Origin of the sequence: Arthrobacter crystallopoietes (assembly GCF_017603825.1) — a bacterium.
Taxonomy (GTDB): domain Bacteria; phylum Actinomycetota; class Actinomycetes; order Actinomycetales; family Micrococcaceae; genus Crystallibacter; species Crystallibacter crystallopoietes_B.
Genome location: NZ_CP072014.1, coordinates 3,084,631 through 3,546,003, shown reverse-complemented (window position 1 = coordinate 3,546,003; position 461,373 = coordinate 3,084,631). Strand labels below are relative to the sequence as shown.

Sequence of the window (461,373 nt, the reverse complement as noted above, 5' to 3'; positions counted from 1 at the left end):
GAGCAGCTGACTCCGTTGCTTGAAGAGGGCGACATCGTCATCGACGCCGGCAACTCGCATTACGAGGACACCCGCCGGCGCGAAGCCGCATTGGCCGAGAAGGGCCTGCACTTCGTCGGAATCGGAGTCTCCGGCGGCGAGGAAGGCGCCCTGCTCGGTCCGTCCATCATGCCGGGCGGTTCGCGCGAATCCTACGATTCCCTCGGCCCCATGCTGGAAAAGATTTCAGCAAAGTACGACGGCGATCCCTGCTGCCGCTGGATCGGCACCGACGGCGCGGGTCACTTTGTGAAGATGGTCCACAACGGCATCGAATACGCAGACATGCAGGTCATCGGCGAAGCCTTCGACCTGCTGCGGTCCGGCGCAGGCATCGAGCCTGCCGAGCAGGCAGAGATCTTCACCGAGTGGAACAAGGGCGAGCTGTCCTCGTTCCTGATCGAGATCACCGCCGAGGTACTGGCACATACGGACGCCAGGACCTCGAAACCGTTTATCGACGTTGTTGTTGATTCCGCGGGCCAGAAAGGCACCGGGCGCTGGACGGTGGTCTCGGCGCTGGAACTGGGCTCGCCGGTTTCGGGTATAGCCGAGTCGGTCTTCGCCCGCGGCCTGTCTTCCCAGCGGGACCAGCGTGCATTGGCGCAGGACGTGCTGGCCGGCCACGAAGAGCAGGTGCAGGTACCCGAGGGCTTCGTCGAGGACGTCCGCCAGGCGCTGTTCGCGTCGAAGCTGGTCAGCTACGCCCAGGGCATCGACATGCTCACTTCGGCCGCGAAGGAATACGGCTGGGAACTGAAGCTGGACGAAATCGCTTCGCTATGGCGTGCCGGCTGCATCATCCGCGCGGAGCTGCTCGACGACATCATGAAGGCCTACGCCGACGAGGACCGCCCCGCGAACCTGCTGTTCGCCCCGGCCTTTGCCGAAGCCATTGCGGGAGCGGTACCGGCCTGGCGCCGCGTGGTGGCCACCGCCGTGCAGCTGGGCATCCCGGTCCCGGTCTTCTCCAGCTCGCTGGCCTACTATGACGGACTGCGCCGCAAGCGCCTGCCGGCGGCCCTGACTCAGGGCCTGCGCGACCTGTTCGGCGCCCACACCTACCGGCGCGTTGACGCCGAGGGCACCTTCCACACGCAGTGGAGCGGCGATAAGGCCGAGGTCGAGGCTGTCGACACGCACTAACATTCCGAACGGTCCTGCCGGGGCGGCTTGATGGGCCGCTCCGGCAGGACCGCCGGCTTCGGCATGACTACAGCAATTCGGCGCGCGTGTCGGCTGCGGACTTGTCCGAGAGCAGCCCCGGCGGCACGTCCAGGACGGTCACGGCGCCTGCGGATGCGGGGCCGGAAACGCCGAAGGCCCCGGGCTGCCGCAGGAGCAGTCAGGGGCCTTCGGAAGTGAGCAGGTCAGATCCACATAGCCGGATCGATATATTCGGCCGGATCCACGGCCGGCGTCGTTTCCCGCTGCGGATCACGGTGCCGGAACGTCGCTGGAATGCCGGTGATGATGGATTCCGGGGGCGCGTCCTTAACGACGACGGCGTTGGCTCCCACTGCGCTGTCCGCCCCGATGACAACCGGTCCCAGCACTTTCGCGCCGGCCCCGATAACCACGCGGTCTCCGATGGTGGGGTGGCGCTTGACCTTGGCCAGCGAACGGCCGCCGAGCGTGACGCCGTGGTAGATCATGACGTCTTCGCCGATCTCCGCCGTCTCGCCGATCACCACGCCCATGCCGTGGTCTATGAAGAACCGGCGGCCGATCGTGGCACCGGGGTGGATCTCGATGCCGGTCACAAACCGCCCCAGCTGCGAGAGCAGCCGTGCAGGGAAGCGCAGCGACGGATTGGCCCACATCTTGTGCGTCGCCCGGTGGATCCAGATGGCGTGCAGGCCCGAATAGGCTAAGAAGTTCTCTACGGACCCGCGGGCCGCCGGGTCGTGTGACCGGGCGGTCTCGAGATCTTCACGCAGTCGCGCTATGAAACCCATGGAAGCTTTCTGATCGGCGGTAACCGCTGGGCGGTCCGGACAACTTATCCGCGGATGTCGTCGTACAGGATGGTGGAGATGTAACGCTCTCCGAAGTCCGGGACCACGGCCACAATCAGCTTACCCGCGTTCTCCGGGCGCTTGGCGACCTCGAGGGCGGCCCAGACGGCGGCGCCGGCGGAGATGCCGCCGAGGATGCCTTCCTTGATGCCGAGCTGGCGTGCCACGGCCACCGAAGCTTCCGTGGGGGCGTCGAGCACCTCGTCGTAGACATCGGTGTCCAGGATTTCGGGGACGAAGTTCGCGCCGAGGCCCTGGATCTTGTGCGGGCCGGGATTGCCGCCGGTGAGGATGGCGGAATCCTGCGGCTCGACGGCGATGACCTGGACGCCGGGCTTGCGTTCCTTCAGCAGGCGGCCGGCGCCGGTGATTGTGCCGCCCGTGCCGATGCCCGCCACGAAGATGTCCACTTCGCCGTCGGTGTCGGCCCAGACCTCTTCGCCCGTGGTGGAACGGTGGATCGCAACGTTGGCCTGGTTGGCGAACTGCTGCGCCCAGATGGAGTTTTCCGTGGTGGCCACGATTTCCTTGGCCTTTTCAACGGCGCCGCGCATTCCTTCCGAACCCGGGGTCAGCACGATCTCGGCGCCGAAGGCGCGCAGCATGACGCGGCGCTCGGTGGACATGGTCTCCGGCATGGTGAGAATGACCTTATAGCCGCGGGCAGCGCCCACCATGGCCAGCGCAATACCGGTGTTGCCGGAGGTGCCCTCCACAATGGTTCCGCCGGGCTTGAGCGCGCCGGCCCGCTCGGCGGCATCCACAATGGCGACGCCGATCCGGTCCTTGACGCTGTTGGCCGGGTTGTAGAACTCCAGCTTCACCGCGACCTTTGCTGGCAGTCCCTCGGCCAGACGGTTGAGCCGAACCAGGGGAGTGCGTCCAACAAGCTGGGTTACGTCGTCGTAAATACGTGCCATTATTGCTGATTCCTGCCTTTTCCGGCCCATGGCCGATATGGATGTACGCGCAGCGGGCAGTGCTGACACGCCCGGAGCAAAGATAAGTTCAGCCTAGCCAGCGCCTACAGCGCCGGGCTAAGCAGCCAGCCACTGGGCGTAATATTTTCTGGCTTTGGCCAGCTTCGGGTCGATTATGACGCGGCAATACCCCTGTTCGGGGTACTTGGCGTAAAAATCCTGGTGGTATTCCTCGGCTGTGTGGAACGTCGGCAGCGCGGACACCTCGGTGACAATCGGGTTGTCCCACAGCGGCTGGGCACGCTCGATCGCGGCTTCGAACGTCTGCTTCTGCTCCTGGTCCGCGTAATACATGACCGAGCGGTACTGGGTGCCGACGTCGTACCCCTGGCGATTCAGGGTGGTCGGATCATGGGAGACAAAGAACATGTCCAGAATGACGTCTTCGGGCACCACCGCCTCGTCGAAGGTCACCGCCACGACTTCCGCGTGCCCCGTGGTTCCGGAGCATACCGCTTCATAGAAGGGGTTCTGTGTGTGGCCGCCGGCGTAGCCGGAAACCACTTCGGTCACTCCGCGCGTCTTCTGGTACACCGCGTCCAGGCACCAGAAGCAGCCGCCGCCCAAAACAAAAGTCTTCATGGTCGTTAACAATGTCAGACGGGGCGCCAAGATTCCCAATGTGTTCCACGTCACGACAAAAACGCGCACTCGAACCGGCCGATGGGGTAGAAAAGGACGTATGAACGACGACGAGCAGCCCGAGACCAAGCAGGACGCCGAAGACACGTCCAGCGAGCCTGCGCCGGAGGCCGGTGGGACCCCTATTCTGGGCGACGTGCTGCTGGCCATCGAAGAGCTGTGGCCCGAATCCCTGTCCGAGCCGTGGGATGCTGTTGGCCCCGTGGTGGGCAGGCCATCGGCGGAGGTAAAACGGATCCTCTTCGCGGTGGATCCCACGGCGGACGTGATTGCCGAAGCACTGGCCTGGGACGCGGACCTGCTGGTCACGCACCACCCGCTGCTGCTCAAGCCGGTGAACTCGGTGGCGACCTCACACTTCAAAGGTGACGCCATCCACCGCCTGATCGAGGGCGGGTGCGCGCTGGTGACCGTGCATACCAACGGCGACAGCGCCGTGGGCGGGGTTTCCGATGTCCTGGCCGACGCCATGGGCCTCCGCGATGTCCGGCCGCTGGCCGCCGCCGAGAACGGCCTGCCCGAGGAAGGCATCGGGCGGGTCGGGGAACTGGCCGACGGGACGACGCTGGGCGAATTCGCCGCGACCGTGTTCAGTATGCTGCCCGCGGTAGCCGGGGGAGTGAAAGTGGCAGGAGACAAGGACGGTATAGTCCGCACGGTAGCGGTGTGCGGGGGCGCCGGCGACTCGCTTTTCGACGCCGTCCGGGCGGCACAGGCGGATGTCTACGTCACCGCTGACCTGCGCCACCACCCGGCGTCGGAAGCCCGTGAGGGTGCGATCGACGGGCGGCCCTACCTGATCGATGTCTCGCATTTCGGCAGCGAGTGGCTGTGGCTCACACCGGCGGCCGATGCGCTGGACAACGTGCTTACGGACCAGGGATACAACGTTGAGGTCAGTGTCAGCGGCATCAACACCGATCCGTGGGATTTCATCCTGACGCCCGGGTCCTGATCCCGCCCCGGGATATTGGACGCAAAGGATAGGCTAGAAGGCACGCCGGGCCGCAGGGGCCGGGCAGGATCCGGAGGATTTTCATGGCGAAAGCACCAGCATCGGAGCAGCTGCGGCTGCTCGACCTCCAGGCACTGGACAGCAAGGTAACCCAGTTGGACCGCCGCAGCGCCACCGTTGCCAAGAACGCGGACATCGATGCCCTGTTGGAGAAGCTGGCCACTGCCGATTCGGAACTTGTCACGATCAACACCGAGGTTGGCGACACGCAGCGCGAACTCCAACGGGCCGAGACGGACGTGGAAATGGTCCAGACGCGGATCGACCGGGACCAGAAGCGGCTGGACAGCGGATCCGGATCACCCAAGGACCTTTCCGCCCTGCAGAGCGAACTCGTGTCGCTGAACAAGCGGCGTTCGGATCTAGAAGACGTTGAACTCGAGGTGATGGAGCGGCTCGAGGCCGTCCGCGAGCGGCAGGCCGACCACCAGAAATCCCATGATTCCCTGCGGGAGGAACTGGCCGCTCTGGAGAAGACCCGGGACGCTGAGTTGGCCGCCATCGCATCCGAGCGTGCAGCCGTAGCGGGGGAGCGCGCCGAACTGGCAGGTACCTTCGAGCCGGCCTTGCTGGCGCTCTATGAGAAGACCCGCGCCCAGCGGGGCGTGGGCGCGGCCAGGCTCTTCCACGGCAAGTCGGAAGGTTCCGGGATGCAGCTCAGCCCGGGCGATCTGGCCGAGATCAAGAAGGCCGCCGAGGACGACATTGTCTTCTGCCCCGATTCCGGCTGCATCCTGGTCCGCTCCGCTGAATGGGCCAGCTGAACCGCCGGGGAGCAAAATCTAGCTGAATCTTCCGCGCCTGGCCACCATCCGTCGTCGGGCCCTGCGCCGCAAAGACCGGACGATCCTCCGTCCCGCCGAAACCGCGGGGACGGGCAGGCGTTTCGAAGAGTCGCGGCGCTCCACCGTAACGGTCCGGCCGCCCTCAGACGTGGCCCGGATGCGTAGCGTGGCCAGAGCGTGGCTGCTGACGATGGCTCCGGCGGCACTGAGGGAAATGGTCAACCGGTAGTCTCCAGCGGGGAGCTGCGAGGTATCTACACCGGCAAATTTGTTGGTGGCGAAATAAGCATGGGTATAGTCGCTCAATCCGTCGCCGAAGGGATCAGCGGGAACTTTGACGCGTCCTGTGCCGAGCCTGAACGAATAGGTCCTGGTGCTGTCCGAGAGCAGCAGGTAATAGAGGCCTGAGCCCCAATCAGGCATCTCCACGCCTCGAACCGCAAACGGGCCTTCGACGTGTAGGAGGTTTCCACGCACCCACGTCCGGTTCAAGGCGATCTCATACTGGGCCGCCGTCGTGCCCGTAATCGGCCTCTTGTCCACCCTGCTGCCGGTGCTATCGGAACGCAGACGGATTAGGTGCGGGCCACAGTTCACTTCGGCCTCCAGCCGGTCGGCTGCGGTGCAGGGGACCCTGACCGGACCGTCTTCGGAGTCCATTTCCAGCTCAAGGTCGTAGAGCCCTTCCGGTAGCCCGCTGACATCGATTCCTGCATCCCGAGGGGTGCGGAACTGGGCATACCGGTAGTCAGCGAACGCATCTTCGAAGTATTTGAAGTAGAGACTGCGGTTGCTGGTCCGTTCCAGAGCGTAGGCAAACGAGCCGGCAGCACTGGTGAGCAGGAGTTGGGCGGGCACGGCGGAAGGGTGGCCGACGCCGTGCCCTTTGGGGAAGGCGACGCCGGCCGGAAACAGCCGTTCGGGTCCGGTCCGGCAGGACACGAGATTGGCCACCACTTCTCCTGCGGCTTGTTGATCAGCCAGCATGTCGGCAGCGAGCTGGGGAGCCAAACGCTGACCGTTGCGCATCACGCCGAAATGCGGCGGAACGTTCTCAGTCAGGGCATACAACGTGGACAGGATCAGCGGCAGATTGTACCGCGTGACGTCGGAATGCTCGTTGACCAGGTCCGAATGGGTTTCGATGTAGTTGAAATTCGCGTACTCCGAGAGCAACGGAAGCCCCGGAACGATCTGTTCAGCATGGAACTGGTCTTCCAACGCACTGAACAAATAGATGTTTCTGTTCTTGTCGGTATCAGCCACGATCGCCTCCGGGAGGAGTTCGTCGAGAACCTGCTGCTCCCCGGACGAACCCTCCAGCGTCATATGATCAAAAATCACGGGCCGATGCCGTCGTGTATGGGAGCCGATGAAAAGCTGCGGAGCGCTGGCGAGAATGTTCTTGAAGCCATACTTGATACCCAGATAGAGAGCCGCGAAGCCGCCTTTCGAAAAGCCCGCCAGCGTGCACTGGTCCTTCGTCAGTCCCAGCCGATCCAGCTCCGCCTCGATGAGTTTTACAACGGCTACTTCGATAGAGAAGTCCATGCCGTGGCAGAGGTAGTAGGCGAACTGGCCGTGGAATTTGTCTTTGATCCATAGCCAGTGCGACTGGCTGTTCCGTGAAGCCCGGCCATCAAACTCGTACGAGTCAATGGGGCGAATTCCCGCAAACATCACGATCAAATGCCGACGGTCCAGCTTCGCCTTGCGCCGCTTGTAAAGAACGGTAGTGCCGCCGTGCCTGAATTCCAGTTCTTGAAGCGTCAACCTGCTACCCCGCCAACTCCGGCAGGATGATGTTCAGCGCGTGCGGCTTGCGGGCCTTGCCTGCAGCCAGCTCCGCCTGCCATTTCTCCTGCGCGGCCTTGAGCAGGCTGCCCGGAGTCTCCGGCGCCTTGCCCCGGCGGGTGAGCAAATGGCGGGCGAGCTCCCCGCGGGTGTGCTTGGCAAAGTGCGAGACCACGGTCCGCTTGCCGTTCCGCTCCTGGAAAACGTTGACCACTACCGTCCTGTCCGCGGCCGGGGACCACGCCGCGGCATAGCTGCTGGAGCGGCAGTCCACCAGCAGGTGCCCGTCGGCATGCGCGTCCAGCGCCGCGGGCAGATGCTTTTTCCAGTAGCTGGCGAGTTTCCCGGTTTCGGGCAGGCCCACCGACATGGACAGCCGGTACGCGGGAATGAAGTCGGGGAAAGCGATGGCACCCCACAAGGCAGAGACAATAACGACGGCGGCATCGGCCTTGCGCTTTTGCGCCGGGGTCATGGTGCGGTAGCCCAGGGCGTCGTAAAGGACGCCCGAATAGACGGTATGGGCGGCGGCCGACGGCTCGTTGTGCAGGCGCGTGTTGCGTTCCACTTCGGCGGCCAGCGACGCCCCGACGCCGAGACTGACCAGCGCATCGGGCTGCGAACTGACGTGGGCCAGGGCATTCAGGACTTCCTCGCGGGCTGGATTCAGCTCCGGGAAATGCAGTTCCGAGAGCTCAAACGGATGGCCCTTGGCAGCGGCGGTTTTACCTTCGGAGGGAGGAAGCAGAATCAGCACCCTACGAGCTTACAGATTCCGACGGAGGTCGCCCGCGCGTGGTCCCGCGGCCTGTATCCTTGGAACTGGATGGGTTGGCTGGGCGATCGCGTTGGCAGGTGCAGACCTGCTGCCGAGGAAAGTCCGGGCTCCGCAGAGCAGGGTGGTGGGTAACGCCCACTCGGGGTAACCCGCAGGCCAGTGCCACAGAAAACAAACCGCCAGGACCGCCTATGGGCGGGATCTGGTAAGGGTGAAAAGGTGGTGTAAGAGACCACCAGTGTCCCGGGTGACCGGGAGAGCTAGGTAAACCCCACTCGGAGCAAGGCCATACAGGGTACGTGCGAGGGCTGCTCGCCCGAGTGCCCGGGTAGGCCGCTTGAGGGCATCGGCAACGGTGCCCCTAGATGGATGATTGCCACCCGGCGGCGGGTAACTGCCGCCGGCGACAGAACCCGGCTTAAAAGCCAACCCATCCATCAAAGCGCATTCTTTCCAGGCAAAATCCGATTGATGGTCAGCAATATTTGGCAGTAGCTCTCGACAAGTTGGGCCAAGATCAGCAAGACGGCACACGTTGCTCCCAACCAGCGGCTAGACTTTACGGGCTCGGCACAACCGTGCCTGGAACAGTCGTTGGCAAGGGGGAATAGTGGCAGGTCTCAAGCGTTTGAAACGTTTCATGACGGGTGCTGCGGCAGAGAAGCTCGATGTAATGCGACAACAGGCCAAGCTGTTGGAACGGCAGAACAAGTTGCTTGTCGAGCAGAATAAGTTGATCACATCTGCCATAGACGATGAGCGATTGACGAAAATCGCTTTCGAGCTCAAGCGCACCCGCGATGCGGTCGAGAATATTCGTGGAGTTGCTATGGCTCCTATTCGCCAGGAGATCGCCCAAGTCATGCAAGCTCGGCAGCTCGGTTTCATGGAAACGATTGAAGCCCTCCGCGACGAGCGACGGAGTTTCGCACGCTATGGCGATGGAGAGTTCCGACTAATGTATCGGCTCGAGCATAAGCTGAAGTTTCATAGGAACTCGCCTGAACTCATGGTCGCGCTCAAGCGTGTACTTACCGATCCCTCTGAGAATACGCTGATTGGCATGCCGCAGGTATTTCTGGGTCTCCATTGGTCGATCGTTTTCGCGGAAACATGGCACTTCGTCGGCCCTCTGGTCGCATCGCAAGAGCGGTTCGGGAACTCTCACGTAACCAGGCCGATGTTCTTCGACCATCATGGACAGGATGCCGTGGATGCTTGGCGATCGGTGTGGGAAGGTCGGGACGTTGTGGTGGTGACTGGACAGGGGTCTCGGTTCCAGATGGTTCCTGCGCTATTCGACAATGTCAGCAGCGTTACCGAGGTTTTCTCCACGCCAACGGACGCATTCTTCGACCTTGATCGTCTCATCGGCGAAATTGAAGACACGGGGCGCGACTTGGTTCTACTTTCGCTTGGTCCCGCTGCCACGGTTGCGGCGGACATGCTGGCGGCCAAGGGCATCCAGGCCTTGGATATCGGTCATCTGTCCTCCAGCTACGAGAATGTCCTATTGGGCGCTGAACTCCCCGAACATGTTCCGCCTATACGCAAGTAGCCTTCAAGCCAACGCTTCAATACCCGTGACGACCACGTGCAGCGCGGCTGTGAGTGACTTCACACGTATCTGGAGTCAGCGCCCCTCCGGAGTCTCTAGAATAGATATGGGCATAGTCCTCAACACAGCTGCTGGTTACGGAAGTTGTGTGCTCTGCACGAAGTAGACGGATCTTCGTTGCAGGCGTCGCCGTGGATTGCGCGGCGAGTTCCAACCGGTCTCGAGGGAGAGTCCGGCTGATGTAGGAAGGTAATTCTGTGAACCAGAAGTCAGAAGCGGCCCTGGATACGTGGATCAATCGCGAGGCACTTGCCGAAACGATGATTCCATTGATCGGGCGCCTGTACCGCGAGAACAACGTGGTCACATCCATCCACGGACGAAGCCTGATCAACCAGTCCGTAGTCGGCATCCTCAAGGCCCACCGGTTTGCCCGGCAGATCGATGAAGTCGAACTGCCGCTGGAAGAAACTTTCCCGGTGCTGCAGGCACTGACCGAGCTGGACCTCGGTGCCGGCTCTGTCGATCTGGCCCGCTTGCTGGCTAAGTTCAAGACCGAAGCCGCGGGCAGCGAACTGAAGGACTTCCTGCGGGAAGAGTTGGCCGAGATTGTCGGTAAGCGTGGAGCGGACGCCCGCGTCAGCACCGACGTCGTTCTTTACGGTTTCGGCCGCATCGGCCGCCTCCTGGCCCGGATCATGATCGGCCACTCGGGCGGCGGGCACGGCCTGCGGCTGCGCGCCATCGTGGTCCGCAAGGGATCCGAGAATGACCTCGTCAAGCGCGCGAGCCTGCTGCGCCGCGACTCCGTCCACGGCCCGTTCGAGGGGACAATCTCGGTGGACGAGGAACAGAACACCATCCTCGCCAACGGCACGCTGATCAACGTGATCTACTCCAACGATCCGTCCACGGTTGATTACACCGCGTACGGCATCAACGACGCCATTGTTGTGGACAACACCGGCCGCTGGCGCGATGAAGAGGGCCTGTCGCAGCACCTGAAGAGCAAGGGTGTTTCCCGCGTTGTACTGACGGCCCCGGGCAAGGGCGGCCTGAAGAACATTGTGCACGGTGTGAACCACAAGGACATCACCTCCGACGACAAGATCGTCACGGCCGCGTCCTGCACCACCAATGCCATCACGCCGGTGCTGAAGGCCATCAACGACAAGTACGGCGTGGTCCACGGCCATGTGGAGACGGTGCACTCGTTCACGAACGACCAGAACCTGATCGACAACTTCCACAAGGGTGAGCGCCGCGGCCGTGCTGCTTCGCTGAACATGGTGATCACCGAGACCGGTGCCGCCAAGGCAGTCGCCAAGGCTCTGCCCGAGCTCGAAGGCAAGTTGACGGGCAACGCCATCCGCGTTCCTACCCCGAACGTCTCGATGGCCATCCTGAACCTGAATCTGGAAAAGGATGCCACCAAGGAAGAACTGAACACGTACCTGCGCGGTATGTCGCTGGATTCCGAACTGCACAAGCAGATTGACTACATCGACTCGCCCGAAGTTGTCTCGAGCGACTTCGTGGGTTCGCGCCGCGCCGGCATTGTCGATGGCCTCGCAACGATTGCCAACGGCAAGAACGCCGTCCTCTATGTCTGGTACGACAACGAATTTGGCTACAGCTGCCAGGTCATCCGAGTCCTCGAGGAAATGGCCGGGGTGCACCCGATGCTGTTCCCGGTTGTCGCCAAGGAACCCGTGGTCGAGGCGATCAGCTGACCTGACGGAACCTTGTATATCGAGAGGCCGACGGCGTTTTATACGTCGCCGGCCTCTCGGCATTTGCGGCACGCGGGCAGCGGCTATGGCTTTTGCTACGAGGCCGTTCCTAGAATGGGCCCATGACTGAAAAGACGGAGTTGTCGAGATGGGAACGGGCGCAGGCCAACTACAAGGAGGCGCAGCGCTTGCTCAAGGAAGCGCAGTCTGCCTTCGCACGGGGAGACGTCCAGCAGAAGCGCGTTGACGAGTTGACCCGGCTGAAGGACATCGCCGAGGAAGACTATCTGCGGTGCGAGAAGGAGCATCGGTCGGGATTGACGGACTCCTGACTGGAATTAGTGTCCGAATGGATCCGGGTCCACACCCGGCATCCAGGTTAGTCCTTCTTTGGCCCAGCCCTCATTCTTTATGTGCTTGCGTGCGCGCCGGCCCCACCGATCATTGAGCCGATCGATGTACAGCTTGCCGTCAAGATGGTCGTATTCATGCTGCATGACGCGGGCGAACCAGCCGGTGGCTTCGAAGTCCATCGGCTGTCCGTCGACGTCGAAACCCTGGACTCTGGCCCATTCAGCACGCTTGAGCGGGTAGCTCAGTCCCGGCACAGACAGGCAGCCTTCGATTTCCTCCTCGGGGTCCGGGTCGGCGCCGGATATCTTCGAGAGAGTCAGCGAAGGATTGATCACCACGCCGCGCGCCGGTACACCGTCGTCGTTAGCGAATTCGTAGGTGAACAGGCGCAGGCCGACACCGATCTGCGGCGCGGCCAGTCCCACCCCGTGGGCCGCATCCATCGTCTCGTACATATCCTCGACGAGGTCGCGGAGGTCGTCGTCGAACTCGGTGACGGCGGCGGCGCGGCGGTGCAGGACGGGTTCACCGGTGATGGTGACTGGACGGACGGGCATGCTTCTCCTCAGTGCGAAAGCTCGAAATGCTAGTTGGCGATCCGGGCCAACGGCATCGCGCATGGCCTCACTGCTGCCGCCGAAGATCGGGAGCAGGCGTGCGGCCAGGTAGGCCTGGGCGACAGAATATTCCGGGATGTAGCCGTAACCGCCGTGCAATTGCCGGCAACGGTCGGTAGCAGGTGGCCCCACTGCTGGTGGTGCGGCGCGACGTCGCGCGAATTGAGCTCAACGGCTACTTCGCGAAACATCTCATGATCTACTTCGTAGAGATCGCGCTCCATAACCGTCTTCTCCTCAAGCTGTTACTCGGCTCAGCATCGTGTCCGCTGAGTGCCGGGCTTGACCGGCTGAACATGAAGAAAGCCGCCTGGATCATCTCCAAGGCGGCTTTCTTGTGAAGCTACCGGTGTAAGCCACCAGCCTCATTCGGGGTGAGTAACGGGGATTGAACCCGCGACCTCCTGGACCACAACCAGGCGCTCTGCCAGCTGAGCTATACCCACCATATGCCTCTTTGTTCCTCCCGGCAGATCCCACTCTAGCGGTTCCTGCCGGTCTTCAACCACAAAAGGCAACGCAGATAAGTCTACATGCTTTTCGGGGTGCTTTTGACCGCCTCCCGCCATTTTGGCCCGAATCGAGCAAAATGTGGTGCAGCTAACATCGCAGGGGCGGTGTCAGAGCACAGCAGATTGGGTGATCTCGGCAGCGATCTTCTTGGCAGTGGCCGAGTCGGGGCCGGGGGAGGGGACGAAGACTGCCTGGCGGTAGTAGCGCAGCTCATTGATCGAGTCCTTGATGTCTCCGAGGGCCCGGTGCCCGCCGCTCTTGGCCGGGGACTGGAAGTATGCGCGCGTGAACCACCGGCGCGACAGTTCCTTGATCGTCGAGACGTCGATAATCCGGTAGTGGAGGAAGTCGATGACCTTCGGCATGTCCCTGGCCAGGAAGTTGCGGTCGGTGCCCACCGAGTTCCCGGCGAGCTGTGCCTTGCGGGGCTCGGGAACCCAAGCGGTGATGTACTCCATGACCTTGTCTTCCGCCTCAGTCATGGTCATGCCGTGCGGCAGTTCATCGAGCAGCTTGGAAGTGGTGTGCATTTCCCGGACAAAGTCATTCATCTGGGTAACGGACTCATCGGAGGGCTTGATGACCACGTCCACACCTTCCCCGAGCACGTTCAGCTCCGAGTCGGTGACCAGCACTGCCACCTCGATGAGCGCATCTGCCTCGAGGTCCAGTCCGGTCATTTCGCAATCGATCCAGACAATATGTTCATTAGAGATAGGCACCGCTCAAATGTACCGCGTCGGCAACGGCCCATGCCCGGTGAACCAAGCGGCCACCGCGGATCCTCCGACAAAACGTCCGGTCCACGGTGCTAAAATCCACAACAAGTGCCCCGGCGAGCCAGCCGGGCTGCACCCATTCGCCTGACCGTTCTGAGGCGTGCATTCTCCACGGCACCCGCGGCCAAGCCACAGGCTGCGAACGACGTACACCCCCAGATTGATTGGACCGCATTTAGATGACCGCCAACATGCCCGCGACTGATCCCTCCACGCCTGCCGGAGGCGAAGAGGGCCCGGGGCGTTCGGCGAAGAGCATTATCGAGGGGACCGTTGGTTCCTTCATGATGTTTTTTGGCTCGCTGGGAGTGGGATGGCTGGCATCAGTATCGGACCTGCGGCGATGGCCGCTGTTGATCTGGCTGCGGATTGAACCGGAAGGCGTCGTCGTCTCGGTTGTCCTCCTCGCCCTGGGCGGCATGTTGATGATCCGCTCCTGGCTGCGGCTGGGGCAGCAGTTCACCGTCTGGGGGGCCGAAGCGCGCAAAGCCACTTATACGGCGATAGCTGCCTGGGGCGCCCCGCTTGCCCTGAGCATCCCGCTCTTCAGCCGCGATGTCTACGCCTACATTGCCCAGGGCAAAGTCATGGTCAATAACCTCAATCCGTACGTTGACGGGTATGACCAGCTTTCGAACTATCTGCAGACAGGTGCCGACGATCTCTGGGCCAGAAGTCCGACGCCGTACGGACCCATCTTCTTGTGGATGGAAGAATTCGTCGTCTGGCTGACAGGCGGCCACCCGGAATACTCCATCATTTTCTTCCGCATCATCGCACTGGCGGGGGCCGCAATGTGCATCTACTACGGTCCGAAACTGGCCGAGCTGCACGGCATCAACCCCAACCGTGCATTGTGGCTCGCCTGCGCGAATCCGCTGTTCCTGACGACGTTCATCGCCAGCATCCACAATGACGCGTTGATGCTGGGCCTGGCCTTGGGCGGGCTGTACCTGGCAGCGACCAAGAAGCCGCTGCTGGGCGTTCTGCTGGTCACGCTCTCCATCGGCATCAAACCGATTACCATCATCTTCTTGCCCTTCATCGGACTTCTCTGGGCCGGGCGCGGGGCGAGCTGGGGCCGGAAATTCGGATTCTGGGCGCTTACCGCCGGATTATCGTTTGGTTTATTGGGCATCCTCGGTCTGATGAACGGCTTTGGATTCGGCTGGGTAGGAGCCTTGAGTACTCCTGGCAGCGTCTGGATCTGGTACGCGCCGATCGGGCTGCTGGGCGCCGTCCTCGGCGGTATAGGAGGAGCGTTCTCGTTCGACGGCGAATTGATCACCTGGCTGGTACATAAGGCTGGCACGGTGGCGTCGATCGGCGTCGTGCTCTATCTGATGTTCCGTGGCAAACATGACCGGATAGTCCGCAGGCTGGCTCTAGCCCTGGCCGCCGTCGTGTTTCTCGCCCCGATGATCCAGGCTTGGTATGTCGTCTGGCTGCTCCCGCTCTTTGCCGCGACCGGAATCCGGAATGACTGGCAGGTTAAAACCGTGTACTCCGTCACGTCCTTCCTGATGGTCTATGCCATAGCCGACCAGCTGGATATCTTCCCGTACATCGAGTTCGACCTCGGCGCTGCCCGGCTGCTGGCTGCTTTTGTCGCCGTTGCGTTCGCCGTCTATCTGGTGTTTTTCGACCCCAAAACGCGCACGCTTTTCCGGAAGAAATACGAAGACCCTGCCGATAACCGGCTGTTCTGATTTGACCTCCTGTGGACCTTCCGATGGCGGGATTTAGGGCCGCGCGCGAACGCATCAAGATGCAACCGCCGGCAATACCGGAGATACTGGTGCAATGACCAGTGAGGCCGAAGAAGTAATTGCAGCAGATTTTGACGTCACCGAATGGGATCCGGAACCCTACGAAATTGAAGGTTCGAACTCTGACCTGAGCCGGGTCCGGGTCACCAAGCTTTTTGACGGACTGATCACTGGCACCAGCCGGGCCGAGCTGCTGATGGCCGGAAACACGCGAGGCGCCGGCTACGTCGCTTCCGAGGTATTCACCGGTACGGTGGACGGCAAAGAGGGGAGCATGATCATCCAGCACTGGGGCCTCGCCGAAGGCGAAGCAGCTGCCAGCGCCGGACACATCATTCCCGGATCCGGCACCGGCGACCTGGAAGGAATCGTTGGCAAGGCCACGTACTCCCAGGACGCCAGCGGTCAGCACAGCTTGGAACTGCGTGTGTACTTTCGCACAGAGCCGGTAAACGGCCTGCCCAGCTAAATCCTCTAAACTCGGTATGTGCGCCTCCGGCCCGAGTCCGGGCCAGGCGCCGCACCAAACCATTCGCGCGTAAGGGAACTACCTGGCATGAGCCTTGCCGAATATGCGGACCGGAACCGACTCCACCGAGTCGGGGCCCGGCCGTCACTGCCCAGATATCTAGCTGATGCCTGGGGGCGCCGTGACTTCGCCATCGCCATGGCCAAGTACAAAATCGAGGCATCCAACCAGCGCAACCGGTTGGGCATGCTGTGGATTTTCATCAAGCCGACGCTGAACGCGCTGCTGTACGGGGCCATTTTCGGCATCCTGCAGGGCGCGAGCAGGCCGGAAAACTTTCCGATGTACGTGGTTATCGGCGTTTTCCTGTTCGAGTTTTTTTCCACCTCGATGAATAACGGCGCCAAGTCCATCACCGGCAACGGCGCGCTGGTCCAGTCGCTGGCATTCCCTCGCATCACGCTGCCCGTCTCCACAGTGATCCAGCAACTGATGACCTTGGTCCCGATGCTGGGCGTCATGGTTGTCTACATTCTGCTGCTGGGCGCGCCCATCACCCTGGAATGGCTGTTGATGATCCCGCTGGTAGCGATTTTCACCATGTTCAACCTGGGCGTCGCGCTGATCGGCGCGCGTCTGACCGTGCATGTTCGGGACCTGACTCAACTGCTGCCGTTGTTCACGCGGATCCTGTTTTACACCTCCGGTGTCCTCTTCTCGATTGAGACGATACTGGCATCCCACCCGTGGGCGATTGCGCTGTTTGACTACCATCCGCTGCACGAGGTCCTATCCATTGCCCGTGGAGCGCTGATGCCCGGGCTTGATTACGACCCGATGTACTGGCTGTACTTTTCGGTCTGGTCCGTAGCGGTATTCGTTGCGGGCGTACTGTTCTTCTGGTCCGCTGAGGAGCGTTATGGCCGAGTCGACTAAAACGGGAGTGGATTTGGCCAATCAGGACGCGTCAGCCAACGGGCGGAAGCCGGTAGTGGTGGTTGATGATCTGCACGTCAAGTACCGGGTCTATGCGGGGGGCAAGCCCGTCAAAGGCACGGGCCGGTCGCTGCTCAAGCGCAGCGGCGGTGGAATCCGCGAGGTGCACGCCCTCAAGGGTGTCTCATTCACTGCCTACGAAAACGAGTCCATCGGCGTAATCGGCTCCAACGGTTCCGGCAAGTCCACGCTGATGCGGACTTTGGTAGGTCTGACGCCGCCCAGCGATGGCGCGGTCTATGCCTCTTCCCGTCCGAACCTGCTGGGCGTCGGCGCAGCGTTGATCCCGGACCTTTCGGGTGAAAAGAACATCCAGCTCGGCGGTCTTGCGCTCGGCTTTTCGAAGCAGGAAATCAACGGCTTGCGGGATGACATCGTCCAGTTCGCCGAGCTGGAAGAGTTTATCGACCTGCCCATGCGCACCTATTCCTCCGGCATGCAGGCCAGGCTAAAGTTCGCCATCGCCGCCTCCAAGCAGCACGAGATCCTGATCGTGGACGAAGCGCTGGCTGTAGGGGACCAGCGATTCCGGAAGCGTAGCGAGGCGCGCATCCGCGAGATCCGTGAGAACGCCGGTACTGTTTTCCTGGTGTCCCACTCCATGAAGTCCATCCTGGATACCTGCAGCCGCGTCATCTGGATCAACAAAGGTGTCCTGCAGATGGACGGAGATCCAAAGGAAGTTGTCGACGCTTACCAGGAAACCAAGAAGTAGTGCCGTTGACGCCTGAACTCGCATCGCTTGCTCCGCATCCCGGTGTCTCCTATGTGATGCCTGTCCTCAATGAGGCTGAGCACATTGAGGGAGCCATCCGCAGCATCCTGCATCAGGAGTACGCAGGCCCCAAGGAGGTCGTGCTGGCCCTGGGACCATCCACGGATGCGACCAATGAGGTCATCGAGCAGCTGCAACGCGAGGAACCGCGGCTGCGCACGGTGACGAGTCCCACTGGTCGGACTCCGGCCGGGCTGAACCTCGCGATCGAGGGTTCGCAGTACCCGGTCATCATCCGAGTGGACGCACATACGGAACTGGAGCCGCACTACACTGCCAGGGGAGTTGCCACCCTCCTGCGCACTGGTGCCGCCGATGTTGGCGGACTGATGGATGCGCAGGGGAAGACTGCCTTTCAACGGGCGGTAGCAACGGCCTACCATTCCCCGCTCGGCCTTGGCGGCGCGGCATATCATAGCGGAGCTCCGGAAGGTCCGGCAGAGTCTGCTTACCTAGGGATTTTTCGCCGCGAAGCCTTGGACGCCGTCGGGCTTTTCGAAGAGTCCCTTTGGCGCGGACAGGACTGGGATATGTGCCTGCGCCTCCGCCAGGCCGGATACACCGTCTGGTTCGATCCGGAACTGACAGTCACTTATTGGCCGCGTTCAAACTGGAACAAGCTGATCCGGCAGTTCTATGCCGCCGGCATCTGGCGTGCCGAACTCGCCCGCCGCCACAAAGAAGGTAAGTCTATACGGCATTTCCTGCCGCCGCTGCTTGTGCTGGGGCTCGCCCTGGGCCTCGTGGCCGAGGTACTCCTGCTGGCGAAAGTCCCGGACACGTGGCCGGTTTGGCTCGCCGTGCTGGTGCTGCTGGCCGGATTCGTCCCGGTCCTGTACGCGCTAGGCATTATTTATGCTGCGCTCACCATCAAAGCGCGGTTGACCATGACCGAGCGCCTCAGAATGCTTATCGTGCTGCCCAGCATTCATATCAGCTGGGGGCTGGGCTACGTCCGCGGCCGGATCATGGGCGCCCGCGGAGCCGTGGACACCAGCAGGAGGAAGTCATGACCCGCACCGAGCGTCCCGCCCGACCCACCCTGGAGCAGTTGCGCGCAGTCGCCCAGCCTCCGGAGGTGCGCAGCCGCAAGAACGCCGAGCACTGGACTGCGGAACTGTACCTGCGCCACATCTCGATCTATCTGACCAGCGCGCTGGTGCGCACGCCGATCTCGGCTAACGGCGTCACCGGCCTCATGATTCTGTCCGGCTGGGCCATCTCAGCTTCCCTCCTGATCCCAGGAATCTGGGGACCTTTGCTTGCGGTCTTCTTTTCCCAGCTCCAGCTCTATTTCGACTGCAGCGACGGCGAAGTCGCCCGCTGGCGCGGAACCCAGAGCCCCAAGGGAATTTTCCTGGACAAGATCGGCCACTACACCACGGAGGGCCTGATCCCGTTGGCCCTGGGCCTGCGGTGCCTCGGTGACCTCGACCTGCTGCAAACCGATCCGGGCATCGCGTACCTGCACCTTTTCCTCGGCGCCGTCCTGGCACTGGGGATCGTCCTGAACAAGGCACAGAACGAGATGGTCCATGCCTCCCGTGCCCTGGCCGGAATGGACAAGCTGCCGGACACCGTGGATGCGAAGGCCGTGCCTTCCGCCAGCTTCGTCGGGCGCCTGCGCCGGCTGGCACGGTTCCTGCCCTTCCACCGTGTGCTGCACTCGGTGGAGATGAGCCTGCTCATCCTGGCGGCCTCGATCGTGTCCCTCGTCGCCGCGCAGCCGGTGCTGGGGGAGCGCTGGCTGCTCTACATCCTCGTACCCGGAGTGATTTTTGTGAATCTAGGCCATTTCGTCGCCATCATGGCCTCGCCAAGGCTGCGGAAGTGAGCGCAATGGAAGGCACCCAAGAGAGAACGACGGCGGGAGATGAGTCCACAGCGTCGCCGACCTTCGGCGTCGTAATCCTGACGCAGGGAACTCGCCCGGATGACCTGCAGCGTGGGTTCGCCTCGCTGCAGGCACAGCAAGGCGTTTCGCTGGACGTTGTGGTGGTTGGCAACGGCTGGCGGCCGGAGGGATTACCTACGGGATTCAAGTCACTCCATTTGCAAGAGAACCTGGGCATTCCTGCCGGGCGCAATGCGGGGGTGCCGCACGTATCGGGCGAGTATCTGTTCTTCCTTGACGACGATGCCTGGCTGCCGGACGAGTACTTCCTGTGGAATGCAGCCCAGCTCTTTCGGAGCCAGCCGGACATTGGCATGATCCAGCCGCGCATCGAAGATCCTGCCAATCCCGATGCGCCCCAGCGGTGGATTCCGCGTCTGAATAAACGTGAAGATACCAAGTCCAGCAACGTATTCTCCGTTGTCGAGATGGCCATCGTCATGCGCCGGGAGGTTTTTGACCGAACCAACGGTTGGCCTGCGACATTCTGGTACGCCCATGAAGGCATCGAGTTCGCGTGGCGTGTCTGGGACACAGGTTTCCGGACGTGGTATGCCGGTGATCTCCGCGCCGGGCATCCGGTGATCGATCCCCGGCGCCATGAGGAGTTCTTCCGGCTTAACGCACGGAACCGAGTCTGGCTGGCACGCAGGAACCTCCACTGGCCCTTTAGCTGGATTTACGTCGCCTCATGGACCTTGGTGCAGGTCGCGCGCTCTCGCAGGCAACCGGAGCAGCTCAAACCTTGGTTCGCTGGTTGGCGATCCGGGTGGCAGCAAAATCCGTGGGGCCCGAACGAAGAGCGTCGGAAACTAAGATGGGCCACAATTTTCCGGATGGGTGTCGCGGGCCGCTGGCCCATAGTCTAGACGTCCCACTCGCAGGGCCCGACTTTCCGTGATCGTATTACGATTCCGTTTCAATTTGTGCCAAAGTCCTGCTTAGACTCATTCTGGCTTGGGGGAGGAGGAACTGCTGGGCACGTCGTGTAAGGCCACCCAGTATTGAGTAACCGAGTTAGGTGGATCATGGCGTTGGAAGGCTTGGGCGAGCAACGGAGTGCAGCAGACGGGCCTGCTGCACTCGACGAATCACCGATCCCTGTGTCGTCCGCGGGAAGGAAGCATCCATCCGATAATAAAAGCGCGGATGACATGAACCTTTCATCCCTGCCCAAGCCCCGATTCCGGCTTTTGGACGGCCTGCGGATCTTTGCAGCCCTCGCCGTTGTCCTGTATCACTTCACCGCCAGAGAGAATCCGTATTGGGGTCGCCCGGTCTTGGACGTATTCCCCGATTTTGCTCCGGTTGCTGCTTTTGGTGCTTTGGGAGTGCAGCTATTTTTCATCATTAGTGGGTTTGTCATCTTGATGTCTGCGTCCGGAAGGTCCATTGGAGACTACATCGCGTCGCGAGCTGGCCGGCTGCTGCCGGGATATTGGGCAGGAGTCCTGCTCACTGGCGGTTTGCTGCTTGTTGTCTGGCCCGAGGCCGCGGACCTCAGCATTACTCAAGTGCTAGCCAATCTCACGATGCTCCAGACTCCTCTGGGGGTTGATCATGTGGACGGAGTCTATTGGACGTTATGGGTGGAGTTGAAGTTTTATGCGCTCATCGGCCTATTCATGATGCTCGGGATCACCAAGCTGCGCGTCCTGGCCGTATCGATAATGTGGCCGATTGTGGCCGCAATAGCGGAGATGGCAGACAATAACCTCCTCTCCGAGATCCTCATGCCGGATTATGCGCCCCTGTTCGCTGGTGGGATGCTCCTGTTCGTGCTGCTTGAGGACCGTAGAAATTTCGTTTGTTGGTTTGGAATTCTGATTAACGTGGCACTGGCCGCGCAACAAACCCAAACGGGTCAATTCAAGCGCATGGAAGACATCACGGGCTTGTCCTTTCCCTCCGTGGCATGTTGGCTTGTCGTCGCCGGCTGCTTTGCCGTTGTCGCTGCGGCTACCTTAAGCCAGCTGAGTCGCCTCTCATGGACAGGACTTAGCTTCGCCGGTGCGCTGACCTATCCGCTGTACCTAATACATGAGTACGTTGGCTGGTGGGTCATTCACCTCATCCACGATGCACTGCCCTCTGAAATAACCTTATTGCTGGCCCTCGGTGTGTGCTGTGGTGTGGCATGGGCCATCTGGAGGTACATTGAGACGCCGTTCGGCCCCTTGATCCGTAGGCACGTCAGTAGCGGAATTTTGTCCCTCGCACCTGAACCGGCGATTCGTACATTGCCTGTGCGGTGAGAATAATCGTAACGAATAGTCCCATATACTCATCAGCGGAATTACCCAGTCATAGACAACATGAGGTGCAAGCGTGACCAAGACAGTACTGACCTACGGAACTTTTGATCTATTTCATATAGGTCACTTGAACGTCCTCAAGCGGTTGCGCGCCTTGGGTGACCGCTTGATCGTGGGGGTTTCGACTGACGAATTCAATGCGGTCAAAGGCAAGAGGCCTATTGTGCCGTTCGAGCAACGCATCGAAATTGTCCGCTCCATCAAATATGTGGACATGGCGATTCCTGAGGAGCGTTGGAGCCAAAAACGGGAGGACATCGAAAAATTCGGTGTCCAGATATTTGGTATCGGGGAAGATTGGAAAGGGAAGTTTGACGAGCTTGAAGACAAAGTCGAAGTTGTCTACTTGCCCCGAACGAGCGGTATTTCGACCACAGAAATGAAGCGAGTTCTCAGCGCCTTCGACGAACGGCATGTAGAGGAATTGAAGCGAACTCTGGACAGTCTTAGCCAGATCGTAAAAGAGCTGAGCTGAGTCCGATTTGTCAGGTCTGAGGATCCCTCGCATAACTGTGGCGGTTCACTTGATGAGCCAATACGACTGTTAACCTGAAGCTTAAGTTAGCAACGGGGCCTGGCTCCGGTGATCCGAGAGCATGCCTCAAGTAGGATGTTGATCGGCGGTCGCTCCGAGGGCGGTACCGGGTAGCAGTAGATAGTCCCTGCCAGCTCTGTGATGATTGTCCCGGCGATGGGCGAAGAGCCGGTGGCGGCCAGCATTTCTTGTCCCAGGCCTGGCATGGCGCCGTTCGGGAGGGCTGCGAGCTGAAGCAGGAGCTGAGGTTCGAGGCCGGGACCGCAATGTTGGCCTTTGCTTGGTCCGCGTCGAAATCGAACAACGGCAGCTTGCACAGCCCCATGTTTTTTCGTCGTCATGATCCGGATCTCACACCTACCTCTGACGTAACGCCGCGCCTCCAGATACATCCGTGCCAGCGCGGTGAGTTGGGCGCAGTACGTTGTCACTCGAACACCGGCAGGTTATCTCTGCAGTAGAATCCTTCTCGGTTCAACCAAAGGAGTAGCCAGCGTCGTGACGAGTCTGGACACTGCGAGGATGCAGAAGACGAAGGCTCCTGCGACATAGAGGGCTGTTTGAGCACTCGGTGCGAATATGTCGGTCGCGGCGGTTGAGCCTATGACCGTGATAACCGGCAAATGTAGCAGATACGCGTACATCGTCCTTTGACCGGCATTTGCAACCCAAGCGCCGATAGGCGAAGGAGCACCCGGCTTTCCTGGCAGTACGAGCATGAACGCCGCAGCCATCGCGGTTCCGACCGTAAGTACAAGCAGACGCCAAAGCATCCCCTCTACCGGATCGACGTTCAAGGCTTCATAACCCGCATTTCCGAAGAATGGCGTGCGCCAGAAGTCGCGGCGCATCAGCAGTGTGGCGCTTGCTCCGACAAGCAGCACGGCAGCGGCCGCGAGTTTGTACCGGAGGTCGTGACGCCATACGGCGATCTTGTCGATAAGCCACGGGCCGGCGAGAAACATCGGCAGGAAGACAAGAATGCGTGAAAGCGATAGGAATCCGCCGATGTTAGGGCTTAACCCGGCCAGCAATGCGACAAGGACGGCTAGCGGGACGGCGTATTTCAGCCCGTGGAACCAGGGCGCCAGCAAACGCCACCCAGCTAGGGCAACCAGGAACCAAAGGCCGAACGTCTGCGAAGTGAAGGACCAGCTGGGGGAGTCGTCTTCGAAGAGGAAGTTAAACAGGAATGCAATGAGCTGGAAAATGACGTAAGGCAGGAGCAATTGCCAGAAGATCTTCGCTAACGTGTTGCCGTCCGCGTTGGTCCGGCGTGCACCCCAGCCAGCAAGGAGCACGAGTACTGGGATATGGAACATGTAGACGAAATTGGAAATGACAACTGCCAGATCGCTCGTACCTCGAAGCAGACCTACAGCGTGTCCAACTACTACCAGCACGATGGCGCACCACCGGGCCTGGTCTATCCACGTCTGGCGGACGGAAAGTGCTGTTTGGGGTTTCGATAGATCCTGACTCAAGGGAGTTGCCGGTCCTTCGGAAATTGTGGGCAGAACTGTGCCAACGTTACTAGTTCAATCAGATCGACACGACGGAAACTACTGGCGTAGCGGGAGTACCATCTCTAATGCCGTCGATCCATGGCAGAATTCATGAAGTCAATCTAATGATTACTAGTTCGACTACGGAGTTTATGAATGGCTATTCGTGAGCGGTGGGCTGCTATACGGCGCGACGTCCGGGGGGCTGCGAAGGCGCAAGTGGCCAATGTCACCAGCGACAGCGGTGCGAGCGGCAGCGCCGATACCGCGAAAGTAAGCGTCATCGTTCCGGTCTACAACGCCATGCCTTATCTTACTGAACTCTTAAACTCGCTTGAGGTTCAGGACTTAGATGCTTCCCTGTTCGAACTTATCGCTGTCGATGATGGTTCAACAGACTTCAGCGGAGAAATTCTTGATGTCTACGCTGCGCGCAACTCGAACTTCAGGGTAATTCATCAGGAGAACAGCGGCTGGCCCGGGAAACCCCGCAACGTCGGGATAGCCGCGAGCAAGGCGCAGTACGTCTTTTTTTGCGATGCCGACGATCGTCTCGGGCCCCAAGCCCTGCGGCGGATGGTTGACTATGCGTGCGAAAACGACGTGGACGTCCTTGTCCCCAAGATGGTCGGTATCGGTGGTCGCCGTGTACAGGCTTCTCTGTTCGAGCGGACAGTCAAAGACGTAGACCTTCGGGAGATCCTGCGCTCCCTCTCCCCACAGAAAATGGTGCGACGGGAACTCCTAGTCAAGAACGGCATCACGTTCCATGAAGACAAGGTTCGGCTTGAAGATGGGATGGTTATGTCCCAGTGCTACCTGCTCTCGCAGCGGACGTCCATCCTCGCCGATTACGATTACTACTACATCCGGACCCGCGAGGACGGCGCCAATATCAGCAGCACGCCGACCATCCCCGAGGGCTACACGTGGTCTGTCGGGGAAATCGCCCGTATCCTAACGGAAGGCGACAAAGACGCGGGCCGGGCAAAACTGCTCGTCCTTGACCTGTATCGGCGGAAATGCCTGCGTGTCTACGAACCGCAACGTTTCCTGAAGTTCACGTCTGAGATCCAGCAGCGCTGGATGGCAGCACATGCGGACTTTGTTGATCGGTACATTCCTCAAGATCTTGAGGCCGAACTGGTGACGCCATTCAAGCAGAAAACGCAGTTTATCCGTAACAGGGATGTGGCCGGAATGCTGGAATACTGCAAGCTGGAGAGCTCGCTTCAGCCGACAGCTCGGGCAACGGGGATGGAATTCCGCGCCTCTGGTCTCGCTATGGAGGTTTCCCTCGAGCATGGCGACGTGGACACTGTTGATCTGCTGGTTCGCAGTCGAGACGCAGGGGCCGAACGTTCCTTCACGATGCGACGCGCGGGCAACGAAGCTTCCCTTTTCCATGCGGAGTTGCCCTATTCGCAGCTGGACGATCTTCCGAGTGCGATTGTGGACTTTTTCACGGAGGCGAGCAGCAGAGGAATGACGGGCAAGCTCCAGCGCGTCACCGTGGGCGAGCAACTGGATCTGCCCACGCAGAGAGACCACCGACGCCCGTACGCCACGATTCATGGCAGCTTGAGCCTGGACCTCCGCCGCTAGAGGCACCACGGGGCCGGCTAGTTTCGCAGCACCTTCTGCAGGGACTGGCCCAGATACGGTGCAAGCGTTTTGGCGTACGTTGCGGTGATGTGGGAGCCGTCGAAAAAGGTGACGACGGATCCGATTGCTGCGTGGCAAATGTTGTGCTCGCAGAAATACTCGTCCATGTTGACGATTTCTATGTTGGGCAGGGACAGCTCTTTCGCCGCGTCGGTCAGTGGGTCCATCCAGTACCAGTCTTCGGGCGTACCGGCGCAAGCCTCCGGATTCCCGGGATTCTCCGCTAGACAATCGGGGATCGAACCGCCTGGAAACAATGGATCCTTTATGACAACCACATTGGTGCCTGCTTCTGCCCAACTGGACAAATAGGACTTGTAACCGGCGGCTGCAGGGGCTTTCGTCGTTTCCCAAGACTCGCCCTCGACAGGTACGGATTGTCTCTCCGATGTAACAACGAGATCAAACTTGTCGCCCTTGGTTTGCTCCATGACCCAGTCGCCGTAGGCGAGGCAGTTATTGGTTTGTTCTCGCGTCTCCAACTGCAGAGGCGCGTCGGTGGGATTGCAGCGCGAAACCAAGAACGTTGAGATCGTCCAGTCATTGCGTTCTGCCAGTTTCTGCAGGGCGGGGAGCCAATGGCCCGCATGTGAATTCCCCACGAGAGCAACCTGCTTCTCACCACTGCCATAGGTACAGATAGGCCGTTCTGTGAACGGCGCGTTTGACCAGCAGCCGTCGGCATAGGCATCTGACCGGTCATCCTTCGCCAATTCGGGTTCTGGAACTAGCTCGGAGCTGGGATTCGGCTCGCATACCTCGAACCCTTTGGCGATAGCGGCGGCGCCGAGACAGGGGTCGTCGCTCGTCTCTACGGCCAACAACCGTTGCTGTGCCTGTTGCGTGCGATAGTTGACCTCCGCAAGCTGCGCCCCGCCCAAGACAGTTATCAAGACCATTCCTGCGGCCGCGAACCTGAATGTCGGTATGAGACCTTGTGCTGACTTAGTGAAACGGAATTTGTCTTCGACGAACGTCTTGCTTAGCGCTGCCAGCACCAACGTCCCTATCAGGATGACGGCCTTATCCAGCCACCCGAGTTCGCCCCCGCTCACGTAGGGCAACAAAACAATAAGAGGCCAATGCCAAAGGTAGACGGAGTACGAAATCCCGCCCAGCCATTGCACCGGTGCCAAACGGAAGATACCGCTGGGGGAGAAGCCGTGATCAGTGCCCGCCAAGATGACCAAAGCAGTTCCTAGGACGGGAAGAAGCGCTGCAGATCCGGGGAAGGGCGTGGCATCGGTGTAGGTAATGCCGGCCACCACAATTGCGAGTATCCCTACCCAGGCCAGTAGCGCGTTGGCCGACGGATTTAGACGAGTGGCGGCCAACGGGGCGACCGTACCAATCAGGCCGCCGACGGCGAGCTCCCACATCCTTGTAGGGGTAATGAAGTATGCAGCACCTGGGTCCGCCGTCGTTGCCAGTACCGAGATCACGAGTGAAACAACAACGACGCCGGCAATAGCGCATCGTGCCACAACAGCTGCCTTGAGCCGTCCTCTGGCTGCAGTCCAGAAAACGGCCATGATCATGAGCGGCCAGACCAAATAGAACTGTTCTTCTACTGCCAGTGACCAGAAGTGCTGGGTTGGCGTCGGATCGTTTCCTTCCGCCAGATAGTCCACTGAACTGCCAGCGAGAACCCAGTTCTGGACGTACAGGGCGGAGGCAATGATTTCCTTCGCGATGCCTTCCCATTGCGTGGGAGCGGCTACTAGCCGGGTTGCAACTGCGGTCGCAGCGAGGACTGTAAAAGAAGCAGGCAGTAGCCTTCTGATCCGGCGCCCATAGAATTGAGCCATTTCCACGCCACTTCGCGGCGGCTTGCGAATCAGGTGGGAAGTAATGAGGAAGCCGGAAATGACGAAGAAAACGTCCACGCCTACGTAGCCTCCTGTAAGCCGTTCCGGCCACAAGTGATACACGATAACCAACGAGACGGCGAGAGCTCTCAGCCCTTGAATATCCGGACGAAATCCGCTGTTCTTTGATGTTGCAGGTGGGTTTTCTTTGATAATTCTTCCTCCTGAAGGCCACGAAGTTCGGCGAACGGTACGGCGGTGGTGGACTATTTTACAAGCTTGGCTCCTGCATGGCTCTATCAACCGCCCACAGAAAACGTCGGGTGCTTGCACCAGCGTCCGTCTCTCCGAAGTGGTATCGGATCAAGTCGAGCTGCTTTTCGCTGATTGGACGGGACCGCAGGTCGTCTAGCACAGAGGGCGTCCGCTCCGCCTCAACTGCAGCCAACAGAGGTACGACGCTGGTGATCCCTTTGGGATCGACAACGGCAGCCGGTTCGGTTGGTTTGGTTATCAGCAGGGGTTTGCGATGAGGAAGCCAGTCCATTGCCATTGCCGAAACATCACAGATACAAATGTCAGCTTCTGCCATGGCACTGTTGAAATCCAGAGAGTGATCACGGTAATGCCCGGCATCCGGGGAGTTTTCCACGGCGGAGGCGATCAGCGAATCGATCTGTTTTACAGCGTCCCCATGCGCTCGAAGACGTACGCCTGTGCGCGGATGAGGTCGGAAAATCAGGCGGTAGCGGGAATCAGCAAGGAGTGATCGAACAAGGGGCAGGCCATGGGAAACTACGGAGCCGTAGGCCATGGCATCACGGTCACCCTCCCAAGTAGGCGCGTAAAGTACAGTCACACGGCCGCCGTGGTTATTTTGTGCTCCTTGTGCGGCAGCACCGTCGAGTTGAGGACGTCCAATTTCAACCAATTTTTGGGGATCCAGTCGGGGGACATTGGCGAGGATGCGTTGTCTGGATGCTTCGCCAGCAATGAACGCGAAGTCGTATGCCTTGAGTTGGTTGGAGGCCATCGAGACCTTGTCGCTTTCCCCGTGGCTTAGATGAATGTGCACAGGATTCGTCAGCCGCAGGACCGTAAAGTTGGCCTGGTTGTTGTTGACGTAGAACACGACACGTGTTCCGTTGGCGCTAACGAACCGTTCAACTTCATCAATGCCGCTCGTCAGGTAGACCGGCAATGGACAATCCCCCAAAATGGCGGCGGCAGTCGTCGCCTTGTGAACCAGGACAGCCACGGGATGCCGTTCGGACAGTTTAAGCATCGGACCGAACCACTGCCGAATCTGGTATGCGCTCGAGGGATCGTCTGCAAAGTACAGAGCGGCTTCATACCGTGCAGGTGCCGTAGAGTTTCGAGCATCCAGCTCTTTACGTACCCTCTTATCCAACAAGAAGTTGCCGACGTGATCGGCAATGAGGTTCAAGCCCCTGCGGGCCTTCGCGTTGAATGACACAGAGTCTCCTGTTAGAGGATCGGGAAGCACCCAGCGTACCGAAGCAGCCAGGGGGAGTATCTGTAGAGTTCAGAATCCGTTCAGCTTTCTGTTGGTAAACTGTAACGAATCTTGGACTGCCCATGGGGAACACTGTGCTTCTGGAAGGAATTAATGATCGCCGGACTGCGTGGCGCCTTCGCGCGTAAGTTACCGCAGCCCCTCGTCCAGACTGTTTTCGACGTATTCCACGGCAGGACACAGCTGCAGACGTCAGTACACTCACATACCGCACGTTTCCTTGCCCGAACGCAGTTCGCCGGCATGACGGGCCGTGTGACTCCCGTAATATCCGATGGACAAGTTTTCGCGACCCGGCCGGTGGAGCGGTTTTCGGCTGTTGAAGCCATCAGGACAAACCGTGAACTAGTCCAGTTCGCTGCGGACGTGGCCGACATGGAGTATCGGGTCGAACAACCGAACCCAAACAAGCCTGCATTCCTGGTGCTCGGTACGGGTAAGTTGCCAGAACTCCTTCATGCTCTTAAAGGCGTCTCCGTCGGGCGTCCGCTGTATGCCAAGTTGGGCCGGTCTGCGCCTGTACTGCTCAGCGAGCTCGACCAAGTCGACGTGCCGCAGCTCACCGTCTTTGAGCCGCAGTCAGCCGACGGTCTGATGCTGGCAGGTCATGAACTTGGTTGCGAGGTCATAGAGGAGCCGGAACGGACTCCCTATTCGTCTGTCACTGAACTGTTGGAGCCGATCGACGTTGTGTATACATGGGTCGACGGCGGGGATCCGAAGTGGCGCGCGCAAAAGGCAGAGGCACTGTCCCGAATACACATGGGCGAACTGAATCAATATTCTGCCAATGACGAGCGCTACCGTTCACACGACGAACTACGCTATTCGCTTCGTTCATTGGACTATTTTGCACCGTGGATCAGCCACATTTATCTAGTGTCTGCGGGACAGACCCCGGATTGGCTGGACACATCGAATCCACGCATAACCATGGTCGATCACGAGGCAATTTTCCCAGACGACGCCTTGCCAACGTTCAATTCGCATGCAATTGAAGCTCGCCTACATCACATCTCGGGACTGAGCGAACACTTTCTCTATCTGAACGATGACGTGTTCCTGGGCCGCAGGGTGATGCCAGATCTGTTTTTTGAGGGCAGCGGCCTAAGCCGGTTTTTCCTCTCGGATCAAGAGATCGATGGAGGACCTCCCAATTCCGCTGACCTACCGGTTGATAGCGCTGCCAAACAAAACAGGGCGTTGATTGAGCAACGATTCGGCCGCACAGTTCGATTCAAGTTCAAGCACACTGCTCATCCGGAAAGAGTGAGCACCTTGCGTCAATTGGAGGAGGACTTTACTGCGAAGCACGCAGAAACGTCCCGGTCACAGTTCCGGAGTCCGTCGGACATATCCATCCCGTCCTCTCTGGCACACTATTACGGCTACATGATTGGCGCGGCGGTACCAAGCAATCTCAAGTACCGCTATTGCGATATTGGAGAGGCTTCTGCTCAAGCGAAGCTGCTTCGGCTATTAAGAGACCGCGATGCCGATGTTTTCTGTCTCAATGAAATCGGGGGCTCGGCCATCAACCTGCCCTCACAGGATCAGCTCATGCAGCGGTTCCTACAATCCTATTTTCCCGTCCCAAGTTCCTTCGAACTAGGAGAGTAATGTCCGATCCGAAATCTGCGTTTTCCAAAGCTAGGTCGAAGGTGGAGCGTCTTCTTGATCCTGGTTCCAGATCGGCACGGCAAGAACTGCGTGAACTCGCCATTTCGCAAGACGGTTCGGTACTCACTTCAGAATTTGAGTTGAGCCATGGGCTCACTCCAATCGCTCTGTGGACACTTCATGAGGGCGACTCCTGGATCAGGTTAGTTGATGCGGAAGCCACCGGAAAGCTTGCACGGACGGGATACCCTTCCTTCGCCGTGTCTGTGGATCTTCAACGGTTGGCCACAGACCTGGTTCATCAGTTAGACACGGCGCAGATTTCTCGTGAAGGGAACGCAGACGCGGAAGGTTTATTTCCCCTGTTCCTGGAGATTTCATGCTCTGCGATCGATGTTCCGCGATACAGCCGGCACATTAGTGTGGTAGGCGGGGCTCAAGTAGGCATGTCCTTCGCGGAATTTCGCGAAGCATTAGAGTCAGGCGCGGTGGAACCTGATGCAACGTGTACAGCGCGCCTGGCCTTCGGCCGATTCTTGCGAACCAACGTCGGTTTGCTACGAGCGGTCGCTGCGGCAAACAACACAATCGTCGGTTATGTGAATCGCAAGGGCTTCCTAACTCTTGCCCTCAACCGGGTTCTAAAACCGTACAACGCAGTTTACGTTAAGCGTCTGTCCGTTGCCGGTGGCTCCATCCGGCTTTCCGCCAGGCTTTTGGTACGTCATGGCAGTCCGACTAAAGCCGAACTGGTACTAGTCGGCCGGCAAAGCGGCATCCGTTATGTTGGTGCCACTAATATCAAGCTGGATGAAAAGCGTACTGCCAGTCGTTTTGGCTTGCGCGAGTATCTGCTCCGGGCCCGACTGGACCTCAAGACTTTTTCAAATGAACAACTATCCGCCGACGATACGCTTGATGCATGGCTGGAAGTCCACGAGGGCGGTGCCCAAGATCCCCATCGCGTGCGGGTCGGCAGGACTAAATACATAGTTCGGAAACTGTCCCGGGCCGGCTGGCAAAATCGCGGCGATAAGACCTTGAGCATCACCCCGTACTACACCTTCAAGGCGAAGAAGACCTCTTTCCATTTAGAACTGTTGGATACTGAGGCCTTTGAATACCTGCAGAAGAAGACACGGATGCCTCTGTCCAAGAGGACACAAGACAAACCCGTGTGGTTAGTGGGGGAGCGCCCCTATAAGGCGCAGGATACGGGACTGCACTTTTTTCGGTACCTGCGGGAGCACAAACCAGAAATAGACGCCTATTATGTGATCGATTTTGCCTCGCCCGAGGTTCGAAACCTCGAGGGATTGGGCAATATCGTTGCATACCGGTCCAAACGCCACTTTGAACTAGCTCTACAAGCGGAACGGTTCATCGGTTCGCATCATCCAGACTTCCTCTACCCGACGCGGCTTCCGCAGTTCCGCAGGGCCGTGGGTGGCGTCAAGGTCTTCCTGCAGCACGGCGTCATGGGTACTAAATGGATGGTTCCCAATTATGGAAAGAAGGCACCTGGCTTCGACACTGATGTCTTCGTCGTCAGTTCTGAGCGCGAGAAGGAATACATCGTTGGCGACTTCGGATACGCTAACAAGGACGTGGTCGTCACTGGCTTGTCCCGCTTTGACGCGCTGTTCGCCGGAGATGTCGAAGTCAAACCCAAACAGCTCCTTATCATTCCGACGTGGCGGGACTGGCTGCAAGATCCATCAGTTTTTACCGAGTCTGAGTACTTCCAGGCATGGAACGAACTGCTGCATGACCGGCGACTGCGGGAACTAGTGGACCGGTTCGGCACCGAAATCATTTTCTGCTTGCATCCAAACATGCAGCAATTCCGCCACCACTTCGAAGGTGTTCCGGCGCGAGTTATTTCTCAAGGCGAAGTGGACGTCCAATACCTGCTTAAGCAAAGCGCAGTTATGGTCACCGACTACTCGAGCGTGGGCTTTGATTTCAGTTTTCTGCAAAAGCCGGTCCACTACTACCAGTTCGACAGGGAACGCTTCCTTGGCCCGAGGGGGTCGCACCTCGACCTCGACGCCGAGCTGCCGGGCCGCATTTCATTTGATCTTGACTCACTGATAACTGGGCTTGTGGAAACCTACACTTCCGAATGCCGAATGCCGGAGGAGTACATGGGGCGTGCTCGCCGTTTTCTAAAGTATCGCGATCAGAACAATTGCAGTCGGATCTTCGAGGCAGTCAGCGAAGCCCGGCCGACAGAATCCCGACTGCGTAAATTCATTGATCCGGAGTTAAGCGAACGGGTATTTGGCCGTTTTCGACGAAGCCGGTTTTATTTCCCAGCCATGCGTCAGTTCTATAAAATGGTGCGGCGAATGCCGATGGACGAGAATCTGATCGTTTTTGAAAGCGGTCTGGGAAAACAGTACGCAGATAGCCCCCGATACATATATGAAGAGCTCTTGAGGCGAGAAGATCCACGTACCAAGATCTGGATCTACCGGGGTAAGCTGCCGCACGAGGACGCAAACACGCGCGTGGTGAAGCGACTGTCACCGGAATACTACTGGTATCTCGGCAAGGCCAAGTACTGGGTCAACAATCAGAACTTTCCTCACTACATACGGCGTCGAAAAGACGCCATCATGGTCCAGACTTGGCACGGAACACCCTTGAAACGCATGCTTCACGACTTGGTTGAGGTCCACGGCCGCGATGAGGATTACCTTCGCAGAGTCAGTAATGCTGTACGGCAATGGAGTGTGTTGCTTTCCCCAAGCCCGTACGCGACCGCAGTCTTTCGCAGTGCCTTTGCATACGATGGGAAAGTACTCGAGGAAGGATATCCGCGGAACGACGTTTTAGCCGCCGGACAGAACAGTGGTTTAAGCAAGGACGTGCGTCGCAAACTAGGCATACCAGAGAATAAACGGGTAGTGCTGTACGCGCCCACGTTCCGTGACTCCCAAAGCAGTGGGGCAGGCAAGTTTTCTTTTGAGTTGCCGTTCGACCTCGAGCGCTTCCATGAGAAGTTTGGAACCGATACAGTTCTGCTGCTCCGTATGCATGTGTTGGTTAGTAACAGAATTCAAATCCCGGAAAGCGTTCGGGATGCAGTTCTGGATGTCTCAGGCTACGCTGAAATTCAGGAACTGTATCTGGCCAGTGACATTCTGGTAACAGACTACTCATCGGTGTTTTTCGACTTTTCGCTACTGCGCCGTCCGATCATTTTTTACGCCTATGACTTGGAACTGTACCGGGATACGCTTCGTGGCTTTTACCTTGACTACAACACTGAACTTCCTGGGCCTATCGTGGAAACAGAGGAGTCTCTATACAAAGCCATCGAGGGAGCGTCACTTCCGGATCCCGAACGCGAGGCGAAGCATGAATCCTTCGTGGCTAAATTTGCTCCCAAGGACGATGGTCATGCTGCAGAGCGCGTAGTCGACCAGCTCTTCTGAACCGATACAGTTACTAAAACTCCTTCCAGCAAAGGGATACGAATGATCGTCCGGGACCGGGTTGCGGCCCTTCAACGGCGCCTGAAGAGGTTTTCCGCCAAACGCAAGGCCCCGCAGGTTTTGCCGGGGGACAGCGGACCCAGCTCAAGCGCGGAAACTGCCAAAGTGTCCGTGGTTATACCGGTCTTTAACGCTATGCCATATCTGACAGAAATGCTCGATTCCCTACAGGCACAAGAGCTGGATCAGGCGCTGTTCGAGGTCATTGCCGTTGATGACGGATCGACTGACGCCAGCGGTAAGGTGTTGGACGATTATGCCAGGACAAATCCTCACTTTCGCGTTATCCATCAGCCAAACAGTGGTTGGCCCGGCAAGCCTCGGAACGTTGGCATTGCCGCGAGCGCGGCGCCCTATGTCTTCTTTTGCGATGCGGATGACAGGCTTGGGCCCGATTCATTGCGACGCATGGTGGACTACGCCTTTAAGCATGACGTGGATGTTCTGGTTCCCAAGCTTGTTGGCATCAACGGCCGTCGAGTCCAAGCGTCACTATTCAAGGTGACGGAACTGGACATCGACAGGCGCAAGATTCTTGGGACGCTGTCACCACAAAAGATGATCCGCCGTGAATTACTGGAACACCACAACATCAGATTCCACGAGGACAAGGTTCGGTTGGAAGACGGCATGGTGATGGCGCGGTGTTATTTGCTCGCCAACAGGGTATCCGTCTTGGCGGATTACGACTATTACTTCATTAGGACCCGCGACGATGGGCTCAACATCAGCTCCGAGCGGACTGTGGCCGAGGGCTACACCTGGTCGGTGGGGGAGATCGCCCGCATCATCAAGGAGAACGAGAAGGACCAGGACCGGGCTGACCTGATGGTCCTGGACCTGTACCGGCGCAAGTGCTTGCGGACCTACGACCCTGAGCGCTTCGGCCGGCTTGGCCGCTCTATCCGGAGCCGATGGGTAGAAGCGCACGCGGAGTTCGTGGAGCGCTACATCCCTGAGTCACTGGAGAGCGAATTATCACCGATCTTCCGGCAGCGGTCACAACTTGTCCGTGCCCGGGATGTTGACGGCCTGGAACGGCTCGCCGGATCTGAGGCGTTGCTTCGGGCGATACCCCACTCGTCATCCGTGCAGATTAACAGCGACGGCTCGGCCGTCCTCGCCTTCCGCATGGAGCCAGCCGGCGGTTTCGATGAGCTGTTCCTTGCCCTCAGAAGACGCGGTGGTGGCAAGGACGAGAAGTTGCTGCTGCAGTCCGGCTCCGCCGGTTCAGACATCTACTCGGTCACAGTGCCTGGTGGGCTGCTGCGCGGCTATCAGGGGAACATTGTGGACTGCTTTGTGGAAGCCAGTGTCGGCGGCTTCTCCGGGCCGCCACAGCGAGTGCTCATAGGCGATGACGTGCCGCTGCCCTCCCGCGAAAACGGTGTCCGGGCCTATTCGACCATTCATGGGAACCTCAGTCTGGATTTGCGTTAGGTAAATGCCGGGTGATCTGCGCCGGAAGAATGCTGGGGAGGTCTTCGCCTGAAATTCTCGCGAGCAGCGCCGCACTCGTGCCGGCGATTTGGCTAGAGTGAGCCGACCATCTGTCTGGGCAGAACAGCTCCGGTTCTGAACTGCGTGCCCGCGTAGAACCACATCGCTCCATCAGGTTCGATTCCGAGGAGATCGACCCGGCGGTCGCTGTTGAAGTCGCCAGGGCCAATGATGCTGCGGAACATGTTCCAGCCGCCGTTGCCGATTTTCCGTTCGGCCGCAAACCAGCCCGATGAGTAGGTTGACTTTCCTGGGAGGAACCAGAGCGTGCCATCGGGCTTCCTAGCGACAACGTCGCCCGTTCCGTCGCCATTGTAGTCGCCGGCTGCCGTCAGGTGGTTGTAGGCGTCCCACCCGGAAGCGATCTGGCTGCGGGGACCGTGCCCGCCGTCGCCGGGGGCGGCGTAGAGCCAAACGGAACCATCGGGGCGGACAGCCAGCAAATCATTGTCGCCGTCGCGATTGACGTCCCCTGCCCCAAGCAGTTGCGAGAACTGCTGCCAGCCGCCGGTGCCAATCTTCACGCGCCGTTCGTAGCCTTCGTTCGACGAGTCGACCCTTCCCGTCCCCGAGTACAACCACAGCGTTCCGTCGGCTTGCCGTGCCAGCAGGTCGCTCGTGCCGTCACTGTCGTAATCACCGACGCCAAGGATCTCGGAGTAAATTTGCCACCCGTGGCCGATCCGCATCCGGCTCCCATAGCCGCCCTCGCCATTGCCTGGCACGAACCACAGGGTGCCATCCGACATACGGCCGATGAGGTCGGCGGTGCCGTCGCCGTCGAAGTCGCCTGGCGTGACCATCTGGTTGTAGGCTTCCCAGCCCGAGTTACGCGTCGCGACGCGTGATTTGTATCCTTCGCTCTCTGTGAAGCGGGTGCCGGCATAAAATCCGAGTTGTCCGTCGGCATAGATTCCTAGCAGGTCCTGTTTGCCGTCGCGGTTGTTGTCCCACACGCCCAGGATTTGTGTAAACGCCTGCCAGCCGCTGGCGCCGATACGTTCCTCGCTGGAAAAGGAAGCGTCGAGGGCAGGAGCCCTGCCTGTGCCGCGGAGTAGCCAGAGCGAACCATCGGGTTTCGTGGCAATCAGGTCCGCGCGGTCATCACCAGAGAAGTCCCGGGGCGCCACCAGTTGGTCGTAGCCTTGCCAGCCGTCCGCAATCCGGATCCTGGAAGCGGTCTGGCCGGTTCCGCGGCCAGGATACAGGTAGACGATGCCGTCGGGTCGCTTGGCAATGAGGTCTGTGTGGCCGTCGGAGTTCAGATCCCCGGCTCCGACGACATCGGTGAACTGGTTCCAGCCGCTGGTGCCCACCATAACGCGCGGTTCAAACGAAGCGCCGCCCTTGCCCTTGTAGAACCACAGAGAGCCATCGCTGTGGCCGGCCAGGAGATCGGGCTGCGCATCGCCGTCGTAATTTCCTACACCGATCAGCGCGTTGTAGATTTGCCAGCCGCCGCCAACGCGGGTCGGCGTGCCGTAGCCGCCGGCGCCGTTACCCGGGTAGTACCAAAGGGCGCCGTCGGTGCGGCGGGAAAGCAGGTCGCCGTGGCCGTCCCCATTCAAGTCTCCTGGGGCTGCGCTGAGGACCGAGGTAGTGACGGTATCCCTGTTCTGGGCAAAGTCGCGCAGTTCGGTCATGGTGCCGTGCCAGACATTCGAGTCGCCGGCGAACGGACCGCTCGAGCTGTACTGCCAGATATCGAAGCTCGTCCAGCCCGCGGGCAGGCGCGGTTCGGCCAGAGTATACCCATCCAGGGGATAGTGGGCCACGTGGAGCGGGTGGTCCTTGAAAGCCGTGCTGCTGCCCGTACAGTAGTTCCACCAGTCGGCCGTTGTATAGATTGCAGGCAGCCTGCCCGTGCGCGCCTTGATCGTGTTGGAGAAATCGTCGATCCAAGCGACCATCTCGCTCGGGGACATGTTGTAGCACGTGTTGCCGAGCTCGGGGTAGGGGTTGTATTCGATGTCGAGCAGTGGCGGCAGCGTCCGGCCGTCCGCGGACCAGCCGCCGCCGTTGTCAACCATGTAGTCGGCTTGGTCCTTGCCCGACGAGACGTTGGGGATAGCGAAGTGGTACGAGCCCCGGATCATGCCGACGTTGTAGGAGCCGGTGTACTGCTCTGCCCATTCCGGGTTCTGGTAGGACAGGGCCTCCGTGGTTTTGACATAGGCGAACCGGGATCCGTAGTTCCACTCGGTGGTCCAGTCCACGTTGGGCTGGTGGCTGCTGACGTCGATGCCCTGGATCCCATCCGGGCTCCACTTGTCGCGGTTGACCATGGGGACCGACAATGCCTGCAAGGAGCTGGTCCGATCGATTTCCAGGACGTCCAGCTGCTCTTGGAGCTCTTCCTGCTTCTCTGGTTGCTTTAGTTCGGCCTCTCGTTGCTGTCGTTGTGCAAGTCCATGGCCCATCTGGGCACCATGGTCGCCTTGAAGCACTTCAAGCAATTCCCTCAGCTGCTCCTGAGTGAGTTCCTCTACCGGAACTTCGACGTCAGCGTTATTAGAAGGAGTTCCACCCTCCGTCGATGTAGGCCGGGGTTCGTGGGTAGATTCTACTGACGGTAACGGAGCTGGTTGTTCAATGACGCTGGGTTCGTGAAGTGCAGGCGTGTCCGCCGGGTTCGATTCTTCCGGTGCATCTGCGGCCGGCGAGGGCTGGGGGAGTTCATCCACCGTGGGCACAGCGGTGGCCGTGCTGCCAGGAACTGACGGATCGGTCGCTGCCGGATCCGAAGTGACCACCGGTGGTGCTGTTTCGTTGGCCCCGTTAGCGGCTGGAGGGAGGATGAAACCCGAGACGGCGAGAGAAAGGGCGGTCAGGCCGGCGATCCCGGTTCCCCGTATCCGCGTGGCGGCCGAAGGGGAGTGGAACAGTGGGCGAGTGTTCATAGATTTACTCCGGAGTTTCCCCAAGCGACGGGGTTTGGCTGCCCGAGAGAGCGGCAGTTGTGGTCGTCGACCGTTAAACCGTAGCACCGATGTGAAAATTGTGACTAGAGTTAATGATGTTACATCTTCGGCTCAACTAGGGGAGTTCCTAGGTAAAGCAAAGGGCCTCCGTGTGTCACGGAGGCCCTTTGGCGTACATTCTCATCAGTGTTACGGCGTGACGAGACCCATGACTGTGGGCAGCCACATGGATAGCGCAGGGACGAACGCGACGATAAATAGGGCGACCGTTAGCGCCCAGAAGAAGGGCATGATTCGCTTGATCATAGGTTCGATGCGTACCTTGGCCACTCGTGCCGCCACGAAGAGGTTGTTACCTACGGGCGGGGAGATGTTCCCCAAGCACATGTTAAACACCATCATTGTTCCAAAATGGATGGGGTCGACGCCCAGTTGGGTGACGATTGGCAGGAAAATTGGCGTGAAGATCAGGATTGCTGGTGTCGGGTCCATAACGGTGCCGACCAGAAGCAGAATGATCATGATCAAAACCAGGATGATTATTGGGTTGTCGGTCAAGCCCAGGAGAGCGTCAGCGACGAGTACAGGCACACGGGCGAAGGACATTACCCACGCGAGAATGCCTGAGACACCGATGAGCAGCATGACGATCGCGGTAGTTTTCGCGGCCTCAAGAGTGATTGAGGGCAGCGCGCGCACTGGCAAGGTCTTTTGAATCAAGCCGAGAACAAGAGCGTAGAACACTGCGACGACGGACGACTCCGTGGCGGTGAAATACCCGGTAAGGATGCCGCCAATGACAATAACGATCATCAGCAGGGCGGGTAGGGCGCGCAACAAGACGATTCCGGCCTGGCGAACTGTAGGACGCTGCCCGCCGCGCAGCTCGGGATGCTTGCGAGCGTAGAGCGCAACCATGACAATGCAGACGAGCGCCCAAACCAACCCAGGCCCGACGCCGGCCATGAAAAGCGCTGCGACAGAAGTACTTGAGACGAGAGAGTAGACAATGAACGTGTTGCTGGGCGGAATCAGCATTCCTGCAGGCGAGGCGGCCGCGTTTACCGCAGCGGAAAAAGCCGGGTCGTAGCCAGCCTTGCGCATTGGTGGGGACAGCACAGACCCTACGGCGGCGGCAGAAGCGACGGAGGCGCCGGATACCGCACCGAACATAGCGTTGGAGACAACGGTTGTTTGGGCTAGAGAGGCGGGAAGGCGCCCTGCGACAACTTGTGCCAGGTCGATAAGTCGTTGCGCGATTCCGCCGGTATTCATCAAGCCGCCAGCGAGGATGAAGAACGGTATTGCAAGCAGTGCGAAGGAGTTACTAGCGGTGAACAGGCGTTGCGCCGACGTCAGCGCCCCAGCATCCCAGCCAAGGAGGACCACGATGGCCAAGGCCGAGGGAACGCCCATGGCAACCGCCACTGGGGCACCCAACATGAGCCCGAGGATGAAGCCGCCGACTAGGACTATCGCGGCGAGTGTGGTGGGTTCCATGATGACCTCAGATGCCTTGGTTGTTTTCGTCGATCTCAGGCACCAGCTTTTCGGTGCCAGCGAACATGCCCACAATGTGGCAGAGCGCGAAAAATGTGATTAGCGCGCCCGCAACCGGCAGGATGAGGTACACCTGGCCTACACTTACCGGCATGGTCGAGATGTTCTGAGTCCAGGCGTTCGCTGCCACCGCAAAACCTCCGTAGATCATCACGTACCCGGCAAAGAAGATAATCGAACCTTCTACGGCGAGGGCTACGATCCTCTGAGCCGGTACGGGAAACTTATTCACTAGAAGTTCGACGGCGATGTGTCCGCGTTCTGAGAACACCAGTGCCGACCCGAGCAGGGCCAGAATCACGAAGACGTATCGTGCCGATTCCTCCGTCCACGATGCTGGTGATTGAAGTACCTGGCGGGAAATCACCTGCCAGGCGACCACAATGACCAGCGCGGCAAAGATTGCCACACACGTCACCGCCAAGACGCGATCAATAAACCGTCGAGTTGTGTTCAGGGCCGCTACAAGGGGCCCGCCGGTGGGGCGTGCCTCGCCCGGCCCCGCTGGCGTCCGCCCCGATCCGGCCAGGCCGTCATCGCCCGCACCTGCTCGCTTCTTGCTGCTCATACTTTCCTCCGTTGAGGGCGGGCAGCGCAGGCGCTGGCCGCTGTGGTGATTATCGGCACGAGATCCTAGATAACGTCCGGATTGCCGTTCTGCGGTAGCTTCGTCTTCGCCTCGCAGAACGGCAATCGTGTGAAAAATGCCCTAGAAAATGATGCTCACACCGGTAACCGGTATCGCCATAAGGGATTACTCGGCCGCGGCTCGGGTGGCTTCGTACAGTGCCTTGGCAGAGTCTGTGGTCACGTATTCATCGATGAGCGGTTGCAGTGCTGTGCGGAAGGCCTCGGTATCGACCTCGTTGAACTTGGTCCCGGCGGCTTCAAGCTCCTTGATGGCCTTCTCGGTCTCGGAAAGCCACAGCTCAGTGTGCTCGGTTACAGCTGCATCCCACTCGGAGTCGAAGGCAGCGCGGTCCTCTTCGGACATTTCAGCGAGCACGTCGGTGTTGATCACCAAGTAGTCGAGGCCAACAAGGTGGTTCGTTTTCGAGAAGTACTCGGCAACCTCATTGTGCTTCTGCGTCAGGTAGGAGATTTCATTGTTCTCCGCACCGTCAAGCACGCCTGACTGCAGTGCGGTGTAAACCTCGCCGAATGCCATTGGAGTTGCGGAGCCGCCCATGAGCTCGATCATCTTCATGTGGACGTCCGACTCCTGGACGCGGACCTTCATCCCTGCGAGGTCCTCGGGGGTGTTGACTGGCTTCTCGGTGTTGTAAACGCTTCGTGTTCCCTGAGTGAAGCCGCCGAGGACAGTGATCTTCTGATCCTCGAGGGACGAGTAGAGTTCCCCGGTGATTTCCTGGTCGCCGACAACCTGCATCTGGTGCTCCACATCGTCGAACACCTGAGGCAGGTTGAAGACGCGGAAGTCTTCATTGAGGTTCTCCAGCTGGGTCCCGGAGACGATGGCCATCTCCACAGTTCCGTTGCTGACCAGCTGGATGGCTTCCTGCTGCGCGCCAAGAGTTTCGTTCGCGTAGACGTCGATGTCCCAGCGGCCTTCGGTCGATTCCGACAGCCGTTCGCCAAAGCTGTTCAGGGCGATGTAAGAGGGGTGGGTTTCGGTCTGGTTGAGCGCCAGTCGCATGGTCTTGCCGTCCGCGCCGCCATCAGCACCGCCGGAACCGCCACCACAGGCTGTCAGTGCCAACGCCATCGCTGCCACGGACCCCATCACTGCAAAAGCTTTGTTGCCCTTCATGGTTTACCTTTTCCTGCCCACTGAGCGGGCATTGTGTGTCGCCGCAGAGAATCCGCGGCATTTCCCTTGCCTGTTCCAACTGCTAAACGCAGCGGAACCGTTGTCTTCAGGCATGCTGCGAATCCGCCCCAATCTGTGCACACGCCCCGTTGTGCGTGCACCGGAATGGCATGTAGCGCCATGCATGCGTTCTAATGATTCAGCCAAAAATGGAGGGTGCGCGGCAAGCAGTTGCCATATATTGCCTTGGCCGACCCGTAAGATGTTCTGCAGGAGGACAAGTATGAGTGAAATTCAGGGGACGCCGACTATCTACGACGTCGCCCGGGTTGCTGGCGTGTCCTCATCCACGGTTTCGAGGGCCTTTGCCCGGCCGGGTCGGGTAAGCCATGAAACGGCGCAGAAGATTTTTGCCGCCGCGATCGAGCTCGGTTATCGGTCCAAGCCGATGAATGGAGCAGGGCAGCCTGGCGGAACGCGCACATCCATGATCGCGTTGGTCATCGCCGACATCCGCAACCCAGTGTATGCGGAGATGGTCCGTGGCGCTGAAGCTGCGGCAGCCGAAGCTGGCTACACGATGCTCCTTGCACACACCCAGGAATCCGACCGCCGCGAACGCCAGGCGTTGGAGCGGGCCATGTCCACGGTTGACGGAATCGTGCTTTCCAGTTCCCGTATGTCGGATTCTGCCATTCGAATGATGGCCAAGCAGAAACCAACCATCGTGATGAACAGGGCAGTTGCCGATGTTGCCAGCGTGGTGACCGATAACGCCAGGGGGATCCGTCGTGCCGCAGAGCATCTGGGCGAACACGGCCACGACACCATCACCTATCTTGCAGGCCCCGAAGCATCCTGGGCTGACGGCATGCGTTGGCGGTCCCTACGGGAAGCGGCTCTGGAGCTTGAACTGAATGTCCGACGCACGGCGCCGGCTCAGCCCACGGTTCGCGGTGGCGAGGACGTGGCAGCCGAGTGGCTCCAGCATCGCACGTCGGCAGTCGTCGCATACAACGACCAGATGGCCATCGGATTCATCCGAGCGCTCCAGCAACAGGGGTTTAGCGTTCCCGAAGACGTCAGCGTCGTGGGCTTTGACAACAGCTACGGCGCCGATCTGATAACGCCCGCGCTGACGACCGTTGCGGCACCGTTATATGCCTTGGGCACAACGGCGGTGAATAATCTGCTCGCATTCGCCGCTGGGGCTAAGTCCCAATCGGGTCAGCCGGTTGTCCTGCCGACCCGATTGATTGTGCGTAATTCAACAGCCAAGCGGACCAAGCGTTAGCTGGTCTTTTCCAGCCACAGCTTGGCCGACTGCGCCAACTCCGGCGGCGAAGCGGCGATGTCAAGGACGACGCCGGACTCCGTTGCATCGAGCGGTTCCAAGGTGTCCAGCTGGGACTCTAGCAGCGCGGCGGGCATGAAGTGCCCGTTGCGAGCGGACAAGCGGCTCGACAACAGGTCCTTGCCGCCGTCGAGATGGATGAAGACGACGGTGGGATCCGTGGCGCGGATGAGGTCACGGTATGACCTCCGCAGCGCGCTGCAGGCGATGACCAGCGGGCCGGGGCTACGGGCAAAGGCCGCCCCGATTTCCTCGAGCCATGGCTTGCGGTCGTCGTCATTCAGGGGCGTACCCGCCGCCATCTTGTCCACGTTGGCCTGCGGATGCAGGGCATCGCCGTCGGTGAACTGTGCGCCGAGGTGTTCGGCCAGCAGTTCACCGACGGTGGATTTCCCAGAACCGGAAACCCCCATAACGACGACGTGGAACGGTTTGAACTTGATCACCAGTCGTGTACCGTGCCGTCGGCGAGACGGTTGTACGGCAGGTAGGCCTGTTGGTAGGGGAAAGATGCCGCGGCTTCTTCGTTCAACTCAATGCCGAGTCCGGGCTTGTCGCCTGGGTGCAGGTAGCCGTCGGCAAAGACCATGGACTGTTCAAACACTGTGTTGGTCTTCTCGCTGTGCTCCATGTATTCCTGAATACCGAAGTTATGGATAGCCAGCCCGACGTGGGTCTGCGCAGCAAGGCCGACCGGAGAGACATCCGTAGGGCCGTGGAAACCTGACTTGACCTGGTACTGGGCGGCGAAGTCCATGACCTTCTTCAGCGGGGAGATGCCGCCGAAGTGGGTGGAAGCCGCACGGACATAATCGATCAGCTGTTCTTTGATCAGCGTCTGGAAATCGAAGACCGTGTTGAAGATTTCACCGATCGCCAGCGGGGTTGTGGTGTGCTGGCGGACCAGACGGAGGGCTTCCTGGTTCTCAGCGGGGGTGCAGTCCTCGAGCCAGAACAGATCGTACGGTTCAAGTGACTTGCCCAGCTTGGCTGCCTGGATCGGGGTCATCCGGTGGTGGCCGTCATGCAGCAGCGGCAACTCCGGGCCGAATTCGTTGCGGACCGCTTCGAAGACAGTGGGGAGATGGCGCAGGTAGGCCCGAGTGTCCCAGTCTTCCTCGGTGGGCTGCGCACCGCGGCCGGCGGGCTCGAAGTCATAGCGCTCACCCGTCGCCTGTGCCTGGGCAGCAACACCGTAGAGTGCTTTGATTCCCGGCACGGAGGTCTGCACACGGATGGACTTGTAGCCTTCTTCCAGATGCTGCCGAATGGAGTCGAACAACTCCGGGATGTCGCGGCCGGAGGCATGCCCGTAAGTGCGCAGACCGGTCCTTGAGGCGCCACCCAGCAGCTGGTAGACCGGCAGCCCGGCAACCTTGCCCTTGATGTCCCACAGAGCCATGTCGACGGCAGCGATGGCGGCCATGGTGACAGGGCCACGGCGCCAGTAGGAACTGCGGTAGAGGAACTGCCACGTGTCTTCAATCCGGTGCGGATCTTTGCCGATCAGCAGCTGGGCAACATGTTCCTTCAAATAAGCCGCCACGGCCAGCTCGCGGCCGTTCAGAGTGGCATCTCCCAGCCCGGTCACACCGTCCTCCGTGGTGATTTTCAGGGTCACAAAGTTCCGGCTGGGGCTGGTCACAATGACATCAGCAGCAATGATCTTCAAGATAGGCCTTTCAATGATTTCAAATCTTCACGTAACCGTAGCTATGCCGGAAACCCGGTGGCAAGGAGTTGCCACAAGTTGCCGGATTCCCGGCACAGCGCCCATTTTCCTTACTGGTCCTGGAACGATCCGCGCAGGGCATGGACCATATCAATGATGCCGTCCTCTGCGGCGAAGTCCGGGTCCAGCAGTTCCACTAGCGCAGCGGTCTGTTCCCGCCCATTCAACGACAGCAAGGGCTCAATGCGTTCGGCCTCGGCATCGCGCACGCCGGCGCCGTCGTCAGCGGCTTTTGCCAGGTAGTCGATCCACGCGGCGATCAGGCGGGCGGCTGCCTGTCCGGGGCGTCCGGCCGTGCGTTCCGCCTGGATCACAGGAACGGCGCGCATGCGCAGTTTGCTGCTCCCGTCAATGGCGATCTGGGCCAGCATGTGGGCTATACGCGAATTGCCAAACCTTTCCAGCAGTGCTGCCCGGTACTCGTCGACCTTGAGTTCCGGCTCCGTCAGGTGTTCGACGGCCTCATTCCAGAATTCTTCGATCCAGGTCGCACAAGCGGGATCACGCAAAGCCTGCGCTACGGTGTCGCTGCCACGCAGTTGGCCGGCATAGGCCAACAGGGAGTGGGCTCCGTTCAGCAACCACAGCTTGCGCCGTTCAAAGTGCTCAATTTTCTCGACGAATACTGCGCCGGCCTTTTCCCAAGCCGGACGGCCGGCAGGGAAAGCGCCGCAGAGGACCCAGCTATGGAACGGTTCGGTCACCACCGGTGCCTGGTCAGCAAAACCGGTTGCAGCGGCCACGCCGGCTGTGTCCTCATCCGTAGTCCGTGGCGTAATCCGGTCAATGGACGTATCCACGAAGGACACGTTGGCGTCGATCCATCCTGCCAGTTCCGGCGCGATCGCCGATGCCAATCCCCTGATGGCATTGCGTGCAGCCGTGCCGTTGGCGCTGAGGTTGTCGCAGGAGACCACCGCTATAGGCCCGGCTTCTGCCCGGCGGCGCGCGTCCAAGCCGGTAAGCAAGCGTGCAGCTGCGGTCGAGGGGACGCCGCGACGGCCGGATCCGCTGGAACCAACGAGCGCTGCCGATGCCTTCCACCACTGGCTTAGCAAGGCTGCGTCGGCCGCTACCGCCTCTGCCGTCAAATCGAGCTGTCCGTTGGATGCGAGGTTGTACGCAGCTTCCGTTACCGTCAGGGTGACGATCGCGGTCGTCGATAGCGACAGTAGCTCTGCGAGCCGCCCGATATTGCCGCCGTCGTACGCCGCACTGATGCTTTCGATAACCTCGAAGCTGTCTGCCTCTTCCGCCCGCTCGACGAGGGTGTAGAGCCCGTCCTGCGCCTCAAGAGTTTCGGCAGCTTGCGGGCTGCGTCCGGTGAAGGAAGCGATACCCCATTCGTGGCTGGCGTCTACTTTGTGCGTATACCACGCCTGGTGGGCACGGTGGAAGGCGCCCAGCCCGATGTGGACAATCCGGATCGGCGCTGGTTTGCCTGCCCTATACGTCTGCCGGTTCAGCGGCTGGGTTGCGGTTTGTGCAGTCATAGTTTGAAAGCCCTCCGCGGTGCGGCATCGACGATGTCCACGATGAGCTCTGCGGCACGGGACTCGGAAACGCGATGTTCGGCAACCAGCCGCGCGAGGAACGAAGCTTCGATCCGGCGGGACGCGTCGTGGCGGGCCGGGATGGAGCAGAAGGCGCGGGTGTCGTCGATGAAGCCGGAGGAACGATAGAAGCCTGCCGTCTCCGTGATGGCCGACCGGAAGCGCAGCATCGCATCCGGTGCGTCCAGGAACCACCACGGCGCGCCCACGTACACCGAGGGGTAGAAGCCGGCCATCGGGGCGAGCTCGCGGGAGAACACGGTCTCGTCCAGGGTGAAGAGAATGAGGTTAAAGTCCTTGGAAGTGCCAAAGTCCTGCAGGACCGGGCGGATGGCCTCGGTGTAGTTGATGGCGAAGGGGATGTCGTGGCCGGTGTCCGCGCCGAACCGCTCGAAGGTCGGTAGATGGTGGTTGCGGAAAGAACCGGGATGGACGGTCATGACGAGCCCGTCCTGAACCGACATGCGTGCCATCTCGTACATCATGTGTCCTTCGAACACATCACGCTCGGCATCCGTTGCTTCTCCGCGGCGCGCCTTGTTAAAGAGGCTTTCCGCTTCGGCCCGGTCCAGCTTGAGCGTCAGCGGCGTGCGGACCCCGTGGTCGGCCGAAACGGCTCCGTGGTCAATAAAGTGCCGGCGGCGGTTCTCGAGAGCACGGATGTACCCGGCGTACCCGGTGGTGCCATCGCCCGCGGCGGTGATCAGCCGGTCGACGTTTTCCAGCCATGTCGGGTGGGCGATGTTTAGGTAGGCGTCGGGGCGGAAGGTGGGCAGGACCCGTTCGTGGAACGTGCTGTCCGCAGCCAAAGCTGCGTGGGACTCCAAGCTATCCAGGGGATCGTCTGTGGTGGCGAGGACCTCGATGTTGAAGTCCTTGAACAGTTGCCGCGGCCGGAACCCCGGCTCGTCCAACCTGGCCTGAATGGCGTCGAAGGTGGCGTCTGCGCTTTCCTCCGAGATGTCCTGCTTGAGCTTGAAGACATGCTCGAACTCAGAACGCAGCCAGTAGCCAGAGGCAGTGCCGTCGAACAGCGGCCAGGCCTTCGCGAATTCGTGCCAGACCTCGCGGGGAGAAACGTTGGTGGTGCCGCCGGCGCGCAGTCGCTCCAGTGGAACCCCGCTGGCGTGGATGAGGCGTGTGACGTAGTGGTCGGGGCTGATCAGCAGCGTTGCAGGATCAGGGAAGGGCACGTCTTTTTCGAGGACGGCAGCGTCCACGTGGCCGTGCGGAGAGATGATGGGAAGGTCCTGAACCAGCTCCAGCAGGCCCCGCGCGATGGCACGGACTCCTGGTTCAGCAGGAAGGAGCCGATCAGGTTCGGCGGCTATTGAAGTTGACATTGCACCATCGTTTCCAAGCGGCCGAAGTGCAGTCAACGAGTTGCCATTTGTTGGCTGGCCTGCCCTTATTGACGCTTCCTGCCGAGCTGGCGCCTGAGCCACTTCCGGCCCCGCACAACGAACCGGTTGTCCCGGTGGCGTACCGACAGCGAGCCGTGCTTGGTCGGATAGACCTCCAAGGGTGCCCGCTGGAAAGCCTGAAGGCCGGCGTAGGCCAGACGCTTTTCCGCCGGCTGTTCCGGAGCGCGGACATACGCGTCGAAAATGTCGCCGGGGCGGCTTTCGGGCAGCTCGATCGTCCATTGCCCCTCGGCCAGGGCTGCGACTGCAACGCTGCTGCCGTGCCTGCGCCGGAAGATCAGCTTCGTCCCCGGGGCGACGTCGGAGCCGGCACGCAGAAGCATCCTGCTCCCGTTCCATGACACCTGATCGACGACGGCGCCGCCAGGCGTCCGGTTTACGCGGTCAGATCGGGGCGGGGCAGACACGACCCGGACCCAGTTGGCGACGAAGGTCTTTGTGTCGAAGCGGGACAGGGTGCTGAAGCACGCTTCTCCAAAGCGGGAGCGGAGCTCACGGTCCTGCATTAGTTGAAGGATCTTCTTGGCCAAGGCGTCGCTGTCCTCGAAATCCGCGAGGTAGCCGTTTTCGCCGTCGACAATGACGTCCCGCGGCCCGTAATTCGAGTCGTAGGCAACCACGGGGACGCCATAGGACATGCTTTCCAGCAGGATGAGCGGGAACCCCTCCGACGCCGACGTTAGCAACGTTGCGCAGGCCGTGGCGTAGATGCGCTCGGGGTTGTTGGTGAAGGGCATGAACCGGACATGGTCCTCGACCTTTAGCTCCGCGATCAGCCGGTGGATGCGCTGCTCTTCGTCGTCGTTGTACCCGAAGCCAAAAATCTCCAGGACCGCGTTGGGGTTGCCGTCAAGCACCTTGCGGAACACCCTGATTGCCTCGTCCACGCGTTTCTTGGGATGAGTCCGGGCCACCAGGATGAGCCGATTGCTATCGGTGTCAGCCTTGTGGTTCTTCCGGGGCGGGGCCACCTGGGGAATGACTTCGAGCCGTTCGGCATGCCCGAAGTCGGCTGCCATGTCCTTACGTTGCGCCTCGGTCAGGACAACCAAGGCGTCGTATTCGTCGAGACGGTCCATCAGTGCGCGCCAGTTGCGGCTCACCCGGGACCCGGCGATGTACGGAGGTTCAAGATGGTTGCTGTGCGCGGTGACGATCTTGCGTAAGTTCGGGTGTCGGATGCTGCGCACCACTTCGTCGAGGCTGTGGTGGGGGAGGATATCCAGATTCTCCCGGAATTCCGTGGTGATGGCAGCGCTCTCGTGCTTGGCGAGAAGCCGCTCGAAAGCGTGCGTGTACAGCTGGCCAGTGTCCGAAAAATGGAGGGGGGTTGGACCGAACAGGAAGCTTTGATCCCAGTGGCTGCTGCCGGGCGCCTGCCAGATCGTTAAGAAACAGTGCCCGTCGCGGCCGATATAACGCTGTACGACGACGTTGTTAGGGGCGGTCGGGTAGTGGACAACCCGGACGGTACGTCCTGACTGATCCATCTCTTCGCGCCTGACTCGGTGCCGTTCGCTGTTGAAGTAGTCGATATAACGGGGCGTACCGTTGGGGTCGGCCCGCACAAACAGTTCAAGTAGTCCGTCCCGGAAGTAACGGTTCGAGCGTGCGTCGGCGCCGTCCTGGATCTTAACCAATTGCTTGTCTAGATGCGGCACGGATGCCCGCCGTCGTTCGACGGACGGGCTCGGATCAAGGGAAAACAGGACGCTGGAAACCTGGACGTCCGGATGCAGATGCCCCTCCGCTTTCAACCTGGCCACGTCGGCCTCGAGACGGGGCTGGAACCCCAAGACATCGATATGGATGTGGTCCAAGCCCGAGTGCTCTGCCAGCGTGTTTGCACGGTTGCGGACCGCCTTGACCAGCCCGCCTCGTTGCAGGGCAAGCGTACTCACGGGGAAATGGACTGTCGGCTGCATAACTCGAGATTACTGCAGGCCGGGGGACGCTACAGGGCGTATCCCGGGCGGGGCGCTTGCCCGCCGTCAAGTGTCACCGGATCGTTACGCTAACAGCCTGTAGATTCCCGCCAGTGGATGCACTAGGGGGAGCCTTCGTTGAACTGACGGATGTTGATTCACATTGTGTGCCCCGGACAGGAATCGAACCTGCGACCAAGAGATTAGAAGGCTCCTGCTCTATCCGCTGAGCTACCGAGGCTGACGGTGGATGGGCTCCACCAGTCAGCAAGTTTATCCTCTTGACCGTCGATCTTCGAAGTCGGGCACCATGCCTACACAAGGAGCCGCTGATGCAACGTTGCCCACATGAGATGTTTTTGTCCTTGAGAGCGGTATCTGTGGTGACCAGACTGATGTTGCCGGCGACATTGCCGGCCCGACCGAAAGAAGGCAGGACCATGTCAGACATCATTACTGTTCGCGGCATCGTCGGCACGGATATCAACAGTGGATCTACCAAGAATGGATGGCCGGCGGCAGAGTTCCGCCTTGTTTCGAAGGAACGCCGCCAGGATCAGGAGACTGGCCAATGGGTCGACGCGGCCTCGAACTGGTACACGGTCAAGACGTACCGCTATCTGGCGCAGAACGTCGGTTCGAGCCTGCACAAAGGCGACCCCGTAGTGGTTACGGGCAAGCTGAAGCTTCGGCAATGGAGCAGCGACGACGGCCGCCACGGAACCGCACCTGAGATCGAAGCAGATGGTATCGGGCACGACCTTAAATGGGGCACCTCAAACTTCGTCAAGAGCAACAAGGGCCGGTACGGCAGTAGCCAGGAACCGGCCCAGGTCTCTAACGGTGGGAATTTCGAAGGAATGGCCGCGGACGAAGAGGTGCCCGAGAACGTGTCGGCTGCTACAGGGGAGGTCTACCCATGGACGGCGGAGCCGTCGTTGTCGGGTCAGGCATTACATCAGGACGAGGCTAGGGGCGAACCCGAAATTGATGCCGACCCCGATGAGCTGCGGATGGCGGGATAAGTCGAAGCGCACGCGTGCATGTCAGAATGGCACAGTGAAACCTTCGACCCCGTCCAAAGCTGTCGAGCGACTTGCCTGCTCTGTGTTGCTCCTGTCGATCGGGGCTGGTCTGAGCGCCTGCTCGCTGGTAGCTCAGGAGACTGGGACAAAATCCGTGCCCTCGGTTCCAACAAGTGGCTCCACAACTGAGCCAGCTGAGGAAGCCGAGGTTTCGGAGGAGCCGGCTGAACCGACGCCCGCGGAAGCGAGCAAGGATAGGGTGCGCGAGGAGCTGGAGAAGCTCGCAGCTTCCTCTCCCCGCCCGAACTCTTCGCAAATGCTTGCGGCCATGGCCGAAGCGGGCTTTGCCGAATCCGAAGTCGAAGTGTCCGCGGACATAACTCCAACGGGGCTAGCCGTGGATGCAATTGAGGCGGCGGTACCCCTGGAAGACCAATGCGTTATCGGCCAGGTCCGTGAGGGGAAGGTCGCCATGTCCGTGCTCCCCGTGCTGGCTGACGGCGACTGCTTCGTAGGCGGCGAATCCTGACCACGGGCCCTGGTGTGGTCCGCCGTGCTTGCTAGGAGGCATTTCCGGGCCGAAACCGCTTCCTAGGAATATGAGTTATGCCCCGGCAACCACTAGCCTTGTGGTCATGGCGGAATTTATTTACACAATGACCAAGGCCCGCAAGGCCGTTGGCGACAAGGTCATCCTCGATGACGTGAGCATGTCCTTCTACCCCGGTGCCAAGATCGGCGTCGTCGGCCCAAACGGCGCCGGTAAGTCCACCATTCTGAAGATCATGGCCGGACTGGACACACCTTCCAATGGTGAGGCCCGGCTTAGCCCCGGCTATTCGGTGGGAATCCTGTTGCAGGAACCGCCCTTGAACGAAGAGAAAACCGTCCTGGGTAACGTTCAGGAAGGCGTCGGCGAAATCTACGGCAAGATCCAGCGCTTCAACGAGATTTCCGAAGAGATGGCCAGCCCTGACGCGGATTACGACACCCTGCTCGAAGAGATGGGCAAGCTGCAGGAAGCCATTGATGCAGCGGACGCCTGGGACCTCGATTCCCAGCTGGAGCAGGCCATGGACGCATTGCGCTGCCCGCCGGCCGATGCGGACGTGACCGTGCTCTCCGGTGGTGAGCGCCGCCGCGTTGCACTGTGCAAGCTCCTACTGCAGAAGCCCGACCTGCTGCTGCTCGATGAACCGACCAACCACCTCGACGCCGAAAGCGTCCTCTGGTTGGAACAGCACCTGAAGGCCTATGCAGGCGCAGTCCTGGCCGTCACCCACGACCGGTACTTCCTGGACCATGTGGCCGAATGGATCGCCGAAGTCGACCGCGGGCACCTGTACCCGTACGAAGGGAACTACTCCACATACCTGGAGAAGAAGCGCGCCCGTCTGGAGGTCCAGGGCAAGAAAGACGCCAAGATGGCCAAGCGCCTCTCCGAGGAACTGGAATGGGTGCGCTCCAATGCCAAGGGCCGCCAGACCAAGTCGAAGGCCCGGCTGGCCCGGTACGAGGAAATGGCCGCCGAGGCCGACCGCACCCGGAAGCTGGACTTCGAAGAGATCCAGATCCCGCCGGGACCGCGTCTGGGTTCGCTGGTTGTTGAAGGGAAGAACCTGCAGAAGGGCTTTGACGATCGCCAGCTGATCGACGGGCTCTCATTCTCCCTGCCGCGTAACGGCATCGTCGGTGTCATCGGTCCCAACGGTGTGGGTAAGACCACGCTGTTCAAGACGATCGTCGGCCTTGAGGAACTCGACGGCGGCGACCTGAAGATCGGTGATTCGGTCAAGATCTCGTACGTGGACCAGAGCCGCGGGGGCATCGACCCGAACAAATCCCTGTGGGAGGTCGTCTCCGACGGACTTGACCACATCCAGGTGGGGCAGGTGGAGATGCCGTCCCGCGCCTATGTCTCGGCCTTCGGCTTCAAGGGGCCGGACCAGCAGAAGAAGGCCGGCGTCCTCTCCGGTGGTGAGCGCAACCGCCTGAACCTGGCGCTGACACTCAAGCAGGGCGGCAACCTGCTGCTGCTCGATGAGCCTACCAACGACCTCGACGTCGAAACCCTCTCCAGCCTGGAAAACGCTCTGCTGGAATTCGCCGGCTGCGCCGTGGTGATTTCCCACGACCGCTGGTTCCTGGACCGCGTGGCTACGCACATCCTCGCCTACGAAGGCACCGAAGAGGACCCGGCCAACTGGTACTGGTTCGAGGGCAACTTTGAGGCCTACGAGCAGAACAAGGTCGATCGGCTTGGTCCGGATGCGGCCAAGCCGCACCGTGTCACGCACCGCAAGCTGACGCGCGACTAAGGCAAACCGTCCCCCGCTAGCCTATAGCGGGGGACGTTTCGTCAGCGGAGAGGATCCGGCAGGCTGTTACTGCAGCCGCCCGGATCCTCTCCGCTTTCCTACGCGTCGGCTGCTTCCACCGGGACCCGCATCATGCCTTCCTGGGCCACCGTTGCTACGAGTTCGCCGCTGCGGCTGAAGACCCGGCCGACCCCGAGCCCGCGGGCGCCGGACGCGCTGGGGGAATTCTGGACGTAGAGCAGCCATTCGTCTGCGCGGAAGGGACGATGCCACCACATGGCGTGATCCAGACTGGCGAATTTCATGCCGGGACTGATCCACGCGATGCCGTGGCGGCGCAGGATCGGCTCCAGCAGCGTGTAGTCGCTGGCATAGGCCAGGGCGGCCCGATGCAGGTCAAGATCATCAGGCAGCGGTCCCTTGGACTTCATCCACACGGCGTTGGTCGGTTCCCGCTCGCCTTCCGCGCTGATGTACAGCGGCTGCTGCACATGGCGGATATCGAAGGGCCGCTGATAAGCCCACTGCTGCGCGATGGGATGGTCGAATTCACCGAGGAGGTCCGCCGTGCTGGGCAGGGACTCGGGATCCGGGATGTTCTCGGGGAACGGTTCGCAGTGGTCCAGCCCCTCGGCCGGCACCTGGAAGGAAGCGATCATCGACAGGATCGGCACGCCGTTCTGGTATGCATGGGTCCGGCGGGCCGAAAACGACCGGCCGTCCCGTAGCTTCTGAACACCGAACGTGATCGGTTCGTTCGCATCGCCCGGGCGCAGGAAGTAACCGTGCATGGAATGGATCTGCCGGTCGCCGGGCACTGTGCGGATGGCGGCAAGGATGGACTGCGCTAGTACCTGGCCACCGAAGACCCGCCCGTGCGGCTGTGGCTCGGAGATCCCGACAAAGATGTCCTCGTCCGTGTTTGCGCCATCGGCATCCGAGAGATCCAGCAGCTTCAGCAGCGCCGCAGTCGGGTCGATCCGTTCGTCAGAAGCAGTCATGTTTCTCCTTGTTGGTGTTACCCGGGAGTAGTGGAACCTTCTTCAGAGCGTAGTTTGCGCGTTCGCACTGCTCAACTACCGACGCATGGTTCGCGCCGTGCCCCCCGGTTTTGAGAGTATGGGCCCATGCCCAATGCCTTCCGGTTCCCACTCCAGCTCAGATTCAGCGACATAGACTCCTACGCCCATGTGAACAACGTGGCCTTCCTGAGCTACCTGGAGACCGCGCGCGTGCGGCTGCACGAGTCGCCGTCGGGAATTTCTACGAACGACGGCGGACAACCATCCGTCCGCGAACTTGCCGGGGCGGAGAACTTCGCCCTGGTGGGCCGGCAGGAAATCGAATACCTGGCGCCGTTGCTGTTCAGGCCGGAACCGGTCTACGTCAGCGTATGGGTGGCGGGAATCGGGCGATCCAGCTTTGAGTTGGGCTACGTCGTGTCCGAGGAAGACGAGTCGAAGACGTTTGCCGTTGGCGCCACGACCATGGTGCTGGTGAATCGGGACTCCGGCCGCTCCGTCGCCCTGCCCGGGCAGTACAGGGCCGCATTGGAACGCCGCCGGGGCCCGGAAGTGCCCTTCCGCCGTCGTGCTTCGCAGTGCGTGGGGAAGGAAACCACGTGAACGCGCCGGAGATGCTGACCCTGGCCGATCCGCAGGTTACGGCTGACCTGCGCACCTACGTCACCCGTGCCCGCGCTGCCGACGACGGCGCCGTGCACCTGCAGGCCATGGGCTCGGTGCTGGCGGCCTATGTATGCCTCATGCGGCCGCGACTGCTGGGCGAGGCGACGCCGACCATCCTTGGACTGCGGACCATGCCGCTGGGCAGGCCCGCGCAGACGGAGCTGACGGTTTCGCTGTCGTCCATGGCGGACCGCCTGGCCAGGATGGAGGAGAACGACGTTGTCCTGCCGCTGCCCCCGATGCAGGTGAAGGAATCATGGACCGGGGTATTGCCGCCGCGGTCAGGCTGGGAACCGGTCGAGCAGCTGGCCGCCGGAGACCTGCGGAGCGCGGCCGAGGCTGGAATCCGGGAAGTTGCGGCGGCCGTGCCCCAGAACCCGGGCCAACTTATGGTCAACAATGCCCGCAGCAAGGTGTGGGGCCGGACTCTACCCGGGGCAACCGTGGCGCTTCCGGCGGGCGCGGCGTTCGCCGCCTTGACGCTGGGCTTCCTCGACGACGAACCGGCGTCGCTGTTCCGCAGCGGGCGGTGGCTGCGGCTGTCGACGGCCAGAGGACATGTGCTGATCCGGAGCGGTGCGGCCCTCTGAGCCGGGCGGTCCCGGGCAGCAGCCCGCGTTAATTTAGGACACCAATGGGCCGTCGCACACGGCGGCCCAGGCTCAGGCGCTGTTGACCATGGAGTGGGCCGCCCGCTCGAAGTAGTCCCATAGCGTCTGTTCGTAGAGTGGCGGCAGTTCAAGCGAGTCCACGGCCTTGCGCATGTGGTTCAACCAGCGGTCGCGTGCATCGAAGTCCACTTTGAACGGCTGGTGGCGCATGCGCAGCCGGGGATGGCCGCGCTGCTCGCTGTAGGTGCCGGGACCGCCCCAGTACTGTTCGAGGAACATCCGCATGCGCACCGTGGCAGGCCCCAGATCCTCCTCCGGGTACATCTTCCGGAGCACCTCGTCCCCGGCGATGCCCTCGTAGAAAACATCCACAAGTTTCACGAAGGTCTCGTGCCCGCCGACGGCGTCGTAGAAGTTGTCCGTGTACTCGGGCTGCTGGAATGCGTTGGCAGCCCTTGCCGCCGGCTGCAGCGTCGCGATGGGCTGGCCGAACCGGGACTGCAGGGGGACGCCAGCGGCACCGCCGGCCGTGGCCGCGGCGGGGGTAGCTTCCGGCCGGGAGGCAGAGGGGAGGTCTTTGTCAGTCATAACTATTGGCAGCCTGTTCATTGGTGTCTGGGTCCCATTGTCTCCAACGATGACCTGTTGCCGCTAATTCCCGGTGGCTCTGAAGCCGGACCGGGGGAGAGGACTTAGGCTGGTGGCAGCGGGAGATGTTGCGATGAGCAGGAGGGCGCAGGCATGCATGAGGACATCAGCATCGAACATGATCTGGTCATCGATGCGCAGCCCGAGCGTGTCTGGAGCCTGCTGACCGATCCCGACTCCATCCGGCGCTGGTACGCGTTCGACGGTGCGGTCTGCGAAACGGTTAACGGCGGCCGGATCGAACACACCTGGCGTGAACATGGCCGTTTCCTGGGCAAGGTGCTGCAGGTCCAGCCGTACGGACTTTTCCAGTACCGATACGCCGCACAGCCCGAGACGGAACCGCAACTGGGCGCCAGTACCGTGGTGACCTTCCGCTTGGAGCCGGAGGGGACCGGCACCAGGCTCTTTGTGATCGAGCATGGATTCGAGCAGATCGCCGGGTCGATGGTGGAAGCCCGCGAACTGGCAGCGGTGAACCTCACGGCGTGGCGCGCCGGGTTCACCGCGTTGAGCGATCTGGCCCGCCGCCGCTGAACACCCTGCACGGGCGCGTTGTGCGTCCAAGCCTCATCCGGGGCGGGGGCGGGGTGGAGCGGGGCGGGCTCTGGCGCGCAATGCGCGTCAGTTCGCGGTTACAGGTTCATGCATTACAGGGAAATTGACGCTGCGGGCAATGAAGCACACTTGGTTCGCGTCGTGGTGCATTTTCTGGGCCAGTTCTTTGTGTGCCGGGTCCGCAACAGTGACGCGCGGATGAAGCGTTGCGGAAGTAAATTCCCCGCTGCCGTCCCGGTTCAGGCGTAGAGTACCCTCGGCGTCGTCCGTGTACTCGGTGACCACAATGCCGTGTTTCACCGCGAGGTGCAGGTAGGAGAGCATGTGGCACTGGGACAGTGCGGTGAGCAGGAGCTGCTCCGGATTCCACCGGTCTTTGTCCCCATGGAAGGTGGGGTCGGCGGTGCCGGCCAGGTCCGGAAGTCCCGGTGCGGTGATGACGTGTTCACGTCCGTAGCTCCGGTATGACGAAGTGCCTTCGCCACGGTTGCCGGTCCAGGCCAGTGATACACGGTAGCGGTGGTTGCTGAGGTCCATGACCGGATTAAAGCACGCCCAGGACATATGCGTGGAGAGAAACGGTATTGCCTCGTGCTCATTCAGCCGCACGCGGTGATTTTATACAGGGCAGCGTGTTCAGCGGACGCCAACAACTCGAATCCTTGGGAAACGTCCACGTCGTAAAAACCGGGCCACTGAAGATAAGGGTTGAACTGCCGCGCCCGTTCGGCTCCACCTAGGTACACGTACTCTGCACCAGTGCGCTCTAAGGCTGCACAGACCTCCGGATCACGATGAATGTCGCGGAACCGTGAACGCAGGAACTTCGCGTCCGCAGTGCGGTCAGCAAAACCGTACTGGGCATAGACGACGTGTCGTCCCGTGAGCGCATAAATGAACGTCGATCCATTGAACGGGTCCCCTATGACGGTTGCGTCCGCGGGCAGGACGTCGGCCAGCGACTCGATGAAGTCTTGCTCGCCTGACAATATGCTGCGCCCGAACTCGTCCGTCTCAACGTCATAGTGAGGCGCCGCCGCTAGCAGTCGCGTGTCGTAACGGAAGGCGCCCGAAGCGACCATGGTGCAGACGGTTGCGGCGACGATGGCAGCCGCGGTCACGGTTCTTCCCCTGATCGGCACATACCTCAACAGCACCGCGAATATTTGATCGAGTGCGTAGGCGGCAAATACGCAGGCGAACACGGCGCTGACGGCCGCGATGCGTACTGCATCGTGGTACCAAAGACCTGTTATCCACGAGAGCGGTCTGGCGTGGTGAAGAGCGGCCAGGTAGAGAACAACGGTTATGCCAAGGCCCACGGCAGCAGGCCAGCTTCGCGTCCGCCGCAGTGCACAGAAGGTGCCGAGGATAACCAGCGGGCCGATCCAGAAGTTGTAGTCGCTGAGCTGGATCCGCTCATCATCGGGGGACCGAGGGAGATCGAAGAACAGGCGTTCGACGGCGTCCCGGAACGGTGCGTTGACACCAGTGTTATCTGCCATGCCAGCGACAATGGGGGAGACGCTGACCAGCCAGACTGCCCCACCCGTAGAAAGAGCCCAGAAGGCAAACCAGAGATAACCTTGCCGCTGATCCTGCGACCATTTGGCGCGGCCCAGCAGGACGATGTGCCGCAGAACGTAGACACAGCCCAGGGCGAGCAGGGCGAAGATGGCACTGGGATGGATCCAGGCTGCACCCGCCGCCGCTAGCAGGAGCGCGAGTGTTTTTACGCTGTGGTTCCGCCCGTCCGGATGCATGGGCAGCCCATCTGCGGTTGAACTCACGCGCTGCTGGTGCCGACCGGCAGCGAGTTCGACTCCCAGGGCGAGGACTACGGGCACCAGCGCTACCGCGAACGCATTTGGCCATTGCGCACTGCGGCTCTGCTGAATGATAGGAAAAGCAATGACTCCGGCGGCCACGATGGGCGTCAGCAGCCAAGTCATGCTCCGACGAGGGAACAGGGCTACGGCCAGGTACGTCAGCGAAGCGGGCCACACGATGCACGCCACGATGAGCGTGGCCAGGTTTGCTGAGGTAACAACGTCACCCGGCGCCAGTGCCACCAGCGCGTGCCAGCCGGACGGATAGAAAAAACCTGTTCCCTGGCTGTAGACGGGATTGATATCCCAAGGCGATGCCTGGCCGTTCTCTTTGATCCAGCGGAGAGCGTTCAAGTGAAAGCTGGGGTCCCAGGCTTGATTGACTCTATCGACGTTGTCCATAGCGTCGAGCATCGTCCACGCGTTGAATGCCGCCGCAGCAAGCAGCGAGCTCGCTAGGAGGAATTTCATTGGCCACGAAGGACCTGGCTCAGCCGTCGGTAGCTGCCGTGGCTGGATCAGCAGGTGAAGGCCAGCGGTGAGAAGGGCAGCCAACAAGCTAACAGCAAGGAGCACCGTCGGGCCCCAGCGGATGCCGGTGATCCGGCACAGCACGGTTCCGACAGCTACGAGGGATCCGGATACCGCGGGGGCCATGACCACGGCTCTCAGGCGGCTGAGCCGTAGCCCGCGCAGAACCATATACCCAGGGATATAGAAGACCGCCAGAAGCGCTGTTAGCTGGCCGATCGCAACCCAGGACATAGATCCACCTCACAGCCCGGTGTGCTGCCTCCTGCCAGAATATAGACAGGACATGCCTGCGGGGAACCAGTTCCGCAGGCATGTCCTGAGTTGTGCGACCTCTCGGGGGAGAGTCTTTCGGCGTCGCTACTTGTCGGCGGCCTGGGCCTTCAGCGCCCGCACAATTCCGTCGCGGCTTTCCAGCACCAGGCGCCGCAGTGCCGGCGAGTCTGTGCCGAGCGCCGCGAGGAACTCATCGGTGAGGTCCACGGTGGACTGCGTGGCCAGCTGCGAGGGGTAGAGCCCCACCACAATCTGCTGCGCGATCTCATGCGTGCGGGTGTTCCAGATGTCCTCGACCGCGGCAAAGTACGCGCCGGCGTAGGGCTCCAGCAGGGCAGTATCGTGGACCCGGTTGAAGCCGGCGATGACGGATTGCTGCGTGGCGTTGGGCAGATCACCGCGAACGACGACGGCTTCCCAGGCTTCCGCTTTCGCGTCGGCAGTGGGGATGGCGGCTTTGGCCAGGGCTGCGGCGCGCTGGCCGGTGGCCGTGGCGTCGCGCTCGAGTTCGGCGTCGATCTCCGGCTGCCCGAATTCGCCGCCGGCCACCAGCGACGTCAGCAGCTCCCAGCGCAGGTCCGCGTCGACTGTGAGGCCGTCCAAGACGCGCTCGCCGGAAAGCAGCGAGGCTACCGCGTCGAGCTGGGCATCGGTCTGGGCATGCAGGGCGAAGGCCTTGACGAACTGCAGCTGGGCGTCTGAGCCGGCCTCGGCGCTTTGGCCGAGTTCCCACAGCCGGTCGGCCGCAGCGAGGGTCAGGCGCTTGCGGTCCGCCGGGTTGACGTAGAAGGCCAGCGTGGTGGCGAGCTGGCGCAGCAGTACCAGCACCACTGAGGAATCGGACTCGTAGGCGATGTTGTTCAGGATCAGCTCCGCGTACTCGCGTGCCGGGGTTTCGCCGTCGCGGGTAGCGTCCCAAGCGGAGGCGAGCACCAGGGTCCGCGGCAGGGACTCGGTGAAGTCCTTCACGTGGGCCTTCGACGTCGCGAGAGAGACCTCGTCCAGCCGGATCTTGGCGTAGGCCAGATCGTCGTCGTTCAGGAGCACCAGGGCGGGCCGCTCGAAGCCGGCGAGTTCGGGCACCTCCGTGCGCTCGCCGTCAACGTCGAGCTCCTCGCGGTGGGTGCGTACCAGCTTGCCCTCGGCGTCGAGGTTGTAGAAGCCGACGGCGAGCCGGTGCGGCCGGATGGTCGGGAAGTCGGGGACCGCGGACTGGAGAATGGCGAACGAGGTGATCTTGCCGCCGTCGTCCGTTGTGATTTCCGGTCGCAACGTATTGACGCCGGCGGTCTCCAGCCACAGCGCGGACCATTCCTTCAGGTCGCGGCCGCTGGAAACCTCCAGCTCCGAGAGCAGGTCCTCCAGCTCAGTGTTCTGCCAGGCGTGCTTGCCGAAGTATTCACGCACGCCCGCCATGAACTGCTCCTGGCCAACCCAGGCCACGAGCTGGCGCAGGACGGAGGCCCCCTTGGCGTAGGTGATGCCGTCAAAGTTCACCTGCACCGCCTGCAGGTCCGGAATGTCCGCGACGATGGGGTGTGTGGAGGGCAGCTGGTCCTGGCGGTAGGCCCAGGACTTCTCCATGGAGGCGAAGGTGGTCCAGGCCTGCTTCCACTCGGTGGCTTCCGCAGCAGCCAGCGTGGACATGAACTCGGCAAAGGACTCGTTCAGCCACAGGTCGTTCCACCAGCGCATGGTCACCAGGTCCCCGAACCACATGTGTGCGAGTTCGTGCAGGATGGTGATGGCCCGGCGCTCCACCATGGCCTCCGCCACCTTGGACCGGAAGACATAGTTCTCCAGGAAGGTCACGGCGCCCGCGTTCTCCATCGCGCCGGCGTTGAACTCGGGGACGAAGAGCTGGTCGTACTTGGCGAACGGGTAGGGCGTGCCGAACTGCTTTTCGTAGAATGCGAAGCCCTGGCGCGTGAGTTCGAAGATGTTCTCCGCGTCCATGTACTGCATCAGCGACTTGCGGGCGAAGACGCCCAGCGGGACGGTGCGGCCGTCGGAGCTGGTGAGCTCGCTGCGCACCGACTGGTACGGGCCCGCGATGAGCGCGGTGATGTAGGAGGAGATACGGGGAGTCGGCTCGAAGTCCCAGGTGGAGGCGCCGCCGTCTTCCCCGATGGGTCCTGCGGCCACTGGCTCGGGAGTGGGGGAGTTGGAGATGACGTCCCAATGCGACGGCGCAGTCACTGTGAACCGGAAGGCTGCCTTCAGATCCGGCTGCTCAAAGACGGCGAACATGCGGCGGGAGTCGGGCACCTCGAACTGGCTGTAGAGGTAGACCTCGTTGTCCACCGGGTCCACGAAGCGGTGCAGCCCCTCGCCGGTGTTCATGTACAGCGCGTCCGCGTCGATGGTCAGGACATTGGATGCCGCCAGGTTGGGCAACTGGATGCGGACGCCGTCGGAAACCTTCGCTGGGTCCAGCTCCACACCGTTCAGCGTTACGGAGCGCACCGTCTCCGTGATGGCGTCGATAAAAGTTGACGCACCCGCCGTTGCGGAGAACTTCACAACGGTCGTGGAGCCGAAGACCTTCTCGCCCCGGGTCAGGTCGAGGGTGACGTCGTAGGACTCAACGTTGAGCAATGCGGCGCGCTCGCGGGCTTCGGCGCGGGTCAAATTCAAACCTGGCAAAGTGATGCCTCCAGTGTCGTAGCGGGTCCCGGCGGGACGGTGCGGAGTGCAGGGGCTGTCTGAAGGAACCCTTGCACAGTGCGGCCATTCTTTCACCGCCCCAGCGGATGTACAGCACCGGCGTGATGCGATGAAGGAAAAGTTGCGCTTCCGTTGCGTCCCCGGTCCGCCCGTGGCCGCTAGCAAGCACGTTGGTTCAGAGTAGGCTTGAAGCCGTCATTCTTCCGCCCCTCCCGCCTGAAGGACCGTACATGCGCGTTCACATTGCCACCGACCACGCCGGACTCGAGCTAAGCCACCATCTGATCGACCACCTGACCGGCAAAGGGTACGAGGTCATCGACCACGGCCCCAAGGAATACGACGCCGAGGATGACTACCCGTCGTTCTGCATCAACGCGGCGCTCGCAGTAGTGGCAGACCAGGCAGCGGGCCAGGACGCCCTCGGCATCGTGCTGGGCGGATCCGGCAATGGCGAGCAGATCGCGGCCAACAAGGTCAAGGGCGCACGTGCGGCGCTGGCCTGGAACCTGGATACGGCCAAACTGGCGCGCGAGCACAATGATGCGAACGTCGTCGCGGTCGGCGGCCGCCAGCACAGCGTCGAAGAGGCTACCGCGATCATCGAAGCTTTCCTGGCCGAGCCGTTTTCCAACGCCGAACGCCATGTGCGGCGGATCGGCAAGATCGCCGCGTACGAAACCACCCGCGAAGTTCCCGCCTAAAGCACATGCCTGAAGGCCACTCGGTCCACCGCCTCGCCGCGCAGTTCAATTCCGTCTTTGGCGGTCAGCGCCTCGCCGTCAGCAGTCCGCAGGGCCGTTTCGCTGCCGGCGCGGAGCGGGTCAACGGACACATCCTGGACGCCGCCCGCGCACACGGCAAGCAACTGTTCCTGCACTTCGACAACGAGTTGATTCTGCGCGTCCACCTGGGTCTCTACGGCGCCTGGGACTTCGGCGGCGACGAGACGTTCCGTGGCGCCTCCAGCATTGGTGCCCCGCGCCGGGTGGGGGAGCGTGAAGCGTACGACGACGATCCCCACCTTGCGTACGACGGCCCGCCGGAGCCGGTGGGCCAGGTGCGCGCAAGGCTCGTATCAGCGCATGGCTGGGCGGATTTGCGCGGGCCGACGGCCTGCGAAGTGATCACCGAAGGCGAGCGGTCCGCCGTCGTCGCCAAATTGGGGCCGGACCCGCTGCAGCCGGAGGCCCGCACGGACGAGTTTGTCCAGCGGCTGACATCCAAAGGCTCCGCGGTGGGCACGTTGTTGATGAGCCAGGATGTCATCGCCGGTGTCGGCAACATCTACCGGGCGGAGACGTTGTTCCGCCGCGGGCTGAATCCCTGGCGCCCGGGCAAAAGCCTGTCATCGGAGGAAGCGGCGCTGCTGTGGGAGGACATTGCCCTGGTAATGCACGACGGTGTCCGGGACGGGCGGATCATCACGACGCGTGCCGAACACCGTGATGGCAGCGGGCGGCCGGTGTGGCCGGACAACGCGCACTATGTCTATCAGCGCCAGGGGCTCGGCTGCCGCGTCTGCGGCGCTGACGTCGTGCTGGCAGAGATGGGAAACCGCAAGCTCTACTGGTGTCCCAGCTGCCAGCAGGCCTGAACGGAGCGCCGTGCCCGCCGATTTGCGAAACAGGTCTGTGGTCATGCTAGAGTTTCAACGTCCTGGGGATGTAGCTCAATGGTAGAGCCTCAGTCTTCCAAACTGATTACGCGGGTTCGATTCCCGTCATCCCCTCTGCGATGAGACGGGCCGGCAGCGGTCCGTCTTTTTCGTTAAGGCGGCAGTCCTTTGCCGCCGCCGATTGTGCACGGAGTCTGCTTAGGCCGTAGACTTGCCGTGCACTACGGGGCGTAGCGTAGTGGCTAGCGCGCCTGCTTTGGGAGCAGGAGATCGCAGGTTCGAGTCCTGTCGCCCCGACTCTGTATTCTTGGTGCAGACCCAACCCCTATAGCTATCAGGAGTTCTAACGCTGTGAAGAGCGCTGTCGAAAACCTCACCCCCACCCGGGTCAAGCTCAATGTTGAGGTTCCTTTTGAGGAACTCAAGCCCAGCATTGACGAGGCCTACAAGACAATCGGCTCCCAGATCCAGGTGCCTGGCTTCCGCAAGGGCAAGGTTCCCTCCAAGCTCATCGACCAGCGGGTTGGACGCGGTTACGTCATCGAGACGGCCATCAACGAGGGCCTGAACGGTTTCTACCAGAATGCTGTGCAGGAGAGCGGTATCCGCCCCCTGAGCCGCCCCGAGGTTGAGATCACCGAGGTCCCGGACCCGGCTGCCACCGAAGGCCAGCTGTCCTTCCACGTCGAGGTGGACATCCGCCCCGAAATCGAACTGCCGGAGTACTCCGGACTCGAGGTCACCGTGGAAGCTGCCGAAGCCAGCGACGCCGACGTCGAAAAGGCCCTGGACGACCTGCGCGGCCGCTTCGGCACGCTGAAGTCTGTTGACCGTCCCGCTGCTCAGGATGACTTCATCACCATGGACCTCACCGCGAAGGTGAACGGCGAAGAGGTTGACTCCGCAGCGGACCTGTCCTACCAGGTTGGCGCCGGAACCATGCTCGAGGGCCTGGACGAAGCCGTCACCGGCCTGAGCGCCGACGAGGACGCTACCTTCATGACCACGCTGGCCGGTGGCGAGCATGCCGGTGAAGAAGCCGAAGTCAAGGTTGTCATCAAGGCCGTCAAGGAGCGCGAGCTGCCGGAGGCAAACGATGACTTTGCCCAGTTGGCCAGCGAATTCGACACCATTGCCGAGCTGAAGGAAGACCTGGCGAAGCAGGCCGCCGACAGCAAGGTCATGGAGCAGGGCGTTGAAGCGCGCGACAAGGTGCTGGACAAGCTGGTGGAACTCGTTGAGGTTCCCGTGCCCGATTCCGTGATTGAAGAGCAGCTCGAGCAGCACTTCCGCCCGGAGAACAGCGACGGCAGCGAAGAGCACGACACCGACGAGCACCGCGCCGAGGTCCGCCAGAACACTGAGCGTGCCTTCCAGAACGAAATCATCCTCGACGCCGTGGCGGACAAGGAAGAGGTCGGCGTCAGCCAGGCAGAGCTGATCGACTACATCGTTTCCTCCGCCGGCCAGTACGGCATGGATCCGAACCAGTTCGCACAGCTCATCGACCAGAGCGGCCAGGTGCCGATGATGGTTTCCGAGGTCCGCCGCCGCAAGGCGCTGGCCAAGGTGCTGGAGTTGGCCAAGGTAACGGACACCAACGGTGCCGAGGTGGACCTCAGCGACTTCGTCCGCCCCGCCGGTGAAGAAGAGCCGAACGTTGAGGACATGATCCAGGCTGCGCAAGCAGAAGCCGCTCAGGCGGAGGAAGCTCCGGCAGAGGGCACCTCGGAGGAGAGCGCGGACGACAGCGCTGCCGAGTCCAAGGCCTAAACAGCAGAGTTTCACGGCGGCCGCCTGCCCTTCACGGGGTGGGCGGCTGCCGCGTTTAACCACCTGCCTGCAACGTCCCGGCGCTCTGATGCGCCGTCAGCGAACAGCCCGTAAATAAGGCAGAAACGGGCACTGATCCGCGTTAGTGTCCAAGAAGGAAAAAGAACCTGGGGACTGCACCGGCCACCGGTGCAGCCTGTGGGGACAAGCGAGAGGTATTTCAGAATGTCCAGTGAATCAACCACTCCGAAGATGGCCACCGTCGACCCGGCCACCCGGGAAGACTACATCTACAATCGCCTGCTGAAGGAACGCATTATCTGGCTTGGCTCGGAAGTGCGGGACGAGAACGCCAATGCCATCTGTTCCCAGCTGCTGCTGCTTTCGGCCGAGGATCCTGACAAGGACATCTACCTCTACATCAACTCGCCCGGCGGTTCGGTGACGGCAGGCATGGCCATCTATGACACCATCCAGTTCATTCCGAATGATGTCGTCACGGTCGCCACCGGCTTGGCAGCTTCCATGGGCCAGTTCCTGCTGTCCTCGGGAACCAAGGGCAAGCGCTACGCCACTCCGCACGCGCGCATCCTGATGCACCAGCCCTCCGGCGGTATCGGCGGTACTGCGTCCGACATCAAGATCCAGGCCGAGCTGATTCTGCACATGAAGCGCGTTATGGCTGAGCTGACCGCAGAGCAGACCGGCCAGACTGTGGAGCAGATCCTCAAGGATAATGACCGCGACAAGTGGTTTACCGCTGAGGAAGGCCTCGAGTACGGCTTCTTCGACAAGATTTCGGCCCACGCCGGCGGCGTTACCGGCGGCGGCGGAACTTCACAGGATTCATGATCGCAGGTTCTGCGATACGTCCCTACGATCATTAGAAGCAGGAGAATCACGATGAACCACAATTTTGCTGCCGCTGCCGGCGGCCACGCAGCCAACCTTCCGACCAGCCGCTATGTGCTGCCGCAGTTCGAGGAGCGCACGCCTTACGGCTTCAAGCGCCAGGACCCCTACACCAAGCTCTTTGAGGACCGGATCATTTTCCTCGGCGTGCAGGTGGACGACGCCTCGGCGGACGACATCATGGCACAGTTGCTGGTCCTGGAATCCACGGATCCGGACCGCGACATCACGCTGTACATCAACTCGCCGGGTGGTTCCTTCACCGCAATGACGGCTATCTACGACACGATGCAGTACATTCGTCCCGAGATCCAGACTGTCTGCCTCGGACAAGCGGCCAGCGCTGCCGCCGTATTGCTGGCGGCGGGTACCCCGGGCAAGCGACTGGCGTTGCCGAACGCACGCGTGCTGATCCACCAGCCGGCACTCGGGGGCGGTGAGCGTGGGCAAGCTTCTGACCTGGAGATCCAGGCAGCCGAGGTCATGCGTATGCGCACTTGGCTCGAAGACACTCTGGCGCTGCATAGCGGCAGGACTTCGGAGCAGGTCAACGTCGACATCGAGCGAGACAAGATCCTGACGGCGGAAGATGCGTTGTCTTACGGACTGATCGACCAGGTCCTCGATTCTCGTAAGATCCACAAGCCGGCCATCAACAAGGCCTAATGATTGTGTACTGGCAGCGTCATTGCTGATCCACTCAGCCCGTGGTGCTTAACATGGCACCACGGGCTCTGTGGTTACTGAAACTGTCAGCCAAGTGATTTAGAGTGGAAGCTAGTCAGCCGCCTTCATTCGTCTGAGCATGGGAGCTCCAGGTGCCGCTCCCGGGCGTTGACCGATTCCAGTAGGACCAAGTAAGGGGACTGAATATGGCTCGCATTGGTGAGAGCGCTGACCTGCTCAAGTGCTCCTTCTGCGGCAAAAGCCAGAAGCAAGTCCGGAAGCTGATCGCTGGCCCCGGCGTCTATATCTGTGACGAATGCATTGAGCTCTGCAACGAGATCATCGAAGAAGAGCTGTCCGAGGTTTCGGACCTCGGTTCCTTTGAGCTGCCCAAGCCGCGTGAAATATTCGACTTCCTGCAGGAATATGTCATCGGACAGGAACCGGCCAAGCGGGCACTGGCTGTTGCCGTCTACAACCACTACAAGCGCATCCAATCGGGGCACGCACCCAAGAGCTCAGCGAACCTCGCTGACACCAGTCCGCTGGACGATGTTGAGGTCGGCAAGTCCAACATTCTGCTGATCGGCCCCACCGGTTGCGGCAAGACCTATCTGGCCCAAACCCTGGCACGCCGGCTCAACGTTCCCTTTGCCGTCGCGGATGCAACGGCCTTGACCGAGGCCGGCTACGTCGGCGAAGACGTCGAGAACATTCTGCTCAAGCTCATCCAGGCCGCCGACTATGACGTCAAGAAGGCCGAGCAGGGCATCATCTACATTGATGAGATCGACAAGATCTCGCGCAAGAGCGAGAACCCATCCATCACCCGCGACGTTTCCGGTGAAGGGGTCCAGCAGGCACTGCTGAAAATTCTCGAGGGGACCGTAGCCTCCGTTCCGCCGCAGGGCGGCCGGAAGCACCCGCATCAGGAATTCATCCAGATCGACACCACAAATGTGCTCTTCATCGTGGCCGGCGCCTTCGCCGGGCTGGAGGAAATCATCGGTTCACGCGCCGGACGCAAGGGCATCGGGTTCGGTGCCCCACTGAGCGACGCCAGCAAGGACGCCGACAGTTACGGCGAAGTCATGCCGGAAGACTTGCTGAAATTCGGCTTGATCCCTGAATTTATCGGCCGCCTGCCGGTGATCACTACGGTGTCGAACCTTGACCGCACCGCGCTGATCCAGATCCTCACCGAACCCAAGAACGCACTCATCAAGCAGTACCAGAAAATGTTCCAACTGGACGGTGTCGAGCTCTCCTTCGAATCGGAGGCTCTGGATGCCGTGGCCCAGCTCGCGCTCGAACGGGGGACAGGTGCCCGCGGACTGCGGGCCATTGTCGAGGAAGCTCTGCAACCTGTGATGTTCGACCTGCCCAGCCGCGAAGACATCGCTTCCGTGGTGATTACCGCCGATGTGGTGAACGGCAAGGGGGAGCCTTCGCTGATTTCCCATGACGTGGTTGCCAAGCGACGTAACAAGTCCGCCTGACCGGAACGGGCGCCGCACAATCCAGAAAGACGACCAGGTAGAGGACGGAATATGGCCCGCATTGGTGGAAACGGCGACCTGCTCAAATGCTCTTTCTGCGCCAAAAGCCAGAAACAGGTCCGAAAGCTGGTCGCGGGCCACGGGGTCTACATCTGTGACGAATGTATCGGGCTGTGCAACGAGATGCTCGTGGAAGAATTTTCGGTAGCGTCCGAGCCTGACGGCTTCGAACTGCCCAAACCGCGGGAGATCTTCGAGTCCCTGCAGGAATACGTCATTGGGCAAGAGCCTGCGAAGCGCGCCCTGGCTGTTGCGGTCTACAACCACTACAAACGTACCCAGCCGGCTCCGGTATCCGAAGCTTCTCCTGATTCCGCCGACGCCGGTCCGCTGGCCGACGTCGAGGTCGGCAAATCCAATATCCTGCTGGTCGGTCCGACGGGCTGCGGCAAGACTTTTCTCGCGCAGACCCTGGCACGCCGGCTCAACGTTCCGTTCGCCATAGCGGATGCGACGGCCCTGACCGAGGCCGGCTACGTGGGCGAAGACGTCGAGAACATTCTGCTCAAGCTTCTGCAGGCCGCTGACTATGATGTCAAGAAGGCCGAGCAGGGGATCATCTACATAGACGAGATCGACAAGATCTCGCGCAAGAGCGAGAACCCATCCATCACCCGCGACGTTTCCGGTGAAGGTGTCCAGCAGGCACTGCTGAAAATCCTCGAGGGAACCGTAGCCTCCGTTCCACCGCAGGGCGGCAAGAAGCAGTCGCAGCAGGAAGCCATCCAGCTTGATACGACCAACGTGCTCTTCATCGTGGCCGGCGCCTTCGCCGGACTAGAGGAAATCGTTGACAGCAGGTCCGGAGGCAAGGGAGTCGGCTTTGGCGCGGTGCTGCGCGAGGTTTCGAAGGACGTGGACAGCCGCGGGCAGGTCATGCCGGAGGACTTGCTGAAGTTCGGACTGATACCGGAATTCATCGGACGCCTGCCGGTGATTACCACGGTATCGAAACTGGACCGCCCGGCGCTTATCCAGATCCTGACAGAGCCGAAGAACGCACTGATCAAGCAGTACCAGAAGATGTTCCAACTCGACGGTGTGGAGCTTTCGTTCGAGCCGGAGGCCCTCGAAACGGTTGCGGATCTCGCCCTCGAGCGGGGGACCGGCGCCCGCGGACTGCGTGCCATTGTGGAAGAAGCGCTGCAGCCGGTGATGTTCGAGATACCGAGCCGGCAGGATATCGCTTCCGTGGTCATAACCGGCGACGTCATCAAGGGTAAAGGCAATCCCATCCTGATCCCGCAGGACGTTGCTGCCCTGCGCCGGAACAAATCCGCCTGATTCCCGGTTGCGCATTTCAGTACCACAAGTGTTTCCACAATAAGGAGTTCTGAGTATGTCCGATAACAACTCACCATCGACCGTTGATTTCTGGTTCGATCCCGCATGCCCGTTCGCATGGATCACCTCACGCTGGATGCTGGAGGTTGAAAAGGTCCGTGAGGTTAAAGTGGACTGGCACGTCATGAGCCTGGCAGTACTGAACGATGGCCGGGATGAGTTGCCGGACAATTACAAGGAATTCCTGAAGACCGCCTGGGGCCCGGTCCGCGTCATCATTGCCGCCCGGGAACTGCACGGTGCCGACTTCGTCAAGCGGCTGTACGACGCCATGGGAACCCGTATCCACAACGAAGGCAACAAGGACATCGAGGCCGTCATCACGGCGTCGCTGGCGGAAGCAGGCCTTCCGGCAGACCTGGCTGGATTCGCCACCTCTGATGAATATGACGAGCAGTTGCGCGCCAGCCATGAGGAAGGCATCAGTCTGGTGGGCGATGAGGTCGGAACCCCGGTAGTTGCTTTCAACGGAACCGCCTTCTTTGGACCGGTACTGACACGGATTCCCCGTGGAGATACGGCCGGACGGATCTTCGATGGCGCCGTCGCGCTGGCGGAATTCCCGTACTTCTATGAGATCAAGCGCTCCCGCACGACCAGTCCCGAGTTCGACTAAAGCAGCGGCACGCTGGAGATTTAGCAGAAAAAAATTTCTCAACCTCTGGCGTGTCGGCTTGCGGGGGAGTATAAATGTTTATACGCATCCCCCAAAAGATGCGGGAACGAACACCAAAGATTCAGAGACAAGTTGAATGGACTCAGTTCCACCAACTGCCAGCCAGTGACAAGGCTTGGAAGACCTGAAGTTCTGCGGAGTTCGGGAGATTCTGAATGTCACTACATGAATCATCGAGTCGAAGCCCCACCAACGGCTAAACGCTGATGGGGCTTCCCCTCGTTAACGGCTGGTTACGCCGGCTCTTCAGCTGCTGCGAGTTCGACGCCGGAGACTGTTAATTCACCGTCCGCTTCCGTGAGCTTCAGCTCATTGGCGTTGCCTGCCGCCTTCAGATCGCCCAGACCGGCTTCCAGCTGCGCCACCTGCTGCGCGGATCCGCTGATCAAAGCAGTCACGACCTCGGTACGCTGCTTGACCTTGGCCTCGGACTTTGCCTTCCGGATGCCGCCGAGGGCCAGTGCGACCGTGCCGAGCAAATCCTTGTCGGCGTCCGCGGCGATACCTGACAGCGCCGCCGTCGTCGGCCACTCCGTTCGGTGGACGGAACCGGCGCGCCACCACCCCCAGACTTCCTCAGTGGCGAACGGCAGGAAGGGTGCGAAGAGTCGCAGCAGGGCGTCCAGGGTTGTGGCCAGCGTCGCCAGCACACTCGCTTGCTCCGCATCACCGGCGCCGCCGTAGGCGCGGTCCTTGATCAGCTCGACATAGTCGTCCGTGAAGGACCAGAAGAAGCTCTCGCTGATCTGGAGCGCCCGGGCGTAATCGTACTTCTCGAATGCCGCAGTAGCCTGCTCGACCACATCGGCCAGCTGTCCCAGCAGCGACTTGTCCAGCGGGTTGGTGATCACCGATGCGTCGGAGGAGATGACCGACGTTTCGGTGGCCCCCAGGTTGAGCACAAACTTGGAGGCGTTGAGCAGCTTGATGGCCAGCCTGCGGCCGATCTTCATCTGTGCGATTTCATAAGCCGTGTCTGCGCCCAGCTTGGCCGATGCGGCCCAATAGCGCACCGCATCGGCACCAAACTGCTCGAGGACATCCGTCGGAACCACGACGTTGCCCTTGGACTTGGACATCTTTTTGCGGTCCGGGTCAAGGATCCAGCCGGAGATCGCGGCATGCTTCCACGGTGCGCAGCTGTTGAGCGCATCCGCGCGCACCGCGGTGGAGAAGAGCCAGGTACGGATGATGTCGTGGCCTTGCGGACGCAGGTCGAACGGAAAGACCTTGCCGAAGAACTCTTCGTCGCGGCTCCACTTACCCACGATCTGAGGTGTTAGTGAGGACGTCGCCCAGGTGTCCAGTACGTCGGCGTCTCCGGTAAAGCCGCCGGGAACGTCGCGCTGGGATTCGGCGTAACCCGGGGCTGGTTCCGCTGCGGGATCCACTGGCAGCATCTCGTCCGCCGGCAGCACCGGGTTGTCGTAATCCGGGTTCCCTGCGGAATCCAAGGGGTACCAGACCGGGATCGGAACCCCGAAGAACCGCTGGCGGGAGACCAGCCAGTCACCGTTGAGTCCTTCGATCCAGTTTTCGTAGCGGGAACGCATGAAGGCCGGATGGAACTCGATGTCCCGGCCACGGCCGATCAGCCGCTCCCGGCGGTCGGCGTCGCGGCCGCCGTTGCGGATGTACCACTGGCGAGACGTGACGACCTCGAGCGGCTTGTCGCCCTTTTCGTAGAAGTTGACCGGGTGGGACATCTTCTTCGGCTCGCCGTCCAGTTCTCCGGCAGCGTCCAACAGTTCGACGACCTTCTCCTTGGCGGAGAAGACAGTCTTGCCGGCGATCTCGGCGTAATTGGCCTTGCCCTCGTCGGAAGTGATCCATTCCGGTGTTTCGGCGGCGATGCGGCCGTCCCGTCCCACAATGGCCCGGGTAGGCAACTGCAGTTCACGCCACCAGGTGACGTCGGTAAGGTCGCCGAAGGTACAGACCATGGCAATGCCGGCGCCCTTGTCCGGCTTAGCCAGCGGGTGGGCCTTGACTTCTACCTCGACGCCGAACAACGGGGATTTGACCTTCGTGCCGAACAGCGGCTGGTAGCGCTCGTCGTCGGGGTGGGCAACGAGTGCCACACAAGCGGCCAGCAGTTCGGGCCGGGTGGTTTCGATGTGGATCTTCTCGCCGTCCGGCGTTTCGAAGGCATAACGGTAGTACGCCCCGGGCATTTCCCGGTCTTCGAGTTCAGCCTGGGCAACCGCAGTGCGGAACGTGACGTCCCAAAGCGTCGGGGCTTCGGCCATATATGCGTCGCCGGCGGTCAGATTCGCCAGGAAGGCACGCTGGGAGACTGCTCGGGAAACGTCGTCGATGGTCCGGTAGGTCAGTTCCCAGTCGACGGACAGGCCGAGCGTGCTGAAAAGGTTTTCGAAGACCTTTTCGTCTTCGACGGCAAGCTCCTCGCAGAGCTCGATGAAGTTCCGCCGGGACACGACGTCGAAATCACGCTGGTTCTTTGCGGGTTTTGCCGGTGGCTGGTAATCGGGGTTGTACGGCACGGACGGGTCGCAGCGGACACCGTAGAAATTCTGCACCCGGCGTTCGGTGGGCAGGCCGTTGTCATCCCAGCCCATCGGATAGAAAACGTTCTTGCCCTGCATGCGCTGGAAACGGGCCAGAACGTCGGTCTGCGTGTAGGAGAACATGTGGCCCACATGCAGCGATCCCGATGCGGTCGGCGGCGGAGTGTCGATCGAGTAAACCTGTTCCCGGGTAGTGTCCGGGTTGAACTTGTAGGTTCCTTTTTCGCGCCACTGCTGGGTGAGGACAGCCTCAAGGCCTTCGAGGGCCGGCTTGTCGGGGACGTTTACGGTTGCGGGCGTGTCTGTGCCCGGTTCATGTTCAGCCATGGGGTCATTCTCCCATGACAGCGGGAACGGATTCATATCCGCGGTAGCGGCCCGCTCGCAGGGCTCTGCCGGAAGCGCCCTTCCCATAGGCGTAGCATGCGCCTATGGGAAGTATCCGGGTCAAACGCATCTACGAAGAAGCCGATCCAGCGGACGGATACCGTGTGCTGGTGGACCGGCTGTGGCCCCGGGGCATCAAGAAGGACGACGCGCAGATCGACCTATGGCTCAAAGACGTCGGTCCCTCCGACGGGCTCCGTAAAGAGTTCGGCCACGATCCGGAGAAATTCGATGATTTTGCCCAGGCCTACCGCAAGGAGCTGCGGCAGTCCGATGCTGTCCAGGTCCTGATCGACGCCGCAGGGAGCCACGACCGGATGACATTGCTCTTCAGCGCGAAGGACGAAGAGCACAACCAAGCCGTGGTGTTATACGAGTACTTAAACGGGAGATTGCGCACCTGACCTGTTTACGCTGGTCCTGTGAGCAAACGTGCAGTGGTGACCGGGGCAAGTTCAGGCATCGGCGAGGCATCGGTGAGGGCGCTGCGTGCCAGTGGCTGGGACGTGATAGCGGTCGCGCGCAGGGCGGAGCGGCTTGAAGACCTGGCGGCCGAAACCGGGGCCGCCGCTTATGCCGCCGATATTACCGATAATGCCTCAGTGGACAGTCTGGTCGCGGATGTGCTGGCAACCGGCGGAATCGATGCGCTGGTCAATATCGCCGGCGGCGCCTTCGGCACCGAATCGATGCTTGAGGGCAAGCTGGCCGACTGGGAGCAGATGTACAACGTCAACGTCCTCGGCACACTGCGCATGATCCAGGGGTTCCTCCCGGCCTTGCGCGAAAACGGCGAAGGTTCTGTGCTGCTGCTGACGTCGACGGCGGGGCTGGCGGCTTACGAAAACGGCGGCGGATACGTGGCAGCCAAGTTTGCAGAGCACTCGATGGCGAACACTCTGCGGCTCGAAGAAGCAGAACACAACGTCCGCGTGATCGAGATTGCCCCCGGGCTGGTCCGCACCGAGGAGTTCTCGCTCAACCGGCTTGGCGGTGACCGGGCCGCGGCGGACAAGGTCTACGACGGCGTGGAAAAGCCGCTCGTCGCCGCTGATGTCGCCGACGTCGTCGCCTATTCGCTGAATCTGCCGCATCACATCAACCTGGACCAGATAGTCATCCGGCCAGTCGCGCAGGCAGCGGCACACAAGGTGATCCGGCGCTGAAGCCGGCGCTAGTCCGCCGATGTTTCGACATTGGAGGGCGCAGCCATCTAAACTGGAAGGCAACAGCTTGGACCCGGCCATCACCGGTGAGCTTCCGGAAGAACAGTTCCGTGCCAACCGGCGCGGCGCCCAGTAGAACCGGACGGGTAAGCCCGTCACAGCAGTGAATGAGGGGCTGCCCCTTCAGGTTCCCGTGAGGAGCCCGGAGAGGTCAGCAAGTGAGGTGGTACCGCGGGTTCCGCTCCCGGCCGCCGGGCGAGTTGAGATAACTGGCACGGCTGCTTGGTTCAGAGCACGTCCTCGCAGGAAGTGTCCACGCTTGCTAGCTGTCTTTCCAGGATGACGAATATGCCCCAGATTTATCCCAAGGCCACCACCGCCGGCACAGCCGCTGCCCAGAGCTCCCCGAAATTCCCGGAGATCGAGGAACTGGTGCTCAAGTACTGGAAAGAAGACGGCACCTTCCAGGCCTCGATCGACCAGCGCGACGCTGGCGAAAACGGCGCCAACGAGTTTGTGTTCTACGACGGCCCGCCCTTTGCCAACGGCCTGCCGCACTACGGCCACCTGCTGACCGGATACGTCAAGGACATTGTCGGCCGGTACCAGACCCAGCGCGGCAAGCGGGTTGAACGCCGGTTCGGCTGGGACACCCATGGCCTGCCCGCCGAACTGGAGGCCATGAAGCAGCTCGGCATGACCGACAAGCAGCAGATCGAAACCATGGGCATCGACAAGTTCAACGATGCTTGCCGCACGTCGGTGATGAAGTATGCCAGCGAATGGCAGGCCTACGTCACCCGTCAGGCCCGCTGGGTGGACTTCGAGAACGACTACAAGACGCTCAATGTCGAATACATGGAGTCCGTCATCTGGGCGTTCAAGCAGCTGCACGAGAAGGGCCTGACCTACAGCGGCTACCGCGTGCTGCCGTACTGCTGGAAGGACGAGACACCGCTGTCCAACCATGAGCTGCGCATGGACGACGACGTCTACAAGAACCGCCAGGACCAGACGGTCACCGTGACTTTCCCGATCGTCGGGGGCGAAAGCGCGCTCGGCCGCGAACTGGCGGGCGTCAACGCCCTGGCCTGGACCACCACGCCCTGGACCCTCCCCACCAACCAGGCCCTCGCCGTCGGGCCTGAAATCAGCTACGCCGTGGTACCCGTTGGCCCCAACGGCAGCACCGCCCAGGGTGATAAGTTCCTCATCGCGCAGGATCTGCTCGGCAGCTACGCCAAGGACCTGGGGTACGACGACGGCGCTGCCGCGGCCGACGCTGTCGCCGCAACCTACACCGGCGCCCAGCTGGATGGCCTGCAGTACGAACCGCTGTGGGATTACTACACGGACGCCGAAAAGTGGGGCACCGGGACATCATGGCGCTTCGTCGTGGCGGACTATGTGACCACCACGGACGGTACCGGTCTGGTGCACCAGGCTCCGGCCTACGGTGAAGATGACCAGAGGGTCTGCGAAGCCCACGGGATCCCCGTCATCGTTTCCGTGGACGAAGGCGCCAAGTTCCTGCCCTACTTCAGCGAAGGGCCGCTCTCGGAGATCGCCGGGCTGCAGGTTTTCGAGGCCAACAAGCCGATCACCCGTGTCCTCAAGGCCCAGGGGCGGCTGGTCCGCCAGGCCAGCTTCGAGCACAGCTACCCGCACTGCTGGCGCTGCCGCAACCCGCTGATCTACCGCGCCATCTCGTCCTGGTACGTCGAGGTCACCAAGATCAAGGACCGGATGGTCGAGCTGAATCAGCAGATCAATTGGATCCCGGACAACGTCAAGGACGGACAGTTCGGCAAGTGGCTGGAAAACGCCCGTGACTGGTCCATCAGCCGCAACCGGTACTGGGGCAGCCCCATTCCGGTCTGGGAGTCGGACAACCCGGACTACCCGCGCCAGGACGTGTACGGCTCACTGGCCGAGATTGAAGCCGACTTCGGCCGGTTGCCGCTGAACGAAGCCGGCGAGCCGGACCTGCACCGGCCGTTCATCGACGAACTCACCCGGCCCAATCCGGACGACCCCACCGGCAAGTCCACCATGCGACGCGTGGAGGATGTGCTGGACGTCTGGTTCGACTCGGGTTCGATGCCGTACGCCCAGGTCCATTACCCGCACGAAAACCAGGACTGGTTCGAGCACCACAACCCGGGTGACTTCATCGTCGAGTACATCGGCCAGACCCGCGGGTGGTTCTACACGCTGCACATTCTGGCTACAGCACTCTTCGACCGGCCGGCGTTCCGCAACGTGATCAGCCACGGCATTGTGCTCGGTTCGGACGGGCAGAAAATGTCCAAGAGCTTGCACAACTACCCGGATGTCTCCGAGGTGCTGGACCGCGACGGCTCCGACGCCATGCGCTGGTTCCTGATGTCCTCGCCGATCCTGCGCGGCGGCAACCTCATCGTCACCGAACAGGGCATCCGCGACGGCGTCCGCCAGGTCATCCTGCCGCTGTGGAACGTGTGGCACTTCTTCAAGCTCTACACCAACACCGCGGACAACGGCGCCGGCTACGAGGCGAAGTCCGTTGCCGGCGACAACGCAAGGATCGAGTCCCTGGACTCCCTGGACCAGTACATCCTGGCCCACACCGGCGACCTGGTCCGCTCCATCACGGAGAGCCTGGACAGCTACGACGTCTCCGGAGCCTGCGACGCGCTGCGCGAGTACCTGGACACGCTCACCAACTGGTACGTGCGCCGCAGCCGCCAGCGGTTCTTCGACGAGGACCAGGACGCGTTCGACGTGCTCTTCACCTGCCTCGAAGCGGTGTGCCGTTCCGCGGCGTCGCTGCTTCCCCTGGTAACCGAGGAAATCTGGCGCGGCCTCACCGGAGGCCGTTCGGTGCACCTCGCCGAATGGCCAGATGCCGCCATGTTCCCCGCCAAGGAGGATCTGGTCACCCGGATGGAGAGCACCCGGATCATCTGCTCCGCGGGCTCCAGCCTGCGCAAGGCCGCGAATCTGCGGGTGCGGCTGCCGCTGTCCGAACTGACCGTCGTCGCCGCCGGTGCCGAAGAACTGGCCGGCGGATACGAGGACATCATCAAGGACGAGCTGAACATCAAGTCTGTCCGCCTGATCGACGCAGGAACCGCTTCCCCGGAGGAGTTCGGCATCGAACAGAAGCTTGTGGTCAATGCCCGGGCAGCCGGTCCGCGGCTGGGCAAGGATGTGCAGACCGCCATCAAGGCGTCCAAATCCGGAGATTGGTCCGTGGACGACGCCGGTACGGTCACCGCCGGCGGACTGGAACTCCAACCGCAGGAATACACGCTGGAAACGGTCGTGACGGACAGCGCCGGTGGAGGTTCTGCCTCTGTCGCGGTCTTGCCCGGCGGCGGCTTCGTGGTGCTCAATACTGAAGTGACCCCTGACCTGGAAGCCGAGGGCGTGGCGCGCGACTTTGTCCGTACCATCCAGCAAGCCCGCAAGGACGCCGATCTGGTGGTCAGCGACCGGATCCGCACCACGGTTAGCGCGGAGCAATCGGTGCTGGACGCCCTGGGGACCCACGAGTCGCTGGTTTCCGAAGAAACACTGACCGTCGAGCTGGTGCTGGTGCCTTCGGACGACGGCCAGAATGTCACTGTCGAGAAGGTCGAGGGAAAATCATGAGCGACGAATTCGGCGTAGAGAGTGTCTACGCAGAACTGCTCAGCCGTGCTCCGGAAAACAAGATGGAGCCACGGATGGAGCCCCTTTACCGGGCAATGGAGATCCTGGGGGAGCCGAACAAGGCGTTCGCCAGCATCCACCTGACCGGCACCAACGGCAAGACGTCCACAGCCCGGATTATCGAAGCGGGACTGCGCGCCCATGGTCTGCGGACCGGCCGTTACACCAGTCCGCATCTGACCAAGGTGACCGAGCGGATCAGCATCGACGGCGAGCCGGTCAGGGACGAGACTTTCGTGCGTATTTGGGATGAAATCCGTCCCTATCTCGAAATCGTCGATACCGAACTGGCTGCTGCGAGTGAGCCGCGGCTGACCTATTTCGAGTGCGTCACCATTCTGGCTATCGCCGTTTTTGCGGACGAACCGGTCGAGGTGGCGGTCATTGAAGTGGGGCTTGGCGGCATCACGGACGCGACCAACGTCATCGACGGCCAGGTTTCAGTCGTCACGCCGATCTCGCTGGACCACACTGACCTGCTGGGGGAGACCACCGAAGAGATCGCGTTGGAGAAAGCCGGGATCATCAAGCCCGGCAGTTTCCTGGTCAGCGCGGCCCAGCCTGCCGATGCGGCACAGGTGTTGCTGGAGAAGGCCCGGGACGTGGGTGTGCCGTTCCGCTTCGAAGGAGTCGAATTCGGGGTCGAGTCCCGGCTCATGGCCGTCGGTGGCCAGCAGCTGACCATCGCCGGTCTGGCCGGACGCTACGAAGACCTGCTGCTGCCGCTGCACGGGGCACACCAGGCGCAGAATGCCGCTGTGGCCGTAGCCGCCCTTGAAGCGTTCCTGGGCGGCGGTGTGAAGGAACTGAACGTCGAACTGCTGCGCGAAGGATTCAGCCAGGTCACCTCGCCGGGACGCCTCGAAGTGGTCCGGACCGCGCCCACCGTCATCGTCGATGCGGCCCACAACCCTGAGGGCATGCGCGCCACGGCCGCCGCGGTGAAAGAGGCCTTCAACCTCTCGCGGCTGGTGCCGATCGTTGGCGTGCTGCAGGAAAAGGACGCCGTGGGTCTGCTGGAGCAGCTGAAGGAACACCTGGGCGAACTGGTGGACGAGATCTGCGTGACGGCGTCCAATTCGCTGCGTGCCATCCCGGCGGAGCAGCTGGCGGAGGATGCGATGGCCGCCGGTTTTGCCGAAGATTCCATCCATGTGGCCCAGAAGCTGGACGACGCGATCGAATGGGCGGTGGAACGGGCCGAATCGCAGAACGATCTCGCGGGCGGAGTCCTGATCACGGGGTCCATTACCCTGGTCGCCGATGCCCGCATACTGCTGGGAAAATAACACATGGCAAAACTGACAAAAGCACAACGTGAATGGCGTCCGGATATGCCGAAGAAGCGGCGTTCCATCAAGGTCATGTTCGCCTCGACGGTGCTCCTGCTGGAGGCCTTCGTCGTATTCTTCGGGACCCTCGTGGCTTTCGGATTGCACAAAGACCGCTTCCCGCAGCCGGTGATTCTCAGTGTCGGTATTGCGCTGGCCCTGGTGCTGGTTCTCTGCTGTGCGCTGGTCCGCAAGCCGGCCGGAATAGCCCTGGGCTGGATCCTGCAGCTGCTGATCATCGCCACGGGAATCGTCGAGCCGATGATGTTTGTCGTCGGTGTGCTGTTCGCGCTGACGTGGTGGTACGGCGTCAGGACGGGGATGCGGCTGGACCGGGAGAATGCCCAGCGCGACGCCGAACAAGCCGAATGGGAACAGGCACACCCGGAGGAAGGGCCAACACCTGGCCCGGAGGCAACAGAAAGCTAGCCCCGGCGGCGTCGCATAGGATTGAACGGGCTTTCGAGCCAAGATTGAAGCTATTTGAGGAGAAGAAACGTGAGCGTTGAACGCACTCTTGTACTGGTCAAGCCGGACGGTGTGACCCGCGGGCTGACCGGAACCGTCCTGGCCCGGGTGGAAGCCAAGGGATACAAGCTCGTCGAGCTGAGACTGGTCAACGCAACCCGTGAACTGCTGGAGCAGCACTACGCCGAGCATGTCGGCAAGCCGTTCTACGAGCCGCTGGTGGAGTTCATGCTCAGCGGGCCGGTTGCGGCAGCAGTCTTCGAAGGGCAGCGCGTGATCGAGGGCTTCCGTTCGTTGGCCGGATCCACGGAACCGACGGCGGCGGCACCGGGGACAATCCGCGGTGATCTCGGCCGTGACTGGGGCCTGAAGGTCCAGCAGAACCTTGTCCACGGTTCGGATTCTGCGGAGTCTGCCGAGCGCGAGATCGGTATCTGGTTCAGCTGAAACTCCCGCAGTCCGGTCTCCGGCTGCAACGGCAAAGGCCGCGCCCATCCTTACGGATGTGCGCGGCCTTTGCCGTACGGAGTGAGCGGCACGTCACTGCCGCTTGGCTCAGCCGCCGAGGAACACGTTCATAAAGCGGATGAAGACACTGGCCGCAGTGGCGACCCAGAGGATGATCGTCAGGGTCCACGCCCATTCACTGGCGAATTTGAGCACCCCCGCCGGCGCCTTGAAAACACCGTGGACCAGGTTGCGAACCGTGACCATGACGAACATCGGGATCATCATGGCCCAGACCACTATGCAGTAAAGGCAGAGGATGAAGATGTCGAACAAGGCCTGGCTCCACAGCCAGACCACGAAAATGAATCCCAGGGTCACGCCGACCTGCAGACCGATCCAGTACCAGCGCCGGAGCCGGGCGCCGGCGAGCATCGCCATCGCCGTCGTAATCGGAACGGCGAAGGCCACGATCCCGATAAACGGATTCGGAAACCCGAAGAGCGCTGCCTGCCAGGTCTTGAAGACTTCACCGCAGGACACCCACGGATTGACGTCGCAGCTGGTGATGTGGCTCGGGTCCACGTAGACGGCCAGCCGCTCCAGGACAAGGATGGCCGAGGCGATCCAACCGACGACGCCGGTGGCGAGCAGGAGCCAGGCGAAGGGTTTGTGCCGCGAATGTACCGCCACGGCGTTGTCCGGACGATGTCCGGCCGGGACGGTTTCTGCGCCGGATTCGGCGTGGGCCGCATGGTGGTTCACCGGGCTCCTCTTCCATCAGGGAATGTCTGGGACGATTCTAACCGCTGCAGAAGCGCCAAATGATAACGAAAACCGGGCCCATATGAGAGAATGGCTCTTGGCTGGTAATGGAACCACATGCCACTACCGGTCCAGCGACAGGCTTCCAGGTTTGTCGGCGATGCTTCCGGTGTCGGAGCCCATCATCCGGATGGGCCCTGCGGAATCCGCCAGATGACCCTACCGATGAAGAGAATATATGCGGTAGTTAGGAAAAGCGCCGCTGGTCCCTGAGTGTACTGCGCCCCACAGATGGCGCGAGCTCGGGAGATACGACAAGGACTTCCGGTGACGGGTGGCCACGTGGCCCGAAGGATAACCGGCTACTTTCCTTGGCGGTGCCGGGATGTGGCCGGTGCCTCCAGGGGCTGGAGTGCAGTAATAAATGGATAATGAACAGGTAAACCCGGCAACATCCGATCAGTCGGATACTCCCGGAGCGGCGGGCGCAGACAGCGCCGCCGCAATCGCAGCACCAAAAGCAACTGAACCTACGGCCAAGGCGCCGGTCAAGCGGGCCACGCGCGCCCGGCGCAAACCCCCGGCGGAAACAACCGAGGCCGCGCCGACAGTCGGGACGGAGAGCACCGCCGCCACCGCGGCTACGGATGCCACAGCGGAGCCGTCGGAGGCAACCGCAGGACAGGCCGCCGGGGAAGACGCAGCGGCACCGGTGAAGACCCGTGTGCGACGGACCCGCAAGACGGCAGCGGCACCGGTCGACGAGGGTTCAGCAGCGGGCGTCGCAGTGCCGCCTATGCCGACCGAGCCCCCCGCAATGGCCGTTGCCGATACGGTTCCGGCAGTAGAACCGGCCGACTCAGCCGAGGCCAAGACGCCGCGCAAGCGCAGGAAGGCACAGCCCCGCACCGAAACACCGGAGGTTGCCGCGGACAGCGCAGCAGGCACACCCCCGCAGGAAGCCGTCGTTGAAGCGGCATCGGATGCCGCTGGTACGGAGGCCGACGTCGCTGCGGGCACCACCGCCGCTGGCACCGACACCGGTGTGGAGCCCGTCGAAACCGCCGAGCCCGCCACGCGTACCCGCACTCGTGCCCGCCGGACGGCCGCTTCGAAGGCAACGCAGGAGAGCCCCGCCGCAACCGAACCGGATGCGTCCCCCGCGGATTCGCCCGCCACAGCGCCGTCTGCCGCAGGGCCGGTATCCGGCCAGGGGCCCGAGACTGCTCCGGCGGTAGAGGAACAGGCGGAAGAGGTCAACGAGCCAGCAGTGCTGAGCCCCTTCGCCGTCCCCGAATCACCCGTACAGGTGCTCTTCCACGCACCGGACCTGACCGCTGTCCGCCCTGCCCGTCCGGCCGCTGCCGAGGAAGAGGCTGACGAAGATGAAGAAGGCGGCCGCCGACGCAGCCGCCGGAACCGCCGGAGCAAGGGCCGGAACCGTGCAGACGCAGTGGAAACCGGCACCGAGACCGAGCCAGAGACCCAGGGTGAAGGTGCCGAAGAAGCCCCGACGGAGTCCGGCGACGGCGTAACTGCCCGCCGCCGTCGTCGTCGGCGCCGCGGCGACCAGGACCTCGAACTTACCGGCGGGCAGGACGACGATCCGCCCAACACCGTGACCCGCGTACGCGCTCCGCGTCCGGTCAGCGAGACCCCGCCGAGCGACCGTGTCTCCTCGGTGAAGGGCTCGACCCGCCTCGAGGCCAAGAAACAGCGCCGGCGTGAATCGCGCGAAACCGGCCGGCGGCGCCAGGTGATTACCGAGGCAGAGTTCCTGGCCCGTCGTGAATCCGTGGACCGCCAGATGATTGTCCGCCAGCGCGATGACAGGATCCAGATCGGCGTCCTCGAAGACGGCGTGCTGGCCGAGCATTTCGTGTCCAAGACGCAGCAGGACTCCCTGATCGGCAACGTCTATGTCGGCAAGGTCCAGAACGTGCTGCCCAGCATGGAAGCCGCATTCGTCGACATCGGGCGCGGCCGCAATGCCGTGCTGTACGCCGGTGAGGTTAACTGGGAAGCCGCGCATCTGGAGGGCCAGCCCCGCCGAATCGAGAACGCGCTGAAGTCCGGCGACTCGGTGCTCGTGCAGGTCACCAAGGACCCGGTAGGTCACAAGGGCGCACGCCTGACCAGCCAGATCTCGCTGCCCGGACGCTTCCTCGTCTACGTGCCCGGCGGTTCCATGACCGGCATCTCCCGGAAGCTGCCTGACGTGGAGCGCAACCGGCTCAAGAAGATCCTGAAGGAACATGTTCCCGAGGGCGCCGGCGTCATTGTCCGCACCGCGGCCGAAGGCGCCAGCGAAGAAGAGCTGATGAACGACATCAACCGGCTTCGCGCGCAGTGGGAAGGGATCGAACGTAAGTCGACCTCCAACAAGACGCTGCCGCCGGAACTGCTCTACGCCGAGCCTGACCTGACCATCAAGGTGGTCCGCGACGTCTTCAACGAGGACTTCTCGAAGCTCATCGTGTCCGGTGAAGAGGCTTGGGACACTATCGAGGCCTACGTGACGTACGTGGCACCGGACCTCGTGGACCGGCTGGAGAAGTGGACCGGCGCCGATGACATCTTCACGGCCAACAGGATCGATGAGCAGATCCACAAGGCCCTCGAACGCAAGGTCTTCCTGCCATCGGGCGGGTCGCTGGTCATTGACCGCACCGAAGCGATGACCGTGGTCGACGTCAACACCGGCAAATTCACCGGCTCCGGCGGCAACCTCGAAGAGACCGTCACCAAGAACAACCTGGAAGCGGCCGAGGAGGTAGTCCGGCAGCTGCGGCTGCGCGACATCGGGGGCATCATCGTCATCGACTTCATCGACATGGTGCTCGAGGCCAACCGCGATCTGGTGCTGCGCCGCCTGGTCGAATGCCTGGGCCGGGACCGGACCAAGCACCAGGTAGCCGAAGTCACGTCCCTGGGCCTGGTCCAGATGACGCGCAAGCGGATGGGTACCGGGCTGCTGGAGGTCTTCGGCGAGAACTGCGAACATTGCGGCGGCCGCGGCGTAGTCACCCATGATGAACCGCTGGAGCATCGTCGTGCCGCGGTGGCTGCCGAGCACCATCAGCACCATGTGCGCGCCGAAAAGCCGGGGCGGCCGGAGAAGCCGTCCCGCAGCGAAAAGCGCCGGAGCAAGAGCCAGAACAACCAGGGGGGCGCGCCCTCCGCTCCTGACGCGGTTGTGGAACCGGAGCATGAGGACGACGCCGAGCGGCAAGCCAAGGCCCAGGCGGCGCGTGCCGCACTGGCGTCCATTGCCGCGGCAACCCACGCCGCCCATGAGGCGGAGGAACACGAGGCGGCCCGCAAGGCAGAACCGGCTGCCACCTCCGAGGCTCCGGTCCTGACCATTAACGGCGAAAAGGTTGTGCTGCCCCGCGCTGAACATAGCCCGGTGGCTGCCCGCGAAGAGCCGGTCCTGACTCTTGCAAGCCTGACGGATGCCTTCAACAAGGTCAGCCCGGGGATCGTCACGGAACCGGAGCCGGAAGCGGAACCGCAACCGCAACCGGAACCGGAGGCAAAACCTGAAGTGACGGCGGTACCGGAACGCCGCGGCCGCCGTCGTCGTGCCGCAAGCAGCCCCCAGGGAGCAGCGAATCAAGCGCCCATTGAGCAGCGGGACGGCATGGAGCAGTCCGCGAAGGCTGCCCCGGCAGTTCAGCCGGTCTCCGGCGCGGGCGGCGCCGATGCGTCGGCGGGCCGTGATGAAGCGGCGGCTAAGCCTGGTGCCGAGAAGAAGACTCCGGTGCCGCCGGTCATTCTCGGAGTGGGAGTTCCTGCGTCGGAACTCTGATCCAGCACTAAGTAATTGCTGCTGGAAACAGGGGCGGTCCTTTCATGTCGAAAGGACCGCCCCTGATGCATTAGGCTGGCAGCAGTGACACGGGGTGCCGGCGACTGGCCGGCTGAGATTTGAGACCCGTTGAACCTGAACCAGTTAGGACTGGCGGAGGGATGTCGCTGCAGTCTTCGGGCCGCTGGCTGGCCAGCGTGGAGTTCTGCCGTGCGTGTTCCGCCCTGAGCAGCAACGGAGCAGCCATGACCATTCGAACCACCCCCAGAGTGCTGAGCATTGCAGGGACCGATCCGTCCGGCGGCGCCGGGATCCAGGCGGACTTGAAGAGCATCGCGGCGAACGGCGGCTACGGTATGGCCGCGGTGACCGCGCTCGTGGCCCAGAACACGCAGGGCGTCCGCTCCGTCCATACACCGCCGCCATCGTTCCTCGCCGAGCAGCTAACTGCGGTCAGCGACGATGTCTGCATCGATGCGGTGAAGATCGGCATGCTTGGCGACAGCGAGGTGATTGGAACGGTAGGCCGCTGGCTCGCCGAGGTGGGCCCCGCCGTCGTTGTTCTGGACCCGGTGATGGTGGCCACCAGCGGCGACCGGCTGCTGGCAGCGGAAGCAGAGGAAGCGCTGCGCCGGCTGCTCAACCAGGCACACCTCGTGACGCCGAACCTGCCCGAGCTGGCGGTGCTGCTCGGTGCCGAGCCCGCCGCCGACTGGCAGGAGGCGCTGGCGCAGGGGAGGGAGCTCTCCCGCAGGCATGACGTCATGGTTCTGGTCAAGGGCGGACACCTGCCTGCGGAGGACTGTCCCGATGCGCTGGTGGATGTGAACGGCCGGCTGGCCGGCGAGGTCGTTGAATTCCGCTCCGGGCGGGTGCCGACGAAAAACACCCACGGGACCGGCTGCTCGCTCTCGGCGGCGATGGCGACCGTGCAGGCCAGGACGGGGGACTGGACGGAGTCGCTCAAAGAGGTCAAGGAGTGGCTGTTCGGCGCGCTGGTGCGCGCTGACGAGCTGGAGGTCGGGAAGGGCAGCGGGCCCATCCACCATTTCCATCAGCACACGCCGCGTCCGGCGGGCCGGTTCAGCACGGAAGTCTGGGAACGCACTGCCGACATCCGGGCGGAGATCATGGAACTGGATTTTGTGCGGTCGCTCGCGGCGGGGACCCTGGGCGAATCGCAGTTCGACTACTACCTGGCCCAGGACGCGCGCTACCTTAATGGCTACTCGCGGGCACTGGCGCGTGCCAGCGCCCTGGCGCCCACCGAGCAGGAAAAGCTGTTCTGGGCCAAGGGCGCGCATAACTGCATCGAAGTCGAGGCACAGCTGCACCGGGAATGGCTCGCCGGCCGCGACGTCCGGCCGGAACAGGGGCCGGTCACCAAGGCGTACGTGGACCACTTGCTGGCCGTCAGCGCCGCGGGGAGCTACGCGGAGCTGGTAGCCGCCGTGGTCCCCTGCTACTGGCTGTACGCCCATGTAGGCGGTGAACTGTATGGCCGGTACAAGTCCGTCGGCGCCGCGGGCCATCCTTACGGTGCCTGGATCGAGACCTATGCGGACGAGGAATTTGCGGATGCCACCCGGCAGGCCGTGGCAATCATGGACGCGGCTGCCCAGCAGCTGCCGGAGCAGGAACGCGAACGGATGATGGCCGCCTTCGAGCATTCGGCGCGCTATGAGCTCCACTTTTTCGATGCGCCGAGGCTCTATGCATAAGTGACGGCCGGTGTGGCAGAGGCAACAGTGCAGTTCCGCGGCGCGCCGCCGGGGTCGCCATTTGCAGGACGTAGCGCAAATAGCGTAATCTTGATCTTCGGTGCGAACGCCTTCGAAGGGTAAATCCCGTAGGCGTCACTGCACAGTGCTGGCAGGCATCCTTTTACCGCCTGTATTCAAAGCGCATAACTGTATTAAACGTCGAGAGAAGTGAGTTCCCAAGTGGTGTACGCGATTGTCCGCGCAGGCGGCCGCCAAGAAAAGGTTTCCGTTGGAGACCTCGTAACCCTTGACCGCGTCCCCGGTGGAGCCGGTAGCACCTTCGAGCTGCCCGCGCTGCTCCTGGTCGATGGCGACAAGGTCACCTCCGCAGCTGATGAGCTGGCCAAGGTCAAGGTCACTGCAGAGATCATTGAGAATCTTCGCGGGCCGAAGATTGTCATCCAGAAGTTCAAGAACAAGACCGGCTACAAGAAGCGCCAGGGCTACCGTTCCGAACTGACCAAGGTCAAGGTCACCTCCATCGCGTAATTGCGGTCGGCAGGCTTCCAACAGTTTCCATAGACACAAAAGGTAGGCATAGCAAATGGCACATAAGAAAGGTGCGAGCTCCACTCGCAACGGTCGCGATTCCAACGCTCAGCGTTTGGGCGTAAAGCGCTTCGGCGGCCAGGTTGTTTCCGCTGGTGAAATCATCGTCCGCCAGCGCGGCACCCACTTCCACCCGGGCGCCAACGTCGGCCGTGGCGGCGACGACACCCTGTTCGCCCTCGAGGCCGGCGCGGTTGAGTTTGGTACTCGCCGCGGACGCCGCGTTGTGAACATCGTTGCTGCAGCAGCTGCCGAGTAATTTTCGGCAGTAATTCAGCTTTCCAGTGAGGCGGGCCGCGGGTCCGCCTCACTGGTGTTTAACCAGACTAGAATCACTGATGGGCACATCCGGTGTGAACCGGGATCACCTGAAGTAAAAGGAGATAAACGTGGCAACTTTCGTTGACCGGGTTGTATTGCATGTATCCGGTGGAACCGGGGGCCACGGCTGTGTTTCCGTCAAGCGTGAAAAGTTCAAGCCGTTGGGCGGCCCGGACGGCGGCAACGGTGGCAACGGCGGAGACGTCATCCTGCGGGTCGACTCGCAGACCACCACCCTGCTGTCCTACCACCACGCACCGCACCGGCACGCCAGCAACGGTGACTTCGGCAAGGGCGATATGCGCCACGGCAGCAACGGCGAAACGCTGATCCTGCCTGTCCCGGACGGCACCGTGGTCAAGACCAAGGACGGCGAAGTGCTGGCCGACCTCATCGGCGAAGGCGCCGAGTACGTGGCGGCGGCCGGTGGCCAGGGCGGGCTGGGCAATGCCTCGCTGTCCTCGCAGAAGCGCAAGGCCCCCGGCTTTGCCCTGCTGGGTGTACCGGGCGACGAGCGCGACATCGTGCTGGAGCTGAAGACCGTGGCGGATATCGCGCTGGTGGGCTTCCCCTCGGCCGGTAAGTCGAGCCTGATTGCGGCCCTGAGCGCCGCGCGGCCGAAGATCGCCGACTATCCGTTCACCACATTGGTGCCGAACCTGGGCGTAGTCCAGGCCGGCGACGTGCGTTTCACCGTCGCCGATGTGCCCGGACTGATCCCCGGTGCCAGCGAAGGCAAGGGCCTAGGCCACGAATTCCTGCGTCACGTGGAGCGGTGCGCTGCCCTGGTACATGTTCTCGACTGCGCCAGCTTGGAAGCCGACCGCGACCCGATCTCTGATCTGGAGACCATCGAGGCGGAACTGGCGGCCTACGCCGTCGACCTCAGCTACGCCGGTGCCGACGGCGCCGTCGTGCCCTTGAACGAGCGGCCCCGGCTGGTGGCGCTGAACAAGGTGGATGTGCCCGACGGCAAGGATATGGCGGAGTTCGTCCGGCCCGAACTGGAGAAGCGCGGCTACAAAGTCTTCGAAATCTCCGCGGTCAGCCACGAGGGACTGCGCCAACTGAGCTTTGCCATGGCGGACATCGTCGCAGCGGCACGTCAGGAGGCGGCAGCCAAGCCGGCACCGGTCAAGGTTGTCCTGCGGCCGAGGGCCGTCAACGAGGCCGGGTTCATCATCCGCAAGGAAGAAAAGAACCTCGAGCCGCTGTACCGCGTGCTCGGCGAAAAGCCAGAGCGCTGGGTCAAGCAGACCGACTTCAATAATGACGAGGCCGTGGGATACCTCTCGGACCGCCTTGCCAAACTGGGTGTCGAGGACAAACTCTTCAAGGCCGGAGCCGTGCCGGGATCCACTGTGGTCATCGGCGAAGACGACGCCGTTGTCTTCGACTGGGAGCCAACCATGATGGGCGGCGCCGAGCTGCTGGCCGGGGCACCACGCGGGACCGATATCCGGCTCGACGACTTCAGCAGCCGTCCCACGCGCAGCCAGAAGCGCCAGGACCAGCAGGAGCGCAAGGACGCCCGGGCTGCTGCACGCGCGGAGCTGGAAGCCGAGCGAAAGGCCGGCATCTGGACCGAATCCGTCAATTACAAGCACCACGCCGGAAGCGGGGCATCGGAAGAAGACGATGAAAGCTAGCGCTCAACCGGCGGACCGTACACTGCTGCGGACCGCCGGCAGGGTAGTAGTTAAGGTCGGCTCATCGTCGCTGACCTCCGTGGCCGGGGGGATCTCCGAGGATGCCTTACTGTCCCTGGTGGACGTGCTCGCCGCGCGCCGCAACACCGGCACGGAGCTGATCCTGGTTTCCTCAGGTGCCATCGCAGCCGGACTGGCTCCGCTGGGTCTGGGGCGCCGTCCCCGTGACCTGGCCACCCAGCAGGCGGCTGCCAGCGTGGGCCAAGGGCTGTTGATGGCCCGCTATACCCAGGCCTTCGGCGCCCACGGCGTGGCAGTCAGCCAAGTGCTGCTGACCGCCGAAGACCTGATGCGCCGCCAGCACTATGCGAATGCCTACCGGGCGTTGAACCGGTTGCTGCACCTCGGCGTCGTTCCTGTGGTTAACGAGAACGACACCGTGGCCACGCATGAGATCCGGTTCGGCGACAATGACCGCTTGGCGGCGCTGGTGGCCCATCTGGTCAAGGCCGATGCGCTGGTCCTGCTTTCCGACGTCGATGCACTCTACGACGGGCCGCCGAAGGCCGGGGCCAAACGCATCGCGCACGTTGCCGGGCCCGCCGATCTGGACGGGGTCAGCATCGGCCGTACGGGCAAGGCCGGCGTCGGTACCGGGGGAATGGTGACCAAGGTCGAGGCCGCCGCCATGGCTGCCGAATCCGGCATTCCCGCTCTTGTCACGGCCACAGCCAATGCCGCCGCCGCACTGTCGGGCGAGGACGTTGGAACGTGGTTCAGCACCAACGGCACGCGCCGCCCCGTGCGGCTGCTCTGGCTGGCGCACCTGGCCACCATCCAGGGCCGCCTGACAATCGACGACGGCGCCGTGCAGGCCGTGCGCGAACGCCACCGCTCGCTGTTGCCAGCGGGGATAACCTCGGTCAAAGGGACCTTCGAGCCGGGAGACCCGGTGGAAATAGCCGATTCCGCTGGCCGCATCGTGGCCCGCGGACTCGTCAACTTCTCTTCCTACGAGCTGCCCCGGATGCTTGGACGCTCCACCAAAGAGCTGAGCGCCAGCCTGGGGCGCCAGTACGAGCGTGAGGTCATCCACGTGGACGACCTGGTGATGCTGTAGCGCAGACTACGTAATGCGAAAACGGTCAGTGACTATAACGGCTAAAATCGGACTATGACCCAGACAGCTGACTCCCAGACCCCGGCCGTTACCGAGCAGTCCGTTGCAGAGCAGCCGAATGTCACTGCTGCCGTCCACAGTATTGCCGAGCGCTCCCGCGCGGCTTCGCGGCGGATGGCCCGCGCCAACCGGGCTTGGAAGGATCGGGCGCTGGTAGAGATCGCCGAGCAGCTGGTCGCCAAGCGCGACATTGTGCTGCATGCGAACCGGCTGGATGTCGAGGAAGGCCGGAACAACGGCACGAGCAAGGCGATGCTTGACCGCCTGAAGCTGGATCCTGCCCGTATCGACTCGCTCGCGGCGGCACTGCACAGCCTGGCCGGCCTGCCGGATCCCGTCGGTACCGTGATGCGCGGGCAGACACTGCCCAATGGCCTGCGACTGCGGCAGGTGCATGTGCCCATGGGTGTGGTGGCAGCTATCTACGAAGCCCGTCCCAACGTCACCGTGGACATCGCCGGTCTGGCGCTCAAGAGTGGCAACGCCGTCATCCTGCGGGGCGGGAGTGCGGCAGCCGAGACGAACGTAGCTTTGCTGGGGATCATCCGGGATGCGCTGGACAGGGTGGGCCTGCCCGCGGACGCGGTACTGAGTGTTGATGAGTATGGCCGCGAGGGTGCGAAAGTCCTGATGGAGGCCCGCGGCAAGGTGGATGTACTGATTCCCCGCGGCGGCCGGGACCTGATCCAGACCGTGCTTAATACTGCCAAGGTGCCTGTGATCGAAACGGGTGAAGGTAACGTGCACATCTACGTGGATGAATCCGCAGATACCGAAATGGCAGTGGAGATCCTGCTTAATGCCAAGACGCAGCGGCCGTCGGTGTGCAATACCGTAGAGACCTTGCTCCTGCATTCTGGTGCCGGCGCCGGGGTGGACGTGCTCCGCTCGCTCGCGGGGGCCGGCGTCCGGCTCCACGTCGATGACCGCGTAGCCGCGATCGTGCCGGACGGAATCCAGGTCGAGCGGGCAACGGATGAAGACTGGGGCCGTGAATACATGGATCTGGACCTCGCCGTGGCCATGGTGGACTCGATGGACGACGCGCTCGATCACATCCGCAGGTGGACCACCGGACACACCGAGGCCATCATCACCAATGATCTTGGTAACGCCGACCGTTTCGTTGCGGAGATTGATTCCGCTGCGGTGATCGTCAACGCCTCCACCCGGTTTACCGACGGCGGCGAGCTGGGCCTGGGCGCCGAGGTCGGCATCTCCACGCAGAAGATGCATGCCCGTGGCCCCATGGGCCTGCGGGAACTGACCACCACGAAGTGGATCGTGCAGGGCGAAGGCCAGATCCGGGACTAAGCACCCTCCGCATCCACCGGCCCAAACCTGCTGCTCTGACGCGCGCCGATGGGTGTTCCGCCGCGCGAACGCGTACCATTAGACAGAACTGAACTTCCGCCTGCCCAGGCGGTCCATCCATTCCCAAGGGAGAAACTATGCTGACTCAGGTATTCGGCGCCGCGCTGGTGGCAAGCGAGGCCCACGTTGAACTTCCGGTGTCGCCGCTCGTCATCGGCGGCGGAATCTTCACGGTCTTCCTGATCTTGATGTTCTCCACCGTCGCCTTTACCAGTGTCGGCCACCGCCATTCCGCCGTCGAGGAGCATGCGGATCCGCACCGCCAGCACCCGAACAAGCACGATCACGGCCAAGCCCAGCGCTAAAGTGCCTATGGCTTCCCTCTCAACCGGAACTGCGGCTACGTTGCCTGGCAGCACAGCCTCCGGTCGCAAATTCCGGCTCGGGGTCATGGGCGGCACGTTCGATCCGATCCACCACGGACACTTGGTCGCGGCCAGCGAGGTGGCGGCGGTTTTCGATCTGGACGAAGTAGTCTTTGTCCCCACGGGTAATCCCTGGCAAAAATCGTCCCGGTCTGTTTCACCCGCCGAGCATCGGTACCTGATGACAGTGATTGCCACCGCTTCGAACCCGCGATTTACGGTGAGCAGGGTGGACATCGACCGTCCCGGGTTAACGTACACGATCGATACCCTGCGTGATTTGCGGGCCGCCCGTCCGGAAGCTGAGCTGTACTTCATCACCGGTGCGGACGCGCTGGCCCAGATCATGTCGTGGAAAGACATCGACGAACTGTGGTCGCTGGCGCACTTCGTCGGAGTCACACGTCCGGGCCACGAACTGCATGATCTGGGACGCAAGGACGTCAGCCTGCTCGAAGTCCCGGCCATGGCCATCTCCTCGACCGACTGCCGGGACCGGGTGGCAGAAGACCACCCCGTCTGGTACCTCGTTCCGGACGGCGTAGTACAGTACATTGCCAAATATGGTCTCTACCGGGCACTGGAACCGGCTGATCGGTTCCCCGCAACAAACTAAGCCGTATATACCTCCACATTCTGGGTGAAAAGTTATCAATGAGTAAGGAATCGCAGACGCCGCGCAGCCGGAGAGAAGCCCGGCTGCAGCGTGGGCCCGGCGGGACTCTGGACGGCGGTGATACGCCGGCAGGAACTGCGGGCGGTACGACCCCGCCGTCGGGCCCGTCCGAAGGTACCGAGCGGTCTTCCCAAGCCCGCGCCCGGGATCGTGAAGCGCACCGTGCCTACCGTGCCTTGACGGAGGCGATTCCCGTTGTTCCGGCCGAGCAGGTGCAACCGACCCGTCGCCAACTGAGGCGGCAGCATCTGGAACGGGAACAGGGCCCGCAGACCGAGACATCGCGCCCATCGGCATCCGCCCCCACGAACCGGTCAGCCAAGCCTGCCTCCGCAGCAGCGGGGGAGGCACCGGCAAAGGACGGTCCCCTTCAAACACCGCAGACCGATGCGCAGTACCGGCCCAACCGGCCCCCCATCGAGGGAGGCCGCAGGGAGCGCCGCCGCCGGAGCACGGGCGCAGCCACCGGGGCAGCGGAGCCCCAGACAACGGGTGAAGCGGCGCTGCCGGACGCTGCCGCTGAAGCGGTCGACGCCGGAAAGATGACCGTGGAGCAGGCACTGGTGGCCAGGGAACTGCTGATGGGCCAGGCCAAGAACCTCGCCACCATGATGGAGGCGCGCAAGGACCAGGATCCAAGGACCGTGGATCTGGAAATCCTTGCCCAGCAGAAAGCCTTGGCCGAGCGTGCTGCGGTGTTGAATCGCCGGGCCGCGGACAAACAGCGGTTGAGCCAGGAGAACCAGCAGCGGCGGCAGACCGCAGGGCCGGGTGATATCGCCTCGGCTCCGATGGAATTCGTGCGCCTGCCGGGCAGCGATAAGCATGTTCTACGTCCGTCCCCGACGTCCAATGTCCCGCTGGTAAGCAACGCGCCGGAGCCTGCCGCGGACTCTCTGACAGGCGTCCCGGTGCGGCCTGTTGCACCCGCTCAGCCACTGGCCACGAAGCGGTCGGAGGCACCCCAGCGGAAGCCGGCGCCTGCAGAACGGCCCGCGCCGGGGGACAGGCCATCCGCGGCAGGAAAGCCAGTGGGCAACAGCGGCCCTGTCCCGAGCAGTTTGGCCAAGTCGAAGTCCTTGCCGGCAGCACCGGGACAAATACCGTCAACGCCCGGCTCTCGACCAGCGGCACCGGGCGCGAGGCCGGCAGCGCCGGCCAGGTCCAGGCTCCTGGCTCAGGCCGAAGCCGTCGCCGATGGGCGCGGCAGGAAAGTGGAACCGCTTAGTGCCAGGAGCGCTCATGGACTGGATCCGCTGGACGCACGGACCGCTAGCCAGGCCAACAGCGCCAGGATTGCTGTCATCGCGGCTCTGGTGCTCGGCGGAGCAGCCTTTATTACGGGACTGATTATGATGATCGTCGGTCTCAGCAATTAGTTCCACCAGTACCTAACCAAAAGGAGCCCTATGGCAGCCTCAGAAGATTCGATTTCCATTGCGCGGATGGCTGCTAAAGCTGCCTCCGACAAAATCGGCCAGGACATTATCGCCCTCGACGTCAGCGAGCGTCTGGCCATCACGGACGTTTTTGTGATTGCTTCGGCCTCCAACGAGCGCCAGGTCAACGCGATCGTTGACGGCATCGAAGAAGAACTGCACAAGCGTGATCTAAAACCGGTCCGACGCGAAGGCCGGTCCGAAGGACGCTGGGTGCTGCTCGACTACGCCACAGTTGTCATCCACGTCCAGCACGAGGAAGACCGGGTCTTCTACGCCTTGGAGCGCCTGTGGAAGGACTGCCCGCCCATCGACCTGCAGCTCGACGAAGCCCCGGCAACAGCGTCCGACGGCGACTGATTGACTAACGCTCGAAGCTTCAGGCTTTGAATGATCCCCGGATACCGTTATCGGTAGTCCGGGGATTTTTGCAATGTCAGACGGTCCGCGGGGAATAACAGCGATGTGATTTAGATCAAGCTCAGACGTTGTCGGGGTCGAGAACCTCGCGGATTTGAGTCGAAAGCCGCGGAATCGCGCGGTTTTTGCGGGAATTGGAGCCGGGGCGGACTCGATTTGGAATCTGGTGGATCCTCTGCATAGAATATTCAAGTTGCTGCGGCACGGGAGGAAACGAACCGGGCGGGGCAACACGGTAGAAACCGGAAACGGGGCTGTGGCGCAGCTGGTAGCGCACCTGCATGGCATGCAGGGGGTCAGGGGTTCGAGTCCCCTCAGCTCCACCGATGAAAAGAGCCGCTCAAATTGAGCGGCTCTTTTCTTTTTCCCGCCAACCGCCTTGGAGGCCATCGGCCCTGTCGACGCGCGTCACATTCCGTCGGGATGACGCTCTGCCGTCACATATTGCCCCGGGCGCCGTCAAGAACGGAAACGTGCCGTCAACATTGACCGTTTGCTTGTCCGGTTTGCTGCCCGTGCGTAGAGTTCTGGAGAAGTTACTTCCGTAACAGGTCAGCGACCCTCTCGAGGAGGGTGTGGGTGCCCCGGGTGTGGGTCTGACATTTGGCACAGGAGTCCCCGTTGCGTGCGGGCGCATGCAACGCAGGACGGCTCCTGAGCTCCTTTCCGAACCATCACATGTGCTGCGGTTCTTCCGCCGGGATGCCGTGCAGCCGTGTGTGACCTCCCCGTAAGGATACAAATGTCACCGCCAACCCCCACGGTTCCGCAAATCGATGCGGCAATCACCAACCATCCCGCCCTGTCCTACGAGCTCTTTCCGCCCAGGAATGCGCAGGCAAACGATGCGCTCTGGCGGACCATCCGCGAACTCGAAGGCACTGCACCCGATTATGTTTCGGTCACCTATGGTGCCGGAGGCTCCAACCAGGGGACCGCCCTGGAGCTGCTCGAACGCCTGCAGAACGAGACCCGGCTGCGGCCGCTGGCCCATCTGACCTGCGTCGGGAGCAGCGGACTGGAGCTTGCCCGGACCATCGAGGCAATCCTCGGCAGGGGAGTCAGGGGTATCCTGGCGCTGCGCGGCGATGCCCCTGCCGGCAGCTCGGGCCGGCCCTCGGGGGAACTGCGGTACGCGCAGCAGCTCGTCGAACTGATCCGGCGGATTGAACGCCAGCGGACCGCCCATCTGGCGGCCGGGAAAGTGGCCATCGGTGTTGCCGCCTACTCCAGCCGCCATCCCGAATCGCCCAGCTTCGAGCACGACGTCGAAGTGCTGCTGGCCAAGCAGTCCTCGGGCGCGGACTTCGCAATTACGCAGATCTTCTTTGACGCCAACGAATATTCCTCGCTCCTGCGCCGTGCCCGGCAGGCGGGAGTGCGCATCCCGATCATTCCCGGCATCATGCCGTTGACCAGTGTGCGCAGGCTGGACCGGCTTGCGCAGCTGGCCGGCATCGACGTGGATCTTGCTGTCCGCGACCGGCTGGCCAGCGCCGGTGACGACTCGACGCGTCAGCGCATCGGGATCCAGGCCACCGTCGATCTCGCCAACGCCGCTTTGGACGCCGGGGCTCCCGGACTCCATGTTTATACCTTCAACGAGCATGTGTCCGCCCTCCAACTGCTGGAGAAACTGCAGCTGCCCCGACCAACTGCCCCGGTCCGCCACAAGGTGCTGGCCCGGGCGTAAAACCTCACCCACGACGGCGCCCTAAGGGCTACCGCCGCAACTCATCTTCTGCGCTACACCAGAATTAAGGACTTATCCCATGACTGACAATACTTTCCCCGCCGCCACCATCCTTGGCTACCCCAGAATCGGACCCCGGCGGGAGCTGAAGAAGGCCCTGGAGAACTTTTGGTCCGGCGCCAGCACCGCCGCCGAGCTGGAGCAAACCTGCCAGGACCTGCGCCACCGCAGCTACGCGCACCTGACCGAGCTCGGTCTGGACGCCCACGCGTCGGCGGTCCCGGCGTCGTTCTCCTACTATGACCAGGTCCTGGACACCGCCGTGACGCTGGGCGCGGTGCCGTCCCGCTTCGCCGACCTGTTCGACGGCGAGGGCAAGCTGGGGCTCGACGCCTACTTCACGCTTGCCCGCGGCGACGCCGACCGCGCTCCGCTGGAGATGACCAAATGGTTCGACACCAACTACCACTACCTGGTCCCCGAACTCGGACCGGAAACGGGATTCCGCCTCGCCAATGAATGGATCTTGGAGAACTTCACGGCGGCACGTCAGGCAGGTTTCACCACCCGGCCGGTGCTCGTGGGGCCGGTGAGCTTCCTGCTTCTGAGTAAAGCGGCGGACGGCGCCGGCGCGGGTTTCGAGCCGCTGTCGCGCCTGGCGGACGTGCTGCCGGTCTACGCCGAGGTCCTTCGCGCCTTGGCGGGGGCCGGGGTCGAGTGGGTCCAGCTCGAGGAGCCGGCCCTGGTGGCCGACCAGGACTTGTCCGAAGGGGAACTGGGGGAGGCGATTCGCCTGGCCTACACCGTGCTGGCCACGGAACTTCAGGCCCCGCAGCGGCCGCGCCTGCTGGTGACCTCGTCCTACGGCTCGCTGGGCGGGCTGCTGCCTGTGCTGGCGGCGTCCGGCGTCGATGCCCTCCACCTGGACCTCGTCAACGGCGCCGTCCCGGCAGCGGCGGAGTTGGAGGCCCTAGGCAGTACCGTGCTGGTCGCAGGCCTGGTGGACGGCCAGAACATCTGGAAGGCCGATCTGGCCGCCGCGGCAGCCAAGCTGGGACGTTTGGAGGAGTCCGTCGACCAGCTCGCCGTCGCCACGTCAACCTCGCTCTTTCACGTTCCGCACGATGTGGAGCAGGAGCAGCAGCTGGACCCGGTCCTGCGCAGCTGGCTCGCCTTCGCGGACCAGAAGGTGGACGAGGTCCGCACCCTGGCTCGCGCGATTGGCAAGCCGGAAGCAATTGCCGCAGAGGTGTCCGCCGCTGCCGCCGTATTGGAAACCCGCCGGCAGTCTCCGGGCGTACGGCAAAGCGCAGTGCGTGCCCGGACAGGGGGACTGGTCCCGGCGAACTTCACCCGCGATGACTTCGAGAGCCGGCGGATCGCGCAGCAGGATGTACTCCGGCTGCCCGCGCTGCCTACGACCACCATCGGATCCTTCCCGCAGACCCGCGACATCCGGCTGGCCCGCGCCCGCGCGCTCAAAGGCGAACTGGGGGCCGGCGCCTACGAGCAGCTTATGAAGGACGAGATCAAGCGCGTCATCGAACTGCAGGAGGAACTGGGGCTCGATGTGCTGGTGCACGGAGAACCCGAGCGCAACGACATGGTCCAGTATTTTGCCGAGAACCTGGAAGGCTTCGACGTCACGGTGCACGGCTGGGTCCAGTCCTACGGCAGCCGCTGCACCCGCCCTTCGATTCTCTGGGGCGACGTCAGCCGGCCGGCGCCCATCACGGTTCCGTGGACGCGCTACGCGCAGTCGCTGACGGATAAGCCGGTGAAGGGAATGCTGACCGGACCGGTGACCATTCTGGCCTGGTCCTTTGTCCGGGACGACCAGGCGCTGGAGGAGACCGCAAACCAGGTGGCGCTGGCATTGCGGGACGAAATTTCGGACCTGCAGGAAGCCGGCACCAAGATCATCCAGGTCGATGAGCCTGCGTTGCGGGAACTCCTGCCGTTGCGCCGGCGCGACCACGGGGACTACCTGCGCTGGTCTGTCGGCTCCTTCAAACTCGCCACCGCCGGCGTTGCCGCCGCTACGCAGATCCATACGCATCTGTGCTATTCCGAATTCGGCGAGATCATCGACGCCATCGATGCCTTGGACGCGGATGTGACAAGCATCGAGGCGGCCCGCTCCCGAATGGAAGTGGTCAAGGACCTTGAGCAGCACGGCTTTGCCCGCGGCGTGGGACCAGGGATCTACGACATTCACTCGCCCCGCATCCCGTCGGCAGGCGAGCTTCAGGAACTGCTGAGTGCCGCCGTCGCACATGTGCCGGTACGGCAGCTGTGGGTCAACCCGGACTGCGGTCTGAAGACCCGTGCCTACCCGGAAACCAAGGCGTCTCTGGAGAACCTTGTGGAGGCCGCCAGGACGGTGCGCGCGTCACTGGTGGATAGCCTGGCCGGATAGCACTTTCAACATATTCAGTAACGCGATGTCCCGGCCGGCTGCTACCTGCCGGGACATCGCGTTTTACACTGCGGCCCGGGGTGGGATCAGCGGCGCCGCGGACTGATGCTCAGGCCGCGGAGAATGTCGGAGAGCTGTTCCATGAACAGTCCGACCTGTGCATTCTGCTTTTCGTTGATGAGCAGGGCAAAAATGTTCCGGGCCAGGCGGATTTCCGGCACATCCAGTACCACCACACCGCTGTCCATGTGCTGCATGGCCAGCTCGGGTACCAGGGCCGCCCCGAAACCGGCGGCTGCCATTTCGAGGCTGGCGTTGAAATCGTCGCAATAGGCGACCACCCGCGGGTGGAGGTTGCAGCTGGCGAAGAGCCGTTCGATCACCGTGGCATCGGCGGTGCCGGGGTGATGCATGATCCAGGGCATTTCCGCCAGCTGCGACGCGGAGACTTGGGACCCGGCCTGCAGGCCCCACGATTCGGGCAGGACCACGCGGAAATTATCGTCGCCAAGCCATTGCCTGTTGACCGAATGCGGCCAGGCCAGTCCGCCCTGGCCCACCTGGTACACCAGCGCCAGATCGAGTTCGCCGCCGGTCCGCAGGCCCTGGATGGTCTGGGCCGGTTCCGCCACGAAGACTTTCAGGTTGATGCCCAGATTGGGCCACTGCGGCAAGCGGAGCAGTCTCGGCAATGCATACGTAGCCAGACTTGGAAAGATCCCCAGCCGGACCTCCTGGGCGGTGGTGTCATGGGTGCGCGAGGTTGCCGCCAGCAGCGCATCGATGTCGGTCAGGACCTTCGCGGCATGGCGGGCCATGACGAATGCCGTCTCGGTCGGACGGACGCTGCGGGCGGAACGCTCAAAAAGCGTCACCCCGGACTCCCGCTCCAAAGCGGACATCTGTTGCGAGACGGCGGAGGCGGTATAGCCGAGTTGCACGGCAGCGGCAGCGAAAGAACCACGCCGGGTCACCTCCAACAGCGTGCGCAAATGGACGGGGTTGACCATCGGAATTCCTCACGCTCGGCGAATGTTGTATTAATGGCATCTTATGCACCGGCGGGCGCAGGACAGCTGAACCTGCAGAGCCGGTGTCGGCGGGAGCAGCATCCATCCAACACATCTGTGCAACCGGACACTGGCCAGGGTGACGGTCGACGCTATTCGACACGCCCGGAGTGTCGGCGACACGAACTATTTGTGCCTGTGGGGATCGTTGTCCACAGCTTGTGGACGGGGGAGTGAAAACTGCGCCAAATCAAGGGCCGGAAGCAGGAATTATCCCCAATGCCTGTGGACGGACGGACGCACAAATGACATACTTGTAATACATCATCTAGGGGTTCGCCCGAGAAGCGTGCACTAGATGTAGTGGATGTAGTAGATTGAAACCGCTGGCAGGGACAGACTCAGGAACACCTGAACTACCAACTTGAATCCCGACAGACAGCGACTAATAGTCACCAAGTTTTAGGGGAGAGGGACCATGACTGTAACGGTTTACACGAAGCCAGCATGCGTGCAGTGCAACGCAACTTACCGAGCTCTGGACAAGAAGGGCATCGCCTACCAGAGCGTTGATCTCTCCCAGGATCCGGCTGCGCTGGAGCGCGTCCGTTCGCTCGGCTACATGCAGGCTCCTGTAGTTGTCACCGAGCAGGACCACTGGTCCGGGTTCCGCCCGGACAAGATCGCCGAGCTCGCCCAGTCTGCTGCTACCTCGGTGGCCTGACCTCCAACAAAGTCGGGAGGCGATCTCCATGGCAGCTGCGCTGATGGCCGAAGGAGCCACCATGCAAGGCTCCGGAGCAGGCCCCGGTTCATCGACCAGTGCGTCACTGGTCTACTTCTCTTCGGCATCGGAAAATACGCACCGATTTGTCACGAAGCTGGGTGTGGAAGCGGCAAGAATCCCGCTGCGTACCCAGGAAGAAACGATTTACGCCCGGAAACCCTATGTTCTGATCGTTCCCACCTACGGTGGGGAATCAGGCCGCAATTCGATTCCCAAGCAAGTGCTCAAGTTCCTCAGCAACGAGGGAAACAGGTCGCTGCTCAGGGGTGTGATCGGCGCCGGAAACACGAACTTCGGTACTACCTACTGCCTGGCCGCGGACAAGATCGCGGCCAAATGCGAAGTACCGCACCTTTACAGATTTGAGCTCATGGGCACGTCGGATGACGTCGAGCGTGTGAAACAAGGATTGGAAGACTTTTGGAAACGACAGTTGAAGACCCAGCAGTAGCGGATTCGAAGCCGGAGCTGCCCGAGGCGTACAAGGGCTTGGGTTACCACGAGCTCAACGCCATGTTGAATCTGTACGGTCCCGACGGCAAGATCCAGTTCGAGGCGGACCGGGAGGCGGCACACCAGTACTTCCTCCAGCATGTCAACAACAACACCGTCTTCTTCCACGACCTTGAGGAGAAGCTGGACTATCTGGTCAAGAACGATTACTACGAGCGTGAAACGCTTGACCAGTACACCATGAACTTCATGCGCGGCCTGTGGGACCGCGCGTACAAGAAGAAGTTCCGCTTCGAAACCTTCCTGGGCGCGTTCAAGTTCTACACGTCCTACACGCTGAAGACGTTTGACGGCAAGCGTTTCCTGGAGCGCTATGAAGACCGCGTCTGCATGGTGGCGCTCCACCTCGCCCGCGGCGACGAGCAGCTGGCCACCCAGATGATGGACGAAATCATCGAGGGCCGTTTCCAGCCGGCCACGCCGACCTTCCTCAACGCAGGCAAGAAGCAGCGCGGTGAACTGGTCTCCTGCTTCCTGCTGCGCATCGAAGACAACATGGAGTCCATCGGCCGCTCCATCAACTCCGCCCTGCAGCTGTCCAAGCGCGGCGGCGGCGTCGCCTTTGCCCTGACCAACATCCGCGAGGTCGGCGCACCGATCAAGCAGATCGAGAACCAGTCCTCCGGCGTCATTCCCGTGATGAAGCTGCTCGAAGACAGCTTCTCCTACGCCAACCAGCTCGGCGCGCGCCAGGGCGCCGGTGCCGTCTACCTGCACGCGCACCACCCGGACATCTACCGGTTCCTGGATACCAAGCGCGAAAACGCAGACGAGAAGATCCGGATCAAGACCCTCTCGCTCGGCGTCGTCATTCCGGACATCACCTTCGAACTCGCCAAGAAGGGCGAGGACATGTACCTCTTCTCCCCGTACGACGTGGAGAAGGTTTACGGCATGCCCTTCTCGGACATCTCGGTGACCGAGAAGTACTACGAGATGGTGGACGACAGCCGGATCAAGAAGACCAAGATCAAGGCACGTGACTTCTTCCAGACCCTGGCGGAGATCCAGTTCGAGTCCGGTTACCCGTACATCATGTTCGAGGACACGGTGAACCGGGCCAACCCGATCGACGGCAAGATCATCATGTCCAACCTGTGCTCGGAGATCCTGCAGGTTTCGCAGCCGACCACGTACCATGACGACCTGTCCTACGACGAGACCGGCAAGGACATCTCCTGCAACCTGGGCTCGCTGAACATCGCCAAGACGATGGATTCGCCGGACTTCGGCCGGACGATCGAGACAGCCATCCGGACCCTGACCGCGGTGTCGGACATGTCCAACATCCGATCCGTGCCGTCGATCGCCAAGGGCAATGACCAGTCGCACGCCATCGGACTGGGCCAGATGAACCTGCACGGTTACCTGGCCCGGGAGCGGGTCTACTACGGTTCCGAAGAAGGCCTGGACTTCACCAACATCTACTTCTACTCCGTGGTCTACCACGCCATCCGTGCGTCCAACCGGATCGCTATCGAGACCGGCCAGACCTTCGGCGGATTCGAGAAGTCCAAGTACGCCAGCGGCGAGTTCTTCGACAAGTACACGGACCAGGTCTGGGAGCCCCAGACCGAGAAGGTCAAGGCGCTTTTCGACGGCATCCACATCCCCACCCAGGAGGACTGGCGGGAGCTGAAGGCCTCGGTCATGGAGCACGGGATCTACAACCAGAACCTGCAGGCCGTTCCGCCGACCGGCTCGATCTCCTACATCAACAACTCCACGTCCTCGATCCACCCGGTGGCGTCGAAGATCGAGATCCGCAAGGAAGGCAAGATCGGCCGCGTCTACTACCCGGCTCCTTACCTGACCAACGACAACCTGGACTACTACCAGGACGCGTACGAAATCGGCTACGAGAAGATCATCGACACCTACGCGGTTGCCACGCAGCACGTGGACCAGGGCCTGTCCCTGACGCTGTTCTTCAAGGACACCGCCACCACCCGGGACATCAACAAGTCCCAGATCTATGCCTGGCGCAAGGGCATCAAGACCATCTACTACATCCGCCTGCGCCAGCTCGCGCTGGAAGGCACGGAGGTGGAGGGCTGCGTCAGCTGCATGCTGTAGTAGCCCAAAGCGACTGAAACGTACGACGGCGGGTGCGCGCCCGCCGTCGTACGCCCACCGAGCGGCGCCCTTTCCCAAAAGGGCGCGGCTTCGGCGCTTAACCGCCACACCGCGCGAACTAGACTTGAAGTAAACACCAAAGGAATCCGAGGGTTAGAAATGACGGAGAAGGTCAAGCTGCTCCACCACGTTGAGGCGATCAACTGGAACCGCATCCAGGACGAGAAGGACGTGGAGGTCTGGAACCGTCTGGTCAACAACTTCTGGCTGCCGGAGAAGGTGCCGCTGTCCAACGATGTGCAGTCCTGGGCCACGCTGACGCCGGCCGAGCAGGAGATGACCATGCGGGTCTTCACCGGCCTGACCCTGCTGGACACTGTGCAGGGCACCGTCGGCGCCGTCAGTCTGATTCCGGATGCCATCACCCAGCATGAAGAGGCGGTGTACACCAACATCGCGTTCATGGAGTCGGTGCACGCCAAGAGCTACTCCTCGATCTTTTCCACGTTGTGCTCCACCAAGGAGATCGACGAGGCCTTCCGCTGGTCCAACGAGAACGAGAATCTGCAGAAGAAGGCGCAGATCATCGTGGACTACTACACCGGCGATGACCCGCTCAAGCGCAAGGTCGCCAGCACCTTGCTCGAGTCCTTCCTGTTCTACTCCGGCTTCTACCTGCCGATGTACTGGTCGTCCCGGGCCAAGCTGACCAACACCGCCGACCTGATCCGCCTGATTATCCGCGACGAGGCGGTGCACGGCTACTACATCGGCTACAAGTTCCAAAAGGGATTGGAGAAGGTGGACGAGGCCAAGCGGCAGGAACTGAAGGACTACACCTTCGACCTGCTCTACGAGCTGTACGAAAACGAAGTGCAGTACACCCACGATCTGTACGACGGCGTGGGCCTGGCCGAGGACGTGAAGAAGTTCCTCCACTACAACGCCAACAAGGCACTGATGAACCTGGGCTACGAGGCCATGTTCCCCTCGTCCCTGACGGACGTGAACCCGGCCATCCTGTCGGCACTGTCCCCGAACGCGGACGAGAACCACGACTTCTTCTCCGGCTCCGGCTCTTCCTACGTGATCGGCAAGGCCGTCAACACCGAAGACGAGGACTGGGACTTCTAAGGCTGCTGCTGTGAAGCCGAACAGCAGGTGTGCGCCGCGGGAACTGTCATGCCTTCCTCGCCGGCAGCAGGTCGGTTCCGGGGCGCGTGTCTAAGGGGTCACGGCGCAGGGCACCTTTAGGGTCAAGTTATGGATAGGCGCCAGACCTGCGAGCTTGACGGGCAGACGTCGATCAACGAGCTGCTCGGCGAGCCGGTCGGCGTTACTCCTATCCAGATGGCGTTGCAGATTTATGTGCAGCTAGGTCCGGGGGAATTCAGGCGTCTTTCCTGACGCTGCGTATGGCCTGTCAGAACTGTGGCTTCTGCGCCGTTAGCGGCATTGAAGGATTGCAGGCTCGCTGTGCTCTTTGGGCGGCCCCCTGGGGCGGCTACGTCTCCACGTCATTGAGCAGCACCCTGACCATGTGCAGGATGACTTCCCGCTGACGGACGGTGAGCCGGTTGGCCCGTTCCGGCAACACGAAGGGTTCAAGCTCCCCGCCTGGAAGGCCGGCCGCCTGCCGGAGCCGGACCATGGGGATCCCTAACACAACTGAAAAGGCTTCCAACACGGACTCGGAGGGGGCAGCGGGACATTGCGCAGGTACTTCGCGATAGAGGTGTACGAGACCGCGATCCCACGCTTATGAGCTTCCTGGGCTTCCTGGGCGATCCGGCGGGCTGACGACCAGTTCTCGGTGTTGGAATCCTGCAGCAACCCCGACAAAGTCCGCCCGGACGACAGGTTACTCATCGGTGCAGTCCCCGGCTCCGGTCGACAACGGCAGCCAGGGGCTTACCGCCGCCGCATTCCCGCGGGCCTGTTTCACGAATCTTGCGAACATACCGGCGATCCTACCGACCGCCGATCCTTATTCAGTAAAGCGCAAGGGGATCGTCGCCCGTGCCCAGGTTGCTCGCTGATGGTGCCCTCCCAGCAGAGAACGACACTCCCGGAGGACGGACCCCGCCGGGCGCCTTCTGTGGACGGGTTCTCCACCGTCCGGCGTGCCTTTGCATCTATACGAGGGCAGCCGGTGTGGACACCCTGTGGAAGGGGGTGAAGTGCGGGAGAGTGCAGGGCACACCCTGCCGTGGCACGTCTAGGATTGTTCCTCCACACCGCAGGTCGCTGGTGTTTGGATCAGCGGTGCGGGACTTGTCGTCGCACTGTTCCGCGCCGTCATCGACCTTTGGAGCGTCGTTGGTCGTTGACTGAGATGCCGTTCCGGGAAACCTCAGACGTAAGCGCCGTTCGGCGTTCGAGCTCTTAGACATGGCGGAACCTTGAGTGTCCGTGTTCCGGACGGGCAGGTGCTCGTGTGGCGGCGGTAGAGGTAGCGCGTTCTAACATGATTTTCTTTGGTCCACGGCCGGCAACGTTGTGGCCTGCAGGATCGTTTGTGGCGCCTACGGGACGTTGATTTCCATGAGGTCTTCGCCGATGATCAGTTTTCCTGTGTAGCCGTTTTGTGCTTTCATCCATCGATCGCGCGGATTATTTCCGGGGGCCAGATGGGACAGGACGAGGGTTTTGGCTCCCGCCGCTTCGGCTACCGGACCGACTTGTTCGATGGTGGTGTGGGAGTGGAGGAGGTGCTGGATGAAGCCTTCCTCTTCCGGGGTGTAGGGAGGCTCTCCATACAGGGCGTTCACCCAGTCGGCGTCGATGACTTCATGGATGAGGACGTCGGTGTCTTGGGCCATCTTGATCAGGTTTTGGGAAGGGGCGGTGTCTCCGGAGAAGACGACGGAGCCGTCGTCGGTGTCGAACCGGAAGGCGAAGGCAGGGAACACGGCTCCATGGTCGACCAGGGTGGCGCTGACCCTGACGCGGTCGTCTTCCATGACGATGAAGGGGTCCATTTCGGGTGCCGTGTCGTGGTTGGCATCAGCCAGGACGTCTTTGGGCAAGGCAATGTCATTGGCATGGAGCAGGTTTCGGATATGGGGCTTCCGGGAATCCCTCATGCGGTCGTTGAGGTCGGTGGCATAGGCCTGGATGAGGTATTCGGTCATGTCCGTGGTTCCCGGGGTGGGGTTGGACGGGTTGATCACGTCGACCTCACCGCTTCCGTGGATCGGAGGAAGGGAGCCGCGCCGTCCGGGCCCGTACACCTGGACCGGCTCCGGGCCCGGCAAGCCGTGGTACCAGCCGGCCAACAGGACGTTGAAGTAGTCCATTGTGTGGTCGGAGTGAAGGTGGGTCAGGAAGATGGAGTTGAGTCCTTCAAATCCCGCGAAGTCGCCGTCGCGGCCCAGCTCGGCCAGCCGCAGTTGGTGTGCCACTCCCATTCCGCAATCAACGAGGTAGTACCTGTCGCCGACAACCAGGGCGGTGGCGATGCCGTGTCGGGCGCGGTCGGGGCCGTTGTGCGGGGCGAGCCAGGTCATCGGGCCGCCGGCGGTTCCGAGCAGGACGACCCGGGTACGGCCCTTACCGGTCACGGCGTTGTTTTGAGCCGCCAATGCGGCGGCGGCTGCGGCGGGGGCTGTTAAGGCACTGGTCAGGGCTGCGGCGCCGAGGGCTGCGGCTCCATTGAGGATGCCGCGGCGGGACAGGGAGTGCTGGTGAGCTTCATTGATCAGGTTGCACACAGAGGAATCTCCAGATGAGTGGTGGCCGGGAGCCAGCCAAGAGGGCGTGACGGAACCGGAAAACTGGGTGTCAGCCGCCGGGTTGGACGAGGGGAGGTGCCGGACAGCGACGGGTTCAGGCCCATGCCCCGGGTTTTGCGAGGCCGGGGCATGGGCGCAGTGGACCCGGGTTTAGAGGGAGGTGAGGGCTAGATCGGCTGTTTCCGGTGTGGCGGGGGCCGGCTGGGCCGGTTCACGGTGGAACTGGCCGTTTTTCATCACTGCGGTGATCTTGGTCAGATCCTGCAGGACGGTGATGTCTTCCAAGGGATTTCCGTCCACCAGGATCATGTCGGCGTAGAAGCCGGGGAGGACTTTGCCGAGTTCGTCCGGCTTTTGGAAGAGTTCGCCGCCTAGCGCGGTGGCGGCGATGATGGCCTCCATTTCGGTGTAGCCGAAGAGGTTGACGAAGTGCGCGAGGTCGCGGGCGTAAGTGCCGCGCGGGGTCCAGGCGAAGCCGTAGTCTCCGCCGGGCAGTACGCGGATGCCGCGGCGGCGCATTTCCTGCACGGCTTTGACGGCGATGTCGAGTTCGCGGGCGTAGCCGGCCTGTTCGGCGGCTTCGTGGGAGTAGCCGAAGGCTTCTGCGTCGTGGAGGGTGGCGACGAGCCAGTTGATGGCCGGGGCGACGAAGACGCGGTCTTTGGCGGCCTCGAGCATATCCATGCCTTCGTCGTCGATGTAGGAGGCGTGGTAGATCATGTCGACGCCGGTTTTCAGGGAGATGAGCACGGAGTCGCGGCTGCGGGCGTGGGTGCATACGCGCACATGCCGGCGGTGGGCCTCGTCGACGGCGACCTGGAGCTCTTCTTCGGTGATGTAGGTGTCGGTGGCGGCTTTGGAACCGGTGATCTCTTCACCGGAGATGCTCAGTTTGATCTGGTCGACGCCGAGGCCGATGGTTTCGCGGACGATTTTGCGCATTTCCTCGACGCCGTCTGCGATCTGGGTGATGCCGGGGACGAGGTCCCCGGCGGTGGTCGCGATTTCCTGGCCGTTGGCCAGGTACCGCGGGCCCGGGATCTGGCCTGAATTGATGGCGTTGCGGACGACGACGTCGAGGCGCTTCTTGGCGCTGGCGGCGCCGAAGCACATGGTGTAGCCGTAGTCGATGTATGCCTTGGCGGAGTCGACGGTGTGCAGCAGGTGTTCTTCGACGTTCATTGTTTCCAGGCCGTTGAGGTCGCCGTCGTTCCAGGTGAAGTGGGTGTGTGCATCGCACAGGCCGGACATGAGGGTCTGGCCGTGTCCGTCGATGACCTGTGCGTCTTGGCGGGGCAGGGTGCCGGTGCCGGGGCTGACGTCGCAGATGCGTTCATCGACGACGAGGACTTCGCCCAGGAAGGGCTGGGCGCCGGTGCTGTCGAGGATGTTGACGTTGGTGAAGAGGATCTTTGACATGACTTCGTTGTCCTTATCGGTGGTGGGTGTTGGGAAGTGGTTAGGCGGTTTTGCGGATGGAGACGGTGATGGTGTTCCTGCGGTTTGAGCTGCACCCGTTATGGCTGCAGGCACAGGTCTTTGGTTTCGCAGCCGGTGCGGAAGTGGTTTCGGCGAGGAATTCCAGCACGGCGCCGTTGACGAATTCGGGTGCTTCGGGCACGGTCCAGTGCCCGGTCCCGGGGGCCACGTGTGCGGAGGCGTTGGGCAGTTCGGCGGCGAGGGCGGTGTTGGCCGCGGGAGTGCTGACCTTGTCCTCGCTGCCGGTCAGCAGCAGGGTTTTGGCTGTGATGGCTGACAGGTCCGGGTTCCGGGCTCCGGCCAGCGCTTCGCAGGCCTGGGCGTAGGCTTCGGCGTCCTGGCCCAGGAGCATTTCGCGGACGAACGGGCGCAGCAGCGGGTTGCCTGCCGCGTGGTCGGCGGTCGCGCCGGTGGCGATGGTACCGGCCACGGCTGCCATGCCCTGTTCACGCACGAGCGTGGCGCGGACGCGGGTGGCTTCTTTCGCTGCGGGAGGTTGTTCCCGCACGGCTCCGAGCAGTACGAGGCTGTCGACCAGATCCGGGCGGGTGGCCGCGAGCTGCTGCACCACCAGGGTGCCCATGGAGTGGCCGACGACGTGGGCGCGGCGCCCGGCGGTCTGCAGTTCGATGACGGCGGCGAGTTCCTCGGCTAGGGCCTCGAGGCTGACCTCGCCGGCCAGCGGGGAGCGCCCGTGCCCGTTGAAGTCATAACGGGTCACCCGGTAGTCAGCGTTCAGGGCGGCGGCCAGGGGTTCGTAGAAGCTGGTGTTGCCGCCGAGGCCGTGGACCAGGACGACGTCGGGACCGCTGCCTGTGGTTTCGATGAACAGGGATTTTTCTCCGAGCGGGGTCAGCCAGGGGGCGATGGTCCGGGTGCTCACTGCTGGCCCCCGATGGTGTTGGTCAGGGTGCCGAGTTTGCTGATGGAGATTTCCACGACATCGCCGGTCTGCAGGAACTTCGGCGGGTTGAAACCGATGCCCACGCCGACGGGGGTGCCGGTGGCGATGATGTCGCCGGGCTGGAGCGTGATGCCGGCACTGATGGTTTCGATGATGGCGGGGATGTCGAAGATCAGATCCGCCGTGGTGGCTTTTTGCCGGGTCTCGCCGTTGACGGTGCAAAGCAGGTCCAGCGGCGCGGTGCCGACCTCGTCGGCGGTGACCGCCCAGGGACCCATCGGGCAGTGGGTGTCCAGGCTCTTGCCCAGGAACCACTGCTTGTGGTTCTTCTGCAGGTCCCGGGCCGTGACATCGTTGATGATCGTGTACCCCCAGACATGGTCCAGAGCATTCTCCTTGGTGATGCCGCGGCCGCCGGTGCCGATGATGACCCCGAGTTCGGCCTCATAGTCCAGCTCGGAGGTGACCGCAGTGTGCGGATCGACCGCGGCGCCCGGGCCAGTCACGGTGGAGGGCGCCTTGGTGAAGACCACCGGAAACTCGGGCAGGTGCGAGGCGCTGGCCGTCGCGTCGTAACCGGAGTTGGCGAATTCCTTGGCGTGCTCGGTGTAGTTGCGGCCCACGCAGAAGATGTTGCGGCGGGGGACCGGGATAGGGGCCAGCAGTTCGACCTCGGCCGTCGGGATCGGTGCCGCCGGGGAGGCTGCCAGCCGCGGACCGGACTCCTGCCACGTCCCGATCAGGGTCACCAGGTCCTCACCGGCGGCAGCCGGAGAGATGTTTCCGGCCTCCTGGTTGAGCACGCCGGTCAGTTCGGTGCCTTGGTGACGGAAAGTAACAAGCTTCAAAACAAGCTCCTAGAATCGATTATCGATAATTGATATTTCGATGATAACTGGCTGTGAATGCCGTCACAAGAGGTTGGGAGGAAAACTTTTTCGGGGGTCTTTCGGTTCGGCGCCTGCAAAGGGTCGCGGGCTTCGGCAAGCCGGGCCGATCCGAAGGGGTGCAGGTAAACCTAGATCGGAGTGTGGGAACCGGTGTCGTCCGTGCTCGTTCGGATCCGCGAGCCTAATCTGCCTGCCGTCTTCAGGTCTGCGGCTGGCCGGGTGGCCCTTAGTCCTGGGGGAGGATCGAGTATTCGTGCTGGTGCTCTGTCACCAGCCGGGTACATTCCTCCGGCGTTCCGTGTTCGAAGGCCGCCAGAATCGGGGCATGGGCCTCCGCAGCGGCGTGCAGGTCCACGTGGCCGCGGATAACGGTCGCCAACGTCCGGGCCTCCACGAACAGCGAATTCCAGATTTCCAGCATCAGCCGGTTGCCGGTCGCTACAATGACCGCCCGGTGGAAGTCTGTACTGAACCGGGCAATCCCGTGGGCATCGCCGGCGGCGGCGGCCGCGCGCATGCCCTCGAGGGCATCACGAAGCGGAGAGGGATCAGCATGCAGCACGGGATAGGCACAGGCAGCGGCAGTACCTTCCAGCGCCAGCCGGACCAGGTATACCTCCGCCAGATCATCCTGCGAGGCCGCGCGCACAAAGGTGCCCCGCCGCGGAATGTTCTCCACCAACCGCGTGGAAGACAATTCCCGCAGTGCTTCCCGGACCGGGGCCTGGCTGACCCCGAACTCTTTGGCCAGCTGCAGCTCTATCAAGCGGGTTCCGGGCTGGTATGTGCCATCGATCACCCGGTCAAGAATAGTCTGCTTCACTCTTTCCGAGAGGCTCTCATTCCCGAACAATGCCGTTGACATGCTTCCAGTCTTTCACAGCAGACACGGCAAAGGCTCCGCTGAAGTACGAAAGCCCGCTGCGAACGGCACTAATCCAGAGATAATTCGGGTCCGGTGATTCTCTCCGTGACTGCCCATGCACTTCGACACAATGCCGCGGAATTCGCCGCTGCCTGGGCAACCGTGGACTACAGATTCACACGCTAAAAGCAGGGACTCGTCATATGCACCGTTATCGCCGGTGTTTAGGTGGCTTCCGCTGACGGCGGCGATAAGCCAACGCCATCATGATGAGTTCCGGAATGATGCCTCAGCCGGCGCCCTGCCCTGTTGCCGAGCCCTTGGTGAGGCCGGCCTCGATGCCGCCGAGCGAGACCGTCGCGCTCATGAGAGTTTCGGTCATTTGCTCCAGCACGGCCATGTCGACGTTCTCGACGGTGTCGCAGGCGAGGTGGAAGCACTCGTCGTACTGCAGTCCGGCCTGTCCGCCGAAAGAGCGTGCCTCGGCCTCGCTCTTGGTCCCCGCGTCGCCGGTGAACAGGCCCCCGGCCGGAATTCCACCTTGCACGAACGCGTCGTAGTCCGAATCCCCGATGAACCCGAACGGCAGCGCCTTGACTCCCTCGGCGCGCAGGATGTCCAGGAAAACCTGCTCGACAGCCGCCGACCCCTCGGGCCCGGCCTCCTCGCTGTCCGAGCCGTCGCCGTCGTACACGAACGTTACCGCGTTCGGCGAGCCCACCACGTCGAGGTTCAGGTACGCGGTGTGCGCGGCGGACTCCGCGCGGGAGAGCTCCTCAACGTAGTGTGCCGAGCCGTTCAACCCGTCCTCCTCGCCGCCCCAGAAGGCGAACCGGATCCGCTCCCGCGGCACGGCGCCCTCCTCAGCGAGCCGCAGCGCGACCTCGAGCACCGCGGCGACCCCGCTGCCGTTGTCGTTGAGCCCGGGCCCCTCCTGGACCGAGTCCAGGTGCGCGCCGAGCACCAGCACGCTCCCGGATCCGCTGCCGGTGTCGGTGTCGGCCAGGATGTTGAACGTGTCGACGGGGTTGTCGTGGCCGTCGTAGCTGAACTCCTGCCGACGCGGTTCGTACCCCGCAGCACGCAACTGCTCCTCGATGTACGCCGCGGACGCCTCGTAGCCCCCGGTGGCAGCGGCCCGGTTCCCGCCGTTCGCGTCGGCCGCCGCTTGCAGCGCCTCCAAATGCCGCGTCAGCCCGCTGGGCTCCACCACTTCCTCAACGACAGACCGGTCGGGCGGAGGGTCCACGGTCACAGGTGTCCGCGGCTCGGGTGAACATGCGGCAACGCCGCCAGCCAGGGCCGTGCACAGCGCAACGGTCCACAGCCTGGTGCGGCGATGTGGATGGTTCTGGAAATGCTGCGGTACGGATGCTGTACGTCGCATGTCGACTCCCCCAAGTCTGCGTCCTGGACGCCGGTCGGTTGTTTGGCGGACCCGGCTGCGGGAGATTCCGGAGCGGAACCGGCGGCCGGAGCTGCTGCTACACGATGATGCGGACAGTGGGACCTATGAAGATTTGTCTTACCTCCACGGTCAGGCCCGGCCATAAGGCTTCACTGTGGCCAAACTGTGAGGCTGCTGTGGAACAAAACAGCAACGATCTTGGAGCGGGGCTGGTGCAAACTGCGCAATGGCACCAGGAAGAGATCGGCGGAGGGAAGACGTACCCCTGGGTCGGGTTTGCCCAACCCATCGGAGCTGTTCACCCGGCCGAGCCGCCACAGTGCTTCTGCCATCTCATCCCTCCAGTCCGGCACTTATCGCCGGAAACCACCGGCTGAACCTCTTGCAGTCCCAAGGTTTCACCAAAGTATTGGAAAAACACTGGATGAAGGACGAAAGGCCTTCATGACAACCTGAGCCATATCCGGTTTCGGCTTGCACTGATCCGGTTGGGGTTAGTAGCCCAAAGACGCATCCTCCAAAAAAAGTCCGATGCCGTCCTAGGCGCCGTTATCGGCGCTTGTTCCGCCCCGTGGCCGGCTCCCTTTTTGCGACGGTGGGCTCGGATTATGTGTTTTCGGTGTTGGGTCTACTCAGCCTCCGTTTTTTCGGAAGGCGCTAATGAGGCCACCTAGCTGATCACAGTGGGAGAGGCCTGTTCTCGACGACGCTCTTCATCACAAGGGTGGAACTCAATTTCTGCACGCCAGGAAGCGTGGAAATGCGTTCATCGTAAAGCTTTTGGAAGGCCCTGAGGTCCTTCGCGACAACCTGCAGTAGATAGTCCGGGTCACCGAAAAGCCGCTGTGCCGTCAGAACGTTAGGGATGTCAGCTACGGCGGGTTCAAAAGCGTCTAGGGTGGCCCGGCTGGCGTCGCGCATGGTGACGAAAATCAGTGCGTCAAAACCCAGTCCGAGAGATTCTGCGTCTAGATAGGCACGGTAGCCGCCTATCGCGCCGGATTGCTCAAGGGCGCGGAGGCGGCGGTGGCAGGGCGACATGCTTAGTCCTACCCGCCCAGCTAGTTCTGTGAGGGAAAGCCGGCCATCTTCCTGGAGCTCCGCAAGGATCTTCCTGTCAATTCCGTCCATAGGGAAGATTCTTCCTCAAAGACGGCCTCAGGGAGAAAATATTGGAAGCACATTCCACAATTATTCTTCTACTCTTTTCCTAGGCCTTCATTCCTGGGGCAGGTAGTGCTCCATTACTACGTATCTCATCTCCTGAGAAAGTTTCTACGCATGAATCAGCCGCGCCCCTTCGCTCAGGTCGAGGTGTCCTCCTCGACCCCCTCTCTTAGCAGCCCGGTCGCCGTCATGCTGGACGGAACAGGACTGGATTCCGAGGCGATGCAACGCGTTGCCCGCTGGACCAACCTGTCCGAAACGACATTCCTGTTGCCGCCCACCCCACGCTCGGTTCCGCGCATGCCTGGCTCGAGGCCGGGGGAACCGCAGCGTGCTGGACGTATCGTGCAGGAGCGCGCGGGCGGATTGATTGAGGTGCAGCGTGACGAGGGCATTCTCTCCTTCGCCGCTCCCGCTACTCAGCGCACCGGGGACCTGGAGAGCCTGTGGGAGCATGAACGCCTCCGTCGGGCAGTGGTTGACCGGTACGGGTGCAGCACCGAGCACTTATCGGGTCTCCCAAGGCGCCCGGCTCGGCCGGGCGGGAAACATCACGATCACCGCCGATTCCGACGGAATAGTCTGGGTTGGCGGGACGACGACCACCTGTCTCCGCGGCACCGCCCCCATCTAATCAACATCCCAGCGCCGACCGGAAGCCCCTCATGATGATGCCCAGTCCACCCGCACTTGCAGACACGGCCCGGACCCGGAAACGGGCCGGCTTACACCGCGCCTGGCTGGTCGCGGCGGTAACCCTGCTGGCTCTGGTCGCCGCCGCCGCGTTCCGTTCCACGACAGGTGCACTATTTGCCCCGATCGAGGGTGAATTCGGATGGACGCGCACGCAGCTCTCCGGCGCAGTAACCGCCAACCTGATCGTCTACGGTTTGGTGGCCCCCTTCGCCGCCGTGCTCATGGAACGATTCTCCCTGCGGGCGGTTGCCGCCGGCGCCCTAGGCTTGGTCGCCGCGGGAAGCGGCCTGACCCTCGTGATGACCGAGATCTGGCAACTGTGGGTCCTCTGGGGCGGTTTCGTCGGTGTGGGAACGGGGGCGATGGCCCTGGTCTTCGGCGCTGTGGTCGCCAACCGGTGGTTCGTAAAACACCGCGGGCTCGTCATGGGCATGTTCTCGGCAGCCAATGCCTGCGGGCAACTGGTGTTCCTGCCCGCCATCGTCCACCTGTCCAGCAACCACGGCTGGCGCGTGGCGTCCCTGCTGGTGACTGCCTTTGCCCTGGCCATCATTCCCTTGCTGTTCTGGCCCTTCGCCGATACCCCTGCGAAGGCCGGCACCACATCCTACGGCGCGGAAAGCGATACTACGACAGCATTAGCCCCCGCATCACCCACTGCCCGCCGTCGCGGCGCGGCCGCCGAAACGCTGCATGTCCTTGGCCACGCCACCCGCTTCCGAGCTTTCTGGATCCTGGTGTTCACGTTCTGGGTTTGTGGCTGGTCCACCAATGGCCTGATTCAAACGCACTTCATCCCGGCTGCGCACGACCACGGGATGCCCGCCACCACCGCATCTGGGCTGTTGGCGCTGATCGGGGTGTTCGACGTTATCGGCACCTTCGCCTCGGGCTGGCTCACAGACCGCGTCCGCCCTTGGATTCTGCTGGTCATTTACTACGGACTGCGTGGCTTCTCACTGCTCACCGTCCATGCGCTGCTCGGACCATCCGTGGAAGCGGTGCTATGGATCTTCATCGTTTTTTACGGACTTGACTGGGTGGCAACCGTTCCACCCACCGTCGCCCTATGCCGGGAGCATTTCGGAATTGAACGCTCCTCCGTGTTGTTCGGCTGGGTCTTCGCCTCCCACATGGTCGGCGCCGGAATCGGAGCACTCACCGCCGGCATCGGACGGGACATCGCCGGCAGCTACCTGCCCGCTTGGATCACCGCCGCAGCCCTGTGCTTCCTCGCCGCGGCGTCCTTGTTCCTGCTGCCCCGCAAAACCGCGACTACTGCAACTCCGGAACCGCGCGAGGCGGAGACTTCCTGAGCACGGCTGTGATGCCGGCAGGGGGAGAAGCAGCCGTCACCAGCGTGGGCTCCGGCAGGGGAGACAGGAACCATTTCATGGAGTCGGTGGCAAGCGAGCACCTAGCGAGGAGCAATCCGGAAGGTGTGCCCGTTTCCGGGAACCGCACGGCTTCCATGTCCACCCGTGCCAAACGCTGTAGGTTGTGTGCATGGGGAAGCAAGTTGAGCCTCTTGGGAACCTCCAGGCGGAGATTACGAGCTTCATCGGCCGCCGGCACGAGCTCAGCGAAGCTAAGAACAGTTTTCTAGGGCACCGCCTGGTCTCTTTGGTCGGCCCCGGCGGTGTCGGGAAAACCCGACTGTCTCTCCAGCTCGCTGCCCAGCGGAACCGTAACTTTGAGGACGGCGCCTGGTTCGTTGAGTTGGCCGCAGCTTTGGACTTACGCGAGCAGGGGGCCGCTGATGCTGCCACGACTCTGTACGGGCATTTGAAGGTCCGGCGTCTGCTGCTTGTACTGGACAACTGTGAGCACATAATCCAGCCCGTGGCGAAGCTGGTGAGCAAGCTGCTGAAAGAAAGTCCTGGGCTCCGGATCCTTACAACCAGCAGGGAACCTTTGGGGCTCGTCGAAGAGCGAGTAGTGCCGATGCCTCCATTCGCGCTGCCGGGCATCGACGATACGGACCTGGGGCGACTGCGACTGAACGAGGCGGTGCAGCTTTTCGTTGAACGCGCCGGAGCCGCATCGGGCCGGTTTGGGCTCACCGACGACAACCGGAACGCCGTGGTGGAGATCTGCCGGCGCCTCGACGGGATTCCGCTGACCATTGAGCTGGCAGCCGTGCGGACCCGGGTCATGACCCCGGAGCAGATCCGCAACCGGCTCGGGCAACGGTTCTCACTCCTGACGGCAGGATCTCCCGCGGTCCTCCCGCGGCACCGGACGCTTGAGGCAGCCATCGCGTGGAGCTATGACCTGCTGGACGGGCACGAACGCCGCATCCCTTCGGCAACTGGGTGTTTTTGCCGGCCGGTTTCAGATTGAAGACGTGGAGGCACTACGTCGCGATCCAGACTCCGAGGCAGGTACCGCTGATGTGCTTTTCTCGCTCCTGGACAAGTCTTTGGTGGTCCGTGACCTGACGGCGGCGTTCCCTTGCTACCGTCTTCACGAATCCATGCGTGAATTCGCCCGGCTCCGCCTGCTGGAGTCCGGCGAAGCGGAGACGGTCTTCGGGCGGATGACCGAGCACTACGCCACAAAGTGCGGCCAGTTCGCGGCCGAAGGCCGTTACCGGCTGGCCGACTGGCTGGCTTGGACCGAGATAGAGGCCGACGACGTCCGTGCCGTCCTGGCGGAATTTCGCTAAGACTCCTGGAGATCCCTGGCGCTAGCCAAACCTGCCCGAGACCAAGAATCCGATATTCCTGCGGGAACACCGTCTTAGAGAACTGCGGTCCACAAACAGCCGCCGCAACCTTGGGGGATTTTGGAATTAGTCGGTGCTCGAAATCTTTCGTATCCAGGAATGCGGGCATGGCCCTTCGTGCCCTCCGAACGAGGTCAGGATCTGGCCGCCGTCGTGCTTACACCCGGTGAGCGGCCACTGCAGGTCTGTTCCGGAGCATCCAGAGAGCGAGCCAGATCACTGAGGCGCCCAGCAGCCCCAAGGCCACGTCGAGTGCTAGCTCGGGGACGAGGTTGCGCAGCGCGATGGGAATGCTTGCGATGGCGTAGGCGATTGTCGGGATCTGCGGTGCCTTGCCGTCCCGCAGCAGCGCCATGCAATACAGGATCGATCCGAGCAGGAAGATTATCGAGGCGGCCACAAAGGCTGTTCCGAGCGGCCCGGTCCGCAGCGCGGTGATCTGGGAGGGGTCGAGTCCGACAAACACCAGATTAATCACCCATTCCACGCCCGTCGCGGCGGCAAGCCCGAGGACGTTCAGTGCGAGGGAAATTGAGGAAAACTTTGATGATTGACGCATCGCACCGGCGGCAAGGCCGACGACCAGGATGATTGCGAGAGTCTGGGCCAGTGGCGCCGCGAGCTGCGTCGCCGAGCTGACGGGAATCAGTCCTGCACGCTTTGCGGCATTGACGAACAAGACCACGGCCGCGGCCAGGCCCGCAACGGCGGCGAGGCGGATCGGGAACAGGGTAAGGGTTTGTTTTCCAGAGGTGGGCTGGCGATAGGTAGCATGGTTTTTGCCTTCGTGAGCGTGTAGCGGGTTAGCGTGGTCGGGCTGGTGCAACGGCTCCCGGTACATTTCTTGACCAGGACACGTCCTGCCCTTATTGGATGCGGAAGTACCCTTTTGGTTCCGGTAAATGTCGGGATGCGGGTGTTTCGATGATTAGGCGGGAACGTCATGATGGGTGGTCGGTGTGGCGGCAGCCGCCATTCCTGTCGTGATGGGACTGGGCCTAAATCCTTTGGCGACCAGCCAAATGCCCAGCGAAAATTCCCAGAGCGCGAGCAGGAGTGCGCCGATTCCGGACAGTACGGACACCGGTCCCCAGAGGCCGAACAGCGTGCCGGCAACGGAAGCGACGAGCAGGGGCGCTCCGATAAATCCCAGTACGGGAAGAATCCGCGGCACGAGTCGTGACTTGTACATCAGGGAGCCCAGCAGCAGGGCGTTCGCGGCCGGGAGGAAGCCCTGCCCGAGGAGCGTAGTCCAGGTGTGCAGGGAGAGCAATGCCTGCCCGGTGATCAGCGCATCTTGTCCGGCTCCGGCCTGCCGCAGGGTCACAATGGCGAGGAGGGCCACGACACCGGCGAAGATCGTGGCGGCCTCCAGTACCCGCACGCTGACGAAGCCCAGCGCGACCCCTTCGTTCTGCCTCTTGACCACCGGGTACAGCGCGACGCCAGTGCCAATGCAGGCAAGGGCCACGATGATCTCAAGGACGCCGCCGACGATGACGGCGGTGTCCGGGCCTGGGCCGGCGATGTAGTTGGGGTCGGTGCGCACCGGACCGTAGAGAGCGAGTGTCGGGATGGAGATAAAGGTGATCAGATAGAGCACGCCCGAAACCAGCGCGGTCTTTCGCAGCGGGTTCATCGGGACTCGTTTCGTTGCTGCTCCGGGTTGGGTGCTGGTCATGGTGTCGTTCTCCTTCGGCAATACTTTGTGAATGATGAGTTATCGGGGCTCTGCGGTGGGCTCGGGCTTGTCGTGCGCAACCTGAGTGACGGAAACCAGCGGTAGGCCGATATCGCGCACTTTCTGGAGCAGACCATGCAGGGCGGCCTGATCGGCTACATGAGCACGGATGACTGTGGTGCCGTCGCTCTCGTTCGTGAGGCTCGGTACGTCGAACCAGGCTGCCCACCGGGAATCCAGGCGGCCTTCGAGGCGGATCTCGTACCATCCGGGGTTGTGGTGATGGCCGGTGGGTATTTCGTTCACGGCGCTCCTTTCGCTTGCCCGTCTGGATGAACCTCAGCCGGCGTTTCGACTGTTCGTTGTCCTGATCGAACGGTAGAAGGAGACCTGATGACCGCGCGTCATCACACATGATGATTAGCGTGGTGATTTATTCACCGGGCCTTGTCGCGGTGTTCCCCGGCCGTGCGGGGCGGCGGCACGGGCTAGCGGCCGCTGGGTCGGGACAACAGGTCGAGTTCCTCGGCCTGGCGCACCGCTGCCCGGCGGTTGTTCACGCCGAGCTTGGCGTAGATGTGCCGGGTGTGGGTCCGAACCGTGTTCAGGGACACCATGAGCTCGCGAGCGATGTTCGGGCCGTCGAGGTCCGTTGCGAGCAGCTGGAGTACATTGAGCTCGCGTTCACTCAGTGGCTCGATCAGGCCGTGGTTGGCGGGTGCGGTGTTTTCGGTGTTGTTCATGGCCGCCAGGAGTCGGCGGAGGTAGCCCGGGGCTGTACGTTGTTTCACAGCCGCTCTCAGCAGTGATGCCATCGGTGCGCCCTCGTCGGCGAAGATTCGAACGTAGCCCTCCGGCTCGGCCAGTGCTACGGCTTGATGGAGCGATGCAAGCGCCGCGGGGATGTCGCCTCGCATCTGGCCGGCGATCGCCTGAAGCACGAGGATCTCGATGACGCTTCCCGTTCTGCCTCCATCTTCTGCCGTTCGCTGAAGGCGCCCCAGCAGTCGGATTGCCTCGTGAAGGGAGGGCATTGAGCGCTCTGTCGTGTACCGGGCGAGGATCACCCTGGCAAGAGTGATGTGCTCGAACTCGCGAAGGTAACTGAGGTCATCGTCCGCCGACAGGGCCTGCTCTCGCACCCAGCCGTGCGCTTCACCCAGCCGTCCTTGCGCGATCCAGATCCGTGCCCTCAAAGCCGGCACCGGCCGTACGTTGGGGAAGTAATCGCTCACGTAGAGTCGCTCCGCTTCATCCAAGAGGTCAAGCGCCCCGGCCAGGTCTCCTTCCATCTCGCGGATCCGGGCCATGGCGGCCCGCCAGCGATACAAGTTTTGCGGCAGCTCGCCGAGGGGACCCAGCTCCTGGCTGCGCAGTAAGTGTCGGGTTGCGCTCTGCAGGTCGCCGCGCTCCCGCCAGATCCCGCTCATGCCCACATGCATGTCGGCTGCCCCGCGCAGAACATCCGGTCCGCGCTGCCCAGGCGCATTTTCCAGGGCCTGTTCGTAGGTGCGCATGGCGTCGTGGGGACGCCCCTGTACAAGCCGTATGTCCGCCAAGGCGATCGCGCATCCGAAGGTGTCGGCGAGGTGCCCGGCACGGTGCAGGCCGGCCATGCATTCGGCGTACGCCCGATGGGCCGCCTCGAGCTCCCCAGCCCCCCAGTAGGCGAGTCCGAGCAAACCGGATGCCGCGGCACGGCCAAGGTGGTCCTCCTCAGGCGCAAGATCAAGCGCCCGCCGGACGTGGCTCACGGTCCCGGGCCCGTCGCCCCGGCCCAGCGCCAGCGCGGCCCGGTACACTTCGACCGTCTCGGGAAGGCGGCGAAATTCCTCGTCGTCGGCTACGACCATTTCCGTTGATCGGGCATGGATTTCCTTGCTCGTATCTGTCGGTGAATTCAGCCACTGTTCGACTTCCTGCAACCGGCCTTCGACTCCCTCGACATCTCCGCTCACGAGCAACGCGCCGACCAGTCCCACGCCGAGCACAGGCCTGACGCGGACCACCTCGTCGGGGAGCACCTTCAACCAGCCGCGCAGCACGGCCTCCTGCCGGTTCCTGCGAATGGCGGGAACCGCTAGCTCGACGAGGTCCGCCGCCCGCTCGAAATCCTTCGCGGCCAAGGCATGGCGGATCGCATCGTACGCCTCATCGTTCTGTTCGTACCAGGCGCTTGCCCGCCGGTGCAGACCCGGGAGCTCTTCGCCGCGCTCGTCCAGCAGGCGCGCCTGGAGAACGTCCGCAAAAAGCTGGTGATAGCGATACCACTGACGGCGGTCGTCAAGCGGGACCAGAAACAGGTTCCCTCGCTCCAGTGCCGCCAGCCTGACCTTGCCACTGTCCTGCCCAGTGACGACATCGCACAGTGGCCCGGTGAGCCGGTCCAGGATGGAGGTTTGGAGCAGGAAGCGTTGGACATCCTCTGGCTGGCGCTGCAGGACCTCCTCGGCCAAGTAGTCGACGATGTACCGGTCGTCCCCGGCAAAGCCTGCGATGAACCCGGCGATGTCTTCCCGACCCTGCATCGAAAGCGCCGCGAGCTGGAGCGCCGCGATCCACCCTTCGGTGCGGCCTTCCAGCACTGCTACATCCCGGGCCGTCAATGCCAGTCCCATGGCTCCGTTGAGGTAAGCCGCCGCCTCGTCCGCAGCGAATCGCAGGTCCGCGGCGCGGATCTCCACGAGCTCGCCCCGTGCCCGCAAGCGCGCCAGCGGCAACGCCGGGTCGGCCCGGCTGGCGATCACCAGATGCACATGCGGAGGCAGATGCTCCAGCAGGAAGGCGACCCCGTCCTGTATGTCGCGTGCCTCGATGACATGGTAGTCATCGAGGACCAGGACGACATCCTTCGCTATGGCGTGGAGGTCATTGAGCAAAGTGGCAAGCACCGCTTCGATGGGCGGCTGAGCCGACTGCAGGAGCGAGAGCGCAGCGGCGCCGGCCCCGTTGGACGCCGTCTTCAGCGCCGTGACGAAGTACGTCCAGAACAGGGCGGGATCGTTGTCACGCTTGTCGAGGGAGAGCCACGCCGCCGACCTTCCATCAGCGGAAACGGATGCCAGCCACTCGGTCAGCATCGTCGTCTTGCCGAACCCGGCCGGAGCCGACACGAGTGTCAACGCAGACTCCGCTCCACGGCTCAGTCGCCGGCTCAGTCTCGGACGCGCTGTCAGACCGCGTCGCCGCCTGGGGACGCGGAGCTTGGCATCGAGAAGTGTGCCAGCCATGATCGCCTCCCCTCACGGCCAGTGTACGGCTACCGCGACGGAGATCCGCAGCACTCGGGGTTTCCTCCTCGCGCAAGTCTTCTTCGGCCTCTGGCTGCTGCCGATGGGCTACCTCGCGTTCACGTCGGGCACAATCACCCTCATCTGGGAGCCTCCCGAACGAAACCCGACCTTGGAAATCTTTGCTCGCGTTACTTACCTGCGCATGGCCGTGTTCAAGTGTGTGGAGCTGCTGGGCTTCCGCGAACCCTCCGGCCGAAGGGATCACATGTTCGCCTGTTTTGAAGAAACCTGTCCGACCCGCTGCATCGAGCAGTTCTACGATCAGCAGGGCAACATCTCTTTCGGCACCATCCCGCTGCTGATGCTCGACATGTGGGAGCACGCGTTCTACCTGGACTACGTCAACGTCAAGGCCGACTATGTCAAGGCCTTCTGGAACATCGTCAACTGGGCCGACGTTCAGGCCCGCTTCGATGCCGCCCGCAACGGAGCCTCCATCATGCTGATCCGCCCCGACAAAGTAAGCCAGCCAAGCAGCAGGCTCCGAAGACAGAGGACATCGCTTTCGAGCATGACAACCCTTCGAACAGCCCGCGGTGTTGAGCGGGTCGGGATCATATCTTTGCGCTTGCCCCTCGGTCCATGACCGAGGCGCCCACGACGGCAGTGATGATGGCCACTGCCAGGAACAACGGCAGCTGGGTGGCGTGCGCAACCGCGGCACCGGCTAACGCTGTTCCTGCCGAGCCGGCGGTAATCTTCAGGGCTCCGACCCACACGAACACTTGGCCTCGTGCCTCTGGCGGTGCGTATTCGCTGCGGGCGGCCAGGGTTGCGGCGAAGAAGCACGAGTTCATGATCCCGGCCAGCGCGTAGGTCATGAGTGCGGCAGGGAAGCTTCCTGCAAATGCCGCTCCGGCTAGGGTTATACCTACCGCGGCCGCCAGCCACGTCATCAGTCGGTCGGCGTCGGCTCGCATTGGCCGGAGCATCACGCCTGCTGAACCGGCTAAACCGCCTAGTCCATAGACAGCGGCAAGGATGCCTGCTGCAGCGGGTTCGACGGCAAGATCGTCCGTGGAGGCTACGGCCGTGATCGGCAGCACCGCAACAGATAAGGCGACAACAACCGTCATATAGAGTGTTCGGCGCAAGGGACCCGTCGTGAACATCATGACCAGTGTCCGTCCCGGTTGGGGGACATCCGAGGCTGCAGCAGCAGGCGGGGAATATGGCAGGAGCCTGATTGCTGCTGCCGCGACAAACGTGGCCGCGGCCAGGATCAGCGCTGCCATCGCCGGACTCGACCATGCCGAAACTGCGGCAACAAGGGAGGGGCCGATCGTGCCACCAATACCGTACGTGGCCACGTCCCAGCCCTGGGCGCGGCGCTGGCTGGATCTTTCCGGTTTCGCTATGGCTGGCAGCCGGCTGCTGATACCCCCGGTTAGCAACGGACCAACTAGTCCAGAAGCAACCAGCAGCACTCCCGTGATGGCAGACCAGGTCACCGGATATAGCAGTACAGCTGCCGCGAGAGTCGCTCCGTGGGCCATGCAGGCCAGCGCAATCACGGTACGGCCGTCGCGGGCTGTATCAAGGCATCTGGCAACGAGGGGGCCGAGCAGATGTGGCGCGGTAATGCAGGCACCAAGAAGGCCAGCCAACCATCCTGGTGCCCCACTCGTCGCAACGAGAAGAACGATGGCAACCACCGCGCCTCCGTCCGCGGTGCGGGCCAGGGTGGCTGCGACGACATAACGGGCGAGCCCGCCGCGCACGTCGTCGCCTTGACTGGACGGGCGGGGAGGGACCCTGCGACCTAGAAGACTCATCCGGCCTTCTCCCAAACGATCACATTCATCAATAAATCCTTCTCAGCCTTCATCCAGGCCATGCCAGGCCAGGCCGCAGCGGTGGGGAATCGGGCCCGTGGCTGTCGCACCGTGAGAGCTCTTCGGGCCGGTACAGCCGTCGGACCAAAAGTCTGCTGCGGTCCGGCAGGAAGCGTTTGGTTCATGCCTCCAGCCGGCACCGGCGGATTGCGTCCGCGACTTTCGAGCGGCCTTCGGTGTCCAGACCGCGAAGCGGCAACGGCAGGCTGGGCGACGAAATCAGCCCAAGATCCTCTGCAATTGCAGCGGTCACGCGGAGGCTGCCGTACATGCGGAAAAGCGACCAGACTGGCTCGAGATTCATGGACGCTTCCGAGGCCAGATCCCCACGGCCGGCTAAGGCATGGTCTGTAATCACCTTAGCTGTGCCGGGAAGCACGCCTGCGATTACCGAGTACCAAATGTCACAACCGGCGAGCAGCGATTCAGCAGCAGCCCAGTCACCGCTGATACCTATCGAAGTACGTTCCGGCAGCAGCGAACGTAACTCCCCGAGGCGCGCAGAGGCCTGCTCAGGGGGAGGCGGGATTTTGATGGAGGCAATCGCCGGAATGTCGGCAAGGCGCGCATACAGCTCATCCGAAAAAGTGAAACCGGTGGTGCCCGGGTTGTCGTAAACGACGAGTGGTACCGAAGACGCCGACGAGACGTCTTTGTACAGGCTGAACACTTCTGCCTCATTCAGCCGTTGGTACGACACCGGCGCCAGCAGCAAGCCTGAAGCCCCTGCGGCCTGAGCATCCTCAACGTGCGCAAGGACATCACGGGTGCGCACGGCCCCCACCCCGGCAATGATCGGGACCCCGTCAGCGGCGTCGACAGCGGACTCAAGGACGGCATGGCGTTCATCCCGGGACAAGTATGCGTAGTTCCCGGTGGAGCCGAGCACGCCAAGGGAGTCCACGCCAGCTCCCGTAGCCCGCGACACTAACAAAGCAACGGCCTTCACATCGATACGGTCATCAACAATCGGCGTGAGGGGAAAAGCACAAAGACCGTCAAACATAAGCCCTACCTTCATCCGGCCGCGGGCTGGTCAAAAAGGTGGAGCAGCCGCACGAACATCTAATACTGGTTGTCCATGCTGGCAAACTGATTGGTCCTACACTAGGTCCAAGAAAGATCAATTTGGGAGGTCCATTGGGAGAGGCTGAGCTTCCGCTCACACTCGACAGGAACGGTCCTGGTCCACTTGCTGCCCAGCTGGCCGACCAACTCCGCAAGGCCATCCTCGCCGGGGTAATCCGGCCGGACCACACGCTTCCGGCAACACGCAGAATGGCATCTGAGCTCGGCATTTCCCGCGGCGTTGTGGTCCGGGCGTTTGAGCAGTTGGCCGGCGAGGGATTCCTCGAAAGCCACGGTGCCGGTGGAACCCGGGTCGTGATCCGCCCGGACGTTCAACGCCCGGTCCTTAAGAAACCCCCGATCCCGCACATGCAGGACAGCAGGCCGATAATCGATCTCACGCCCGGACGTCCTTCGGGCATACCGTTCAAGAACCGCGAGTGGCACACCGCCTGGCGCAAGGCGGTATCCGAGCAAGGACCCACGCATCTGCCTCCACCTCTTGGCACCGACACCCTGCGAAAGGCAATCGTCGGGCACCTGGCCGTATCCAGAGGACTGGCCGTCCAACCAGATGACGTCATCATTACGGCAGGAACGAGCGACGCCCTGCAGCTGGCCGTAGCCGCCCTCCGAAGCCGCAGAGAACATCCACGCATACTCGTCGAGGATCCGGGGTACCCAACGGCAAGACGGGTCATGGCCGCTGCCGGTGCCGTCCTGGAAACAGTGACCGTCGATGAAGATGGACTGAAAGTCTCCCAGCTGGCCACCCTTGAACGGCTGCCGGACGCCGTGCTGATCACCCCGAGCCACCAGTACCCGCTCGGCGGCCGGATGCCTGTCCAGGAACGGCTGGGCCTTCTGAACTGGGCAGCCAAACATTCTGTGCTCGTCCTCGAAGACGACTATGACAGCGAATTCCGCCACAGCAGGATGCCGCTGCCCGCCGTCGCTTCACTCCCATCCACAGCTGATGTTGCGCTCCTGGGCACATTTTCCAAGTCCCTCAGCCCTTGGCTGCGGTGCGGCTACCTCGTAGTCCGCGGGGAATCGGGCCACGCGCTTAAGGCCATGCGCGAAGACCTGGACACACCGGTCCCCGGCATCATGCAATCGGCACTGGCCCACTACATCCAAGCCGGTGGCCTCGCACGGCACATCACCAGGGCTCGACGCGAGTACGCGCACCGCAGGGCCCTGCTCCTGGAACGCCTCGGTGCCCGGGCAGACCTTCGCCTTGCCGCCCTTGACGGCGGACTTCACGTGGTCCTGCGCTTTCAAGGAAAGGACGCCCTTCAACTTGCCAATGAGGCCCTCCGCCGAGGAGTCCGCATGGCCACACTGGACGCCTACTACGCGGACCGCGAGCCCGAGAACGGCCTGGTCATCGGCTACGGCGCCCCCAGCGACCTTCAGCTCATCAAAGCCCTAGACATCATCGCCGAACTACTTGAGGGACCGTGACCGCTGCGCCTGCCGGCCTAGACCGTAAGGCCGCCCGAGAGGTTCCCAATTAGGGATCAGCGTTTGGGCGGAGTCATGGTCAAAAAGACTGATATGAGCGCCAGACCGAATTGATTCCATCGCGCCCCTGTTTTCGCCAAAATCCAGGCCTCCTCGAAGTGGGGCGGTCAAGGGCTCGGGCTTCGTTCGGCTCTTGACTCCGGAACTACGCCACTGATTCTGTGCTTCTAGTGGTCATTCCGAAAGACTCTCGCGCTGCGTGCCCTTCACCTCATTCACTACTCCGAACGGAACGTGTACGCTCGGGATCTCATCGGCCGCACCTTCAAGATGGCCCAGTTGATCGTCGAAGAATACGTGGGGCTTGAGCACGCGTAGCGCGTTCATGGTGCAGTTGCATCTGGACCGCATCGATCAGATCGAGGTGACCCTCGCGGCACTCGACGCCCGCATTGATAGGGTGATGGAACCCTTTTCCTTAGACCGGGAGCTGCTGATGACTGTCCCTGGGATTTCGAAGAATGTCGCTAATGTCATCATCGCCGAAGCCGGCGTGGACATGAACATCTTTGACACTGCGGGCCACCTGGCATCGTGGGCGGGAGTGTGTCCGAGCCAGAACGAGTCCGCTGGCCGGATCAAGTCCACTCAAACCCGCCCCGGCGATCACTACCTCAAAGCCGCATTGGGAATAGCGGCGCTGGCCGTGTCCCGATCAAAAACGACCTATCTCGCCGTGAAATACCGTCGCATTCGGTCTCACGCCGGCGCCCTGCGTGCCGTAGTCGCTCTCCAAAGCACGCTGCTCGTAATAGTTTGGAACATGCTCCACGACGGAGTCGCCTATGACGAACTCGGCGTCGATCACTTCGATAAAACCAACCCCGAACGCGCCAGGAAACGCCTCCAACGCCGAATGGTCGCGCTTGGATTCGAACCCAACCTCACTCCACTTTCCGCAAGGACCTCACCTTTGTTTTCCTAGTAGACACATCAATTCGGATAGGAGAAGGGTTAGGCTGCCCCGCAAGGGATCCGCCTGCGGACGGCCGGCTCCTGCTCCTCATCCGACTCGTGTCTCGAAACCTCTGTGTCTCGAAACGCATGAGATGCAAGTCGATGCATCGCTATCTGACACGTCAGATAGCGATGCGAAAACGCGGCCATTTGGCGGTGCGATCCACATGTATGGGAATTTTCGCGGCGGGGGAGTGGCAATCGGGTGCGCGGTGAAGGACCGGCTTGCGGGACGGTCAGGCCGAGGTGCGCAGGGTCGGGCCCTGAGCAGGGAAGGAATGCGACCTAGAACTGGGATAGCCATGCTCCTCCATAACGGAGACTTGTATGGCAGGTGGTTGGCAGCTTGCGAACTACGGACGACACGCGTCCAAGGTTTCCCCCTGTTTGGGCATCTGAAGGTATTACAGAGCCAAGCCGTCAGGGACGGAGCTGATCGGCAGGGATAATCTCCTCTTTGTTCTCCGGCCAGTGCCCGCATGCAACGGAGACTGCCTGTGTCGCGTGAACTACGGCCAAAAGTGGAGTTGATACTGTTGAGGCCAACTCCACCCCAGTCGGGAACCGGGTACTACAGTGGATGCATGGCTGCCAGCCGCAATCCGCTCGACGACCTGCGCGAAACCATCGGCCATCTGGCCGATCAGCTCAAGCTGCACGGTTCGGAGCGCGTCGACGACCTGGTCGGCGATCTCATCGGTGCGAGGTCCGGGCCGGCCCGGCCGCTGTCCGAGGTGCAGGCCGAGCTCGACGCGCTGGTCGGGCTGGAGACCGTGAAGGAACAGGTGCGGGCCCTGGTCGCACTGCTCCAGGTCCAGGCCCGACGTAAGGCGCACGGCCTGCCGGAGGTGGCCACATCACAGCATCTGGTGTTCCTCGGAAACCCGGGCACGGGCAAGACCACCGTGGCGCGGCTCCTGGCCGAGATGTACCGCGCGGTCGGTCTACTGCAGAAAGGCCACCTGGTCGAGGTCGACCGTTCGGGCCTGGTGGGGCAGTACGTCGGGGCGACCGCCATCAAGACGGACCGGGTGATCCGGCGTGCGCTGGACGGCGTTCTGTTCATCGACGAGGCCTACGCGCTGGCCCCGGAGGACGGCCGGATGGACTTCGGCCCCGAGGCGATCGAGGTCCTGCTCAAGCGGATGGAGGACCACCGCCACCGCCTGGTCGTGATCGTGGCCGGGTACCCGCAGCTGATGGAGTCCTTCCTGCTCTCGAACCCCGGACTGCGCTCCCGATTCGCCCGCGAGATCACGTTCCCCGACTACTCCATCGACGAACTCCAGACGATCTTCCATCAGATGCTGGCCCAACACGAGTACACGCTGGAGCCGGGTGCGGACCAGATGCTGCGCCGCATTTTCGCCGGGCTCCACGCGGGCGAGGACTCCGGCAACGCACGGTTCGCCCGCACGCTGTTCGAGCAGGCGCTCAACCGCCAGGCGCTGCGGCTGTCGCTGGACGAGGAACATAGTCTCGACGCGCTCGATCGTGAGTCCGTCATGACGCTCACTGCGGACGACATCGTCGAGGCTGCGCTGGCCTTGGGCGAGGAGCCGGAGCCGGAACCGAGGCCGGAACCGGAGCAGTCACGCTGGTGGCGCTGGCTGGCCTGACCGGATCTGCGGCGGCTGTCAGGCGAATGCTGCGTTCGCTGCGGCTGGTCTGCAAGGTCCGGCGGAAGAAACGCTGCAACTCTTATCAGGGCGAGCAGGGCATCGTTGCCCCGAACCTGCTGAACCGGCAGTTTGATGCCGGCGCCCCGACGAAAAGTGGGTGACTGACGTTACCGAATTCAGCGTCGCCGACAGGCCCTAAGCCAGACAGGTGGAGGCAGCACTGAAGCGGGTTTGGGCTGCTGCGGCGGCCCTGGAGATGCGCCGGGGCGACATGGACCGGGCCCAGACGGCTCTGGACGACAACATCGGCGAGGCCCTGTATACCGGAACGAACCCGGATGCGATCGCCGGTGCGGTGAACCTGGCTCCTGCACGGCGCAGCCGCCCCGCCCGGCAGTTGGCCCGGCAAACCCCCTGACCGGATGGTCCGCGCACCAGCCCCAGGAACGTCCTTTGCCCGGCCGCAGATAACCGTGAATATGTCCAGATCCTCGGCATATTCTCTTACCGCTAGCCTTCGGTAGCGGCAAGAGAAGACCTCCACAGGGGTGGTTCGGGAGGCGTCGGTGAAGGATGCCTTTGACACTGATGGCGGGCATGGACGGGAACCGCCTGATGGCGGACCATCAAGAGACATTTCGAGGCGCACAGCAGTCATTCAGCAAACAGGACTGTATCCAGAACGGGTAGTCCTACAGAGCACCTGAGCGGGATTATCACGGTATGCCGCCCTGCTCTTGCTGCCGGCTGGGTCACCCTTCCGTGTAGGTGGAGCAAGAGCAACGACCTACCCGTTTATTGCTCAGATGGGTGGGTGCTGGACCCCGCCCGGACTTGAACAATGTTGACACGGGACGGCAGAGCTGAGTGCTGTGCGGCCGCCCTTCATTGACTTGCAGTGGGCTTCTGAATGCTAGCCGGACTCCTTTCCGGAAATGCTCAGTTAGGTTGGTCCGCGAGGCCCGTCGATGTGGGACTGGGCGGCCGGAAATTCAATGTTTTCGTTTATGAGCAATTGCTCAGATAGGTCGGTTCAAGAACCCGTCGCACCGGGGGCCCGTAAGGGCAGGCGCTGCTGCGCGGCGTTCTGGCACTGGGAACGAGATCGGGTGCCAGGGTCAGCTCGCCGCCGCACGGGAGCGGAGCCTCTCCGCCCCCTGCCAGAACTCATCCACCCGTGAGTTCCAGGCGTCCGGGACCTCCTGGAACGGCTGGTGCGCTTCCTCCTCCATCACCTCGAACCGGGCGCCGGGGATCTCGTCGGCAGCCGCCTTGCCGAGCTCAGGGCGGCTCATCCGGTCCACGCCGCCGGCTAGCACCAGCACTGGAACCTTGATGCCGTCCAGCCGGCCAGCCGTCACGTGCCGCGCGCAGGCGTCGGCGTCGGCGAGGAAGTCCTCCGTGCTCTGCTTGTGCGGGAAGGCCATGGCATCCTCGATGAATCGGGCGACTGTCCCATCATTGTGGGCCCTGGCCGTGTAAACCCAGATAAAGAATCCCTCCAAGAAGTCACGCTCGCTGGGCGCCAGTTCGGCCTGCCAGTGGAAGGCCCGGATCATCGTCTTCATGAAGTCGTCCATCGCAGACCAGGTGCTTTGCAGCACTAGGCTGCGGACAACATCGGGGTGGCGCAGTGTGAGCTCCTGAGCGATGATGCTGCCGCCGGAGAACCCAGCCACATGGGCCGAGGAAACTCCCAACGAGTGCAGCACCCCAGCAGCGTCGTCAGCCATCGCCTCCACGGTCGGCTGCCCCTCCGGCATGGCGGTCCGCCCCGCCCCGCGGTTGTCGAACGCCGTCATCCGGTAACGGTCCGCCAGCCCGTCCAGCTGGAACTGCCAGGACTCCACTGTGTCCCCGAGCCCGCCGATCAGCAGCACGTCGGGCCCGTCACCGACCTGCTCCGTCCAGATCTCCAGCTCCCCGGCCTTCACATACTGTTCCATACGACCCTCCGAGCTAGTGCGGTTGCAGGGTTGACGGTCCTTGGGCGTGCCGGCGCCAGCCCTCGCCCGGTATCTCCCGGGTAATCCAATTTCGGTATGCTACGCCGCTCTGACCGGGCTGCCTAGAGGCGGTTGTTCCTGCATGTCAGGGCTTCAGGGAAGATCGGCCAGTTCGCTCTTCGATTGCAAGCCGGCACTCCCGTCGATGCGTTGTTAGGGGACTCGGGCGAATCTATAATTGAGGCCCACGAGCTGTTCCCCGTGGATTGTCGGCTGGACCGTACTCCCGGACCGGGGCACCTCAAGGCGCGTCCTGGGGCAGGTACCGCCCGGCATCGCCGACACCGGCGAAATCAATCCACTGCTGGATTAGGAGGATGTTAACCTCCGCGTCAGGGAAACAACAGACCGATGAACACTAAACGGGGAGAAGCAGGCCCGGTCGTCGTTCTCGACTTGTGAGCAGGCGGATACCCGGTCATTGTCAGTGAACCGCTCCCGAATCTCCGGCAAAACCCGGGCGTATCCGATCTCGTCGAAAATGAAATCGGGTCGACCACAACCTTGTCCGCTTCCAGCCGGATGACGCGCTCAGCGCCTCGTCTCGTACCTGGTCAGAACCACCCCGCCGGGAAACGTCCGCGTCTCCACCAGATTCAGGTTCACCCAGCTATCCAGCGCGGTGAAGAATGGCGTGCCGCCGCCCACCAGTACCGGATGGGTCACGATCGTGTACTCGTCGATCAGCCCGGCCCGCATGGCCGCCCCGGCGAGCGTTGCGCCGCCGACCCTCATCGGCTCGCCGTCGTCAGCCTTGAGCCGGGTGATCTCCGCGACCGCGTCGCTGGTGACCAGACGGGTGTTCCAGTCGACCTTCTCTATCGTCGAGGAGAACACCACCTTTGGCGTGTCCCGCCAGTTCCGCGCGAACTCAATATTCGCCGGGGTGGCATTGGGCTGCTGGTCGCCGGTCGGCCAGTAGGAACTCATGGCCTCCCACAGCTTGCGTCCATACAGCAACAGGCCGATCTCCCGCTCCTGGTCGAGCCACCAATGGAACAGTTCGTCGCTCGGCCCGCTCCAGCCGATGTCATCACCGGCCGCAGCGATGTAGCCATCCAGGGTCAGGTTCATGCCGTAGATTAGCCTCCGCATGGCGCCTGCTTTCGTCAGTCAGTCTCCAGTGTATAGACCGGGCGCTGCTCGGGTAACTCCTCGGTGCGCGATCTGGGCTCTCAGGTAGTCCTCGCGATCTCATTTATTCCGTAGACTCTGATCTACCTCACCACCGCCGTGGCCGATAGAGGAGCCGATTGTAGACTTAGGCTTGTTCGTGTCACGTCTTCGCAGGTTCCGCGACCGCCAGGAGGACTCATGTCTTGTGTCACCGGCGACGTGCAAGCATTTGAAGCCCACGCAACTGACGCTGATCTTGATGATCTGCGCAGACGATTGGCTGCGGCGCGGCTGCCGGAGGCCGAGACGGTCTATCGCGCCGCGCCAGACCCTCGCCGATGGGAGCAGGGCGTTCCTCTCGCCGATCTGGTCGATGTCGTGAACTACTGGCGCACCGGGTACAACTGGCGGTCATTCGAAGAGCGACTTAACCGCATCGGCCAGTTCCGCACGACCATTGATGATCTGGGAATCCACTTCCTGCACCGCCGATCCGCGCGCGCAGATGCTACTCCTCTGATCCTGACGCATGGCTGGCCAGGCAGCATCGCTGAGTTCATCGATGTCGTCGACGAGCTGGCAGATCCGAAAGAAACAGATGTGCCGGCGTTCCACGTCGTCGTTCCGTCGTTGCCGGGCTTTGGGTACAGCGACAAGCCGGCCACCACCGGGTGGGGGATCGGAAAGATCGCCGCTGCATGGGTGGAACTGATGGGACGGCTCGGCTACAGCAAGTTCGCCGCGCACGGTGGCGATTGGGGAGGTGTGATCACCACGGTACTCGGCGGCAGGTTCCAAGAGCATGTCCTCGGCATCCATACAACGTTGGCTCAGGCACCGCCGGGGTTGGCCACGGATGGGCTGACGGCGGCCGAGCTCGAGTGGACTGAGGAAACCCGCGATTTCTGGAACCACCGCGCGGCGTACGCGAAGCAGCAGGCGACCCGACCTCAGACCATCGGCTACTCGCTCGTTGATTCGCCGGTCGGGCTCCTTGCCTGGATTCTTGACAAGTTCGCTGAGTGGACGGATACCAAAGACAGCCCGTTCGAGTCGATCTCCATCGACAGGATTCTTGACGACGTCACACTGTATTGGCTGACGCGGACCGGCGCATCGGCGGCCCGTATCTATTACGAAAGTCACGGTGGTATCAACGCGCTGGACCCCGAGCTTCGGGTCGACGTCCCCTCAGCAATCAGCATGTATCCCAGCGACATCGAGAAGTGTCCGCTCGCCTGGGCACAGGAGCGGTACCGACAGATCGTCCGATGGAAGTCGCCCGAAATCGGGGGACACTTCCCGTCGCTGGAAGTTCCCGAGTATTTCGTTAAGGATCTGCAAGAGGGTCTCGCGGCGGTGCTGGCCGCTAATCGGTGAACGCGGCTCAGCGGCCCCGTCGCTCAAGGACTGAGGTCGAGACCCGGGCCCTGGTAAAGGATGGGCGGGACGAGTCACTCAGTAAGCCGGCGGCGGAACGGTGCGGTGCGCCGAGGCGACTGAATCAAACCCTGTCTGAAGGCAGCTGCTGTAGCCGCCACGCGATTATCTCGCGGAGCAGCTCGATCGGGAGCGGGGCATCATGGCGCAGCTGGATAGCGTGTTCGGTGGTTCCATGTGCGGCCAACTCTGTCGAGAAATGCGCGATCGCGTCGGGAGTCGGATAGAACCCGATGTGGCGCTTTGTTCCGGTGAAGAAGAACAACGGCTCGGTGCCGAGTTTGAAGGTCGGCATACGCCAACTGATCGATTCGACCGCTTCATCGGGCACGGCCGACCGGATCAGTTCGTACACGGTCAGCAGCCGCTGCCGGACATCACCGTCGTACCCGTCGATGTACTCGATGATCGAACTCGCTGTCATGGTGCTCTCCCGCTTCGTCGAGGTTATGTGGGGCGTCGGTCGTATCTTGGGCGTTGGTGCACGCCGATCACATCTACAGCTGTCGGGCCAGGAAGCGGGTTGTCCCGACGCTCCCACCCGGATCATTGGCGTACTCGGATCTGCAAATGCACTTGACCATAGGACCGAGAGAATTCCGAAGGGATGATTCTTCACAGGACAGTCTCTCGTCTCTGGGGCTGGCAATACACGCAATTGGGCCGGTTCGGATGTCAGTCTTTCTTTAGTTCCTCGGCGAGCATCACGAGGATTCCACTGGGGCCGCGGAGGTACGTGAGTTTGTAGACGTCCTTATAGGTCGCCACACCGCGTAGCGGATGGCATCCGTGCTTTGCAGCTATCTCGAGGGCCCCATCCATATCGTCTACCGAGAAGGCCACCCGGTGCATTCCAATGTCGTTGGGACGAGCCGGCTGCGATTCGATCGCTTCGGGATGGATGTATTCGAAGAGCTCGAGCCGGCCATGACCGTCCGGGGTCTGTAGCATCGCGATCTTGGCGTGGTTTCCATCAAGTCCAACGGCAGTATCGGTCCACTCGCCGCTGACCGTATCCCGACCTATCAGGGCAAGACCAAGATCGGTGAAAAAGGCGATTGCTGCTTCGATGTCGCGAACAGCGATACCCACATTCTCAAATTTGATGGCCATGCGTTGAAAGCTATCAAGACGGAGCGATTAGCTCCAGTGGCGGATTCAGAGCGTGAAACGGCTCGACCGGCGGGCGTTGACGGTACTACCGTTGAGGTGGAGGCCCGGATGGACGAGTTCGAGGAGTTACTGTCCACGGCGCGGACGGCGTACGCCCGCGGGGACTGGTACGCCGCTCACCGGAATTTCACGCAGGCGCGGATATTCTCGGAGCTGCCGACCGAGGATCTGAGCCTGCTGGGCAGTTCTGCTTGGTGGGTAGGACAGGTCAGGGAGTCGTTGGAGATTTCCGAAGAGGTCTACCACCGGTTCAATGACGACGGCGATGTCCTGAGTGCCGCCAAGAAAGCCTTGAACCTCGCGCTGCTGTGGTTCATCAGGGGTGACCTGGTCATAGCCTCCGGCTGGGTCAACCGGGCCAGAAGAATCCTGACGCAACTGCCCGAAGACGTGGATCACGGCTACCTTGTCTACTTGGATGCAACGGTGGCGCTGGACTTCGGGAACCTCCAGCCGGCGCGGGATGCTGCGGTGACGCTCCAGGAGATGGGGCACCGGCTGCGGGCTCCAGCCCTGACATCGTTCGGCCTGGTACTCGCAGGGCTTGCGGACGTGCACAGTGGCAGTACGGCCACGGGCTTTGCCCAGCTGGACGAAGCAATGTTGCCGGTGCTGGCCGGTCAGGTGCCGCCGGAATGGGCCGGAGATATTTACTGCACAGTTATCCATGCCTGCCATGCGCTGGCTGACTTGTCCCGGATGCGGGCCTGGACCCAAGCGACTGAGCAGTGGTGCGAGCAATTCCACGGCGAGGCGATCTACTCCGGCATCTGCCGGATCCACCGGCTTCAGCTGCAGAGCGCGGAAGGCGGGTGGGATGCCGCTGAAGAGGCTATCGAACGGACCGGGTCGGAGCTTGTTGGCCGGAACAACTGGGTTGCGGGGGAGGCCTACTACCAGTTGGGCGAGATCCGTCGTCTGCGCGGTGACCTAAGCGGCGCCCGTGGAGCCTACGCGCGGGCACAAGAGCTGGGCTGTGAGCCGCAGCCCGGTGAGTCCCTTCTCCAGCAGGCTGTAGGGAAGCAGGACGCCGCGTGGGCCGGCCTTTGTGCTGCGTTGGCGGGGCGGGACCGGCTGGCCTGCGCCAGGCTGCTGGAATCCGCCGTCGAAATCGCCCTCGCTCTCGGCCTCCAGGAGGAAGCAGAGCGGTTATGCGGGCAACTGGAAGAAACTGCAGCCGTGTTCGCTACAGCGGGTTTCCGCGCGTGGGCCGGCCAGGCCAGGGCTGCCGTGCTGATCGCGCAGTCGCGGCACGAAGAGGCTCTGCCAGTGCTGCAGAGCGTCGCGCGAGAGTACCGCGGACTGCACGCGCGGTACGAAACGGCCAGAGTCTACGAGCTGCTGGGGCGGGCCCACCGCGGGCTGGGAGAAACCGGCACTGCTGCCGCGGAGACCGCTACCGCGCTGGCCATTTACCGGGAACTTGGCGCGCTGCCGGATGTCCAGCGGCTTGATGGCCGGCGCTTGCCCGGCGGATTAACGGAACGGGAGACCGATGTGCTTTTTTTCATCGCCGCCGGGGCCAGCAACAAGGATGCGGCGGATGCCTTGTTCATCAGCCAGAAAACGGTCGGCCGCCATCTGGCCAATATCTTCGCCAAGATTGGTGTGTCAACGCGGACTGCTGCCGCGGCATGGGCACACGAGCATGGGTTGCCTTTGCGCCGGTAGGCAATGGAGCGAGCCAGCGACGCTGTCTGCATGACCTGCACCAGTCACCCCGGGAACAAGATGGGTAATTCGCCCGACGCGCAGGCCTCGTCCGCTTCGTAGCGTTGATAGTGAACTATTCGAACGGACGCCTAAGGAGAATCGGTCATGGAAATCGACCTGATGGTTCTGGCCGGCGGCGTTTCCACCATCATCTTTGCCGGCAGCGTCATGCCCATGATTGTGAAAGCTGTGCAGACGAGGGATCTGGCCTCATACAGTTTGGGGAACCTTTTGCTGAGCAACATGGGCAATCTGGTCCATTCCGTTTATATCTACAGCCTGCCGGCGGGCCCCATCTGGGCATTGCACGCCTTCTACTTGGTCACGACTGGATTCATGCTGGCGATGTACATACGACACGAATCGCTGGGCAGGAAGCGCTCGCCTAGTTCGACCCCCGCAACGGCGGGCACGATGCAGGATTCGCCCGAGGACGGGCGCTCATGCGAATTCCAACAGTCACCTCAATTGGGCAGCACCAGCTCCCAGTAACCGGAGAAAGAACAATGACCATTGAGCAAGGAACACCACTGCAGGCTTCCGCTAATCAGGAACCTGACACTGAGGCAATCGAGGCGTTTGTCGGACGTTTCGTGGGTATCCTCAACGATGCTGCGATCGCGATGCTGACCAGCGTTGGTCACCAGACGGGGCTCTTCGAGACCATGGCAGGAATGCCGTCCGCCACGAGTGAGCAGATTGCTGATGCGGCAGGTCTCAACGAACGCTACGTTCGCGAATGGCTGGGAGGCATGACCACGGCGCGCGTTGTCACCTACGACCCGGCGGCCAAAACGTACCGGCTGCCACGCGAACATGCGGCCGTGCTGACCAGCGCAGCGGGTCCGGACAACATGGCCATCCTGATGCAGCACATCTCGATGATGGGCGAGGTGGAACAGAAGATTATCGAGCGGTTCCGGACCGGTGGTGGCCTGTCGTACGAGGACTACCCGCAGTTTCACCAAAACATGGCAGAGACCAGTGCAGCGGTGAACGATGCGGCTTTGCTGGATGTGATCCTGCCGTTGGTTCCTGGACTGCCGGAAAGGTTGCGGGCAGGTCTAGCCCTCGCCGACGTTGGCTGCGGTGCCGGGCATGCGGTCAACCTCATGGCACAGGCATTCCCCGCCAGCCGCTTCATTGGCTACGACTTCTCGGAGGAAGCTGTCCAGAGCGCGCGAAGCGAGGCGGAACAGCTTGGGCTGGCCAATGCAGCCTTTGAGGTTCTCGATGTAACCAGGCTCGACGTAGAGGCGGGCTTCGACGTCGTGACAGCATTCGATGCCATCCACGACCAGGCGCATCCTGGCACGGTGCTGCACAACATCCGCCGTGCCCTGCGGCCGGACGGCGTCTTCCTCATGGTGGATATCAAGGCATCCAGCAAGGTGGAGGAGAACATGGACATGCCGTGGGCCAGCTACCTCTATGCCATCTCGACGTTCCATTGCATGAGCGTGTCGCTGGGGCTCGACGGCGACGGACTGGGTACCGCCTGGGGCCAGCAGCTTGCGCTGTCCATGCTCGATGACGCGGGTTTCGGCACTGTTGAAGCCAAGGACGTCGAATCGGATCCGTTCAACACCTACTTCATAGCCCGGACTTAGAGCGCGGCCAGCAGCCGTTTCACCTGCCGCTTGGGGATGGGGCGGAAGCCGGCGTCAAGATAGCGTTGCCGGACGCGCCGTTCGGCCCGGAAGAGCGCCCAGCCGCGCTTGAGCAGGAAAGGTACGGGTTTGCGGTGCTCCCGCAGGTCGCGCACGAGGCGGCGCACCGCCGTCGTAAGAGGGGAAACCTGGATGAAGATGGGCTCCACAGGGACGCCGAGACCCAGCAGCGGGGCCAGCACGGCGTCGGCGAAGATCCCTTCGGCAATCACGGGGCCCTCGGCCAACCGGACGGAGCGGTGGCCGGTGTAGCTGGAGGTGGCAATCGAGTACTGGGGCACCTGCGTGCTGCCGGTCTGCAGCAGTCTCAGCATCGCGCGGGCGGCTGCATCGCTGTTCCAGGTGTCCGGATGGTCCCAGTCGATTTCTTCGTACGCCGTCTGGGGCAGCGGCGACTGCGGGGTGTGTTCGCTGATCTCCCGGTAGAAGCTGTCCAGCTCCACATGCGGGCGGCCGAAGCGCGCGGCCAGGTAGGACTTGCCGGAGCCGGAGGCGCCGCCGAGCAGGACGAGCGGGATGTGGGGAGAAGGCACAGGCCCATTATTGCGTGCGTGGGCCGTACACGTCCGATACTTGCGAAATCCGCGGCACCAGGGGAGTTCTTGGAGCGGTGGAATGATCCGGGGCACCGCTACTGTTGGATAGTGTGTCTGGGCGTCGGCGGCGGAGAGTGGCCCGCGCAGCCCGAAGGAAAGCAGGAGTGGACATGGTCAAGGCGACCTGGAACGGAGCCGTCATCGCGGAATCCGGCGAGACGGTCATGGTAGAGGGCAACCATTACTTTCCCCGCGGAAGCGTGAATGAGGAGTTCCTGCTTCCCAGCGACCGGACTACCGAATGCGCCTGGAAAGGCACGGCGCACTACTACAGCCTTGAGGTCGCGGGGGAGCGCAATGCTGACGCCGCCTGGTACTACCCGGATCCGAGTCACGACGCCGGAAACATCCGTGGCCACATGGCCTTCTGGAACGGAGTCACCGTTGGCGACTGAACTGGCCGGAGAACCTCAACTGGAAGCGGCGGCTGCGACGGCGCCTGATGCCGCCCGGAGCCTGGACTGGACGCGGCAGGAATCTTCCTTCGGTGCGAGGGAGGACCTGCTGTACGGGCTGACCATGCTGGATGCAGCCAAGAAGGGCCGGTTGGGGCCGGCCCTGCGGCTGTACCGTCCGGTGCCGACCGTTGCCTTCGGCCAGCGGGACGCGCACCTGCCCGGGTTCGACGAAGCCGCCGCACGCTGCCGTGCCTTGGGTTTTGAGCCGCTGGTGCGTAAAGCCGGCGGACGCGCTGCCGCCTATCATCAGGGGTGCCTGGTACTGGACCATGTGGAGCCTGAACGCGATGCAATCGTCGGGGCGAAAAGCAGGTTTTCCCAGTTCGGTGAACTTCTGGCCAAGGGACTGCGGGATGCGGGCCTGATCGCGCGTGTCGGAGAGATCCCGGGAGAGTACTGCCCCGGGGAGTTCAGCATCCACGGCGACCATCCGGAGGACGCCACGATCCAGATCAAGGTTGTGGGAACTGCGCAGCGGGTTGTATCCGGAGCCTGGCTGTTTTCCTCCGTCGTCGTTGTTGAAAATTCAGCTCCGCTGCGCGAAGTCCTCATCCAAAGCTACGATGCGCTCGGCCTGGACTGGGATCCGCGCACTGCCGGTGCGGCGGAGGACCTGCTGCCGGGACTGGACGTGGACAAGGTCACGCAGGCGCTGCTAGACGCGTTCGGTACCTACGCGGAGACGCGGGAAATACCGTTCGCGGACCTTGCATCCGTCGCCGAGGTCCCCGGGTCTGCCTCGTAATCCACAAACGGACGACGACGGCTGCCTGCCTTGGGAGCAGGAAGTTCCGGACACGCCCACCCAGCAGTTGTACGGCACACAGCCCGGGCTATGACCGGCAGGGAACAGCAAACCCGGAGCACCTGCGAGTTTCCTCGCAGGCACCCCGGGCAGCTTTCCCCGCAGTTGTCAGTGGCCGCGGGCGATCCACTCGTCCAGCTGCGGTGCCTCGGCGCCGATGCTGGTTGAATCGCCGTGTCCGGTGTTCACCTTCGTTTCCGCCGGCAGCGTCAGCAGCCGCGACTTGATGGAATCGATGATGGTCTCGAAGCTGGAGTAGCTTCGTCCGGTTGCGCCGGGGCCGCCGTTGAACATGGTGTCGCCGCTGAACAGCACGTTCTCCGACTCCAGGTGGAAGCAGACGGATCCGGGGGAGTGGCCAGGAGTATGCAGCGCTCGCAGTTCCGCCCCGGCTACCTGGAAGGTATCGCCATCATTGATCTCATGGTCCGGTGCGGAGTCGGGGAAGATGGCGTCCCACAGCATGCGGTCGGCTGCATGCAGGTATACCGGTGCCTTCACCAGGTCCCGCACTTCGCCGACGGCACGGATGTGGTCGTCATGCCCGTGGGTCAGCAGGATGGCCTTGACCGTCCGGCCTTCCACAGCCTGGGCCACAGCTTCCGGATTGTGCGCCGGATCAATGATGATGGCTTCTTCGGCATTGCCGACGATCCACACGTTGTTGTCGACGTCCCAGGTGCCGCCGTCCAGCGAAAAGGTCCCGGAAGTGACGAGGTTTTCGATCTTCACGCTCATGCGACCTCGACCACCGAACGCAGCACCTTGCCCTCGTGCATCTTCTCGAAGGCTTCCTCCACCTGGTCCAGGCCGATGCGCTCGGTGACGAAGGCATCGAGATCCAGGTTGCCCTGCTTGTAATGGCTGACCAGCATCGGGAAGTCGCGGCTGGGCAGGCAGTCGCCGTACCAGGAGGACTTCAGCGAGCCGCCGCGGCCGAAGACGTCGAGCAGCGGCAACTCGATCTTCATGTCCGGCGTAGGAACGCCGACCAGCACCACGCGGCCGGCCAGATCGCGGGCGTAGAACGCCTGCTTGTAGGTCTCAGGGCGGCCAACAGCTTCAATAACGACGTCGGCGCCATTGCCTCCGGTGAGGGCCTGGATCGCCTCGACCGGATCCTGCTCCTTCGAGTTGACGCCATGCGTAGCGCCCAGGGACTTGGCCAGTTCCACCTTGTTGTCGTCGATGTCGACGGCGATGATGGTCGTCGCGCCCGCCAGCTTGGCGCCCGCGATGGCTGCGATGCCCACGCCGCCGCAACCGATTACGGCCACGGACTCGCCGCGCTTGACCTCGCCGGTGTTGATCGCCGCGCCGATGCCGGCCATGACGCCGCAGCCGAGCAGGCCCACGGCGGCGGGGTCAACGTCGTCGTCCACCTTGGTGCACTGGCCCGCGGCGACCAGTGTCTTCTCGGCGAAGGCACCGATACCCAGGGCAGGGGACAGCTCGGTGCCGTCTTCCAGAGTCATCTTCTGGGTAGCGTTGTGGGTGTTGAAGCAGTACTGCGCTTCGCCGCGCTTGCACGCCCGGCACTCGCCGCACACGGCCCGCCAGTTGAGGATGACACGGTCACCCGGTACAAGATCGGTGACATCGGGGCCGATGGCGCTGACCACGCCGGTGGCTTCGTGTCCGAGCAGGAACGGGAAGTCATCGTTGATGCCGCCCTGCTTGTAGTGCAGGTCCGTATGGCAGACGCCGCAGGTGAGGATGTCCACCAGCGCTTCCCCCGGACCCGGATCCGGTACCAGAATGGTTTCGATGGATACCGGGGCATTCTTTTCTTTGGCAATTACTGCCCGAACTTTATGAACCATGCCTGGGTCGTTCCTTTCCGCGGAGTCATCAGGTCGGCCGGTCGGCCGTATCACCATCATCTTAGGCAGCCATGTAGGGCCGATCACAATTACCAAAACGATTGTTATGGAAACTGCGGCCGCTGTCTACCTTTCACGCCCAGGGCCGATCGGAACGAGGTCTTCGTAGCAGGCAGTTTTAAGTAACAAACCGCGCCGGAGCGTCATCTGCGCTCCAGCGCGGTTTGCGGAAAGTGTGCGGGTCAGGCCGCGAGACGTTCCTGCACCTCGGCGAGCGAGGGATTGGTTGCGCTGCTGCCATCCGGAAAGAGCACGGTCGGCACCGTCTGGTTGCCTTCGTTGATTTGTTCCACCAGCTCCGCGGTGCCGGGTACGTTTTCGATGTTGATCTCCGTGTAGCCGATGCCCTTCGCATCCAGCTGTGTCTTCAGTCGGCGGCAGTAGCCGCACCAGGACGTGGAGAACATGGTGATGGTGCCGGCTTCCGGGGTGTATTCCAAGGTGACTCCTTCGCAGAACTGGATTTAAAGGTGCAAACGGCGGCGGTGCCGCAAACATTCCCGCCGCCCGTGCGCACAATGGCAGACTGGAGATATGTGCGGACGATACGTCATGGCAAGGGCCGTCGGTGACCTGGTGTCGGAATGCGGCGCCGAAGCTCCGAGGGACTTCGCCCTGAAGGAGTCCTACAACGTTGCGCCCACGGATGACGTGCCGATCGTTCTGGAGCGGCTGATCGACGGCGCCGTCCGCCGCCAGCTGCACATCGCCCGCTGGGGCCTGGTACCGCGCTGGGCCAAGGAGATCTCCGTCGGGACGCGTTCCTTCAATGCCCGGATTGAATCCGCCGCGGAGAAGCCGACCTTCCAGGACTCTGTCCATACCCGCCGCTGCGCGGTCCCGGTGGACGGCTACTACGAGTGGAAGAAGTTCGGCGCCAAGACCAAGCAGCCCTACTTCGTGCACCGCGGGGACCATGCGCCGATTTTCTTCGCCGGACTGTACGGCTGGTGGAAGGACCCGTCCAAGGCACCAGGTGCAGGGGACGCTTGGCTGCTCTCCACGACCGTGCTGACCGCGCCGTCGCCGCCGGCGGATAGCGGCTCACCGGTCCTGCAGGAACTGGCAGGGCTGCATGACAGGTACCCGGTGCCGATGGACACGGACACCATGAACGCGTGGCTGGACCCCACCGTCAGGGACGGGACGCAGCTGCTGGATATGCTCCGGAACAGGGCGTACGACGCCGCCGCTGACTGGACATTGGAACCGGTAGGTTCCGCTGTGGGCAACGTCCGCAACAACTCGCCGGAACTGATCCTCCCGCAACCCTCGCTGCTGGATGGTTAACCGGCGGCACCCAAGTGGACGGCGCCGTCGTCGTCGATCCTGAATCCGGGGTTGTAGACGATGTCCCAGCGGTAGCCGTCAGGATCGGCGAAGCAGCCGCTGTAACCGCCCCACGGCTGGCTGCGTGCCGCGGAAACAAGGGTGGCGCCGGCGGCGAGCGCCTCTGCGATCAGATCATCCACGTCGCCGGGACTGGCGACGTTCTGGCCCAGCGAGACCGGGATGGCCGGTGCGCCGTCGTTATGGCCGACGTCTCCGTATTCGCTGCGCATGCTCACCACGTTCCAGAGCCCCAGCATCTGGCCGTGGGCAATCTGGACGAAGAAGATTTCGCCTTCTTGCTCGAACAGCGGTTCCCAGCCCAGGCCGTCGATGTAGAAGCGGCGGGCAGCGGCAACGTCCCGCACTCCGAGGGTCAGGGCCGTGACGTGAGGTCTCATGCCTCAATGGTCTCCGGGTGGGAGGCGGACGGCAAGAAGCCCGGCCGGATCCGGCAACCGCTGCTGCGGTGCTCGGAACCCGGCCGGGCTCTTGTCCTTGGGTTACTCCTGTCTCTGGTTACTCGGCGATCATGGTGAAGATGTTGAAGCCAGTTCCGATCTGTACACGGGGGCTCAAACCACTGCCGTTGCCCGGGTAGAGCCAGAGCCTGCCGTCGGTATGGCGGGCAATCACATCATTGTTGGTGTTCCCGGCATCGAACGCGCCTGGCCCGACCAACGAGGTCATGGAGTTCCAGCCGCTTGAGCCGATCATCGAGCGTGCGCTGAAGCCACCGGTTCCGTTGCCTGGGTACAGGTAGAGCCTGCCGTTGCTGTCCCGTGCGATCATGTCGTTCGTGGAGCCTGCATCGAAGGTTCCAACGCCGACGAGATCGGTCATGGCGTTCCAGCCGCTGGCCCCGGCCACAGACTTGGTATCGAAGCCACCGTTGCCGTTGTTCGGGTAGAGCCACAGCTTGCCGGCACTGTCACGGGCGAGCAGATCAGGAGTGGTGTCACCATTGAAGTCGCCCGGAACGACGAGCTGCGACATCGAGTTCCAGCCACTTGCACCGATCAGCGTGCGGCCCGAAAGCCGGCCGTTACCTGCACCGGCATACAGCCAGAGCCTGCCGGAGGTATCGGTTGTAATCAGATCCGCCCTGGTATCGCCATTGAAGTCACCGGGCATCAGCAGCGAAGTCATGACGTTCCAGCCGCTGCTTCCAATGTTGATCCGCGGAGCCAGGGTCCCGTTACTTGTGCCGTTATAGAGCCAGAGCTGACCATCGCTGGTGCGGCCGATGTAATCCGCGTTCCGGTCACCGTTCATGTCCTTCTGAACGCCTGTTCCCAGCGGTCCCGCCGTGGTGTTGATTCCCCAGCCGTGAACTGCGGGCGTGCCGACGTTGCCGGCACGGTCAACGGCGCGGACCTTGAAGGTGTATACCCCGTTGACTTGGTCATCGTACGTCTTGCCTGAAGCGCAGTTAGGCTCCCAGGCCGAGTTGGACGGCATCAGCTGGCAGTCATAGCTGCTGTTGGCCTCATTGCTGCCGAAATTGAACGTAGGTGTCCTATCCGCTGTGGGATTGGACGGCGTCGGGGCGGCGATGGTGGCCGTTGGCGCAACGGTGTCTACCGTGATGGCGACTGGGGTCGACGTAAGGAACTCCGGGGCTGTCGGATCTGTGGCGAATGCCGGGTTGGCAATACGTGCCTGGACCCGGTGGACGCCGTCGCTCAACGGGGTGGCCAGCGCGAGGCTGTAGCTGCTGCCGGTGCTGGCAGCGGAAGCAGCCGGTGTGGCAGCGCCGTCGACAATCAGATCCACGGTGCTACTGGTTCCGGCGGCGAGGCTGCCCGAAAACGTCGGTGTGGCGACATTGGTGGTGTTGTCCGTGGCGGACCGGCCGCTATCACTGGCGGCTGCCAGGTCAGGGGTGCTAGGTGCTCCGTCGACTTCATCGGAAAGCACGCCTTGGATGGCGAAGGTGTCAACGGTGAGTGTGTTGACGCCCGGGCCTCCGGCATTGGGCCCTGTCACGGTCACGGAGTTGTTGCCGGATGGTGCGCCTGTAACTGCCGTAAAAACGGCGGGATCTCCAAGCCGTCCCGCAGGTGCATTGACTTGGCGGAGGAAGGTCGCGGTAGTACCTAGCTGATACTGGCCCAGGAAGGCGTCACCGACCGCATCCCAGTTACACGGGTTTCCGGCGGAGGGCTCACAGACACCGCTGTCGATGGTTTCGTTGATGCCGCCGGTGCCGTCCCTCTCAGCAACCGCTTCAAAGGTGTGGACGCCGTAGGGGTGGGTGATGGTGTATTGCTGGCCTGCAACGAGGTTATTGAGGCGGAACCGTAGCCGGGCAAAGCCGATTTGTTCCCCAGGGACGACGGCGTCATTGGCATGCGCACCCTCGAGAGCGGCTTCGTACAGGCCGAGGTTTCCGTTGGCGGCCTCCGCATGGAACCAGAAGGCTTCATCCGGGAAGTTGTCAGGGTAGGAAGCGGGGCCTGCGTTCGGCTGGGGGGAGACGCAACCGTCTTCCGCCGTGTAGCAGTACTTGAGTTTGACGGTTCCGTCGGAGTACCAGGTGGGGTATCCGTGCTGCGGGTCCACGTCGCCCCTTCCCGCGAGTTCGGCATGCGCCGGTATCGCGGCAAGCGGGGTGAAGGCGGCCGCAAGCATGGCGGCAGCCGTCAGGGAAGTGACAATGCGTTTCCGGGTCGGGCTAGGTTGTAATTCTGCCCTTGGTGCGAGTGACATGCTGGGCTCCTTGTGAGGTGTCCCCCTCGGACACCTTTACTTCTAGGTGTTACTGGTAGCGCGGGATGCGCTGAGATAACTGTGAGCCTCGGTTATTGGATAAATCTTGGAGTGCCCGGACATTTTGTCGGTGGTGGTTTATAAGCTCATCTTTGAATCGAACACGTATTCGAATAGAATGATGAGGTCAACCATTTCGATCGGCGTGTCGGCAGGAGCATGCCTTGAAATGTTGGCCCGTATTTCCAGAAGAAAGGGGACTGGAACATGGGTGTTTTCAGTGAATCAGTAGAAGTTGTTTGTTCTCCTGCCGGCCAGCCGATCAGATTGCGGTGGCAGAACCGGACCTGGCATATCGCCGCGGAACCGGTGCGTTGGTACGAGCGCCGAAAATGGTGGGCCGAAGAGCTCCGGGCCGAACGTGGCAGGGGAGCAGGGCTTGTGGACCATGAAATCTGGCGGGTCCAGGCACGGCTGAACAGCCGCTCGGAACTGCGCACGCTTGATCTTTCCCATCAGGCAGATACCGGACGCTGGCGGCTGATCAGGGTCCACGAGGCACTGCAGCGCCTGAGCGCTTAATACGTTCCTGTCCCGTTGTCCGCGAAAGCTTCTTGCCCCGTCTCTCTTACCTGTTCATTGGATGATCATGAGCTTTACCCACTTGCATGTTTCATCGGCCTTCAGCGCCCACTACGGTGTGTCCTGGCCGGATGAACTGGTGGCAGCGGCGGTCGCCGACGGTGCTGATGCCTTGGCCTGCACAGACAGGGATGGACTGTATGGAACGGTCAAACATGTCAAAGCCTGTCTGGCTGCCGGGATCGATCCGATTGTGGGAGTGGACCTCGCCATCCGTGGTTCGCAAGGGCAAAGCACCGGCCGGGTGATTGTCCTGGCCCACGGCCATAACAACGGGAGGGGCTATCACGCCTTATGCCGGTTGATCTCGGATGCACATGAAGGTACAGCCTCCGGCCGCGGCGCCAAAGGCTGGGAGCCAGGTGCGGGCGTAGCACAGATGGCGCACCGCGCCGCAGGTTCCCCGGAGTCATCGGATGCAGGTTTCCCAGCGGTGCTCACGGTGCTGCTGGGCCCGTATTCTGATGTTGGACAGGCATTGCGGCACCGCCGTTATGCGGAGGCCCGCCGGCTGGCGGGTCGTTGGCGCAGCATCATGCCAGCCGGTTCCCTGGTGCTGGAAGTGGTCAACCACCTCAGTCCGCCCGGAGACAATCTCAGTACGGCCCATGCCGTAAGAATGTTGAAACTGGCCGCTGATTTGGAATTGCCAGCTGTGCTCACAAACGCGGCAAGATATCGCCAAGTGGATGACGCAGCTACCGCAGACGTATTGGACTCCGTCCGTGCTTTAACCGCGCTCGCAAAGCTGCCGGATCTGCAACCCAATGGTCAAGGCTGGCTCAAAAGCTCTGCCCAGATGCAGGTCTTGGCGCAGGAAATCGCGCAGGAGGCAGGTGCCGGTCGGGCCGGCGCCGGAGAACTGCTGGCGATGACGGAAACCGTTGCCGATCGCTGTCGGATGGACCCATACCAGGACATGGGCTACAAGAACCCGGTGGTACCGGAGGCATCGGTGATAGGGATCGGCCAGGACCCGGTAACAGAACTTATCCAACGGTGCGAAGCTGGGATTACTGCCAGGTTCCCCGGCATCAGCGGCAAAGCCGAACATGAGCTGCGGGACCGTCTGGCCCATGAACTGGGGATTATCACCAGATTAGGTTTCGCCTCGTATTTCCTGACCGTGGCCGAGGTGTCAAAGATAATCACCGATATGGGGGTCAGGGCATCGGCCAGGGGATCCGGTGCATCGAGCCTGGTTAACTATTTGCTCTACATCAGCCATGTAAACCCGCTGGCCCATGGGTTGATCTTTGAACGGTTCCTCTCCCGCGACCGTTCAACCCTGCCGGATATCGACATAGATGTGGAAAGCGCCGAACGCCATAACGTCTACCGGCAGATCTTCGCACGGTTCGGGGACCGACGGGTGACTTTAATGAGCATGCAGAACGGCTACCGCGCTCGCGGAGCCGTCCGTGATGCCGGTCTGGCTCTGGGGATGGAAGAGGAAGACATTTCCGGCATTGCCAAACAGCTTTGGCGTTTCTCCGCCCGGAAATTCCGGGAAGCGATGGAAGAGAAGCCCGAGCTTCGTGATTTTTCCGCGCAGGTGGAGCAGAACAAACAATTGGATTTGCTGGTGGATGTGACAGAGCGGTTGGACAGGCTGCCACGGCATATTTCCATGCATCCCTGTGGCGTGATTTTGGGGGATGAATCCCTGCTGGACCGGACGCCGGTCCAGCCCAGTGGCCTCGGCCTGCCCATGAGCCAGTTCGACAAACACGACATGGACCCGATGGGCATGCTCAAACTCGATGTGCTCGGGGTCCGGATGCAAAGTTCCATGGCCTATGCCGTGAACGAAGTTGTCCGTATCCATTCAGGAAAGGCCGCAGTTACCGCGGCCGGAAACCATTCGGTTGACGCTGGCGGAAATGGTCCCGGTTATATCGCCGATGACGGTCGGATCGATTTGGAAGCTGTTCCGCTCGATGATGAAAAAACCTTTGAACTGATCCGTAGCACCCATACCTTGGGGTGTTTCCAGATCGAGTCCCCGGGGCAACGGGAACTGATAGGCAAAATGGCCCCCCGCAATTTCAACGACCTGATCATAGATATCTCCCTCTTCCGGCCCGGTCCGATGAAATCGGACATGGTCCGCCCTTTCCTGGAGCAACGCCATGGATGGGCCCCGGAAAACTATCCTCATGCGGATCTGGAAACCGTGCTGAAGGAAACCCACGGCGTCACGGTTTTTCATGAGCAGGTATTGCGGACCTTCGATGTTTTCACCGGCTGCGGTCTGGCCCGGGCAGACGAGTTCCGCCGCTTGCTCGGCGACGAGGCGGCGGAGCCGACGGTGGAGGAATATTTCCGCCGTCAAGCCATGGACCGCGGATACTCGGTGGACACCATTGACAAGATCTGGAGCACGCTGAAAGCCTTTGGCAGTTTTGGGTTCTGCAAAGCCCACGGGGCGGCCTTTGCCGTCCCCACATACCAGTCGGCATGGCTGAAGGCGCACCATCCCGAAGCTTTCCTGGCCGGTCTTTGGGAACACGATCCGGGAATGTATCCCCGCAGGTTGCTGGTGGCAGAAGCCCGCAGGATGGGGATTCCCATCCTGCCGCTGGATATCAACCGCAGCGCTGACACGTACCGGGTTGAGCGCGTACCTGCTGCCAACGGTGAACCGGAAAAACTTGGAATCCGTTTGAGTCTTGCCGGTATTTACGGGTTATCCGCCGCAGAGCTGAAGCGCATTGTGGCCGGGCAGCCTTATGATTCCCTGGCTGATTTGCGTGCCCGGGCAAAAGTCAGCAGACCTACCTTGAAACGGCTGGCCAAACTGGGAGCCTTCGACGAACTCAACCACCTGGCCGGCCGCAAGGGGACCTCCACCCGCGCGGATCTCGTCCATCACCTGGATAAGCCTCCGGTCCGCCCGGTTCCGCGCCGCTACGAACCCATCAACGGCCAGCTTTCCTTTCCGCTGGGCGATCTGGAATTGAGCAACCTCAAAACCTGCCTGCCGGAACCGACGATGCTGGAAAAGGTCCGCACCGAACTGGATCTGCTGGCCGTGGACGTCAGCGCCCATCTGATGGACAGCTACACGCCGCTGCTGAAAGAACTGAAAGTAACCGCAGCCAAGGACCTGCTTTCCCTGCGGAACGGAACCGAGGTCCTGGTGGCAGGAATCCGGGTCGCCACCCAAACTCCACCGATGCGCGGAGGCCGCCGTGTGGTGTTCATCAGCGTGGATGACGGAACGGGCTGTGTGGACTGCACATTTTTCCATGAAGCGCAGGAAAAGGCCGGGCCCTTGCTGTTCGGCACCAGGCTGCTGTTAATCCAAGGACTGACGAGGAGGACCGGACCGCGCGGGATGAGTCTGCAAGCCACCAATGCATGGGATCTTTCCCGCCGGGAGACGCTGCCCCTCGTCCGTCCGGCGGAAACACCGGCGCCGGCCAACGAGCAACCACACCTGCAACTCCCGGACCGTGCCATGTTGGTCGGGCTCAATATCAGCGGATAACATCAAAGAGGCTCGCGGCACCCAAAGTATGGTGGCGCGGTACATGCCTAAATCGAAACATAAGGAGACCTTCGTGTCAGCGCCCCAAAACATGACTCTCATCGTCGACGGCGAAGAGAAACAAGTGAACACGGGCACTACCGGGGCGGAGTTATTCTTCGAGCGCCGCGACGTCGTCGTCATGCGCGTCGACGGCGTGCTCACGGACCTGGACCAGCCGCTGTCCGAAGACGCCAAGATCGAGTCTGTCACCATTGATTCGCCCGACGGACTGAACGTCCTGCGCCACTCCACCGCCCACGTGATGGCACAGGCCGTGCAGCAGCTCCGCCCCGACGCCAAGCTCGGCATCGGTCCGTACATCACCGACGGCTTTTACTTTGATTTCGACGTCGAGGAACCTTTCACTCCTGACGATCTGAAGACCCTTGAGAAGATGATGCTCAAGATCGTCAACCAGAACCAGAAGTTTGCCCGCCGGGTGGTCACTGAGGACGAAGCCCGGGCTGCCATGGCTGATGAGCCCTACAAGCTGATCCTGCTGGACAAGTCTGCCGAAGCAGATGAAGCCGGCGAGGGCGTGAACGTCGAGGTCGGTGCCGGCGAGATCACCATTTACGACAATGTGGACCGCAAGACTGGAGACACCATCTGGTGCGATCTCTGCCGTGGCCCGCACCTTCCCAACACCAAGCTCATCTCCAACGCCTTTGCGCTGACCCGCTCGGCAGCCGCCTACTGGCTTGGCAACGAGAAGAACAAGCAGTTGCAGCGCATCTACGGCACCGCCTGGCCCACCAAGGAAGCGCTGAAGGCCTACCAGGAGCGCCTCGCAGAGGCCGAGCGCCGGGACCACCGCAAGCTCGGCTCGGAGCTCGACCTGTTCTCCTTCCCCGATGAACTCGGTTCGGGGCTGCCTGTGTTCCATCCCAAGGGCGGCATTGTCCGCAAGGCAATGGAGGACTATTCGCGCCAGCGGCATACCGAAGCAGGCTATGACTTCGTCTACACCCCGCACATCACCAAGGGACACCTATACGAAGTGTCCGGCCACCTGGACTGGTACCGGGACGGCATGTTCCCGCCCATCCACGTGGACGAGACCCGCGACCCCGAAACCAATGAAGTGGTCAAGCCCGGCCAGGACTATTACCTGAAGCCGATGAACTGCCCGATGCACAACCTGATCTTCCGCTCCCGCGGACGTTCCTACCGCGAGCTGCCGCTGCGGATGTTCGAATTCGGTTCCGTCTACCGCTACGAGAAATCGGGCGTGGTGCATGGGCTGACCCGGGTCCGCGGCATGACCCAGGATGATGCCCACATCTACTGCACCCGCGAGCAGATGAAGGACGAACTGACCAGCACCCTGAACTTTGTGCTGGCGCTGCTCAAAGACTACGGGCTGGACGATTTCTATCTGGAACTCTCCACCAAGGACCCCGAGAAGTACGTCGGGGCAGACGAAGCCTGGGACGAAGCTACCCGTACGCTGGCCGAGGTCGCCGAAGCCTCCGGTCTGGAGCTGGTTCCGGATCCGGGCGGGGCCGCGTTCTACGGCCCGAAGATCTCTGTGCAGGCCCGCGACGCCATTGGCCGCACCTGGCAAATGTCTACCATCCAGCTGGACTTCAACCTGCCCGAGCGCTTCGAACTTGAGTACCAGGCCGCGGACGGTTCCCGCCAGCGCCCCGTCATGATCCACCGTGCCCTGTTCGGCTCCGTCGAACGCTTCATGGGCGTGCTTATCGAGCATTATGCCGGTGCCTTCCCGGCCTGGCTCGCACCGGTGCAGGTTGTCGGTATCCCCGTGGCGGAGGCATTCAACGACTACATGGGCGAGGTCATCGCCAAGCTCAAGGCAGCCGGCATTCGGGCCGAAGCAGATTTCGGTTCGGACCGGTTTCCGAAGAAGATCCGGACCGCCAGCAAGGACAAGATCCCGTTTGTCCTCATTGCCGGCGGTGAAGACGCCGAAGCCGGCGCGGTGTCGTTCCGCTTCCGCGACGGCAGCCAGGACAACGGCGTACCGGTCGACGACGCCGTGGCCAGGATCGTTGAAGCCGTCCGTAACCGGGACCACCAGCTATGACGGATTCGGCGGGTGCACCTCACCAGCAGTCAGAAGACCAGATGACCGACGAGTTCGAGCTGACCGGAGTCCCGGACGCCTTCCAGCGCCTCTGGACTCCGCACCGCATGGCCTACGTCAAAGGCGGGCAGGAGCAGTTCAAGGGCAAGGACGAGTGCCCCTTCTGCGTGGCGCCTGGGCGTTCCGATGAAGAGTCCTTGATCGTGTACCGGGGCAAGTTCAACTACGTTGTACTGAACCTTTTCCCGTACAACCCCGGCCACCTGCTGATCTGCCCGTACCGACACGTTCCGGACTACACCGACATCACCGTGGAAGAAACAGCTGAGTTTGCCGAGCTGACCCAGACCGCCATGCGCGTGCTGCGCAAAGTGGCTAACCCAACCGGTTTCAACCTTGGCATGAACCAAGGCGTTACCGGGGGAGCAGGCGTGGCCGCCCACCTGCATCAGCACGTCGTGCCGCGCTGGGGCGGGGACGGGAACTTCCTGCCGATCATCGCCCAGACGAAGGCCATCACGCAGACCCTGGACGAGGTCCGTCAACAGGTGGCGCAAGCCTGGCCGGCCGGGTAGCGGCACGGATGCTCAATAAGTATGCCCGTGGTTTCTTCGGGAAGCTGTTTTCACCTTTGGCGCGGCTGCTGATCAAACTCGGTGTTTCCCCTGATGTGGTGACCATCATCGGCACTCTAGGCGTTTCCATCGGTGCCTTGGTCTTCTACCCCATGGGCGAATTGTTCTGGGGCACGGTCTTCATCACCGCGTTCGTTTTCTCGGACATGGTGGACGGGCTGATGGCCCGGATGCTCAATCGCAGCAGCAACTGGGGGAGCTTCCTGGATTCGACCTTGGATCGTCTGGCTGACGCCGCGGTGTTCGCCGGGGTCACTATATGGTTCTTCACGGGCGGAGCCAGCGTTCCCATCGCCGTCGCGGCACTGATCTGCCTGGTTCTGGGCATGCTGGTTTCCTACGCGCGGGCGAAAGCCGAGTCCCTCGGCTGCAGGGCCGACGTCGGGATAGCAGAGCGTTCCGAGCGGCTCGTCGCGGTGCTGGTCTTCACCGGCTTCACCGGGCTCGGGCTGCCGCCGGTAGTGCTGCTTGTGGTGTTGGTCCTGCTGGCGGCCGCCAGCCTCGTCACCGTTATCCAGCGCATCCTGGCCGTCTACCGGCAAACGCAGGTCGAAGCATGAAGCGGCCCTGACTTGGGTCCTGCCGCATGCCGTCATAGGTGAGCTGAAACACGACGGCACGGCGTATCATGAAATGTACTCCTTCCCACCAACTCCTAGGGGCTTTTAGTGTCCAGCAGTAACGAAACTTCAACTCACGCACCGGTAACGGGCAGCAGCCGGGTTAAGCGCGGTATGGCTGAAATGTTGAAGGGCGGCGTCATCATGGACGTCGTAACCCCCGAGCAGGCCCGCATCGCCGAAGACGCCGGCGCGGTCGCCGTGATGGCTCTTGAGCGGGTTCCCGCCGATATCCGTGCCCAGGGCGGCGTGTCCCGCATGAGCGATCCGGACATGATCGACGGCATTATCGAGGCCGTTTCCATTCCGGTGATGGCCAAGGCGCGCATCGGCCACTTCGTCGAGGCCCAGGTTCTGCAGTCCCTCGGCGTGGACTACATTGACGAGTCCGAGGTCCTGACTCCGGCGGACTACACCAACCACATCGACAAGTGGAACTTCACGGTTCCGTTCGTCTGCGGAGCCACCAACCTTGGCGAGGCTCTCCGCCGCATCAACGAAGGTGCAGCCATGATCCGCTCCAAGGGTGAAGCGGGTACCGGCGATGTCTCCAACGCCACCACGCATATGCGCCAGATCCGCGCGCAGATCGCCAAGCTCGCCGCCCTGCCGGAAGACGAGCTGTACGTCGCGGCCAAGGAACTGCAGGCGCCGTACGAACTGGTCAAGGAAATCGCTTCGACCGGCAAGCTTCCGGTGGTGCTCTTCACCGCAGGTGGTATCGCCACTCCGTCGGATGCGGCCATGATGATGCAGCTCGGGGCCGACGGTGTGTTCGTCGGTTCCGGTATCTTCAAGTCCGGCAACCCGGCCGAGCGTGCCGCTGCCATCGTCAAGGCCACCACGTTCTATGACGACCCGGACATGATCGCCAAGGTCTCCCGCGGACTGGGCGAAGCCATGGTCGGCATCAACGTAGACGAAATTCCTGAGCCGCACCGCCTCGCCGAGCGCGGCTGGTAGGAAACCAGAAGAACTAACGACGCCGGAAGTCCGGAAACGCTGCATGCGGCGGTTCCGGACTTCTTGCGTTAACACCCCCGGTGCGCGAAGTCAGCCGGCGTTCCCGCTGCCCTGTAGGTGGCTGGGGAGCCGGTTGCCGGGGATCCGGCTCCGGATACGGATGATCTCTCGGACGTGCTGTTCCAGTTCGCGGTCCTCATCAGAAACCGGATTCCACGGCGGGATTGGTATGGCGGTGCCAGTCTCGTCGCGGGCCACCATGACCGTCAGGCAATGCGTGGTCAACTCAAGATCGCCGGTTTTCGGGTCGCCAGACCGGACGTGTACCGAGACATGCATGCCCTTGTTTCCGGTGTAGACCAAACGGGCCTCGACTTCGACCACATTGCCGATCAGCAACGGACGGTAGAACCGGACGCCGCCGGAGAAGACGGCGACAACGTCCTTGCCGCAGTATCGCGAAGCGCATACATATGCAGCCTCGTCGATCCACTTCATCACGGTGCCGCCGTGGACCTTCCCGCCCCAATTCACATCCGTTGGTGCGGCCAGGAAGCGCAGGACAGTGCGGGGTGTCGTCCCCGCCTCCGTGTAGACCTGCCTGGACATGGCCTTGACGATGTCGGCCCGGATGTCCACACGTTTAATGGCCAGTTGCTCCTGCTCTTTCTCAGCGTCAGTTACTGGAGTCCAGGCATCCACCGGGATGGGCTTGCCGTCCTTGCCCACGGCCACGAAGATCACCAGGCATTGGCTGCGCATGGTTGCACCTCCGCCCTTGGGATCGCCGGAGCTGACGATGGTCTGGATGTGCATGCTGCTGCGCCCGGTGTGGATGATCGTGGATTCAACCTCGACCATGTCCCCGACGCGGACAGGATCTGCAAAGTGGATGTTGCCCACATAGGCTGTCACGCAGTAGGACTTGCTCCAGCCCACGGCACAGGCATAAGCAGCCTTGTCGATCCACTCAAGGACGGTTCCGGCATCGACCGTCCCGCTGTAGCCGACATCCGTGGGAGCGGCGAGGAACCGAAGGGTGATGGAATTCTTCGCGGTGGCCGGCTCAGGCATTTGTCGTATCTCCTTGTTGGTCGTGAAATCAGCATCGCACTGTTCGTCGAAGGTTCCGCTAGTTGACGATGGCCCGCTCGTTGCCGTCGAGTCCCCGTCGAGTGAGCAGCGGACCGATTTCGGCGTCGCGGCCACGGAAATCACGGAAGGCCTGCAACGGATCCATGCCGTTGCCCCGGGAGAGCAATCCGGTGCGGAAACGATCTCCGTTCTCCCGGTTCAGTCCGCCGTTTTCGCGGAACCACATCACCGTGTCCGCATCCAGCACTTCGCTCCAGAGGTATGAGTAGTAGCCGGCCGCATAGCCACCCGCGAAGATGTGCTTGAAGTAGCCGCTGCGGTAGCGCGGGGGAATGAGGTCCAGATCGAGTCCGACGTCCTTAAGCGCGTCCTTCTCGAAGGAGAGCGGATCATCGATGCGCGTTCCTGCAGGCAGGCTGTGCCAGGCCAGATCCAGCAGGGTGGCCGCCAAATATTCGGTGGTGGCGAAGCCTTCGCCCCAGAGCCGCGCCGCTTCGATCTTGTCGACGGTCCGCAGCGGAAGGGCGGCACCTGTGACGTGATGCCGGGCATAGCTACCCACAACCTGCGTCCACAGCATCCACATTTCGTTCACCTGGGAAGGATATTCGACAAAGTCCCGGGGCACGTTGGTGCCCGAGAACCGCGGATACCTGACCTGGGAGAACAATCCGTGCAGCGCATGGCCGAATTCGTGGAAGAGCGTCACAACCTGGTCAAAAGTGAGCAAGGTTGGCTCGCCGGGGGCGGGTTTGGAGATGTTCAGGTTGTTAACAACTACTGCCTGCTGGCCGAGCAAACCGGACTGTTCGACAAAGGAGTCCATCCACGCACCCCCGTTTTTGGTCGGCCGCGCATAGTAATCACCCAGGAACAGACCAAGTCCCGTGCCGTCGTCGTTCTTGACTTCCCATACCTGGATATCCGGGTGATAGCCCTGCAGATCCGGACGTGGTTCGAAGCTCAGTCCGTACAGCTGTTCCGCCGCGTGGAAAACACCGCCATGGAGCGCACTCTCGAGTTCGAAGTAAGGACGGAGCTGCGCCAGATCGACGTCATAGTCACGGCGCCGCACCTGCTCGGAGTAGAAGGCCCAGTCCCAGGGTTCGACGTCGTGCCCAGCCGCTGCGGCTAGGACGCCGGCCTCGGCGCGCGCGTTGGCCACCGCCGCCGGCACCAGTTGCGCGAGCAGCTCACGCACTGCTTCAAGCGAAGGCGCCGTTTGGGAATCGAGGGCGTATTCGGCGTGGTTCGGGTAGCCAAGGAGCGCCGCGCGCTCGGCACGCAGTTCGGCCAATCGCGCCGCGAGGGGCACCGTCCGGTTTCCGTGGCCGCCGCGGCCCACAGAAGTCTGGAAGAGGCGACGCCGGATCTCCCGGTTCGTGAGCACTTCGAGGGCGGGCTGGGCGGTCGGCAGGACCAGCGTGAGCAGCCAGCCGGTGCTATATCCGGCTTCCCGGGCGGCCTGGGCTGCGGCGGTGACGTCCTCCTCAGCCAGCCCGTCCAAAAGAGAACGGTCCGCCACATGCAGGGCGGCAGCGTTTCCCGCAGCCAGGAGCTCCTGCGAATATTCCGTGGCCAGTTCCGACAAGCGCACGTTCATCTCGCGCAGCCGTTGCTGCCCGGCGGGCTCGAGACCGGCTCCGGCCCGGCGGAACTGCTTGCGCAGCTCGGACACCAGGCGCAGATCCTCGCCATTGAGGTCCTCGGCGCTCTCATCGACGGCCATGATGCGCCGGTACAGCCCTGGATGCAGGTAAACGTTGTCCTGGTGCGCGGCCAGCCGCGGGGACACGGCCTGTTCCAGCTGCCGGATCTGCTCCGTCGCGTCTGCGGAGGAGATGTTGCGCAGGACCGCCGCCACACGCTGGAGCGTCCCGCCGGATCGCTCCAAGGCAACCATGGTGTTGGCAAAGGACGCCGGTTCGGGGTTCGCGGCGATGTCCTCGATTTCGGCTAGCTGCTCGGTGAATCCGGCCTCGAACGCGGGCAGGTAATCCTCTGCGCGGATGTCGGCGAAGGCCGGCAGCTCGTAGGGGAGCGTACTGGGGGCGAGGAACGGGTTTGCCATGGCACTACTTTGTCATGCGCACCGGTTCTCCTGAGGTCATTTAGGAGCGCCGGAGACACGTCGTTGAAGGCCATGCCTCGCCGCGCCTTACACTGGCGGCATGCCAGAAAGCAGCGCAAGAGGTCACCGAACACGTCCGCAACGGGTGGACGTAGGCGGGGCCAGCAGGGTGCGGCCCCGGCTGGTGCTGCCCTTGGCCGCGGCAGTCCTGCTCGCCAGCTGCAGTGCCACAGGTACGGGGCCAATCAATGGAACGGCAGCTGGCACCGCACCTTCCACGGCCGCTGCTCCGTCTTCCTCCGCCGGCCCGGCACAGGAGGAGGGCAACGGCGGCAGCGACCTTTCGCCGTCGTCGTCCGCTGCCCCGTCCGCAACAGCCGGAGCCGGCCCGGAATGCTCTGCCATTCGCTGTACCTCGGTCGTCATGACCGGGGACTTGCTGCTGCACGAAGCCCTCTGGGAGCAGGCGGCGCAGGACGCGGAAGAGACAGGACAGGGACCACTGGATTTTGGTCCGATCCTGTCAGCGCAGGAACCTTACGTGGCCGCCAGCGATCTTACGCTCTGCCATGTGGAAACTCCGGTGGCCGAAGCGGGCGGCCCGTACGCAGCGTATCCGTCCTTCAACGCGCCCCCGCAAATTCTGGATGCCATCGCGAAGCTGGGCTACGACGCCTGCACCACGGCCAGCAACCACACTATCGACCGCGGCACTACGGGGCTGGAACGCACACTGGACGCACTGGATGAAGCGGGGCTCGCACATACCGGGTCCTACCGCACCCGCGGCGATGCCGAGGAGGTGCTGATCGTGGATACGCCTGCCGCCCGCGTCGCAGTCATCGAGGCAACGTACGCGCTCAACGGGCTCGTGCCGGACGAGCCGTGGCAGGTGGACATGCTGGATGCGGACGCCATGATTGCCAAGGCCAGGCAGGCCAGGGAGGAAGGCGCGGACATCGTCCTCGGCGCCGTCCACGCTGGGGATGAGTACACCAACTATGCGAACGCGCTGCAGCAGGACGTGACGCACGAGTTGGCGGACAGCGGCGAGTTCTCGCTGATCTACGGGCACCACAGCCACTCGGTGCAGCCCATCGAGAAGTACAAGGACACCTGGATCGTCTACGGGCTGGGCAATGCCATCGCGGCCCATGCCACGCCGAACATCCTCAACACCGAGGGGCTCATGGTGCGCGCCCAGTTCAGCCAGAACGACGACGGCGGCCCCTGGGACGTTTCCCGGCTCGACTGGCTGCCGGTTACCTTCGATGGCCCGGAGCACCGCTGGTGTCCGGTCGCAGCGGATGCACTGGAAGAGGGCCCGGCGTGCATTTCGCCGGCTGCCGATGCCGCAAGCCGGGAACGGACCAAAGACACTGTGGAGTCGATGGGCGCAGCGGAAGGCGGCGCGCAGGAGTGGCTGCTCAGCGGCAAGTAGCGCCGGGCAGCTGCCCTAACGGATAGCGGTGCGGCACGCTCAGCGCGGGCGCGCGGCGGCGTCTTCGCGGGCCTGTTCCTCGAAGGGGATCTCCAGCGGGGCATCATCGAAGCTGCCATGGCGGCGCAATGCGGCGTGGCGGACCAGGAAATCCGCCACCGCAGGATTCTTGGGCAGCAGCGAACCGTGCAGGTAGCTGGCTACCACGTTGCGGTAGCGTGCGCCCTCGGTGGAGTCCTGGCCGTTGTTGCCTTCCCCCTTGGTGACCGTGCCCAGCGACTGGGTCCCGCCCTTGAGGAACGTCTGGCCGCTGTGGTTTTCATAACCGATGACGGTGCCGAACTCTTCGCTCTCCAAGACGGTATTGCCGATCAACCGCTTGGGCCCGCCAATGGTGTCCACATCCAGCAGGCCGATGCCTTCGATGACCTCGCCGGTGTGGGTCTTGAAGAAGTTTCCAAACAGCTGGTACAGCCCGCAAATGGCGAGCATGGGCACGCCGTCGTCCGCGAGTTCCCGCAACCGTCCGCCGAGCTGGTGCAGATCCGCCTGGATCTTGTTCTGGCCGGAGTCCTGGCCGCCGCCGCCGACAATCAGGTCCACCTGGTCCGGAAAGGTGTCGCCCGGGTTGTATTCGTGAAGCCGGACGTCGTAGCCGCGCAGCTGCAGGCGCTTGCGCAGGACCAGGACATTTCCCCAGTCTCCGTAGATGTTCATGTCGCGCGGATACAGCTGGAGCAGGTCAATCACGGGGGCATCCATTTAGGAAACCACCTCCACTTCGGTCAGCTTCCCCAGCTCCCGGCGCAGCGCGAGCATGGCGGTGTAAGTGCAGTAAATACGTTTGGGCGCGTCCGGTTCCAGCGCGATGAACCGTTGCAGCGACGCCGAAAGGTCCGTGTCCACGTGCCGTACCGGGACGTCCTCGTAGAAGAGCCGCAGCGCCATGTCGTTGGCACGCACTCCGCTGACTTCCGCGACGCCGGCATCGGCGAGCGAGTCGAAATCCACGTCCCACAGCCAAGACATGTCCCGCCCGTCGGCGTAATTGTCATTGATCGCGATCATGGTGCTGAAGCCTGCAGGCGGAAACGAGCGCAGCGCCAGACGGAATCCCGCAGGATTCTTCACCAGCACCAGGTCCAGAGGTTTGCCATTGACGGTCAGGCTTTCGCCGCGGCCGAAAGCAGGAGTGACAGCTTCCAGCGATTCCAGCAGGGCATCTTCGTCCACGTCCGCGCCGACTACGGTCCGGGCCAGCGCCAAGGCGGCTGCGGCGTTATAGATGTTGTACACGCCGGTGAGTTTCAACTCGGCGTCGATATCGCGGTCGCCGACCGTGAAAGTCGCCGAGGCGCCTTCGCAGGCGGAAAGGACGACGTCGGCCGCGGGCCGCGCGGAGGCATCGCTGGTGCTGCCCGAGCGCATGTCATCATCACTGGGGAACATGGAACGCAGCTGCGGGGCCAACCCGAAATAGAGGACCCGGTCAGCCGTGACTGAATCGGCCAAGGCAGCAATGCGGGGGTCTTCCCGGTTGAGCACCACGGCCTCCGTGGTGGCCGCAGCGATCTGCCGCAGGAACCCGGCGGTCGTCTCGATCTCGCCGAATCTATCCAGCTGGTCGCGCATGACATTGAGCAACAGGCAGTAACGCGGAGCGACGAGTTTGACGAAGTGCACCGCATGGGCTTCATCGAGCTCCAACACCGCAACGTCCGCCTCAAGCTTGCCGCCGATGGTCGTTTCGCCCAGTACGGCTGCCACCACACCGCGGGTGAAATTGCTGCCGGTCCGGTTGGTGAAAACCTTGAGTCCCTGGCCCTGCAGCAGTTCCACCACCATCTTGGTGGTGGTGGTCTTGCCGTTGGTACCGCTGATGACGATGACGCCCTGGGGCAGATTGCCCAGAGTTCGCGGCAGGAAGTTCGGATCGATCTTCTCCGCGACCAGGCCGGGGAGGGCGGAACCACCTCCGCGCAGTTTCGCCACCGTCTTAACGGCCTTTCCGGCAAGGGTCGCAAGGAGGTGTCGCATGAGTAGAAACTATACAAGAGGCCCATGACCGTTCGGGGACGATTGTGCGCCGGCCCATTTAACGCTGGACCAAGAGTTGGCGTTACTGTTTTTGCAGCGGCCGCTCAAGTTCCGGCCCCTGATCGAGAAACCCGAGGAATCAGCCGTTGGTCAACATTGGTGTACTTGCCCTGCAGGGAGATGTCCGCGAACACATCGCGGCTCTGGAACATAGCGGCGCGTCCGCGGTCCCGGTCCGCCGCCCCGCCGAACTCGATGCGGTGGACGGTCTGGTGATCCCCGGCGGTGAATCCACGACCATTGACAAACTCACACGCATCTTCGAACTCGCCGTCCCGTTGCAGAAGCGGATTGCCGACGGCATGCCGGTATACGGATCGTGCGCCGGAATGATCATGCTTGCCGATGAGATTGCCGATCCCTCCACAGATCTGAAGGGCAATCCCCAGCAAACCCTCGGCGGGCTGGATATTACGGTGCGGCGGAACGCCTTCGGCCGCCAGCGCGAGTCCTTCGAAACGGATTTGCGCTTCAGCGGACTCGAATTCAGTGCCACCGGGCCCGGCACCGAGCCCGCGCCGGTCCATGCCGTGTTCATCCGCGCGCCCTGGGTGGAACGGGTGGGCGAAGGCGTGGAGATTCTGGCTCAGGTTGAGCCGCAGGAAGCCTCCCATACGGACACATTGCACGGGACGGCTAGAATTGTCGCAGTGCGTTCGCGGCATTTGCTGGCGACATCCTTTCACCCGGAGGTTACGGGGGAGCGCCGCATCCACGAACTTTTTATCCGAATCGTTAGAGGAGAAGCGTAAGCATGTCGGGACACTCTAAATGGGCGACCACCAAGCATAAGAAAGCGGTCATCGACGCCCGCCGTGCGAAATCCTTCGCGAAGCTGATCAAGAACATTGAGGTTGCCGCCCGCGCTGGCGGAGCCGATATGGCAGGCAACCCTGGCTTGGAACTGGCCGTGCAGAAGGCCAAGAAGACGTCCGTGCCGAACGACAATATTGACCGGGCAATCAAGCGTGGTGCCGGCCTGACCGGTGAAGTAATCGACTACACCGAAATCATCTATGAAGCGCGGGGTCCGCAGGGATCTGCAGTGCTCATCGAGTGCCTGACCGACAACAAGAACCGCGCCGCCTCGGAGGTGCGCCTGGCCATCACGCGCAACGGCGGAACCATTGCCGATCCGGGATCGGTGGCGTATATGTTCGCACGCAAGGGTGTTGTCGCTCTGCCCAAGAACGATCTGACCGAGGACGACGTCCTGATGGCGGTGCTGGACGCAGGCGCCGAAGAAGTCAAGGAATCCGGCGACAACTTCGAAATCCACTCCGATCCGACCGACTTGCGTGCCGTCGTCGCCGGTCTGGAGGAGGCCGGCATCGAATACGAGACCGACGAGGTCGAGTTTGTGCCGTCAATGGAGGTCGAGCTGGAAGCGGATGCGGCGCGCAAATTCATGAAACTTGTCGATGCTCTCGAAGACCTCGACGACGTACAGAACGTCTATTCAAACGCTGACATCTCCGAAGAGGTCATGGCAACGCTGGAATCCGAAGACGCGTAGTGCTGCAGTGACGTTGCGGGTGCTGGGAGTAGACCCGGGTCTGACCAGGTGCGGTTTCGGCGTGGTTGACATTGAGCCCAACCGACGGGCGACCCTGATCGGCGTCACAGTGGTAGGCACCCGGGCCGATGTAGCCCTGGAGCAGAGGCTCCTCGCCATTTCCGACTCGATCGATGAGTGGCTCGATAGATATACGCCGGACGTACTGGCAGTGGAGCGGGTATTCAGCCAGCTCAATGTCAGTACCGTCATGGGCACAGCCCAAGCGTCCGGCGTCGTTATTGCCGCCGCCGCGCGTCGCGGAATCACCGTCGCCCTGCACACTCCTACGGAGGTAAAGGCCGCGGTAACCGGGAACGGCCAGGCCGACAAGATCGCGGTGACCAAAATGGTCACGAGGATTTTACGGCTGGACAGGCCGCCGACGCCGGCCGATGCGGCCGATGCCCTGGCCCTGGCCATCACCCATGCGTGGCGTGGAAGCGCGGCGCCGGTGGCGGGGTCGAGGGGCCAGTCCGGCTCCGGGCAGACTGCCGCGCAGCGATTGTGGGCAGAAGCCGAGGCGAAGGCGCGGCGCAAGATCCGCTGATCACCACCAGGCGTGGCGGCGCTGTATTCAGCGGTCCGGCGTCGTAGGCTGTTCGTACGTATGTTCGGAAGAACGGATGCCGGCAAGTGGCTCCGATTTCCGCCGGAAGCTGTTTTGGAGCGGGTACATGATTAGTTCGTTGCGCGGGATCGTCAGCCATGTTGGCCTGAATTCCGCCGTCGTTGATGTCAATGGTTTCGGGATGCTGGTTCAGGCTACCCCGCAGACCCTGGCAACCCTGCACCTTGGCCGCGAGGCGGAGCTTTCCACCACCATGATCGTGCGCGAAGACTCCATGACGCTGTATGCCTTCGAGGATGCCTCCCAGCGGGAAGTTTTCGAGACGCTCATTTCCGTCAGCGGTGTAGGTCCCCGGCTGGGACTGGCCGCTCTGTCGGTCCACACTCCTGAAATCCTGCGGATTGCCGCAGCCGAAGGTGACACCAAGACGTTCAGCAAGGTTCCCGGCATCGGTCCCAAGCTTGCCAGCCGGATGGTGCTTGAACTTGCCGGCAAACTCGTGCCCCTTGGCGAGGCTTCCGCTCCTGTCGCGAATGCCTGGGAGGACCAGGTCCTTGAAGCGCTCAAAGGTCTCGGCTGGACCGAAAAGGACGCCGGTACGGCCCTGGACAACACCGCCGCAGAGCATCCGGAAGCTGCGGCAGCGGGCGATGTGGCCAACATGCTCCGGCTGACACTGCGCAGCCTGGGCCAGGACGGCGTACGCAGCGGCAGTTCGCGGCGGACAGCCGCGGGGGCCAGGTAATGGCATCCGACGCGGACCGCGACTCCCTGGTGTCGGCGGCGGGGGAAGCGGAGGAGCGGGCCATCGAATCCGCGCTGCGCCCGAAGAACCTCTCGGATTTTGTGGGCCAGGCCCGGGTCCGCCAACAGCTCTCCCTGGTGCTCGAAGCCTCCCGGATTCGCGAACGGACGGCGGACCATGTTCTGCTCTCCGGCCCGCCAGGCCTGGGAAAAACCACGTTGGCCATGATTATTGCTGCCGAAATGAATGCGCCGCTGCGCATCAGCTCGGGACCGGCGATCCAGCATGCCGGCGACCTGGCTGCCATTCTGTCCTCGCTGACAGAGGGTGAGATCTTGTTTCTGGATGAAATCCACCGCATGTCCCGTCCCGCCGAAGAAATGCTCTATATGGCGATGGAGGACTTCCGCGTCGACATAATCGTCGGCAAGGGGGCGGGGGCTACGGCGATCCCCCTGGACCTGCCGCCGTTCACCTTGGTCGGCGCTACCACGAGGGCGGGGCTGCTGCCCGGGCCGCTGCGTGACCGCTTTGGATTTACCGGGCACCTGGAGTTCTATTCAACCCAGGAGCTCGAACTGGTGCTTCGCCGCTCTGCAATGCTGCTCGATCTGAAGATCAATTCGGCCGGTTTCGCGGAAATTGCCGGTCGCTCCCGCGGGACGCCGCGCATTGCCAACAGGTTGTTGCGCCGTGTCCGGGACTGGGCGCTGGTCCACGGGGTGGAGGAAATCGATGCCCGGACGGCGGCCGCCGCACTGGACATGTATGAAGTGGATGCCCGCGGGCTGGATCGTCTGGACCGCTCGGTACTCAGTGCGTTGGTCACCAAGTTCGGTGGCGGCCCTGTTGGGCTGTCCACGCTGGCGATCGCCGTGGGGGAGGAGTCCGAGACCGTTGAAACGGTGGCGGAACCGTACCTGGTCCGTGAAGGTCTGCTGGGCCGGACTCCGAGGGGACGCGTGGCGACTGCTGCCGCCTGGGCTCATCTGGGGATCGAGATGCCGGAATCGGCGGTCCGGACTGGTGCTGACCTGTTTACGGTACTGGCCGAAGACGAACAGGGTTTCTGCGACAACTGAAGATGCGCGCCGGTTTGCCACGACGCGTAGAATAGTGGAGATGCCGGGCACATCCTGGGGCCATTCAGGCTGCAGCGATGCCGGCGCAGACCGCTGGGCCCGGCCACCTCGGGCTCAACCCAGAACAAGGAACGGAACAACTCTGTGTTCGAAAACGTCTTGACCGCCAGCAACGCGCAGCCGCAGGGCGGTGGCATCGACTTCATGACCATCGCGTTGTTCGTGATTTTCGGCCTGCTCATCTTCATGATGTTCCGCAAGCAGAAGAAGGCCCAGGCCCAGATGCGGGAAAAGGCTGAAGCGCTGCAGGAAAAAATGCATCCGGGCGCCCAGGTCATGACCGCGTTCGGGCTGTACGGCACCGTTGTCTCCGTGGACCGCGACGAGAACAAGGTTGTCATCGAGCTGTCGCCCGGCAATACGGCCACCGTACACACGCAGGCTGTCAACGAAGTAGTGGACACCGAAAGTCCTGCTGTACCGGATGATGCCTCGGCGTTGACGGGCGAGAGCAGCGGGAACACTGCCCCTTCGGAGCCGGCAGAGGACCCGTTGAACCGTCTCAACGAAGAAAACAACAAAGATAACAAGTAGGCCGATAACGGCTTTGTCGACGCGGCACTGGGTGGGGCAGCGCCCCGCCTGGTTGTCACGCAGGTGCACTAGCACCGCCGGTCAAAGCTGATGAGAGAAAGATCATCAATGGCACGATCCGGTCACACCACCGCAGCTAAACGGACCTTGGTCTGGCTGGGTGTCCTATTTGCCGTCCTCACCGCGGCTCTCGCCGGCGGAGTCATGTCCAGCCAGGCCACCTGGGCGCCCAAGCTGGCGCTGGACCTTGAGGGCGGAACGCAGATGATTCTGGCTCCGCAGGTCCAAGGCGGCGGCGATCAAATTTCCGCCGAGCAACTGACACAAGCCGTGGAAATCATCCGTCAGCGTGTCGACGGCTCCGGTGTCGCGGAGGCTGAAATCAGCACCCAGTCCGGCCGCAACGTTGTAGTCAGCCTGCCCGGTGTCCCCGATGCAAAGACCAGAGAACTCATTCAGGCCTCCGCCGCAATGGAGTTCCGGCCCGTCCTGGCCGGAAGCCAGGGAGCAGCAGTTCCGGAAGAAAGCCGCACACCGGAAGAAGAGCTGCCGGAGCCAACGGCTGAACCGACAAACGCCAGCGACCTGAACTGGATTACGCCGGAGCTCTATCAGAAGTTCGAAGCCCTGGACTGCACAGATCCGGCGGCCGTTGCCGCTGCTACCGAAGAGCGTGCGCCGGCGGACCAGCCCATGATTGCATGCGAGCCCGACACCGGGATGAAATACATTCTGGGCCCGGTGGAGGTTCCCGGTACGAATATTGCGACCGCCAGCTTCGGCCAGGTCCGCGGTACTCAGGGTCAGTCGCTGAACCAGTGGGCCGTCAACATCGAATTCAACGAAGAGGGCACCCAGACCTTCAAGGCGGTCACCGAACGCCTCTTCGGAATGTCCGGTGTGCAGAACCAGTTCGCCATTGTTCTCGACGGCACCGTCATTTCGGCCCCGACAACCAACGCTGTGATTCCCGATGGCAAGCCGCAGATTACAGGTAACTTCACCGAGGAGTCAGCGCGCGCGCTGTCTGAACAACTCAAGTACGGTGCCCTGCCGATCAGTTTCGAGATTCAGAGCGAAATGCAGATTTCCGCCACCCTGGGTGACGAACAGCTCCGCATGGGCATCATCGCGGGCCTGATCGGTCTGGCACTGGTAGCCGTCTACTCGCTGTTCCAGTACCGCATGCTCGGGTTTGTCACCATCGCCTCACTGGTGGTGGCCGGGTTCCTGACTTACCTGGCAATTGCGCTGCTGGGCTGGACAGAGAACTACCGGCTCTCCCTCGCCGGCGTTGCGGGTCTGATTGTCGCCATCGGGCAGACAGCTGACTCGTTCATCGTCTACTTCGAACGCATCCGTGACGAGCTTCGCGACGGCCGCGGCCTGGTGTCCGCCGTCGACAATGGCTGGAAGCGGGCCAAGCGGACCGTGCTGGCTTCGAAGGCGGTCAACCTGCTTGCCGCCGTCGTGCTCTACTTCGTCGCCGTCGGCAATGTGCGCGGTTTCGCATTCACCTTGGGCCTGACAGCGGTAGCCGACCTCGCCGTCGTCTTCCTCTTCACACACCCGGTCATGCAGCTGCTGGCGCGTACGAAATTCTTCGGTGAAGGCCACAGGTTCTCCGGGCTGGATCCGAAGCTGCTGGGAGCAGTTCCGCTGTACCGAGGTGCAGGCAGGATCCGTCAGCCGGGCGAGGCCCAGCCCAAGGTCCGGACGAAGAACGCCAAAGCCGCAGCAGAAGCGAGCAGACGCCAGACGATTGCCGAACGGAGGGCCGCAGCTGAGAAGGAACGCTCGGCCTCTGTCCCGGGACGTGGTTCGGATAAGGAGAGCAACTAATGCCCAGCTTGGCATCATTCGGTAATGACCTCTACACCGGCAAGCGCTCCTACCCCTTTGTGCAGAAGTACAAGCTGTGGTTCCTGATTGCCGCGGTAGCCATCCTGATTTCAATCATCGTGCCGGTCGTCAAGGGCGGCTTCAACCTGGGCATCGATTTCCGCGGCGGTTCCGAGTTCACGGTTTCGCAAACGGAGAACACCGACATCTCACGGGGTGAAGAGGCAGTCACCTCGGTGGAGCCGGGTCTGGTCCCGCAGGTGACCAATATTGCGGCCAACACGATGCGGATCCAGACGGAACAGCTCTCCGATGACCAGACACTGGCCGTCCGTGACGCCTTGATCGACGCGTACGAGGTCGAACCGGACCAGGTGACGTCGACCTTCGTGGGACCCACCTGGGGTCAGGACGTCACCCGGCAGGCAATCTGGGGACTGGTGGTATTTGTCGCCTTGGCAGCGGTGATGATGGCCATCTACTTCCGTACCTGGAAGATGTCCGTGGCCGCCCTGTCCGGTATGACTGTGGTCCTGATCGTGACCGCAGGCCTCTATTCGTTGAGCGACTTCGAAGTGACGCCGTCGGCCATCATCGGCTTCCTGACAGTCCTGAGTTACTCGCTGTATGACACGGTGGTGGTCTTCGACAAGGTTCGGGAGAATACCGAGAACATTGACAATTCCACCAAGCGGACGTTCTCGGAGGAGGTCAACCTTGCCGTCAACCAGACTCTGGTCAGGTCGATCAATACGTCCGTAGTGGGCGTCCTGCCAGTCGCGTCCATCCTCTTTATCGGGGCAATGCTGCTCGGTGCCGGCACGCTCCGGGACCTGTCTCTGTCCCTCTTCATCGGCATCATCATCGGCACCGTGACCACGGTCTTCATTGCGGCTCCGATGTATGCGTGGCTGCGCGCAAAGGAACCTGCCTTGGTACGGCAAGCCAAACGCGTTGAAGCCCGGCGGCGTCATGAGTCGTCCGAAAGCGACGAAGTTACCGTATAGCAGGCCCTTGATAAGGCCGGTTGCCACTCATAAGCGGCAACCGGCCTTTCTGCTCTCCACGGGTGTGAATGATATGTCTTGTGGGGCATAGACTAGGACGATCGGATGATGTATCTGTTGCCAGGTACAACGCGGGCTGGAGCATTCCTCCCTCGTTGTCGGCAAGGAAAGCGGGGCAGGATTTGGCTGAGAACGGCAGGCCTACGGACCAGGGTCCCAAATCGACGGTCAAGCCGGGGCCCGGTCCTGTTGTCGTGCCCTCACCGCAACAGGCCGTTCCTGACCAGGCGCCGGTCCGGAATTCGTTCCCGGGACGGCGCGAACGCACTATGTCCCGCTTGGCACGGCTGACCGGACGCGGCTCCGCCGGCTACTCGCCGATCCTCGAACCATTGCTGCGCACAGTGCGGGCGAACAACCCGCGCGAGGACTTCGACCTGATCCACCGCGCGTTCGTAGTTGCCGAGCGCAGCCATCGGGGCCAAAAGCGCAAGAGCGGCGACCCCTACATCACGCACCCGGTAGCGGTGGCCACCATTCTGGCCGAGCTGGGCATGACCGGGACGACCTTGGCCGCCGCACTGCTGCATGACACGGTCGAGGATACCGAATACACCCTTGACCAGCTACGTGCCGAATTCGGATCCGAGGTCGCCATGCTGGTCGACGGCGTGACCAAGCTGGACAAAGTCCAGTTCGGCGACGCCGCGCAGTCGGAGACCGTGCGGAAAATGGTGGTGGCGATGGCCAAGGACATCCGCGTCCTGGTCATCAAGCTTGCGGACCGTCTGCACAACGCCCGGACCTGGCGTTTCGTCTCGCCGGAATCCTCTGCCAAGAAGGCCCGGGAGACGCTGGAAATTTTCGCTCCGCTCGCGCACCGGCTGGGCATGAATACCATCAAATGGGAGCTCGAAGACCTGTCCTTCGCGGCGCTGCACCCCAAAGTGTACGAAGAGATCGTGCGCATGGTGGGGGAGCGCACGCCGGAGCGCGAGAAGTACCTGACTATGCTCCGTACAAAGATCGGCGACGATCTGCGCGCGGTGAAGATCAAGGCGACGATCACCGGGCGCCCGAAGCACTACTACTCCATCTACCAGAAGATGATCGTTCGAGGTAAGGACTTCGACGATATCCATGACTTGATGGGAATCCGTGTCCTGGTGGACAGCGTGCGCGATTGCTACGCCACGCTCGGCGCGCTGCATGCGCGGTGGAACCCCCTGCCCGGGCGGTTCAAAGACTACATCGCCATGCCGAAGTTCAATATGTACCAGTCGCTGCACACCACGGTAATCGGTCCGGGCGGCAAGCCGGTGGAGATCCAGATCCGGACGTACGAGATGCACCGCCGCGCCGAATACGGCGTTGCGGCGCACTGGAAGTACAAGGACGCGGCGAGAAACTCCGGCACGGCGGCCGATGGCGGCGACATGGGCTGGCTTCGCAGCCTGGTCGACTGGCAACAGGAAACCTCCGACCCGGCCGAGTTCCTCGATTCGCTGCGCTTCGAAATCAACGCCCGTGAGGTGTTTGTCTTCACACCCAAGGGCGAGGTCATGGCATTACCGGCGGGATCGACGCCGGTCGACTTCGCTTACGCCGTCCATACCGAGGTAGGCCACCGCACCATCGGCGCACGCGTCAACGGGAAACTTGTCCCGCTCAACAGCGAGCTCAACCATGGCGACTGGGTTGAAATCTTCACCTCGAAGGCCGAGGGGGCGGGGCCGAGCCAGGACTGGCAGGGCTTCGTCAAAAGTCCTCGGGCACGCAACAAGATCAGGCAATGGTTCACCAAGGAACGCCGCGAAGAGGCGATCGAAAAGGGCAAGGACCAGCTCACCAAGGCCATGCGGAAGCAGAACCTGCCGCTGCAGAAGATGATGACGCATGACGCCCTGATGGCTGTGGCGCAGGAATTGCACCATCAGGACATCGCCGCGCTCTATGCTGCCGTCGGGGACGGTCATTCTTCCGCCCAGAACGTCATCGAACACCTGGTGGCGTTGCTCGGCGGCACGGAGGCCGCCGAGGAGATGGAAGCCCCGATCTCCACCGCCCCCAAACGCCCGAAGACCTCGGACTCCGGCGTGACCGTGGTCGGCGTGGGCGATGTCTGGGTGAAGCTGGCGCGCTGCTGTACACCGGTGCCGCCGGATCCGATTATCGGTTTTGTAACGCGGGGATCAGGCGTGTCCGTGCACCGCTCCGACTGCCGGAATGTGTCCGACCTGCGGGACCAGCCAGGGCGGATCGTGGAAGTTGAGTGGGCGCCGACCAAGTCAAGCGTGTTCCTGGTCGAGATCCAGGTCGAGGCGCTGGACCGCAAGAGCCTTCTCTCCGATGTGACGCGCGTACTGGCCGAGAACCACGTCAACATCCTCTCCGCCACCGTGCACACCTCGAGCGACCGCCTGGCGATCTCGCGGTTCTCCTTCGAGATGGGGGATCCGAAGTATCTGAGCCATGTCCTCAGCGCGGTCCGCCGCATCGACGGGGTGTTCGACGTGTACCGCACAACGGACGCCCGCCGCCGGATCTAAGTGGTTCCCCCTGCTTGCTGTTTCCGCAGGTCAAGTGCGGCAGCCAAGCGCCGGAGGGCCACGTTCTTGCCCGGCATCCTCTCCCGGATCTGCAGGGCCTGCCGGATGTAGCCCAATGGGCACTTCAGCCTGGGGTCCGAGGATAAGGCGAGCAGGATCCGCACCGCGTCTTCGTCATGGGCGTAGACAGCGATGTCCAGCGCCGTCCTCAGGGGAGAAGTAATCTGGACGCCCGAGACGTTCAGCGTGTCCAGCGGCCCCAGCGCGACTTCGTGCAGGTGGATACTTCGGTGCCTTCCCTGCGAGGTGGCCCGGTAGCGGTGGTCGAGCAGGACAGTGATCTTGTTGCCCGGCGGCGAGCAGCCGTAGACCCAAGCTGCCGTGAGCCTCCCGAGCACCACTTTGTGCCGGATGGGCTGCGGCAGGGCCGCATGGGCAGCCAACGCTCGGTGTACGGAGGTGACGGGTTCGCCAGCGGCGACGTAGGCAGGACCGTAAATATTGACCACCAGGCCATCGATTGCCATGGCCTGCAGCTCGGCCAGGCTGAACGGTCGCCCGGCATAGAGCAGGCCGCCTCCCTGGGAGCTGGGGGCGGGAACGGTCGTCGAAGGCTGCTGCCGGTGCTCTCCCGTGGTCATGATGCCAGCTTGTCAAAGCCCGCCGACCAACGAGAGAGGGCGGAACCTCTTTGTGGAAAAGCGGCTCCGCCCTCAGACGGTGTGTAGAGCGGGTGGCTCAGGCTGCCCGGTCAGTTATCGGCCGGGACCCTTCAGGAGAAGTCCTGTGCCGATTTCTGCAAGGTATCCAGCCACTGCCGACGGGCTTCGAGTGCCTCGCGGGCGTCGGCAATCTTCCGCGCATCGCCCTGCCGTTCAGCCTTGGACAGATCCTCTTCGAGACCGGCAATGGCTGTCTCCAACTGGTTCAACGCACTGTTGGTACGGGCCTTAGTCTCCGGGTTGCTGCGTCGCCACTGGTCGTCTTCAGCTGCCTTGACAGCGTCTTCGACCTTGCGCAGGCCTCCGTCGATCCGCTGCATGTCCCCACGCGGCACCTTGCCGGCTTCTTCCCAGCGGTCCCTGATGGACTGGAGGGCCTTCTTAGCGGCACCAAGATCGGTAATCGGGAGCAGCGCCTGCGCCTCGGCCACGAGAGCTTCCTTGACCACCAGGTTGGCGGCATACTCCTGGTCGATGGCGTGGTTAGCGGCCTGGCGTGCGGCAAAGAACTTGTCCTGGGCGGCACGGAAACGAGCCCAGAGCGCGTCGTCGTCCTTCCGGCTGGCGCGCTTGGAAGCCTTCCATTCGTCCATCAGATGGCGGTACTCGCCGGCGGTCGGGCCCCAGTCGGTGGAGGTCGAGAGCTCCTCGGCACGCGCGATCAACGCTTCTTTAGCCGCCTTCGCGGTAGCATTGTCGCTGTCCAGCTGGCTGAAGTAGGCACGGCGGTGGCGGTCAAAGACGGTGCGTGCGGACCTGAAGCGTTTCCATAACGCATCTTCGGTGCCGCGGCCCAGCCTGATGCCGTTCTTCTGCGCGCTCTTCCAGCTCTCGAACAGCTCATTCATCCGCGCACTGCTGGTCTTCCACTGCACCGTGGCAGGGTCTTTGCCCGCGATTGATTCCGCTTCGGCGACAATGGCCTCACGTGCAGCCAGTTCGGCGGAGCGCTGCGCTTCCTGGGCGTCCTTTTCGCTGCGCTGCAGCTCTGCGATCGCGGTGTCGAGGCTATCGAGCCGCGCCTCCAGAGCCGGAATGTCCCCGACCATGTGGCGCTCCGCGACCTGTGCCCTCAGGTGCTCAAGGGTTTTGTGCATGTCGGTGGACGGCGCCTTCGCCTCCACCCGCTGCTCCAGGAGCGCTGCCTGCGCGGCGGCGTCGTCATACTTGCGCACAAAGTAGGCCAGCGCTTCGTCGGCCGGGGCGTCCGGATACTGGCCGACGGGGTGTTCTTCGCCGTCGAGAATCAGGAAAACGTGCCCGTCCTCGGCAACCCTGCCCCATTTTGCGGCTTCGGAAAGCGGCGTGCTGTGCACCGGTGGAGCGGCGACAACGGTCTGTACGGTAGAGGCCGCTGCATGCTTCGGTGCCATTGCTGCCGGCGTAGGACGCGGCCGTGCGGACGGTTTCATGCTGGCCGGCGTCGGCGGCTTTGGCGTCTCGGAGGCCGTGCCGTCAACTGTTTCGTCGGATTTCTGACTGTCTGTCACCGCTAAAACTCTTTCACTCGTTGTTCGGTGCACCCACCGCAGGTGCGCGCACCAGGTACTTCACTAGATCAATCTAGAGTAAACGCATCAATCGTTACTGGTATTTTAGGCTGTCCGTCCTGGCTGCCGGCTTCTTCGAGGCCGCCGTCGGCAATCTCCTGGATCACGTCGAGGCCTGTGGTTACCTTACCCATAATCGTGTAGCCACCGGTATCTTGCGGAATCGTGCTGTCTTTGTAGGCAATGAAGAACTGGCTGCCGTTGCTGAAAGTGCTTTGGCCGCGGGCGACGGCGATCGTGCCGGCCGGATATAGGCCCGATTCGGGCGAATTTTCGACCGGACCCCACTGGAACTCCGGGTCGCCGCCGCCTCGGCCGTCCACGGAGCCGCACTGGAGCACGCCCATGGAAGCGGCAGTAGTGAGGCGGTGGCACGTCTTGCCCGCGAAAAAGCCCTCGTCGGCCAAGGACTTGAACACCGAAACGGCCTGCGGCGCAGCCTCGCCGTCGAGCTCCACGCCGATGTCGCCGGCACTGGTGGATAGTGTGCCGGTGAGCACCTGGCCACGCGCCAGATCCGCGGAAGGGATATGGGCCGCGTTCGTTTGTGCGCCAGCGGGATCAGGGGAGGCAGAGTCGCCGGGTATCGGCTCTTCGATACCCTCGCGTACCTGGTCAACCTCGCGGGACGTGGGATTGGTGCCGAATACCGTCAGCTGGAGCAGGAAACCCAGGATGACCAAGGCGGCGATCGTCACGCCACCGATAACGTTGTCGCGCCTGCGCCGCTTGATTTGCTCTGCACGCAGGGCACGTTTGGCCTCCATCTGCGCAATGCGGCGCTTTGTTTCGCGGTCCTGGCTCCTGGCGGCCACCGGCCCTTCCTTTCCCCTCTGGTCCCACCCCGGCGGATGGGATGGTCAATTCTTTGGGCCGGGACTGCTGCCTGCCCTTAAAATGGTCCGGCAGCCAGTTTAGGCATTCGCGGGCCAAAGGGCCCGTTATCCTGAGTAGTCAGCCCCCATGAGTCTTTCGACCCACAATTTAGGAGATATCCCCGCATGGCACGTAAGGCCTCCCTGTCAGGTTTCCCGGAATGGCTTCCGCAGGAGAGGCTCGTGGAGCAGCATGTGCTGGACAGCCTGCGGCGGACCTTTGAACTGCACGGGTTCTCCTCCATTGAAACCCGCGCCGTGGAGACAGTGGAGCAGCTGCTGCGCAAGGGAGAGATCGACAAAGAGGTCTACGGCCTGCACCGGCTCCAGGCGGAGGAAGCAGAGGGCGGCAAATCGGAGGACAAGCTGGCGCTCCACTTCGACCTGACCGTGCCGTTTGCCCGGTACGTCGTGGAAAACGCCGGACACCTCGCCTTCCCGTTCCGCCGCTACCAGATCCAGAAAGTCTGGCGCGGGGAACGGCCGCAGGAGGGCCGCGCACGCGAATTTACCCAGGCCGACATCGACGTCGTGGGTGACGGTGAGCTGCCGTTCCGTTACGACGTGGAGCTGGCCCTGGTCATCGTGGAAGCCTTGGGTGCGCTGCCCATCCCCGAATTCAAGCTGCGGGTAAACAACCGCAAGCTGGCCGAGGGCTTCTACCGTGGGATCGGGCTGGATGATACCGCCGGTGTTCTGCGCAGCATCGACAAGCTTGAGAAGGTCGGGCCCCAGAAGGTAGCCGAGCTGCTGCAGCATGAGCTCGGTGCCACCGTGGAGCAGGCCGAGGCCGCGCTGAAGCTGGCGTCCATCCGCAGCGAGGACACCTCCTTTGCGCAGGAGGTGCGTGCCCTGGGCGTGAGCAACGACCTGCTGGACGAGGGCCTGGCCGAGCTCGAACAAGTGATTGGCGAAGCTTCGCACCGCGCACCCGGACGCGTCCTGGCGGACCTGAGCATCGCCCGCGGGCTCGATTACTACACCGGAACCGTCTACGAAACGGTCCTGGTCGGACACGAACAGCTCGGCTCGATCTGCTCCGGCGGCCGGTACGACGCCCTCGCCGCCAAGGGAAACCGCAAGTTTCCCGGCGTGGGCCTGTCCATCGGCGTGACCCGGCTGGTGATGCGGATCCTCAGCCAGGAGTTCGCCTCGGCCTCCCGGCACGTGCCCACCGCCGTGCTGGTCACGCTGGCCGATGACGGCAGCTGGTCCCAGGCCCAGGACATCGCGGCGCAGTTGCGCGGACGTGGCATCAGCGTGGAAGTTGCGGCCAAGGCGGAGAAATTCGGCAAGCAGATCAAGTACGCGGACCGCCGGGGAATTCCCTTTGTCTGGTTCAGCACGGACGAAGACGGCAACCTCAGCCACGAGGTCAAGGACATCCGTTCGGGCGAACAGGTTGCGGCCGATCCCAAGACCTGGATGCCGCCGGCAGCGGACCTGATCCCGCAGATCACTTCCGCCCAGTAGCGGCCGAGGCCCGGCCGGCTAGGCGTGGGGCCTGCGCCGCCTGCCAGGTTTGAGCACGGCGCGGCCCAGCAGCCCCACAGCCAGCACCGCCGTCATGGTCAGCACGGAGGACAGCGGCAGGGTGAACGCCAGGACCAGGCATCCGGCCAGGCCCAGCCAGTTCAGGGCCTTGGGCGCCTGCCACGGCCGCTCCGTGAGGGTCAACGCGGACGCATTAGTGACCGCGTAATAGATCAACACGCCGAAGCTGGAGAAGCCCACAACGGCCAGGACATCCTGGGTGAGCAGCAGGAAAATAACGACGGCGGCGACGGCCAGGTCGGCGAGGTAGGGAACCTTGAAGCGTTCCCAGACCGAAGCAAAGGCACGCGGCAGATCCCCCTCGCGGGCCATAGCGAACATGGTGCGGCTAACACCGGCAATCAGCGCGAGCAGGGCGCCCAGGCAGGCCAGCGTTGCCGCAATCGTTACCGCGGTGGTGCCCACGCCGCCGCCCACGGCTTCGCCGACCGCCAGCAACGGTGCGGGTGTGGCGGCCAGCAGGCCCGCACCCATGAAGTCCAGCAGCGCCAGTCCCAGCACCGCATAGAGGGCCAAGGTGACCACCAGGGCCGCCAGGATGGCGCGTGGAATCAGCTTCTTCGGTTCGCGGATTTCCTCGCCCATGGTGGCAATCCGGGCGTAGCCGGCGAAAGCAAAGAAAAACAGTCCCGCGGCCTGCAGGATTCCGTACGGCGAGGCGCCGTCGACCGGGATGCTCTGGCCGATGGGCTCGGCATCGAAGGCCACCACGATCACAAAGACCAGAATGGCCACGACAATGGAGACGATCCAGCGCGTGGCCCAGGCCGTGCGGGTGATCCCCATCAGGTTCACGCCGGTGAGCAATATGACGGCGGCCACGGCGGCCGCCGTCGCAAATTCCGGGGCGGCGTAGAGGCCGAAGGCCAGCGCCATGGCGGCACAGGAAGCCACCTTCCCGGTGATGTAGCCCCAGCCGGCCAAAAAACCTTGCCATTCGCCGAGCTGGCGGCGCCCGTAGATGTAGGTTCCTCCGCTGGTGGGATGGACCGCGGCCAGCTGGGCCGAGGCCATCGCGTTGCAGTAAGCAACAACACCGGCGATCGCCAGCGCCAGCGGCAGCCAGTTGCCGGCTATCGCGGCGGCGGGGGAGAAGACCACGAAGACGCCGGCGCCCACCATGGAACCGATGCCCACCGTGGTGGCGTCAACACCGCCCAACCTGCGTTCGAGGGCTGATTCGCTGCTCAAAGTTTGCCTCCGTCTGTTCCTGATTCCGCCAGGCATCGGCGCTCCGGGTCGATCCTGCGGCTGCCGGTCCGGTGTCGGGACCCAAGCCCGATCAACGGTAAACTCGTTCAAGACCCAATTATGAACACTCTAGTCACATCACAGCCGGCCCGGGGCGGAAGCCTCCGCGACAGCGCCGGTGAAGTTTTACTGAAAGGAATGCTGTGCTGCGCACACATGACCTCGGCTCGCTGAGGGCTGAGCACATTGGACAGACCGTAACCCTCGCCGGGTGGGTGGCCCGCCGGCGTGATCACGGCGGCGTGGCATTCCTGGATCTGCGTGATGCCTCCGGCATTGCCCAGGTTGTGGTGCGCGAAGAGGACGTCTTCCACGCCCTCCGTAACGAATATGTGCTGCAGATCAAGGGCACGGTCGAGAAGCGGCCCGAAGGCAACGAAAACCCGGCCCTGGCCACCGGTGAGATCGAAGTCATAGCCGATTCCGTCGTCGTACTCAGCACTTCGGATCCGCTGCCGTTCCAGATCGACGAGCACGTCGAGGTCGGCGAGGAAGCACGCCTGAAGCACCGTTACCTGGACCTGCGCCGTCCCGGCCCCGCCGCCGCCATGCGGCTGCGCTCGGAGGCCAACCGGGTGGCGCGCGAGCTGCTGCACCAGGACGGGTTCGTGGAGATCGAGACTCCGACGCTGACCCGCTCCACCCCGGAAGGCGCCCGCGACTTCCTGGTGCCGGCGCGCCTGGATCCGGGCTCCTGGTACGCCCTGCCGCAGTCCCCGCAGCTGTTCAAGCAGCTGCTGCAGGTGGGCGGTTTCGAAAAGTACTACCAGATTGCGCGCTGCTACCGGGACGAAGACTTCCGCGCCGACCGCCAGCCGGAATTCACCCAGCTGGACATCGAGGCCAGCTTCGTCGAGCAGGACGACATCATCGCGCTGGGCGAGAGCATCGTGAAGGCGCTGTGGCAGCTGATCGACGTCGAGATTCCCACCCCGATCCGCCGCATGACCTACGCGGACGCGATGGCGCGGTACGGTTCCGACAAGCCTGACCTGCGGTTCGGCCTGGAGCTGACCGAGCTGACGGAGTTCTTCAAGGACACCACCTTCCGCGTCTTCCAGGCCCCGTACGTCGGCGCCGTGGTCATGCCCGGCGGCGCCTCCCAGGCCCGCCGGACGCTGGACGCGTGGCAGGAATGGGCCAAGCAGCGCGGCGCCAAGGGCCTGGCCTACGTCCTGATCCAGGAAGACGGCACGCTGAGCGGTCCGGTGGCCAAGAACCTCACCGATACCGAGCGTGCCGGCCTCGCGGACGCCGTGGGTGCCAAGCCCGGGGACTGCGTCTTCTTCGCAGCCGGAGACAAGTCCTCGGCGCGTGCGCTGCTGGGGGCCGCGCGCGTTGAGATCGGCCACCGCACCGGTTTGATTAACGACGGCGACTGGGCCTTCGTGTGGATCGTCGATGCCCCGCTGTTCGAACCGGCCGCGGCAGCAGTCGAATCGGGCGACGTGGCCGTCGGCACCGGTGCCTGGACTGCCGTGCACCACGCCTTCACCTCGCCGAAGCCCGAGTTCATGGACACGTTCGATGAGGACCCGGCGAACGCCCTGTCCTACGCCTACGACATTGTCTGCAACGGCAACGAACTCGGCGGCGGTTCCATCCGTATCCACCAGCGGGACGTGCAGGAACGCGTGCTGGCCGTTATGGGAATCGACCAGGAGCAGGCCCAGAGCAAGTTCGGCTTCCTGCTTGAGGGCTTCAAGTACGGTGCGCCCCCGCACGGCGGCATCGCGTTCGGCTGGGACCGAGTTGTCCAGCTGCTGACCGGCTCGGACTCCATCCGCGACGTCATCGCCTTCCCGAAGACCGGCGGCGGCCACGACCCGCTGACCAATGCTCCCGCGCCGATCACCCCGCAGCAGCGCAAGGAAGCCGGCATCGACTTCAAGCCCAAGCCGAAGGACGCCTCGAAGGACGTCTCCAAGGACGGGCAGAAGGCTGCTGCCCAGCAGTCTGAAAAGGACAGCGTCCAAAGCTGACCTGCGTTACGACTGCGCCGTCCGGCCGGCCCCCAGGGGCAGTCCGGACGGCGCGGCCCGTTAACGGGCCACCTCGTTTTACAGGCCTGGCACGGGCCGCCTTAAGAGGGGCTGTTGAGGCCGGGCGCCGGCCATGTGATCACGGCCCTGATACCGGCTAGCTCCTGCGCGACCTCGGCGAGCTGCCGTTGCCGCGGGTCGGCGTTCAGCTCCAGATGCGTCGCCGGCAGCGCTGCGAGACCGGCCAGCCGGGCATCGGTCAGCAGTTGGCGCAGCATGTCCCTGTCGCCGCCGGTCGCCAGGCACGACGGTTTGGCTGCGGGGAAGTGCCCGGCCACGTACTCGGTCGCGGTCAGCACCAGGGCGTCTGCCTGATTGGAGCGCCTGCGGGCGTAACGCTGCTGCGACCAGCCTCCGGCGGCAGTGCGCGACTGTACATACCGGGTGCCGGACTTGGACCAGGTCAGCTGCCCCTGCACGGACGTTCCGACGCTGTAGCCGCCGCGCCGCAGCAGGATCAGTCCGCAGGTTCCGATGTCCGCCGCAGCGGCGGCAAGCTGCTCCGGCCACGCCTCCGCACTCAGGGCCGGGGTCAGCCGCTCCCACGGCAGGCCGAGTCTGACAGCAAAACCGTCAGGACACGAAAGGACGACGCCGGAACCCACCTTGGAATTGTTGACCTCACAGAGCGGATTGCCGTGGTCCGCGGCGAATTTGTCCGCCCAGGCCCGGAGGCGCCCTGGCGGCAGGTAGATGGTCTTGGTCCGTGCCATAAGCGATAGCCTAGGCAGTGTGAGTGATTTGTTCAGTGCCGCTAGCGACACGGAAGATGACCGGGACGATGAAACCGGTCCCGGCGGCAGTTCCGGACGTGGCACCGGCAGTATCGAGCGGCCCCGCAGCCCGCTCGCGGTGCGGATGCGTCCTCGGACGGTCGACGAGGTGGTGGGCCAGCAGCATCTGCTCCAGCCAGGCTCGCCGCTGCGTCTGCTGGCTGCCGGCGGACAGGCAACCGGTCCTGCGGGGCCGTCGTCGCTGATGCTCTGGGGGCCTCCCGGCACCGGCAAGACCACGCTGGCGCATGTCATTGCCAGGGGGCCGGGCCGGAAGTTCGTGGAACTCTCCGCGATCACCGCCGGCGTCAAGGATGTCCGCCGGGTGATGGACGAGGCGCTGACCGCCCGTGACCTGCACCGGACCACCACCGTGCTGTTCCTGGACGAGATCCACCGTTTCAACAAGGCCCAGCAGGATGCGCTGCTGCCCGGCGTCGAGAACCGCTGGGTGGTGCTGGTCGCCGCCACCACCGAAAATCCGTCCTTCTCCGTTGTCTCGCCGCTGCTGTCCCGGTCGCTGCTGCTGACGCTCAGGCCGTTGACTACCGAGGACATTGAAGGGCTGCTCCAGCGCGCCGTAACCGATGAGCGTGGCCTGGCGGGCCGGGTGGAGCTCAGCGATGAGGCGCTGGAGCATCTGGTCAGGCTGGCTTCGGGAGACGCGCGCCGTGGCCTGACGGCGCTGGAGGCGGCCGCCGGCGTAGCCTGGGGCGAGGCGGATAACCCCGGTGAGGGAGGCCCCGTGCGTGTGGAACTGTCGCACGCGGAGCGGGCCATGGACCGCGCGGCGCTGCGTTATGACCGTGCCGGCGACCAGCACTATGACATTGCCAGCGCCTTCATCAAGTCGATGCGCGGCTCCGATGTGGACGCCGCGCTGCACTACATGGCGCGCATGCTCGAGGCGGGGGAGGACCCGCGGTTTGTCGCCCGCCGGATCGTGATCTCCGCTTCCGAGGACGTGGGGATGGCGGATCCGTCGGCGCTGCAGACCGCGGTGGCGGCCGCGCAGGCGGTGCAGCTGATCGGTATGCCCGAAGCCCGGCTGGTGCTGGCGCAGGCCGTGGTCCACATCGCCACCGCGCCGAAATCCAACGCCGCGTACGATGCGATCAACGCCGCCGTCGCAGATGTCCGCGCCGGCCGCGGGCAGGGCGTTCCGGGCCACCTGCGGGACGCGCACTACCGCGGCGCGCAACAGTTGGGCCACGGCAAGGGCTACATCTATTCACACGATGCCCCGCACGGCATTGCCAAGCAGCAGTATCCGCCGGACGATCTGGTGGGCAGGAATTACTACGAGCCCACCGGGAACGGCGTCGAACGCGAGATTTCGGCACGACTGGAACGGCTGCGCAAAATCATCCGCGGCGAATAACGACGGCGGATGCTGGCTTTTGTACGCAGTTCAGCCGCGGCGCGTTTTGGCAAAATCCGCGGTGTCCAGGCTGATGGTGAAGGGGCCGTCGTTGACCAGCGATACTTCCATCATCGCGCCAAAGACTCCCGTTTCCACCGTGGCGCCGAGTCCGCGCAACTGCTCGACCAAGCTCTCAAGCAGCGGCTCGCTAATATCCCCGGGGGCCGCAGCCGACCAGGATGGCCGGCGGCCCCGGCGGGTATCGGCGTACAACGTGAACTGGCTGACCACCAACAGCGGCGCGTTGACGTCAGCGCAGGATTTTTCGCCGTCGAGAATCCGAAGCCGCCACATCTTCTCGGCCAGCACCCCGGCGTCGGCGGGAGTGTCGGTGTGGGTGGCGCCGGCGAGCACCAGCAGGCCGGGACCGTCGATGGCTCCGACTACCTGTCCGTCCACGCTGACGGTGGCCCGGCTGACCCGTTGAAGAATGGCTCGCATCCGATAACTCTAATCCGAACCCGGATAGGTGCTAGAATTATGCGCTGACTGGCAAGCCGACTCTTCGGTGCCGCAATCCACTCCTGTACAGGCACGGTTTCTTAGCGGAAATCCGTGTGTTCGCGGGAGTGCACGCGTGCATTGGAGCAAGCCGGACTGTAGCTGAAGGCAGCGGTTGACCAACGCTCTCCACACACGGAGGCCAGCAACATCACCTCACCGCATGAATTGGAAGGACATCGTGGCTAACAACACACGAGCCCGCCGCAAGGTCCGCATTTCGCGTGCCCTTGGTATTGCCCTGACCCCCAAGGCCGAAAAGTACATGGAGCGCCGTCCGTACGGTCCCGGCCAGCACGGCCGTGCCCGTCGTAAGCAGGACAGCGACTACGCCGTACGTCTGCGTGAAAAGCAGCGTCTGCGTGCCCAGTACGGCATCCGCGAAGCACAGATGACCCGTGTCTTCGAAGAGGCCCGCAACACCGCCGGTCTGACCGGTGAAAACCTGATCGAGCTGCTGGAAATGCGTCTTGACGCCCTGGTCCTGCGTGCAGGCTTCGCCCGCACCATCGCCCAGGCCCGCCAGCTGGTTGTGCACCGCCACATCATGGTTGACGGCAAGCGCGTGGACCGTCCGTCCTTCCGCGTTTCCGAAGGCCAGCTGGTGCACGTCCACGAGCGCTCCGAGAAGATGCCGCCGTTCCAGGTTGCAGCAGCCGGCGCACACCGCGACGTTCTGCCGAACGTTCCGGCCTACCTTGACGTTACGTTGGAGAAGCTCCAGGCCCGCCTGGTCCGCCGCCCCAAGCGTTCCGAGGTTCCCGTAACCTGCGAAGAGCAGCTGGTGGTTGAATACTACGCACGCTAAACCTTTCCGGGAGCTAATCCTCCCTGGAAGTTGGGCAGCGTAAAACTGCATACCGCTCTTGGGCGGAAACCTCACTGAACAGCCCGTGGCACGCGCCGCGGGCTGTTCAGTAGGTAATGTACTTACAGGTGCGCCGAAAGCAACGAGTGCCAGGCGCCGTCGTCGTTAGCCGGACCCGCCCGCGGGCGGGTTTGAAAATATGCCAAACAAAGGAGTTCCCTCCCATGTCAGGTGGAGATATCGCCGGTCTCATCGCTGCGGGCGTTTTCGCGGTGCTGGTGGCCCTGCTGGCCATACCGGTATGGAAGCTGGGGAAAGTCTTTGACGAACTTCGGGTAGCCATCCGCTCAATCAGCGATGGCACTACGCCGCTGATCGATGAAGTGACCACCACGGTGACCACCACCAACGAGCAGTTGCGGAAGGTGGACGGCATCTCGTCCAACGTTTCGGACGCCTCGGCCAACGTCTCCGCGCTGTCCTCGCTGGTCGCCGCGACGATCGGCTCACCGTTGATCAAGGTGGCAGCCTTTTCCTACGGCGTACGCACCGCATTCAACTCGCGCGGCCAGTCCGGCAGAACTACCGAGGGCAAAGGCCGTCGCAGCCGCTAAGGCTGAGGGAGGAAACAGATGAAACGGCTTATTTGGATGGGCGCCGGAATCGCCATCGGCGTCCTGGCGGTCCGCAAGATCTCCGCGACCAAGCAGACCTTCGGGCCCGCGGGACTCAACCGCGCGGTCGCGTCCCTGGCGGACAGTGTTGCGGATTTCACCCACACATTCCGCACGGGCATGACCGAACGTGAAGCGGATCTGCGCGCCGCCCTGGGAATCGATTCCGCAGATCACGTCAACAACCGCTAGATTTTCCTAGGCGCATTCCCGCATTCGGGAACCGGCGCCGTATTTTTGTTTCACCGGAAGGGTATTTAGGCACCATGAAGTCCCATGAGATCGTTCGCCGCTGGCTCGACTTCTTCGAGAAAAAGGGACATACCGTGGTGCCCTCGGCGTCGCTGGTGTCACCGGACCCCTCGCTGCTGTTCACCGTAGCGGGCATGGTGCCGTTCATTCCGTACCTCACTGCCCGGGAAACACCGCCGTTCAACCGCGCCACGAGCGTGCAGAAGTGCATCCGCACCGCCGACATCGAAGAGGTCGGGAAGACGGTCCGGCACGGCACCTTCTTCCAGATGTGCGGCAACTTTTCCTTCGGCGACTACTTCAAGGAAGGCGCCATCACGATGGCGTGGGAGCTGCTGACCTCCCCCGTGGAGGACGGCGGTTACGGCCTGCCCGCTGAGCGGCTCTGGATCACCGTCTACCAGGAGGATGACGAGGCGCTGCAGATCTGGCGCGACAAAGTGGGCATCCCCGTGGAGCGGATCCAGAAGTCCGGCAAGAAGGACAACTACTGGTCCACGGGCCAGCCCGGTCCCGCCGGACCCTGCTCCGAAATCTTTTACGACCGCGGCCCCGAATACGGGATCGAGGGCGGCCCCATTGCCGACGAGACGCGCTACATCGAGATCTGGAACCTGGTCTTCATGCAGTACCAGCGCGGCGAGGGCATCGGCAAGGAAGACTTCGAGATCCTTGGCGAGCTGCCCAAGAAGAACATCGACACCGGCCTGGGGATGGAACGCCTCGCCATGATCCTCCAGGGCGTGGAGAACATGTACGAGACGGACCAGGTCCGCCCCGTACTGGACAAGGCCGCAGAGCTCGCGGGCAAGGAATACACCAGCGCCGAGACCGACGAGGACCCGCACCACACCGACGATGTGCGGCTCCGCGTGGTGGCCGACCATATCCGTTCGGCCCTGATGCTGATTTCCGACGGTGTTACCCCCTCCAATGAGGGCCGCGGCTACGTGCTCCGCCGCCTGATCCGCCGCGCCGTCCGCGCCATGCGTCTGCTGGGCGTCGAACAGGCTTGCCTGCCGGAGCTGCTGCCCGTGTCCCGGGACGCGATGAAGGGTACGTACCCCGTTGTCGACACCGACTTCGAGCGGATCAGCCGCATCGCGTACGCCGAGGAGAGGGCCTTCCTGCGCACCATCGCCTCCGGCACCGCACGCCTTGAAGAAGCGGTCAAAGAGTCAAAGGCCGCCGGCAAACCGCTCTCGGGCGAAGACGCCTTCAGCCTGCATGACACGTACGGTTTCCCGATTGACCTGACCCTGGAAATGGCAGAAGAGGCGGGTTTGAAGGTTGACGAGGCCGGCTTCCGCAGCCTGATGACCGAGCAGCGCGAGCGTGCCCAGGCCGACGCCCGGGGAAAGAAACTCGGCCACGCCGACGTCCGGGTCTTCAACGAGCTGCTCGCCGCCGGCGAGACCGTGTTCACCGGTTACGAAGAGCTGGCCACCGAATCCGCCGTGCGCGGCATTGTTCGCGGCGGAGCCACCGTCGGTTTCGCGGGCCAGGGCGAGGAAATCGAACTGGTCCTGAACGAGACGCCGTTCTACGCCGAAGCGGGCGGCCAGGCCGCTGACGTCGGACTCATCACCGGCGACGGGTTTGTGGTCGAGGTACTCGACGTACAGCGCCCGGTCAAGGGTCTCAGCGTCCACAAGGCCATTGTGCGCGAAGGCGAGATCCCTGCTGATGCCAAGGTACTGGCTGCGGTGGACCAGCAGCGCAGGCAGGCGGGCGAACAGGCCCACTCCGGCACGCACATCATCCACGCCGCGCTGCACCAGATCCTCGGCCCGGAGGCGCTGCAGCGAGGCTCGTTCAACAAGGCGGGCTACCTGCGCTTTGACTTCTCCTGGGGCGAAGGCATCAGCGCCGCGGCCAAGTCGGAGATCGAGGAAGTCTCCAATCTGGCAATCCGTAACAATTACCAGGTTGAGACGAAGGTCATGAGCCTGGCAGATGCCAAGGCCTTGGGAGCCACTGCACTGTTCGGCGAAGCCTACGGGGACAAGGTCCGCGTAGTGGAGATCGACGGCGCGTGGTCGCGTGAGCTGTGCGGCGGCACCCATGTGGACGCTACCGCGGAGATCGGCAGCCTGACGTTGCTGGGCGAACAGTCCGTGGGATCCGGCAACCGACGCGTAGAGGCCTTCGTGGGCATGGAGGCCTTCCGTCACCTGGCTGCCGAGCGCGCACTGGTCACGGAACTTTCGGAGATGCTGAAGGTGCCGGGTCCGCAGTTGCCGGACCGTATTGCTGCCACGCTGGCCAAACTCAAGGCCGCCGAGAAGGAACTGGACCGGCTGCGTAAGGAGCAGTTGGCTGCCTCGGCTGCTTCCCTGGTGGAAAAGGCCAAGGATGTCGCCGGCGTACGCCTGCTGGCGCACAACGCCGGAGAGCTTGGCGGGGCGGATGCCCTGCGGTCCCTGGCCCTGGACTTGCGCGCACGCCTCGGTTCAGACCCGGCGGCCGTCGCCATTACGGGCGTGGCGAACGGGCGCCCGCTGATTCTCGTGGCGACCAATGAAGCAGCCCGTGCCGCAGGCGTTAAGGCCGGTGCGCTGGTCAAGACTGCTGCCGGCGTGCTCGGCGGCGGCGGCGGCGGCAAGGACGACGTCGCGCAAGGCGGCGGCACGGACGTAACGAAAATTGATGAGGCGATCACCGCCGTCGTCAATGCCGTGGCTAACCGGGGCTAAGGACCTTCAATGTCCAGTGCAGCAGCGCCAGCCGGAACAAAACTCGGGGTCGATGTCGGACTGGCCCGGGTCGGTCTGGCCGGCTCCGATCCGGGCGGCATCCTGGCGACGCCGATCCGCACCTTGAAGCGCGATGCGAAGAAGAACAGCGACATCCGCGTGCTGGTGAGGGAGGCCGCCGAGCGTTCGGCAGTGCAGGTGTTCGTCGGCCTCCCGCGCACCATGAAGGGCGGAGAATCTGCTTCCACCCAAATGGCGCGGGAGTACGCGGACCTGCTGGCACAGGCACTGGCCGATGCCGGCCTGTCGGTTTCAGTGAATCTCATCGATGAGCGTTTGACTACAGTCTCGGCGCATCGTACTCTTCACAGCGCTGGCATGAGCAGCCGTGAACATCGTAAAGTTGTTGATCAGGTTGCAGCAGTCGAAATACTCCAGCAGGCGCTGGACATGCAACGCGCGCTTGGACGGGACGTGGGGAGTCCTGTGGCCGTTCCGGATTCAATCCGCAGAGGAGCCCAGGCATTGGAAGAGGAGACGGAAATTCCACACGTACATGACAGCGATGGTGAGAGCAGACGGTGAGTAATACTTATCCGGAGCATCCTCCGTATCCGGAACAACAGCCCGCTGACGAGTTGGCCTATGAGGCCGATCACCTTGCCCATGGGTATGACGATGATCGTGACGTCTTCTACAACGAGTCGCCGGTGATCAAACGTAGTCGCCGGAACAAGATCAAGCGGCAGCGCCGGCGCAGGCGCAACATCATCATGCTGGTGGTCTTTAGCGTATTCGCGGCAGGCCTGATCGGCGTGGTCTTGCTCCTGCAGAACCTGCTGGGCATGAACGAGCTCAAGGACTATGAAGGCCCCGGTGAAGGCCAGGTGACGTTCACGGTCGAACAGGGCGCCGGCCCGCTCGCCATCGCCGCTTCGCTGGTGGAACAGGACATTGTTGCCTCCACCGATACTTTCGTCGATGAGGTTTCGAACCAGGCCGCGGGCCGGGAAATCCAGCCGGGGCAGTATCCGTTGAAGTACCGCATGCCGGCTGCTGCGGCGGCGTCAATCCTGTTGGAGGAAAGCAACGAAGGCGTGCATTATGCGGCCATCAACCGGACCTGGCGGCAGGAAGAAGTGTTCAAGGCCCTGTCCGAGGGGACCCGGATCCCCGTTGCCGAATTCGCCAAACTGGCCGAGGACCCGCAGGCATTGGGCCTACCCGAGCAGGCACGGAACCTGGAGGGCTATCTTTTCCCGGCCGAATACCGGTTCCCGCTGGATATCACCGCGGAGGAAATCCTGCGCGAGATGATCGGCAACACGATCGAGCGTCTGGAATCGGACGGGATTACCGAGGCCGACCAGCAGTTCCGCGTGCTGACCATAGCCAGCATCATCGAGGCCGAGGCGGGCGAAGCCGATTACGGCGCGGTTGCCGGTGCCATCGAGAACCGGCTGCAACCCGACAACAGTGAGACAAACGGCCTGATCCAGTCAGATGCCACGGTCACCTATGGACTGGGCCGCAAGGGTTATGACATCACGCCTGAAGAAAAGACCGACAAGTCCAACCCGTACAACACCTACGCCCACACCGGTCTGCCCGTGGGGCCGATCAATTCCCCGGGCGGCCCGGCCATCGATGCCGCGGCCAATCCGGATGACGTGCCGTACTACTACTGGGTGACGGTGAATCTGGATACCGGTGAAACCAAGTTTTCCGAGACGCTGGCCGAGCACAATGCCTACACCAAGGAATATCTGAACTGGTGCAGCGAGCAGGAGGAAGGCCGTTGCAGCTAAGAAATTCCGACCGCACTGTCACCCGCCGTGGTTGAGCCGGTGCCTGCCAGGAGGGCCGCGGTCCTGGGCCATCCGATCAGTCATTCGCGGTCGCCGCTGCTGCACGGGGCCGCCTACCGGCTGCTCGGTGTCGACTGTGCCTATGAGGCCATTGACCTGACCCCGGCGCAGTTGCCGGCATTCATGGCAGGTGTGCGGGAGAGCAGCTGCTGGGCCGGGCTGTCCGTCACGATGCCGCTCAAGGCTGCCATGGTGCCGCTGGTGGACGAGACAAGTGACCTCGTCCGGTCCTTGGGTGTTCTCAATACTGTGGTGGTGCGTCGGCAGCCGGACGGTACGGTTCGGTTGGCCGGGCAGAACACTGACGTGGCCGGCATCATCGAGGCACTGCGCCATGCCGGCGCTACCCCCGGCGGCCACGCGGTCATCCTCGGCGGCGGCGGCACCGCCGCGGCTGCGGCCGCAGCCCTTGCGGGTCTGCAAGTGTCCAGCCTAAGCGTCTGTCTGCGCGACCCGGCGAAGGCCAGTGCTGTCCTGGCCGTGGCACGCAACGCAGGGCTGGAGTGCCGGGTGGCCCGCTGGGATGACGTGGTGGCCGAGTTGGCTGCGGCACAAGTGGTGGTTTCCACCTTGCCCCCGCACGCAGCCGATCCCATCGCGGAAGGGCTGGATGCCTCGGGAGTTCGGCTGGATTCCCGGGTGCTGCTGGATGTCACCTACGATCCTTGGCCGAGCCGGATCGCCGCTGTCTGGCATCAGCATGGGGGTGCAATTGTTCCCGGCTTGGAAATGCTGATCTACCAGGCGGTCGAGCAAGTACGCCTGTTCACGGGCATGGAGCTGGCCGAACCGGAACAAGTCATAAATGTGATGTGTGACGCTGTGGGCGCGCCCCGGCGTTAAAGCGGTGCCGTGGTCATGGCAGTATTGTTTCCATGCTGCGTTGGTTAACTGCCGGTGAATCCCATGGTCCGGCCTTGGTAGGAATTATTGAAGGCGTCCCCGCCGGAGTGGAGCTCAACAGCTCCGACATCCAGGCGGCCCTGGCTCGACGCCGGCTCGGCTACGGCCGCGGCGCACGCATGAAGTTTGAGCAAGACGCCGTCACCATCACCGGTGGCGTCCGGCACGGGCGTACCCAGGGTGGCCCGGTGGCCATTCAGGTGGGCAACACCGAGTGGCCCAAATGGGAAAAGATCATGTCTGCGGATCCGGTTGATCCCGTGGAGCTGGCCGAACTGGCCCGCAACGCGCCGCTGACGCGTCCGCGTCCCGGCCACGCCGATTTCACCGGAATGCAGAAATACGGGTTCGACGAAGCCCGTCCCGTGCTGGAACGCGCCAGCGCCCGCGAGACCGCAGCCCGGGTGGCCCTTGGTACCGTGGCCGCCAATTTCCTGAAGGCCCTGGGCATCGAGCTGGTCAGCCACACGGTTTCGATTGCACGGGTTGCTGTCCCCGACGAAAGTCCGGTACCGCTTCCTTCCGATGTGATTGCGCTGGACGAAGATCCGCTGCGCTGCTTCGACGCCGAGACTTCGCTGGCCATGGTCCAAGAGGTTGACGCCGCCCACAAGGAAGGCGAGACCCTGGGAGGGGTTGTCGAGGTCTTGGCCTACGGCCTGCCGCCGGGGCTGGGCAGTTATGTGCATTGGGACCGCCGCCTCGACGCCCGGCTCGCCGCGGCGCTGATGGGCATCCAGGCGATCAAGGGCGTTGAAGTCGGAGACGGCTTCCAGACCGCCGGCCGCCGGGGTTCGGCTGCCCATGATGAGATCGTCCGCGACTCCAGGGGGACCATCGTGCGTTCGACCAACCGCGCTGGCGGAATCGAGGGCGGCATGAGCATCGGCGATACGCTGCGAGTGCGCGCCGCCATGAAACCCATCGCCACCGTTCCCCGTGCCCTGAAGACCATCGATGTCAGCACCGGCGAAGACGCCAAGGCCCATCACCAGCGTTCCGACGTGTGCGCCGTTCCGGCAGCCGGCGTGGTCGCCGAGGCTATGGTCGCATTGGTGCTCGCGCAGGCGGTTACGGAGAAGTTCGGCGGCGATTCGGTAGCAGAGACGGCACGCAACATGCGCAGCTTCATTGAGGCTATTCCGGAATCGCTGGATTCGATCGGCAACTAGTGCCCGACTCCATGGCTATGGCGTTAGACCGCCATCTGGTGTTGATCGGCCCGATGGCATCAGGCAAATCCACGGTGGGCCAGTTGTTTGCAGCCCGTCATGGTCTTCAGTTTGTCGACAGCGACAAGAAAATCGTGGCCAAACACGGCAGCATTCCCTCGATCTTCAGTGCCCAAGGTGAACGCGGCTTCCGTGAAATCGAGGCGCGTGAAGTTGCCGCGCTGCTCACCGCTGCGGGCGATCCCTGCGTGATCTCGCTGGGCGGGGGAGCGATACTCGACACCGGCACGCAGCAACTCCTAGCCAACTGCCGTGTGGTGTTTCTGGATGCCGATTTGGAGACAGTGCTTCCGCGGATCCGCCGGGACACGGGCCGGCCGCTGCTTGCAGGGGACGCCGCGGCCCGTTGGACCGAGATGGCCGAACGCCGCCGTCCAACGTATCTGAAGCTGGCAGACCTGGTCCTGACCACGCGGAATAAATCACAAGCAGAGCTGGTCGAAGAACTTTCCACACTGCTCAACGAAAGGCAAAACAGTTGACGAACCCGATCAGCGAGCCAACGGTTATTAAGGTCACCGGCAGCTCCCCGAACGAAAACTACGACGTCGTTGTGGGCAATGGCCTGCTGGATCGGCTGCCCGGCATCCTGGGCGAGCGTGTGCGCAGCGTGCTGGTCATCCATCCGCGCGCGCTTCGGGCCACAGGCGATGCGGTGCGCCAGGATCTGGATGCGGCCGGATTCACCGCGTTGACCGCGGAAATTCCCGACGCCGAAGAGGGCAAGCACATCCAGGTCGCTTCCTTCTGCTGGCAGGTGCTGGGGCAAAACGATTTCACCCGCTCCGACGCCATCGTCACTGTTGGCGGCGGCGCAGTCACCGACGTGGGGGGATTCGTCGCCGCTACCTGGCTGCGCGGAGTCAAGGTGGTCCACATCCCCACGAGCCTGCTGGGCATGGTTGATGCGGCGGTCGGCGGAAAAACCGGCATCAACACGTCCGAAGGCAAGAACCTGGTTGGCGCGTTCCACCCGCCGGCGGCCGTACTCGCTGATCTGGACGCGCTGGCGACTCTGCCCAAGAACGAGTTGCTGACCGGCATGGCCGAAGTGGTCAAGTGCGGTTTCATCGCGGACGCCGCCATCCTTGACCTCATCGAAGCGGCGCCGGAGGCCGTCGCAGATCCCGAATCTGCTGCGGTGCGGGAGCTGGTGGAGCGCTCAATCGCCGTCAAGGCGGAAATAGTCTCCAGCGACCTCAAGGAAGCCGGCCGCCGGGAGTTCCTCAACTACGGCCACACACTGGGCCACGCCATCGAGCTCGCAGAGCGCTACCAGTGGCGTCACGGAGCAGCCGTTTCCGTTGGTCTGGCGTTCGCCGCCGAGCTCTCGCGGATGGTCGGCCGCCTGGACGATGAAACAGCGGACCGGCACAAGCGGATCCTCCAGTCCCTGGAACTGCCGGTCACTTACCGGCGTGACCGCTGGGCGGCGCTGCTGGACGGAATGAAGCGGGACAAGAAGGCCCGCGGAGACCTGCTGCGATTCGTCGTCCTGGACGCTCTGGAAAAACCCGCAATCCTCGATGTTCCCGACACTTCGCTGCTCTTCGCCGCCTACCAGGAGATCGCCGAATAGTTGGTCTGCGCTCAGCAGGTAGAATTACCGATGAACTTTCCACACGCAAGTTGAATCGACGAAAGAGAAACTGTGGCGACAACCAACGACATTAAGAACGGCACCGTGCTGAAGCTGGACGGCCAGCTGTGGAACGTCATCGAGTTCCAGCACGTCAAGCCGGGCAAGGGCGGCGCCTTCGTTCGCACCAAGATCAAGAATGTTGTCAGCGGCAAGATCCAGGACAAGACCTTCAATGCAGGCCTGAAGATCGAGACCGCCACGGTTGACCGCCGCGACTACACCTACTTGTACAAGGACGGCGACGACTTCGTCTTCATGGACGTGCAGGACTATGACCAGGTCACCGTGCCGGGCGCCGTTGTCGGCGATGACGAGAACTTCCTGCTGGAAAACATCAAGGTCAACATTGCCATGCACGACGGTACGCCGCTGTACATCGAATTGCCGGCCTCGGTCACCATGGAAATCACCTACACCGAGCCGGGCCTGCAGGGCGACCGCTCCACCGGCGGCACCAAGCCGGCGACAGTTGAAACCGGTTTCCAGATCCAGGTTCCGCTGTTCCTGGAAACCGGTACCAAGGTCAAGGTCGATACCCGCAGCGGCGATTACCTGGGACGTGTTAACGACTAGTGAGTGCACCCACTTCCGCACGCGGCAAAGCCCGGCGCCGCGCCGTCGATGTTCTGTTTGAATCGGAGCAGCGTTCCGTTTCGGCGTTCGACGCGCTTCGGGACCGCCGCGAAAAAACGGATCAGGTCATCAACCCCTACACGGTGGACATCGTTGAGGGCGTGGTAGCCATGCAGGCCCAGATCGACGAGTTCCTGACCACGTACTCCCAAGGCTGGCCGCTGGAGCGGATGCCCAGCGTGGACCGCATCATCCTGCGGGTGGGCTCCTGGGAGCTGCTGTACAACGACGATATTCCCGATGGGGTGGCGGTCAGCGAAGCAGTCGAACTGGCGAAGACGCTCTCAACGGATGAATCGCCGTCGTTCGTCAACGGTCTGCTCGGCCGGCTGCAGCAACTGAAGCCGACCCTGCTGGCGTGATCGGCGGCAGCTGCCGGCAACCCTGATCCAGCTTCGAAGGTGGCCCCCGTGATGGAGGCCACCTTCCGGCGTTTTTGGGCTGTCCGCCCCTGGCCCTGTGGTAGTTTTGACTACGCAACCAGCCTTTAAATCCGTCCTGTGAGGCGGGGAAGGAGGAGGCAACAATATGAGCACGTCAGCCGCGGCGCCATCGCCGCAACCAGCCCGTGTAGTTCTTGCCGAAGCGGACATTGACCGCGCCCTCACTCGTATAGCCCATGAGATTCTCGAGGCGAACAAGGGATCCAAGGATCTTGTTTTGCTGGGCATTCCGCGCCGCGGCTATCCGCTGGCCAGCCGCCTCGCCGCCAAAATTGCGGCCACCGATCCCGGTGTGAAGGCCGAAGACATTACCGGTCAGCTGGACGTCACCATGTTCCGTGACGATCTCAAGCGCCAGCCGACCAGGGCTCCGCTGCCCACCCAGCTTCCCGCTACCGGTATCGACGACAAAGTCGTGGTGCTCGTCGACGACGTGCTCTACTCGGGCCGGACCATCCGTGCCGCCCTCGACGCCCTCGTAGACCTGGGCCGCCCCCGCATCGTCCGCCTCGCTGTCCTGGTGGACCGCGGCCACCGCGAACTGCCTATCCGCGCGGACCATGTGGGTAAAAATCTGCCGACGTCTTCGGCCGAAAAGGTGCGGGTCCATCTGGCCGAGACGGATACCGTGGACGGTCGGCCGGTCAACGAAGTAGTGATCGAGGACCGCACCGCATGAGGCATTTGCTCTCCACCGAAGACCTCTGCAAGGACGACGCCGTACGGATTCTGGATACCGCCGAAGAAATGGCGGCCGTGTCCGACCGCGAGGTCAAGAAACTTCCCGTCCTGCGCGGCCGTACCGTGGTCAATCTTTTCTTTGAAGACTCGACGCGTACGCGCATCTCCTTCGAGGCGGCCGCCAAACGGCTGTCGGCGGACGTGATCAACTTCGCCGCCAAGGGCTCCTCCGTGTCCAAGGGTGAGTCGCTTAAGGACACCGCGCAGACGCTCGAAGCGATGGGGGCCGACGCCGTCGTTATCCGGCATTGGGCCTCCGGCGCGCCGGCCAGGCTGGCGGCTTCGGGCTGGATCGACGCAGCCGTGGTCAACGCCGGCGACGGCACGCACGAACATCCCACCCAGGCGCTGCTGGACGCCTTCACCATGCGCCGCAACTGGGCGCGCATCAACGGTACGGCCTCCCTCGGCACGGATTTGTCCGGCATGAAGGTGGCCATCGTCGGGGATGTGCTCCACTCCCGGGTGGCGCGGTCCAACCTCTGGCTGCTGCGCACCCTGGGTGCCGATGTCACGATGGTCGCTCCGCCCACGCTGCTTCCGGTAGGCGTCGCGAAGTGGCCCTGCACCGTCAGCTACGACCTGGACGAGACCCTGGCAACCGGCCCGGACGCCGTCATGATGCTGCGCCTTCAGGGCGAACGCATGAACGCCGCGTTCTTCCCGTCCACCCGGGAATATTCGCGACGCTGGGGCTTCGACGACAGCCGGCTCAAAGCGCTGGATTCCCACGGACTCAAGGGCACGATCATCATGCATCCGGGTCCCATGAACCGTGGACTGGAAATATCCGCAGCCGCAGCGGACTCGCCCCGCTCCACTGTCCTGCAGCAGGTGCGCAACGGCGTCTCCGTACGCATGGCCGCCCTCTATCTGCTCCTTTCCGGCGAGACCCATACCGCACCCGCAACTATCCAGGAGGCCCAGCGATGACCGCTACAGCACCCCATGAAGCTACGGCCTATCTGGTCAAGGGGGCCGCAATCGGCGGCGGCGCCGCTGCCGACCTGCTGATCCGCAACGGGGTCATTGCCGAAACCGGCACCGGGCTCAGCGCCGCCGGTGCCACCGTGATCGAGGCCGAGGGCCTCGTGGCCGTGCCGGGCATGGTGGACCTGCACACCCACCTGCGCGAACCCGGACGGGAGGACGCGGAGACCGTGGAGACAGGCAGCCGGGCCGCCGCCCTCGGTGGCTTCACCGCCGTCCACGCGATGGCGAACAGCTCGCCCGTGGCAGACACTGCCGGCGTCGTCGAGCAGGTGTACACCCTGGGCCGCAAGGCCGGCTGGACCGACGTCCGTCCGGTCGGGGCCGTGACCATCGGACTGGCCGGCGAACGGCTGGCCGAACTCGGCGCGATGGCCGATTCCCGCGCCCGCGTCCGGGTCTTCTCCGATGACGGCATCTGCGTCCACGACCCGGTTCTGATGCGCCGGGCGCTGGAATACGTCAAGGCGTTCGACGGCGTTATCGCCCAGCATGCCCAGGAGCCCCGGCTGACGGACGGGGCCCAGATGAACGAAGGCGATGTCTCTGCCGTGCTCGGCATGACCGGCTGGCCCGCTGTCGCCGAGGAGAGCATCATTGCCCGAGACGTGCTCCTGGCCCAGCACGTGGACTCCCGGCTGCATGTCTGCCATGTCTCCACCGCCGGTTCCGTGGAAATCATCCGCTGGGCGAAGCAGCGCGGCATCAAGGTCACGGCCGAGGTCACCCCGCACCACCTGTGGCTCACGGACGAACTGGTCCGCAGCTACGACCCGGTCTACAAGGTGAACCCGCCGCTGCGCACTGACGAAGACGTGCAGGCCTTGCGGGCGGGACTCGCCGACGGCACCATCGACATCATCGGCACCGACCACGCCCCGCACCCCAGCGAGGCCAAGGAATGCGAGTGGGCGCAGGCCGCGATGGGCATGACCGGTCTTGAGACCGCGTTGTCCGTGGTCCAGCACACGATGATCGAGTCGGGCCTGATCGGCTGGGACGATTTCGCCCGGATTACCTCCCTGATGCCGGCACAGATCGGCCGGCTGCAGGACCAGGGCCAGCCGCTGGAAGCCGGTTCCGCCGCCAACATCACCCTGATCGACCCGGCGGCGCACTGGACGGTTGAGCCGAACAAGATGGCGACGATGGGACGCAACTCGCCGTTCGCCGGCCGGGAGCTGCCGGGCCGCGTGGTGGCGACGTTCTACCAGGGCCACCCCACTGTTCTGGATGGCAGCCTCAACACCCCGCGGACCGCAGAAGGGGAGTAGCTTCAGTGGAATACCTTGGTCCCGGGCTCCTTACCCTGAGCCTGATCATCGTCCTGCTGGCGCTGGTTTTTGTTGGCTGGCGCAGCAAGCTCAAGCGGCAGCAGGACATCGCCCCGCTGCCGGAAATTCCGGACGACGTCGATAATCCTTCCGCGGCGTATGACGGGCAGTACGTCGTGACGACGACGGCGGGGGACTGGCTGGACCGCCTCGCGGTCCACGGCCTGGGGATCCGCTCCGGCGCCCTCCTGCGCCTCTACGGCCACGGACTGCTGTTCGAACGACGCGGTGCCACAGACATCTACATACCAGCCGGAAGCATCAGGGCCGTACGGTCCGAAAGCGGGATGATTGGGAAGTTCGTGGAGAAAGACGGACTGGCCGTGATCACCTGGAACCTGGGCGGTAAGGACGTGGACACCGCGTTCCGCAACCGCCACGCCGAGGAGAAAAAGCCGCTCCTCGCCCACCTGAACTCTTACCTACCTACTGCTGCACCTGACGAAGACTAGGAACTACAGTGACAGATCATCAAACAACTTCCTCGAATGCAGCGCTGCTGATTCTTGAAGACGGCCGCACATTCCGCGGACGCAGCTACGGTGCCCAAGGCACAGCGTTGGGCGAGGCTGTTTTCGCCACCGGCATGACCGGTTACCAGGAAACCATTACGGACCCGTCCTACGCCCGCCAGCTGGTGGTGCAGACCGCTCCGCACATCGGGAACACCGGCGTCAACCGCGAGGACGCGGAGTCCCGCAAGATCTGGGTTGCCGGCTACATAGTCCGCGACGCCGCCCGCAGGCCGTCCAACTGGCGCTCCGAGCGCAGCCTGGACGAGGAACTGATCGAACAGGGCATTATTGGCATCCAAGGCGTCGACACGCGGGCCATCACGCGGCACTTGCGCGAACGCGGCGCCATGAAGGCCGGAATCTTCTCCGGCCAGGAAGCCGCCCGGCCCATGCCGGAACTGCTGGCCGAGGTCAACGGGCAGGCTCCGATGGAAGGTGCCCGGCTGGCCGAGGAGGTCAGCATCGATGCTGCCTACGTGGTCGAGCCGGCAGATCACGGCTGGGAGGGCGAACCGCGCTTCAGCATTGCCGCGCTGGACCTGGGCATCAAATCCATGACTCCGCAGCGTTTCGCCGAACGCGGCGTCCGCGTCCATGTGCTGCCCGCCACCGCAACTTTGGCAGACATCCAGGCAGTGAATCCCGACGGCGTTTTCATGTCCAACGGCCCCGGCGACCCTGCTACCGCTGACACCCAGGTGGGCATGCTGCGGGATGTCCTGGACGCCCGGATGCCGTTCTTCGGGATCTGCTTCGGCAACCAGATTCTGGGCCGGGCACTGGGCTTCGGCACGTACAAACTGCGCTATGGCCACCGCGGCATCAACCAGCCGGTCATGGACCGCCGCACCGGAAAAGTGGAGATCACCTCCCAGAACCACGGGTTCGCCGTCGACGCTCCCACCGACGGTGCCACCCGCGCACCGGAAGAGCGCTTCGGCCGGGTCGAGGTCAGCCACGTCAGTCTCAATGACGACGTCGTCGAGGGCCTGGCCTGCCTGGACATCCCTGCCTTCTCGGTCCAGTACCACCCCGAAGCCGCAGCCGGTCCGCACGACTCGGCCTACCTCTTCGACCGCTTCATTGACCTGATGGCGGCCGAAAAGAAGGGTCCCGGCACCACGGATGCTGCGGACGTCTCCAAAGCACTCATTGCAGACACCGATACGACTGTCGCCAGCGACGCCAAGGAAGAAAACTAATGCCCAAGAGAACAGACCTCAAAAGCGTCCTGGTCATCGGCTCCGGCCCCATCGTCATCGGACAGGCCGCCGAATTCGACTACTCCGGCACGCAGGCCCTGCGGGTACTCAAGGAGGAAGGCCTCCGGGTCATCCTGGTGAACTCCAACCCGGCCACGATCATGACGGACCCCGAGTTCGCCGACGCCACCTACGTCGAGCCGATCACTCCCGAGGTCGTCGAGAAGATCATCGCCAAGGAGCGCCCGGATGCCGTGCTGCCGACCCTGGGCGGCCAGACCGCGCTGAACACCGCCATCGCGCTCGACAAGAACGGCGTCCTGGACAAGTACAACGTTGAACTTATCGGCGCCAACATCGAAGCCATTGAACTCGGCGAGGACCGCGAGAAGTTCAAGGGCGTTGTGGAACGCTGCGGCGCCGAGTCCGCCAAATCCATCATCGTGCACTCCATGGACGAGGCATTCAAGGCTGCCGAGGAGCTGGGCTACCCGATGGTGGTCCGGCCGTCCTTCACCATGGGCGGTCTCGGTTCCGGAATGGCGTACAACGCGGAGGACCTGCGCCGCATTGCCGGTGCCGGCATCCAGTACAGCCCCACCAGCGAGGTCCTGCTTGAAGAGAGCATCCTGGGCTGGAAGGAATACGAGCTCGAGATGATGCGGGACAAGAACGACAACGTGGTTGTCGTCTGCTCCATCGAGAACTTCGATCCGGTCGGCGTGCACACAGGGGACTCCATCACCGTGGCCCCCGCACTGACCCTGACGGACCGCGAATACCAGCGCCTGCGCGATATCTCCATTGCCGTAATCCGCGAGGTCGGCGTCGATACCGGCGGCTGCAACATCCAGTTCGCGATCGAGCCGGATACCGGCCGCGTCGTCGTTATTGAGATGAACCCGCGCGTTTCGCGTTCCTCCGCGCTGGCTTCGAAGGCAACCGGCTTCGCCATCGCCAAAATCGCCACCAAGCTCTCCCTGGGTTACACGCTCGACGAAATCCCCAACGACATTACCCAGAAGACGCCGGCTTCGTTCGAGCCGACGCTGGACTACGTTGTGGTCAAGGTCCCGCGCTTTGCCTTCGAGAAGTTCCCGGCGGCCGATCCGACGCTGACCACCACCATGAAGTCCGTCGGCGAGGCCATGGCCCTGGGCCGGAACTTCACCGAGGCGCTGCAGAAGGCCCTGCGCTCACTGGAGCAGAAGGACGCGCAGCTGACCTTCGATCCGGTCAATGACTTCGAGGTTCCGGAACTGCTGGAAAAGGCCAAAACCGGCACGACCGAACGGCTGTCACAGGTCCAGCGCGCCCTGCTGGGCGGTGCCACCGTGGAACAGCTGTACGAAGCTACCGGCATCGACCCGTGGTTCTTGGACCAGCTGCAGCTGATCAACGAGATCGCCGCCGAGATCCGCAATGCGCCTGCCCTGACCGAGGAGATCCTGCGCCTCGCCAAACGGCACGGCTTCTCCGACGAGCAGATCGGCAAGCTGACCAACACCGCCGAGGCCGTAGTGCGCGGCGTGCGGCACGCGCTGGGCATCCGCCCGGTGTTCAAGACCGTGGATACCTGCGCAGCGGAATTTGCGGCCTACACGCCATACCACTACTCCTCCTACGACGAGGAGGATGAGGTCGAGCTGCACGCCAAGCCGTCCGTGATCATCCTCGGCTCCGGCCCGAACCGGATCGGCCAGGGCATCGAGTTCGACTACAGCTGCGTGCATGCGACCATGGCGCTGCGCAAGGCCGGCTACGAGACGGTCATGATCAACTGCAACCCGGAAACCGTCTCCACGGACTACGACATCTCCAACCGTCTCTACTTCGAGCCGCTGACGCTCGAAGACGTGCTGGAGGTCATTGCGGCCGAAGAGCGCACCGGCGGCGTGATGGGCGTCTTCGTCCAGCTCGGCGGCCAGACCCCGCTCAAGCTGGCCCAGGCGCTGGCCGACGCGGGCATCCCGATCCTGGGCACGTCGCCGGAGGCTATCGACCTGGCCGAGCACCGCGGTGCCTTCCAGCGGGTACTCGACGCGGCGGGCCTGGTAGCTCCGAAGAACGGGACCGCTGTCTCCTTCGAGGAAGCCAAGAAGATCGCCGACGAAATCGGCTATCCGGTGCTGGTCCGCCCGTCCTACGTACTGGGCGGCCGCGGCATGGAGATTGTCTACGACGAGGCCAACCTCTCGCGCTACATCGCCAACGCCACGGAAATCACCCCGGACCACCCGGTCCTGGTGGACCGTTTCCTCGAAGACGCCATCGAGATCGACGTCGACGCGCTGTACGACGGCAAGGACATGTACCTGGGCGGAATCATGGAACACATCGAGGAAGCCGGCATTCACTCCGGCGACTCGGCGTGCGTGTTGCCGCCGATCACGCTCGGCACCTCCGTCATCGAACGGGTGCGCGAGGCTACCTTCGCGATCGCCCAGGGTGTCGGCGTGCGCGGCCTGATCAATATCCAGTTCGCCCTCGCCTCGGACGTGCTGTACGTCATCGAAGCCAATCCGCGTGCCTCCCGCACCGTGCCGTTCGTGTCCAAGGCCACCGGCGTCCAGATGGCCAAGGCCGCCGCGCTGATCGGCACCGGCGTGACCATCCACCAGCTGCGCACCGCTTACAAGGTGCTGCCGGAGACGGGGGACGGATCGACCCTGCCGCTGGATGCACCGGTGGCCGTGAAGGAAGCCGTGCTGCCCTTCAACCGCTTCCGCACCCCCGAGGGCACGGTTGTGGACTCGCTGCTCGGCCCGGAGATGCGTTCCACCGGCGAAGTGATGGGTATCGACAAGTACTTCGACACGGCCTTTGCCAAGTCCCAGGCCGCCGCCAACAGCGCCCTGCCGACCTCAGGCAAGGTGTTCGTTTCCGTGGCGAACCGGGACAAGCGCTCCATCATCATGCCGGTGAAGCTGCTGGTTGATCTTGGCTTCGAAATCCTCTCCACGGGCGGCACCGCCGAAGTGCTGCGGCGCAACGGCATCCAGTCCACCACCGTACGCAAGGTTGCCGAAGGCCGCGGCCCCGACGGCGAAGGCACCATAGTGGATCTGATTACCGAAGGTGCCATCGGCCTGATCCTGAACACCCCCTCGGGCGGACAGGCACGCGGGGACGGCTACGAGATCCGCGCCGCCGCAACCTCCGTAGGCACCCCCGTCATCACCACCGTGTCCGAATTCGGCGCGGCGATCCAGGCCATTGAAGCCATGCGCCAGTACGAATGGGACGTCACCAGCCTGCAGGAGCACGCCCTGAAGCTGAAGGCCGCCGTCGATGCCTGACGCCGCCGGTTCCGGCGCAGCCGCGTCCTTCGGGACGCGGCTGCGGGCCGCCATGCAGAAACACGGACAGCTGTGCGTGGGCATCGATCCGCATCCGGCCTTGCTGGACTCCTGGGGTTTAAACGACGACGCCGATGGGCTGGAACGCTTTTCCCTCACGGTTCTGGAGGCGGTGGGGGAAGGCGTTGCCGCGCTCAAGCCGCAGGTGGCGCTCTTCGAGCGCCACGGCTCGCGCGGCCTTGCGGCCCTTGAAAAGCTTCTCGCCGCCGCGGCAGCGGCCGAGGTACTGACGATAGCCGACGCCAAACGCGGCGATATTGGTTCCACTATGGCCGCGTACGCCCAGGCTTGGCTTGCGGACGGGTCACCGCTGGCCGCGGATGCCGTGACGCTAAGCCCTTACCTGGGCTACGAGTCGTTGCGGCCGGCCCTTGATCTGGCTGCCGGGACGGGGCGGGGAGTGTTCGTGCTGGCCCTGACATCGAATCCCGAAGGCGCCAGCGTTCAGCATGCCGGCGGCGCAGACTCCGTTGCCCGCCGGATTGTGGAGGCGGCGTCGGCGGACAACGCGGCCGCGGACCGGGACGGCACGCTGGGGTCCGTCGGCCTCGTCGTAGGTGCCACGGTTGCGGACGCGCCTGCACAGCTGGGCCTGGATCTGGCCGCGCTCAACGGACCGGTCCTGGCCCCCGGTCTCGGCGCGCAGGGTGCAACCGGCGCCGACCTTCGCCGCACCTTCGGCCGTGCCTACGGCAATGTGCTGGCGACCTCGAGCCGGGATATCCTCAAGGCCGGACCGGACCCGCAGGGCCTGCGTTCGGCAGTCGACAGCACGCTGGAGATGCTTGCGGACTGAGGTCTACAGGGATCGGGCTCCGGGGAGGATTGATTTTCCCGGGCGCTAGCGGATAGGTTCAGTGCAAGCTGATTACTTCCTAGCCGCGGCTGCGGCCAGCGATACGATGTGGAGAAGCCTGTGAGCCTGAAACCGCTGTCGGACACTGAACGAACTGCAGCCCGAAACAAGGCCACCGCCGCCAGAGCGGAGCGGGCCGAGATTAAAGCCAGGCTCAAAGACGGCCGGGTCAGTGTGGCAGAGGTCATTGATACGGCGAAGAACGTTGAATCGATCGGCAGGCTTCGGGTTGTCGAATTGCTCGAGGCGCTGCCTGGCATCGGCAAGGTCCGGGCAGCGGCCATAATGGAAAGCATTGGAATCGCCCCAACCCGGCGGGTCCGGGGTCTGGGCGTGCACCAGCGCAAGGCCCTGATCGAACTTCTGGAATCACAATAGATCCTGCAACAGATGGAAAGCATGTCTGATAAACCCCGCCTCACCGTCCTGGCCGGCCCCACCGCCGTCGGCAAAGGAACCGTCTCGACCTACATCCGCGATCACTACCCGCAGGTCTGGCTGTCCGTATCCGCGACCACGCGTGCACCGCGCCCCGGCGAGGTAGACGGGGTCCACTATTACTTCGTCGCCGCCGAGGAGTTTGACCGGCTGGTGGCCGAAGGCGCCATGCTTGAATGGGCCGTGGTCCACGGTCGCAACCGCTACGGAACCATCCGGCACACCGTTGAGCAGGCGATGGCGGAAGGGAAATCGGTGCTCCTGGAGATTGATTTGCAGGGCGCCCGCCAGGTAAAGGACAGCATGCCGGAGGCGAATTTCGTCTTTTTGGCGCCGCCCAACTGGGACGAAATGGTCCGCCGTCTGGTGGGCCGTGGCACAGAAACGCCGGAGGAACAGCAGCAACGGCTGGAAACCGCTAAACTGGAACTTGCTGCCGAATCCGAATTTAACCACACCGTCGTAAATGACGATGTCCGGCGGGCGGCAGAAGAGCTTGTTTCGTTGATGGGGCTTGTGCCGAACCCGCGGTAGACCGCGACCGTCAGTGAAGCAGATACCTACAGAATTTTTTGGAGAATAAGTGTCGACTAACCTCGAAGGCATCATTAATCCGCCGATCGACTCCCTGCTGGAGACGACGGACTCGAAGTATGCCCTGGTGATCTACGGTGCCAAGCGCGCCCGCCAGATCAACGCTTACTACTCGCAGCTGCATGAGGGCCTGTTCGAGTACGTTGGCCCGCTGGTGGACACCAAGCTGAACGAGAAGCCGCTGTCCATCGCCCTGCGCGAGATCAACGATGGCCTGCTGGTTTCCAAGCCGGTCGAACCGGCTGCAGAGTAGTAACAGGCAACAACTCAACACGGTAACGGAGCAGGAATGCGGATCATTCTAGGTGTAGGCGGCGGTATCGCCGCCTACAAGTCCGCATCCCTGCTCCGACTGTTTAAGGAAGCCGGACACCAGGTCACCGTGGTTCCGACCGCGGCCGCCGAGAAGTTCGTCGGACGCGCCACCTGGGAAGCACTCTCCGGCCAGCCGGTGTCTACCACCGTTTTTGACGCGGTGGACACCGTGAACCACGTGCGGCTCGGCCAGGACGCTGACCTGGTGGTGGTGGCTCCTGCCACAGCGGATGTGCTTGCACGTGCCGCCGCGGGCCTGGCCGATGACCTGCTGACCAATACGCTGCTGATGGCCCGGGGGCCGGTGGTTTTCGTTCCGGCCATGCACACCGAAATGTGGCAGCATCCGGCGACGCAAACGAATATTGCCACGCTTCGTGGCCGCGGGGCCCTCGTCATGGATCCGGCTGTCGGCAGGCTGACCGGTAAGGACACCGGGCCCGGCCGGTTGCCCGAGCCGGAGGAAATCTTCGAATTCGCCCTTGGGCAGCTCGGCGAAAGCCGGGCAGCCGCAGGCACCACCATGCTGCTCGGCAAGCGTGTGGTCATCACCGCAGGCGGAACCCGCGAACCGTTGGATCCGGTGCGCTTCCTGGGCAACCGCTCGTCGGGAAAGCAAGGCGTCGCGTTGGCACGGGCCGCGGCGGCTGCCGGCGCCGAGGTGGAACTTATCGCTGCCCATATGGATGTTGCGCCGCCGGAGGGCGTCAAGACCACGCGTGTGGAAACTGCCCTGCAGCTGCGGACGGCGACGCTTGAAGCGTCGGCGCGTGCCGACGTCGTTATTATGGCTGCTGCCGTGGCTGACTTCCGTCCGGCGGAGGCAGCCGAAACCAAGATCAAGAAGCGCGACGACGCCGCGGATCCAGTCATCACCCTGGTGCGCAACCCGGACATCCTGCAGGAAATTGTGCAGGTCCGGCGCGACAGTGGAACGGGCCCGGCGTTGATCGTCGGCTTTGCCGCTGAAACCGGGGACAGCAGCAGCGATGTGTTGGGCTACGCACGCCAAAAGCTGGCCCGCAAGGGCTGCGACCTGCTGGTGCTGAACCAGGTGGGCCGGGATCTGGTATTCGGTCAGGACCGAACGGCCGTCAGTATTCTCGATAATTCCGGCGCTGAGCCGCAGGTGGCGGCCGGCGGCAAGGACACCGTGGCCCGGGCCATCATCGAACGGGTGGCCGCGGAGCTCGTCTCCTGACCATTGCGCCCCCGCTGCCTGTTGACAGGCGCGGCAGCTGCGGCTTAAGACCAAGTAAGGTATCTCTGTGACTTCTTCTGCTTCCCCCCTGCGGCTTTTTACCTCCGAGTCCGTCACTGAAGGGCATCCGGACAAGATCTGCGACCAGATCTCGGACGCCATTCTCGATGCGCTGCTCCGTGAAGATCCGGACTCGCGCGTCGCCGTGGAGACACTCGCCACAACGGGGTTGGTCCATGTGGCCGGCGAAGTGACGACTCAGGGCTACGTGGAGATTCCGCAGATTGTCCGCGAAACCATCCTGAACATCGGCTACAACTCTTCCGACAAGGGCTTCGACGGCGCCCGCTGCGGCGTCTCCGTGTCCATCGGCCAGCAGTCGACGGACATCGCATCCGGTGTGTTCAACTCTCTGGAGGGCCGCGAGGGCACGCAGCAGGACGACTACGACGCCCAAGGCGCCGGCGACCAGGGCATCATGTTCGGCTACGCCAGCGACGAGACCGAGGTGTTCATGCCGGCACCGATCTGGCTGGCGCACCGGCTTTCCGAGAAACTGACGGAAGTCCGCAAGGACGCCACGCTGCCGTACCTGCGCCCTGACGGCAAGACCCAGGTCACCGTAGGGTACGACGGCGACAAGCCGGTTTCCGTTGATACCGTGGTCATCTCAAGCCAGCACGAAGCCGGCGTGGATCTCGACCACCTGCGGGCGGACCTGTCCAAGTACGTCATTGAACCGGTGCTGGCCAACTCGAACCTGGACGTTTCCGACGTCCGCCATATTCTGAACCCGGGCGGAGAGTTCGTCATCGGCGGCCCGGTGGGGGACGCCGGGCTGACCGGTCGCAAGATCATTGTGGATACCTACGGCGGAATGGCCCGCCACGGCGGCGGCGCGTTCAGCGGCAAGGATCCGTCCAAGGTCGACCGCTCGGCAGCCTACGCCATGCGTTGGGTGGCCAAGAACGTTGTGGCTGCCGGTTTGGCCCGCCGGGCCGAAATCCAGATTGCCTACGCCATCGGAATGGCACGGCCGGTCGGTATTTATGTGGAGACGTTCGGCACCGAGACAGTGGATCCGCTGCGCATCGCAGACGCCGTCCAGGAAGTCTTCGACCTGCGGCCGCTGGGCATCATCAACGACCTGCAGCTCAAGCGTCCCATCTACCTGCAGACCGCGGCGCACGGGCATTTCGGCCGCGAGCAGGAAGACTTCACCTGGGAACGCACGGACAGGGCTGAGGCACTGCGCAGCTATTTTAGCGCCTGAGACCAGCGTGACAGACGGATCAGCCCCACGGGACGAGGCCGTCCAGCTGTCTCTGCTGCAGGGATTCGCCTCGCCTGCCAAACCGCGCGGCGCCACCGTGCCAGCCGGCGAGAACCCGGTGGCCGAAGTTTTGATCGAGTCCGCGGTGCCGCATCTGGACCGCGTTTTCGACTATCTGGTTCCGCAGGAAGCCGCAGCGGACGCGGTCCCTGGGGCACGCATCAAAGCGCGTTTCGGCGGGCAGGAGATCAGCGGCTACATCATCGGACGCAAGTCAGAAGCCGCGGAGGGGGTCCGGCTCAGCCCGCTGGCGAAGGTAGTGTCCGCCCAGCCGGTCCTGACCCCGGAGCTGCTCGAGCTGGCGGGCGCGTTGGCCAGGCGGTACGCCGGCACGCTCAGCGACGTGATCCGGGCTGCGATCCCTCCGCGGGTGGCCAAGGTGGACAAGGAGTTCGCGGCAGCGGGCCGGCTCATGCCCGGGGCGCCGGCAGGGAAAGGGCCGGGGCGGGCTGAAGAGCCGGACCCGGAAGCCGGCGCAGACAACGCGCCAGCGTATGCTGCGGACCCGGCGGTTTGCTTTGCCGGCTACCGCAGCGCTGCTGCGTTTCTGGCACATCTGGCCGCCGGAGAGTCGCCACGGGCGGTACTTTCGAGCCATAAGTCCTACGGGCCTGCATCCTGGACACGCCAGTTGGCAGCGGCCGTAGCGGCGACGCTGACCAGCGGACGAGGTGCCCTGGTGGTTGTCCCTGATGCCAAGGATCTTGACCTGCTGGGCGAGGCGCTCGAGGCGACGATCGGTGCCGAGGCGTTCGTGCGGCTGAGCGCCGAGGACGGTCCGACCCCGCGCTACCGAAACTACCTGAATCTGCTGCACGGTACCGTCAAGGTCGCGATCGGCACCCGGTCCGCGGCCTACGCGCCGGTCCGTGAGCTGGGCCTGGTTGCGATCTGGGACGACGGCGATGATCTGTATGTCGAACAGCGTGCCCCCTACCAGCACACGCGTGAGGTCCTGCTGCTGCGCGCGGAGCAAACCGGCTGCGCCGCCTTGCTGGCAGGGATCGCCCGCAGTACGGAGAGCCAGCGGCTTGTTGAAACCGGCTGGGCCCAGCCCCTGCAGGCTGACCGGCCGGTGTTGCGTACACTCACGCCCCGGGTAGTCAACACCGCCGATACGTTCCAGCAGGAACGCGATCCTCTGCTCCGCCATGCGAGGCTTCCGCAAGCGGCATGGCGGGCAGCCAGGGAGGGACTCGAACACGGGCCTGTCCTGGTACAGGTCGCACGCACAGGCTTCTCACCGGCCATGGCCTGCCAGGACTGCCGCACACCGGCCCGCTGCACCGAATGCCAGGGACCGCTCGGGCAACCCGGTCACGGAACAGCTCTGACCTGCCGGTGGTGTGGCCGGCTGGCCGCTCACTGGCGCTGCGGTGTTTGCGGTTCGGGCAGACTGCGGGCATTGGTCATCGGGGCCTCGCGAACGGCAGAGGAGCTCGGCCGGGCCTTTCCCGGGGCAACTGTCATCTCTTCAGCGGGTGATCATGTAAAGGCCACAGTCAAGGCCGGCAAAGCGGTGGTGGTCGCGACGCCCGGGGCGGAGCCCGCGGTGGCCGGCGGATATGCCGCGGCCCTGCTGCTGGATGGCAACTCGCTGCTGAGCCGTGAGTCCCTGCGCGCTCCCGAAGATGCGCTGCGCCGCTGGTTCACGGCCGCGTCGCTGGTCCGTCCAGCAGCCGAGGGCGGGACAGTGGTGATCACGGCCGACAATGACTCGGTGGTCGGGCAACTGGTGCGTTGGGATCCAGCCGGGGCCGCTTCACGGGAGCTCGCGTTGCGGCGTGAACTGCAGCTGCCTCCCGCGCTCAGGATCGCCGCCATTACAGGTTCGACAGCCGGAATTGAGACGTTTATGTCCGGACTGGACCTCCCCGGCGATGTCCGTACGGTGGGCCCCACAGAACTGGAGAATTATGCGGCCGCGGCCGGACACCACCGCCTGCTGTTGTTCTTCAGCTACCAGCAGGGGAATACCGTGACCGGAGCCCTTCGGGCCAGAAAGGCGGCCGTCTCCGCCAAGCGGTTGGCGGAACCAGTCCAGGTCCGCTGTGACGGCCTGGATCTGCTCTAGCCCGCCCGGCGCCTGGCCAGAACCTCTTCGGCAGCCGCTACCAGCTGCGCTGCCGAGCTGTCCCAGTCATACTCTGCGGCGCGGAGCACTCCCTCGGCCGATGCACGACGCCGCCGTTCCGGATCCTCCAGTTCGCGGACCGCGGCGGCGAAGGCTTCAGGATCGTCCGGATCCACATGCAGCGCCACATTTTCGGCGACCTCCCGGAAAATGGGAATGTCGCTGGCGATCACGGGTGTTCCGGCGGCCATGGCCTCGATGAGCGGCAACCCGTAGCCTTCGTCCCTGGACAGCGTGACCAGCGCGGAGGCTTCGTGCAGGAGGTGCAGGTAGTCGCCGTCGGAAATCCCGTTGTGGAAGACCAGCTGTGCGGCATCCGCCGCGCGGTCCGCCAGCTCTTCGCGCCTCGGCGCTTGGATGGGGCTGAGCAGATGCAGCCGGTAGCCGGGCAGCAGCGCCATCGCATCGACCAGCGTCTCCACATTCTTGTAGGGCATGTAGGACCCCATGTAGAGCAAGTCCTTGCCCACGGCCGCCGACGGATCCCGCGGTGGTCCCAGCGGTTGGGCGGCGTTGGAAACGATCCGGACCTCGCGCCGGGTGAGCCTGGTTTGCTGCAGCAGCGACCGGGTGGTCCGGCTGATGGTCGCAACGGTGTCGGCCCGGTTGAGCAGCAGGCGCTGCGGCCAGTACGCCTTGTGGTAGACCCGCCACAGCAGCCTGACCGGCAGCGGCAAAAATCCCGGCGGCTTGGGGTGGCGGTAATAGATCAGATCGTGGATGGTCAGTATCAGGCCGTAGCGCCTGCCGAAGCTGCCCATGGTCTGCATGGGACAAAAAACGACGTCGGCGCCCAGTTTGTTGATCCGGCGCGCCACGAGGAGCTCGGCAGGGGAGAGGGGACTGTTGATCTTGACCCACGGGACGTTGTCGGGCAGGAACTGCAACTGCCGTTCGTCGTTGATGAGCATCAGCACTTCGGTCAGTTTTGAGGCAGCCGAGATCAGATTGGAGCCGTAGCGGCTGATGCCATCCAGCTGGTCGGTGCGCGTATAACGGGCGTCGACGACAAGCTTCACCGCTCCAGCCCCTCGAGGAACTCGGTGATCATGGCGGCCGCAATATCCGGCGCCTCGTAGTGGATGAGGTGGCCCACGCCGTCGATCATTTCCAAATGGCTGTCCGGCAGCTGTGCCGCCAGCTGCTGCTGGCTGTCCACCGAGCCCAGATCGTCCTTCCGGCCGGCGATCAGGAGCACCGGCAGTTCCAGCCGCGGCGCTACCTCAAGAACGTCGTGGGAAATGGAGGCCCGGAACGCTTCGAGGACAACGTCCCGGTTGGCGAAGGCGCTGAAGTACGTGTCGTGCTGTCCGTGAATGTACCGGCGCAGCTGCCGGTCCTTGGTCTTGGCCATCATGATGCTCATGACCCGGACAATCAGCGGGTGCTGAAGCAGACGCATTCCTGGCTTTTCGGGCAGCTTTGCCGCGAGGTAATAGTAGAATTCCGCGAGCCGTGAGGCCACCGCCTTCGGCCCCTTGAGAGCGGGTTCGCTGATCGGATTAATCAGCACGGCTGCCCGGAACGAACCCGGGTGTGCCGCCAGCTGATGGCTGACGATAATCGAGCCGAACGAATGGCCGATGATGACGGTGTCCGGCCCCAGTGCCAGAGCGGCTGCGAAGTCCGCCACGAACTCCGCGTAGCTTTCCACGCTGTGCCGGCGCCCCGAGAACGGTGCGGAGGCGCCGAAGCCGGGCAGATCGGGGGAGACAATCCGGTGCCCGGGGAGCGACTGGGCGACCAGTTCCAGGCCATGGTGGTCGCCACGGAAGCCATGAACGACCAGAATGTCCGATTTACCTTTCGGGGTCTGGGCCGGGTACTCCCAGTAGGCTACTTCCCCCGAGTCCAGATTGAGGGCACGGCGGACGGCACGGTCTTTGGTGGCGGGCACGCGCTAGTTCACCTCGTCCGGGTGGGAACCGATCCGGCCGTTCCGCTCGAGCCCGCCGAGCCGCTGCATGGCTGCGGGATCGAGGGCGAAGTCCCACACCTTGAAGTTCTCCTGAATTCGCTGCAGTGAGCTCGCCTTCGGGATGGCCACGTTGCCGAGCTGCAAATGCCAGCGCAGCACTATCTGGGCCGGAGTCCTGCCCAGCTCCTGAGCCAATTCCGCGACCACGGGGTCGGACAGCACTTTTCCCCGCCCCAGGGGGCTCCAGGCGACCGTCCGGATTCCGTGGGCGGCGTGCAGCTCCCGCAACTGCTCTTGCTGGAGCCACGGATGGAGCTCGATCTGGTTGACCGCAGGTACCACGTCGCAGTTTTTCAACAATTCCTCAAGATGGGCCGGCTGGAAGTTGGAAACGCCGATGGCCCGGACGCGTCCCTCATGGTAGAGGCGTTCCAGGGCGCGGTAGGTGTCCACGTACAGTGCCCGTTCCGGCTGCGGCCAATGGATCAGGTACAGGTCGAGGTAGTCGAGCCCTAGCATGGCCAGCGATGCGTCAAAGGCGCGCAGCGCCGCGTCGTAGCCGTGGCTGTCATTCCATACCTTGCTGGTGACGAAAATGTCGTCGCGACTGAATTCCGGTTCCTCGGCGGTGAACCGGCGGATCGCCTCACCCACGCCGGCCTCGTTGGCGTACAGAGCGGCAGTGTCGAAATGCCGGTAGCCGGATTCCAATGCCTGGTAGCACAGTCCGGCGGCGTCCTGCGGCGGAACTTTGTACAGTCCGAAGCCCAGCTGGTCCATCAGGACGCCGTTGTTCAGCGCCGTCTTATCTGCCGTTCCCATATACAAGACTCTACCGAGCAATGCCGGCATCGGCGGCCAACCACGGCCGTAAAAGAGACGCATCTGCGCAAGGCAGGAATTGACCTCCACCCGCAGCGGGGCTAGGTTCGAGCCCAATCGGTGCTGCCCTCCCGGCGCCGGCGTCCTGTCCTAGGGAAGAGGTCTGCTTTGTCCGACTACATTCTGGCGATCGACCAGGGGACCACGTCCTCGCGGGCCATAATTTTTGACCATGCAGGGCAGATCGTTTCGACCGGCCAGAAGGAACACCGGCAGATTTTTCCGCAGCCAGGCTGGGTGGAACATGATGCGGTGGAAATCTGGGACAACACCCGCGAGGTCATTGGCAACGCGCTGGCCCGTGCCAATCTGACCCGCCACAATACTGCCGCCGTAGGCATCACCAACCAGCGCGAAACCACTGTGGTGTGGGACCGGAACACCGGCCAACCGGTTTACAACGCCATCGTGTGGCAGGATATGCGCACCCAGCCTATCTGCGACGCCCTGGCCGCTGACGGCGGCAGCGACCGGTTCAAGGCAACTACCGGACTGCCGCTTTCGCCGTACTTCGCCGGAACGAAGCTGAAATGGATTCTGGACAATGTGGAGGGCGCCCGGGCCAAGGCCGACGCCGGCGAGCTCCTTTTCGGCACCACGGACAGTTGGGTGCTGTGGAACCTGACGGGTGGAACGGACGGCGGAGTCCACGTCACGGACGTCACGAACGCTTCCCGGACGCTGTTCATGGACTTGAAGACGCTTGCCTGGGACCGGTCGATCCTCGAGGCTTTCGACGTGCCCGCTTCCCTGCTCCCGGAAATCAAGTCTTCTGCCGAGGTGTACGGCACGGTCCATGGATCCCAGCTGCTGCGGCACGTTCCCGTTGCCGGGATTCTTGGCGACCAGCAGGCAGCGACTTTCGGACAGGCGGCTTTCGACGCCGGGGAAGCCAAGAACACATACGGAACCGGCTGTTTTGTCATCGTCAATACCGGCAGCGAAATCGTTGAATCCGCGAACGGCCTGCTGACCACCGTCGCCTACAAGATCGGCGACGACGCGCCGCGCTATGCCATTGAAGGTTCGATAGCTGTTGCCGGGTCGCTGGTTCAGTGGCTGCGGGACAACCTGGGCATCATTGGTTCGGCCGGGGAAGTCGAGGAGCTGGCTTCCTCGGTACCCGACAGTGGCGGCGCATACTTCGTGCCCGCATTTTCCGGCCTCTTTGCTCCCTACTGGCGTTCCGATGCCCGCGGAGCCTTGGTGGGGCTGACGCGGTTCGTCACGAAGGCACACATCGCCAGGGCCGCCCTGGAGGCCACTGCATTCCAGACCCGCGAAGTGCTGGAAGCGGTCAACGCGGATTCGGCCGTTCCGCTTGCGGAATTGAAGGTCGACGGCGGGATGGTTGCCAACGATGCGTTGATGCAATTCCAAGCAGACATTCTTGGCGTCCCCGTCATCCGGCCCAGGGTCGCCGAAACTACGGCACTGGGCGCGGCCTATGCAGCGGGGCTGGCCGTGGGATTCTGGCAGGACCTAGCGGAACTGCGGTCGAACTGGATTCAGGACCGTCGCTGGGAACCTCAGCTGGACTCCTCCGAGCGTGACCGGCAGCTGCGGCTGTGGAAGAAGGCGGTGACCCGGACGTTCGACTGGGTGGACGAGGACGTGCGCTGAACCTGATCCGGCCGGGAGTGCCGAGGGAAGCCTTCGGCTGATCTGCGGTAAAGTAATTCCATGTCCGCACTTCTGCTTAGCTAGCCGCACCTACGGAACACTTCCGTAACGTGCGGCCGCCCCTCCCGTGTCGAGGGGCTTTTGTGTGTCTAAGCGGCAACCACCGGGAGTGCGCCGTAGCAACCAAGAGGACGAGGACAAGTCAACGTGAGTACGCAGTCTGGTACCGAACCGAACGAGTACAGTTTTTCCGCCATGGAGGCCAAATGGCCTGCCGTCTGGGAAGAGCTCGGTGTCTTCAAGGCCGTTGACGACGGCTCGAAGGAACGCCGTTACGTGCTGGACATGTTCCCCTATCCCTCGGGTGACCTGCACATGGGCCATGCCGAGGCGTTTGCCATGGGCGACGTCGTCGCACGTTACCTGCGGCTGAAGGGCTACGACGTCCTGCACCCCATCGGCTGGGACTCCTTTGGACTGCCGGCGGAGAATGCGGCCATCAAGCGCAACGCGCACCCGTCCGAATGGACGTACGCCAACATCGAGACGCAGGCGGCGTCATTCAAGCGCTACGCCATCAGTGCCGACTGGTCCCGGCGGCTGCATACTTCCGACGCGGACTACTACCGCTGGACGCAGTGGCTGTTCCTGCGGTTCTACGAGCGGGGGCTGGCCTACCGCAAGAACTCGCCGGTCAACTGGTGCCCGAAGGACCTGACCGTGCTGGCCAACGAACAGGTTGTCAACGGTGCCTGTGAACGATGCGGCACGCCGGTGACCAAGAAGAGCCTGAACCAGTGGTACTTCAAGATCACGGAGTACGCCGACCGGTTGCTGGATGACATGGATGAGCTGAAGGGCCGCTGGCCTGAGCGTGTGCTGGCCATGCAGCGCAACTGGATCGGCCGGTCCGAGGGTGCCCACGTCAACTTCAACATCGAGCCCTCAGACGGCCGGGAAGCCAAGGACGTCACCGTCTTCACGACCCGCCCGGACACCCTGCACGGCGCGACGTTCTTCGTTGTTGCGGCGGATGCCCACCTGGCCCTGGACCTGGTCACGCCCGAACAGCACGATGCGCTGATGGACTACCGCGAAAAGGTCAAGGCCCTTTCCGATATTGAACGCCAGTCCACCGACCGGGAGAAGACCGGCGTCTTCCTCGGCCGTTATGCCATCAACCCGTTGAACGGCGAGAAACTGCCGGTCTGGGCCGCGGACTACGTGCTGGCGGACTACGGCACCGGCGCGATCATGGCTGTTCCCGCGCACGACCAGCGCGACCTGGACTTCGCCAAGACGTTCGACCTGCCCGTGCGGGCGGTGCTGGACACCGGTGAGGAAGATCCCGCGGTCAGCGGGACCGCCACCACCGGCGAAGGCAGCCTGATCAACTCGGGCGACCTCGATGGCCTGTCCAAGGCAGAGGGCATTGCCAAGGCCATCGACATGGTGGAGGCGGCCGGCACCGGCGAGAAGACGGTCAACTACCGGCTCCGCGATTGGCTGCTCAGCCGCCAGCGCTTCTGGGGTGCTCCCATCCCCATCATCCACTGCGCCGAATGTGGCGAGGTGCCGGTTCCCGATGACCAGCTTCCGGTGCGGCTGCCCGAAGACCTGCGCGGCGAAGCGCTCTCGCCCAAGGGAACATCGCCTCTGGCCGCCGCCGCGGACTGGGTCAACGTGGACTGCCCGAACTGCGGACGCGCCGCCACCCGGGATACGGACACCATGGACACCTTCGTGGATTCCTCCTGGTACTACCTTCGGTTTGCTTCGCCGGACTACACGGAAGGGCCGTTCGACGTCGAAGCGGTCAACAAATGGCTGCCGGTCGGACAGTACGTGGGCGGCGTCGAGCACGCCATCCTGCACCTGCTGTACAGCCGGTTCTTCACCAAGGTGCTCAAGGATCTCGGGCTGGTGGACTTCGACGAGCCGTTCAGTGCGCTGCTGAACCAGGGCCAGGTCCTCAACGGGGGCAAGGCCATGAGCAAGTCTCTGGGCAACGGGGTGGACCTCGGCGAGCAGCTGGACAAGTTCGGTGTCGACGCCGTCCGACTGACTATGATTTTCGCTTCACCGCCGGAGGACGACGTCGACTGGGCCGACGTTTCCCCGTCGGGTTCGGCTAAATTCCTGGCCCGTGCTTGGCGGCTGGGCCAGGACGTGACTTCCGCCGTTGGCACCGACCCGGCCGACGGCGACCGCGCGCTACGCTCGGTGACCCACCGGACCATCGCCGACGCCGCCGAACTGCTGGACAACCATAAGTTCAACGTGGTCATCGCCCGCCTCATGGAGCTGGTCAATGCCACGCGCAAGACGATCGACAGCGGTGTCGGCGGCGCCGATCCCGCCGTCCGGGAAGCTGCCGAAGCCGTCGCCATTGTGTTGAGCCTCTTCGCTCCGTACACCGCAGAGGACCTCTGGGCAGCGCTTGGGCATGAGCCCTCGGTTGCGGAAGCCAGCTGGCCGGCGGTCGACGAGCAGCTGCTGGTCCAGGCCACGGTCACCGCCGTCGTCCAGGTCCAGGGCAAGGTCCGGGACCGGCTTGAAGTAGCCCCGGACATCAGCGAAGAGGAGCTCAAGGCCAAGGCCTTGGCATCGGAACAGGTGGTCAAAACGCTTGACGGACGCAGCATCCGCACGGTCATCGTCCGGGCACCCAAACTGGTCAATATCGTCCCGGCCTAAGGACGGCTGACAATGTCATGGCTCGAGGATCTGGTGCAGCGGTCACGGCAACTGCTGCACCCGGCTGGCCGCAAGCCGGACGAAGCGTCCGGAGGCCCCCGGGTCGCCGTGGTAACCGATTCGGCGGCTTCGCTGCCGGCTGAGTGGGCGGCCGAACCAGAAACCGCGGACTGGCTGCGGATCGTGCCAATGCCGGTGATGATTTCCGGCCAAATTTACGGCGAGGGCGTGGACGACGTCCCCGCCGTGCTGACCATCGGCCTGGCCGAAGGCAAGGAAGTCAAGACCTCCAGACCGTCGCCGGGCCTCTTCACACGGACCTATGAGGAACTGCAGCGGCAGGGCTACGACGCGATCGTCTCCATCCACCTCTCTGGATCCCTGTCCGGCACCGTGGAAGCCGCGGCGCTTGCTGCGGCAGAAGTCGATATCCGGGTGGAGATCGTCGATACCCGGTCGGTGGCGATGGCGGAGGGCTTTGCCGTCGTCGCCGCGGTGCTGGCGGCCCAGGATGGCGCGGAGGTATCCGCGGTGGCGGAACGGGCCCGGGAAGCGGCGGCAGCGGCCGATGTCCTCTTCTATGTTCCGAGCCTGGACCAGCTGCGCCGGGGCGGGCGGATCAATCCGGCGGCCGGGTTCTTCGGGTCGCTGCTGGCTATCAAACCTATTCTCACGATCCGTGACGGTGCCATCGCAGAGGTGGAAAAAATAAGGACCGCTTCTAAGGCGCTGGTCCGTATGCAGCAGCTGGTGGTCCGGCGGATCGAAGAACTCGAGTATTCACCGCAGCTCGCTGTCCATTATTTCGGCAATGAAGCAGAGGCCAGGTCGCTGGCCGAAGAGCTCAGTCCTCATGTAGGTGATGAGATCCTGGTTACCGCAGTACCGTCGGTGCTGGCCGCGCATGCCGGACTGGGAGTCCTCGCCGTCGTCATAGGACCCGCCATGCCCGACCCGGTGTCCTGATCTCCACAATGTGGGCGGGCATGCTCCTGTCCACAAGGCACAGGAGCATCCTGCCCGGCCGTTGATTTCCTCCATAGCGTAGTGCCATGGGCCGCCATCGCTGGGGAACAGCCGCCACAGAAGCCAGCCACGGCCTGAAAATATCTGCCCGCCGCCCGCGTCTGCGGGTGGCACTGGGGGCAGCGCTGATCGCCGCAGGACTGGCCGTCGGCTACGCTCTGGTGCTGCTCCTGACGGCCGACACCCACAGGGAAGAGAGCGACGTCCTGCTCTCCCTGCCCGTCACGAGCTCCGCGGCAGTGGCCGGACCCTCCGGTGAAGGACAGGGCCCGGAGCAGGCCGCCGAGCCGGTACCCTCGGCCCAGGCGGACGAGGAGGGTGTTTCCCCAGGGCCGGAGGCCGGTCCCGGTGATGCGGCGCAGATCGTCGTCCATGTGGCCGGCGCCGTCGGCCGTCCGGGCATTGTCCGTCTACCGGCATCGGCGCGGGTTTTTGAAGCACTGGAAGCCGCGGGAGGTGCCAGCGAAACCGCGGACCTGGCATCACTGAACCTGGCGGCGCCGCTCACGGACGGCCAACAGGTCTTCGTTTCCTCACCAGAGCACCAGTCCGTCCCCGGCAGCAGCGGGAGTGCAGCGGGTCCCGAGGGCGGTGCCGGCGGAGCAGAAGACGAGCCCGCAGCCAAGATCAATCTCAACAGCGCGACGCTGGAAGAACTTAAGACGCTGCCCCGGGTCGGACCCGTTCTGGCCCAGCGCATCATCGACTTCCGCGAGCAGCATGGAAGTTTTGGCCGGCCCGAAGACCTGGATGCAGTGCCGGGCATCGGCGAAGTCATGCTCGCAAGCCTCGTGGATTTGGTCACCGTATGAGCCCGGCACCGCCCTGGCAGCACTATGCGCGGGCAGCCCGGGAAGTGGCCGGCGCAATGGTCATGGACGCCACCAGCGACGCAGGCCCCGCCGGAAAACGAAGCTTGAAAGCGTGGTTCTTCCGGGAAAAGGGCCCAAGTGGTGCCGCCGCAGCTAAAGCGTTGCGGCCAGGAGTTGGAGAAAGCGGCTCCCGCGCCGTCAGACTTGATCTAAGACTAGCCGCCGCGGCGACAACCTGTTGGCTGTTGTCGCTCATTTTGCTGCGGTTACCGGCTGCGATGGCCTTGACTTACGCAGGCACGTGCACGGGCGCCGTGACAGTTCTCCTGCTGGCCGGGCTGCTCCGCCGGCGGCGGAAGGCAATTCCCGCGGTGAATGGCACAGTGTTCCTGCTGGTGTGCACTGCCGGCCTGCTGGCACTGGTCATCGGCATCAAACACACGGAGCGGCTCAGCGGGCCGATCGGGCCCGCCATCGACTCCGGAGCGTACGTCACCGCCGAACTAACGGCGCTCTCGGATGCCTCGCGGTCAAAAAATCCGTCGATGTTTGGCTCCGGACCACGGTATCTCGTCACCGCCGAAATCACGGAGGCATCGCACTCGGGACGGAAATTCGAGGCTGCAACCCCGGTGCTCGTCATCGGTAGCCAGACATGGCGGACAGTCCGCTACGGGGATCGATTGCACGCCGCCGGAACCCTGGCACCGATGGAACCGGGATCGTCGGAAGCTGCCATGCTGAGTGCCTCAACGGCGCCCGATGTGACCTCGACTCCGGCGGCTGCTGAAGCGGTCACCACGCTCCGGAGCCTATTCGTCGAACACACCGGGGGACTGCCGCCGGACGCGCGCGGATTGCTGCCAGGAATGGTGTTTGGCGACAGGGAACAGCAGACCGACGACTTGGAGGAGGCCATGCGCCGTACCGGGCTGACGCACCTCATGGCGGTCAGCGGCGCAAACTGCAGTTACTTGCTTGGATTTGTCTACCTGTTGGCAGCCGCCTGCCGAACGCCTCGGTGGCTGAGCTCGGTACTGGGCATTGTCGCGCTGGCCGGATTTGTGCTGCTGGTGCGGCCGGAGCCGAGCGTCCTGCGTGCCGCCGTCATGGGAGCGATAGGCGTTGCTGCGCTGGTATCCGGCCGACGTCGTGCCTCGCTGTCCTTCCTCGCTCTGGCCGTCATCGTCCTCTTGCTGGCGGATCCATGGCTGGCAGGCGAATACAGTTTCATTCTCTCGGTCCTGGCTACCTTGGGGTTGGTGCTGCTCGGCAGCACGTGCTCGCGATGGCTGCAACACTTTATGCCGAAGCTGCTCGCCGATGCCATGGCGATACCGCTGGCTGCCCAGCTTTTCTGCACGCCCGTCCTCGTCCAGCTCCAACCGGAATTGGCCATGTTCTCGATACCGGCCAACGTCCTGGCGGCGCCGGTGGTTCCCTTCGTCACCATCGGCGGCATGGTTTCCCTGGCGCTGCTCCCATGGGTGCCCCTACCCGGTAGTTGGCTCGTCCACGCGACCGGCTTTCTCACCCTCTGGGTCGCGCAGATCGCCCGGACCTTCTCCGGACTTCCACTGGCCACTCTTCCGTGGCTTGGCGGACCGGCCGGCGCGGTCCTGGCGGCCGCTGCCGCCGTTGTGCTTCTGGCCCTTTTGTGGCTGGCTGCGCAGGGTCGGCTCGGTATTTCCTCCCTGTGCTTCAGGGTCGAGCAGGCGGCCGGCCGTGGCAGCGGCTCCGGCCGGCGGTACACTCCAGCGTCCGCGAATCAGGCGCCCCGTGTGGGTGCGGAGCAGGTGAAACGCCTCGAGCGGGGAACCACGTGGCTTGCCGTAGGGCGATGGCCCGGGAAGCGGCGGGTGGGGACCGTGTTTTGTGCGGCCGCTGTCGCCGGTGCGCTGGTGGGTTGGCTGGTCTCGAGCACGGGTGCCGTTCCGCTGCCGGATCGCTGGGATGCTGTGGTCTGCGATGTCGGCCAAGGAGACGGGCTGGTCATCCGCACAGGTTCGGGACAGGCCATGGTTATTGATGCGGGGCCTGAACCAGACGCTATGGATTCGTGTCTGGATTCGCTCGGAGTGGAAAGCGTCGGGCTTTTGGTGCTCACGCATATGCACCTGGACCATTACGGTGGCCTGGACGGCGTGCTGGACGGACGTAGGGTGGCACGGGTGCTCGTTGGCAGTTCGAAGAAGGAGCTGCCCGACCTGGTCGAGGGCACACTGGCCGAACACGGGCTGGATCCTGAGCTAGGCAAGGCGGGCCAGTCCGGCCGGACCGGCAGCGCTTCGTGGCAAATACTCTGGCCGACGGCGGCACGGGGCGGCGCTTCAGAGAATGACTCGAGTATCGTCATGCTGGTCGCCTTGCCGGACGCAGACGGCGGGGTTCTGCGGATACTGCTGACCGGCGATCTGGAAGAGGATGCCGCGGCAGATCTGCTCCGGGGCTTGGCGCTAGAACCGGGCAGCGTGGACGTCCTCAAGATCAGCCATCATGGCGCCCGCAACGGTGGGACCGCGATCCTGGACCGGGTGCAGCCGAGAACGGCGGTCATTTCCGTGGGCCGTGGCAACGATTATGGCCATCCTGCACCCGAGATCCTCTCGGCCCTGGAGCGGCTCCGGGTACCAGTTTTCCGGACGGATCAAATCGGTACCATCGTGATCGATCTCGCAGGCGGCAGCCTAGCCGTGCGCCCGGCGGAATGATGGGAATCCGGCTTGGGAAAATCGGCTGCCCGTGACAATGTTGACTCTGATACTAGGAGGACCTGAGCTGTGAATCCACCCCCGGCCCGTCCGGCCGCAGGCAGCAAGACTGCCGGTCGAATCGTTTCCTGGCGCGACGTTGAACCGGCTCCGGTCGTGCTCATCAGCGGGCCGGAAGAATATTTGGCACACCGGGCCAGAGACCGTATTCGTTCGCTGACCCGGGGAGTCCATCCGGACGTGGAGCTCACCACGCTGGAAGCCGCATCCTATGCGTCCGGCCAACTGACCATGATTGCCAGTCCCAGCCTCTTCGGCGAGTCAAAGCTCGTTGAAGTGGACGGAGTTGCGCAGATGAACGACGAGTTCCTGGCCGACGCCGTGGCATATCTGCAGGCGCCGGCGGAGGACGTTACTTTGGTGCTGCACCATTCGGGCGGCGTCCGGGGCAAGAAATTGCTTGACGCTATCAAGGCCAGCGGGGCACCGGTGGTCGACTGCCAGGCGATGAAGAAGGACTCGGACAAACTGGACTTTGTCCGGCGGGAGTTCAAAGCTGCCCGTCGCGGACTTGATCCGGCGGCCGGTCAAGCTCTGGTCTCTGCCGTCGGGGCGTCCCTCCCGGATCTTGCGGCGGCGTGCGCCCAGCTGATCTCGGACGTTCAGGGAACGGTCACGGAAGAGACGGTCGAGAAGTACTACGGCGGTCGGGTGGAAGCTACTGGGTTCAAGGTGGCTGACGCTGCCGTCTCCGGCAGGGGAGCAGTTGCCCTGGCCACGCTCCGCCATGCATTGGCCACGGGCGTTGACCCGGTGCCGATAGTCGCTGTCCTGGCCATGAAACTCAGGCAGATCGCCAAGGTCAAGGGAGCATCAGTCAGCGCTAAGGACGCCGGCCTGGCCCCGTGGCAATTCGACCAAGCACGTAAGGACGCCAGGAACTGGGACTCGGCTGCGTTGGCTGCCTGCATTCAGATGCTTGCCGAAACCGATGCCCAGGTGAAGGGCGCAGCCCGGGATCCCGAATATGCCGTCGAGCGTGCCGTTACCGTCATCGCAGCGAGCGCTGGCCACTGAGTGCATAGCGTTAACGCTGAAGGCCCCCGCCGAATCGGCGGGGGCCTTCGTGTCATCGGCAGTTAATGCCGGTGAGCTTTGAAGCTGCTTCCTAGAGGGCGTTGACCTTCTTGGAGATAGCGGACTTGCGGTTAGCAGCGTTGTTCTTGTGAATAACGCCCTTGCTGACAGCCTTGTCCAGCTTGCGGCTGGCCGTAGCCAGAGCAGCGGTTGCACCGTCCTTGTCGGAGGACTCAACGGCGCTGCCGACTGCGCGGATGGCAGTCTTCAGCTCGGACCGGACAGCAATATTGCGCTGGCGGGCCTTCTCGTTGGTAAGGATGCGCTTCTTCTGGGACTTGATATTAGCCACGTATAAACTCTCTTTGTTGCGGACTGGTCGGTGAGGGCAGTCAGACCGGCCATTGACTGAGCGGCGTGGGGATACCGTAATGGCAGCCGGCCTGAGGTGCCCGTCGACCTGCGCGGACACACAGCTATAAATGTTAGCAGAAAAGCGCCAAGGGCTGCGTCCGCCACGGAGACGGCGCGCCGAGCTCTAATTCCAGCCGCGCGTCTGTCTTAGCGCCGTCGCCACCCGGGAAAACTCGCGTTCGCCCAGGACAGCTCCCTCGCGCCGGATATCCCGCGGATCCAACTGCAGCACGCGGTCGAGTTTTACCTCGCTGGGCCGTCCGCGCACGTCCCAGGATCCATGCCCTATATCTACGTAATCCTCATGGCTGCTTGTTCCGTTGTTCCGGTCCCTGCTGGTCATCATCAATGCCAGCAGCCAGTGGCCGTTACGACCTATCAGCAGCACCGGCCGGTCTTTGCCCTGGCTGTGGTCCTCTTCGTAAGGAACCCAGGTCCAGACAATTTCACCAGGATCCGGTTCGCCGTCTGGACTGGGGGAGTAGGTCACGGAAGCCCTGCCGCGGAAGTCGCCGGGGTAAGGGACGCTCAGTTCCCCCTGGCCATGTTCCTTTGCACGGCCCGGCCGGCTGTGCGGCGCCCGCCCTGGCCTTGCAGCCGGTGGCCTGGATGTTGACGTGCGGTTGACCGCCCGGAGGACTTTTGCGGCACTGCGGAGCAGCCGGCTAATAGTGTTCACGTTGAAAGCCATGCACCAAAACTACCCGGCGAATCCGTACCTGCCGGGAAGAAACAGGGACCATCTCATGGGAGACTGTTAACTTGGTATCTATCGAAGAGCCATCACCGAAGCCCCGTTAGAGAGTTAGGAAACCGCTGTGTCACCCATGGCCCGCACCGCACCGGTGCCTGCCGCCACAGATCCGGCGATCATCAGGAACTTCTGCATCATCGCCCACATCGACCACGGGAAGTCCACCCTGGCGGACCGGATGCTGCAGTTAACCGGCGTAGTCGAGCAGCGGGACATGAAGGCCCAGTACCTGGACCGGATGGACATCGAACGCGAACGCGGCATCACCATCAAGTCCCAGGCGGTCCGTCTGCCATGGGAAGTCGACGGCCAGACCTACGCGCTGAACATGATCGATACACCGGGGCACGTGGACTTCACCTATGAGGTGTCCCGGTCCCTGGCCGCCTGCGAGGGTGCTGTTCTGCTTGTCGACGCCGCGCAGGGCATCGAAGCCCAGACGCTGGCGAACCTGTACTTGGCGATGGAGAACGACCTGACCATCATCCCGGTGCTGAATAAAATCGACCTGCCGGCGGCGCAGCCCGAGAAGTATGCCGCGGAGCTGGCCAACCTGATCGGCGGCGATCCCGAGGATGTGCTGAAGGTCTCCGGTAAAACCGGCATGGGCGTTGAAGCCCTGCTGGACAAAATTGTCCGTGACCTTCCCGCCCCCGTTGGCAATGCCGATGCCCCCGCTCGTGCCATGATCTTCGATTCGGTCTATGACACCTACCGCGGCGTAGTGACCTACGTCCGTGTGGTCGACGGGGAACTCAAGCCCCGCGAACGCATCCAAATGATGTCTACCAAGGCCAGCCACGAACTGCTGGAGATCGGTGTCAGCTCTCCGGAACCGGTACCGTCCAAGGGCCTGGGTGTCGGCGAAGTCGGCTACCTGATCACCGGCGTGAAGGACGTTCGTCAGTCCAAGGTCGGGGACACGGTAACCACCCTGAACAACCCTGCCCCGGAGTCCCTCGGCGGGTATGCAGATCCCAAGCCGATGGTCTTCTCCGGTCTCTACCCGATCGACGGAGCAGATTATCCCGTGCTCCGCGACGCACTGGACAAGCTCAAGCTCAACGATGCCGCCCTGATTTACGAACCGGAAACCTCGGCAGCTCTCGGCTTCGGCTTCCGCGTTGGCTTCCTCGGCCTGCTCCATCTGGAAATCACGCGTGAACGCCTGGAGCGCGACTTCAATCTGGACCTGATCTCTACCGCGCCCAACGTGGTTTATGAGGTGACCCTCGAAGACAAGAAGGTCATTACGGTCACCAACCCGAGCGAATATCCGGATGGAAAAGTCTCCGAGGTCCGGGAGCCGATGGTTTCGGCCACCATTCTGGCCCCCAACGAGTTTGTGGGCGCCATCATGGAGCTCTGCCAGGGCCGCCGCGGCGATATGAAGGGCATGGACTACCTGTCGGAAGACCGGGTTGAGCTCCGCTACCGGCTGCCGTTGGCCGAAATCGTCTTCGACTTCTTTGACCTGCTTAAGTCCAAGACCCGCGGCTACGCCTCGCTCGATTGGAAGGCCGACGGCGAACAGGTCGCGGATCTGGTCAAGGTGGACATCCTGCTGCAGGGCGAACAGGTGGACGCGTTCAGCGCTATCACCCACAAGGACAAGGCCTACAGCTACGGCGTGATGATGACGGGAAAGCTGCGCGAGCTCATCCCCCGCCAGCAGTTCGAGGTGCCCATCCAGGCAGCCATCGGGTCGCGCATCATCGCCCGCGAGAATATCCGTGCCATCCGCAAGGACGTGCTGGCCAAGTGCTACGGCGGCGACATCAGCCGTAAGCGCAAGCTGCTGGAGAAGCAGAAGGAAGGCAAGAAGCGCATGAAGATGGTCGGCCGGGTGGAAGTTCCACAGGAGGCCTTCATCGCGGCGCTGTCGTCGGACGAATCGAAAGACAAGAGCAAGAAGTAAAACCGAAGTGATCAAGACAACGACGACGGCGGCGGTTACCTGTGCCTAGCGTCCTGCCGCTGGGAGACCCGGCACCGGCCGATGGCTTGCTGCCGCCACAGGCCGCTGCCGGCGCACAGGACAGGGACTTCTGTCTCTACGTCCACATTCCGTTCTGCTCGGTGCGTTGCGGCTACTGCGACTTCAATACCTACACTGCCAAGGAGCTCGGCTCGGGTGCGTCGCAGGACGAATACGCCGGTACTCTCAACGCCGAACTCGACCTGGCGGCCAAGGTGCTGCCCGCATCCGGGCTGCCCCGGCGCCCGCTGTCGACGGTCTTTTTCGGCGGTGGTACTCCCACTTTGCTCCCGGCGTCGGATCTGGCGGCCATTCTGAACCGGGCCACGGAATTATGGGGGCTGGCGCCGGGGGCGGAAGTCACCACGGAGGCCAACCCGGACTCTGTTACGCCCGAATCGCTGCAGACGTTGGCGGCGGCCGGGTTCACCCGTGTTTCCTTCGGGATGCAGTCCGCCGTACCCCATGTGCTCAAGGTGCTTGACCGCACACACGATCCGGAACGCGTTCCCCAGGCGGTCCGCTGGGCGCGGGAGGCCGGGCTGCACGTCAGCCTGGACCTGATCTACGGCACTCCGGGGGAGTCGGTTGCGGACTGGGAAGCCAGCCTGGACGCCGCCATCGCCTGCGAACCGGATCATATTTCGGCCTATGCCCTGATTGTGGAGGAGGGCACCAAGCTCGCCGCCCAGATCGGCCGCGGCGAAGTACCCGGAATTGACGACGACGATCATGCCACCAAATATGAACTGGCCGAGGGACGGCTGGCTGCTGCGGGCTTCGGGTGGTACGAGGTCAGCAACTGGGCCCGCACCGAAGCCGACCGTTGCCGGCACAATCTCTCATATTGGCGTGGTGATGACTGGTGGGGTGCCGGCCCCGGAGCCCATTCCCATATGGGTGGTGTCCGCTGGTGGAACGTGAAGCATCCGGCCGCCTACGGCCAACGTCTGTCGACTGGCGTCTCGCCCGCGGCGGGACGGGAAACCCTTGACGCTGCGACCCGCCAGCTGGAACATGTGATGCTCCAGACCCGTATCATCGACGGTCTGCGGACACAGGACCTGGGCCCGAATGGACGGAAAGCGGTAGCCGGTCTGATCGCAGAGGGGCTGGTGGACGGACCCGCGGCTTTCGCCGGCACTGTCCGGCTCACCTTGCAGGGCAGGCTGCTTGCCGACGCCGTGGTCCGCCGCCTCCTGGAAGACTGACAGGCGCGCATTGGACTAAGTCTCTCCGGGCGCGCCTGCGCCTGCCAGCCTAGTGGAGCAGGCGCAGATTGAACGAGTAGCGGTACGGGCGGCCGCGGTTGACTGCAATGCCTGCCATCACGGAGAACACCGTGAGGAAAACCCAGATTGCGGCTGCAATGACGGCAAAGAAGCCGCTGATCACAGGCACCAGAATCAGGATGTTGGCAATGACAGCGACGATCGTCGGCGGCAGCGTGAAGTTCAGGGCTTCCTTCGACTCCTGCGCTGTGAAGGGTCCGCGGTCCTTGAAGATCAGGTAGATGACCAGCGAAGGAAAGCAGCCCAGGATGCCGCCGAAATGAGCCAGCGTGGCCCACTGACGGTCTTCGGACGGTGTCAGCGGCAGGGCTGAGGAGGAGGCGCTTTCGTACTGCGTCCGGGGAGCCGGTTGACGATCCGGTTGCTTCTTGCGCGCGGGGTTGTCTGACACAGGACCTACCTCAGGAGAATTCGTTGTCGTTCTAATGGCTATTTACCTACGAAACTAAGATTAGCCGCTATGGCCGGTAAACACCGGACCGGGGACCAATCTTCCGGTCGCAGGCTGGGTTGCCCAGATGCACATGCCTCAGGCCGTGAGGAAATCGATGACTTCTTCAACGCGTCCCAATAGGGACGGTTCCAGGTCCGCGTAGGTGTTGACGCTTCCAAGCAGGCGCTTCCATCCGTCAGCGATGTCGATCTGGGTTCTGTTGGGCCACCCAAGGCCGTCGAGGATTCCGGTTTTCCAATCGGTTCCGCGCGGAACCACCGGCCATTTTTCCAGCCCGATGACGGCCGGCTTGATGGCCTGCCACACGTCCACATACGGGTGGCCGACAATCAGCACGTTGTTGCGCGCCGACGGAACGGCCATCGCGGCCTGGGCAATCCGCCACTCCTTGGTGTCGGGCAGCAGATGGTCTACCAGAATGCCCAGCTTTCGCTGCGGTCCCGGGTTGAATGCCGTTACCTCCGCAGCGAGGTCATCGACGCCGTGGAGCGGTTCGACGACTATCCCTTCGACCCGAAGATCATGGCCCCACACCTTCTCGACTAGCTCGGCATCGTGCTTGCCTTCGACCCAGATCCGGCTGGCCTTAGCCACCTGCGCGCGCAGTCCTTCTACCCGGACGGACCCGGAGGCCGTCCGCTGCGGACGTGCGGCGGCGGCGGCAGCGGCCATGGCAGGAACGACCTCCACGGGTTCACCTTCCAGCAAAAAGCCGAAGCCCAGGGGGAAGGAGCGTTTCTTGCCTCGCCGGTCCTCCAGCGACACCAGATGCACCCCGCCGGACTTCTCCACGCGCACCACCGCGCCCACCCAGCCGCTTTCGACATCCTCCAGTACCAGTCCGGGGTCGGCTCCGACTTTGCGAAGCTGACGCGACTTCGGAGCGGATAGATCCTGTGGTCCCCAGCCGTAGCTGCTCATCGGTTGTAGTCCTTCGGTCATGCAGCTTTCGAGTAGCTGCAGGCGATCAGCGGAGCCGCCGATAGGTGCAATGGCAGCCTGACAATGCTAACAACGTGCCAAAGGTATTAGACTTAGCACTTGGACGTGTTGAGTGCTAACCGGCATGTCTACTGCAGCCGTACGAAATCAGGAGGTGCCCAGTGAGCGAAGGCCGTCGGCTCGAGGTGCTGCGCGCTATCGTGGAGGATTACGTTCATTCACGTGAACCCGTGGGGTCCAAAGCCCTCGTTGATCGCCACCATTTAGGTGTTTCCTCGGCCACAATCCGCAACGATATGGCTGCTCTGGAAGAAGAAGGCCTGATCGTCGCTCCGCACACTAGCGCCGGCCGTATTCCCACAGACAAGGGCTACAGGCTCTTCGTGGACCGGATTTCGGATGTTAAGCCGCTTTCGTCCGCTGAACGCCGTGCCATTCAAGCTTTGCTCGAGAGCGCCGGCGACTTGGATGATGTCATGGATCGCACCGTGAGATTGTTATCCCAGCTAACCAATCAGGTAGCAGTGATCCAGTATCCGCGGTTGGGACGGGCGTGTACCAGGCACATCGAGTTTGTCCTGCTCGCACCGCAGCAGGTCCTCGTCGTCCTTATCGCCGATAACGGGAAAGTTGAGCAGCGCGTCATTGCCCTGCCTGATCCCGTTACGGATGAAGAATTGTCCGATCTCCGGTCAGCCTATCTCTCCGAATTGGCAGGGCACCCCCTGGATTCCGTGGGCGGGCTGCTCCGGAACGGATTGAAAGATGCCAGACCGGGCACGGAGGCTATCGTGCCACCTCTTTCAGCGGCCTTGGAAAGTCTTGCTGCAGCAACACAGGAGGAGCGTATCCTCATGGCCGGCACGGCAAACTTGGCCCGTTCCACCATGGATTTCCCATTGAGTATTGGACCCATTCTCGAAGCTCTGGAGGAACAGGTGGTCTTGCTTCGCCTGCTGTCCGAGATGCAGCAGGACGCCCGCGGGATTTCAGTGCGCATTGGGCATGAGAACCCGTACGGTTCATTGGCGGAAACATCCGTGGTCGCAACCGGCTATGGTCCGGGTTCTTCCGCCAAGCTGGGCATTCTCGGTCCAACCCGGATGGATTATCCGACTACTATGGCCGCCGTGCGCGCCGTAGCCCGTTATTTGTCACGCATCCTTGCCGGATAGGCAACCGGCCGACCAGCAGCACATGGGCAGCGGGAGCCGCTGCCTGCAACCGATTCCCAGGAAGAGAAGTAATACAAGGTGAGCAACCACTACGACGTACTCGGTGTCAGCCGCGATGCCACTGCTGAGGAAATCAAGAAGGCCTATCGGAAACTGGCCCGCAAGCTCCACCCTGATGTGAACACCGGGCCGGAGGCGGCGGAACAGTTCAAGCAGGTCAGCCATGCCTACGAGGTGTTGTCGGATCCGCAGAAGCGGCGGGTATATGACACCACAGGCAATGAGAACGGCACGGACAGCGGCTTCGGGGGCGGTTATTCGGGTGCTGGGTTCGCCTTCCAGGATATTTTCGAAACCTTCTTCGGTGGGCAGGGCACAGCCGGTCCGCCTTCGCGCACGCGCCGCGGCCAGGACGCACTGATCAATGTCCGCATCGATCTCAAGGATGCCGTGTTCGGCGTCAACAAGAAGATCGAAGTGGATACCGCCGTCGTTTGCCCCACCTGCGACGGCAGCTGCTGCCGGCCCGGCACCAGCCCGCGGACCTGCGACATCTGCGGCGGATCGGGCCAGGTACAGCGTGCCGTGCGCTCCATCCTCGGTCAGGTTATGACCGCCGCTCCCTGCGGAAGCTGTCAGGGCTTCGGCACGATCATTCCCGATCCGTGCAACGAATGTAACGGTGAAGGCCGCATCCGCAGCCGCCGCTCGTTGACTATCAAAATTCCGGCGGGTGTCGGAACAGGCACCCGGATCCAGCTGGCCGGGCAGGGCGAATCAGGTACAGCAGGCGGACCCCAGGGCGACCTTTACGTCGAGATCCGTGTCGCCCCGGATAAGAACTTCATCCGCGAGGGCGACGACCTCCATGTGACGATGGCGGTACCCATGACGGCTGCGGCCCTCGGTACCGACGTCGACATGGACACGTTCGACGGGGTGCAGTCGCTGAATATCAAGCCCGGCACACAGGCCGGCGAGGTCATCACCCTCAAGGGGCTCGGCGTGACGCATCTGCGGGGCTACGGCCGCGGCGATCTGAAGGTCCATGTGCACGTGGAAACGCCCACCAGACTCGATTCCGAGCAGGAGGAACTGCTGCGCCAGCTAGCAGCATCGCGTGGCGAACAGTTCACCGAAGGCAAACTGGCGGGCAGCGGCAGCGGCGTGTTTGCTCGCCTGCGGGACAAGCTCGGCAATCTCTAACAGTGACCAACCCCGTTTTCTTCACTGAACCCGGAGCATTGGCGGCGGTGGCATCCGGTGAGGAATTTGTCCTGACTGGTGCCGAAGCCAGGCATGCTGTCGCCGTTAAGCGACTGATCCCCGGCGAGAGCGTGGACGTCGTGGACGGGCGGGGCATGCGGCTTTCCGGAACGGTCGTTTCGACAGGTACGGAGAGCCTCACCGTCTCCGTCGAGACCGTTGCCCCTGAGCCGCCGGCACCCTTCCGGCTGACGCTCGTCCAGGCTCTGGCCAAGGGCGACCGTGACGAACTTGCGATCGAAGCTGCCACGGAGTTGGGCGTGGACGAGGTGGTTCCTTGGCAGGCCGAACGGAGTATTGTCCGCTGGCGTGACGCCAAGGCTGCCAAGGGGATGGCGAAATGGGAGTCGACGGTCCGGTCCGCCGCGAAGCAGGCTCGCCGCGCCACCGTTCCCGATGTGGCGCCGCTGGTTGATTTGAAATCGCTCTGTGGACGTATTGGCGAGAGCCGGTTGGCGCTGATCCTCCATGAGGACGCCCGGCTGTCGCTGACTGAAGCGGTTCAAAGAAGTGGGTTGGAATCGGAAGGCGACCTGAAGCAGGGCATTCTCATGATCGTTGGGCCCGAGGGCGGCATGAGTCCTCGCGAGGTTGAGCAGATGCGTGAGGCGGGGGCGGTGCCGGTGATCCTGGCTCCGCATGTGCTCAGGTCCTCAACTGCCGGGCCGGCCGCCGTCGCGCTGCTCAGTGAGCGGCTGGGCCGCTGGAACTAAACGTCGTCCGGCCCGCTTACCTGACCGTGAAAACCTTGCTGTCCGCGTTCTGGGGTTCTTCGGTCCGGCCGCTCATGTCCTGATGGAAAACCGTGACCCGGTATGTTCCAGGATCGAGCTCCTGGCTGAACCGGAACTCACCGGTTGCACCTGCAGTTGAGTCAACCTGCACCGTACCTTCTTCGACGATGGTTCCTTCAGCAATGTCTTCCGCAGACTCCAGCCGCGAAATGCGCCAGGACAACTGAGCTTCAAAGGCAACACCGCGCCCAAAGACTTCCACCCGGTCTCCAGTGGAAGCCCCTTGCTGTGGATCAATAATCCAGATCGGTGCGCTGAGTCGGGCATCGCGGGACATCGGCTCGCCGAGCTCCACGTGGCCGAATGCCTTGTAGCCGGAGTGGCCGTCTACCAGGATGACGACGTCGAGCGGGTTTTCCGCAGTACTCAAACCGGCATTTGCGGCTGCCGCGGTGGCCGTGTAGACCAACTGCTGCACAGCTCGTTCCGCTATTCCAGCGTCCACATCGGCCTTAAAGGCGTCGGAGGATATATCCAGGGTAATGACGGATCCGTTGGTGATGGAGGCTCCGACTTTCGACGCGGGCTGCCAGGGATTGAAGTAGTCCGGGTCCAGCGGCTGCAGCTTGGTGACCGCGCTGATTGCACTAGTGATCGGATCACCGAGATCCTCCGTTTCGCGGAACTCGCGGTAGAGGAACACGGTTTCGGCATTCGTGCCCAGCCAGTAGACCGGGGACAAAGCGGTACTTTGCAATGTTTCCACCGGAGCGCTGGTCACCAGCGGACTGCTCTGGACGCTCGGCTGGCCGCTGCCCGCCGGCATGGAAGTCTGGCCGTTGGGGCCATTCCCGGAAGGCGTGCAGCCAATCATGACCATGGAGCCAAGGGTCAACACTGTCAGCCACGCGCGGAATCGGCGCGGGGCTGCGTGGCGCGGCCGGTGGTGCTGCTCTGTGGAAATGACCGGATTCCTCCTCAACTCATGGCGGCGTCCTGTGCGCGTACGGGTGTCTGATGGCGGCACCTGCCGGTACCTGAAAAACCAGCTTGGCATACTGCCGGCGTCCGAACGGGCGGTTGGGCCGTCTCTCAACCGGACTGATGCACGATTGAGACAGGATCGATATCTACCGGTCATGCATGGATTTCGGGAACGACATACGGCCGTTGCCGTAGCATTGAGATGTACAGCAATCCCACACAACAGTCGTACTAGCTAAGGGGAGATGGAAGGCCTGCCGGCCGCTTTATGTCGGAAACACGTCTGGATGTGGATCCGCTCGGATCCAGTAACCGTTCCATCCACTTTGAATCGTCGGAACATATGGTCAAGGCGCTCGGAGCCCAGGATGAGGTGCTCCGGCTCATAGAATCCGAGTTCAGCGACGTGAATCTGCATGTACGCGGCAACGAACTCTCCATCTCCGGCCCGCCTGCTGCCGTCGACCGCACAGAGCGCCTGCTGGAGGAAATCCGCACGCTGGCCGCCAATGACACGCGTGTGTCGCCGCAGGTAGTCGCACAGTTGCTGCGCATGCTCAGCGAGCAATCAGTTGCCAGGCCGGCCGAAGTGCTGACGCTGAACATTCTTTCTTCGCGCGGACGGACCATCCGTCCGAAGACGCTGAATCAGAAGAACTACGTGGACGCTATCGACAACAACACCGTTGTCTTCGGCATCGGTCCGGCGGGAACGGGCAAGACATATCTGGCCATGGCCAAGGCCGTCCAGGCCCTGCAGCACAAGGAAGTCAACCGGATCATCCTGACGCGTCCGGCCGTTGAAGCGGGGGAGCGGCTCGGTTTCCTGCCCGGCACGCTCAGTGACAAGATCGACCCCTACCTGCGTCCGCTCTATGACGCACTGCACGACATGATGGATCCGGATTCCATTCCACGGTTGATGGCAGCGGGCACCATTGAGGTCGCACCTTTGGCCTATATGCGCGGCCGGACCCTCAACGATGCGTTCATCATTCTGGATGAAGCGCAGAACACCACACCGGAACAGATGAAGATGTTCCTGACCCGGTTGGGCTTCGGCTCGAAAATGGTAGTGACGGGCGACGTCACGCAGATCGACCTTCCAGGCGGCACGAGCTCCGGACTCAAGATCGTCAGTGAAATCCTGCAGGGTGTCGATGACGTCAATTTCTCCATGCTGGAGGCGTCGGATGTGGTCCGGCACCGGCTGGTCAGTGACATCGTCACCGCCTACGGCCGTTGGGACGACGAACGCCGGAAGCCCTCGACAGCCCGGCGGCGGCGGACGGAACAGGAGAGCTAGGACGTGGCAATCGAAGTCAACAACGAGACAGAGTACGACGCCGACGAAGCCGACCTGGCCCGCCTCGGCCGCTTTGTGCTCGAAAGCCTCTATGTGCACCCGGAAGCCGAACTCTCCATCATCCTGGTCGACACCGACGCCATGGAACGGCTCCACATTGAGTGGATGGACGAGCCGGGGCCCACGGATGTGCTCTCCTTTCCCATGGACGAGCTACGGCCGGGCACAGCGGCGCAGCCCAGTCCCGCCGGCGTCCTTGGCGACATTGTCATCTGTCCGCAAGTCGCGGATGAGCAGGCCAAAAAGGCCGGCCACAGTATTGGCGACGAGATGCTGCTGCTGGCCACGCACGGCCTTCTGCACCTGCTCGGCTACGACCACGCCGAGCCGGAGGAGGAACAGGAAATGTTCTCCCTCCAACGCCAACTGCTCGCTGCGTTCCTGGGCAAGGAAGCGCCCACGGAGACCACGCGTTGATCATTGGGGCCCTGGCCGGCATGGCGCTGGCCTTCACGCTCTTCGCGGCCGTACTTACCGCCGCTGAGGCAGCGTTTACCTATCTACCGCGGCAGGAAGCCGAACAGCTTCTGGCCAGCGGGCGCGTACGTACGTTGGCTATGGTGCTCCAAGCACCGGTAGCCCACCTGCACGCCCTTCGGTTCTGGCGTGTCTGGTTTGAAATGGCGGGCGCCGTAGCGGTCGCCCTGGGTTTCCAGGACCTGCTGGACAACATCTGGCTGGCGGGACTGCTCGCCACAGTTACCATGGCGGCGGTTGGCTTCGTGCTGGTGGGTGTTTCGCCACGCCAGTTTGGCCGGATCCACGCTCCCGCCGTGGTTAAGGCGACGGCTCCCGCCATACGCTTCCTGTGCGGAATTCTCGGACCAGTACCCGGCTGGCTCGTGCGCCTGGGCAGCGCAATCGCACCGAATGCCCCGCGGGCAGATGCCGCGTTCTTCTCGGAGGAGGAGTTCCGCGACCTTGTGGATCGTGCCAGCGAGGCGGAAATGATCGAAGACGCGGAAGCGGAACTCATCCACTCGGTCTTCGAGCTCGGCGATACCAAGGTCCGTGCCGTGATGGTGCCGCGCACCGATATGCTGACTATCGATTCCGGCTCGACCCTGCAGCAGGCGATGTCCCTGTTCCTGCGTTCGGGTTATTCACGCATTCCGGTCATTGGCGAGAATGCGGATCAAGTGCGCGGTATCCTCTACTTGAAGGACGTAGCCGCCCGGCTACATTCGAGGCCCGGCTCGGCGACGTCGACCATGGTTGATGAGGCTTCCCGTGATGTACGGTATGTGCCGGAGTCCAAGGCTGTCAGCGACCTGCTCAAGGAGCTGCAGCGTGAGTCCACCCATGTGGCTATCGTCATCGACGAATACGGGGGCACTGCCGGTCTGGTCACCTTGGAAGACTTGATCGAGGAAATCGTTGGCGAAATTGTCGACGAGTATGATTCCGAGAGTCCCGAAATCGAGCCGCAGCCGGACGGGCGATACTTGATCAGCGCACGCACCAGTATTGACGACGTCGGCGAACTCTTCGATCTGGATCTGGACGATGAGGAAGTCGACACGGTCGGCGGTTTGCTCGCCAAAACCCTGGGTCGGGTCCCGATTGTCGGCAGCCAGGTGGAGATCGATGGTCTCCACTTGTATGCCGAAAGGCTTGAGGGCAGGCGGAACCGCGTCTCGCATGTGCTTGTATGGTTCCAGCCGCCCAAAGACCAAGAGAATTCAGTGGCTGCCGACAACGGTGCCGCTGCCGCCAGCCAGGCACCCGCAGGTGCGGAATCGGAGACAGAACGATGAGTCCAAACAAAGGCAAAGTAGTTGCCATGGCGACCGAAGGCTGGCCGGAGAATTACCGTGCCGGTTTTGTCTCGCTCGTGGGGCGGCCGAACGCCGGCAAGTCGACCCTGACCAATGCGTTGGTCGGGCAAAAGGTCGCCATCACCTCGGCCAAACCGCAGACAACCCGGCATACGATCCGCGGTATCGTACACCGCGAGGATGCGCAGCTGGTGCTGGTGGATACCCCGGGTCTGCACCGGCCGCGTACGCTCCTGGGACAGCGCCTGAATGATCTGGTCGCCGACACGCTCTCCGAGGTGGATGCGATCGGCTTCTGCCTCCCCGCAAATGAAAAGATCGGTCCCGGGGACCGTTTTATCGCCAACCAGCTGGCCGCGCTGGCGAACAAGCCGGTCATCGCGCTGGTCACCAAGACCGATTTGGTGGACCGGGCTGCGTTGGCGGAGCAACTGCTGGCCGTCACCGCGCTGGGGGCCGAGGTCTTTCCGGATGGTTTTGCCGATGTCGTTCCCGTCTCGGCAGCCGATGGCTTCCAGGTCGACACGGTTACCAATGTCTTGATATCGCGTATGCCGCTGTCTCCGCCGCTGTATCCCAGCGGCGAGTTGACTGATGAGCCGGAGGCCGTCATGGTTGCCGAGCTGATCCGCGAGGCTGCTTTGGAGGGCGTCCGGGACGAGTTGCCGCACTCTTTGGCCGTGGTGGTGGAAGAGATCGTTCCGCGTGAGGGGCGCAGTGAAGACAATCCGTTGCTGGACGTCCGGGTCAATCTCTTCGTCGAGCGTTCAAGCCAGAAAGCCATCATCATCGGCAAGGGCGGCGCGCGGCTTCGCGATGTCGGAACCAAGGCACGGCGTGGCATCGAGGCACTGCTGGGTACTCGGGTATACCTTGATCTTCATGTGAAAATTGCCAAGGACTGGCAACGGGACCCGAAGCAGCTGGTACGGCTCGGCTTCTAGCAGTCGATGGCAACTTTCCACCGCGCCTGCCCGTAAAATATGTAGCATTCTATTGACTTAACCGTAGTGAGGGGGATATCCGTGGGTCGTCGCGGCAGTTCCAGTGATGATCCACTGTTCCAAGAAAGCGGTGTACCGGCGCAGCCTGTGCGTGGGGGACAAGCCCCCCAGCCCCGGCGCGACACCGCCCGGCATCTGCGCTCCTCCAAGCGCATGGGTTGGCTGAGAATCGTTGCGGTAGTTCTGGCCTGCGCTTTGATCGCAGGCATCGGCGTCGTGGTTGTCAAAGTCATGGGCCTGCGCGCCAGCCTCACTGCTGAGCCGCTGAACCTGGGCACCGGTGCAACCGGCCTGCCGGTGGATCTGAGCACCGACCCGGTCCAGATCCTCATTCTCGGCACCGATTCCCGCGACAATACGGGCGGTGCATACGGCAAGGATCCGTCGTCGGACGGCAAAGGTAACTCCGATGTCATGATGCTGATGAACCTTTCCGCGGACCGGGAGCGGGTGACCGTGGTCAGCCTGCCGCGGGACTTGCTGACCGACATTCCCGCTTGCGAGGACCCCCAAACCGGCCAGGTATATCCCGCACAGGAGTTCGCCCAGCTGAACACGGCCTTGAGCTACGGCGGTCCCGGATGCACGGTCGCGGCCATCAATGAGATGACCGGGATGGAAGTGGATCATTTCATGATGGCGGACTTCAACGCCGTCAAGGAGCTATCCGAAGTCATCGGCGGCGTCGAAGTCTGCGTCAATGAGCCGATCAACGACACCTATTCCAACCTGGTGCTGCCCGCCGGCGTCAGTTCAGTGCAGGGCGAGCAGGCGCTGGCGTTCCTGCGGACGCGCCATGCGTTCGGAGACGGCGGAGACCGTGGCCGCATTCGCGCACAGCAGAGCTTTCTGGCCTCGATGGCCCGCAAAATCATGTCCGAGGGGACGCTCACGAACGTACCCCGGCTCTACAACATCGCCGACGCGGTGGCAAGAAACCTCACGGTCGACGAAGGCCTGACCGAAATCACCAAACTGCTGGCCTTGGCCGACCGCCTCAAGAATGTCGACCTGGGCAAAGTAGCTTTCGTCTCGCTGCCCACGTCGCTGTATGAGCCGAATCCGAACCGACTGGTCATGGACGAAGTAGAAGGGCAGCAGCTGTTCGAAATTCTGAGGAACGACGGCGACGTGACCGCTGGTTCCGAGCCCGAACCTTCCGCTTCGCCTACCGAGGCTCCGGAGGAGACCGACAAGCCGTCGGACACGGCCGAGCCTGAACCGGAAGAGACGCTTTCCTTCGACCCATCGGAGCAGCCGGTGCAGGTCCTCAACGGATCCGGCGCCGAAGGCCGCAGTGAGGAGGTCGCTGAACAACTGCAGTTGCTGGGATATCTGCTCAGCGCTCCGGCGGAAACCGTGGCCGGGGCCGAGAGCACCAGCCCTGCCACCCAAATCTTCTATTCGACCGGCTTCGAGGACGTTGCGCGTGCCCTGGCGGAGGAGCTGAACGTGCCCAAGGCCAACGTCCTGTCATCCGAGACCCGTTACGGCGTCACGGTTTCTGTCGGGAAGGACTTCACCACCGGTGAGAAGCTGGATCCGACCGGGGGAGTGAGCGGCAACTTCACCGGACAGACTGCCGACCAGGTTACCTGTCAAGGCTCCGGCGGTTTCTAGATGTAGGTGCGAGTCGCTACTGCACCTATGTACGTTAAATGCTGTGGGACCTGCCGGAAGGCAGGTCCCACAGCATTTAACGAGACAGAGCAGTCACCAGATCCGTACCCGCTCCGATGGGGCAAGCCATAGTCCGTCGCCTTCGCTGACTGCGAAGGCGCTGTGGAATTCGGCCATGTTGCGCACGATCTGGTTGCAGCGGAATTCGTTCGGTGAGTGCGGATCTATGGTCAACCGCCGTACCGATTCTTCGGTCCTGATCTTCTGGCGCCAGCACTCGGCCCACGAATAGAAGAACCTCTGGTCACCGGAGAGACCGTCAATCTCGGGCGCCTGCTCCCCGCTAAGGCTCAACTGGTACGCCTTGAATGCAATGATCAGACCACCGAGATCCCCGATGTTTTCGCCCAGTGTCAGTTCGCCGTTGACTGTACTGCCGGGGGCTTCTTCGGGGCTCAGGACCGAGAACTGGTCTACCAGACGGGAGGTGAGCTGTTCAAAAGCTTTCCGGTCACCGTCAGTCCACCAGTTGCGCAGCGCACCAGTACCGTCGTACTGCGAACCCATGTCGTCGAACCCGTGGCCGATTTCATGGCCGATGACGGCTCCGATCGCCCCGTAGTTTGCCGCCATATCTGCATCCGCATCGAAGAACGGCGGCTGGAGGATGGCTGCGGGGAACACGATCTCATTCATCGTCGGCATGTAGTAGGCATTGACCGTCTGAGGGGTCATGTGCCACTCTTCCGTGTCGATCGGGCCTTCCAATTTGGCCAGGTTGCGGCGGACTTCGAAGGCATTCGCCTCCAGCACGTTCTGCCACACGTCATTGCCCGCGGCGAAGCCGGAGTAGTCGATCCATTTGGTTGGGTAGCCGATTTTCGTCCGGAAGGCCGCGAGCTTCTCCAGCGCGCGCTCAATCGTCTCCGCACTGAGCCAGGACAGGGAGGTGATGCTCTGCCGGTACGCCTCGATCAAATTCGCGACCAGTTCCTCCATCCGCTGCTTGTGTGCCGGAGGGAAATGCCGGTCCACGTATTCGCGGCCGATGGCTTCTCCCAGAGCACCTTCCACGAACGCCACACCCCGCCTCCAGCGCTCTTTCAGCTCCGGAATACCGCTCAGCGTCTTGCCATAAAAACTGAAGTGGGTGTCAACCGCCTCAGCGTGCAGGTAGGGTGCCGCCGCCGTCAGCGCCTGTAGCCGGAACCAGGATTTCCAGACTTCCAAGGGCTCGTCTTCGAGCAGGCCGCCAAGCGTCTTCACGAAATCCGGTTGGCAGACCACGACTTCGCTCACGTTCTTGCCCTCCGCGCCCAGGCCGGCAAGCCACGGCCGGACCCAGGGCAGGGCTTCGGAGAGCTCGCCTACAGTGCGGAGGTTGTACGTCTTTTGCGGATCCCGGCAGGAGACCTTGTCCATGTGCCCGGCCGCCAGCTTGTGCTCAAGCGAGATGGCCGCGTCCGCTTCGCCGGCATCGAACCCGGCCAGTTGCAGCAATCGGACGGCATAGGCGTGGTAGGCGGTCCGGATGTCGGCAAAATCCTCGTCGCGGTAGTAGGCCTCGTCAGGCAAGCCCAGTCCTGACTGATAGAGGTAGACGAGATAGCGGGTGGGATCCCCGGCGTCGTTATTGACAAAGAACGCCAGCGGGAAGGCGGCTCCGTTGCGGGTGAATTCCGGCAGCAGGGCCAGCAGTGCGTCCCGGTCCGAAACGGCGTCGATAGCATCGAGTTGCGGCTGGACCGGCCCGAACTTCTTTGACTCAATGGTCTCCGTATCCATGAACCCGGAATAGAGCAGGCCGATTTTGCCTGCCGGCGACTGTGGGTCAGGGCTGGCTGCCGACTGTTCGACGATCTCGCGCACGGCGGCTTCCGAGGCGTCCCGCAGAGCCGTGAACGAACCCTCCAATGGCCGGTCCGCCCGGATGACTGTTTCCGAGAGCCATTTCCCGTTTACGTGCCGGAACAGGTCATCCTGCGGACGTACCGCGGGATCAACGTGGGTCAGGGCAATGCCGGAGTGGACCAAGGCAAACTTCCTTTCGTAACGGACCGCTGACACGGTTTCCCTTTCATCCTACGCACCGTGCTAATGTGAAATTGTGCGCGCAGATCTGCTTCTTCTTAGCTGCCGCGGCGAGGCCACGCGAACTTCTGTTTGACAGGCCGAACCCTCGCTGCGGAGTTCGTGTTGCCCGGCCAAAATCTCAAAAAGAACTCTGAAGAAAAGGCCAAACGAACATGCGAAACGCACAGAAGCCCTCCGGAATGCCCATCCATAAGTACGTTCCGTTCCAGGACCAGATCACCGTTGAACTGCCGGACCGCACTTGGCCGGACAAGCTGATCACCGCCGCCCCACGCTGGTGCGCAGTGGACCTGCGCGATGGCAATCAGGCCCTGATCGACCCGATGAGTCCCGAGCGCAAGCACAAGATGTTCGACCTGCTGGTGCGCATGGGCTACAAGGAGATCGAAGTAGGATTTCCCTCCGCCTCTCAACTGGACTTCGACTTTGTCCGCCAGCTGATCGAAGGCGACCGGATTCCGGACGACGTGACCATCCAGGTGCTGACCCAGTCCCGGGAGCACCTGATCGAGCGGACGTATGAGTCCCTGGAAGGCGCCGACCGCGCCATCGTCCACCTCTACAACTCCACTTCCGTCTTGCAGCGCCGCGTGGTCTTCAACCAGGACATGGACGGCATTGTCGATATTGCCCTGCAGGGCGCACGGCTGTGCCGGAAGTACGAAGAGGGCCTGAAGGGCACCGAGGTGACCTACGAGTACTCGCCGGAGTCCTACACGGGCACAGAGCTCGAGTTCGCCGCACGGATCTGCAACGCCGTCACCGATGTTTTCGAAATGTCGCCGGACCGCAATGTCATCCTGAACCTGCCGGCCACCGTCGAAATGGCCACTCCCAACGTTTACGCGGATTCCATCGAGTGGATGTCCCGGAACCTGAACAACCGCGAAAACGTCATTCTCTCGCTGCACCCGCACAATGACCGGGGGACCGGCGTGGCCGCCGCCGAACTGGGTTACCTGGCCGGTGCGGACCGCATCGAAGGCTGCCTGTTCGGCAATGGAGAGCGGACCGGCAACGTGGACCTGGTGACGCTGGGCCTGAACCTGTTCAGCCAGGGCATCGACCCGATGATCGACTTCTCCAATATCGACGAGATCCGCCGCACGGTGGAGTACTGTAACCAACTGCCGGTGCCCGAGCGGTCGCCTTACGGCGGCGACCTCGTCTTCACGGCCTTCTCCGGCTCCCACCAGGATGCCATCAAGAAGGGCTTCGAGGCCATGGAGAAGGATGCCGCAGCCGTCGACAAGACGGTTGACGAGATTCCCTGGGCTGTTCCCTACCTGCCGGTCGATCCGAAGGACCTGGGCCGCAGCTACGAGGCAGTCATCCGTGTCAACTCCCAGTCGGGTAAGGGCGGGGTGGCGTACCTGCTCAAGAATGAACACAGCCTGGACCTGCCGCGCCGTGCCCAGATCGAATTCTCCGGCGTCATCCAGCGCCGCACCGATACAGTTGGCGGCGAAGTTAGCGGTGCGCAGCTGTGGGAGATCTTCAATGACGAATACCTGCCGACGCCGGAGCGCGTCTGGGGCCGGTACTCGCTCGGTTCGGTCAAGACGGATACGGCCGAGGACGGATCGACGCACCTGACGGCGACGATGGCTATCGACGGCGTGCAGAATCGGCGTAGCGGGGAAGGGAATGGCCCGATCGCGGCGCTGCTGGACATTTTCGGCCAGGACGGCGTGGATGTGCGGGTTCTGGATTACACCGAGCATGCGCTCTCGGAAGGCGGCAACGCACGGGCTGCGGCCTATGTGGAATGCGCCGTGGGGGAACGCGTGCTGTGGGGCGTCGGCATCGATACGAATACCACGATGGCCTCGCTGAAAGCCGTGATCTCGGCAGTCAACCGCGCTGTGCGCGACGCAGCGGCTACTTCCCCCGCCGTCGCCAGCTGACACGCGCGCGCCGAGAATGATGCAACCGGTTCCCCGGGCCGACCCGGCTCCGCGCTGTTGTGCGGAGCCGGGTCGGCCGGTGGGACAATAGCTACGTGTCCAACAGATCCTTTGCCTCCCGCACCTATCGGGACGAAGGCGTCATCCTGCGAACGCACAAGCTCGGCGAGGCAGACCGCATCATTATCCTGCTGACCAAACGTCATGGCCAGGTCCGGGCGGTTGCCAAGGGGGTGCGCCGCACGAGCAGTAAATTCGGCGCGATGCTGGAGCCTTTCATGGTGGCCGACCTGCAGTTGGTGAAGGGGCGCAATCTCGACATCGTAACGCAGGCCCAAACGCTGGGACCATATGGTCGCGACATTGCCGCCGACTATCGCAAGTACACTTCGGCAGCCGTTATCTGCGAGACTGCCGAGAAACTGACCGATATCGACGGCGAGTCTACCTCTGCGCACTATGCGCTCGTCATCGGGGCGTTGTCGGCGCTAAGCCGCAACGTCCATGCACCCGAACTGATCCTGGATTCTTACTTGCTGCGGTCACTCGCCACGGCTGGCTGGGCTCCGAGTTTTACCGACTGTGCGCGTTGCGGAGAGCCGGGACCGCACAGTGCCTTTTCGGCCCCGCTGGGCGGTGCGGTGTGCCATGGCTGCCGGCCGCCGGGTTCAGCGTCGCCCGCCCCGGCTACGATGACGTTGCTGGCAGCTTTGCTGAGCGCTGACTGGCCCGCGGCAGACAGTTCCGCGACCGGTTCCCGGAATGAGGCGGCCGGGCTGGTCGCCGCTTATTTGCAGTGGCACTTGGAACGGTCCCTGAAATCCCTCAAACACGTGGAGAGAGTGTGAGTCCCAAAACCCCGCGCAAGCCCGATCCGCACCCCTCGGGCGCCACTCCGCCGGCGGTTCCGGCAACATTCGTACCCGAGCACGTGGCGATCGTGATGGATGGAAACGGCCGCTGGGCGAACCAGCGGGGACTGCCCCGTACCGAAGGCCACCGCGCGGGCGAAGCAGCACTGCTCGACGTCCTGGCGGGAGCCATCGAGATCGGCGTCAAGTACGTCAGCGTCTATGCTTTTTCGACGGAGAACTGGAAGCGCTCACCGGACGAAGTCCGTTTCCTGATGGGATTCAGTAAGGACGTGCTGCGCCGCCAGCGGGACCAGCTCGACGAGTGGGGCGTCCGCATCCGCTGGTCCGGCCGGCGACCCCGGCTCTGGCAGTCCGTTGTGAATGAACTCGAGGTGGCCGAACAGCAGACCCTCGGCAACAGCACCTGCACGTTGAACATGTGTGTCAACTATGGTGGCCGTGCCGAGATCGCCGACGCAGCCAAAGCCATTGCGGCTGACGTCGCTTCCGGCCGGCTGAAGGCGTCGTCGGTATCGGAGAAGACCATCGGGCGGTACTTGGACGAACCTGACCTGCCCGATGTGGATCTGTTCCTGCGCACCTCCGGTGAGCAGCGGTTCTCCAATTTCATGCTCTGGCAGTCTGCCTACGCCGAAATGGTGTTTATGGACACCCTGTGGCCGGACGTGGACCGGAGGACCCTCTGGGAAGCCATCGAGATTTATGCCCGCCGGGACCGCCGTTATGGTGGCGCAGTGGACGCGGCGAAGCCCGCGGGGCGGGCGGCACGCTAACTGCCCAGCACGTAGCCTTTAATCCACCGTTCGAGCCGGCGGTACGCGTCCGCCCGAACCTCGGATTTGGACAGAAAAACGTCGTGCAGGGCCGAATCGATGCGCTCGACGGTCACGCTCGAGCCGAGCTTGACGGCGCTGGCGGCCATCGTCTCGACATCAAGGACGGCATCTGCCGACTTCATTTCCTCATGCCACAAGGGGCCGTAGACGCTCCGGGCCGATGTCAGCACGAGGATGGGCACGCTAATGCTGAGGCCCTTGTCCACGGCGGCCTGTCCCTGCCAGATGGCGCTAAGCCAGCCGGCACGGACTGGAAAAGCGTACTGCGGGCGCATCTTCGGGTCCAGATCCCATTCGCCCTCCGCCTCGCTGCTGATGCTGCGCCAGTAGAAACCGCGGGCCGGAAGCCTGATTTCGGCTTCCGGCCTGATCCGTGAGATGGGATCGATGACGGTGGCAGCAGCCCGGCGTACCAGCGAGCTCCTGTGCATTTCCAGCCAGGGGCTGTTCAGCACCAGGGCATGCACGGCGCCCGGATTGCGGTCCGTCCACAACGCTGCGACCAGGCCGCCGGTGGAATGGCCCATCAGGATGGTCTTCACCTCGCCGGGCCGCAAGTCTAGCCGGGACGCGGTGTCCTCCCGCACCGCATCCATTGCGGCTGCTATCTCGTCGTCGTAGTCGGCCAAGTCGCTGGCATAGCCCGCCAGGTCGCCCGCACCGATGGTCCTGACGCCTGGCTCCGCATCTTCGGGGGCGGGAGCAACGTCGTCGTTCGCCTCCTGCCCGGCGGTGCGCAGGTTCCGCCCGTGGTTGTGGACGTCCAGCGCGTAGAAGGAGACGCCTTGCCGGTGCCAGAAAGCGGCGAGTTCGGCATTGAAGAAATAGTCGCTCCAACCGTGCAGATACAGCACAACCTGCGGACCCGGCTGTACGCCCGATGCCTCGGGCAGGTGCCGGACGAGCGTTGCGCGCCGGCTGCCACCGGCAGCAGCCGGCACCTCCAAAGTCGCCGATTCAAAACCCGCGCCGAGAATGTCCTCGGTCCAGACCGTTGGCATGCGGCTCCCTCCATTTCCTGAACTCATGCTAAGCCTTTCACCGGGCAGGTTTGGTTGCCGGGACAATTACCGTAAAACTAGGATCATGCGCCTGTACCCCCTGTTCTTTCGTGCCGCCTTTTCCTGGATGGATCCGGAGCGTGCCCACACCATCGGTTTCCGGCTGATCCGTCTGGCCCACAGTGCCGGTGCCGGCTCCCTGCTGCGGCGTCTGACGGCGCCCGATGCTTCGCTGCATACCCAGGCGTTGGGCTTGTCGTTCCCGTCGCCCTTCGGCCTGGCCGCGGGTTTTGATAAGGAAGGCCACGGCATCGAAGCGCTGTTCGACTTGGGTTTCGGCTGTGTTGAAGTCGGCACCATCACGGGCTCGGCCCAGCCGGGCAACCCTCGCCCGAGGCTTTTCCGGCTGGTTGAGGACCGGGCGGTGATCAACCGTATGGGCTTTAACAACGACGGCGCAGCGGCCGTCGGCCCACGCATTTCCGCGGCGCAGCGCTCTCTCCAGCGCCGCTTGGGCGCTACCCGTCCCGTCATCGGAGTCAATATCGGCAAAACCAAGACGGTAGAACTCGATGACGCAGTGGAGGATTATCTGAAGAGCACCCGTCTGCTCGCGCCCAACGCCGATTATCTGGTGGTAAACGTCAGTTCGCCCAACACCCCGGGCCTGCGGTTGCTGCAGAGCGTTGACACGTTGCGGCCCCTGCTGAAGGCAGTAGGGGAGACCGCCGATTCCGTGGCACGCAGGCATGTGCCGTTGCTGGTCAAGATCGCTCCCGATCTCAGCGACGAAGACATTGACGACGTGGCCCGTTTGGCGCTCGAGCTGAAACTGGACGGGATCATTGCGACCAACACCACGATTTCGCGCGATGGCTTGAAGTCCGACGCCGGCAAGGTCGCCTCGTGTGGCGCGGGCGGCCTTTCCGGCGCTCCACTCAAGCAGCGTTCCCTTGAGGTGCTGCGACGGCTGCGCACCGCCGTCGGGGATTCGCTGACGCTGGTCGCCGTCGGGGGAGTTGAAACGGCGGAAGATGTGCAGGAAAGGTTGGACGCCGGAGCCACCTTGGTCCAGGGCTACACTGCGTTTCTTTATGAAGGTCCGTTCTGGGCCGCTCGTATCAACCGCGAACTGGCACGCAGCCGTAAGGCGGCCGCCGTCTGATTCAGGAGCAGTTAAACCACCGGGGCCGGATCGTCATGATCCGGCCCCGGTGGTTTAACTGGCGTTGCTTAAGAGGGGTATTGGCCGCGCTTGACCTGCGGCTTGGGCAGACGCATCCGGCGCAACTGCAGTCCGCGCATCACGCCGTACCAAACGGCACCGCGTTCGGACTCCCCGAACTTTGCCACCAACCGCTTCTTGAGCTGGCGTCCCAGGATGAAGGCGTCAATCGCAACGCAAGCGAGCAGGATCCAGAAACCGACCAAAATGATGGCCTGGACGTTCAGGTCGCGGATGAAGCTAAGTACAACGAAAATCAGCGCGAACACGATCAGGAACTCGCCGAGGACCCAACGGGCGTCAACAAAGTCGCGGACGAAGCGCTTCTGGGGTCCCTTGTCGCGGAACGGCAGGTGGCGCTCGTCCCCGGTGTCCATGGCCTGGCGCATGCGGATCCGTTCTTCGCGCTGCGCATCCCGGCTGGCGGCCCGTGCCGCCTTACGGTCGTTCGGAACGAGCGGACGCTTGCGCGCGGCTTCCTGAGCCTTCCGTTTGGGCGTCGGCGCGCCTTTGCCCGTCATCTGGTCCCGTTCAGGGACGGCCTGGGCCTGCTGGTCTACGGTTTCCTGGGGCGAGGGAGCCTCTTTTTTTCGTCCAAACACCCCTACAGAATACCTTGCAGTCCTTGCCGCCCGTGCCGGGCCCGAGGGTAGGGTGGCCGGTATGACAAGTCCTTCTGATTCCGGCCATTATCCGGCGGCAAGACGCGCCCAGCCCGTCGACGTTGACGCCCTCGCCCAGGCAGTCGATGCCAGGATGGGCCAGACCATTACGTCCTTGAAAGAACTCGTCGCCATACCGGGCATAGCGTGGGAGGCATTCGACCCGGCCGAACTGGCAACCAGCGCCGAAACCGTTGCCGAACTGATACGCGGTCTCGGCCTGACCGACGTACAGATCCTGAGTGTTTCCAATGGGGAGACCGAAGGCGGTCCCGCTGTGGTGGCAAGACGGCCTGCCGGACCCGGCAAACCTACAGTCCTCTTGTATGCGCACCATGATGTCCAGCCCCCGGGTGACGCGAGGCTTTGGAAAACCGAGCCCTTCGCTGCAACCGAAAAGGACGGGCGGCTTTTCGGCAGAGGCGCGGCCGATGATAAGGCCGGCATCATGGCCCATGTGGCATCTTTGGAGGCGCTGCTGGCGACCATGGGGGAGGACTTCGGCGTCGGAGTGACGTTCTTTATCGAAGGGGAAGAAGAAGCTGGTTCCCCGACGTTCCGCACGTTCCTGGAAACGCACCAGGAACTGCTCCGTGCGGATGTCATCATTGTCGCTGATTCAGCCAACTGGAAGGTGGGCATACCTGCCCTCACCACGAGCCTGCGCGGGCTGGTAGACGGGGTCATTGAACTGCGGGTCCTGGAACACGCCGTGCACTCGGGCATGTTCGGCGGGCCATTGCTGGATGCGCCCACGCTCATGGCCCGACTCATTTCCACCTTCCACGACGACGCCGGTGAAGTAGCCATCGAGGGGCTGGTCTCGGCGGCTCCCGCAACCGTGGACTATCCCGAGGAAGATTTCCGTCGGGACAGTTCGGTGCTGGAGTCAGTGCAGCTTGCAGGGACAGGCAGCATCGCAGACCGGCTCTGGAACAAGCCTGCGCTGTCGGTCATCGGCATGGATGTGCCAAGCGTGGCGCTGAGCTCCAACACTCTCTTGCCCTCAGCACGCGCAAAAATCAGTGTGCGGCTGGCGCCTGGCCAGGATCCTGATGCGGCCATGGAAGCGATTGCCCGCCATATCGGCAGCCATGCTCCCTTCGGGGCTGAAGTCTCCTTTGCCCCCGGCGAACGGGGCAACGCATTTGCCACCGACACAAACGCCTCGGCCGCGCAGGCCGCGCTCTGGGCGCTTGGAACAGCGTGGAATACGCAGCCGGTCGAGGCAGGCATGGGAGGGTCAATACCATTTATCGCGGATCTGACCGAGCTGTTTCCGCAGGCGCAGATCCTCATTACCGGTGTCGAAGATCCCGATTCACGTGCGCATTCCGCAAACGAATCGCTCCATCTGGGCGATTTCCGCAATGCAGTGCTGGCCGAGGCGCTGTTGCTGGCACGCCTTAACGCGGCCGGTCTCTGAATCGGTTCAGGATGCTCCGCGGAGACGGGACCTACGGCCGCAGGCTGCCCGGTTGCCGGAAATAACAGCACGGGTCGTAACATGGTAAAGGAGCCAGAGCACCGCTGAGTGATAGCAGCAGGTCACCTGCTGGCCAGTCAAAGATAAGGAATAGCAATGAGTGAAACCACCAGCACTGCAACCGAGACCACAACCGAGACCGAGGCTGAACTGCCCACGCACGAGGTTGCCCTGACCGACGTTGCAGCCGGCAAGGTCCGCAGCCTGCTCGAACAGGAGGGCCGCACAGATCTTCGTCTGCGCGTTGCCGTACAGCCCGGCGGATGTTCGGGGCTCATTTACCAGCTCTACTTCGACGAGCGCATGCTGGACGGGGACGCAGTGCGCGACTTCGACGGCGTGGAAGTCATCGTGGACAAGATGAGTGTTCCTTACCTCAGCGGGGCTTCGATCGACTTCGAGGACACCATTTCCAAGCAGGGCTTCACCATCGATAACCCGAATGCCGGTGGCTCCTGTGCCTGCGGAGATTCGTTCCACTAAAACAGGCACTGTAGGCACCCCGGGGCCGGGTTCCGACACCGACGCACTGAGGCAATCTGTCACATCCACGTCATCGGTGAGGGTAAGCTCTACAGTGAGTAGTAAAACTGAATATGCGTGCGCGGTCTCAGCGCGGAAATCTCCGTGCCGCGTGCGCATCACTTGCACGAAACAAGAGGAAGGGCCGTCTGTGAGTTCGCACGACCGAACCGGCAGTCGGCGCGCCAGGATCACCAAGGCTACGGGCCTTGGCGTAGTAGGCGCGCTGTTGTTGACGGGATGTTCAGAAGAAGTCCGATTGGGATGGTTGCCCACTGAACGGGGTACGACCAACCACACAGATCGGATCATCGATTTGTGGGTGAACTCCTGGATTGCCGCACTGGCCATCGGCGTCATCACTTGGGGCCTGATTATCTGGTGCATCGTGGCCTACCGCCGCCGGAAGAACGAGACGGGTTACCCGCGCCAGATCAGCTACAATTTGCCGTTGGAAATCTTCTACACGGCTGTACCGCTGGTCATGGTTATGGTGCTGTTCTACTTCACCGAAAAGGACATGAGCGCCATCACGGCTCGGGACGACAACCCGGATCAGATCATTGATGTACGCGGTAAGCAGTGGTCGTGGGACTTCAACTACGTCTCGGAAGACAAGTACTTCTCAGGCGTTCAGGCGCACCTGACCGGCGAAACCGGTATCCCGGAGACTTTGCCCACTCTTTACCTGCCGGTGAACCAGAGCGTGGAACTGCAGCTCAATTCCCGCGATGTCATCCACTCCTTCTGGGTACCTGCGTTCCTGCAGAAGGTGGACATGATCCCGGGGAAAACCAACTACATTACGCTGACTCCTGAGCGCGAAGGCGTCTTCGATGGAAAGTGCGCCGAGCTTTGCGGCGAGTACCATTCGGAAATGCTGTTCCGCGTAGAGGTCGTCTCCGAAGCCGAATTCGAGCAGCGCATGAGCGAGCTTGAAGACGGTCAGATCGGTGAGGAATATGACCGCAACCCGTATGCCGAATCGGCTGAGTAAGGAAGGCAGGGAAAACTAGTGTCTACTTACGAGTACACCGCCGATGAAACCGGCACGACAGTAGCGCCGCGCGTCGTTCCCCGCTCCAAGGGACGCATCGTCGTCAACTGGATCACTTCGACGGACCACAAGACCATCGGGTACATGTACCTGATTGCGTCGTTCATCTTCTTCTGCCTCGGCGGCGTGATGGCGCTGGTCATCCGTGCCGAGCTGTTTGAACCCGGTATGCAGATCCTGCAGACCAAGGAGCAGTACAACCAGCTGTTCACCATGCACGGCACAGTCATGCTGCTGATGTTCGCAACGCCGCTGTTCGCCGGCTTTGCCAATGTGATCATGCCGCTTCAGATCGGCGCACCGGATGTTGCCTTCCCGCGGTTGAACGCCCTGGCCTTCTGGTTCTTCCTCTTCGGCAGTACCATCGCAGTTGCTGGTTTCATTACCCCGCAGGGCGCCGCATCCTTTGGCTGGTTTGCCTATGCGCCGCTGTCCAGCACAACCTTCTCGCCCGGCGTGGGCGGAGATCTCTGGGTCTTCGGTTTGGCGTTGTCCGGTTTCGGTACCATTCTTGGCTCGGTCAACTTCATTACCACCATCATCTGCATGCGTGCCCCAGGCATGACCATGTGGCGCATGCCGATCTTCACCTGGAACACGCTCGTCACCGCGATCCTCGTGATGATGGCGTTCCCTCCGCTGGCTGCCGCGCTGTTCGCGTTGGGAGCAGATCGACGTTTTGGGGCCCACATTTTCAACCCGGAGAACGGCGGCGCCATTTTGTGGCAGCACCTTTTCTGGTTCTTCGGACACCCTGAGGTCTACATCATCGCCCTGCCGTTCTTCGGCATCGTCTCCGAAATCTTCCCGGTGTTCAGCCGCAAACCGATCTTCGGCTACAAGGGCCTGGTGTATGCGACCATCGGCATCGCCGCCTTGTCTGTGACCGTTTGGGCGCACCACATGTACGTCACAGGCTCGGTCATGCTGCCGTTCTTCGCCTTCATGACCATGCTGATCGCGGTGCCTACCGGCGTGAAATTCTTCAACTGGATCGGCACTTTGTGGCGTGGATCGATCACGTTCGAGACTCCCATGCTTTGGAGCATTGGCTTCCTGGTCACCTTCCTCTTCGGCGGCCTGACCGGCATCATTCTGGCGTCACCGCCGCTGGACTTCCATGTGTCAGATACATACTTCGTCGTCGCGCACTTCCACTACGTAGTGTTCGGAACCGTGGTCTTCGCCATGTTCGCCGGCTTCTACTTCTGGTGGCCGAAGTGGACGGGCAAGATGCTCAATGAACGCCTCGGCAAGATCCACTTCTGGCTCCTGTTCCTCGGCTTCCACGGCACCTTCCTGATCCAGCACTGGCTCGGAGTCATCGGTATGCCCCGTCGTTACGCGGACTACCTTCCCGAAGATAACTTCACCGCGATGAACCAGTTCTCCACGATCTCCTCGTTCGTGCTCGGCGCGTCGCTGATTCCATTCTTCTGGAACGTATACATCACATGGCGCAATGGCAAAAAGGTCGAGGTCGATGATCCCTGGGGCTTCGGTGCGTCATTGGAGTGGGCGACTTCCTGCCCGCCGCCGCGTCACAACTTCACGTCCTTGCCTCGGATCCGTTCCGAGCGGCCTGCCCTGGATCTGCACCATCCGGAGCTCGCTCCCAAACACACGCCGAAGCAACCCGCTCCGGCCGCCCAGGTCTTCGGACCGGCCGACCGAGAGGATGCATAGCGCATGAAGGTTGAATCCTGGCTCTTTATCGGACTCGCTCCGTTCTTTGCGCTCGTTGCCGTCGTCTACGGCTTCATGGTCGATTGGCAGGAGCACGTCGGCTATCTGGCGCTGCTTCTGACGGCGGGTCTTTCAGCGATGATCGGCGGGTACCTGTGGTTCACCGGCCGTCGTGTTGGTGCCCGTCCTGAGGACCGGGTGGATGCAGAAATCCACGAAGGTTCCGGCGAACAGGGGCACTTCAGCCCTTGGAGCTGGTGGCCGCTGGTTTTGAGCCTCGCGGCTGCAACAGGCTTCCTCGGCCTGGCCGTGGGCTTCTGGATCACCTACATCGGCGTCGGCCTGCTGGTCGTCGCACTCATCGGTTGGGTTTATGAATACAGCCGCGGCGACCACGCGCACTAAGTGAAAGCTGACCTAAAGGGCCCGGAGCATCATGCTCCGGGCCCTTTAGGTTTAACCGCACGGGCACAAAGGCTGGCGTGGCGCGCCCGTCCCGCTCGGCGTGCACGCGTCGACATGTGGTTCGTCGGGCGTGCTGCCTTAATGGCATGGGAAACAGGTGGTCTAGACCGGGCTAGAATAGTGTCGTTGCGTCAGCGGATGAGGGGAGTGTCATGGTATCAAAAGCAGCAGCGGCTATTCCCGGAGAAATCGACGATGCGTCCAGAACCTCCAAGCACGCTCAACTGCGGGACATACTCCGGCGTCATGCGAAGGAGAATTGCGAGCCCGGGGGGCCGTTTCCCTCTGAAAGAGAACTAACCCAACGTTTCGGTGTGGCACGTATGACGGTGCGGCAGGCCATTGATTCGCTGGTTGCCGAACAGGTGCTGGAACGCATCGTGGGGCTTGGGACTTTCGTGAGCCAGCCCAAACTGGATCTACAGGTGAAGCTGACTTCCTATAGCGAAGAGATGCAGCGACGGGGCATGGTCCCGGACGCCCGCGTCTTGAGCTTTGAGCAGATCGGCGCCGCTCCGCTGGTTGCACGCGAGCTGCAGATCGAAGAGGGGCAGCCTGTGGTCCGTTTCCGTCGACTCATGCTAGCCGACGGTGATCCGATGAGTGTGGATGAGAACTTCATTCCTGCCAGCCGGGTTCCTGGCATTCTCGATGATCCGCCTCCCACATCCCTCTACAACGTCCTCAGTGAGCGCTACGGTTTGGTGATGGAGTGGGGCGAGGACACTATTGAGGCCACAGCGGCGCAACCGTCTATCGCCAGGTTGCTGAACGTCGACATCGGCGCCCCACTGCTTAAGATCCAACGCCACGCTTACGTATCGAGAATGATGGCCGACTTTTCGATCTCATATTACCGGGCAGACCGCTACAAACTGTGGGTGCCCCTCCAGCGGCCCGGCGGGCGGTCCCCGCGTTCCTACAACGTTAAGCGGTTCTAAGGGCCTCCAGGGGGCAGGCAAGGCCTCTGAGGACATGCTGCGTCTGGACGCTGGTGAGTCGGCGACCCGGGCATTACCGGCATCTGCTGACGGGCACAGGCCGATTGGTCATCTTTGCTATGTGGGCTGGTGAGCTGGTACTCACACAAGCCCAGATTCCGGCCGCGCTATGATTCACCCTGCCCGATCAACGTCGACTAGTTATTCATCGACGTGAGCATTAAAACGGAGGGCGGCTCCGGACCAGCAGTGGTGGAGCCGCCCTCCATGATGTTGAGATCAATGGCTGGAAATTTCAGCCTTGCTCTTTGAGGTTTCGGTTTCGTCGTGGTCGCCATGGCTATGGGCGGCTGTGAGCTCGGCCGGTGTAACCGGAGCAACACGGTCCTCGAAGAAGAAGCGGGACAAACGTCCACGTAGCTTCTCCGTGCCCGAGATCTTTCCATTGGCGTCCGGCTCGGCCGGCTGGACCTCTGGGGACTCGAAGCTGACCAAGCGGTGCAGTTTGTAGTCATTCAGCGGCTCATGGACCTCGATGAACTCACCATGGGGGAGACGGACAATACGTCCGGTCTCGCGGCCATGGAGAACGATCTCCCGGTCCTTGCGCTGCAGCGCGAGGCAGATCCTCCGGGTCACGATGAACCCGATGATCGGTCCGATGAAGAACAGCGCACGGAGCCAGTAGGTGACATCGTTTAGTGACACGAAGAAGTGTGTAGCAATGAGGTCGGAGCTGGCTGCTGCCCACATGACGCAGTACCAGATGACGCCGGCCACACCGGTTGCTGTACGGAAGGGAGCGTTGCGCGGACGGTCCAGGATGTGGTGTTCGCGAGTGTCCTTGGTTACCCAGCGTTCGATCCACGGCCAGCCAAACATGAGGCCGAACAGGATACCAGCCGGAACGAGGGCCGGGAGCAATACATTCAGCGACAGGGTGAAACTGCCGAAGAGCACGTATTCGAACGGGAAGCCCCACAGGACACCTGGCATGAGCCGAAGCGCACCGTCCACGAATCCGATGTACCAGTCGGGCTGGGTACCGGCGGAAACAGGGGAGGGGTCATAGGGGCCGTAATCCCAGATCGGCAGGATCTGGAAGTTCGCTGCGATGACTGCAACCACACCGAAGACGATGAAGAAGAAGCCGCCTGCCTTCGCGGCGTATACCGGTCCAACAGGGAAGCCCACAACGTTGGTCTCCGTGCGGCCCGGGCCGGGGTATTGCGTGTGCTTGTGAACAACAACCATAAACAGGTGGATAGCGATCATCAGAAGAATCAGCGCGGGGACCACGAGGATGTGCATCACGTACAGACGTCCCACGATAGCCGTGCCCGGGAATTCGCCCCCGAAGATCAGCATGGACAGGTAAGTACCGATAAGCGGAATCGCCTTGATAACGCCATCGATGATGCGCAGACCGTTGCCGGAAAGAAGATCATCCGGCAGCGAGTAGCCGGTGAAGCCCGCTGCCAGAGCGAGGATCAGGAGGACACAGCCGACGAGCCAGTTGAGTTCACGCGGACGACGGAAGGCTCCGGTAAAGAACACACGAAGCATGTGCACCGAGACGGACGCTACGAAGAGCAGCGCCGACCAGTGGTGCAACTGACGCATAAAGAGTCCACCGCGGATATCGAAAGAGATATCCAAGGTTGAAGCATATGCGACCGACATTTCTACACCCTTAAGCGGGACGTAGGATCCGTCGTAGTGCGTTTCTGCCATCGACGGATCGAAGAACAGCGTCAGGAACGTTCCCGACAGCAGCAGGATGACGAAGGTGTACAAGGCAACTTCGCCGAACATGAATGACCAGTGGTCGGGGAAGATCTTGCGGCCGAATTCCTTGACGATGGATGAACCGCCAACTCGAGTATCTACGAAGTTGGTGACACGTCCGAGACTGGTTTTCGGCTGATAGGTATCAGATGAAGTCGAAGCACTCATGATTAGCCACGCTCCCAGAAGCTAGGTCCGACGGGTTCGTGGAAGTCGCTGGTTGCAACCAGGTATCCCTCGTCGTCAACGCTGATAGGCAGCTGCGGCAAGGCGTGTGTGGCCGGACCGAAAATGACTTTGCATTCCTGGGTCAGGTCGAACGTCGACTGGTGGCAGGGGCAGAGCAGGTGATGCGTCTGCTGCTCGTAAAGAGCGACCGGGCATCCCACGTGGGTGCAAATCTTGGAATAGGCAACGATGCCGTTGTAGTTCCAGTCTTCGCGGCCGGGGGATACATGGAGGTCCTCCGGATTGAGACGCATGAGCAGGACGACGGCCTTGGCCTTTTCTTCCAGCTTGTGCTCAGCTTCGTTCAGGCCTTCCGGAATCACATGGAACGCCGATCCGATGGTGACATCGGACGCCTTGATCGGTGTGCCGCTCGGGTCGCGGGTAAGGCGGACTCCTGCATCCCACATTGTGTGCCTCAGCACGTCTGGATTCAGCTCATCTGAGAGGTCGCGCAGGATCCCGATCGCCGGCAGCGGCGCGAGAATCATGGCACCCAGGAGTGTGTTGCGAATCAGCGGGCGGCGCTTGATGCCCGTTTCCTCGATGATCTCGGTGACCATCGTTTCCGCAATTACTCGGTCTTCTTCGGTTCGGACCGCATGCCGCTCTTCAGCGATCTCGTGATCGGGCATCAGGGTCTTTGCCCAATGGACAATACCTACGCCAATTCCGAGCATGGCAAAGGCAGTGCCCATACCGAGCAAAAAGTTCTGCAGTCGCAGCGTTGCAATGGTCTCATCCAAACGGATGGCAAAGTATCCCACGAAGAAAAGCAGGGTACCGATGATGGAGATTACGAACAGAATCGCAACCTGTTTCTCGGCACGCTTTTCGGCCCGGGGATCCTTGTCGGCAAGGCGCGGGCGGTGTGGCGGAAGTCCAGGATCCTGGAACTTCTCCACTTCGCTCTGACCAGCCGTAGCAACGGTGCCCGAGGATTTCGGACTGCCGTGACTATGGTCGCCCATGATCCCTCTCATCCTTCTCTTGATATGTCTCTAAAGATTTTCAGTGCGTGTGTTGTCAGTAATTTCCCGGCGGCCCTACGGCCGCCGGGAGGAGATCAGGATGACCGCTGGGTCAGCCAGATCGTGAAGGCGATGATCGCGCCAAGGCCCGCTGTCCAGATCAGGAGGCCTTCGGATACGGGGCCGAGTGATCCGAGGGAATTACCACCGGGTGAACCTTGTTCTTCAATGGTCTTCAGGAAGGCGATGATGTCCTGCTTGCCTTCGGGGGAGACGTTGGCATCGCTAAAGACAGGCATGTTCTGCGGCCCGGTAGCCATGGCTTCGTAGATGTGCTTCTCACTCACGCCCGCGAGGGCCGGTGCGAACTTACCTCGGGTGAGGGCACCGCCGGCCGCTGCAGCGTTGTGGCACATTGCGCAGTTGACCCGGAAGAGCTCACCGCCGGCAGCGGGATCACCTTCGCTGGCATCAAGGTACTGTTCTTCGGGAACGGCCGGACCGGCGCCCAAAGAAGCAACGTAGGCCGCCAATTGCATGGTCTGCTCTTCGTTGAACTGCTTCGGCTTCTGCTGCGCCTGAGGACCTGACATCTGCATCGGCATACGACCGGTGCCGACCTGGAAGTCGACAGCTGCTGCTCCGACACCGATCAGAGAAGGACCTGCCTGATTTCCGTGGGCACCTTCCGGAGCGCCAACTGCACCCAACCCGTGACAAGTGGCACAGTTAGCAACGAAGAGCTTTTCGCCCTCTTCAATGTCCTGTGCCGAGTATGTGGTGGTTGTCGCCTGGGCCTCGTTGACCGTACCGGCTACGGCGTAGAGACCGCCGGTAACCAGCAGACCCATAAGCAACAGGGCAATGGCCGCCAGCGGATGTCGCCGCTTTTGCGAAAGTGCCTTCACTTCGTGGTTCCTAACTCTGTGGTGCGTGTGCGTCGAATGCAGCTTCTTGAAATTCTGTCCTTCGTAGAAGAACAGTCAAGTAAGGCTTACTTCAGGAAGTAAATGATGATGAACAGTGCGATCCAAACCACATCGACGAAGTGCCAGTAGTAGGAGGTAACGATCGCTGAGGTCGCTTCAAAGTGGCCGAACTTCTTCGCGACATAGGCGCGGCCGATGATCAGCAGGAATGCGATCAAGCCGCCAGCGACGTGAAGACCATGGAAGCCAGTGGTGATGTAGAACGCCGAGCCGTAGGCGTTGGAGGAAAGCGACACTCCTTCGGATACGAGGTGGGCGTACTCATAAGCCTGCACAGACACAAAGATGGCGCCCATGAGGAAGGTGAGCAGGAACCACTCGACCATTCCCCACCGTGCGACGTTAAAGGGGCTGCCGGTCCGGCGGGCCTGAAGGCGTTCGGCCGCGAAGACACCAAACTGGCAGGTGAAGGAGCTGGCTACCAGGATGATGGTGTTGACCAATGCGAACGGAACGTCGAGTTTAGCCGTTTCGGTAGCCCACATCTCTGGTGAAGTGGCGCGCAGGGTGAAGTACATGGCGAAAAGGCCGGCGAAGAACATCAGCTCGCTGGACAGCCAGACAACGGTTCCAACGGAAACGAGGTTTGGGCGGTTCAGTGTGGGATGTGCCGGGGTACTGGGGGCGTGGGTTGCAGTTGTCACATAGTCATTATGTCTATAAATCGGCCCAGTTCACCAATGCATCGGAACGCGTGGCGGGCCCCGAACGTTCCCAACCCCCGGTATTCCGCGGATTGTCGGCGAAGTTAATATTCAGGCAGTTTCTACAATTCGTAGATAACCTAGGTGTGTGAGCCCTTTTAGTGATGCCAAGACTGCCCTTCGTTGGCCCGTTCTGATCTCGGCGCTGATCGCCGGAGACGACCTCAGCCGAGAGCAAACTCACTGGGCGATGAACACGATCATGGCCGGCGAAGCCACCGACGCGCAGATTGCAGGGTTCCTGGTGGCGCTCCGGGCGAAGGGCGAGACGGTCGACGAACTGACCGGTCTAGTCGACGCCATGGTTAGCAACGCCCGCCCGATAGAGATACCGGGCGAGAAGCTCGACATCGTCGGAACCGGCGGTGACCGGCAGAACACCGTAAACATCTCTTCGATGGCCGCACTCGTTTGTGCAGGGGCCGGAGCACGCATCGTCAAGCACGGGAACCGGGCCGCATCTTCATCGTCGGGGTCGGCGGACGTTATTGAAGCACTCGGCGTGCGCCTGGACCTACCGGTCGCTCGGGTGGCCCAAGCCGCCGTCGAGGCCGGTATCACGTTCTGCTTTGCACAGGTGTTCCATCCCTCTATGCGCTACGCGGGCACGGTTCGCAGCGAACTCGGGGTTGCCACGGCGTTCAACTTTATGGGCCCCATGACCAATCCTGCGCATCCGACGGCATCCGCAATTGGCGTCGCGGACGCCAGACTGGCACCCCTGATTGCCGGCGTGCTTGCTGCCCGTGGACAGCGCGCGCTCGTCTTTAGGGGAGGGGACGGTCTTGATGAGCTCACTACCACCGGTCCCTCGACGATTTGGGAAGTGCGCGACGGCAAGGTAACCGAATCGGAACTCGACCCGCTCGATCTCGGCATCCCGCGTGCCACTCTCGATGACTTGCGTGGAGGAGATGCTGCTGCGAATGCGGAAGTAGTCCGTCGCACACTGGCGGGAAGCCGCGGTCCAGTGCGCGACGCCGTCGTTCTTAATGCTGCTGCTGGCTTAGTCGCATTAGATGAGTCGGCCGAGGGAACGCTTCAGGCAAGGCTGGCGAAGGGCCTGGCACAAGCTGTTGAAGCAATTGACGGTGGAGCCGCAGCCGAGGCACTTGACCGTTGGGTCAAAGTCACGCAGTAGGCCTGACCCGAAGACATTAAAGGCGTGTGGGCCGGAGGATAGTTCCTCCGGCCCACACGCCTTGTTCAGTTAGTGGTCGAATCCCAAAGAGAAGGCCGCGTCAAGGTCATGCTGCGAATAGGCGCGGAAGGCGATGTGCGTGGTTGTGGCTTGAACGCCCTGTACCTTGGAGAGCCGGTCCGCGATCACATCGGCGAGATCCTCATGCTTGGTGACCCGGGCCACGGCGATCAAGTCCCATTCACCGGTAACCGAGTAGACCTCGCTGATGCCTTCGATCTCCGAAATCTCCTGCGCGGACTCCGGAATCCGGGATGCATCGGTCTGGATGAGTACAAACGCTGTAACCACTTTTGCTGCCTTTCATCGCACCATTTATGCCTACAACCGAGGTTATGCCAAGGTCCGGCTTTTGCGTATCTTCATGACCAGCGCCGCGGCCAGGCGCCAACCGATAATAAAGACACCCAGTACCAACAGGGTCACGATCTGGAACGACACGGCCAGGCCTCCGCCGGCAAAGCCGCGCAGCAGCAGTCCGAAAACGACAGTGGAGAGCCATACAACGACGGCGGCAGGCCAAAGCGCCAATGGCCTGCGCCAAGCTCGGCCAAGGAGCCAGCCGATGGCAGCACCGCCGGCAAAAGGTGCGGCGGTCAAAAGGATTCCCGACACGTCCAGGCCGTGTTCGTGCGTGTCGCGTCCGATCGCTGCAAACAGGACTACGCAGGCGATGTCTCCCGCGAAAGCTAGGACTATGCTGGCCGTAGATTGCCGGGGAGCGATTGCAGAGGTCTTCACGAATCAAGCCTACGTCCCGCCGCGGCACTTCCTGACGACGGGCGGGAAGTATGGAGGACTCGGAGGAATGGTGAAAATCATACAGATTGCACAGCGTGCCTCAGACCTTGACCGGGCCAGGGCGTTCTACGGGGACTTGATGCGCCAGGAGGCAACCGCCGTTTTTGACCCGCCGGGACTGGTCTTTTTCATGCTCGACGGCGTCAGATTACTCCTCGAAAGGGGAGCCCCTTCCGCCCTCCTCTATTTGCAGGTACCTGATGTCCACTCGGAAATTGCAAGGCTGAAGGGCGCCGGAGTTGAAGTAGTGGAGGAGCCGCAGCTGATCTTCCAGCATGAGGAAGGGACGCTGGGTCCTGCCGGCAGCGATGAATGGATGGCTTTCGTCAAGGACTCCGAAGGCAACACCATCGGCTTGGTAAGTCAACAGATGCCATGACTTGTCCACGATCGAACAAATCTGTAGCATTGTTTATATGCTCACAAGGATATCGTGTTGTGTACGTACTGACCGTTGATCAGCGTAAGTCCAGGACCCGGGAGGACCTCGTTGGGCCGGTGATGAATGACCTTAACAACGACGCCTTACGGCCGTTGATTCTCCCGTTTGACCGAACGGCAGGCGATGAGATGCAAAGTCTTATTGATGATGCTTCCGTCGCCTTGAGCATCGCGATGGAGCTGGCCATCAGTGGGCATTGGAGCGTTGGTATCGGTATTGGGGAAGTTCGAAAGCCTTTGCCAGACAATACTCGCGCTGCCTCAGGGGAGGCATTCGAGCGGGCGCGCACGGCAGTGACGGCTGCTAAGAATGCATCCGGCAATATCGCCGTTTCGGGTCAGAGCCCTATGGCTGCACAGGCGGAGGCCTTACTGCAGTTGCTGGTCTCCGTGGCGCGAAAGCGCAGTGCCATGTCAGTGGAGGCGGGTGTTCTGAGCGACCAAGGCCTGACGCAGCAGCAGATTGCCCGTCAGCTGGGGATTAGCCAGCAAGCCGTCTCCAGCAGGCTCCAGAGCGGGTTGTGGCAGGAATCGAGAAGGGTCCAAGCGGTCGCAGAGTCCCTTCTGGAAGGTGCGGATCTGTGAGTCTTGCCAGTCTGATTCTGCTGTGTCTGGCTGCCCTCATAGCGGTTCCGATGTATGGGGAGCGGTTCCGCGGCAATGGGAACGCCCGCTTGTATTCACTCAGTGCTATTTCGCTTCTCTGGATGGGAGTAGCGGCATTGCTTGCCAGCATCAGCGGGGGTGGTCTGGGAGCCGGCGTCTATGCATTTGCCGTGGCCGTCGCCGCGCTGGGCGGCGGGCCACTGACTGTCAGTATCCTCACCCTGTCCTTCAATGCCTTACATCCGGAGAACCGGGAGAAAGCTGAGAAGGAGCCTGTCCTTCGAGGGGGTGCTTGGATCGGCGTGCTGGAACGGACAGGCATCTCCGTCACGCTGCTGGCTGGTTGGCCAGAGGGACTGGCGGTAGTACTGGCGGTGAAAGGCCTCGGCCGATACTCCGAACTCGGCCAGTCCGGCGCTGCGGAGCGGTTCATTCTGGGAACCTTCGCCAGCGTGCTCTGGGCAGCGGCTGCCAGCGGAATCGCCGTATTGCTCCGGTAGGAGGCGCAAGGCCGCCCGGCATCGCTGCCGCCTGTGGGGCCGGATTCGACAAGCGGGGGAGCCGGAGCCATTGCGGTTGAACCGGACGTATGACATAACAGGCACATGACCGCCCTCGACCGCATTCAGGCAGAAGTCTTGCTTAGCTGCTCGGTTGCGCATGCGTGGACAGTGTTCGTGCATGAAAAAGGCCAGTGGTGGCCGGAGATGGACTTCTGGCCGGTTGCCGGCTCGCTGCTGACGGAGCGCTGGGAAATGGACGGCGTTTCGTTTGAGGCCACTGGAGTGGTCGAAGACGTGGTGGAAGGGCGTCGGCTCGTCTTTTCATGGCGTGAGAGCGAATGGGAACGTCCGACCACTGTCGAGTGCACCTTTGACTCAGACGGAGCGGGCGCACGGATCTGCCTCAGTGAATCAGGGTTCGCTGCGCTATCTGATGGAGAGTCGCTTGCAGCCGATCATCGCGTGGGGTGGGCATATCACCTGCAGACGCTCAAACAGCACGTGGACGAAACCACGGCGCCTCACGGCACGGGGGAGAGGCAATCAACAGAGGGAGTGCCTGGCCAGCCGTCTCAATGACAGCACGCGAGCCGAATGCCGCCCGTCCGCCCACTAGCTGACGGGTTGGATGACAAATCTGATCGGTCGCCAATCCAGGGCACTGCGGACCAAGCGACGTCGTATAGTTAGAGGTTGTGGGTGGGTCCAGGGGTTTCGTCGTCCTCCAGCGGCTGCAGCTCGCTGTCCGGCGGATAGAGGTTGGACCCGGTGCGGTCCTTCAGCGTCAGGGTGGCGATCAGCGAGGCCGCCACGAGCAGGAATAGGTACGTCGAGACGGCGACCGTGGTGTTGAACGTGCCCACCAGTGCGGTGGCGATCGTGGGGGCGAAGGCCCCGCCGAGCACCGCCCCCATCGCGTAGCTGATGGAGGCGCCGCTGAGCCGGATCCGGGCCGGGAACAGCTCGGCGTACAGGGCCGGCAGCGGTCCGTAGGACAGTCCCATGACCGCGCCGAAAACCACCAAGGAAACGACGACGAGGCTCAACTCGCCGGTGTCGATGAGCAGGAAGAGCGGGTACAGCCAGGCGAGCATGCAGGCCCATCCGATGATGTACATCTTGCGCCGGCCGATGCGATCGGAGACTACCCCGGAGACCCAGGTTGAGATCAGCCAGGCCACCGAGCCGAGGGTGATGATGTTGAGGATGGCGTCGGCGTTCAAGTCCAGTTGCGTTGTGGCGTAGCCCAGGATAAAGCCGCCGGTGAGCATGTAGCCAGCAGCATTATTGCCCATGAAGATGAGCGTGGCTTGGACGACCTTCTTCGGATGGTGGCGGAAGAGTGTGGACAACGGCGCGGTCTCGGTCTGTTTCGTGGCCTCCAGTTCATGGAACACCGGAGACTCCTCGACCCGGGTGCGGATGTAGTGGCCGATCAGGATCAGCACGAAGCTCAGCAGGAACGGCACCCGCCAGCCCCAGGCCAGGAACTGTTCGTCGGTGAGTGCGGCGGCGAAGACGGCCGTGACCCCGGAGGCCAGGAGCATCCCTGCGGGAACGCCCAGCTGCGGAAAGGCCCCGAACTTGCCGCGGTGTTCGGCCGGGGCATGTTCGACAGCCATCAGCGCCGCCCCGCCCCATTCGCCACCGGCGGAGAATCCCTGGATGATGCGCAAGATCACCAGCAGGATCGGGGCCCACACCCCGATTGTGGCGTAGGTGGGCAGGACGCCGATGAGGGTGGTCCCCAAGCCCATGAGGATCAAGGTGATGATCAGCACTACCCGGCGGCCGTATCGGTCACCCACGCGACCCATGATGACGGCTCCGAGGGGGCGGAACAGAAAGCTGATGCCCACGGTGGCGAATGAGACGATCGAAGCCATCGTCCCCTGCAGCGGGGAGAAGAACAGCGGGGCAAGGACCAAGGCGGCGGCGTTGGCGTAGATGAAGTAGTCGTACCACTCTACCGTTGTGCCAATCATGGTGGCCCCTGCCACCCTGCGCTGTTGAGGGGTCATGCGCGCGGTGCCTGTCGATCTGCTGTTCATAACGACTCCTTCGTCGGGAAACGACGCGCGCGGCGGGGAGGCCGCCGCCAATTGTCTGTCAAGAGGTGGTGGACAGAGTAGTGGCCGGCGTCATTGCCCGCGACAACGCCAGTTTACGGCTCGCGCGCCGTCGAATGATAGGCGCTGTTTGGCACGGAATATCGAGGGCTGGAACTTACCCGCCTGGCCCTGGCGCGAAGGCTGCCGCGGACAATCCTGAGGCGGGGGACTGCCACCTGGCAAGCGGAGCCAACGCCGTCGAATGCCTCCTAGACCCCCTTGCATGCAGCGCAAGCGAACATGGAGCGTGGCAAAACTACGACCTAACATGCCGGTCATGCAGCCGTTGGGGGAGACCGCCATGAGGCCTAGACATCGGCGTCCGTAGAGTTCTGGGCACGGGACACAGAGGCCGCTAGCCTTGCCTTCGTCGTCCTTTAAGCGTGACGCAGAGGACAGTGCATCACCCGACCGTGTGAAAGCGGGCAGGCCTCCCGCCGCGATCGTCACGCGTGACCCGGCGGCACCATCCGGGAGCACGGGGAGCGGAGTAAGGATCGACCCTTGCCCGCAAGGGCTCGAGTGGGCGCATTCGCGGGCAGTGCCATAGGGAAATGGGGGACCAGCGACTAGTTGTTGGCGAAGCGGTGCTTGTTTCGGAGATTGTAGGTTTGCTTGAGCGGGACCTTTGTCTTCGGGCAAGTGCGGACGAGGCATGTGCCTTCCTCGGCAGGCCGCTTCAGTATTAGAGTGCCAAGGAGTGGTGATCTCCCAAACCCTTTCGAGATGGAGCCAACATGCGCAAGTCAGCGGCAGCGATCTGGCAACTTGTGCATGCCGAAAGGCGGCGGCTCGCGGCTGATCTTTCTGAGCTGGGCGACGAACAGTGGCGCGTCTCCTCTCTCTGCCCGGGATGGGATATCCACGATGTCCTCGCGCACCTGGTCGATACGGCACTGACCGGCCGGATCTCCTTCGTTCGTGACCTGCTTATCGCCCGCATGGACTTCGACCTGGCAAATGAGAACGGCACTGCCCGAGTGAAGCGGGAGGAGCCGCAGGACACATTCGCCGCGCTACGGGAAGCTGCAGTCCTCAGGCGCACACCGCGGGCGAACCTCGCATCACGTCTGGTCGAGGCTATCGTGCACGGAGAGGATATACGCCGTCCCCTGTGGATTGCCGGAAACTACCCCGAAATGGCCGTCGCCCAAGCCTTGGCCTACCAACTGCGCACCCCTGTCTCCTTTGGAGGTGGACGCGAACGGGTAGCAGGATTGCGACTGACCGACAGGAAGACTGGCGGGAGCTGGGGGCAGGGTGCCGGCGTCGACGCCGACTCCATCGACCTGCTGCTGGCAGTCTCCGGGCGCCTGGTACCGCGGGAGAGGCTCAAAGGAACCGGTGCATCCCGACTGGTCGCGGCGGCGGCGGGCACGTCATCAACGCATGAATCAGGTGACCGGTGACGAGTGGAGGCAGCGTCACGACGCGATGGCAGAACGATCGGCTCTGGGCGTTGGCGCATGCCGAGCGAGCCGCCCTGGCGGAAGACCTCTCAAGCCTCAGCGCAGAGCAGTGGAGGCACTGCACTTTGTGCGGGAACTGGGATGTCGAGCACGTCGTGGCCCACCTCACGGCCGCGGCCAGCTTGAACCAGTGGCGGTGGTATCGCAGTATGCTCGGCGCGTGCTTCCGTCCCTACGTGCATAACCAGCGTCGATTGAGCGAGCGGCGCGGTCAGACACCGGCAGAAACGCTGGACCTGTTCCATACCGTCTTCAAAAGTACAACGGCACCCTCAGGACATATACCTGCGTACCTTGGTGAGGTCGTCGTGCACGCCCAAGACATCCGCCAGCCCCTGGGGATTCAGCGCGCACCGAGTGTCGAGGCGCTGACACCCGTGGCCGATTTTTTTGCCCGCCGCGACTTTACCGTTGCCAGCCGGACGCACGTCGCCGGTCTGCAGTTGCGCGCTGTTGACGGGCTGTTCGCCGCGGGTAGCGGCCCACTAGTGACCGGCTCAACCCTTGCCCTGGTGATGGGCATGGCCGGGCGCGATGTTTATCTCGACGAGCTCGATGGCCCGGGCGTGGAGATCCTGCGGATGCGTCTCCAAAGCGGCAGAATTTCTCGTCGATCATCGAGAACTGTTTGGGAGCACTAGGGGGAGCGTAAGTGATCGCATTAGCCAATGCCCAACTTGACTTAGCCAATGCCCAACTTGACATAATGTAGATTATCGGCGTTTTATTTGCGCGGCCAGGAGTGGCGCATTCAGCGTTGCTCGGGGTTTCATGGGCGATGCGGTTGAGAACTTCGGTTCCATCGACGGCGACCCTTTAACGGTACCTTTGCTGGTGCTATCCACGGTGCGGTTCGTGCAATCCGCCGACGACGACGATTGATGTCTTTACTCTGCATGAGCGTATTTCTGCCCGCGGTGGTTTTCAGCGCATAAACCTGCAGAATCTTGAAGATGTTGATTGGGCCGGCTTTTATGGGATGCCGCCATGCATGCTCGGGGCAATCTCCTGGACTGCTGTCGCATCGTAGGGCTTCACTCCATGCGTGCTGACTTAGCCAACCCCAGATCAGCACAACTTGACATAACTAGTGCACCACCCCTTGTATGCCCGCCGTCGCCGTCGTTGGACTTTACAGGTCCTGTGGCCCGCTTTGACTCCAGGATCTGCTGAGCAGCTTTACGAGACGTGTTTAGCAGGACAACAGGTTGGAGGGCGGCCTGATACCGGCCTGGACTGTTAGCGCGGATGGCTGGCGGGCGGCGTTGCACCAGCACTCCCCCGGCTAAGCTCCCCGAGTCAGGGCGGCGACGATGCCCAGCACAGTCGCCGCCGCCCTCGGAGATTAAGCGCCCACGTAGGTCGCGAGATGCTCGCCGGTGAGCGTGGCGCGGGCGGCAACAAGCTCGGAGGGTGTTCCCTCGAAGACGAGACGGCCGCCGTCGTGGCCGGCGCCGGGGCCGAGGTCGATGATCCAGTCGGCGTGCGCCATGACCGCCTGATGGTGTTCGATGACGATGACCGATTTGCCGGCGTCGACGAGTCTGTCCAGGAGGCCGAGCAGTTGCTCGACGTCGGCCAGGTGCAGCCCGGTTGTCGGCTCGTCGAGGACGTAGATGTCACCCTTTTCCGCCATCTGAGTGGCGAGCTTGAGCCGCTGCCGTTCGCCGCCGGAGAGCGTGGTGAGGGGCTGTCCGAGGCTGAGGTAGCCCAGCCCGACGTCGGCGAGCCGGTCGAGGATTTTGTGGGCGGCAGGTGTGCGTGCCTCGCCTTCGTTGAAGAACACCTCGGCTTCTGTCACCGACATCGCGAGTACTTCGGCGATGTTCCGGCCGCCCAGCCTGTATTCCAGCACTGCTGCCTGGAACCGCTTACCCTCGCAGTCCTCGCAGGTGGATTCCACAGTGGCCATGACGCCGAGGTCGGTGTAGATGACGCCGGCGCCGTTACAGGTAGGACAGGCACCTTCGGAGTTGGAGCTGAAGAGCGCCGGCTTCACGCCGTTCGCCTTCGCAAACGCCTTGCGGATCGGCTCGAGCAAGCCGGTGTAGGTGGCCGGGTTGCTCCGCCGGGAACCGCGGATGGCGCCCTGGTCGATCACTACCACGCCGCCGCGGCCGGCAACTGAACCGTGAATCAGCGAGCTCTTGCCGGAACCGGCCACGCCCGTGACAACACACAGCACTCCCAACGGGACGTCGACGTCGACAGCTTGGAGGTTGTGCATCGACGCGCCGCGGACCTCCAGCGCGCCGGACGACTGGCGCACTGTTTCCTTGAGGCTCGCCCGGTCATCCAGATGGCGGCCGGTGATCGTGTCGCTCCCCCGCAGCCCCTCCAGAGAGCCCTCGAAGCAGACGCTGCCGCCCGCCGTACCGGCGCCTGGCCCGAGGTCGACGACGTGGTCGGCGATCGCGATCGTCTCCGGCTTGTGCTCGACGACGAGCACCGTGTTGCCCTTGTCCCGCAACTGCAGCAGCAACTGGTTCATCCGCTCGATGTCGTGCGGGTGCAGGCCGATCGTCGGCTCGTCAAAGACGTACGTGACATCCGTGAGCGACGAGCCGAGGTGGCGGATCATCTTGGTGCGCTGCGCCTCGCCGCCAGACAAAGTGCCCGCCGGCCGATTGAGCGAGAGATAGCCCAGCCCGATCTCTTTGAAGGAGTCCAGCAGATGCTGCAGCCCGTTGAGCAGCGGGGCCACCGAAGGCTCATCGAGTTCCCGGATCCATTCGGCCAGATCGCTGATCTGCATGTCGCAGAGGTCTGCGATGTTCTTGCCCTTGATCTTTGAGGACAGGGCTTCCTGGCTCAATCTGGTGCCGTCGCACTCGGGGCAGGTAGTGAAGGTCACGGCCCGCTCCACGAAAGCACGGATGTGCGGCTGCATTGCCTCGACGTCCTTGGAAAGCATCGACTTCTGGATCTTGGGGATCACGCCCTCGAAGGTGAGGTTGACCCCTTCCACCTTGATCTTCGTCGGCTCCGAATAGAGCAGTTTCTGGAGCTCCTTCTTGGAGTACTTCCCGATCGGCTTGTCCATGTCCAAGCCGGCACCACTGAAGATGCGTCCGTACCAGCCGTCCATGCTGTACCCGGGAACCGTGAGTGCGCCCTCAGCGAGCGACTTGGTGCCGTCGTACAGTGCTGTCAGGTCGAAGTCGTTGACGGCGCCCATGCCCTCGCACCGCGGGCACATGCCGCCCAGCCTGTTGAAGGTTGCCTTCTCCGCCTTGGTCTTGTTGCCGCGTTCGACGGTGATCGCTCCGCTGGCCTTCACCGTAGGCACGTTGAAGGAGTAGGCATTGGGCGAGCCGATGTGCGGATCACCAAGCCGGCTGAAGAGAATGCGCAGCATCGCGTTGGCATCGGTTGCGGTGCCGACGGTGGAGCGCGGGTTGGCGCCCATCCGCTCCTGATCGACGATGATCGCGGTCGTCAGGCCCTCCAGATAGTCCACGTCGGGGCGTGCCAGCGTCGGCATGAAGCCCTGCACAAAGGCGCTGTAAGTCTCGTTGATCATACGTTGGGACTCCGCCGCGATCGTGGCGAAGACCAGCGAACTTTTGCCCGAGCCCGAGACGCCCGTGAAGACTGTCAACCGGCGTTTCGGGAGCTCGACGCTGATGTCTTTCAGGTTGTTCTCGCGTGCGCCCTGTACACGGATCAAGTCGTGGCTGTCTGCAAGGGGCAGCGCAGGCGACTGAATACCCGTGTTGGTGACCATGCTCATCGTGTCTCCATCTGTCATGCGGAAACGCCTCTGTTGTCTTCGACGGCGTCGTCCGGATCGGTCTCACCAGGTTCGTGCAGTGCTTCAACGGTCCACTGTCTACCTTAATCGACGTCGCCGCCCTCGTAATTTGAATGTACGATGACTGCATGTGGACGGGCTGGCAGCTCCTGCCGTTACAGTGCAGGAGATGGCGGACATCCCTGCTGCTTCTGATCGCGGTTTTTTCGCTGGCGTCATGCAGTTCCGGCGCTCCGGAATCTCCCCGCGACGCCGCGTCCCCGGACCCGTCCGGCCGCCAACCCATGCAGCAGGACGGGCCTCCTGTCACCGTCGAACAGCTGAGCGCGTCCGTCGGGGCCGCGGAGGGCAACGACGACGTCGTGCTGCTGACAGTGGTGAACAAGTCCGAGGCAACCGTGCTTGTCCTTGCCGTAACCATGTACTCACCGCGTTTCAGCGGTGGCACGGACTGGGTGCCGGACAGGGCCGGCGGAACGCGCCTCAGTCCCGGGGACAGCCTTTCCGTGCCTGCCGCCCTGCAACCGGTACGCTGCCGCCAGCGCGCGGATCATTCAGAGGCGACCATTGCCATCACCGTGGACCGGGCCGAAACGGGATCGCTGACCGTGAAAGTTGCCGCTGCCGATCCCCAGGGCGTGTTGGAATCCCGCTACCGGGACCACTGTTCCAGCAGCGCCTGAGCAATCGCGCCCGGGCAATCGCGCCTGAGCAATCGCGCCGGGGCCAACGGCCTGGGAGCCTCTGCCCAGGCCGTCGATCGGCTAGGCCGTGGATAGGATCAAGGCTGACGGACATCACCGCAACGGACGGAGAAACGCATCGTGTCAGGACTGAAGGCAGCCGACCTCCGCGCTGCAGTGGCAGCAGTGCTGGAGCGGGAAGATCTGCCGCAGATCGTCCAGCTGGGACACCCGGTCCTGAGGCAGGCTGCTGTTCCCTATGACGGCCAGATCGAGGACGCCGAACTCCACGCCCTGCTGGAGCTGATGCGCCGGACCATGCATGCCGCACCGGGGGTCGGCCTGGCGGCGCCGCAGATCGGCATCCCCTTGCGCCTGGCGGTTTTGGAAGATCCAGCCACCGTGGGACCTGAGATAGCCGGCGCACGCGAACGTCAACCGCTGCCGTACTTCGCGGCGATCAACCCGCACGTCCGCACCATCGGCGAGCACACGGCGTCGTTCTTTGAAGGCTGTTTGTCCTTTACCGGCTACCAAGCCGTCGTGGAGCGTCACCGGGTGGTGGAGCTTGAATATCTCCGCGCAGACGGAACGGTCGGGACCGAAGAGTTCACCGGCTGGCCGGCACGCATTGTGCAGCATGAAGCGGACCACCTTGACGGCGTGGTTTACATCGACAAGGCCGTCACCCGCTCGTTGTGCACCAGCGCGGAATACAGCAGCCGCTGGGCTCAGCCGACCATCGAGCGCGCCCGCCAGGAACTGCGCTTCTAAATTCAGCCTGCCGCCGGTTCCAGTTCCGCGGTTTCGCCGGACCGCTCGAGCTGCCCGGGTCGGTTCCGGGCGGTGGGCAGGTATTTTGCCCACCAACGCAGGATCTCGTCGAACCGCTGTTTGCGGTGCCAAGGTGTCCCGGTGCGCGAAAGCTCGTGGTTCTCCCCCGGAAAAATCAGCAGCTCGGCCGGCACACCGCGCTGTTTGAGCGCTACGTAGTAGCGGTGGGCCTGTTCGAGCGGGCAACGCAGGTCTTCCTCCGAGTGGATGATGAGCGAAGGCGTCCTGACGTTGCTGATCTGGGCAAACGGGTTCTGGCTGCGGATGCTCTCCTCATCGGTCCCCGTGTATTCGCCGGAGAAGAACCAGCCGATGTCGCTGGATCCCACGAACGACGGCGGATCCAGGTAGCCGCGCTCAATGATCGCGGCCGCGAAACGGTGATCCTGGGAGATAGCCCAGGCGGTGAGGTAGCCGCCGTAGGAACCGCCCATCACACCCATCCGGTCGCGGTCAAGCTGCGGATACTTCTCCTGCGCCCCCTCCAGAAACGCGAGCACGTCCACCAGGTCCACCGTCCCCATGGCCTCCTTGATGGCCCGGCCATGCGCCTGTCCGTAGCCGGCGGCGCCGCGCGGATTGCACATCAGCACGGCGTATCCCGCCTCCACATAGACCTGGGCTTCGTCGAAAAGCCCCCAGCCGTACTGGGCAAAAGGCCCGCCGTGAATGTTCAGCAGCACCGGGTGTGGGCCCTCGCCTTCCGGCAGCAGCACCCAGCCGTGCACCGGGTACCCGTCGGCCGTCGTGACGGTTTCCTCGCGCAGCTCCGCCAGCGGCGACGCAGTGCGCAGGGCGGCGGAAAAATCGGTGCGGACCTGCAGGCCCGCCGGGGTCACGAGGCCCACATCCCCGGCGGTACCAGGATCGGTAAAACTTACGACAAGCGATCCGCCCGCGCTGCCCGCCCCGGTCACCTGGCGCTGGCCCTCCACCAGGACCTGCATTTCACCGGCAGTGTTCAGGCGCAGCAGTTCCACGGCTCCGCGTGCGCTGTTCAGAACGACGACGGCGTCATCGGCCACCGCGACCAGCTCACCGCTGGTTGCGCTCAGGTCGATCGTCTCGGCGTCGGTCAGCCTTCGGGCGGGAGCGCTGGTGTCCGTGGGCGCCACGTAGAGGCCGGTGTTTCGTGCCACGAAGTCCATGCCGCTTTCGCCGAGTTCGCTGCCCAGGAAGAACAGCCAGCGGCCGTCGGGGCTGGGTGCCGGCAGATCTGCGGCAATGCGCTGCGCCGGCTCGTCCCGCAGGTTCGTATGTTTGCGGAGATCCAGGCCGTCCGTGTCGATGGAGTAGATGTCCGAGACCAAATCGCTGTCGGCTTCTGCATGCAGGGCGGCGCTGAAGTAGATGCGGCCGCCGTCGGCTGAGAACTGCGGCGACTGATGGTCCGCCGCTCCGTGGGTCAGCTGGACAGGTTCCGGCACCGGCTGTAATTTGCGGCCCTCATCTTCGGCCAGCTTCTTCGCCCGGCCTGACGGGGCTATCGGCGGCTCGGCCTGCAGGTCGGGGGCATCCAGGCGGAAGAGCTGGGCGCGTTTGTCGTTCGTGTACCCGGCTCCGTTCAGACGGAACTTATAGCCGGTGATCAGCCGGGCGTCCTCGGCGTCGGCGCCGAGTCCCTCCACGGTGCCGTAACGTCCTTCTTCCGGTACCGGTGCGGAAAAGACCAGACTCGCGGAATCCGGCGACCATGCAAAACCGGAGACACCGAGCTTCCGGTCAGTCAGCTGGACCGGCTCCCCTCCCCTGCTCTCGACGGCGAAAAGCTGGGGCGCTTCCCCGGGTGCAGCGCGCAGGAAAGCCAAAGCGCTGCCGTCGGGCGCAAATTTCGGTGCGGTGTCTCGGAAGCCGCGCGTAAGACGGCGCGGTGCACCGCCGTCGTTGTTCAGCGGTATCTCCCACAGCTGTCCGACGTAAGCGTCGGCAGTGAAGTCCGGGCGGGTAACTGACACCACCACGCGGTTCCCCTTGGGGTGGACCGCCGGCGCGGAAACGGAATTAAGTAAAACAATCTCTTCAGACTTCATCTTTGTGAGCTTAGTCTCATGTCGGGCGGCTGGGCGAGTCACCTTTCGGTAACGCCGGCGGCTGCGTCTCGCTAGGATCGGTCTATGCCTTCACTCAGCGTGCCCTTGGAATCTGTCGACCTCCTGCTTTGCCCGGTGTGCGCGGAAGACATGCGGCCCAACGAGGACTCCGTCGCGGGTGGGATCAGCTGCGCGGCAGGCCATCGTTTTGATGGCGCCAAACAGGGGTACATCAACTTGCTCACGGGGCGCGGCACGTCCTTCATCCCGGACGCCGCAGACATGGTCGCGGCCAGATCCGCCTTCCTGGATGAGGGACATTATGACGCGTTGCTCCGGCAGGTCGCCGGTACCGCTTCGGCGTTGTTGGAGGGCGTCGAACGGCCGGTCATCGTCGACGCCGGGGCCGGCACCGGGCATTATCTGGCTGCCGCAGCTGGAGCCGTGCCTGCCGCCCGGGCGGTGGCGCTGGATCTGTCCAAGTTTGCCCTGCGCCGCGCAGCGCGTGCCGTTCCGCAAGCACTGTGCCTGGTGTGGGACCTCTGGCGGCCCCTTCCCCTGGCCGGCGGTGCTGTCGATCTGATCATCAACGTTTTCGCCCCGCGCAATGCCGAAGAATACGCGCGGATCCTCAAGCCGGGCGGCCATCTGCTGGTGGTAACCCCGGCGCCTGGGCATCTCGACGCCCTGAGGGTACGGCTCCCCCTGCTCGCTGTAGACGAGGACAAGTCGGACAAGCTGGCCGCGTCCCTAGCCCGGGACTTCACGCCGGTGTCCGCGGACTCACTGTCCGTTCCGATGCAGCTCAAGGGCGAAGATATGCGGAATGTGGTGATGATGGGGCCGAACGCCCACCATGCTGGCGCGGCTCTTGCGCCAGGTGATGCGGCGACCGTGCTCGAGGAACCGGAGACCCCGGTCGCAGTCGAAGCCCGGTTCAACCTCAGCGTTTTCCGAAAGAGCGCCCGCTAGCATCGTCGGCCACGGCATTCTTGTGGCGTACTTCGAGTGGGTGGTCACGAGTTGGCCACAATTTCGCGCTATAGGGAAGTTCGGGTGTGAAAGCGCCACAATTGCAGGCAAATCGGGCATGATTGTGCTATGGACCACATGTCCGCTGTGGCATGTTCATGGTTTCGAATATCTACCTGCAACAGGGGGAACCGATGTTTGAATGGCTCGTCATCAACAGCTGGGTCCTCTGGCTGGCTCTGTTCCTGGTCTTGGCGATCGTTGAGATGATGACGCTCGACCTCTTCTTCATCATGATGTCCTTCGGGGCATTGATCGCCCTGTTCACTGCGCTGCTCGGCTGGCCGTTCTGGATCCAGGTGGTCGTGTTCTGCGTCGTGGCGCTGCTTATGGTTCTCGTGGTGCGGCCCATAGGGCTCCGTCATTTGCGTCGTGGTCCCCGTGACCAGGCGACTAACGTTGACCGTTTGATCGGTGAATCGGCCATGGCCCTGGAGCCGGTCACGGATCACTCCGGGATAGTCAAGATCGGTGGCGACACCTGGACGGCACGTTCGAGCGACGGCTCGGCAATCCCCGCCGGTGCCCGGGTAGCCGTGGCCCGGATCGAGGGGGCTACCGCCGTCGTCTACCCTGCCGCGGAGCCGGGGCCTTATCCGGCGCAGTAAACCGGCAAAGATCCAAGGCGCATCAACGCCCTCGGCCTGACGGATGGCTCAGCATCCGGTCCAACGGCCGACGCGAATAACAACTGAAGGGGAGCTATGGATAGCAATATCGGCATCTGGATAGTGCTGCTGGTCCTGATCATTTTCGTGTTTATTGTGTTGGTCCGCGCCGTCCGGATCATTCCACAGGCGCGTGCGGGCGTAGTCGAACGATTGGGCAAGTACCAGCGCACGCTCAACCCTGGATTGACCATCCTGATCCCGTTCGTTGACCGGCTCCTGCCCCTGCTGGATCTGCGCGAACAGGTCGTGTCGTTTCCGCCACAGCCCGTTATTACCGAAGACAACCTCGTCGTCTCCATTGACACGGTCATTTATTTCCAAGTCACCGACCCCCGCGCCGCCACGTATGAGATCGCCAACTACATCCAGGCAGTCGAACAGTTGACCACCACCACGTTGCGAAACGTCGTGGGCGGGCTGAACCTCGAAGAGGCGCTGACCTCCCGCGACCAGATTAACGGCCAGCTTCGCGGCGTATTGGATGAGGCAACCGGCCGCTGGGGCATCCGCGTTTCGCGGGTGGAACTCAAGGCGATCGACCCGCCGCACTCCATCCAGGATTCTATGGAAAAGCAGATGCGTGCAGACCGGGACCGGCGGGCGGCCATCCTGACAGCGGAAGGTGTGAAGCAATCGCAGATTCTCACCGCTGAGGGTGAACGCCAGGCGGCCATCCTCAAAGCCGAGGGCGACGCCAAAGCAGCCATTCTCCGTGCAGACGGTGAATCGCAGGCGATCCAGAAGGTCTTCGACGCCATCCACAAAGGCAATCCGACCCAAAAACTGCTCGCGTACCAGTACCTTCAGACACTGCCTAAACTTGCGGACGGATCCGCCAACAAATTGTGGATTATCCCCAGTGAAGTCGGTGAGGCGCTCAAGGGTATCGGCAGTGTTTTGGGGACTGCGACGCCGGACGGGTCGAGCCCTGATGGTGCCGACGGCGGACCGGGCGAAGGCCGCGCTGGTTCGACGCGAGGACTGTTGTGAAATGTTCGCCTTTACCCTCGCGGCTATTCCGGACTATAATTGGTTGTTTGCCGCGAAGCTGATGCCCGCTGCCGACCGGGAACAGTTGATGGTCCGGAAGCGTTGAAGGTAGTGCGGGTCATGCCGGGACGGTGCATTTCACCGCCCCACCATAAGACAAGAGGGAGAGATCATGAGCGATCGTAGCCTGCGGGGTATGCGTCTCGGAGCGCAAAGCATGGAGACGGAATCCGGTGTCGAGCCGGCGCCGCGCCAACGCGTTGAATACCGTTGCGAGGATGGCGAACAGGTCTTTGTTACCTTCGCCGCTGAGGCTGAGATCCCCCCGACCTGGGTTTCCAAGACCGGCAAGGAAGCGTTGCTCGTCAATGGCGAAAAGCCCGACGACAGCAATGAAAAGGCCGTCCGGACCCACTGGGATATGTTGCTGGAACGCCGCTCGGTCGAAGAACTGGAGCAGATCCTTGAAGACCGGTTGAACATTCTGCGTGAACGCCGCGGCGAACGCCGCTCCGCCTAAAAGATAGGCCACACTGAGGGAGGAAACCGGAAACGGTTTCCTCCCTCAGCGTTTAAGCCTTGCCGGTCAGCTTGCGCCAGCGGGAACGGAGTCCCCATTTAGTGACAAGGATGATTGATTCAAGCACGATCCCGCCACTCATCTTCGAGTCCCCGAATTCGCGTTCTACGAAAGTGATCGGTACTTCCCGGACGTCGAGTCCGGCCTTGAGTGTCTTCCAGGTCAGGTCCACTTGGAAGCAGTAGCCGACGGATTCGACCGATTCGAGGTCGATCTTCTTCAGCGTCTCCGCACGGAAAGCATTGAAGCCCCCCGTAATGTCCTTGACCTGGACGCCGAGCAGGATCCGCGAGTACAAGCTGCCGCCGAGTGAGAGCAGCTTCCGGTGCAGCGGCCAGTTGACGACCTTGCCTCCCCGGATCCACCGCGAGCCTTTGACCATGTCCGCACCGCGATCCAAGGCATCCAGCAGACGCTGCAATTCTTCGGGCTGGTGGGAACCGTCAGCATCCATTTCGACCAGAACGTCGTAGCCCGCGTCGAGACCCCAGTGGAATCCGGCGATGTAGGCTGCGCCCAGTCCTTCCTTGCCCTGCCGGTGCAGGACATGGACCGCGCTGTCTGCTGCAGCTACCGTGTCTGCCGCGGCTCCGGTGCCATCGGGAGAGTTGTCATCGACCACCAGGACGTCTGTGGCGGGGGCTACGGCCCGGAGCCGGTCCAAAGTTCGAGGCAGGGACTCAATCTCGTTGTACGTCGGAATGATGGTCAGGACCCGCACTCAGCTGCCTTTCGATCTCGCTACTGTTGCCGCATATTATGGCGCGGGCATGTCCGCAGGACCGGCCGAACGCCAACGGTCCAGTATATGTCATTGTTCATTGGTCCAGTCGCGCAGAGCGGACAGCGTCGGCAGAAAAGAGGGTAGGTCTGCGCGCCTTCGGGCCAGTAACCGGATCCTTGAAGCGGACGGAACCTGTTTTCTACTGACGCGCAAACCTACCCGTTGGGAGCACCGAGCATCCAGCCGCCGGGCAGAATCTTCACTCTGCCGCCGACGTGCACCGGTCTGGTCTGGAGCCCGGCCTGGGCCATCGGCTTATCTTAAAACGGCCCATTGAGCTAAAAGCTTACGTGGTCAGGACCGGGTGTCAATGTGGCCCTGATCTGCGCATTCTCCCATTTGTGCAGGTCAGTACGGCAAGTCGGAATACGCCGTCTTGGAGAGTATTTTCCAGCTATTCCGTCCGGCCACCGGCCGGTACACCGTCAGGAAACCGGGTGAAGGTCTCCGTCGTAGATCACGTACCCGTCTACCACGGTCCGCGAACATACAGGCAGGGCATCGGTGTCCAGCGAGGGCAGCATGGGTGTGCCGGCCCGCGCGTCCGTGCTCCAGGACGAAACTCTGCTGTCGGCCGTCTGGATGGAAAGCTCGGCCACGTCCCACACGGCGAAGGTGGCCGGTGTGCCGGGGGCCAACTGGCCCTGCATGGGATTCGGCTCTCGCGCCGCCCGCCAACCGGCTCTGGTATGGGCAAGGAAAGCAGCCCGTGCCGAGATCCGCTGTTCCGGGTTGTGGTGTTCCAGACAAGCTTTTACCGTCGCCCACGGGCTCTGCTCCGTGACTGGTGCGTCCGATCCCAGGCAGACTGGAACGCCGGCCGTCTGGAGCGTCCCGATGGCATTCATACCTAGGGATGCCTGCGCTCCGAGCCGGGATGCGTACATACCGTTCGTGCCGCCCCAATAGGCATCGAAGAGCGGCTGCATGCTGGCCGTGATTCCGAATTCCAGCAATCGGTCGACTGCCCCGGAGGACATCATCTCGACATGCTCGAACCGGTGCCGGGCCGAACGGACCGCGGCGCTTCCCACACGGTCGGCTGCAACCTGCAGAGCCTCGATTGCCAGGTCGAGCGCTGCGTCACCAATGACATGGAAGCCGCCTTGGATCCCTGCTGTAGAACAGAGCTCGAGGTGCCGGGCGGCTTGCTCCACGGTGAGGAATTGCTCTCCGGCTTGGTCAGGCCGGTCTTGGTAGCCGCTGTGCACACAGGCGGTGTGCGAGCCGATGGACCCGTCAATGTTGAGGTCGCCGGCCAGACCTTTGAGTCTGTGTTCGAACAGCTCAAGGATATCTTGCAGCTGCTCCGTCGATTCCGCCAGCTGGCCCCAGTACGGAAGGATCCTGGGAAGCGACCCGCGTTCGTCGTCCGCCAACGCAATCAATCCCAGCAGGTCCTCGGCAGGAGCAATGTGTGGGGCTCCCATCTCCGCCAGAGCCACATAACCTCGCGAGGCGGCGTGGTTCAAGGCCCGACGCTGTATGTCCCTCCGGCGGGCGGCCGATGGGTTATGCGCCGCTGAGCGGACCAGTTGGAGTGCTCGAGTACGGGCCAGTCCCGTGCCGTCCCAGCCTTCCTCAGCCTGCAACCCGAGTCTGGTGGCGAACGAGGCTGAAACAGCTCCCGAGTGGACGTCAACCCGGCTGAGGTATACGTCCTGTCCCCCGCCGGCGCGCTCAAGTTCGTCAGCTGTCGGCGGCCGGTCTTCGGGCCAGCGGCTCTCATCCCAGCCATGCCCGAGGACCGGCGATTTCGCGGAACCCGCAGCGCCGGCAACGGCGTCGAGGAGTTCGGCCAAGGAGTTGCAACGGGATAGATCGAGTGAGGTCAAAGCCAGGCCGGCATCTGTGACATGCGCATGCGAGTCTACAAACCCCGGGGCGACAAGCCGGCCTTGCAGGTCGATGATCTCCATCTTGTTGTCGGCGATCGACGTGGCTGCCTCTTCGGAGCCGATCCAAGCTACCGTTCCGCCGTCGACCAGCATGGCAGTGGCATAGGGATCCGCAGGACTGTAAACGGATCCGTTGCGGTACAGCGAAAGACCGGATGCTGCCGCACTTTCGGGCAGCTGGGACACACTCATGAAACTCCAATCAAAGATATAACTACAAAGGTTTATCATCACGCCGGAATCCGTTGGCACAGCGTCGACGCTTGCGGCCGCTTAGTGGACCAATTGCCGTTCTGAGGAGATGGCTCCCCTATTCCGCTACTGCGGAGTATGCGACCACACCGCGCCGAACCAGAACGATTGCCTGACGGCTCAGTGCCGCCATCCTGGGGTCAATGTCGGGCACCTTGACCAGTTGGTCAAGCAGATCGATGACCTGTTTGGCCCAACGCACAAAATCTCCTGCCGCGAGTTCAGTCCCTTGAAGGGCAGCCAGCAGGGACCGTCCCTGCGCCCACTTGTACATGGGCCAGATGAGGCCAAGTTCTGGTTCGCCGCTGAGCGGAAGCTTGTGCTGCTCCTCCCTGTCGGTCAGGACCGACCACTCTTTGATCGCAATATCGACCGCTGTTTCCAGCGAAACGCTCGGCATTTTCGGGCGAATTCCGGTCTCCTCCCGTTTGGCTTGGAAAACCAAGCAGGAAACAAAAGCGGCGAATTCGGCGGCGTCCAGGTCTTCAAAGGCACCGTTTCCAATACACAACGCCACCAGCAGGTCGCGGTCGCCGTAAATCCGGCGGAGTCTGTTGCCGGCCGCGCTGATTTTTACTCTTCCGTCCGGATGAGTTTCGAGGTAGTCATAGGTGTCCAGCAGGTCGCAAACGCGGTCAAACGTCTTGGCGATGGTATTGGTACGGCCTTGGATCTGCCCCATCAATTGGTCTGTCTCCCGCCGGAGCTTCCACCAGCGTTCGGACCAGCGGGCGTGGTCTTCGCGGTCACTGCAGCCATGGCAGGGGTGGGACCTAAGTTTCCGGCGCAGCTCAGTAATCTGTTGTTCCTGCCTGTCCGAACCCGGCACTGCAAAATTCTGACGGTCGCTTCCCCTCCGCGGTGGCCTGTTTTCATGTAGCGCGTTACGCAGGGACGACGCTAGGTCGCGGCGTTCCTTGGGGCTGCGGCTGTTGAACGTCTTCGGCACCCGGATAGTGGAGAGAACCTCGACGGGCCCTTCGAGGTCCTGGGCCGAAATTCGCCGGATTTGTTTGTCCATCGTCAAGACCGTGGGCCGCGGCTCGAAGCCGGACGCGTCCGGGGTCAGGATCACGGCGTATCCCTCGCTTCGGCCGCCGGGAATATCGATGATGTCGCCACGTCGCAGGCGTTCGAGAGAAGCGGCTGCCGCGGAACGCAGCTGCCGGGTCCGGGACTTTGCCGATTGGGTTTCCACCTCTTTCAACTCCCGCCGCAACCGCGCATACTCAGTGAAGTCGCCAAGATGGCACGTCATGGATTTGGCGTACCCGGCCAGAGATTCTTCCCGGCTGCGCACTTGCTTCGCCAGACCAACCACAGACCTGTCCGCTTGGAACTGGGCAAAGGAAGTTTCCAGTATTTCGCGAGCCCTTGGCCGGCCGAACTGGGCGATGAGATTGATCGACATATTGTAGGTCGGGCGGAAGCTGGAATTGAGCGGATAGGTGCGGCGCGAGGCAAGACCGGCCACCGCCGCAGGATCCGTTCCCGGCTGCCACAGGACCACCGCATGGCCCTCGACGTCGATACCTCTGCGGCCTGCCCTACCGGTCAGCTGGGTATACTCACCGGCGGTGATGTTAACGTGGGCCTCGCCATTGAACTTATCCAGCTTTTCCAACACCACAGTTCGGGCGGGCATATTTACGCCCAGAGCCAGTGTTTCGGTGGAGAAAACGGCCTTGACCAGTCCGTCCGCAAACAGCTTCTCGACCACCTCTTTGAAGGTCGGCAACATGCCCGCATGGTGGGCTGCCAGGCCCCGCACCAACCCCTCGCGCCAGGTCCAGAAATCGAGCACGCCCAGATCTTCCTCGGGTATATCCTGGGCTGCTTCGTCCACCCGCCGGACGATCTCATCGCGCTCAGCCTCGGTGGTCAGCCACAATCCGGCATCCAGGCATTGCTTGACGGCCGCATCACAGCCGTTCCGCGAAAAAATGAAGGTGATCGCCGGGAGCAGGCCTTCCTTATCGAGACGCGCAATGACCTGCGGACGTGAAGCCCGGCGCACCCGGCTCATTGGCTGTTGGGGCCTCGTGGGTGCACGTTTGCCCCGGCGCGCTCCAGCACGGCCCCAGTTGGCGGCCCGGTTGAGCTTCTGCTCCGAGTAGGCCAGTTCCAGCAGTTCGGGGTTTACCTCGAAGCGGTCCGCGGCTCCGGTCCCGGCCGACATGGCCGGCGCCGCCTCATCAAACGCAACGTCCGAAGCAAAGAGATCCAGGATGTCCGGCCCGACCATCACATGCTGCCACAGCGGAACGGGCCGGTGTTCCGAAACAACCACGTCCGTGTCCCCGCGCACGGTATCAAGCCATGCGCCGAACTCCTCCGCGTTGGAAACGGTAGCCGACAGCGATACCAACTGCACACTGCTAGGCAGATGGATGATGACTTCTTCCCAGACTGCGCCGCGGAAACGGTCGGCCAGATAGTGGACCTCGTCCATGACGACGTAGGCCAGTTCATCCAGTGTCTGGGAATTGGCATAAAGCATATTACGCAGCACTTCAGTGGTCATTACCACCACGTCTGCGTTCGGATTGATGGAAACGTCGCCGGTGAGCAGCCCGACGCGTCCCGCACCGTAGACGTGGACCAGCTCCGTGTATTTCTGGTTGCTCAGCGCTTTAATTGGCGTGGTGTAGAAGGCCTTCAGGCCTCGTTGCAGGCCCATGTATACCGCGAATTCACCGATGACCGTCTTCCCGGCGCCGGTCGGCGCTGCCACCAGCACTCCCCTGCCCCGTTCCAGTGCTTCGCAAGCCTCCCGCTGGAAGGGGTCCAGTTCGAATCCCAGGGTTTGCGTAAACGCGAAGAGCTTGGTCTTGGCATGGGCTGCTCTTGCTGTTGCCGCCCTGTACCGCTCGGATGGGGAACTCATATTAGAAGCCTAATGGTATTAGCGGCGGAAGAGCGCTTCCACCGGTTCAGGCTTCCGCAGGACCCTCAAGATCGGACAGCGGTGTTGCCTTGTCTGCAGACGCTTCCACTTCCTCCTCATGTGCCTTCTTTTTCCGAGCACGCCGCTTGTCGTTGAGGAGGCACACGCCGACGGCGATGAAGAACAGGGCCAGCAGCGGCCCCGCAAGCAGGAACATGGACATGGCATCCGGACCGGGTGCCGCCATCGCGGCAACTACGCACACGACGAAGACGACAATGCGCCAGCTCTTGATGACTTGGCGGCCGCTGACAAGCCCGGCGAAGTTGACTCCGACCAGGACCACGGGCAGCAGGAACGCCACGCCTAGAGACAGGAACATACGCATGACAAAAGTCAGGTAGTCCGTTGCCAGGATCTGGTTCACGCCGCCCACGGGGGTGAACATGGTGAGAACCTTGACGATTTCAGGCAGCACAATCCAGCCAAAGTAGATTCCGAGCAGAAACAAGGGCACTGCGGCCACCATGAAACCGAGTGTGTAGCGCCGCTCTTTCTGCTTCAGTCCGGGAGTGATGAAGGCCCAGATCTCGTAGATCCAGACCGGCGAGCTGACGAGGAACCCCAGAAACAGCGAAACCTGTATCTTCAGGTCAAAGGGAGACCCCACGCTGCCGTAGTTGATTTCGGCCCGGCGGCCCTCAACGGACGAGATTTCGATCAGCGGTTGCTGGACCGCGACCATTACCGGGTCGTAAAGGAACCATCCCCCGATGGCGCCCAGAAGAATAGCAATGCCGGATACAATCAGCCGGTTCCGGAATTCTTTGATGTGCTCCTTGAGCGCCATCCGTCCTTCTGGATTGGCTTTGCGGCCTTTGGTTCGAGACATTGGCCTTACTGCTGGCTGGGCGGCGTTCCGCCGTTCGCGTTCGGCGCCTGGTCGCGGTTGTTCTGGTTCCGGGGCGGATTCACCACACGGCCTTCAACGGCGTCGTCGTCAGCGTCATCCTTGGACGGGTTTTCATCCTTCATCTGCTTGACTTCAGACTTGAAGATACGCATCGACTGCCCAACACTGCGGGCGAGGCCCGGGAGCTTCGGAGCCCCGAAGAGCAGCAGGACAATGATGACGAGAATGATGATTGTCCAGGGGTTATCGAAGAGTCGTCCCATTGGGTGGTTCCTTTCGTTTCGAATACATCCTACGTTATGAAAGTCTGACGTCCCTGAGGGACTGCCTCTGTCCGCGGGCAGCCCGTCTGGCTACGCGTTTGAGCCGTCTAGCCTCGCGCCGTTCCGCCTTCCCCGTAACGTAGAGTTCCCGTGCCTCCCCCGGGTCAAGAAAGACTCCCGGAACAATGGTGCGCGGCTCTGCGGCCTGGCCGTTATCGGGCACGTCGAAGCCCGACCCGAGCTTGCCCGCGGCCACCTCGAAATCCTGCAGAGTTGCCTTCAACTGGCGGAACAGCCGGAATCCCAGGTAAACAACGAAGAGCAGCGCGAGGGCACAAAGCGCCACCCAGAGCAGAATCCAGAACCACCATGACATGTTTACGAGTCTAGTCCGTCCAGCTTTGAATTTTCCGAATACAGTTCCAGCGCAGCCGCCAGCCACTCACGGGCAGCCAGCGCGAGGCTGGCAGGCTCGAGGACAGCAACTTCGCCGCCGTGACGGGCTACCAAAGGTGTGATGATCGCCGTCGAACCCAGGCGAAGCTCCGCCACAACGTCGCCATTGTCCAGAAGGACGCGACGTTCGGCATTGTAGTGCTCGGCGAGTTCGGCCAGTCGCGATGAGATCTTCAACACCACGAGTTCGTCCGTGTCTCTAGGGGTAAAGAGCGCCTGGGGAAATTGCGAACTGCGCGACTCGGGCTGCTGGAAGTACTGCCCGGTCCTGCGCAGCGAGCGGATCCTGTCTGCCCGGAACTGCCGGATTGCCTGTTGGCCGTGGCACCACGCTTCGGTGTACCAGTGGCCATCGACAGCGAACACCTGTACCGGGTCGATGTCCCGAACCGTCATCTCATCCCGGGAAGGGACCAGATACTCAATCGTGAGCGTCTCACCGGCAGCCACAGCATCCTGCAGGGCGAGAACTTCCTCCGTCCGGGCATCGGCGTCGAAGTCCGCAGCAATGGCACGGTGCAGGCCATGGTCGCCGCCGGTCGCGTCCAGCAGTTTGCTCAACGCGCTGCGCAGTGCGGGGCGCTCCCCTACTCCCGGAACCGTTTCCAATGCCTGCAGGCCCACCACGAGGGACAAGGCTTCGTCGATACTCAGCCGAACTGGCTGGGCTATCTCGTCGGCGTTGCCGATATAGATGGAGCCGTCCTCCCAGTAGGCATCGATCAGCTGGTCAGGCCCGTAGCCGGGAGCCCCGCAGACAAAAAGGAGGCTGAGATCCTTGCCCAGTTGATCCGGGCTCACTCCGAACTTCTCTGCGGTCTCGTTCAGAGCAGCACCTGGATGGGCGCTCACATAGGACACCAGATCGAGGAGCCGCGGAAGGCGGTCCAAGGACGAAGACTTTGTCCGTGACGGTCTCGCTGCGGTGCCGAGATCGTACGACGGCGGCGCTTGGGTCATCGACGCTAGCGCACCATCGAAACGCCGGATGACGGCGTCCTTCAGCTCCCTCGGATCTATTGCATACGCATTCGCTCCATGCGAGGCAACCTCTTCGGCAAACGTCTCAACATCGCCGAACGTGCAGGTCACGGTATCCCAGCCGCTCGGCCCTGAAGCCACAGTCGATGCGGCAGTCCGGAGGGAATGTGCGTGGCCTTGCCGAAGGAGCAGTGTGGCAGTTCCCTGCTGCCTGTCGGGAACCAGCGACTCCAGCGCCGAGCGCATGGTGAACTCTTCGGGAACCAGGTACGTGCCGGAGAGCTTCTTGACCTTCGAACTTATCCGCGTCAAGCGGAAGGTGCGTTCGTCTCCACGGTCAAGGTCATTACCCACCAGGTACCAATGGCCAAAGCGGTTGCCCAAACCCCATGGTTCCACCCGTCGTACCGACACTTCGCCCGAACTGGCCGCCCGGTATTCGAACGACACCGGATGCCTGTCCATGACGGCTTTCAGCAGCTCGTCGAAGGCTGGCTCAGCCGTGCGGATTCGGGGTTCGATTCCGATCAGGGAATCGCCTTCCGCAAGGGCGCCGCGGACGTCCAGCCGGCGTACGGCCCTGGCTGCGGCGGAGCCAAGCGAGGCCTGCTGCCATATGCGTGAAGCCAGCGAAAGCACTGCCGATTCCTCCGGTGTGAAGGAGAGCTCGGGAAGACGATAGGTTTCGCGGTCAATACGGTAGCGCGTAACACCGGAATCCAGGTCAAAGAAGGCATCCTCGGTGAAAGTTTGGACCGGAATGCCCATTTCGCGCAGGTCGTCCTTGTCCCGTTCGAACAGCCTGTTAAAGGCCTCCTCGCTCGAAGCCTCCTTATAGGGAGGTATCAGCGCGCGTAGCTCTTCTTTGCTGTACCCGCGTCTGCGTTCCAGCAGGGCGATCAGTAGATTAAGCAGGCGCTCGGTTTTGGACGCGGACATAGCCTCAAGGGTACTTCCAGCTTCCCGATGCAAGCGAAGTTAACGACGGCGGGCGGAGTAACGATGAACTAACGTTACTCCGCCCGCAGGCAGGCCTCCGATGCGGTTACCGCACGCCCAGGAGGTCGACCACGAAGATCAGCGACTCACCCGGTGCGATGGCGCCACCCGCGCCCCGTTCACCGTAGGCCAGCTCCGAGGGGATCTCCAGGCGGCGGCGGCCGCCGACCTTCATACCAAGCAGGCCCTGGTCCCAGCCTTGGATAACCTGGCCAACGCCTACGCGAAAGTCGAGCGGCTGGCCGCGGTTCCAGGAAGCATCGAATTCTTCTCCGGTGGACCAGGCCACACCCACATAGTGGGTAGAGACGGTGTCCCCGGGCTTGGCCTCTGCGCCAGTGCCGACGATGAGGTCCTCGATGCCCAGCTCAGTGGGAGCATCCGTGCCCGGGAAATCGATTTCGGGCTTCTGGCGATCGTATTCGCGCTGTCCAAACGACATGTTCAGGGTACCTTTCCTAGCGGTTACGGCTGGTTGTTACTTTACTTCGACGAGTTCGACGTAGAAGATCAAGTCTCCTGAAGCGTCCCCTTGCCCTTGGACATATGCTAGTTCCGTAGGAATGGACAGCATAACTTTCGCGCCTTCCTTGAGCCCGGTCAGCCCCTTTGTCCAGCCTTCGATAACCCCGTTGAGCGGGAACTCAGTCGGCTCGCCGCGGGAAAAACTTGAGTCGAACTCCTTGCCTTCGGCCCAGTTCCAGCCGGCATAGTTCGCCTTGACTGTGCTCTCGGCCGTGGCTTCCTTTCCGTCGCCCTCCTCGATCACCTGGACAATGAGGTCCTCCGGAGCCTGAGCGCCTTCCGGTACCTTGACTGACGGGACGCCGTCCTTATCGAAGCTGATCTCGGGCAGCTTGCCGGCCTTCTCCAACTCAGCCACCTGTGCGGGTTCGGCTTTCACAGCCTTGTCTTTGACCTGCTGGACTGAAACGACAAGCAGCTGCGGATTGGAAGCAGGGGCACTGGCCGAAGTTTGCTCAGGCGGAGTGGCGTAGTAGGCGACCTGCGAGCCCGCCTTCGCCCCGATGAGGGCATCGTAGAGGGCCGGGTCGACGGACTTGAACTGTTCGTTGAGCTCAAGCGTCTGCGCGGCGACGCCGGAGTAAGTCTCACCGAGCTCTTCACCGGTCACCGCGTCGACGGCCATCAACTGGTAGCGGATCCATTGCCCGTCGACGGCGCCTTCGCCTTCGCCTTCAGTGACTACCTGGGCCGCTGATTCCGGCAGTTCCAAGGGTGCATCGAACTCGACCTTAGGCGCGGAACCGGCATCAGTTGCGGTGATGGTCACGTCATCCAGACTGTCCGAACCGGAGCCTTCGCTGTCGGCACTGCTGCATGCAGTAAGCAACAGCGCAAAGGGCAGCATGGTCGCTAGTATTTTGCGCACATTTCAACTTTCGTGAGGTGCTGTCGGGGGCACAGCAGATCCGATGGACCCGCGTTGGTCATATTGTGACAGAGATAGCTGGACAGTTCCTCAAAGTGAGGCCAGCAGAGCCTCGACCCTGTCATCAACGTTCTTAAAGGGATCCTTGCACAGGATGGTCTGCTGGGAACGGTCATTGAGCTTCAGATGGACCCAGTCCACTGTGAAATCCCGTCCGTGTTCGCGCGCGGCACGGACAAAATCCCCGCGGAGCTTGGCGCGGGTGGTCTGCGGCGGATTGTCGACCGCTGATTTCACCTCGGGTTCCTGTACTACGCGAGCTGCCTCGCCACGAGCCTGAAGCAGGAAAAACAGCCCGCGCCGCCGTGAAATGTCATGGTAGGTCAGGTCGAGCTGCGAAATCCGGGCTGAATCCAGGTCCAGCCCGTGGCGCTGGCTGAAGCGATCAATGAGCTTCTTCTTAATCGCCCAGTCAATCTCCGTGTCGATTCCCGAATAATCCTGCGCTTCGACTGCGGCAAGAGTGCGGTTCCACAGGTCAAGAATCCGTTCCACATGGGGACTGTGCGCGCCGTTGGTCCGAACGAACTCCCGGGCTTTGTCCAAATACTCCTGCTGCATCTGCAGGGCGCTCATTTCCCTCCCATTGGCGAGTTTGAGCGGTTTGGAGCCCGTCAGGTCGTGGGAGATATCCCGGATGCTGCGGATGGGATTTTCCAGCCGGAGGTCGCGCATGATTACACCGGCTTCGATCATCCGCAGCAAAAGATCCACCGAACCGATCTTGAGCATGGTGGTTGTCTCAGACATGTTCGAGTCCCCGTTGATAACGTGGAGACGGCGGTAGTACTCGGCGTCTGCATGCGGCTCGTCACGGGTGTTGATGATGGGGCGGGAGCGCGTAGTCGCGGAAGAGACGCCTTCCCAGATGTGGTCCGCCCGCTGGGAAAACGCGTAGATCGACCCGTTCTGGGTTTTTAGCACCTTGCCGGCCCCAACCAGGACCTGGCGGGTGACCAGGAACGGAATCAGAATGTCCGCGAGCCGGGAGAACTCGAGTTTCCTCGGGATCAGATAGTTCTCATGGCTCCCGTAGGAATTTCCGGCGGAGTCCGTGTTGTTCTTGAAAAGGTAGACACTGCCGTCAAAGCCCTCGTGCCGCAATCGGTCCTGCGCCTCGTTCATGAGGTCTTCGAGGATCAGTTCTCCAGCGCGGTCCTGAGCGATCAACTGCGCTACGTCGTCGCACTCTGCGGTGGCGTATTCCGGATGCGATCCGACATCCAGGTACAGCCGCGAGCCGTTTGTCAGGAAGACATTCGAAGACCGTCCCCATGTCACTACCTTGCGGAACAGGTAGCGGGCCACTTCCTCCGGCGACAGCGGACGTGAATCCGGCGCAGAATAGGAGATGCCGAACTCGGTCTCGATGCCGAAGATCCGTCTGTCCATGTCAGTCCCCCAAAATATCCGTCACCTCTGCAATGGACAGCCGCCGGAAAGCCCGGCGGTTGCCGCGGCTGGACATTGGGTCCCGGTCAAGGACCGCTACTTCCAGCATTTCCGGGCCGAGCCGGCGCTGGCCGGGTGCCCGTCCGTTGTCAGGAATGTGGCCTTCCAACGCTCCCGCAGCCGCGCGGATGACCCCGGCATAGTCCTGACCCGCATCCCAGTTCGACCGCAGTGTTTCATTCACCGCGTCGATCTCGCCGCCCATGACCACGAAATCCGGCTCGTCCGCAATGGAACCGTCGAACGTCAACCGGTAAAGATGATCTTCCTCTTGCCGAAGTCCTACCTCGGCCACGGCAAGCTCCACTTCGAAGGGTTTGCTGTCGGCGGTGAATACGGCGCCCAAGCTCTGCGCGTAGACGCTGGCGAGACCGCGTGCGGTGACATCCTCCCGATCGTAGGAATAGCCCCGCACATCGGCGTACCGAACTCCTGCCTGGCGCAGGCTTTCGAACTCGTTGTATTTGCCAACGGCGGCGAACGCGATCCTGTCGTAAATTTCGCCGATCTTGTGCAGCGACGGGGACGGGTTCTCGGCGACCAGGGCGATCCCCTCGCTGCAGCTGAGCACTACGACGGAGCGACCGCGGGCGATACCCTTCCGGGCGAAATCCGCCCGGTCTTTCATCAGTTGTTCCGGCGAGACATAGAATTGTTGAGTCATGGTCTATGCCTCCCGTCCGGCCACGGCGCGCGAAGCGATTACAGCTTCGGCGGCGGCGGCAAGTACGCGTTCCGGGATGCGCTTCGCTCCGGCCGAATTTACTGCGTAGACCACCGGCCACAGCTGCCGAACCACATCCGGTCCGCCGGTTGCGGAGTCGTCGTCGGCAGCGTCATACAACGATTCCACCGCGACAGACACGGCGCGGTCCTCGTCCATATTGGGTTTCCAGAGCTTTTTCAATGCTCCGCGGGCGAAAACGGACCCGGAACCCACGGAGTGGTGTTCGAGTTCCTCATAACGCCCGCCGGTCACGTCGTAGGAAAAGAGCCGGCCCGTATGACGGTCTGTATCGAACCCTGCAAACAGAGGTATCACGGCCAGGCCCTGCATCGCCATCGGCAGGTTGCTTCGGATCATGGCACCCAGCCGGTTTGCCTTGCCTTCCAGGCTCAGCAACGTGCCTTCGATCTTCTCGTAGTGCTCCAGCTCTACCTGGAAGAGACGCGTGACGTCCAGAGCGATACCGGCCGTACCGGCGATGCCCAAAACTGAGTAATTATCAGCAGGAAAGACCTTCTCGATGTGCCGGCTGGCAATCATATTTCCCATGGTTGCCCGCCGATCGCCGGCCATGATCACGCCCCCGGCGTAAGTCATGGCAACGATCGTCGTAGCATGCGGCGCCAGGTGTTCGGCATTCGAGCTTATCCCGGTCGCCGAACCACGCACTCCGGGCAGCAGATCAGGAGCACTGCGGGACAGGTACTCTGAGAATGACGCCGTAGCCGCATGGGAAATCTGGGAAAATGTGGAACTATGTCCGCCAGCCGGCAAGTTCATGGGCTACTGTCCGCCCTTCTGGACAAAACCGCGCACAAACTCCTCCGCGTTTTGCTCAAGGACACCATCGATTTCGTCGAGCAGATCGTCCGTGCCTTCGGTTTCCGCCTGTCCGGCCGCAGCAGGGGCGGGCTCAGGTTTCCCGGGCGCCTCGTCGTATTCTTCTTCCTGAGTACGGCCTTCTACGTTCTTGCGGTCCTGCGTTGCCATGACTGCCTCCTTGGTCAGATTCGATGGCTATTGAGTTCTTATTCTTTATGTTGCCACGTCAGGGGCGCTTTCCGGCCCGAGCAGCGCCGAAATAAATTCTTCGGCTGAAGCGGCCTGATCGAAGAGCGGCCCGGTGAGCTCGCGCGTGCCACGCAAGGGCTCTCGGGTGGGGATCCGCTGTAGACGCCGGCGGCTCGGCAGATCGAAAATGACCGAATCCCAACTCGCACCGACCACTTCCTTGGGGAAACGCTCGATGCACTTGCCGCGGAAGTAGGCCCGGGTATCCGACGGCGGCTCATGCACTGCCTCTGCTATTTCCGCATCCGTCAGAAGCCGCTCCATCTTTCCCCGCTGGGCCAGGCGGTAATACAGTCCCTTCTCGGGCCTGACATCGGAATACTGCAGATCGATCAGTCCCAGCCGGGAATCCGACCATTCCAAACCATCGCGGTCCCGGTAAGCCTGAAGGAGCTTGAGTTTGGCGACCCAGTCCAGCTGGGAGGCGGCCTCCATAGGATCGCGCCGCAGCGTCGACAGCAGCGCCCCCCACCGTGCCAGGACGTCGACCGTTTGCCCCTGGTCCGTACCGTGTCTGCGGCAGTGCGCCACTGCCGCTTCCAGATAGATTTCCTGCAGATCAAGACCCGTGACCATGGCGCCGTCCTTGAGCGCGACTTTTTGCTGCAAGGTCGGATCATGGCTAATGGCCTGCAAGGCCTGGACCGGTTCGCTCAACTGCACGTGCGGCGCCTCGCCGTGCTCGATCATGGAGAGGACCAACGCCGTAGTGCCCAGCCGAAGGTACGTGGAGACCTCGCTCAGATTCGCATCTCCAATAATGACGTGCAGCCTGCGATATTTGTCCGCAACGGCGTGCGGTTCATCCCGCGTATTGATGATGGGGCGCCGGATGGTCGTTTCCAGCCCTACTTCCGCTTCGAAGAAGTCTGCCCGCTGGCTGATCTGGAAGCCCCGATGCCGGCCCGTCATGCCCAGGCCTACCCTGCCCGAGCCGCAAATGACCTGACGGGAGACGAAAAACGGAATCAGCCCGGTCACTATTTGCCCGAACGGTATGCTGCGAGGCATCAGGTAGTTTTCGTGGGCACCGTACGAGACTGCCTTGTTGTCAGTGTTGTTCTTGTAGATGTTGACCGGAGCGAAACCCGGCGTCCGCGCGATCTTCTGCAAAGCTTGAAGTACGACGACGTCACCGGCCTTGTCCCACAGCACCCCTGCCCGGGGACTGGTGACTTCCGGGCTGGAGTACTCCGGATGAGCGTGGTCGACATACAGCCTGGCACCATTGCTGAGCACCATGTTCATCAAGACACCGGAGCCGGCGGACTCTTCGGAGTAGAAGTCGTTTGAGGGCGGACGTCCGCCGGACAAGGCGATCTGCTCCGCGTCAAGGACCGGCGGCATGTCCGTTAGCTGGGACGGATCCGCGTTCTCCCGCGCCACCGACCACCCGCGGGCGTCGTGCAGAGGTTCTTCGTCGGTGTAATCCCAGCGCGTTCCCGCCAGATTTCCCATTCCGCTGCGGACGGTGGCGGCGTAGGCATTGATGATTTGGGAGGAGAGCACGGTGGAATTGGCCAGCGGATCGGTCGGAGCATGGATCCCATACTCCGTTTCCGTTCCCATCACACGATTGACGCTCACAGATACTGCCCCGTATTCGCTGTCGTCTCGATGGACTTTCCGGCTTCCTGACCGGCCTTGCCCTGGATGATGGTGCGGATGTAGGTGATCCGCTCGCCCTTCTTCCCAGAGATCCTGGCCCAATCATCCGGGTTGGTCGTGTTGGGCATGTCCTCATGCTCGCGGAACTCATCCACCACGCCGCGGAGCAAATGCTCGATCCGCAGACCCTTTTGCTGGCTGGTCAGGAGGTCCTTGATAGCGTTCTTCTTGGCCCTGTCCACCACGTTCTGGATCACGGCGCCGGAATTGAAGTCCTTGAAATAGAGCATCTCGGTGTCACCGCTGGCATAGGTGACTTCCAGATACTCCGTGGACTTCTCCGTGGCGTACATCGCTTCGACAGTGCGCTGGATCATCGCGTCCACCGTCGCCTGCCGGTCGCTGCCATGCTCCGCAAGATCCTCCACATGGATGGGAAGATCCGTGGTGATGTACTTGGCGAAGATGTCCGCCGCCGCTTCCGCGTCCGGGCGCTGGATCTTAATCTTCACGTCCAGCCGGCCGGGACGCAGGATGGCCGGGTCAATCATGTCCTCGCGGTTCGAGGCACCGATGACAATGACGTTTTCGAGCTTCTCCACGCCGTCTATCTCGCTGAGCAACTGCGGAACGATCGTCGTTTCGACGTCGGACGATACACCGGTGCCGCGGGTGCGGAAAAGCGAGTCCATTTCATCGAAGAAAACTACTACGGGGCTGCCGTCGGAAGCCTTCTCCCGGGCACGGGCGAAGATCAACCGGATGTGTCGCTCGGTCTCACCGACGTACTTGTCCAGCAGCTCGGGTCCCTTGATGTTCAGGAAGTAGCTGCGCGTTTCTTCCGTTCCGCTGCGCTCGATGGCCCGTGCTGCAAGCGAGTTCGCCACGGCCTTGGCGATCAGGGTCTTGCCGCAACCGGGAGGCCCGTAAAGCAGAATGCCTTTGGGCGCCTTGAGTCCGTGCTCGCGGTAGAGATCCGGGTAGAGGAAAGGAAGCTCAACGGCGTCGCGGATCTCGTCGATTTGGGGTCCGAGGCCGCCGATGTCCTGGTACGAAATGTCCGGGACTTCTTCCAGAATGAGGTTCTCCACCTCGCTGCGGGGGATCTTTTCGAGCGCGTAGCCGCTGCGCGCGTCGATGGAGACGGCGTCCCCGACACGAATCTTCACTTTGAGCAGGGTGCCGGAAAGTTTGACCACTCTTTCCTCGTCGGCCCGCCCGACTACCAGGGCACGGTCCGCACCGAGCAGTTCCTTGATGGTGACGAGTTCGCCGGCGCGCTCGAATCCCAAGGCCGCGATAACGGTGAGGGATTCGTTCAGGAGCACTTCCTGCCCCGGGCTCAGTTGTGCGAGGTTGATCAGCGGACTGACGGCAACACGGAGCTTGCGGCCGGACTGGATGATGTCTACGCTTTCCTGCGTGGTCGCCGTAGTGGTTGCACCTGTGCGTGGATGCTGCCGCCTATTGACCTGGGTAATGGTGGCAAAACTGAAGGGGGTTTCGCCGTCGCGTTCCAGAGCATCTTTGAGGCGGACAATCTCGGCCTTGGCAGACTCCAGCATGGAGACAAGCCGTGCGTTGTTCTGCGTGGCCGATGCCAACTGCTTGTCCAGATTCCGGATCTTGTCCCGCAGAACATTGATCTGGCGCTGTGCAACAGTCAGCTCGGTTGTCTCTCCAGCCGGTGCCGATTGATTGGTCTGGTTCTGGTCTTCGTTCATCACCGCAACCTGCTCTCTGGAATCGGGTCCCTTGGTAAGACCCTAGCCGCCGATGCCCCGAGTGCAACACTTACTTGAGAAGGAAACGCCGGAGCCTCTCGGGGAATTCCGCCGATAGCAGTATGAACGCCTAGTTGTTACTGGTCTGTAACCTGTCCGCCGCTATTGTCGGGCTGATCGGCATTTTTGAAAGCGCCGCGTTGCACAGTGGAAGCGGCGTCCTTGGCCGCACGTCTGAGCCTTTTGTCCGACACTGCCCGCTCCCCCAGCGCCTCTGTATCCCACTGCTCATCCTCAGGAGCCCAGGTTTTCAGGTCCGCTGCCGAGAATTCCGATTTGGAGGCGCGGCGCTTAGGAGTCAGCCCGGTGACGCCATCGGCCAGCCGGCGGGCAGTGAGCAGGAAGCCGGTGTGGGCGACCATCCGGTGATCCGGGCGAACTGCCAGCCCTTCCAAATGCCAGCCGCGCACCATCGACTCCCAGCCGTCGGGTTCGGTGAAGCGGCCGTCGGCTCGGATCGCTTCCGCCGTCCGCGACAGCTGCGTAACGGTTGCGACATAGCTGATCCACACCCCGCCCGGAGCCAGCACGGTTGCAACGGCGTCCAGACATTCCCACGGGGCCAGCATGTCCAGCACCACACGGTCCACACTGCCCGGAGCCTCCTGCTTGACCACTTCGTCCTGGAAGTCGCCCAGCGAGATCTGCCAGGCCGGATGTGGTCCGCCGAAAATGGTTTCGACATTTCCCCGTGCGATGTCGGCGAATTCCTCACGCCGTTCAAACGAATGCAGATAGCCCTGGTCGCCCACGGCGCGCAACAGCGAAATGCTCAGCGCGCCGGAGCCCACACCGGCTTCAACTACCCGGGCGCCGGGAAAAATATCGGCCATCGTCACAATCTGACCGGCGTCTTTGGGATATACGACGGCGGCGCCCCGCGGCATGGACAGGACGAAATCCGAGAGTAGTGGCCGCAGGGCCTGATACTTATGGCCGGTGTCATTGCTGACCACGCAGCCTTCCGGCTGGCCGATCAGAACATCGTGCGTCAGGAAGCCCTTATGGGTATGGAATGCGCCGCCGGGGGTCAGCGTAATCGTGTTCATCCGGCCCTTTTCGTCCGTGAGCTGTACGCGCTCTCCGGAGCGGAACGGGCCGCGGCGCTGGTCTGCTCCGTGCGGTGTGGTCGGTGAACTCATGTTGGTGCTACTTCCGATCGGTGGATACTGATTATCGGCTGGGATCTGGGCGGTGTGCTGGTTACGCGGCTTTGCCGGTGATGGCCCGTACAACAGTTGATTGGCTGAGCAGTCCCGTAACCCGCCCGTCAGCGTCGGTGACCGCATATTCGGTTCCGGCAAGCCCGGCCAGGTACTGCACCAGTTCCTGTCCGGCAGCCCATTCCGGTATGTAGGCACCCGGGGCCAGGGCACGGCTGACAGCGGCTGCCGGGGTGCGGGCAGCTGCAGTTGCGGGAACCTGTTCAAGCGCGTGGCCGTCGACGATCGCCTCTGGCTGGCCGGTGGCGGCTGTCAGGATCACGAATGCATGCGGCGTCCTCCGTGCTACGGCTTGCACTTGCTCCACGTTAGAGCTGGCAGGCATGCTGACAGCAGGCTTTTTGAGGGCGCCGGCGCTGACGTGCGGCAGCCGCAGCCGCAACTTGGCGTTGGTAATGGAAGCACTCGCGCCCATCCAGAGGAATCCACCCACCAGAACCATGATCACCACGACCTGAAGGTCGGGTTCGCGGCCCATGGCCAGCGGCACGCCGATGAATCCCGCCACGATGAGGATGACGATGATGCGTCCTGCCCAGCCTGCGGCCAACGTGCCCTTCTCCTGACTGCCGGTGATGCTCCAGACGGCTGACTCCACCAATCTGCCACCGTCCAGCGGCAAGCCAGGGAGGATGTTGAAGACCGCGACGAGCAGGTTGGCCCAGATGAAGATGTCTGTCAGGACCCAGGCCACGGCGTTGGCCTCCATGACAGGCATGAGCAAGGCACCAAAACCGGCCAGCGCGAAATTGGCTGCGGGTCCGGACAAGGCAACTATCAGGGACTTGCCCGGAGTGGCCTTAAAGTTTTCGAACTGGGTGTGGCCGCCCCACAGGTTGAGTACGATCTTCGCGGTCGGCCAGCCGAAGACCCGCGCGCTGAGTGCGTGGGCGAGTTCATGGAAGAGGACGGAGAGCAGCAGCAGAACGGCATAGCCGAAGGCCACCACATAGGATGCGCTGCCAAGTCCTGGGATAGCCCTGCTGACCTGGGGCCCGAAGGCGAAAACGATGAAGACAGCAATGATGAACCAGGAGTAGGCCAGCACGATGGGAACGCCGCCGATGCTGCCCAGCGGGATGCCCTCGCGGCGGGCCGGCGGTTTGGATTCAGGTGCGGAGTTGCTGGTGTCCGGGCTGTTCCCAGTGTCCGGCGACATGTTCATGCGCTTCTCCCGGCACCCTGAGTGTTGACGACATCCTGTTCCAGCAGCAGGTCCAGATCCGCCAAAGCCTTGCCTGCCAAACTTTCCCACCGGTACCGGCCCGGATGATCGGGGACCTCGACGACGTGAGGGATGGCCACCGTCACCAGTCCTGCGGCTTGGGCCGAGGTGGCACCCGGCACAGAGTCTTCAAGCGCCACTACACGTGACTTATCGAGTCCGGGGTCAGCTGCTGCGAGCTTGTCGAAGGCACGCTGGTACGGTTCCGGATTGGGTTTGCCATGCTCCACCATGTCCCCGGTGATCATGAAGCTGAAGCTGCGCGCAGGCAGCGACCGGACGACCTCTTCGGCCAGGATGGTCTCGGACATGGTTACGAGCGCTGTCGGCACCCCTGCCTCGTTAAGCTGCTTCAGCAGTTCCCTGGCCCCGGGGCGCCAAGGGATCTCGTGGCGCACCTTGGCGACGACGGCTCTCAGCAGGTGGTCGATGATCTCCCTGACGCCCAGGTCGACGCCCGCCTCCTGCAGGACTACAGCTGAAACCGGAAGGGCATTGCCGACCAGTCCGCGGCCCAGCTCGTCAGTCCAGACACCGCCGAATTGGAGGACCAGCTCCGTTTCGGCTTCGATCCAGTACGGTTCGGTGTCGACGAGGGTTCCGTCCATATCCCAGAGAACCGCCTGTACGCGCGTTGGATTTTCAGACAGCGCACCAAGGCGGTCGGGAGAAGCAGACATGCTCCAAGTCTACGGTCCCGCCGGCGCCGGGCACGCCTCCAAACACTGGCTATGCTCTACGCGAATCACTGTTCCGCTCACTGACAACTCAACGGGCTGGGTTTAGGGTGAAGAAGTGAGCACTATGGACAGTAATGAGGCACGGGGCTTGCGGCGCTTGTTCCCGAAGCCTGACGGCGGAGACGAGCGGCGGCTAACTATCATGCTCGCCGCGTTTGAAGGCTGGAATGATGCCGGCGAGGCGGCAACCGACGCAGTGAAGTACCTCAGCCGGTTGTGGGACGGTGTCAAGGTGGCCAGTATCGACCCCGACCTGTATTACGACTTCCAGTTCACCCGCCCGTTGATCCGGCGTACGGCGTCAGGGGACCGCCGGATCAAATGGCCCACCACCAAGCTGACCCGTTGCAGCGTTCCGGATACCGACATAGACATTGTGTTCGTGCACGGTGTCGAACCGTCATACCGCTGGCGGGCGTACACCGCCGAGTTGCTCGCCCATGCCACTGAACTCGACGTCGATTGCCTTGTACTGGTCGGGGCGTTGCTGGCCGATGTTCCGCACAGTCGGCCCATTCCCGTGACTATCACCAGCGAAGATGACACGGTTCGGGAATCCCTGAATACGGAAGCCAGCCAGTACGAGGGTCCGACCGGGATCGTCGGAGTGCTTGCTGAAGTCGCCTCACTGGCAGGAATCCCCACCCTGTCCCTCTGGGCAGCGGTGCCCCATTATGTCGGGCAGTCCCCCTCCCCCAAGGCTGAGCTGGCGATTTTGCAAGGCCTGGAAGATATTCTGCAGGTTCCGCTCGATACCGCCGTACTGACCGAGGAGGCCGAGGCATGGGAGCGCGGCGTCAACGAACTGGCCACGGAAGATCCGGAAGTTGCCGCTTACGTCCGGCAGCTTGAAGAGGCAAAGGACACGGCGGATCTGCCGGAGGCGACCGGCGAATCCATTGCCCGTGAATTCGAGCGCTACCTGAAAAAGCGCCGGAAGGAGTAGCCGGGCGGCAGCCAAAAGGCTCCGCCCGGCTGGCATTAGCGGTAGCGCTAGAGGACGATGCCGAGCAACGCGTCGAGCACCTTGGCGACGGGCGATCCGGCGGCCGCTTCAGCCTGGCTGCTGCCGCTGGGCGAGGCCGCAGCCCAGGCATCCACCGCGGCCAGCGCCGCAGGTGCATCCAGGTCCTCTGCCAAGGCCGCTCGGATCCTGTCGGCCAATGCGGCGGCCGATTGCTCATCCGAGGTGCCTGCGGCGGCCCGCCAACGCGCCAGCCGTTCGGTTCCAGCCTGCAGCAGGTCATCGGTCCAGAACCAGTCGCTGCGGTAATGCTGGCCCAGCAGCACGGTACGGATGGCGGACGGGTCCACGCCCTCCGACCGAAGCTTCGACACGAGCACCAGGTTGCCCTTGGACTTGCTCATTTTTTCGCCGTCCAGGCCCACCATGCCGGCATGCACGAAGTGGCGTGCGAGTGCCGTTCCGGTCAAGGCATATGCATGCCCGGCGCTCATTTCGTGGTGCGGGAAGCTCAGGTCCGAGCCGCCGCCTTGGATATCGAAGGTTTCCGGCAGGAACTTCCGGGCAATGATGGAACACTCGATATGCCATCCGGGCCTGCCTTCGCCCAGCGAGCTTCCCGGCCACTTCGGCTCGCCCTCGCGGGCTACGCGCCACAGCAGAGCGTCCAAGGGATGCCGCTTGCCGGGCCGTTCAGGATCGCCGCCGCGCTCGGCGAAGAGCGGCAGCATTTCCTCCTCGGTGAGCCGCGAGGTCATGCCGTTGTGCCAGCCGTCACCGGCTGCCGCAACGGAATCGAAGTAGACGTCGCCGTCCGGTTCGCCGCCGGTGCCAGGCACGCGGTATGCCAGCCCCTCGGAGATCAGTTGCTCGATTGCCGGAATGATCCATTCGATGGACTCGACCGCGCCGATGTAGTGGTTTGGCGGCAGCACATTGAGTGCCTCCATGTCTTCGCGGAAGAGGTTGGTCTGGTCCTTGGCCAGCGCTTCCCAGTCCACGCCCGTGGCGTTAGCCCGTTCCAGCAGCGGATCGTCAATATCAGTGACGTTCTGCACGTACTGGACTTCCCGGCCGGCATCGCGCCAGTAGCGGTTGAGCAGGTCGAAACTGACATAGGTGGCGGCATGGCCCATGTGGGTGGCGTCGTAAGGGGTGATACCGCAGACATACAACGAACCGGTGGGAGCGGGATCCAGTTGGACCATCTCCCCCGCGGCCGTATCAAAGAGGGCCAGCGTGTTGCGGCCTCCGGCGATCTGAGGCACTGGGCGCGCATTCCAACCAAACAATGGCTGTTCCTTCCGGTGAGAATCACGGTCCGGCGGGACCGCCGTCGTACTTATGGCGTTGCTAGGCGTTGATGGCGCCGATACCAAGCAGGATGTACAGCAGCAACCCGAGCGCTATCCGGTACCAGACGAAGAGCTTGTAGCTGCGGGTTGAGACGTACTTGAGGAACCATCCGATGATGACGAAACCGACCACAAAGGCCACCAGCGTCGCCAGAGCGGTTTCGCCCCCACCGTACGGCCCAGGCTCGTTCCAGCTCGTAGCCAATTGGTAGAGCCCACTGGCAAATACCGCCGGAATCGCCAGCAGGAACGCGTACCGGGCGGCCGCCTCACGCGTGTAACCCATGAGGAGGCCGGCCGTGATGGTTCCGCCCGAACGTGAGACGCCCGGGATGAGCGCCAGCGCCTGGGCCAGACCGTACAGGATACCGTGCTTATAGCTGAGCTTATCCAGAGTCCGGACCTGCTTGCCGATTGTGTCGGCGATGGCCAGGAACAACCCGAAGACGATCAGCATGGTCGCCACGATCCACAGGCTCCGGAAGGTCCCTTCGATCTGGTCCTCGAACAGCAGGCCGAGCACACCGATGGGGACGGAGCCGATTATGATCAGCCAGCCCATTCGGGCATCCGGGTTGTTCCGTGGCACCTTCCCTGTCAGGGAGCCGAACCAGGACTTCACGATCTGGACGATGTCTTTCCAGAAATAGACCAGGACTGCGGTCTCCGTGCCCAGCTGCGTGATGGCGGTAAACGCGGCGCCGGGATCCGAGGCGCCGGGCAGGAGTTCACCCGCAACGCGCAGATGTGCGCTGGAGGAAATCGGGAGGAATTCGGTCAGGCCCTGGATGAGTCCCAGAAAGGCCGCTTCTAGCCAAGTCACAACTTAGACCTTAAAGCACGACCACGGCTGCGGCAGAACTGGACACAGCAGCCGTGACAAAGATCCTCCTACGGTATGAGCTACCTACCACATGCGCGACTCATGCGCGGGTCAGTTCCCGGCTGCGGCGTGGCAGGCCGTAGGCTTTTGCCCATGGAGCAGAATCGGTTAGGTCAAAGTGGGCTGAAAGTACCGCGCCTGTCGTTAGGCACCATGACATGGGGCCAGGAGACGGACGAAGAGAGCGCGGCAACGATGCTTCGCTCCTATCTGGATGCAGGAGGCACGCTGCTCGATACTGCGGCCGCTTACGCCGAAGGCGGCAGCGAAGCGATCATCGGTGCGTTTCTGGGCGAGCTGGTCCCCCGCCAGGAAGTAACTGTGGTTTCCAAGGCGGGGATGGTCCGCCGCGACGGTGCAAGGGAAGTGGACACCTCCCGGGGCGCAATGCTGCGTTCTCTCGACGCCAGCCTGGCGCGTCTGGGCACGGACTATCTCGACGTATGGCTGGCACATGTCTGGGACGACAACGCGCCCCTGGAGGAAACGCTTTCCGCCCTGGAGTTCGCCGTGTCTTCCGGCCGCGCACGCTATGTGGGAGTTTCCAATTACTCGGGCTGGCAACTGGCCCGGGCCGTGTCTCTGAGTGCCGTCCCGCTGGTGGCCGTGCAGTGCGAATACTCGTTACTCCAGCGAACGGCAGAACGGGAAGTTATCCCGGCGGCGCGGGCTTTGGGGACCGGAGTTATGGCCTGGTCCCCCCTTGGCCGCGGGGTGCTGACAGGCAAGTACCGGAACGGCACACCGGCGGACTCGCGGGGGGCCTCCGAAAACAGAGCGGGCTTCGTGGAACCTTATCTTGCCGGAAGGCCCGCCAGAATCGCCGAGGCGCTGGCAACCGCAGCCCGTGGCCTGGATGTACAGCCGCTTGAACTTGCCCTGGGCTGGACGCTGGAACAACCCGGCATTGAGACTGCCGTGATCGGTCCACGGACACCCGGCCAGCTGGAACAGATCCTCAAGGCTGCCCCGAAGAGCATCCCGCCGGAGATCGCTTCTGCGCTCGACGATATCTCGGTACCGTAGTACCTATATAGGAATGCAGCTGCGGGAGGCCTACTTTTCCTCAATTTCCAGATCGTCGTCGAAGGGGTCCATGACCTCTTCATAGTCCTCACCGGCGTCGTCGTCCTCGTCTTCGGACTCGTCGTAAATGACCAGCGGCGTAACTTCGCCGTACGCGTCGTAGAGTGCGTCTTCATAGGCTTCGAAGGTTTCCATAATGGAGGAGAATGCGGCCTCCACCGCAGGATCATCCTCACCGCGCCGGCTGGCGGATGCGGCAAGATGTTCCTCAAGGGCAGCTGTAAACGACTGGAGTGCGACACGCGGATCAATTGCCATGTAGTAGACGTTAGCTGTTGTGGGAAGAATAAGTGAAGAGATTGGAGGGCCAATGAGAGAACAAATTAGCAGCGGCTCCATCCAGCGCGAACGCGACCACCTCCGCCAGTACGAATATCTTGTCCTGACTGTCAATAAGGGCGAATCTGTCAAGGAGGCCCGCCGGGCGCTGGCTGAGCACGCCGAATACGGCAAGTGGGACCTGATCCGGACCCGCTTCTACATGGGCGGTAGCCGCAAGTACTGGATGCGGCGGAAAGTCCTGCGCGTCGAGGCCACCGTCTGACTTGTCCCCCGGGGCCTAGTCCTCGATAGGGCCAAGCCAGGCGTTGGCCACCGTGCCGTGCGCTGATTCGTCGTCCGAGGGGTGGTAAAGCCCGGCCAGCACATCCCGGTACAGGCGCTCCAGTTCGCTGCCGCGGAAATACCCGCCGCCCCCGGAGACCCTTACCGCGTGCTCGACAACGCGCTTTGCCGTTTCCGTCGCCCTAACCTTGACGGATGCCAGTTTGGGGAACCACATCGGCCCGTGGTCGACGAGAGCGTCGACATCCCGGGCGATGGATTCCAGCTGTGGATAGAGGCCGTCCATTTCGATCGCCGCATCGGCAACGCGCCAGCGGATGTCCGGATCCTGTGCGTAGCTCTTGCCGGTCTTCAGGGATGTCCGCCGGCGGACGTTCTCCACGGCCAGCTCCACCCCTCGCATCCCGATGCCGGTGTAGACGGAGGCCAGCAGGATTTCGAAGCAACTGAAGATGCCGAAGATCAGCGGGTCCGGGTTTGGCCCGACCGGCAGCTTCCGGAAGACCCGTTCCGGCCGGGCGCGTACGCCGTCCAACACCGTCGTATTCGACTGGCTGGCGCGCATTCCCAGCGTGTTCCAATCGTCCTTGATGCGGTAGCCGGGTGCTTTCCGGTCGATGAAGGCCCAGACCAGCTGGGGCTCGTCGCCGTCGTCGTCGCGCCCGAAAGTTCCAAGCCTCGTCCATACGGGCGAGAGGCTGGTAAAGACCTTGGTTCCCGTGAAGGAATAACCGCCATCGTCCTGTGGCGTAGCGACCGTGGTGGAGTCGAACAGAACGTGATCGTTCCCGGCTTCGGAGACGCCGAACCCGAAAATCTCACCCCGGCTTGCTTCTTCGAGCACGAAGTCCAGGCTCCGGTCCCCGCGGGCCCGCATCACCTGGGCGACCCCGGTCCAGACCAGGTGCATGTTGACAGCCAATGCCGTGGCCGGGGCGGCACTGGCTAGCCGGAGCTGGGCCAGGGAGGCCTGCCGCAGGCCGTAGCCGAGCCCGCCGTTGGCATCCGGCACAAGCATCTTCAGATAGTCCGCGGCCTGAAGATCAGCGAAGTCCTCGTGGCAGAAGGAGTTGGCCTCGTCATAACCGGCCGCCCGGGAGCGGAAGGTAGCGAGCATCGCCTCCGGCAGCAACTCTTCAACTGTCTTGGTCATCGGTGCGTCCCGTGCTAGTAAGTGGTCAGCAGCCGTTGCAGCACCCGCGTACCGAACTTCAGGGAGTCCACGGGAACCCGTTCGTCCACGCCGTGGAACATGCCTGTGAAGTCCAGGTCATCGGGCAGTTGGAGCGGCGCGAACCCGTATCCGGTGATCCCGAGTCTGGCCAACGACTTGTTGTCCGTCCCGCCGGAAAGCGTGTACGGCAGAACCACTGCCTCCGGATCCTCGTGCCTGAGCGAATCCACCATTGCGTCCACGAGGTTTCCGGCGAACGGTACTTCGAGCGCCGAGTCCTGGTGGATGTAGGAGATGTCAACGTCCTGCCCCGCCAACTCCTGAATCTTGGCCAGCACCAGTTCGTCCTGGCCCGGCAGAGTCCGCGCGTCGATCCGGGCTTCGGCCAGGCCAGGTATGACGTTTTCCTTGTAACCGGCCTTCAGCACAGTCGGATTGGAAGTGTTTTGCAGCGTGGCGCCGACGAAACGTGCCACGGTCCCCAGTTCCTTGAGCAGTATGTCCGGATTGTCCGGATCGAATTCGACGCCGGTGAGTTCCGTTACGCCGTCCAGGAACCGGCGGCTCGTGTCCGTCAACTCTATGGGCCACTGATGGGCGCCGATCCGGCCCACGGCGCCTGCCAACGTGGTCACCGCGTTGTCCGTGTTAATCTGCGAACCGTGTCCAGCCCGCCCGCTGACGGCCAAGCGCAACCATGCGATGCCTTTCTCCGCCGTCTGGAGCAGGTAGGCACGTTTCCCGCCGATGTTGGCAGAGAAGCCACCTACTTCCGAAATCGCTTCCGTGGCGCCGTCGAAAAGCTCGGGTCGGTTATCTACGGCCCAACGAGCCCCGTATTTGCCGCCGGCCTCTTCATCGGCGAAGAAAGCGAAAACGATGTCCCGCTTCGGCTTGGTTCCGGTTCGGGCCATGTCGCGGGCCACGGACAAGATCATGGCATCCATGTCCTTCATGTCCACCGCTCCACGGCCCCAGATCAGACCATCCTTTTCCTCGCCGCTGAAGGGATCGACCTGCCAGTCTTCTTTCTGCGCAGGCACGACATCCAGATGTCCATGGACCACCAGTGCGTCTGCGGAAGGATCTTCCCCCGCCATGCGGGTGACGACTGAAGCACGTCCCGGAGAGGACTCGAAAATCTCCGTGGACAGACCCACTTCCTCCAGCAAGCCGGCCGCGTACTCGGCGGCTGCCCGTTCCCCGGGACCCGCATTGTCACCGAAATTAGAGGTGTCGATCCGGATCAGTTCCTGGCAAATGCGGACAACTTCATCTTGCGGACGGAGGGCAGGCATTTTCGGGCTCCTTGCAGACGGGGGTGCTTGGCTCCAGCCTAGCGATCTGCTTCCGTGGCGGCAGCCCGATGTAATGGAAACGCGCCGGAACGGGGTAGGAAAGTCCTCGATTCAACACTTCGGCCAAAACGTGTTAGAGTTTTTCTCGCTGCTTTCGAAGGAATCGGTTCGCCGAAACTGAACGAAAACACCACCTGCGCGGGTGGCGGAATGGCAGACGCGCTAGCTTGAGGTGCTAGTCCTCTTATTGAGGGTGGGGGTTCAAGTCCCCCTCCGCGCACACTGAAAAACCCCGGAAACTGAACGGTTTCCGGGGTTTTTTGTTCGCGATCAGAAACGCTGAACTAGTCCTTGCAAGGGCGTGGCACTGCTAAGGACGACTCGCTCGCGTTCACGGGCAGTGTTATTTGGGTCATGTAAGCATCACGACAACCATTGACCGTTAAAGTCACCTAATGCCTGAGGCTGTAGGAGACACAGCAGCGGCCATGCGTCGCGCCTTCCGCATGGACGTAGATAACTAACGCTGTGGCAAACACCGGCGGAACGTCGAGTACAGGGATAACCATCCCGAGCCCATAAGCTGCGTCAATTCAGCCGGTCTCGATCATGACTTCGGGCGCCCGCAGCGTGGGGATTGTCATGAAGCGGCACAAAGCGCGCGATGCGGTTCAATATGTCCACGACGAACCAAGAGACACCTATTGCAGCGACGTGCATGTCGGGGACGCCCACCTGTTTGCTGCGTTCGCCGCGCGCCTGGTTCACACTGCTGGGGACCGGCTGGGATTCATTGGTGGCTACCAGACCAGGCCGACCATGCACGGCGACGGAGAGAGCCCGCTTTACATCCGGACCGTCGAGCACAACTCCTACGTCGACCAGGGAAACCTGACGGCGATCCAAAATGCTCATAATAGGCGGACCGGGCGCCGGGTCAATTTGGGATCTTCTGCCTGCAGGCGGCCCTGCCGTGGGAAGATTTGCTCATGGGGAGAAGAGTCGATGCCATCCCGCTATGGCTGCGGCGGACCGGTGTCGAAGTGCTCGGCTGGACCCTCATCCTGGTTGGCGTGGCGATGCTCGTCTTGCCGGGCCCGGGCCTGCTCGCCATCGTGGGCGGACTGGTGGTGCTCTCGGTACACAACGCGTGGGCTAAGCATCTGGTGGCCCGTGTGAAGATCCGCACGATCAGATTGGCCATGAAGGAAGTGCAGACGTGGCCTCGCATCGTGGCCGGCGCCGTGGGCGGGCTGATGGTTGTTGTTGCAGGCATAGTATGGCTTGCCCAACCATCCCGGCCGGGCTGGTGGATGTTCGGTGAGCAGTGGTGGCTGCCCGGAGGGTGGGGCGTCGGAGTGGCCTTGATTGCCTCCGGCCTGATCGCGCTGCTCCTGCTTCTCTACTGCCTATACCGATTCGGCCGGCCACGGACGTCATCACGCCGCAGGGGCTTGGAGCTGTAGCCCGCTGGTTCGGGCAGCCCAGCCAGCGTTTCGGCGGTCGCTGCCCGCGGCATCAGCCGCTACATCACGGCTCCCCCGCGTCGAACAACCTTTCGTTCAAGACTGTGAGGTCTTCTCCGCGAGCTGCCAGTTCCACTATGCCCTGATCGGTGTTGAACCAAATGATCCTCCGCTCTTACCCAAAGGCCTCCGCTTGTCAGACCGCTGTTCCCATGGGGCGGGACGCGATTCAACAAGGAATGTGCGGGACGGGCCGACTGGGCGTTGTTCCTGGAGGCCGTTCACCTCGATGAAGTCCTGGAAGGTTATCGACTGGGGCTTTAGTGTGGCAGCCCCGGCGCCCACTGGTGTCTCAACGACCCGTAGTGACTGTTCGGATACCCGATCATGCAATCGATGATTCCGTATTCATCGATGTCCCTTGCCAAACGTTCCGCTCTCTGCCGCCGGACTTTGGGTACGAGGATGAGGACGATCAAAGACACGGCAAAGAGCACGAATATAACTCGGACCAAGAACGGAGCATCCGGCGTGAACGGTGTCGTAGTTGCCGTCGCCTGCGGCTTCTGCTGCCGAACAGCCGGCGGGGATTCCTGTCAAAACTACTGCTACGGCAGCCCCAACAATCGTCTCTTCAAGCCCAATCCCCAATCACTGTCCGTGTATCAATAAGGCCGCGGTTGACATGGCCCGCGAGAGCTGACCGGATGGGGGTTCAACGTTTCGCCAAATTGGCGATCTGCCGTCATACTTCTGCTTGGGGGCGGGTTTCGGAGATTTCGGGCATGTCTCCTTGTAGACCACCTCGTCACCCGGAGCGCCCTATGCAAACTTCCCTCCTGCGCCGGGCCGCCGCCGTGCTGCTCACCGCTTCCCTGGCCGCGGCCTCCGTCCCTGGCACAGCCTTTGCCGCACCGCCAGCCTCTATCCCGGGCACCGCCATTGCCCAGACCGCTGCTCCGCTGCCGGCGCCGAAAACCGCCACTGCTCCGGGCTATAACAGCATGACCCTCGTGTGGCCGGCCTATGGGGATGCCGGACGCTGGGAGATCCGCTACGGCACCCGGGCCGACTTCGTGGGCGCCAAGGTCGAAGAGAAGGTCAACAGCCGCTGGATCGGCGGCCTCACCAATGCCACCACCTACTACATCCAGTACCGCGCGCTCACACCGATCAAGGGCCAGCCGTGGGGAACCTGGCACCGCTCCCCCTGGTCCGCGACGCTGAAGACCATGACGGGTGCCAACTACCCTGGCGCGTTCACGCCCATCAAAACGAAGGGCGGCACGGACAGCATCACGGTCAGCTGGAACAAGACCGCCTACACCACCCACTACACGGTGCAGGTCGCCGACAACATGGCGATGACCCTGCGGCCGCGGACCTACCGGAACATCAACGGAACCAACTTCACGGTCAAGAACCTTGCCACCGGCTCCCGGTCCTCGTACCCAACGTTCATTCGCGTCCAGGCGCACAACAAGACCTTCAAGACCCGCACCTCGGCTCGGGTCACCGCGTACCCGGCAGCCCCCGCAGTCCGGGGCACGGAGACGCTGACCGTGGCCAGCCAGAACCTGCTCTGTGCCGGCTGCACGCTCTCCGGCATCAGCGTCCCGCACTGGAACACCCGCAAGATGATCCACCTGCGGACCATCAAGGCCAAGAACCCGGACGTGCTCCTCCTGCAGGAGGCCCTCAACGTGAACATCCCCGGGACCAAAAGCACCAAGGCGATGACCGACTTCCAGGGACACCTGAAAAAGGCCGGCTTCGCCCTGGACCGCACCCCGGAAAAGGCTGGCACCCGGCAGTACGTGAACCGGATCGCGTACAAAATGTCCAAGTACACGCTGCTCAAACGCGGCACCTTCGCGCTGCCCGTGGCCACGGGCGAAGATCCGCGCGGAGCCGCCTGGGCACTGCTGAAGTCGAAGAAGACCGGCAAGCAGTTCTATGTCCTCTCCTTCCATGTCTCCCCCAAACTGCCGATCAAGGGCTCCGTGTCGAAGACCTCGACGATGCAGCTGATCGAAAAGCGGATGACGGCCATCAACACCCGCAAGCTCCCGGTGTTCAGCGGCGGCGACATGAACTCCAGCTTCTACGCCACCCCATCAAACCTGCCGCACGAAGCTATGATCAAGGCCGGCTGGACCGACGCCGCCTCCTCTGCCGCCAAGACCGACTTCCTGTATCCGACGACCAACAGCTTCAAGAAGCAGCAAAAATCCACATTCGGGCGCATCGACTACATCTTCACGAAGTACATCGCCGGCACCGTCTCCTACGAGAACGTCCTGGACATCGACCGTTCCGGCCGGCTGCGCTCCACGCCGGCGTCCGACCACAACATGGTGCTGGCCAAAGTGATGCTCAGGTAGGCTCTGACGCATGTCACCCTTGGGCGCGAGGATGCGCGGGATCATGATGGCCGCGGCAGCGTTGTGTTTCGCCTGCTGCGGCGACGGCAGCGGCTCCATAGACGGAGAGTCAGTGCAGCTGGAAACCGGTCCGAACGGCGAGCTCCTGGTCGTCGACGTTTCGGCGCCAGGCGATGCCGTCATGGAAGCTGCTTTCGAGGGCAAGGTGATGGCCGACGAGGCCGGTTGCGTCATCGGGTCATGGAACCACAACGAGGTGCTCCTAAAATTTCCGCTCGGCACCCGGTTCGACGGAGCGGACATCCTGCTGCCCAACGGCAAGACCATACGGATCGGCGAGAAGGCATTCTTCGGCGGCGGATACTTCTCCGGCGAGCAGAACCGCGGCGCCACCCGTGGCGTACCGGAAAAATGCCTTAGGGACGAGACCTTCCTCATCCAGACGTACAACAATCCATCCGCCAGCAGGGAGCAAAGAGAGGGCAGCATGAAGGCCGATGACATCTGAACCGGGCAGTGGACTACGACTACCAAGGGCCGCGCGCCGAGGGCGACCGCGCGCTGTATGACCTGCTGATGCTCGACAACGTGGCCCGGAACGGGGGCCCGCTGCACGGCGTCGGCGTCCTCGACCAGGCTGAGCTGGCAGCGGCCGTGGCCGGCTACCGCTGGTTCGGGCTGGACGCGCGGGCGGGCGCCATCGAATCCGTCGCCGCCGAAGCATCGCGTATTGACCAGGAAGACCCGGACAGCCTGCCGACCGCCGCGGTGCTGGAGGAACGCGCCGACGATCTCTACTTCGGCGAGCAGGGCGGCGACCTGATCGGCCCCGCATTCGAGCAGAAGCTGGCCGAAAACCCGGACGCCTTCGCGGATCCCGCTCCAGTCGGCCCGTAACCGCACCGTCAGGGGTACCCCAGTAACGAAACACTGGGGGTTTTGGTGTAACCATCCCCGGTTGGACCGGCAAGAATAGTTACGGCAGAGAGACGGGAAGCAGTCTCGAAGCCAGCTGCAGCGATTACGTTGGGGCGGCCGCATTAGTGGCCGGGGTGGAAACACCTAGGAGCCGCGGCAGCGCAGTGAAGTGGCTTGAAGTGAGTAGGTCTGGGGAGGCCTGACTTCAGGCCACTTCGCATTTCCGAACCAGGTACTCAGCGCCGAACAGAGCCGGACACCCTCTGGCAGGTGCCGGGAGCAGGCGGCCTCCCCAAAGACCTGCCCGGGCCCCGCACCCGATGAGCCGAGACGATCCGGCCGCGGCAGTTCGACATCGCTGATTTTCGGCATATCGTTCTCGGTTGATGCTCTGGATTCGCGAAGACAACGGGCATGGGTGGAGGGCAGCGACGACGGATGAGTTCAGCATCTGGCGGGTTTAGAGGTAGCCGTAACCCGCGCTCTGCCGCGGAAGGCTTAAGGGGCGGCCCACCCGCTGCCGTGGGGGGTGTTGTCGGCATGCCGCCTCTACCAGCCACGGCAACCACGCTATGTTGCGGGGCGTGTATGCGGATCAATGGTTTGCAGAGAGACCGTCACTCTCGGTATTTCGCAGATCAGCCCTTGAGGTTGCTGATAGTAACTTCATACTCCTCTACGTCGAGAATGTCCCTCTTTTCCGCTGCGCTCAACTCAGTCCTGATCTTGTTGGCCGCTTCCCTGCTGGCAGACATGGCTTCCTCGGTCTCCCACAGGGTGATCGACAGTGCTTTGCCAGCTTCCTTGGAATTCAGAAAATAGATGCCCTTGAATCCGGGAATTTCCTGCACCTTCTTCACAACGTCATCCGCCGGGGTGTCAGTGGTCGTTTCCGGTCCGGACTTATATGTGCTGACTCTCGCGAACATTGCGTCCTCCTTGTAAATTTCGAGCAGGAGCCCGTTTGCCAGTACACGGCTGTCGAGACCTGCAGGGTCAAGGTCCGGAGCACCTGTTGTAGGACCGTAGCCCCGTGTCTCGGCCGGGGTTCCTACCATCAGTAAGGACCCCGCGCGGGGAAAGTACAAGGGTCCTTCTGAATCAAATAACAGCACTGCGGGCGTCTAAAACTGCCGTCGTAGCTGTCCCGTAAGCCCTGGGCGGTGAACTTCCAACCTTCGATGGGTCCGGTCAGATCGGTCTCCGGCTTGCCCGGCCCAGCTCATGGATCAGTTCCATTTCGGCTTCCATGAATGCCGTCATCTTGTCCGCATATTCGATCAGCTGCCGGACCTTCTCCGGTTCCAACTCGGGCGGTTCCGGCGGCGGCACCTCGGTCTTATTGGCCACTCTGCTTCATTAGCAGTCAGGCGGCGAGAGCCGGAGCCTCCGGTTGGGGACCGCAGGCTCCGGCTGGCCTCGGACGTCCCGGTGAGGGAGAGTCAGGTGCATGACCAGCGCGGTCAATGGAGCGTTTAGGCTTTTGAACGCCTGAAGGGGATCCCACCGTCCCCATTTGGACCTACCCTGAATACAGGCAGACCGAGGGCTTGCCGCACAGATCGGTACAGCACATCCATCATCACTGATCGACTAAGACGGTTGCGGGATCCGCAGCTGATATGACAATCCGGCAGGGGATGCTTTCGACCCTGCCCTTTTATAACAGGACGCTCTCACCGGGCATAAACGTTGGGGAAAACCATGAAAAAAGGAATTCTGACCGGTGTCGCGGCGACCGCGTTCGCGGCCCCGCTACTCAGGCCTTCATGAGAGCCGCCGACTCATCGTTGGCGGTAGCGCCCGAGCCGAGGTAGCGCTCGATGCTGACGGGGCAGTGGCCAAGCCCGCCGCCCTGCCCCCGACGTCGGAAATTGATGATCTGGCCGGTTCTCCCACACCCGCAGGTGCCGGTTTCGACGTCGCCCACATCGTCGGTGAGGAGGAAACCGGGATAGCTGGTGTTGAGGGAGTCCAGTACGGCGATGGAGCCGGTGCCCCCCGGAGCGAGTTCTTTGCCGATCTGGCCAGGGTCCCGGATGGAGATGTAGCACCACGGCGGGACGTGCTTGCGATGCAGGTGGCATTCGACAGCGAGCATGTTCGACTCGATCATCCCGTACATGTCGCGCACGTTCCCCGGGCGCACACCGAGCAGGTCGTGGCACCGCTCCCGAAAGCTTTCGGCAGGGATGGCCTCGGCCGTGTGCCGTTTCCAACCGCCGAGCGTGATGATCATGCTGTAGGGGTCTAAGCGCACATTGATCTTCTCCTGCTCAAGGAACCGGAGGAGCCGCTCGATGAGGAATGGCGGGCAGACGATGTGCCGGGTCATGTGGCCCTTCCACCGGCGCAGGTGCTCCAGAGCCTCCCTGGCGTCGAACGCTTGGTCGGCAACTAGGTATACGTGGTGGTCGAAGACGCTGTTCAGGATGTTGAAGTCCTTGAGCAGACCCATCTCCGAGGCTTCAGAGTCCGAAGGGTTCAAGAAAAGACCCGCGCCCCCGGACAGGCTGAAGAACTCCCGGTAGGTCCCGGTCAGGCCAACCAGTGCCCGGGTCACTGTCTCGCTGTTGCGCCGGGCAACAGACGGGACACCGCGGGTTCCGCTGGAGCTGGTCTCGGTCTCTACGTCGGCCAGTGAGCAGGTGAGAAGTACATGGGCGTCGGGACGCTTGAACAGGCCGACCGGCAAAAGGGGCAGGTCTTGCAAATCGTTGACGTCGTTGATTGCGGCGGGATCGACTCCCAACGTGTCGCACTGGACACGGTAGAAGCCGTTATGGGCTTTGTGGTAGATCGCGGCGTCCCGTAGGACGTCGGTGACCGATCTTGCCCAGTCCTCAGGGGACTGGGCATGTGCCTTGGACACATTCCCCAGCATCTGCGGTAACGAGAGCATTGTGTCACTCCTCGGTGGGTGCGAATTGATGATTTGGTGGGGCCGCGGGGTCAGCCATACCGACGCAACTCTGAAAAGAAGTCCTCGACCACCCGGAGCTGGCCGCTGCTGGCCAGTGCGTCGTAGACGTACTTGCCCACCGCCAGATCGAGCACGCCCAAGCCGAACGGCGAGAACACCACTGGGCGGTCGTCCGCCGGCGAGACCCTGCCTTCCATGACGTCGGCCAAGGTGCCGTCCACGAAGTCCCGGTGGCCGACCATCTGCTCCGCGAGGTGGGCCGACGTCCCGGCTTTCAAGCAGTGGTCGACGTCGTCGAGGATGTTGGTCGACGCCAACAGGATCTCCGGGGCCAGGTCGCGGAGGGACACGTGCAGCACCAGCGGGTTGTGCGCGAACCAAGTTGTGTCGTGCACGTGCGGCTGGCCCGCCACTGTGGCGAACACGACAAGGTCGCTGCTTCGGATAAGCTGCTCGGGGCCGTCGTGCACGGTCACTTGGGCTCGGGTGCCGCTGCGTTCGAGATAGCCCTTGAAACCCTGTGCGCTCTCGCCCGAGAGGTCGAACACTCCGATCTCGTCGAAGGACCAGTCGGTCGCGTTCAGGAAGGTGTGGATGTAACGGGCGATGAGCCCCACGCCGAAGAACCCGACGCGCTTGGGACGCCTCCGGCCTCGGCTGAGCCAGTCCGCAGCGGCGGCGGCCGAAGCTGCCGTCCTGGAGGCGCTGATGATTGAGCTCTCCATGCACGCGAAGGGGTAGCCCGTCGCCCGGTCATTGAGGATCAACACCGCTGAGGCGCGAGGGATCCCCGACGCCACGTTGTCCGGGAAGCTGGAGACCCACTTGATGCCGTCAACATCGATCTGTCCTCCGACCGAGGCGGGCAGGGCGATGATGCGCGACGTGGGCCGGTCCGGGAAGCGCAGGAAATAGGACGGCGGGTTCACCGAGTCTCCGGCCGCGTGCACCCGGTAGGTCTGCTCGACCAACTCGACGACCTGCTTCTCCCGGCCCTGGAGCACCTGCTGCACCTGTGCTCCGGAGATGACCGCGAAGGGGGGAACCGTCTTCGGCTCCGCGGCGGCTGTCACTTGGGAAATGGCGAATTCTGTCATCGTGCACCGTCCTGGGCGTGGGTATCGAGATCAAATACATTGCGTGGCTCAGCCATGCCAACGAGGATCTCCCGTGGACCCTCGTACGCCTCGCGGCTGTGGGCCATGCGTATGTTGTCGACGAGCATGAGGTCCCCGGTCTCCCACGGCGTTCTCAGGGTGTGGGCCTCGTAGACTTCGTTCAGGAGGGCGATGATGTCCTCGCCGATCGGCTCGCCGTTGCCGAAGCGGGTGTTGAACGGCAGCCCGTCGGAGCCGTAGACGTCCACCAGGTACTCCCTCACCTCCGGCGCTATGGTCCATTCGCTCAAGAACGCGACCTGGTTGAACCAGCAGCGCTCGCCGGTCATCGGGTGCCGGACCACGGCAGGGCGCCGCTGCCGGGTGCGGAGTTCCCCGTCGGGCTGCCACTCAAACTCGATCGCGTGGGCCCGGCAGTAGCTCTCGACGCCAGCGCGGTCGGCGACTCCGAAGGCCTCCTCGTAGGTGGCTCCGATATCCTCGTTGTAGCTGCGGGCGAGCAGCCACCCTTCGCTTTCGAACCGCTGGACGATGTCCGCCGGTATGGCTTCGAGTACCGAGCGGGCGTCCGCGACCCCGGTTACGCCACCGACGCTGGGCGCCTGGAGGCAGGCGAAGAGCATCAGGCCGGGGAACTCGAGCGCGTAGCTGACCTCGTGGTGCATGCACATAGGTTGGTTCGCGGGCCACGTGAGGGACGAGTACACGCCGTCCAGGTAGGGCTGCCGGGTGGCGAAGGCCTCCCGGTCCGGCATGAGGCCGCTCGGAACCAGCCGACCGTAGACTTCCGCTACCTGGGCTGGATCACTGAGGCCCAGCCCGCGGACCATGACGGCGCCGTTCTCGTCCACCGCCGCGCGCAGCGCCTCGCGGTTCTCTTCGGCCCACTGCACGGGGTCGTGACCGTCCTCGACGACGAGCATCGGTGCCCTGCCGGCTTGGCGTTCCACATCGAACTGGATCTTGGGTGAAGAAGACGACATCAGAGGTCCTTTCGTTTCACGGGTAGCGGATTGGAATGTCTTACCGGTGTCCGGGGCAAGGAGGCGGGCTCTGCGGCGCTTCCCGCCGGTGTGGACGCGGGCGGTTCGGCGGCGTCCTCCAGGGACGAAGCCTCGAGCAGGATCGCCAGGTCCGCGAGGACGGGCGTCTGCATGATGTCCTTGATCGACACCGCGCGCTTGAGCAGGACGGCGAGCTTCACCGCGGACAGGGAGGTGCCGCCCAGCGCAAAAAACGAGTCATGCCCGCCGATCCGACCCGCCGGTATGCCGAGGACACTCGCCCATGCGTCGGCGAGCCGCTGCTCGGTGGGCGTGAGCGTCTCCGTGGGAGTGCCGGCCTCGGGGACGGCCTCCCGCGCTATGCGGGTCAAGGCCTTACGGTCGATCTTCCCGTTGCCGGTCAAGGGCAGGCTTTCCTGCCATCTGTACGCCGACGGAACCATGTAGCCCGGAACCCGCGAAGCCAACTCGCTGTGGATCTCGTCGACTTCGAGCGGTCGGTCGCCAGAGTAGAACGCCACCAGGAACTTGGACTGTCCGGCACCCTCGCCAACGACGACGGCGCCGTCGCGGACGCCGGGAACCCGCAACAGCGCGTTCTCGATATCGCCGATCTCGATGCGGAACCCGGAGATCTTGACCTGGTTGTCTCGCCGGCCAAGGTACTCCAGTTTGCCGTCCGGTGACCAACGCCCATAGTCGCCAGCCCGGTAGAGCCGCGCCCCGTCAACGTAGGGGTCAGTGGAGTAGGCCTGTGCCGTGCGCTCCGGGTCGTTGATGTAGCCGCGGCCCACACACACCCCGGAGAAGGCGATCTCGCCCGGCGCTCCGAGCGGAACGAGCCGCTGCCGCTCGTCGAGGATGTGGATCCGGACGTTCGGGACCGGCGGGCCCAGTGGCACCGAACCGCCCGCGGGCGCCGTGCTCATCACCTCGTGGTTCGTGTCGTCCGAGGTCTCCGTCAGTCCGTAGGCATTGACCAGCTTGACGTTCGGCATTACGTCGAACCAGCGGCGCACCAGCTCACGTTTCAGGGCCTCCCCCGTCGCGGAGACGCAGCGGAGGTGCGGCAGGGTGCGGGGCTTGCCGGCCAAGTACGCGACCACCGCGTCCAGATACGACGGCACGACCTGGAAGACCGCCACCGCGCCCCGTTCCACCGTGTCGACGAACCGCTCGACGTCGAGAATGCGATCCTGCCCGACGATGAGTGTGCGGCCGCCGACGAGCAGGGCCGAGACCAGTTGCCACAGCGAGATGTCGAAGCATTGGGGGGCGCTCTGGGCGACGACGTCGCCGGGGCCAATCCCCAGATCCTCGATCTTGGCGTACAGATGATTCACCATCCCGTCGTGCTCGCACATCGCGCCCTTTGGCTCGCCCGTGGAGCCCGAGGTGAAGTAGACGTAGGCGAGTTGGTCTGGACGCACCTCCACGCCGGGATCGTCGTCGGCGTACCCCTCCGCCTCGATGTCTTCGAAGAGGAGTCTTGTGACTGAGGGCATCCCCTCGAGTGCTTCGTCCAGCGAGGCGGTGCTGCCTTCCTCGGTTAACGCCATCCGGCTCCCGGCTCGGGTGAGCGTTCTGGCGATCCGGTCGGCGGGGAAGTGCGGTTCGATCGGTAGGTACGCGCCTCCGGCCTTGAAGATGCCGATGACCGCGGCCATCCACTCCAGGTCCCGTTTGGCGACGACCGCCACGACGTCCTCCGCCTGCAGACCACGCGCCAGCAGGGCACGCGCCAGCCGGTTGGCGCGTGCGTTCAACTCTGCGTACGTCCACTCCCGCGTGTCTTGGACTGCGGCGATGCTTTCGGGGTGAAGCCGGACGCGCTCCTCGAACAGCTGGTGGAAGCGTCGTCGGGGCCGGGACCGCTCGGGTCCCGCCAACTGCTCGAGCTGGAAGCGGCGCTCATCCGGATCGATCAGGTCGGCATCAGCGGGGTCCGCTCCGGGGTCGGCGACCAGGTGGCGGAGCGCGGCCAGATGGTAGCCGGCGATCCTGAGGGCGGCGTCCTTGTCGAGGACGTCCCGCCGGTACCGCAGCCGGAGCACCTCGCCCCCGGCAACGGTCCGGAGGTTGACCCCGAGGACGATGCCTTCCGGCAGCTCTGCATCGTCGCCATGAAGCGCATCGAACACCACCTCGTACCCGGGAGATGCGGCCTCGTGAGAGGTCTCCCCGCGGCCGGCCTGCTCGGCGTCGGCCGACCCGGCGCCGGCACGGACCTGCCGGTCGTGTGCCTCGGCGATCAGGCCCCGCCAGGACGGGTGGCCCAGATCGAGGTTGCACCGCCAGGTCCCCGCTGTGTCCAGGCATCCGGTGGCGATCTCCGTCTCGCCGGACAAGGCCTGCAGTACCCGCGCGTGGGCCGCCAGCCAGAGCGAGCCGGGCGCCGTATCCAAGGCACGGGCCGTCAACATCACGGAGGTGCGCAGGTCCTCTGGAACCGCCACCTCGACCTGCTCCTGTCCGGAATGGGGGTCCAGTGTCCATCTGGGAATCGCCGTTGAAACGATTGCAGGAAGGGCAGGCCGCTTGGGTGCCGGATCGGACGAGCGGTCAGCGGCGGTGCGGCAGGTCAGCGCAGAGGTAGTGGTCATGATAGGGGCCTTTCCAGTGCGATGGGGGATGTGATGGCGGACCGGGCCTCTTCGGCCGGGTTGCCACTCCACAGGGACCCCGAGGTAAGGATCGTCCCCTTCATGACGAAGGAGTCGGCAGCGACGACGGCACCGTCCTCGACGGTCACGCCGTAGTGGACAAAGGCGCCGACGCCGAGCGTGACGTCGTCGCCAATGACGTTGTGGTCGGACTTGAACATTCCGTCCTCTTGGGAGTGGGACTGAACCGTGCTGCCGGCGTTCAGCGTGCAGCGGGAGCCGACCGTCACCAGGGTCTTCTCGATGATTCCGCAGCCGTCGTCGAAGACACGGGCCCCCATCCGCACCCCCAGCAGACGCCAAACGAGCGGCTTGAACGGCGTCCCGTTGAGGAGGGCCGCGTAGCGGCTCTGCAGGGACATCTTCCAGTACCGCTCGTGCCACCAGAAGTAGGGGTTGTAGATGGAGCAGAGCTGGGGCTGAAGCGGCCTCAGTCCCGTGGCGAGGCGCTCGATGCCGATGGGGACCAGCAATCCGACCAGGAGCATCACGACGAATGACCCGCTGAAGGCAAGGAAACCAAATTGGTCGGACAGTTCGAGGGCTGCGAACATTATCACCAGGGCAAGCGACATGTTGAGCCACCGCGTAAGCATCAGGAGGGCCATAGAGTGACGGTTGTGCTTGTTCTTGGCCGCGAGGTCCCGGCGCAAGTTGGTCCGGCTGGCATGCTCCTCGGGTAGGGCATCCCGCAGGACAGAGCGGGGAATCTCGAACGCAGGCGATCCGAGCAGACCCACGTCCCGGCGCACCGGTCCGTCGATGGGAACCATCACCTTGGTTGCGAGCAGGCAGTTGTCTCCGGTCTTGGCCCCGGCCGGATAGAGAACGGCATTGCCAAGGAAGTTGTGCGCCCCGATCGACGCCCGACAGACCTTGAACGACGTAGCCGAGTAGTCGGTGTTCATGAAAGACACCGCGTCGGCAATCATCGTCCCGCTGCCGATCGTCGAAAGGAACGGGTTATCGTGCTTGAACACCGTGCCCAGGTTCGAGCCGGTCTGCTGGACCTGCGGCTGCTTGTACCCAATGGCCCGCACGTAGTTCACGACGTAGGAACTGTCGCCGAACAACCCTCCAAGCATGGGACTGTTGGTTAACTTCGCCACCGCCCGTGCCGCCGCATCCCGAAGTCCGAACAACGGATACACCGTATCGGGCTTCACGGCGAGTTGGAGCACCCGCGGCACGGTCGTTATAACGACTAATGCCATGACTGTTCCGCCGAAGACTGTCAGACCGGCGTAGGTAACAGCGTCGGCGTAGAAGGCCCAGTCAGTGAACGCGAACGGCTGCACCTCCAGAAGTGCCGCTACGCGCGGTTGCGCCAGGACGACCAGCGCGATCGCCAGGCCGATCATGGTGCGGCCCACCCCAAGTGTGGAAACGAGTTGGGAGATTGCGAACCATCCCCGCCGCCATGGCCGATAGGGCGTCGCCTCGACCCCGCCGTAATCCACCTCGGTCCGCCTGCCCGGCGAACCGTGCCACCGCTCGCCTCCGGGCACGACCTGACCCGTATACAAAGTGGAGCGGTGGGCCAACTGCGAGCCGTCTCCCATCGCCGTGTCGATGTCCAGGACACTGCCTTCGCCGACGATTACGTCCCGGCCCAGGGTCAGCGTACCCACCTGAATGACGCCGCCATGGGCGCGGTAGCCGAGGAGGACCGCGTCCTTGCGAATCACCGTCCCCTCCCCGATCGTGAGCAGGTCCGTGCAGACCGGCAGGCGATTGGTCAGGATCATCACGTTGCGGCCCACCTTCGCGCCCATTGCCCGCAGGTAGAAGGTCGTCAGCGGGGAACCGGTCATCAGTGAGAGTGGCGATGTACGCATCAGGGTCTTGACCAGCCAGAACCGAAAGTAGGCGAGGCTCCAGATGCGGATCTCATGGGGCCGGAAACGGCCGATGATGATCCACTTCGCGGCCACCGGCAGGATGGACAGCAGCACGAAAGTCGCCGCGGAGAAAGCGAGCGACCGCAAGTAGATTTCACCAAAACTCATCCCGTGGCCCAGCCACTGGTGATTACCAGGCCCCGCCTCCGGGAAGATCCACTGGTACCCCACGACCGCGAGCCAGCCGGCGAGGAGGCAGTAGCCGACGTAGACTAGCGCCTGCAGGGCGCCGCAGGTGACGTACTCCCACGTCCGCGCGTCCATGGGTCGCGGCGTCTCCGGTACGGACGCCAGGGCCGGTGAGGGCTCCTGCCGCTGGTCTTGCTGAGAGGGGCCTTGCAGGGCCGCGGCGAGGGCGGAGATGTTTGGGTTGCCGTAGACGTCCTTCATGGACACCTTGGGCAGGTCCGGCTGTTTGCGCACCCGGGCGCAGAACTTGGCCATTAGCAGCGAGTCCGCGCCCAGGTCTTGGAAAAAGTCGCTGTCCACCGGTACATGGTCAATGCCCAGCACACCGCCCAGCACCTCGGCCAGCCGCTCCTGCACGGGCGACGTCGCTGGTGCCAAGGCCGCGGCCAGGGCCGCGATCGTTGGGTTCCGGTAGATGTCCTTGATCGACACGGCAGGCAGGTCCGGCTGTTTGCGCACCCGGGCGCAGAACTTGGCCATTAGCAGCGAGTCCGCGCCCAGGTCTTGGAAAAAGTCGCTGTCCACCGGTACATGGTCAATGCCCAGCACACCGCCCAGCACCTCGGCCAGCCGCTCCTGCACGGGCGACGTCGCTGGTGCCAGGGCCGCGGCCAGTGCCGCGATCGTTGGGTGCTGGTAGATGTCCTTGATTGAGATGGCAGGCAGGTCCGGCTGCTTGCGTACCCGGGCGCAAAATTGCGCCATTACCAGCGAGTCGGCGCCCAGGACATGGAAGAAGTTGGCGTCAACCGGCACGTGCTCGACGCCCAGTACACCGGCCAGCACCATCGCCAACCGGTCCTGCACCTGCGCCGTTGGCTCTTCCACCGGTGCCAGGGACGCGGCCAGTGCCGCGATCGTTGGGTGCTGGTAGATGTCCTTGATTGACACGGCAGGCAGGTCCGGCTGCTTGCGTACCCGGGCGCAGAATTGCGCCATTACCAGCGAGTCCGCGCCTAATTCGTAGAAGAAGTTGGCGTCCACGGGGACGTCGTCCTTCTTCACCACCGATGCGAGAAGATCCGCCAGTCGGCGCTCCAAGGCAACGCCCGCACCCGAGGCCGGAGTTGTTGGAGAGCCGTTCCCGGCCTGAGCCGCGGGATTCGTCGGAATTATCGGAATCGTGGGACCTGGCGACGTTGACAGCGTGTCCACGGATTTGTTCACTGCGAGAAGCTCCTTACTGAGACGGTGGCCACGGAATCCGTCAGCGCGGCGGCTGCCGGAAGTTGTGGCCTCGACGTCGGGTCAGACTGTAGACCGGGGTCTGCCGCCTGACCCGCACTGGCGAGCGCTTCGGCCCCGAAATGGTCGAGCACCCAGTCGGGCTGGTAGATGGTATCCAGGTATGGGCGGCCCAGGTCGGGAGAGATGGTCACCGCCGTGACGTCCTGGGCTTGATGGTCGGCGAGCCATGTCATGGCGCCGTGGACCACGGTCCCGGTGGACCCCCCAACCAGTAACCCGCCCGCGGCAAGGCGGTGGCAGGCGCGCACCGTGTCCAACTCCTCGACGAATACCACGTCATCGAGCAAGGACTCGTCGAGTTGGGGCGGCCGCACGCTCATGCCGAGGCCAGGGATCAGGCGGGGCGCCGGCGGGCAGCCAAAGGAGACCGATCCGACGGCATCGACCGCGACGATCCGGACGTCGGGGCGGTGCTCACGGAAGTACCGCGCGCAACCCATTAGTGTGCCCGTGGTACCGGCTCCGACGAACAGCACGTCGAGGTCGGGGAATTCGGCGGCTATTTCTGGGGCCGTCCAGCGGTAGTGCGCGCCCCAGTTGCCAGGGTTGACGTATTGGTTGAGCCAGACGTAGCGCTCATCCGACGCGCACAGTTCCTGGACGTGATTGAGCCGGGCGCCAAGGAACCCGTCGACGGGATCCGGTTCGGTGACCAGGTCAACCTGTGCCCCGAGCGACTCCATCAGCTGCCGGGTAGTCGGATTGCACCGCGGATCGACCACGCACACAAAGCGGTATCCCTTGCTGGCCGCGATCATGCTGAGCGCGACGCCGAGGTTGCCCGACGAGGACTCCACGAGTGTGGAGCCGGGCCCGATCAACCCCTCCCGCTCGGCGCGCTCGACCATTTCACGAGCGGGCTTGAGTTTGATCGAGCCCGCGAAGTTGAACCCCTCGATCTTCAGATAGAGGCGGCGGCCAAGCACTCCTTCCAGGTCGACGAATAGGCTCTGCTCGTTGAACAGGTGCGGATCCTTAATAATCGACATGGTATCCCTCGTTTTCCAGCCATGAGCTTGGTCACAAGGGTCGCCAGGGAATGGCAGATCGGATCAGTGAGCATCGCTTGTTTTCCCCAACAGAACCCCAATGAAGCTGCAAGTTTGCAATGTCTTTACAGTGGAACCCCGCTCCCGTTATCGAGCCGTTATTGCGCCGTTATCGGCACGTTAGATCGAAACCGACCCGCTTGGAGCCAAGCGGGTCCCCAGAGTGGCGCACCGTCCAAGGACCGCCATTTAGCCAACGACATTGCTGTGGGAGCATGTGCCATGGGGAGGACCGACGCCATTCCGTCTTGTCTTTGTCGAACGGGAATCGAACTGCTCGGCTGGGGTCTCATCGCCGTCGGACTCGCTGCACTCGTTCTGCCCGGCCCAGGTCTGCTTGCCCTCGCCGGCGGCTTGGTGGTCCTGTCTCTGCGATACGCCTGGGCCAAGCGCCTGCTCGTGCCGATCAAGGTCGAGGCGCTCAAAATAGTCGAGAAGGAGGTGCAGACGTGGCCGCGCATCGTGGCCAGCGCTTTGGGCGGACTCGCGGCTATTGCCGCAGGAATCTTGTGGGGCGTTCGACCGCCGATGCCGGATTGGTGGATATTCGGTGACCGTTGGTGGCTTCCGGGAAGTTGGTTCGTGGGATCGACCTTGATCGTCTCCGGGGTGGTCGCCCTTGCCCTAATGACCTACAGCTTCCGCAAATTCCGTCGGCCTCGCGCCTCTTCGCACCGCGGGGGCTCTTCTCCATAATCTGAAGTGGTCGAGCAGCGGAGGGACGGCCGATTGCGACCGGGCCGGGAACCGGTCATCGCGGCAACACACCGAAATTGCGTGGAGGATTTGGCTTGCCGAGGCCCGACTTGGGCATCGCATGTACACGACGTTACGCTCCATGCCCCCATTGCCCTGAGGCGGGTGCCGGGGCGGGCGGTCTCCCCAAAGACCTGCCCGTGCCCCGCACCGGATGAGCCGAGACGAGCCGCCCGCGAATGTCCATGCACTCCCCAGTAGCTGGACTCCGGCTTCAGCTCTCGCCATCTGCTGGTTCTAGAGTGACGGGGCAAGCTCAATGCTCACGCACTGTTAACACAAGATTTGCTCAAGATGCCCGCGAGAGTGCCTGCGGCATCCGTCCATACTGTTTGGCCCCGCTGCTTGTCGGATGAAAGCTGAACGAGGGATTTGCGCGCAACCACTTCAGGGGAAGCTTCCGTGGAAGGCAGTCACGGAAAAGCCTCGGCCCGCCCTTGCCGAGGCTCCTATGGTTCCGCAACTGGAACGCAGTGGTGGCCACGCCATACGGCTAGGTCTCCGCTGCGCGCTAGATGACAGAAACGATCCAGATAATCAGGGCAATGGCCAACAATATGCCAACGATCGTCCAGACAAGGTTGCTTCCGCGCATGTTGCTTCCTCCGTTCATTCGCTACCGACGACTCCATTGTCACCCCTGGCAACTGTTTCATCCATGAAATCAGCAAAAGCTTTCGACAGGATTCTGCAGCCCGCGCCACGGCGCAGTCCTTGAGCCGCGGAAACGGCATCGTCAAAGTAATAACAGGCCCGCCGCTATGTGCCCCGGCCTCTCCCGGCCCGAATGCCGGGGCGGGCAGCCTCCCCAAAGGCCTGCCCGTGCCCCGCACCGGATGAGCTGAGACGAGCTGGCCTTGAGGATCCGTGTACTCCCCAGTATTCGGACTCCGGCTTCAGCTCTCGCCATCTGCTGCTTCAAGCATGGCGGAGCAATCTCAACGCTGTGCCCTGCTTTAGCTCAAGATTGGCTCAAGATGCGCGGACTGCACCACGGGCCGTCCAACGCGGCCACAAAGAACGACGGCGGGAGGCCGCCGTCGTTCTTTGTCGTGGCACGTTAGATTCCGGCGCCCCGGTTCCTGCCGTCGTCCTCGATGTCTTTCCGCACACGGTCGGACTTTGCGGCAATCTCTTCCGGGGTGAGAGCCGCACCGGTGTCTACAACCGGCTCGGTGACGACCGGCGCAGTCTCCACCACGGGCGTTGCCGGTACCGGCTCCACCACAGGCGTGATTGTCACGTCTTTATCGGCACTGTCCTTCTTAGCGGCAGCCAGGCCTGCTGCGGCCGCTGCCGCTACACCAACCCCGGCGGCTGCAACCTTGCCGGACACGCCGGCCTTTCCGCTGTCGCCGCGCGATGCGCTGGCATCCTCGACGCCGGGCGTTCCTGTTGCCGCGCCTTCATTGATGGAGCCGCGCCACGCACCAGTGGCATAGCCTTCAGCCTCGATGAACTCCTTGAACTTTTGGAGGTCCGCTTCGGCCTGCTTCTCCACAACGTTGAGCTTATCGCCAACCTTCTCGACCATACCCTCGGGCTCGTATTCGAGCGTCAGGCGTACCGACGTCTGGCCGCCACCTACGTCCTCGAAGGACACCGCTCCGGCGTTCGTGGCGCCTTCGGTTGCTGCCCAGGCGATCTTCTGGTCCGGCACCTGCTCAACGATCCTTGCTTCCCATTGCCGGCGGACTCCACCGAGCTCGGCAACCCACTCAAGTCGGTTATCGCCGAGCTGCTTTACGCTCTTGACGCCGCCCATAAAGTGAGGAAATTCCTCGAACTGGGTCCACTGGTTATAAACAGTGCTCACCGGCACGTTAACCATGACCTGCTTCTCGACCTTCGTGCTCATTGCGTCTCCTTTTGATTGGAAAAGACCGTAGAGGCCTGCGATTGATCAGCATGCTTACCATATCGTTTCTGTCTCTTCCGGGCTAGTGCGCAAGCAGTTTCCAGATTCTGTCAGTGCGATATGCCACGGTAAGAGTCGATAGAATTCACTGAATCCACTGGAACGATAAACCGCATTTTCGGCGGCGGAACCAGTTATTGAAAGGAACCCCTTCACTATGCTGGGAGCCCATCATGCCGCCAGTGGAGCCGCCGCCTGGGTAGCGCTCACCACCCAATTTGAACTTTCTCTCGGTCCCTTGGCTGAGCCTCTGGGTCTCGGCAACCATTCCGTACTGTTAGGCATGGGTCTGCTGGATGTGGGACCCATTGGCATCATCTCCGGCGCCTTCGTCACGGCCGGGGCCGCCTTGGTTCCGGATGCGGACCATCACCGGGCCACCATTGCCCATTCGCTTCCGCCCGTGTCCAATGCAGTTTGCGCCGGCGTAGGTACGCTGGCGGGCGGCCACCGCAAGGGAACCCATTCCATCATCGGGATGTGCGTCTTCGTCCTAATTGCTTGGATGGCGGGATTGGTGACATGGGAGACAGGGCGGTTTGGAACCATTTACCCGGCCGCCGGCGTCCTCTGCATCCTGCTGGTCGCCTTCGCCGCCAAGGCCCTCAGATTCATACCCGACCGGCTGAAAAAGACCCCTTGGGCGGTTGGAATCTTCGTGGCTGCATTCATCACCATTTTTGCCCCGGAACAACAGAACTGGTTTCCGCTGGCTATGGGCATCGGAGTAGTCATGCACATCCTCGGTGACATGGTGACAACAGGCGGAGTGAACTTGGCCTGGCCGCTGCGGGTCAAACCACCCAGGGCTTGGCGGCGAGTTCCCGTTTTACGCTGGATCTGGCGTCCCAACGGATACTTTGCCTTGCCGATTCTTGGGAATGCAGGTTCCTGGCGGGAGTGGCTGCTGCTGATTCCGGTCAGCCTCTACGTCGTGCTGGTTCTCGCCGGTGCTACCGCCGACCTCGGGCAGGCCGGCATGTCCACATTTGTCGCTTCGCGTTAGTCCACGGGGAGGTTCGGAAATGATTAGGCGGCCTGCCGTGTTAAACCGAGGGCAACATAGTCCAACAGGAGGAACGCCATGACCAGCGCCGGAGCACCCAGCGCCGTAGACCGCGAGCAGCTTCGTTTTGCCCGTTACCGGCAGAGCCGGCATGAAGCTCTGGCGGCTGAGTTCGGCTGGCTGACCCTCACGTCGCTGCAGTGGCTCGGGGCGGAACCGACAACCGTTGAGCTGCTTCCCGGCCTTTGGAGCGCCAACGACTCCGCCTCGGCCGGTGGAATTGCAACGCTGACCGCTACTGCTGCGGACAACCTGGTCTTTGCCGAGACCGGTGAGCCCGTGGACGGCAGCGTGACAGCCCGGCTGGCCAATGAGGAGTCGCTGGACTGGGTGCGGTTCGGCAACATCGTGGTGGAACTTGCGGTGCGCGCAGACCGCTATGCCATCCGCACCCGTGACCTCGACTCCCCCGTCTACACTGGATTCAACGGGGTGCCTACGTTCGATTTCAATCCCGACTTGGTCGTGACAGGGCATTTCACAGCGTACGACGCCGAACGCCAGGTTCCTATCGCCACATCGCATCCGCAGGTGCAGAGCACAGCGACGGCAGTAGGGGAAGTCAGCTTCGAACTAGGTGGCGCCAGCCACCGGCTGGTTGCGGAGCCGGGTACTTTGGGCGGCTTGACGCTGAACTTCCACGACCTCACCAACGGCACCAGCACCTACGACTGGCGCAAGGTCACCACCGCGAAGCCGCGTCCGGACGGCAGCGTCATCATCGATTTCAACCGCGCAATCAACTATCCCAGCGCCTTTACTCCGTACGGGACCTGCCCGCGGCCCATCCGCGGCAACCAGATCGACGCGCTCATTGAGGCCGGAGAGAAGATGCCCGAGGAGTAGCAGGTCCAGCTGCAGTTGGCATCGCTGGCCGATGCTGTGAGTATGAACGTATGAACCTGGAGCAGCCAACGCGCAATTCCGTCCAGCGCGCCCTGTCCTGGATCAGGGCCGGTGTGAGCGGTCCGCGGTTCATGCTGGCCATAAAGGCAGCCATCGCCGTCGGAATGGCGTGGTTTGTAGCTGGCTACATGCCGGGCGTGGTCGACGACTATCCGTATTATGCGCCGCTGGGCGCGTTGGTCAGCATGTATCCCACCCTGATGGGATCCGCCAAGGCCGGCCTGCAAACCCTCCTCGGACTGTTACTCGGGATCCTGCTGGCAGGCTTGATTGTGCTGTTCGCAGAACCCAACCTGCTCACGATTTCGGCGGTAGTTGGCGTTGCCGTCCTGTTCTCCGGGATTCGCTGGCTCGGTCACGGCAAAGACTACGTTCCGATGGCGGCACTTTTCGTCCTGATCGTCGGCGGGCAGGACATTGAGTCCTATTCCATTGGCTACGCGGTTCAAATGGCGGTCGGCGTGGGATGCGGGCTGCTGGTCAATGCCGTGATCCTGCCACCGCTGAATTTTAACGCAGCGATTTTGAAATTGTCACGCTTCCGCTCCATGTTGGCACGCCACCTCGAAGGCATGGCTGACGCGCTGACCGACGAATGGCCGCCGGAAGCGGAGAAATGGTCGCGCTACAATGAGGAGCTCTCCACCGCCGGGCACGACGTGAGGGAAGCGGTTTACCATGCGGATGAGAGCCGCAAAGGCAATCCGCGGGCCAAGCTGCATCGACGAAATCTATCGCAGGACTACCGCGACCTTCAGGCTTTGGAATCGGTGTCGTTCTACGTTAAAGACATTACCGATGTACTTGCCGGCGTCAGTGCAGGCGGAACAGAGCCCTTGTCGAATCAGCTGCCTACTGAGTTGCTGCAGCCTGTCAGTGAGTCGCTCCGGGGCGCAGCCGAGGTTCTGAAAGCCTGGGAATCCGGATCGGAGATCGATGACCGCTGGGAGGAAGCGGAACAGGCCTTGAATGAACTGCTCAGCCAAATCGATACCCATGGGGAGGCTGGCGCCGCGGCCCTTAGCCCTGCCTCAAGTGTGGCAACCGCGGTACGGCGGATTCTCGACACCCTGGAACCTTGCGTCCGGCAGGATGCGGAGGCAGTTTAGACGCGCTCAGGAGAAGTTCGATTTCTCCTGGTCGACGTAGGTCCGGAGCTGAAGTTGGGCACGGTTCGCAGAATCACCGGTCTCTTGTCCCAGGGCCTCGAGCATGGTTCCGGCTTTCTGCTCTCCGGCGGGGAACGGCGGAAGCAGCGGCGTTTCCGGATCCGTGAACACTTCGATTAGATACGGCCTATCTGCTGCCAGCGCGGCATCCCAGGCGGCGCCAACGTGCTCCGGATCATCAACCCGCTCGCCACCGAGTCCCAGCAGTTTTGCATAGCCGGCGTAATCGAAATCCGGCAAAGCCTGGCTGGCTTCGTAGCGGGGCTCCCCCTCCATCTCGCGCTGTTCCCAGGTCACTTCGGCCAGTTCCCTGTTATTCAACACGCAGATAACGAAGCGCGGATCCTGCCACGTCTGCCACATTCTGCTGACGGTAATGAGCTCAGCGATACCTGTCATTTGCATGGCGCCGTCACCGGTGACGAGCAGCACCGGGCTTCCCGGCTGGTCGAGTTTGGCGGCGATGCCGTAGGGCACCGAACAGCCCATGCTGGCCAAGGTGCTGGATAAGTGGGCCGGTACGCCGAGTGGCAGCCTCAGCTGCCTGGCGTACCAGTAGACCGAGCTGCCAACATCGACGGCGAGCCGGCCATCTGCGGGGAACCTGCTGTTCAGCTCAAACAGCACCCGCTCCGGATTGACCGGATCTGCCTTGGTCATGGCGCGCTCGGCGGCAAGCTCATGCCAGTGCGAGACCCACTGCTCCACCTGGCCGCGCCACGGTAGATCCTGCTTGTCCTCCAGCAGGGGCAGCAGGGCTTGCAGGGTCCGGGATGCATCCCCGGGCAGCGGTACCTCCACGGGGTACCGGTTGCCGATGGCACCTGAGTCCGTGTCGATCTGGACGGCTCGCGCCGCCCCTGGCGGTGGGTAGAACTCGGTCCACGGGTCATTGGACCCGATGATCAGCAGGGTGTCGCACCCGCCGAGCACCTGGCCGCTGGCGCTGGTACCCAGATGTCCCATGGTGCCTGCAACAATCGGCAGTGACTCGTCCACGTACGGTTTGCCCAGCAGGCTCGTAGTGATGCCGGCACCGAGGCGTTCGGCCACCGCCGCAACCTCTTTCCAGGCGTGCCGGGCGCCCTGCCCTACGAGCAGCGCCACCTTGCTGCCGGCGTTGAGCACGTCCGCTGCCGATTTGAGGTCGTCGGCGACCGGTAAGCTAGCGGACTGCTCCCAGCGCGGGGCCGTGGCAATGATGCCGTGCTTATGCTCCAGTTCCGGTGCCGGCATCTTCTGCACGTCATGGGGAACAATAACGACGGCGGGCGCCCTGTTTGCGAGCGCGGCTTTGAACGCCCGGTCAAGCACCATCGGCAGTGCCTCCGGCGTGTTGACCTGCTCGCGGAATGCCGAGGCCACGTCCTTCGTCAGGTCCAGCAGATCGACTTCCTGCATGTAGCCGGAGCCGAGGACACTGCGCGATTGCTGCCCGATGATGGCCACCACGGGAACGCTGTCCAGTTTCGCATCGTAAAGGCCATTGAGCAGGTGGATCGCGCCCGGTCCCTGGGTTGAGGTCACCACGCCCACGCCGCCGCTGTACTTCGCGTGGCCCACCGCCATGAAGGCCGCATTTTCCTCATGGCGGGCCTGGATGAATTCCACTGTGCCGGCCCGCCGGAGCGCACCCATGAAACTGTTGATGCCGTCGCCGCTATAGCCGAAGACGCGCGGCACCGCCCACGCCTCGAGTCGCTCGACAATGGCATCGGCAACGAGACGCTGCGGCATCCGCTTCCTCCTGCCGGCCTAGTAGGAGATGAATTCGACGAGTTCCCCGACCCTGTCCTCGGGGTAATTGCGGGCGACGTCCGCCTGGCTGAGAATGCCCACGAGGTCGTGGCCGTCGATCACGGGCAACCGCCGGACCTGGTGCTCCTGCATGGTCTTGATGGCCTCTTCGATGCTGTCGTCCGCGCCGATGGTCACCGGCTTGCCTTCGCCCAGTTCCCCCGCCTTCACACTCCGCGGATCGCCGCCCTTGGCCAAGCATTTCACCACGATGTCCCGGTCGGTGACAACGCCCTTGAGCCGGTTGTCTTCGCCGCAGATCGGCAGCGAACCCACGTCCAGGTCCAGCATCTTCTTCGCTGCCTGTTCCAGGGTTTCGTTCTCGCCAATGCACTCGGCGCCGCCTGTCATGATTTCGCGTGCTGTCAGCATCCGTATCACTTCCGATCGGTTGGGTTTACTAAGGATACTTACTGTCTATCACTGACCGTGGAGGATTTGAACCCCTTGGCGGCATTCAGGCCCCCTGAGCCGACCCGGCGAGCCACGCCGTCGTATCCGGGGGCAGCTGACCCGCCGTCAGCTTCGCGCTGCTGATAAGCACCGTGCCGGGTGGCAGGGCCAGCGGCTCGCGGCCAAAATTGGTGATCGACTCCCATTGGCCCGGGCGCCTGAAATGCAGCGCCGATTCGCCGGTCCCGCTGATCCATTCCAAGTCCTCGTAGCTCTGCAGTTGCCCCCGCAGTTTCAGGGCATGCCGGTAGAACTCCAGGGTGGAATCCGCAACGCCGTCCTGCGCTTGGACGGAGAAGCCGCCGAACCAGTCCGGTTGCGGCAAATGGGCTCCATTGGTCCCGAATCCGAAAGATTTCCCTTCCGTTGTCCAGGGCAGCGGGATACGACAGCCGTCCCGGCCCTTGCGCCGATGCCCGGTTCGCTGCCAAATGGGATCCTGCAGGGTGGCCACTGGAAGATCCGGCACCTCGAACAGGCCCAGTTCCTCGCCTTGGTAGAGATAGGCCGACCCCGGCAGGGCAAGCATCAGGAGGGTAGCGGCACGCGCGCGGCGGAGTCCTGCAGTCTGGTCTACCTCAGGTTCGGAACCGTCCGCCATGAGCCAGGCGCCATAGTCCAGACCAGCCGGCAACCCATACCGTGAGGGATGCCGTACGACGTCGTGGTTTGAGAATACCCAGGTTGAGGACGCGCCTGATTCTTCCGCCTGGGACAAGTTGTTGGTGATGATGGAGCGGAACTGGTCCACGTCCCAGTCTGCGCGCAGCAGATCAAAGTTGAAGGCCTGGCCCAGACCTTCAGGACTTGCATACGCCATCCGTCGGGACGCGGGAACCCAGGCCTCCGCCACGGCGGTTCGGGGCGGGTCATACTCGTTGAAGACCTTGCGCCATTCGGCATAGATGTTGTGGACCTCGTCCCGGTCGAAGAGCGGATCCTTGCCGTCCACCGGGGTGAGTTCGTCCGCCACGCTCGGTTTGCTGCGGAGTGGTTCGCTCATGTCCTTGGCTAGTGCATGGGCCACGTCCACCCGGAAGCCATCCACTCCGCGGTCCGACCAGAACCGGAGCGTTTTCAGGAAGTCTTCGCGGATTTCCGGATTCTCCCAGTTCCAGTCCGGCTGTTCCTTGGCGAAGAGATGCAGATACCACTGGCCGGGCTCGCCGGAAGGCTCGGTGATCCGGGTCCAGGCGCTGCCGCCGAAGTGGGACACCCAGTCCGAGGGCGGCTTTCCGCCGTCGTTACCCAGACCATCGCGGAAAATATACCGCTCCCGCTCGGGTGAACCCTTTCCGGCGGCCAGCGCCTGCTGGAACCATTCGTGCTGGTCGGAGGAATGGTTCGGTACGATGTCCGCGATGAGCTTGATCTCTGCGGAATGCAGCCCCGCAACCATTTCATCAAAGTCCTCCAGCGTACCCAGACGTGGATCCACATCCCGGTAGTCGGCCACGTCATAGCCGCCGTCAGCCAGCGGCGACGGGTAGAACGGGCTGAGCCATACGGCGTCGATGCCCAGTGCCGCCAGATAGGGAATTTTGGCGGTGATGCCGCGGATGTCACCCAGGCCGTCGCCATCTGCGTCGGCAAAGCTTCGCGGGTAGATCTGGTAGACGGCCGCCTGCCGCCACCAGTTCGGGTCCGGTTTGGGTTTGAACTGGTCAAAAGTCTCGGTCACGGTCGGTTCATTCCTCTCCTGCCGCGGAAACGGCGGTATCGGCTGAGCGCAAGGGTCCTCTGTCCGGTTCCGGCGACTGCCCCTCTGTCTAGCACCGCGCCATGGCCTTGTCGAGGTGGAGCAGTATCGTTCGCCCATATTTGCTGACAAACGGGCAGCCGCCTTACTAAAATGGAATGCTCTAGTCAATTAGTTTCTGCGGGGCCTGCAGGAAGGACACACGATGAAAGACCCGATACCCGGCGGCTCCCTTCAGTACGTATTGCTGCCCCAGAAGTTCGGCCGGCACCAGACCGCGGTCACGGAATTCACCGTGCTGTGCGTAGAGATCTGGAGCACCGGCATCGTGGTCAACATGCAACTGCCGCCCGCCAACGGTTCGCAGCCTCCGCAGCCAAGGATTGCCGTTCAGGACCACTTCGGCACCGAGTATTCGCTGGAAAGCAGCGCAAGCATCGGTTCCCGCCACCTGCAGGTCTTTACGCCGTCGGTTCCCGCCGGAACCAGGAGCCTGACCATTACGTCAAGGGACGACGACGACGCCCGCTTTGTGGTGGCGCTGGCCGTTCCGGCGGGCAACTTCCGCGGTGGCCGGCTCAAAGTAGGCCATATTCACCTGGCCGGATTGCCCGATCTGCCGTCGCCGGTACAGCGGCAGCCGGACATGCAGCAGGGGCCCGATCTGACGGAGCATAGGGAAGCTGGCTGATACCTCGGCCGTCCGCCCGATACTGTCAGCTGCTCTACTCCTGACAGCCTGCGGCCGGGCAGCCGACGGGCTGCCCGGCCGCAGCGTTCCGGCCAGTGTGCCGGCATCAGCCGCTCAGGAGTGGCCTAGATTCTCCTCGGGATCTGTGCCGGTGGCAGGGCCGTCCGGGAGCGCACCGCCTTCGCCTGCCCACTCTCCGCCCGGACGGTCATCCATCGCAGGGTCGGATGAGACATCCCGCATTGTTTCCGGCCGCCCCGCTGCAGCAGCTCCGGCATCCGCGGCGCCGGAGCCGGCAACACCGGTTCGCGCCGAAGAAGCACCGGCGTTGCTGTTCCACGCATTACCGGACGACGCGCGGCGTCCTGCCCGCGAGCTCGTTGACGACCCGTTCCGCACTGGATCATTTTGGCGTGTGTTCCTGGAAATGTTGCTGGTCCACAACTCCTGTGCGGCGTCCCTCAGCTGCTCGTAACTGCCACGGCCCGCTCGTGAGCCGAGGACGAACCCGACTGCGAGCCCGGCTCCCAATATAAGTTTGTTTTTCATTGCCTGCTACTCCTCATGGCCTTGGTCCGAACTCATCTGGTCCTCTGCTGGTGGAGTTTCTCCCGGCGGGACCCCACCGCCCGGTTCCAGACCGGTGATGTTCTCCGTCTCCGGATCGGGGTTCACCCCGTCAGCTTTCTCCTGCGAGGACCGGTCCTCTTGCACCGCCGGCTCCACATTCGGAACATTGCTTTCCTGCTTCTCCATATTGCTCATGATCCTGCCCTTCGTCGTCCTAAACCAGGTCTCTGGGGATAGCGCGCTGCCAGTTCTCCGAGTAGACCCGGGGATCGCCGCGCTGGCTGTCGAGTTCATAGGCGTCAAGCTGTGCGCTGATGTGGAAGTCCGTCGGTGTTGACGTCAACACCGTCCGGGTCACTATTTCCACCCTCCAGTCGTCGCGCTCGAAGCGCCGGACCGTCCGGGTTTCGCCGCGTACGGAATTGACCTCGTTCCAGCGGAAGCTGTACCACTCATTGGTGCTGCGCCGAACTATGGTGTCCGTTTCGTCGATCCGGAAGCTGCCTTGGTCGTTGGCCACTTCCAACGTCGACACATTCGTGACGAGATCGCGGGAGACCCGCCAGTGGTGCTCGCCTGGCGTCAACGGCGTAATTTCCAAGTCCGGCGCCGCTTCGGGCTCGCCGAATTCCCGGAGGGCGGCGTCCTCCGGCCGCGGGGGGCGGACCGGCAGGGTGAGCGTGCTTGCGCCGGTCGTCAGCGTCACCATGGCTGCCTCCGGCGACGGCCAGGCCAAGGGCCAGTAGGACGTGGATACAGACAGCCGGAGCCGGTGGCCGGCAGGGATCGTCTGGGCGATACCGTTTAGGTCGATCTCCACGCGGTATTTGCGTCCCGGTTCCAGCGGCTGCGGGTTCTCACTGCCGTCGCGGTGGGTCAGGTTGAGCAGGCCATAGGTGAACCGGGTGGCTTCGCCGTTCGGCGCCACGTCGGACAGCCGTACCGCAAGCATCGCGACCGGCTTGTCAGCGGAGACTTCGAAGCTGACCGAGGGCAGCCCGAAGATCTCCATCGTTTCCTGCAGGGGATCCGTCTCGTAGACGAGTGCTCCACCGTCTTCCTCGCGCTGGTCGAACGGAAGATCAGGGGTGGCGGCGTACGAGGCCCATTTGCCGGCGAACATACCCACGCTCAAGGGCGATTGCAGCGTGACGTCATGGCCCGGTTCGTCCCTGGCGTCACCTTGCTCGATGCCATGGCGGCGCAGATGGTAGCGGCGGTGTTCGATGGCCGGCGAGGGCCAGCTGTCCTCGGCGACCCAGCGGCCGGGACGGTCTGCGTAGGACGGCTCGGGAGAGATGCTGTCCTGCATCCAGGCACGCAGCATCGGCTCTTCCATCAGGCCGGTGTCCTTGCCCTTGAGCCAATGGTCCCACCACCGCACTACTTCCTGGAGGAAGCCGATGGCCGGGCCGGGAACGCCGGTATGGGGATATTTGTGTCCCCACGGACCGATCAGGCCCTTGCGCGGCACCTCCAGGTTCTCCATCAAGCGGAAGATGGCGTTCGTGTAGCCGTCGGCCCAACCGCCTACCGCCATCACCGGGACCTGGATATCGCTGTAGTCTTCGCAGACCGAGGCAGGTTTCCAGTAATCGTCGCGGCGCTGGTGTTCGAGCCAGGTTTCAAGCCAAAGCCCGCTGCCGGCAAGGCGTTCGTGCCACATGTCGCGCCAGCGGTCCCCCACTATGGCGGGATCCGGCGGCAGCGAGTTGAAGGCGAACATGACGGTGGCCTCCGACAAGTTGTCCGCCAGCAGACAGCCGCCCATGTAGTGCATGTTGTCCACATACAGGTCATCGGTCGCCGAGGCACTGATGATGGCTTTCAACGCCGGTGGTCTGCGGGCGGCAATCTGCAGGCTGTTGAAACCACCCCACGAAATGCCCATCATGCCTACGTTGCCGTCGCACCACTGCTGTTCCGCGAGCCAGGCGATGACGTCCTCAGCGTCCTCGTGTTCCTGTGGCCGGTATTCATCTACGATGACGCCGTCGGAGTCGCCGCTACCGCGCATATCCACGCGGACCGCGACGTAACCGTGGCCGGCAATGTAGGGGTGGTTCATGGCGTCGCGGCCACGCGTGCTGTCCCGCTTACGGTACGGCAGGTATTCCAGCACGGCGGGAACGGGAAGCTCCTCGGCGTCCACCGGCAGCCAAATCCGGGCCGCTAGCTGGGCGCCGTCGCGCATGGGAATGAAGGTGTTTTCGATGACCCGGACTTCGTGGGGAAATTCGGTGATGGTCTTCATGCAGCTCCCTCCTGGTTGACAGGCTGATCTACCGGCGCAAACTCAAACGGCAACTCGGACAGGATGGCGTTGTACCGTTCCACCAACTGATCACGGTTGTCCGCACCGATGTAGAGCTTGCCCAAGATGTAGCGGTAGCTGTCCTGGCCCGGCAGTTCCGAGAGCTTCTCCCCTTCCTTGACCTGAAGTGTCACGGTAGTTTCCGGATAGCGTTCCCGGATGGCGGCCTTATCTTCGGCGCTGGGTACGCGTGTAACTACGGCATCCTCGTCGTGGAAGATCATGCACTGTGATGCGACGGCAAAGTTCCCCTTCCGGTACGGCATCTTCGGCTCGCGATCCAGCGCAATGTCAATAGCTACTTCGTGATTGGAGACTCCGTCCACCTTCGCAAAGAGGTCACTGTGGGACTGTGAGATACGCGTGTTGACTTCCACGAGCCAAAGCTTGTCCTCGGCTTCGTCCCACATGAATTCGGCATTGAAGCAGCCGTTGTCAAAACCGACATGGTGCATGTAGCGCTCGGTGAGGTCAATCATGCGCTGCTGCACGCTTTCCGGGACGCTGTTGGCAGGATAATCAAGGCGTTCGAAGCTCGTTCCGGCTTCGTCTTTGTGCATGTCGAAAACACCATGGACCTGGAATTTTCCGCCGAACATCGTTCCCTCAGGGGCGGCCTGGGTGCCGGAAATGAACCCCTCAGCCAGACAGGTGTTGCCGTCCGCGTTCCTTAGCTCCGGCGGCAGGTCGACCATGGCGAGTACGTCGTTGAACGCGTCCCCAATCTGTTCTATCTGGTCGCGGATTTCCTGGACCGCTTCGTTGAACTGCTCCTCGTTCTGGATCTCGAAGCCGAGGTTTGAGGAGTGGGACTTCACGGGCTTGACCCAGAACGGGTACTCGATGTCGATCTTCGACAGAGCGTCATCGTCGAACGGGTCAAAAGAGGCGAATTGCGGTACGCATTCGGGTATCGAGGCTTTTTGCTCGAGCCGGCTCCAGTACTTGTGCTCGCACTTAAGCAGGCTCTCCAGCGAGGGTGCAGGCAGTCCGTTTTCCTTCGCCAGCAACGGCCCGATCACGCTGGCCGGGAAATCCCAGTGCGTCACGATGGCATCTACAGGCCCATCGAATTCCTGCAATTCGCTCCGCGCCTTGGCCAGCAGTCCCTCGAAATCGATTTCCGGGGTGTTTACCACGCTCTCGTAGTCGAGCAGGTTGCGGAATACGTAGTTTTCGGCACCGTTGACAGTTTCCAGTTCCCCCCGCTGAACATCAGTCAGTGCAAGTACGAATACATTCTTGGCTGTCATTGTGCCGTCCCTTCTCCGTTGGCGGGCGAGGTTGCCCGCCGCGGTCTATGGTTCCCCCCAACGATCTGCTCAGCCGGCTTGCGCCGGCCGCTGGTTTTGCGCGAGCAGGTTGATGACTTCGGCGTCATCCACCTGGTCAAAACGGTCATAGGCTTGGCCGACGGCGACCAGATCCTGCGGATTCCAAGGGCACACCACCTCATCGGCGATGCGGCCCACATCCCTACAGGTACCGCTGAGGCCAACCGGAACGGCAGCCACGATTCGCGCCGGCGATAGTTTCCGCAGAACGGTGATCGCCGCCCGCATGGTGGCACCGGTAGCCAGTCCGTCGTCCACCACGATCAGCGTGAGGCCGGCAACATCCAGCGGTGGCCTGCCCGCGCGGTAAACCCGCTCCCTGCGGTCCAGTTCCATGCGCTCCTTTGCAGCAACTTGGTCAAACGCACTGGAGTCGCCGTAGCGTTTGGCGAACTTGGCCAGCACGTCTTCATTGCGCACGGTATCAATGGAACCGGCCGCCGAAGCCATCGCTCCCATGGCCACCTCCTGATGACCCGGAACGCCGATCTTGCGGACCAGGACTACGTCCAGCGGCGCCTTGAGGCTTTCGGCGATGACAGCGGCTACGGGGACGCCGCCCCGAGGCAAACCGAGTACCAGAACATCCGGGCGGCCACTATAGGAGTCCAGTTCCGAGGCGAGCGTTCTGCCGGCGTCCTGCCGGTCGGCATAGCGCTCCCAGCGGTTCCGGTTGGTAGTCATTGCACTTCCCATCCCTGGCAGTTGGTTCCGTTACCCATGCCGGCGGTTGTTCAGTTCGTGGCGTTTCCTCCACCGTATGACCGATACCCGAGGGTGACAAGGAGCTTGCTGAAGGTGTGATTGGCGCCATGGGCTGCGGGGTCACGCCCAGTTGGACCAGCGGGGACCGTACCAACAGCGTCGCCGGCCTGCGGGTGGCTGATCGGCTTCAAGCCATTGTTTTCCTGACCGGCCTCCTCTATGAAGGAACTATGCCGGTCACCATGAGGTCCCTTGAAACCGCCGTTCCCGAGACCATTCTGGTCCAGTCCCAGGTGCGCGACGTCTTCGCCGCCCAGCCGGGCCTGACCCGGCTGGGCCAGAGGCTGGTGGGCACATCCTTTGACTACTCAGGTATCGAGAGGCGCTACACGGCGGTAGAAGAACTGACGCTGGAGCGGCGCTCGGAGACACCGGTCTTTTTCGATCCGGAGAGCCGGCTCATCCTGAGCCCCAGTACGAAGGTCCGCAACGACAAGTTTGCTGATGCAGCCACTCCGCTGTTCATCGAGGCAGCGTCCAAAGCCCTGGCCGCCTGCCCGGAGATCACTGCTGGCGACGTGACCCACGTAATTACGGTTTCCTGCACGGGGTTTTTCAACCCCGGACCGGACTACAAGGTGGTGCGGGCGCTCGGGCTCAGCCCCGCCGTCCAGCGCTACCATCTGGGCTTCATGGGCTGTTACGCCGCTTTTCCTGCTCTGCGCGCCGCGAAATCATTCTGCGAGGCCGATCCGGACGCGGTTGTCCTCGTGGTGACTGCGGAACTGTGCACGCTGCACGTACGCACTTCCAATGACCCCGACACCATCATGGGTTCGTCCCTGTTCGCCGACGGCGCCGCCGCGGCGGTTGTCACCGCCCGGGACCTGCCGTCGTCGTCCCCTGGTATTGTGCTCGATCATTTCGAGACGGTGCTGACCCCTGTCGGCGAGGAATCCATGGCTTGGAACATTGGCGATGAGGGCTTCGAGATGGTGCTGGGCACCTATGTGCCGCACATCATCGACGAGCATATCGTCGGGGCGCTGGAACCCTTGCTGGCCCGCGACGACACCGTGAATGGCCGGCCCTACGAGGCGATTCAGCATTGGGCCATCCACCCCGGGGGACGCAGCATCCTGGACAAGGTGGAAGCCAAACTGCAGCTGCGCGAAGACCAGCTGGTCCCGGCCCGGGAGACCTTGCGCGACTACGGCAATATGTCCAGTGCCACCGTGATGTTCGTGCTTAAGCACATTATGGACGCACCGTTCGCCGGAGACGACGAACGGATCTGCTCGATGGCCTTCGGCCCCGGGCTCACCGTTGAGACCGGCCTGTTCACCAAGAGCGGCGCGCCGACGCTCACGAGGTCGCGGGCAGCGGCCAGCGCGCCGGCAATTGTCTAGGCACGGCGGGCAGCAGCAGTGGGTTTTCTGGCCGAGCGGGCGGTCGATGCCGTCGAGGAGATGGATCGGCCTGACTGCGACGAGCGGAAGCTGGCGCGTACCTACCGGCAGTTTCCGCTCATTAACTGGGCAGTGTCGGGTTGGCAAGGCGTCTACCGGCGGCAGCTGCGCCCGTTGCTGAGACCGGACGGTCCCAACACCTTGCTGGATATTGGCTCGGGGGGCGGCGACATTCCGCGGGCCATCGCCAAGTGGGCCGCCCGCGACGGCATCCCGCTGGAGATCACGGCGATTGACCCGGATGAGCGGGCCCACGCGTTCGCCCTCTCCCGGCCTAAGGTGGAAAACCTGGTGTTCCGCCGCGCGCTCGGTTCGGAATTGGTGGCACAGGGACGCACTTTCGACCTGGTGACGTCCAACCACCTACTCCACCACCTGGATGCCGCCCAACTGCCGGCCCTGCTGTCTGACTCGCAGCAGTTGTGCCGCCGCGCCGCCATGCACAACGATATTCGCCGCAGCCCGCTGGCCTACGCGCTCTTTTCCGTAGGGACGCTGCCGTTCTTCCCCGGTTCCTACATCCGCAGGGACGGACTGACTTCCATCCGCCGCAGCTACACCTTCAGCGAACTACAACAGCTCGCGCCGCCACGCTGGACGGTCAGCACCAAGAGGCCCTTCCACCATCTGCTCACCTATAGGCCGCAGAGCGATGCATGACGTCGCTATTGTGGGCGCCGGGCCGGTAGGGCTGCTGCTCGGGATTCTGCTCCGACGGGGCGGCCTCGACGTCGTTATTCTTGAGCAGCGCAGGCAGCGGAGTGCTCACTCGCGGGCGATCGGGATCCACCCGCCCGCACTCGCCATCCTGGCCAAAGCCGGGGTGGCCGAAGAGCTGATTGCCTCCGGTGTACGGATCAGGGACGGAGTGGCACGCCGAAGCGGCCGCGACATCGCTGTTCTGGACTTCGGGTGCGTGCCCGGACCGCATCCGTATGTGCTCGCAGTGCCCCAGGTCATCACGGAACGGATCCTGGAGCAGCAGCTGCGCGCGCTCGGCGGCAGGGTTCATTACGGCAGGACGGCCCAAAGGATTGACGACGGCGGGGGCCGGGTCATGCTGGAAGTCAGCACCTGCGGAGGGACAACCGGCAACGCCGGCGGCGCCGCCGACCGGGGACCGGTGGAGGTCTGTGCCCGGCTGGCCGTGGCGGCCGATGGCGCCCGTTCCACCATCAGGGACCTTCTACAGGTTCCCGTGGCAAGGCGGTGCTATCCCGATACCTACCTGATGGGCGACTTCGCAGACACTACCTCCGACGGAGCCACCGCCGTTCTCTACCTGGAGCCGGACGGCATCGTCGAGTCCTTTCCACTGCCCGGCGGCATCCGCCGCTGGGTGGTCAGAACCCCTGCTCTGGATCCTCGGCCGCAGCCGGATCGGCTGGCCGATCTGATCTCCGGGCGCACCGGTAGGAGCGTGGACGTCGCCACAAACTCAATGCTCAGCTCGTTCGCCGTGCGCTCGCGGAGAGTCCGCCGGATGGTCCACGGCCGCGTTGCCCTGATCGGGGACGCCGCCCATGAAATCAGCCCGATTGGCGGACAGGGCATGAACCTGGGGTGGCTGGATGCTGCCGCGCTTGCGCCGATCATCTGCGCGGCGCTTCGAGGGCAGGACACCGGTGAACAATTGCGCATGTTTGACCGCAGCCGGCGCGCCGCTGCGGCCACGGCTGGATGGCAGGCCCATCTGAATATGGCGCTTGGCCGGCCGCTTCGGCCAGCGGTGCTGGACGCCCGGAACAGCCTGCTGCTGCCCGCCCTGGCTATCCCCGGCGCAGCCGCAATGGTGGCCCGCCGGTTTACCATGCACTAGCCCTCGCTGTAACTGCCCTGCCAGACGGCCCGGGCCCCGGATTCGCCCACCTGGACAATCATGACCGTGGCCCCCACGCACACGGCTGCAATCACCAGCACGGCCAGGGCAGCAAGTACCCGGGTACCCGCCGCGCCGAGCTTGCGGCGGATGCCGGCCGCCGTCGTCGTGCCGTAGCGGAACCACAGCCATTGGCCCAGGGCGGCCACAAAGATACCGATCACCCAGGGCAGCATCATTTCGCCCAGCTGTTGGTGCTCCTGCACGAGCGGTGTGACATCGATCCGCGTGAGCAGCCATTCCCCGGCCTGCTGCGTGATCGGTACCAGCACCAGGGCGGCAAGGGCGATCAGCGGGGTCACGATGCCAAGCCTTCGACGTGCGGTTGGCCAGACCAGGCTCAGAATGGTGCACAACGCTGCAACCGGAATCACGATGACCGTGGCATGGACCAACAGAACGTGCATCGGCAGCCCATTGACCTCGTACTCCATGACGGTGTTCCCCCTTAACTCCGATGGCTCTCGTCGCCGCGGCAGGCTGTGACGTTTCATCGACGCGAATGCGTTTACTGATCCAGACGCGTGCGGACGGCAGAAGGTTCAGCACCGACTAAAGTTGATGCTACGTCCGCCAGCACTGAGGGAAGGAAGCCCATGCGCCCCCTGCGCCGAATTGCGGTTCTTTCCCTCCATACCTCGCCGCTGGCCGTGCCCGGCGGCGGTGACGCGGGAGGCATGAACGTTTATGTCCGGGCAGTCTCCCGGGAACTGATCGCGATGGGCGCCCAGGTGGATGTCTTCACCCGCTCCACGGTGGAGGATCAGGAGCCGGTCGAGTATCCGCGGCCCGGGGCGCGCGTCATCCACCTGCCCGGTGCCCCCGCGGACAGCGTGGCGAAGGAGGAACTCCCCCGCCTGCTGCCGCGGCTGGAGGCAGAACTGCGCAGGTTCACCTCCGCCGACAACACCGGCGCCTACGATGTCATCCATTCCCACTACTGGCTCTCCGGCGCCGTGGGGCTTCAGCTGCAGCGCGATTGGCGGGTGCCCTTGGTGCATTCGATGCACACCTTGGCCAAGGTCAAGAACCGACACTTGCAGTCCGGCGAATCCCCGGAGCCGCAAATCAGGATAACCGGTGAACAGGACGTCGCTGACGGGGCGGCCCGCCTCATCGCCAACACGCTCACCGAGGCCGGCGAGCTCAAGGAGCTGTACGGGACCGCCGGAGACAAGATCGATGTGGTTCCGCCCGGGGTGGATCTGTCGAACTTCACGCCGGAAGGCCGGGACGAGGCGCGGCGCAGCGCAGGTATCGCCCCGGACGTTTTCCACATTTGCTTCGCCGGGCGGATCCAGGCCCTGAAGGGACCACACGTATTGGTCAACGCGGCGGCCCGGCTCAAGGAGCTTTGCCCGGATATACGCCTGCAGATCACCGTCATCGGTGAAGCCAGCGGTGCAAGCAAACTGGAACTGGAACCGCTGGTCCACCAGCTGGGCCTGGAGGAGACGGTCCGGCTGCTGCCGCCGGTAGGTGCTGCGGAACTGGCCGAACACTTCCGCAGCGCCGACGTGGTGGCTGTGCCCTCCTACAGCGAGTCTTTCGGCCTCGTGGCGCTGGAGGCACAGGCCTGCGGCACGCCCGTGGTCGCCACCAACGTCGGCGGCCTGCCCTCGGCGGTCAGCCACGGCGTTACCGGGCTGCTCGTGGACGGGCATGCGGCACAGGACTGGGCCTCGGCCCTGCGCGAGCTGCACGAGTACCCGGACTTCCGCCACCGGTTGGGGGTCAGTGCGGCGATCCATGCTGCTGCCTTCGGCTGGGAACAGACCGCTGCCTTAACCGCCCACTCCTACCAGCATGCGGTTGATCACTTCGCGTAGCGCCGCCGCCATTCCGCTCCTGTCCGCCGGGCCGCCGGCTGGCAGCCGCGGTCAGCCGAGCGCGAGTTCCGCCTGGATCGCTGCCACCCCGACATAGACCTCTTCGAAACTGGTGGACAAGGGCGACAGCCCCAGCCGCAGGCCGTCGGGTTCACGGAAGTCCGGAATGATTCCCTGGTCCCAGAGCCTGCCCACCAGCTTCTTGAACGAAGGATGGTCGATGGTGATATGGCTGCCGCGCTGCGCTGGATCCCGGGGCGAGGAAATAACGACGCCGTAGCCCGCCAGCAGCTCCTCCGTCACCTCGACGGCAAATTCCGTCAGGGCCACGGACTTGGCACGGACATTCTGGATTCCTGCGGTGCCGATCAGGTCCACCATGTCCTGGATGGCCGTCATGCCGATGATCGGCGGCGTTCCGCTGGCGAACCGGCCGATGCCCGGGGCGGGCTCATAGCCCTGCCCCATCTCGAAGGGCTCGGCGCTGCCGATCCACCCTTGGATCGGCTGGCGGAAATGCTGATGCTCGGCCCTGACATAGGCCCAGGCCGGGGCGCCGGGACCGCCGTTGAGGTACTTGTAACTGCATCCGACGGCGAGGTCCACGCCCCAGGCGTCCAGCTCAACCGGAACGACACCAACGGAATGGCACAGATCCCACAAGACCAGGGCCCCGGCGTCGTGCACTGCCTGGGTAATGGCGGGCATGTCGGCCAGATACCCGGACCGGTAGGCCACGTGGCTGAGCAGCACCAGTGCCGTGTCCGGACCTACCACCGACCGGACGAGTTCGGCGTCAACGCCGCCATCCTGCGGTGCCTCGAGCCAGTCCAGTTCGAGTCCGCATTCGTCCGCGATGCCCTCCACAATGAATCTGTCGGACGGAAAATTATCGCGGTCAATGATAATCCTGTTGCGTCCGGGGCGGGCCTGGATTGCTGCCCGGGCCAGCTTGTACAAGAGCACCGTGGTGGAATCCGCGACGATGCACTGGCCCGGCGCAGCACCCAGTGCCACCCGGCCCAGTTCGTCCCCGATGCTTTTCGGCAACTGGAGCCAGGTCTCGTCCCAGCCGCGGATCAGACGGCCGCCCCACTGATGCACCATCAGTTCCTGGACCCGTTCCACGCTGGCCTGGAGCGGGCGTCCCAGAGAGTTGCCGTCCAGGTACGAGCGGACCGTGTCGTCGTCGTGCCCCACAAAGCAGGCCCGGAACGGCGCCAACCGGTCCGCTGCGTCCAGCTGGCGGGCACGCTCCAGGAATCGGTGGTCTTCAGTCATGGTGCCAAGCATACTTCCGCGGCTCAGAGGGCGCGGACGCTGCCGCTGAAGTGCTTGCGGTGGCTGCGCTCGCCCCAGCCGGTGAAGTCCGCAGAGTCCCACCGGCCGGCCGCTTCGTGGTCCTCGATCCGCAGGGCAACCGTGGCCGGCAGGAACACGGGCGCGGCGAACTCGATGTCCCAGGCGAACGGCTCCGCTGCGACGGCCTCGACACTGTTGATGACCCGGGCGGCCAAATACATACCATGCGCGATTGAACGTTTAAGGCCGAGGATCTTGGCGGACAGTGCGCTCAGGTGGATCGGGTTGAAGTCGCCGGAGACGGCGGCATACTCCCGTCCCGCTTCCGGGCCAAGGCGCCATTTTGCCGTCGGTTGGGGCGGCACGAAGTCTTGCCGTTCGGGGCGGCTCGTCTTGTCCAGCCCGGGCAGGTACAGTCCCTTGGCCAGGTAGGTGGACGTCCCCTCCCAGACATTCTCCCCCGCTGCCTGGACATCGACACGCACGTCCAGGCAGGTGCCCGCATGATGACCGGCCAGGTTTTCCGCCCAGGCCGTGACCGTCAGAGGTTCGCTGAAGTCGATGCTGCGCAGGTGCCGAACCCGGTTGCCCAAGTGGACCATGCCCAGCAGCGGGAGCGGGAAATCCGGACGCGTCAGCACACTCATGACTACCGGGAACGCCACCGAGTGGACGAACACAGAAGGCAGGGTGTCCCGCACCGTGCCGTGCAATAGGTGCTGGAACGTGGTGACGTGCTCCAGGCTGACCTGCACGTCCGCGACGGTGTGCTGCACGTGGGGCAGTGCATGGCTCCGTTCCAGTGAACCCAGCTTGGTCCTCGCAGCCGTTGAGAGGGCGCTGACATACAGCTTGGACAGGGACGGCAGCTCCGGGAGCGCAATGGTTTCGCGGGTGCTCATGCGCCCACCAAGCTCTGGCCGCAGACCCGCAGGGTCTGTCCGTTAATGCCGCCGGCCGCATCGCTGACCAGGAAGGCAATCGTCTCGGCGACGTCGAGCGGAAGTCCGCCCTGCTGCAGTGACGGCAGAGCTCGGCGTGCGATTTCCCGGGTCGCCATGGGTATCCTCGCCGTCATCTCCGTTTCGATGAAGCCGGGAGCGACGGCGTTGATGGAACCGCCGCGTTCGGCGAAGGCCCCCGCGGAGGCGGCAACCATCCCAATAACCCCGGCTTTGGAAGCCGCGTAATTGGTCTGCCCGCGGTTGCCGGCGATGCCACTGGTCGAGGCAAGCGAGACCACGCGCGGAGCTTGCGGGAACAGCTCGGAGGCCAGCAGGACCTCGTTGATCCGCAGCTGGGAGGCGATGTTGACGCTCATCACCGAATTCCATTTGGCTGCATCCATGTTCGCCAGCAGTTTGTCCCGGGTAATGCCGGCATTGTGGACCACGATGTCCAGCCTTCCGTAGCGACTGCGGGCGTGTTCAAGGATTTTTTGCCCGGCGGCTTCATCGGTGATATCGAGCTGCAGCGCCGTTCCGCCGGTTTCGTTGGATACCTTTGCCAGTTGCTCGCCGGCGGCCGGTACATCCACGCAGATAACCCGGGCGCCGTCGCGGTGCAGGACCTTGGCTATGGCAGCGCCAATGCCACGGGCTGCACCGGTGACAACGGCGACCCGCCCCGCCAGCGGCCGGTCGAAGTCCGCCGGCAGCTCCCCCTGTGGCGACCCGACGAGCAGGAACTGGCCATCAACGTAGGCGCTGCGTCCGGACAGGAAGAAGCGCAGCGCCGCCAAGGCGCTGAGGGCCTTGGCATCCACGCCGTCGTCGAGCAGGATGCCGTTGCCGGTGGCGCCGCCGCGCAGTTCATGCGCGAGGGAGCGCAGCGCACCTTGGATCCCCTGCCGGGCGGCGGCCAGTGCCGGGGAACCCGCAGCGGACGCCGGGCGGGAAATGGTCACGACGCGCCCGCCCGGGAGAAGGCTCCGCAGCGAGGAGCCGACGGCCAGCATCGGTTCGGCAAGGTCCTCCGGACCGGATACCTCGTCCAGCATGGCGATGATCGCCCCCAGCTTTTCCTCGGGCCGGGCGTGCCGGCGCACATCGAGTCCCCACACCAGCAGTTCCGTGGCCAGCGCCTCGGTACCGGCGCTGCTGCCGATCAGGAGCACGGGTCCGGGAACCAGTGGCTGGCCCGGGTGGTAGCGCCGCAGGATGGCCGGCCGTGGCAGGCCAAGCTTCTTCGCAATGCTCTTGGACAGTCCGTTGTTGACAAATGTCAGGTAGGAATCCGACATGGCTTAGCGGGCCTCCAGAATGGCGACTACGCCTTGGCCGCCTGCTGCGCAGACCGAGATCAATCCGCGTCCGCGGTTGCCTTCTGTTACCGCCTTTTCGTGGAGCAGCTTGGCCAGCGTCGCTACGATCCGTCCCCCAGTAGCGGCGAAGGGATGACCGGCCGCGAGCGATGAGCCGTTGACGTTGAGTTTGCTGCGGTCGATGGCACCGAGCGCTTTATCCAGCCCGAGCTTGTTGCGGCAGAATTCTTCGCTCTCCCACGCCGCCAGGTGGCTCAGTACGGTGCCGGCAAATGCTTCGTGAATTTCAAAGTAGTCGAAGTCCTCGAAGGTGAGGTTGTTCCGCGCCAGCAACCGCGGGACGGCGTAGGCCGGTGCCATCAGCAGCCCTTCCTTGCCGTGCACGAAGTCGACGGCTGCCGCTTCCGAGTCGACTATGTCTGCGAGCATGGGCAGATCGTGCGCGCGGGCGTAGTCTTCCGAACCGATTAGTACGGTCGACGCACCGTCGGTCAGCGGCGTGGAGTTTCCCGCGGTCATGGTCGCCTTTTCACCAAGGCTCTTGCCAAATACCGGCCCCAGCTTGCCGAGCTTCTCGAGTGAGGTGTCGGCGCGAAGATTCGCATCGCGGGTGAGGCCGTGGTACGGGGTGACCAGATCGTCGAAGAAGCCGCGGTCGTAGGCAGCGGCCAGGTTCCTATGGCTCGCCAGGGCCAGTTCGTCCTGTGCTTCCCGGGAGATGTTCCAGGCAGCGGTGGTCAGGGCCTGGTGCTCCCCCATCGACAGCCCGGTACGAGGTTCGGCCGTCCCCGGGGCATTGGGCGCCAGGTCCTTCGGCCTGAGTTTGGCCACGGCGGTGAGCTTCTGCTGCAGCGTCTTCGCGCGGTTCAGCTCCAGCAGCACAGCGCGCAGTCCCTCGCTGACTGCAATCGGCGCATCTGAGGCGGAGTCCACACCGCCCGCGATTCCCGATTCGATCTGGCCCAGTTTGATCTTGTTCGCCAGTCCCATAACCGTTTCCAGTCCCGTAGCGCAGGCCTGCTGCAGATCGTAAACGGGCGTCTCCGGCGACAGCGCAGAGCCGAGCACGGCTTCGCGGGTGAGGTTAAAGTCCCGGGAATGCTTGAGCACCGCCCCGGCGGCGACTTCGCCGATGCGTTCGTCCTGCAGGCCGAAACGGGCGACCAGGCCGTCGAGGGCTGCGGTGAGCATGTCCTGATTGCTGGCTTTGGTGTAGGCGCCATTGGCGCGGGCGAAGGGGATACGGTTTCCACCGATGACTACCGCCTTGCGGATTCCCGCACCAGCGGTGGAGTCAGTGGAAGCGGCGGACACATCGGGTGAAGCAGCCATGGGCGTTCTCCTCGGAGCTCGGTGGAAAATCGGGTAGTTACTGCTACCTAGCGTACCTGATACGCTGAGTATCGTGAATACAGCTCTTGCGCCCGGACAACCTGCGGCAGATGGACGATCGGCGCGGTGGGATGCCCACCGGGCTACCCGGCGCCGTGAGCTCATCAGGGCCGCCCGGCAGGCTGTACACCGGCTGGGCCCGGATGCCTCGATGGAAGAGATCGCCGCGGCAGCAGGCACCTCGAAACCCGTCTTCTACCGCTATTTCGGTGATAAGGCGGGTCTCCAGCGCGCGGTCGGCGAAGTGGTGATCGGACGCATGCAGATCAAACTGCAGGAAGCGGCGGAAACCGCAACAACGGCCCGCGAAGGGCTACGTGCGATGGTCTCGGTCTACCTGCAAATGGCAGAATCATCACCCCATGTCTATGCGTTTGTTACCAGGCCCGGCGGAGCCGAAACCTCTGCGGTGACGGGAATGGAGCCGGAGGTTGCCGGTGGCGCAGCGGTCCTGAGCCACTTCTTCGCCGCCGTGACAGCCATGATGGAGGCTCCGTTCCGTGCCCACCTCACAGCCGGCAAGAGCACCGAAGCCCAGCTCAAAGCCGCCGCATACTGGCCTCCCGCCGCCATCGGCATGGTCCGCGCGGCCGGTGAACATTGGCTCGGAGCACCCGAAGGCGACGATAAGCCCAGCAGGGAGCAAATGACCGAGCAGCTCACCGGTTGGCTCTTTGACGGCATCGCCCAGATCACGTCGAAGGCCGGCGGCAGCACTAGCAACAAGAACAAAACCACCAGCTGAAGGATCAAGGATGACCCAAGTGACAGTCACCAGCACAAGCGCCCCCGAACTCCCGGAAGACGGCATCACGGCCCCGGCCGCCGTTGATGTTGCTGCGCTGGGCAGCCATCTGCTCGGCAACTGGGCGGACATCCGCCGGCAAGCACGCGAGCTGGCCGGCCGCCCCGAGGTCCAGGGCATTGACGGGCTGACCATGACCGAACATCGGGAACGGGTATCCGGTCAGCTCAAATACCTTGTGGACAGCGGGGCGGTCCACCGCGCGTTCCCGAAATACCTCGGCGGAGAAGACAACCACGGCGGCAACATCGCAGGCTTCGAAGAGCTCGTGGTGGCGGATCCGTCCTTGCAGATCAAGGCCGGTGTTCAATGGGGGCTCTTCGGGTCAGCCGTGCTCCACCTAGGCACTAAGGAACACCACGACAAGTGGTTGCCGGGGATCATGAACATGGACATTCGGGGCGCCTTCGCGATGACGGAAACGGGACATGGCTCCGACGTCGCCAGCATCGGCACCACAGCGACATACGATTCGCAGAGCGAGGAGTTCGTGCTGCACACACCGTTCCGGGCAGCGTGGAAAGACTACCTGGGCAACGCGGCTAAGGACGGGCTTGCCGCCGTCGTTTTTGCGCAGCTGATCACCCGCGGGGTAGACCACGGTGTGCATGCCTTCTTTGTTCCCATCCGCGACGAACAGCGGAACTTCCTGCCCGGCGTCGGCGGTGAGGATGATGGCCTTAAGGGCGGCTTGAACGGCATCGACAACGGCCGTCTGCATTTTGACCACGTCCGTATCCCCCGCACCAACCTGCTCAACCGCTATGGGGACGTCGCCGCAGACGGCACCTACAGCTCCTCCATTGCCAGCCCGGGCCGGCGCTTCTTCACAATGCTGGGCACGCTGGTGCAGGGCCGGGTATCGCTCGACGGTGCCGCCGTAGCCGCAGCCAAGGTAGCGCTGTCCATCGCGATCAAGTATGCCAACGAGCGGCGACAATTCAACGGGGCTTCGGACACTGTCGAAGAAGTGCTGATGGACTACCAGCGCCATCAGCGTCGTCTGCTGCCGCTGCTCGCGACGACGTATGCAGCGTCCTTCGCCCACGAGGAACTGCTCGAACAGTTCGACGGCGTCTTTTCGGGAACCCACGACACCGACGAAGACAGGCAGGACCTGGAGACGTTGGCCGCGGCCCTCAAATCCTTGAGTACCTGGCACGCCCTTGACACTATTCAGGAGTGCCGCGAGGCCTGCGGCGGCGCCGGATTCCTCGCCGAGAACCGGCTCCCGTCGCTGCATGCGGATCTGGATGTCTACGCGACCTTCGAGGGGGACAACAACGTCCTGCTGCAGCTGGTCGCGAAGCGTTTGCTGTCGGACTATGCCAAGGAATTCCGCCATGCGGACTTCGGCGTGATGGCCCGCTGGGTGGCCCACAAGGCCGCAGACGCCACGCTGCATAGGACCGGCCTGCGGCAGGTCGCCCAGACCTTTGTGGACAGCGGCTCGGAGAAGAAGTCCGCCAATTACCTCAAGGATGAAAACACCCAGCGCCAATTGCTTACCGAGCGGGTGTCCGCGATGGTCAAGGAGGCGGGTAACGCTTTGCGCAGCACCAGCAGATTGCCGCAGGCCGAAGCCGCAGCGTTGTTCAATGAACACCAGAACGAGCTCATCGAGGCGGCGCGCGCGCATGCGGAGCTGCTGCAGTGGGAGGCCTTCACCCGGGCACTACCCGGCATCGAGGACCGGGACACCCGCCAGGTCCTTACCTGGGTCCGTGACCTCTTCGGGCTGGGTCTGGTGGAGAAAAACCTGGGCTGGTACCTGATGAACGGCCGGCTCTCCGCACAGCGCGCCCGGACGCTCGGGGACTACATCAACAGGCTGCTTGCCCGTCTTCGCCCGTTCTCGCTGGACCTGGTGGATGCCTTTGGCTACGGCCCGGAGCACCTTCGCGCGAGCATCGCCTCCGGTGCGGAAAGCATGCGCCAGGAAGAAGCCATGGCCTATGCACGTACACGCCGTGCCAGCGGAGAGGCTCCCGTGGATGAGAAAATCCTGATCGCCCGGCAGAAGGCGGCGGACAAGCGGGACAAACGCCAGGCAACGGCCGGGAGCTGACCTAATGCTCAGCCCCGCCGACCAAGGCTGCCGGCTCGGCGGGGCTGAGCACGCTACTTCAGTACGCTGCGGTAGACATCAAGCGTGGTCTCCGCGATGGAGTGCCAAGAGAAATGCTCTTCCGCCCGGCGGCGCCCGGCCTCGCCCTGCTTCCGGGCGCGGACCGGGTCGCTGACCGTCTCGGTCAATGCTGCCGCGAAATCCTGCACGAACTTTTCCGGATCCAGCGGCGTTCCCGTACCGTCCTGGACCTGTTCCAGCGGGACCAGCGTTCCGGTGACGCCGTGCTCGACAACCTCCGGAATGCCTCCTGTGGCGCTCGCGACGACTGCCGCACCGCAGGCCATGGCTTCGAGGTTAACGATGCCCAGGGGTTCATAGATGGACGGGCAGGCAAAGGCCGTCGCATGGCTGAGCACCTGGATAAGCTCGTTCCGGGGGAGCATCCGCTCAATCAGCACCACGCCGTCGCGTTCCGTGCGCAGGTCTTCGATCAGGGCGTTGACCTCGGCACCGAGTTCCGGGGTATCGGCCGCGCCAGCGCAGAGCACAACCTGCACCTCGGGCGGCAGCAGCTTGGCCGCACGCAGCAGGTACGGCACGCCCTTTTGGCGCGTTATCCGGCCCACGAACACCACGCTGGGACGGGATGGATCAATACCCAGGGCGCGAACGGCGTCGTCGTTTTCATCCCGCTGCCACAGTTCGACATCGATGCCGTTGTGGACGACCTTCACCTTGTCCGGGTCCACATTGGGGTAACTGCGCAGGATGTCGTTCCGCATTCCGGCGGACACCGCGATGATCGCCGCCGCAGCCTCATAAGCAGTCTTCTCAACCCAGGAAGAAACCGCATAGCCGCCGCCGAGCTGCTCGGCCTTCCACGGGCGCAGCGGCTCGAGTGAATGCGCGCTTAACACGTGCGGAATGTTGTGCAACAGGCTGGCCAGATGTCCGCCCATATTGGCGTACCAAGTGTGTGAGTGGACCAGGTCGGCGCCCTCGATACCCGCGAGCATTTCGAGGTCAACTCCAAGGGTCTGGACCGCGGGGTTGGCCTCGTTCAGGGACACCGGAACAGCATAGCTGCGCACCGTCGCCCCGTGGAAGTCGGCGGGGCGGTCAGCCCCGAAGGCGTGGACGCGCAGATCCACTTTGTCTGCCAGCACACGGCTGAGCTCGGCCACATGAACACCGGCGCCGCCATAGATGGCAGGGGGGAATTCCTTCGTCACAATATCTATCCGCACGAAACCTAACGTAGTGCACCCGCAGGTTCTCCTCTAGTCTGAAGTCGTGGGGGACTTCATAGTTGGTTCACGGACGAACTAAGCGACTGAACGGGGAAGATGCAATGCCACAGAAGAAAGTTCTCGCCGTAGTCTTAGCAGGCGGCGAGGGCAAACGGTTGATGCCATTGACGGCAGACAGGGCAAAACCGGCCGTGCCGTTTGCCGGCAGCTACCGGTTGATCGATTTCGCGCTGTCCAACCTGGTGAATTCGGAGTACCGGAAGATTGTGGTGCTGACCCAGTACAAATCGCACAGTCTTGACCGGCACATCTCCGAGACCTGGCGGATGGCAACCCAGCTGGGCAACTACGTGGCATCCGTGCCGGCGCAGCAGCGCCGCGGCAAGAGCTGGTTCCTGGGCAGTGCCAACGCCATCTACCAGTCGCTGAACCTGATCCATGACGAAAACCCGGACATCGTCGTCGTCATCGGCGCGGACCACGTGTACCGGATGGACTTCTCCCAGATGGTTGAGGACCATATTGCCAGTGGCGCACCGGCATCCGTCGCCGCTGTCCGCCAGCCGCTGCGGCTCGCTGACCAGTTCGGCGTGATCGAAACAGACCCGCAGGCGCCGACTCGGATCAAGGCCTTTGTCGAAAAGCCCGCCAGCACCCCGGGCCTGCCGGATGATCCGGACAGTTTCCTGGCGTCCATGGGCAACTACGTGTTCAACACCGACGCATTGCTGGCTGCCTTGGAAGCGGATGCCGAACGGCTGGACACCAACCACGATATGGGCGGGGACATCATCCCGTATTTCGTGAACCGCGGTGAGGCTGCCGTCTACGACTTCACGGCCAATGACGTGCCCGGTTCGACGGCTGCCGACCAGCAGTACTGGCGCGACGTCGGAACGCTGGATTCCTACTACGACGCGCACATGGATCTGATCAGCCCGCTTCCGGCGTTCAACCTGTACAACCTTGAGTGGCCCATCTACACCCGGCAGTCCGTCTCTCCGCCGGCCAAGCTGGTCCGTGGTGTCAGCGGCGCCGCCGGTACCGCGCTTGATTCGATCCTGTCCCAGGGCGTTGTGGTCTCCGGCGCGCAGGTTTCCGGGTCGGTTCTCGCCACGGATGTCTTCGTGGCCGAACGGGCGGAGATCTCGGACAGTGTCCTGATGTCCAAGGTTTCCATCGGTGAGGGTGCCGTGGTCCGCCGCGCCATTCTGGACAAGAATGTACGCGTGCCTGCCGGGGCCACGATCGGCGTGGATGCCGAGCTTGACCGGGCGCGCGGCTTTACCGTGACCGACTCGGGATTGACCGTATTGAGCAAGGGCCAGGAGGTGCTGCTCCAGAAGCCGTCACCGGTGGCCACGCCTTAGGCACACCCTTGTCCCCCGGGTTCAACGATGGCGCCCGGGGGGCAGTAAACTTGGCAAGGCCCGGTATCGATGCGGGCCTTCCCCAGCCAAGTCTTCCGGAGTGAAACAGCACCACATGAGCAAGCCAGACCTGACCCCGGAAGAAATCGCCGCGTGCGTGAAAGTGCTCGAACAGATCCATGTCCTGGATGAGGACCATCCGGACTATGTGGCAGTGCGCCGCGCCACCGGGAAGATGTTCAAGTCCGTCAAGCGGCACCGCAAGATCCAAAAGCGCGACGCCGTTGCTGCCGCCGACCGGGAGGTCATGTCGCGGACTGCTACCGCGGCCGAGGACCGGATCGACGACGAAACCCAGGGGCTGCAGCTGACCTCCTCTGCCCGGGGCGATGTCGCGGGGCACCTGATCCGGCCGCGGAACTGCTACATCTGCAAGCAGCCGTACACCCAGGTGGACGCCTTTTACCACCAGCTCTGCCCCGAGTGCGCCGCATTCAGCCACGGCAAGCGGGAAGCGCGGGCCGACCTGCACGGCAAACGTGCCCTGCTGACCGGCGGCCGCGCCAAAATCGGCATGTACATCGCCCTGCGGCTGCTGCGCGACGGTGCCCACACCACGATCACGACCCGTTTCCCCAAGGACGCGGCGCGCCGCTTCATGGCGCTGGAAGACAGCGCGGACTGGATCCACCGGCTGCGCATTGTCGGGATCGATCTACGCGATCCGGCACAGGTCATCGCCCTGGCCGATTCCGTCGCCGAAGCGGGCCCGCTGGACATCCTGATCAACAATGCCGCCCAGACCGTTCGCCGCTCCCCCAACGCCTACCGTCCTCTCGTGGACGCCGAATCGGAGCCGCTGTCTGCCGGGGCCGGTGCTGTCCCCGAACTGGTGACCTTCGGCCACGCCCATGACAAGCATCCGATCGCCTTGGCGGGGTCGGTTTCCTCCCATCCCGTGCTCGCGGCGGACGAGATCACGGCCTTGGCGCTGACCGCCCGTTCCGCGACGCCGGACCGGATCAGCAACGGAACAGCGATCGACGCCGGTGGACTGGTGCCGGACATCACGCACATTAACAGCTGGACGCAGGTTGTGGACCAGGTGGATCCGCTTGAAATGCTCGAGGTCCAGCTGTGCAACGTGACTGCGCCGTTCTTGCTGGTCAGCCGGCTGCGACCTGCCATGGCCGCCTCGTCCGCGCGGCGGAAGTACATCGTGAACGTGTCCGCCATGGAAGGCCAGTTCTCGCGCCGCTACAAGGGGCCAGGCCATCCACACACCAATATGGCCAAGGCATCATTGAATATGCTCACCCGGACCAGCGCCGAAGAAATGTTCACTGAGGACGGCATCCTGATGACTGCCGTGGACACCGGCTGGATTACCGATGAGCGGCCGCACCATACCAAGATGCGGCTGGCCGACGAGGGCTTCCACGCCCCGCTGGATCTCGTCGACGGTGCGGCCCGTGTTTACGATCCCGTGGTCCAAGGGGAGGAAGGCGTTGATCTCTACGGCTGCTTCCTGAAGGATTACAAGCCGTCACCGTGGTAGATCCGGGAACAGCCCTACGTCCTTGTTACAAGCTACGGATGCTGATGCCGCCACTGTTCCACCTCGGCCAGCAATTCGCGTCGGCGCGAGTCTGTTAGGAAGGCCGACATGACAGAGTTGGCGGCCAAATCGGCCATCTGGGCGGTACTGAATCCGAAGGCCGACCGTACCTGGCGGAAATTCTCGTCTATATAACCGCCGAAATACGCCGGATCGTCCGAGTTTACGGACACGTTCAGGCCGCGCTCCAGCATCCGCGGCAGAGGGTGCTCGGGCAACGTGTCCACGGCTCGCAGCCGCACGTTGGATAGCGGACAGACCGTGAGCGGAACCTGTTCGGCGACGAGCCGCTCCACTAGTGCCTCGTCCTCCATGCACCGGATGCCGTGGTCGATCCTGTCCACCGCCAGCAGATCCAGCGCCTCGCGGATATAGTCCGGCGGCCCCTCCTCTCCTGCATGTGCGACGCATTTGAGGCCCGCTTGTCGGGCCCTCTCGTACAGCGCCACGAAGTTCCCGGGCGGGTTGCCCCGCTCGGCTGAATCCAGGCCGATGCCGATGATCGGTACTTCCATCGCAAGCAAGTCGTCCAGTACGGCGATTGCCTCTTCCGCAGGGCGATCCCGCAGGAATGCGGCTATCAGCTCAGTGCTGATTCCGAATTCGGATTCACTCTTCGCCAACACTTCGGCAACGGCTCCCACCGAGGTGGCCAAGGGGATTCCGCGGGACAGGTGGGCCTGCGGATCCATCATGATTTCCGCGTGGCGGACCCCCGCGGCAGCGGCCCGCGTCAGGTATGCCCTGGTCATGTCGGCGAAATCATCCGCGCTCCGGAGCACGGCCATATTGCTGTAGTACAGGTCCAGGAAGGACTGCAGGTCGATGAATTCATAGTCCCGGCGCAACTCTTCGATATCTCCATACGGCAGCTCGATGCCGTTGCGTTCGGCGAGCCGGAAGATCAGCTCCGGCTCCAGTGTCCCCTCGATGTGGATGTGGAGTTCCACGGTAGGTAGCTCGGTCATTTCGCTCCTCTGCGTCTTCATGCCAGCCGGGTTACCTCGACCTGCACCTTGAGTTCGGACCGGCCGCCGCCGGAGAGTATGCCCTTCAGCGGAGAGACGTCGCGGTAGTCCCTGCCGCGTGCCACGGACACATGAAGGTCGCTGATCGGGCCGGCGTTGGTTGGATCCCAGCTGCGCCATTCTCCGTCCCACCACTCCAGCCAGGCATGGGACTCCCCCGTTACCGCCTCGCCGATCCCCGCGTCGGGCTTGGGATGCAGGTACCCGGAGACGTACCGGGCCGGGATGCCGAGGCCGCGCAGCGCGCCGATACCCAGATGTGCCAGGTCCTGGCAGACTCCTTTGCGGTGGTTCCACACTTCTTCAGCGTTGGACTGCACCCCCGTGACGCCGGGGACATACTGCATCTCCGCCTTCAGCCAAGCCATGAGAGCGTGGCCGGCTTCATGCGGCGGCAGACCATCGGTCAACCCGCGCACCGATCGCAGGACCTCCTCTCCGGGCTCGCTGAGACGCGTCTGGGGGAGCCAATCGGCATAGTCGTCCAGGACCGGATCTGACCGCAGCACGTCCCAGTCCGCTGTTTCCTCCGCTGCCGGAATCCTCTGGCTGCGGTGGACCTCTACCGTGGTCAGCGACGTGACTTCGAGGAAGTCGTGCGCCGTCTGCATGTCGAAGGCCGTCACTCGGGTGCCCCAGTAATCACGGTAATTGCTGACGACGGCACTCGATGGGCTGACCGTCAGGGACGATTCCAGCACCACTTGCTGAGAGTCAGTGAGAGGCGTCATTCGTGCCTCGTTGTAGGAGAGCGTGACGCTGTTGTCGTAGCGGTACCCGGTTCGGTGTTCTATTCGGAGCCGGCTCATGAGACTTCCCCTACCCAGGACAGATCGATGGGCTGGGCGAAGTAGGTCCGGGTGACGGCATCGGAGGCCTGGGCACAGGCCCGCTGGACACGGTCCATGTGCTCGGGCAACTCGGCCAGCAGGTCATCGGGCTGGTGGAACTCCAGGAAGGTGCGGGCTTGGCCGACAATCCTGCGCGCGTCATTGATGAAGCCGATCCGCTGGTAGGAGGGATCCAGCCGCTCAAGGGCCTTTTCCGCGTCGCTGAGCGCGTAGACAATGGATCGCGGAAACAACCTGTCCAGCAGCAGGAACTCCGCGGCCTGTTCTTCACCCGAGGCCCCGCGCCGTGTGCGGAGGAAGGATTCGTAAGCTCCCGCGCAGCGCAGCATATTTACCCAGGACAGCCCGGCAGAGAGCACCCCCTGGGTGGAGAGCATGCGGGCCGTCATATCCGCCCTTTCGAGGCTGCGGCCCAGGGCGAGGAACTGCCAGCTCTCGTCGTGGCTCATGGTGGTATCGGCCAGGCCTTTGATCATGGCGGTGCGTTCCAGCACCCAGTGGCAGAACCGGTAGGTGCCCACCACGTCCTTGCGGTGCTGGCTGAGCCCGTACCAAGTGGTGTTCAGCCCTTCCCAGAGCGTTGAGGAGACGGTCTCGCGCGCCCGGCGGGCGTTTTCGCGTGCGGCCCCGAGCGCACCGGCGATGGAGGTCGGACTCACCCGGTCATAGGCCAGCTTGTTCAGCAGATCACCCAGGCCGAAGTCGTCACTGTCCGGGCGCGAGCCCATGATCCCAAGCAGTTGCCGCGCCACCAGGCGCTGCTCTTCCGGCTGCAACTGGTTCAGCCGCTCCAGATTGACGTCCAGAATGCGCGCCGTGCCATCGGCGCGTTCCACATACCGGCCTATCCAGAACAGGGATTCCGCAATGCGGCTCAGCATCGATTCCTGCCTCCTTGGTTCACTATCACAAAGTCCTTTACTGCTCAGGCTGGCTGCGGGGCCAGTTTGAATCCACGGGCCAGACACTCGCCCGTTCCCGCACCGGCGGGGCAGGCACTACCGCAGGACTGCCGACCGTTTCGACCTGCGCGTCGGGGGAATCATCGGCCAGCACCCAGGTGTCCTTGGACCCGCCGCCCTGGCTTGAGTTGACGATCAGCGACCCCTCCTTCAGCGCCACCCGGGTCAATCCGCCGGGCAGGACCCAGACGTCGTCGCCGTCGTTGATCGCAAAGGGGCGCAGGTCCACATGCCGCGGGCTGAACTGGCCACCGGACATCGTGGGCACCGTGGACAGCTGGAGCACCGGCTGGGCGATCCAGCCGCGGGGATCCTGGAGAACCTTGGCGCGCAGCGTCTCCAGCTCCTCCTTGGTGGCATCGGGCCCGATCACTAGCCCTTTGCCGCCCGAACCGTCCACCGGTTTGACCACCAGTTCATCGAGCCGGTCCAGGACTTCTTCGCGGGCCTGGGGTTCCTCCAGCCGGAAGGTGTCCACGTTGGGGAGGATGGGCTCTTCGCTCAGGTAGTAGCGGATCAGGTCGGGCACGTAACTGTAAACCAGTTTGTCATCGGCGACGCCGTTGCCCACAGCGTTGGCGATGGTCACGTTGCCGGCCCTGGCCGCATTGACGATGCCCGGGCAGCCCAGCACTGAATCGGACCTGAACTGCAGCGGGTCGAGGAACTCGTCGTCAATCCGCTTGTAGATCACGTCCACGCGCTGCTCGCCGCCGGTGGTGCGCATGTAGACGCGGTTGCCACGGCAGATCAGGTCCCGCCCCTCGACCAGCTCCACGCCCATCAACCCGGCCAGCAAGGTGTGCTCGAAATAGGCGCTGTTGAAAACGCCGGGAGTGAGTACGACGACGGTCGGATCCTCTGCGCCGGCAGGTGCGGTTTTGCGCAGCGCCGAAAGCAGCCGCCGGGGGTATTCCTCGACCGGCCGGATGGGCTGCTGCCCGAATGCCTCCGGCAGGCCCTTCGCCATGGCGCGTCGGTTCTCAATCACGTAGCTCACGCCGCTGGGAACGCGGACGTTGTCCTCCAGGACACGGAAGGTGCCGGACTGGTCGCGGACCACATCGATCCCGGCGATATGTACGCGCACGCCGCCGGCGGGATCGAAGCCGTACGCTTCGCGGTGGAAGTTGGCGCTGGAGGTGATGAGCCTGCGCGGAATCACGCCGTCCGCCACCACCGACATCCGGTTATAGACATCGTCCAGGAACGCCTCCAGTGCCCGTACCCGCTGGGTGACGCCGCGCTCGAGAATGTTCCAGTCGGACCCGGAGATGATCCGCGGCACCAGATCCAGCGGAAAGGGGCGTTCCTCACCGGCGAAGTCGAAGGTGACTCCACGGTCCAAAAAGGTACGGGCCATCGAATCGGCCCGCGCAGTGACGTCCGCCAGCGTCAATTCACCCAGCGCGGCCGCTACATGCGCATACTCGGCGCGCGGCAACTGGCCCGCGCCGAACATCTCGTCGAAGGCAGGGCTGCGTTTCGCCGCGGTGGCATAGTCCTCAAACAAGTCCGACATGGCAAAAGCGTTTCACGTATTTGGCTCCGGCACACGCTTTTGCTCCACAACAGCGTGTTCACAGCGGCCCGGTGCACCAGCCGCCGTGGTTAAATGGGCCGGGTGAAGAACGAGAATCTTAGCCGGTCAGAAGCCCTCGGGCGGTCAGAACTGATCGACGTCGAGAGCTACGACGTAGCGCTGGACCTGCGAAGCGTCCTGGACCCGGAGGCAACCGGCTACATTTCCCGCTCCGTCATCACGTTTACGTGCCATGAAACGGGAGCCGGGACCTTTGTGGACTTCATCCACGATGGCATCCACTCGGTCATGTTGAACGGGATCCAGCTGGATCCGGACGCCGTCGTAGACGGCTCGCGTGTCCACCTCGCGGATCTGGCCGCCGAAAACCAGGTCACCATCGTCGGTACTGCCCTTTACAGCCGCAGCGGCGAGGGACTCCACCGGTTCGTGGACCCCGCGGACGGCCGGATCTACCTGTACACGCAGTATGAACCGGCCGATGCCCGCCGGGTCTTCGCCAACTTCGAGCAGCCCGATCTCAAGGCCAGCTTCACCTTCAATGTCGCTGCGCCGTCGGACTGGCAGGTGTCCTCGAACAGCCCGCTGGCCGTGTGTGAGGAGATGGCCTCTACGCCCGGGTTCTCGATCCGGCGCTTTGCCCCGACCGAGCGCATTCCCACCTACATCACCACTGTCCTCGCCGGACCGTACCACTTTGTCGAGGACAGCTGGAAGCGCACCCTTGCGGACGGCACGGAACTGGAAGTCCCGCTGGGTGCCTATTGCCGGGCATCGCTGGCGGAGGCCTTCGATGCGGCGGAAGTTTTCGCGATCACCAAGGCCGGACTGGACTTTTTCCACGAGCTGTTCGAGTACCCCTATCCCTTTGGTAAGTACGAGCAGGCCTTCGTGCCCGAATACAACCTCGGTGCCATGGAAAACCCCGGACTGGTTACCTTCACCGAGACGTACGTCTTCAAATCCCGGGCCACGGATGCCCAGTACCAGGCACGCGGGAACACCATCATGCACGAGATGGCGCATATGTGGTTCGGCAACCTCGTCACGATGCAGTGGTGGGACGACCTCTGGCTCAAAGAATCGTTCGCCGACTACATGGGCTCGCTGGCGCTGGTGGAAGCCACCGCGTGGAAGGACGCCTGGGTCGCCTTCGCCAACCGCCGCAAGGCCTGGGCCTATATGCAGGACCAGCTGCCCACCACGCATCCGATCGTTGCCGACATCCGGGACCTGGAAGCCGCGAAGCAGAATTTCGACGGAATTACCTATGCCAAGGGCGCCTCGGTACTCAAGCAGTTGGTCGCCTACGTCGGCTTCGACGCCTTCATCGGGGCCGCCCGGCAGTACTTCCGGGACAACGCCTACTCGAACACCAGTCTGGACGACTTCCTGACCGTCCTCAGCGACGCCTCGGGGCGGGACATGCGCCGCTGGTCCACACTGTGGCTGCAGACTGCCGGCATTTCCACGCTGGTTCCGGAGATTGAGTACGACGGCGATCGGCTGGCCCGGGTGCGGCTGCTCCAGGATGCGATTGATCCCGTTACCGCCCGCATGGTGGACCGGCCGCACCGGCTCCGGCTCGGATTCTACAACTTCGACGCCGCAGGTGCGCTGGTGCGGACCGATTCAGTGGAGCTGGATCTGGCCGGCAGCGAAACGGACGTTCCGGAGCTGGCGGGGCGGCCCGCCCCAGCGCTGCTGCTGGTCAACGACGATGACCTGACCTACGCCAAGGTTCGGTTCGATGCCGCCTCGCTGCAGACCGTACTCGCTTCCCTGAACAAGATCACCGATCCGTTGTCCCGCGCCCTGTGCTGGTCAGCCTTATGGAACATGACCCGCGACGGTCTGCTGGCACCGGCAGACTACGTTGGCGCCGTGGAACGCTTCGCTCCCGCCGAGTCGGACAATGGCGTGCTGCAGGTGCTGCTCGACGGTGCCAGGACCGCACTGGACCGCTACCTGCCGGCAGCTGAGCGGGCGGTGCAGCGGGAGCGGTTTGTTGACTCCGTTCGACTGCAACTGGGGAAGGCGGCAGGCGGCAGCGACCAGCAGCTGACCTGGGCCCGGTCGCTGGCCGCACTATCCCGCTCGACGCCGCGCTATGCGGGCTACATCGCAGACCTGCTGCACGGCACTGAGAGCGTTGGCGGGCTGACTTTGGACAGCGACCTGCGCTGGCGTTTCTGGCAGGCACTCGCCGCCACCGGCCACGCCACACATGAGCAGCTGGACACGGAGTTGGCGTCGGACCTGACCGCAGCGGGCAGAGCCGGCCACCTGACAGCCATGACAGCGCGTCCCGATCCTGCGGTCAAGGCGCAGGCCTGGGCAGACGCAGTGGCCGGCTCCGAACTGTCCAACCAACTGCTCGATGCGACCATCGACGGCTTTACCGCCGCCGACCATGAACTGTTGGATCCCTTCGTCGAGCCGTACTTCCAAAGCATCGACAGCGTCTGGGCGCAGAAGAGCATCGAGATCGCGAGCCGCATTGTCAGGGGTTTCTATCCCCTCGCCCAGGACCTCGAGCCGGGCACCGAGCCGCGGCAGCACGCCGTCGTTGTCCGGACTGACGAATGGCTGGCCGGCCACAGCGACGCGCCGGCCGCGCTGCGCCGGATCGTCATCGAGCAACGTGACCATCTGCTCCGCGCGCTGACTGTGCAGGGGCGGCAGTTGGTCCAGCCATTCTGATCAGGTTATCCAGGCCATGTTGAGGCGTGAGTCCGGGAGGTAGACGCAGTAAGTCCCTGTCCGGATGGCCCGCTCGAGGTGCTCCGCCAACGGCGGGTCGTGCTCACGAATCCGGTCCATGGCATGGCGGATCGCCCGGGTCACGCTGACGCGGGCGCGTTCGGATGCGGATCCGGCGCGCCGGCCGCGCCCGCTGAGTCCGAAAGCCCGCGATAGCTCGCGGATGAGGAACTCGCGTTCCGCCTCCGCCTGGACAACGCGTCCGCGGTCCCGCATGAGACGGGCCTCGTCGAGGTCCTCATCGATCTCCGCAAGCCGCCGACGATAGGCGTTCTTCGCCTGGTCGTCCAGTACCGCCCCTGCGTCTCCCCCGTCGGAAGACGCGAGCTCGGGATCATGCAGACCCGAATGGACCGCAGCTGGATCAGTCCCGCTCGACACGAGGTCGAGCACGTGGAACTCCCTGCCTGGATGTGCGAGGAGCCGCGCTAGATAGCGAAGTCCCTTCAGATCGCGCAGGGCAACAGTGTTTTCCTCGAACGAGATGAACCAGTAGTCGCCTGTTTGGCGAAAGGAATTGGGCCCGCGTGTGCGCTCTTCTGTTTTATGGCCTGCTCTCAGGATTTCAACGGCGGCATCGGCAGCCGCCAGCTCCAGGCCGGCACTGATTTCATCCCCCGCAGCGCGGTGCGCCTGTGCGAGCCCGGTGCGCGCCAAGGCGACTTCGTAAGGTGCTCCTACCAAGCTCCACAGCTGGACGGCACTCTGGAAGGCACTCTGGGCGCCGGGCACCTCGCCGGCGGCGAGCCGCACTCGTCCGTTCGCCATGGCCGCACTGGCTGACAATGCCCTGCTCTCGAACGATGCGGCTACCTGGACAAGTTCATCGGCGGCGTCACGGGCGGCCACGAGGTCTCCGACCGCCACTTCGATCTCGACCCTCGCGGCCAGCAGCGGAGCCCGGCGAAGTCCGGTGTTCGGCGGGAGTTCCTTGGAAGGGACGGTCAAGGGATGTTCGAGTGAGTCCCGGATGGATGCTGCTGCCAAAGCCACGTCGCCCAGAGCCAGCCGCACAAGGGCGAGTCCCGGTTCCGGATCCCACCCAGTCTGGCGAGCTGCGAGGAAAGCCTCCTCCGCGCCACTTAGATCGCCCAGCTGGTACCGCACGCGGCCCAATTCTGTAAGTGGCCACCCGTACTCGCGCCGAAGATATGGCCGGAGCTCCGCACAGGCCGCCAGGGCCACCTGCTCCGCTTCGGCGGTTGCCCCGCGCAGCCGGAGGATCTGGGCGCGGTGGACACGGCAGCGGCCATGGGTGCTGCCGATACCGTTTCCGTGGCGCCACCGCTCCATGGCCTCCGTCCACTCCTCGGCGAGGTCGTACTGAGCGAGCCCCTGGAGCATGCACACGAGCTCGCAGTAAACCATTCCCGTCGATACGGCATCCAGTTCCCCGGAGACAGCGGCCACCGCGGCTTCGTCGACAAGTATCAGGCCCCGGCGGACGTCCCCCTCCAGAATTACGGCGTGAGCCTCTGCCACCCTGCCGACGGCAGCCGCTGCCGGGTCGCAGATCGATCCCACCTCGAATGCCCGCCCGGCCCATTCGCGTGCGGTGCCGACGTCGCCTATCATCAGGCGCTCGTAGCTCCGGATGACTGCCAGCCAGGCATGGACCGGCGTCTCCTCCTGCCCCACCAAGAGCCGCTCTGCCCGTTTGACCCACCCGCGGATGGGCGCCATCAGAGCAGTATCCATGAGCAGATGCAAGGCGACGCGGGCAGCCGCACCGGCCGCTGCGATCGGGTCGCCGAGGCGCACAGCCTCCGCATGCGCGCGTTCCCATGCCTCGATCGTCACGTCGAGATGACCGGCCGCATAGGCGGCTTCGGCCAGAAGCCCAAGGTCCTGCACCGAAAGCGGGTCGCGCGCGTCCAGTCCGACGAGCAGGTCGTATGCCTGCGACCACTCGCCGCTGGAGTATGCCTCGCGCGCCTGCTCTACCAGCGGCGCTTCCGCGTCGTCGTACATCGTTCACCGATCCGCACATGCCTGCTGAGACCCGGTTCCGGCGTAACACCGGGGGTTACCCCAGTAACAGTGTTCCTCACGCATAGGGGTTTAACAAGCCCGATCCCTGGCCTCGGGAGGCGCCGAGAGCGGATGACGGGTCACTCACAAGGAGCATCAAAATGAACACGAACCAGACGAAGCTGCCATCATCGGGAACGGTGCAGACGAACGGGCAGGTGCTGTATTACGAAATTCACGGAGAAGGACCTGCACTCGTCCTGGTGATGGGAATAGGCTACGACTCGTCGCTCTGGACGCTGGCGCAGGTCCCGGCCCTGTCCACCCAGTTCCGGGTGGTCCTTATCGACAACCGGGACGCGGGCCGCAGCTCGAAAGCCAGCCACCCGTACACCATTGCAGACATGGCAGATGACCTGTCCGGCCTGCTTGACGCGCTGGGGATTGCCCGAACCCACCTGTTGGGGCTTTCCATGGGCGGGATGATTGCCCAGGAATTCGCCCTACGGCACGCCGACCGAGTGGATCGGCTGGTGCTGGCCGGAACGGGAGCTGCGCCGGCTAGGAGCGCCGTCGACCCGATCCAGATCTGGAGCTGGGTCAAGGCGAACGACGCTACGGGGCAGGTGTTTGGCGGGCAGCAGTTCGTGTCGCTGTTCTCCACAGCCTTCCTCCGGAACCACGAGGCTGTGCAGGACACTGCCGCGCTCTTGGCAAGCAATCCGTATCCAATGAGTCCCGAGGCCTACGGGCGGCAGGCAGATGCCTACCTGCAGTTCGACGCCCTGGACCGGCTGGGCGCAATTACGGCACCTACTCTTGTCCTCGTAGGCGAGCAGGACCTGCTGACGCCACCTTGGATAGCACGCGAGGTCGCCGATGCTATCCCCGGCGCACGGTTCGAAGTCATCCGTGGAGACGGGGCCTCGCACGTTGCGGCGATCGAGCGCCCCGACGACTTCAACCGCCTTGTTTCGGAATTCCTTGCGCCGGATGTTCAGGGCACGCGGTTAAGCCATTCGTCGGTGGCGAACTTGGTGGCCGCCAGTTCCTTGGCCGCAGCCAATTCCTCTTCGGAAACCGCGGCTTCCACCGCCCCGTAGCGGTCTTTAAAGGTATCCATCATGGTGGTGATGATCTCGGTGCGCGACAACCCGGTCTGACGGCGCAGCGGATCGACCCGTTTTTTGGCACTGCTGATGCCCTTGTCGGAGATTTTCTCCTTGCCGATCCGGAGCACGTCGGTCATTTTGTCCGCATCGATGTCATAGGACATGGTCACGTGGTGCAGCATGGAGCCGCTCGCCAGCCGCTTCTGCGCAGCCCCGCCGATCTTTCCTTCCGGCGTCGCAATGTCATTGAGGGGCTGGTAGAAGGCTTCAACGCCCACCTTCTTCAATGCGGCCATGGCCCAGGCATCCAGGAACGAGTAGGAGGCTTCGAAGGACAGCCCGTCCACGAGGGTCTGTGGCAGGTACAGGGAGTACGTGATGGCGTTCCCATGCTCCATGAACATCGCGCCGCCGCCGGTGATCCGCCTGACCACCGTGACGCCGTGGCGCTCGGCTCCGTCAGGGTCCACCTCGTTGCGCACCGACTGGAAGCTGCCGATGACCACGGACGGCTCGTCCCAGTCCCACAAGCGCAGGGCCGGCGGCCGTTTGCCTTCGCCCACCCGCCGTGCCAGCACCTCGTCCAGGGCAACGTTGAGGTGGATGGGCAGCGTCTGCGGCCCGATGACCTGCCAATGATGGTCAAGCCAGCCAGTCGCCTTGGCCAAGGCTCGGCGAACTGCCACGGCCACCGCATCGGCCGAAAATCCGAAAAGCACGACGTCGGCCGCCAGCGCGGCGGAAATGGCTGCGGAATACTCGCCGTGACTGGCCTCCGCGGACAGTCCGTTCAGCGCTGAGTTGATGTCCCCCAGAGCCTCGTCCGGTTCCAAGAAGAAGTCGCCGCTGATCGAGACATTGGCCAGCCGGCCATCAAGGACGTCGAGGTCGGCGACAACCAGCTTGCCGCCGAGGACCTTGTATTCACCGTGCCGGTGTTCTGACATCTGCGCTCCCTGTATTCCACGCCTACCAACTCAACGTTTCAGTCTTACCACCGCGGGAGGCCATGCGCGAAAGCGGGGCAGGTCAGCTGCGCAGGGTCTTCATTGCCCCGGCCCAGGCGATGACCTGGTCGAAGAGCGGCGTGAGGGCCTCGGTGGCCTCGTCCGTGGGGACGAAGTCCTGGTCGTCGTCGAATTCATCGTCGAAGGGCAGGAAGACCTGGGCCCTGACGTCGGCCAACTGGAGTTCGGCCGCGATCCCGCGGAGGTGTTCGACCACGCGGGTGCCGCCGGCGCTGCCGTAGCTGACAAATCCGGCCGACTTGTTGTTCCACTCGGCGTAGAGGAAATCGATGGCGTTCTTCAGGGCGCCGGGAACCGAATGGTTGTATTCCGCGGTGACGAAAATGTAGCCGTCGAACGGGGCAATCTTCGCCGACCAGGCCTTGGTGTGGTCCTTGCTGTACTGCCCGGTGGACGGCGGCAGCGGCTCATCGAGCAGAGGCAGGTTCTGCTGGGCGACGTCGACCAACTCGAACTCGGCATCGGTGCGCTGGCGGGCGTGCTCATAGACCCAGTTGGCCACTGGCGAGCCGGTGCGGCCGGGGCGCGTGCTGCCGAGAATGATCGCGATTTTCAACATGGCGGACTTCTCCATTCGACGAAGGCGGTTCAGTCGTGCTCGTGGCTGCGGCACGGTGGGCCTAGTCGCATCCTAACCTTCCAAGGGCGTGAGGGTCCGGTTAAAGCGCGAATGCCCGCACCAGAACGGTACGGGCATTCGCGGAAGCTGCGGGCGAAGAATTACTTCTTGCCGAAGCCCTTGAAGCGTGCGTTGAAGCGCTCCACGCGGCCGGCGCTGTCCATGATGCGCTGCTTGCCTGTGTAGAACGGGTGCGATTCGGAGGAGATTTCAACCTCGATCAGCGGGTAGGTGTTGCCGTCTTCCCACTCAACAGTCTTGTTGGAACCAACAGTGGACTTGGTCAGGAAGGAAACGCCGGACGCCAGATCGCGGAAAACAACCGGGGCGTACTTCGGGTGAATATCAGACTTCATTGTGTAACCTTTGATCGCGCCCCTGGATTTTGCCAGCGGCTTTAAGGATTGGAAAGAGAGCAGTCCACACAGGACCAGCAATAAACACTACCGTATCCAAGCCCACACGTCGAAACCGGACGGCCGCCCGGCTTGGCAGCGGGCCTTTCGCGGCACGGGTCCATGCTCCGGACCATTTCAGTCGTGGCGGCAGGCCCAGAAAGCCACCGCACTGGCGGCGGCCACGTTGAGGGAGTCCACGCCCGCGCGCATGGGGATCATGATTTTCAGATCGACGCCGGCCAGGGTCTCCGGCAGCATGCCCGCGCCTTCGGTCCCCAAGACGAGAGCGAGCTTGTCGAAATCGCGTGACTCGAGTTCATCGAGGGTGATGGCATCCTCGGTAAGTTCCAGCGCCGCCGTCGTAAATCCTTCCTGGCCCAGCAGGGTGAGTTCGCCCGGCCAGTCGTCCAGCCGTGCCCACGGGATCTGGAAAACCGTACCCATGCTCACCCGGATGCTCCGGCGGTAGAGCGGGTCCGCGCAGCGGGGGCTGATCAACACCGCGTCCATGCCCATGGCGGCGGCGGAACGGAAAATGGCACCGACATTGGTGTGGTCCACGATGTCTTCCAGCACCACCACGCGGCGGGCGCCGGAGAGAACCGCGGCCACCGGCAGCGGGGCAGGGCGGTTCATCGCGGCCATGGCACCGCGGTGCAGGTGGAAGCCGGTGATCGCTTCCAGGACCTCGGGCGCGCCGACAAAGACCGGGACATCCGGGAACTGCGTGATCACATCCTCCAGGTCCGCCAACCATTTCTCGGCCAGGAAGAAAGACCTCGGGGTGTGGCCGGCGGCGATGGCCCGGCGCAGCACCTTGGAACTCTCCGCGATGTACATGCCTTCGGCCGGTTCGCGGCGCCGGCGCAGGGCGGTGTCGGTCAACTGGGTGTAGTCGGCTACGCAGGGATCTTGGGCCGAGGACAGGTAGTGCAGGTTCATGCGATGAGGTTCGAGATCATCACGTAGAGCGCCACGAGGCCGAGGACAACGATGATGCCCCGCAGGACAATAGGCTTGAGCCGACGGCCGACGGCGGAGCCGATCAAGGCGCCGATGAGGGAGCTGACCGCGATGATGAGCACCACCCACCAGTCGATCCGGTCGAATGCGAAAATCATGTAGGAGATGGCGGCAATGATGTTGACGCCCAGCACCAGCACGTTCTTCATGGCGTTCGCCTGCTGGATCGTGCCGTGCAGGAACACACCAAGGATCCCGACCAGCAGGACGCCTTGGGCGGCGACAAAGTAGCCGCCGTAGACGCCGGCGAAGTAGACCAGGAACAGCAGCACCCACGGGTGGCTCTTCTCCCGGGCCTGGGCGGCCTCGCGTTCACGCACCCACTTCTGCAGCCGGGGCTGGAAGACCACGAACAGCAGGGCGATCACGATCAGGAACGGGGCGGCGTATTCAAAGACTGCCTCGGGCAGGTTCAGCAGCAGGGCCGCTCCGGTGATGCCGCCGAGCAACGAGGCAGGCAGCAGGACCTTGAGCGTGCTGCGGAGCCCGGAAAGTTCACGCCGGTAGCCGTAGACTCCCCCGACGTTGCCGGCGATCAGACCCATGGCATTGGAGATGGTCGCCGTCACCGGGGCGAAGCCTAGAGCCACCAGGACGGGGAAGGTGACCAGCGTGCCGGAACCGACAATGCTGTTGATCGTTCCGGCCCAGAGCCCGGCCAGGGCAATGATTCCAGCCTGCAGTAAATCCATTTAGGGGCAGAGCTTAACCGCGCCGTGCGACGGCGGTGTACCGGCCGCCGTCTTCCTTGAGCTCAAGCGGCAAATCGAAGGCCGAGCTGAGGTTCTCTTCGGTCAGGACTTCGGCAATGGGGCCCTGCGCCACCACGCCGCCCTCGCGCAGGAGCATGGCATGGGTGAAGCCCGGCGGAACTTCTTCGAGGTGGTGGGTGACCAGGACCAGGGCCGGAGCTTCCTCGTCTGCGGCCAGTTCGCTCAGTCGCTGCACCAGGTCCTCGCGGCCTGCCAGATCCAGTCCGGCGCCCGGCTCATCCAGCAGCAACAGTTCCGGATCAGCCATCAGTGCACGGGCGATCTGCACGCGCTTGCGTTCGCCTTCGCTCAGGGTGGCGAACGGGCGGTTCAGGAAGGTGGACATGCCCCACTGGTTCAACAGCCGGAAGGCGCGGCGTTCGTCCATCTTTTCGTACTGCTCGCGCCAGCGGCCGGTGACACCGTAGGACGCCGTCACCACGACGTTGAGGACCGTTTCATGCTCGGGTATCTGGTTGGCCAGCGCCGCCGACGCCAATCCGATCCGGGGCCGCAGCTCAAAAACATCCACCGAGCCCATGGTCTCTTCCAGGATGCCGGCTTCGCCCTTGGTAGGATGGAGACGAGCACCGGCGATCTGCAGCAGCGTAGTCTTGCCAGCACCGTTCGGACCGAGAATAACCCAGCGCTCACCGTCCTTGACCTGCCAGTCGACGCTGTCAAGCAGGGTTTTGCGCCCGCGGACAACGCTGACTCCGGCAAATTCAAGAACATCGCTCATAGGAGTAGACATTAGGCTAAAAGCCGTAGCATTCGCCAAACGCTACGCCGGTTAGCGATGATGGGATCCGGCACATTTCCCCGTTGTTTATCCGTCCGGCCCCGCCGTGAAGACAAGGATCCACCCCGCATGCTCTCGCTTTTCCGCGTTGTTTCCTACGGCGTCGAACTCCCCGACGATTATCTTGCCGCCGTCCAGCACGCCGTGTCCAAGGCCGGCGGGGACATTGTGGAACTGGAAAACTTCAACAACGACCGCTTCCGGGCCACCGTACTGACCGTCGGGTACGACGGCGATATCGCCGCCGGCCTCTCGGCGTTGCGGGCGGCGGTAAAACCCGTGATCACCGAGTCGTTGGGAACGGCAGTCATGCCGTCCGAACTGGCGGGACCACACCGCAAGCTGCTGATCATGGACGTGGACTCCACACTGATCAAGCAGGAAGTGATCGAGATGCTGGCCGAGCATGCCGGCAAGGGTGCAGAGGTCGCCGCCGTGACCGAGGCGGCCATGCGCGGCGAACTGGACTTTGCCGAGAGCCTGCACGCGCGTGTGGAGACACTGCGGGACCTGCCCTTGGACGTAACCGACCGGGTCCGGGAGAAGGTTCAACTCTCTGACGGGGCGGCCGAGCTCGTGGAGGCATTCCTGGACGCAGGCCACGTGGTCGCGGTGGTATCCGGCGGCTTCAGCCAAATCCTCGATCCGCTGGCCTCTGAGCTTAAACTCACCTACTGGCGGGCCAACCTGCTGGGCTCCGCGGAGGGTGCGCTGACCGGGCGGGTGGATGGCGCCGTCGTCGACCGGGCCGCCAAAGAAGCCTCGCTGCGCGAGTGGGCCCAGGTGGAAGACATCGATCTGGCGCACACCATCGCGATTGGTGACGGTGCCAACGACCTCGACATGCTGGCAGCCGCCGGCCTTGGCGTGGCCTTCAACGCCAAACCGGCCGTCCGCGAGGCCGCCGACGCCGCGATCAACATTCCTTATTTGGACGTCGTCAGGCTCTTCGCCGGTGTCTAGGCGGTTTCAAGGGGCTCGGGGTCTCGCCTGCGGGACTGCCTGGGAATCAGTTTAAACGGCCGGCGGCTGCCGCGGAAGTATTCCGCTGCAGCCGCCGGCTCAGGTTCCGGTGGAGGGACTCAGGCTTGGGCGTTCTGGAACCAGTCGGCTCCGCCGACCAGCTCCGTGTGCCCGGAAGGAACGTCCGCCGTCGCCATCCTGGCAATCTCCACGGCAAACTCCTCGACCGAATACAGCTTGCCCGCCGCCTCGCGACGGGCCTCGATGGCCCCGGGTGCCGCGCGGTCCAGCAGAGTAGCGGTCACTGTGCCTTCGATCATGTCGCCGGAGACGACTACCAGCGAGATGCCCTTTTCCGCCAGCGCCGGCAGTTCGGCCCGCAAGGCGTCCTCGCCGGCCCGCTTGCTCCGGGCCACCGGCTCATACTCGGGCATCGTGGGGACAGTGTCGATGAAGTGTGCCTGGTGGCTGGTGACGAAGACGACTCGCGAACCCGAGGGCATGACGTCCACGGCGGCCCTGAGCATGTTCACCTGGGCGTCGCGGTTCAGGCGCATGGCGTAGTCCTCACCCAGTCCGGTTTCCATGCCGCCGGACGCATTGAGGACCAGCAGGTCCAGTCCGCCGAAGTTTTCCTTGGCCGCGTCGACCAGCGCCTGCGCGCCTTCCGGCACGGTGAGGTCCGCCCCGACCGCCACAGCGCGGCCGCCGGCTTCTTCGATCTGCGTGACTACCTTGTTGGCACGCGGCGCCTTCTGGCGGTAGTTGATGACCACGGAAGCGCCTTCTGCGGCGAGGTTCTTCGCTACGTCTGCGCCGATCCCGCGGGACGATCCCGTCACGATGGCCGACTTGCCTTCCAGTGCACCCATGGCTGCTCCTCAATTTTTGCGGGGGACTCCCCTGCGCTTCCTTGTAGGAAACGCTTAACGGTAATGGTTGTCTGCTTCCATACTGCCAGTACGTGAAGCCGGACCTGTTGTAGGAAACCGACAAACTGCAGCCGAAGCCGCCTGGCCGCTGCTAATGCCCCATGCCGAGGCCGCCGTCAACGGGGATGACGGCGCCGGAGATGTAGGCGGCCTCGTCGCTGGCGATCCAGCGGACCACATTGGCCACCTCCTCCGGTTCGGCGAAGCGGCCGGCAGGAATGCTGGCAAGATAGCTCTTCTGGGTATCCTCGGGCAGTTCGGCCGTCATGTCCGTATTGACGAACCCGGGGGCCACCACGTTGGCGGTGATGCCGCGCGAACCGAGCTCGCGGGTCAGCGACCGCGCCATGCCGACCAGGCCGGACTTTGACGCTGCGTAGTTGATCTGGCCGGGGGAACCGTACAGGCCGACAACGGAGGAGATCAGGACAACGCGGCCCTTGCGCAGCCGGATCATGCCCTTGGAGGCCCGTTTGATGACGCGGAAGGCGCCGCCAAGGTTCGTGTCCACGACATCGGTAAAATCGTCCTCGCTCATCCGCAGCAGCAGCGTGTCGCGGGTGATGCCGGCATTTGCCACAACTACTTCTACCGGACCATGGGCGGCCTCAACCTCTGTGAAAGCTGCGTCAAGGGAGGCGGTATCGGTGACGTCGGCCTTGACGCCCAGCAGACCCTCGGGAACGTCACCGCTACGATAGGTGATGGCTACCTTATCGCCGTTGGCCAGGAAGGACTTGGCAATGGCCAAGCCGATCCCGCGGTTGCCGCCCGTGACCAGGACGCTTCGCCCGGTCTGCTGTTCGTTGCTCACATTTACCTCCGTTGAACGCGGTTTATTTCTAAAGAATCCTAGCCCTCTGCCGGCTGCGGGCCCGCATGTGACCATGGCCATCCCAGCCATCCCGGCCACGGACTTCGTCTGGGTTCCGGCACGTGGGAGAATTGAAGTGGGTCTATGGAGCGTGATGAATAAGCAGCCAGATGATGATCGGGAAGTCCTCAGCATTACGGATGTCCCCGAAAGCCACACGGACGAGATGCACCGTCGGATGGTCAAGTATTCCCTTGCGATGGGAATCCGCTTGGCCTGCCTTCTGCTGTTCTTTTTCATCGACGGCTGGGCCAGATGGCTCTTTGTGGCCGGAGCAGTCTTCCTGCCTTGGATCGCGGTCGTCATTGCCAATGGTGGCAGCGACCAGAGCAATCTCAAGCACAGCGATGCGTTGCTGGACCATGCACCCGCCGGCGAACTGGAATCTGCGGAAGCCGCTGCGAAGGCCGCGGAACCCGTGGTGGTGCCCGGCGAGATCGTGGATGAGGAACAGGAAGCAGGCACGTCCGCACCCGGCGAAGGACCGGAACGGGCAACCGGCTCGGAAACGGTTCACCGGCGTGCGGGACCTGCCGCACCGGTTCATGACAGCTATGAGGTCTTCGAGGGCAATCTGAGCCCGGTGACGAAGCGCCGGAAGGACGAAAGCGCCGCGTGAGTATTTTTGACCAGCTGTCCGGGGGCGGGCAGCCAATGCCGGCTGAGACGGTGTGTTCCAGAAAGGGCTGCCGCGCTGCCGCGGACTGGCAGGTGAGGTGGAACAACCCGAAAATCCACACGCCCGAACGGCGGAAGATCTGGCTGGCCTGCGAAGACCACCGCGGCTGGCTGGAGGACTATCTCAAGCTGCGCGGGCTGTGGTGCGATACCCAGCCACTGGCCGCTCCGGTAGAGGGAAGCTAGCTGATGTACCGTTTTCTATTCAGCGCGAAGTGGCTGGGCTGGCTCCTTCTGGTCGCGTTGCTCGCTTCCGTCTGTGTTCTCCTGGGCAACTGGCAGATGGACCGCAGGGACCAGGCCCACGACGTTGTTACCGCGATTGAATCCAATTACGACGCCGACCCTGTCGATTTTGAGACCGTGCCGGATATCTTCGCCGAAGCCGACGACGCCGATGAGTGGACGCCCGTGGTCCTGCGTGGCGAGTACGACGAAGCTGGCCAGCGGGTGGTGCGCAACCGCCCACTCAACGGCCGACCCGGATACGAGGTCCTAGTCCCATTGAAGCTGGTCTCGGGGCCGGCGGTCATTGTCAACCGCGGCTGGTTGCCCATTGGCAATAATGTGGCCGGCCGCCCAGATACGGTTCCGGCAGCCCCGGAGGGTGATGTCACCGTCGTCGCACGGGTTAAGCCGGGTGAGTCATCAGTGGACCGCGGTGCTCCGGAGGGGCAACTGGCATCGATCCAGTTGGACGAGTATGCAGCCGAGCTGGACTACCCGGTCTTCACGGGCGGCTACGGCTTGATGGCGGCGGAAAATCCCGCCCCCGCTGAGCGTCCCGTCCTCATGCCCAAGCCGGCGATCGATGAGGGCCCGCACCTGTCCTACTCCATGCAGTGGTACGCCTTCGGTGTGCTGTTCTTCGTCGGCTACGGCTATGCCGCCCGGCAGCAGGCAATAATGGACCGGCTGCAGGAGGAAGATGAAGAAGCGGGCTATCACGAGGCCAATCCCGCTCCGCGGCCGGCCGCGCAGAAGCGTTCCCGCAAGCGTCCCAGCGCCGAAGAAGAAGAAGACGCCGTGCTGGACGCCCAGGGATTCCGCACGGATGGCTCCCTGCTGAGCGAGCGGGACTGAGCCCGCCGCCAGCAGCCGTCAGCGCTACGCGAGCGTGACCAGGTCCAGGTAGCTCTCGTTCCAGAGGTCCTCCACGCCATCGGGCAGCAGGACAACGCGCTCGGGGTTCAGCGCTTCCACTGCCCCCTCGTCGTGGCTTACCATGACCACCGCGCCGCTATAGTTGCGCAGCGCGCCCAGGATCTCGGCGCGGCTGGCAGGATCGAGGTTGTTGGTGGGCTCGTCGAGCAGCAGTACGTTGGCCGAGGACGCAACAATGGTGGCCAGCGCCAAACGGGTCTTCTCCCCGCCGGAGAGTACGCCGGCAGGCTTGTTGACGTCGTCGCCGGAGAACAGGAACGAGCCCAGGATGTTGCGGACTTCGGCGTCCTGCAGATCCGGGGCAGCCGTGCGCATGTTTTCCAGCACGCTGCGTTCGGTATCGAGCGTTTCATGCTCCTGCGCGTAGTAGCCGATCTTCAGCCCGTGCCCGGGAATGACTTCGCCGGTGTCCGGTGAATCCACCCCGGCGAGCATCCGCAGCAGTGTGGTCTTACCCGCACCGTTCAGTCCGAGAATCACAACCCTGGAACCGCGGTCAATCGCCAGGTCCACATCGGTGAAGATTTCCAATGAGCCATAGGACTTGCTCAGTCCCTCAGCCGTCATCGGGGTCTTGCCACAGGGAGACGGGTCCGGGAAACGCAGCGCCGCGACCTTGTCGCTGGCACGCACGGCATCCAGTCCGCTGAGCAGCCGCTCGGCCCGCTTGGCCATGTTCTGCGCTGCAACGGCCTTGGTGGCCTTGGCACGCATCTTGTTGGCCTGGTCCATCAGGACCCCAGCCTTCTTCTCCGCATTCGCACGCTCACGCTTGCGGGCGCGCTCATCGGTTTCGCGCTGCAGCTGGTAGCGCTTCCAGTTCATGTTGTAGATGTCGATGGTCGCGCGGTTGGCATCGAGCAGGAAGACCTTGTTGACGGTGGCTTCGAGCAGCTCGGTGTCGTGGCTGATTACGATCAGTCCGCCGTGATGGTTCTTCAGGAACTCGCGAAGCCAGCTGATGGAATCGGCGTCCAGGTGGTTAGTGGGCTCATCCAGCAGCATGGTGTCGGCGCCGGAGTACAGGATGCGGGCCAGTTCAACACGGCGGCGCTGGCCGCCGGAAAGGGTTTTGAGCGGCTGGTTCAGGATCCGCTCCGGCAGCGCGAGGTTGGAGGAAATCGCGGCCGCCTCCGCCTCCGCAGCATAGCCGCCACCCGCAAGGAACTCGGCTTCGAGCCGGTCGTAGCTGCGCATGGCCTTGGCCTGGACGTCCGGATTCTCGCTGGCCATGTCGGCCTGCGCGGCGCGTAGCTTGCCGGAGACGATATCCAGTCCGCGGGCAGAAAGAATCCGGTCTCGTGCCAACTGGTCCATGTTCGGTGTCCGTGGGTCCTGCGGCAGGTAGCCAATATCTCCGCTACGGGTGACCTGGCCTGCTGCCGGAATGCCCTCGCCGGCGAGAACCCGGGTCAGGGTCGTTTTGCCTGCTCCGTTGCGGCCTACCAGCCCGATCTTGTCGCCCTTGTCCACACGGAATGACACCGCGTCCATGAGCAGACGGGCTCCAGCGCGCAGCTCAAGATCATTAACGGTAATCACAGGTGGGACCTCTCCAAAGGGGATATAAGGGAATATGCAGTACAAGATGCTGCAGAAATCAGCCTTTCCAGTCTACCGGCCCGTATGACTTCGGAGGAAACCTACAACCGTTCCCCGCTTCGCAGGCGCTATTCTCGTTAGCTGAGGACAGACATGTTGTCCTCATGCCACAGAAGGAGCTTTCAATGTCGAAGCAGTCCGCCCACCATCGGAACCCCGCAACCTCCGGTATTGTCGGCGGCTCCCCCGCTGCCGACGAAAGCCCGGCGCGCCGCCGCTCCTGGAACGGCACCGACCTGGCTCTCATCGGCGTCTTCGCCGCCCTGACTGCCGCATCGATTGCCGTTCCCCCGATCCCGGCCGGCAACATTCTCGGTGTGCCCATAACGCTCCAGACCATGGTGGTTGCCTTGGCCGGACTCGTCCTCGGCGGCGCCCGCGCGTTCGCCGCGGTGGGATTGTATGTTCTGCTTGGCCTGGTCGGCCTGCCCATTTTCGCCGGCTACCAGGGCGGTCTGGGCGTGCTGGCGATGGGTTCGGCCGGCTACCTGCTTTCCTTCCCCTTCGCGGCTGCGCTCATCGGAGTGCTGGCGCGGCCGGCGCTCCGGCGGGTCCGCAAGCTGACCACGGTGACCACGCTGTGGTTGTTCGCGGCGGCCACAGCAGGCACGGTCCTGACGCATCTGTGCGGGATCGCCGGCATGATGCTCAACGGCCAGCTGGCCTTCGGCGCTGCGCTGGTTGCCGACCTGCCGTTCGTCCCCGGGGATCTGGTCAAGAACGCCGCGGCGGCTGCAATCGCCGTCGGCATCCACAAAGCCTTCCCTGATCTGCTTCGCCGGCCACGCTGACATGATCAAGTTCCGCGACGTCCTGGTCCGTCCCGACTTCGCCGAAGACGCAGCACCGATCCTTTCCGTGCCGCATTTGGCGCTCGGGGAGCAGCGCATCAGCATTATCGGCGCCAACGGCTCCGGTAAATCGACCCTGCTCAAACTGATCAACGGCCTGGTCCTCCCCGACGCCGGAACCGTGGATGTGGGCGGCCGTGATACGGCCAGACACGGGGCCGCTGTACGTCGGAAAGTCGCTTTTGTCTTCACCGACCCTCTGTCCCAGCTAGTCATGCCCACGCCGCTCGAGGACGTCGAACTGTCGTTGCGGCGGATCCACCGCAACCGTACCGACCGCCGGAACGCGGCAATGGAAATCCTGATCGGCTTCGGCCTCGCCGCCTTGGCCGACCAGAGCATCTACCAGCTCTCCGGCGGGGAGCGTCAACTGGCTGCCCTGGCCAGCGTGCTGGCAGTGGCTCCGGATGTGCTGGTGCTGGACGAGCCCTCCACCCTGCTTGATTTGAAGAACACGCTGCTGCTGCGGGACCGGCTGGCCGCGCTGCCGCAGCAGATCATCCTGGCCACCCATGACCTGGAATTGGCCCGGGACAGTGAACGCACGCTCGTTGTGGACTCGGGCACAGTGGTTTACGACGGCGATCCACCCACAGCCGTGGACTTTTACCGCAAGCTTTGCGCCGGCATACGGGAGCCAACGCCGTGAGAGGCCGGGCCCACCTGATCAGCGCCTACGTACCCGGGCGGAGCTGGCTGCATCGGGCGCCGCTGCTGCTGAAATTCCTGCTGCTTGCCGCGGCCGGCATCTCGGTGCTGGCCCTCCCCGGCGCCCTTCCCCGCACGGCGGTTCTGGCCGTCGTCGTTGTCCTGCATGTGGCCGCGGGGCTTCCGGTCCGGAAGCTGGCGACCCCGCTGCGCGCTATGTGGCTTTTCCTTCTGGTGGTGGTTGCCTACCGCTGGTGGGTCGACTCGCCGGCCGGAGCCCTGGCCGTGGTGGCCGCCCTGCTGACCTGCATCTATGCGGCCAATCTGCTGACTTCCACCACAGAGACGCAGCGGCTGCTCGACGGGCTGGTTGCGGCCGTAACCCCCCTGCGGCGGTTCGGCGCCGATCCCGAGCGTTTCGCCCTGACCATCTCATTGATGCTGCGGAGCATCCCGTACCTCCTCGGGTCCCTGCACGATGTCCGGGATGCGGCCAAGGCCCGCGGTCTTGGATCTTCCCCACGCGCCATCGTGCAGCCCGTCATCATCGGCGCGGTGGCTTATGCCCGGCAGACTGGGGACGCCCTGGCCGCACGCGGACTCGGGGAAAAGGAGCAATAGCGCCGCTACCGACGGCCAGCGGCGCTATTCTAAGCCCATGAGTTTCAATCAGGGCTCCAGGCTGGATACGTCCCAAGTCCAGGACCGGCGGGGTGGCATGGGCGGCAAGATCGCCATCGGCGGCGGCGGACTGGTGGTGCTCATCGCCTCGCTGCTGGGGGTTCCACCGGAGCTGTTGCAGGGGCTCGGACTCGGCTCCGGCACTTCAGTGCAGCAGGAGGCCACTGGCCCGGAGAGTATTTCGGCCCAGTGCGAGACCGGCCAGGACGCCAACACCCGCCGCGACTGCCGTGTAGTGGGCACGGTCAATAGTCTGAACCGGTTCTGGGGCGAGGAACTCCCCCGCTTCAACATGACGTACCCGCGGCCGTCCGTGGTGCTTTTTGACGGCCAGGTCAGTACCGGCTGCGGCACGGCCTCCAGCGCCGTCGGACCGTTTTACTGCCCGGCCGATACCACTGCCTATTTCGACACCGGCTTCTTTGACCAGCTGACCGACCAGCTGGGTGCGGCCGAGGGCCCGCTGGCCGAAGAATACGTGGTGGCGCACGAGTTCGGACACCATATCCAGAATCTGACCGGCGCCATCAATTACTCGCAGCAGGATCCCCAAGGAGCCGCTTCCGGCGCCGTCAGGGTCGAGCTGCAGGCAGACTGTTATGCGGGTGTCTGGGCCGGCAACGCCACCGAGCAGATCGACGAGACGACCGGCCGCCCTTTCATGCAGCCCATCGGCCGGGACGACCTGCGGGACGCGCTTTCGGCGGCTGCCGCCGTCGGCGATGACCGGATCCAGCAGGCCAGTACCGGCCAGGTCAACCCCCACACCTTTACACACGGCTCCAGCGACCAGCGGCAGGCATGGTTTGTCCAGGGCTACGAGACCGGCGATCCTGCACAGTGCGATACCTTCAGCGCCGCCGACCTGGACACCCCTTCGTAGCAGCTTCAGCCCGTCGGCGGTTCGCCGGGTCCAATCTTCCTGCCGTCGGTGACACCGTCCTCATCGGTGCCGGAACCGTCGTCGGGACCAAAACCGGGGATGTAGCCGTCGGGCTCCCGTCCCATCCGGGCGTCCAGGAGCAGAAAGAGGAACCCGGCCCCCAGCCAGATCAGGAGCAGCAAAAGGCCGTTAACAACGACGGCGGGAAGCGGGTTGACCCCGGCATCGAGCGGAGGGTAGGGGTACCAGCCGGCGGCGGCACCGCGGACGAGACTACCGATGAGCCAGGCGGCGGGATACAGCAGTGACCAGACTATGGTCTGCAGGCCGATCCGTGGGCGCGGGCCGAAGATGAGCCATCCGGTCACGGCCAGCACCGGGACCGCATAGTTCAACATCCGGTCGGCCATGACCGCCGTGCTGCTGAGCGCGGTAAAGTCCGGCAGTCCCCTGAACGCCGTGAACTGGAACAGGAAAACGAGCAGGACGGCTATCAGGGAGACCGCACGCACGGCTCGCCAGACCGGACCCGCCTCGCGGGCAGAGTCCATCAGCAGGCTCAGGGAGACAATGAAGACCAGCACACTTGCCTGGACACTGAAGTAGCCCAGATAGTTCCACCACTGGTGGGCCGGTTCAAGGGCGTAAGCGGGCGATTCGAGCATGGCGATTATTTGGAGCACCAGGCCGAGGACAGCGGCCAGTGCCACCACCCCGTGGTACATGCGTGCCACGAAAACTTCGTCGTACCGCCCGCTGGCGGACCTGGTCACGGCGACTTCACCCATAACCTTGATGCTAGCGCCGAAGTTACGCCAGCGGGGGATTAACCGACGGAGGGCCGGGGACCCCGTTTCCGGTCCCCGGCCCTCCGTCGCGTGGAACTTCCCGCAGGGAAGTCCGCCCATCAGCAACGAGGCTGGTTAGATGTTGAAGCCGAGCGCGCGCATCTGGTCGCGGCCATCGTCGGTAATCTTTTCCGGACCCCACGGCGGCATCCATACCCAGTTCAGCCGCCAGTCATCGACAACGCCGTCCAGCGCCTGGGCAGTCTGCTCCTCGATGACATCCGTCAGCGGGCAGGCAGCAGTGGTCAGGGTCATATCGATCAGCAGGGCGCCGTCCTCGGCGTACTTCAGTCCGTAGAGCAGGCCCAGGTCCACGATATTGACGCCGAGCTCCGGGTCAATGACGTCTTTCAGGGCCTCTTCAACATCCTCGAGAGAGGTCTGCGAAATGTTGGCTTCGGTCATGATCAGGCCTTTGCTGCAGTTGGCAGGAAACGGTCGTAGCCTTCTTCTTCCAGACGGTCGGCCAGCTCGGGGCCGCCCTCCTCGGCGATGCGTCCGTCGACGAACACGTGGACGAAGTCAGGCTTGATGTAGCGCAGGATGCGCGTGTAGTGGGTGATGAGCAGGGTGCCCATCGCTCCGGTTTCGTGCACACGGTTGTGGCCTTCGGAGACAACCTTCAGCGCGTCGACGTCCAGGCCGGAGTCTGTCTCGTCCATGATGGCGAACTTCGGCTTGAAGAGTTCGAGCTGCAGGATCTCCACGCGCTTCTTCTCGCCGCCGGAGAAGCCTTCGTTGACGTTGCGCTGGGCGAAGTCAGCATCGATGCGCAGCTGGCTCATGGCTTCCTTGACGTCCTTGGTCCAGGTGCGCAGCTTGGGAGCTTCGCCGTCCAGGGCGGTCTTGGCCGTGCGCAGGAAGTTGGTCATGGTTACGCCGGGCACCTCGACCGGGTACTGCATGGCCAGGAAGAGACCGGCGCGGGCGCGCTCATCCACGCTCATCTCCAGCACGTCTTCGCCGTCCAGGGTGATGGAACCGGAGTCCACGGTGTAGCGCGGGTGCCCGGCGATGGTGGAGGCCAGCGTGGACTTGCCCGAACCGTTGGGGCCCATGATGGCGTGGATCTCGCCGGTTTTGATCGTCAGGGACACGCCCTTGAGGATTTCCTTCTTGCCCTGCTCAGTCTCGATGCTGACGTGCAGGTCCTTGATTTCCAGAGTAGACATCTGTCTGCTTTCTCCTCTGCAGCCGTTCGGTCCGGCCGCGGTGTGAAGTTCGTAAAGTTCTTAGTGCAAATCCGGAGCGGGAGCTCCGTTGGTGACCGTGGTGACGTCGACGTACACATCGTCGCCGTCCAGCTCCAACGCGAAGACCGGCACCGGCTCGAAGGCCGGCAGGCTCAGCGGTTGGCCGCTGCGCAGGTCGAACTGCGAGCCGTGGCCCCAGCATTCGATGGTGCCGTCTTCGACATCGCCCTCGGACAGTGAATAGTCCTCATGCGAGCAGGTGTCCCCCAGTGCATGGAGTCCGCCCTCGGAGTCCCGGACGATGGCGACCGGATAGTCGTCGACCAGGATGCGCAGCGCCGCCTTCACCTGTATGTCGGAGGCCCTGCACACCAGCTTGCCGCGTGGAGCTTCGGACATCAGAAGTTCCCTGCCGCCAGTTCCCGCTCAACAGCATCGGTCAGGCGCTCTTCGAGTGCCGGAACCTTGATCTGCTGGATGATCTCGTTCAGGAAGCCTCGTACCACCAGACGGCGGGCGGTCTTCTCGTCGATGCCGCGGGCCATCAGGTAGAACAGGTGCTCGTCGTCGAAACGGCCGGTGGTGCTGGCATGGCCGGCGCCGTCGATCAGGCCCGTCTCGATCTCGAGGTTCGGCACCGAGTCCGCCCGGGCACCGTCGCTGAGGACCAGGTTTCGGTTGGCCTCGTAGCTGTCGGTTCCTTCGGCTTCCTTGCGGATCAGAACGTCGCCAACCCACACGGTGTGCGCGTTCTCGCCCTGCAGGGCACCCTTGTACAGCACGCGCGACTTGCAGTTCGGCACTGCGTGGTCGACGAACAGGCGCTGCTCCAGGTGCTGGCCGGCGTCGGCGAAGTAGAGTCCGAACATTTCGACGACGGAACCGGTCTGCTTCAGCCGTGCGGACGGCGTGACACGGACCAGGTCGCCGCCAAGGCTGACCACGACGTGCTTGAACTTCGCGTCACGGCCGACCTTGGCCTGCTGCGAGGAGGCGTGCACGGCGTCGTCGTCCCATTCCTGGACGGATACCACGGTCAGGTCCGCGCCGTCCTGCACGTCGATCTCGACGTTCTGGGAGACGGTGGCGCTGCCCTTGTGGTCCAGCACGACAACAGCCTTGGAGAATTTCTCCGCGACGATCACGATGTGCTGCGCGGACGGGTCCTTGCTGCTGCCGGTCACCGAGATGCCGACGGCGGTTTCGATGCTGGCCTCGGCCGGGATGGTCACCACGGTGGCGTCGCTGAAGGCTTCCCAGGCCGCCGCGGAAACGCGGTCCTCCGGGATGCCGGCGCTGCCGATGCGGGAGTCCTCGCGGCCCACGGTTTCCACCGTGATGCCGGCCGGACGCTCGGCACCTTCTGGACCGGTGACGGCAACGGTGGGCGCTGCGCCGGTCAGCGCCTGGGTGTGCAGTCCACGCAGCCGCTTGAGCGGGGTGAAGCGCCAGTCTTCTTCGCGTCCGGTCAGGACAGGAAAATCCTCGACCTTGTACGAAGTCAGCCGGCCGGCGCGGGAACTGTCCGGAACGCCTACGCCGCCGCCATGGCTGTGACTCTTGGCGCTGGCGCCTGCCAGCGGGGATTTATCCGGGTTCGCCGGTGAGAGGTTTTCGCCCTCTTCGGTGAAGCCGTCAATGGCCGGAGCACCGATCCTTGCTTTTTCAGTGATCTCAGTCATTAACCTACGGATCCTTCCATTTGCAGTTCGATCAAGCGGTTCAGCTCAAGCGCGTATTCCATCGGCAGTTCGCGAGCGATCGGCTCGATGAAGCCGCGCACGATCATGGCCATGGCTTCGTCTTCGGCCAGGCCGCGCGACATCAGGTAGAACAGCTGCTCTTCGCTGACACGGGACACTGTTGCCTCATGGCCCATGGTCACGTCGTCCTCACGGACGTCGATGTACGGGTACGTGTCCGAGCGCGAGATGGTATCCACCAGCAGCGCATCGCAGACGACGCTGTTCTTCGAGTTCTTGGCACCTTCGCGGACCTGGACCAGGCCGCGGTACGCCGAACGGCCGCCTCCGCGGGCCACGGACTTGGCCACGATGGCGCTGGAGGTGTTCGGTGCGAGGTGGACCATTTTGGAACCGGTGTCCTGGTGCTGGCCCTCGCCGGCGAAGGCGATCGACAGCGTCTCGCCCTTGGCGTGTTCGCCGACCATGTACACGGCCGGGTACTTCATGGTGACCTTGGAGCCGATGTTGCCGTCGATCCATTCCATCGTGGCGCCCTCGTGTGCAATGGCACGCTTGGTGACCAGGTTGTACACGTTGTTGGACCAGTTCTGGATAGTCGTGTAGCGGACGCGTGCGCCCTTCTTCACAATGATTTCGACGACGGCGGAGTGCAGCGAGTCCGACGTGTAGATCGGGGCGGTGCAGCCTTCAATGTAGTGGACGTAGGAGTCCTCGTCGGCAATAATCAGCGTGCGCTCGAACTGGCCCATGTTTTCCGTGTTGATGCGGAAGTAGGCCTGCAGCGGGATTTCGACGTGGACGCCCTTGGGGACGTAAACAAAAGATCCGCCGGACCAGACTGCGGTGTTCAGCGAAGCGAACTTGTTGTCGCCCACCGGGATGACAGAGCCGAAGTACTCTTCGAAGATCTCCGGGTGTTCCTTCAGTCCGGTGTCCGTGTCCAGGAAGATGACGCCCTGGGCTTCCAGGTCCTCGCGGAGCTGGTGGTAGACAACCTCGGATTCGTACTGGGCGGCGACGCCGGAGACCAGACGTTCACGCTCGGCCTCGGGAATGCCGAGCTTTTCATACGTGTTACGGATGTCCTCGGGAAGGTCTTCCCAGGTCTTGGCCTGCTTTTCGGTGGACCGGACAAAGTACTTGATGTTGTCGAAGTCGATGCCGGAAAGGTCCGCGCCCCAGGTCGGCATCGGCTTGCGGTCGAAGTACTTCAAGCCCTTCAGCCGCAGATCGAGCATCCACTCCGGCTCGCTCTTCTTGGCCGAAATGTCGCGGACAACCTCTTCATTCAGCCCGCGGCGTGCGTTGGCGCCGGCGTCGTTTTTATCAGCCCAGCCATATTCATAGTTGCCGATGCCGTGCAGCTCGGGGTTTTTCTCAAGAATTTCGGAAATGGTGGTGTCCGGCACGTCGGTGCTACCGACGGCATCCTGGACTCGCTGATCCACTTGGTCCGTCATCACGGCCTCTCTTGCAGATTGATGGATACTCTTCTGGTGCCTGCCGTCGGTCCGGAATCCCGGACCGCAGACTTTGTTCGGCCCACTGGGATATGGGTCGTACAAACATGTCCCCCGCTGGCCAGTGTGGACAGACGCCTGACGTCTACCCCCAGCAGGCGGGAGAAAACTTCGGTTTCACTGTCGCAAAAGACAGGGAAATCAGCGGCCAACTGCTGGACGGGGCAGTGCCCCTGGCACAGCTGGACCGCCAGCATGGTGCTGTGCGCGGCCTTGGCGCCCACCACCGTGGTGGACCCGACAAAGCCGTCCTCATTCAGGGCCTTCGCCAATGCCTCGGCCCGCGCCTCGACGGACTCCCCGGCAGCTTCGACCACGGGACGGTACCGCCGTTCCATGTCTTCGTAACGTTGGCGTGCGAACTCCGTTACGGCGTCCGGGCCGGCAATGCTGCCCAGCACACTGAGCGCCCCGCGTGCTATGTCAAGATAGTCATTGCCCAGTTTCGACTGGCCCTGCCGGCTGAGGACGTATTTGCGAGCCGGCCGCCCGGCGCCGGTGGCGGAATTGGCCACCATTTTGACCTCGATGAGGCCGCCGCGGGACAGGGCATCGAGGTGGCGGCGGACCGCGGCCGGCGTGAAGCCGAGGCGATCGCCGAGCTCAGCGGCACTGACGGGACCGTGTTCCAGGACTGCGCTCAGCACCCGGTCCCGGGTACGCTCCTCGGATTCCGCGGCCTGGGCGCGCGAAACAGCAGAGTTGTTCATGGAATACACAACACAATCATGACTTATTATGTTCCCGGCCTCCAGTAAGGCTGGCCTTAGCCTTCCAGCCGTGCAGGGTGGTTGGCTGCACCACCCGCGGCCATCTCTACATCACGTAGAATGATCTGGTGCCTAACACCGAACCGTGCCTCGATATCCAGGGGCTCGTTAAAGATCTTGGGCCGGTAGCAGCTCTCGACGGCAAGATGGTCAGGGTTATCGACGGCGTACATCTGCGCGCCTATCCCGGCCAGGTAACGGCCCTGCTCGGTGCCAACGGGGCCGGCAAGACCACCACCCTTGAATGCGCCCAGGGCCTGACCCGGCCGAACGGCGGAACCGTGTGCCTGCTCGGCCAGGACCCGCATGAAGCCGGCGCCGAATTGCGCAGCCGCGTGGGGGTCATGCTCCAGGAGGGCGGCCTGCCCCAGGCCATCCGCCCCATCCCGCTGCTCCGGCACGTCGCAGGCATGTACCGCAGCCCCCGCGATGTGGATGCGCTGGTCAGGCGACTGGGTATCGACAACTTCGGGAACACTCCCGTGCGGCGGCTTTCCGGCGGCCAGAAACAGCGCGTTGCCCTCGCCGCGGCACTGGTCGGAAACCCCGAGGTCCTCTTCCTCGACGAGCCCAGCGCCGGACTGGATCCGCAGTCCCGGGCGGTCGTTTTCGATCTCATCCAGGAACTGCGGACAGAGGGTCTGGGCATTATCCTCACAACCCACCTGATGGACGATGCCCAGCGGCTCGCGGACTACGTTTTTATTATCGACGCCGGCAAAACAGTTGCGCACGGCACCGTCGCCGAACTGACGAAGGCCACCGACGAAAGCAGCGGCGTCGAACGGCTGCTGACCTTCGACTCCCGCCCCGGACTGGATCTCACCGCCCTGGCAGGCCTGTCCGTCCACGAGACCGTCCCCGGCCGGTACACCGTCGCGGGCAATCTGACCCCGGCCGATCTTGCCGCATTGGCAAGGTTCTGGGAAGAACAGGACATCATGCCTACTGCGATCCACATGGCCCCGCGCTCACTGGAGGACGTGTTTCTGGACATCTCCGGGAAGGGGCTGCGGTGAACGCTCCTGCCTCTCTGGCCCGGCGGGTCCTCCTACAGGGCCGTTACGAAACCATGACCATGCTGCGCAACGGCGAACAGCTGCTGATCGCCGTTATCCTCCCGCTCATGGCCCTGATCGGCCTGACAATCACGCCCTTGCTGGACGAGTTCACCGATAGCCGGATCGATATGGCCGCTCCGGGGGTGCTGGCGCTGTGCGCGGTATCGACCGGGCTGACCGGCCAAGGCATCGCCACCGGTTTCGACCGGCGGTACGGGGTGCTCCGATTCCTGTCCACCACTCCGCTGGGGCAAAGCGGACTGATCCTGGGCAAAGTCATCGCTGTCCTGTCCGTGCTCGCCATCCAGGTGGTCGTCATCGGCACGGCCGCCCTGCTGCTTGGCTGGAGCCCGGAACCGGGCGGGATCCTGCCCGCGGCAGTGCAGCTCATCCTGGGGGCCGGAGCTTTCACCTCGCTGGGACTTCTGATCGCCGGCACGGCACGGCCCGAAGCAACCTTGGCCATCACGAACCTGCTCTGGGTCCTGCTGGCCGCTGCCGGCGGGCTCCTGTTCCCCGCGGCAAGCTGGCCCGATGTTTACGAGCCGGCGGCCCAACTGCTGCCCTCGAGCGCCTTGGGAGATGCCCTGCGGAGCGCCCTGATGGACGCTGAATTCAACCTCACGGCATCGATCGTACTGCTGGCCTGGACGGTGCTCGCCGGCCTCGCCGCTATCCGCTGGTTTAAATGGAGCTGACCTAAGTGACTATTGAGCAACTGACGCGTAGACTGCCGGGCTCCCCCAACAAGACCATCCGCGGTCTGGCCGTCGCCTCGCTCGCCTCCGAGATCCTCATCATCGTGACCGGAGGCGCGGTCCGCCTGACCTCCTCCGGCCTGGGCTGTCCCACCTGGCCCAAATGCACTCCGGAATCCTTAGTCGCCACGCCCGAGATGGGCATCAACGGCGCCATCGAATTCGGCAACCGGCTGCTGACCTTCCTGCTGGCGGCCATCGCCTTCGCCATGCTGGTGTCCGTGTGGAAGATGGCCCAGCGGCGCAAAGACCTGTTCTACCTTTCCGTTGCACTGCTGGCCGGCATCCCTGCCCAGGCCATTATCGGCGGCATCACGGTCTGGACACAGCTCAACCCCTGGGTGGTCGGCTGCCACTTTGTCGTGTCCATCACGATGGTTGCCGCGGCCACAGTCCTCGTCCACCGGGCGTGGCTGGACAATGACCAAGCGTGCACGGTCCAGCAACAGCGCTCGACGGCGACTGTACGCCAACTGCTTTGGGCCAGCGCGGTCCTGACCTTGGTAGCGATCGTGCTCGGAGTCATCGTGACCGGTTCCGGTCCGCATGCAGGCGACGCAGAGGCGCCGCGGAACAACCTGGACCCTGACCTTATGACCCGCATCCATGTGGCCCCTGTCTACTTGCTGGTTGCCACCGCCGTCGTACTTCTGGTCATGGTGCACCGGCACACGCAGCTGGCCGAACTGCGTCGGCCGATGGTGCTTTTCGCCGTCGTTATTCTGCTGCAGGGTGCCATAGGCTACGTCCAGCACTTCACCGGGCTGCCAATCGTACTGGTGGGCCTGCATATGCTTGGCGCCGCGCTGCTTGCTGCCGCCTGTACACATGCTGTGTACGTGGGTGTCACGCGGCAGCCGCTCTCCCTGCAAGGCGCGCACTCGACCGGTCAGAAGCAGGTTCACAGCAGCTAGACGGAGGCGGGGTCCGGCAGCGCGTCCAGCAGTCGGGCCAGCTCACGCTGGCTGCTGCCGGGCAGCGGGAGCAAAGGCCGCCGCGGATCGCCGGCATCCACCCCCGCGGCGCGGGCCAGAGCGTAGAGGTTGCTCAGTTTCCGCAGACTGTTGAAGTAGTTCAGCAGCGGCGCCAGAACCTGCCGGGCCTCCGCAAGTTTGTCCGAATCCCCGTTGACCGCCGCGTCGCGCAGGAGGCGGTAATGGTGCGGCAACACCGAGGCCGGCCCGCTGTGCCAGGCATCGGCGGCTGCACCGGCCTCGCCGATGAGGACATCACCGCTCATCCCGTGGCTGAAGCCTTCCGGAACCATTCTCCGCAATTGTTCATCCCGGAGCAGGAAGGTCTCGGTATCGGCCGCGGATTCCTTCACTGCGACGATATTGCGCACCCGGGACAGCTCGGCGATGAGTTCCAGGCTGAATGAGAACTGCGTTGTCCCGGGATTGCTGTAGAGACAGATGGGCAAGGCGGTGGACGCTGCCGCCGCCAGGGATTGGGTATGCACCTCATCTTCGTTGAGGGGCACGTAGGACATCGCGGAAACCAGGAGCCCGTCCACGCCGGCGGCTTGCGCGTCCTCAATGTTCAGCAGCAGCTCACGCGTTCCCACGGCGCTGACCCCGCCAATAACCGCGAGGTCAGGATTTGCTGTCTTGATCGCTTCCACACCGGTCTCCAGGACCTGCCGCCGCTCAGCACGGTTCAGATAAGCGAAGCTGCCGGAGCTGCCCAGGATGGCAATAGAATCTACCCCTGAGACAGCCAGTTCCGACAAATGGCGTTCGAGCTCGTCGAAGTTGATCGCTCCGTCCGGCAGGAACGGAGTGACTGGATACGCAATGAGGCCGCGGAAGACTGTCATTGGGCCATCCTAGAACACGGATGGCCTCAAGCCGGCTAGAGCGCGGCGAAGACGGGGCCGCCCACAAACGGATCCACTGCGAGGGCCAGGAACAGTACCGTCAGATAGCTGATGGAGCCATGGAAGACCCGCATGGCGGACTTGTTGGTGGTCTCCACCGTCTCGGTCCCCCGCTTGGCGAGGCTGTACAGCCGGTGGGATTCGTAGACAAACCAGCCGCCGCCGAGCAGCGCGGCGATGGTATACACCCAACCGGCGCCGCCTACCGGAGCCAGCAGCAAAGAGCAGGCGAGCGTGGCCCAGGCGTAGAGAACCACCTGGACGGATACCTGGCGGGCGCTGGCGATGGCGCCGAGCATCGGGACGTTGGCGGCGTTGTAGTCGTCGCTGTACTTCATCGACAGCGGCCAGTAGTGCGGCGGGGTCCAGAGGAAGATCACCATGAAGAGGATCACCGCAGGCCAAGCAACGGTGTTGGTCACCGCGGCCCAAGCGATCAATACCGGGAAGCAGCCAGCCGCGCCGCCCCAGACAATGTTCTGCGCGGTGCGGCGCTTGAGAATCAGCGTGTAGATGACCACGTAGAAGAAAATGGCGCCGACCCCGAGCATGCCCGCCAGCGGATTGGCCCCGAACCACAGCAGCACCACGGCCACGATGCCAAGGATCCAGGAGAATACCAACGCCTCGCGCGGGGTCACCTCGCCGGTCACCAGCGGCCGGTTCTCGGTCCGCTGCATGAGCTTGTCCATGTCCCGGTCGATATAGCAGTTGAAGGATCCGGCCGATCCGGCTGCCAGGGCTCCGCCGATCATAGTGGCCGCCATCAGCCAGACATCCGGGAAGCCGCCCTGCGCGAAGATCATCGTGGGCAGCGTCGTGACCAGCAGCAGTTCCATGACACGAGGCTTCGTGAGCGATACGTAGGCCTTGGCCTTGCGTCCGAAACCGGTCTTTACGGGTGCGTCAGCTACCTGTTCCGGAGCGCTCTGGATCTTCAAGGAAAAACCACTCAGTTCTGCTGGAGATGATCTGGGTATCTGCGTAGCCGGTGCGGCCACGGCACCGGACGCCGCCCATCCGGGCAGGCAAGGGCCAAAGTGCATCTTCATTATACGCTCTATCGCTTGTAGAAATCTCCCGGCATCCCGAACGGCCGCTGAACCGGATGCACCCGGTCCCTGCTGTGTGTCCGACTGTTACTCATCCCACCCTTCCACATCCTCTGTACGCGGCCCGCTGAGACGCTAAGGTGGGACTTGATGGCCATGCAGACTGTGGCGGGCGCCATACCGGGGAAACCCCCGGCGAAGCGCACGTCCGGTGCACTGGCCGCGTAGCAGTCTCATGACTGGAACTGCATGGGACCTTCATCCGGGTTCCTGCCGGCCGAACAATTAGAGAGGGGCCCGCAACGGTGCCACATACGGAAGAACTGTCCTGGACAGACCTGGACCAGCGCGCGGTAGATACCGTACGCGTACTGGCGGCCGACGCCGTGGAAAAGGTCGGCAACGGCCACCCCGGTACCGCAATGAGTCTGGCCCCGGCCGCATATTTGATCTTCCAGAAGATGATGCGCCACGATCCGGCCGATCCGGCCTGGGTAGGCCGCGACCGCTTCATCCTCTCCCCCGGGCACACGTCGCTGACGCTCTACATCCAGCTCTTCCTCTCCGGGTACGGCCTGGAAATTGAGGACCTGCGCCGGCTCCGGACGTGGGACTCGCTGACTCCGGGACACCCCGAGTTCGGCCACACTGCCGGCGTGGAGATCACCACCGGCCCACTGGGCCAGGGCCTGGCGTCCGCGGTGGGCTTCGCCTACGCGCAGCGCCGGACCCGTGGTCTTTACGACGCTGATGCTGCCGTCGGCGAAAGCCCGTTCGACCACACCATCTGGGTCATCGCCTCCGACGGCGACCTGCAGGAAGGCGTGACGGCAGAAGCTTCTTCGCTGGCAGGGCACCAGGAACTGGGCAACCTCGTGGTGCTCTACGACGAGAACCACATCTCCATCGAAGACGACACCGACATTTCGTTCACGGAAGACGTGCTCAAGCGCTACGAGGCCTATGGCTGGCATACCCAGCGTGTGGACTGGACCAAGACGGGCGATTACAAAGAGGACATCGAGGAACTGTACAACGCCCTCAAAGCCGCGAAGGCCGAAACCACCAAGCCTTCCATCATTTCGCTTCGGACCATCATCGGCTGGCCGGCACCGAAGAAGCAGAACACCGGCAAGATCCACGGCTCGGCTCTCGGCGCGGAAGAAGTTGCCGCGGTGAAGGAAGTTCTCGGCTTCGACCCCGAGCAGCGCTTCGAGATCGCCGCCGACGTGCTGGACCATGCACGGCAGGTTGCTGCCCGTGGCAAGGAAGCGCGGGCCGAATGGGAGAAAAGCTACCAGGACTGGCGCCAGGCCAACGCGGACGCCGCCGCGCTGCTGGACCGGGTCCAGAAGTACGAACTTCCGCAAGGCTGGGAAGAAGCCCTGCCGGAGTTCGAAACGGGTAAGGACGTCTCCACCCGCGCCGCCTCGGGCAAGGTGCTCAATGCCATCGGCCCGGTGCTGCCGGAACTGTGGGGAGGCTCCGCCGACCTGGCTGAGTCCAACAACACCACCATCGAAGGCTCCCCGTCATTCGTGCCGGCCAGCAAGCAGACCGATGCCTGGTCGGGCAATCCGTATGGCCGCGTCCTGCACTTCGGTATCCGCGAACACGCGGCCGCTGCCATCGTCAACGGGATCGTGCTCGGTTCCAAGACGCGCGCCTTCTCCGGAACATTCCTGATCTTCAGCGACTACCAGCGTCCGGCCATCCGGCTTGGCGCGCTGATGGGTGTGCCCTCGATCTATGTCTGGACCCACGACTCCATCGGCCTGGGCGAGGATGGGCCCACGCACCAGCCGGTGGAGCAGTTGGCGAGCCTTCGCGCGATCCCGGGTCTCGACGTCGTCCGACCTGCTGACGCGAACGAGGTAGCGCAGGCTTGGAAGACGATTCTGGAAAACCATGAGCACCCTGCCGGCATCGTGCTGACCCGCCAGAACCTGCCGGTCTTCGACCGCGGCGAGGGCGGATTCGCTACTGCCGACAATGTTGCCAAAGGCGCCTACGTCCTGGCCGAAGCCCAGGCCGAAGGATCCGACGTGCAGCCGCAGGTCATCCTGCTGGCTACCGGTTCCGAGGTCCAGCTGGCGGTCGAGGCCCGCGAGGCGCTGCAGGCCGACGGCGTTGCTACCCGGGTAGTCTCCGTTCCCTGTGTGGAATGGTTCGACAAGCAGGACCAGACGTACCGTGAGTCCGTGCTGCCTACCGAGGTCAAGGCACGCGTTTCCGTCGAGGCGGGAATCGCTCAAAGCTGGCACCGCCTGGTGGGCGACGCCGGACGTTCGGTCAGCCTTGAGCACTACGGCGCTTCTGCCGACTACAAGACGCTGTTCCGCGAATTCGGTATCACCGCCGAGGCCGTTGTGGCCGCTGCCCGTGAGTCGCTCGCCCAAGCCACTGCTTCCTAAGGAGTTTCCCATGTCAAACAAGAACACCCAGGCCCTCTCCGATGCCGGAGTCTCGATCTGGCTTGATGACCTGTCCCGCGAGCTGATCACCTCAGGCTCGCTCAAGGCTCTGATCGCGGAGAAGAACGTCGTCGGCGTGACGACCAATCCGTCCATCTTCGCCGCCGCGCTTAAGAACGGGGAGTCCTATGCTTCACAGGTAGAAGAACTCGCTATCGAAGGTGCGGACGTCGATGCGGCGGTCTTCGCGATCACGACGGACGACGTATCGGAAGCTTGCGACGTTTTCTCGGGGCTCTCGCGGGCCACCGGAGGTGTTGACGGCCGTGTGTCCATCGAAGTGGATCCCCGTCTTTCCCGCGATGCCGCAGGAACGATTGCGGAAGCCAAGAAGCTTCACGCCAAGGTCAACCGCAGCAACGTGCACATTAAGATTCCCGCTACCGTGGAGGGTCTCGAAGCCATCACCGCCACGCTCGCGGAAGGCATCAGCGTTAACGTCACGCTGATCTTCTCCCTGGAGCGCTACCGCGAAGTCATCAACGCCTTCATGCTCGGGCTGGAGCAGGCCAAGGAAAACGGCCACAAGCTCTCGCACATCCACTCGGTTGCTTCCTTCTTCGTGTCCCGGGTGGACACCGAGATTGACAAGCGTCTGAATGCGGTCGGAACGGACGAGGCGAAAGCACTCAAGGGCAAGGCCGGCATCGCGAATGCGCGGCTGGCCTACCAGATCTACGAAGAGCAGTTCAGCAGCGAACGCTGGCAGATCCTGGCCGAGGCCGGAGCGAAGCCGCAGCGTCCCCTTTGGGCGTCCACTGGTGTCAAGGACCCGTCGTACCCGGACACAATGTATGTGACTGAGCTCGTAGCCAATGGCGTTGTCAACACCATGCCGGAGAAGACACTCGAAGCAATGGTTGACCACGGTGAAGTCACCGGGGATACCGTTTCCGCGACCTACGCCGATGCCAACAAGGTCCTCGATGCAGTGGATGCCCAAGGCATCTCCTATAAGGAAGTTGTTGAGCAGCTCGAGGAAGAGGGCCTGGATAAGTTTGTAGTCAGCTGGAATGAGCTGCTGGGAACCGTCCGCACCGCCCTGGACGACGCGGGACAGGACTAAGCAGATGGGGTCGTTGTCGTTCCAGGCGTCGGGGGCCGCACTGGCGGCCGTTGATCAGCACGTACCGAAATTGGCCGAGAATAAAGTGGCCTCTAGGATTGCTGCCAAGGACCATACGCTTTGGGGTCCCGATGCCGAATCGGAGGCATCAATCCGTCTGGGCTGGGTCGAGGCCGTGGAGGTTTCCCGGCCGTTGGTCCCGCGAATCCTGAAGCTGCGTGACGAACTGCGCACAGAAGGCGTGACGCGCATTGTGCTGGCAGGCATGGGCGGTTCCTCGCTCGCGCCCGAGGTCATCAGCAACACGGCCGGCGTCGAGCTGACCGTCCTGGACAGCACCGACCCCCAGCAGGTCGCCGCTGCGTTGGCCGAACGTTTGAGCGAAACCGCGATCGTGGTGTCTTCCAAGTCCGGTTCCACTGTGGAAACGGACTCACAGCGGCGTGTTTTTGAAAACGCGTTCAAGCAAGCAGGCATCAATGCGGCTCAGCGGATCATCGTCGTGACGGATCCCGGCTCGCCCATGGACTCCGTGTCCAGGGAAGCCGGGTACCGTGCCGTTTTCAACGCGGACCCGAACGTCGGCGGACGCTACTCTGCACTTACCGCCTTCGGCCTCGTTCCGTCGGGTCTTGCCGGCGTGGATATCGATGCGCTGCTCGCCGACGCGGAAGAGGCAGCCGAGATACTGTCCGAAGACGCTGCGGAAAACATGGCGTTGGCCTTGGGCGCTGCCCTAGGCGGCACGGAGCCTCTCCGCAACAAGATCGTCATTACGGATGAAGGCTCCGGCATCGTCGGCTTCGCCGACTGGGCTGAGCAGCTGATAGCCGAATCTACAGGCAAGCAAGGGACCGGAATCCTCCCGGTGGTCGTGGAGCCCGAGGCTCCGGAGCTGTCGATGGATGCGGCAGATGTGCTGGTCATCCGGCTGGTGGACACCGAGGCGGAAATCGAGCTAGGCACAAACGAAGTAGCGGTTGCGGGCAGCCTCGGCAGCCAGCTCCTGCTGTGGGAGTACGCCACCGTGGTCGCCGGGCTGCTGCTCGGCATCAACCCCTTCGACCAACCGGATGTGGAAGCGGCCAAAACTGCTGCCCGAGGAATGCTGGACGAACGTCCGGAAACGCCGGAACCTGCGGCCGTGGACCGTGCCGTGGAAATCCGTGCCAGCGGCGATTGGCTCAACGGCGCTGGCACGGTGGCCGATGCCCTCAAAGCACTGCTGGGAACCCTCGATACGGACAGCTACCTGAGCGTGCAGGCGTACCTGGACCGGTTTGGCCAGGCGGAGCTGGCGCAGCTGAGACCGCGGCTGGCGTCGCTGACCCAACGCCCGGTCACCTTTGGCTGGGGTCCTCGTTTCCTGCATTCAACCGGGCAATTCCATAAGGGTGGCCCCGCAGTGGGCGTGTACTTGCAGATCACCGGGGCGAGCGAAGAAGATGTCCGGATTCCGGACCGTCCGTTCACCTTCGGGGAGCTGATTTCCGCACAGGCGGCAGGCGATGCACAGGTCCTTATCGACCATGGCCGGCCGGTTCTCAGGCTCCATTTCACGGACCGCGAAGCAGGAATGAAACAGCTGCAGGAGGCCGTGGCCTCCCTCTCCGACGGAAAGCCCTAATGCCAGGAACTGAAAGTGCGCGGCGCGTCAATCCTCTTCGGGACCCGCGGGACAGACGACTGAACCGGATCGCGGGTCCCTCCTCGCTGGTACTCTTCGGCGTAACCGGCGACCTGTCGCGGAAGAAACTCATGCCCGCGGTGTATGACCTTGCGAACCGGGGGCTGCTGCCGCCGAGCTTTGCACTGGTCGGTTTTGCCCGGCGGCCATGGACGGACCAGGACTTCGCCGCGGAGGTCAAGGCCTCCGTGCAGCAGTACGCACGCACGCCCTTCAACGAGGACGTGTGGACCCAGCTGTCCGGGGGCATCCGTTTCGTCCAAGGCGAATTCGGCGATGCCGAAGCCTTCGCGCAGTTGAGGCAGACCGTGGCCGATCTGGATGAGCAGCGAGGGACCCAGGGCAACCACGCCTTCTACCTGTCCATCCCGCCCAAGGATTTCGAGCAGGTGTGCCAGCAGCTGTCCGCCAACGGGCTGGCGCAGGCGGAGCCGGGGACGTGGCGCCGCGTCGTGATCGAAAAGCCGTTCGGCCACGACCTCGAGTCCGCACGTGAGCTGAACAATATCGTCGAGTCGGTCTTCCCACCGGACTCGGTCTTCCGCATCGACCATTATCTGGGCAAAGAGACAGTCCAGAATATCTTGGCATTGCGCTTTGCCAACCAGATGTTCGAGCCGCTGTGGAATGCCAACTTCGTGGACCATGTCCAGATCACCATGGCCGAGGACATTGGAATCGGCGGCCGCGCGGGATATTACGACGGCGTGGGCGCGGCCCGCGATGTCATCCAGAACCACCTGCTTCAGTTGCTGGCCCTGACCGCCATGGAGGAGCCGATTTCCTTCAACGCCGAGGACCTACGGACCGAGAAGGAAAAGGTCCTGGCCGCGGTGAGGCTGCCCGAGGACCTGTCCACGCACTCGGCCCGGGGACAGTACACCGGCGGCTGGCAGGGCGGGGAAAAGGTCAAGGGCTATCTGGAGGAGGAAGGGTTCAATCCGGATTCCACCACCGAGACGTATGCTGCCCTGCGACTGGATATCCATACCCGTCGGTGGGCCGGGGTGCCGTTCTACCTCCGGGCGGGCAAGCGCCTTGGACGGCGGGTGACGGAAATCGCCGTCGTGCTCAAACGCGCGCCTAACCTCCTCTTTCGGGACCACAACGATGACGATTTCGGCCAGAACGCCGTGGTTATCCGGGTCCAGCCGGACGAAGGGGCAACCATCCGGTTCGGGTCCAAAGTACCCGGGACGCAGATGGAAGTCCGCGACGTCACAATGGACTTCGGCTATGGACACGCCTTTACCGAATCCAGCCCAGAGGCCTATGAACGCCTGATCCTGGACGTGCTGCTGGGAGAACCGCCGCTGTTCCCCCGGCACCAGGAGGTGGAGCTCTCCTGGAAGATCCTCGATCCATTTGAGGAATATTGGGCACGCAGCGGTGCCAAGCCCGAGACATACTCACCCGGAAGCTGGGGCCCGGCCTCGGCCGATGAACTCCTCGCCCGCGACGGACGAACCTGGAGAAGGCCGTGATTGTTGACCTGCTTGATACGACCTCGTCCAAGGTCTCCAAGGAAATCGTCGCCATGCGCGAACGCGGTGGCGTTGTCGCACTCGGCCGCGTTCTGACCTTGGTGGTGCTGACTACAGCCGGCCACGAGGAAACCGCTATTCAGGCCGCCAACGTGGCCAGCCGTGAACACCCCTGCCGGATCATCGTCCTGGTCGACGCGGGAGCCGCCGAAGCGACCAGGCTTGACGCACAAATCCGGGTAGGCGGCGACGCGGGTGCCTCCGAGGTCGTCGTCCTGTACGGACACGGCCAGCTGGCCACAGAAAGCGAATCCCTGGTGTCGGCCCTGCTGCTGCCCGATGCCCCCATCGTCGCCTGGTGGCCGCATGGCATGCCGGAGGCTGCGTCCGCCACCTCGATCGGCAGGATTGCCCACCGCAGGATCACGGACTCGGCGAACGAGCCGGATCCCAAGACCGCACTGGACTCGCTGCGGCGCACCTATGCAGCCGGTGATACTGACCTGGCCTGGACGCGCCTGACGAACTGGCGCATCCAACTGGCAGCGGTACTCGACCAAGTGGATCACTCCCCCGTGACCTCCGTTGCCGTGGAAGGCGCATCCGACTCCCCCAGCACCGTGCTGCTGGCAGCCTGGCTGACGCTGGCCTTGGATGCTCCGGTGACTATCATCGAGGACCCCGCCGGCACCGGTATCCGGGGCGTGCGCCTATGCCGGCCCAAGGGCGACATCCGCATCCTCCGGCCAGGCCTAAGCGTTGCGGAACTGATCCAACCGGGCCAGCCCGTCCAGCGCATCACCCTCCCCCGCCGATCCGTGGAAGAGTGTCTGGCAGAGGAACTGCGCAGGCTCGACCCGGACGAAGTCTTCGGGGAGGTCATTACCGAAGGACTGCCCCGCACGAATCTAAGGAGTGTACGCCGCAGTGAACGCTGAACCAGTTCTCCATGTCCATCCCGATCAGGAAATCCTTGCAGCTGCAACAGCGCGCAGACTGGTCGGCCGGCTGGCGATTGCCCAGCGCGAACGCGGTGAAGCCACCGTAGTCCTCACCGGCGGCTCCTTGGGCATTAATACCCTCAAGGCGGTCGCGGCAGAACCGTCCCGCACGGATGTGGACTGGAGCCGGGTGAACTTTTGGTGGGGCGATGAACGATTTGTGGCCAAGAACAGCCCGGACCGCAACGAACTGCAGGCACGGCAGGCACTGCTGGATCTGATCGACATAGATGAGTCGCGGGTCCACCCGTTCGGCTCCGCCGACGAGCACGACACGCCCTTCGACGCTGCCGATGCCTACGCTGACGAGCTACGCGAAGCCGCCCGGTTGGAAGCCGGCGATGGCGCGCAGGTGCCTGTCCCTACGTTCGACGTCCTGTTGCTGGGTGTCGGCCCCGATGCCCACATTGCATCGCTGTTTCCCGAAATGGCGGGCATTCGCGAGGAAGAGCGCACTGTTGTCGGTGTGGAGAACTCTCCCAAACCGCCGCCGGAGCGTGTATCCCTGACCCTGCCCGCCATTAACTCCGCAACGGAAATCTGGCTGGTAGTGGCAGGCGATGATAAGGCCGGAGCCGTGGGACTGGCACTTGCCGGAGCCGGTCCGGTACAGGTTCCCGCGGCCGGGCCCAAGGGCCGCCAAGAGACTTTGTGGATGCTGGACCAGGCGGCTGCGAGTCAGCTCCCCGACTCGCTGCTGGCTGGCGGAGAGACGTTCTAGCCGGTGTGGTGATCGCGGCGACCACAGGACTGTGCTCCGGCAAGCATGGCTAGCCTGGTGCGGTCCGGTGTCGTCGCAGTTCCGCCAAAGCACGGTCCAAGGCCTCAGCCGCCTCAGCCGGTGTGCGGCGCTCCTTGACATACTCCAGGTGGCTTTTGAAAGGTTCATCGCCGCTGGGCTGAACCAGCAGTCCGCGTTCGCGCCCTGCTGTCTGCCCGCACCTAGGGCAGTCCCAGGACTGGGGAATCTCCGCTTCCGTCAGGTCGGCAAAAACGGGGACGGTCTCGTGCCCCTGCGGACACCAGTAGCGGACGGGTACCTTGCGGACGAGATTGTGCGAGCGTCCGGAGTTGGCCTGCCATCCGGCGAGCCCTGCGCCTGTGACTGAGCCGACCCGGACTGCGCGCAGCCCATGCGAGGGGTGCATGACGTTCATCTCCGGTCGATTGAGTAGATCTGGAACCAGTCTACGACCGGCCGGAGACAAACGGGAGAAAAGTTCCTTATGCCTCGGCGCCGAAACGCATGATGAGCCCGAGAGCGACAATGACGGCGCCCCACGTCAGGCCGAGAATAACGGTGAACCGGTTGAGGTTCTTCTCGGCGACACCAGAAGAACCCAGGGACGTGGTCATTCCGCCACCAAACATGTCGGACATACCGCCGCCGCGGCCTTTATGCAGCAGAATCAGCAGGGTTAGCAACAGACTGGTGATGCCCAGCAGGATTTGCAACGTGATCTTAAGAGCGTCCACAGTCGCCTTTCGAGTTAGTCCGTCACCAGGTGGTGTTCGAACCTGACAATATTAGCAAATTCGGCGGCGTCCAAGCTGGCGCCGCCCACGAGCAGGCCGTCGACGTCCCGTTCCTTCAGGATGGAGGCGGCGTTGGCAGCCTTGACCGAGCCACCGTACAGCAACCGAACGCCGGCGGCCGTGGCCTCGTCGTACAAGTCGGCGATTTCGGCGCGGATCGCGGCACACATTTCCTGAGCGTCCTGCGGGCCGGCAACCTCGCCGGTCCCGATTGCCCATACCGGTTCGTACGCAATGACAAGTCTAGCGGCGTCGTCCGCGGCAAGCCCGGCCAGATCTGCGCGCACCTGCTCCAGGGTATGGGGAACGTGGTTGCCTGCCTGACGCACTTCGAGGCCCTCGCCGACACAGAGCACGGGCACTAGCGAGTGGCGATAGGCGGCCTTCACCTTGGCGTTGAGGAGCTCATCGGATTCGCCGTGGATGGTGCGCCGCTCGGAGTGACCCACCAGCACGTAACTGCAGCCGAGCTTGGCGAGGAACTGTCCGGAAATGTCCCCGGTGTAGGCCCCGGAGTCGAACTGGGAAAGATCCTGCCCGCCGTAAACGATCTTGAGATCGTCGCCCCGGACCAGGGTCTGGGTGCCGCGCAGATCGGTGAAGGGCGGGAAGACCGCCACTTCCGTCCGGCTGTAGTCGTGCCGGGCGTCGCTGAGCGTCCACGCCAGTTTCTGCAGCAGGGTGATGCCCTGGACATGGTCCATGTTCATCTTCCAGTTGCCGGCGATCAGCGGTGTGCGGTCAAACTTGCCGTTGGTCGAGGTGGTCACAGAGGTCTCCAGTCATGTCGGTTCAGTGCAGCGTGGGTTCCGCAAGCGTTTCCCACGCTGCACAGGTGCAGGTGTTAGTGCGCTGCGCGCCTAGCGGTCCAGGGCGGTGAGTCCGGGCAGCGCCTTGCCCTCGAGGTACTCCAGGCTGGCCCCGCCGCCGGTGGAGATATGGCCGAAAGCGTTGTCGTCGAAGCCCAGGCTCCGCACTGCCGACGCCGAGTCTCCGCCGCCGACAACGGTGAATCCGTCGCTGCCGGTCAGCGCCTTGGCCACGGTCCGGGTGCCGTGGGCGAAGGCCTCGAATTCGAAGACACCCATCGGCCCGTTCCAGAACACGGTGTTGGCCGAGTGGATCTGCTGGGCGAATGCCTCGGCCGAATCGGGGCCGATGTCCAGGCCGATGCCGCTGGCGCCGAACCGTGAACCTTCCATCTCATCCGCCCGGACCACTTCGTGCGCCGCGTCGGCAGCAAACTTCTCGGCCACGACGATATCCGTCGGCAGGACGAAGCTGCAGCCGCTCTCCTTGGCCTTGGCCAAGTAGCCGCGAACGGTATCCAGCTGGTCTTCCTCCAGCAGGCTCGCGCCGACCTTGTACCCCTGCGCCGCCAGGAACGTGAACACCATTCCGCCGCCCACCAGGATATAGTCCGCCCGGCCCAGCAGGTTCTCGATCACGGCCAGTTTGTCCGAGACTTTGGAACCGCCCAGGACGACAACGTAGGGGCGCTGCGGGGCATCAGTCAGACGCGTGAGGACCTCAAGTTCGGTCCGGACCAGATCCCCCTGGAAGGCGGGCAGCCTGGCAGCGATGTCGAAAACACTCGCATGCTTGCGGTGCACAGCCCCGAAGGCATCGTCAACGTAGGCGCCGTTACCATCGGTCAGGGCAGCGAGCTCTTCGGCAAACGCCTGACGCTGCGCGTCGTCCTTGCTGGTTTCCCGCGCATCGAAACGCAGGTTCTGCAACACCAGCACCTCTCCGTCCTGCAGGTCCGCTGCCAGCGACTTCGCGCTGTCGCCCACGGTATCTTCGGCAAACTTGACGGTGAACGGAGCAAGCTCTTTCAGACGTACGACGGCGGGGCGCAGCGAGTACCGTTCCTCCGGCTCACCTTTGGGGCGGCCCAGGTGGGCCGTCACGATGACACGCGCCCCTGCTTGGGCGAGCTTCTGCAGGACGGGCAGCGATGCGCGGATCCGTCCGTCGTCGGCGACAGCGAGGGAATCCCCTTCGCCTTCCAGCGGAACGTTCAGATCCGAGCGGACCAGGACGTGGCGTCCGCGGACGCCTTCGGCGAGCAATTCATCAAGAGCGCGTGCAGTCATACCTACCCTTAGCGGTTAGCGAAGTCAGCTGAGTTTGGACGAGACCAGTTCGGTCAAATCCACCAGGCGGTTGGAGTAGCCCCATTCATTGTCGTACCACGCGACTACTTTGACCTGATTACCAATAACCTTAGTCAGTCCTGAGTCGAAGATCGAAGATGCCGGGTCTGTGACGATATCGGACGACACCAGCGGATCCTCCGAGTAGGTCAGGATACCGGCCAGCCGTTCCTCGCCTGCGGCCGCCTTGTAAGCGGCGTTCACCTCTTCGGCGGTGACTTCCCTGGATACGGTGGCAGTCAGGTCCGTCGCCGAACCGGTAGGTACCGGAACGCGGATTGCGTAGCCGTCCAGTTTGCCCTTGAGCTCGGGCAGGACCAGGCCGATGGCTTTCGCGGCTCCGGTGGAAGTGGGAACAACGTTTATTGCCGCGGCGCGGGCACGGCGAAGATCGCGGTGCGGCCCGTCCTGGAGATTCTGGTCCGCCGTGTAGGCGTGGATGGTCGTCATGAGGCCACGCTCGATGCCGAATTTTTCGTGCAGAACCATGGCAAGCGGACCAAGGCAATTGGTTGTACAGGATGCGTTGGAGATGATGTGGTGCGATCCGGCGTCGTAATCCTGCTGATTGACACCCATGACCACGGTGAAATCAGCCCCGGAGGCCGGAGCGGAAACGATGACCTTCTTGGCACCGGCATCGATATGCTTCTTGGCGTCCTCGGCTTTGGTGAAGAACCCGGTGGACTCGATCACGATGTCCACGCCGAGGTCCTTCCACGGCAGCTGCGCGGGATCCTTCTCCCCCAGCACCTTGACGATTTGTCCGGCCACGACCAGATCGCCGTTTTTGACTTCGATGCTTTCGGACAGGCGTCCCATGACGCTGTCGTACTTGAGCAAATGGGCCAGGGTCTTGGCGTCCGTCAGATCATTGATTGCCGCTATTTCCAGATCCGCGCCCTGAGCCAGCGCTGCCCGGAAAAAATTGCGGCCGATACGTCCGAAACCGTTGATTCCAACACGAGTTGTCACAGTTCTAGCTCCTTGATAGGCGGTAGCCGGATTTGTGCGCCGGCCGTTCCTCGGGACCCTTTGCTGGTCCTTGACGTGCCGCTGGCCTTCCTTTGCTCTCTGGGTATGGAAAAGTCCGGAAGGCAGCCGTCCCGATGCCTAACACCGTTACGGGCCTCCCGGACTTTATCTTACGCAGTTCGGACCGCGTGAGAAGCGTTCCTCGTTACTTTCCGAGGGTCACCAGGGACGAAGCTCCCTTGCGTGCGGCTTCCAGGCGCTGTGCCACGTCTGCCCAGTTCACGATGTTCCAGAAAGCCTTGACATAGTCAGCCTTGACATTGACGTAGTCCAGGTAGAAAGCGTGCTCCCACATGTCCAGCATCAGCAGCGGAATGGTGCCGACCGGAACGTTGCCCTGCTGATCGTAGAGCTGCTCGATGATGACGTTGCCGCCCAGCGGCTCGTACGCCAGCACCGCCCAGCCCGACCCCTGCAGGCTCAGCGCCGCGGCATTGAAGTGGCCACGGAACGCGTCGAAGGAACCGAAGGCGTCATCGATGGCTGCGGCCAGCTCGCCCTCAGGCTTGTCGCCGCCTTCCGGGGACAGGTTGTTCCAGAAGATGGAGTGGTTGGTGTGGCCGCCCAGGTGGAAAGCCAGGTCCTTGGAGAGCTTCGGGATGTTGCCGAACTCGCCCTTCTCACGGGCCTCGGCCAACTGCTCTAGCGCGGTGTTGGCGCCGGCAACATAGGTGGCGTGGTGCTTGCTGTGGTGCAGCTCCATGATCCGGGCGGAGATATGCGGCTCCAGCGCTGCGTAGTCGTAGTTGAGTTCGGGCAGTACGTACTTGCTCACGAATATCCTCCGTTTAGTTCGGCGGCCGGCATGCGGCCGTGATCGGATTGATCATCCGGGCAGCGGATCCGCCCGGAAAATTATCTGGTTCCCAAAGCCTCCCCGGGCCAACGCCCGGACATCCCCATCCTAAGCACACGTCCTACTCATCGAACATCTCGGGAGTCACATTCGCGTCCGTCCCCGGAATGCCCATGTCCGAAGCGCGTTTGTCCGCCATCGCCAGCAGGCGCCGGATCCGCCCGGCGATGGCATCTTTGGTCATGGGCGGGTCGGCCAGGCGGCCCAGCTCATCCAGGCTGGCCTGCTTGTGCGCTACGCGCAGCTCACCGGCGTACCTGAGATGCTCGGGAACATCATCACCAAGAATCTCCAGCGCGCGGTCCACCCGTGCGCCAGCGGCGACAGCAGCCTGGGCCGAACGGCGAAGGTTGGCGTCGTCAAAATTCGCCAGTCGGTTGGCGGTGGCCCGCACTTCCTTGCGCATCCGGCGTTCTTCCCAGACCATGAGTGCATCGTGGGCTCCCATGCGGGTCAGCAGCGCTGCAATGGTGTCCCCGTCCCGGATGACGACCCGGTCCACACCCCGGACCTCCCGTGCCTTGGCGGTGATGTCGATGCGGCGGGCGGCTCCGACCAAGGCCAAGGCGGCCTCGGGACCGGGACAGGTCACTTCGAGGGAGGACGAACGGCCCGGCTCAGTCAGTGACCCGTGCGCCAGGAACGCTCCGCGCCAAACCGCCTCGGCATCGGCTGCGGAGCCATTGACGACGACCGAAGGCAGCCCGCGGACCGGACGTCCGCGGGCATCGAGCAGCCCTGTCTGGCGGGCCAGTGATTCCCCGTCGCGTACGACACGGACCACGTAGCGGTTGCCGCGGCGCAGCCCGCCGCCGGAGACGACGATGATTTCGCTGCCGTGGCCGTAGACCTCGGCAATGGCGGCACGTAGACGCCGCGCCGTGGAGGCAAGGTCAACTTCGGCCTCGATGACTATCCGGCCCGAGATGATGTGAAGCCCGCCGGCAAAGCGAAGCATTGTCGAGACTTCGGCCTTCCGCACCTGGGACTTCTTGATGTCAAGGCGTGAAAGTTCATCCTTGACTGCTGCAGTCAGCGCCATGCACCCTGTCCTAACTTATGTCTTACTGTCCCGCGAAAATGTCATGGTAGGCCGTTGCGAGCCTTAACGGGTCATGTACGGCATGACCGCCGGGAGTTCCCACTCTACCCAAGACAACGCGCGCTCCGAGCCCGGCGGCTGCGGTTTCGAACCGTCCGCGGTCCCCAATGGTGTCAGGATCTGCGAGCACGACGTCGAACTTCAGCTCCGGGGCATACCGCTGCACCACCGACAGATGGTCCGCTGCGGTCATCCCGGATGTTTCGTTGGTATCCATGGCAAGATTCATGGTCAGGATTCTCCGCGCGGGGGTCCGGCACAGGGCGTCCCGCAACTCCGGGAGCATCAAATGCGGCAGCACCGAGGTGTACCAGGAGCCTGGCCCGAGGATCACCCAGTCGGCCTCCTCAATGGCTTGGAGGGCCTCGGTACAGGCTGGTGCATCGTCCGGTATCAGCCGCACATCGTTGACATGCGTATTCCGGCCGGCCTCCGCAAGCCGGGACTGGCCGGAAATCGTTACGTTCCGCAGCCGTCCGCCGGGTTCCTCCGTCAGGACGTCACCTTCGATGGTCAGCGGGACGGTTGCCATCGGCAGCACCTGGCCACGTGCCCCCAACAGTGCTCCGGCCCACTGCAGACCGGCAACCGGGTCCCCCAGCAGTTCCCACAGCGTAACGATCAGCAGGTTGCCGACCGCGTGGTTGTCCAGGCTGCCTTCAACGTTGTCCAGGGACTTGAACCGGTGCTGCATCACGTCCCGCCACGTTTGCCCCCATTCGGTGTCATCGCACAACGAGGCAAGCGCCATCCGCAGGTCGCCAGGCGGGAGGACGCCCAACTCACGGCGAAGACGGCCGGAGGACCCGCCGTCGTCCGCCACGGTCACCACTGCCGTCAGTTCCGTGGTCAGCAGCCGCAGGGCAGCCAGCGACGCCGACAGTCCGTGGCCGCCGCCCATGGCCACAACGGACGGCGGATTCTGACCGCGGACACTTCCCGGCCGGTCCGTCTGCGGCAGCGGTACACGGGGAAGCGGGCCCGTCAAAAGGGCCACTATTCGCGCCCCAGATCCCGGTGCTGCACCGCAACTTTTACGCGCGGCAGCTGCGCGAGGCGTTTGGCCAGCTCTACAGCCACGGCGACGGAGCGGTGTTTGCCGCCGGTGCAGCCGACGGCGATTGTCGCATAGTGCTTGTTCTCGCGGCGGTAGCCTTCGAGCACCGGTTCGAGTGCATCAACGTAGCGCTTGATGAATTCCTCCGCCCCGGATTCCTGCAGCACGAATTCGCTGACCTGCCGTTCCAGCCCCGTGTGCGGGCGGAGCTCGGGGATCCAGTGCGGATTGGGGATGAAGCGCGCGTCGGCCACAAAGTTCGCATCGACCGGAAGGCCGTACTTGAAGCCGAAGCTCATCACGTTCAAGCGCAGCACGATCGGGCCGGAGTCGGAAAAGAGCTCGGTGATGTTGGTCGCGAGGGCGTGGACATTCATGTCTGTTGTATCCAGGACCAGGTCGGAGGCGTCCTTGAGCCGGGCCAGGAGCTCGCGTTCCGCCGTAATACCGTCCGAAATCCGGCCGTCACCCTGCAGCGGATGCGGCCGCCGGCCTTGTTCGAAACGGCGGACCAGCACGTTGTCCGCGGCATCCAGGAAGATGACCCGGTAGTTGATGCCGCTGGATTTCAAGCCGTTGAGCGACTCACGGATATCGCGGAACAGGTTTTGACTGCGCACATCCACCACGACGGCGAGCCGCGGCATCGATTCGGGCATGCGGGAGACAAGCTCGGCCAGCGTGCCGAGCATTTGCGGCGGGAGGTTGTCCACGACATACCAGCCGTGGTCTTCGAGCGCGTGCGCGGCGGTGGTACGGCCTGCGCCCGACATACCCGTGACCACCAGCAGTTCGGATTCCACCGGTTTGATTGGCGTGAAATCCTCTTCGTCTGACATTGAGCCGTCCTGTTCTTAGGTTAGTCCCGCGGCCTTGCACGGGTTCCCTAGCCTAGCTAAGATTCGATGATTTCGCCGGTCGCCATGTTGACTGCGGGTGCCCCGGCGGCAGGTTCCATTGCCGGATCGAGCTGCCGTTTGATGGAAGCGGCGAGGGCGGGACCGACGCCGGGCACCGCTTGGAGTTCCTCGGTGCTGGCCGCCTTGAGTTTCTTGGCCGAGCCGAAGTGCTTGAGCAGCGCCTTGCGCTTGGCGGGCCCCAGCCCCTGGATCCCGTCCAGTACCGACACGGTCATCGACTTGCCGCGCTTCTGACGGTGGTAGTTGATCGCGAAGCGGTGGGCTTCGTCCCGGATCCGCTGGAGCAGATACAGACCGTGCGATGCACGGGGCAGGATGACGGGGAAGTCATCGTCCGGAAGCCAGACTTCTTCCAGCCTTTTGGCCAGTCCGACCACGTAGACGTCGGTGATCCCCAGATCGGCCAAGGCACGGGATGCGGCCGAAACCTGCGGCGGTCCGCCGTCCACCACGACAAGATTCGGCGGATAGGCGAACTTGGTGCGCGGCGCCGGCGTCGTCGTATCCGTCAATACCACGTCCCCGGCGGGGACGCCGTTGGAGTCGATGACATCGGCAACCAGGGGTGCTTTCGTGCCGGCCGGCGACGGAACGGCCTCAGGTTCGGGCACCGCCGTCCTGTCAGCCAGATAGTTCCGGAACCGGCGGCTGATGACGTCGTACATGGCGGAGGTATCGTCCCGGGCGGCATCGCCCGTAATGGAAAACCGCCGATAGTCAGATTTCTTGGGCAGGCCATCTTCAACGACCACCATGGAGGCAACAACGTTGGTTCCCTGGACATGGGAAATGTCGTAGCACTCGATGCGCAGCAGGGCCACGGGCAGGTCGAGCGCCTCCTGCAGCTCCTGCAGCGCGGCGGAGCGGGTGGTCAGGTCGCCGGCGCGGCGGCTCTTGTGCAGCGCCAGTGCCTGCTTCGCGTTCTCCTGCACCGTGCCGAGCAGCGCGGCCTTGTCACCGCGCTGGGGCACCCGCAGTTCGACCTTGCTGCCGCGCAGACCGCGCAGCCACTCTTCCAGCTCGGGTCTGTTGTCCGGCTCCACGGGCAGCAGCACTTGCTTGGGGATCCTGTCCGGTCCCTCGCCGTCGCCATAAACCTGCTGCAGCAGGTGCTCGGTCAGGTCGGCCGGAGACGCATCCTCGACCTTCTCGACGACCCAGCCTCGCTGGCCCCGGATCCGCCCGCCGCGCACGTGGAAAACCTGGACCGCCGCCTCAAGCTCGTCTTCGGCCAGCGCGAAAATGTCCGCGTCCGTGTCTTCGCCGAGCACTACTGCATTGCGTTCGAAGACGCGCTTCAGGGCAGCGATGTCGTCGCGGTACCGTGCCGCCGATTCGTAGTCGAGCTCGGCAACGGCGGCGTTCATCTTCTGTTCCAGCGCGCGGATGAAACGGTCGGCTTCGCCGCCCATGAAAGCGCAGAACTCGGCGGCGAGGGCCTTGTGGTCTTCAGGAGAAATCCGCCCGACACACGGTGCGGAGCACTTGTCGATGTAGCCGAGCAGGCACGGGCGGCCCGTCCGCTGGGCACGGTTGAAGACGCCAACACTGCAGGTGCGGACTGGGAAGACGCGCAGCAGGGTGTCCACCGTTTCCCTGATCGCCTTTGCGGGGTAGAAGGGGCCGAAGTACTTTGTGCCCTTCCGCCGGTCCCCGCGCATCACCTGCACGCGCGGGAACTTCTCGGACATGGTGACAGCCAGGTACGGGTAGGACTTATCGTCCCGGAACATGATGTTGAACCGGGGCGTGAACTCCTTGATCCAGGTGTACTCGAGCTGGATGGCCTCCAGTTCGCTCCCCACCACGGTCCATTCCACGGACGCTGCGGTATGCACCATTGCCCGGGTACGCGGCATGAGTCCGTCGGGATTTGCGAAGTAGCTGTTGAGCCTGGACCGGAGGTTCTTGGCCTTACCCACATAGATGACGCGCTTGTTGTCATCCCGGAACCTGTACACCCCGGGCTGGGTAGGGATCTCCCCCGGCTTCGGCCGGTAAGACGAGGGCAGCGCCATTACTGTGCCTGTTTGGATTGGTTGTAGGTGCCGGCCCGTTCCTGCCCGCTCAGTTCGGCAATGGCGTCCATAATCTTATCCGTGGCGGCACGGCGGGCAGGCAGGGAGTGTCCCGGGCCCGTCTTGTCGAAATACAGCGGCGCGCCGACCTTCAGGGTGAAATGCTGCGGCTTGATCATTTTCTTGTCCGCCGGCTGGAGCCTGTCGGTTCCGATCAGTCCCACCGGCACCACGGGAGCACCGGTGGTCAGGGCAAGCCAGCCAACGCCTGTTCTTCCACGGTACAGCAAACCGTCGCGGGAGCGGGTGCCTTCGGGATAGATGCCGAAGGCCTCGTTCCGCTCAAGAATTTCCACCGCTGTCTGCAGCGCCGCGACGCTGGCAGCCTGTTCCCCCCGTTCTACCGGGACGGAGCCGACGCTGTTGAAGAACCAGCGCATCGCGGAGCCCTTCGGTCCCTTTGCGGTGAAGTACTCGGCCTTCGCAAAGAACGCCACCTTGCGCGGCATCAGGGCCTGGACGATGATGCTGTCGAAAAACGACTGGTGGTTGGGGGCGACGATGACCGGGCCCTCCGGCGGGAAGTTTTCCAGCCCCTCAACCGTGGGCCGGCAGGTTCCGGAGATCACGGCACGGAACGCAGCACGGGTGCCTTCGAAAAATTCCATTCCCTTACCTCTCCGTTCCTTGTGTGACGGCCGCTTGCTGGCGTGCCAGTTCCTCCGCTAGTTCCTGCGTATTGACGACGACGGCGGCAGCACCGGCGGCTTCAAGCTCGCCGTCGGCCGCAAATCCCCAGCTAACTCCGATAGCCGGAATGCCGTGGTGGACGGCGGCCGTAATGTCGTAGTGCCGGTCCCCCACCATCACCACGCTGCCGTATCCTCCGGCGTACTGCCGCAAAGCCTCTTCGAGAATCGGGATCTTGCCTGCATCGGCTGCGGTGCCGCTGCCCGGATCGTCAAAGCCTGCGCCATGGATACTGTCGAAGTAGGCGGTCAACCCTTGTACGCGGAGTAGTTCGTCGGCGATCGGAGTGGGTTTCTGCGTAGCCACGGCCAGGATGGTGCCTTCGGTCTTCAACTGCTGCAGCAGCCCTTCCACTCCGGGATATACATGGCTGGCTGCCATCCCGGAAAGACGGTACTCGGTCCGGTAGAGCCTAATGACTTCGGCTAGATCGCTCTCCGGAACCCCGGCCTTCTCCCGCAGCGACTGCCCCAGCGGAGGACCGACCATGGAGTCGAGGACATCCTGCCGCGGGACCGGCAGCCCGGCTAGCTGCAAGGCTCGGCTGATACCCCCTGTGATGGCCCCCGCGGGATCCACCAGAGTCCCATCAAGGTCAAAGAGAACCAGCGCCGGCAAAGAAGTCACCTAGGCATTTTTCCATACCTTGAAGGTTATGCGTTACAAACATTCCCCTTGGGGTATATACCGCGCTGCCGATCAGGCCGTGTCAAGTACTTCCGCGAGGAACCGGCCGGTGTGGCTGACCTCCGCCTTCGCAACCTGTTCAGGCGTGCCTGCGGCAATAATACGGCCGCCGCCGGAACCTCCGTCCGGTCCAAGATCCACTACCCAGTCGGCACTCTTGATGACGTCCAGGTTGTGTTCGATGGTGATCACGGTGTTGCCCTTGTCCACCAATGACTGGAGTACCAGCAACAGCTTGCGGATATCCTCGAAGTGCAGCCCGGTGGTGGGTTCGTCCAGCACGTAGATACTCCGACCGTTGCTACGCTTCTGCAACTCGCTCGCGAGCTTCACCCGCTGCGCTTCGCCGCCGGAGAGGGTGGTAGCGGGCTGGCCGAGCCGGACGTACCCCAAGCCGACGTCCACCAACGTATTCAAGTGACGGGCAATCGGGGTGAAAGCCGCGAAGAATTCCGCACCTTCCTCGATCGGCATGTCCAGCACATCCGCAATGGTCTTGCCCTTGTAGTGGACTTCAAGCGTCTCGCGGTTGTAACGGGCGCCGTGACAGACCTCGCAGGGGACATAGACGTCCGGCAGGAAGTTCATCTCGATCTTCAGTGTGCCGTCGCCGCTGCATGCTTCACAGCGCCCGCCCTTGACGTTGAACGAGAACCGTCCGGGCTGGTAGCCGCGCACCTTGGCCTCGTTGGTTTCGGCGAAGAGCTTGCGAATATTGTCGAAGACACCGGTGTAGGTGGCCGCGTTGGACCGCGGCGTGCGGCCGATCGGACTCTGGTCGACGTGGATGACCTTGTCCAGGTGCTCAAGGCCCTCGACGCGCGTATGCCGGCCGGCGACCTGCTTGGCCCGGTTGAGCTTGTTGGCCAGTACCTTGTACAGGATGTCATTGACGAGCGTGGATTTTCCGGAGCCGCTCACCCCGGTGACCGCGGTGAAGACGCCAAGCGGGAAGACTGCGTCGATGCCCTGCAGGTTGTTTTCCCGGGCAGCGACCACCTTGAGCTGTCGCTTCTTATCGATCTTGCGGCGCTTGGCGGGGATGTCGATACGGCGCCTGCCGGCCAGGTAATCACCCGTAATGGACTGCTCATTGTCCAGCAGTTCCTTGAGCGAACCGGAATGGACTATCTGGCCTCCGTGCTCGCCTGCACCCGGACCGACGTCGACAATCCAGTCGGCTTCGCTGATGGTGTCTTCGTCGTGCTCGACCACGATCAGAGTGTTGCCGAGGTCGCGCAGCCGGGTCAGGGTTTCGATCAGCCGGCGGTTGTCGCGCTGGTGCAGGCCGATGGATGGCTCGTCCAGAACGTAGAGCACGCCGACCAAGCCGGAACCGATCTGTGTGGCCAACCGGATGCGCTGCGCTTCACCGCCGGAGAGTGTGCCGGCAGCTCGTTCGAGGTTCAGGTAGGAGAGGCCTACGTCCAGCAGGAAGCGGAGCCTGGCCTGGATCTCGATGAGCACCTGCTGGGCAATTTGCGCCTCCCGCGGCGTCAGCTCCAGTGAATCCAGGAAGTCGCGGCATTCCTGCAGCGGCATTGCTGACACTTCGGCAATTGACCTGCCGTTGATGAGCACCGACAGGGACGCCGGGTTCAGGCGCGCACCCTTGCACTCGGGACAGGGTACTTCCCGCATGTACTGCTCATAACGGTCCCGCGCATTGTCGGACTCGGTTTCCAGATGCTTGCGGTGGATGTACTGCACCGCGCCTTCGAAACCGGTGCTGTACTTGCGTTCGCGGCCAAACCGGTTGCGGTACTGAACCACCACCTTGTGGTCCTTGCCGTAGAGCACGGCCTTGCGCGCTTCTTTGGACAGCTCATTGAAGGGGACGTCCATGGAGAATCCGAGTTCGTGCGACAGGCCTTCAAGCAGCCGGTTCCAGTACTGCTGCGTCGCCGTGCCCAGGGCCCAGGGCGCGATCGCGCCGTCGCCGAGGCTGAGCTCCGGGTCCGGAACGACCAGGTCTTCGTCCACCTCAAGCTTGCTGCCGATGCCGGTACAGACCGGGCAGGCACCGAACGGATTGTTAAACGAGAAGGACCGCGGCTCGACTTCGTCAATGGCCAGCGGGTGTTCATTGGGACAGGCAAGGTGCTCCGAAAAGGCCCGGGTACGTCCCGGATCGCCTTCATCCAGGTCCACAAAGTCCGCCAGTACACGGCCCTCCGCCAGGCCCAGCCCGGTCTCGATCGAGTCAGTCAGCCGCTGCTGGATGCCCTCCTTGACCACCAGTCGGTCGATAACGACTTCGATGGTGTGCTTGAACTGCTTGCCGAGCTTGGGCGGTTCCGACAGCTGGATCAGTTTGCCGTCCACCTTGGCGCGGGAATAGCCCTTGGCGGAAAGTTCCTTGAACAGGTCCACGAACTCGCCCTTGCGCCCGCGGACTACCGGGGCGAGGATCTGGAACCGGGTACCGCTCTCAAGCTCCAGCAGCTGATCCACAATTTGCTGCGGAGTCTGCCGTGTCACTGGCTGGCCGCAAACCGGGCAGTGCGGGCGGCCTACCCGGGCCCAAAGCAGCCGCATATAGTCATAGATCTCGGTGATCGTGCCCACCGTGGAACGGGGATTCTTGCTCGTCGATTTCTGGTCGATGGAAACTGCCGGGGAAAGGCCTTCAATGAAGTCGACATCGGGTTTGTCCACTTGGCCCAGGAACATGCGCGCATAGGCTGACAGCGATTCGACATAGCGGCGCTGCCCCTCGGCGAAGATCGTGTCGAAGGCCAGGGAGGACTTGCCGGAACCGGAAAGCCCGGTGAATACGATCATGGAATCCCTGGGCAGGTCTAGGTCGACATTGCGCAGGTTGTGCTCCCGCGCGCCCTTCACGACCAGCCGGGATAGGTCCGTCCGGGCATCCTCGTGGGATCCGGGTCCAGTTGATTCACTCGCTTTTAGCACGGTTTCCACTCTAATCGAAAGTCCGTTCGAAAACGTATTGCGTTCAGCACATCGGTGCGAACGCGGACCATAATTGTCCGCGTACCTTCAACGTGGGCGGGGCTTTTTCGTCTCGCCCGGTTGGTCTGCTGGGTCAGCGTTCCAGGGCCGCCTTGACCGCAGCCAATGCAGTCTTCAACGTGGCGCCCTGTGCCCTGGCCGTCTCCGCGAACGTGGCGGCCGCCTCGGCCAGCAGCCGCGAGGACTCGTCCCCGCCTGCGCTGATCACGGTGCCGGCCCGGCCTCCGGTTGTCACCCGGCCCGCCGTTTCCAGTTCCCGGTAGGCGCGGGCCACGGTGTTAGGCACAATGCCGAGATGGTCGGCTAGCCGCCGCACCGGCGGCAGCTTGGTTCCGATAGTCAGCTCTCCGACGTCGGATGCCTCAATAATGCGCAGGCGCAACTGCTCGAACAGCGGCACCGAGCTCTGCTTGTCCAGCCGCCAGTCGAATTGGTCAGCTTCCATGTACCGCTGCCTGCCCTTCTGCAATTGTCCGTTCCCGGACCAATCGAATTTACGCCAATTTCCCGGCGTCGGACAAGGACTTTCACTCTCGGCGCAGACCCCGCCCGGGCAGCCTCCGGACTGTGATTAGACTGGGCGCATGTGGGAACTTGATGACATCACCATCCGCTCGGCGTCCGTCAGCGAGATGGACAACAACGTCTATCTAATCACGGCCAAGGACACCGGCGCACAGGTGCTCATCGACGCCGCGGACGATCTGCCCGCCATCGAAAAACTGCTGGCCGAAGGGGCGCAGGACAGTCAGGCGCCCGCCAAAGTGGCAATGATCATCACCACGCACAGCCACTGGGACCATGTGCGCGCCCTTGCCGAGACGGTGAAACTCACCGGCGCCCGCACCGCGGCCGGAACCGAAGACATCGCGCAGATCGAGGTTCCCGCCGACGTCGCACTAGATCACGGCGACATCGCGGAATTCGACGGGTTCTCGCTGGAGGCCATCAAACTGCGCGGGCACACTCCCGGCTCGGTGGCCCTCCTGTACCGCAACGCGCACGGACCCTCGCACCTGTTCACCGGGGACTCGCTGTTCCCGGGAGGCGTTGGCAACACCCAGCAGGACCCGCAGCGCTTCGCCTCGCTGATTGACGACGTCGAACGCCGCCTTTTCGACTACCTGCCGGACGACACAGTGGTCCACCCGGGCCACGGCAAGGGCACCACGCTCGGCGCCGAACGGCCGCACCTGTCCGAATGGCGCGAGCGGGGCTGGTAGTCAGCGCTTGCGCGCAACGCAGAAAATCCGCCTGAAGGGGAAGACCGTTCCGTGCGGGCCTGCCGGATAGGCATGGCGCAGCGCCTCGGCATATTCCGTCTCGAACTCGGCGGCCTCCTCGGGTGCCAAGGCGGCCAGTACCGGGCGCAGGCCAGTCCCCCGGACCCACTCCAGCACCGGATCCGGCCCCTGCAAGACGTGGAGGTACGTGGTCTCCCACGCATCGGCGTCGAATCCCGCCTCCAGCAGCAGGGCGAGGTAATCCGCGGGCTCGCTGACGGCATCTTCGTGCCGGAGCACGCCGTCGAGAAGGGAATGCCACTTGCTGGAGGCCGCCTGCCGGCGCATCAACACATGCGACGGCGCAGAGAAGTTGCCGGGAACCTGGAACGCCAGCCACGCGCCGGAGGTCAGGCAGGACGCCCACTCGCGCAGCAGGTCCTGGTGCCCCGGAAGCCACTGGAGGGCGGCGTTCGAGACGAGCACGTCCAGATCCTGCGGCGGGGCCCAGGCCGCGATGTCGCCGACTGCGAAATCCAGGTTCTGCAGTTGTGAAGCGGCATTGGCTGCGGCGATCATGGCGGCAGACGAATCCAGTCCCGTCACCCGCGCCCGGGGCCACCGGTCTGCCAGCGCCGCGGTCAGGCTGCCCGGACCGCAGCCCAGGTCCACCACCCGGCGCGGCTCCTCCGCGGCAATCCTGCCGGTCAGGTCGAAGAAGGGGCGGCTGCGGTAATCCGCAAACTCGGCGTACTTGGACGGGTCCCATTTCATACGCCCAGCCTACGGCTTCCGTTACACCCGTCCCCCGGCGGCGCACCGACCGATAGGCTGGAGGGGACATGAACCTACTTGAACAGCTCCCCGCAGCCGCCACTGCCAACCCGGACGAAATCTACACCGCCTTCATCGACTGGGTGGAGGGCCGTGGCATGGCGCTGTATCCGGCCCAGGACGAGGCGGTGATGGAACTGGTCACGGGCAACAACGTCATCCTGGCTACGCCGACCGGCTCGGGTAAGTCAATGGTGGCCATCGCCTCGCATTTTCATGCCATGGCCCACGGGCGGCGCAGTTACTACACGGCGCCGATCAAGGCGCTCGTCTCGGAAAAGTTCTTCGCCTTGTGCGAGATCTTCGGTCCGGACAACGTCGGTATGGTTACCGGTGACTCGTCCGTGAACCAGGACGCTCCCATCATCTGCTGCACTGCGGAAATACTCGCCAACATCGCCCTGCGCGAGGGTTCGGAGGCCGAGCTGGGAACCGTGGTCATGGACGAATTCCATTACTACTCTGATCCGCAGCGCGGCTGGGCCTGGCAGGTGCCGCTGCTGGAACTGCCGCAGGCGCAGTTCCTCCTGATGTCCGCCACTCTGGGCGACGTGACCCGGTTCGAGAAGGAGCTGACCCAGCGCACCGGGCGGCAGACTACTACCGTAAGCTCGGCCGAGCGCCCCATTCCGCTGCATTACTACTACGTCCAGACGCCCGTGCAGGAGTCGTTGGAGGAGCTCCTGAGCACCCGCCAGGTGCCGGTGTACGTGGTGCACTTCAGCCAGCTGGAAGCGATCGAACGCGCCCAGAACCTCATGAGCATCAACGTCTGCACCCGCGAGGAGAAGGACCGGATCGGCGAACTGATCGCCGGCTTCCGGTTCGCGCCGGGCTTCGGCAAGACCTTGAACCGGCTGGTCCGCCACGGCATCGGCGTCCATCACGCCGGCATGCTGCCCAAGTACCGGCGGCTGGTCGAACAGCTGGCCCAGGCCGGCCTGCTGAAGGTTATCTGCGGTACGGACACGCTCGGTGTCGGCATCAACGTCCCCATCCGAACCGTCCTGATGACGGCGTTAAGCAAGTACGACGGCGTCCGTACCCGGGTGCTCAACGCGCGGGAATTCCATCAGATCGCCGGCCGTGCAGGACGGGCCGGGTACGACACGGCCGGCACCGTCGTCGTCCAGGCGCCGGAGCACGTGGTGGAAAACACCAAAGCGATTGCCAAGGCGGTGGCGAAGTTCGGTGATGACCAGAAGAAGCTGCGCCAGGTGGTCAAGAAGAAGCCGCCGGCTGGCTTTGTCAGCTGGGGCGAGCCGACCTACCAGAAGCTGGTGGACGGCCAACCGGAGCCGCTGACATCCAGCTTCACGGTGAGCCACTCGATGCTGCTGAATCTGCTGGAGCGTCCCGGGGATCCCTTTGCCGCCGCGAAACGGTTGCTGACCGAGAACCACGAGACCCGGGCCTCACAGCTCAAGCTGATCAAGCGCGCGCTTGGCATCTACCGCGAACTCGTGGCCTCCGGCCTGGTGGAACGCCTGCCCGAGCCGGACGAAGACGGCCGCCTGGTGCGGCTGAAGATCCATCTGCAGGCAAACTTCGCGCTGAACCAGCCGCTGTCCCCGTTCGCGGTTGCCAGTCTGGAACTGCTGGATCCGGAGAGCGGCAGCTACGCCCTTGACGTCGTTTCCGCCATCGAAGCGATCCTGGAGCAGCCCCGGCAGGTGCTGTCCGCGCAGGAGAAGAAGGCCCGCGGTGAAGCTGTTTCCGCCATGAAGGCGGACGGCATCGAGTACGACCAGCGCATGGCCATGCTGGAGGAGGTCACGTATCCGCAACCGCTGGCCGAGCTGTTGTTCCAGTCCTTCGATGTGTACCGGAAGAGCGCCCCTTGGCTGGGCGACTTCGAACTCGCGCCCAAATCGGTGATCCGGGACATGTACGAACGGGCGATGAACTTCAGCGAGTATGTGCAGTTCTACTCGCTGGCACGCTCCGAAGGCATCCTGTTGCGCTACCTCACCGACGGCTACAAGGCCTTGCGCCAGACGGTGCCGACCGAGGCACTGCGCGAAGACCTGGAAGACATCATCGCCTGGCTCGGCGAACTGGTGCGCCAGGTGGACTCGAGCCTGCTGGACGAATGGGAAGAGCTGACCTCCGGCGCCGGCGCCGCGGATCTGGCAGCGGAACATGCCAGCGAGTCCGTCCTGACCAAGACGCCGCCGAAGCTCACGGACAACGTCCGCGCGTTCCGGGTCATGGTTCGCAACGAGCTCTTCCGCCGGGTGGAACTCTTCGAAGCCGAAAACGAAGAGGCCCTCGGCGAGTTGGACGCGGACAGCGGCTGGGATGCGGACCGTTGGGCAGACGCCATGGACGCCTATTTCGACGCACATGATGACCTCGGCATCGGGCCTGATGCCCGTGGCCCCAAGTACCTGATCATCGAAGAGTCCCCGGCGGAGTGGAAGGTCCGGCAGATCTTCGACGACCCTGCCGGGGACCATGACTGGGGCATTAACGCCGTCGTTAATCTCGCCGAATCGGACGAACTGGGCACGGCCGCGGTGCGGATTACCGCAGTGGGCCCGCTCTGATTAGGATGCCAGTTATGACCAGTATCCGGCGCGCCCGCGAATCCGATGTTCCCGTAATCCTCGAGCTCATCCGCGAGCTTGCCGTCTACGAAAAGGAACCGGACGCGGTCAAGGCCACCGAGGAGCAGCTGAGGCACGCCCTCTTCGGCGACACCCCCTCCGTGTTCGCCCACATCGCCGAGGACGACGGCGGCGTGCAGGGTTTTGCTCTGTGGTTCCGTAATTTCTCCACCTGGGAGGGCGTGCACGGCATCTATCTGGAGGACCTGTACGTGCGCCCGGAGTCGCGCGGTGCGGGACACGGAAAGGCGCTGCTGCGCACCTTGGCACAGCACGCCGTCGAGAACGGTTATGCCCGGGTCGAATGGGCGGTGCTGAACTGGAATGAACCATCCATCAACTTCTACCGCAGCCTGGGCGCGCTGCCGCAGGATGAATGGTCCACGTTCCGCCTGACCGGCACCGCGCTGAGCGAATTCGGCTCCACCGCTCCTGCCCGGACGGCATGATGCACGACGGCGCAGCCCACCGGATTGCCGCCTCGCACATCATGCACGGGGCCAGGACGGTGGAACACTGGTTCACCGTTCCGCTGGTCCACGGGGACGCGGACGGCGGCAGCATCGAGATCTTCGCCCGGGAATACACATCCCTGGAGCACACCCCCGAGGCAGTAGAATCCCTGCCCTGGCTGCTCTTCCTGCAGGGCGGTCCGGGCGGCCGCGGCAACCGGGTAACGTCCCTGGGCGGCTGGATGAAGGAAGCCGCACGGCACTTCCGCATCCTGATGCTGGACCAGCGCGGAACCGGGCTGTCCACTCCCCTCTCACGCCAGAGCCTTCCGCTGCAGGGTGACGCGGCGGCACAGGCGGACTACCTGGCCCACTTCCGGGCGGACTCCATTGTGGCGGATGCCGAACTCATCCGGCAGGAGCTGGCCGGCGCGCCCTGGAGTATCTTTGGCCAGAGCTACGGCGGTTTCTGCGCCCTGAGCTACCTTTCATTTGCACCGGCGGGACTGCGCGAGGTCCTGATAACCGGCGGCCTGGCACCGCTGGCCGGCCACCCGGACCGGGTGTACCAGGCCACCTTCAAGCGGGTCGAGGCACGCAACGCCGAATACTTCGCCCGCTATCCAGCGGACCGCCTGCGGGTCACCCGGATAGCGCGGCATTTGGAACAGGTGCCGGAATTCCTGCCCACCGGCGAGAGACTGAGCGTACGCCGCTTGCAGATGCTCGGTTCCTTCCTGGGCGGCAATACCCGGGTGGACGCCCTGCACTACCTGCTGGAAGATGCGTTTACCGCCACCCCGGCAGGCCCGCGGCTGACCGATACCTTCCTCGAACAGGTAGGCCATCAGGTCAGCCGGGCCGCCAATCCGCTCTACGCGCTGCTGCACGAATCCATCTACGCCCAGCACGAAGCCACCGCCTGGTCCGCCTGGCGGGTCCTGGAGCAGTATCCCCAGTTCAGCCCCGAAGCGGAGCATCCTCTGCTCACCGGCGAAATGGTCTACCCGTGGTATTTCGAGGAGGACCCGGCTCTGGCGCCGCTGCAGGAGGTGGCCGGGCTGCTAGCCGCCAAGAGCGACTGGCCCGGTCTTTACAACCTCGAACGGCTGGCCGCCAACACCGTGCCGGCCGCAGCTGCGGTGTATGCCGAGGACATCTACGTGGACCGCGACCTGTCGCTCGAAACTGCCGACCAAGTCCGGGGCCTGCAGGTCTGGGAGACCGCCGATTTCCATCATGACGGCATTTCGGACGACGGCGAGGCCATCTTCCGCCGCCTGCTCGCCATGTGCCGCAGCCAGGATGGCGCCGTAGAATAATCCGCGCGCCGGGCGCCCCCGCCGGAAACAGCGTGTGCGCGTCCTAGGTCCGTCATTGGGTCCCGCGGTTCCGTGCGGCCTCCACGACGGCGAAGACCAGGACGACGGCGGCCGCCAGCGCCGCTGCCAGGTTCAGCCCGGCGAAGCCAAAGAACGCAAGCGCTACGCAGGAGAGCGCAGCTCCCAATGCGCCCGCGGCACCCATGCAGGTATCGGAGACACCCTGCACCAGCACCCGGTCCTCGTCGGAGACAGATTCCGTCAGCAAGGTGGAGCCGGCGATCGTGGCAGCGGACCAGCCCACGCCGAGGACAGCAAGTCCGGCTCCCACCCACAACTGGTCCCCGTGCCCGATTCCGGCCAGCCCGACAGCGGCCAGCAGCACCAACTGGGCTGCCATGATCATCCGAGGCCTGCCCAGCCTGTCCGTGAGCAGGCCGATTACCGGCGACAGCGCGTACATGCCGGCGATGTGCAGGGAGATGGTGAATCCGATGAACGCGAGTGTGTCCGCGTCGCTGTGGTGCAAACCGGAGGCATGGTCGAGCGCCTGCAGATGGACGGGAGTCATGGACATCACGGCAACCATGACCAAATGCGCTCCGACGACCGTAACCAATCCAAGCTGCGCCATCGGTGACCGGTGGACAGCTGCCAGACCGGCGCCCAGCGAACCACCGCGGAGCATTCGGGGCACGGCAGAGCCGGAAGATACTGGCGCCGTTCCGGCGCCAGCGGCAACGCTCCGGGCCACCAATAGCGGATCCGGACGCAGGCCGACAAACAGCAGAGTCGCTCCGATGGCCAGCCCTGCCATCGAAAACAGGAACGGACCGGACGTCTCCGGCAGGGACAGCGCCAAGGCCAGTTCGGCTCCGGGTTTGATCAGGTTCGGTCCTGCCACCGCTCCGATGGTGATGGACCAGACCACGAACGACAGGTCGCGCCCACGGTGCTCCGGCCGGGCCAAGTCGACGGCAGCGAACCGGGCCTGCAGGTTGACTGCAGCGCCGACGCCGAGCAAGGCAGATCCAGCCAGTACCAGCACGTAGGAACGCAGAATCGGCGCCAACACCATGAGTGCGGCGCCCAGAAAAGCCAGCAGCAGGCCGCAGATCAGCGCCTGTCGCCGGCCTCTCCGTGCCGCCAGGCTGGCCAGCGGCAGGGCGACCAGTGCACCGGCCAGGGACAGGGCCATGGTGGATGTACCGGCAAGTTCTTCATTTCCGGAAAGCTCCACGGCAAGAAGCGAACCGATCGCCAGCGCGGCACCATTGCCCACGCCGCTGAACAATTGGGCGAGGGCAAGGGTTAAAACAGTACGGCGCTGGATGCGTCCAAGACGTGCTTGGGCATCCAGCGCCGCGTTGACAGGAAAACTCACACTGCGAGCATAACGCCGCTGCGCACCGCGCGCTTCCTGTCGTTCAGCCGGTTACTGTTCGTTGAGCTTGTCTTCCTCGCGCTCCTCGCGGCGGCTGGCTTCCAGATCCGCAGCAAGTTCCGCGTCGAGCTTTGCGGCCTTGGCCGCAGGGCTCAGCAGGCTCGCCACGGTGGCGATGACAATCGTGCCAACGATGACCGCCAGGGAGACGAAGGTCGGGATCTCCGGCGCCCATTCGATGGGCTGGCCGCCGTTGAGGAAGGGCAGTTCATTGACATGCATGGCGTGGAAAATCAGCTTGACGCCAATAAAGACGAGGATAAAGGCCAGGCCGTGCTTGAGGTAGATCAGACGCGTCATGAGACCGCCCAGCAGGAAGTACAGCTGGCGAAGGCCCATCAGCGCAAAGATGTTGGCGGTGAAAACAATGAAGGCACTCTGGGTCAGACCGAAGATTGCCGGGATGGAGTCGACGGCGAAGAGCAGGTCGGTCAGGCCGATCGTCACGAACACGATGAGCATCGGGGTGAAGACCTTTTTCCCGTTCACCACGGTGCGGACCTTGTTGCCGTCGTACTTTTCGCTCATCGGCACCACAGTGCGCAGCTTGGCGATCAGCGGGTTCTCCGCGCCCTCTTCTTCGTCTTCGCCGTCATCCTTGGCCTGCTTGTAGCCGGTCCAGAGCAGGAAGGCGCCGAAGATGTAGAAGATCCAGCTGAAGTTCTCCACCAACTCTGCGCCCAGCAGAATGAAGATGCCGCGCAGAACCAGCGCGATGATGATGCCCACCATCAACACTTCCTGCTGGTACTTACGCGGCACGGAGAAGCGCGCCATGATGATGATGAAGACGAACAGGTTGTCGATGCTGAGGCTATATTCCGTCACCCAGCCGGCCAGGAACTGCCCGCCGAATTCAGGCCCGGTGAAGGCGAACATCATGCCGCCGAAGATCAGGGCAAGCGCCACGTAGAAGGCAACCCAGAGCCCGGCTTCCTTCATGGAGGGCTCATGCGGGCGTTTTACGACATAGAGAAGGTCGAACAACAGAACAAGTCCGAGCACCACAAAGGTGCCGACTTCAAACCAAAGGGGTAATTCGAGCACGAAAAAGGCCTTTCGAGGGTACGAGTGGTTGCCGCAAGTCTCTCCGCCGGCAACCAGAGGCCGGCCGCTGTGCCCGGCCCGGCTACTTCGCCGGGCGTGTTGACGTTCACAGCACTTGGGATACTCCCCTACGCCTCAACGAGTGTACCCGATCGGACGCTCCGGAGTCAGGCGTGACCGGCTGCAAGCATCTGCCGGAGGTCCTTCTTCAGATCCGCCACCTCGTCGCGCAACCGGCCGGCAAGCTCGAACTGCAGCTCGGCTGCCGCCGCGTGCATCTGTGCCGTCATTTGTTCAATCAGCGTTGTCAGGTCCTCCGCTGGAGCAGCTGCCAGGCCATCCTGCCGGATCTTTTCCTTCGGCTTAGCGGCCGAAAATCCTCGCTTGCCCTTGCCGTAATCAAACTCACTCAGCAACTCCGCAGTATTAGCATCCTCGCGGGCCAGCTGGTCGGTAATGTCCGCAATCCTTTTACGCAGCGGCTGCGGGTCCACCCCGTGTTCCTTGTTGTAGGCCTGCTGGATTTCGCGGCGCCGGTTGGTCTCCTCGATGGCGTGCGCCATGGAATCGGTGATCCGGTCCGCATACATGTGCACCTCGCCCGAGACGTTACGGGCCGCGCGGCCGATGGTCTGGATCAGCGACGTACTGCTGCGCAGGAACCCTTCCTTGTCCGCATCGAGGATGCTGACCAGGGAGACTTCGGGCAGGTCCAGTCCTTCACGCAGCAGGTTAATGCCGACCAGTACGTCGAAGATACCCATCCGCAGCTCGCGCAGGAGCTCCACCCGGCGCAGGGTATCGACGTCCGAGTGCAGGTACTGGACTTTGACGCCGTGGTCCATGAGGTATTCGGTCAGGTCCTCGGCCATCCGTTTGGTCAAGGTGGTGACCAGGACCCGTTCGTTCTTCTCCACCCGGGTGTTGATCTCGCCCAGCAAGTCGTCGATCTGGCCCTTGGTCGGCTTAACTACGACTTCCGGGTCGACCAGGCCGGTGGGACGGATGATCTGCTGGACGTACCCGTCGGCTTTGCCCAGCTCGTATTTCCCGGGCGTCGCCGAGAGGTACACGGTCTGGCCTATCCGCTGGAGGAATTCATCCCACTTCAGCGGCCGGTTATCCATCGCCGAGGGCAACCGGAAACCGTGATCCACCAGCGTGCGCTTGCGTGACATATCGCCTTCGTACATGGCGCCGATCTGTGGAACCGTCACGTGGGACTCGTCGATCACCAGCATGAAGTCGTCGGGGAAGTAGTCCAGCAGGCAGTGAGGAGCGGTGCCAGGTCCGCGGCCATCGATGTGGCGGGAGTAGTTTTCAATGCCGTTGCAGAAGCCCATCTGCTGCATCATTTCGAGGTCGTAGGTGGTGCGCATGCGCAGCCGCTGGGCCTCCACGAGCTTGTTCTGGGACTCCAGTACCTGCAGCCGGGCCGCCAGCTCATCCTCGATGTCCTTTACCGCCCGGCTCATACGCTCAGGCCCCGCCACGTAGTGCGAGGCTGGAAAGACATACATCTCGGTTTCCTCGCGGATCACCTCGCCGGTCAGGGGATGCAGCGTATAAATCTTCTCGATTTCGTCCCCGAAAAACTCGATGCGCAGGGCCTGTTCCTCATACATCGGTATGATCTCCACCGTGTCCCCGCGCACCCGGAAGGTGCCCCGGTGGAAGTCCATGTCATTGCGCGCGTACTGCATGGCCACGAATCTGCGCAGCAGCTCATCACGGTTCATTTCCTCGCCCTGGCGAAGGGTCACCATGCCCGCTACATATTCCTCGGGTGTTCCCAGACCGTAGATGCAGGAGACCGTAGCAACGACGACGACGTCACGGCGGGTCAGCAAGGCGTTGGTCGCCGAATGCCTGAGCCGTTCGACCTCCTCGTTCACGGAGGAGTCCTTTTCGATGAACGTGTCCGTCTGCGGCACGTACGCTTCCGGCTGGTAGTAGTCGTAGTAGGAGACGAAGTATTCCACCGCGTTGTTTGGCAGCAGTTCCCGGAACTCGTTCGCCAGCTGGGCTGCCAGCGTCTTGTTCTGGACCATGACGAGCGTGGGCCGCTGGACTTGTTCGATCAGCCACGCCGTCGTGGCGCTCTTGCCTGTGCCCGTGGCACCAAGCAGGACAATGTCCTTCTCCCCTGCCTGGATCCGCTCGGTCAGTTCCTTAATGGCTCCGGGCTGGTCACCTGCCGGCTTGTAATCACTGACTACTTCGAAGGGAGCTACAACTCGGTTGATGTCCTGCGCAAGACTCATGACATTAACGGTAGCCCCAATCGCGGCCAGCGCGTGTCCGCGATTGCTCCCGGCTGAACAGGAACCGGGAACCAGGTTGTTCAACGCCTACCGCTGATCCGGGAAGGAGAATTTGCGAAACTGGTTGGCGTCGGTGTGCTGCCGGTGGATACTGTGAGCTAATAGCGACGCCAATCGAACCGAACAGAAGATGAGGATCTGCAAAGATCACTGATCTGGATGGAGAGACCGTGCCAACAGATGAACGATCCCCTGAGCCGGAGCCGGGTCAGAGGCCCGGCCAGGACGACGCAAACTCCCAGCAGAACGCCCCGTCTGAGCGCGTCGAGAAAAAATACGCGGCTCCGACAACGGATACTCCTGAAGGCAGGAAAACCATCCGGAACGCTATCGGTGCGTCGGCGATGGGCAACGCCACGGAGTGGTTCGACTACGGCATCTATGCCGTAGCGGTGACGTACATCACCGCCAACTTCTTCCCCACCGAAGGCGGCCTTGGCACCGCCCTCGCGCTGGCCACCTTCGCCATCTCATTCCTTGTCCGTCCGTTGGGCGGGCTGGTATGGGGTCCGCTCGGCGACCGGCTTGGCCGCAAGGCCATTCTGGCTCTGACCATTATCTTGATGGCCGGTGCCACTTTCGCCATCGGCCTGCTGCCTAATTATGAAACTATCGGCGTCTGGGCCCCGATCCTGCTGATCCTCCTCCGCATGGTGCAAGGGTTTTCCACCGGCGGCGAATACGGCGGCGCGGCCACCTTCATGGCCGAGTACTCGCCGGATAAGAAGCGCGGTTTCTTCGGCAGCTTCCTGGAATTCGGCACCCTGTTCGGTTTCATCCTCGGCACCGCGCTAGTGCTGTTCTTCCAGATCGTGCTGGGCGAGCAAGCGATGACCGAGTGGGGCTGGCGCCTACCGTTCCTGGTGGCGGGTCCCATGGGCCTGATCGGTCTGTACCTGCGCACCAAGCTCGAAGATACGCCGGTCTTCCGCGATCTTGAGGACCATCATCAGGAAGAGCCGAACGCGAAGACCGAGCTTCGCGATCTGGTCGTGAAATATTGGAAGCCGCTGCTGACCATGGGCGGACTGGTCGTAGCGCTGAATGTCACGAACTACACCCTGCTGAGCTACATGCCCACCTATCTGCAGACGGAGATCAATCTCTCCGCCAACAACGCCCTGACGCTGCTCCTGGTGGGCCAGCTGGCCATGATGGTTGTCATCCCGTTTGCCGGCAGGCTTTCCGACAAGGTCGGCCGAAAGCCAATGTGGTGGGCTTCTCTGCTGGGCCTTTTCGTGGCCGCCATTCCGATGTACCTGATCATGCGGATCAACTTCAGCACGGCCCTGATCGGCTTTGCCGTGCTGGGTCTGCTGTACGTACTTCAACTGGCGACGATTTCCGCGACGTTCCCGGCCATGTTCCCCACCCAGGTCCGGTATGCCGGTTTCGCCATTACCTACAACGTGTCAACGGCGCTCTTCGGCGGCACAGCGCCGCTGGTGAACGATCTGCTGATTCAAGCTACCGGCGACACGCTGGTTCCCGCCTACTACATGATGGCGGCCTGCGTCGTCGGCGCCGTTGCGCTGAAGTTCATCCCGGAAACAGCCGGTTGCTCCATCCGCGGCACGGAAATTCCCAGCGTCGAACGGGACCGCGCAGAAGCGGCCCGCTGACGGACCACGGCTGGGTAGCGCGCGGGGCAGCGCTACCCAGCCGCGCTGTCCGGCTGCCAGTGGACACGGCGCATCCATTCCTGCATCGCTGGTTCCGCTACCTCAGCGAACCAGCGTTCCTTATCTTTCGCGTAGCGGCCGGTTGAGCTGTCCTTTGCATGCAGGTTGGCCAGCCGTTCCTTTTCCGCCAAATACTCGTGCGCCATCTGCGGGTTGTCGCGCAGCCAGTCACGGAAGCCGAGCGCGAACCGCCAGCCAGGGGATCCTGTCACCCGAACATGGACGTTTGCGCTCCGCCCCGGGTCCGCATTGCCATGCAGCCGCTTCTCCCAGTCGGCCGGGTCCGGGTGCGACGGTTTGGGGATGTCCCGCCACAGTCCCGGACGACGAGGGAAGCCAGCCGACGCTAAGCTGCCTGCAACGGCGTCGGCTTCAGCCAACGAACGCACGCTGACCTGCAGATCGATGACATCCTTCGCAGGCAGCCCCGGAACAGCGGTGGAACCGATGTGGTCCACCGCCAGAATCCGTTCATTCGCCGATCTGATGCGGTCCGCCAGCCGCTTCGCCTGCTGCGGCCAGTCCGAACGGGGTTCGGCCAGGACGGGCCCGCCGCTGGATGCGGCCACCCGGGCCGCCGCAAGGTTCGCCGCGAAGGGTTCGAGTCGCTCATCCCAGAGGCGGTCCACCCGCGCAAGAATGGCTTCCTGCGATTCCACGTTTTCCAGTACGACGTCGGCCGCGGCCAGGCGCTTGGCATGCGTCGCCTGCGCTGCAATGCGTGCCCGGGCGTCGGCCTCGGCCATGCCGCGGTCAGAGATCATGCGCCGGATCCGGACTTCCTCGGGTGCATCCACCACAAGAACCAAGTGGAACCGCGACCCCTGCCCGGTTTCCACCAGCAGCGGGATGTCCTGAACGACGATTCGTTCCGGCTCGGCATCTGCAACCAGCTGCGCCGAACGTGCACGGACCAGCGGGTGGATGATGGCGTTGAGCTGTTCGCGTTTCGCATGGTCACCGAAAACAGCAGCGCCGAGCGCCGGACGGTCCAGTCCGCCGTCGTCGGTCAGAATCTCTTTCCCGAACGCCTCCACCACGGCCTGCAAGCCGGGCGTCCCCGGTTCGACTACTTCGCGAGCGAGCACGTCGGCATCGATCAGCAGCGCGCCGCGTTCACGCAGCCGCCGCGCCACTAGGGATTTACCCGCGGCAATGCCGCCTGTCAGACCGACCTTAAGCACAGCATCAGTCTAGCCAGACCGCGTGCAAGCTCCGGCTGTTGCTACGCAGCCGCCGCCGGTGAAATGTTCTGGTTGATGTGAAACAGATTCTGCGGATCGTACTTAGCCTTGATCTGTGCCAACCGGTCATAGTTGTCCAGATAGGACGCACGGATACGCTCCTCGCCCTCGCCCATCATGAAATTGATGTAGGCGCCGCCGGCAGTAGTCGGATGCAGCTCCTCCCAATATGCTTTGGCCCAATCGGTGATGAGCTGTGCGTTGGCCGGATCCGGGTCGACACCGACAATGACCCCTGCCCAACCGCCACCACGGTAGGCGAACGCCGTGGCAGTTTCCGGGATGCGTGCCGCGGCGCCGTCGATCGGGTACAGATGCATGGTCGAATGCCCGGTAGGCAGCGACGCGCCGTACTTTTCGTGGATTCCGATCGCTTCGTCTGAAATCTCGTGAACGAAGTCCGCTTTCCAATACCACTGAAGCCCGGGCGGATAGAGTCCGTCGAACGCTGACTGCAGGACGGTGAACGGCATCTCCTGCAAGCCCACTACCAGCGGCGCGCCGAAATCGCGGACGGGTGCCAGGACGTCGTTCGCCTTGTCATGGCTACCGGTGTAGCACCAGACGATGGCACAAGACTTTCGGCCCCAGAGCTCCTCGGGGAACGGCGGTGCCGGCGGAATGGTGATCAGACCGAGCCAGCCGTTGAGTTCCTCCGGCAGGGACGGCAACAGTTCGCGGTACCACCGCATCACAGCGGCGGTGTCTGCCAGGTCATAGAGCACCGGACCGCCGATGATGGTGCCGTTCTCGCCGATATCGTGGCATCGGAAGGTGAAAGAGGTAACGACGCCGAAGTTGCCGCCGCCGCCGCGCAGGGCCCAGAACAGGTCAGCATAATTGTGCTCGTCCGCAGTGACCAGCCGCCCGTCCGCGAGGACCACGTCCGCACTGAGCAGGTTGTCCACGGTAAGCCCGAAGCGGCGCGACAGATAACCGATGCCGCCGCCGAGCGCCAGTCCGCCCACACCGGTGGAGGCGATGAAACCGGTCGGCGTTGCCATGCCGAAGGCGACGGTGGAATGGTCCACGTCGCTCCAGGTGCAGCCGCCGTCCACCCGGACCCTGTGCCCTGCGGGATCGGGCGTCGTGCTTCGCATGGCACCCAGATCGATCACCAGTGCGTGGTTCCAGACGCCCAGTCCGCCGGCATTGTGCCCGCCACCGCGTACCGCCAGTTCCACTCCATGCACTCGCGCAAAATTCACGCACTGCACCACGTCGGCGGCGTCGGCGACTCTGGCTATGGCCGCCGGACGGCGATCGATCATTGCATTGTAAACGGCGCGGGCACCATCGTAGCCGGCATCATCGGGGGTAATGAGAGCGCCCCGCAATTTTGTCGCCAACTCCGCGTAGGGCGGAGCGACGCTGCCGGCTCGACCGGCCGTTTGAGTCATCGTGTTCATCGGAAATTCTCCTCTTGAGCTGCGCCCCGGAAGCCCGGAACTGCCTTGCACGCTCCAGAGTAGGGACGCCGGCGTTCGTTGAGCGTTCGCCCGGAATCATCACGGAAGCCAACAAACCCGCTCGTGCTCTGCGCCGTGTTTTCACCTGCCTAAATCTTCAGGCAATAGCGTTATGCGTCGAGGCGGCCGAGCAAGGCGGAACTTCCCTGGGCTGTTGCAAGCTCCCGAGCCCGCTGCAGCATTTCTCTTGCCTCGGCCGTTCCTGATAGCTTGGCCCGCTGCCTCAGAACTTCGGGAAGCCACCACATGTCATCGCGCTGCTGCCCTGCTGCGAGTGCCGCATCCAGCACGGACCGGGCGGTCTGCCCGTCGCCTGCGTCGGCGAGATTGCCGGCGAGCAGAGAAAGCCAATACGGCATCCGGGCGAACGCGTCCTGGTTCTGCAGCGCGCGGATGCCCGCGCGGATTTGTGCCGTGCCAGAAGCTCCCCCTCTGACCCAACCCTGCAGAATGCGCGCCCACTGCCCGTAGTAGGCGAAATCGTACCGGTGGCAAATCTCCTGCAACTCGGCAACGAGCGGCGCCATCGAGGTTTTGTCGCCTAGCAATTGGTGGAACACTGCGACGTAGGACAACGCCACGGTAAGCGTATAAGGGTGTTCTAAGCTACGGGCGCGGGCAAGAGCTTTTCGGCACAGTTCCGCCGCTTCATTCTCTTCCCCGGCAAGCCAATGCGCATGCGAGGCCCATCCCATGGCGTGGACCTCCAGTTTGGTTCCCAGAATGAAGGAGTATCCGCCCGGGTCATTTTCGTAACAGTGGGCGAAATGCTCCATGGCCTCCCTGGGCCTGCCAAGGCTGAGTGCAGCCCCGGCCACCGCGAAGTGGGCCTGGCCCAACAGGTCCGGGTCTGCTGCTGCCATCCCCAGCGCTCGGTGTCCGATGCGATACGACTCGGCTGTCCCGCCCTGGACGAATCGTGCGGCGAAGAGACCGATCAGGCCGGCCAGCAGAACCTGCGGATGGTGTAATTGCTGGGCCAATTCGGCAGTGCGCTCGAGGGTGGCCAGCAGCTGTCCGGACGAGTAGCCATACAGTGCGGTTTCCGGAGGAGACATGGACCGCAGAACATCCAGTTCGCGTTCGTCACGGTCTTTTCCCGCAGGCAGCTTGGAGATCAGGTCCAAACATCGCCGGAAAAACTTCAGAGCCTCCGCATTAGCGAAGACGCCGGAGGCGGCGTCGGCCGCCCGCCGGAAGAACTGCAACGCCTTATCGGGCCGGGAACCCAGGCTGTACTGCTCAGCTAGTTGCGGAGCAACAACGTCGAGCCGATCCGAGTACAGCAGTTCCAGACCCTGCGCGAGTCTGCGGTGGAGCAGCCAGCGGCGGGCGGGAGTGACATGTTCATAGGCCACCGCACGCAGCAAGTCGTGGGTGAAATCGTATCCGCCGGCACGGGGACCAAGGATACGCATCCGCCACAATTCATCGACAGCATCAACCAGGGTGGCGTCGTCCTGGTCGCAGGCTTCGCCCAGCAGGTCCAGGGTGATGTCCCGGCCGAAGGCAGCGGTCAACCCGGCTATTTCTCGCGCCGTCGCCGACGACTGGCTCAGTCGTTGCCACAAGATGGAACTGAGCTCCGTTGCCGCGCCTTCCCCCTCCGTCCGGTGCGATTCCGGCAGGATGCGAGCGGCCTCAATAATGTACAGGGGATAGCCACCGGTGGCTGCATGGACCAGGGCAGCTTCTTCGGCGGGCAGCCGGCGCTCGCTGAAAGTGCTTGCGAGCAGGCCTGACGCAGCGGCAGACAACGGTTCCAGGGGCAGTTCGGTGACCAGTCCGGCCGCACGCAGGCCCTGCAAAAATGCACGCACCTGCGGTTCGCCGGCGGCCGCTGAGAAGCGCAACGTGGCGGCCACGAGCAAGCCGCTTTGCCCGGCGGAACCCAACAGGTACGACAGCCAGGAGCACGTCTCGGCATCGGACCACTGCAAATCGTCCAGCACCAGGAGCACGGGCCTGCCGGTTCCTGTTACCGCACGGGCCAAGCCCTCGAAGAACCGGTGCCGCTGCCAGGCATCGACCATGGCCCGGCTGCCGGCCTGCTCCTCGCCTTTAATCGGAGCCGATGCAGGCATGGTCCGGTCCGGGAGCAAACGGGCCACTTCCGCCCGCCAGTAGGCAGGCATAGCCATGAGGGAAGAGCGGAACGCATCGTTGCGCAACCAGGCGGCCACTGGCGCCAGTGGTATCCGCCCGGGTGTGCTGAAACACCTGGTCTGGGCCACAAGTCCGCCGGACGTGCGGGCCAGCGCGGCCAGTTCCTCCGACATACGCGTCTTTCCGACCCCGGGGTCTCCCGAGATGAGGAGCAAACCGACCTTCCCGGCTGCGGCCCCCTGCCACGAAGAGTCGAGAATCCTCAGTTCCCGGTGACGACCAACCAGCGGACTGCGCACAGGGCGGGATGACGCAGTTCCGACCCCGGCCGCGCGGAGCAGTCCGCGGCTGTTAAGCACTCGGTCGAAAAGCCGTTGCGTCACCGGGTCCGGACCTACGCCCAGCTCCTGTTCCAGGAGTGCCTCGCAGCGGTGAAAGGTGTGCATTGCGGCAGCACGGTCTCCGAGCTGTGCCTGTACTTCCATCAATTGCCGGTAACCCCTTTCTTCCAAGGGTTCGAGCCGGATCCGTTGCTCTGCCAGCACCGCGGCGCGCCGCGGCTCCTTCAACTCGTTGCAGGCCTCGACCGACTGGTCGTAGAGCAGTACACACTGTTGCTTCAGCTCCTCCCGCGGCTCCAGAATCCAGTCGGCGTAACAGCCCGGCATCAACGTTCCACGGTATTGGTCCTGCGCCTGCTGGGCGTGGCCCAGGAACGCCGGGTAATTGGCCGCCTGCCAGGCCAGCCGCGCCGCGTTGGTCTCGGCTTTGAAGACCTGCACGTCGGTCCAGCAGCCTGCCGTGTCCTGCCAGCTCAGTGTCCCCCCGCGGCTGCCAAGGCATCCGGCATCTCCGATGATCCCCTTCAGGTTGTGCAACTCCCTGCGCAGATTCGTCAGTGCCTGGCTGCTGGTGGAATCCGGCCAGAACAATCCAGCCAGGACCTGTCTCGGCACCTGCGTTCCGGCATGTAACGCCAGATAGGCCAACAGCTCGACCGGACGGGAGACAGGCACCGAGGAACTGCTGCTGACGTCAATGACCAGCCGCTGCTCCCCCAGAAGATACAGTTCCAGCACAGCTGGAAACCTCCCCGATACTCGCCCCGGCTGCCATTTTCCCACCGGCCAAGGCAGGCAGCAACGGTTGGCACCGGCTGAGAGGACCCTTTGTACACGTCTGCGCGGACACCGTCGCGCTAGGCTGGTTGAGTGCATCCTGCCTCCCAGTCCACAGTAACCAGCTATACGACCGTTGCTGGCGAGCACCGGCACGAAATCGAGATCAAGCGTTCCCGCTTCATTACGGTGCTTCGCCGCGTTGAGACCGAGGAAGCCGCCCGGGACCTTGTCGCTGGCCTGCGCAAGGAGTTCCACGATGCCCGGCACCATTGCTCTGCGTTTGTCCTTGGTCCGGATCGCGATGTACAACGTTCCAATGACGACGGCGAGCCCTCCGGTACTGCCGGCCTCCCGATGCTGGAAGCACTGACCAAACGCGAGACAGCGCCCGGGGTGACAGACCTGAGCGACGTTGCGGCCGTCGTCGTACGCTATTTCGGCGGTATCCTGCTTGGCGCCGGCGGTCTGGTGCGCGCCTACTCGGAGTCGGTGTCGCAGGCCGTGGCTTCCACTCGATTAGTGCCGCGGCTGCGCATGCAGCTGTATGCAGTCGCTGCGGAGCACGCCCAAGCCGGCCGGCTCGAGAACGAACTGCGGGCCGCAGGCGTGACCGTGCTCGGCAGCGACTATGGGGAGGCCGGAGTCGATATCAAAGTGGCCCGTGCGGACGAACCCGAGGTGCTGGCCCGCTTCCATGAGCAGCTTGCTTCGCTCACCGCGGGCGGAGAACCAGCCGTGCCGCGTGGCACCGAGTGGGTGGATCTTGCCTGAACTGGACTTGGCTCGCTTGCGCCGCTGGCCCGACGTGGAGGCGGAGAACCTCTACGCGGCGGATGCGGCGGACCGGCTGCTGCTCGACACGGCGGCCCCAGTGTTGGCCGGGTTGCAGGGCAACGAGATCGCCGTGGTCAACGACCATTACGGGGCGCTGACTCTGTCCCTGGCCGCCGCAGGTTTCACGGGACTGCGGGTCCATCAGGATCCACTCTCTGCCGAACAGGCGTTGGCGAACAATGCCCGCGCGCTTGAACTCGAAGGCTTTACCCACCAGGCCATGGGCCGGGAGCTGTTTACGGGCACCCGGCTGGTGCTGATGCAGCTGCCCAGGTCACTGGACGCCCTTGAAGAAACGGCAGCTTTCATCGCCGTCGGGGCGGCGCCCGACGTGACCGTGCTCGCAGGCGGGCGCGACAAACACATGTCGCCCGCCATGAACCAGGTGCTGGGAACGGCATTCTCGTCGGTGAGCGCCGGGCATGGCCGGCAGAAGGCCCGGGTACTGACGGCGGCCGCGCCCCGCGCCGAGGTCAGCACCCGTTTCCCGCTCCAGGAAGTCTACGACGTCGGGCTGCCGGCCCCGATGCGGATCGTCGCCTTCGGCGCTACCTTCGGCGGCGCCAAGCTCGATGTGGGCACCCGGTTCCTGCTTCCGGCGCTGGCGGGTGCCCGAGCTGCCAGGCGGGCCGTGGATCTGGGCTGCGGCAACGGGACGATAGCCGCGTACCTCGCACTCACGCGCCCGGACCTGGCTGTCCTGGCCACGGACCAGTCCTCGTCCGCCGTCGCCTCGGCCCGGGCAACCGCGGAGGCAAACCGTGTCAGCGCGCGCGTGACCGTCCGGCGGGACGATGCCCTGTCCGCCCTCGCTGACTCCTCCGAGGAACTCATTGTGCTCAATCCTCCGTTCCATATCGGGAACGCCGTGCATGCCGGCATCGCCCTGAAGCTGTTCGCCGACGCCGGCCGGGTGCTCGCTCCCGGTGGCGAGCTGTGGACGGTGTGGAACAGCCATCTCGCATACAAGCAGGCTCTGAACCGGCTGGTCGGGCCGACCCGCGAGGTCGCCCGCAACCCGAAGTTCACCGTAACGGTCAGTACCCGCCGGCCCTAGAGGAGGTGTTCGGCAGACAAAAGAACCCCTGTCCGAGGACAGGGGTTCTTTTGTCTGCTTACCCGTTAGGGCAGGCGGAATTAGTTGCCGGTAAGCTTCTCGCGCAGTGCGGCGAGGGCCTCATCCGAAGCGAGCGTTCCGCCACCGGTGCTGGCGGTCTCCGTCTGAGCGGGCTCAGAGGAGTAGCTGGTTGCAGCGGATTCGCCGGTCTCGGAAGTAGCCTGGGTGTCTTCCTGCAGGTGCTGGGCAACCTGCTTCTTGTGCGATTCCCAACGGGACTGGGCATCAGCGTACTGCTGCTCCCAAGCGGCACGCTGGGTCTCGTAACCCTCAAGCCACTCGTTGGACTCCGGATCGAAGCCCTCCGGGTACTTGTAGTTGCCCTCTTCGTCGTACTCGGCAGCCATACCGTACAGGGCCGGGTCGAACTCGGTACCCTCCGGGTCAACGCCCTCGTTGGCCTGCTTGAGGCTGAGGGAGATGCGGCGGCGCTCGAGGTCGATGTCGATGACCTTGACGAACAGCTCGTCGCCAACGGAGACAACCTGCTCGGCCAGCTCAACGTGGCGGACGGCCAGCTCGGAGATGTGGACCAGACCTTCAATGCCGTCTTCAACGCGGACGAACGCACCGAACGGAACCAGCTTGGTGACCTTACCCGGAACAACCTGCCCAAGGGCGTGGGTGCGGGCGAAGGTCTGCCACGGATCTTCCTGGGTGGCCTTCAGCGACAGGGAGACACGCTCGCGGTCCAGGTCGACTTCCAGAACCTCGACGGTGACTTCCTGGCCAACTTCGACAACCTCGGAGGGGTGGTCGATGTGCTTCCAGGACAGCTCGGAGACGTGAACCAGACCGTCGACGCCGCCCAGGTCCACGAATGCACCGAAGTTGACGATGGAGGAAACGACGCCCGGACGGATCTGGCCCTTTTCCAGCTTGTTGAGGAAGGTGGAGCGGACCTCGGACTGGGTCTGCTCGAGCCATGCACGGCGGGAGAGCACCACGTTGTTGCGGTTCTTGTCCAGCTCGATGATTTTGGCTTCGATCTTCTGGCCGATGTACGGAGCCAGGTCGCGCACACGGCGCATCTCGACGAGGGAGGCGGGCAGGAAGCCGCGCAGGCCGATGTCGAGGATAAGACCACCCTTGACGACCTCGATGACGGTACCGGTGACGACGCCGTCCTCTTCCTTGACCTTCTCGATGTCACCCCAGGCACGCTCGTACTGAGCACGCTTCTTGGAGAGAATGAGGCGGCCTTCCTTGTCTTCCTTTGTCAGGACAAGGGCTTCAACCTGATCGCCTACGGCGACAACTTCGCCGGGATCAACGTCGTGCTTGATGGAAAGCTCGCGGGACGGGATGACACCTTCGGTCTTGTAACCGATGTCGAGCAGAACTTCATCGCGGTCAACCTTGACGACGGTACCTTCGACGAGATCACCGTCATTGAAGTACTTGATGGTGGCGTCGACGGCAGCGAGGAAGTCTTCGGCGGTACCAATGTCGTTGATGGCGACCTGAGGGGTACCGGGCTTCTCGGTGGAGGTGATGGTCATGTAGTAGGGGCTCCGATGTGGATAGATTTCTTAGTTCCGGACGGTTTGACTCCACGTTCGGCACCAGCACAAAATAGCTGCAGCCTTGCGGTTTTTGACCGTCCGGAGGTGGACTTTAATAAAAGGGTAGTGCGTACGCATTACGCGCCCGATAAGTCTAGCCGCTTGGGCCAACTGTGGTCAAAGCGCTACTCAGAAGTGCGTGATGCAGTACGGCTGTGCCCTGGTGGTGAAAATCCGCTCAAGCTTTCCGATGGCGTCCTCCGTTGCACCGGGCAGCCTGCCGGCGGCTGCGAGGGTTCCGGCCCTGACGCCGCCGAGGTAGAGCGAACCCAGCACATCGACGTCAACGCTCAGATCCACCGCGTCGTCCGGTGCCAGTGGATGCACCCGTGCCTTTCCGCCGGCGGCCTCCAGCAAGAACCGCCCTGCAGCCAGCCCGAGCGGATCAACAATCTCCAGCGCGAGGCGGCCCTCACCGTCGTAATGACGCGCTTGGAACGCATGGACCGGATCCAGAATACGTAGCCAGAGCACGTCTTCGGCTGATTTGGCCGCGTATCCCCGGCCGTCCTGCAGCGCCCACGGCAACGGATCCTCCACCGGGGCAAGGGACCAGCTGATGCGCTGCACCAGGTCGATGGAGCCCAGATACCGCCACAGTTCCCGGTAGCTTTCCCCGGTGGCTGCTACCAGATCCACGACCTTCATCGTGTACGGTTCCTTGGACCAACCGGCGAACCGGTAGCTCACGTACCCCTGGGGAGTTCGGCTGCTGTCGTAGTGAACGGCCGCCCGGATCGATTTGTCTGGTTCCGGTTTGTCGTGCCCCCATCGGCCCGAGATTCTCTTCGCATAGGCATACTGCCGGGCCACCGAACCTGGAGTACTCGCGTGGAACCGGGCAAAGATCTCGGGCCCGAGCTGCTGCAGGGAGGCCGGGTCCGCCATCTCGACCGTTCCGGCCGGCGGCGTCCGGAGGCCGAAACGCTCCTGGACGTCCACCTCCACCTCGCGGGTAAAAGTTGCTGCCCCGAAACCAAAGCGCCCGTAGATCGTCGCTTCGGATGCGGTGAGTGCGGCGATGCCCAGACCGGAGCGGGCAGCCTGTTCGAGATCGCTGGTGATCAGGCGGCGTAACAGTCCGCGCCGGCGGTGGGTGGGCCGGACCGTCACGGCGGTGATCTGGTGGGCATCGAGCAGGCGGCCGCCGCCGACATTCATGCTGTTGACCATAGTGGCGTACGTGGCCACCGGGATATCGGGACTCCACACGCCGGGGCGGGGCTCGTCGTCGTAAACTCCCCACAACACGCGGTTGTCCGCAGCGTAGCCCTTCGCATATTCGGCTAGGTGCGCCGCATCGGGAGAACTTTCATGGAAACCTGCGTCGACGGCGTCGAACCAGCCTTGGAAGCGGGACGAGGGAATGCCGCCCTCAGTATCCGCTGGGAACTGTTCAATCCGCAGAGTCGAGGATGCGGTAGCCGCGTTGGTGTCCACGGTCTTCGAGCCTAGTGGGCATTCTCGGCTTCCACCAGATCCTGGGACCGTTGCAGCCGCCCCGCGAGGCAATCAGCGATGGCGCCGGCAGCGATGATGCAGCCCAACATCTCCAGACCTTCCTCCAGGATCAACCCCGCGGAGAAGACGTAATCGGGGCCGTTCTGACGGATCCAGCCGTTGAACGCTTCGACACCCAGTGCGCCCGCACCGTAGCAGCCCAGCCCCACGGCGAGGCGCCGTCCCGTTTCCCGCGGCAACGACCGCCCGGCGAAGAACAGCACAATGGCGCCGGCAATCCCAACGACCGCCCCGAGCACGAGCCAGGGGTAGGTCGGGGTGTCCAACCCTGCGGCGAGGAGCGGCCGGGCGAGCCGCTCGTGCAGCCGGGCTGCTTCGTCGAGGCTCAGGTAGGCGGCCGCCGCCGCAATTACTGTCCAGGAGAAGCGTGTCCTGCCGTCCGCAGCCAGCGCGGAGGTTGCCGCCAGCGCGGTTACCAGGAACAGCAGCGCTGAGTTCCACCAGGTAGGCAGGTTGGCCTCGGCGCCGATGTCCACGAATTCCTTCGCTTCCTCCAGTGGGACCACGTAGTGGAGGGCGAACACGGCTGCGAACAGCGCCATGATCAGGCCTGTAGCCAGCAGAAGTAAGCGGACGGCCGTGCGGGCAGGTGGCTGTTGGCCGAAAAGCAATTGAATTCTCCTGGCATGGCCGGCTTCAACGATCAGCGAAACCCTACCGCCAGTAAATGAGACAAATATGAGAGCCGCAGCCCCTGTCGGGCCGGTGCTGACAGCACCGCTGAAGCCGGCCCAAGCGGCCGGCTTCAGCCATCCGGATCAGTGGCCGGCTTCGTTCCAGTTGCTGCCGACTCCGACCGACACGTCCAACGGAACAGTCAGCTCTGCTGCTGCCGCCATCTGCTCCCGCACCAGCTTCTCCACAATCTGGCGCTCCCCCGGGGCGACCTCGAGCACCAATTCGTCATGCACCTGCAGCAGCATCCTTGACGACAGCTTGTGGGCTCTGAGCCCGGCATCGACACCGAGCATGGCCTTCTTGATGATGTCCGCTGCCGAGCCCTGGATGGGCGCATTCAGGGCGGCGCGTTCCGACATTTCGCGCAACTGGCGGTTGTCGCTGTTCAGGTCCGGCAGGTAGCGGCGGCGGCCTTCAATCGTGGAGGTAAAACCGTCCTTGCGTGCCTGCTCGACGATGCCGCGCAGGTAGTCCCGGACGGCGCCGAACCGCGCGAAGTAGTCCTTCATCAGCGTCCGTGCCTCGTCAACCGAAATCTTCAGCTGTTTGGACAGCCCGAAGGAGCTCAGGCCGTACACGAGGCCGTAGGACATCGCCTTCACCTTGGCGCGCATCTCGCTGGTGACCTCTTCCGGGGCCACGCCAAAGATGTGGGCGCCGACGAACCTGTGCAGGTCCTCGCCCTGGCGGAAGGCCTGGATCAGTCCCTCGTCGCCGGAGAGGTGCGCCATGATGCGCATTTCGATCTGCGAGTAGTCCGCCGTGAGCAGCGTTTCGTAGCCCTCGCCCACGATGAAGACTTCGCGGATGCGGCGGCCTTCTTCGGAACGGACAGGGATGTTCTGCAGGTTCGGGTTGTTCGACGACAGGCGCCCGGTGGCCGCCACCGTCTGCGCGTACGTGGTGTGGATACGGCCGTCCTCCGCCACGGACTTTTTCAGCCCTTCGACCGTCTGCTTGAGTTTGCTGGCATCCCGGTAAGCGAGCAGCTGCACCAGGAACGGATGCTGCGTTTTGGCGATCAGATCGTTCAGCGCGTCCGCGTCCGTGGAATAACCCGTCTTGATCTTCTTCGTCTTGGGCAGTTCCAGCTCGTCAAACAGGACGGTCTGGAGCTGCTTCGGCGAACCGAGATTGATCTCCTTGCCGATGATCCGGAAAGCTTCCGAACTGGCAGCATTGATGGTGGAGCTGAAGCCGTCCAGCAGGCCGTCCAGCTTGTCTACGGCGACGGCGATACCGTCCAGCTCCATCCGGGCAAGCACCCACGACAGCGGCAGGTCCAGCCCGGCCAGCAATTGGTTCGCGCCGCGCTCGATGAGCTGGCCGGCAAAGTGTTCGCTCAGTTCCAGCGAGGCGAATGCTTTTGCGACGGCTGGAGCCGCCACGTCGTCTTCGCCAAGGCTCAGCTCCAGTTGGCCGCCACCGGACGCTGCCGCCGACGCTACCGACAGCTTCAAGTGGTACTGCGCCAGGTCGGCCAGATCATAATTGCGGCGGTCCGGCTGGATCAGGTATGCGGAGATCGCCGTGTCATCAATGACGCCCGCCAGTTCAAGGCCACGGACGGAGAGCAGCTTGTAGGCCGACTTGAAATCGTGGATCACCTTGGGCGCATCCAGATCCTCCAGCCACTCGGCGAGCCGGCGCTCGGCGTCGGCGTCGAGGCCTTCAAAGGCAACGTAAGCGGCAGCAGAGGGACTCACCAAGGCCAGCCCCACGGCGTCGTCCCCTGCGGTGGTTTGCTCGGTGACCAGTTGCACGGCAACCGGGAGCTGGTTGGTGCTGTCCAGCCAGTCATCCAGTTCCTTCTCGCTTGTCAAAACCACGTGCTGCGGTGCGTGGACCTCGGTGTCCTCCTCCTGCTCTTCGCCGCCAAAGGTGTCGATCAGCCGCTTGCGCAGTGTGTTGAACTGGAGGGCATCGAAGAGTTCCTCGATGGCATCCCGGTCCGGCTGCTGCAGAAGCATGGTTTCCAGGTTGACCGGCAGGTCCATGTCCCTGAGCAGGTGGTTGAGCCGGCGGTTGCGCTTGACCTCCTCGACATTGGCCCGGAGCGCTTCACCGACCTTGCCGCCGATGGCATCCAGGTTCTCCAGGATGCCGTCCAGCCCGCCATACTGGTTGATCCATTTAGCGGCCGTCTTTGGACCCACGCCCGGTACGCCGGGGAGATTGTCCGCGGTCTCGCCGACGAGCGCCGCCAGATCCGAGTAGCGGGACGGGGAAACGAAGTACTTGGCCTCCACGGCCGCGGCATCCATGGGCGGGATGTCGCTGATGCCCTTCTTCGGATAGAGCACGGTCACGTTGTCCGTGATGAGCTGGAACGCATCCCGGTCGCCGGAGACCACCAGCACATCCCAGCCGGCCGCTTCGCCCTGGGTGGCAAGGGTGGCGATGATGTCATCGGCCTCGAAGCCGTCCATGGAGATGGTGGGGATCCGCATGGCCTCCATGAGCTTGATGATCAGGTCCACCTGGCCGTGGAATTCCTGCGGAGTCTTGCTCCGGCCGCCCTTGTACTCGCTGTACTCCTGGTCCCGGAACGTCGGGGTGTCAAGGTCGAAGGCCACCGCCACATGCGTCGGCTTGTGCTCGCGGATCATGACCAGCAGCATCGAGGTGAAACCGTACACAGCGTTGGTGTGCTGCCCGGTATCGGTGGAGAATTTGTCCGCCGGCAGGGCGTAGAACGCCCGGAACGCCATGGAATGGCCGTCGATGACCAGCAGCCGCTTTCGTTCCTGGCTGGAATTTTCTTCAAGGGCTGCAGCCGTGGCCGTCAGCGTATCGCCGGCCGGGGACACCGGTTTGTTAGTTTCACTCACAGGTGCCAGCCTAGTTCCCATGAGCGACAATTTCACACCGGAAGCGGTGCCGGCGGCAGCACCGGACTTGACTGACGAGCTGGTTTCCGCAGGGGTGCCAGTGGAGCTGCGTCCGTGGCTGCGGCATATGGGCGTTGGTGCCTTGGTAGTGAAAATGGGGATCGTTTTTTCGCACATGAGCGCCGAGCGGATGGTGGCCACCATGCCGGTCGAGGGCAATACGCAGGTGGCCGGGATTCTGCACGGGGGCGCGCATACGGTGATGGCGGAAACCCTAGGCTCCTTCGCCGCTGCCATCCACGCCGGACCTGACCGGCACGCGCTGGGCATCGAGGTCAGTGCTACCCATCACCGTGCCGCGGCCGCGGGGCTGGTGACCGGTACGGCCACCGCCATCCATCTGGGCCGGACGCTGACGGTCCACGAAGTGGTTATGACCGATGACCAGGGGCGCAGGCTTTCCACCGCCCGCATCACCAACATGATCCGGGACCACGCTTAAAGCAGGGACTATCCGCGTCTACTGATCCGCTTCGGTTCGGGGTCCGCCAGTGGTGAAGCGGTAGCTTAGTTCCACCATGCCGGCGCCCAGGGTCCGCGATCCCAGCAGCTGGGCAGGTTCCGTCGCCGACCCCACGGGCAGCAGGCTCTTTCCCCTGCCGATGGCGACCGGCACGTATGTGACAATCAACTCGTCCAGCAGCCCGGCATCCAGGTATTGTGCGGCCAGGGAACCACCGCCGACCACCCAGACGTCCTTGTCTCCGGCGTCGGCAACGATGTTCGCGTGGAACAGCGAGATGTCTCCGCGGACAAAGGTAATGTCCGCGCCGGCGATGCCCGGCAGTTCGTGGTGCGTAAAGACCCAGGTAGGCATTTGACCGTATTCCCAGGCATCGCCACCGCCCTGGTCCAGAATGAACTTGTACGTCTGGGAGCCCATGACAATGGCGCCGATCCCGGCGATGAAGGACTTGTAGGTGTCTGCTACGCCTTCGGCGTCGTTAAACCGGAACAACCAATCCAGCTTGTCGTTTTCGTCGGCGATGTACCCGTCCAGCGAGCTTGCAACGTAGTAGAGCGTGCGTGCCATGGGCCCATGCTAGCCCGGTTCGTTAGTGAAAAGCAGGCACAATCAGATAGATGCCGTACAGCACGGCGGCAACGCACACCGCAAAACAGGCGTAGGCACCCAGCCGAACCGCGGGCTGCCGCGTTGGAGCGGCGTCCGTGGCTACCGCCAGCAGACGCACGCCCAGCCCGTAAAACCCGACCACGGTCATGGAAGCCACCAGCGTGGCGACGGCGACAATAACAAAAGCAAACCAGTCGATACTCATTGTCCTGCCTCCAGCCGGTCCTTCTTTTTCTTGCGTTTGCGCTTGATCTTGACTACTTCGCCTGCCTGGTCCACGTCGCTAATGGCGTTGTCATGGCCGACCTTGGACCGTCGGGAAACGACGTACATTCCGAGGATGATCAGGATTCCCGCGACTGTGTCGATGATGATGCCCGCCACGCCGAGGTGGGCCACCCAAGCAGCCAGTGCACCGACGCCGCCGGCGGCAGGAAGGGTCAGCAGCCAGCCGATACCGATCCGGCCCGCGGTGTTCCAGCGCACCTTCGCCCCTTTGCGTCCCAGCCCGGAACCTATCACCGAGCCGGAAGCCACCTGCGTGGTGGAGAGCGCAAAACCCAAGTGCGACGACGCCAGAATGGCGGACGCAGTGGAGGTCTCGGCGGCGAAACCCTGCGCTGGCTTCACCTCGGTCAGCCCCGAGCCCATGGTGCGGATGATCCGCCAGCCACCGGAGTACGTGCCCAAGGCGATGGCCAGGCCGCAGGCGGCAATCACCCAGAAAACCGGGCCGCTGCCGGCCGACTGGAAGCCGCCGGCGATCAGCACCAGGGTAATGACGCCCATGGTTTTCTGTGCATCGTTGGTGCCGTGCGCCAGCGCCACCAGCGACGACGAGAAGATCTGTCCATAGCGGAAGCCGCCGCGTTTGGGCGCAGCAGAACTTCCCTGCCGCCGGGTAATGGCGTACGCCAGCTTGGTGCCCAGGTAGGCCACGGTGCCGGCGATCAGCGGCGCGAGCACGGCCGGAAGCAGGAGTTTGGAGACAACGACGCCGTAGTCCACCGCGGCGAATCCGGCACCGACGATGGCGGCCCCGATCAGGCCGCCGAACAGGGCGTGCGAGGAGCTCGAGGGCAGCCCCAACAGCCACGTGATCATGTTCCACACAATGGCCCCGATCAGGCCGGCAAAGATCATGACGGGGCTGATCTGGATTCCGCCATCGCCTTCCCTGATCAGCCCGCCGGAGATGGTCTGCGCCACTTCGGTGGACAGGAAGGCGCCCACCAGGTTCAGGATGGCCGCCAGCAGGACCGCAGCCTTGGGTTTGATGGCACCGGTGGCAATGGGGGTTGCCATCGCATTCGCCGTGTCGTGGAAGCCGTTCGTAAAGTCGAAGAACAAGGCCAGTGCTATGACAAGCACGACCATTAAGGTGAGATCCACCTGGTGCCCAATCTGGTCAGCGGGAAAGTTCATCTGCCGTTCACCCGGGGGTCGTGATTGGTTCAGTTGCGGGTGCGGCGCTTACCGATTGTAGATGCCGCCGGGGCGGTGACAAACCCCGGTCCGGCTGGCGTAGGTCAGCGAAGCGGCGGATCCTTGGGCTTGTGGGGCGAACCCGCGGGCAGTACAACTGGTCCATGAGCGGCAATCTTGAGGCATGGATCACGGGCTATAGGCAGGCATGGGAATCGAATAAGCCGGACGATATCCGCGCACTGTTCACCGAAGACGCCGAGTACCGGACCGATCCGTGGGTAAAACCGTGGCGGGGACACGAGGAGATCGTGGCCGGGTGGCTGGAGAAGAAGGATGAGCCGGGCAACACGGCCTTCGAATGGTCCGAACTGGTCTCCACCCCGGACGTGTCGATCATCCAGGGCACCACGGTTTACAGGGACGGGCCGACCTACAGCAATCTGTGGGTGATCAAGCTAACGGCCGAGGGCAGGGCCCAAGCCTTCACCGAGTGGTGGATGGACCAGAGCAACCCTTCATAACAGCTGCTCCGGGTCCAGCACCGGCGCGCTCCAACGTCGGATGGCGAAGCCGAGCTGCGAGTCGAAGGTAGTTGTGCCCTGAGGTGCGGGCCGGTTCGATTCGGTCACCAGGGCTTCGAAGGACACCCGGTCCAGGTCAGTGCTGACAACGCCATGGCAGTGGTGGTCAATGAGCGGTACGCCGTCCATCAGGGCATGGCCGTCCGGCTCATCCCCCAGGTCAATAGACATCGGCGTATAACTTGCACTTTGCTGCCGGGTCCAGGCCGTCGAGCAGGCGGAGTTCATCCTCCCGGACGGCGTGGAATACCTTCAGGAAGTCTTCGGAAAACCATTTACGGACAACCTGGTCCGAGCCGAGATGCTGCAATGCTTCCGGCAGCGACGCCGGCAGCCGTGCGATACCTGCGGCCGTCAGCTGCTTGTCGCTGAACTCTTGCACCGGGCGGTCCAGGACGGCGGGTGCTTCCAGTCCTTGCCGGATTCCCTCCAATCCGGCCCGGATCAGCAGCCCCAAGACAAGCCAGGGGTTGCCGGTTGCGTCTCCGGCCCGGAACTCGAGGTTCAGTTGGAACGTCGGCGTCCGCCCACCCGTCTGGATGGTGGGGCACACCCGTATCATGGCTTCGCGGTTGTGGTTGCCCAGAAAAGCGTGCGTGGCAGACCAACGGTTGGGTGCCAGCCGCAGGTAGGAGACTTCACTGGCGGCGGTGAAGGCGACGATCGCCGGGGCATGGCGGATGATTCCGGCTGCGAAGGCCCCGGCGGCTGCCGATAGACCGCCTGGCCGGGTGATGTCATGCATCACGGGCCTACCGTCCAGGTCCCTCAGGCTGAAATGGACATGGACCCCATTTCCCACCCTGTCCGGATCCAGCAGCGGCGCAAAGCTGGCATGCTTGCCAACCGCGTGGAAAAGATTCCGAACGATGTCACGCAGCAGCACCGCACGGTCGGCGGCGGTCAGGGCATCGCTGGCCTTGACCGTGATCTTGTACTGGTGGGCGCCGTACTCCGCGAGCCAGTTCTCAGGCTGCAGCCCGGCAGCCGCGAGGATTCCCACCAGTTCGGTCCCCAACGGTTCGGCCCGGAGCATGGCCTGCAGGGACAGGGGCGGTTCCGGCGCGTCGTCGGCCACCAGCATGAATTCGTGCTCGAACGCGCCAAAAACGCTCAGTCCGGTTTCCTCCCTGAGGTCCCTGATGGCGCGTCGCAGGAAGGTGCGCGGGCAACAGGACCACTCGGAGCCGTCCAGGTGGGTGATATCAGCAAGAAGCACAGTGATGGGCGGTCTGCCCGGTATCCCGTCGAACCGTGTGAGCGAGCGCTCGTCTGGCATCAACCGCAGATCACCGGTGGCATCGAACGGACTGTCCCGGGCTATTTGCCCGAAGGCATGAACGCCCAGATTCGCCGGAACCCAGCCACAGCCTGTTTCCATATCCAGTTCCGGCAAGGGCATCGAACGGCCCCGGGTGGTCGCGCACAGATCGTTCGTTGCAATGAACGCCAGCTCGTTCGCAACCATCCCGAACGCCTCTAGCTCGTCTTCTTCGCCCGGCTCGGCTGTACCCGCGGCGGCTCACCCGGCATCTTCGGGTAATCGGGCGGGAACGGCATCTCACCGAGCCCTGCCGCCAGATCCCGTTCCCACCATTTCAGGAGCACGTCGATGGTGCCGGGACTGGCGTGCATGTCCGCCCACGGATCGCCGATGGTTCTGAGCCGGTCAGGCACCGTGGCGATAGTGAATTGCTTCGGGTCCGCCGTTTCCAGCTCGTCCCACTCAAGTGGACAGGAAACGGGGGCATGGGCCAAGGCCCGCGGACTGTAGGCACCGGCCATGGTCCGGTCCCGGTTGGCCTGGTTGAAGTCCACAAAGACCCGTTCTCCGCGTTCTTCCTTCCACCAGTTGGTGGTGATCTGCTGTGGCATGCGGCGTTCTAGCTCGCGGGCGGCCGCTATCACGGCGTGGCGGACGTCCAGGAATTCGCGGGTAGGTTCGATCGGCGCGAACACGTGCAGCCCACGGTTGCCTGACGTCTTGATGAAGGCGGTCAGTCCGGCTTCGGCGAGTACCGATCGAAGTTCCAGGGCCGCGGGAACGGCGTCGTCAAAGTCGGTCCCGGGTTGCGGGTCGAGGTCGATGCGCAGCTGGTCGGGATTGTCCGAGTTCCCGGCGCGCGAGGGCCAGGGGTGGAAGACGATCGTGTTCATCTGCACGGCCCAGACGGCGGCGGCTGGTTCATCGATGACCAGCTGGGGGTGCGATCTGGCGCTGGGGTAGACCACCTTCACGGACCGTACGAATTCGGGCGCACCCTTGGGCGGGTTCTTGGAAAAGAACATTTCGCCGTCGATCCCCTCCGGATACCGTTGGAGGGAGACGGGCCGGTCCCCGTTTGCGGCGACGAATGCCTCGCCCACGTCGGCGATGTAACGGGCGAGGTCCAGCTTCGTCAGGCCCAGTTCGGGCCATAACACTCTGCTGGGACTGGAAATGCGCATATCCCGCTCGCCGTGGGGTCCCTTAACGATGAGCGTCGTTGCTTCGCTGGCCATGGGAACAACATACCGACAACCACAGCGGCCGTCACCCACTTCCGGCGAGTGCATCTGCCGGCCTTGGTCCGTAAGCTCGTTCCATGGCCAGATACTTTGATGTTCATCCTGAGGACCCCCAGCCGCGCACCGTTGGGCAGATCGTCGACCTGGTGCAGTCGGGAGGGCTGATCGCATACCCCACGGATTCCTGTTATGCGCTGGGCGCGCAATTGGGCAACAAGCAGGCGCTGGAGCGGATCCGCACCATCCGCCAACTTGATGACAAGCATCACTTCACCCTGGTCTGCAAGGATTTTTCCCAGCTCGGTCAATTCGTCCTGATCGACAATGACGTCTTCCGCAGCATCAAGTCGGTCACACCGGGCAGCTATACCTTCATCCTGCCGGCGACAAAGGAAGTTCCGCGCCGGCTGCTGCATCCGAAGAAGAAGACCGTGGGAGTCCGCATTCCCAACAACAAAGTGGTCCATGCCATCCTGGCCGAGCTCAACGAACCGCTGCTCTCCAGCACGTTGCTGCTTCCCGGCCAGGAGGAGCCGCTGACGCAGGGGTGGGAGATCAAGGAACGCCTGGAACACGTGGTCGACGGTGTGGTCGACTCCGGGGACTGCGGTGCCGAGCCGACCACCGTGATCGACTTCTCGGGCGGCGGTGCCGAGGTTGTCCGTCGCGGCATGGGCGATCCCTCCCGGTTCGAGTAAGGGTCCTAGGCGCCCACAGCTGCCGGCGTCACATTGGAAGGCACCGGCTCGTGCCGCAGGTAGTCGCGCCGGAAGCTGCCGGTGCCTGCGGTCAGCGAGCGCAGTTGGATGGCGTACCGCAGTAATTCCTCGTCCGGCACTTCGGCGCTGATTTCAGTACGGTCGCCGCCCACCGACGTCGTTCCTGTCACCCGGCCGCGGCGGGAAGACAAGTCGCTGAGCACTGCGCCGACGTATTCGTCCGGCACCATGACGGTCACAGCGGACACCGGTTCCAGCAGCTGAATGCGTGCCGCCGCAGCAGCCTCCCGCAAGGCCAGCGCCCCGGCGGACTGGAAGGCGGCATCCGAGGAGTCGACGCTGTGCGCCTTGCCGCCCACCAGCGTCACGCGGATGTCCACAACCGGAAACCCCGCGGAAACGCCCTTGAGCAGCTGTGCCCTAAGTCCTTTCTCCACCGACCCGATGAACTGCCCGGGAATGGCGCCACCGACGACCCTGTCGACAAATTCGAACCCTGCTCCGCGTCCGAGGGGTTCGACTTCTATGTCGCAGATGGCGAACTGCCCGTGGCCGCCGGACTGCTTGACGTACCGCCCATGCCCCTTGGCAGGCTCGGCGAAGGTCTCCCGCAGCGGCGTGATGACGTTGACCGTCTGCAGCTGGACGCCCTGGTCGGCCAGCCTCCACAACACCACGTCCGCGTGGGCTTCACCCATACACCACAGCACCAGTTGGCCGGTCTCGGCGTTGCGCTCGACCCGCAGCGTCGGATCCCCCGATGCCACCTTCGCCAGGCTGCGGGCAAGGGCGTCTTCATCAGCGTGCGACGCGGCTTCGACCGCCACCGGCAGCAGCGGTTCCGGCATGGACCACGGTTCGATCAGCAACGGCGTGTCCTTGGCCGAGATCGTGTCGCTGGTTTCGGCATTGCCGACCTTGGTCAGCGCGCAGATATCCCCCGCCACGGCAAACGGCACGGCCTGCAATGCCGACCCGACCGGAGCGTGCAGATGCGTGACCCGCTCGTCGCTGTCATGGTCCTGGTGGCCTCGCTCGGCCAGACCGTGCCCGCTCACGTGGACAGCAGTGTCCTCGCGTAAAGTACCGGAGAATAAGCGCACCAGGCAGACCCGGCCCAGAAACGGATCAGTGCTGGTCCGCACCACCTCGCCCGCGAGCGGACCCGCAGGGTCGCAGTTCAGCGCCCGGGCCGGCTTCCCATAGAGGTTCATCACCGCCGGCAGCTCGCGTTCAACCGGCGAGGGGAAAGCCTGGACGAGCACCCGCAGCAGCTCGGCCGTGCCCACGCCCGTTTCAGCGGAAGCCGGAATGACCGGAAAGAAGGAACCACGGACCACGGCGGTCTCCAAATCCGCGACCAGGGTTTCCTCGGCGATCTGCTCACCACCGAGATAGCGGTCCATCAGCGTCTCGTCCTCGCTCTCGGCGATGATCCCCTCGATCAGCGCACCTCGGGCGGATTCCGCCGCGGCAAGTTCGTCCTCGGTCGCGGCACGTTGGACAGGCTGCAGCTCCCCGGCCGGGTATTCCGACACCATGCCCGAGAGCAGCCCGTGCAATCCCGTGAACGTTTCGCCAGCCCCCACCGGGAGGTAGAGCGGCATAACGGCATCGCCGAATGCCTGCTGGGCAGCTGCGAGCGCCCGGGAGTAATCGGCCCGGGGATGATCCAGCCGGCTGATCGCCACTGCCCGGGGCATAGCGGCTTCTTCGCACTCTTTCCACAGTGCGATGGTGGCAGCATCGATATCGTCCACGGCCGAAACCACGAACAGCACAGCATCCGCAGCGCGCAGCCCGGCCCGCAGCTCGCCGATGAAGTCCGCGTAGCCGGGCGTGTCGAGCAGGTTCACTTTGACGTCGCTGAAAACCACCGGAACCACGGACAGAGCCACCGACCGCTGCTGGTGGATCTCCGCGGGGTCCGAGTCGCTGACCGTCGTCCCGTCGGCAATGGAACCCATCCTGGCGATGGCACCGGTGGCAGCCAGCAATGCCTCGGCGAGCATCGTCTTCCCTGCCCCCGAATGCCCCACCAGTGCGACATTGCGGATCTCCTCCGGCCGCTCGGCGTGCATCGCAGTGGACCCGTCCGACCGCCGCAGCGCCGTCCCGGCGCGCCCGGGCCCCTTCCCCGGACCGTTTGTGCCTTTTACCGACATGACATCTCCCCTGCCCTCACCTAACCCCAGACACCTCTGCCCCATTGCCTGTGATTAGATTCGACACCCGCGGCAGCGGAAACGGCAAGGGTTGGGCGGCGCATCCAGCATGATGGATACATGGCCACCTCCGAAACCCCCGTCAGCATCCCCGTCGGCGAGACACCAGTCTCGGGCGTCTATGCCCGGCCCGAGAACCCGCTGGCCACAATGGTCGTTGCCCACGGGGCGGGCGCCGGCATGGAACATCCGTTCCTGCTGGGCTTCACCCGGGCATTGAATGACGACGGCGTAGCTACCTTGCGCTTCAACTTCCCCTACCGCGAGGCAGGCAGGAAGTTTCCGGACCGCCCGCCGGCCGCAATCGCCGCCTGGCGTGCCGCCATGGACTTTGCCGCCGCGGAATCGCACGGCGAGCCCGTGTGGGCCGCCGGCAAATCCTTCGGCGGGCGCATGGCCTCAATGGCCGTTGCCGAAGGTATGCCTGCAGCAGGACTGGTCTACCTTGGCTACCCGCTGCATCCGCCGGGTAGGCCGGAGAAGCTCCGCGACGAGCATCTCTACGGGCTGACCCTGCCAATGCTTTTCCTCCAAGGGACCCGCGATCCGTTCGCCACACCTGAACTCCTTGAAACCGTTGTTTCCCGCATCGGCGCGACTGCTGCGCTTCAGTGGCTGGAGGGCGGCGGCCATTCCTTCGAGGTCGCGGGCTTGAAGCGCAGCGCCGACCAGATCGGCGCTTCCCTGGCGGAACCTGCCGCGGCGTTCCTGGCCGCTCACCATTAGGCCGCGAGCAAAGGACTCTTGTCAGCCCATGAACGGGACCAGCAGGGCGGTCACGAACAGGACCAACGCCCCGCCGACCCGGTTGGTCAGCGCCGCGAACGGCATGAGGTGCATGCGGTTGGCCGCGGAGAGCACGGACACGTCGCCGGATCCGCCGGTGTCCGCCATCACCAGGCCGGGCGTGATCGCCGCCTCGACGAAGTGGAATTTCACCAGCCAGCCGAGGAAGCCGGAGGAGAGTGTGGCGACGATGACCGTGGCGATGGTCAGCACGATGAACACCGGATTATTCATTGAGGAGAGGACCTCGTCGATCTTGATGTAGGTGATGGAGACGCCCACCAGCAGAGCGGGCACCAGCACGGAGGCGATCATCTCGCCCCAGTCGGACGTGGAGTCCTCCAGGTCCTTGGTCAGCAGGCCGAAAATTTAAGGGCTGCAGCGGTGATGATGGTTCAGGCGTACGGGTGCAGGAACTCCAAGTGCGCGCCGAGCAGCTCGCCGAGCACGAAGAGGACCGAGGCGATGGCCAGCCCCTTGCCCAGAGCGATGAAGGAGGAGGCGTCACGCTTCTTCGGGGTCCTGAGATCGCCCGCGGTGCCCTTGATGCGCATCAGCTCGCCGTGGCCATTGAACCCCACGAATAACTGCTTGAGGCGTTTCCCAAGCCCGTTGTAAATGCCCGCGATAAGAATGCAGACAACATTGGCCAGGACCACGGCGGACATCAGGTCGCCGCGGAAGATGCCCGGAACTCGCGGATGACGTTCCAGCGGGACGAAGGCACCGGGCGGGCGGTAGACGGCAGGCTCGATCCGCGTAGCGCCATGGCCGCCCTGGACACCATCCTGCCGGCGAACCGCCAGATCGTCTCCGACGGCGGTCACTTCATCGGCTGGGCCCCGCACGGTCATCGCGCCCTTCATCCTCAAGATCATCGAGAAGTAGCTCCCACGCCCGTGCCCTTTAGCTCGGCCGGCTCCAGATCCGCCGCCACCAGGGACGCTTGATTTCCGGTTCCGGCGTGACGGGGGCAGCGGCCGCACGGGCTGCCTTGCGTTCGCGCCAACGGGCTACTTCGCCGTCGACATCCCTGGTCTTGGTAATGACAGGCGGTCCCCCGAGCAGCTGGCGCCGGGCTTCGATCACGCGGGTATTGAAGTCCTCAACGATCTCGCGGACCTGTTTCTCTGTGTACTGCTTGTCCAGCACCTGGTCCAGCTCGGCGTCCTCGGTGCGCAGCATGATGGCTGCCGGTCCCAGCCCGGTGATGTTTTCGCGCTGGATCAGGCCCTTGATCCACCAGTCCGGGTCGTAGCGCTCCCCCAGCCCCGGGATCGGTTTTCCCGCGTACTCCAGATTGTCGAATTCACCGCGCGCCATCGCGTCGCGGATGAGGTAGTCGGCCTTGGCCGCATTGCTGATCTTGTTGCGTTGGCGGCGGCCTTCCTCGTCCCCGTCCTCATCCACGTCGCGGGCCTGGCCACCGGAGTTGCGTGCGGCGCGCAGCTCGGCCGCGCGCGCCAGCCTGCGCTCATGCTCGCCGGAGGTCATTCCGCCCATTATCTGCCACCGCCTTGGGTGCCTGCGCCGCGCCGATTTTCTATGCCTCTATCGTCCCAGCACCTTGCGGCACCGGCAACGGACGGCCTGATATGCCTCTTTATATCGAGGGTTGCCGAGGTATAGGGGCGGGCGGTTTTGGGCGGAGGCGCTCGGCTGGGACGTTTCCAGCTAAGGACACGGTGTGCAAAGCGTCAGGCTTTCCTCGTGACCCGTGCCGTCGCGGGCGCAGTCCAGGGATCCTCCGGCCAGGGGTGCTTCGGATAGCGGCCGCGCATTTCCGCCCGTACCTGCGCGTAGGGCCCGGACCAGAATGAGGCAAGGTCGTCCGTTACCGCCAATGGTCGTCTTGCGGGCGAGAGCAAGTGGAACAACACGGGCACCCGCTCACCCACCAGCCGGGGCGTCCGCGCCCACCCGAAACACTCCTGCAGCTTGACCGCCACCACCGGCCGGCCCTCGCCGTCCCCTGGCTCGGGGTAGGCGATCCGCACCCGCGAACCGCTTGGTACTTCCAGCGACTCGGGTGCCAGTTCGCCGAGCCGTGCCGCCTCCGGCCAGGGCAGCAGCCGCCGCAACGGGTCCGTCAGATTGACCGCATTCGCCGGGGTACCACCGGCCAGGGCCTCGATCTCCGGCGCCAACCACTCATCCAGCCGAGCAATAAGCGCCTCGTCGGAAACGTCCGGCCAGAGTTCGCCCAGTTCGCGGTGCAGCAAAGCGAGCCGGCGGCGCAGGGCGTCCGCCGTCGTCGACCAACCGATAATCGACAGTCCGTCCTGCTCCAGTGCCCGCACGACAGCCGCACGCCCCTCGGCCAACGGGGGCCGGATCGGAGTCGAGGACAGCACAATGGAGCCTAGCCTGCGTTGCCGCCGGGCCGTCACCCTGCCGTTTGCGAAGGAGGCTTCCACTGTGTCGGCCAGCAAGTGCCGGGCTGCCGCCTCTGCGGTCTCCGCCGCCAGCGGTGCGGCTGAACGGATCACGGCGCCGGTTCCGGCCGCAGCACGCCCCTGCGCCCGGGATACCTCCGCAACGGCCAGCCATTCGTGTCCGGCCAGCGGGCTGCCGGCGGGCAGGCCGGCCCGGGTACCGGAGGCCAGCAGATACTGTTCCGGTCCGCTGCCCGGAACGCGGCGGGCCACGCGGTCGGGGAACGCCAGTGCGACGACGAACCCCACGGCGTCGCCCTCCGGCACCGGCTCCGAGGGTTCCCCGGGAAGTACGACGCCGGAACTCTCCTCGCGCACGATTCCCTCCAACCGCCGCGACTCCTCTGCCCAGCGCGTGGCTGCGGGTTCCTGTCCCGAACGCAGCGCGGACAGCAGCCGGGTCAGGTCCGCGCCCGGCGCTCGCAGATCGCCGGTGACCAAAGCGACAATCTCCGCCGCGGTAGTCCGTTTCCCCGCGGAGCGGCCCAGCACAGCGGAGCCATCCAGCAGGGCGCGCCCCAACCGCGGATCTGCCGGAATCCGGGCGAGAGTCCTGCCCAGCTCCGTGGCATGCCCGGAGGGCTCCACTGCGCCAAGATCGCGCAGCACTTCGACGGCCTCATCCATCGCATTCCGGGGAGGATCGTCCGGCAGGGCGAGCCCCTGGCCGCCGGGGGCGCCCCAGCAGGCCAGGACCAGCGCCGCACCGGTCAGGTCCGCGGCCATGATCTCGGGCGTCCGGTGCGCCGGCGCAGCCCCGAAAGTCTTCTGGTCGTAACAACGCACCACCGTTCCGGTGCCCTGCCGGGCGGCGCGACCGGCGCGCTGCTCCGCGGACGCGCGGGAGCAGGACACGGTGACCAGCCCGGACATGCCACGGGCGGCATCCCGCCGGGGTTCGCGCGACAGACCCGCGTCGACCACCAGCCGGACGCCCGGAACCGTCAGCGAGGATTCGGCGAGCGCCGTGGACACGATGATCCGTGGCGGTCCGCCCGGCTCCCGGCCGGAGACTGCCCGGTCCTGGGCCGCCGGACCGGCCTGCCCGTGCAGCTCCAATACCTCGGTCCCCGCTCCCCGATCGCGCAGCCGGTTCCGGATGCGCGTGGCGACATGGGAAACCTCCCAGGCGCCGGGCACGAAGACCAAGGCATCAATCCCCGGATCGGCTGCGAGCGCTTCGTGGTGCGACGCCGCCGCCGTATCCGCGACGTGGTCCAGGAAGGCGCGGGTGACGCCGCGTCCGTCCAGCCGCGCCACCGCTGCCGGCGCCCAGACTGTTTCCAAGGGATGGAGTGCGGAAGGACAGTCGACAACGGTAGCCGGCCCCGCGCCGTCGTACTTGCCGATCAAAGCGGCGAACCGTGGGGCGTCGAGGGTGGCGGACATGGCCACGAACGTCAGGTCGCCGCGCAGTTCGCGGACTTCGGCGAGCATGCCCAGCAGCAGGTCTGTCTCGAGCCCGCGTTCATGGACCTCGTCCAGGATCACCGCGTCCGTGCCTTCCAGCCCCGGATCCGCGAGCAGGCGGCGCAGCAGGATGCCCGGGGTGACGAACTCGACCAGGGTTCCAGGGCCGGTGCGGCGTTCACCCCGGACCGTGTACCCGACGCGGTCGCCGAGCCGGCTGCCGTCCAGTGCGGCGAGACGACGGGCAGCCGCGCGTGCGGCAACGCGGCGCGGCTGGGTGACCACGACTCGGGGAAGGCTTCCCTTGTCCCGGGCTCCGTGTCCTGCCCTGTTCCAAACCAGGTTCGCCAGCAGTGGCGGCACCAACGTGGTCTTGCCTGTACCGGGAGGAGCCTGCACCACGGCGGAACCGGCCGGGCCTTCCGCCCTAATCGCCTCGGTTAGCTCCCCCAGCGACTCCGCAAAGACCAGACCGGCGCCGATGGCTGCCAGGTCGAAGGAGCCGGGGCCGTTTGCAGGGCCGGAGGAGGGGTAGTACGCAGAAGTCACGCCTCCATTGTGCCTTGGTCCTGTTGCAGGGGTCCCGCTCTTCCGTTACCCGGAGCAAAGGAGCATCATGAGTGGCACAACCGCTGCCGAAGACCGTTACGACGACGATTAAGGACGGAACCTTGAATACAACGCCTCCCTCCGATCCCGGGCGGTCGGGCCACCTGCACCATCGGCACATCCACATTCCCGGAGAAACCGATGATGCAGCGCCGTTGGCCCCCATCCAGACGGACCCCAAAAAAGCGCGCAGAGCACTCTGGGGCTCTTACGTCGGGACCTCCCTGGAGTGGTATGACTTCTTCCTGTTCGGTACCACCGCCGCAATTGTCTTCGCCCCGTTGTTCTTCGGCGGCGACGACCCGGCGCTGCGGACCATCCAGGCCTTCCTGACCTTCGGCGTAGGCTTTATCGGCCGACCCCTCGGCGCCCTGGTCTTCGGCCATTTCGGCGACCGGCTGGGCCGCAAGGGCATCCTCGTCATAACGATCGTGGTCATGGGTGTGGCGTCCGCCCTCATCGGCGTGCTGCCGACCTTCGAGACGGCGGGCATCGTGGCCCCGATCCTGCTGGCCGCGCTGCGTTTTGTCCAGGGACTGGCAACGGGCGGGGAATGGGGCGGGGCCACCCTGATGGCCGTCGAGTCTGCGCCGCCGGAGAAGCGCGGTTTCTACGGCGCCGTGGTCCAGCTCGGCTCGCCCACCGGCACACTGCTGTCCAGCCTGATCGTGGCCGGCGTCGTGGCCTGGACCGGGGACCAGTTCCTCGAGTGGGGCTGGCGGATCCCCTATCTGATTTCGATCGTGCTTGTGGCGGTCGGTGTATGGCTGCGCCTGGCCGTGGACGAAACGCCCGATTACCGTGCCGCCGCCGACGCCGCACCGGCGGTGCACAAGACCATCCCGGTGGTGGAGATCTTCCGGCACATTCCCGGCCGTCTGGTTGTGGGCATCTGCACCTATCTGTTCGGCAACGCCGGCTTCTTCCTGCTCACCACGTTCATGATCAGCTATGTCAGCAGAGTTCTGGAGCTGGATCCCACGGTCATCCTTACGGCCATCTCCTGGGGCGCCGTCGCCCAGATCATTTCGATGACGATCGCCGGCAAGGTGGCAGACCGGATCACTCCGGCCAAAATGGTGGTGATCGGCTACGTGATCGCCGTCGTCGTTGCCTTCCCGATCTTCTGGCTGGTGGACACGCGCAGTTCCTTGGCGATCACGGTGGCCATGATCCTGGGGCTGGGGTTCGCCTCCATTCCGTATGCACCCGTGGGAACAACGCTGACCCAGCTCTTCCCGATCCGGCTGCGCTATTCCGCCATCGCCTTGTCCGCGAACATCTCCGGCATCATCGCCGGATTCATGCCGGCGCTCGCGGCCTGGATCCTCACCATGACGGGCGGAAGCTCGCTGGGTCCGGCCATCCTGCTGTTCGCCATCGCGCTGACCTCGCTGATCGGCTCCATCATCGCGCGGCGGATAATCGTCGCCGACCACCACGCCGGCCTGCAGGGCGGTGAGCCTCTCCCCACCCACTGACCGGGGAATTACGACGACGGCGTCTCGCCCCTCGGCGCAATGCCGGATTTCCTTCAGACTACCGTCGGCGCGAATTGGCTGGCGGTGAACTCCGCGCCCTGCGGATCGCGGATCAATGCGCTGCGGGTCCATTCGTTGTCGTCTTGCCCGAGGACCTGGGCACCAAGACGCTCGGCGTCACGCACGGTCTGGTCGCGATCGGCCACGGTGAACGTGACATGCCAATGCGGCACCTCGCCAGGGCTAACCGGAGCGAGCCAGCCAACTGCATCCTCGAACCCTACCGGGGTGGCTATCTCCGACTGCCGGGCTCTGATGCCAGGGTCGATGGTCGCTTCCAGATGGTCGCCGTAGCCGGGCCGGCGGATCATCCTGCCGAAGCCGATGTCCTCTATTTGCCAGCCGAACGCCGGGCCGTAGAAGGCTATGGCGGCGTCGACATTGGCCGTATGAAGGTCACTGAAATTCCATGCACCCGGTTGATTGACCAGCTGAGCGCCCGGCCGCCGCCTGGCTTCCCAAAGACGGAACTCGACGCCCTCCGGATCGACCAGCGCCACCCCGCGGCCGCCCTCACCCGCATCGGCGGGCGCAGATCGGATGACGGCGCCGGCGGCAACCAGACGCTTTGCCGCGGCGTCCGCGCTGTTAACGGCCACGTAAGTGTTCCACACAGCGGCGCCGCTACGGGGACCGGCGATGGCGCCGACATCCTGTCCGTCGAGTTTGGCAATCACAGAGCGGTCCGGCGCTCCTGAAGGCATCACATCTTCAAACGTCCAGCCGAAAATGCTGCCGTAGAAATCAATAGCCGCCGGGACGTCGGGCTGCTCCGTGTCGATCCAGCACGGTACGCCCGGCGGATACGTGCGTTTGGTCATGACTGGCTCCAATCCACCCGCACAGCCTAGCCATTCAGGGTGCGGCTGGGAACTCCCCGACAGCGGGGGAACTCAAATCTTGTGCAAGGCTGGTTACATGGATCTGGAGGTATCGCGCGCACTCACGATTCCGTCGTCGGAACTGAGCTGGCGGTTCTCGCGTTCCTCCGGGCCAGGGGGTCAACACGTCAACACTTCGGACAGCCGCGTCGAGCTGTCGTGGAACGTCGTCAACTCGGCAGCACTTTCAGATGTGCAACGGCTGATGCTGGTCACGCGTCTCGGTACACGTCTCATCGCCGGAGTGATCACGGTGACCGCCTCGGAGCGGCGCTCCCAGCTGCGCAATCGTGAGATTGCGTTGGCCAAGCTCGCCGACCTGGTGGCAGAAGGTCTTGCTCCCGAAGCTGCTCGCCGCCGGGCAACCAAACCCACCCGGGCATCGAACCGCCGGCGCCTCGCAGCAAAGCAACAGCGTGGGGCGACGAAACAGCAACGAAAGCGACCGTCCGCCGAGTAGCGCCGTCCGGTCGACATCACCAGGCAGGGCCTGCACATTTTTCGGTTCGATTTCGGTTGCCCCGCAGCTGCTGTGGCTGGGACAGCCGATCGTTGCTAGCGTGGGGGAATGACGCCGTCGAAGACCCCGGCCGAGATCCTCACCATCGCCGGCTCCGAGGTCCGTATCTCCAGTCCGGACAAGATGGTTTTCCCCGAGCCCGGGCTGACGAAACTCGACCTGGTTCGTTACTACCTCGCCGTCGCGGAGGGTGCGCTCCGCGGCGCCGGCGGCCGCCCGATGGTGCTCAAGCGCTTCCCGAAGGGCATCGACGCGGAGCCTTTCTTTCAGAAGCGCGTGCCAGAAAACCACCCCGATTTCATCGACACAACAACCCTGAACTATGCGTCGGGGACATCAGCCGAAGAGACCGTCATCCGGGATGCCGCGGGCTTGGCCTGGGTGGTGAATCTTGGTTGCCTGGACCTAAACCCGCACCCTGTACGCGCAGAGGACCTCGAGCACCCCGACGAGCTCCGGGTCGACCTCGATCCGATGCCGGGTGTCGACTGGTCACAGATCGTCGACGTCGCGTATGTAGCGCGTGAGGTGCTCGACGACGTGGGACTAGTGGGTTGGCCGAAGACGAGCGGGTCACGCGGACTCCACATTCTGGTGCGCATTGCGCCGAAGTGGTCGTACCGCGACGTGCGGCTCGCCGCCGAGACCCTCGCCCGCGAGGTCGAGAACCGCGCTCCCGGCCTCGCCACCGCGCGGTGGTGGAAGGAAGAGCGCGGCGAGAGCGTGTTCGTCGACTTCAACCAGAACGCCAAGGACCGCACCGTGGCGTCGGCATACTCGATCCGCCCCCTGCCCGATGCCCGCGTCTCGACGCCGCTCGCCTGGGACGAGGTCCGCTCCGCCCGGCCCGAACAATTCACGGTGCGCACGGTGCCCGAGCGGTTCACCGAGCTGGGAGATCCTCACGCTGGTATCGACGACGTGGTCGGCACACTTGACCGCCTTCTCGCCTTGGGAGCCGAGCTCGGCCCCGCCGAGAAGCCGCCACGCGGCGGCGACGGCTCCGGCCGCCGGCAGTCGATGATGCCGCTCATCGAGGTGGCACGCACCAAGACAAAGCCCGAGGCACTCGCTGCGCTCGACGAGTGGAAGAGTCGGCATGCCGACCTTGTCAAGGCCTTGCACCCGGCAGATGTGCTCGTCGACGGAATGCGCGGATCGAGCTCGCTCTGGTACAGGGTGCGGGTCAACCTGCAGCACGTCCCCGAAGCGGAACGTCCCGCGCAGGAGGAGCTCATCGCTGATTACGACCCGTGGGCAGGCAAGGAGTGGCCGGGGCGTCTATAAACCCCAATCAGTGTCGTCGTAGGTGCCATGGAAATGGGCGCGGAGGTATTCCTCAACAACGGCTGCACCGAGATCCGCCGGCTCTGGAGCGACGATCCGGCCATCGACGCGGCGGACCATATTTTGTACGAACCGCGCGAGCCCTGGGTCGTCGCCGAGCCGGAAGAACGTGGCTTGGGTGCCGGCACGTCCAAGTCGGTCGAGTTCGGCGACGGTTACGCGGATTGTCTCCGGGTCGGGCGGCCAGGAGAACCACGCCTCGCCCTCGGCCAGCAGGTGCGCAGTCGGTTCGCCGTCCGTCACCACTAGGAGGACGGGCTGCATTGAAGGGTGCCGCCGGAAAAAGCGATTGGCCAACAGCAGGCCGTGATGCAGGTTTGTTCCCTGCTCCCGCAACGCCGGCAGGGCCGTGAGGTCGCCTATGTCCATGGACTGCGCGTAACGGCCAAAGGTGATCAGCTGCAGCCGGTCTCCGCGAAAACGGGTTGAGACGAGTTGGTGCAAGGCGAGCGCCGTGCGTTTCATCGGCACCCAGCGTCCCTCGGCAGCCATCGAGAACGACACATCGACGAGCAGGACGACGGCGGCCTGTGTACGGGCCTCCGTTTCCGCCACCTCGATATCGCCTGCTCCAAGGCGCAAGCCACGGCTCGGATCGCCGCCGTCGGCCATCGTCCGGCGGATCGCGTTCGTCATGGTGCGAGTGACGTCCCACGGTTCGGCGTCCCCGAACTGCCACTCACGGGTGGCACCGGTCTGATCGCCCGCAGCCCCGGCGACACGCGTATCCCGGCGTCCCTGGCGGCCGGAGAGCTGCTTGGCAGTGTCCCGCAAGAGCGACTTCCCCAGCCGCCGCATAGCCTGGGGCGACAACCGGAGGTCGCCGTCGGCACCGCGCCGCAGATAACCGCCGTCCTGCATCGCCCGTTCGATGTCCGCGAGGGCGCGGGCCGACACGGCCGCATCCTGACCAAGTTGGCGTGCGAGGGCGTCCAAGTCCAGATCATCGAGGCGTGATCCGTTGTAGGACTGGGAGAGCTGTTCGGCGAGCTCGTCGAGTTCGGCGATGTCCTGGAGCACTCCGGTGCCGTCGCCCAGCCCGAGCCCTTCCTGCCCCTCGAAGCGTTCTGATCCTGTCCAGTCCTCACCGGGGCGCAGGGCACGGAGGCTCGCGTCGAGCTGATTGAGCTGCGTCATCAATTCCGGCGAGCCGAACGCTTCGGCCGACAGACGCATTAGCTCATCGCGCTGCTCCTGCGACATGGATTGCAGGAGCCGCTGCGCCGCGGCAGCCCGCTGGGCCAGGGCATCGATCAGCTCCTCGATCGATTGGGGATTCTCCGGAAAGAAGCTGCCGTGCTCAGACATGAACCTCTGAAAGTCTTCGTCGGTGTCCTCGCCGCGCCGGTGTTTGTCGAGCAGCTCGTTGAGGTCGCACAGCATGCCGTTCACGGCTTCGCGGTCTTCGTCGGTGGAATTCTCGAGCGCCTGTTTCATGCCGGCAAACCGCTGGTCAAGAACCTCTCGGCCCAGCAGGTCCTTGATCCGTTCATAGGCCTCCCGTGCCGTGCTCGACTGCCAGTCGTAGGAGGCGAGCTCGTTGACCGCAGCGGCGGTGGAAGAGGGCAAATTCTGCAGTTGCATCTCCCGGAATGCGCGGCCTGTGTTGTCCATCATGGCGTCGCGGGCCAACTGCTTGCGTTCCTCCAGCACGGCGGTGTCGAGAAGCTTCCGGACTTCGCTGAGGGTGCCGTCCAGCCGGTGGCGGCTCAGCAGGTCTCGTCGGCGTTGCTGAACACGGCCGGCGAGATCGTCCAGCCCTTCCCGGTCGCGGCCGCCGCGGCGCAGGAACTCCTGCAGGGCGTGCCGGGGCGAGTAGCCTGCCATGACGTCTTCGGCGACAGCATCAAGCGCCTCGGCAAGATCAACCGGCGGGGCGAGCGGATCGGGTCCGCCCGTGTACCGGCCGTACCGGGAGGACCGGTGGTGAGCGCTCATGATGGTGCCTGTTCCTAGTCCTGATTCCTAACCGTAGATCGTCTCCCCGTCGTCGGACTCCTTGGAAATCCGCCGGGCGAGGAAAAGACCCTCCAAGGCAAGTTCGATGGCGGCAGCGCGCTGCCCCTCGTTTTTCGCGCCCAGGCGCGCGCCGATCTGGTCGTACAGGTCGGATCCGTCAAGAGCCGGGAGGTTTGCGAGGAACTCCCGCGCGGTGACTTCTTCCCCGGTGGTTACGGTCGTGTTGCCGTCGAGCGCAGCAACCAGCGGCCCGAAATCGATGCCGCGGTAGTGCATCCGCACAGCTTCGGCTGTGGCCGTGCGCACGAGGTGATCGAGGACGGCTCGCTCCCGCCCCTCTTCACCCGATTCGAACTCAATCTTGCCTGAGAGGACATCGATTGCACTCTCCAGGTCGACGATCCGGGCGACTGCCTCGTCTTCCCCGTGTACCGCGGCCCGGCGCAGCGCTGCCGCGGCGACCGTCTCGGCGCCCGCGATGCCGAACCGCGCCGAAACACCGGAGCTTTGGTTAACCGCAGGGGATTGACGGAGCGCACGGGTGTAGCGGGCCAGGATTTCGAGGATGACGGGCGAAACGTCGGCGACCAGGCGGCCCTCCTGCGCAATGACTGCAACCTCGTCTTCCAGCTCGATTGGGTAATGGGTGCGGATCTCGGCGCCGAAGCGGTCCTTCAGTGGAGTAATGATCCGGCCGCGGTTGGTGTAGTCCTCCGGGTTCGCTGACGCGACGACGAGCACATCGAGGGGCAGCCGCAGGACGTAGCCGCGGATCTGGATGTCGCGCTCCTCCATGACATTGAGCATCGCGACCTGGATGCGCTCGGCAAGGTCGGGCAGTTCGTTGATGCCGATGATGCCGCGGTTGGAGCGCGGGACGAGGCCGTAGTGGATGGTTTCCGGGTCCCCAAGCCGGCGTCCCTCGGCTACCCGCATGGGGTCGACGTCGCCGATAAGGTCGGCGACTGAGGTGTCAGGGGTGGCGAGCTTCTCGACGTAGCGTTCCGAGCGGTGCCGCCAGGCCACACGCATCCGGTCGCCTTCAGTGAGGGCACGGGCGCGGGACTGCTCGGTCATAGGTTCGTACGGGTGTTCGTTCAGTTCCGATCCCTCGATCACCGGAGACCACTCGTCGAGGAGCCCGACCAAGGTGCGCAGGAGCCTCGTCTTGCCTTGTCCCCGCTCGCCGAGCAGGACAACGTCGTGGCCGGCGATCAAGGCACGCTCAAGCTGGGGAAGCACTGTGCGGCTGAAACCGAACAAGCCGGGCCACGGATCGCGGTCTGCGGCAAGCGCGGCGAGCAGGTTGCCGCGGATCTCGTGGCGCAGGTCCTTGTGGACATGGCCGGCTGCACGTAATTCACCAACGGTGAAGATTTCGGGACGATCACTCACACCTCAAAGGTAGTCCTCGAACTGCTGTGAATCGAGCATCCGACTTTCTCATGATTCCAGCGCGTCAGACCCTGGAACCGCATACGCTGGATTTTGATGACTGCAACAACACCATCGGCGCCAGCAAAACCGCCGAGTACCCTGCTCCTTCTGGTGCGCCATGGGCAGACGCCCACGACGGGCACAGTGCTGCCCGGGCTTGCCCCCGGACTGCACCTGTCCGACGGGGGCCGGGTCCAGGCCCAAGAGGTCGCGGAGCGGCTCTCCGCTCTTCCGATTGACGGCATCTACTCCTCACCACTGGAGCGCGCTTGCGAGACTGCCGAGCCGACGGCAGCCAGCACCGGGCTCAAGGTGAACGAGCACGCGGGACTGATCGAGTGTGACTTCGGCGCGTGGACCGGAGCCGCGCTCACCGAGCTGGCGCGTTTGCCGCAGTGGCAGACCGTACAGCACACTCCGTCAACCTTCCGCTTCCCGGACGGGGAAAGCTTCGCGCAAATGCAGGCACGGATGGTCGGCACCCTCGAAGGGCTATACGCCGCCCACGCCGGCGGCGTCGTCGTTTGCTTCTCCCACGCTGACCCGATCAAGGCTGCCGTTGCCCACGCCCTGGGCGCCCACCTGGACCTCTTCCAGAGGATCGTTATCAGCCCATGTTCGGTCTCGGTCATCTCCTATGTGGAGGGTCAGGCGCCCGCTGTACTCATGGTGAACTCGACTCTGGAATCACTGAGCGGGCTGAGGACCCCGTGAAGAGGAACATACTGTGTCCGGACAGCAGCTGACACTGCTCGCCGAGGGCCGCATCGAGATGCTCGGACGTATCCTGCGCAGCAGCAACGCGACGTTCCTCGTCCAAGTCTCCTGCCGGGAGGATTCGGCGTGGGCGATTTACAAGCCGGAGGCCGGGGAACGGCCGCTGTCCGATTTTGAGCCTGGGCTCTACCGGCGGGAACGTGCGGCTTATCTGCTGAGTGAGTATCTGGGGTGGGGCATAGTACCGCCGACGGTGATCCGCGAGGACTCTCCCTTGGGCGTCGGGTCACTACAGTGGTTCGTCGAGAACGACCAGAGTGAGCATTACTTCACGCTCTATGCAGAATCAGCGGAAACCCATGACTGCCTTGCGCAGATCGCACTGTTCGATTGCATCGCCAACAACACTGATCGTAAAAGCGGGCACGTGCTGCGCGGCAACGACGGACGGGTATGGGGCATCGACCACGGGCTATGCTTCGCGGCACATTTCAAACTGCGCACCGTGATTTGGGATTTCGCCGGCGAACCTATCCCGGACGCTCTGCTGGATGACATCGCCCCGCTCGCACAAGCTGTGCCTCCCGACGTAGCCGAACTCCTCGACGACTTGGAGGTTGCCGCCCTGCGGCTTCGGGTGAAGCGACTGCTGCGTGAGAGAGTGCTGCCGGTCGACGACACCGGCATGCGTTACCCGTGGCCGCTCGTGTAGCGGAGTGCCGGGGGCGCCACCGCGCGACGCCGGGTTTATGCCTCCGCTCACCGGGCAAGGAGTGGCCGGAGCGCCCTGGGTCATGACATCACAACGAAACCGGAACCGTGAAGCACCGTTTGTTCGGCGGTCATCAGCTTCGGTGGTCTGGGCCAAGCTTGGCTTAGCGCACCGGGTGGGCAGCGGGAACTTCATTGGCCGCGACATCTCTAACTACCGCGCCGCCGTCTGCCCTACTAGTGATAGACCGTTCTGAGGTTTACCGCCGGCCTTCCTCCAGGAATGCACGCGCTGCGTTCCTCACGTCATCGAACCGGCCGTCGTGGATAGCCATCACCGGAGAATCATCATCGAGCCTCGGGTTGTCTCCGATAAACCAGGCCCGGGCACGGTCAGCTCCCTGTGCAGCCAGCAACTGCCACTGGTCGTAGGCGAACCGGAGACGTTCCGCCTCCTCTTCATCAGGCTCCGGGCCTTCTTCCATAACCCAGTCGTCAGCGGTTAGCCGGACTCGGTCGCCGGCCAGGGCAGAGACCATAGTCGGTCCCAGATCATCCGTGAGTTCCCGGACAACCTCGCGGATCCCCGGAATTGCTGGTTCATGTTTCATCTGCCCACTCCTGTCATTGTTGGTCCCTGACCCAGCCTGCCGCAGTCAGTTGCCCGTCGCAAGGAGTACGTCTACACGCAGAGAATCGCCGCAAAGATGGTCGATCCAATTCGCATCAAAGGTTACATCAGCCGTTGGCGGCTCCATCAACATCCCTGACGTCGGCATGGACCTTAGGTGAAGTCACAGACAGGCCTAAGGGCTTCAACCATGTCCGAACAAGTTACGACCCCGCCATCCACGGCCAACAAGCCTCATCGGAACGTCTCGTCTCGGTGCCAAAATCAACAGGGCACCTTCCCTTGGAATACAAGAGAAGGGGCCCTACTGGCTACCGGTGCCCGAGGTGGGACTCGAACCCACACACCTTTCGATACTGCATTTTGAGTGCAGCGCGTCTGCCAATTCCGCCACTCGGGCTTGGAACACCCCGCCGTAACTTCTCCAGCGGTCAACAGGCTTTTGTGAAGACTGTCATGCTCCTTGAGTGCGCGAATCTACTCTACATGCCGATAGGCTATTTCCGAGAACCGCAGCAAAAGGGTTACAAAACTCATCGAGGAGTACCAGTGTCTGAGCAAACCGAGTCCACCCCCACACGCCGCGTTGTCGTCGCCGAAGACGAAACTCTGATCCGCTTGGACATTGTCGAAATCCTGCGCGGCGAAGGGTTCGACGTCGTTGCCGAAGCCGACAACGGGGAGAAGGCCGTCGAGCTCGCCACCGAGCTCAAGCCGGATCTGGTCTTGATGGACGTCAAAATGCCTGTCATGGACGGGATTACCGCGGCAGAGCAGATTGTGAAGGCACGCATCGCCCCCGTGGTGCTGCTGACCGCTTTCAGCCAGAAGGAACTGGTCGAGCGGGCACGTGACGCCGGCGCGATGGCCTATGTGGTCAAGCCGTTCACCCCCGCCGATTTGGTGCCAGCCATCGAGATTGCGCTCTCCCGCCACCAGGAGATCAAGGCTCTGGAGTCCGAGGTCTCCGACCTGCAGGAGCAGTTCGCCACCCGCAAGCTCGTGGAGCGGGCCAAGAGCCTGCTCATCACCAAGATGGGCCTGACCGAGCCCGAGGCTTTCCGCTGGATCCAGAAGACCTCCATGGACCGCCGCTTGAGCATGCGCGAAGTCGCCGAAACCATCATCAACCAGGTCAACTAGCCCCGCGAACGCCAGTGGCCGGTCCTGAATGGACCGGCCACTGGCGTTTCAAATGCTGTCGGTTCCTAGCTGGGCCAGGGACCGACCTTCTCGTGCCGGGGGTTCGAGCCGTTGAGCAATTCACCGGCGTCTGCGAGGTCGCCTACACGGTGAACCTTGAGCGAGTTGGTCGATCCGGCTTTTCCGGGAGGGGAACCGGCGGCGATGACAACCAGGTCGTCAACGTCCACCAGCCCTTTCTCGTAAAGCACACGGTCAACTTGGGCTGTCATCTTGTCCGTATGCTCGACGAACTCCACCAGCAGCGGCTGGATTCCCCAGATCAGTGACATGACGTTCAGGGTGGACTGCAGC

Annotated in this window: 407 protein-coding genes, 7 tRNA genes, 1 other RNA gene, 3 pseudogenes and 1 riboswitch (2 of these 419 cut by a window edge); of the genes and pseudogenes, 220 read left to right on the top strand and 198 right to left on the bottom strand. The window is 63.2% G+C overall.

All coding sequences use genetic code 11. From position 1 onward, the window contains the following. A protein-coding gene (gene gndA, locus J5251_RS16205) for an NADP-dependent phosphogluconate dehydrogenase (protein WP_208574601.1) crosses the window boundary here: on the top strand, positions 1 to 1,185 show its 3' portion. It extends 252 nt beyond the left edge of the window; only the last 1,185 of its 1,437 coding nucleotides appear in the window; the start codon falls outside the window, past its left edge; it ends in the stop codon at positions 1,183 to 1,185. Positions 1,186 to 1,409: 224 nt separating this feature from the next. Here gndA and epsC read toward each other — a convergent pair whose 3' ends face one another. The 3 genes from epsC to msrA all read right to left on the bottom strand — a co-directional run bounded on the left by epsC (position 1,410) and on the right by msrA (position 3,619). Beyond that, entirely contained in the window at positions 1,410 to 1,997 is a 588-nt protein-coding gene (epsC, locus tag J5251_RS16200; protein ID WP_074702081.1) for a serine O-acetyltransferase EpsC, read from the bottom strand. 44 nt (positions 1,998 to 2,041) lie between these two features. Continuing rightward, the gene (cysK, locus tag J5251_RS16195) at positions 2,042 to 2,977 is read right to left on the bottom strand and encodes a cysteine synthase A (RefSeq protein WP_208574600.1); all 936 of its coding nucleotides are present in this window, start codon (positions 2,975 to 2,977) and stop codon (positions 2,042 to 2,044) included. 117 nt (positions 2,978 to 3,094) lie between these two features. Next, a complete protein-coding gene (gene msrA / locus J5251_RS16190; protein ID WP_139005385.1) occupies positions 3,095 to 3,619 on the bottom strand; it encodes a peptide-methionine (S)-S-oxide reductase MsrA in 525 nt (174 codons plus the stop codon). A 100-nt stretch (positions 3,620 to 3,719) separates the two neighbouring features. Between msrA and J5251_RS16185 the strand changes: the two genes are divergently transcribed. Together J5251_RS16185 and J5251_RS16180 are read left to right on the top strand one after the other, a co-directional pair. Then, on the top strand, positions 3,720 to 4,634 hold the full coding sequence (locus tag J5251_RS16185; RefSeq protein ID WP_139005386.1) for a Nif3-like dinuclear metal center hexameric protein: 915 nt from the start codon (positions 3,720 to 3,722) through the stop codon (positions 4,632 to 4,634). A gap of 83 nt (positions 4,635 to 4,717) precedes the next feature. After that, positions 4,718 to 5,458 carry a zinc ribbon domain-containing protein gene (locus J5251_RS16180; protein ID WP_139005387.1) on the top strand — a complete coding sequence of 247 codons (741 nt, stop codon included), beginning with the start codon at positions 4,718 to 4,720 and terminating at the stop codon, positions 5,456 to 5,458. Between the two features lie 18 nt (positions 5,459 to 5,476). Here J5251_RS16180 and J5251_RS16175 read toward each other — a convergent pair whose 3' ends face one another. Further along, entirely contained in the window at positions 5,477 to 7,252 is a 1,776-nt protein-coding gene (locus J5251_RS16175) for an accessory Sec system protein Asp2 (RefSeq protein ID WP_139005388.1), read from the bottom strand. A gap of 4 nt (positions 7,253 to 7,256) precedes the next feature. Continuing rightward, positions 7,257 to 8,030 (bottom strand): YaaA family protein, encoded by a 774-nt coding sequence (locus J5251_RS16170; RefSeq protein WP_208574599.1) that lies wholly within the window; start codon positions 8,028 to 8,030, stop codon positions 7,257 to 7,259. Between the two features lie 70 nt (positions 8,031 to 8,100). Here J5251_RS16170 and rnpB point away from each other — a divergent pair. The 4 genes from rnpB (at position 8,101) to J5251_RS16150 (ending at position 11,674) form a co-directional block, all read left to right on the top strand. Continuing rightward, positions 8,101 to 8,488, top strand: an RNA gene (rnpB, locus tag J5251_RS16165) — RNase P RNA component class A. 173 nt (positions 8,489 to 8,661) lie between these two features. Continuing rightward, the gene (locus tag J5251_RS16160) at positions 8,662 to 9,609 is read left to right on the top strand and encodes a GT-D fold domain-containing glycosyltransferase (protein WP_208574598.1); all 948 of its coding nucleotides are present in this window, start codon (positions 8,662 to 8,664) and stop codon (positions 9,607 to 9,609) included. 257 nt (positions 9,610 to 9,866) lie between these two features. After that, positions 9,867 to 11,342: a glyceraldehyde-3-phosphate dehydrogenase gene (locus tag J5251_RS16155; RefSeq protein ID WP_208574597.1), complete on the top strand. Its 1,476-nt coding sequence runs from the start codon at positions 9,867 to 9,869 to the stop codon at positions 11,340 to 11,342. 122 nt (positions 11,343 to 11,464) lie between these two features. After that, positions 11,465 to 11,674, top strand: coding sequence for a hypothetical protein (locus tag J5251_RS16150; protein WP_139005392.1), 210 nt, complete (start codon positions 11,465 to 11,467; stop codon positions 11,672 to 11,674). Positions 11,675 to 11,680: 6 nt separating this feature from the next. Here the strand turns inward: J5251_RS16150 and def are convergent, their stop codons facing one another. Together def and J5251_RS20535 are read right to left on the bottom strand one after the other, a co-directional pair. Beyond that, a complete protein-coding gene (def, locus tag J5251_RS16145) occupies positions 11,681 to 12,253 on the bottom strand; it encodes a peptide deformylase (RefSeq protein WP_139005480.1) in 573 nt (190 codons plus the stop codon). 60 nt (positions 12,254 to 12,313) lie between these two features. Then, positions 12,314 to 12,445: pseudogene (locus J5251_RS20535) on the bottom strand (acyl-CoA dehydrogenase family protein); the annotation flags it as partial. Here J5251_RS20535 and J5251_RS16135 point away from each other — a divergent pair. After that, a complete protein-coding gene (locus tag J5251_RS16135; RefSeq protein WP_208574596.1) occupies positions 12,436 to 12,654 on the top strand; it encodes a hypothetical protein in 219 nt (72 codons plus the stop codon). The pseudogene J5251_RS20535 and the gene J5251_RS16135 sit on opposite strands and share 10 nt — an antisense overlap. A 32-nt stretch (positions 12,655 to 12,686) precedes the next feature. On the opposite strand, the gene J5251_RS16130 is transcribed toward J5251_RS16135, so the two are convergent. Both J5251_RS16130 and orn read right to left on the bottom strand, forming a co-directional pair. Then, positions 12,687 to 12,759, bottom strand: a tRNA-His gene (locus tag J5251_RS16130). Between the two features lie 174 nt (positions 12,760 to 12,933). Continuing rightward, the gene (orn, locus tag J5251_RS16125) at positions 12,934 to 13,548 is read right to left on the bottom strand and encodes an oligoribonuclease (protein ID WP_208574595.1); all 615 of its coding nucleotides are present in this window, start codon (positions 13,546 to 13,548) and stop codon (positions 12,934 to 12,936) included. 236 nt (positions 13,549 to 13,784) lie between these two features. Between orn and mptB the strand changes: the two genes are divergently transcribed. The 9 genes from mptB (at position 13,785) to J5251_RS16080 (ending at position 22,298) form a co-directional block, all read left to right on the top strand. Continuing rightward, the gene (gene mptB / locus J5251_RS16120; RefSeq protein WP_208574594.1) at positions 13,785 to 15,314 is read left to right on the top strand and encodes a polyprenol phosphomannose-dependent alpha 1,6 mannosyltransferase MptB; all 1,530 of its coding nucleotides are present in this window, start codon (positions 13,785 to 13,787) and stop codon (positions 15,312 to 15,314) included. 94 nt (positions 15,315 to 15,408) lie between these two features. Then, positions 15,409 to 15,843, top strand: a complete 435-nt coding sequence (locus J5251_RS16115) for a DUF3224 domain-containing protein (protein WP_074702096.1) — start codon at positions 15,409 to 15,411, stop codon at positions 15,841 to 15,843. Between the two features lie 87 nt (positions 15,844 to 15,930). Then, a complete protein-coding gene (locus J5251_RS16110; RefSeq protein ID WP_139005395.1) occupies positions 15,931 to 16,779 on the top strand; it encodes an ABC transporter permease in 849 nt (282 codons plus the stop codon). Beyond that, on the top strand, positions 16,763 to 17,554 hold the full coding sequence (locus J5251_RS16105; protein WP_139005396.1) for an ABC transporter ATP-binding protein: 792 nt from the start codon (positions 16,763 to 16,765) through the stop codon (positions 17,552 to 17,554). Before J5251_RS16110 ends, J5251_RS16105 begins: the two co-directional genes overlap by 17 nt. A 5-nt stretch (positions 17,555 to 17,559) precedes the next feature. Continuing rightward, positions 17,560 to 18,627: a glycosyltransferase family 2 protein gene (locus tag J5251_RS16100; RefSeq protein WP_432264428.1), complete on the top strand. Its 1,068-nt coding sequence runs from the start codon at positions 17,560 to 17,562 to the stop codon at positions 18,625 to 18,627. Continuing rightward, positions 18,624 to 19,448 carry a CDP-alcohol phosphatidyltransferase family protein gene (locus tag J5251_RS16095; protein ID WP_208574593.1) on the top strand — a complete coding sequence of 275 codons (825 nt, stop codon included), beginning with the start codon at positions 18,624 to 18,626 and terminating at the stop codon, positions 19,446 to 19,448. The genes J5251_RS16100 and J5251_RS16095 overlap by 4 nt, the downstream gene beginning before the upstream one ends. Before the next feature lie 5 nt (positions 19,449 to 19,453). Beyond that, complete coding sequence (locus tag J5251_RS16090) at positions 19,454 to 20,377, top strand: glycosyltransferase family 2 protein (RefSeq protein ID WP_208576201.1); 924 nt, start codon at positions 19,454 to 19,456, stop codon at positions 20,375 to 20,377. Positions 20,378 to 20,536: 159 nt separating this feature from the next. Next, positions 20,537 to 21,763: an acyltransferase family protein gene (locus J5251_RS16085; protein ID WP_208574592.1), complete on the top strand. Its 1,227-nt coding sequence runs from the start codon at positions 20,537 to 20,539 to the stop codon at positions 21,761 to 21,763. Positions 21,764 to 21,836: 73 nt separating this feature from the next. After that, on the top strand, positions 21,837 to 22,298 hold the full coding sequence (locus J5251_RS16080) for an adenylyltransferase/cytidyltransferase family protein (protein WP_208574591.1): 462 nt from the start codon (positions 21,837 to 21,839) through the stop codon (positions 22,296 to 22,298). Between the two features lie 506 nt (positions 22,299 to 22,804). On the opposite strand, the gene J5251_RS16075 is transcribed toward J5251_RS16080, so the two are convergent. Beyond that, on the bottom strand, positions 22,805 to 23,842 hold the full coding sequence (locus J5251_RS16075; RefSeq protein WP_208574590.1) for an acyltransferase family protein: 1,038 nt from the start codon (positions 23,840 to 23,842) through the stop codon (positions 22,805 to 22,807). Positions 23,843 to 24,019: 177 nt separating this feature from the next. Between J5251_RS16075 and J5251_RS16070 the strand changes: the two genes are divergently transcribed. Further along, complete coding sequence (locus J5251_RS16070) at positions 24,020 to 25,468, top strand: glycosyltransferase family 2 protein (protein ID WP_208574589.1); 1,449 nt, start codon at positions 24,020 to 24,022, stop codon at positions 25,466 to 25,468. 17 nt (positions 25,469 to 25,485) lie between these two features. Here the strand turns inward: J5251_RS16070 and J5251_RS16065 are convergent, their stop codons facing one another. Together J5251_RS16065 and J5251_RS16060 are read right to left on the bottom strand one after the other, a co-directional pair. Then, on the bottom strand, positions 25,486 to 27,669 hold the full coding sequence (locus tag J5251_RS16065; protein WP_279633598.1) for an acyltransferase family protein: 2,184 nt from the start codon (positions 27,667 to 27,669) through the stop codon (positions 25,486 to 25,488). Further along, positions 27,608 to 28,813, bottom strand: a complete 1,206-nt coding sequence (locus J5251_RS16060) for a CDP-glycerol glycerophosphotransferase family protein (protein ID WP_208574587.1) — start codon at positions 28,811 to 28,813, stop codon at positions 27,608 to 27,610. The genes J5251_RS16065 and J5251_RS16060 overlap by 62 nt, the downstream gene beginning before the upstream one ends. A 153-nt stretch (positions 28,814 to 28,966) precedes the next feature. On the opposite strand from J5251_RS16060, the gene J5251_RS16055 reads away from it, so the two are divergent. Genes J5251_RS16055 through J5251_RS16045 form a run of 3 tightly spaced genes read left to right on the top strand, consistent with a single transcriptional unit; the run spans position 28,967 to position 35,436 of the window. Beyond that, a complete protein-coding gene (locus tag J5251_RS16055) occupies positions 28,967 to 30,493 on the top strand; it encodes a stealth family protein (protein ID WP_208574586.1) in 1,527 nt (508 codons plus the stop codon). Further along, the gene (locus J5251_RS16050; protein WP_208574585.1) at positions 30,493 to 33,936 is read left to right on the top strand and encodes a CDP-glycerol glycerophosphotransferase family protein; all 3,444 of its coding nucleotides are present in this window, start codon (positions 30,493 to 30,495) and stop codon (positions 33,934 to 33,936) included. The genes J5251_RS16055 and J5251_RS16050 overlap by 1 nt, the downstream gene beginning before the upstream one ends. 42 nt (positions 33,937 to 33,978) lie before the next feature. Further along, a complete protein-coding gene (locus J5251_RS16045; RefSeq protein WP_208574584.1) occupies positions 33,979 to 35,436 on the top strand; it encodes a glycosyltransferase family 2 protein in 1,458 nt (485 codons plus the stop codon). A gap of 92 nt (positions 35,437 to 35,528) precedes the next feature. Here J5251_RS16045 and J5251_RS16040 read toward each other — a convergent pair whose 3' ends face one another. From J5251_RS16040 to J5251_RS16025, 4 genes are all read right to left on the bottom strand, one after another. Further along, a complete protein-coding gene (locus J5251_RS16040; RefSeq protein WP_244250962.1) occupies positions 35,529 to 37,943 on the bottom strand; it encodes a GH25 family lysozyme in 2,415 nt (804 codons plus the stop codon). Positions 37,944 to 38,606: 663 nt separating this feature from the next. Further along, positions 38,607 to 39,917, bottom strand: coding sequence for a TRAP transporter large permease (locus J5251_RS16035; protein WP_208574582.1), 1,311 nt, complete (start codon positions 39,915 to 39,917; stop codon positions 38,607 to 38,609). Between the two features lie 7 nt (positions 39,918 to 39,924). Next, on the bottom strand, positions 39,925 to 40,545 hold the full coding sequence (locus J5251_RS16030) for a TRAP transporter small permease (RefSeq protein ID WP_208574581.1): 621 nt from the start codon (positions 40,543 to 40,545) through the stop codon (positions 39,925 to 39,927). A 186-nt stretch (positions 40,546 to 40,731) separates the two neighbouring features. Then, positions 40,732 to 41,748, bottom strand: coding sequence for a TRAP transporter substrate-binding protein (locus J5251_RS16025; protein ID WP_244250698.1), 1,017 nt, complete (start codon positions 41,746 to 41,748; stop codon positions 40,732 to 40,734). A 283-nt stretch (positions 41,749 to 42,031) separates the two neighbouring features. Here J5251_RS16025 and J5251_RS16020 point away from each other — a divergent pair, with 283 nt between their 5' ends. After that, positions 42,032 to 43,042, top strand: a complete 1,011-nt coding sequence (locus J5251_RS16020) for a LacI family DNA-binding transcriptional regulator (protein WP_139005415.1) — start codon at positions 42,032 to 42,034, stop codon at positions 43,040 to 43,042. On the opposite strand, the gene J5251_RS16015 is transcribed toward J5251_RS16020, so the two are convergent. From J5251_RS16015 to J5251_RS15990, 6 genes are all read right to left on the bottom strand, one after another. Next, positions 43,039 to 43,548 (bottom strand): gluconokinase, encoded by a 510-nt coding sequence (locus J5251_RS16015; protein ID WP_244250697.1) that lies wholly within the window; start codon positions 43,546 to 43,548, stop codon positions 43,039 to 43,041. The two genes, J5251_RS16020 and J5251_RS16015, sit on opposite strands and share 4 nt — an antisense overlap. Further along, the gene (gene manD / locus J5251_RS16010) at positions 43,545 to 44,774 is read right to left on the bottom strand and encodes a D-mannonate dehydratase ManD (protein WP_139005416.1); all 1,230 of its coding nucleotides are present in this window, start codon (positions 44,772 to 44,774) and stop codon (positions 43,545 to 43,547) included. Before manD ends, J5251_RS16015 begins: the two co-directional genes overlap by 4 nt. Before the next feature lie 110 nt (positions 44,775 to 44,884). Next, positions 44,885 to 46,327 (bottom strand): mannitol dehydrogenase family protein, encoded by a 1,443-nt coding sequence (locus J5251_RS16005; protein ID WP_139005417.1) that lies wholly within the window; start codon positions 46,325 to 46,327, stop codon positions 44,885 to 44,887. Further along, complete coding sequence (gene uxaC / locus J5251_RS16000; protein ID WP_139005418.1) at positions 46,324 to 47,730, bottom strand: glucuronate isomerase; 1,407 nt, start codon at positions 47,728 to 47,730, stop codon at positions 46,324 to 46,326. Before uxaC ends, J5251_RS16005 begins: the two co-directional genes overlap by 4 nt. Positions 47,731 to 47,795: 65 nt before the next feature. After that, positions 47,796 to 49,736, bottom strand: a complete 1,941-nt coding sequence (locus tag J5251_RS15995; RefSeq protein WP_139005419.1) for a glycosyltransferase — start codon at positions 49,734 to 49,736, stop codon at positions 47,796 to 47,798. Positions 49,737 to 49,904: 168 nt separating this feature from the next. Then, a tRNA-Arg gene (locus J5251_RS15990) sits at positions 49,905 to 49,977 on the bottom strand. Positions 49,978 to 50,176: 199 nt separating this feature from the next. On the opposite strand from J5251_RS15990, the gene J5251_RS15985 reads away from it, so the two are divergent. From J5251_RS15985 to ettA, 3 genes are all read left to right on the top strand, one after another. After that, positions 50,177 to 50,761, top strand: coding sequence for a single-stranded DNA-binding protein (locus J5251_RS15985; protein ID WP_208574580.1), 585 nt, complete (start codon positions 50,177 to 50,179; stop codon positions 50,759 to 50,761). Between the two features lie 259 nt (positions 50,762 to 51,020). Then, the gene (locus tag J5251_RS15980) at positions 51,021 to 51,290 is read left to right on the top strand and encodes a DUF6993 domain-containing protein (protein WP_139005421.1); all 270 of its coding nucleotides are present in this window, start codon (positions 51,021 to 51,023) and stop codon (positions 51,288 to 51,290) included. A gap of 106 nt (positions 51,291 to 51,396) precedes the next feature. Beyond that, positions 51,397 to 53,079, top strand: a complete 1,683-nt coding sequence (gene ettA / locus J5251_RS15975; RefSeq protein ID WP_139005422.1) for an energy-dependent translational throttle protein EttA — start codon at positions 51,397 to 51,399, stop codon at positions 53,077 to 53,079. Between the two features lie 98 nt (positions 53,080 to 53,177). Here ettA and J5251_RS15970 read toward each other — a convergent pair whose 3' ends face one another. Beyond that, complete coding sequence (locus tag J5251_RS15970) at positions 53,178 to 54,080, bottom strand: acyl-CoA thioesterase (RefSeq protein WP_139005423.1); 903 nt, start codon at positions 54,078 to 54,080, stop codon at positions 53,178 to 53,180. Between the two features lie 126 nt (positions 54,081 to 54,206). Here J5251_RS15970 and J5251_RS15965 point away from each other — a divergent pair, with 126 nt between their 5' ends. Further along, positions 54,207 to 54,704 (top strand): acyl-CoA thioesterase, encoded by a 498-nt coding sequence (locus tag J5251_RS15965; RefSeq protein ID WP_208574579.1) that lies wholly within the window; start codon positions 54,207 to 54,209, stop codon positions 54,702 to 54,704. A gap of 11 nt (positions 54,705 to 54,715) precedes the next feature. Continuing rightward, entirely contained in the window at positions 54,716 to 55,357 is a 642-nt protein-coding gene (locus J5251_RS15960) for a hypothetical protein (protein WP_139005485.1), read from the top strand. 72 nt (positions 55,358 to 55,429) lie between these two features. On the opposite strand, the gene J5251_RS15955 is transcribed toward J5251_RS15960, so the two are convergent. Beyond that, positions 55,430 to 55,858, bottom strand: coding sequence for a globin (locus tag J5251_RS15955; RefSeq protein WP_276608388.1), 429 nt, complete (start codon positions 55,856 to 55,858; stop codon positions 55,430 to 55,432). Positions 55,859 to 56,119: 261 nt separating this feature from the next. On the opposite strand from J5251_RS15955, the gene J5251_RS15950 reads away from it, so the two are divergent. After that, positions 56,120 to 56,563, top strand: a complete 444-nt coding sequence (locus tag J5251_RS15950) for an SRPBCC domain-containing protein (protein ID WP_208574578.1) — start codon at positions 56,120 to 56,122, stop codon at positions 56,561 to 56,563. Positions 56,564 to 56,650: 87 nt separating this feature from the next. Here J5251_RS15950 and J5251_RS15945 read toward each other — a convergent pair whose 3' ends face one another. From J5251_RS15945 to pepN (J5251_RS15935), 3 genes are all read right to left on the bottom strand, one after another. Further along, on the bottom strand, positions 56,651 to 57,121 hold the full coding sequence (locus J5251_RS15945) for an OsmC family protein (RefSeq protein ID WP_208576198.1): 471 nt from the start codon (positions 57,119 to 57,121) through the stop codon (positions 56,651 to 56,653). A gap of 62 nt (positions 57,122 to 57,183) precedes the next feature. Next, complete coding sequence (locus J5251_RS15940; protein ID WP_208574577.1) at positions 57,184 to 59,178, bottom strand: DUF6541 family protein; 1,995 nt, start codon at positions 59,176 to 59,178, stop codon at positions 57,184 to 57,186. Between the two features lie 126 nt (positions 59,179 to 59,304). Further along, positions 59,305 to 61,857, bottom strand: a complete 2,553-nt coding sequence (gene pepN, locus J5251_RS15935) for an aminopeptidase N (RefSeq protein ID WP_139005428.1) — start codon at positions 61,855 to 61,857, stop codon at positions 59,305 to 59,307. A 260-nt stretch (positions 61,858 to 62,117) separates the two neighbouring features. Here pepN (J5251_RS15935) and J5251_RS15930 point away from each other — a divergent pair, with 260 nt between their 5' ends. The 10 genes from J5251_RS15930 (at position 62,118) to J5251_RS15885 (ending at position 70,375) form a co-directional block, all read left to right on the top strand. Continuing rightward, a complete protein-coding gene (locus J5251_RS15930; RefSeq protein ID WP_139005429.1) occupies positions 62,118 to 62,591 on the top strand; it encodes a ribose-5-phosphate isomerase in 474 nt (157 codons plus the stop codon). A 5-nt stretch (positions 62,592 to 62,596) separates the two neighbouring features. Then, positions 62,597 to 63,484, top strand: coding sequence for an Fpg/Nei family DNA glycosylase (locus tag J5251_RS15925; protein WP_139005430.1), 888 nt, complete (start codon positions 62,597 to 62,599; stop codon positions 63,482 to 63,484). A 64-nt stretch (positions 63,485 to 63,548) separates the two neighbouring features. After that, positions 63,549 to 63,619, top strand: a tRNA-Gly gene (locus J5251_RS15920). Positions 63,620 to 63,729: 110 nt separating this feature from the next. Further along, positions 63,730 to 63,802, top strand: a tRNA-Pro gene (locus J5251_RS15915). Between the two features lie 54 nt (positions 63,803 to 63,856). Continuing rightward, positions 63,857 to 65,278 (top strand): trigger factor, encoded by a 1,422-nt coding sequence (gene tig / locus J5251_RS15910; protein ID WP_139005431.1) that lies wholly within the window; start codon positions 63,857 to 63,859, stop codon positions 65,276 to 65,278. Positions 65,279 to 65,530: 252 nt separating this feature from the next. Next, a complete protein-coding gene (locus J5251_RS15905; RefSeq protein ID WP_139005487.1) occupies positions 65,531 to 66,130 on the top strand; it encodes an ATP-dependent Clp protease proteolytic subunit in 600 nt (199 codons plus the stop codon). Positions 66,131 to 66,181: 51 nt separating this feature from the next. Then, complete coding sequence (locus J5251_RS15900; protein WP_139005432.1) at positions 66,182 to 66,856, top strand: ATP-dependent Clp protease proteolytic subunit; 675 nt, start codon at positions 66,182 to 66,184, stop codon at positions 66,854 to 66,856. 206 nt (positions 66,857 to 67,062) lie between these two features. Beyond that, on the top strand, positions 67,063 to 68,355 hold the full coding sequence (gene clpX, locus J5251_RS15895) for an ATP-dependent Clp protease ATP-binding subunit ClpX (RefSeq protein ID WP_139005433.1): 1,293 nt from the start codon (positions 67,063 to 67,065) through the stop codon (positions 68,353 to 68,355). 51 nt (positions 68,356 to 68,406) lie between these two features. Further along, positions 68,407 to 69,699: an ATP-dependent Clp protease ATP-binding subunit ClpX gene (clpX, locus tag J5251_RS15890; protein ID WP_139005434.1), complete on the top strand. Its 1,293-nt coding sequence runs from the start codon at positions 68,407 to 68,409 to the stop codon at positions 69,697 to 69,699. A gap of 55 nt (positions 69,700 to 69,754) precedes the next feature. After that, on the top strand, positions 69,755 to 70,375 hold the full coding sequence (locus tag J5251_RS15885) for a DsbA family protein (protein ID WP_208574576.1): 621 nt from the start codon (positions 69,755 to 69,757) through the stop codon (positions 70,373 to 70,375). Between the two features lie 293 nt (positions 70,376 to 70,668). Here the strand turns inward: J5251_RS15885 and valS are convergent, their stop codons facing one another. Then, positions 70,669 to 73,290: a valine--tRNA ligase gene (gene valS, locus J5251_RS15880; RefSeq protein WP_208574575.1), complete on the bottom strand. Its 2,622-nt coding sequence runs from the start codon at positions 73,288 to 73,290 to the stop codon at positions 70,669 to 70,671. A gap of 104 nt (positions 73,291 to 73,394) precedes the next feature. Between valS and J5251_RS15875 the strand changes: the two genes are divergently transcribed. From J5251_RS15875 to ndk, 6 genes are all read left to right on the top strand, one after another. Then, positions 73,395 to 73,754, top strand: a complete 360-nt coding sequence (locus J5251_RS15875) for a DUF488 domain-containing protein (RefSeq protein WP_208574574.1) — start codon at positions 73,395 to 73,397, stop codon at positions 73,752 to 73,754. Between the two features lie 18 nt (positions 73,755 to 73,772). Next, positions 73,773 to 74,516, top strand: coding sequence for an SDR family oxidoreductase (locus J5251_RS15870; protein ID WP_244250696.1), 744 nt, complete (start codon positions 73,773 to 73,775; stop codon positions 74,514 to 74,516). A 348-nt stretch (positions 74,517 to 74,864) separates the two neighbouring features. Then, positions 74,865 to 78,152: an isoleucine--tRNA ligase gene (ileS, locus tag J5251_RS15865; protein ID WP_432264404.1), complete on the top strand. Its 3,288-nt coding sequence runs from the start codon at positions 74,865 to 74,867 to the stop codon at positions 78,150 to 78,152. Next, on the top strand, positions 78,149 to 79,501 hold the full coding sequence (locus J5251_RS15860) for a bifunctional folylpolyglutamate synthase/dihydrofolate synthase (RefSeq protein ID WP_208574572.1): 1,353 nt from the start codon (positions 78,149 to 78,151) through the stop codon (positions 79,499 to 79,501). The genes ileS and J5251_RS15860 overlap by 4 nt, the downstream gene beginning before the upstream one ends. Positions 79,502 to 79,504: 3 nt before the next feature. Then, positions 79,505 to 79,972, top strand: a complete 468-nt coding sequence (locus J5251_RS15855; protein WP_139005441.1) for a DUF4233 domain-containing protein — start codon at positions 79,505 to 79,507, stop codon at positions 79,970 to 79,972. Between the two features lie 69 nt (positions 79,973 to 80,041). Continuing rightward, the gene (gene ndk, locus J5251_RS15850; RefSeq protein ID WP_208574571.1) at positions 80,042 to 80,458 is read left to right on the top strand and encodes a nucleoside-diphosphate kinase; all 417 of its coding nucleotides are present in this window, start codon (positions 80,042 to 80,044) and stop codon (positions 80,456 to 80,458) included. 108 nt (positions 80,459 to 80,566) lie between these two features. On the opposite strand, the gene J5251_RS15845 is transcribed toward ndk, so the two are convergent. Beyond that, on the bottom strand, positions 80,567 to 81,151 hold the full coding sequence (locus J5251_RS15845) for a vitamin K epoxide reductase family protein (RefSeq protein ID WP_208576196.1): 585 nt from the start codon (positions 81,149 to 81,151) through the stop codon (positions 80,567 to 80,569). Positions 81,152 to 81,647: 496 nt separating this feature from the next. On the opposite strand from J5251_RS15845, the gene J5251_RS15840 reads away from it, so the two are divergent. The 14 genes from J5251_RS15840 to metE all read left to right on the top strand — a co-directional run bounded on the left by J5251_RS15840 (position 81,648) and on the right by metE (position 98,882). After that, a complete protein-coding gene (locus tag J5251_RS15840) occupies positions 81,648 to 85,034 on the top strand; it encodes an Rne/Rng family ribonuclease (RefSeq protein WP_208574570.1) in 3,387 nt (1,128 codons plus the stop codon). 80 nt (positions 85,035 to 85,114) lie between these two features. After that, a riboswitch (TPP riboswitch) is annotated at positions 85,115 to 85,213 on the top strand. A gap of 66 nt (positions 85,214 to 85,279) precedes the next feature. Continuing rightward, positions 85,280 to 86,755, top strand: coding sequence for a bifunctional hydroxymethylpyrimidine kinase/phosphomethylpyrimidine kinase (gene thiD / locus J5251_RS15835; RefSeq protein WP_208574569.1), 1,476 nt, complete (start codon positions 85,280 to 85,282; stop codon positions 86,753 to 86,755). 222 nt (positions 86,756 to 86,977) lie between these two features. After that, positions 86,978 to 87,286, top strand: coding sequence for a 50S ribosomal protein L21 (gene rplU, locus J5251_RS15830; protein ID WP_074702154.1), 309 nt, complete (start codon positions 86,978 to 86,980; stop codon positions 87,284 to 87,286). 55 nt (positions 87,287 to 87,341) lie between these two features. Then, complete coding sequence (gene rpmA, locus J5251_RS15825; RefSeq protein ID WP_074702156.1) at positions 87,342 to 87,605, top strand: 50S ribosomal protein L27; 264 nt, start codon at positions 87,342 to 87,344, stop codon at positions 87,603 to 87,605. Between the two features lie 130 nt (positions 87,606 to 87,735). After that, positions 87,736 to 89,316, top strand: coding sequence for a GTPase ObgE (obgE, locus tag J5251_RS15820; protein ID WP_139005445.1), 1,581 nt, complete (start codon positions 87,736 to 87,738; stop codon positions 89,314 to 89,316). Continuing rightward, on the top strand, positions 89,306 to 90,436 hold the full coding sequence (gene proB / locus J5251_RS15815; RefSeq protein WP_208574568.1) for a glutamate 5-kinase: 1,131 nt from the start codon (positions 89,306 to 89,308) through the stop codon (positions 90,434 to 90,436). Before obgE ends, proB begins: the two co-directional genes overlap by 11 nt. A 54-nt stretch (positions 90,437 to 90,490) precedes the next feature. Then, positions 90,491 to 91,810 carry a glutamate-5-semialdehyde dehydrogenase gene (locus J5251_RS15810; RefSeq protein WP_208574567.1) on the top strand — a complete coding sequence of 440 codons (1,320 nt, stop codon included), beginning with the start codon at positions 90,491 to 90,493 and terminating at the stop codon, positions 91,808 to 91,810. Positions 91,811 to 91,947: 137 nt separating this feature from the next. Next, positions 91,948 to 92,175 (top strand): hypothetical protein, encoded by a 228-nt coding sequence (locus J5251_RS15805; protein ID WP_139005448.1) that lies wholly within the window; start codon positions 91,948 to 91,950, stop codon positions 92,173 to 92,175. Between the two features lie 7 nt (positions 92,176 to 92,182). Then, entirely contained in the window at positions 92,183 to 92,851 is a 669-nt protein-coding gene (gene nadD, locus J5251_RS15800; RefSeq protein ID WP_139005449.1) for a nicotinate-nucleotide adenylyltransferase, read from the top strand. A 38-nt stretch (positions 92,852 to 92,889) separates the two neighbouring features. Further along, a complete protein-coding gene (locus J5251_RS15795; RefSeq protein WP_208574566.1) occupies positions 92,890 to 94,290 on the top strand; it encodes a hypothetical protein in 1,401 nt (466 codons plus the stop codon). Positions 94,291 to 94,320: 30 nt separating this feature from the next. Next, positions 94,321 to 94,710, top strand: a complete 390-nt coding sequence (gene rsfS / locus J5251_RS15790) for a ribosome silencing factor (RefSeq protein ID WP_139005451.1) — start codon at positions 94,321 to 94,323, stop codon at positions 94,708 to 94,710. 310 nt (positions 94,711 to 95,020) lie between these two features. After that, positions 95,021 to 95,093 (top strand) — tRNA-Ala (locus J5251_RS15785). 419 nt (positions 95,094 to 95,512) lie between these two features. Then, entirely contained in the window at positions 95,513 to 96,463 is a 951-nt protein-coding gene (locus tag J5251_RS15780; RefSeq protein WP_139005452.1) for a methylenetetrahydrofolate reductase, read from the top strand. Positions 96,464 to 96,542: 79 nt separating this feature from the next. Continuing rightward, on the top strand, positions 96,543 to 98,882 hold the full coding sequence (metE, locus tag J5251_RS15775; RefSeq protein ID WP_208574565.1) for a 5-methyltetrahydropteroyltriglutamate--homocysteine S-methyltransferase: 2,340 nt from the start codon (positions 96,543 to 96,545) through the stop codon (positions 98,880 to 98,882). Between the two features lie 86 nt (positions 98,883 to 98,968). Here metE and J5251_RS15770 read toward each other — a convergent pair whose 3' ends face one another. After that, on the bottom strand, positions 98,969 to 99,892 hold the full coding sequence (locus tag J5251_RS15770; RefSeq protein WP_139005454.1) for a LysR family transcriptional regulator: 924 nt from the start codon (positions 99,890 to 99,892) through the stop codon (positions 98,969 to 98,971). A 478-nt stretch (positions 99,893 to 100,370) separates the two neighbouring features. On the opposite strand from J5251_RS15770, the gene nrdH reads away from it, so the two are divergent. From nrdH to J5251_RS15745, 5 genes are all read left to right on the top strand, one after another. After that, positions 100,371 to 100,616 carry a glutaredoxin-like protein NrdH gene (gene nrdH, locus J5251_RS15765; RefSeq protein ID WP_074702172.1) on the top strand — a complete coding sequence of 82 codons (246 nt, stop codon included), beginning with the start codon at positions 100,371 to 100,373 and terminating at the stop codon, positions 100,614 to 100,616. Positions 100,617 to 100,644: 28 nt separating this feature from the next. Continuing rightward, the gene (gene nrdI / locus J5251_RS15760) at positions 100,645 to 101,130 is read left to right on the top strand and encodes a class Ib ribonucleoside-diphosphate reductase assembly flavoprotein NrdI (protein WP_431188561.1); all 486 of its coding nucleotides are present in this window, start codon (positions 100,645 to 100,647) and stop codon (positions 101,128 to 101,130) included. A 17-nt stretch (positions 101,131 to 101,147) separates the two neighbouring features. Next, positions 101,148 to 103,268 carry a class 1b ribonucleoside-diphosphate reductase subunit alpha gene (gene nrdE, locus J5251_RS15755; protein WP_139005491.1) on the top strand — a complete coding sequence of 707 codons (2,121 nt, stop codon included), beginning with the start codon at positions 101,148 to 101,150 and terminating at the stop codon, positions 103,266 to 103,268. 159 nt (positions 103,269 to 103,427) lie between these two features. Continuing rightward, positions 103,428 to 104,402 (top strand): class 1b ribonucleoside-diphosphate reductase subunit beta, encoded by a 975-nt coding sequence (gene nrdF, locus J5251_RS15750; RefSeq protein ID WP_101632650.1) that lies wholly within the window; start codon positions 103,428 to 103,430, stop codon positions 104,400 to 104,402. Between the two features lie 129 nt (positions 104,403 to 104,531). Continuing rightward, positions 104,532 to 104,675, top strand: coding sequence for a hypothetical protein (locus J5251_RS15745; protein ID WP_171059227.1), 144 nt, complete (start codon positions 104,532 to 104,534; stop codon positions 104,673 to 104,675). A 97-nt stretch (positions 104,676 to 104,772) separates the two neighbouring features. Here the strand turns inward: J5251_RS15745 and J5251_RS15740 are convergent, their stop codons facing one another. The 8 genes from J5251_RS15740 to J5251_RS15705 all read right to left on the bottom strand — a co-directional run bounded on the left by J5251_RS15740 (position 104,773) and on the right by J5251_RS15705 (position 113,679). Continuing rightward, positions 104,773 to 104,919, bottom strand: coding sequence for a hypothetical protein (locus tag J5251_RS15740; RefSeq protein ID WP_208574564.1), 147 nt, complete (start codon positions 104,917 to 104,919; stop codon positions 104,773 to 104,775). An 874-nt stretch (positions 104,920 to 105,793) separates the two neighbouring features. Then, positions 105,794 to 106,981 (bottom strand): MBL fold metallo-hydrolase, encoded by a 1,188-nt coding sequence (locus J5251_RS15735; protein ID WP_244250695.1) that lies wholly within the window; start codon positions 106,979 to 106,981, stop codon positions 105,794 to 105,796. Between the two features lie 171 nt (positions 106,982 to 107,152). Next, positions 107,153 to 108,421: a metal-dependent hydrolase family protein gene (locus tag J5251_RS15730; RefSeq protein ID WP_208574563.1), complete on the bottom strand. Its 1,269-nt coding sequence runs from the start codon at positions 108,419 to 108,421 to the stop codon at positions 107,153 to 107,155. Between the two features lie 40 nt (positions 108,422 to 108,461). Continuing rightward, a complete protein-coding gene (locus J5251_RS15725) occupies positions 108,462 to 109,364 on the bottom strand; it encodes an alpha/beta fold hydrolase (protein WP_208574562.1) in 903 nt (300 codons plus the stop codon). Beyond that, entirely contained in the window at positions 109,361 to 110,233 is an 873-nt protein-coding gene (locus J5251_RS15720) for a fumarylacetoacetate hydrolase family protein (protein WP_208574561.1), read from the bottom strand. The genes J5251_RS15725 and J5251_RS15720 overlap by 4 nt, the downstream gene beginning before the upstream one ends. Before the next feature lie 268 nt (positions 110,234 to 110,501). Further along, positions 110,502 to 111,140: a GntR family transcriptional regulator gene (locus tag J5251_RS15715; RefSeq protein WP_208574560.1), complete on the bottom strand. Its 639-nt coding sequence runs from the start codon at positions 111,138 to 111,140 to the stop codon at positions 110,502 to 110,504. 289 nt (positions 111,141 to 111,429) lie between these two features. After that, positions 111,430 to 112,527, bottom strand: coding sequence for a M20/M25/M40 family metallo-hydrolase (locus J5251_RS15710; RefSeq protein ID WP_244250694.1), 1,098 nt, complete (start codon positions 112,525 to 112,527; stop codon positions 111,430 to 111,432). A 699-nt stretch (positions 112,528 to 113,226) separates the two neighbouring features. Continuing rightward, positions 113,227 to 113,679, bottom strand: a complete 453-nt coding sequence (locus J5251_RS15705; RefSeq protein ID WP_139003403.1) for an Lrp/AsnC family transcriptional regulator — start codon at positions 113,677 to 113,679, stop codon at positions 113,227 to 113,229. Between the two features lie 150 nt (positions 113,680 to 113,829). Between J5251_RS15705 and J5251_RS20705 the strand changes: the two are divergent. The 5 genes and pseudogenes from J5251_RS20705 to J5251_RS15685 all read left to right on the top strand — a co-directional run. After that, positions 113,830 to 113,940 (top strand): annotated as a pseudogene (locus tag J5251_RS20705) (phenazine biosynthesis protein PhzF); the annotation flags it as partial. A 229-nt stretch (positions 113,941 to 114,169) separates the two neighbouring features. Further along, on the top strand, positions 114,170 to 114,349 hold the full coding sequence (locus tag J5251_RS20700) for a hypothetical protein (RefSeq protein ID WP_432264430.1): 180 nt from the start codon (positions 114,170 to 114,172) through the stop codon (positions 114,347 to 114,349). Positions 114,350 to 114,380: 31 nt separating this feature from the next. Continuing rightward, on the top strand, positions 114,381 to 115,727 hold the full coding sequence (locus J5251_RS15695) for an MFS transporter (protein ID WP_208574558.1): 1,347 nt from the start codon (positions 114,381 to 114,383) through the stop codon (positions 115,725 to 115,727). Between the two features lie 190 nt (positions 115,728 to 115,917). Then, positions 115,918 to 116,754 (top strand): ATP-binding protein, encoded by an 837-nt coding sequence (locus J5251_RS15690; protein ID WP_208574556.1) that lies wholly within the window; start codon positions 115,918 to 115,920, stop codon positions 116,752 to 116,754. A 4-nt stretch (positions 116,755 to 116,758) separates the two neighbouring features. After that, positions 116,759 to 117,079, top strand: coding sequence for a hypothetical protein (locus tag J5251_RS15685; RefSeq protein ID WP_208574554.1), 321 nt, complete (start codon positions 116,759 to 116,761; stop codon positions 117,077 to 117,079). Positions 117,080 to 117,296: 217 nt separating this feature from the next. Here the strand turns inward: J5251_RS15685 and J5251_RS15680 are convergent, their stop codons facing one another. From J5251_RS15680 to J5251_RS15665, 4 genes are all read right to left on the bottom strand, one after another. Beyond that, positions 117,297 to 117,965, bottom strand: coding sequence for a hypothetical protein (locus J5251_RS15680; protein WP_208574552.1), 669 nt, complete (start codon positions 117,963 to 117,965; stop codon positions 117,297 to 117,299). 102 nt (positions 117,966 to 118,067) lie between these two features. Continuing rightward, positions 118,068 to 118,820, bottom strand: coding sequence for a DUF4386 domain-containing protein (locus J5251_RS15675; RefSeq protein WP_208574550.1), 753 nt, complete (start codon positions 118,818 to 118,820; stop codon positions 118,068 to 118,070). Between the two features lie 39 nt (positions 118,821 to 118,859). Further along, entirely contained in the window at positions 118,860 to 119,126 is a 267-nt protein-coding gene (locus tag J5251_RS15670; RefSeq protein WP_240792871.1) for a hypothetical protein, read from the bottom strand. 182 nt (positions 119,127 to 119,308) lie between these two features. Then, a complete protein-coding gene (locus J5251_RS15665; RefSeq protein ID WP_244250959.1) occupies positions 119,309 to 121,933 on the bottom strand; it encodes a LuxR C-terminal-related transcriptional regulator in 2,625 nt (874 codons plus the stop codon). Between the two features lie 424 nt (positions 121,934 to 122,357). On the opposite strand from J5251_RS15665, the pseudogene J5251_RS20625 reads away from it, so the two are divergent. Further along, positions 122,358 to 122,561: pseudogene (locus J5251_RS20625) on the top strand (Fe-Mn family superoxide dismutase); the annotation flags it as partial. 106 nt (positions 122,562 to 122,667) lie between these two features. Here the strand turns inward: J5251_RS20625 and J5251_RS15655 are convergent. Together J5251_RS15655 and J5251_RS15650 are read right to left on the bottom strand one after the other, a co-directional pair. Continuing rightward, the gene (locus J5251_RS15655) at positions 122,668 to 123,888 is read right to left on the bottom strand and encodes an MFS transporter (RefSeq protein ID WP_240792873.1); all 1,221 of its coding nucleotides are present in this window, start codon (positions 123,886 to 123,888) and stop codon (positions 122,668 to 122,670) included. A gap of 181 nt (positions 123,889 to 124,069) precedes the next feature. Beyond that, entirely contained in the window at positions 124,070 to 124,954 is an 885-nt protein-coding gene (locus J5251_RS15650) for a dihydrodipicolinate synthase family protein (protein WP_139003409.1), read from the bottom strand. A 122-nt stretch (positions 124,955 to 125,076) separates the two neighbouring features. Here J5251_RS15650 and J5251_RS15645 point away from each other — a divergent pair, with 122 nt between their 5' ends. Further along, positions 125,077 to 126,483, top strand: a complete 1,407-nt coding sequence (locus J5251_RS15645; protein WP_348272931.1) for a PLP-dependent aminotransferase family protein — start codon at positions 125,077 to 125,079, stop codon at positions 126,481 to 126,483. A gap of 234 nt (positions 126,484 to 126,717) precedes the next feature. Here the strand turns inward: J5251_RS15645 and J5251_RS15640 are convergent, their stop codons facing one another. Then, complete coding sequence (locus J5251_RS15640; protein WP_244250692.1) at positions 126,718 to 126,870, bottom strand: 5'-nucleotidase; 153 nt, start codon at positions 126,868 to 126,870, stop codon at positions 126,718 to 126,720. On the opposite strand from J5251_RS15640, the gene J5251_RS15635 reads away from it, so the two are divergent. The 3 genes from J5251_RS15635 to J5251_RS15625 all read left to right on the top strand — a co-directional run bounded on the left by J5251_RS15635 (position 126,848) and on the right by J5251_RS15625 (position 129,540). Further along, positions 126,848 to 127,468, top strand: coding sequence for a transposase (locus J5251_RS15635; RefSeq protein WP_244250691.1), 621 nt, complete (start codon positions 126,848 to 126,850; stop codon positions 127,466 to 127,468). The two genes, J5251_RS15640 and J5251_RS15635, sit on opposite strands and share 23 nt — an antisense overlap. Before the next feature lie 616 nt (positions 127,469 to 128,084). Next, positions 128,085 to 129,119 (top strand): AAA family ATPase, encoded by a 1,035-nt coding sequence (locus J5251_RS15630; RefSeq protein ID WP_139003412.1) that lies wholly within the window; start codon positions 128,085 to 128,087, stop codon positions 129,117 to 129,119. Positions 129,120 to 129,330: 211 nt separating this feature from the next. Beyond that, a complete protein-coding gene (locus tag J5251_RS15625) occupies positions 129,331 to 129,540 on the top strand; it encodes a hypothetical protein (protein ID WP_208574545.1) in 210 nt (69 codons plus the stop codon). Positions 129,541 to 130,240: 700 nt separating this feature from the next. Here J5251_RS15625 and J5251_RS15620 read toward each other — a convergent pair. Both J5251_RS15620 and J5251_RS15615 read right to left on the bottom strand, forming a co-directional pair. Beyond that, positions 130,241 to 131,068 carry an alpha/beta fold hydrolase gene (locus J5251_RS15620; RefSeq protein ID WP_208574544.1) on the bottom strand — a complete coding sequence of 276 codons (828 nt, stop codon included), beginning with the start codon at positions 131,066 to 131,068 and terminating at the stop codon, positions 130,241 to 130,243. 591 nt (positions 131,069 to 131,659) lie between these two features. Beyond that, a complete protein-coding gene (locus J5251_RS15615) occupies positions 131,660 to 132,223 on the bottom strand; it encodes a dihydrofolate reductase family protein (protein WP_208574543.1) in 564 nt (187 codons plus the stop codon). A gap of 219 nt (positions 132,224 to 132,442) precedes the next feature. On the opposite strand from J5251_RS15615, the gene J5251_RS15610 reads away from it, so the two are divergent. Next, positions 132,443 to 133,624, top strand: coding sequence for an epoxide hydrolase family protein (locus J5251_RS15610; RefSeq protein WP_208574541.1), 1,182 nt, complete (start codon positions 132,443 to 132,445; stop codon positions 133,622 to 133,624). A gap of 124 nt (positions 133,625 to 133,748) precedes the next feature. On the opposite strand, the gene J5251_RS15605 is transcribed toward J5251_RS15610, so the two are convergent. Then, positions 133,749 to 134,108 (bottom strand): iron chaperone, encoded by a 360-nt coding sequence (locus J5251_RS15605; protein ID WP_208574539.1) that lies wholly within the window; start codon positions 134,106 to 134,108, stop codon positions 133,749 to 133,751. A gap of 251 nt (positions 134,109 to 134,359) precedes the next feature. Next, positions 134,360 to 134,797 carry a VOC family protein gene (locus tag J5251_RS15600; protein ID WP_208574538.1) on the bottom strand — a complete coding sequence of 146 codons (438 nt, stop codon included), beginning with the start codon at positions 134,795 to 134,797 and terminating at the stop codon, positions 134,360 to 134,362. A 36-nt stretch (positions 134,798 to 134,833) separates the two neighbouring features. On the opposite strand from J5251_RS15600, the gene J5251_RS15595 reads away from it, so the two are divergent. The 3 genes from J5251_RS15595 to J5251_RS15585 all read left to right on the top strand — a co-directional run bounded on the left by J5251_RS15595 (position 134,834) and on the right by J5251_RS15585 (position 138,180). Then, the gene (locus tag J5251_RS15595) at positions 134,834 to 136,528 is read left to right on the top strand and encodes a LuxR family transcriptional regulator (protein WP_244250690.1); all 1,695 of its coding nucleotides are present in this window, start codon (positions 134,834 to 134,836) and stop codon (positions 136,526 to 136,528) included. Between the two features lie 147 nt (positions 136,529 to 136,675). Next, positions 136,676 to 137,062, top strand: a complete 387-nt coding sequence (locus J5251_RS20385) for a hypothetical protein (RefSeq protein ID WP_240792877.1) — start codon at positions 136,676 to 136,678, stop codon at positions 137,060 to 137,062. A gap of 14 nt (positions 137,063 to 137,076) precedes the next feature. Beyond that, positions 137,077 to 138,180 (top strand): class I SAM-dependent methyltransferase, encoded by a 1,104-nt coding sequence (locus tag J5251_RS15585; RefSeq protein WP_139003418.1) that lies wholly within the window; start codon positions 137,077 to 137,079, stop codon positions 138,178 to 138,180. Here J5251_RS15585 and J5251_RS15580 read toward each other — a convergent pair. After that, positions 138,177 to 138,773, bottom strand: coding sequence for a uridine kinase family protein (locus J5251_RS15580; protein ID WP_139003419.1), 597 nt, complete (start codon positions 138,771 to 138,773; stop codon positions 138,177 to 138,179). The genes J5251_RS15585 and J5251_RS15580 overlap by 4 nt on opposite strands. Positions 138,774 to 138,946: 173 nt before the next feature. On the opposite strand from J5251_RS15580, the gene J5251_RS15575 reads away from it, so the two are divergent. Both J5251_RS15575 and J5251_RS15570 read left to right on the top strand, forming a co-directional pair. Further along, complete coding sequence (locus J5251_RS15575; RefSeq protein ID WP_208574536.1) at positions 138,947 to 139,231, top strand: DUF427 domain-containing protein; 285 nt, start codon at positions 138,947 to 138,949, stop codon at positions 139,229 to 139,231. 1 nt (position 139,232) lies between these two features. Then, a complete protein-coding gene (locus tag J5251_RS15570) occupies positions 139,233 to 140,039 on the top strand; it encodes a lipoate--protein ligase family protein (RefSeq protein WP_432264427.1) in 807 nt (268 codons plus the stop codon). A 168-nt stretch (positions 140,040 to 140,207) separates the two neighbouring features. Here the strand turns inward: J5251_RS15570 and J5251_RS15565 are convergent, their stop codons facing one another. From J5251_RS15565 to J5251_RS15555, 3 genes are all read right to left on the bottom strand, one after another. Beyond that, positions 140,208 to 140,837: an MBL fold metallo-hydrolase gene (locus J5251_RS15565; protein WP_139003421.1), complete on the bottom strand. Its 630-nt coding sequence runs from the start codon at positions 140,835 to 140,837 to the stop codon at positions 140,208 to 140,210. Next, the gene (locus J5251_RS15560; protein WP_139003422.1) at positions 140,834 to 141,922 is read right to left on the bottom strand and encodes an S-(hydroxymethyl)mycothiol dehydrogenase; all 1,089 of its coding nucleotides are present in this window, start codon (positions 141,920 to 141,922) and stop codon (positions 140,834 to 140,836) included. Before J5251_RS15560 ends, J5251_RS15565 begins: the two co-directional genes overlap by 4 nt. Before the next feature lie 242 nt (positions 141,923 to 142,164). Beyond that, complete coding sequence (locus J5251_RS15555) at positions 142,165 to 142,422, bottom strand: mycoredoxin (protein ID WP_074703397.1); 258 nt, start codon at positions 142,420 to 142,422, stop codon at positions 142,165 to 142,167. A 94-nt stretch (positions 142,423 to 142,516) separates the two neighbouring features. Between J5251_RS15555 and J5251_RS15550 the strand changes: the two genes are divergently transcribed. Further along, positions 142,517 to 143,272 carry an SOS response-associated peptidase gene (locus tag J5251_RS15550; protein ID WP_139003423.1) on the top strand — a complete coding sequence of 252 codons (756 nt, stop codon included), beginning with the start codon at positions 142,517 to 142,519 and terminating at the stop codon, positions 143,270 to 143,272. On the opposite strand, the gene J5251_RS15545 is transcribed toward J5251_RS15550, so the two are convergent. After that, a complete protein-coding gene (locus J5251_RS15545; protein ID WP_139003424.1) occupies positions 143,269 to 143,712 on the bottom strand; it encodes a VOC family protein in 444 nt (147 codons plus the stop codon). The two genes, J5251_RS15550 and J5251_RS15545, sit on opposite strands and share 4 nt — an antisense overlap. Positions 143,713 to 143,830: 118 nt before the next feature. Next, positions 143,831 to 146,023, bottom strand: a complete 2,193-nt coding sequence (locus J5251_RS15540) for an Ig-like domain-containing protein (protein WP_139003425.1) — start codon at positions 146,021 to 146,023, stop codon at positions 143,831 to 143,833. Positions 146,024 to 146,290: 267 nt separating this feature from the next. On the opposite strand from J5251_RS15540, the gene J5251_RS15535 reads away from it, so the two are divergent. The 6 genes from J5251_RS15535 (at position 146,291) to pdxS (ending at position 154,468) form a co-directional block, all read left to right on the top strand. Beyond that, positions 146,291 to 146,605 carry a DUF6504 family protein gene (locus tag J5251_RS15535; RefSeq protein WP_074702206.1) on the top strand — a complete coding sequence of 105 codons (315 nt, stop codon included), beginning with the start codon at positions 146,291 to 146,293 and terminating at the stop codon, positions 146,603 to 146,605. A gap of 67 nt (positions 146,606 to 146,672) precedes the next feature. Continuing rightward, positions 146,673 to 150,158 (top strand): DNA polymerase III subunit alpha, encoded by a 3,486-nt coding sequence (locus tag J5251_RS15530; protein WP_208574535.1) that lies wholly within the window; start codon positions 146,673 to 146,675, stop codon positions 150,156 to 150,158. A 73-nt stretch (positions 150,159 to 150,231) separates the two neighbouring features. Next, on the top strand, positions 150,232 to 152,250 hold the full coding sequence (gene thrS, locus J5251_RS15525; protein ID WP_208574531.1) for a threonine--tRNA ligase: 2,019 nt from the start codon (positions 150,232 to 150,234) through the stop codon (positions 152,248 to 152,250). 41 nt (positions 152,251 to 152,291) lie between these two features. Then, positions 152,292 to 152,825, top strand: a complete 534-nt coding sequence (locus J5251_RS15520) for an HIT family protein (protein ID WP_244250689.1) — start codon at positions 152,292 to 152,294, stop codon at positions 152,823 to 152,825. An 8-nt stretch (positions 152,826 to 152,833) separates the two neighbouring features. Next, positions 152,834 to 153,445, top strand: a complete 612-nt coding sequence (gene pgsA / locus J5251_RS15515; RefSeq protein WP_139003429.1) for a phosphatidylinositol phosphate synthase — start codon at positions 152,834 to 152,836, stop codon at positions 153,443 to 153,445. A 108-nt stretch (positions 153,446 to 153,553) separates the two neighbouring features. Beyond that, entirely contained in the window at positions 153,554 to 154,468 is a 915-nt protein-coding gene (pdxS, locus tag J5251_RS15510) for a pyridoxal 5'-phosphate synthase lyase subunit PdxS (protein WP_208574527.1), read from the top strand. 90 nt (positions 154,469 to 154,558) lie between these two features. Here the strand turns inward: pdxS and J5251_RS15505 are convergent, their stop codons facing one another. The 3 genes from J5251_RS15505 to J5251_RS15495 form a co-directional block, all read right to left on the bottom strand. Beyond that, a complete protein-coding gene (locus J5251_RS15505; protein ID WP_208574526.1) occupies positions 154,559 to 155,542 on the bottom strand; it encodes an acyl-CoA thioesterase in 984 nt (327 codons plus the stop codon). A 58-nt stretch (positions 155,543 to 155,600) separates the two neighbouring features. Then, positions 155,601 to 157,634 (bottom strand): M3 family metallopeptidase, encoded by a 2,034-nt coding sequence (locus J5251_RS15500; RefSeq protein ID WP_208574524.1) that lies wholly within the window; start codon positions 157,632 to 157,634, stop codon positions 155,601 to 155,603. A 123-nt stretch (positions 157,635 to 157,757) separates the two neighbouring features. After that, the gene (locus J5251_RS15495; protein WP_208574522.1) at positions 157,758 to 158,039 is read right to left on the bottom strand and encodes a hypothetical protein; all 282 of its coding nucleotides are present in this window, start codon (positions 158,037 to 158,039) and stop codon (positions 157,758 to 157,760) included. A gap of 19 nt (positions 158,040 to 158,058) precedes the next feature. Between J5251_RS15495 and J5251_RS15490 the strand changes: the two genes are divergently transcribed. Then, positions 158,059 to 159,075 (top strand): CapA family protein, encoded by a 1,017-nt coding sequence (locus J5251_RS15490; protein WP_208574520.1) that lies wholly within the window; start codon positions 158,059 to 158,061, stop codon positions 159,073 to 159,075. A gap of 39 nt (positions 159,076 to 159,114) precedes the next feature. On the opposite strand, the gene J5251_RS15485 is transcribed toward J5251_RS15490, so the two are convergent. After that, positions 159,115 to 159,837 carry a type 1 glutamine amidotransferase gene (locus J5251_RS15485; RefSeq protein WP_208574518.1) on the bottom strand — a complete coding sequence of 241 codons (723 nt, stop codon included), beginning with the start codon at positions 159,835 to 159,837 and terminating at the stop codon, positions 159,115 to 159,117. Further along, entirely contained in the window at positions 159,838 to 161,112 is a 1,275-nt protein-coding gene (locus tag J5251_RS15480; protein ID WP_208574516.1) for a Mur ligase family protein, read from the bottom strand. A gap of 146 nt (positions 161,113 to 161,258) precedes the next feature. On the opposite strand from J5251_RS15480, the gene pdxT reads away from it, so the two are divergent. The 9 genes from pdxT to J5251_RS15435 all read left to right on the top strand — a co-directional run bounded on the left by pdxT (position 161,259) and on the right by J5251_RS15435 (position 171,117). After that, entirely contained in the window at positions 161,259 to 161,924 is a 666-nt protein-coding gene (gene pdxT / locus J5251_RS15475) for a pyridoxal 5'-phosphate synthase glutaminase subunit PdxT (RefSeq protein ID WP_139003436.1), read from the top strand. Positions 161,925 to 161,926: 2 nt separating this feature from the next. Next, positions 161,927 to 162,688, top strand: a complete 762-nt coding sequence (locus J5251_RS15470; protein WP_139003437.1) for a YebC/PmpR family DNA-binding transcriptional regulator — start codon at positions 161,927 to 161,929, stop codon at positions 162,686 to 162,688. A gap of 7 nt (positions 162,689 to 162,695) precedes the next feature. Further along, positions 162,696 to 163,277, top strand: a complete 582-nt coding sequence (gene ruvC / locus J5251_RS15465; RefSeq protein ID WP_208574514.1) for a crossover junction endodeoxyribonuclease RuvC — start codon at positions 162,696 to 162,698, stop codon at positions 163,275 to 163,277. A gap of 127 nt (positions 163,278 to 163,404) precedes the next feature. Then, on the top strand, positions 163,405 to 164,043 hold the full coding sequence (ruvA, locus tag J5251_RS15460; RefSeq protein ID WP_139003439.1) for a Holliday junction branch migration protein RuvA: 639 nt from the start codon (positions 163,405 to 163,407) through the stop codon (positions 164,041 to 164,043). After that, positions 164,043 to 165,125: a Holliday junction branch migration DNA helicase RuvB gene (gene ruvB, locus J5251_RS15455; RefSeq protein WP_208574512.1), complete on the top strand. Its 1,083-nt coding sequence runs from the start codon at positions 164,043 to 164,045 to the stop codon at positions 165,123 to 165,125. Before ruvA ends, ruvB begins: the two co-directional genes overlap by 1 nt. Before the next feature lie 144 nt (positions 165,126 to 165,269). After that, positions 165,270 to 165,719 carry a preprotein translocase subunit YajC gene (gene yajC / locus J5251_RS15450; protein WP_431188523.1) on the top strand — a complete coding sequence of 150 codons (450 nt, stop codon included), beginning with the start codon at positions 165,270 to 165,272 and terminating at the stop codon, positions 165,717 to 165,719. Positions 165,720 to 165,827: 108 nt separating this feature from the next. Beyond that, positions 165,828 to 167,561, top strand: coding sequence for a protein translocase subunit SecD (gene secD / locus J5251_RS15445; RefSeq protein ID WP_139003441.1), 1,734 nt, complete (start codon positions 165,828 to 165,830; stop codon positions 167,559 to 167,561). Next, entirely contained in the window at positions 167,561 to 168,568 is a 1,008-nt protein-coding gene (gene secF, locus J5251_RS15440) for a protein translocase subunit SecF (protein ID WP_139003442.1), read from the top strand. The genes secD and secF overlap by 1 nt, the downstream gene beginning before the upstream one ends. A gap of 329 nt (positions 168,569 to 168,897) precedes the next feature. After that, the gene (locus J5251_RS15435; RefSeq protein WP_139003784.1) at positions 168,898 to 171,117 is read left to right on the top strand and encodes a RelA/SpoT family protein; all 2,220 of its coding nucleotides are present in this window, start codon (positions 168,898 to 168,900) and stop codon (positions 171,115 to 171,117) included. Here J5251_RS15435 and J5251_RS15430 read toward each other — a convergent pair. The 3 genes from J5251_RS15430 to J5251_RS15420 form a co-directional block, all read right to left on the bottom strand. Next, positions 171,114 to 171,758, bottom strand: coding sequence for a type IV toxin-antitoxin system AbiEi family antitoxin (locus J5251_RS15430; protein ID WP_208574510.1), 645 nt, complete (start codon positions 171,756 to 171,758; stop codon positions 171,114 to 171,116). The genes J5251_RS15435 and J5251_RS15430 overlap by 4 nt on opposite strands. Before the next feature lie 131 nt (positions 171,759 to 171,889). Continuing rightward, positions 171,890 to 173,329: a DUF349 domain-containing protein gene (locus J5251_RS15425; protein ID WP_139003444.1), complete on the bottom strand. Its 1,440-nt coding sequence runs from the start codon at positions 173,327 to 173,329 to the stop codon at positions 171,890 to 171,892. A gap of 68 nt (positions 173,330 to 173,397) precedes the next feature. Beyond that, a complete protein-coding gene (locus J5251_RS15420; protein ID WP_171059231.1) occupies positions 173,398 to 174,204 on the bottom strand; it encodes a peptidylprolyl isomerase in 807 nt (268 codons plus the stop codon). A 186-nt stretch (positions 174,205 to 174,390) separates the two neighbouring features. Between J5251_RS15420 and hisS the strand changes: the two genes are divergently transcribed. Continuing rightward, entirely contained in the window at positions 174,391 to 175,737 is a 1,347-nt protein-coding gene (gene hisS, locus J5251_RS15415; RefSeq protein ID WP_208574508.1) for a histidine--tRNA ligase, read from the top strand. Between the two features lie 18 nt (positions 175,738 to 175,755). On the opposite strand, the gene J5251_RS15410 is transcribed toward hisS, so the two are convergent. Further along, positions 175,756 to 177,009, bottom strand: coding sequence for an APC family permease (locus J5251_RS15410; protein ID WP_244250687.1), 1,254 nt, complete (start codon positions 177,007 to 177,009; stop codon positions 175,756 to 175,758). Between the two features lie 203 nt (positions 177,010 to 177,212). On the opposite strand from J5251_RS15410, the gene aspS reads away from it, so the two are divergent. Next, positions 177,213 to 179,051, top strand: coding sequence for an aspartate--tRNA ligase (gene aspS / locus J5251_RS15405; RefSeq protein WP_139003447.1), 1,839 nt, complete (start codon positions 177,213 to 177,215; stop codon positions 179,049 to 179,051). 101 nt (positions 179,052 to 179,152) lie between these two features. Here the strand turns inward: aspS and J5251_RS15400 are convergent, their stop codons facing one another. Beyond that, the gene (locus tag J5251_RS15400; protein ID WP_208574503.1) at positions 179,153 to 179,824 is read right to left on the bottom strand and encodes an acVLRF1 family peptidyl-tRNA hydrolase; all 672 of its coding nucleotides are present in this window, start codon (positions 179,822 to 179,824) and stop codon (positions 179,153 to 179,155) included. Between the two features lie 19 nt (positions 179,825 to 179,843). Between J5251_RS15400 and J5251_RS15395 the strand changes: the two genes are divergently transcribed. Then, the gene (locus J5251_RS15395) at positions 179,844 to 181,265 is read left to right on the top strand and encodes a replication-associated recombination protein A (RefSeq protein ID WP_244250686.1); all 1,422 of its coding nucleotides are present in this window, start codon (positions 179,844 to 179,846) and stop codon (positions 181,263 to 181,265) included. Between the two features lie 30 nt (positions 181,266 to 181,295). Here J5251_RS15395 and dtd read toward each other — a convergent pair whose 3' ends face one another. Next, positions 181,296 to 181,748 carry a D-aminoacyl-tRNA deacylase gene (dtd, locus tag J5251_RS15390; protein ID WP_208574501.1) on the bottom strand — a complete coding sequence of 151 codons (453 nt, stop codon included), beginning with the start codon at positions 181,746 to 181,748 and terminating at the stop codon, positions 181,296 to 181,298. Between the two features lie 241 nt (positions 181,749 to 181,989). On the opposite strand from dtd, the gene rpsD reads away from it, so the two are divergent. From rpsD to J5251_RS15265, 25 genes are all read left to right on the top strand, one after another. Beyond that, a complete protein-coding gene (rpsD, locus tag J5251_RS15385; RefSeq protein ID WP_074703404.1) occupies positions 181,990 to 182,616 on the top strand; it encodes a 30S ribosomal protein S4 in 627 nt (208 codons plus the stop codon). 224 nt (positions 182,617 to 182,840) lie between these two features. Next, the gene (locus J5251_RS15380; protein WP_139003451.1) at positions 182,841 to 183,230 is read left to right on the top strand and encodes a DUF948 domain-containing protein; all 390 of its coding nucleotides are present in this window, start codon (positions 182,841 to 182,843) and stop codon (positions 183,228 to 183,230) included. Between the two features lie 18 nt (positions 183,231 to 183,248). Then, positions 183,249 to 183,482, top strand: coding sequence for a hypothetical protein (locus J5251_RS15375; protein ID WP_171059233.1), 234 nt, complete (start codon positions 183,249 to 183,251; stop codon positions 183,480 to 183,482). Between the two features lie 74 nt (positions 183,483 to 183,556). Continuing rightward, complete coding sequence (gene alaS / locus J5251_RS15370; protein WP_208574499.1) at positions 183,557 to 186,238, top strand: alanine--tRNA ligase; 2,682 nt, start codon at positions 183,557 to 183,559, stop codon at positions 186,236 to 186,238. A 9-nt stretch (positions 186,239 to 186,247) separates the two neighbouring features. After that, on the top strand, positions 186,248 to 186,823 hold the full coding sequence (ruvX, locus tag J5251_RS15365) for a Holliday junction resolvase RuvX (protein ID WP_208574497.1): 576 nt from the start codon (positions 186,248 to 186,250) through the stop codon (positions 186,821 to 186,823). Next, complete coding sequence (gene mltG, locus J5251_RS15360; protein ID WP_208574496.1) at positions 186,820 to 188,046, top strand: endolytic transglycosylase MltG; 1,227 nt, start codon at positions 186,820 to 186,822, stop codon at positions 188,044 to 188,046. Before ruvX ends, mltG begins: the two co-directional genes overlap by 4 nt. A 27-nt stretch (positions 188,047 to 188,073) precedes the next feature. Continuing rightward, on the top strand, positions 188,074 to 188,949 hold the full coding sequence (locus J5251_RS15355) for a shikimate dehydrogenase (protein ID WP_244250685.1): 876 nt from the start codon (positions 188,074 to 188,076) through the stop codon (positions 188,947 to 188,949). Positions 188,950 to 188,981: 32 nt separating this feature from the next. Further along, positions 188,982 to 190,181: a chorismate synthase gene (gene aroC / locus J5251_RS15350; RefSeq protein WP_139003455.1), complete on the top strand. Its 1,200-nt coding sequence runs from the start codon at positions 188,982 to 188,984 to the stop codon at positions 190,179 to 190,181. A 17-nt stretch (positions 190,182 to 190,198) separates the two neighbouring features. Next, the gene (locus J5251_RS15345) at positions 190,199 to 190,723 is read left to right on the top strand and encodes a shikimate kinase (RefSeq protein WP_236777374.1); all 525 of its coding nucleotides are present in this window, start codon (positions 190,199 to 190,201) and stop codon (positions 190,721 to 190,723) included. Positions 190,724 to 190,731: 8 nt separating this feature from the next. Beyond that, on the top strand, positions 190,732 to 191,820 hold the full coding sequence (gene aroB, locus J5251_RS15340; protein WP_208576190.1) for a 3-dehydroquinate synthase: 1,089 nt from the start codon (positions 190,732 to 190,734) through the stop codon (positions 191,818 to 191,820). Between the two features lie 72 nt (positions 191,821 to 191,892). Beyond that, positions 191,893 to 192,456: an elongation factor P gene (gene efp, locus J5251_RS15335; protein WP_139003456.1), complete on the top strand. Its 564-nt coding sequence runs from the start codon at positions 191,893 to 191,895 to the stop codon at positions 192,454 to 192,456. Further along, the gene (gene nusB, locus J5251_RS15330; protein ID WP_139003457.1) at positions 192,456 to 192,878 is read left to right on the top strand and encodes a transcription antitermination factor NusB; all 423 of its coding nucleotides are present in this window, start codon (positions 192,456 to 192,458) and stop codon (positions 192,876 to 192,878) included. Before efp ends, nusB begins: the two co-directional genes overlap by 1 nt. A 166-nt stretch (positions 192,879 to 193,044) precedes the next feature. Beyond that, positions 193,045 to 193,638 carry a bifunctional pyr operon transcriptional regulator/uracil phosphoribosyltransferase PyrR gene (pyrR, locus tag J5251_RS15325; protein WP_139003458.1) on the top strand — a complete coding sequence of 198 codons (594 nt, stop codon included), beginning with the start codon at positions 193,045 to 193,047 and terminating at the stop codon, positions 193,636 to 193,638. Next, on the top strand, positions 193,635 to 194,633 hold the full coding sequence (locus tag J5251_RS15320) for an aspartate carbamoyltransferase catalytic subunit (RefSeq protein WP_208574495.1): 999 nt from the start codon (positions 193,635 to 193,637) through the stop codon (positions 194,631 to 194,633). The genes pyrR and J5251_RS15320 overlap by 4 nt, the downstream gene beginning before the upstream one ends. Beyond that, on the top strand, positions 194,630 to 195,964 hold the full coding sequence (locus J5251_RS15315; RefSeq protein WP_208574494.1) for a dihydroorotase: 1,335 nt from the start codon (positions 194,630 to 194,632) through the stop codon (positions 195,962 to 195,964). The genes J5251_RS15320 and J5251_RS15315 overlap by 4 nt, the downstream gene beginning before the upstream one ends. 5 nt (positions 195,965 to 195,969) lie before the next feature. Next, complete coding sequence (locus J5251_RS15310; protein WP_139003461.1) at positions 195,970 to 196,476, top strand: hypothetical protein; 507 nt, start codon at positions 195,970 to 195,972, stop codon at positions 196,474 to 196,476. Positions 196,477 to 196,484: 8 nt separating this feature from the next. Beyond that, complete coding sequence (carA, locus tag J5251_RS15305; RefSeq protein WP_208574493.1) at positions 196,485 to 197,741, top strand: glutamine-hydrolyzing carbamoyl-phosphate synthase small subunit; 1,257 nt, start codon at positions 196,485 to 196,487, stop codon at positions 197,739 to 197,741. Beyond that, positions 197,741 to 201,040, top strand: coding sequence for a carbamoyl-phosphate synthase large subunit (gene carB / locus J5251_RS15300; protein ID WP_139003463.1), 3,300 nt, complete (start codon positions 197,741 to 197,743; stop codon positions 201,038 to 201,040). The genes carA and carB overlap by 1 nt, the downstream gene beginning before the upstream one ends. Continuing rightward, the gene (gene pyrF, locus J5251_RS15295; RefSeq protein WP_208574488.1) at positions 201,033 to 201,896 is read left to right on the top strand and encodes an orotidine-5'-phosphate decarboxylase; all 864 of its coding nucleotides are present in this window, start codon (positions 201,033 to 201,035) and stop codon (positions 201,894 to 201,896) included. The genes carB and pyrF overlap by 8 nt, the downstream gene beginning before the upstream one ends. A 120-nt stretch (positions 201,897 to 202,016) precedes the next feature. After that, positions 202,017 to 202,334: an integration host factor, actinobacterial type gene (gene mihF, locus J5251_RS15290; protein WP_074702268.1), complete on the top strand. Its 318-nt coding sequence runs from the start codon at positions 202,017 to 202,019 to the stop codon at positions 202,332 to 202,334. A gap of 21 nt (positions 202,335 to 202,355) precedes the next feature. Continuing rightward, the gene (gmk, locus tag J5251_RS15285) at positions 202,356 to 202,928 is read left to right on the top strand and encodes a guanylate kinase (RefSeq protein WP_208574487.1); all 573 of its coding nucleotides are present in this window, start codon (positions 202,356 to 202,358) and stop codon (positions 202,926 to 202,928) included. A 49-nt stretch (positions 202,929 to 202,977) separates the two neighbouring features. Next, positions 202,978 to 203,241 carry a DNA-directed RNA polymerase subunit omega gene (rpoZ, locus tag J5251_RS15280; protein WP_139003466.1) on the top strand — a complete coding sequence of 88 codons (264 nt, stop codon included), beginning with the start codon at positions 202,978 to 202,980 and terminating at the stop codon, positions 203,239 to 203,241. A 36-nt stretch (positions 203,242 to 203,277) separates the two neighbouring features. Further along, complete coding sequence (gene coaBC / locus J5251_RS15275; protein WP_208574486.1) at positions 203,278 to 204,504, top strand: bifunctional phosphopantothenoylcysteine decarboxylase/phosphopantothenate--cysteine ligase CoaBC; 1,227 nt, start codon at positions 203,278 to 203,280, stop codon at positions 204,502 to 204,504. Between the two features lie 67 nt (positions 204,505 to 204,571). Continuing rightward, entirely contained in the window at positions 204,572 to 205,777 is a 1,206-nt protein-coding gene (metK, locus tag J5251_RS15270; RefSeq protein WP_208574485.1) for a methionine adenosyltransferase, read from the top strand. 7 nt (positions 205,778 to 205,784) lie between these two features. After that, a complete protein-coding gene (locus J5251_RS15265) occupies positions 205,785 to 207,911 on the top strand; it encodes a primosomal protein N' (protein ID WP_244250684.1) in 2,127 nt (708 codons plus the stop codon). Here J5251_RS15265 and J5251_RS15260 read toward each other — a convergent pair. The 3 genes from J5251_RS15260 to J5251_RS15250 are packed head-to-tail and all read right to left on the bottom strand — an operon-like array spanning position 207,908 to position 210,711. Continuing rightward, entirely contained in the window at positions 207,908 to 208,990 is a 1,083-nt protein-coding gene (locus J5251_RS15260; protein WP_139003470.1) for a glycosyltransferase family 4 protein, read from the bottom strand. The two genes, J5251_RS15265 and J5251_RS15260, sit on opposite strands and share 4 nt — an antisense overlap. Next, positions 208,987 to 209,868 (bottom strand): alpha/beta fold hydrolase, encoded by an 882-nt coding sequence (locus J5251_RS15255; RefSeq protein WP_139003471.1) that lies wholly within the window; start codon positions 209,866 to 209,868, stop codon positions 208,987 to 208,989. The genes J5251_RS15260 and J5251_RS15255 overlap by 4 nt, the downstream gene beginning before the upstream one ends. A 3-nt stretch (positions 209,869 to 209,871) precedes the next feature. Next, on the bottom strand, positions 209,872 to 210,711 hold the full coding sequence (locus J5251_RS15250; RefSeq protein WP_139003472.1) for an aldo/keto reductase: 840 nt from the start codon (positions 210,709 to 210,711) through the stop codon (positions 209,872 to 209,874). Between the two features lie 168 nt (positions 210,712 to 210,879). Here J5251_RS15250 and glpK point away from each other — a divergent pair, with 168 nt between their 5' ends. The 6 genes from glpK (at position 210,880) to holA (ending at position 220,717) form a co-directional block, all read left to right on the top strand. Next, complete coding sequence (glpK, locus tag J5251_RS15245; RefSeq protein WP_139003473.1) at positions 210,880 to 212,394, top strand: glycerol kinase GlpK; 1,515 nt, start codon at positions 210,880 to 210,882, stop codon at positions 212,392 to 212,394. Between the two features lie 207 nt (positions 212,395 to 212,601). Continuing rightward, on the top strand, positions 212,602 to 215,091 hold the full coding sequence (leuS, locus tag J5251_RS15240) for a leucine--tRNA ligase (RefSeq protein WP_139003474.1): 2,490 nt from the start codon (positions 212,602 to 212,604) through the stop codon (positions 215,089 to 215,091). Positions 215,092 to 215,103: 12 nt separating this feature from the next. Then, entirely contained in the window at positions 215,104 to 216,057 is a 954-nt protein-coding gene (locus J5251_RS15235) for a DegV family protein (protein WP_208574479.1), read from the top strand. Between the two features lie 86 nt (positions 216,058 to 216,143). Further along, positions 216,144 to 216,929 (top strand): ComEA family DNA-binding protein, encoded by a 786-nt coding sequence (locus J5251_RS15230; RefSeq protein WP_139003476.1) that lies wholly within the window; start codon positions 216,144 to 216,146, stop codon positions 216,927 to 216,929. A gap of 314 nt (positions 216,930 to 217,243) precedes the next feature. Beyond that, positions 217,244 to 219,640, top strand: coding sequence for a ComEC/Rec2 family competence protein (locus tag J5251_RS15225; RefSeq protein WP_208574478.1), 2,397 nt, complete (start codon positions 217,244 to 217,246; stop codon positions 219,638 to 219,640). 69 nt (positions 219,641 to 219,709) lie between these two features. Next, positions 219,710 to 220,717 carry a DNA polymerase III subunit delta gene (holA, locus tag J5251_RS15220; RefSeq protein ID WP_171059235.1) on the top strand — a complete coding sequence of 336 codons (1,008 nt, stop codon included), beginning with the start codon at positions 219,710 to 219,712 and terminating at the stop codon, positions 220,715 to 220,717. 91 nt (positions 220,718 to 220,808) lie between these two features. On the opposite strand, the gene rpsT is transcribed toward holA, so the two are convergent. Both rpsT and J5251_RS15210 read right to left on the bottom strand, forming a co-directional pair. After that, on the bottom strand, positions 220,809 to 221,069 hold the full coding sequence (gene rpsT / locus J5251_RS15215; protein ID WP_139003478.1) for a 30S ribosomal protein S20: 261 nt from the start codon (positions 221,067 to 221,069) through the stop codon (positions 220,809 to 220,811). Between the two features lie 186 nt (positions 221,070 to 221,255). Further along, a complete protein-coding gene (locus tag J5251_RS15210; protein ID WP_139003479.1) occupies positions 221,256 to 221,822 on the bottom strand; it encodes a type II toxin-antitoxin system PemK/MazF family toxin in 567 nt (188 codons plus the stop codon). Between the two features lie 127 nt (positions 221,823 to 221,949). On the opposite strand from J5251_RS15210, the gene lepA reads away from it, so the two are divergent. Then, complete coding sequence (gene lepA / locus J5251_RS15205) at positions 221,950 to 223,803, top strand: translation elongation factor 4 (RefSeq protein ID WP_139003480.1); 1,854 nt, start codon at positions 221,950 to 221,952, stop codon at positions 223,801 to 223,803. Positions 223,804 to 223,844: 41 nt separating this feature from the next. Further along, entirely contained in the window at positions 223,845 to 225,074 is a 1,230-nt protein-coding gene (gene hemW / locus J5251_RS15200; RefSeq protein WP_139003481.1) for a radical SAM family heme chaperone HemW, read from the top strand. 49 nt (positions 225,075 to 225,123) lie between these two features. Here hemW and J5251_RS15195 read toward each other — a convergent pair whose 3' ends face one another. Continuing rightward, entirely contained in the window at positions 225,124 to 225,546 is a 423-nt protein-coding gene (locus J5251_RS15195) for a DUF4870 domain-containing protein (protein WP_139003482.1), read from the bottom strand. A 138-nt stretch (positions 225,547 to 225,684) separates the two neighbouring features. Then, positions 225,685 to 226,530, bottom strand: coding sequence for a DUF3097 domain-containing protein (locus tag J5251_RS15190; protein ID WP_139003483.1), 846 nt, complete (start codon positions 226,528 to 226,530; stop codon positions 225,685 to 225,687). A gap of 182 nt (positions 226,531 to 226,712) precedes the next feature. Between J5251_RS15190 and hrcA the strand changes: the two genes are divergently transcribed. The 3 genes from hrcA to J5251_RS15175 all read left to right on the top strand — a co-directional run bounded on the left by hrcA (position 226,713) and on the right by J5251_RS15175 (position 229,705). Next, complete coding sequence (gene hrcA / locus J5251_RS15185; RefSeq protein ID WP_139003484.1) at positions 226,713 to 227,726, top strand: heat-inducible transcriptional repressor HrcA; 1,014 nt, start codon at positions 226,713 to 226,715, stop codon at positions 227,724 to 227,726. 78 nt (positions 227,727 to 227,804) lie between these two features. Then, complete coding sequence (dnaJ, locus tag J5251_RS15180; protein ID WP_139003485.1) at positions 227,805 to 228,932, top strand: molecular chaperone DnaJ; 1,128 nt, start codon at positions 227,805 to 227,807, stop codon at positions 228,930 to 228,932. Between the two features lie 2 nt (positions 228,933 to 228,934). Next, on the top strand, positions 228,935 to 229,705 hold the full coding sequence (locus J5251_RS15175) for a 16S rRNA (uracil(1498)-N(3))-methyltransferase (RefSeq protein WP_208574476.1): 771 nt from the start codon (positions 228,935 to 228,937) through the stop codon (positions 229,703 to 229,705). A gap of 16 nt (positions 229,706 to 229,721) precedes the next feature. Here J5251_RS15175 and J5251_RS15170 read toward each other — a convergent pair whose 3' ends face one another. Further along, positions 229,722 to 230,708 (bottom strand): Gmad2 immunoglobulin-like domain-containing protein, encoded by a 987-nt coding sequence (locus J5251_RS15170; protein WP_208574474.1) that lies wholly within the window; start codon positions 230,706 to 230,708, stop codon positions 229,722 to 229,724. A 270-nt stretch (positions 230,709 to 230,978) separates the two neighbouring features. Between J5251_RS15170 and J5251_RS15165 the strand changes: the two genes are divergently transcribed. The 5 genes from J5251_RS15165 to J5251_RS15145 all read left to right on the top strand — a co-directional run bounded on the left by J5251_RS15165 (position 230,979) and on the right by J5251_RS15145 (position 236,478). Then, entirely contained in the window at positions 230,979 to 232,016 is a 1,038-nt protein-coding gene (locus J5251_RS15165) for a PhoH family protein (protein WP_139003488.1), read from the top strand. A gap of 3 nt (positions 232,017 to 232,019) precedes the next feature. Further along, positions 232,020 to 232,493 (top strand): rRNA maturation RNase YbeY, encoded by a 474-nt coding sequence (ybeY, locus tag J5251_RS15160; RefSeq protein WP_139003489.1) that lies wholly within the window; start codon positions 232,020 to 232,022, stop codon positions 232,491 to 232,493. Between the two features lie 20 nt (positions 232,494 to 232,513). Further along, the gene (locus tag J5251_RS15155) at positions 232,514 to 233,833 is read left to right on the top strand and encodes a hemolysin family protein (RefSeq protein ID WP_208576188.1); all 1,320 of its coding nucleotides are present in this window, start codon (positions 232,514 to 232,516) and stop codon (positions 233,831 to 233,833) included. Next, complete coding sequence (era, locus tag J5251_RS15150; RefSeq protein WP_431188524.1) at positions 233,830 to 234,798, top strand: GTPase Era; 969 nt, start codon at positions 233,830 to 233,832, stop codon at positions 234,796 to 234,798. The genes J5251_RS15155 and era overlap by 4 nt, the downstream gene beginning before the upstream one ends. Before the next feature lie 213 nt (positions 234,799 to 235,011). Next, complete coding sequence (locus J5251_RS15145) at positions 235,012 to 236,478, top strand: LCP family protein (RefSeq protein WP_244250683.1); 1,467 nt, start codon at positions 235,012 to 235,014, stop codon at positions 236,476 to 236,478. 93 nt (positions 236,479 to 236,571) lie between these two features. Here the strand turns inward: J5251_RS15145 and J5251_RS15140 are convergent, their stop codons facing one another. Beyond that, positions 236,572 to 238,512 carry a M13 family metallopeptidase gene (locus J5251_RS15140; protein ID WP_208576187.1) on the bottom strand — a complete coding sequence of 647 codons (1,941 nt, stop codon included), beginning with the start codon at positions 238,510 to 238,512 and terminating at the stop codon, positions 236,572 to 236,574. Between the two features lie 212 nt (positions 238,513 to 238,724). Here J5251_RS15140 and leuA point away from each other — a divergent pair, with 212 nt between their 5' ends. The 3 genes from leuA (at position 238,725) to J5251_RS15125 (ending at position 242,127) form a co-directional block, all read left to right on the top strand. Continuing rightward, on the top strand, positions 238,725 to 240,479 hold the full coding sequence (leuA, locus tag J5251_RS15135) for a 2-isopropylmalate synthase (RefSeq protein WP_208574472.1): 1,755 nt from the start codon (positions 238,725 to 238,727) through the stop codon (positions 240,477 to 240,479). A gap of 95 nt (positions 240,480 to 240,574) precedes the next feature. Further along, complete coding sequence (gene recO, locus J5251_RS15130) at positions 240,575 to 241,327, top strand: DNA repair protein RecO (protein WP_139003492.1); 753 nt, start codon at positions 240,575 to 240,577, stop codon at positions 241,325 to 241,327. After that, a complete protein-coding gene (locus tag J5251_RS15125) occupies positions 241,324 to 242,127 on the top strand; it encodes an isoprenyl transferase (protein WP_240792884.1) in 804 nt (267 codons plus the stop codon). The genes recO and J5251_RS15125 overlap by 4 nt, the downstream gene beginning before the upstream one ends. On the opposite strand, the gene J5251_RS15120 is transcribed toward J5251_RS15125, so the two are convergent. Beyond that, entirely contained in the window at positions 242,124 to 243,191 is a 1,068-nt protein-coding gene (locus tag J5251_RS15120; protein ID WP_139003493.1) for an alpha/beta hydrolase, read from the bottom strand. The genes J5251_RS15125 and J5251_RS15120 overlap by 4 nt on opposite strands. Before the next feature lie 85 nt (positions 243,192 to 243,276). Between J5251_RS15120 and J5251_RS15115 the strand changes: the two genes are divergently transcribed. Continuing rightward, positions 243,277 to 244,356 (top strand): quinone-dependent dihydroorotate dehydrogenase, encoded by a 1,080-nt coding sequence (locus J5251_RS15115; protein ID WP_139003494.1) that lies wholly within the window; start codon positions 243,277 to 243,279, stop codon positions 244,354 to 244,356. A 68-nt stretch (positions 244,357 to 244,424) separates the two neighbouring features. Here J5251_RS15115 and J5251_RS15110 read toward each other — a convergent pair whose 3' ends face one another. Then, complete coding sequence (locus J5251_RS15110) at positions 244,425 to 245,018, bottom strand: DUF3043 domain-containing protein (RefSeq protein ID WP_074702331.1); 594 nt, start codon at positions 245,016 to 245,018, stop codon at positions 244,425 to 244,427. A gap of 61 nt (positions 245,019 to 245,079) precedes the next feature. Between J5251_RS15110 and J5251_RS15105 the strand changes: the two genes are divergently transcribed. The 6 genes from J5251_RS15105 (at position 245,080) to J5251_RS15080 (ending at position 251,235) form a co-directional block, all read left to right on the top strand. Continuing rightward, positions 245,080 to 246,504 carry a dipeptidase gene (locus J5251_RS15105; RefSeq protein WP_139003495.1) on the top strand — a complete coding sequence of 475 codons (1,425 nt, stop codon included), beginning with the start codon at positions 245,080 to 245,082 and terminating at the stop codon, positions 246,502 to 246,504. A gap of 156 nt (positions 246,505 to 246,660) precedes the next feature. Further along, the gene (locus tag J5251_RS15100) at positions 246,661 to 247,047 is read left to right on the top strand and encodes a HesB/IscA family protein (RefSeq protein ID WP_139003496.1); all 387 of its coding nucleotides are present in this window, start codon (positions 246,661 to 246,663) and stop codon (positions 247,045 to 247,047) included. A 190-nt stretch (positions 247,048 to 247,237) separates the two neighbouring features. Next, positions 247,238 to 248,083, top strand: coding sequence for an aa3-type cytochrome oxidase subunit II (ctaC, locus tag J5251_RS15095; protein ID WP_208574470.1), 846 nt, complete (start codon positions 247,238 to 247,240; stop codon positions 248,081 to 248,083). Between the two features lie 18 nt (positions 248,084 to 248,101). Next, a complete protein-coding gene (gene ctaD / locus J5251_RS15090) occupies positions 248,102 to 249,829 on the top strand; it encodes an aa3-type cytochrome oxidase subunit I (RefSeq protein ID WP_139003498.1) in 1,728 nt (575 codons plus the stop codon). A gap of 3 nt (positions 249,830 to 249,832) precedes the next feature. Next, a complete protein-coding gene (locus J5251_RS15085; protein ID WP_139003499.1) occupies positions 249,833 to 250,234 on the top strand; it encodes a cytochrome c oxidase subunit 4 in 402 nt (133 codons plus the stop codon). A 212-nt stretch (positions 250,235 to 250,446) separates the two neighbouring features. Next, the gene (locus J5251_RS15080; protein ID WP_139003500.1) at positions 250,447 to 251,235 is read left to right on the top strand and encodes a GntR family transcriptional regulator; all 789 of its coding nucleotides are present in this window, start codon (positions 250,447 to 250,449) and stop codon (positions 251,233 to 251,235) included. A 279-nt stretch (positions 251,236 to 251,514) separates the two neighbouring features. Here the strand turns inward: J5251_RS15080 and qcrB are convergent, their stop codons facing one another. From qcrB to ctaE, 4 genes are all read right to left on the bottom strand, one after another. Beyond that, positions 251,515 to 253,191 carry a cytochrome bc1 complex cytochrome b subunit gene (gene qcrB / locus J5251_RS15075; RefSeq protein WP_208574469.1) on the bottom strand — a complete coding sequence of 559 codons (1,677 nt, stop codon included), beginning with the start codon at positions 253,189 to 253,191 and terminating at the stop codon, positions 251,515 to 251,517. 2 nt (positions 253,192 to 253,193) lie between these two features. Continuing rightward, positions 253,194 to 254,222, bottom strand: a complete 1,029-nt coding sequence (gene qcrA, locus J5251_RS15070; RefSeq protein WP_139003502.1) for a cytochrome bc1 complex Rieske iron-sulfur subunit — start codon at positions 254,220 to 254,222, stop codon at positions 253,194 to 253,196. A gap of 95 nt (positions 254,223 to 254,317) precedes the next feature. Then, on the bottom strand, positions 254,318 to 255,130 hold the full coding sequence (qcrC, locus tag J5251_RS15065; RefSeq protein WP_139003503.1) for a cytochrome bc1 complex diheme cytochrome c subunit: 813 nt from the start codon (positions 255,128 to 255,130) through the stop codon (positions 254,318 to 254,320). 86 nt (positions 255,131 to 255,216) lie between these two features. Then, positions 255,217 to 255,855: an aa3-type cytochrome oxidase subunit III gene (ctaE, locus tag J5251_RS15060; RefSeq protein WP_074702346.1), complete on the bottom strand. Its 639-nt coding sequence runs from the start codon at positions 255,853 to 255,855 to the stop codon at positions 255,217 to 255,219. A 148-nt stretch (positions 255,856 to 256,003) separates the two neighbouring features. Here ctaE and trpD point away from each other — a divergent pair, with 148 nt between their 5' ends. Further along, a complete protein-coding gene (gene trpD / locus J5251_RS15055) occupies positions 256,004 to 257,056 on the top strand; it encodes an anthranilate phosphoribosyltransferase (protein WP_139003504.1) in 1,053 nt (350 codons plus the stop codon). 69 nt (positions 257,057 to 257,125) lie between these two features. On the opposite strand, the gene J5251_RS15050 is transcribed toward trpD, so the two are convergent. Continuing rightward, positions 257,126 to 257,407, bottom strand: coding sequence for an Lrp/AsnC family transcriptional regulator (locus J5251_RS15050; protein ID WP_139003505.1), 282 nt, complete (start codon positions 257,405 to 257,407; stop codon positions 257,126 to 257,128). Between the two features lie 42 nt (positions 257,408 to 257,449). Continuing rightward, a complete protein-coding gene (locus J5251_RS15045; protein WP_240792885.1) occupies positions 257,450 to 257,857 on the bottom strand; it encodes a DUF3054 domain-containing protein in 408 nt (135 codons plus the stop codon). A 70-nt stretch (positions 257,858 to 257,927) separates the two neighbouring features. Here J5251_RS15045 and J5251_RS15040 point away from each other — a divergent pair, with 70 nt between their 5' ends. The 4 genes from J5251_RS15040 (at position 257,928) to J5251_RS15025 (ending at position 260,046) form a co-directional block, all read left to right on the top strand. Further along, entirely contained in the window at positions 257,928 to 258,296 is a 369-nt protein-coding gene (locus J5251_RS15040) for a VOC family protein (RefSeq protein ID WP_139003795.1), read from the top strand. Positions 258,297 to 258,355: 59 nt separating this feature from the next. Beyond that, complete coding sequence (locus J5251_RS15035) at positions 258,356 to 258,943, top strand: sigma factor-like helix-turn-helix DNA-binding protein (protein ID WP_139003506.1); 588 nt, start codon at positions 258,356 to 258,358, stop codon at positions 258,941 to 258,943. Beyond that, positions 258,940 to 259,464 carry a hypothetical protein gene (locus tag J5251_RS15030; RefSeq protein WP_139003507.1) on the top strand — a complete coding sequence of 175 codons (525 nt, stop codon included), beginning with the start codon at positions 258,940 to 258,942 and terminating at the stop codon, positions 259,462 to 259,464. The genes J5251_RS15035 and J5251_RS15030 overlap by 4 nt, the downstream gene beginning before the upstream one ends. A gap of 105 nt (positions 259,465 to 259,569) precedes the next feature. Then, entirely contained in the window at positions 259,570 to 260,046 is a 477-nt protein-coding gene (locus J5251_RS15025) for an SRPBCC family protein (protein ID WP_139003508.1), read from the top strand. Between the two features lie 107 nt (positions 260,047 to 260,153). Here J5251_RS15025 and J5251_RS15020 read toward each other — a convergent pair whose 3' ends face one another. Beyond that, positions 260,154 to 261,518 (bottom strand): MFS transporter, encoded by a 1,365-nt coding sequence (locus J5251_RS15020; RefSeq protein ID WP_208574468.1) that lies wholly within the window; start codon positions 261,516 to 261,518, stop codon positions 260,154 to 260,156. 797 nt (positions 261,519 to 262,315) lie between these two features. Between J5251_RS15020 and J5251_RS15015 the strand changes: the two genes are divergently transcribed. Together J5251_RS15015 and J5251_RS15010 are read left to right on the top strand one after the other, a co-directional pair. Further along, a complete protein-coding gene (locus tag J5251_RS15015) occupies positions 262,316 to 262,987 on the top strand; it encodes a maleylpyruvate isomerase family mycothiol-dependent enzyme (RefSeq protein WP_139003509.1) in 672 nt (223 codons plus the stop codon). Beyond that, positions 262,984 to 263,688 (top strand): maleylpyruvate isomerase family mycothiol-dependent enzyme, encoded by a 705-nt coding sequence (locus tag J5251_RS15010; protein ID WP_205676763.1) that lies wholly within the window; start codon positions 262,984 to 262,986, stop codon positions 263,686 to 263,688. Before J5251_RS15015 ends, J5251_RS15010 begins: the two co-directional genes overlap by 4 nt. Before the next feature lie 704 nt (positions 263,689 to 264,392). Here the strand turns inward: J5251_RS15010 and J5251_RS15005 are convergent. Further along, complete coding sequence (locus J5251_RS15005) at positions 264,393 to 266,780, bottom strand: ATP-binding cassette domain-containing protein (protein ID WP_139003796.1); 2,388 nt, start codon at positions 266,778 to 266,780, stop codon at positions 264,393 to 264,395. Positions 266,781 to 267,085: 305 nt separating this feature from the next. On the opposite strand from J5251_RS15005, the gene J5251_RS15000 reads away from it, so the two are divergent. Beyond that, a complete protein-coding gene (locus J5251_RS15000) occupies positions 267,086 to 267,484 on the top strand; it encodes a hypothetical protein (protein ID WP_139003511.1) in 399 nt (132 codons plus the stop codon). A gap of 141 nt (positions 267,485 to 267,625) precedes the next feature. After that, positions 267,626 to 268,258, top strand: coding sequence for a peptide deformylase (locus J5251_RS14995; RefSeq protein ID WP_171059237.1), 633 nt, complete (start codon positions 267,626 to 267,628; stop codon positions 268,256 to 268,258). A 2-nt stretch (positions 268,259 to 268,260) separates the two neighbouring features. On the opposite strand, the gene J5251_RS14990 is transcribed toward J5251_RS14995, so the two are convergent. After that, positions 268,261 to 270,348, bottom strand: a complete 2,088-nt coding sequence (locus J5251_RS14990) for a S9 family peptidase (RefSeq protein ID WP_208574467.1) — start codon at positions 270,346 to 270,348, stop codon at positions 268,261 to 268,263. Positions 270,349 to 270,432: 84 nt separating this feature from the next. Between J5251_RS14990 and J5251_RS14985 the strand changes: the two genes are divergently transcribed. The 4 genes from J5251_RS14985 (at position 270,433) to J5251_RS14970 (ending at position 273,561) form a co-directional block, all read left to right on the top strand. Next, positions 270,433 to 271,320, top strand: coding sequence for a putative RNA methyltransferase (locus J5251_RS14985; RefSeq protein WP_208574466.1), 888 nt, complete (start codon positions 270,433 to 270,435; stop codon positions 271,318 to 271,320). Between the two features lie 194 nt (positions 271,321 to 271,514). Next, positions 271,515 to 271,988, top strand: a complete 474-nt coding sequence (locus J5251_RS14980) for an NfeD family protein (RefSeq protein WP_139003797.1) — start codon at positions 271,515 to 271,517, stop codon at positions 271,986 to 271,988. Between the two features lie 96 nt (positions 271,989 to 272,084). After that, positions 272,085 to 273,041 carry an SPFH domain-containing protein gene (locus tag J5251_RS14975; RefSeq protein ID WP_139003515.1) on the top strand — a complete coding sequence of 319 codons (957 nt, stop codon included), beginning with the start codon at positions 272,085 to 272,087 and terminating at the stop codon, positions 273,039 to 273,041. A 172-nt stretch (positions 273,042 to 273,213) separates the two neighbouring features. Next, entirely contained in the window at positions 273,214 to 273,561 is a 348-nt protein-coding gene (locus J5251_RS14970) for an RNA polymerase-binding protein RbpA (protein ID WP_074702362.1), read from the top strand. Between the two features lie 52 nt (positions 273,562 to 273,613). On the opposite strand, the gene J5251_RS14965 is transcribed toward J5251_RS14970, so the two are convergent. The 18 genes from J5251_RS14965 to J5251_RS14880 all read right to left on the bottom strand — a co-directional run bounded on the left by J5251_RS14965 (position 273,614) and on the right by J5251_RS14880 (position 294,277). Beyond that, positions 273,614 to 274,342: a polyprenol monophosphomannose synthase gene (locus J5251_RS14965; RefSeq protein WP_139003516.1), complete on the bottom strand. Its 729-nt coding sequence runs from the start codon at positions 274,340 to 274,342 to the stop codon at positions 273,614 to 273,616. A 488-nt stretch (positions 274,343 to 274,830) separates the two neighbouring features. Next, positions 274,831 to 276,495 carry an amidohydrolase gene (locus tag J5251_RS14960; RefSeq protein WP_208574465.1) on the bottom strand — a complete coding sequence of 555 codons (1,665 nt, stop codon included), beginning with the start codon at positions 276,493 to 276,495 and terminating at the stop codon, positions 274,831 to 274,833. Positions 276,496 to 276,613: 118 nt separating this feature from the next. Beyond that, positions 276,614 to 279,442, bottom strand: a complete 2,829-nt coding sequence (locus J5251_RS14955) for a DEAD/DEAH box helicase (RefSeq protein ID WP_208574463.1) — start codon at positions 279,440 to 279,442, stop codon at positions 276,614 to 276,616. A gap of 46 nt (positions 279,443 to 279,488) precedes the next feature. Further along, a complete protein-coding gene (gene tatC / locus J5251_RS14950) occupies positions 279,489 to 280,334 on the bottom strand; it encodes a twin-arginine translocase subunit TatC (protein ID WP_139003519.1) in 846 nt (281 codons plus the stop codon). A 5-nt stretch (positions 280,335 to 280,339) separates the two neighbouring features. Continuing rightward, positions 280,340 to 280,618 carry a Sec-independent protein translocase subunit TatA gene (gene tatA, locus J5251_RS14945; protein ID WP_139003520.1) on the bottom strand — a complete coding sequence of 93 codons (279 nt, stop codon included), beginning with the start codon at positions 280,616 to 280,618 and terminating at the stop codon, positions 280,340 to 280,342. Positions 280,619 to 280,652: 34 nt separating this feature from the next. Then, positions 280,653 to 280,994: a hypothetical protein gene (locus tag J5251_RS14940; protein WP_139003521.1), complete on the bottom strand. Its 342-nt coding sequence runs from the start codon at positions 280,992 to 280,994 to the stop codon at positions 280,653 to 280,655. Between the two features lie 2 nt (positions 280,995 to 280,996). Beyond that, entirely contained in the window at positions 280,997 to 282,994 is a 1,998-nt protein-coding gene (locus tag J5251_RS14935) for a helix-turn-helix transcriptional regulator (RefSeq protein ID WP_139003522.1), read from the bottom strand. Between the two features lie 106 nt (positions 282,995 to 283,100). Further along, positions 283,101 to 283,496: an FKBP-type peptidyl-prolyl cis-trans isomerase gene (locus J5251_RS14930; protein WP_139003523.1), complete on the bottom strand. Its 396-nt coding sequence runs from the start codon at positions 283,494 to 283,496 to the stop codon at positions 283,101 to 283,103. A 36-nt stretch (positions 283,497 to 283,532) separates the two neighbouring features. Continuing rightward, complete coding sequence (locus tag J5251_RS14925) at positions 283,533 to 284,447, bottom strand: FKBP-type peptidyl-prolyl cis-trans isomerase (protein ID WP_139003524.1); 915 nt, start codon at positions 284,445 to 284,447, stop codon at positions 283,533 to 283,535. Between the two features lie 90 nt (positions 284,448 to 284,537). Then, complete coding sequence (gene pafA, locus J5251_RS14920; RefSeq protein ID WP_139003525.1) at positions 284,538 to 285,899, bottom strand: Pup--protein ligase; 1,362 nt, start codon at positions 285,897 to 285,899, stop codon at positions 284,538 to 284,540. A 1-nt stretch (position 285,900) separates the two neighbouring features. After that, positions 285,901 to 286,623 carry a proteasome subunit alpha gene (gene prcA / locus J5251_RS14915; protein ID WP_139003526.1) on the bottom strand — a complete coding sequence of 241 codons (723 nt, stop codon included), beginning with the start codon at positions 286,621 to 286,623 and terminating at the stop codon, positions 285,901 to 285,903. Positions 286,624 to 286,626: 3 nt separating this feature from the next. Continuing rightward, complete coding sequence (prcB, locus tag J5251_RS14910) at positions 286,627 to 287,466, bottom strand: proteasome subunit beta (RefSeq protein ID WP_139003527.1); 840 nt, start codon at positions 287,464 to 287,466, stop codon at positions 286,627 to 286,629. Between the two features lie 3 nt (positions 287,467 to 287,469). Further along, on the bottom strand, positions 287,470 to 287,676 hold the full coding sequence (locus J5251_RS14905) for a ubiquitin-like protein Pup (RefSeq protein ID WP_208574461.1): 207 nt from the start codon (positions 287,674 to 287,676) through the stop codon (positions 287,470 to 287,472). 45 nt (positions 287,677 to 287,721) lie between these two features. Next, positions 287,722 to 289,326, bottom strand: coding sequence for a depupylase/deamidase Dop (dop, locus tag J5251_RS14900; protein ID WP_139003798.1), 1,605 nt, complete (start codon positions 289,324 to 289,326; stop codon positions 287,722 to 287,724). Between the two features lie 14 nt (positions 289,327 to 289,340). Beyond that, positions 289,341 to 291,089 (bottom strand): proteasome ATPase, encoded by a 1,749-nt coding sequence (arc, locus tag J5251_RS14895; RefSeq protein ID WP_139003529.1) that lies wholly within the window; start codon positions 291,087 to 291,089, stop codon positions 289,341 to 289,343. 137 nt (positions 291,090 to 291,226) lie between these two features. After that, the gene (locus J5251_RS14890) at positions 291,227 to 292,291 is read right to left on the bottom strand and encodes a tRNA (adenine-N1)-methyltransferase (RefSeq protein ID WP_208574459.1); all 1,065 of its coding nucleotides are present in this window, start codon (positions 292,289 to 292,291) and stop codon (positions 291,227 to 291,229) included. A 61-nt stretch (positions 292,292 to 292,352) separates the two neighbouring features. Then, positions 292,353 to 293,531, bottom strand: coding sequence for a site-2 protease family protein (locus tag J5251_RS14885; protein ID WP_244250958.1), 1,179 nt, complete (start codon positions 293,529 to 293,531; stop codon positions 292,353 to 292,355). A 2-nt stretch (positions 293,532 to 293,533) separates the two neighbouring features. Beyond that, positions 293,534 to 294,277, bottom strand: a complete 744-nt coding sequence (locus J5251_RS14880) for an HAD family hydrolase (protein WP_208574457.1) — start codon at positions 294,275 to 294,277, stop codon at positions 293,534 to 293,536. 124 nt (positions 294,278 to 294,401) lie between these two features. On the opposite strand from J5251_RS14880, the gene J5251_RS14875 reads away from it, so the two are divergent. Further along, positions 294,402 to 295,283, top strand: coding sequence for a PAC2 family protein (locus J5251_RS14875; protein ID WP_139003800.1), 882 nt, complete (start codon positions 294,402 to 294,404; stop codon positions 295,281 to 295,283). A gap of 47 nt (positions 295,284 to 295,330) precedes the next feature. On the opposite strand, the gene mshC is transcribed toward J5251_RS14875, so the two are convergent. Both mshC and J5251_RS14865 read right to left on the bottom strand, forming a co-directional pair. After that, positions 295,331 to 296,593: a cysteine--1-D-myo-inosityl 2-amino-2-deoxy-alpha-D-glucopyranoside ligase gene (gene mshC / locus J5251_RS14870; RefSeq protein WP_208574455.1), complete on the bottom strand. Its 1,263-nt coding sequence runs from the start codon at positions 296,591 to 296,593 to the stop codon at positions 295,331 to 295,333. Positions 296,594 to 296,654: 61 nt separating this feature from the next. Next, a complete protein-coding gene (locus J5251_RS14865; RefSeq protein ID WP_208574453.1) occupies positions 296,655 to 297,479 on the bottom strand; it encodes an undecaprenyl-diphosphate phosphatase in 825 nt (274 codons plus the stop codon). Positions 297,480 to 297,632: 153 nt separating this feature from the next. Here J5251_RS14865 and J5251_RS14860 point away from each other — a divergent pair, with 153 nt between their 5' ends. Beyond that, positions 297,633 to 298,565 carry an aldo/keto reductase gene (locus J5251_RS14860; protein WP_139003534.1) on the top strand — a complete coding sequence of 311 codons (933 nt, stop codon included), beginning with the start codon at positions 297,633 to 297,635 and terminating at the stop codon, positions 298,563 to 298,565. A 30-nt stretch (positions 298,566 to 298,595) separates the two neighbouring features. On the opposite strand, the gene J5251_RS14855 is transcribed toward J5251_RS14860, so the two are convergent. Then, on the bottom strand, positions 298,596 to 298,883 hold the full coding sequence (locus J5251_RS14855; RefSeq protein ID WP_139003535.1) for a hypothetical protein: 288 nt from the start codon (positions 298,881 to 298,883) through the stop codon (positions 298,596 to 298,598). Positions 298,884 to 298,935: 52 nt separating this feature from the next. On the opposite strand from J5251_RS14855, the gene J5251_RS14850 reads away from it, so the two are divergent. Next, positions 298,936 to 299,169, top strand: coding sequence for a DUF5703 family protein (locus J5251_RS14850; RefSeq protein WP_139003536.1), 234 nt, complete (start codon positions 298,936 to 298,938; stop codon positions 299,167 to 299,169). A 15-nt stretch (positions 299,170 to 299,184) separates the two neighbouring features. On the opposite strand, the gene J5251_RS14845 is transcribed toward J5251_RS14850, so the two are convergent. Next, complete coding sequence (locus tag J5251_RS14845; RefSeq protein WP_139003537.1) at positions 299,185 to 300,342, bottom strand: acyl-CoA dehydrogenase family protein; 1,158 nt, start codon at positions 300,340 to 300,342, stop codon at positions 299,185 to 299,187. A gap of 14 nt (positions 300,343 to 300,356) precedes the next feature. After that, positions 300,357 to 301,661: a M20/M25/M40 family metallo-hydrolase gene (locus J5251_RS14840; protein ID WP_208574451.1), complete on the bottom strand. Its 1,305-nt coding sequence runs from the start codon at positions 301,659 to 301,661 to the stop codon at positions 300,357 to 300,359. Positions 301,662 to 301,857: 196 nt separating this feature from the next. On the opposite strand from J5251_RS14840, the gene J5251_RS14835 reads away from it, so the two are divergent. After that, positions 301,858 to 301,941 (top strand) — tRNA-Leu (locus J5251_RS14835). Positions 301,942 to 302,249: 308 nt separating this feature from the next. On the opposite strand, the gene J5251_RS14830 is transcribed toward J5251_RS14835, so the two are convergent. Continuing rightward, positions 302,250 to 302,576 (bottom strand): hypothetical protein, encoded by a 327-nt coding sequence (locus tag J5251_RS14830; protein WP_208574449.1) that lies wholly within the window; start codon positions 302,574 to 302,576, stop codon positions 302,250 to 302,252. A 74-nt stretch (positions 302,577 to 302,650) separates the two neighbouring features. Here J5251_RS14830 and J5251_RS14825 point away from each other — a divergent pair, with 74 nt between their 5' ends. The 4 genes from J5251_RS14825 to J5251_RS14810 all read left to right on the top strand — a co-directional run bounded on the left by J5251_RS14825 (position 302,651) and on the right by J5251_RS14810 (position 306,408). Further along, positions 302,651 to 303,127, top strand: coding sequence for a PGPGW domain-containing protein (locus J5251_RS14825; protein WP_139003540.1), 477 nt, complete (start codon positions 302,651 to 302,653; stop codon positions 303,125 to 303,127). Positions 303,128 to 303,951: 824 nt separating this feature from the next. Beyond that, a complete protein-coding gene (locus tag J5251_RS14820) occupies positions 303,952 to 305,511 on the top strand; it encodes a hypothetical protein (protein ID WP_208574447.1) in 1,560 nt (519 codons plus the stop codon). A 10-nt stretch (positions 305,512 to 305,521) separates the two neighbouring features. Continuing rightward, positions 305,522 to 306,019 (top strand): hypothetical protein, encoded by a 498-nt coding sequence (locus J5251_RS14815; RefSeq protein WP_139003542.1) that lies wholly within the window; start codon positions 305,522 to 305,524, stop codon positions 306,017 to 306,019. Positions 306,020 to 306,027: 8 nt separating this feature from the next. After that, positions 306,028 to 306,408, top strand: a complete 381-nt coding sequence (locus J5251_RS14810) for a hypothetical protein (RefSeq protein WP_139003543.1) — start codon at positions 306,028 to 306,030, stop codon at positions 306,406 to 306,408. 659 nt (positions 306,409 to 307,067) lie between these two features. On the opposite strand, the gene J5251_RS14805 is transcribed toward J5251_RS14810, so the two are convergent. From J5251_RS14805 to sbnA, 8 genes are all read right to left on the bottom strand, one after another. Next, complete coding sequence (locus J5251_RS14805; protein WP_139003544.1) at positions 307,068 to 307,358, bottom strand: hypothetical protein; 291 nt, start codon at positions 307,356 to 307,358, stop codon at positions 307,068 to 307,070. 262 nt (positions 307,359 to 307,620) lie between these two features. Next, on the bottom strand, positions 307,621 to 307,779 hold the full coding sequence (locus J5251_RS14800; protein ID WP_171059239.1) for a hypothetical protein: 159 nt from the start codon (positions 307,777 to 307,779) through the stop codon (positions 307,621 to 307,623). 409 nt (positions 307,780 to 308,188) lie between these two features. Next, positions 308,189 to 309,331 (bottom strand): acyl-protein synthetase, encoded by a 1,143-nt coding sequence (locus J5251_RS14795; RefSeq protein ID WP_139003545.1) that lies wholly within the window; start codon positions 309,329 to 309,331, stop codon positions 308,189 to 308,191. Positions 309,332 to 309,381: 50 nt separating this feature from the next. After that, the gene (sbnB, locus tag J5251_RS14790; RefSeq protein ID WP_208574446.1) at positions 309,382 to 310,449 is read right to left on the bottom strand and encodes a 2,3-diaminopropionate biosynthesis protein SbnB; all 1,068 of its coding nucleotides are present in this window, start codon (positions 310,447 to 310,449) and stop codon (positions 309,382 to 309,384) included. Beyond that, positions 310,446 to 311,453, bottom strand: a complete 1,008-nt coding sequence (locus tag J5251_RS14785) for a TauD/TfdA family dioxygenase (protein WP_208574445.1) — start codon at positions 311,451 to 311,453, stop codon at positions 310,446 to 310,448. The genes sbnB and J5251_RS14785 overlap by 4 nt, the downstream gene beginning before the upstream one ends. Beyond that, on the bottom strand, positions 311,453 to 314,077 hold the full coding sequence (locus J5251_RS14780; protein WP_208574444.1) for a non-ribosomal peptide synthetase: 2,625 nt from the start codon (positions 314,075 to 314,077) through the stop codon (positions 311,453 to 311,455). The genes J5251_RS14785 and J5251_RS14780 overlap by 1 nt, the downstream gene beginning before the upstream one ends. Then, positions 314,074 to 317,394, bottom strand: a complete 3,321-nt coding sequence (locus J5251_RS14775; RefSeq protein WP_208574443.1) for a Pls/PosA family non-ribosomal peptide synthetase — start codon at positions 317,392 to 317,394, stop codon at positions 314,074 to 314,076. The genes J5251_RS14780 and J5251_RS14775 overlap by 4 nt, the downstream gene beginning before the upstream one ends. Next, complete coding sequence (gene sbnA, locus J5251_RS14770) at positions 317,391 to 318,464, bottom strand: 2,3-diaminopropionate biosynthesis protein SbnA (protein WP_208574441.1); 1,074 nt, start codon at positions 318,462 to 318,464, stop codon at positions 317,391 to 317,393. The genes J5251_RS14775 and sbnA overlap by 4 nt, the downstream gene beginning before the upstream one ends. A gap of 282 nt (positions 318,465 to 318,746) precedes the next feature. Here sbnA and J5251_RS14765 point away from each other — a divergent pair, with 282 nt between their 5' ends. Then, positions 318,747 to 319,220: a PGPGW domain-containing protein gene (locus J5251_RS14765; protein ID WP_208574440.1), complete on the top strand. Its 474-nt coding sequence runs from the start codon at positions 318,747 to 318,749 to the stop codon at positions 319,218 to 319,220. A 1,120-nt stretch (positions 319,221 to 320,340) separates the two neighbouring features. Here J5251_RS14765 and J5251_RS14760 read toward each other — a convergent pair. After that, positions 320,341 to 321,138 (bottom strand): SRPBCC family protein, encoded by a 798-nt coding sequence (locus J5251_RS14760; protein WP_139003551.1) that lies wholly within the window; start codon positions 321,136 to 321,138, stop codon positions 320,341 to 320,343. A 217-nt stretch (positions 321,139 to 321,355) separates the two neighbouring features. On the opposite strand from J5251_RS14760, the gene J5251_RS14755 reads away from it, so the two are divergent. The 3 genes from J5251_RS14755 (at position 321,356) to J5251_RS14745 (ending at position 324,279) form a co-directional block, all read left to right on the top strand. Next, positions 321,356 to 322,204 carry a metal-dependent hydrolase gene (locus J5251_RS14755; RefSeq protein ID WP_208574439.1) on the top strand — a complete coding sequence of 283 codons (849 nt, stop codon included), beginning with the start codon at positions 321,356 to 321,358 and terminating at the stop codon, positions 322,202 to 322,204. A gap of 78 nt (positions 322,205 to 322,282) precedes the next feature. Further along, positions 322,283 to 323,110: a DUF1684 domain-containing protein gene (locus J5251_RS14750; RefSeq protein WP_208574438.1), complete on the top strand. Its 828-nt coding sequence runs from the start codon at positions 322,283 to 322,285 to the stop codon at positions 323,108 to 323,110. A 50-nt stretch (positions 323,111 to 323,160) separates the two neighbouring features. Beyond that, a complete protein-coding gene (locus tag J5251_RS14745; RefSeq protein WP_208574437.1) occupies positions 323,161 to 324,279 on the top strand; it encodes an FUSC family protein in 1,119 nt (372 codons plus the stop codon). Between the two features lie 6 nt (positions 324,280 to 324,285). On the opposite strand, the gene J5251_RS14740 is transcribed toward J5251_RS14745, so the two are convergent. From J5251_RS14740 to J5251_RS14730, 3 genes are all read right to left on the bottom strand, one after another. After that, complete coding sequence (locus J5251_RS14740; RefSeq protein WP_208574436.1) at positions 324,286 to 326,076, bottom strand: thiamine pyrophosphate-requiring protein; 1,791 nt, start codon at positions 326,074 to 326,076, stop codon at positions 324,286 to 324,288. 18 nt (positions 326,077 to 326,094) lie between these two features. Continuing rightward, positions 326,095 to 326,508: a CBS domain-containing protein gene (locus J5251_RS14735; protein WP_074702400.1), complete on the bottom strand. Its 414-nt coding sequence runs from the start codon at positions 326,506 to 326,508 to the stop codon at positions 326,095 to 326,097. Positions 326,509 to 326,593: 85 nt separating this feature from the next. Beyond that, positions 326,594 to 328,270, bottom strand: a complete 1,677-nt coding sequence (locus J5251_RS14730; RefSeq protein ID WP_244250682.1) for a glycoside hydrolase family 13 protein — start codon at positions 328,268 to 328,270, stop codon at positions 326,594 to 326,596. Between the two features lie 223 nt (positions 328,271 to 328,493). Here J5251_RS14730 and J5251_RS14725 point away from each other — a divergent pair, with 223 nt between their 5' ends. Beyond that, the gene (locus J5251_RS14725; protein WP_208574434.1) at positions 328,494 to 328,979 is read left to right on the top strand and encodes a hypothetical protein; all 486 of its coding nucleotides are present in this window, start codon (positions 328,494 to 328,496) and stop codon (positions 328,977 to 328,979) included. Between the two features lie 114 nt (positions 328,980 to 329,093). Here J5251_RS14725 and J5251_RS14720 read toward each other — a convergent pair whose 3' ends face one another. The 5 genes from J5251_RS14720 to J5251_RS14700 all read right to left on the bottom strand — a co-directional run bounded on the left by J5251_RS14720 (position 329,094) and on the right by J5251_RS14700 (position 333,881). Beyond that, the gene (locus tag J5251_RS14720) at positions 329,094 to 329,528 is read right to left on the bottom strand and encodes a hypothetical protein (RefSeq protein ID WP_208574432.1); all 435 of its coding nucleotides are present in this window, start codon (positions 329,526 to 329,528) and stop codon (positions 329,094 to 329,096) included. A 6-nt stretch (positions 329,529 to 329,534) separates the two neighbouring features. Beyond that, positions 329,535 to 329,735, bottom strand: a complete 201-nt coding sequence (locus J5251_RS14715; protein ID WP_431188531.1) for a DUF6480 family protein — start codon at positions 329,733 to 329,735, stop codon at positions 329,535 to 329,537. A gap of 28 nt (positions 329,736 to 329,763) precedes the next feature. Further along, the gene (locus J5251_RS14710; RefSeq protein ID WP_208574430.1) at positions 329,764 to 331,803 is read right to left on the bottom strand and encodes a CocE/NonD family hydrolase; all 2,040 of its coding nucleotides are present in this window, start codon (positions 331,801 to 331,803) and stop codon (positions 329,764 to 329,766) included. Then, positions 331,800 to 333,116, bottom strand: coding sequence for an ATP-grasp domain-containing protein (locus J5251_RS14705; RefSeq protein WP_208574428.1), 1,317 nt, complete (start codon positions 333,114 to 333,116; stop codon positions 331,800 to 331,802). Before J5251_RS14705 ends, J5251_RS14710 begins: the two co-directional genes overlap by 4 nt. 69 nt (positions 333,117 to 333,185) lie before the next feature. Next, complete coding sequence (locus J5251_RS14700; protein ID WP_208574426.1) at positions 333,186 to 333,881, bottom strand: phosphoribosyltransferase; 696 nt, start codon at positions 333,879 to 333,881, stop codon at positions 333,186 to 333,188. A gap of 251 nt (positions 333,882 to 334,132) precedes the next feature. On the opposite strand from J5251_RS14700, the gene J5251_RS14695 reads away from it, so the two are divergent. From J5251_RS14695 to J5251_RS14685, 3 genes are read left to right on the top strand one after another with little or no spacing between them, the layout of a single operon-like run. Further along, on the top strand, positions 334,133 to 335,311 hold the full coding sequence (locus J5251_RS14695) for a type III polyketide synthase (RefSeq protein ID WP_208576184.1): 1,179 nt from the start codon (positions 334,133 to 334,135) through the stop codon (positions 335,309 to 335,311). 18 nt (positions 335,312 to 335,329) lie between these two features. Then, positions 335,330 to 336,031, top strand: coding sequence for a class I SAM-dependent methyltransferase (locus J5251_RS14690; RefSeq protein ID WP_208574424.1), 702 nt, complete (start codon positions 335,330 to 335,332; stop codon positions 336,029 to 336,031). Further along, positions 336,024 to 337,190 (top strand): FAD-dependent oxidoreductase, encoded by a 1,167-nt coding sequence (locus tag J5251_RS14685; RefSeq protein ID WP_208574423.1) that lies wholly within the window; start codon positions 336,024 to 336,026, stop codon positions 337,188 to 337,190. Before J5251_RS14690 ends, J5251_RS14685 begins: the two co-directional genes overlap by 8 nt. On the opposite strand, the gene J5251_RS14680 is transcribed toward J5251_RS14685, so the two are convergent. After that, on the bottom strand, positions 337,187 to 337,684 hold the full coding sequence (locus J5251_RS14680) for a DUF2231 domain-containing protein (RefSeq protein WP_208574422.1): 498 nt from the start codon (positions 337,682 to 337,684) through the stop codon (positions 337,187 to 337,189). The genes J5251_RS14685 and J5251_RS14680 overlap by 4 nt on opposite strands. Before the next feature lie 162 nt (positions 337,685 to 337,846). On the opposite strand from J5251_RS14680, the gene mshA reads away from it, so the two are divergent. Further along, complete coding sequence (mshA, locus tag J5251_RS14675) at positions 337,847 to 339,079, top strand: D-inositol-3-phosphate glycosyltransferase (protein ID WP_139003565.1); 1,233 nt, start codon at positions 337,847 to 337,849, stop codon at positions 339,077 to 339,079. 51 nt (positions 339,080 to 339,130) lie between these two features. On the opposite strand, the gene kynU is transcribed toward mshA, so the two are convergent. From kynU to J5251_RS14655, 4 genes are read right to left on the bottom strand one after another with little or no spacing between them, the layout of a single operon-like run. Beyond that, positions 339,131 to 340,360, bottom strand: coding sequence for a kynureninase (kynU, locus tag J5251_RS14670; RefSeq protein ID WP_208574421.1), 1,230 nt, complete (start codon positions 340,358 to 340,360; stop codon positions 339,131 to 339,133). 23 nt (positions 340,361 to 340,383) lie between these two features. Next, positions 340,384 to 341,283 (bottom strand): MaoC/PaaZ C-terminal domain-containing protein, encoded by a 900-nt coding sequence (locus J5251_RS14665; protein WP_208574420.1) that lies wholly within the window; start codon positions 341,281 to 341,283, stop codon positions 340,384 to 340,386. Continuing rightward, on the bottom strand, positions 341,280 to 342,623 hold the full coding sequence (locus J5251_RS14660; protein WP_208574419.1) for a 3-oxoacyl-ACP reductase: 1,344 nt from the start codon (positions 342,621 to 342,623) through the stop codon (positions 341,280 to 341,282). Before J5251_RS14660 ends, J5251_RS14665 begins: the two co-directional genes overlap by 4 nt. Before the next feature lie 3 nt (positions 342,624 to 342,626). Further along, positions 342,627 to 343,976: an acetyl-CoA C-acetyltransferase gene (locus J5251_RS14655; protein WP_139003569.1), complete on the bottom strand. Its 1,350-nt coding sequence runs from the start codon at positions 343,974 to 343,976 to the stop codon at positions 342,627 to 342,629. A gap of 73 nt (positions 343,977 to 344,049) precedes the next feature. Here J5251_RS14655 and J5251_RS14650 point away from each other — a divergent pair, with 73 nt between their 5' ends. Next, positions 344,050 to 344,781, top strand: coding sequence for a TetR/AcrR family transcriptional regulator (locus J5251_RS14650; RefSeq protein WP_208574418.1), 732 nt, complete (start codon positions 344,050 to 344,052; stop codon positions 344,779 to 344,781). A gap of 10 nt (positions 344,782 to 344,791) precedes the next feature. Further along, complete coding sequence (locus J5251_RS14645; protein ID WP_208574416.1) at positions 344,792 to 346,909, top strand: acyl-CoA dehydrogenase; 2,118 nt, start codon at positions 344,792 to 344,794, stop codon at positions 346,907 to 346,909. Between the two features lie 53 nt (positions 346,910 to 346,962). Here J5251_RS14645 and glgA read toward each other — a convergent pair whose 3' ends face one another. Further along, positions 346,963 to 348,159, bottom strand: a complete 1,197-nt coding sequence (glgA, locus tag J5251_RS14640; RefSeq protein WP_208574415.1) for a glycogen synthase — start codon at positions 348,157 to 348,159, stop codon at positions 346,963 to 346,965. 104 nt (positions 348,160 to 348,263) lie between these two features. Between glgA and glgC the strand changes: the two genes are divergently transcribed. After that, positions 348,264 to 349,532 (top strand): glucose-1-phosphate adenylyltransferase, encoded by a 1,269-nt coding sequence (gene glgC / locus J5251_RS14635; RefSeq protein WP_208574414.1) that lies wholly within the window; start codon positions 348,264 to 348,266, stop codon positions 349,530 to 349,532. A gap of 115 nt (positions 349,533 to 349,647) precedes the next feature. Beyond that, entirely contained in the window at positions 349,648 to 351,090 is a 1,443-nt protein-coding gene (locus J5251_RS14630; RefSeq protein ID WP_139003574.1) for an SDR family oxidoreductase, read from the top strand. A 32-nt stretch (positions 351,091 to 351,122) separates the two neighbouring features. Here J5251_RS14630 and J5251_RS14625 read toward each other — a convergent pair whose 3' ends face one another. Genes J5251_RS14625 through J5251_RS14610 form a run of 4 tightly spaced genes read right to left on the bottom strand, consistent with a single transcriptional unit; the run spans position 351,123 to position 355,513 of the window. After that, the gene (locus J5251_RS14625) at positions 351,123 to 352,118 is read right to left on the bottom strand and encodes an adenosine deaminase (RefSeq protein ID WP_244250681.1); all 996 of its coding nucleotides are present in this window, start codon (positions 352,116 to 352,118) and stop codon (positions 351,123 to 351,125) included. A 17-nt stretch (positions 352,119 to 352,135) separates the two neighbouring features. Next, positions 352,136 to 352,987, bottom strand: a complete 852-nt coding sequence (locus tag J5251_RS14620) for a transglutaminase family protein (protein WP_139003576.1) — start codon at positions 352,985 to 352,987, stop codon at positions 352,136 to 352,138. After that, the gene (locus J5251_RS14615) at positions 352,984 to 353,910 is read right to left on the bottom strand and encodes an alpha-E domain-containing protein (RefSeq protein WP_139003577.1); all 927 of its coding nucleotides are present in this window, start codon (positions 353,908 to 353,910) and stop codon (positions 352,984 to 352,986) included. The genes J5251_RS14620 and J5251_RS14615 overlap by 4 nt, the downstream gene beginning before the upstream one ends. Positions 353,911 to 353,947: 37 nt before the next feature. Further along, complete coding sequence (locus J5251_RS14610) at positions 353,948 to 355,513, bottom strand: circularly permuted type 2 ATP-grasp protein (protein WP_208574412.1); 1,566 nt, start codon at positions 355,511 to 355,513, stop codon at positions 353,948 to 353,950. Positions 355,514 to 355,615: 102 nt separating this feature from the next. Here J5251_RS14610 and pepN (J5251_RS14605) point away from each other — a divergent pair, with 102 nt between their 5' ends. Next, positions 355,616 to 358,237 (top strand): aminopeptidase N, encoded by a 2,622-nt coding sequence (gene pepN, locus J5251_RS14605; protein WP_208574411.1) that lies wholly within the window; start codon positions 355,616 to 355,618, stop codon positions 358,235 to 358,237. Here the strand turns inward: pepN (J5251_RS14605) and J5251_RS14600 are convergent, their stop codons facing one another. Further along, positions 358,238 to 360,268, bottom strand: a complete 2,031-nt coding sequence (locus tag J5251_RS14600; protein ID WP_208574409.1) for a hypothetical protein — start codon at positions 360,266 to 360,268, stop codon at positions 358,238 to 358,240. A gap of 161 nt (positions 360,269 to 360,429) precedes the next feature. Here J5251_RS14600 and J5251_RS14595 point away from each other — a divergent pair, with 161 nt between their 5' ends. Beyond that, positions 360,430 to 361,371, top strand: coding sequence for an alpha/beta fold hydrolase (locus J5251_RS14595; RefSeq protein WP_208574407.1), 942 nt, complete (start codon positions 360,430 to 360,432; stop codon positions 361,369 to 361,371). Here the strand turns inward: J5251_RS14595 and J5251_RS14590 are convergent. The 6 genes from J5251_RS14590 to J5251_RS14565 form a co-directional block, all read right to left on the bottom strand. Beyond that, positions 361,266 to 362,327: a lipoate--protein ligase family protein gene (locus tag J5251_RS14590; protein ID WP_208574404.1), complete on the bottom strand. Its 1,062-nt coding sequence runs from the start codon at positions 362,325 to 362,327 to the stop codon at positions 361,266 to 361,268. The genes J5251_RS14595 and J5251_RS14590 overlap by 106 nt on opposite strands. Before the next feature lie 82 nt (positions 362,328 to 362,409). Beyond that, entirely contained in the window at positions 362,410 to 362,967 is a 558-nt protein-coding gene (locus tag J5251_RS14585; RefSeq protein ID WP_139003583.1) for an NADPH-dependent FMN reductase, read from the bottom strand. A gap of 161 nt (positions 362,968 to 363,128) precedes the next feature. Then, positions 363,129 to 363,383: a type B 50S ribosomal protein L31 gene (locus tag J5251_RS14580; protein WP_074702428.1), complete on the bottom strand. Its 255-nt coding sequence runs from the start codon at positions 363,381 to 363,383 to the stop codon at positions 363,129 to 363,131. Between the two features lie 177 nt (positions 363,384 to 363,560). Continuing rightward, positions 363,561 to 364,367: a TrmH family RNA methyltransferase gene (locus J5251_RS14575; RefSeq protein ID WP_208574402.1), complete on the bottom strand. Its 807-nt coding sequence runs from the start codon at positions 364,365 to 364,367 to the stop codon at positions 363,561 to 363,563. Continuing rightward, a complete protein-coding gene (locus tag J5251_RS14570) occupies positions 364,364 to 365,140 on the bottom strand; it encodes a sulfite exporter TauE/SafE family protein (RefSeq protein ID WP_139003585.1) in 777 nt (258 codons plus the stop codon). The genes J5251_RS14575 and J5251_RS14570 overlap by 4 nt, the downstream gene beginning before the upstream one ends. Before the next feature lie 13 nt (positions 365,141 to 365,153). Further along, entirely contained in the window at positions 365,154 to 365,942 is a 789-nt protein-coding gene (locus tag J5251_RS14565) for an ABC transporter ATP-binding protein (RefSeq protein WP_139003586.1), read from the bottom strand. A 129-nt stretch (positions 365,943 to 366,071) separates the two neighbouring features. Here J5251_RS14565 and serB point away from each other — a divergent pair, with 129 nt between their 5' ends. After that, on the top strand, positions 366,072 to 366,965 hold the full coding sequence (gene serB, locus J5251_RS14560; RefSeq protein WP_139003587.1) for a phosphoserine phosphatase SerB: 894 nt from the start codon (positions 366,072 to 366,074) through the stop codon (positions 366,963 to 366,965). A 119-nt stretch (positions 366,966 to 367,084) separates the two neighbouring features. On the opposite strand, the gene J5251_RS14555 is transcribed toward serB, so the two are convergent. Both J5251_RS14555 and J5251_RS14550 read right to left on the bottom strand, forming a co-directional pair. After that, a complete protein-coding gene (locus tag J5251_RS14555) occupies positions 367,085 to 367,837 on the bottom strand; it encodes an SDR family oxidoreductase (RefSeq protein WP_139003588.1) in 753 nt (250 codons plus the stop codon). Positions 367,838 to 367,988: 151 nt separating this feature from the next. Further along, positions 367,989 to 368,711: a beta-ketoacyl-ACP reductase gene (locus J5251_RS14550; protein ID WP_139003589.1), complete on the bottom strand. Its 723-nt coding sequence runs from the start codon at positions 368,709 to 368,711 to the stop codon at positions 367,989 to 367,991. Between the two features lie 154 nt (positions 368,712 to 368,865). Between J5251_RS14550 and J5251_RS20620 the strand changes: the two genes are divergently transcribed. The 3 genes from J5251_RS20620 to J5251_RS14535 are packed head-to-tail and all read left to right on the top strand — an operon-like array spanning position 368,866 to position 370,532. Continuing rightward, positions 368,866 to 369,390 (top strand): DUF3099 domain-containing protein, encoded by a 525-nt coding sequence (locus J5251_RS20620; RefSeq protein WP_208574401.1) that lies wholly within the window; start codon positions 368,866 to 368,868, stop codon positions 369,388 to 369,390. Continuing rightward, positions 369,387 to 369,635: a hypothetical protein gene (locus J5251_RS14540; RefSeq protein WP_431188525.1), complete on the top strand. Its 249-nt coding sequence runs from the start codon at positions 369,387 to 369,389 to the stop codon at positions 369,633 to 369,635. The genes J5251_RS20620 and J5251_RS14540 overlap by 4 nt, the downstream gene beginning before the upstream one ends. A gap of 3 nt (positions 369,636 to 369,638) precedes the next feature. Continuing rightward, positions 369,639 to 370,532 carry an SURF1 family cytochrome oxidase biogenesis protein gene (locus J5251_RS14535; RefSeq protein ID WP_208574399.1) on the top strand — a complete coding sequence of 298 codons (894 nt, stop codon included), beginning with the start codon at positions 369,639 to 369,641 and terminating at the stop codon, positions 370,530 to 370,532. A 24-nt stretch (positions 370,533 to 370,556) separates the two neighbouring features. On the opposite strand, the gene abc-f is transcribed toward J5251_RS14535, so the two are convergent. Then, on the bottom strand, positions 370,557 to 372,155 hold the full coding sequence (gene abc-f, locus J5251_RS14530; RefSeq protein ID WP_139003592.1) for a ribosomal protection-like ABC-F family protein: 1,599 nt from the start codon (positions 372,153 to 372,155) through the stop codon (positions 370,557 to 370,559). Between the two features lie 185 nt (positions 372,156 to 372,340). On the opposite strand from abc-f, the gene J5251_RS14525 reads away from it, so the two are divergent. From J5251_RS14525 to ypfJ, 4 genes are read left to right on the top strand one after another with little or no spacing between them, the layout of a single operon-like run. Further along, the gene (locus J5251_RS14525) at positions 372,341 to 373,006 is read left to right on the top strand and encodes a biotin transporter BioY (RefSeq protein WP_139003593.1); all 666 of its coding nucleotides are present in this window, start codon (positions 372,341 to 372,343) and stop codon (positions 373,004 to 373,006) included. Between the two features lies 1 nt (position 373,007). Then, complete coding sequence (locus J5251_RS14520; RefSeq protein ID WP_208574397.1) at positions 373,008 to 373,715, top strand: energy-coupling factor ABC transporter ATP-binding protein; 708 nt, start codon at positions 373,008 to 373,010, stop codon at positions 373,713 to 373,715. After that, a complete protein-coding gene (locus J5251_RS14515; RefSeq protein WP_139003595.1) occupies positions 373,712 to 374,335 on the top strand; it encodes an energy-coupling factor transporter transmembrane component T in 624 nt (207 codons plus the stop codon). The genes J5251_RS14520 and J5251_RS14515 overlap by 4 nt, the downstream gene beginning before the upstream one ends. A 37-nt stretch (positions 374,336 to 374,372) precedes the next feature. Continuing rightward, positions 374,373 to 375,278: a KPN_02809 family neutral zinc metallopeptidase gene (ypfJ, locus tag J5251_RS14510; RefSeq protein ID WP_139003596.1), complete on the top strand. Its 906-nt coding sequence runs from the start codon at positions 374,373 to 374,375 to the stop codon at positions 375,276 to 375,278. Between the two features lie 5 nt (positions 375,279 to 375,283). Here the strand turns inward: ypfJ and J5251_RS14505 are convergent, their stop codons facing one another. The 7 genes from J5251_RS14505 to J5251_RS14475 form a co-directional block, all read right to left on the bottom strand. Beyond that, on the bottom strand, positions 375,284 to 376,066 hold the full coding sequence (locus tag J5251_RS14505; RefSeq protein WP_208574395.1) for a Pr6Pr family membrane protein: 783 nt from the start codon (positions 376,064 to 376,066) through the stop codon (positions 375,284 to 375,286). Between the two features lie 135 nt (positions 376,067 to 376,201). Further along, positions 376,202 to 376,531, bottom strand: a complete 330-nt coding sequence (locus J5251_RS14500) for a metal-sulfur cluster assembly factor (RefSeq protein ID WP_074702443.1) — start codon at positions 376,529 to 376,531, stop codon at positions 376,202 to 376,204. Between the two features lie 2 nt (positions 376,532 to 376,533). Beyond that, entirely contained in the window at positions 376,534 to 377,298 is a 765-nt protein-coding gene (gene sufC / locus J5251_RS14495; protein WP_139003598.1) for a Fe-S cluster assembly ATPase SufC, read from the bottom strand. A 60-nt stretch (positions 377,299 to 377,358) separates the two neighbouring features. Then, positions 377,359 to 377,718, bottom strand: a complete 360-nt coding sequence (locus J5251_RS14490) for a non-heme iron oxygenase ferredoxin subunit (RefSeq protein ID WP_208574393.1) — start codon at positions 377,716 to 377,718, stop codon at positions 377,359 to 377,361. After that, positions 377,718 to 379,001, bottom strand: a complete 1,284-nt coding sequence (gene sufD / locus J5251_RS14485) for a Fe-S cluster assembly protein SufD (protein ID WP_208574391.1) — start codon at positions 378,999 to 379,001, stop codon at positions 377,718 to 377,720. The genes J5251_RS14490 and sufD overlap by 1 nt, the downstream gene beginning before the upstream one ends. Continuing rightward, positions 379,001 to 380,485 carry a Fe-S cluster assembly protein SufB gene (gene sufB / locus J5251_RS14480; protein ID WP_139003804.1) on the bottom strand — a complete coding sequence of 495 codons (1,485 nt, stop codon included), beginning with the start codon at positions 380,483 to 380,485 and terminating at the stop codon, positions 379,001 to 379,003. The genes sufD and sufB overlap by 1 nt, the downstream gene beginning before the upstream one ends. Next, positions 380,485 to 381,255, bottom strand: coding sequence for a helix-turn-helix transcriptional regulator (locus tag J5251_RS14475; protein ID WP_208574389.1), 771 nt, complete (start codon positions 381,253 to 381,255; stop codon positions 380,485 to 380,487). The genes sufB and J5251_RS14475 overlap by 1 nt, the downstream gene beginning before the upstream one ends. A gap of 128 nt (positions 381,256 to 381,383) precedes the next feature. On the opposite strand from J5251_RS14475, the gene J5251_RS14470 reads away from it, so the two are divergent. From J5251_RS14470 to J5251_RS14460, 3 genes are read left to right on the top strand one after another with little or no spacing between them, the layout of a single operon-like run. Further along, entirely contained in the window at positions 381,384 to 382,334 is a 951-nt protein-coding gene (locus J5251_RS14470; protein WP_208574387.1) for an ABC transporter ATP-binding protein, read from the top strand. Continuing rightward, positions 382,331 to 383,074, top strand: a complete 744-nt coding sequence (locus J5251_RS14465) for an ABC transporter permease (RefSeq protein WP_139003603.1) — start codon at positions 382,331 to 382,333, stop codon at positions 383,072 to 383,074. Before J5251_RS14470 ends, J5251_RS14465 begins: the two co-directional genes overlap by 4 nt. A 5-nt stretch (positions 383,075 to 383,079) precedes the next feature. Next, complete coding sequence (locus J5251_RS14460; RefSeq protein ID WP_208574386.1) at positions 383,080 to 384,048, top strand: COX15/CtaA family protein; 969 nt, start codon at positions 383,080 to 383,082, stop codon at positions 384,046 to 384,048. On the opposite strand, the gene J5251_RS14455 is transcribed toward J5251_RS14460, so the two are convergent. Both J5251_RS14455 and J5251_RS14450 read right to left on the bottom strand, forming a co-directional pair. Next, positions 384,045 to 384,953, bottom strand: a complete 909-nt coding sequence (locus tag J5251_RS14455) for a dihydrodipicolinate synthase family protein (protein ID WP_208574385.1) — start codon at positions 384,951 to 384,953, stop codon at positions 384,045 to 384,047. The genes J5251_RS14460 and J5251_RS14455 overlap by 4 nt on opposite strands. Before the next feature lie 35 nt (positions 384,954 to 384,988). Further along, entirely contained in the window at positions 384,989 to 385,954 is a 966-nt protein-coding gene (locus tag J5251_RS14450; protein WP_074703420.1) for a heme o synthase, read from the bottom strand. A gap of 416 nt (positions 385,955 to 386,370) precedes the next feature. Here J5251_RS14450 and tkt point away from each other — a divergent pair, with 416 nt between their 5' ends. From tkt to pgl, 6 genes are read left to right on the top strand one after another with little or no spacing between them, the layout of a single operon-like run. Beyond that, a complete protein-coding gene (gene tkt, locus J5251_RS14445; RefSeq protein ID WP_208574384.1) occupies positions 386,371 to 388,479 on the top strand; it encodes a transketolase in 2,109 nt (702 codons plus the stop codon). A gap of 10 nt (positions 388,480 to 388,489) precedes the next feature. Continuing rightward, positions 388,490 to 389,605 (top strand): transaldolase, encoded by a 1,116-nt coding sequence (gene tal, locus J5251_RS14440; RefSeq protein ID WP_139003607.1) that lies wholly within the window; start codon positions 388,490 to 388,492, stop codon positions 389,603 to 389,605. 4 nt (positions 389,606 to 389,609) lie between these two features. Then, a complete protein-coding gene (locus J5251_RS14435; protein ID WP_208574383.1) occupies positions 389,610 to 391,232 on the top strand; it encodes a glucose-6-phosphate isomerase in 1,623 nt (540 codons plus the stop codon). Continuing rightward, positions 391,232 to 392,776, top strand: a complete 1,545-nt coding sequence (gene zwf / locus J5251_RS14430) for a glucose-6-phosphate dehydrogenase (RefSeq protein WP_208574382.1) — start codon at positions 391,232 to 391,234, stop codon at positions 392,774 to 392,776. The genes J5251_RS14435 and zwf overlap by 1 nt, the downstream gene beginning before the upstream one ends. Further along, positions 392,773 to 393,714, top strand: a complete 942-nt coding sequence (locus J5251_RS14425) for a glucose-6-phosphate dehydrogenase assembly protein OpcA (RefSeq protein WP_139003610.1) — start codon at positions 392,773 to 392,775, stop codon at positions 393,712 to 393,714. The genes zwf and J5251_RS14425 overlap by 4 nt, the downstream gene beginning before the upstream one ends. Then, complete coding sequence (gene pgl / locus J5251_RS14420; RefSeq protein WP_139003611.1) at positions 393,704 to 394,498, top strand: 6-phosphogluconolactonase; 795 nt, start codon at positions 393,704 to 393,706, stop codon at positions 394,496 to 394,498. Before J5251_RS14425 ends, pgl begins: the two co-directional genes overlap by 11 nt. Positions 394,499 to 394,547: 49 nt before the next feature. Here pgl and J5251_RS14415 read toward each other — a convergent pair whose 3' ends face one another. From J5251_RS14415 to J5251_RS14350, 14 genes are all read right to left on the bottom strand, one after another. Further along, positions 394,548 to 394,934, bottom strand: coding sequence for an RNA polymerase-binding protein RbpA (locus J5251_RS14415; protein WP_208574381.1), 387 nt, complete (start codon positions 394,932 to 394,934; stop codon positions 394,548 to 394,550). Between the two features lie 67 nt (positions 394,935 to 395,001). Further along, positions 395,002 to 395,253: a preprotein translocase subunit SecG gene (gene secG / locus J5251_RS14410; RefSeq protein WP_074702459.1), complete on the bottom strand. Its 252-nt coding sequence runs from the start codon at positions 395,251 to 395,253 to the stop codon at positions 395,002 to 395,004. A 14-nt stretch (positions 395,254 to 395,267) separates the two neighbouring features. After that, entirely contained in the window at positions 395,268 to 396,083 is an 816-nt protein-coding gene (gene tpiA / locus J5251_RS14405; RefSeq protein ID WP_208574374.1) for a triose-phosphate isomerase, read from the bottom strand. A 90-nt stretch (positions 396,084 to 396,173) separates the two neighbouring features. Beyond that, positions 396,174 to 397,412, bottom strand: coding sequence for a phosphoglycerate kinase (locus J5251_RS14400; protein WP_208574373.1), 1,239 nt, complete (start codon positions 397,410 to 397,412; stop codon positions 396,174 to 396,176). Positions 397,413 to 397,436: 24 nt separating this feature from the next. Then, positions 397,437 to 398,447 carry a type I glyceraldehyde-3-phosphate dehydrogenase gene (gene gap, locus J5251_RS14395; RefSeq protein ID WP_208574372.1) on the bottom strand — a complete coding sequence of 337 codons (1,011 nt, stop codon included), beginning with the start codon at positions 398,445 to 398,447 and terminating at the stop codon, positions 397,437 to 397,439. 205 nt (positions 398,448 to 398,652) lie between these two features. Further along, a complete protein-coding gene (locus tag J5251_RS14390; RefSeq protein ID WP_139003616.1) occupies positions 398,653 to 399,282 on the bottom strand; it encodes a superoxide dismutase in 630 nt (209 codons plus the stop codon). Positions 399,283 to 399,424: 142 nt separating this feature from the next. Then, positions 399,425 to 400,405, bottom strand: coding sequence for a DNA-binding protein WhiA (whiA, locus tag J5251_RS14385; RefSeq protein WP_074702464.1), 981 nt, complete (start codon positions 400,403 to 400,405; stop codon positions 399,425 to 399,427). A 22-nt stretch (positions 400,406 to 400,427) separates the two neighbouring features. After that, complete coding sequence (locus J5251_RS14380; protein WP_208574367.1) at positions 400,428 to 401,462, bottom strand: gluconeogenesis factor YvcK family protein; 1,035 nt, start codon at positions 401,460 to 401,462, stop codon at positions 400,428 to 400,430. After that, positions 401,462 to 402,361, bottom strand: coding sequence for an RNase adapter RapZ (gene rapZ / locus J5251_RS14375; protein ID WP_074702466.1), 900 nt, complete (start codon positions 402,359 to 402,361; stop codon positions 401,462 to 401,464). Before rapZ ends, J5251_RS14380 begins: the two co-directional genes overlap by 1 nt. A 56-nt stretch (positions 402,362 to 402,417) precedes the next feature. After that, complete coding sequence (uvrC, locus tag J5251_RS14370) at positions 402,418 to 404,460, bottom strand: excinuclease ABC subunit UvrC (RefSeq protein ID WP_208574365.1); 2,043 nt, start codon at positions 404,458 to 404,460, stop codon at positions 402,418 to 402,420. Beyond that, complete coding sequence (locus tag J5251_RS14365) at positions 404,460 to 405,128, bottom strand: lysophospholipid acyltransferase family protein (protein WP_208574364.1); 669 nt, start codon at positions 405,126 to 405,128, stop codon at positions 404,460 to 404,462. Before J5251_RS14365 ends, uvrC begins: the two co-directional genes overlap by 1 nt. Before the next feature lie 4 nt (positions 405,129 to 405,132). After that, positions 405,133 to 405,837 (bottom strand): HAD hydrolase-like protein, encoded by a 705-nt coding sequence (locus J5251_RS14360; RefSeq protein WP_208574363.1) that lies wholly within the window; start codon positions 405,835 to 405,837, stop codon positions 405,133 to 405,135. Between the two features lie 72 nt (positions 405,838 to 405,909). Then, on the bottom strand, positions 405,910 to 408,813 hold the full coding sequence (uvrA, locus tag J5251_RS14355) for an excinuclease ABC subunit UvrA (RefSeq protein ID WP_208574362.1): 2,904 nt from the start codon (positions 408,811 to 408,813) through the stop codon (positions 405,910 to 405,912). A gap of 133 nt (positions 408,814 to 408,946) precedes the next feature. Further along, on the bottom strand, positions 408,947 to 409,318 hold the full coding sequence (locus J5251_RS14350) for a GntR family transcriptional regulator (protein ID WP_208574361.1): 372 nt from the start codon (positions 409,316 to 409,318) through the stop codon (positions 408,947 to 408,949). Between the two features lie 139 nt (positions 409,319 to 409,457). Here J5251_RS14350 and J5251_RS14345 point away from each other — a divergent pair, with 139 nt between their 5' ends. Beyond that, positions 409,458 to 410,096 carry an MBL fold metallo-hydrolase gene (locus tag J5251_RS14345; RefSeq protein WP_139003623.1) on the top strand — a complete coding sequence of 213 codons (639 nt, stop codon included), beginning with the start codon at positions 409,458 to 409,460 and terminating at the stop codon, positions 410,094 to 410,096. On the opposite strand, the gene J5251_RS14340 is transcribed toward J5251_RS14345, so the two are convergent. Next, positions 410,097 to 410,870, bottom strand: coding sequence for a trans-aconitate 2-methyltransferase (locus J5251_RS14340; RefSeq protein ID WP_208574360.1), 774 nt, complete (start codon positions 410,868 to 410,870; stop codon positions 410,097 to 410,099). 68 nt (positions 410,871 to 410,938) lie between these two features. Here J5251_RS14340 and J5251_RS14335 point away from each other — a divergent pair, with 68 nt between their 5' ends. Genes J5251_RS14335 through J5251_RS14325 form a run of 3 tightly spaced genes read left to right on the top strand, consistent with a single transcriptional unit; the run spans position 410,939 to position 415,313 of the window. Next, positions 410,939 to 413,479 (top strand): DEAD/DEAH box helicase, encoded by a 2,541-nt coding sequence (locus tag J5251_RS14335; protein ID WP_208574358.1) that lies wholly within the window; start codon positions 410,939 to 410,941, stop codon positions 413,477 to 413,479. Between the two features lie 14 nt (positions 413,480 to 413,493). Continuing rightward, positions 413,494 to 413,988 carry a GNAT family N-acetyltransferase gene (locus tag J5251_RS14330; RefSeq protein WP_139003626.1) on the top strand — a complete coding sequence of 165 codons (495 nt, stop codon included), beginning with the start codon at positions 413,494 to 413,496 and terminating at the stop codon, positions 413,986 to 413,988. Next, a complete protein-coding gene (locus J5251_RS14325; RefSeq protein ID WP_208576183.1) occupies positions 413,985 to 415,313 on the top strand; it encodes an alpha/beta fold hydrolase in 1,329 nt (442 codons plus the stop codon). The genes J5251_RS14330 and J5251_RS14325 overlap by 4 nt, the downstream gene beginning before the upstream one ends. A gap of 52 nt (positions 415,314 to 415,365) precedes the next feature. Here the strand turns inward: J5251_RS14325 and J5251_RS14320 are convergent, their stop codons facing one another. The 3 genes from J5251_RS14320 to uvrB form a co-directional block, all read right to left on the bottom strand. Beyond that, positions 415,366 to 416,697 carry an MFS transporter gene (locus J5251_RS14320; protein ID WP_244250680.1) on the bottom strand — a complete coding sequence of 444 codons (1,332 nt, stop codon included), beginning with the start codon at positions 416,695 to 416,697 and terminating at the stop codon, positions 415,366 to 415,368. 51 nt (positions 416,698 to 416,748) lie between these two features. Continuing rightward, complete coding sequence (locus tag J5251_RS14315; protein WP_139003627.1) at positions 416,749 to 417,804, bottom strand: TerC family protein; 1,056 nt, start codon at positions 417,802 to 417,804, stop codon at positions 416,749 to 416,751. Between the two features lie 167 nt (positions 417,805 to 417,971). Next, a complete protein-coding gene (uvrB, locus tag J5251_RS14310) occupies positions 417,972 to 420,068 on the bottom strand; it encodes an excinuclease ABC subunit UvrB (protein ID WP_208574356.1) in 2,097 nt (698 codons plus the stop codon). 230 nt (positions 420,069 to 420,298) lie between these two features. On the opposite strand from uvrB, the gene J5251_RS14305 reads away from it, so the two are divergent. Continuing rightward, the gene (locus J5251_RS14305) at positions 420,299 to 421,750 is read left to right on the top strand and encodes an MFS transporter (RefSeq protein WP_244250679.1); all 1,452 of its coding nucleotides are present in this window, start codon (positions 420,299 to 420,301) and stop codon (positions 421,748 to 421,750) included. Between the two features lie 32 nt (positions 421,751 to 421,782). Here J5251_RS14305 and coaE read toward each other — a convergent pair whose 3' ends face one another. From coaE to J5251_RS14290, 3 genes are all read right to left on the bottom strand, one after another. Then, a complete protein-coding gene (coaE, locus tag J5251_RS14300) occupies positions 421,783 to 422,994 on the bottom strand; it encodes a dephospho-CoA kinase (protein ID WP_208574355.1) in 1,212 nt (403 codons plus the stop codon). 41 nt (positions 422,995 to 423,035) lie between these two features. Then, positions 423,036 to 424,463, bottom strand: coding sequence for an FAD-binding oxidoreductase (locus tag J5251_RS14295; RefSeq protein WP_244250678.1), 1,428 nt, complete (start codon positions 424,461 to 424,463; stop codon positions 423,036 to 423,038). A 170-nt stretch (positions 424,464 to 424,633) separates the two neighbouring features. Then, positions 424,634 to 427,708: an AAA family ATPase gene (locus tag J5251_RS14290; RefSeq protein WP_208574352.1), complete on the bottom strand. Its 3,075-nt coding sequence runs from the start codon at positions 427,706 to 427,708 to the stop codon at positions 424,634 to 424,636. 132 nt (positions 427,709 to 427,840) lie between these two features. Here J5251_RS14290 and J5251_RS14285 point away from each other — a divergent pair, with 132 nt between their 5' ends. Further along, entirely contained in the window at positions 427,841 to 428,521 is a 681-nt protein-coding gene (locus J5251_RS14285; RefSeq protein WP_208574350.1) for a YigZ family protein, read from the top strand. Beyond that, positions 428,514 to 429,641 (top strand): class I SAM-dependent methyltransferase, encoded by a 1,128-nt coding sequence (locus J5251_RS14280; RefSeq protein WP_244250677.1) that lies wholly within the window; start codon positions 428,514 to 428,516, stop codon positions 429,639 to 429,641. The genes J5251_RS14285 and J5251_RS14280 overlap by 8 nt, the downstream gene beginning before the upstream one ends. Before the next feature lie 80 nt (positions 429,642 to 429,721). On the opposite strand, the gene rpsA is transcribed toward J5251_RS14280, so the two are convergent. The 4 genes from rpsA to polA all read right to left on the bottom strand — a co-directional run bounded on the left by rpsA (position 429,722) and on the right by polA (position 436,317). Further along, a complete protein-coding gene (gene rpsA / locus J5251_RS14275; RefSeq protein WP_208574341.1) occupies positions 429,722 to 431,203 on the bottom strand; it encodes a 30S ribosomal protein S1 in 1,482 nt (493 codons plus the stop codon). Between the two features lie 192 nt (positions 431,204 to 431,395). Then, positions 431,396 to 432,706 (bottom strand): GNAT family N-acetyltransferase, encoded by a 1,311-nt coding sequence (locus J5251_RS14270; protein ID WP_208574333.1) that lies wholly within the window; start codon positions 432,704 to 432,706, stop codon positions 431,396 to 431,398. 11 nt (positions 432,707 to 432,717) lie between these two features. After that, positions 432,718 to 433,329, bottom strand: coding sequence for a hypothetical protein (locus J5251_RS14265; protein WP_208574331.1), 612 nt, complete (start codon positions 433,327 to 433,329; stop codon positions 432,718 to 432,720). 216 nt (positions 433,330 to 433,545) lie between these two features. Continuing rightward, positions 433,546 to 436,317 (bottom strand): DNA polymerase I, encoded by a 2,772-nt coding sequence (polA, locus tag J5251_RS14260; protein ID WP_208574330.1) that lies wholly within the window; start codon positions 436,315 to 436,317, stop codon positions 433,546 to 433,548. Between polA and J5251_RS14255 the strand changes: the two genes are divergently transcribed. Then, positions 436,316 to 436,798, top strand: a complete 483-nt coding sequence (locus J5251_RS14255; protein WP_208574328.1) for a hotdog fold thioesterase — start codon at positions 436,316 to 436,318, stop codon at positions 436,796 to 436,798. The two genes, polA and J5251_RS14255, sit on opposite strands and share 2 nt — an antisense overlap. Before the next feature lie 18 nt (positions 436,799 to 436,816). On the opposite strand, the gene J5251_RS14250 is transcribed toward J5251_RS14255, so the two are convergent. Genes J5251_RS14250 through J5251_RS14240 form a run of 3 tightly spaced genes read right to left on the bottom strand, consistent with a single transcriptional unit; the run spans position 436,817 to position 438,823 of the window. Continuing rightward, on the bottom strand, positions 436,817 to 437,389 hold the full coding sequence (locus J5251_RS14250; RefSeq protein WP_208574319.1) for a dihydrofolate reductase family protein: 573 nt from the start codon (positions 437,387 to 437,389) through the stop codon (positions 436,817 to 436,819). Positions 437,390 to 437,411: 22 nt separating this feature from the next. Further along, complete coding sequence (locus tag J5251_RS14245; protein WP_208574318.1) at positions 437,412 to 437,636, bottom strand: hypothetical protein; 225 nt, start codon at positions 437,634 to 437,636, stop codon at positions 437,412 to 437,414. Further along, complete coding sequence (locus J5251_RS14240; RefSeq protein WP_279633627.1) at positions 437,633 to 438,823, bottom strand: inorganic phosphate transporter; 1,191 nt, start codon at positions 438,821 to 438,823, stop codon at positions 437,633 to 437,635. Before J5251_RS14240 ends, J5251_RS14245 begins: the two co-directional genes overlap by 4 nt. Before the next feature lie 197 nt (positions 438,824 to 439,020). Here J5251_RS14240 and J5251_RS14235 point away from each other — a divergent pair, with 197 nt between their 5' ends. Next, entirely contained in the window at positions 439,021 to 439,380 is a 360-nt protein-coding gene (locus J5251_RS14235; RefSeq protein WP_208574316.1) for a nuclear transport factor 2 family protein, read from the top strand. Here J5251_RS14235 and J5251_RS14230 read toward each other — a convergent pair. Genes J5251_RS14230 through ligD (J5251_RS14220) form a run of 3 tightly spaced genes read right to left on the bottom strand, consistent with a single transcriptional unit; the run spans position 439,375 to position 441,942 of the window. After that, a complete protein-coding gene (locus tag J5251_RS14230; protein ID WP_208574315.1) occupies positions 439,375 to 439,611 on the bottom strand; it encodes a hypothetical protein in 237 nt (78 codons plus the stop codon). The two genes, J5251_RS14235 and J5251_RS14230, sit on opposite strands and share 6 nt — an antisense overlap. Then, the gene (locus tag J5251_RS14225; RefSeq protein ID WP_208574314.1) at positions 439,601 to 440,908 is read right to left on the bottom strand and encodes a glutamine synthetase family protein; all 1,308 of its coding nucleotides are present in this window, start codon (positions 440,906 to 440,908) and stop codon (positions 439,601 to 439,603) included. Before J5251_RS14225 ends, J5251_RS14230 begins: the two co-directional genes overlap by 11 nt. A gap of 11 nt (positions 440,909 to 440,919) precedes the next feature. Then, positions 440,920 to 441,942: a non-homologous end-joining DNA ligase gene (ligD, locus tag J5251_RS14220; RefSeq protein ID WP_208574313.1), complete on the bottom strand. Its 1,023-nt coding sequence runs from the start codon at positions 441,940 to 441,942 to the stop codon at positions 440,920 to 440,922. Between the two features lie 83 nt (positions 441,943 to 442,025). Here ligD (J5251_RS14220) and J5251_RS14215 point away from each other — a divergent pair, with 83 nt between their 5' ends. Continuing rightward, a complete protein-coding gene (locus tag J5251_RS14215) occupies positions 442,026 to 442,646 on the top strand; it encodes an L-threonylcarbamoyladenylate synthase (protein WP_139003643.1) in 621 nt (206 codons plus the stop codon). Positions 442,647 to 442,651: 5 nt separating this feature from the next. Here J5251_RS14215 and J5251_RS14210 read toward each other — a convergent pair whose 3' ends face one another. Then, positions 442,652 to 444,832, bottom strand: a complete 2,181-nt coding sequence (locus J5251_RS14210; RefSeq protein ID WP_208574311.1) for an elongation factor G-like protein EF-G2 — start codon at positions 444,830 to 444,832, stop codon at positions 442,652 to 442,654. Between the two features lie 120 nt (positions 444,833 to 444,952). Here J5251_RS14210 and J5251_RS14205 point away from each other — a divergent pair, with 120 nt between their 5' ends. Continuing rightward, positions 444,953 to 445,618 (top strand): alpha/beta hydrolase family protein, encoded by a 666-nt coding sequence (locus tag J5251_RS14205; protein ID WP_208574303.1) that lies wholly within the window; start codon positions 444,953 to 444,955, stop codon positions 445,616 to 445,618. 21 nt (positions 445,619 to 445,639) lie between these two features. Here J5251_RS14205 and J5251_RS20530 read toward each other — a convergent pair whose 3' ends face one another. From J5251_RS20530 to hrpB, 4 genes are all read right to left on the bottom strand, one after another. Beyond that, entirely contained in the window at positions 445,640 to 445,993 is a 354-nt protein-coding gene (locus tag J5251_RS20530; protein WP_279633597.1) for a 2-hydroxycarboxylate transporter family protein, read from the bottom strand. An 80-nt stretch (positions 445,994 to 446,073) separates the two neighbouring features. Continuing rightward, the gene (locus J5251_RS20695) at positions 446,074 to 446,556 is read right to left on the bottom strand and encodes a 2-hydroxycarboxylate transporter family protein (RefSeq protein ID WP_432264403.1); all 483 of its coding nucleotides are present in this window, start codon (positions 446,554 to 446,556) and stop codon (positions 446,074 to 446,076) included. A 28-nt stretch (positions 446,557 to 446,584) separates the two neighbouring features. Then, a complete protein-coding gene (locus J5251_RS14195) occupies positions 446,585 to 447,181 on the bottom strand; it encodes a DUF1992 domain-containing protein (protein ID WP_208574301.1) in 597 nt (198 codons plus the stop codon). Positions 447,182 to 447,375: 194 nt separating this feature from the next. Next, complete coding sequence (gene hrpB / locus J5251_RS14190) at positions 447,376 to 450,072, bottom strand: ATP-dependent helicase HrpB (protein WP_208574299.1); 2,697 nt, start codon at positions 450,070 to 450,072, stop codon at positions 447,376 to 447,378. A 71-nt stretch (positions 450,073 to 450,143) separates the two neighbouring features. Here hrpB and J5251_RS14185 point away from each other — a divergent pair, with 71 nt between their 5' ends. Next, positions 450,144 to 451,613 (top strand): MFS transporter, encoded by a 1,470-nt coding sequence (locus tag J5251_RS14185; RefSeq protein ID WP_244250676.1) that lies wholly within the window; start codon positions 450,144 to 450,146, stop codon positions 451,611 to 451,613. A 53-nt stretch (positions 451,614 to 451,666) separates the two neighbouring features. On the opposite strand, the gene J5251_RS14180 is transcribed toward J5251_RS14185, so the two are convergent. After that, positions 451,667 to 452,494, bottom strand: a complete 828-nt coding sequence (locus J5251_RS14180) for a VOC family protein (protein WP_208574297.1) — start codon at positions 452,492 to 452,494, stop codon at positions 451,667 to 451,669. A 97-nt stretch (positions 452,495 to 452,591) separates the two neighbouring features. Between J5251_RS14180 and arfB the strand changes: the two genes are divergently transcribed. Together arfB and ligD (J5251_RS14170) are read left to right on the top strand one after the other, a co-directional pair. After that, entirely contained in the window at positions 452,592 to 453,014 is a 423-nt protein-coding gene (gene arfB, locus J5251_RS14175; protein ID WP_208574295.1) for an alternative ribosome rescue aminoacyl-tRNA hydrolase ArfB, read from the top strand. Positions 453,015 to 453,122: 108 nt separating this feature from the next. Next, complete coding sequence (gene ligD, locus J5251_RS14170; protein WP_208574293.1) at positions 453,123 to 454,361, top strand: non-homologous end-joining DNA ligase; 1,239 nt, start codon at positions 453,123 to 453,125, stop codon at positions 454,359 to 454,361. Here ligD (J5251_RS14170) and J5251_RS14165 read toward each other — a convergent pair. Both J5251_RS14165 and J5251_RS14160 read right to left on the bottom strand, forming a co-directional pair. Continuing rightward, entirely contained in the window at positions 454,356 to 456,359 is a 2,004-nt protein-coding gene (locus J5251_RS14165) for a vWA domain-containing protein (protein WP_208574291.1), read from the bottom strand. The genes ligD (J5251_RS14170) and J5251_RS14165 overlap by 6 nt on opposite strands. 27 nt (positions 456,360 to 456,386) lie before the next feature. Further along, positions 456,387 to 457,775: a magnesium chelatase gene (locus J5251_RS14160; RefSeq protein ID WP_208574289.1), complete on the bottom strand. Its 1,389-nt coding sequence runs from the start codon at positions 457,773 to 457,775 to the stop codon at positions 456,387 to 456,389. 96 nt (positions 457,776 to 457,871) lie between these two features. On the opposite strand from J5251_RS14160, the gene J5251_RS14155 reads away from it, so the two are divergent. Continuing rightward, positions 457,872 to 458,531: an MSMEG_4193 family putative phosphomutase gene (locus J5251_RS14155; protein WP_208574288.1), complete on the top strand. Its 660-nt coding sequence runs from the start codon at positions 457,872 to 457,874 to the stop codon at positions 458,529 to 458,531. 13 nt (positions 458,532 to 458,544) lie between these two features. After that, positions 458,545 to 459,246: an SCO1664 family protein gene (locus tag J5251_RS14150; RefSeq protein ID WP_208574286.1), complete on the top strand. Its 702-nt coding sequence runs from the start codon at positions 458,545 to 458,547 to the stop codon at positions 459,244 to 459,246. Positions 459,247 to 459,505: 259 nt separating this feature from the next. Here J5251_RS14150 and J5251_RS14145 read toward each other — a convergent pair whose 3' ends face one another. Further along, a complete protein-coding gene (locus tag J5251_RS14145) occupies positions 459,506 to 459,856 on the bottom strand; it encodes a hypothetical protein (RefSeq protein WP_208574284.1) in 351 nt (116 codons plus the stop codon). Between the two features lie 338 nt (positions 459,857 to 460,194). Next, positions 460,195 to 460,276, bottom strand: a tRNA-Leu gene (locus J5251_RS14140). 149 nt (positions 460,277 to 460,425) lie between these two features. Between J5251_RS14140 and J5251_RS14135 the strand changes: the two genes are divergently transcribed. Then, on the top strand, positions 460,426 to 461,019 hold the full coding sequence (locus J5251_RS14135) for an ANTAR domain-containing response regulator (RefSeq protein ID WP_169994733.1): 594 nt from the start codon (positions 460,426 to 460,428) through the stop codon (positions 461,017 to 461,019). A gap of 65 nt (positions 461,020 to 461,084) precedes the next feature. Here the strand turns inward: J5251_RS14135 and pyk are convergent, their stop codons facing one another. Beyond that, positions 461,085 to 461,373, bottom strand: partial view of a pyruvate kinase gene (gene pyk / locus J5251_RS14130; protein WP_139003663.1) — the 3' end only. 1,190 nt of this gene lie beyond the right edge of the window; only the last 289 of its 1,479 coding nucleotides appear in the window; the start codon falls outside the window, past its right edge; the stop codon is at positions 461,085 to 461,087.

What these genes read in the sequence shown, in the direction of transcription:
- J5251_RS15780 (WP_139005452.1), top strand. Translation starts at nt 95,513, where the DNA reads ATGTCACCGCCAACCCCCACGGTTCCGCAAATCGATGCGGCAATCACC.
- J5251_RS15520 (WP_244250689.1), top strand. Translation starts at nt 152,292, where the DNA reads ATGACCGACGAGTTCGAGCTGACCGGAGTCCCGGACGCCTTCCAGCGC.
- rsfS (WP_139005451.1), top strand. Translation starts at nt 94,321, where the DNA reads ATGGCAGCCTCAGAAGATTCGATTTCCATTGCGCGGATGGCTGCTAAA.
- J5251_RS14255 (WP_208574328.1), top strand. Translation starts at nt 436,316, where the DNA reads ATGAGCGACAATTTCACACCGGAAGCGGTGCCGGCGGCAGCACCGGAC.
- J5251_RS16020 (WP_139005415.1), top strand. Translation starts at nt 42,032, where the DNA reads ATGAGTGAAATTCAGGGGACGCCGACTATCTACGACGTCGCCCGGGTT.
- J5251_RS14825 (WP_139003540.1), top strand. Translation starts at nt 302,651, where the DNA reads ATGGGGAGAAGAGTCGATGCCATCCCGCTATGGCTGCGGCGGACCGGT.
- J5251_RS14885 (WP_244250958.1), bottom strand. Translation starts at nt 293,531, where the DNA reads ATGTCGCCGGACACTGGGAACAGCCCGGACACCAGCAACTCCGCACCT.
- J5251_RS14585 (WP_139003583.1), bottom strand. Translation starts at nt 362,967, where the DNA reads ATGTTGAAAATCGCGATCATTCTCGGCAGCACGCGCCCCGGCCGCACC.
- J5251_RS15115 (WP_139003494.1), top strand. Translation starts at nt 243,277, where the DNA reads ATGCGCCTGTACCCCCTGTTCTTTCGTGCCGCCTTTTCCTGGATGGAT.
- J5251_RS14365 (WP_208574364.1), bottom strand. Translation starts at nt 405,128, where the DNA reads ATGGAATTTTTCGAAGGCACCCGTGCTGCGTTCCGTGCCGTGATCTCC.
- J5251_RS15710 (WP_244250694.1), bottom strand. Translation starts at nt 112,527, where the DNA reads ATGCGACGTACAGCATCCGTACCGCAGCATTTCCAGAACCATCCACAT.
- J5251_RS15485 (WP_208574518.1), bottom strand. Translation starts at nt 159,837, where the DNA reads ATGGATGCCCCCGTGATTGACCTGCTCCAGCTGTATCCGCGCGACATG.
- J5251_RS15085 (WP_139003499.1), top strand. Translation starts at nt 249,833, where the DNA reads ATGAAGGTTGAATCCTGGCTCTTTATCGGACTCGCTCCGTTCTTTGCG.
- J5251_RS15380 (WP_139003451.1), top strand. Translation starts at nt 182,841, where the DNA reads ATGTCAGGTGGAGATATCGCCGGTCTCATCGCTGCGGGCGTTTTCGCG.
- J5251_RS14840 (WP_208574451.1), bottom strand. Translation starts at nt 301,661, where the DNA reads ATGCCTGCCCTCCGTCCGCAAGATGAAGTTGTCCGCATTTGCCAGGAA.
- J5251_RS14875 (WP_139003800.1), top strand. Translation starts at nt 294,402, where the DNA reads ATGGACAGTAATGAGGCACGGGGCTTGCGGCGCTTGTTCCCGAAGCCT.
- J5251_RS14145 (WP_208574284.1), bottom strand. Translation starts at nt 459,856, where the DNA reads ATGAAACATGAACCAGCAATTCCGGGGATCCGCGAGGTTGTCCGGGAA.
- J5251_RS14505 (WP_208574395.1), bottom strand. Translation starts at nt 376,066, where the DNA reads ATGGGTGAAGTCGCCGTGACCAGGTCCGCCAGCGGGCGGTACGACGAA.
- J5251_RS15855 (WP_139005441.1), top strand. Translation starts at nt 79,505, where the DNA reads ATGGCAAAACTGACAAAAGCACAACGTGAATGGCGTCCGGATATGCCG.
- J5251_RS15190 (WP_139003483.1), bottom strand. Translation starts at nt 226,530, where the DNA reads ATGAGCAGCTACGGCTGGGGACCACAGGATCTATCCGCTCCGAAGTCG.
- J5251_RS14250 (WP_208574319.1), bottom strand. Translation starts at nt 437,389, where the DNA reads ATGGCACGCACGCTCTACTACGTTGCAAGCTCGCTGGACGGGTACATC.
- J5251_RS14980 (WP_139003797.1), top strand. Translation starts at nt 271,515, where the DNA reads ATGTTTGAATGGCTCGTCATCAACAGCTGGGTCCTCTGGCTGGCTCTG.
- J5251_RS15985 (WP_208574580.1), top strand. Translation starts at nt 50,177, where the DNA reads ATGTCAGACATCATTACTGTTCGCGGCATCGTCGGCACGGATATCAAC.
- J5251_RS15840 (WP_208574570.1), top strand. Translation starts at nt 81,648, where the DNA reads ATGGATAATGAACAGGTAAACCCGGCAACATCCGATCAGTCGGATACT.
- J5251_RS14845 (WP_139003537.1), bottom strand. Translation starts at nt 300,342, where the DNA reads ATGACCAAGACAGTTGAAGAGTTGCTGCCGGAGGCGATGCTCGCTACC.
- J5251_RS15945 (WP_208576198.1), bottom strand. Translation starts at nt 57,121, where the DNA reads ATGGACCTCAGCAACCACCGCTACCGTGTATCACTGGCCTGGACCGGC.
- J5251_RS14325 (WP_208576183.1), top strand. Translation starts at nt 413,985, where the DNA reads ATGATGCACGACGGCGCAGCCCACCGGATTGCCGCCTCGCACATCATG.
- J5251_RS14555 (WP_139003588.1), bottom strand. Translation starts at nt 367,837, where the DNA reads ATGGGTGCACTGGAAGGCAAGTCGGCCATCGTGACGGGATCGTCCCGC.
- uxaC (WP_139005418.1), bottom strand. Translation starts at nt 47,730, where the DNA reads ATGTCAACTTCAATAGCCGCCGAACCTGATCGGCTCCTTCCTGCTGAA.
- J5251_RS20695 (WP_432264403.1), bottom strand. Translation starts at nt 446,556, where the DNA reads ATGATCTTGAGGATGAAGGGCGCGATGACCGTGCGGGGCCCAGCCGAT.
- J5251_RS14575 (WP_208574402.1), bottom strand. Translation starts at nt 364,367, where the DNA reads ATGAACCTGCACTACCTGTCCTCGGCCCAAGATCCCTGCGTAGCCGAC.
- gmk (WP_208574487.1), top strand. Translation starts at nt 202,356, where the DNA reads ATGTCTGATAAACCCCGCCTCACCGTCCTGGCCGGCCCCACCGCCGTC.
- J5251_RS14245 (WP_208574318.1), bottom strand. Translation starts at nt 437,636, where the DNA reads ATGAGTATCGACTGGTTTGCTTTTGTTATTGTCGCCGTCGCCACGCTG.
- J5251_RS15605 (WP_208574539.1), bottom strand. Translation starts at nt 134,108, where the DNA reads ATGACAGCGAGTTCGATCATCGAGTACATCGACGGGTACGACGGTGAT.
- J5251_RS15740 (WP_208574564.1), bottom strand. Translation starts at nt 104,919, where the DNA reads ATGGTCCGGCTCCGGCAGGCGGCCGGCCTTCCAGGCGGGGAGCTTGAA.
- J5251_RS14880 (WP_208574457.1), bottom strand. Translation starts at nt 294,277, where the DNA reads ATGTCTGCTTCTCCCGACCGCCTTGGTGCGCTGTCTGAAAATCCAACG.
- J5251_RS15250 (WP_139003472.1), bottom strand. Translation starts at nt 210,711, where the DNA reads ATGGGAACGGCAGATAAGACGGCGCTGAACAACGGCGTCCTGATGGAC.
- J5251_RS15585 (WP_139003418.1), top strand. Translation starts at nt 137,077, where the DNA reads ATGACCATTGAGCAAGGAACACCACTGCAGGCTTCCGCTAATCAGGAA.
- J5251_RS14940 (WP_139003521.1), bottom strand. Translation starts at nt 280,994, where the DNA reads ATGTCATGGTGGTTCTGGATTCTGCTCTGGGTGGCGCTTTGTGCCCTC.
- J5251_RS20700 (WP_432264430.1), top strand. Translation starts at nt 114,170, where the DNA reads ATGAACGCCTCCGTCGGGCAGTGGTTGACCGGTACGGGTGCAGCACCG.
- J5251_RS16110 (WP_139005395.1), top strand. Translation starts at nt 15,931, where the DNA reads ATGAGCCTTGCCGAATATGCGGACCGGAACCGACTCCACCGAGTCGGG.
- J5251_RS15100 (WP_139003496.1), top strand. Translation starts at nt 246,661, where the DNA reads ATGAGTGAAACCACCAGCACTGCAACCGAGACCACAACCGAGACCGAG.
- prcB (WP_139003527.1), bottom strand. Translation starts at nt 287,466, where the DNA reads ATGAACTTGCCGGCTGGCGGACATAGTTCCACATTTTCCCAGATTTCC.
- J5251_RS16095 (WP_208574593.1), top strand. Translation starts at nt 18,624, where the DNA reads ATGACCCGCACCGAGCGTCCCGCCCGACCCACCCTGGAGCAGTTGCGC.
- J5251_RS15930 (WP_139005429.1), top strand. Translation starts at nt 62,118, where the DNA reads ATGCGCGTTCACATTGCCACCGACCACGCCGGACTCGAGCTAAGCCAC.
- prcA (WP_139003526.1), bottom strand. Translation starts at nt 286,623, where the DNA reads ATGACTCAACAATTCTATGTCTCGCCGGAACAACTGATGAAAGACCGG.
- J5251_RS16035 (WP_208574582.1), bottom strand. Translation starts at nt 39,917, where the DNA reads ATGGAACCCACCACACTCGCCGCGATAGTCCTAGTCGGCGGCTTCATC.
- J5251_RS16180 (WP_139005387.1), top strand. Translation starts at nt 4,718, where the DNA reads ATGGCGAAAGCACCAGCATCGGAGCAGCTGCGGCTGCTCGACCTCCAG.
- J5251_RS14705 (WP_208574428.1), bottom strand. Translation starts at nt 333,116, where the DNA reads ATGACAGCCAAGAATGTATTCGTACTTGCACTGACTGATGTTCAGCGG.
- ileS (WP_432264404.1), top strand. Translation starts at nt 74,865, where the DNA reads ATGCCCCAGATTTATCCCAAGGCCACCACCGCCGGCACAGCCGCTGCC.
- metE (WP_208574565.1), top strand. Translation starts at nt 96,543, where the DNA reads ATGACTGACAATACTTTCCCCGCCGCCACCATCCTTGGCTACCCCAGA.
- J5251_RS16055 (WP_208574586.1), top strand. Translation starts at nt 28,967, where the DNA reads ATGATCGCCGGACTGCGTGGCGCCTTCGCGCGTAAGTTACCGCAGCCC.
- J5251_RS14735 (WP_074702400.1), bottom strand. Translation starts at nt 326,508, where the DNA reads ATGCTGACAGCACGCGAAATCATGACAGGCGGCGCCGAGTGCATTGGC.
- J5251_RS15675 (WP_208574550.1), bottom strand. Translation starts at nt 118,820, where the DNA reads ATGACCAGCACCCAACCCGGAGCAGCAACGAAACGAGTCCCGATGAAC.
- J5251_RS14155 (WP_208574288.1), top strand. Translation starts at nt 457,872, where the DNA reads ATGACTGCAACAACACCATCGGCGCCAGCAAAACCGCCGAGTACCCTG.
- J5251_RS14780 (WP_208574444.1), bottom strand. Translation starts at nt 314,077, where the DNA reads ATGACCACTACCTCTGCGCTGACCTGCCGCACCGCCGCTGACCGCTCG.
- J5251_RS15970 (WP_139005423.1), bottom strand. Translation starts at nt 54,080, where the DNA reads ATGACTGCTTCTGACGAACGGATCGACCCGACTGCGGCGCTGCTGAAG.
- uvrB (WP_208574356.1), bottom strand. Translation starts at nt 420,068, where the DNA reads ATGAGTCTTGCGCAGGACATCAACCGAGTTGTAGCTCCCTTCGAAGTA.
- J5251_RS14795 (WP_139003545.1), bottom strand. Translation starts at nt 309,331, where the DNA reads ATGCTCTCGTTACCGCAGATGCTGGGGAATGTGTCCAAGGCACATGCC.
- J5251_RS14680 (WP_208574422.1), bottom strand. Translation starts at nt 337,684, where the DNA reads ATGGAGTACGAGGTCAATGGGCTGCCGATGCACGTTCTGTTGGTCCAT.
- J5251_RS15500 (WP_208574524.1), bottom strand. Translation starts at nt 157,634, where the DNA reads ATGGCAAACCCGTTCCTCGCCCCCAGTACGCTCCCCTACGAGCTGCCG.
- pgsA (WP_139003429.1), top strand. Translation starts at nt 152,834, where the DNA reads ATGCTCAATAAGTATGCCCGTGGTTTCTTCGGGAAGCTGTTTTCACCT.
- J5251_RS15745 (WP_171059227.1), top strand. Translation starts at nt 104,532, where the DNA reads ATGGATAGGCGCCAGACCTGCGAGCTTGACGGGCAGACGTCGATCAAC.
- J5251_RS14500 (WP_074702443.1), bottom strand. Translation starts at nt 376,531, where the DNA reads ATGACCGAAGCCAACATTTCGCAGACCTCTCTCGAGGATGTTGAAGAG.
- J5251_RS15005 (WP_139003796.1), bottom strand. Translation starts at nt 266,780, where the DNA reads ATGAGCATGGTCACCAACACGGGTATTCAGTCGCCTGCGCTGCCCCTT.
- J5251_RS15925 (WP_139005430.1), top strand. Translation starts at nt 62,597, where the DNA reads ATGCCTGAAGGCCACTCGGTCCACCGCCTCGCCGCGCAGTTCAATTCC.
- nadD (WP_139005449.1), top strand. Translation starts at nt 92,183, where the DNA reads ATGGCTTCCCTCTCAACCGGAACTGCGGCTACGTTGCCTGGCAGCACA.
- J5251_RS16090 (WP_208576201.1), top strand. Translation starts at nt 19,454, where the DNA reads ATGGAAGGCACCCAAGAGAGAACGACGGCGGGAGATGAGTCCACAGCG.
- J5251_RS14715 (WP_431188531.1), bottom strand. Translation starts at nt 329,735, where the DNA reads ATGGAGAAGCAGGAAAGCAATGTTCCGAATGTGGAGCCGGCGGTGCAA.
- arc (WP_139003529.1), bottom strand. Translation starts at nt 291,089, where the DNA reads ATGAACGAAGACCAGAACCAGACCAATCAATCGGCACCGGCTGGAGAG.
- ettA (WP_139005422.1), top strand. Translation starts at nt 51,397, where the DNA reads ATGGCGGAATTTATTTACACAATGACCAAGGCCCGCAAGGCCGTTGGC.
- J5251_RS14535 (WP_208574399.1), top strand. Translation starts at nt 369,639, where the DNA reads ATGTACCGTTTTCTATTCAGCGCGAAGTGGCTGGGCTGGCTCCTTCTG.
- J5251_RS14700 (WP_208574426.1), bottom strand. Translation starts at nt 333,881, where the DNA reads ATGACTACCAACCGGAACCGCTGGGAGCGCTATGCCGACCGGCAGGAC.
- J5251_RS15695 (WP_208574558.1), top strand. Translation starts at nt 114,381, where the DNA reads ATGATGATGCCCAGTCCACCCGCACTTGCAGACACGGCCCGGACCCGG.
- hisS (WP_208574508.1), top strand. Translation starts at nt 174,391, where the DNA reads ATGGCACGTAAGGCCTCCCTGTCAGGTTTCCCGGAATGGCTTCCGCAG.
- J5251_RS14990 (WP_208574467.1), bottom strand. Translation starts at nt 270,348, where the DNA reads ATGAAGTCTGAAGAGATTGTTTTACTTAATTCCGTTTCCGCGCCGGCG.
- J5251_RS14235 (WP_208574316.1), top strand. Translation starts at nt 439,021, where the DNA reads ATGAGCGGCAATCTTGAGGCATGGATCACGGGCTATAGGCAGGCATGG.
- def (WP_139005480.1), bottom strand. Translation starts at nt 12,253, where the DNA reads ATGCCCGTCCGTCCAGTCACCATCACCGGTGAACCCGTCCTGCACCGC.
- sufB (WP_139003804.1), bottom strand. Translation starts at nt 380,485, where the DNA reads ATGACGGACCAAGTGGATCAGCGAGTCCAGGATGCCGTCGGTAGCACC.
- J5251_RS14295 (WP_244250678.1), bottom strand. Translation starts at nt 424,463, where the DNA reads ATGAACACGATGACTCAAACGGCCGGTCGAGCCGGCAGCGTCGCTCCG.
- J5251_RS15000 (WP_139003511.1), top strand. Translation starts at nt 267,086, where the DNA reads ATGCAGCAGGACGGGCCTCCTGTCACCGTCGAACAGCTGAGCGCGTCC.
- J5251_RS15810 (WP_208574567.1), top strand. Translation starts at nt 90,491, where the DNA reads ATGACCCAGACAGCTGACTCCCAGACCCCGGCCGTTACCGAGCAGTCC.
- J5251_RS15615 (WP_208574543.1), bottom strand. Translation starts at nt 132,223, where the DNA reads ATGCGGAGGCTAATCTACGGCATGAACCTGACCCTGGATGGCTACATC.
- J5251_RS14455 (WP_208574385.1), bottom strand. Translation starts at nt 384,953, where the DNA reads ATGACAGTCTTCCGCGGCCTCATTGCGTATCCAGTCACTCCGTTCCTG.
- J5251_RS15690 (WP_208574556.1), top strand. Translation starts at nt 115,918, where the DNA reads ATGGGGAAGCAAGTTGAGCCTCTTGGGAACCTCCAGGCGGAGATTACG.
- msrA (WP_139005385.1), bottom strand. Translation starts at nt 3,619, where the DNA reads ATGAAGACTTTTGTTTTGGGCGGCGGCTGCTTCTGGTGCCTGGACGCG.
- J5251_RS15430 (WP_208574510.1), bottom strand. Translation starts at nt 171,758, where the DNA reads ATGACCACGGGAGAGCACCGGCAGCAGCCTTCGACGACCGTTCCCGCC.
- J5251_RS14755 (WP_208574439.1), top strand. Translation starts at nt 321,356, where the DNA reads ATGCTGGGAGCCCATCATGCCGCCAGTGGAGCCGCCGCCTGGGTAGCG.
- nrdF (WP_101632650.1), top strand. Translation starts at nt 103,428, where the DNA reads ATGACGGAGAAGGTCAAGCTGCTCCACCACGTTGAGGCGATCAACTGG.
- dop (WP_139003798.1), bottom strand. Translation starts at nt 289,326, where the DNA reads ATGGGAACGGAAACGGAGTATGGGATCCATGCTCCGACCGATCCGCTG.
- pyrF (WP_208574488.1), top strand. Translation starts at nt 201,033, where the DNA reads ATGCCTGACGCCGCCGGTTCCGGCGCAGCCGCGTCCTTCGGGACGCGG.
- qcrB (WP_208574469.1), bottom strand. Translation starts at nt 253,191, where the DNA reads ATGAGTGCTTCGACTTCATCTGATACCTATCAGCCGAAAACCAGTCTC.
- qcrA (WP_139003502.1), bottom strand. Translation starts at nt 254,222, where the DNA reads ATGGGCGACCATAGTCACGGCAGTCCGAAATCCTCGGGCACCGTTGCT.
- J5251_RS14490 (WP_208574393.1), bottom strand. Translation starts at nt 377,718, where the DNA reads ATGTCCGAAGCTCCACGCGGCAAGCTGGTGTGCAGGGCCTCCGACATA.
- J5251_RS14230 (WP_208574315.1), bottom strand. Translation starts at nt 439,611, where the DNA reads ATGTCTATTGACCTGGGGGATGAGCCGGACGGCCATGCCCTGATGGAC.
- epsC (WP_074702081.1), bottom strand. Translation starts at nt 1,997, where the DNA reads ATGGGTTTCATAGCGCGACTGCGTGAAGATCTCGAGACCGCCCGGTCA.
- coaBC (WP_208574486.1), top strand. Translation starts at nt 203,278, where the DNA reads ATGCGGATCATTCTAGGTGTAGGCGGCGGTATCGCCGCCTACAAGTCC.
- J5251_RS14435 (WP_208574383.1), top strand. Translation starts at nt 389,610, where the DNA reads ATGGGGTCGTTGTCGTTCCAGGCGTCGGGGGCCGCACTGGCGGCCGTT.
- J5251_RS14930 (WP_139003523.1), bottom strand. Translation starts at nt 283,496, where the DNA reads ATGTCGTTTGGACAGCGCGAATACGATCGCCAGAAGCCCGAAATCGAT.
- J5251_RS15025 (WP_139003508.1), top strand. Translation starts at nt 259,570, where the DNA reads ATGACCGCCCTCGACCGCATTCAGGCAGAAGTCTTGCTTAGCTGCTCG.
- J5251_RS14630 (WP_139003574.1), top strand. Translation starts at nt 349,648, where the DNA reads ATGAGCAAGCCAGACCTGACCCCGGAAGAAATCGCCGCGTGCGTGAAA.
- J5251_RS14860 (WP_139003534.1), top strand. Translation starts at nt 297,633, where the DNA reads ATGGAGCAGAATCGGTTAGGTCAAAGTGGGCTGAAAGTACCGCGCCTG.
- J5251_RS15575 (WP_208574536.1), top strand. Translation starts at nt 138,947, where the DNA reads ATGGTCAAGGCGACCTGGAACGGAGCCGTCATCGCGGAATCCGGCGAG.
- J5251_RS15120 (WP_139003493.1), bottom strand. Translation starts at nt 243,191, where the DNA reads ATGCCAACGGTCTGGACCGAGGACATTCTCGGCGCGGGTTTTGAATCG.
- J5251_RS14935 (WP_139003522.1), bottom strand. Translation starts at nt 282,994, where the DNA reads ATGTCCGCGTCCAAAACCGAGCGCCTGCTTAATCTACTGATCGCCCTG.
- J5251_RS16030 (WP_208574581.1), bottom strand. Translation starts at nt 40,545, where the DNA reads ATGAGCAGCAAGAAGCGAGCAGGTGCGGGCGATGACGGCCTGGCCGGA.
- J5251_RS15490 (WP_208574520.1), top strand. Translation starts at nt 158,059, where the DNA reads ATGACCGGGGACTTGCTGCTGCACGAAGCCCTCTGGGAGCAGGCGGCG.
- secD (WP_139003441.1), top strand. Translation starts at nt 165,828, where the DNA reads ATGGCACGATCCGGTCACACCACCGCAGCTAAACGGACCTTGGTCTGG.
- J5251_RS15860 (WP_208574572.1), top strand. Translation starts at nt 78,149, where the DNA reads ATGAGCGACGAATTCGGCGTAGAGAGTGTCTACGCAGAACTGCTCAGC.
- J5251_RS14805 (WP_139003544.1), bottom strand. Translation starts at nt 307,358, where the DNA reads ATGTTCGCGAGAGTCAGCACATATAAGTCCGGACCGGAAACGACCACT.
- J5251_RS14580 (WP_074702428.1), bottom strand. Translation starts at nt 363,383, where the DNA reads ATGAAGTCTGATATTCACCCGAAGTACGCCCCGGTTGTTTTCCGCGAT.
- serB (WP_139003587.1), top strand. Translation starts at nt 366,072, where the DNA reads ATGCTCTCGCTTTTCCGCGTTGTTTCCTACGGCGTCGAACTCCCCGAC.
- J5251_RS14565 (WP_139003586.1), bottom strand. Translation starts at nt 365,942, where the DNA reads ATGAGCGATGTTCTTGAATTTGCCGGAGTCAGCGTTGTCCGCGGGCGC.
- arfB (WP_208574295.1), top strand. Translation starts at nt 452,592, where the DNA reads ATGGATCTGGAGGTATCGCGCGCACTCACGATTCCGTCGTCGGAACTG.
- J5251_RS14335 (WP_208574358.1), top strand. Translation starts at nt 410,939, where the DNA reads ATGAACCTACTTGAACAGCTCCCCGCAGCCGCCACTGCCAACCCGGAC.
- J5251_RS14210 (WP_208574311.1), bottom strand. Translation starts at nt 444,832, where the DNA reads ATGTCGGTAAAAGGCACAAACGGTCCGGGGAAGGGGCCCGGGCGCGCC.
- J5251_RS16115 (WP_074702096.1), top strand. Translation starts at nt 15,409, where the DNA reads ATGACCAGTGAGGCCGAAGAAGTAATTGCAGCAGATTTTGACGTCACC.
- J5251_RS14745 (WP_208574437.1), top strand. Translation starts at nt 323,161, where the DNA reads ATGAACCTGGAGCAGCCAACGCGCAATTCCGTCCAGCGCGCCCTGTCC.
- J5251_RS15995 (WP_139005419.1), bottom strand. Translation starts at nt 49,736, where the DNA reads ATGCAGCCGACAGTCCATTTCCCCGTGAGTACGCTTGCCCTGCAACGA.
- J5251_RS15105 (WP_139003495.1), top strand. Translation starts at nt 245,080, where the DNA reads ATGACAAGTCCTTCTGATTCCGGCCATTATCCGGCGGCAAGACGCGCC.
- J5251_RS15650 (WP_139003409.1), bottom strand. Translation starts at nt 124,954, where the DNA reads ATGTTTGACGGTCTTTGTGCTTTTCCCCTCACGCCGATTGTTGATGAC.
- J5251_RS14620 (WP_139003576.1), bottom strand. Translation starts at nt 352,987, where the DNA reads ATGAGCCGGCTCCGAATAGAACACCGAACCGGGTACCGCTACGACAAC.
- whiA (WP_074702464.1), bottom strand. Translation starts at nt 400,405, where the DNA reads ATGGCGCTGACTGCAGCAGTCAAGGATGAACTTTCACGCCTTGACATC.
- J5251_RS15535 (WP_074702206.1), top strand. Translation starts at nt 146,291, where the DNA reads ATGGGTGTTTTCAGTGAATCAGTAGAAGTTGTTTGTTCTCCTGCCGGC.
- zwf (WP_208574382.1), top strand. Translation starts at nt 391,232, where the DNA reads ATGCCAGGAACTGAAAGTGCGCGGCGCGTCAATCCTCTTCGGGACCCG.
- J5251_RS14205 (WP_208574303.1), top strand. Translation starts at nt 444,953, where the DNA reads ATGGCCACCTCCGAAACCCCCGTCAGCATCCCCGTCGGCGAGACACCA.
- rapZ (WP_074702466.1), bottom strand. Translation starts at nt 402,361, where the DNA reads ATGTCAGACGAAGAGGATTTCACGCCAATCAAACCGGTGGAATCCGAA.
- J5251_RS16085 (WP_208574592.1), top strand. Translation starts at nt 20,537, where the DNA reads ATGGCGTTGGAAGGCTTGGGCGAGCAACGGAGTGCAGCAGACGGGCCT.
- alaS (WP_208574499.1), top strand. Translation starts at nt 183,557, where the DNA reads ATGAAGTCCCATGAGATCGTTCGCCGCTGGCTCGACTTCTTCGAGAAA.
- nrdH (WP_074702172.1), top strand. Translation starts at nt 100,371, where the DNA reads ATGACTGTAACGGTTTACACGAAGCCAGCATGCGTGCAGTGCAACGCA.
- era (WP_431188524.1), top strand. Translation starts at nt 233,830, where the DNA reads ATGAGTCCAAACAAAGGCAAAGTAGTTGCCATGGCGACCGAAGGCTGG.
- J5251_RS15320 (WP_208574495.1), top strand. Translation starts at nt 193,635, where the DNA reads ATGAGGCATTTGCTCTCCACCGAAGACCTCTGCAAGGACGACGCCGTA.
- J5251_RS14855 (WP_139003535.1), bottom strand. Translation starts at nt 298,883, where the DNA reads ATGGCAATTGATCCGCGTGTCGCACTCCAGTCGTTTACAGCTGCCCTT.
- nrdI (WP_431188561.1), top strand. Translation starts at nt 100,645, where the DNA reads ATGGCAGCTGCGCTGATGGCCGAAGGAGCCACCATGCAAGGCTCCGGA.
- J5251_RS14225 (WP_208574314.1), bottom strand. Translation starts at nt 440,908, where the DNA reads ATGGTTGCGAACGAGCTGGCGTTCATTGCAACGAACGATCTGTGCGCG.
- J5251_RS15900 (WP_139005432.1), top strand. Translation starts at nt 66,182, where the DNA reads ATGAACCACAATTTTGCTGCCGCTGCCGGCGGCCACGCAGCCAACCTT.
- J5251_RS14760 (WP_139003551.1), bottom strand. Translation starts at nt 321,138, where the DNA reads ATGAGCACGAAGGTCGAGAAGCAGGTCATGGTTAACGTGCCGGTGAGC.
- sbnB (WP_208574446.1), bottom strand. Translation starts at nt 310,449, where the DNA reads ATGACAGAATTCGCCATTTCCCAAGTGACAGCCGCCGCGGAGCCGAAG.
- J5251_RS15375 (WP_171059233.1), top strand. Translation starts at nt 183,249, where the DNA reads ATGAAACGGCTTATTTGGATGGGCGCCGGAATCGCCATCGGCGTCCTG.
- ruvX (WP_208574497.1), top strand. Translation starts at nt 186,248, where the DNA reads ATGTCCAGTGCAGCAGCGCCAGCCGGAACAAAACTCGGGGTCGATGTC.
- pyrR (WP_139003458.1), top strand. Translation starts at nt 193,045, where the DNA reads ATGAGCACGTCAGCCGCGGCGCCATCGCCGCAACCAGCCCGTGTAGTT.
- J5251_RS14195 (WP_208574301.1), bottom strand. Translation starts at nt 447,181, where the DNA reads ATGGGCGGAATGACCTCCGGCGAGCATGAGCGCAGGCTGGCGCGCGCG.
- ligD (WP_208574293.1), top strand. Translation starts at nt 453,123, where the DNA reads ATGACGCCGTCGAAGACCCCGGCCGAGATCCTCACCATCGCCGGCTCC.
- J5251_RS20385 (WP_240792877.1), top strand. Translation starts at nt 136,676, where the DNA reads ATGGAAATCGACCTGATGGTTCTGGCCGGCGGCGTTTCCACCATCATC.
- aroC (WP_139003455.1), top strand. Translation starts at nt 188,982, where the DNA reads ATGCTGCGTTGGTTAACTGCCGGTGAATCCCATGGTCCGGCCTTGGTA.
- J5251_RS15600 (WP_208574538.1), bottom strand. Translation starts at nt 134,797, where the DNA reads ATGGCCATCAAATTTGAGAATGTGGGTATCGCTGTTCGCGACATCGAA.
- J5251_RS14610 (WP_208574412.1), bottom strand. Translation starts at nt 355,513, where the DNA reads ATGTCGGACTTGTTTGAGGACTATGCCACCGCGGCGAAACGCAGCCCT.
- glgC (WP_208574414.1), top strand. Translation starts at nt 348,264, where the DNA reads ATGCCACAGAAGAAAGTTCTCGCCGTAGTCTTAGCAGGCGGCGAGGGC.
- J5251_RS14820 (WP_208574447.1), top strand. Translation starts at nt 303,952, where the DNA reads ATGCAAACTTCCCTCCTGCGCCGGGCCGCCGCCGTGCTGCTCACCGCT.
- J5251_RS14710 (WP_208574430.1), bottom strand. Translation starts at nt 331,803, where the DNA reads ATGAAGACCATCACCGAATTTCCCCACGAAGTCCGGGTCATCGAAAAC.
- J5251_RS15015 (WP_139003509.1), top strand. Translation starts at nt 262,316, where the DNA reads ATGCGCAAGTCAGCGGCAGCGATCTGGCAACTTGTGCATGCCGAAAGG.
- J5251_RS14265 (WP_208574331.1), bottom strand. Translation starts at nt 433,329, where the DNA reads ATGGCGCTGTTCGCAGCCGTGTTCGCCCTCCACTACGTGGTCCCACTG.
- uvrC (WP_208574365.1), bottom strand. Translation starts at nt 404,460, where the DNA reads ATGGCGCTGCCCTCGTCTTACCGGCCGAAGCCGGGGGAGATCCCTACC.
- J5251_RS15875 (WP_208574574.1), top strand. Translation starts at nt 73,395, where the DNA reads ATGGGAAGTATCCGGGTCAAACGCATCTACGAAGAAGCCGATCCAGCG.
- J5251_RS14595 (WP_208574407.1), top strand. Translation starts at nt 360,430, where the DNA reads ATGAACACGAACCAGACGAAGCTGCCATCATCGGGAACGGTGCAGACG.
- clpX (WP_139005434.1), top strand. Translation starts at nt 68,407, where the DNA reads ATGGCCCGCATTGGTGGAAACGGCGACCTGCTCAAATGCTCTTTCTGC.
- J5251_RS14695 (WP_208576184.1), top strand. Translation starts at nt 334,133, where the DNA reads ATGCCGGTCACCATGAGGTCCCTTGAAACCGCCGTTCCCGAGACCATT.
- J5251_RS14400 (WP_208574373.1), bottom strand. Translation starts at nt 397,412, where the DNA reads ATGACTGCACGCGCTCTTGATGAATTGCTCGCCGAAGGCGTCCGCGGA.
- J5251_RS15620 (WP_208574544.1), bottom strand. Translation starts at nt 131,068, where the DNA reads ATGGAACAGTATGTGAAGGCCGGGGAGCTGGAGATCTGGACGGAGCAG.
- J5251_RS14665 (WP_208574420.1), bottom strand. Translation starts at nt 341,283, where the DNA reads ATGAGCACCCGCGAAACCATTGCGCTCCCGGAGCTGCCGTCCCTGTCC.
- J5251_RS14975 (WP_139003515.1), top strand. Translation starts at nt 272,085, where the DNA reads ATGGATAGCAATATCGGCATCTGGATAGTGCTGCTGGTCCTGATCATT.
- J5251_RS14960 (WP_208574465.1), bottom strand. Translation starts at nt 276,495, where the DNA reads ATGAGTGTGTCCCAGCTGCCCGAAAGTGCGGCAGCATCCGGTCTTTCG.
- J5251_RS20620 (WP_208574401.1), top strand. Translation starts at nt 368,866, where the DNA reads ATGAATAAGCAGCCAGATGATGATCGGGAAGTCCTCAGCATTACGGAT.
- sufC (WP_139003598.1), bottom strand. Translation starts at nt 377,298, where the DNA reads ATGTCTACTCTGGAAATCAAGGACCTGCACGTCAGCATCGAGACTGAG.
- J5251_RS14985 (WP_208574466.1), top strand. Translation starts at nt 270,433, where the DNA reads ATGCCTTCACTCAGCGTGCCCTTGGAATCTGTCGACCTCCTGCTTTGC.
- J5251_RS14165 (WP_208574291.1), bottom strand. Translation starts at nt 456,359, where the DNA reads ATGAGCGCTCACCACCGGTCCTCCCGGTACGGCCGGTACACGGGCGGA.
- J5251_RS15905 (WP_139005487.1), top strand. Translation starts at nt 65,531, where the DNA reads ATGGCCACCGTCGACCCGGCCACCCGGGAAGACTACATCTACAATCGC.
- J5251_RS14625 (WP_244250681.1), bottom strand. Translation starts at nt 352,118, where the DNA reads ATGACCGAGCTACCTACCGTGGAACTCCACATCCACATCGAGGGGACA.
- J5251_RS14785 (WP_208574445.1), bottom strand. Translation starts at nt 311,453, where the DNA reads ATGTCGTCTTCTTCACCCAAGATCCAGTTCGATGTGGAACGCCAAGCC.
- cysK (WP_208574600.1), bottom strand. Translation starts at nt 2,977, where the DNA reads ATGGCACGTATTTACGACGACGTAACCCAGCTTGTTGGACGCACTCCC.
- J5251_RS14520 (WP_208574397.1), top strand. Translation starts at nt 373,008, where the DNA reads ATGATCAAGTTCCGCGACGTCCTGGTCCGTCCCGACTTCGCCGAAGAC.
- J5251_RS14850 (WP_139003536.1), top strand. Translation starts at nt 298,936, where the DNA reads ATGAGAGAACAAATTAGCAGCGGCTCCATCCAGCGCGAACGCGACCAC.
- J5251_RS14340 (WP_208574360.1), bottom strand. Translation starts at nt 410,870, where the DNA reads ATGAAATGGGACCCGTCCAAGTACGCCGAGTTTGCGGATTACCGCAGC.
- J5251_RS16105 (WP_139005396.1), top strand. Translation starts at nt 16,763, where the DNA reads ATGGCCGAGTCGACTAAAACGGGAGTGGATTTGGCCAATCAGGACGCG.
- J5251_RS14905 (WP_208574461.1), bottom strand. Translation starts at nt 287,676, where the DNA reads ATGGCAACGCAGGACCGCAAGAACGTAGAAGGCCGTACTCAGGAAGAA.
- kynU (WP_208574421.1), bottom strand. Translation starts at nt 340,360, where the DNA reads ATGACTGAAGACCACCGATTCCTGGAGCGTGCCCGCCAGCTGGACGCA.
- J5251_RS15545 (WP_139003424.1), bottom strand. Translation starts at nt 143,712, where the DNA reads ATGAGACCTCACGTCACGGCCCTGACCCTCGGAGTGCGGGACGTTGCC.
- J5251_RS15950 (WP_208574578.1), top strand. Translation starts at nt 56,120, where the DNA reads ATGCATGAGGACATCAGCATCGAACATGATCTGGTCATCGATGCGCAG.
- J5251_RS15505 (WP_208574526.1), bottom strand. Translation starts at nt 155,542, where the DNA reads ATGCCTGAGCCGGCCACCGCGAAGAATTCCATCACCCTTCGGTTCCTC.
- J5251_RS15560 (WP_139003422.1), bottom strand. Translation starts at nt 141,922, where the DNA reads ATGGTTCATAAAGTTCGGGCAGTAATTGCCAAAGAAAAGAATGCCCCG.
- J5251_RS14815 (WP_139003542.1), top strand. Translation starts at nt 305,522, where the DNA reads ATGTCACCCTTGGGCGCGAGGATGCGCGGGATCATGATGGCCGCGGCA.
- leuA (WP_208574472.1), top strand. Translation starts at nt 238,725, where the DNA reads ATGCGAAACGCACAGAAGCCCTCCGGAATGCCCATCCATAAGTACGTT.
- J5251_RS15885 (WP_208574576.1), top strand. Translation starts at nt 69,755, where the DNA reads ATGTCCGATAACAACTCACCATCGACCGTTGATTTCTGGTTCGATCCC.
- J5251_RS14615 (WP_139003577.1), bottom strand. Translation starts at nt 353,910, where the DNA reads ATGCTGAGCCGCATTGCGGAATCCCTGTTCTGGATAGGCCGGTATGTG.
- proB (WP_208574568.1), top strand. Translation starts at nt 89,306, where the DNA reads ATGAAAGCTAGCGCTCAACCGGCGGACCGTACACTGCTGCGGACCGCC.
- J5251_RS15565 (WP_139003421.1), bottom strand. Translation starts at nt 140,837, where the DNA reads ATGAGCGTGAAGATCGAAAACCTCGTCACTTCCGGGACCTTTTCGCTG.
- secF (WP_139003442.1), top strand. Translation starts at nt 167,561, where the DNA reads ATGCCCAGCTTGGCATCATTCGGTAATGACCTCTACACCGGCAAGCGC.
- J5251_RS14890 (WP_208574459.1), bottom strand. Translation starts at nt 292,291, where the DNA reads ATGAGTTCACCGACCACACCGCACGGAGCAGACCAGCGCCGCGGCCCG.
- J5251_RS15530 (WP_208574535.1), top strand. Translation starts at nt 146,673, where the DNA reads ATGAGCTTTACCCACTTGCATGTTTCATCGGCCTTCAGCGCCCACTAC.
- J5251_RS15230 (WP_139003476.1), top strand. Translation starts at nt 216,144, where the DNA reads ATGGGCCGCCATCGCTGGGGAACAGCCGCCACAGAAGCCAGCCACGGC.
- J5251_RS15965 (WP_208574579.1), top strand. Translation starts at nt 54,207, where the DNA reads ATGCCCAATGCCTTCCGGTTCCCACTCCAGCTCAGATTCAGCGACATA.
- J5251_RS14525 (WP_139003593.1), top strand. Translation starts at nt 372,341, where the DNA reads ATGTCGAAGCAGTCCGCCCACCATCGGAACCCCGCAACCTCCGGTATT.
- J5251_RS14830 (WP_208574449.1), bottom strand. Translation starts at nt 302,576, where the DNA reads ATGAGCATTTTGGATCGCCGTCAGGTTTCCCTGGTCGACGTAGGAGTT.
- ruvB (WP_208574512.1), top strand. Translation starts at nt 164,043, where the DNA reads ATGGCATCCGACGCGGACCGCGACTCCCTGGTGTCGGCGGCGGGGGAA.
- carB (WP_139003463.1), top strand. Translation starts at nt 197,741, where the DNA reads ATGCCCAAGAGAACAGACCTCAAAAGCGTCCTGGTCATCGGCTCCGGC.
- J5251_RS14215 (WP_139003643.1), top strand. Translation starts at nt 442,026, where the DNA reads ATGGCCAGATACTTTGATGTTCATCCTGAGGACCCCCAGCCGCGCACC.
- J5251_RS16045 (WP_208574584.1), top strand. Translation starts at nt 33,979, where the DNA reads ATGATCGTCCGGGACCGGGTTGCGGCCCTTCAACGGCGCCTGAAGAGG.
- J5251_RS16005 (WP_139005417.1), bottom strand. Translation starts at nt 46,327, where the DNA reads ATGACTGCACAAACCGCAACCCAGCCGCTGAACCGGCAGACGTATAGG.
- J5251_RS14725 (WP_208574434.1), top strand. Translation starts at nt 328,494, where the DNA reads ATGAAAGACCCGATACCCGGCGGCTCCCTTCAGTACGTATTGCTGCCC.
- J5251_RS15610 (WP_208574541.1), top strand. Translation starts at nt 132,443, where the DNA reads ATGTCTTGTGTCACCGGCGACGTGCAAGCATTTGAAGCCCACGCAACT.
- J5251_RS15315 (WP_208574494.1), top strand. Translation starts at nt 194,630, where the DNA reads ATGACCGCTACAGCACCCCATGAAGCTACGGCCTATCTGGTCAAGGGG.
- J5251_RS15705 (WP_139003403.1), bottom strand. Translation starts at nt 113,679, where the DNA reads ATGGACGGAATTGACAGGAAGATCCTTGCGGAGCTCCAGGAAGATGGC.
- thiD (WP_208574569.1), top strand. Translation starts at nt 85,280, where the DNA reads ATGACCATTCGAACCACCCCCAGAGTGCTGAGCATTGCAGGGACCGAT.
- J5251_RS15630 (WP_139003412.1), top strand. Translation starts at nt 128,085, where the DNA reads ATGGCTGCCAGCCGCAATCCGCTCGACGACCTGCGCGAAACCATCGGC.
- J5251_RS15345 (WP_236777374.1), top strand. Translation starts at nt 190,199, where the DNA reads ATGGCGTTAGACCGCCATCTGGTGTTGATCGGCCCGATGGCATCAGGC.
- J5251_RS15715 (WP_208574560.1), bottom strand. Translation starts at nt 111,140, where the DNA reads ATGTCAACGGCATTGTTCGGGAATGAGAGCCTCTCGGAAAGAGTGAAG.
- valS (WP_208574575.1), bottom strand. Translation starts at nt 73,290, where the DNA reads ATGGCTGAACATGAACCGGGCACAGACACGCCCGCAACCGTAAACGTC.
- sufD (WP_208574391.1), bottom strand. Translation starts at nt 379,001, where the DNA reads ATGACTGAGATCACTGAAAAAGCAAGGATCGGTGCTCCGGCCATTGAC.
- J5251_RS14685 (WP_208574423.1), top strand. Translation starts at nt 336,024, where the DNA reads ATGCATGACGTCGCTATTGTGGGCGCCGGGCCGGTAGGGCTGCTGCTC.
- J5251_RS14765 (WP_208574440.1), top strand. Translation starts at nt 318,747, where the DNA reads ATGGGGAGGACCGACGCCATTCCGTCTTGTCTTTGTCGAACGGGAATC.
- dtd (WP_208574501.1), bottom strand. Translation starts at nt 181,748, where the DNA reads ATGCGAGCCATTCTTCAACGGGTCAGCCGGGCCACCGTCAGCGTGGAC.
- J5251_RS15400 (WP_208574503.1), bottom strand. Translation starts at nt 179,824, where the DNA reads ATGGCACGGACCAAGACCATCTACCTGCCGCCAGGGCGCCTCCGGGCC.
- J5251_RS14955 (WP_208574463.1), bottom strand. Translation starts at nt 279,442, where the DNA reads ATGAGTTCCCCATCCGAGCGGTACAGGGCGGCAACAGCAAGAGCAGCC.
- J5251_RS15640 (WP_244250692.1), bottom strand. Translation starts at nt 126,870, where the DNA reads ATGAACGCGCTACGCGTGCTCAAGCCCCACGTATTCTTCGACGATCAA.
- J5251_RS14655 (WP_139003569.1), bottom strand. Translation starts at nt 343,976, where the DNA reads ATGGCTGCTTCACCCGATGTGTCCGCCGCTTCCACTGACTCCACCGCT.
- J5251_RS15165 (WP_139003488.1), top strand. Translation starts at nt 230,979, where the DNA reads ATGTCGGAAACACGTCTGGATGTGGATCCGCTCGGATCCAGTAACCGT.
- ligD (WP_208574313.1), bottom strand. Translation starts at nt 441,942, where the DNA reads ATGGCCAGCGAAGCAACGACGCTCATCGTTAAGGGACCCCACGGCGAG.
- pafA (WP_139003525.1), bottom strand. Translation starts at nt 285,899, where the DNA reads ATGGACAGACGGATCTTCGGCATCGAGACCGAGTTCGGCATCTCCTAT.
- J5251_RS15155 (WP_208576188.1), top strand. Translation starts at nt 232,514, where the DNA reads ATGGCGCTGGCCTTCACGCTCTTCGCGGCCGTACTTACCGCCGCTGAG.
- J5251_RS15730 (WP_208574563.1), bottom strand. Translation starts at nt 108,421, where the DNA reads ATGTCAAAGATCCTCTTCACCAACGTCAACATCCTCGACAGCACCGGC.
- J5251_RS14660 (WP_208574419.1), bottom strand. Translation starts at nt 342,623, where the DNA reads ATGTCGGATTCCTACCTGACATTTGTCAACAACGGACTGTCCAAGAGC.
- J5251_RS16025 (WP_244250698.1), bottom strand. Translation starts at nt 41,748, where the DNA reads ATGAAGGGCAACAAAGCTTTTGCAGTGATGGGGTCCGTGGCAGCGATG.
- rpsA (WP_208574341.1), bottom strand. Translation starts at nt 431,203, where the DNA reads ATGACCATCACCTCCACCGAGAAGCCCGGTACCCCTCAGGTCGCCATC.
- sbnA (WP_208574441.1), bottom strand. Translation starts at nt 318,464, where the DNA reads ATGTCGATTATTAAGGATCCGCACCTGTTCAACGAGCAGAGCCTATTC.
- J5251_RS16050 (WP_208574585.1), top strand. Translation starts at nt 30,493, where the DNA reads ATGTCCGATCCGAAATCTGCGTTTTCCAAAGCTAGGTCGAAGGTGGAG.
- J5251_RS15805 (WP_139005448.1), top strand. Translation starts at nt 91,948, where the DNA reads ATGCTGACTCAGGTATTCGGCGCCGCGCTGGTGGCAAGCGAGGCCCAC.
- J5251_RS16150 (WP_139005392.1), top strand. Translation starts at nt 11,465, where the DNA reads ATGACTGAAAAGACGGAGTTGTCGAGATGGGAACGGGCGCAGGCCAAC.
- J5251_RS14570 (WP_139003585.1), bottom strand. Translation starts at nt 365,140, where the DNA reads ATGGATTTACTGCAGGCTGGAATCATTGCCCTGGCCGGGCTCTGGGCC.
- tatA (WP_139003520.1), bottom strand. Translation starts at nt 280,618, where the DNA reads ATGGGACGACTCTTCGATAACCCCTGGACAATCATCATTCTCGTCATC.
- J5251_RS15550 (WP_139003423.1), top strand. Translation starts at nt 142,517, where the DNA reads ATGTGCGGACGATACGTCATGGCAAGGGCCGTCGGTGACCTGGTGTCG.
- J5251_RS14330 (WP_139003626.1), top strand. Translation starts at nt 413,494, where the DNA reads ATGACCAGTATCCGGCGCGCCCGCGAATCCGATGTTCCCGTAATCCTC.
- J5251_RS20530 (WP_279633597.1), bottom strand. Translation starts at nt 445,993, where the DNA reads ATGATCGCCTCCGTGCTGGTGCCCGCTCTGCTGGTGGGCGTCTCCATC.
- J5251_RS15540 (WP_139003425.1), bottom strand. Translation starts at nt 146,023, where the DNA reads ATGTCACTCGCACCAAGGGCAGAATTACAACCTAGCCCGACCCGGAAA.
- J5251_RS15235 (WP_208574479.1), top strand. Translation starts at nt 215,104, where the DNA reads ATGTCATGGCTCGAGGATCTGGTGCAGCGGTCACGGCAACTGCTGCAC.
- J5251_RS16070 (WP_208574589.1), top strand. Translation starts at nt 24,020, where the DNA reads ATGGCTATTCGTGAGCGGTGGGCTGCTATACGGCGCGACGTCCGGGGG.
- rpmA (WP_074702156.1), top strand. Translation starts at nt 87,342, where the DNA reads ATGGCACATAAGAAAGGTGCGAGCTCCACTCGCAACGGTCGCGATTCC.
- J5251_RS15495 (WP_208574522.1), bottom strand. Translation starts at nt 158,039, where the DNA reads ATGGCAGAGCATTCCGGGCCGGCTCCGGCTGTTGCGGACGGGGCAGCG.
- J5251_RS14600 (WP_208574409.1), bottom strand. Translation starts at nt 360,268, where the DNA reads ATGTACGACGACGCGGAAGCGCCGCTGGTAGAGCAGGCGCGCGAGGCA.
- mptB (WP_208574594.1), top strand. Translation starts at nt 13,785, where the DNA reads ATGACCGCCAACATGCCCGCGACTGATCCCTCCACGCCTGCCGGAGGC.
- J5251_RS15480 (WP_208574516.1), bottom strand. Translation starts at nt 161,112, where the DNA reads ATGCGACACCTCCTTGCGACCCTTGCCGGAAAGGCCGTTAAGACGGTG.
- ypfJ (WP_139003596.1), top strand. Translation starts at nt 374,373, where the DNA reads ATGAGTTTCAATCAGGGCTCCAGGCTGGATACGTCCCAAGTCCAGGAC.
- J5251_RS15020 (WP_208574468.1), bottom strand. Translation starts at nt 261,518, where the DNA reads ATGAACAGCAGATCGACAGGCACCGCGCGCATGACCCCTCAACAGCGC.
- mshA (WP_139003565.1), top strand. Translation starts at nt 337,847, where the DNA reads ATGCGCCCCCTGCGCCGAATTGCGGTTCTTTCCCTCCATACCTCGCCG.
- clpX (WP_139005433.1), top strand. Translation starts at nt 67,063, where the DNA reads ATGGCTCGCATTGGTGAGAGCGCTGACCTGCTCAAGTGCTCCTTCTGC.
- J5251_RS15940 (WP_208574577.1), bottom strand. Translation starts at nt 59,178, where the DNA reads ATGTCCTGGGTTGCGATCGGCCAGCTAACAGCGCTTCTGGCGGTCTTC.
- ruvA (WP_139003439.1), top strand. Translation starts at nt 163,405, where the DNA reads ATGATTAGTTCGTTGCGCGGGATCGTCAGCCATGTTGGCCTGAATTCC.
- J5251_RS14970 (WP_074702362.1), top strand. Translation starts at nt 273,214, where the DNA reads ATGAGCGATCGTAGCCTGCGGGGTATGCGTCTCGGAGCGCAAAGCATG.
- J5251_RS14645 (WP_208574416.1), top strand. Translation starts at nt 344,792, where the DNA reads ATGACCCAAGTGACAGTCACCAGCACAAGCGCCCCCGAACTCCCGGAA.
- J5251_RS15655 (WP_240792873.1), bottom strand. Translation starts at nt 123,888, where the DNA reads ATGAGTCTTCTAGGTCGCAGGGTCCCTCCCCGCCCGTCCAGTCAAGGC.
- J5251_RS15770 (WP_139005454.1), bottom strand. Translation starts at nt 99,892, where the DNA reads ATGGTCAACCCCGTCCATTTGCGCACGCTGTTGGAGGTGACCCGGCGT.
- J5251_RS15795 (WP_208574566.1), top strand. Translation starts at nt 92,890, where the DNA reads ATGAGTAAGGAATCGCAGACGCCGCGCAGCCGGAGAGAAGCCCGGCTG.
- J5251_RS15145 (WP_244250683.1), top strand. Translation starts at nt 235,012, where the DNA reads ATGGGTTGGCTGAGAATCGTTGCGGTAGTTCTGGCCTGCGCTTTGATC.
- J5251_RS16185 (WP_139005386.1), top strand. Translation starts at nt 3,720, where the DNA reads ATGAACGACGACGAGCAGCCCGAGACCAAGCAGGACGCCGAAGACACG.
- polA (WP_208574330.1), bottom strand. Translation starts at nt 436,317, where the DNA reads ATGGGAACTAGGCTGGCACCTGTGAGTGAAACTAACAAACCGGTGTCC.
- tatC (WP_139003519.1), bottom strand. Translation starts at nt 280,334, where the DNA reads ATGTCTCGAACCAAAGGCCGCAAAGCCAATCCAGAAGGACGGATGGCG.
- J5251_RS14750 (WP_208574438.1), top strand. Translation starts at nt 322,283, where the DNA reads ATGACCAGCGCCGGAGCACCCAGCGCCGTAGACCGCGAGCAGCTTCGT.
- J5251_RS15080 (WP_139003500.1), top strand. Translation starts at nt 250,447, where the DNA reads ATGGTATCAAAAGCAGCAGCGGCTATTCCCGGAGAAATCGACGATGCG.
- J5251_RS14345 (WP_139003623.1), top strand. Translation starts at nt 409,458, where the DNA reads ATGTGGGAACTTGATGACATCACCATCCGCTCGGCGTCCGTCAGCGAG.
- J5251_RS14475 (WP_208574389.1), bottom strand. Translation starts at nt 381,255, where the DNA reads ATGAACAACTCTGCTGTTTCGCGCGCCCAGGCCGCGGAATCCGAGGAG.
- J5251_RS14740 (WP_208574436.1), bottom strand. Translation starts at nt 326,076, where the DNA reads ATGCCGCAGCGTCTCGTTGCCGATGCCATTGTCGAGCGACTCGAGGCG.
- J5251_RS14180 (WP_208574297.1), bottom strand. Translation starts at nt 452,494, where the DNA reads ATGACCAAACGCACGTATCCGCCGGGCGTACCGTGCTGGATCGACACG.
- J5251_RS14415 (WP_208574381.1), bottom strand. Translation starts at nt 394,934, where the DNA reads ATGAACGTCATGCACCCCTCGCATGGGCTGCGCGCAGTCCGGGTCGGC.
- J5251_RS14350 (WP_208574361.1), bottom strand. Translation starts at nt 409,318, where the DNA reads ATGGAAGCTGACCAATTCGACTGGCGGCTGGACAAGCAGAGCTCGGTG.
- tal (WP_139003607.1), top strand. Translation starts at nt 388,490, where the DNA reads ATGTCAAACAAGAACACCCAGGCCCTCTCCGATGCCGGAGTCTCGATC.
- J5251_RS15470 (WP_139003437.1), top strand. Translation starts at nt 161,927, where the DNA reads ATGTCGGGACACTCTAAATGGGCGACCACCAAGCATAAGAAAGCGGTC.
- J5251_RS15210 (WP_139003479.1), bottom strand. Translation starts at nt 221,822, where the DNA reads ATGGCTTTCAACGTGAACACTATTAGCCGGCTGCTCCGCAGTGCCGCA.
- J5251_RS14720 (WP_208574432.1), bottom strand. Translation starts at nt 329,528, where the DNA reads ATGAAAAACAAACTTATATTGGGAGCCGGGCTCGCAGTCGGGTTCGTC.
- J5251_RS14590 (WP_208574404.1), bottom strand. Translation starts at nt 362,327, where the DNA reads ATGTCAGAACACCGGCACGGTGAATACAAGGTCCTCGGCGGCAAGCTG.
- J5251_RS15960 (WP_139005485.1), top strand. Translation starts at nt 54,716, where the DNA reads ATGCTGACCCTGGCCGATCCGCAGGTTACGGCTGACCTGCGCACCTAC.
- J5251_RS15435 (WP_139003784.1), top strand. Translation starts at nt 168,898, where the DNA reads ATGTCCCGCTTGGCACGGCTGACCGGACGCGGCTCCGCCGGCTACTCG.